Raw genomic sequence first — 456,283 nt, forward strand, 5'->3', positions numbered from 1 at the left:
GATGAAGAGTTTGTGACGGCAGTATTGGCTACGACACCCAGTCGTTATGCGGTCAATGTTATCGTCAGTCACGCACCTGACAGTGGTGCGCCCGTGGTCTTTGAGGATTTGCCTACCCATCTCAATTTGCTAGGTCATGTCGAGCAAATCACCCAATTAGGCACAGTAACCACTGACGTGAGTATGATTCGTGCAGGTGCTCTACACCGCGCCAATGGCGGCTATTTATTATTAGAAGCCAGCCACGTACTTGAACATCCTTATGCATGGCAAGGCCTAAAGCGCGCATTACAATCACGAAAAATAAAACTGTCAAGCCTTGAGCAAATGCTGACGCTAACAGGTAGCTTGTCTCTCTCACCAGCACCTATTAATTTAGATATCAAGGTTATTTTGTTAGGTGAAGCAGATTTATATTACGAGCTGCTAGAGCTTGAGCCTGAATTTGATGCAGTATTCAAAGTCCGAGCTGACTTTCATGACGATGTGCCTCGTACCACTAAGCATGAATTGGCATTGGTCGCAAAAATGGCCGATATCATCGACTATGCCGACCTTTATCCGTTTGATAGCAGTGCACAGGCCACACTACTTGAGCATTTAAGCCTGCAAGCTGAAGAACAAGATCGCTTAAGCCTACACAGTGATTTATTGATTAAGCTATTGCATGAATCAAACCGTCACGCTCGCTTAAATAATGAGGCTATGGTGACGGCAGATCATGTCACTCAAGCAATCGATGACATGGATGAGCGTTCAGGATATTTGCGCGATCTGTACTGGGATGAGCTTAAAAATGGCCAGCAGCTGATTCAAACACAGGGCGATGCTATCGGACAAGTCAATGCTTTGACCGTGGTTAGTTACGCCGATAGTGAGTTTGGCATGCCAGCACGGCTTACTGCGGTCATTCAGCCTAATATTGGCACAGGTGAAATTCTTGATATTGAGCGTGATGTAGACCTGGGCGGTAGCTTACACGCTAAAGGCATGCTGATTATGACCAGCTATTTGCGAGCGTTGTTCAGTCAACACCATGCGCTGAACTTTAGTGCCTCACTCGCATTCGAGCAAAGCTACGCACAAATCGACGGTGATAGTGCCACCGTTAGCGAAGGCTGTGCGTTACTATCCGCATTAGCAAACGTCCCAATCAACCAGTCTCTCGCAATTACTGGATCTATGAACCAATTAGGTGAAGTACAGGCAGTTGGCGGCATCAATGCTAAAATCGCAGGTTTCTTCGACGCCTGCCGCGAGCAAGAGCTAACAGGCGATCAAGGCGTTGTCATTCCGATGGCTAATGTCAAACAACTGATGCTACGTGACGATATAATCGATGCAGTAAATAGAGGCAAATTTCATATCTATGGTGTCTATACTCTAAGTGAGGCCCTAACGCTGATGACTGGTTTGCCCATCGACACCACGAATAAAAAAGGCCGTTATCGTAAAGATACTTTATTCGGCAAAGTATTAGACCGTCTGATGCTATGGGATGAAAACCAAGAAAGCAGTGATGATATCGATGATGAGAATACCAAAAAGAAAGCGAAGAAAAAGCGTAAAGAAAAACGTCAAAAGAAAGAAGGTAAGAGAATAAAAGAAAAGCGTAAAGGTGAGAAAAATAATGGCAAAGGCAGCGAGGAAAGTAGTAAGCAAAGCGATGCTGTGCCTATTGATGATACCCTAAACGGTAGTGAGACAAATGCTATCGACGGGAATAACAACTAAAATTTAATCGGTACAACCGATACGCACGTATATTGCTGTTCGACTAGAACCATTACTATATCTCTGGCTAGATCGAACAGCAACCATCAAATAAATATATGCATATATGAACGTCGCTAGACGCTACGCTGCTTTTCTGCGATGATTAACGGTTCCTGATCGAACAATGTTGTGCCAGAAACCGAATTGTAACTTCATAAAGGGTATCTCTTAATGACTGTACATCTTACTGATGCTGACAATATCCAAGCTCAGTCCAACCCTAGCGAGCAGGCAGATGCGCTTGCAGCTGTAGACACTGATACCTCAAAAGAGGCCAATGCCACCAATGTCAGTGACAATCGACATGGTGCAGCAACGACTGCTCGGCAATGGCAGGTACTATCACAACTACAGCGCAATCGCTGGGTAGGCACCACGCATATTTATGAGCAGCTGATGATGGCAGGCTTTGATATCAGTCTACGTACTGTCCAACGTGATTTGAATGCACTCGCCAAACGCTTCCCTATCGAAAAAAATAATGCCAATCCACAAGGTTGGCGCTGGAAAGAAGACGCACCATTACAAAGTTTACCGCATATGAACTTATCACAAGCGGTTGCTTTTAATATGGTCGAGGCCAATCTAACCCAGTTACTGCCACCTGTCATCTTAGATGAATTGTTTCCTTGGTTTGACTTAGCACGGCGACAGCTCAAAAACAGCAAAGTAACTCACTCTTGGATAGACAGAGTTCGGATTGAACCTGCTACACAGCCACTTATCGCACCAGATATAGATTTGGATAGTAAAGACAATATTTACCACGCGCTATTTTATCAGCTGCAGATTCATGCTTGTTATACTCGTAGCAACAAATTACAAGCCAGTGAATACATCCTAAATCCAATCGCTATTATTCAGCGCGGCGTGATCATCTATCTACTGGCAACCCGTACTGATGACCCAGAAGCTACCATTCGCACCTTTGCCTTACATCGTTTTGATAGTGTTGATATTCTCGAGACTGCTGCAAAAACGCCAGAAAACTTTCAACTCGATACCTACTTAGATGAAGGCAGTATGGGCTTTAGTCATCCACTGTTTGGCGAGTTGGACGAGCGTGGTAAGAATACTGCTGTTGAGCTTAGATTTACTAGGCAAGCCGGTAAAAGTCTGACCGAAAGTAAGCTTAATGACGATCAAACCGTGACGCTAAATGACGATAATACCCTGACTGTAAAAGCTACTGTTAACTTAACCTCACAGCTAGTCTGGTGGCTACGTGGATTTGGTAGTGGCTTATTAGACGCTAAACCTGAGCTACTCTATCAAGCAGTGTTAGATAAATCTTCGACAGTAAGCAGCAAGTGATGTTACTAATATGAGATAGGCTTACATTAGCCATACTCATGTGAGTAGTCAATAATTTATACAACAGTTAAAAATTAAGAATAAAAAAGGAAAGTTATGTCGACCACTGCTCCAACACCGCTGCTGTCAGATAGTTTACGAGGACTGGGACTAGACACGGGAACTTTGTTTTTTGCGCTCAATTATGAATTTACCAAAATTGAACCCAAAGGTCTGTTTAAACGCTTCAAGAAGAATCAAAGTGCAATGGATATTGATTTGGCGTGCGTGCTATATGATGATAACTGCGTCATCAATGACATCGTTTGGTTTAAGCAATTACGGGATAAAGCTGAGTCGGTCAAGCATCAAGGAGACAGCTTAAATGGTAAAGATCGCGGTGAACAAGCTATGTATCTTGCCCCACTTGATCAAGAGCAAATCAGATTAGAGCTTGAGAAAATACCCGCTCATATCAATCATATTGGCTTAATGGCCAACTCATATCATGGTCATTCGTTCTCTAGGGTTAAAAAAGGCGAAATTCATCTGAGTGACGATGAAGGAAATCGTTGTTTTGAGGTGAACCTAAAGCAGCTCCCACGCGACTGCACCACGCTATGGGTAGCGCACTTGCGTCGATCTGTTGATGACTGGCATTTGACATTGCAGAACTTACCTCTGTCTGCGGAAGAACTAGCAGGTGCAGCACAAGAAGTGGCTCATGAGTTAGCGCGTGCATTGCCTATCCCTCAGGGAATATAAAGTTCGCTAGTAACCGCACTTGAAAAAGGTCTTGTACCATGCAAATACAAGACCTCTTTTTGTGGTTGAAACGTTCACGTAATTAACTGCTAAAAACCTATCCGCTCTAAATTACCTGACTCTTACCTATAAAACTTCACCACAATTTGGACAGAACTTCTTTTTACGCGTCTCAACTTCTTTTTCACGCCGCTCAAGCTCTTGCTCTCGAAGTACCTGTAGGACGATATTTTGTGCCTGTTCCTTATCTAACCCAAGCTCTCGACGAATTTTATCGATCATCATCTGATTCTGTACCAGATCAAAGTCACTATCAATCAATTGCTCCCGAAAATGCTGTTCAAGCTCCTCACGCCGCTGAGCCAACTCATTCGCCAATCCCGTCGCTAGAATACCAGCCGGTAGTGCGGCGAGACCCACACCCAGTATCGTAATGATAGCACCCAATATTTTACCAGCATTCGTAATTGGCGTAACATCTCCATAGCCTACGGTTGTTAGTGTCACCACAGCCCACCACATCGCTTTAGGTATGGACTCAAACTCATCTGGCTGTGCGTGATTCTCCACTAGATAAATACCGCTAGAGGCGGTCACAATCATAATAATAAGAATAAAGATAACGGCCTGAAATGAGCCTCGCTCCTTGCTAATTACGACTAGCAAGATACGCATTGACGCAAAATAACGGGTTAATTTCAGGATTCGAAATAAGCGTAAAATACGCAAGAAACGCAAATCAATATTGACAAAGAAATTCAAAAAGGCTGGCACGATAGCCACTAAATCAATCAATGCTGATGGACTTCTGAGCCAATCCCAACGCTGTTTCCACGTTGTATTATCGGGCTTAGCTTCAGCCACACTCCATAGGCGCAGTAAATACTCAATAGAAAAGACAACGATGGAGAAATTTTCGAATAGTGTGAAGTAGTTTTGGTAAGGGTAATACCACTGATCGACAGACTCCGCTATTACAGCGGCTACATTAGTCATGATCAAAAATATGAGAAAATAATCGACGTAACGGCTAAATAATGTGTCATGTTCTTCATTTTGTAAAATATCATAAACAAAATGACGCAAGCGCCGTATAGATTGGAATAACATGCCAGCCCTATGCGGTGAAATACCGATTTAATATTAGTAGAATAAAACAACGGTCAAACAATAAAAATCAAACTTTCATCACAGAACATAGGATATATTTGCAGCAATCATCCGTGATTTTTATCAGAAGCGCCTCATTTCAGTACTGACTTGTCTATTACTAGCCAGAACTATCAGCTATACAAAATACAGGTAATAAATATAGACCGATACCAGCAGTATAAACACAATGAGCAGGATAAAGAACCTTAAGAACTGTTCATCAGCACGAAGCTGCTGGCTAATATCTTGCGCAGGTATCAAAAACAAATCACATTCAGGGCAACAATCATCTGACTGATTCAATATTTTCATAGTACACGCATTCTTACAGCGTAGAGGTGAGTTACTGCAATAGCCAAGCATAATATATTGCACCTCTTATTGAATCATAAATAAGAGATACCGACTCACGTCAATGACCCTTACTTAAGAAGCAGCTTTTGTTGTGTTCAATTATAGACTGTAGACAACTGAATTACATGTAAATGTAATTTATTGCAGAAATATTGCTACTTTATGCTTAAAACCTTACCAGTAACAATGATTTTCGTACTATAATAGAGAGCAAGTGTTACAGGTTAGATACTAATCATGACATTGTGTATCAGTAGCTAATGCCATCCCTCATTAGAGAACTGCTGATAATTTTTATTACGTTAAGGAATTAAATGATGAAACTACAATCCCTAGTTTTAGCAACTGCTGCTGCACTTACAATGACAACTGCTTTTGCTGTCCCTGCTGGTACTTGGTCTGTTGCTGCTGGCGCACACATGGTTGATCCAAAAAGTGATAATGGTCAATTAGCTAACGATACTTTATCTGTAAAAGTTGACGACGACATCCGTGCAACTATCAGCGGTGAGTATTTTATCGCTAACAACGTTGGTGTCGAATTACTAGCTGCTATTCCGTTTCATCATGATATTACCCTAACAGATAATGCTGGTAACGAAATTGATGCAGAAACGCAGCATCTACCACCTACTCTATCTGTGCAGTATCACTTCGATGGCTATGATTTACCTATGAATGTGAAGCCTTTTGTTGGTGTTGGTGTGAACTACACAACTTTTTTCAAAGAAAGAATCTACCTTGGTAATGGTAACGATTTAGAGCTTGATGATAGCGTTGGCGTGGCTGGTCATGTTGGTCTTGATATTCCTTTTGCTCCTACCGAAGCTTTCCGTATCGATGCCCGTTATATGGACATCAAAACAGATGCAAGCCTAAACGGTGACGATATCGGTGAAGTTGATATCAGCCCTTGGGTATACGGTGTCGCATTCGTTAAACAGTTCTAAATCAGTAAAGATACTATGTGTAATAAAAGCCAGCTTGATAGCTGGCTTTTTTGTGCCTATTAACTACGGATATCAATGTTTACTCTAATTATTAAGTAATCATTTATAAAGCAGCTAATAACCTATAAAAACAAATAATCTCCATAAAAAAAGACCACCCGTGGGCAGTCTCTTTTTTAATTACTAGTTAGCTTTAGATCAGTATACGACGTGGATCTGCTAGTAGCGTTGCAATATAACGAGTAAATACAGCAGCATCTGCGCCATTGATTACACGGTGGTCATAAGACAAAGACAACGGTAGCATTAAACGTGGCTCAAAGCTTTGTGTCTTAGCATCCCAACGTGGCTGCATACTTGCTTCAGAAACACCTAGGATACCAACTTGTGGCCAGTTAACTAATGGCGTAAAGGCGGTACCACCCAAGTTACCTTGGCTCGATATAGTAAAGCTTGCCCCTTGTAAGTCCTTAGTGCTGAGCTTCTTATCACGAGCTTTTACAGCAAGCTCACCGATCTCAATCGCGATTTGCTTCAGGCCTTTGTCTTGTACGTTTTTGATGACAGGTACGATAAGCCCATCATCTGTTGCCACAGCAATACCCATATTGACGCTTTTGCGTAATATAACTTGAGTATTGTCATCGCTCAAATGACTGTTGAATCGTGGATGCTGAGTCAACGCATAAGCAGTTGCTTTAACTACAAATGCCAAGATAGTAAAGCCAATACCTTCAGCTTTCATACCACCTTTTAGCTCACCGCGTAGTTTTTCAGTCTCAGTGATATCAGAAAGATCGAACTGCGTTACTTGCGGTAGCAAAGTATTGTAGTTGAGCTGTGGTATCGAGACTTTCTGCAAGCGGCTGAGGTCTTGTGTTTCTGTTTCACCCCAAATCTCAGCATTACTCATGTCAGGCAGTTTTGGTAGACCCGAGCTGGCAGCATTACTGCTCACAGGTGCCGCTTTCTGCTTGGTTAAACTGTTTTTGACATGTGCAAACAAGTCTTCTTTTAGAATGCGATCGTTTAGAGCCGATCCATTCACTTGTGTGATATCCACACCTAACTGACGCGCTAGTTTGCGAACAGCAGGACCTGCATACACATCAACCAATTTTTCATTGACCTGTGCTTCAGTTAATTTACCCTCTGCTTGGCTAGCAGCTGTATCAGTATTGGTCGGTTTGGCAGCTTGTTTTGGCTCACCCGTGGTTTTAGCCGCTGGTTTGTTTTCTGTTTTGGCTGGTGCTGACTCTTCTGGTTTAGGCGCTTCAGCTTCACTATCACTAGCATCGTCTGTACCACTCGCCATAATAACGATATAGTCCTGACCATTAGCAACCATATCGCCTGCTTCGACCAAGATTTTCTCAATCTTACCAGCAACTGGTGCTGGTACTTCAACCGACGCCTTGTCTGATTCAATGAGCAAAATCGACTGCTCAGCGCTGACAGTATCACCAACGCTAACCATGATTTCAGAAACCTGTGCCTCATCAACACCTAAATCAGGTAGCGCATGAGTAGTTGCTGTGCCAGAACTAGCAACTGGCTTGGCAGCAGACTCTGACTGTTTTGACTCAGTTGCAGCAGACTCAGGTTTTGATTCTGGCTTAGTATCGGTATTATCGTCTGCGTTATTTGATTCTTGCTCTTCAGTAGCAGCATTGTCACCGCTTCTTTCTTCGCTGCCATCTGCACTTTCAAGTTCTATCAGAACCATACCTTCGCTGACTTGATCACCAATAGCAACACTAATTTTAGTCACTTTACCGGCAGCAGAGCTTGGTACTTCAACCGATGCTTTGTCAGATTCTAATAATACGATGTTGTCGTCTTTTGCGATGACATCACCAATTTCTACCATAATCTCGCTGACTTCGGCACTATCAACACCTAAATCGGGGGCTTTAATGTCCATGATTTATTTCCTCGTCTTATGGTTATTATTATTTGACATCTTTATCATCAAGTACATTTGCATCTGCTTGATCTTCATCACTAATCTCATCATCATCTTCAGCGATAAATTCAGGTACAGGATTTGGGTTTACGTTACCTGGTGCTGGTGCATCTGGAGACTGATCATAGTAAGCCTGCTGTTGCCATGCAGGTGGATGATCCACATCGATACCTAAGCTCGAAATCGCATCTTTAACCAAACGCATTTCAACTTCACCTTCATCAGCTAGGCGCTTAAGCGTTGCTACCACAATGTGTGCAGCATCAACGTTAAAGAAACTACGTAGGTTTTCACGAGTATCAGAACGGCCATAACCATCAGTACCCAAGGTGGTATAAGGACGGTTATCTGGTAACCAAGCACGGATTTGCTCAGAGTAGTTACGCATATAATCGGTCGCTGCAACCACGATACCTTCGTGCGGCGCTAACTGCTCAGTAACCCAAGGCACTTTCTCTTCATCCATTGGATGTAGGCGATTGTAGTCATCACAATCCATACCATCACGAGTCAGCTCATTGAAGCTGGTCACGCTCCAGACGTTAGAAGTGATGTTGAACTCGTCTTTTAGAATCTGTGATGCTTTTTGCACTTCACGTAAGATAACACCAGAGCCTAATAGCTGCACTTGTGCTGAGCCATTATCTTCGAGCAAGTACATACCGCGCTTGATACCTTCCTCTGCACCTTCTGGCATGGCAGGCTGCTCGTAGTTTTCGTTCATCAACGTCAAGTAATAATAAACGCGTTCGCCTTCACCATACATGCGACGTAGGCCATCATGCATAACAACAGCTAGCTCATAACCAAAGCAAGGATCATAGCTGACACAGTTTGGCACCACATTGAACAGAATCTGTGAATGACCATCTTGGTGCTGTAAGCCTTCGCCGTTAAGTGTCGTACGACCAGCTGTCGCGCCTAACAAGAAGCCTTGTGCTTGACAGTCGCCTGCCGCCCATGCCAAATCACCCACACGTTGGAAACCGAACATTGAGTAATAGATATACATCGGAATCATCGGCAACGCGTTTACAGAATAACTGGTCGCCAACGCAATCCAAGTACTCATTGCGCCTGCTTCGTTGATACCTTCTTCTAACATGTGACCATCGAGGGCTTCTTTATAGCCCATCAATGCTTCACTATCTTCTGGCGTATATTTTTGACCAACAGCCGAGTAGATACCTAGCTGACGGAACATACCTTCTAGACCAAACGTACGTGCTTCATCAGGTACGATCGGTACGACGCGATCTTGGATGTCTTTGTTTTTTAGCATCGCAGATAGCAAGCGTACAAACACCATTGTCGTAGATTGTTCTTTACCGTTGCTACCTTTTAATACCCGATCGAACATTGATAATTCAGGGATATTTAGTGGAATATGACCACTGCGACGGTTCGGCAGATGACCACCTAACGACTCACGGCGACCTTTAAGATACTTCATTTCCGCCGAACCTTCTTCAGGACGATAGAATGGTAGAGTCTCTAACTGCTCATCAGTAAATGGTAAGTCAAAACGGTCGCGGAAATACATTAACGCTTCTTGATCAAGCTTTTTGACCTGATGCGATTTATTGACGGCTTGCGTCTGGGTAGACAAACCATAACCTTTAACGGTTTTGACCAAAATAACCGTTGGTTGGCCTTTGGTTTTCATCGCTTCACTAAAGGCAGCGTAAACTTTAACAGGATCATGGCCACCGCGGTTCAGACGTGAAATTTCTTCATCAGTCAACGCATCTGCCATTTCTTCTAATTCTGGATATTTACCAAAGAATTCTTTGCGAGTAAATTCAGGCGTACGCGCCTCATATAACTGATACTCACCATCTACCACTTCTTCCATACGTTGTTTGAGCACACCCGTATGATCTTTACCAAGTAGTGAATCCCAGTTACCACCCCAGATGACTTTAATCACACGCCAGCCTGCGCCGCGGAATACTGACTCTAGTTCTTGAATAATCTTACCGTTACCACGGACTGGACCATCAAGACGCTGTAAGTTACAGTTGATTACCCATATTAGGTTATCCAACTTCTCACGACCAGCAAGAGAAATTGCCCCTAAGCTTTCTGGCTCATCAGTTTCACCGTCACCTAAGAACGTCCAAATCTTACGACCTTCTTTTTCTAGCAATCCACGGTTTTCCATATAGCGATGTACATGGGCATGATAGATAGACATGATTGGGCCAAGTCCCATCGATACCGTTGGGAACTGCCAATAATCAGGCATTAGGTATGGATGCGGATAGCTTGATAACCCTTTACCACCAACTTCACGGCGGAAGTTATCAAGTTGATCTTCGGTCAAACGGCCTTCTAGATAAGAACGGGCATAGATACCTGGCGCTGAGTGACCTTGATAATAGATCATGTCACCACCGAAGTGATCGCTAGCCGCGCGGAAGAAATGGTTGAAACCCGTTTCATAAAGTGTCGCACTAGAAGCAAATGTCGCTAAGTGACCACCCAAATCATCATCGTTTTTATTGGCACGCATGACCATGGCAAGTGCGTTATAACGAATCAAAGCGCGTATCTTGCGCTCCATGCCCAAATCGCCTGGGTACATTGGCTCGTCTTCAACCGCAATACTATTGACGTATGCAGTATCTAGTCTGTTGAATGGCAACCCTTCTTGAACTGCCATATTGTATAACGCTTTCAGAAGAAACTGAGCACGGTCCTTGTCTGCGTGTTTGACCACAGATTCGAAGGCTGCCAGCCATTCCTGCGTTTCGGTGCTATCAGCATCCTTATAATAATTCATTCTTGTTAATCCTTTTATATCAGTCACACCTACCTAATGGCAGGGCTTCGTTGAATAATGCGTGATGAGAGATTGGTTTACCTATGACATCCTTGCTACTTTCAAGCATTCCGTTGTTTTGTGCGATGACATACAGCTCGATTATAAAAATAGTATTATTTCGTGTCAGCCAGTGCATCAAATCAACACACTTTCTAAACAATCCATAATGCTATAACTATCCGTTTAATCGTTTATTGATTATGACATTTCATTATAAGTGTTTACAGCCTAGTTGTTTATGGCTGTAGAGAAATGAGAAAATAACAAGTATTTTTTAAATAAATAATGATTAGTTTCTAGGTAAATATTCTTTGATAACAGATTTGTAATCTGTGACCAGTTGATTACCTAGCACACGGTAATTTGTCATAATAAAAGTACCTTTCATCTATTTAATATGATTTTTACAAAAATATTACTTAATATACAAAATACGTGTAACACAATTTTTTTAGTAAATAAACGTTTACATTAGGCTTTAGTACATAGGAATATTAATATGCATCAAGCACGCCAACTTTTGAATTCAACGAAAAAGCATTTATTCAATAGGTGCATATGTCAAATGATGGCATTGCTAGCTACTACTCCTATGCTTTTGATTAGCAATTCAGCCTTTGCTGAAGCTAATCCCGTATGTCCGAGTGGAAATGCTTTGTATTATTTAGGATCTAAGAACACTACGCCCGCACCTAAAGGTACCTTGAGTTGGTCAGCAGCAGGCAACTCTAGTACCACATATAGCTTTGATAATGGACTTAAACTCGTTTTATCTTTTTCTGATATTAATTTCGTTAGAACTGGTTATCCAGAAGTCAGTACCTTTACTGGCGTTACTACCAATGCCCTTAATATGCGTCATAGCAGTGAAAATCTTGATATTAATCATAGGTTAACGGCTACTATTAACAAACCTGTAACAAAATACGGTTTTGTAGTTCAAGATTTAGATGCTAATGCAGCTGGAAGATATACTGAATCAGTATCTATTGTTACGTCGGGTGGTATTTTCAGCAATTTCGCTAATAACTTTACTGTATCTAATTCAAATAAGACGATTACCGCAAACCGATGGACTAATTGTAGCCCCACTCTTCCCTGTAACTTTAACATTGAATGGGAAGCCCAATCAGCGAGTACACCATTCATTACAACTCATGGTAATACTTATACCGGGGCTTCCACAACTATATCAACTGGCGATCATGTCGTGGGCTACTCAGACTTTTATTTCTGTCTAGCACCGCCGAAATTAATAGTTAAAAAAGAACTTAGTGGCAGTCGTATCAACAGTAACGACCAATTTGAGATTAGTACAACAGAAGACGAAAAAACAACTTTATTGAATCAGTTTACTACTACTGGAAACGGAACGACGCTTGGCAACAGCAGCAGTAGTGTAAAAAATCTGAAAGAAAATACTACCTATATCATATCTGAGCGCGTAATAAATGGCGGTGATATTACTAACTATAATGCTACTTATAGTTGTCTTAACTCAACAACGGGTAGTAAATTCACTAGTCTCGATGGCTCTGGTAGCTCTTTTAAAATATCGGGTCTAAGTTATGGTGACGAAATTACTTGTACTATTACTAATAGTTCGAACTACGTATTCTCAGGCACAGTATTTAATGATAACGGTAAAATCGTAAGGCCAAACAAAGACGATGCATCAGATAAATATCTAAATAATAGCCTTTACTTCAATGGCAAGTATGATTCACCAACTGAATCTGGCATATCTTTTACTACAGGTCATACCATCACTTTGAATAAATGTGTAGGCGATACAAGCGGTAGTGCATTTACGTCTCAAACAGTGGATATTAATACTGATGGCACATATAGTTTTAGCTTAACGCCAGCACAGGTCGGTACCAATACAAAACTCTGTACTACTCAGAATGAGCCTAGTAATTACATATACTCTGTAGACACTACAAGCAACTCACGACAGATAGATATTACTAATAGTAAATATAACTACCCTAACAACGATTTTGGTGATGTTGTCCAAGAGAATGCGGCTCTGGTATTGATCAAAAGTCAGTATATTCATAACTGTAGTCTAAACAACCTTAGCACAATCGATGTTGATTATGACGGTAATGCTAGCGACGCGTATAGTACGAAATCAATATCTAACATCATCCCAGGACAATGTATCGCTTATAGAATTGAAGCCATAAATCGCGGAAATGTTTCCCTGACAGATATTGTTATCAAAGATACGTTACAGAAAAAAAGTGACTCCAATAGCTCACTAGTTACCTCTACCCTAGTTAACCCAATACCTATTGGTGAAAACAGCGGTGTTCCATCGTTTACGTCAAACTCAGTATCTATTGGTGAAAACGGTACAGTTACTACCAATACTTTTTCTTTAGGTACCACTCATGCCACGCGCCGTCAGGCCATCCGTTTCAATACTAAATATGGTAATACCAATACTAACTAAACACCTGTTTATCAAATTATTAAACATTCAATTAAGCCCTGTCTAACCAGACAGGGCTTTTACCGTTTATATACGTCAAAATACCAGTTGTCGTTTTTGTGATGAATAATTGTATTGATTGCGTGACAATAGAAAAAAGCGAGAGAGGTGCTGTCTAAAAGCCATATAGGTATTAGATTTCAGGCTACTCAATCACAACCTGCAAATTTAGATTTTTGCTAATAGTAATGGTCTAAGAAAGGATTTTATATGAAACGTTTCAAACTTTTACACAGCATTTTATTGGCAACTGTTGCTTCTACTTGTTTGTTAAATGTCGCCCATGCTGATGATGCTTTAAAAATGGAACTGACGGCTGACAAAGTAACCAAAAATGCAGATGGTGAAAATGTTTATTCAGCAGTAAGCACTGCACCAGCAGGCACTGTAATCCAATATAAAGCGAATTATACCAATACTATCAATAAAGACATTAACGACTTGATGGTGACATTACCTATCCCTGCAAACATGACATTCACTGGTGAGGCAAATCCTACAAGTGCACAGGCAAGCACGGATGGTAAAAATTATGCTGACATGCCTCTTATGCGCAAGGTAAATGGAAAGATGGTTAAAGTTCCATATTCTGAATATCGCACCCTACGTTGGAATATCAAACTATTACCAGCCAAGAAATCAGCGGCCGTGGCCTTAAACACCACTGTTAACTAGTTTGGCCAATATCACATTATTTTTAACGTTTTAATTCTTAATTCGATTTTTACTATCAACCTCGGAGTACTACATGAAGTCAAATACCTTTAACTATAGCCTGTTGGCTGTTGGTGTCGCTGCGGTAATGGGCATCTCTACAAGCGCTATTGCTGAGACAAAAACTGCTGAAGATGCAGTCGTTATCAACAACATTGCAAAAGCTAGCTATAGTGTTGATGGTGTAGCACAGAACGAAGTTGAATCAAACGAAGTTACCGTCAACGTATCTGAAACTGGTTCTTTCTCACTAATTGCACAAAACGATGATGATACGGTTGGTGATGACCTAAACACTGGTTTAGAGGTGGTTCCTACTGGCGTGGCTCAGTTTACTCATCGCCTAGAAAACTTAGGTAACTTGACTGATACCTATACCATGGCATTGACCAACAAAACTGATGATACCAAAAACTTTGATCTTGCCACTACTAAAGTCACTTATGTTGTTTATAAAGACGACGATACCGTGGTTAGAACCGTTGCTGATACCACAGGTACTGCTTTTACTAATACTGATATTGTTCTAGAAAAAAATGAGTATGCAATCATTACTATCGACGGCAAAACCGCTGGTAACGTAGGTGGTGATACTCAGAACTTGACCTTAACAGCTAAGAGTACGTATCTAGCGAATCAAGGAGGAGCTCCTGCTGATGCTATAGCTACCAATACTGACGAATCAATCACCAAGCTACCTGTGTTAAGTATTGTAAAGTCAGTTTCGCAAACGCTAGACCTTAATAACGTCGATGCCACTGCAGAGTATACAATCACAGTTAAAAATGATAAGACGGCTGCCTATGCTGCTGATGCGGTTGGTATCAAAATCGTTGATAACTTACCAGAAGGTTTAAAGCTAGTAACGGACTCTTTGACAGCAGCTAGCATTACAACTACTGGCTCTGCAACCAAAGGAACTATCGCTCAAAACAATAAGGGCATCGGCTCAGGCTCTACAATTGATGGTTTCGAGATTATTGGTGTTGATCTTCCACTTGGTGAAACTATTACGATTAAATTTAAAGTACAACAAGATACTACCGAGACACTAGCAAAAAGCACGATTAACCATGTAAGTGTTGAAGCACCTTTGGGCGGTGGTAGTAACGTTACCATTATTGATAGTACTGATGGCACTAGTGGTGACGAAAATACAAACACTTATTATCCAAGTGGCGCTGATACTGAAAACGAAAATGGTACTGCCCCAACCACCACAGGTGGTGATTCGACTCAGCCATTGACGTCTAATCAACGTGCAGTAACGTTGACAGGCCCAACCACTAAAGAGGTGCCAAATACTTCGACGGCAGCTACTCAAGCGGTACATCAGACTGTCATTACCAACACTGGCCGCGAAACTGAAGGCGCTAATGCTGGCGAGTTGAAGTTCAAAATCGAAGATGGCGGTACTAATGACAAGGTAAAACCTGCTGACACTGGCAACATCACACTCGTTTATGACAAGGATGGCGATCCAGCTACTACTAATGACCTTACGGAAGCTACCCTACCGTACAATGAATCTGGTGAATACGACGTTAATGCTGCATTCCCAGCTGGTATAGCGCCTAAAGGTACTGTAACCATCACCTATAACGTTGTATCAGCGGCTGCTGAGACTGGTACTTCTGAAACTACTAAAGTGACCTTAATCCCAGGTGGTACTGACAGTCCTGTGGCTCCTGCTCCTGTTGTTGACACCACTAGTGTTAAAGGTGTGACATTGGTTAAGAGCCAAGCGTTAGATGCTACTTGTAGCGGCAATGTTGCTGACAGTGCATTCAGCGCTTCTACTACTGCACTAGAAGCAGAGCCTGGACAATGTGTCGTTTATAAAATCTTAGCGACTAACACATTTTCAAGCCGTCCCGTCACTAACTTAGTAATCTCGGATTTATTGTCTAACTTCTCAGCAGGTGCGACCGCCCAGACTATTTCCCCGACTACCACAACTGGTTCAAACAATACCATTACCGTTGCAGCTAACAACGATAACACGTCGATTAACACAACAGTGAGTCCGCTAGCAGCTACTAACACGGCTACCCTAAAATTCTCAGTCAAAATCAAACCATAATTAATCTACAAGCATTCTAGAATGCTTGTAGACCAACCCTCTAGCTTGAATTGTGCACATATTATTCAAGCTAGAGACTTATTACTCCCTTTGTGTTTTATTGGATAAGCGACCTATTATGACATCTACTGTAATCAATACGTCTAAAAACATCACCTTGTGTACAGCGAAAATTTCAGCGCTGTCATTTGCAATGTTGCTTATGCAATCGAATACCGCCTCTGCTGCAACCGACTCATTAGTACAGCTAATCAATAACACCGCTCAGGCCAGCTATAATGTTGACAGTGAGACTAGCGCTACTATTAGCGCTGGCTCAAACCAAGTACAAGTGAAATCTTCAAATCTACCTGAATACGGTATCAGCTTGACTCAGCATGCTGTACGCACAGTCATGCCTAATACACAGGTAAGCTGGACTAACGTACTGAGTAATACCAGCTATAGTGATCAGACTGTTGAGCTAACGCTAAACGTTTCGCCTACTCTATCTAATTTACAAGTTTATCAAGATTTAAATAAAAACGGCATTGTCGATAGTGACGATAGACAATTGATTCTTGATAACCTGAGCGCTCAGATCAAACTTGGTCAGAGTGAAAGTATTCAGCTTATCGTACAGGCTTTATCAGATGCCAATGGTGAAGATGGCGATACTGCCGATGTGAAAATTGGCGCTATCATACTGGAAGATCCATCAATAGCCGCTGTCGAAGCCATCGATAGACTGCTCATTATCGAACCTGAAATCAAATTTACGACTCCTCAATTCGATGGTACTAAAACCGACTCGCAAATCGGTGACAACGTTTATATTGATGCCAGTTATGCTCAGTGCAACGTGCAATCTGATAAACCTGATCAAGTATGGGTTACTGTTAAGTCGCCAATGACTGGTGATACCTATTCTTTCAAAGGAATTGAGACTGGTAACAATACAGGTAAGTATCACCTGTCTGCACCGACACAGAACAATGCCAATGCTATTGACGATAAACTGATTCAGACATTGGTCGATGATACGTTGACTGCTGATTTAACCGCTTGTATCGATCCTTCTGTTGGTACAGGTGCCGATCAGCTACCAAATGATAGTGATCTTACTGTACGTATCGATAATTTAAATACTCAAGTAAACATCATTGATAATAATGCAAGCCTAGTCGTCACCAAAGAAAGCGATGTCAAAACTGCAGAGCTTGGTGATTATGTTAGCTATACTATCGATATTAGCAACAACGGCAAATCGACTGCTTACGATGTACAACTAAAAGATGCCTTACCACGTGGTTTTGACTACGTTGAGAATAGTGTCAGTGTTAGCCCAACGACTGATGTTGATATCAACCAAGCACAGACCACAGAGTTTAAAGCTGATGGGAAATATCAAGTATTAAACTTAGGGAACATGGCAGTTGGCGAAAGTAAAAAAATTACTTATCGCGTACTAATCGGTGCGTCATCGCTAGGCGGCGATGGCATTAACCGTGCCACCGCCGTTGCTAGAAATGACCAAGGACAAAGCGTAGGCTCGAGAGAAGCGCAGTGGAAGATTGATGTAGAACGCGGCGTGATGAATACTGACGGTATTATCGTCGGTAAGGTCTATCACGATATCAACCGTGATGGTATTCAGCAAAAAGAAGATGGTGAGCTTGGTGTCGCTGGTGTACGTATCTACATGGAAAACGGTAACTTTATCGTGACCGACCCTGAAGGTAAATATAACTTCTACGGTGTCAGTGCCAAAACACACGTACTAAAGGTCGATCGTACTACTATCCCTCGAGAAACTGAACTGGTTACTCAAAGCAATCGTAATGCTGGTGACGCTGGTAGCCGTTTTGTTGATTTGAAATACGGCGAATTACACCGTGCGGATTTTGCGATCGTTGGCGGTATGGCAGATAGTACTGAGCGCTTGAACGCTGAGTTAATTGCTCGTAGCAAACTAGTAGATGCGAAAAACGACACGTTAGAACAAGCCGTAAAAACCGAGCTAACTTTAGATCCTGACTATAATACCGATAACACTGATAATGTAGATGCTAGTGGCTGTAACATCAACGGTGATTTAGATCTTGGTAACAGCTGTGATTCGGCTATCGTTAATGACATGGTCAATTCAGCAGATAGCCGTGTTGATATGGCGGTAACCACTGTTGCTCCGCCAGTAGAAAAAGAGCTCGAAGAATACTTAAAAGAAGTGGCAAGTAACGATGTTGCCTTTATTAATCTAAACGAAGGCCAGCAGCTTAGTACTTATAAGCAAATGGTACAGGTTCAGGCACCACTTGGGTCTTTGTTCACACTATATGCCAATGGCAAAGCTGTGTCAGAACAAAAAATAGGTAAAACTGCTGAGCAAGAGAAACAGAATGTAACGGCTTTCGATTACTATGCTGTTGATTTACAGCGTGGCAAGAATATATTGCGCGGTGTCGCAACGGACATAAATGGTCAGGTCATCTCTGAGCAAACTATCAAAGTATTAACTTCTGATAGCTTACAAGCTATCGACTACCGTACTCAAGCACAGTTAGTACCAGCTGACGGTATTAGTGAATATCAGGTAGTTATTAGTCTAAAAGATCGTGATGGTCGTCCCTACATTGCGTCAACACCGATTACTATCGACACAAATATCGGCCGAGTGAATCTAAAAGATGGCAGTCAAGATAAAGCAGGCACTCAAGTCACTGTTTCTGGTGGCGAGCTGCTAATTCCCGTCACTGCACCTAGCGTACCAGGTAAAGGTGAGCTAGTCATTGACACTGGTAACAGTAAACAAATCATTCCGTTACAGTTCACCGCTCAACTACGTCCACTGATCGCTGTTGGTATTGTAGAAGGTGCTATTTCACTAAAAGACTTTGACGGTGGTAGCATTACAGATGCTCAAGGCGCATTTGAGCAAGAGCTAAATGACTTTGCTGGTAATGATGATTACACAGCTTCTGGTCGTGCTGCGATGTTCCTAAAAGGAAAAGTGCGTGGCGACTATCTGCTAACGCTTGCATACGATAGTGATAAAAAAGGCGAGCGTTTGTTCCGTGATATCGAACCTGGCGAATACTATCCTGTCTATGGTGATTCATCAGCCAAAGGATTTGATGCTCAGTCTACTAGCAAGCTTTACGTGCGCCTTGATAAAGGTCGCTCGTTCGCTATGTATGGCGATTTGAAAACTCAGATCGATGACGACGAAGGTATCAAGCTTGGTCAATATAACCGTACATTAACTGGTCTAAAAGCTCAATTTGAAGACAGCGATACTCGCATTACTACTTTTTTAGCAGAGACCAGTACTAGCCAACGGGTAAATGAGACTCGCGGTTTGGGCATTTCAGGTCCATATCCATTGGCTGAAAACTTTGATGCGGTATTAGAAAACTCTGAAATCGTTGAAGTTATTACTCGTGACGCCGATAACCCTGGGCTTATTATCAATCGTGAGACGCTTACTCGCTTTGCTGATTATGAGATTGACCCTATCAGCCGTAGCTTATTTTTGACTTCACCGATTGCTAGTCAAGATATCGCAGGCAACCCTATCTACATCCGTGTCACTGTCGAAGTTGATGAAGGTGGTGAAGAGTATTTGGTTGGTGGTATTGCAGCGAAACAGCAACTAACGAATAAAGTCGCCCTCGGTGGTAGCTATGTGAATAGTGATGACCCACTGAATAAAGAAGAGCTGGCTAGTGTTAATAGTGTTGTTAAATTCAATGATAAGCTAAAGTTGGTCGCCGAATACGCGATGAATAAAGCTGAAAACCCAAATTTTCAGTCAAGCAATCAAATCAATGCGACAGAACTGACCGATAGTGATGCTGAAGGTAACGCACTACGTATTGAGCTTGATTTTGACAATAAGAAAAACACGCTTGCTAAAGCTTATTATAATGATGCCGATGAAGGCTTTGTCACTGGTGCATCACCGCTTACTGCTGGACGTACTGAGTCTGGTGTAGAAGTCACTCACAAGTTAGACAATAATAAAACCGCGCTAAAGCTAGAAGGTGTACGCACAGAAGAGCATACTACTGATGCCAGCCGTGAAGGCGTACAAGCTAGCGTTGAACATCGTTTAAGTGAAAACATCGTTGGTGAAATTGGGGTTCGTTATTACAAGCAAGACGCGACTGCTGCCTCACGTAATACTCAAGCAGCGACAGACGTTGTAGATATTACAGACGACACTCTGTTTAATGATGACATTATCAATCAATCAGCGTTGAGTGGCGTGAGTAACGCTGAAGAAGATATTGAAGGTACGACTGTTCGTGCTCGTCTTACCTCTCGTCTACCTAAGTTGAATGATAGCTTGGTATTTGCAGAGTATGAGCAAGATATCGAAAACAGCTCACGTAATGCAACTTCTATCGGTGGTGAAACAGCGCTTGGTAATTTGGGTCGTCTATACGCACGTCACGATTTGATTAATAGCCTATCTGGTACTTATGGTCTTGATGATACGGATGAGCGTCAACGTACCGTATTTGGTTTTGATGCAAATTACATGAAAGACGGTAAAGTATATAGCGAATACCGCATGAGTGATGCCATTAGCGCTCGCGAAGCTGAAGCAGCTCTTGGCCTAAAAAACAAATGGTATGTGCAAGAAGGTTTAACGTTAAATACCTTGTTTGAGCGTGTTGAATCTCTTGAAGGTGAAGAAAACAACACTGCAACAGCTATCGGTGTAGGCGTTGAGTATCTTGCTAAAGAGGATTACAAAACATCAGGACGTATCGAAAAACGCTGGGGCGAAACAAGTGATAGCTTACTTGGTAGTGCTGGTATCGCTTATCGCTATACTGATGAGGTTACCTTCTTAGCAAAAGATACCTATTCACGCACTGACTATAGTGATGGCGATCGCACTATCAATCGTTTTCAGTTAGGTGCTGCGTATCGTGACTACGATAGCAATCAGCTAGATATGCTTGCAAAATTCGAATATCGTTTGGACGATAACAATACTGGCGATGACGCTTACCAAGAAGACACCATGATTTGGTCATGGAACGGTAATTACCATCCTACGCGTCCATTGACGCTATCTGGTCGTTACGCTGGTAAGTATACAGAGTACGAAGCAGACAGCTTAACCAGCAATAACACGGCTCACGCTGTTTATGGTCGCGGGCTTTATGACATCAGTGAGCGCTGGGATATCGGTTTGCAAGCCGGTACGTACTGGAACGATCAGGCGAATGACTTGACTTATATGCTTGGTGCAGAAGTGGGTTATAGCCCAATGACCAACCTTTGGTTATCACTTGGTTATAACTTCATGGGCTTTGAAGATGAAGATATTGCTTATGACGATAGCACTCAGCAAGGCGCTTACTTTAGATTGCGCTTTAAGTTCGATGAAGACTTATTCAAACGTGAAGATCCACGTAAGAACCAGCGTCTAAGCAGAAACTCTGCATTGTAATCGAATGATACTATCGCAAGTACAACCTCATGACAGTATGACGATTGTCTTATGACTAATTGGTCCATCATGCAATAAAAAATTAAGTCAGCCCTAGTAATGGTAAATAATACCAATATTTATTACCTTAACATAAGGTTTACACCATGTTTGATTCAGCCATCAAAGCAGCACCTTTCAAGCGCTCACTATGCGTTACATTGTCAGCCTTGTTTTCGTTAACCTTCATGCAGCCTGCTATAGCTGAGAGTGAGTCTGTTCAAATGGCCAATTCTACTAGCATGGCTGAATACTGCCGCGATGATAGTCAGACACAAGCACACTCTTATAAATATCAAAGTGAACAACAGCGCCTGTTAAATTGTATGGTAGCTCAGCTAGAGCCTTATCAACAACAGGACAAGACAGTAGCTCAACAGTATTTTGCCTATAAAGCGCAAGCATGGTTGAACTATGCCATTCATCAAGACAGTATGAATAGCCGCTCATCCGCGGGTCAAGTTGCATTAGAAATGGCAGAGCCTATATTGCAAGCACTAGATAGTAATACGGTACAAGACTTGAGCTTGCACCAAAATATCCCATCTACCTCTGCCTTGATGCGACCAGACTTATGGGCAGCTTTAAGCGCACTTAAAGACGGTGATGGCATAAAATCAGCACCACGCGAAATGGCGTTTAGTGAAGTGGCTTTGATCTGGGCGGCAACCAATCAATGCGCGCGAGGTTGGCGCGAATCTAGTATGCACTTTCGCATGGCAGACCGTTGGCTTGAGCAGGCCCGCGAAGCTTATGTCAATACAAATGACTCACAGACCAATGTAGCACTAGAGAAGTCAATAGCCAACTACTATAAGCAGTACGCGCCTTTAGATGCAAGCGATGATACTTGTCGTGGACAAGATTTGACATCTAACCGTTAGGCTACGGTTATTTTACTAGAAGTATTCATCTCTATTACTTCCAATCTTATGCTAAAAATCAGACATAAAAAAGCCAACATATTCGTCGGCTTTTTTATGTTTAAAGTAAGCTTAATTAGCGGTTTTTACGTGGTAATTTTTCTGGTAGATAACAACGTAAATAAGCAATAAACGCTGTATTTGCTTCTTGAATATACTCTTCAGTAATACTCTGATGACGGCGATACGATAACGTGAATATGGCATTTACAATGCTATAAGCAATCAACAAGGTATCTTGGATATCATGGAAGTTTGGCATTTCATAACGCTCTGACAAACGCTTATACACGACATTAACGATTTGATGATCCATATCTTCACCAAAGCTATCACCTTCAAAATCAGGTGTATTGGTGTCATAAATAAGCTTGGCTTTGGTTTTGTCGTTATGAAATATCGTAATACAATGATCGATAAGCGCCGTTAGATACCCTTGCCATCTGTCATAGTTGCCAATATCGACCGTCTCTACCATCTCTAATATTTCAATCGCATTTAAAAAACGCAATGCTAAAAATATTGCTTCGATATTAGGAAAAAAATGGTAAGCAGAAGCTCTTGGTATGCCCGCTTCTTCACATACAGCTGCTAACGTTATATCGTTAATAGCATGTGTTTCGCTCAACTTTTTGGCACCAGCCAATAGTTTTTGACGACGTGCACGACCTTGCTGGCTAGTAAACTTAAACTTATTAGGTACAAGCTTCTTTGCCAACTCCGAATCTACCAGCACATCTTCAATCTTTTCGTCTTTATTATCACTCATTGTGAATCTCTTAAATGTTGCGCCCTATTTTATAAATATAATCTTCATTGAATAGTACCTACCCTCAAATGAAGGACTATTAACCTTTGGCTAAAATATAAAGCCTGTACGGTCACTACTGTATTCAATGGAGAATTATCATAAACGCTTGCATAGTATCAAGCAAGGGACATGAATAGGTTAAAAACAATACAACGATCAGCAATTTAATAGAGCTAACCGTCTAATTTTATAAAGTTAGTCATTGAGTTTTATTTTCGCCCTTATAATACCATGATCGGTCACTCTATCGTCATAGTCCCACTTCAAATGATCGTTAAAATAATCCACCCGCTCTACATGACCGAGCGAAAACTTACTATCAGGCAAAAACTCTTCTGAGACAAATAACTGATCGATAATTTCTGGCATGCCTTGATATATATGGGTATAGGCGACATCTTTCATCCAACCATACTGTGCCTGAATACGAGCAGCATCAAAAAGTGCGACATCACGCATACTTTTATCGTAGTTGACCTCCCCAGTTTCTGTCATCAACTGAGTGGTTACGCTACCTGTGACATCATTCATATCACCCAATATAATCAATGGCTCACGAGTATGGTGCAATCGCTCTATGATAGACATACGGATAGAGGCCGCTTCTGCCGCGCGCATACATAGACTACGAAGTTTGGCGCGAACTCGAATGTTTGGATCGTCCATGTCCTCTAACAGGTTGCCGTTTTCATCACGTAAGAAAAAAGCACGTTTGCTTTTTAAATGTGCTGTAATGACAGTAATTGGCTGCCCGTACGCGTCAACACGCAACACTAGTGGAGGACGATTAAAACACTTATAAGGACCGATATCAGGTACATCAATAATAGCTTTTGGTGCTATATCCTCTAATAAACTGGTTTCTAATTGCTCAAATCGGCTGATGATACCCACAGCAGGTGTATTCTGTGCACCTAAGCCTTTGGTATAAGTATTGGTGCTATCGTTACTTGCGAGTGGAATGACCGCTTGCTCAGGCTTAAAACCTAACGAAACCGCTAACGCCTCTAGTGCATCACTATCCCAAACCTCTTGTACTGCGATAATATCAGCATGTGCTTTAGCCAACAAACCTGTAAGACCTCGCAGCTTATGTTCATAAGCTTCATTGTCATAGGCTGGGGCATTTTCATAGTAAGTTCGATTAGGGTTCGCGAAGTTCAATAAGTTTGCCGTCGCGATATAGAATTGTTTGCCACCCTCAGCACTATTACTCATATATTCCTCATCGTACCCATTATTATAATACATAATATTCACATATATGCATACTTTATAAACTTTAAGCATAAAAAAACTTCCAAAGTTTAACTTTGGAAGTTTTAAAATAGCATATATATTGATAAGTGAAACTACTAATAGAACTGAAAATACAATCAATCTATTTTGTGCAATAAAATAGCAATCTCATGTACCAATCAATTACTAATAGGCTTCGTTCACTAAAACAATTAAGTCACAGTTTCATTAATTGTTTATTATGATACACGGTGCCACGCATCACGTGACGCTTGACGTGCTTCATTCCATTCCAAGCGAGACTCGCCTTTCACTTCATGCCATGAACGCTCTAGATCTGCTTCATGGTCTTCAAAACGTGCGTCTACTGGATAACGAGCACGGTTCGCATAGCCGACTGCATATGCTGGATGCATATCACGGTCGAAGTCATACCCTTCTTTAAAATAATCAGCATTTGCATATTCCGCACGCCAGTATGCTTCTTCATGAGTCGGATCAATTGCTTCCGCTGCCGCATGTCCTGCACCGCCACCAACGACTGCACCAATAGCACCACCAATCAGCGTACCCAACGGTCCTGCCATCGTACCGATAGCTGCACCTGCTGCTGCACCGCCTACGCCGCCGATGCCTGTACCGACTGGATGAGAGCCTGGCTCACCGGTGATGATATCTGCGTTCAAGTCTTCTTTGGTCTCTTTTGACATGTGCTTTACTTCACTACGATCAATCGCATCATGACTACGGTCTATACCATCATGGTCGTTCATATGTACATCGTGGTTATTCATATTATTATCCTTAAATTATTTTTATTTATTTAACTTCTCATTCACTAAGAATTTAGCGTTCTTGTTGAATTCAATTAAAGTATAAGAATTTTTGAATAGCCTCAGATAGTCCGATTATGTAATCTATGTCCACATTGCGATTGCGTTAGGTTACAGCCTGTATCTTTATCACATTTATGTACAGCAGCATCATATTTTGAGTAATTTTGAATGTATTATGATAATAAATTTACTAAGTAAATCAACTTGATAGCGGCATCAAAGACCTATCTATAGCTCGTTGCCATTTAGCAAGATGTTGTTCACGAGCATCAATCGACATGTTCGGTTCAAAAACGCGATCTACCTGCCATGAAGCCTTCATTGTCGACTCATCGTACAGCCCAGTCTTTAAACCTGCAAGTAGTGCCGCACCCTTCGCCGTAATTTCCGTATCTCTAGGACGTAATACCGGAACCCCTAATAAATCTGCTTGGAATTGCATCAGTAAATCGTTGTTTGCAGCGCCGCCATCTACTCTAAGCTCAGTCAAAGGATGAGGACTATCCTTCTGCATAGCGATAAGCACATCATAGGTTTGGTAAGCAACGGCCTCTAATGCAGCGCGAGCAATATGAGCTTTGGTAGTGCCTCGGCTCATGCCAATGATACTAGCACTGATATCAGAACGCCAATAAGGCGCGCCCAATCCTGTGAACGCAGGTAGCAATACCACATCTTTGCTGCTGTCTACTTGACGGGCTAGATCTTCGATATCGCTGCTCTGTTCAATGATACCCAGATTGTCACGTAGCCATTGAACGATAGCGCCTGCCATAAAGATACTGCCCTCTAAGGCATAAGTGACTTCTTTTTTGGGTGGTTGTAGCATACGTTTGCCTGATTGTACAAGTTGGTCAAACGACAAATTATCTGGACGAGTTGGTGACGTTTTGCGCTGCCATGCAACGGTGGTTAGTAGCTTATGCTCACTCAACTTTGGCTGCTGGCCTATATTCATCAACATAAAACAGCCTGTACCATAAGTATTTTTGGCCATCCCCGCATCAAGGCAACCTTGCCCAAAAAGTGCGGCTTGTTGGTCACCCAGTACTGCTTGAATAGGTATTTGCTTTGCAAACAGGCCTTTCTTGGTTTTGCCAAAATCACCGTCGGACGGTAGTACTTTAGGTAATATATTCATAGGTATGGCAAAACGGTCACAAAGTGCCTCTGACCATGCCAGCTTATGGATATCAAATAATAACGTACGAGAGGCGTTGGTTACATCAATAACATGCTCACCACCTGTGAGCTTATAGATTAGCCAACTATCAATGGTGCCGACCGCTATCTCGCCTCGGCTGGATCGCACACTAAGCTTTGGATTGTTTTCGAGTAACCAAGCAATTTTACTGGCGCTAAAATATGGGTCTAAACGCAGACCTGTAATACGCTGTACTTCATGTGCCATATCAACGCTATCAGCGCTCTGATAAGCACTGTCATTCATACTATTGCTAACACTTTCAGTAGCGAGCGTCTTACAGTAATCCGCGGTACGCCTGTCCTGCCAAATGATGGCGGGAGCCAATGGCTTACCAGTTTGCTTATCCCACATCACAATCGACTCGCGCTGATTGGTAATCGCGATACTGGTAACATCAGTAGCAAGCAATCCTGCCCGATTAATCACATCATGCGCACAGCTGATCTGAGTTTGCCAAATTTGCAGTGCATCTTGTTCAACGAATCCAGTCCTTGGTGTTTGCAGTGTCGTTGGCTGTTGTACCATTTTGATAGGACGCGCATGATCATCGTACAATATCGCTCGACTCGATGTGGTTCCTTGATCCAACGCTAAAATATACCCTGCCATGACACACCCTCTGCTAATATTGTTTATTCTATTTGATAGCCATTTAGTGACTATTCATTGACTGCTACTTATCAATTGCTGCTTATTGACTGATACTTATTGAGCATTTTCTATTTGTTAATTACTGCCTAAATTTCTTCATAGTAAGATTAAAAACAAAAACTATTTAAAAATAAATCGCTTGAATCTAAAACGCTTTATTGGCTATGTTGTTACTTATAAACAGATATTTAAAAATTAAATCAGACCTCTATCATACTGCTACTCGTCACACAATAGAAAACAACAAAATACTGAGCATTGACCCGTCACCATTGTGGCTCTACAGTGTACCTCTTATGACGAATGTCCATTTTTTAGTGCTTTCAATCTAGACTTATTTTGATATTAGAATATGAATAATTTATTTGAGCATTATTTTTTGCGAGCTAACGAATAGTCTATAATAGTTTAGCGACTTTATATTCTGAGCAATGAAATCTATTGGTACTGTTCCTTATTTTATAATACCTTACATTCTAATTAATGGCTTATGTGACTTATGAAATTCATTTTATCAGCGCTACCGACTGCTATGATGGCAGTTGCAGTTATGAGCGTGCCTCTCATGACTTATGCGAGCACTGACGCTGACAGTATAAAAGTGTCAGATGATGTTACACCAGTGGCGGTAACACAAATCATAGATACTGGTAGTCCGACTGATAATGATAAACCAGCTGTAGCGCCTTTTGATACAGTGCCAAACCCTCAAAACGCTGAATCGCAGACACTGTCTACGCTTGTTGACCCTATCACACATAAAGCTGTTGATAACAGCTATGCACTCGACGTCTCAAGCTTTTTGAGCTTAGAGCAAGCGCAAAAGCTTCTGGTACAAGTATCACCTAAAATTGCTGCCAATCAAGCAGCGATTGCCGCCAGCGAATACCAAACTGACGCGCTCAGAACCATTGACAATCCGCTCGTATTTGCTCGAGTATCTGCCAGTGCCTATCATTTGGATGAGGACATAGACTTGTCTTCTCTCAGAAGCGGTATCGTCAACGAAGTAAACAATGGTGTAGATAACATAGTTCCTCCTACAGCAGACCTACCAGACTTTGGTGAACTGGTCGGTGAGCGTATTCCCGACTCCTACAACCTCAAGCGCTCAGGCTCTACATCAGGCGCAGGTCTTGGTGTCGTTTGGCCTGTTTATACTGCTGGACGTACAGACGCGCTGACTGGTGCCTCAGACGCTCGTACTCAAGAAGCTATGGCTGATAGCGTACTGGATAAAAATGAGCTTTATAATACGTTGATTGAACGTTATTTTAAGGCACAACTAGCGATTATCGCCGCTTACTTGCGAGAAGATGCTTACGATACGTTGCAGCAGACCGACCATATGGCCGAACGCTTGTTTGAAGAAGGTTTTATCTCACGTGTCGATAGACTAGAGGCACAGTCGGCTCTTGCGGATGCCAAAAGCGAGTCCGTCAATGCGAATAACGACGCGCGACTAGCCATGATTGCGCTACAGCGTCTACTACGTACCGACTACCGTATCAAGCCAACCACACCCTTATTTGTTTCAAGTCGCCCTCTACCAGATGTGAGCTACTTTCAGGACTTGGCGCTAAACAACCATCCTGGACTACAAAAAGTTGCAGCCAAGCGCGCACAGGCTCAGCAATTACATGCGTTATCAGATACAGGCTACAAGCCTACGGTATTGCTATACGGTTATGGTCAGGTGGAAAAGGATCCAAGCTGGGTCGCTGGTATCTCTGCTAGCTGGAAGCTATGGGGCGGACTCGATAAAACCGCATCGTTAGCATCAAGCAATGCCCAAATACGTCAGGCCGATCTCTCTGAAATTGAAGTCAGTGACAATCTACTACTACTGGTAGAAAAAAACTGGCACGATGTCAATAATGCCCAATCACGCTATCAGGCATTACAAAGTAATGTTGATTTGGCCGCAGAAGTATTGCGATTGCGACGCTTAGGATTACAAGAAGGTGTAAATACCACTGTCGACGTGGTGCAAGCACAGACGCAATCGCTTAAGGCACGTACTGAACAAGCACAAGCTGCTAATGACTATGTACAATCATTGGCTGCACTCATGCAAAGCTGCGGGACACCACTTGCCTTCAATGCTTATCTTAATGCTGCTGACATTCAACTGCCTACTTTATATACTGAACAATGATGCGACGTGAGAAGCCATAAGTCGTGTTGATAAACGCCTTGTATTATCATGAAGCCGACAACGAACATACTATTACTAACCCTATTGTGAATACCTGTTTTTATGAAAGAATTGACTGCTAAATCGACAAAAAACTGGCTGCAGACGTTACTAAAGGCATGGAAAATTGCAAACAACTCTAATGTTTGGGCGCATTGCGCAAGCGTAGGTTTCTTTGGTTTTTTATCAATTTTTCCAGTGATGGCAGTATTTGTACTGCTTTATGGTCTGGCGTTTTCGCCTGCTGAGATGCAAGAGCAAATCTCACTTTTGAGTCAGTTTATTCCTGATACAGTATATGAAGTACTTAACTCACGTCTGAATGACTTGGTTTCTACAACCACGTCTACACTGACTTTTAGCCTGCTAATATCATCCTTGCTCGCACTTTATGCTGGCTCTAAAGGTGTCAAATCTCTAATTATTCTTATTAACCTTGCGTTTCATATCACTCAAGAGCGCAGTTTTATACAGAGCACGATTCGCGCAGTTGGTTTGACTTTTGCAGCAGTAGTCGTATTGATTATAGCGGTTTCCTCTATCGCGATTATTCCTTTGGCGGCGGCCTATTTCCCTTTCCCCCAAATAGCGAAGACGATGGCGCTTTGGAGCAGGTGGCCAATATTGACAGGTATCATATTTTTAAGCTTTTTGGGCCTTTATCGCCTAGCCCCAAATCGTGATGCCGTCGCCCTCAAAAAATTAATGCCGGGTGCTGCACTAGCAACGGTTTTATGGATTGTACTGTCCATCTTGTTTTCAGTTTATGTGCAAAATTTCAACAACTATAGTGCTGAGTTTGGCGCGCTTTCAGCTGCTGTGGTCATTATGCTGTGGCTCTATTATTCAGCATTTATTGTCGCCCTTGGTGCTATTTTTAATTCTGAAACCATAGACAACGCCAAGCCTTATGCGGTTCGAGTGTACTAGTAATAAACCCTTTATTTTCAACTTTGTTGCTTTAGGAATCTCATTGTCATGACTGAATTACCACGCGAATCAGACGACTCAAATAAATCAACTGATGCAACCGAGTTAGTGACCTCTCAAGATGCACAAAATTCAGTCGATCCTGTAAAAGACATACCTGATATCGAACCAGAGCAACCGACACCTGCTTATAATCGTAATCATTCTAAAACTGACAAGTCTGCACGTACAAAAAAAGCCTTGCTTGCGCTATTTATACTGATTGCCCTTGGTATCATTGCGTATGGCTTATATAAAAGTAATGCGCATAGCGAGCCAGAAGTTATTACGCTGCAAGGACAAATGCAGATGCAGCAAACGTCTATTGCTGCAAAAGTGCCAGGGCGTATCGCCCAAATCATGGTAACAGAGGGTGATACAGTTACAGCAGGTCAACAACTGGTTGAAATGGATTCGCCTGAGATTAATGCCAAGATTAATCAAGCACGTGCTGGTAAACAAATCGCACAAAGCCAATTAGACAAAGCAGAAAATGGTGCTCGCCCGCAAGAAATTGCTCAAGCAAAAGCCGCTTGGCAGGCCAATAAAGCCGCGTCTGATTTGGCAGAAAACACCTATCAGCGTGTGAATCGCCTTTACGAAGAAGGATTGATGGCGAGGCAGAAGCGCGATGAGGCATATGCGCAATATCTTGCCACTCAAGACCAAACCGAAGCGGCTCGCTTGCAGTATGACCTGGCGCTAGAAGGCACACGTACTGAAGATGTGTTCGCAGCTACAGCACAAGTCGCACAGGTCGATGCAAAGCTCGATGAAGCGTTAGTGGCAAAAGAGGAAGCAAGCCTAAGAAGTCCTATCGCTGGTATCGTCGATAATGTCATTGTGAGTGCTGGAGAAGTCATCGGTCAAGGAGTTCCACTCCTGACGCTGGTAGATACTAACGATCAATGGGTAGTACTTAATGTCACTGAGTCATATTTAAACCAATTTGCTATTGGTCAGACATTTATGGGGACTATTCCAGCGTTGTCATCAGCGGATAAACCTTACACAAAACAGTTTACCGTTTATGCATCTTCATCCTTATCAGACTTTGCTACTTGGCGTCCGACTAATAACGATGATGGTTTTGATGTGCGTACTTTTGAGGTTAAGGCACGACCATCTAAGCCCGACGCTCGTATTCGCTCAGGAATGAGTGTGGTGGTACGTATCGATCCCATTCCTGTCAATCAGAACCAAGAGTAAGCCATGCACTTGACTAAGTTAAGTGAGGCTTTTTTACGCAGTGCCGCCTACGAGCGCCGTTTTTTGGTAAAGAACCACTGGGATTTGAGCATGGTGGTATGGATACCGTTGATAACGGTACTGCTAATATGGTGGATATTTTCGCAGACTCAAATTACTGATCTGCCTATTGGGGTCATTGATCAAGACAATAGCGCTGTTGCCAATACTGCTGTACGTTACTTAGAAGCCAGTCCTACTTTGACGGTCAGACAGCTTTATTATTCCCAAGCGGATGCAGAGGCTGCTATTTTACAGCGCGATATTTATGCTGTCGTCATTATTCCAGAAGACTTTTCTCGTAATATATTATCGAGCCAACCTGCACCGTTGACTCTACAAGTCAATGCACAGTACGGTACGCACTCTGGTATTATTCAGACGGGTGTCCAAGCAGTCGCTAGCACGTTATCCGCAGGTGTAGAGATTAAGCGATTGGTCAAACAAGGTGTAGCGCCATCACAAGCGATGACAGCTTACGCACCTATCAGTGTACAGCGTATTAGCTTATTCAATGCTGCGACCAACTACCAGCAGTTTTTGGCATCGACCGTCATACCCGCCTTATTACATATCCTAGCGATGGTCATAGGTGCAACCACGATTGGCCGCGAGTTACGTGATAAGAATATCGGCCGCTGGTACCGTTTTATCGATACAGGAAAGTCTAATCTAGCCTTACCTAACACTGCAGAAGCGAAAACTTCGCTCTCAACCAAACAAAATAGCAGTAATGACATTGCTTCACCGTCAAGTGTAAAGCCGCCCAACTCGGTCAGCCTATCAGTTTTGGTATTTGGTTTATTAGGTAAATACTTTTGGCCAATATTGGCATATAGCTTATGGTCAGCATTGATATTATGGCTGGCAACGTCCAATCAGAATATAAATATTGCATCTCTCGTTGCAGTCTATGCTGGTTTTTTGTGCCTCATGATATTGTCGTTTTGGCTAGGTGCTATTTTTACTTTGAATTCCTTTTCATTACGTATGGGCCTATCGACCACGGGCTTTATTTCAGCACCTTCTTATGCCTTTGCTGGTGTTACTTTTCCTTATATTGCGATTAGTGATAGCGCGCAATATTGGTCAAATGCCCTACCGTTAACGCACTATCTAAAGCTCCATATTGCACAGTTACAAATGCAAGCGCCGATCGCCATATCTTTACCGATTGTCTATGGTCTAATGTTTGCTGCCACAATAGCACTACTACTTGCAGCACTATTAACCAAACGCGCATTGGCGCATCCTGAACGTTGGGGAGCTCGCTGATGTCTGCACCATCGAATAATACACACTCAAAAACTAAACCAACGGGCACTCCGGCTTCACAAAGTTTTTGGGCCAGCTTCATTCAAACCTTTAAAGACGTCTTTAGCGATAAAGGCGTACTTTTGATGTTGATTATCGCCCCTATTATCTATGGGTTTTTCTATCCTTGGCCCTACTCATCTGAGGTGGTCGATCATGTGCCCGTAGGTATCATCGATCATGACAACAGTAACTTATCACGTACTCTCGTGCGTTATACGAGCGCCAGTCCATACCTAGACACTGAGCTGTTTATCAATGAGCAGGCTGCTAAAGAAGCTATATGGTCAGATCAAATTGCAGGCTATATGGTGATCCCAACTGGTCTTGAAGAACAAGTTCAATCCGGAGAGCAAGCGCACGTCAGCGTACTGGGGAATGGTGGTTATTTTATTTTAAATAAGAACGTCCAATTGGGGTTCTCTCAAGCAGTGGGTACAGTATCTGCTGGTATCAAAGTCAAGAAAAGCATTGCACAAGGTGCCTATGCACCCACCGCTGCACAGAACACACAAGCTGTGCCACTACGAATTATGCCACTGTATAACCAAACCGAGGGTTATGGCGCTTACGTTGTACCAGCCGTTTCTGTCATTATCTTACAGCAGACACTTTTGATGGCGACAGCAATGCTAATTGGCACATGGTATGAGCAGCACCGTCACAGTACCAGTATACGTGGCTGGCTAGGACGTATCGGGGCTTTAAGCTCACTTAGCTTTATCATTGGCTGCTTTTACTATGGGTGGGCTTTTGAGCTACATCATTATCCACGCGGAAAAAATATGCTCGGTACGCTGCTGTTTTTGGCACTGTTCTGTCCGACAGTCGCAACGCTCGGCTGCGTGCTCGGATTATGGTTCAGGCAGCGTGAGCGTAGTATGCAGATATTAATCTTTATATCCCTACCGATATTTTTCCTAAGCGGCTATCCTTGGCCAGCAGACCAGCTACCTCAAATATTACAAATGATACGTTGGCTGGTACCGACTACGCCTGCCATTAATACCTCTGTGCAGCTCAACCAAATGGGCGCCAGTGTCTCTCAAGTCGCCATAGGGTTTTACACATTAGCTGGTTTATGGTTGCTTTACTTCACTTTATTGCTGTTCTTACGCAAGCGGATTCCGCAAAGAAAAGCCTACTTATAAACTTGGAAATTCACTAAATCTATGAGCATTAAAAAAGCGCCTACTATTCTTAGTAAGCGCTTTTTCATCTATATTGTATTGTTTTGGCTTTCAGAACTTAAAACACTCGGTTCAAGCCATTCAATGCCGCCACACGATACGCTTCTGCCATCGTTGGATAGTTAAAGGTGGTGTTCACAAAGTACTCAAGCGTATTATTGCTCTTACACTTCATCACGGCTTGTCCAATGTGGATAATCTCTGACGCGTGGTTACCGTAGCAATGGATACCTAGGATTTCGAGCGTGTCACGATGGAACAATATCTTTAGTACGCCCGAACGTTCACCAATGATTTGGGCACGTGCTAGATGTTTGAAAAATGCCTGACCCACTTCGTACGGGACTTTTTCATCTGTAAGCTCTTGCTCTGTCTTACCAATACAAGAGATTTCAGGAATCGTATAGATACCCGTCGGTACACTAGATACTGGCTCAGCATCGCTATCACCAACCATAAAGGCAGCAGCACAGCGCCCTTGGTCATAGGCGGCAGAAGCTAATGAGGGCCAACCGATTACATCACCGGCAGCATAGATATTTTCGACGTCTGTACAGTAAGTATCATCTACTTTTAACTGGCCACGACCATTTGCTTTTAGCCCAATAGCTTCTAAATTTAAGCCTTCAGTGTTACCTGAGCGTCCATTTGACCAAAGAATGGCATCAGATTTGATGCGCTTGCCACTCTTTAAATGCAAGACCACGTAGTCATCATGAGTCTCAAGGTGGTCAATCTCTTCGTTACTACGGATAAGCACACCGAACTGTCTGAAGTCATGCGCGATGGCATCACTGATTTCGCTGTCTAAGTAATTAAGCAACTGATTTTGGTTGTTGATTAAATCAACCTTGTAACCAAGACCAGTAAAGATAGAGGCATACTCACAACCAATCACCCCTGCACCATAAATAATGATTTTTTTGACCACATAATCCATTTGCAAGATTTTATCAGAATCAAAAACGCGCGGATGGTCAAAGTCTAAAATCTCAGGACGATAAGGACGACTACCGACAGTGATGATGGCCTTATTGAAAGTGATGGTTTCATAAACATTTTCATCGACTTCAATACGCAGCGTGTGTGCGTCAACAAAACTTGCCCAACCTTGAATAACTTCGATACGATTGCGCTCATAAAAACGCGTGTGCGTACCGACTTGACGACGGATAACTTGACGCGCCTTGGCCAATACTTCATTTAGCGGTACTTGCTTATATTCCATTGCTTTGGTAAACATGGGATCGCGGCGAAAGTTAATCAGGTTAAAGACAGACTGGCGCAATGCCTTACTTGGAATCGTACCGACGTGAGTAGAGTTACCCCCTACTTGATCACGAGGATCGACGACCACCACTCTTTTACCCGACTTGGTCAACTTCATAGCAGCGGCTTCACCAGCAGGGCCCGCTCCTAAAACAACTGCATCGTACTCATACTCATGATCGTCACTTTTTACACGGCGAGAGTCTTTGGTAAATCCAGACTTAACATCGATTCGTGTGTCATCGAGTGGATTCACCAGATCAGGATGATGCATGACATCATCAGTCACTTGCTCATGAGTCTGCTCTATCTTTTCTTTTTTATTCTTGCCTTCGGTATGTTCAGGGCTTGGCACGTGTCCGCTAGATTTGTTTGATACTTCGGTATGAATATCTTTCCCAGTATCATTGGTCTCATCGCTTGCACTTTTACTTACCATGATGTCCTCTTTATATTTATCGAGTAAATGTTTGAGATGTAAATGAATCAATATGTAGATGAGTTGGTATCATGTAGATGAATGTCACCCTACTAAGGCATACCTACCATACGTTGTGACAGTATGTTTTGCAATGTCCAGTGGCCAGTAGCACTCTGCTGGCCTTCGTCAATCTGTGGGCGAACACTAATGATGTACTCAGTACCAAGGGCTGGTTTGAAGTCATCGATCCAATCATAAGGAATCTGGAATACGCTACCGTCCTTAGACTTCGCAAGCAGGCACTGCATTGGCAATTCTGAAGCACAGGCCACACGGTTTGGCATGATTGTCAGAGTCTGCGCCCCTCCCAATACGATGCTTGGAATATAGCGTGGTTCAGGTACAGGCTTTTTTGCAAATGGCGACGTTTGGCAAGCACTCAGTAAGGTCGCTGCGCTGAGCAAACCTGCCATCAACAACGACGGCTTTATAGATTGATAGGCTGAAATCATAGTATTCTCTATATGATAATTATCTAGGATGAAGTGAAGTATATTTATTAATGTTTTTTACGCATTCATTGCAGCTGTTTGAGCACTTATTAATGCGACTTCTCAAAACTGTTTGAACCGTTTTTTGAGCTGACACTTATCAACCAATACGACGTTTGAGGCCTGTCATCTGCAAGATACGAGTGGCAATCTCCTCAACAGACATCTCAGACACATCCAGGCTTGGAATACCATGCGTGATATAAATACCTTGAATCGCACGCTGCTCTTGCTGACATTGCTGATAGCTTGAGTAGCGACTACCTGCACGGCGTTCTTGACGAATTTTTACCAAACGATCAGTATCAATAAGCAAACCAAACAGTTTGTCTTTGTGCTCACGTAACGCTTTCGGTAACTGATTGTCGTATAAATCGTCTTCGGTCAAAGGATAGTTGGCCGCTCGAATACCGAATTGTAATGCTAAATACAGAGAAGTTGGCGTCTTACCAGAGCGCGAGACACCTACCAAAATAATATCAGCTGCGTTGTAGTGGCGAGTACGCGCGCCATCATCGTTATCTAAGGCAAAATGCACTGCATCAATACGTTCTTTATAGGTTTCAGAATCTACATCGTCATGTGCATGCCCCGAATGACCATCTGGCTCCACACCAGTCTCTTCTGCAACACGGCCGATTAGACCTTCATACATATCTAAATTGCAGCTTTGGGCTGAGTTGATTCTTTCGCGAATTTCAGGATTGACGATCGTATCAAACACGAGTGGCAACGATCCGTCTCGTTGATAGGCCATGTTGATTTGTTCAACCGCATCTTCGGCGCGCTCTAAGCTGTCTACATAAGGTAGCACTCTGGTCTCAAAAGGCACTGAAGCAAACTGACTCAAAATAGCACGACCCAGTGTCTCAGCCGTAATCGCTGTACCATCTGAGATAAAAAATGCTGTTCTAATGGCGTGAGAGCTGTCTAAGTTGAGCGCATCACGATTTTGGATAGTGGACTTAACTTGTTCAGATGGATTGCTTGAGTACATATCGTTGACACCTCGGTTGAAAACTCAATAGTGACCTTCATTTAGTTTTTGGTATAGATCTTAATAATAACTCAGACTTATTAAGCGATTATCAGTTATTGACTATTAATAGCATTGCTTTGGCTATTAAAAGCGCGATTTTTACTCGGCTTTTTATAGTTGCTTTTATCACCAGCTTTTATAATTACTTTCTCAAAACGAGTTTTTATCAGTACCTATACTGCACATCTATCATGTAGTGTGCACCAACTATCTATGCGCTACATTATACGCATATTAGCTTCTTAATAGAAATCAATGTTACAGGCTTACACTTAGGACTAACATTGTTTTTCATCTTATCGCTATAGTGAATTCACCTCTTATTGAGAAGATTTTTTATCATATATCCTATACAAGACCATGAGATAGGAACAATAAAAACATAAATTGTGGAAATACTCTAAACATAACTTATCTAAACGTGCTTGTCTCATGTAGTAGTTGGCTCTTCTTAATCTGTATTACCCTTTCTAATATTGATATTTTTAATCTACGTAAATACGAAACTTAAGGGCGCTAGCTATAATTTATGTAGCAAACCCCACAATTTGTATATTTTTAACAAGTTTTTTGGTGAAAACCCTCGAAATTCTCCTAATATGGCGGTATAATTCACCGTTATAATCTTTACTAAATAACCTTATTTTCTGGAGTTATCATGGCAGCGCAATCTACAGCACTTGTAATCAATCTTGATCAGCTAGGAAAAGACGACATCGAAATGGTTGGTGGTAAGAACGCTTCGCTTGGCGAAATGATCAGCCATTTATCTGACTTAGGCGTTAGTGTTCCAGGCGGCTTTGCCACCACTTCAAATGCATTTAACCGTTTTTTAACTGAAACGGGCTTGCTTGAAAAAATCAACAGCGAGCTAAAAACATTAGATGTAAACGATGTTAATAAGCTTGCGGCTACTGGTAAAAAGATTCGTACTTGGATTATCGAGCAAGAACTGCCAAAAGATCTTGAGCAAGAAGTACGTCAATCATTTGAAACTATGAGTGGCGGCGAAGACATCGCTGTTGCTGTCCGTTCTTCTGCCACTGCTGAAGATCTGCCAGATGCTTCATTTGCTGGTCAACAAGAAACCTTCTTGAACATTCGCGGTATCGATAACGTCCTAATTGCTATTAAAGAAGTATTTGCCTCTCTATATAATGACCGCGCCATCTCTTATCGTGTTCATAAAGGTTTCGAGCATGAAGGCGTTGCATTGTCTGCTGCTGTACAGCGTATGGTACGTTCAGAGACTGGCGCTGCTGGTGTTATGTTCACGCTAGATACTGAAAGTGGTTTTGATCAAGTGGTATTCATCACGTCAAGCTACGGCCTAGGTGAAATGGTTGTACAGGGTGCGGTTAACCCAGATGAGTTCTACATCTCTAAGAAATTGCTAGCCAATGGTAAGCCGTCGGTGATCCGTCGTAACCTAGGTAGCAAGCATAAGAAAATGGTTTATGGTGATGAAGGTAGCACTGCAAAATCAGTTAAAACCGTTGATGTTGAAAAACAAGATCGTATGCAGTTCTCTTTGTCTACTGAAGAGCTAACCTCACTTGCCAAGCAAGCGGTAACGATCGAACAGCATTATGGCCACGCGATGGATATCGAATGGGCAAAAGACGGTGATAGCGGCGAAATCTTTATCGTTCAAGCACGTCCTGAGACTGTTAAGAGCCGTCAAGACAGCAACGTCATGGAACGTTATGTTATCGACACGACTGGCGCCAAAGTATTGTGCGAAGGTCGCTCAATCGGTCAACGTATCGGTGCAGGTAAAGTGCGTATCGTTAGCAACCTAAACGAAATGGATAAAGTAGAAGAAGGCGATATTCTCGTATCGGACATGACTGATCCGGATTGGGAACCAGTGATGAAGCGCGCTTCTGCTATCATCACCAACCGTGGTGGACGTACCTGTCACGCTGCTATTATCGCGCGTGAGCTAGGTGTGCCAGCCATCGTTGGTTGTGGTAACGCCACTGAGCTATTGGTTGATGGTCAAGATGTGACTGCTTCTTGTGCTGAAGGTGATACTGGTTTTATTTATGAGAGTCAGATTGATTTTGAAGTACAAACTAACTCTGTTGAATCTATGCCAGAGCTAGCATTCAAAGTTATGATGAACGTTGGTAACCCAGATCGCGCATTCTCATTCACCCAAATGCCAAACGAAGGTATCGGTCTTGCGCGTCTAGAATTCATCATCAACCGTATGATTGGTGTGCATCCAAAAGCCTTGCTAAACATGAACAGCTTGCCACGTGAAATCTCACAAGCAATCCAAGAGCGTATCGCAGGCTATGCGTCACCTGTTGACTTCTATGTTGATAAATTGGTTGAAGGTATCTCAACGCTAGCAGTTGCCTTTATGGATCAGCCAGTTATCGTTCGCATGTCAGATTTCAAATCAAACGAATACGCTAACCTGCTTGGTGGTAAGTTATATGAGCCATCAGAAGAGAACCCAATGCTTGGTTTCCGCGGTGCCAGTCGTTATGTATCTGATAACTTCCGTGACTGTTTTGAGCTTGAGTGTAAAGCACTGAAACGTGTCCGTGATGAGATGGGACTGACTAATGTCGAGATTATGATCCCGTTTGTCCGTACCACTGACGAAGCGGCGCAAGTAATCGAGTTGCTTGAGAAAAACGGCTTAAAGCGCGGTGAGAATGGTTTACGTATCATCATGATGTGTGAGCTACCAACCAATGCTCTATTGGCAGATGAGTTCCTAGAATACTTCGATGGTTTCTCAATCGGTTCTAATGACTTGACTCAGTTGACCCTTGGTCTAGACCGTGATTCAGGTATCGTTTCACATCTATTTGATGAGCGTGACCCTGCGGTTAAGAAGCTGTTGACTATGGCGATTGAAGCTTGCCGTAAGCAAAACAAATATGTTGGCATCTGTGGTCAAGGTCCATCAGACCATCCAGATCTAGCGTTCTGGCTCATGGAGCAAGGTATCAGCTCAGTGTCATTGAACCCTGACTCGGTGCTAGATACTTGGTTCTTCTTAGCTGGTGAAGAAGCAAAATAAACCGCTACGGTCATTCACACAGTCATTAAAGATATCACTATTAGGGTCTATTTGATTTTTTCAAATAGACCCTAATATAATGTCCTAAGACATGACTAACTATGCAGGCAATTATGCAGATTTTCCTTGCTCGAAATAACGTACAAGCTGGTCCATACGATTTGGAACAGTTGAACATCATGCTCGCCTCTGGTGAAGTACTGCTGGATGACTTAATGTGGCATGAAGGCTTAGACCAATGGCAGCGCGTAGGTGTTCTCACCAACAACCAAACGGTTTATCGACCTACTAACGTTAATAGCCCTCAGGTCAATGACTCTATTATTAATAACGTTACTGTCTTTCCTGAAGATACTAATACTGAAGAAGACAAGTCTGTATCGTTAGATAGACTATATGGCAAGCCTGAACGTCCTAAAGACACTGGTAAAGATGCGAATATGACAACCAACCGTCATCACACACCGCATCATAATGTCTCACTAAATAAGTCTACTCTTAAAAAGACAGCAGCAGACAATGGCAAAGTCATTGGAGATGTGGTACTTGCTCCGATCATGTCACGTATCTTGGCCACTGCACTCAATGGCTTACTTTATGTATTGGCTATATTACCGTTAGTGATGGCATTGACCAAAATGGATGTGGATTATACCAAGTTCCAAAATATCCAAGATATGGACGCGGCTTACCAATATTCAATGACGCTGATGGAAAGCCTTCCTAGTAGCACGTTAATGATGTCGCAAGTGATGGTGTTTGGTTTGTTTGCTTTGCAATTGATATTTATTGCCATGCGCGGTCAATCACTAGGCAAACTAATCACTGGTATTCGTGTTGTGGATCAAACCACACATCGTCTACCCTCGTTTATCAAGCTTATCGGTACACGTACGCTACTGTTATTTATTATTTATAACTTACTGTTTTCATTTACTAGCTTTTTAGGCTTTGTGATTATTGCCATTCATTATTACATGGCGTCCAAAAGCCCAGAAAACATTGGTTGGCATGACAAACTTGCCAAAACCTTAGTGGTCAAAGCAGACAGTAGTCAATTAGTAAAAAAATCAAAGTCTGAATAATAGTATTTTTATTTGGTTATTTGCTACATACATAGCTGGTGATACTCAAAAAAGCTGCGTACTATCGCGGCTTTTTTGTTTATTAAAGACTGTTTGTTCTTCTTTTATATTTTATTAACAGCGGCACAGTGATTAACCTTTGTGTTAGTTGCTGAGTACTGTTATAATACGGCGCTTTATAAACTAAGCTTATTCCTGATTAATTTAATCGGAATTGAGCTTACCTTATAAATCTCCTTGCTATTAACATAGGGTTAATAGCTACTAATCCGTAAGGAGTCATAATGCGACATTACGAACTGGTGTTACTTGTACACCCAGACCAAAGCGACCAAGTGGTCGGCATGGTTGAGCGCTACATCAAGTTAGTTCAAGACAACAACGGTGTTATCCATCGTTTAGAAGATTGGGGCCGTCGTCAACTGGCTTATCCAATCAACAAGATTCACAAAGCTCATTACGTTCTTTTCAACATTGAAACTGACGGTGAAACTTTGGCTGAACTTGAAGAATTATTCCGCTATAACGACGCGATCATTCGTAGTCTAGTTATGCGCCGTGACGAAGCTGTCACTGAAGAGTCGCAGTTAGCCAAGAATGCCGATGAAAAACGCGCACGCAAAGCAACTACTCGTCGTCCAGACAATCGTGAAAACGGTAGTGACGACAACGACAACAGTGAAGACTAATTAAAGGAGAATACTCATGGCACGTTTCTATCGCCGTCGCAAATTCTGCCGTTTCACTGCTGAAGGCATCACTCACATCGATTATAAAGATGTTGAATTGCTAAAACAGTACATCAGTGATAATGGCAAAATCGTACCAAGCCGCATTACCGGTACGTCTACTAAATATCAGCGTCAACTAGCTACTGCTATCAAGCAAGCTCGTTATTTATCGCTACTTCCGTATACTGACAACCATCAGTAATTTAACCGTTAACTAGGAATGACTCATGCAAATTATTTTGTTACAGCGTATCGTCAACCTTGGTAAACTCGGTGAAACTGTCGATGTAAAACCAGGTTACGGACGTAACTTTCTTATCCCTCAGGGCAAAGCTCTACCTGCTACTAAAGCTAACATTGAAAAGTTCGAAGCACGTCGTGCTGAACTTGAAGCTGAAGAAGCAAAAGAGATCGCTGTTGCTCAAGAGCGTGCTGATGCACTAACTGACGTTAATGTTATCATGCGTGCTAAATCAGGTGACGAAGGCAAGCTATTCGGTTCTATCGGTACTCGCGATATCGCTGAAGCATTGACTAACTCAGGTCTAGAAGTAGACCGTGCTGAAATCAAGCTACCTGAAGGCACTCTACGTCAAGTTGGCGAATACAATGTTGATATTCAGCTACACCATGACGTTACTGCTAGCATCTTAGTTACTATTCTTTCTGAAGATGGTAACAACGAAGATTCAGCTGATGAAGAAGCTGCTGACGAAGACTATTCTGAAGAGTAATCTTTTATATAGTTAGATTCAGTTTATAAAAAGCCAGCAACCTTAGGTTGCTGGCTTTTTTGTGTGCGTTATTTTTGAAATCAAAATTTATATATTTAAACGATTTATATCGCTCACTTATACAGTTTTGTCTCTTCGAATGAAGGTTTTCTATATTACTAAATAGCTTAGAATTATTAGAAAACCTGTTGCGGTAATAGCGATGTTGCTACGCAATACTGTAGTAACTAAATGAAACAACTGCCGTAAAATTGCTATACCTAACAATAAGATACTGTCTATATAATCATCATTATTACCATTAGCAGAAATTAGTAATCTACTGCTATCTAATATAATGATTGGGCGCAAGAATATGAAAGAAAATAATAATATCCACACCGATGACAAACTTATCTGTATCCAAGGTAATTCATATTACTCTGAGGGTGAGGTGTATACAGTTGGTAGAATAGTTAACGACAAATACTTTCAGTTGCTGACTAGTGGCAACGATGACCATTGGTATGCCACAGCGGATGAACAAGGTATTTACGTCAGTTTTGATACTTCAACAGCTACAAATAATAAAGCTTTCTTTGATAAGATTGCCTAGCTGTAGGTTATAGCATGCTTTCAATTTGAACAGATAAACACTATTTCGTATAAGAACTGGTTGTCATAGATGGCCAGTTTTTTTAGTTCAGTACACTCGTAGTTGCGAGTTATACAAGTATTCCCACATAAATTTTTGACGTCTTCTTACCATCAAAAGTTCTTGATGTTTCTCAATAGCGCCAACTATTTAACGAATCTATTTCCTAGCAGCATATATTTATTATAGAATATGTCCCTTTAAAATTTCATATCGTTACTGATGCAGACGGTTAGTTTGATATCGTTTAAGTTTAGATATAGCAGAGCGCTTAAGAGCACTACAATTAGTAGACTTAACGAGCCAGATACCATATTTAATCTCGATATAACTGACTACATTGGCATTAGTAATCAATTAAGATATAAACCATATTGAGACAGTGATGATTGTATTTTGGCTTGTGCTGACCATTCTTTTTATTATTTTCGCTACCGCAAAACTAAAGTGGCACCCTTTTCTAGTGTTGATTTTGTCCGCTTTCTTGGTCGCACTATTTTATCAAGTACCACTGAATACTGTCGCAAAAACGATCTCTGATGGTTTCGGTGGTATTTTAGGCTATATCGGTCTTGTTATTGTATTTGGTACCATTATTGGCTTGATCCTTGAAAAAACTGGGGCTGCTATCGTAATGGCAGAGTCAGTTATCAAAGTATTGGGGCCACGCTTTCCTACTTTGACCATGTCTATCGTCGGTGCAGTCGTTTCTATACCTGTGTTTTGTGACTCTGGCTATATTATCTTGAACTCTCTAAAAGAGTCTTTAGCTGAGCGCCTACATGTATCAAGTGTAGCGATGAGTATTGCCTTGGCTACTGGTCTATATGCCACTCATACCTTTGTTCCACCTACTCCAGGCCCAATCGCAGCGGCAGGTAACTTAGATCTAGAGTCAAACCTAGGTTTGGTCATTATGGTTGGTGTGGTCGTAACTGCCGTTGCTGTACTAGCTGGTTGGTGGTGGTCTAATCGCTTTCTTAACGCTACTCCTGAAAATATCAATGCAGCAGATGCTCCAGCAGCAATGCCTGAAGGAATGAAGACGCGTGATGATTACAGCCACTTGCCTTCAGCGACAATGGCATTCTTACCTATTATCGTTCCTATCATACTAATCTGCCTGTCATCGGTTGCTAATTTTCCAAGCGCACCATTTGGCAGTAGCATGGTAGCGGAAATTCTAATATTCATTGGTAACCCATTGACTGCTTTACTTATCGGTTTGTTCTTATCGTTCTTCCTAATTAAATCAAGCCAAAAAACGCAGGAAATCAGCGACAGTATCTCGCAAGGTTTGGTAGTAGCAGCCCCTATCCTATTAATTACTGGTGCTGGTGGTGCATTTGGTGCCATGCTAAAAGTTACACCGATTGGCGATTATCTAGGTTCGACGCTATCGGCCTTGGGTTTAGGTATCTTCATGCCATTTATCGTCTCTGCTGCGCTAAAAACCGCACAAGGCTCAACCACCGTCGCATTGGTTACTACCTCTGCTATGGTTGCTCCTTTATTAAACCAAATCGGCTTAGACAGCGAACTTGGACGCGTGTTCTGCGTGATGGCAATTGGTGCGGGCGCTATGACCATCTCACACGCCAATGACAGCTTCTTTTGGATTGTAAGCCAGTTTAGTCGTATGAGCGTCGCACAGGCCTACAAAGCGCATTCCATGGCCACTGGTATTCAAGGTGTGACTAGCATCGTATTTATCTGGTTGCTAACACTAGTATTTATCTAGTTCGTGGAATTAGGTATTTCTACATACGTTTATTTGATTATTATTAAGTAAACGTTTTAAAACATGACACTATCGCAATGATCGTGTCATTGGATATTCAAAGAGAGCCGTATGAAAATTTTGATCGCCCCTGATTCGTTTAAAGAAAGTTTAGAAGCCTTGGATGTGTGCCATGCCATTCAGTCTGGTGTTCGCCAAGTGTTTCCAGACGCTGACTATAAGCTGTTGCCTATGGCGGATGGTGGTGAAGGCACATCAGCAGTATTGTCTTATGTATTGGGCGGGCGATGGAAAGAAGTCAGAGTACAGGACCCATTGATGAGACCGATTACGGCAAAGTATCTTTTATTACCCGATGCAACTGCCGTTATCGAAGTGGCTCAAGCCTGCGGATTACACCTACTAACAGCCGATGAGCGTGATCCTGTGATTGCGAGCAGTTATGGTGTTGGGGAACTGATCAAAGATGCGTTAGAAGAAGGTGCTAAGCGTATCGTTATTGGTCTAGGTGGTAGCGCAACCAATGACGCAGGTCTTGGTATGCTAATGGCGCTAGGCGTAACATTTCATGATATCAATGACAGCTTGCTTACTCATGGTGGCGGGGCACTTGCCAGCCTACACAAGATCGATAATACAAACCTTCACGCAAAGATATCAGACACGGTATTTGAAGTTGCTTGTGATGTGACCAATCCATTATGCGGTCTGCTAGGTGCCAGCGCAGTGTTTGGTCCTCAAAAAGGCGCTTGTCCAGAGCAAGTCAATACTTTGGACAAGGCACTCAGTCACTTCGCTACCATTTGTGGACAGCATGGCTACGAGGATTGTCAACACGTTGAAGGCGCTGGCGCAGCTGGTGGTCTTGGCTATGCGATGATGACGTTCTTTCAAGCTCAGCTAAAGTCAGGCTTTGATACCGTTGCCGAAGTGGCTCACCTGTCGCAACATATCGCAGAAGCTGATCTTGTCATCACTGGCGAAGGTAAGCTCGATGCGCAAACAGCAATGGGTAAAGTGGCAGGTGGCATCAGCCAAATTGCTAAAGCTAGCCGTACCCCTGTTATCGCTATCTGCGGCAGTGTAGACGGTCTAAAACCTGCTCAAACCAGTCAGTTCGATGTGGTTATGCCGAGTATCCAAAAAGTAGACACGATCGATAATGTGTTAGGCTCTGCTTATAACAATATTGAAACGACTGCTGCTAATATCGCTGCCAGTATCAAACTTGGGCAGACTTTAAAATAGACACAATCTTTCATAATCGCAATCTATCAATAAGTACCTTCTGTTAAATGCATAGCTATTGAACTTTTAATAGCTGTGCATTTATCACACTCAACATATCTCTATAGCCATCTTTTTACTTCATTAATGACCGTATACATTCTATTAGAGAGCGTCTGCTGTTGTCTGACCGCCAGATATAACGTCTCGCTAACGGCAACTGGTAGATAATGACTATTAATAAGCTCAGATTTTGGATAAGCAGCCACTGCATGTGCTGGCAAAACAGTAAAGCCTATTCCTCTACTAACAGGCTCTAAGATTAATCCTATCTGATTAGAAAAGCCTTTTTTCTCAAAATCATTGATATGCTGGAATTGCTCGTAATTGGCAGTCAGCAACATGCCTGCATGATGGGCGCCATCTGGATGATCGATAAATCCAAGCTTAATAAGCTGCTCCCAGCTCGGCTCTACGGTAGACGCAGGTGTCACTAGCATCAACGATTCTTGTGCCACAGGCTTACAGCTAACCGATTCATCATCTGAAATATCTGTCATAAAACCAATATCAATCTCGTGATTTGCCAGTGCCCGCTCAATATCAGAATTGGGTGCAAAACGGTAATCAATCACTAGCTTCGGATGCTGCTGCTGTAGTGTTAAAAGCTGCGGATACAGCTTGAGTCCCACACTACCCGGTGACATCAATCGTACCAACCCTTCATAATGCGGATCATTACCGATGCGCTGTTCTAGATTTGATAATCGCTGTAATATCTCGCCCGCTTCACTATACAACTGCTCACCTGCATTGGTTAATGAAAACTGCTTACCTTTTCTAATAAGCAAATCAACACCCAACTGGTTCTCTAGCTTACTGATATGTTGACTGACACCTGACTGTGTCATGTGTAAGCGCTCAGCCGTACGTGTGAAATGCCCGATATCAACCAGCGTGCAAAAGGTACGTAGCCATATGATATTCATCATTACATTTCATACTTATCTTTATAATAAATGATAATTTTACGTAATTATTATCTGTTTGTATACTGGCTTCACATTAAACAAAGCCTATATCAAACAGGAGTATTACAAATGAATAATGTTTATCCAAGAAGCTTTTCGCACATCGGTCTTTCAGTCCCTGACTTAGATGCCGCCGTAAAATTTTATACAGAAGTGATGGGTTGGTACACCATCATGGAGCCTACTGAGATTGTCGAAGATGACAGCCCGATTGGTAAAATGTGTACTGAAGTATTTGGTGCTGGTTGGGGCAGCTTCCGCATCGCTCATCTATCGACTGGTGACCGTATCGGTGTTGAGATATTTGAATTTAAGAATCAAGAAAATCCTGAAAACAACTTTGAATACTGGAAAACAGGTATCTTTCATTTCTGTGTTCAAGATCCCAACGTCGAAGAGCTAGCTGAACGTATCGTTACCGCAGGCGGTAAAAAACGTATGGAAAAACCACGCTACTACTATCCTGGCGAGAAACCCTACCGCATGATTTATATGGAAGATCCATTTGGCAACATCGTCGAGATATACAGCCACAGCTATGAGCTTATCTATAGCGAAGGCGCGTACTAAGTTTGATATAGCGTAAATTTAGTATAGATTCAGCTTATATCTGATTGAATAGCTAATAGCGTACTCATCATCTGAGTGCGCTATTTTTATTTTTGATCTTTATATATTAGTCAGCTTTTGTATAGAGTATAAGCCATGCTACTATTTGAATAGCTATAGATAGCATTTGCTAAACCAAATAACCATTATCAAGGATGATAAATGACACAATCTGATGTTACCCTAGACCTAGATAACCTTCTCGTTATTAGAGAAGACAATAAAGAAGGTGGCGTAGTCACGCTCACCTTAAACCAACCCAAACAGTTTAATACGTTGTCCGTTGAAGTGCTATCTGCCATGCAGACGGAGCTGGATCAAATCGCTCAGGACGATAAGATCAGAGTGGTCGTGATTCAAGCGACGGGTAAGGCGTTCTGTGCTGGTCACAATCTAAAGCAGATGCGCGCGCACTCAGATGAGGCATTTCACCGTGCTCTATTCCAGCAATGTAGCAAAATGATGCTTACCATCAACCATATGCCTCAAGTCGTCATTGCAAAAGTACAAGGCATTGCCACCGCTGCAGGTTGTCAGCTAGTTGCCGCTTGTGATTTGGCTGTTGCCGCTCATGATGCAAAGTTTGCTACCTCTGGGATAAACGTTGGGCTTTTTTGCTCTACGCCTGCGGTAGCCGTCAGTCGCAACCTACCTCGCAAACAAGCATTTGAGATGCTCATCACAGGCGAATTTATCGATGCGCACACTGCCCTGCAATATGGATTGATAAATCGAGTCGCACCGTTAGAGCAACTAGATCAAGCATTACAGTCATTGATAACGGTGATTACTGCCAAGTCTTCAATAGCGGTAAGAACTGGCAAAGATATGTTTTATAAGCAGCTAAGTATGAATGTCGCAGACGCTTATGACTACGCTAGTAAAGTAATGACCTGTAATATGATGGCAGACGATGTGAGTGAAGGCATCGATGCTTTTATTGATAAACGCCAAGCGGTATGGAAAGGATGTTAATAGCTATATGACTAATTTTATCAGTGGCTATATGAATAATTACGCTAGCTTATAGCCACGCATAAAAAAGGCCATAATATCGCTATCATGGCCTTTTCTTACTGGTGCTATTATCAACTACGAGCTCTTTACTCAGCAGCGATGGCGATCATCTCAACTAATAACTCAGGGCGTGCTAACGCTGATTCGCCGCAAGCACGCGCTGGTGGCTCAATGCCTTCAAACCATTTGTCATAGACTTCATTCATAGCAGCAAAGTCTGCCATATCTTTGATCCAAACCGTTACTGATAGTAGCTTTGATTTGTCACTACCCACTTCTTCTAACAACGTTTGGATTTTTTCTAAGCAAGTCAACGTTTGCGCTTTGATATCATCTTCTGCATTACCCACCTGACCGCATAAATATACGGTTTGGTTATGAACGACGATTCTGCTCATACGCGGGGTGCTGTGTAGCTTCTTTATCATGTTGTATACCTTCAATCTATTAATTTAAGTTTGTGTTCACACTATCAAACACGCTCTTATTTCGAAAAACGCTGAGCACTAAATGGTACAAGGTCTACCAATAGTGGCTTTTCATGAATCATTTCTTCAACCAAACGACCTGTCATCGGTCCTAAGGTAAATCCTTGATGACTATGACCAAAGGCGAACCATAGTTTGTCATGCTTGTCTGCAGGACCAATAACTGGTTTCATATCAGGCATACAAGGACGTGATCCTGCCCATGCTTCACTCTCAACCGCATCTTCTAATGGCAGGATTTTACGAGCAAGCTTCAATACGGTTTGTAATTGACCAAAGTTCTTTGGCGCATTCATGGTGGTCATCTCAGCACCGGTCGTGATACGGATACCCTGCTGCATCGGACCCATGACAAAGCCTTTATCCATATCAAACATACTGTGATTGATGGTATTTTTTTCTGTCACTTTGAAATGCTGATGGTAACCACGCATTGGGAATAATGGCAAGTTGTAGCCAAGTGGTTTGATCAGGTCATTTGACCATGGGCCTGCTGCGATAACCAATTTATCACTATAATAAGTATCATTATCAGTGATAATTTTCCAACCTTCACCATCTTTTACGATTTCTTTTACATCGCTTTCTTTGATCGTGCCCTGCATGTCTTGGAAGTTTTTCGCATAGGCTTTTACGAGCGAGCTTGGGTTTGATACTTGCCAAGAATTTTTCCAATGAATTGCACCAACGAAACCTTCAAAATTAGCACTAGGTTCCATTGCTTTTAATTCTTCAAGGTTTAGGACGTTGTGTTCAACCCCTTGATTGCGCGCATCGATGGCTGCTGCCTGCGCTTCTTTGAAGGTCTCTTCAGAGCGATGCAATTGCAACCAGCCATCGCGAGTAATTAACTCATCAGCACCAGATGCTTCAATCATCCTTTGATGTTCACTGGTACAATGCTCAATCAGCGTCTGCCATTCTGACTCGATTTTATTGACTGAAGCAGGTGTAGAGTATTTCCAATACTGAAGTAGTGCTTGGTGATAACGCAAAATTGCCGGGATACGATAGCGAATATCGGTACCTTGGTTCGGCAACACTCTGATCATCTCAGTCAGCTGACGAGGAAAAGGATGTGTATGAATGGCTTCGCGCTGAATCAATCCTGCATTACCATACGAGGTCTCTGACCCTGGCAATTTTTTGTCTAACAATAATACATTTGAGTTATTTTTTTGTAGATGCCACGCGATTGACGTGCCAACCATACCTGCACCGATAACGATAACTTCGTAGCGCATAACCTATCCTTTTCTTAGGGTGTTAATACAGAGTATCAAATATAAGGGTCTAACAGAATTAGGTGGTAATAGTAACGCATTAGGATAAATTTTAAACCCTTATCTGAGAAATATTTTTGCGTTACATACTTTTAGTTATGGGGTTTTTGAGAAAGTATTTTTGATAGGAATAATACCAACCTTAAGCTATAACCTAGCAACGAATTTGATGAAAATATCGTCAAATCATCCAATACTTTTGGTTATAAAATGCTCAACTATTGGTAAGTTAACTTATCTATATTACTGAACAATTTTATTAGTTTATGTTTAATAAATTAGACAATTAACGAAACATAGAGTATTACCACCACACTGGATCATCATTCTCCATACTAGGTCTTTTAACAGTCTCAACCGTCACCTCGTTCGCAGATAGCTCAGCGATAAACCGTGACGGCTTGTCAAAATAACCTGAATAGCTAGAAAAGTAATCAGGTGCCGTAAGATACAGCTGAGATTTGGCACGACTACAGGCGACATAAAACAGTTTGCGCTCCTCTTCGAGCTCCTCAAAGTCATCCAACGAGCGATGATGCGGCGTCATACCATCGACCAAAGCATTCACAAATACCACTGGCCACTCTAGTCCTTTGGCACTATGAATGGTCGAAATAGTGACTTTGTCCGTATCATTTGCTTCAGACTCACTGGTTGTCGCCACCGAATCATTGGGAGGATCGAGCGCAAGATTTTCCAAGAAGTCATCAAGACTACTGTATTGTGCGGCTAAATTTTTGAGTACACGAAAGTCTTCACTACGCTCTCGCCAATTCTCTTCGATCGTTTTTAAGACAGGAATATAAAACGCTAAAATATGCTCAAGGATATTTTCAATAGACTCAGCCTGAATAGCATTAGTAAGCGTATGATAAAGAGGCTCAAGCTGCTCGCTTTTTTTGGCAAACTTTGCCGTAGTTAATGGCTCAAAAGAATTATTGTCAGCATTAATTGCTTGGGTCAAACGCGTCGCGGTGACTGACCCTACTCCCTTGAACAAGGTCAAAATACGGTGCCATGCGATCGTGTCATTGGGGTTATAAAGTATCTTTACGAATGCCAAAACGTCTTTTATATGACGTCTTTCTATAAACTTGATACCACCCACGACGATAAATGGAATATGACGCTCCATAAATTCTAATTGAACATAGTTGGACTGAAATGACGTTCGGCACAATACAGCAAAGTCTTCATAATCAAACTCTGACTTTAGCTTGATGATCTTATCAGCAATATATTTGGCCTCACGGGTCTCATCACGCAGGCGACTAAATACCGGCTTGATTCCTGTTACTAATGCGTCAGAGTACAGCTGTTTTTGATAGCCTAGCGTGATTTGTGCTGACAAGGCATTGATATAGTCTAAAACGGCAGGCGTACTGCGATAATTTTGCTCAAGCTTGATCAACTTGGCATCGGGGTAACTCTCACCAAACAACAAGATATTTTCATAATTGGCACCGCGAAAGGCATAAATACTCTGATTGTCATCACCAACGACCATGAGCGATACCGACTCAGGCTCACAAATCAAATCTATCAGCTCTTTTTGTGGAATATTGGTGTCTTGATATTCATCGACCATAACATAGCGGTACTGACGTTGTAGCAGTTGTCGAAATTTATCATTGGTCTTTAGATGACGTACCACTTGGCTAATAATATCGTCAAAGTCATAAAGATGATTGGCTCGCTTGTACTCATGAAAGTCAACCGCCAGCTGCTCAATAATAGGAATATGGACGGCGATATCAGGGTAACTGTTTTCTATCAAATCGCGGATATGAATACGTCTATTTCTAGAGGTTGAAAAGATGTTTTGTAAGGTCTTTTTACGAGGAAACGCTTGGTTCTTAGTTTGGGTGGGATACTTCTTTTCTTTATGAATTAGATCAATCGCATCTTCACTATCACCCGTGTCTAAAATCGTAAATCGAGGATTGATACCAAGCAGCCCTGAATACTGGCGCAGTAACATATTACAAAATGAATGAAAAGTGCCACTAGCAATGTCATTGAGCCACTTATCAGTTGGCAGCTTGTCTTTGGCCAAATCCTCATCAGACAAACGGCTGGTCAATAGCGTTTTTGCACGACTTTTAATTTCATTGGCCGCTTTTCGGGTAAAGGTGAGTAGCAAGATATCTTTAGGCGACACCCCATTCTCTAACAGATAGCTGGTTCGATAAGTGAGCGTTTTGGTTTTACCAGAACCTGCACCAGCGATGACCAACACTTTGCCTTCGATAGTCGTTGCAGCCATTAGCTGGTCTGGATTTAACTCACTGGCATAATCGACCTTTAACCCCGCACCACTATCCAACCTTTGATCTAATAGGTGGATATTTGCCGCCTCAGCAGTATCAATCAGATTTGCTTCTAGCTTTTTGATTGCCTGCTCAAGCTGAGTCAGCTTAGGTTTGATTTCAAGAAAGTTCTGCGGATAACTATAGCGGCGTGTATTAAAAATTGTGGTCGTCATTATAGGGAGTGGCCTTTCGTTTATGTTAATCGCCTTTACAAAGGATGAACCTTTGATATTGCTATCAGATCAGTTGCTCATTTTATAGTACAGCTTACCATAATCGATAAAATGGCAAAATTACTAGCAATAACAGATGCTAAATATCAGTCTACAACGCAACAACCTCACCCCTATTCAGGTAAATTTGCTACAATGTGCCCAATTTTGATTTATCATTTAACCAATCTTTATACCAACTGATTTTATTACTATATTGAGAGAATGCTATGGGTTTTAATTGCGGCATCGTTGGCCTACCAAACGTGGGTAAATCCACCTTGTTTAACGCCTTGACCAAAGCGGGTATCGCCGCTGAAAACTTTCCGTTTTGTACCAAAGATCCCAACACGGGTATCGTGCCAGTACCAGATCCACGTCTAAAGAAACTGGCTGACATCGTCATCCCTGAACGTGTACTGCCAACGACTATGGAGTTTGTCGATATCGCAGGCTTGGTCGCAGGCGCATCAAAAGGCGAAGGCATGGGCAACCAGTTCCTAGCCAACATCCGTGAGACTGATGCGATTGCTCACGTCGTACGCTGTTTTGATGATGACAATGTGGTACACGTTGATGGACGCGTCAGCCCAATTGATGACATCGAAACCATTAATACCGAACTGGCATTGGCAGATTTAGAAGCTGTAGAGCGTGCGGTATTTAACTTGACCAAAAAAGCCAAAGGCGGTGATAAAGACGCTGCGGCCATGCTAGATGTGTTCAAAAAAATTGAGCCATTATTAGCAGAAGGTAAAGCTGCTCGCGCTGCTAGCCTAGACGCTGATGAGAAAAAATTGATCAGAAGTTATGGTCTAATCACCCTAAAGCCAACCATGTATATCGCTAACGTCGCTGAAGATGGCTTTGAAAATAACCCATACCTTGATGCCGTGCGCGACTATGCCACTGGTGAAGACTCTATCGTCATCGCACTATGCAACCAAATCGAAGCTGAAATCGCTCAGCTTGATGAAGAAGACAAAAAAGACTTTTTGGCTGAAATGGATATGGACGAAGCTGGTCTAGATCAAGTCATTCGTGGTGGTTATGATTTGCTTGATATGCAGACTTACTTTACCGCTGGTGTCAAAGAAGTGCGTGCATGGACTGTTGCTGTTGGCGCTACAGCTCCGCAAGCTGCTGGTGTGATTCATACTGATTTTGAGCGCGGTTTCATTCGTGCTGAGGTCATCGCTTATGATGACTTTATCGAATACAACGGTGAAAAAGGCGCTGCTGCTGCTGGTAAATCACGCCTAGAAGGTAAAACTTATATCGTGCAAGATGGCGACGTCATGCACTTCCGCTTTAACGTTTAATATTTAAGCGGTAAAGCCTATTTATAAAAAAACGAGCCGATGTTGGATATTCTCCAGCATCGGCTTTATTTTACCTATCTATTGTTATATTATAACATACCTTTATTTTCACTTATTCGAGAACTTATACCATGACTGACTCTCTCTCATTCTCTAAACTTGCAGGTGCTGCATTAATCGGAAGTATCATGACAGGCTCATTATTAGGCTGCCAGCCTAGTACAGATACAGCAGCATCTGAAGAAGTAACGGCCGATCATGAAGGACATGATCATAGCGATCATGAAGGACATGATCATGGCGAACATGAAGGTCACGATTATGAGGGACATGACCACGCCAGTGCAGGCACGCCGTATACTTGTGAGCCAACTGCTACCATTGGTGCTTCTTACCATAACGACGATACACCACACACCGCAAACTTAATCATCGATGGTCTAGACTACGATTTGGTCGCTACCTCAGATAGCAACACTGATGCTAATACACAAGCGTATGTAGGTGAGATTGGACTAGATGATACTCACGGTATCATATGGCAAGTAAATGGCAACGAAGCAACATTACGCAATAAAACGCTAGGTAGTGATGTAGCGATTGAAGAGGAAGAAGTGTTATTTAACTGTCAGAAATCTTAATATAGTCAATTCAATATGATTCGGATACAAGCAAACCAAGTAAAAGCACTACAAGCAGTAGGCTAAGCGAAACTGACATCGTATCCACCTTATAGATGGTTGACTATAGCTGTACCAAGGGCGCTAATTTGTTATGCTAGAGGCTCCCTTGGTTTCGGATATTTCAATATGCTAAGTACACCAACTTCCTTGTCATCTCCTACCACACAATGGTCGCAGCTACTCAACTCGCAGCGTCTTGGTGCTAACAAAAAATTCAACACTAATACCAGTACTCGCTCTCAGTTTCACAAAGACTATGACAGGTTGGTATTTTCTCATTCTTTTCGTCAGCTCAATCAAAAGACCCAAGTTCATCCGTTGACCAATCAGCTCGGTATTCATACGCGCCTGACTCACTCGCTAGAAGTTTCTTCTATTGGGCGCTCTTTGGGAATGATGGCTGCCGAAAAAATTCATGATGCGTTAGGTAGCGGCTTGCCAACAGGAGTGTCACCAGCAGATGTCGGTGTCATTGTGCAAGCAGCTTGTCTCGCTCATGATATCGGTAATCCACCTTTTGGCCACGCTGGTGAGTATGCGATTCGTGATTGGTTTAGGCAGCCCGACCCTCAAGCAATTCTAGAAAACTTAAGCAGCAACGAGCGACTGGATTTACTGGCATACGAAGGCAATGCTCAAGGATTTCGCTTATTAGCACGTAATGAGCATCATCCTGACAAGGGTGGTATGCGGCTCACTTGTGCCACATTAGGCGCTTTTATGAAATATCCATGGTTGGCGACTCACAGTAACGATATCAATGATAACCACCATAATGTGCAGAAATTTGGCTGCTTTTATAGCGAGGCTTCTCAGTTAGAAGAATTGGCGGCCTGTTTGAACTTACCACGCTCAGAGCAGCACGATGGTTTTGCGCGTCATCCATTGGCTTACTTGCTAGAAGCGGCAGATGATATTTGTTACGCGCTAATCGATTTAGAAGATGGCATCAATCTGAATATGCTAACCTATAGCGAAGTAGCCACGATATTTTATGAGCTAATTGGTGAGCGTCCTAGTAGCGTAAACTTGCCAACCCACATGTCAGTGAGACAGAGTCTCGCTTCTCTGCGGGCGCGAGCCATGATGCGTTTGGTCAATACTGTCACCGATGCTTTTGTCGCTAACAGCGATGCATTGCTGGCTGGCACGCTGCAAGGCAGTCTGTTTGATCATTGCGATATCAGCGTACAGAGTGGTATTAATCAAGCTAAGCAGTTGGCACGCGAAAAAATATTTAATCATCCTAGTAAAGTAAGGATGGAGTTGATGGCCAATCAATGTCTGCACAGTTTGATGAATGCTTTTATGCCGCTCGCTTGGACTGGTTCACACGTGGCAACTATGCAGCCGCCAATGTCCTTTGAACAGCAACGTTTATTAAGATTATTGCAGCCTCATCTTGACGAGCATCGCCGCGTATTGTCCGACGATACCTATCATAATGTTTTAAATATTTTGGATTTTGTTACAGGTATGAATGACCACGAAGCCTATCGATTGGCGCAAGAATTGCAGGGACATTGGGGCACAGTGGTTTAAAAGACCAGTGCAGGTTTAGTAAATTAACACGAATGGCGTATTTCAGTCGTATTTATACGTTGAAATGAGTATGATAAACCTCTATTGGATAATTTTGAAATATTATGAGTAGTCGCGAACAAAAAAAACTTCAAACTCGGCACGCCTTTTTTAATGCTGTGCTTGATTTATGTATGACAGGGCAATCTTTTAGCTCTATCAGTCTCAGACAAGTAACACGCGAGGTTGGCGTTGTGCCGACTGCGTTTTATCGCCATTTCGATGATATGGAATCACTTGGACGTGCTTTGGTCATTGAGGAATTGGGCGGCACGTTAGCTACGTTAAGTGATAGTCTGCAAATTGGACGCAAACGTAGCTTTGATCGTCAAATCGCAAAAAGTATTCAGCTGTTTTTGTATATGGTCAACGATCAGCCTTATTACTGGCAATTCTTGGTCAGTGAGCGTTATGGTGGGTCAGAAGCAGTGCGAAAAGCCATCAATGAGTTGATCAAGATACACGCTCAAGGTTTGGCAGACGACTTAGCGTTACAGCCAGCATTTACTCATATCAATGCTTACGACCGTCGTTTATTAGCTGAGGCTGGCGTAAACATGTTCTTCTCTTGGATTATTGATTGGTTAGAGCTAACCTATACGGAAGATCATGATGATGAGATTGATCTAAACGAAATAGAAGAGAATAAGCAGCTAATGCTACATAACTGTACTCGTCAAGCGCAAATGCTTTTTTACGGGGCTTATAACTGGAAGTCTAGCGAAGAAACGCGCCTTAAAGATTAAATACGATCCCAACACTATCCGCTAAAAGCTCGGACGAAATGCCCATAGTCGCTGTGTCACTACTTGGACTTCCTTGGGCGTTTTACCGTCTACCTCACTACTATTAACGGCTTGGTTATTGTTAGCTATCTGATTGATACCCACTGCTTGATTATTGTCAATAACAGTTTTACTAATCAAAACAGTAGCAAAACGCTGTCTAGCCTGACCGACAGCTGCATTATCAGTTGCTGTGATAAGCGCCATAAAAGCTTGGCTATCAACGGCCAGCATTGGTGTTAACGCTTTACGCTGTTCTTCATTTAAGCTACCAAATATCGGTAATTGCCACATTGCATCAATAGACGTCAGCGCCTGCTGTGTGCGCATATCAACCATCGCTTGCATCTGTTGACTATTGGCACCATCAACCAGTGCTGCTAACAATACAGGACTGGCAGTATTGATATTAATCGGCACATAATAAGGCACCGCAGTCAGATAAGGTCGCAATACCGCTAATGTCTCCGCACTCACCCCTTTGACTTCTTGTAGCTGATCGATACTGACAAACGGCTGATTTGGCAGAGCTTCTGAGGCTATAGCGTTTGACTGCTGCGCATATACCGCACTTTCATCACCGCCATCTTGATATACCTCGCCGTCTGTATCTTGCCAATCAAGTACGGCTGTAGCGATATCAGGCTCTAGATTTAGTTGCGTGAGCAGTCGTTGGAATGTTTCTAAAGCAGTAGTGTTGACCGTTCCATCTTGATACAAGTTATTAATGTTAAAACGACCAGACTCATCGCGTAGCTCGATGCTGACACTATGATTGGCTAATGCATACGGTGGTATTGGCTGTGCCCAGATATCTTGCGCACTATCAGTATCATTAAGATTGCTATCAGCACGAATCATCGTTACTGCCAATTGTTGACCCGCGTTAATATCTTGCAGTAACTGATTTTGATCGAACAACAGACTACTACGTCTAATCGTAATTTTTTGGCTAGCAAGCATAGACCCTGCAACCATCGTGATGCTCACTACCAATAATAAGATAGTCAGTAATGCGACACCGCGCTGAGAGTTTGCAGTCATCGACATACACAGCCTTTGTTGTTGAGCAGTTGATACATTTTGGCGACTACCTTCTCAATTATTCGTTGCTACATTGCTATTATCAGCACCACTACTATTACCACCGCTGCTGTCATTGTTAGCATTATCATTGCTACTACCGTCTGTATCATTAACTATGCTTTGATTATTGATATATGATGTTGGTTGCGGAGCAAGTGCCCATTGCCAAGTGATTGGCATGTCTTGGTATGTAAAGTTAACCGCAATTCCTTTCGGTAATAAAATAGCTGTGGGTTTGAGACTCACTGTATTTGCTGCTTGTCCTCTTGCTGTATTTGTACTATTGCCACTGTTAGTATCATCGCTCGGAAACTTGGTGCTTAGCTCTGGTAGATAGGCTTGCCAGCGTCCTGCTGTAACACCTTCAAGTAATACGCTATCCAAGCTAACGCTGTCACGTCCGCCTTCAATACTGGTATATTGACGACGTATCAAACGCTCATCTGCGAAAATATATTCGATACGTTGGAGGCTACTGCTACTCTGGTATCTTGGATCAGGATCGGCAAAGCGTACAAAGCCAACATGGTCACCGTCTAAGTCCATAAAAGTCTCAGGTACTATTTTGTTTATTTGCTCGCTTGATCGAGAATTATCGTTTGCATTAGTACTGTTGTTCGCTGTACTGACACTCTGGGTAATCGCCGCTTGATAAGGGATAATTTGACCCATGTCTTGCTGTAATTGCAGATAGGCATACTGCAAGATAGCCAAATTGTCAGCATGGAATTGTGCGCGCTCACGAGCACGGTTTACACCATCAAATACTTGCCAGCCTGCAACGGCTAACATCGCAAATATTGCCATCGCAACCATTAGCTCAAGCAGTGTGAAACCACGCTGATGCCTCACAGACCGCCCCCTGCCTGCTCGCTATTACCTGTACTTAGACCACTTAAGTCCAAACTGCCCGTATCTTGCTCAGCATTACTTAGCATCACAGTGATATCAGTAACCGATGTGCGTGTCTGCCCATCTATAATGGGTGCCACTGCGATATTGACTTCTTTTAAGGCGGGTGTGATGGCGTCACCGACTGTCATTACTATTTGCCAATCACGCCCTTGAGCATTAACGGTTTGAGTGCGATTAGCTGTTAGCCACGTTTCTTGAATTCGTAAATCAGCGGCGGCATTTTGAGCGACGAAATGAGCAAGCGTACGAGTACGCAATATATCAACCGAGCTCAAATACGCACTACTAGCACGGCTCGCCGCAACTGCTACCACTGCTAAAATAGCCAGAGCAACCATCACTTCAATAAGGGTAAAGCCGCTCTCGCGTCCAGGCTTGGTTGATATAGACTTGAATGACATAGGCTGGCTAGTCATAGGAGGTTCATACAATTTAGTCACTAGACCCCCTGTCCGATTCGCATGCTGCCATCTGGCATTATCGTAATCACCTCGCCCACTAAACGCGAGTCGTGAAGTACTTCAATGGTGACGGGCGCTGCTTGTCCCGTACCAAACCACAATACTTGCGGTACATTTTGATCACTAAACCAAGTCTGTAACGTTTGGGTTCGTCCCGTATTTTTTGAACCACTAAAATCCAGACTTTGAACTCTGATACTTACGCCAGTGGGTAGTTCAGGCAAGCTCACACCCGACTCAACCTCCCAGCTTGGCGTTAGTTTTTTCTCATCAGTAGAGCCTGAAAGACCAGCAACCTCTGCCGACAGCTCCATAGCATTCTTAGGCTGACTGTCGGTACTATCTGACGTTATTTCCGTTGTTTGATACGCAACATATGGGTTTGATAAGGTAACGATGACTGGTTCTACTTGACCTTGCTTATCTGCCTGCATACGCAAACCCATGGGCTGCATACGTTCAGCCGATAACAAACGAACATAACTCAATGAATCGGTAAGATGCTCATAAAAAGCGCGGTTTTTGCGAGATTCACTACTACCAACAGACAAACTCATCATGCCAGAAAATATAGATAGGATAACCACTACTACTACGATTTCTACCAACGTAAAACCAGTCTGTGCCCGATTTTTTATTGATGAAGCAGACGATAAGTGATGAGTATAAGTTAGTATAGAGGGGCAACTATGACAATGGTTTATAGATCTTGTATTTGAGAAATTTGGCCGAGAATTTCGACTAATTAAAGTAAAAGAGCAAGTAGCCGCTGAATTGGACTGAGACTTGACAGTGACCGGCATATTGCACCTATAAGTCCAATTTTAATTGTCGCAGGATGGGAAAGAGGTTTTGAAGAATATTACAAGATATACAAATTCGTGCTGCAATAGTAACCATTACAACACGACTTATTAGAGCCAAAAAAGGTTCACAACCCAAAAACTAATTGTTCCTTTACTAAGAGCTACTTTATCAATAATTGCTTTAGTAGTTGGTATTTCGATGCTCTTCTGATTCAGTATCGATTTGTTCTACCAGCTCCTGCATATCCTCATCCATAACTTCGTCATCGTCAGCAGGATAATGGCTTGGCAACTCTAGCACCTGCTGAACAAAGGCATAACGCAGCGTATCACGGCGACCTAAGTAGCGTTGGTAAAAGCTTGAGTTTAATAGTCCTGCACCGCCCTGACCGATCGCCCAAATAGACGATAGATAATCACGAGTACTCAGGTTGCTGTGCTCGTCTTTTAGGTATACGCTGATGATATCAATCAAACGCTTCATGCGCTGACGACGGATATCATATAACTCACCAAACAAACGATTGAGACCAGTCACTGATGCTGCCAGACGCTCTTCGATTTGGTTCAATAGCATGGCTTTTTGCGGGTTAAATAACTGCTGAAAAATCATGCGGGCAACACCTGCCGACGGGCAGTCATCAATGCGGTTAATCTCAAACAATTGCTCTTCGTAACGAATAATAATACGCAGATAAAGCTCATCTTTACTGGAGAAATGCTTGTATAAGGTACCTTTAGCCAAATCGAGCTGATCCGCCAAACTGTCTAAAGTGATATCACCATCGCCTGACTCAAGTAGCAATTGCTCTGCCATCGCTAAGATATTCTCTTCTCGTGCCTTGAACTGGTGCTGACGACTCATAATCTCTCCTAAAACATGACAAGATTAAGCATATGTCCATCAATTATGTGCGTACATTTGGCAATGAGCGTATAAAACTATACAAAAGCTGCTGAAATACCATAAAAGGGATATGCTTATATTTAAAATTAGTCATTTATAATCATGTAGTTGCGTTTAGCGAATCAAATACTAAATAGGATTGAACTATAAGACTATTGTACAAATGACTGACTGGTCATAGCATAACCATTTTAATGATACTGTGCCAGTAAATTTTCAAAGTTTTTTGCGGTTAATGCGCCGACCTCGTTACTATCACAACCATACATATCTGCAATAAAGCTCGCGACATAGGGTACATAGGCAGGCTCATTGGGGCGACCGCGTTTAGGAACAGGCGCCAAATATGGACTGTCTGTCTCAATCAAGATTCTGTCTCTAGGCATATGTCGTGCAGCGTCTTGGATGTTTTGTGCGCTTTTAAAACTGACAATACCCGAAAAAGAAATATAGAATCCCAAATCTAAAGCACGTTTCGCAGTCTCCCAATCTTCAGTAAAGCAATGAATAATACCATGCTCAGCACCTTCACTTTTTAAGATATCGATCGTATCTTCTTTTGCATCACGCATATGTATGACAAGCGGTTTTTTTAGTTGCTGACTGGCATGGATATGACGTGCAAGACTGGCTTGCTGCTCTTTTTTGTTTTCTGTAGACCAGTAGTAATCTAGCCCTGTCTCACCTATTGCCCATACATGGTCTTTATCGGCAGTCTCTATTAAACGTTCAACAGTCGCTGATTTCAGTACATCGATATCTTCGCAAGGATGGATCCCTACACTCATCCCTAGATTTAGTGTCTCGTCACCATAGGTGCTCACAATATTGGCAATCTCGTCATACTCTGCAAAATCACACATAATTGCCATCGCGCGGGTAACATTAGCAGTTTTCATGGCGTCAATCGCGCCAGATAATTTACCGTCATATTTGGTCAAATCTAAACGATTGAGGTGGCAATGAGTATCTGTAAACATAAATAATCTCGTTGTTAAAATTTTCTCAATTAAAAGTCTGGGAATTTAAATTTTCTTAATATTAATTGCTATGAAGGAAGCTGTTTTCAAGTATGGTTTAGCGGTACACTACGTTGATTGTTATAAAAAACACTCTAATCGTATATTTTAGCTAAGTGGAAGATGAGCACTTAGAAGGTACCGTCAAAATACTTTAAAAACCGAAGCCATGAAAATTTTATTATCTCTCATAAGCGCCATACTATGAACCATAAAAAAACCATCACTTTGCACCCTGTTTTCAAAACACTATTGCCCAAGCAACTGTACAAACAATGTTTTTTATTACAAGATAGAGGTCATAACAATCATATTGAAATTGCCAAAGACATACGTATCATTGGCAACTCTACAATCACTATTCGCAAGGGTGATAACAATCGCATCACCATCGGTAGTCATGGAAAATTTAACAAATTAAAAATAGACATCAATGGTAATCACAATCAAGTCACTATCGCAAAAAATGTTAAATTTTCTGGTCAGTTGTTAGTCGTTGGTAATCATTTACGTATTCATATTGGTGATCATACCACTGCCATCGACTGCTATATATTGGCACGTGATAAGAGCGTGACTATTGGTAATTCTTGTATGATATCGCGCGGTATTGAAATTCGTGCTACCGATGTGCACAAGGTATACGATATAGATACTAACGTACGAGTGAACAAAGCACATTCTGACGTCATTCTAGGAGATCACATTTGGATTGCGGCTAATGTGACTATTTCAAAAAACGTCTCTATCGCTGACGGATGTATCATCGCAGCAGGTGCTTTTGTCAACAAACCCGTTACGGTACCAAACTGTATGGTAGCAGGCACACCAGCAAAAATTATTCGCCAAAACGTACGTTGGGAACGCTAAACACGACTTCAAATACAATAGTTAATTAAGAGGCACGACCCGCATCACCTCTTCTATAGTGGTTACACCCTCACTAATGCGCTTTGCTCCCGATAAACGTAATGGCTGTAGACCTTCACGATAGGCTTGTTGTTTGAGCATATCTAAATTCGTGTCGGCTGCGACCAGTTTTTTTAATTCGTTAGACAATGGCATAATCTCGTATAGGCCGACTCGTCCCTGATAACCAGTGTGTCGACAGTGCTCGCAACCTTGAGCCATATAAATTTGTGCTGGGGCAGGTGCGCGCCAAGGTTGTACCAACTCTTGCCATTGAATGGCAACCTCGCTGTCTGGCATAACGTCCACTGCTTTTTTGCAATGTGGACATAGCGTACGTAATAAGCGCTGTGCCATCACGCCTAAGATAGTTGCTGATGTCAAAAATGGTTGAATACCCAAATCATGCAAGCGAGTGATTGAACTTGGCGCATCGTTAGTATGTAGTGTCGAGAGCACCAAATGCCCTGTCAATGAGGCTTGTACTGCCATATTGGCTGTTTCAGCATCACGAATCTCCCCCACCATAATAATATCAGGGTCTTGACGCATCAAAGAGCGAATGCCATCAGCAAAGTTTAGATCAACACCTGGATTCACTTGCATTTGGTTAAATGCAGGTTCAATCATTTCAATAGGGTCTTCAATAGTACAGACATTGACTTGTTCGGTCGCCAGTTGCTTGAGAGTACTATACAAAGTCGTGGTTTTGCCTGAACCTGTAGGCCCAGTGACCAAAATAATCCCATTTGGATGGGCCGTCAATTCATGCCACGTTTCAAGCTGCTTGCCTGACAAGCCAAGCTGAGCGAAGGAACGTACTAGTACTTCAGGATCAAACACCCGCATGACCAACTTTTCACCAAAAGCAGTTGGCATAGTCGACAAACGTAGTTCTGTCTCTAACCCTTTCGGCGTTCGCGTCTTTAAACGACCATCTTGCGGTTTACGCTTTTCTGCAACATTTAACCGCCCTAGAATTTTGATACGTGCGGTCACCGCGACGATGATTGCCAACGGCATCTCATACACCGTGTGAAGCACACCATCAATACGGAAGCGCACCTTACCCGTCTCACGACGTGGCTCTAAATGGATATCACTAGCTCGTTGCTCAAAGGCATATTGCAACAGCCAATCAACAACTCTGACAATATGCTGGTCATTGGCATCAGGATTAGTATTGTCACCCAATTGCAGCAATGCTTCGACATTGGTCACATCGGCAGCTGCACGCTTATGGACACTATTTGCGCCTGCAATCGCTTGGGTGACTTGATAGAACTCTTGCCGGTAGCGTTTGATCTGCTCAGGATTAATATAGACCGTACGATAGCTTTTTGATTTGATCAGTTTTTCAATATTTGAGTGCCAGTCAGTATAAAAAGGCTGATCCGTTCCGATAATCACTTCATCTACAGCGACCTCAATCGGTAAAATATACTGTGAGCGTGCATATTCAAATGACATCAACTGGGTGACCGCAGGAACATCGACTTTTAGAGGATCAATACGAACGAGAGACATACCTGCTTTAGCCGCCAACCACTGGTTGAGCCAGTCCAATGATAATTTATTTTCAGCGCTATTGTCCGTCGCATGGCCATTAGGTAAGCCAAATTCACTAATCGTTAGTAGAGGATGCTGCGCCTTATCGCGACGGCTAGTAATAACTAGATTGTAGCCACGTTGATCAATCACTCTATCTGCCAATAGCTCATCTAGACACCAACGCAAATCAATTACTATCGAGTACTGTTGAGCAGACATATCTCTCTTCTTTTATTGTTTTAAAATGTTTTGCCAAAAATGATATCAATGTAAGCCAGTTATATTAATATCACAGCAGTTATCTGTAGCTGTCCTGATTCCATCAGCTGAAAACTCACATCAACAGATTTATAACGCATAATAAATGATGTGGCTATCTCTGTCCGACGATACGCTGGACGCGGGTCTTGGGCAATTAACTCTTTAATAATGCTCATATCTGAGGCTATCAATTGACTTTGTATATGGTGAATCGTAGACGCAACTGTCGCATTACTCAATCTAGGGTTTGCGTCGTTGATACTTGTATCATCGTTATAAGTGCCGTTGTTTATCAGAATCATAAACTGCTCATTAGCAGCGTCGGTCACGGTCACATTTAGTAATTTTGGCTCAGTTGATGCAAATCCGCTCTCAGCTTTTATCAACGCATCGCTGTAAGCAACATATGGCTTGATATCAATGATTGGCGTGCCATCTATCATATCAGCGCCTTTGATAACCAGTAATACGCGACCTTGGACTACTTTGATCTGTTCGAGCTTAACAACAGATAGGCCTAACCCTGAAGGACGATACATACTACGACTGGCGAACACCCCTATCTTTTGATTACCGCCTAATCTTGGTGGTCGTACTTGAGCGCGAAAGCCAGTACTGGTTTCATTGTTATTTTTATATCGATAATTATGATGAAACTGCCAACTGATCCATATATGACTAAACTTGTCCAAACCATCAAATGCGGCTGGCGTATCATATGGTGCTAACATCTCAATGACACTAGTCAAAGCGACCAAATTTGGTTGGCGCGGCACACCAAACTTTTGTGACAGCGGTGCGCGGTGATAACCGATAACAGGAGCTTGGTGGTAGTTATTTAACAGCGGCTTCTCATCAAGCATAGAATAAATCCAGTAATACAGAACTGCCTTTATAAAACAGTTTGGCCAAATGATACAAAATTACTCACTAACGATATTCCATTTTATCATGCTAGACAATCACTGCTAGACGGATTTTTATTTTAAAGTTTGGTATTATGAGCAAGAATTTGATGAGAGTCATTTACATTTGAGCGATATGACACATAATATTGTCATGGTTGATACAGATCTAATAGTTGGTTGTATATAAATTAATGAACCAGCTCTAGTATGCCTGTTCATCATTTACTATTTGATAAAAATAGCAGTTTCGTCGACGATTGAAAGACTGATACGTTTTTATAATGTTCAAACTATTATTGAAAATTCTGATTTAATACTTATTCAAACTTAACAAACCAATAACAACTTATTGACGAGGACTTTATGTCAAAACTTCGCACCGAAACGGTCACAGAGGTTCACCACTGGAATGATTCTCTATTTAGTATCAAAACCACTCGTGACGATGGCTTGCGCTTTCGTAATGGCGAATTTGCGATGATTGGACTTGTTGTTGATGGCAAGCCACTACTACGCGCTTATTCAATTGCTAGCCCTAACTATGAAGATCATTTAGAATTCTTTTCTATTAAAGTTCAAGATGGCCCACTAACCTCTCGATTACAGCATATCAAAGTAGGTGACGAGCTGTTAGTCAGTAAAAAACCAACGGGCACACTAGTATTGGACGATCTACTACCAGGCAAAAACCTTTATATGCTCTCTACTGGTACTGGCCTTGCTCCTTTCTTATCACTAGCACGTGATCCTGAAGTGTATGAGCGTTTTGATAAAATTATTTTGGTCCATGGCGTACGTCATACCAAAGATTTGGCCTATCGTGAAATGTTTGAAAATGAGCTGCCTAACGATGAAATCTTTGGTGAATGGTATCGCGAAAAATTCATCTATTATCCAACCGTTACACGTGAAGAGTTCAAAAACCAAGGCCGTGTCACTGATTTGATGAAATCAGGTAAGCTGTTCGAAGACATTGGTTTACCGCCAATGAATAAGGACGATGACCGCGTCATGCTTTGTGGCAGTATGCCATTCAATGCTGAGGTTTCAGCGATTCTAGACGACTTTGGCCTGACGGTTTCACCTCGTATGGGTGTGCAGGCAGATTACGCAGTTGAGCGTGCTTTCGTCGGTTAGTATGATACAGAGATTGGGATTTTTGAGAAAATCAAAAATTATAGTAAATAATTCTTGACGACTAAAAATAGCCTGCTATAATACGCAGCCTATACAGAGTTAACCCTGTAGCCCAATTCGATAATATTTAGTCAATAACTATTGTCACCTAACATGCCAGTGTGATGGAATTGGTAGACATGACGGATTCAAAATCCGTTGCCTTTAAAAGCGTGTCGGTTCGAGTCCGACCACTGGTACCAATATTTAGTACAAACTAGCCTCCTTTATCGGAGGTTTTTTTGTGCTTATTATTTTTGTTTTGATAAACCACTATCTCGTTTATATAGATACTTCAAATGGCATAACAGCACTTATTTTTATTGGTACCGCATAACTCCATGGCATACCCGTACTACAATAAAAATATCTTCCATCAAATGACACAATATAAGCTGTAAAATCATTACCATAATGATTCATCATCGCTCGTTCATCACTTTCGTCACAAACTGCACACCATACTTTTTTGTCGCCGCGCGCCAGCATTGCTCGTGTCAAATCACTCCCTTTTAATTCATGACTCATCATCAGCTCCTTAATTACCTTGAACCTTCTAACTACTGATTTAAAAAAATTAATTTACCAGTATTCAATCTACAAGTTTGGTATGAGCTACAAACAACATCCTATTGGAAAAGCACAACGCCTACAGAAAGACGTTTATTACTTTCATATCTACTCACTATCATAGTTAATATATTATAAAACTATAGCATTATAACTGTAACATAGAACAATGATATTCGCGACGGAAGGCAATAAATCCAGGACATGGAATATAGGAAGTATTAAGTAACTATTGTATGCGTATTACAGAATATCTTATAAGAAACATATACTACTTATATTGAATTCATTGTTATCTTGATGCTATATATTTATGATTTTTGAACCCATCATAAACTTTATTAATGACATATAAAGTATTCATGTATTGCCCTATTTTTATAGTCATATCTTCTAAAAACTCTTTTATAATTTAATAATCGATACTGAAATAAAAGTATTGATCGATGTAAAATACGAATTATGAACACTCTTACAGAAGCCAACACACGCAAAATCATTCACATAGATATGGATGCGTTTTATGCCAGTGTAGAACAACGTGACTTTCCAGAATTACAGGGTCAGCCATTAGTAGTTGGTGGAGATCCAAATGGTCGCGGTGTTGTAGCAGCGGCTAGCTATGAGGTTCGTCAGTTTGGGGTACGCTCGGCAATGTCCTGCTATGAGGCGCGCAAACGCTGCCCAAATGTCATATTTGTCAGACCACGTTTTGAAGTATATCGAGCTGTTAGTAGAGATATTCGAAATATCATGTATAGATTAACACCTCATGTTGAGCCATTGTCGCTAGATGAGGCTTATTTAGATGTTACTGGACTCAACGTACATAAAGGCTCAGCGACATTAATGGCCAATTGGTTAAGAGCGCAAATATTACAACATACAGGACTGACCGCTTCTGCTGGTGTCTCCTTCAACAAAATGTTAGCCAAAATTGCTTCTGACATCAACAAACCCAATGGTACCGCTATTATCACGCCAACAGACGCTGATGCCTTTATCAGTACACTGCCTATCGAACGATTTCATGGGATAGGCAAAGCCACGGCAAAACGATTGCATACCATGGGTATAACCAATGGTGCTGATTTGCGACGTACATCAGCTGATGTACTGGTACAACAGTTTGGTAAGCGTGGACAGTTTTATCATGATATCGCTCATGGTCGGGATGAACGCGCTGTCCAATCTGAGCGTCTGCATAAATCTGTTGGCTCGGAGACAACTTTTAGAGAAAACCTAGATGATGATACGGCGCTACGCATCCAAATCTATGAACAGAATGCGGATGCCTTTCAACAGTTGCACAAAAAAAATCTGATTGCTCATACTATAACACTCAAGGTTAAGTACGCTGACTTTACTCAAATTACTCGTACGCACACACTAACTACTGCTTTTAGTAGCGCTGAATCTGCACATTACTGGTTAGATAAGCTATTCTTAGATATTCCGCGCCAGATCCCTATTCGGTTAGTTGGCGTCACATTCTCTTCATTGGCATCTGCAGCCCAGTCATTGCCTCAATTGAATTTATTTGAATGAGTCAAAAGCAAATTGCCGCTGAAGCAGTTAGAGCGTATAATTTATGCTTAGGCTATTTATATAAATTAAATATATTTTGTGCACGATGACTATTTAGTAAAGAAAGCTTTTATAGCAGCATTTCTGCTACAATTATGCCAAAATTTCTATTCATTTAAAGACTAACTATGACCAACTCGCATACTGCATCTTCTAAATCTAGCGCCTCGATTAATAATAATGAGAACAGCGATGTCTTAGACTATCTGAGCGTGGAAGATTATGACTATGACCTACCAGACCGTTTGATTGCGCGATACCCTTTAGCACAGCGATCTGCTTCAAAACTTTTGTATTTACCTGACCAAGCTGACCCAAAGGCTACATCTGTAAAGGACTGCTTGTTTTCTGAGCTACCTGAATTATTAGATGCTGGAGACCTGATTGTCTTTAATGATACAAAGGTGATGAAGGCACGTTTATTTGGTCAAAAAGATACCGGCGGTAAACTTGAGGTCTTGATTGAGCGCTTGGTTAGTGTCTCAGACTTAGATATAGCAACATTGCATTTAAAAGATTCAAATAATGAGTCAGTTAATCAAGAACATATTGCACTTTGCCATGTAAAAGCCAGCAAAGCACTGAAACTCGGACAGCGCTTTCAACTGGCTGATAGCCATATGAGTGGTGTGATGATTGGTCGTCAGGATAATTTGTTTGTTTTAGCATTTGACACATCAATCTTGCCTGATTTAGAACTTTATGGCGAGCTCCCTATTCCGCCTTACTTTGAACGTCATGCTGATGACACTGATAATACCCGTTATCAGACTGTATTCCATGATCCAGCCAAGCTTGCAAGTGTTGCTGCCCCAACAGCAAGTTTGCACTTTGACGACTTGGTGCTTAATAAGCTGTCAGAAAAGGGCATCAATACTGCTTTTGTGACATTACATGTTGGCGCTGGTACCTTTGCGCCAGTTAAGACAGACAACTTGCTTAATCATACTATGCACAGTGAATATGCACATCTACCGCAAGCAACTGCCGAACTGATTAATCAGACGCATGCAAATGGTAACAAAGTCATCGCTATTGGTACTACGGTGACTCGCGTCCTTGAAACGGCTTATCAAAAAACAGCTATCAATGGACAAGCTCTCTCTAGCTGGTCAGGGGACACGGACATCTTCATTTATCCAGGGTTTAAATTCGGTGTCATTGATCGTCTGCTAACAAACTTTCATTTACCCAAATCGACGTTGCTGATGTTGGTATCAGCTTTTTCTGGAAAAACATCGATTGAATACGCCTATCAACATGCCATTGAAAAAGAGTATCGTTTTTTTAGTTATGGGGATGCCATGCTACTTGATAAGAAAATGAGTTAAACATTAAGTAAACACTTATGCACTGGACGCAACAGTTGTGAAATAAACTGGTAAACTAAACCATACTTTGCTATAACAGCAAAGATAACTAAAACCCTAAAGGACTGCTCATGTCTTGTCATTTATCTCGTCGCTTGACTCCTGTACATCGCGCGGTATCGATGGCATTACTTTATTCTGTAGGTTTAGCCGCTATTATTCCAAGTGCGCAGGCTGCAACTATCGGTAATACAGTCGTTAGCTCAGCTCAACATGAACCGTTGAGTGCAAGTATCGCGGTTACTGATATACAAGCGTCTGATTTTTCAGCGAGCTTGGCCAATCCAGTCATATATCAACAGATGGGCTTGACTCCGACCGACTCAATGAAGGTACGTTTTCAAGCAACTTCAGCGACCAGTGGCAAGGTGTTAATTAGCACATCAAAGCCTGTATCCAATCCTTTCGCTGATTTGGTCTTATCGATCAATGATAGTGGGCAGCAAAATGTCGTACCAAAGACATTATTAATGCCGTTAAACGATAGTCTACCGATTAATAAGACTCCAAAAAATATTGTCAAAGCTACTCAAAAACTCAATCTTCCTAGTGTTTCTGCAAGCACAGCCAAACCGTTGACCGTAAGAAAAGGTGCGCCGCCGCCACTAATATCAGTATCCAACACTGCTGAAAATCAGCCAGCTCTAGCAAACATAGCAGCAGTTAATCCTTCTGTTTCTAGACCAGCATCTGACATACAAGCACCAACAGTAACAGCGACTTCGCAGACTAGCAATCTTACTTACGCACCTAGTCGGCTTGATAACGGTCGCTTGAATAACAGCTCTGATATCAAGAACACCAGCAGTAATGTAAAGAAGACTGACAACAGCTTTAGTTCATCGAATCGTTTAGATAGCAGTGCTTTGAGTGCAAATAATAGCACTGCAACTACAAAAGCTATTGCCAATGATAGTACTAAAATAAGTAACAAAAACATTCCAATTTTAGATAAAGTATTGATTGATAAACCACTCGACACTCTAAATATTCAGGTCACACGACAAATACAGCCAAGTCGTAAAAAAACAGACGTTGACGCATTGTCCACACCTAATCCGACTACTAGTGTTATAGCAAGTAGTACTGAGAACAGTAATCCTAGCGTCATGGAAGCTTCTATTAATAATGCAGCTTTGAAAAATACTAATAGCACTATCAACAATACGTCTTCAAATGACGTAACAATAGACAACTCAACAGTCAATCAATACCAAGTACAGCGTAACGATAGTCTATGGATTATTGCTCAACAGATTGCACAAGAAAACAACATAGATGCTTCAATCGTGATGAAACAGATTCAGTCACAGAATCCTGATGCTTTTATCAATAAAGACGCGGATCAGTTGAAAGCAGATGCTAAGCTTATTTTACCCAGCTATGATGTCATACCATCGCAGAAAAAATTGGAAGCGGCTATCGATGCGCAAAGACAATATATTCGCAGAGCAAATACAGCCGCAATGCAAAAAACCGCTCAGAGAGTTTTTAAAAAACCTTCTATAAGTACGCAAGCGGCTAAGCGCCCTAAAAAATCCACAACGACTAAAACACAGACCTTATCAAAAGCACAGTTTTCTGTACTTGCGCCTGGGCGAAATGGGAATGCAGATGGCACTCAAGCAAAGTCGGCATCAAACACAGGAAATGGTTTGAATACAGATATATTGGAGACGCTCAAAGCATCTCGGCAGCAAACAGCATCACAGGCCCAACGTTTATCAAGTACGAGTAGCACTCTTAGTAGCTATACTAAAAAAATTCAACTACAAAATCAAAAATTAGCTGAGCTACAAGTTCGTCTCGAAAAATTACGCAATCAATAATTGCCTAACTGACTCATACATTAGATTGTGATCACAGGCGTAGGAATAACTATGGACAATATGCTATATATCATTGCTGGATTGGCGCTTATCTTATTAGTGGCGGCTTTGTTTTTGCGTAAAAATAAGGCACAGAAATCACCACCACCTATTAATTCAAGAGAAGATGCGTCTACTCTATCGCCAAAAGTAGATTATGGTACTCCTGCCCATACTAGTGTCAGCAATAGCCATAAATTTGACCATATCACTATTGCTCAGCGTTTTATGGACCAACAGCGCTACGACAAGGCGATCGAAACCATTAAACGTGGTTTAAATGAGAAACCTCACGACAGTGCACTGTCTCTTAAACTACTCAGCGTATACGCTACAATAAATCAGCCAGAAGATTTCAATAATGTTTATAAATCTATAGAAATACATAGTGATGAGAGCACTATTGTTCGTGCCAATGAGCTAAAAAGCTTATATTTTGAAGAGCCAAATCCAGTAGCCGCACAGGCTCAAGAACTACCAGTAGAAAATACGACTAACTTTGAAAGTATAGACTTTGATTTGCCGACGAGTAACATTGATACCGATGTAATGTCTAGTCATTCAGTTGTTGAAAACACCAACGATGTCATGAATGCACCTATCGAAAGCTCGGCCATCTCATCTGAGACTAGCCTTGATAATGAGGAAAACAACTTTGATCTAACCATCAGCGATTTAGAGAATGGTTTGGATACACCTAGTGCGACAAGTGAGACTTCTGTCACACCATTAGACGACGTAAGCAACGACATTTTAGAAGCCTCTGTTAACGATAATATTAACAATAGCGAAGATGACGATCTTAGTGACTTTGAATTTGACTTTGGTTCATTTGACGACAACACTTCGACTGAAGCTTCAGTAGATAATAATTCTTCGCATAGTGATAGTAGCCAGGAAACCATACTAGAAGAAGATTTTGTCTTGGACTTCGATGATTTAGCAGCCTATGCAGACAAAGAAAACCTCACAACTAATGACGTATCTTTCAACTCGGAAGAACACTCTATTGATACTATTCAAGGCAATGAAGATGACTTTGCCTTATCTTTAGACAGCCTAGATACATCAGATGACATCGATACTGTCTCCAATGATGACCTATCTACGTCTGAAAACGATAGTGATTTCGACAGTTGCATTCTTGAAAACACTGGTTTTGAGAACAACGCTTCTGAGAACATCACTCTTGAAGAAGACAGCTTTGCAGATATCAACCTTGAGGAACCATTACTTCATGATGAGATAAAGGTTTCTGATGTTGAAGAATCAAATATCGCACCTGCTGCATCACTGAGATTTGATGACAATACACTGATAGATGACGATTTTAATATTGATGACATTGACTCTTTATTTGACACTCCGTCGACTGATACCCCAGTTTCTATAGCTGCACCAGTTGAGAGTGACGCTCCTGTTATACCTCAAGAGACTGAGTCAGCAGAAGATTTCTCATCGCGTTTCGCAGCAGATTTTGATTTTGTGAAGTCGTTAGACAGTAATCAAGTAACGTTAAACCTAGCAGATCAATATCTACAACTGGGTGAATACGACAGTGCAAAACGCTTACTCAATGAAGTGATAGCTCAAGGTAATGACGAACAGAAACAGAAAGCACAGATATTGCTTGATCGTACTGCATAGTCAATAGCCTAGTCTTTCATCAGCAAGTACTTCCTAATCACAAGGTGCTTGCTGATTTTTTTTGCATTTAACTCCAATACTATCTATTATTAAACTCTTTAGCCATCGTTGCTCAAACTCTCCAGCACTTCTTTTCTTCCATACTTGTTTACTGTGTTGATACTATGCCATCTTCTGTTATGCTCAAGAATCTATCCGATCCTATTCAACTGATTTATGCTGGCGGCACTTTGGGTAGCTACGGCAGACCTTTAGCGCCATTATCAGCAGAAGTGTTTTTGCCTACCTTACAAAAACTTTTGTCGGATCAAGACAATGCGAACAATTTACCAAAAGTCTCATGGTTAAAAAACACCCTGATTAAAGATAGTAGTCAACTTACTCCTAGCGATTTTACGCATTTCTATCAACTACTACTCAATGCTTATGCAAAAGGTGATCGACGTTTTGTACTCATCACTGGCACAGATACGCTGAGTTATTTAGGCGCATTTTTAGCAGAGGCTTTTGCAGGTAGTGATATTTGTATTGTTCTGACTGCAAGTATGCGTCCGTTATTAAACAGTGAGATATTGCATTCCTATAATATCGATGAACACAGCGATGCTTGGGGCAATCTCAACGACTCATTAAAATTAGCGGCTGCTGGTGAATCAGGCGTGAAGATTAGTTTCGGCGGCGAATCATGGCCTGCTCAAACGGTACAAAAGATTCACAGTCATGACCTGATGGCATTTACTGGTCATTCTCGCGCCGCTTATCCAGCCAATAGTTATATAAAAAATCTACCTGATACTCGTAGGCAACACTGGCTTGACGACCAGAAAGACTTGCTACCCAGTATTAAGATACGTGCTGAAAACGCAAGTATTCATGCACTATATTGCTTACCTAACGATGTTTCTATCATAGACAATCAGCTACAAGCTTTATTGTCACACCCACCCACTGGTATTATTTTATTAGGATTTGGTGCTGGTAATGTTCCTTATTCTGCAGCATTAGCAGACACATTGGAGCTGATTTACAAAAAAGGACATATGGTGATATGTGCAAGCCAATGCCCATTCGGCGGTGTTAGTGACAATTACGCAGCAGGTAGCTGGCAATATAGTCATCATGTCATTGCTGGTGGTCGTTTAACCATTCCTGCGATTTATGCACGATTGTTATGGCTATTACTTCGTTATGACAGTCCAGCAAGGCGTAAGCAGCGTTGGCTAAACAACATCTCTCAAACTGGTACGACGATCAAAAAATGCTAAACCACTTCTCACTTTATAATCTGTGAATCATCATGTCTGAAATAAAAGCCAACGACCACGAAAAATTGCCAATACATACTTTAGCGATTGCTATTGAGTTTTTGGGCACACACTACCATGGCTGGCAACGCCAACGAGAAGTGCTGGGTGTACAAGAAGCCTTAGAAACAGCCATCAGTAAAGTGGCTAACGAACCAGTAGAAGTGATCGCAGCTGGTCGTACTGACGCTAGCGTCCATGCTAGTAATATGATTGCTCATTTCACCACTCATGCCTATCGCCCTACCCACAACTGGTTGCGCGGTGTGAACAGCTTGCTACCTGACGACATTGCGCTACGCTGGGTCAAGCCCATGCCTACTGATTTTCATGCGCGCTTCGGTGCTATTGCCCGTCGCTATCGTTATATCACGCTCAATCAAGCACAGCGTCCTGCGATACTCAATCACCAAGTGACGCATATCTATGAACCTCTTGATTTAGCAGCAATGCAACTGGCCGCTGCCGATATTGTCGGTACGCATGACTTTAGTAGCTACCGTGCCGCAGCTTGTCAATCCAATCAGCCAGTACGTACCATTAGCCATGCTAGGCTCTTTGCCCATGGTCAGTTTATCGTTTTTGATATACAAGCAGATGGATTTTTGCACCATATGGTGCGTAATTTGATGGGTACATTGTATGCTATTGGTAGGCATGAGCTAGAACCAACAGATTTTTTGAATATTTTGCATAAAAAGGATCGAACGATCGCACCGCCTACCGCTTCAGGTGATGGGCTGTATTTTATCAATGCTTATTATCCTGAACGTTTTCAAAGCCTATTACCATATGCACCACTAACACCTGTTTGGCTAAATTTGCCTGAATAAATCAATATAATTTAGCATACATATCACTTACATACTGTCAAGTCGAAAGCAGGTGCGTATTGCTTTAAGCCACTAACTTACGTATAATATGGGCTTATTTTTTAATTGATTGATACAAATTATGGCAAAAGACGATATTATTGAATTTGAAGGCGAAGTCATTGATACCCTTCCTAATACTTTGTTCAAAGTTCGTTTAGAAAACGGGCACGAAATCATTGCGCATATCTCTGGTAAGATGCGTAAGCATTATATTCGTATCTTGACAGGTGATAAGGTTAAAGTTGAAATGACGCCTTATGACTTATCTAAAGGCCGTATCACCTACCGTGGCAAAAACTAAATACTTACTAATCAATATGATTATGAAAGTATTAACATTGGTAAAATAGACAACCAATGACTGAATAGTTACGTTATCGCTGATAGCTAAAATAGACGCTTGGGTGGTTTAACTGATAATAATAATGAAAATACTAACCTACTCATTATTGTCTGTCACAGTTCTAGCTATTTAGTATTCGCTGTTTATCTTTACCCAAAAATACCGCTCAATGTCAGCGGTATTTTTTTGTCTGCGTTTTATCAATTAATTAAATTATGAATTAAGTGAACTCAACGGTAGCACCATCCTTAATAACACCCAACAGCGCCAATGCATCCCAGTTGGTGAGGCGAACACAGCCTGCCGATGCCTGACGACTAATACGCTCAGGGTCTGGTGAACCATGAATACCATAGGAAGGCTTGCTTAGCCCAATCCATACTGAACCAACTGGATTATTGGGGCCTGGTGGTATAATAGATTTTTCACCATTGTCACCCGTATAGGTATAATTAGGTTCATGAATTTTGACTTTGACCTGATGCGTACCCGTTGGTGAAGGTGTTGCTGTGCTGCCTACTGTCGTCGGATAGCTAGCAATCAAGTTGTTGTTTTCATCATATGCATAGAGTGTTTCAGTGGCTTTGTCAGCAACTACACGGCTTACTGGTGTAGTATTAGGATTTCCTGGGTTGTAAACAGTAATGGTTTCACCACTTTCAAAGTTGGCATCGGGATTAAGTAATTTGAGATAATCACGACTGATATGGAACTTTTCACCCAAAGATTCTAGGACGCTTTCATAATACATCCCCTCTAACTCAGCTTTGGCTTCTGCGCCAGCCGGAATCTGAGTTGTCTCGACGTTCACGTCAGCATCGGTTAACTGATAGCTAACCAATACTGGTTGTGAGGTAAGTGTGCTGTTTTTGGTTAACGCTTGCCACGTTTTTTCATCCAGTGATTCTGTTACTGGCAGGCCCTGCGCCTTCTGAAACGCTTGCATGGCTTTGCGCGTATTTTTTCCCCAGTAACCATCTATTGCACCAACACCACTATGATTCCAGTTTAGTAACGCTTGTATTTTAGTACCGACATTTCGATCTATTTTACTGTCGACTTTCCATGTGGCATCATTTACTTTTTGGGCAGTTTCCGATAGCGCTGTTGTGCTGTATTTAATTTTGGGCAGTAATTTATTCAACGAGTTAGCAGTGTTGCTATCATTTGTTATTTGCTGGCTGACACCATTAGTGACTGGGCTTATATCATTGCTACCCATCATCGTACTGTCTGTTTTCTCAGTATTGGGACTATCGCTATTCTGCGTACTCATAGCGCTCATGTCAGTTTCTGCACCTACATTCATATTGCTATCTGTCGTAGTAGCCTCTGTATTGATATCCATACCGTTATCTATTGCGCTATTGCCAGCTGACTTATCTTCAGTCGTTTGTACGCTGTTTTCAGTAGTGTTGGCACTGCTACAACCTACTGATAATAGTGACGCTGTTCCTATCGCAGCAACAACGCCACCAACTTTTAGTAGTTGAGACATAAAAACTCCTAAACAATTACTATCTATCAAAAAAAATATCGCACCGAAAAAGTATCGGAAAATTTACTGTAGCAATATACTGCCATAGCAACACCACTACCCCCTAACAGCTTTATGTTAATAACTGACTATTCTTATTAATCATTTGTTAATAAAGCACCTAAACATACTGGTTTGTTTACAGTCAGATATGACTTTCTACCTAAAATATAAAAAACCCATAAGTTACTTAATAACTTATGGGTTTAGAGAATATAGAGAATACTATCAAAGAAATTTATATGATATTGGCGAACTTACGATAATTTAGCTAAGACCGCTTGACCCATTTCTTTACAGCCTACTTGCTTGAGTCCAGCTTCACTGGCATCTAAAATATCAAGCGTACGTAAACCATCATCGAGCACGTCACTAACCGCCTGCTCGATTGCTTGTGCAGCCTCTTCTTGTTTGAAGGTATAACGCAGCATCATCGCAACAGACAAGATAGTCGCTAATGGATTGGCTTTGTCTTGTCCTGCGATGTCTGGCGCTGAACCATGGCACGGTTCGTACATACCTTTACCTGATTCGTCGAGGCTCGCTGATGGCAACATACCGATAGAGCCTGTCAACATCGCGGCTTCATCAGATAAGATATCACCAAACATATTACCTGTGACCATAACATCGAATTGCTTAGGGTCTTTGATCAGCTGCATACAAGCATTGTCAGCGTACATGTGTGATAGCGCCACATCGCTATAATTAGCTTGTTGTATTTCGATCATCGTCTGTTTCCACAGTTCGGTGACTTCTAATACATTGGCTTTGTCAACTGAACACACTTTAGCTGCGGTACCTGCTGCTTCGGCGCGCGTTTTTGCTAGCTCAAAGGCCACCTTACCAATACGTTGGATCTCACTTGTGCTATACACCATCGTGTTATAGCCCTGCTGCTCACCATTTTCTAGTGTACGGATACCACGAGGCTCACCGAAATAGATACCCCCTGTCAGCTCGCGAACAATCAGTAGGTCCAGACCAGAGATAATTTCAGGTTTGATACTTGAAGCGTTGGCCAACTGTGGATAAAGCTTGGCTACGCGTAGATTGGCAAACAAACCAAGTTCACCGCGGATTTTCAATAGACCACGCTCAGGGCGTTTACTACGCTCAATCGCATCCCACTTAGGACCACCGACTGCGCCTAGCAATACGGCATCTGAGGCACGGGCACGGTCCAATGTTTCATCCGGTAAAGGCTCACCAGTTGCATCAATAGCCACACCACCAATCAATCCAGACTCAAGCGTTAAATCAAGTGAAAACTTATCATTAACAACATTGAGCACGTCAATGGCTTGGGTCATAATTTCAGGGCCGATACCATCACCCGCTAATGTTAAAATTGTTGCCATACTAATCCCTTTGAAATACTTTTATTCGTTGGTTATATTTTTAAGCAGTTCATGCTCATATTTTATATTGCAGTTCTTTTGGCTTTGAGTACTGATGTTGCTGCTTTGGTCATACCAGTCTCTACAAATTCACCTTGATGTTCAGCATCTAGCTTCTTACAGAATCGGCGCTGTACTTTGGTATCCTGCAATAGCTCAACACATAAAGGTTCAGGTGATGCTGTGTCCAACAAACTACCTGATTTTTCACTATTCTTTTTTTGATAAGCACGTAACTGATAAGTACCAGCTTCCGTAAAATCATGAATCATCGCAAAACGCTCAACGTAACCCATGTTGTTTTCTGGATAAAAATTAACATGTACTTCACGTTTTGCAGGCATAACCCGTGCATAATAATTGGTCAAGCCTGGCATACTCGAAGCTGCTAACGGCACAATTTTTATGGCATTCTTATTGACGAGTGGTGTCATATCCATATTCATTGGGATTTTTGCTGTGCCTTCTTGGCGTGGTAGAGCTGTGACAATCTGGGGATTGATTGGCTCATGACTATTAGGCGCCATAATGAGTGTTTTATCTATCTGCACAATTTCACAATGATATGTACCCACACACGCAATATTTACTTCACCAGCCATAGGTTTAATTTTACCAACCCACGCTTCGGCACTCTCTGCCTCGTCTATTTTTTGATAGCCCGTCAATAGCTGGCAGCCTGACAGTAATAAGCTTGCAGCAACAATTGTGCTTGTCCATAGAGCATAATTTTTTGTATTCATAATGGCGGCTACTATTCAAGAGAGATAATAAAATGTAGTGAAAAACTAACTTTCATTTTAGACAGTTCACCGCCATAACTCAACGCTACATTGCGACTACATCACAGTTTTATGAGTAGTAGGTTAGGAAGTTATTCACTACGCTCGTACGTCATTAAATATCCACGGTGTTTTTTGCATCATTTCTTGTTCATAATCTTTGATAGCATCACTTTGCTGCAAAGTTAGACCAATGTCATCAAGTCCATTTAACAAACAGTGCTTACGAAAAGCGTCTACTTCAAAGGCATACTCTTCACCAGTTGGTGTGATAACGACTTGACGCTCAAGGTCTGCGGTCAACTCATAGCCTTCGTTATCAAAAGTTGCCTTCATTAACGTATCTACAATCGCTTCATCCAATACGATCGGCAACATGCCATTTTTAAAGCAATTATTGTAGAAGATATCTGCAAAACTTGGAGCAATTACCGTACGGAATCCATACTCTGATAGCGCCCAAGGTGCATGCTCACGACTAGAGCCGCAACCAAAGTTTCTGCGCGCTAGCAGGATGGTAGCACCTTGATAACGAGGCTTATTCAATACGAAATCTGGATTGATGACTCGTGTGCTGTTGTCTTGACCAGGATAACCTTCGTCAAGATAGCGCCAATCATCAAATAGATTCACGCCAAAACCTGTACGTTTGATAGACTTCAAAAACTGTTTTGCGATAATCTGGTCGGTATCAACGTTTGCACGGTCAAGTGGGCAAACAATACCTGTTTGGGTGTTATAAGCTTGCATAAAATTTCCTATCAATTATATTTTTGCTGGCTGATAATACTGATGAGCTGAGTAGACAATAAATAAGCCTTTACTATCTTTGACACCATTGTTATATATTTGCGGTTCATATAAGCATGATGTCTGCTACTCACTATCAGTCTTAAAACGTACGAACATCCACAAAATGGCCTGCCAGCGCTGCTGCGGCTGCCATTGCTGGGCTGACCAAATGCGTACGACCACCATTACCCTGACGACCTTCAAAATTACGGTTAGATGTGGATGCACAGTGCTCTTGCGGCTCAAGTTTGTCCGCATTCATCGCAAGACACATTGAACAACCCGGCTCACGCCATTCAAAGCCAGCTTCAGTAAACAGCGTATCCAAACCTTCAGCCTCTGCTTGCAACTTCACCTGTCCTGAACCTGCAACAACGATCGCTTCTTTTACATTATTAGCAACTTTACGACCTTTGATGACCGCTGCTGCGTCACGTAAGTCTTCGATACGTGAGTTAGTACATGAACCGATAAATACGCGATCCAGTTGGATATCCGTAATTTTCTGACCAGCTTCTAATCCCATATAAGTATAAGCACGTAGCCAGCCCTCTTCTTGGGCCTCATCAATGGCTTGGTTCGGTGTCGGTACAGATTGCGTGATATCTACGACCATCTCAGGTGATGTACCCCAAGATACTTGCGGTGCAATCTGACTACCGTCGATTTCTACTACAGTATCAAATACCGCGTCATCATCTGAGCGCAATGTACGCCAGTAGGCTTCCGCTTGTTCCCATTGTGCTTCGCTTGGCGCATATGGACGACCTTTGACATAATCAATCGTCGTGTCATCGACCGCAACCATACCGACACGCGCGCCTGCTTCAATCGCCATGTTACAGACGGTCATACGACCTTCCATGCTCATGTCTTCAAATACTTGACCTGCAAATTCAATCGCGTGTCCTGTTCCGCCTGCTGTACCGATCTTTGCAATAATAGCTAACACTACATCTTTTGAAGTGACGCCAGCACCAAGTTGACCCGTAACACGGATCTGCATATTTTTTGATTTCTTTTGAATCAAGCACTGCGTTGCCAATACATGCTCAACTTCAGAGGTTCCAATGCCATGAGCCAAACAACCAAGTGCTCCGTGAGTTGCGGTATGCGAGTCACCGCAAACGACCGTCATACCTGGCAAGACCAAACCTTGCTCAGGACCGACCACGTGCAAAATTCCTTGACGCGCATCATTGATAGTAAATTCAGCAATGTCAAACTTGGTACAGTTATCGTCCAACGTGACAACCTGCAAGCGTGACACCTTATCTTTAATCCCGGGCACACCTTCTAGGCGCTCTTTAGTGACGGTTGGCACATTATGATCTGGACTGGCAATGTTAGCCGATAAGCGCCATGGCGCTCTATTTGCCAACTCCAACCCTTCAAATGCTTGTGGGCTCGTCACTTCGTGCAACAGGTGGCGGTCGATATAAATCAGGCTCGAACCATCGTCACGCTTAGTGACTTCGTGAGCGTTCCAAAGTTTGTCATATAACGTTTGACCAGCCATGTTGCTATCCTTTATAGGTTACTAATTACTTAATTTTTTACTTACTTGCGCATTGCCAAGAAGATTCTACGTAAATACTTTGTTTATCTATATTAATTGCTCTCGCATCTGAGGTTTAAATATTATTTCTTCGTAAAACCCGACATATGACTAAAACTAGTGTTTGAGATACGTTTTAGATGCCGAATATCCAATTTTTTAGAATAAATATGTCACAATATGCCTCGATGTCTTGTGATTATAGCAGGCAAATCCTATAATAATAATTGATGATTTTTAACCAGACGCAAACTTTTATTTCTAATACGTTGTGATTAGATCAGCCAACTTTTATTTATAGCTCATAGAGTAGCTAAGGACATCCGTTTGAATACCACAAACTTGACGACATTCGTTACCGTTATGCACACTGGCAGTATCTCAGGCGCTGCAGAAAAGCTATTTATTACTCAGCCTGCTGTCAGTAAACGTATCAAAAACTTAGAAGACGAGTTTAACATTACCTTGTTTGATACGGTAGGACGAGGAATTGTACCAACCCAAGCGGCTAGTGAAATGCTACCTCATGCCAAACGCTGGCTAGAAGACTATGAGAATTTTAAAATTAACTTGCAGCACTCTCAACACATTGTCTCTGGTAAATTAGTCATTGGTACTAGTCACCATATTGGCCTACATCATTTGGCCCCTGTTCTCAAACACTTTATTCAAACTTATCCAGCTGTTCAGCTAGAAGTGCATTTTGTTGATTCAGAAGCAGCACACAAAGCCGTGTTGGACGGTGATTTGTCATTGGCCTTTGTCACGCTACCACCTGTTTATGACAAGCGTTTAACCTATCATACGCTATGGTCAGATCCTCTTTATTTTATGACTGGTACCTTATCACCTTTAGCAACTAAATCTAATGTCACCTTAGAGCAGTTGGCACGCTATCCTGCTATTTTGCCGTCCGCTAACACCTTTACCAGTCAAATTACCTTGGCTGAATTTGCCAAGCATAATCTGAAGCCTTATGCCACGATGAGTACCAATCCTCTTGAGTCTATTCGTATGCTCGTGTCTGTCGGTCTCGGTTGGTCAGTACTTCCCCAAACGATGGTTAGCCAAGATTTAGAACGTATTGATATGGCAGACAATATTGAGTTACAGCGTTATCTAGGTGTGGTCATTAATCCGAAGCTTACACAGTCTAGTAGTGTCACAGCGCTGCTAGATTTACTGGCTCCTCTTGAATAAGAACCACCTAATATAATTATATATAAATTAGACTTGTTCGCATTTGTATCCGTCATGCGTTATAATACGCGTGGCGTTGCTTTTATAACAAAACTTTACCAGAAGGACACTGATAGTCATATATTGAACACTTCTAGTAAGATATGATGGTTAGCAGTAGATTTAATGGTTTCGACTGATTGATTATACAAGTTGCTAATACTCATATATAAATAGCAGATGCGAGCAATAATAACAGATAAGCGGAACGCAAGTTCCCATTGTTCTCTATCTCTATATGAGTGCTAGCCATAGAACGACATCAGTCATATAAAACTACAGAAGTTACTGAAAAAAGCCATTATGTCTCAACTAATGGCTTTTTTTGTCTTTAGATATTGTTTTGAACGTCGCCTTATAGGACAAAACTTTAGAGTTAAAAAATAATTACCGCCAACCATGTTGGTTAAGGACAATTTATATGAACGGAGTTTCTAGTGGTGTGCTGATATCACTCGGCGCCTATTTCTTAGTGATGATTGGGATTGGTATTTACGCTTATTTTAAGCAAGCCAATGATACCGAAGGCTACATGTTAGGGGGTCGTAACTTAGGCCCAGCAGTAACAGCACTTTCTGCAGGTGCATCAGATATGTCAGGTTGGTTGCTACTTGGCTTACCTGGTTATATGTTTGCCGATGGTGTGGTTAGTATTTGGATTGCGCTTGGTTTAACATTAGGTGCATTATTAAACTATCTCATCGTAGCACCTCGCCTTCGTGTTTATACCGAAGTGGCTGACAACGCTATTACTCTACCCGATTACTTCGCAAACCGCTTTGAAGATAAGTCGCATATGCTACGCGTCATCTCAGCATTAGTCATCATTCTATTCTTTACCGTCTACACCGCTGCAAGTCTCGTCGGTGGTGGTAAACTCTTCGAAAGCTCGCTAAACCTATCTTATAGCACTGGCCTATGGGTTACTGCTGGTGTGGTTGTTGCTTATACGCTATTCGGTGGTTTCTTAGCGGTTTCAATGACAGATTTCGTGCAGGGCGTCATCATGCTGTTTGCCATGGTAATCGTACCTGTGGTTGCCTTTACTGATCTTGGTGGTATCTCAGCTACTTCAGAAGCCGTGAGAAACATTGACCCAAGCCTATTAAATGTAACTAGTGGTATGAGTATCATCGGTATTGTATCGTTGATGGCATGGGGCTTAGGCTACTTTGGTCAACCGCATATTATCGTACGTTTTATGGCGATTCGCTCAGTAAGAGATGTACCGACTGCACGTAACATCGGTATGAGCTGGATGGTTGTGAGCCTTATTGGTTCACTAATGACCGGTTTTGCTGGTCGTGCTTACGTACAAAAAACAGCCATGACGTTAGACGATCCTGAAACTATCTTCTTAGTATTTACTCAGTTCTTATTCCATCCATTGGTTTCAGGCTTCCTATTAGCAGCTATTTTAGCGGCAATTATGAGTACTATCTCATCACAGCTATTAGTTGTATCAAGCTCTCTAACCAAAGATGTCTATAAATTATTCTTTGATAAAGAAGCTCCAGAAGCTCGTCAAGTATTGGTAGGCCGTATTTCAGTTATCGTCGTTGCTATCGTTGCTATTATGCTAGCGTCTAATCCAGACAGCTCTGTATTGAACCTAGTATCTAACGCTTGGGCAGGATTTGGTGCTGCGTTTGGTCCGTTGGTTATCTTTAGTCTGACGTGGCGCGGTATGAACCGTAACGGTGCAGTAGCCGGTATGGTTATCGGTGCATTGACTGTCATCTTATGGATCTATGGTCCTTTCGAAGTCGACGGTATGGCACTTAACAGCTGGTTGTATGCTATCGTTCCAGGCTTTATCTTAAGCACTATCGCTATCTTTGCAGTTAGTATTATGACTGGTGGTCCAAGACCTTCAGTTTCTGCTAAATACAAAGAGATGGAATTAAACTTAAATAAATAAGTTGACGTAATACCTTAGTCTCATTGCTATAAAAAAACCTCGTCATTATTGGCGAGGTTTTTTTGACTTCGCTTATCAATAACTTTCAACTACAAGCTAAGCAGTCGCGATAAGTGAAGCAGTGCGTTGAAGTATTATACAGGTACATGTTCTTGCTTGACTAACAATCTAGCCGTCACAGCGCTAGACGTATACCTTGCTAAAGCATTAGCAGTATTATGTTGTTGGTGACTCATTAAGACGACTATAGTGAAACTCATTGAGCAACTAAAAGTATCTTTTATAGATATAAAGCTAGCATCAATACATGGATAGTAGCTATGAAGCCAAACTCTATTGTTGTAACAGCATTGGTTTCTCCAACTGTCTGTGACCAACTAACCAGCTGTATTTAAAGCCTTATATAACAATCACAATAGTACAGTCCACAAAAAAGCGACCTACAGTAGGCCGCTTTTTTTGATCAACAGTTATATCAGGAAACTATTTCCCTTGATAAGACAACTTCACACCAGCGATATAGCCATCGTTGTCCTCGAAATCACCTACGATTTTATCGCTAGGCAATTGACCTTTTGCATCGCCGAACCATAGGTATTTACCACCGGCTGATACAGCCCAGTTTTCAGTGAAATTGTACTTAGCCCCAAGACCGACACTATAATAGCCTTCAACAGGTCCGAGTGACGTTGTTGGATCACCAGCCCCGCTATCCCAACCAACTGTACCACTAATAGCCAATGCTGGTGCCACACGTTTTGCCAAACCAAGCTCCACCATCCATTGGTCATCTTTATATTCCACCAAGTTCAGTCCATCAGGGCCATAGCTGATTTTACTAGTGTCATTATACAGTGGCGGTGTAATAATAAAATCACTCCACGGTACCCAGCGTACTTTTGCTGTTGCTAAAGTTGTAGAGTTAATACCTGTTTGAAAATCAAAATTAATCGATTCAGGCGTCGTGATTTCATATTTGCTATTTCTATTTGCTGCTGTAGCGGCTTGTTCTGGAGTAGCACCTGCTGCTGTAGCTCTGATAGCTACTAACGGATAAGACTCAGATATTTGTATATCATGATCGATTTCAGAACGATAAGTCAAAGCAGCTTTTAATGCAATTTCAGGCTTACTATAAGCAATACCTGCTATATAACCATAGTCCATATCAGGATTACTGTTTGACGTGTAACCGCTAGCAGGTCCATAAGCTAAACCGCGTAACTTGGTTTCAGATTGGGTGCGCTGGGCGACTGGACCACCATAAACTTGGAAGTTTTTATTGGCACCAAATTTCATACCCAGAATCCCAGTTAAGCTTTGGCTACGCACTTCGACATTAGTATTTTCACCCGCGGTACTTGCTTCAGCTTGTGCTACTGCCACTGCTCCACGCAAGCCATCTAACTGAGCCTGCTGCTCTGGAGTCAAAACACCAGCTGTTTCTCCTGGAGCAAGCGCACCAATTCCAGCCTGTGCTGCTGCAAGGTTTGGCGCTGCACCATTGGTAATAGAAGCGATAGAGGCGTCAATATCACCTTGTGATACGAAGTTACTTTGAGTATATTCAGCAGCTGCACCAAAAGGCTCATCATATAGTAGGCCGATACTAAAAGTATCGTTAATGTCTGCTTTTACGCCATAGCGGAAAAAATCATAAGACTCAGCAATATCACCTGTACTATCACCACGTACATAGTCATTTTGAGAGGGGTTAGTATTAGCACTATCATAACCGCTTACATCAGCATCAATATAGGTATAGACAGCTTCAGCATAGGTGCCATCTTGGAAGAAAGCAGTGACATCTTGGCCTGAACGATCAAGACCAGCAGCATTAGTCATGCTAGCGACAGAAAGAGTAGCGATTGCTACTGCAAGGGTTTTCAAGTGAAAGGTCGTGCGCATTGTGTATCTCCAACGGTCCTTGTTGTATTACTACTTTGATGATCAATATATAGCATTGCTGCGCTTAACATTGAGTGTCTCAAAGTTGTGTCCTAAGTTGAATACTAATGCCTTTTTGACACTAAAACAACAATCAAAGTGCTTTATTTCCCAATTATGACTGGACAGTACAAATAAGATATAAATCAAATAAGGCTGTTTACTTTTTCTTTTAAATGCGAGTTTTATAGAATATATATATTCATAAGATATCTTTTTAAGCCAAAACTGACCAGTTGTGATGGCAATCATAAAACCCTATATAAAAAAAGCGACCCTTTAAGGATCGCTTTTTTAGCAGTAACATCTAGATATTTTGCTATATAACTAAGATATAGGTTACTCAGCTTGGTAAGAGACTTTTACACCAAGTACATATCCATCATTACTCTCGAAATCACTAACGATCGCCTTAGTCGGTATCTGGCCTTTAGCATCACCAAGCCACAAGTACTTACCACCAGCTGATATCGCCCAGTTTTCAGTAACATTATATTTAGCACCTAAGCCTGCGCTATAATAGCCTTCAGTAGGCCCAAGCGAGGTAACAGGGTTACCAGCACCACTATCCCAACCAACAGTACCACTTACTGCTAGTGCTGGTGCTAATCGTTTGGCAAGACCTAACTCTACTTGCCATTGATCATCGTCATAACTAACTAACGCTAGTCCGTCATCATCTTGAGTCGAAACCTTACTAACATCATTATATAGCGATGGAGTAATTGCAAAATCACTCCATGGAACCCAACGTACTTTGGCAGTAGCTAGTGTTGTAGGATTAATACCCGTCTGGAAATCGAAGTTTATTGATTCGGGAGTAGTAATTTCTATGCTTTCACCTCTAGTTGTTGTAAGACCCAATGCCGTTACAACTGGCTCTGGGATAAGACCAGATCCAACAACAGGATAAATTTCTGCTGACTGTGCATTATGCTCGATTTCTGAGCGGTAAGTTAATGCAGCTTTCAATGCGATTTCAGGCTTGCTGTATGAAAGACCAGCGATATAACCATATTCTTGATCAGCACTGATATGAGCAGTATAACCATTAGCAGCACTATAAGCTGTACCACGTAGCTTTACATCAGCTTCAACACGCTGAGCAACTGGACCACCATATACTTGGAAGTTCTTATTCTCGCCAAATTTAGCACCTAGGATACCTGTAATGCTTTCAGTACGTACTTCTACATTGGTACCCTCACCATTTGCATCTACAAAATTATTATCACCGCTATAATCAGCAGCAGCTCCGAAAGGCTCATCATATAAAAGACCAATACTGAAAGTGTCATTGATATCCGTTTTTACACCATAACGGAAAAAATCATAAGACTCAGCGATATCATCAATTTTCTTACCCTGAGTATAGGCTTTGTTGTCTGAACCGACATAAGCATTATCATGGCCAGTAACGTCGGCCTCGATATAAGTATAAACAGCTTCTGCATAGGTGCCGTCTTGTAGGAATGCGGTGATATCTTGACCTGAGCGATCAAGGCCAGCAGCACTAGCGACGCTAGCAACAGAAAGAGTAGCAACAGCTACTGCAAGAGTTTTTAAATGAAAGGTATGGCGCATTTTATATCTCCAAACATCCGCATTGTTTTACTGCTCTACCCAGTTTTAATAGGCAATCAGTATCCGAGGTGGAAGATAGTAAAGATTTTTTAACACTAAAACAACTACAAAAACACATTATTTCTATGTTATGACCATATAGTCATCAGACAGTGTCTATATATAAATACATATATGACTCTTGTTATTGAAGGCTTTTCTTCTTATTTCCCATTTATTAATAATGTGGTGGTCTGTCTGCCATGACGTCAAATGGTGCAATACCGTTTTCTGTATCCTGACCTTCAATTTGTTTGTAAATCAGCTGTAGTTGACGTTGTAGCGTATGAATATCTTTGTCTTGTCGCGTAATTACGTCATCCAGACGTTCGACAGTTACTTCGAGATGCGCTAGGCTCATTTGCAGATCAATCACTTGTGCTTGAAGATTATCTTGCACTATAGAAGTATCGTCTTTGGCTGTAGATTGGCTCATATTTCTCTCTAAATATAATAGGTATTAAATTGAAAGGACAGATTATTAGGGGGTTTGAAGAGTACTATAGAGTAGCAGTAAACCTACGATCATAGTCACTATATAGCAGCAGTTAGCAAAAGCAATAAATAGTACTGATAAAGCTATTTACTCGCACTACAGTGACGCGGTGGCATGTTATACTGCAGGCAATTTTGCAACAACCCCTACTTCACTATTATATAAGCTTAAGATACTCTATGGCACTGATTCATTTAAAAGACATCCACTTAGCCTTTGGCGTCGCGCCTGTTCTTGATGGTATTGATTTTTCTATCAATACAGGCGAGCGTGTATGCTTGATTGGCCGTAACGGCGAAGGTAAATCCACTTTATTTAAACTGATCAATGGCTCACTACAGCCTGACAGTGGTGAGATTATTACCAACAGTAGCATGCGTGTAGCAATGCTAGAACAAGACGTTCCTGAGACCAGTGGACGCATACTAGACATCGTTATGGGCGGCAGTCGTCGCACGGCTGATTTGCTCATTAACTATAATAAGCAAGTCGATTTGTGCGCTAATGGTGATATGGATGCCTGTGAGCATATGGCGACCCTACAGCATGATATTGATGCAGTACATGGCTGGGATTTAGAACGTGATGCCATGCGTCTGATTACCACCATGGGCCTTAATCCAGAAGATGACTTGTCATCACTATCTGGTGGTCGTAAACGCCGTGTACTACTTGCTCGTGCGCTTGTTACCAAGCCTGATGTGCTACTACTAGATGAGCCAACCAACCATTTGGATGTTGAAAGTATCGAATGGCTAGAACGCTTTTTGCTCGATTGGCAAGGTCTAACCTTGTTGTTTGTGACGCATGATAGAGCATTTGTGAATAAACTTTCGACTCGCATTATTGAGCTTGACCGTGGGCAGTTGACCAGCTATGACGTGACACAAGGCGAAGGTGGCTACGCACGCTATCAAGAACTAAAAGAACTACAGTTGCAAGCTGAAGAAAAGAACAATGCTAATTTTGATAAAAAATTGGCACAAGAAGAAGTGTGGATTCGCCAAGGTATCAAAGCACGTCGTACCCGCAACGAAGGCCGTGTCCGTGAACTAAAAGCCTTACGTGAAGAGCGTAGTGAACGCCGTGAGCAAGTGGGCAATGTAAACATCACGATGGGTCAAGGCGAGAAGAGCGGTAAGCTTGTCTGCAAAGTCAAAAATTTACATCTTGAGTACGACGGCAACGTACTGGTAGATGATTTTACGACCACTATCATGCGTGGCGACAAGATTGGTATTGTCGGCCCTAATGGTGCTGGTAAAACCACGCTTATTAAAGCCCTACTCGACATGTCTGACGACGAAGTTACTAAGTCTGGTAGTGTCGAATTAGGTACTAATTTAAAAATCGCCTTTTTCGATCAATTACGTGATCAGTTAGATCTTGAAGCAAGCGTTGCACAAAACGTTTCAGAAGGTTCTGACTTCGTCGAAGTGGGTGGTCGCAAGACGCACATTATGAGCTACCTACAAGACTTTTTGTTTGCGCCAGAGCGTGCACGTACGCCAGTCAAAGCATTATCAGGTGGTGAGCGCAATCGTGTGCTACTTGCTAAACAGCTATTAAAACCTGCCAATATTTTGGTACTCGATGAGCCGACCAACGATTTGGATATGGCAACACTTGAGCTATTAGAAGAGTCAGTCGCCAGCTTTGGTGGTACGATTTTGCTAATCAGTCATGATCGCTCATTCATGGACAACGTCGTTACCTCTACGTGGGTGTTTGGCGAAGATGAAGATGGCAAAGGAGTGGTCAGTGAGTATGTAGGTGGTTATCAAGAGTACCTCGTACAAAAGAACCGTGAAGAAACCGCTCGTGCTGCCAAATCAACTGCTAACAATGCAACCAATAGCAAAGCGGCTAACAAGTCTGGCACAGCTACGAAACCAAATAAGACAGCCAAAAAACTAAATTATAATGATCAGCGCGAACTGGACAACCTGCCGAAAGAAATCGCCGCGCTCGAAGCTGAACAAGCTCAACTACAAGAAAAGCTCGCTGATGGCTCTTGGTTCAATACTGAATTTGACGCTGCAACAGCTGCTAGTGAACGTCTATTAACTATAGAAGATGAGATGATGCATAAGCTTGAACGTTGGAGCGAGCTTGAGGGCTAATATGGATAACACTCAGCTGCGTTTATCGGAATGTCGTATATATGCTTTGTATTGCGAATCTCAATAAGCAAGTCTCTTCTATTTTAAAAACATCGTTAGTTATCGTGAAGATGTCACCACTTTATTATATAGAGTGGTGATATTCGTTTTACAGCAACTTACAAAGTAGTTAGATGGTGAAAGTTAGTGAACATTACCTTAATTTCAAGTATCATTCGCTATTGCTGAAAACCCTTATTATTTATAAGGTCATTACATCATAATCCTTATTAAAGCAAAGTTAGCGTTAAACGTTGATAATCCAACTGTTTTGGTTTGATTGTCACATTCAACCTTCTAATATGTCCTATTAAGGTTGCTTTATTTTTAACGCAATAATTTATTTTATCACCGAAATAGCTTAGAATAGTAACAATTAGCAAAATTAGGCACAGCTAAAGTGGCTTGATATTGTATATTTTCTAAGCCACAAACCCAGTGTGGGATAATCCCATTTCATTCACCTGGAGGAAGTATTAATGAGCCAAGCCGAAGGCGTTAATGTACAACGCCGTAGAGTTCTTATTGCCTCAACTGCCGCGATTGGTGCAGCTGGGGTAGCTGCCGTGGCGACACCTTTTGTCCGTTCTTGGTATCCAAGCGCTAAAGCTGAGGCTGCAGGGGCTGCAGTGACCCAAGACATTGGTTCTATCGAAGATGGACAGATGATTGTTGTCAAATACCGTGGTAAACCTATCTACGTAGTTAAGCGCACCGAAGACATGGTTGCAGGACTAGAGTCAGTCAAACCTCTATTATCTGATCCTGCATCTGACGCCTCTCTACAACCTGAATACTGCAAAAATCCTACTCGCTCTTTAGATCCAACCGTATTGGTTGTCGAAGGCGTTTGCACACATTTGGGCTGTGCACCAAACTATCGTCCTGATGTGGGCGCGGTAGATTTAGGTGGTAATGATTGGTACGGCGGATTTTTCTGTCCGTGTCATGGGTCAAAATATGACTTAGCAGGTCGCGTATATAGTGGCGTCCCTGCACCACTTAATTTACCCGTTCCAGAATATGGTATGGATGATACCATCTTGACGGTTGGGGAGGCTTAATATGAGTATGGGTAAAAAGTTAATGCATTGGGTGGACGCGCGTTTTCCAGCGACTGAAACCTATGAATACCATATGTCAAAGTACTACGCACCAAAGAACTTTAACTTTTGGTACTTCTTTGGCGTGCTATCAATGATTGTATTGGTCAACCAATTGGTGACTGGTATATGGCTGACGATGATGTACAACCCAAGTGCCGAAGGGGCATTTGCGTCTGTTGAATATATCATGCGTGACGTAAAAGGTGGTTGGCTCATCCGCTATATGCACTCAACTGGCGCGTCTGCGTTTTTCGTTGTTGTATACCTGCATATGTTTAGAGCCTTGCTATACGGTTCATACCAAAAACCTCGTGAGCTTATTTGGCTTATCGGTATGGGTATCTACCTAGCATTAATGGCAGAAGGTTTCTTTGGTTACCTACTACCTTGGGGCAACATGTCATTCTGGGGTGCTCAGGTTATTTTGAACCTTCCTGCGGCGCTACCTGTGATTGGTGACGGTCTTGCTGAATGGGTACGTGGTGATTATATCATCTCAGGTATCACGCTTAACCGCTTCTTTGCGCTACACGTTGTTGCTATTCCATTAGTACTGGTAGGCTTAGTCTTTATGCATATTGTGGCGTTGCACCATGTGGGTTCAAACAACCCTGATGGTATCGACATCAAGAAGCTAAAAGATAAAAACGGCATACCGTTAGATGGTATTGAGTTCCACCCGTACTACACTGTGCATGACATGGTTGGTATTGTTGTGTTCTTTATTTGCTTCTTTGCAGTGGTATTCTTCTTCCCAGAAGGCGGCGGCTTCTTCCTTGAGCCACCAAACTTTGAGACAGCGAACTCACTGAAAACACCAGCTCATATTGCACCAGTATGGTACTACACGCCTTTCTACGCCATCTTACGTGCTGTTCCTGATAAGCTTGGTGGTGTTATCGCAATGGGTGCTGCAATTGCTGTGTTGTTCTTGATTCCATGGCTTGATAGATCACCTGTACGTTCTATGCGTTACAAAGGCATCTTGTCTAAAATCGCGCTTACTGTATTTGCTATTAGCTTTGTAGTGTTAGGCTACTTGGGTGCGACGCCTGCTACACCAACGGCAACTATCATGGCTCGTGTATTCACGATTCTATATTTCTTGTTCTTCTTACTGATGCCGTTCTACACTGCCATTGAGAAGTGTAAACAGCCACCAGAACGCGTTACCGGAGGTCACTAATGAACACGCTAATTAAATCCCTAGCGGGACTAGGCTTCGGCGCGGCATTGACCTTAACTGCTGGTAGCGCAATGGCAGCTGGCGGTCACGGATGTGGCACATTTGTCAATGCTGATGGTGTTGAAGAGCACTTAGCTTGTAGTACAGCCCCAATTGATTTTACCAATAAGGGCTCACTACAAAACGGTGCTAAAATCTTTATGAACTACTGTGCTGGGTGTCACTCAGCAGAGTATGTTCGTCACTCTCGTATTGCTCAAGATCTAGAGATACCGCCTGAGTTGGTTGAAAAGTATCTGATGGTCACTACCGATCAAATCGGTGACCATATCGATGCTGAAATCGATCCTGAAGTACAAGCCTCTTGGTTTGGTGCAGCGCCTCCTGATCTATCACTTGAGACACGACTGCGTGGCGATGATTGGGTATACACGTACCTACTATCGTTCTATGAAGATCCAAGCCGTCCTTGGGGCGCAAACAACTTAGTACTAGCAAACGCTGCCATGCCTCATGTCTTGCACAATATGCAAGAAGAGCTAAGCCAAGAAGAGTTTGAGAGTGAAGTTGGTGACTTGGTTAACTTCATGGCGTGGATGGGCGAACCTGCTCGTCATGACCGTCAAGTGATTGGTTTCTTTGTGATTCTATTCTTATTAGTACTGCTCATCCCAGTTTACTTATTGAATAAAGAATTCTGGAAAGATGTCAAATAAGTCATAGTTAGTAGACAATTCTTAGAAATAAAAAAGGCACTACTTCGGTAGTGCCTTTTTTATGCCTTAATATTAGGTTGTAAATTCTAGATGAGACGAAAAATAAGTCGCTCAGCGCTAATGTTTACGTACTCTACCTTGATAAACCTTGCAAGTTTGTTTACGATGACAGCCTTTACTATTAACATTAGGCTTTCATGATTGATGCGAATGACATTCCAAGTAGTCAGCTGATTTTGTATGCTGATGACGGCTACGACAGTCATGTGGTACGCCTATTACTTGAAGAAAAAAAGCTCGCTTACTATTTGTCTCGTCTGCATTCTGAGCGCCCTGAAGATTTGACTGAGCTAAACCCCTATCATACCCTGCCTGTATTGCAGCAGCGTGAGATTGCGCTTTATGAGATTAATGTCATTTTTGAGTATCTTGAAGAGCGTTATCATACCAATAAATTGCTACCTGAGACACCGCAAGAACGTGCACAGTTTCGCCAATTGGCTTGGCGCATTCAGCGCGATTGGTTAGTACTTGGCAAACGTCTGCTGACACATCCAGACAGCTTCAATAAAGCACAAGCTGCCGTCGCCAAAAAACAGCTTAGTGATTCGTTAATTACTCTATCACCCCTATTCGCTCATAAACCTTATTTTATGGCTGATGAATTTGGTTGGTGTGACGTACTATTATCCCCGCTATTATGGCGATTAGATGAGATGGGGATTGAGCTACCACGTGCAATTAGCCGTCCATTGTTTGAATACCAAACCAGAGTATTTGAGCGCAGTAGTTTCCAAAAAAGCGTACGCTAATTAGACAAGTAACAAAAGCTGTCTTAAAATAAAGTATGAATAAGACCAACGTTAATTAGTCTTTGTTGTTTGATAAATTGCTAAACGAGATATTTTTCACTATTAAAAACTATTAGTATAGGAAGTCATTAGATGAGCGAAACCACCTCTATTACACCTACCCGTCCTTATATGGTACGCGCACTATATCAATGGATAGAAGACAACGCTCTAACACCGTATTTGATGGTCGATGCTACTGCTGACAATGTGCAAATCCCAACCGAGCATGTGCAAGATGGTCGTATCGTATTAAATATCGCCAGTCGTGCTACTGGTAACATGAGTATGGAAAATGATTATATTCACTTTAGCGCTCGCTTTGGCGGTGTATCACAAGAAATCTGGGTACCGCTTACTGCAGTGATGGGTATCTACGCTAAAGAAAACTCACAAGGGATGTTCTTTGATCCAAAAGAGTATGATAACTATCAGCCGGAAGACGATTCAACGCCAATGTCTAAAAATACCCCTGTCAAAACGCCTAAACCAAAGCGCGATAATAAAGCAGGTTTAAAGGTCTTAAAATAAAAATCCTTGAAATAAATAGAACCTTAAACCAGTTCTATTTAACACAATAAAAAAGCCAGTCATATTAAATATGACTGGCTTTTTTGTTACCCATTTGAAGGCTTATCAGCTTTATATACCTGATGATACTTCAAACTGGCATCTACTGATTATGTTCTTGGCAATGTCACACCACGTTGGCCTTGGTATTTACCACCACGGTCTTTGTAGCTGGTTTCGCAAACATCGTCAGCATCACTTTGGAAAAACAGCATTTGCGCAACGCCTTCGCCAGCATAGATACGTGCTGGTAAATTAGTGGTATTACTAAACTCCAAAGTCACATGACCTTCCCACTCAGGCTCAAGCGGTGTGACGTTAACGATAATACCGCAGCGCGCGTAAGTCGATTTACCTAGACAAACGGTTAATACATCACGTGGAATACGGAAATATTCCATGGTACGAGCCAACGCAAACGAGTTTGGTGGAATGATACATTCATCACCCACGATATCAATGAAACTTTTTTCATCGAAGTTTTTAGGATCAACAACAACTGAATGTACGTTGGTAAAAACTTTAAACTCAGGCGCACAGCGTACGTCATAACCATAGCTTGAGGTGCCGTAGCTAACCAAACGCTCGCCTGCATCATTAAAGCGCACTTGGCCCGGCTCATATGGTTCAATCATGCCGTGTTCTTCGGCCATTTGACGAATCCAGCGGTCAGACTTAATAGACATTGTTGTTCCTTAGCAAATATTTAATAGCGACGATTATACGGAATTGATAGCTAGATTTATAGCTTGATGGCTGTTTTATCCTACATTGGTTTTAGACTGGCTAAGCAGCCAACACCCTACCTCATTATTACCTACTAGAAAATCCGCTTATCATCGACAGGCTTTGCGAATTTATTGATATTGGTTTCGATGTTTTTGGCAATGTCTAGATAATATTGTGCAAAACCATCATCAGCCAAAACGCTTGGCACACCTTTATCAACTTGTGCACGAATACCACTGGCAAGCGGTAGCTGGCCCAATAGTGGTACATGATATTGCTCAGCGATAAACTCACCGCCACCCGTACCAAAGATCGCTTCAGTATGATTGCAATTACTACAAGTATGCAGCGCCATGTTTTCAACCACACCCAATACTGGAATGTTTGTCTTATTAAACATCTCAACGCCTTTTTGCGCATCGAGTAGTGCAACATGCTGCGGTGTCGTGACAATGACAGCACCCGTGACTGGAATACGCTGCGCCAATGTCAGCTGTATATCACCCGTACCTGGTGGCATATCAATCACTAAGTAATCTAGCTGCGGCCAGTTAGTTTGATTATACAGCTGCATCAATGCACCCGTTGCTTTTGGTCCACGCCATGCAACTGGCGTATTGTCCCCATCAAGTAAGCTACCGATAGAGAGCATTGCCATACCATGTGCATCGACTGGCACAAACTGCTCATTTTCTAACTGCGGCTTTATATCAGCGACGCCTAGCATCGTTGGCATACTAGGACCGTAAATATCCGCATCCAACACGCCAACGCGATTGCCAAGTTTCTGTAATGCTAAGGCGATATTGACCGTGGTGGTTGATTTGCCAACACCGCCCTTACCTGATGCCACCACAATAATATGACGGATACGAGGATGTGCAGCCAATGAAGCTTGAGTAGGTGCAGCTTTCGTAATTGGTGGCTCAGCGTTAGTACTACTAGCGCTGTTGTTGGCACTAGATGTAGGCTGAGACTCCATCGCATTGGTTGTCTTTGGCATCTGCTTTGGTAAGTTTGAGCCTGAGCCTTTTTCTGGTGCAGGCAGACGCACATTCATATGAATCGTGGTTATGCCATGCGGATGTAGTAACTGTCCAAGCTCTTGCTGGATCGCCTCAGGCTTACTATCTTTCGGCAAACGCAAGTCTAACGTAAGTGTTGCGCCATCACGTTCAAGTCCTGTGACCATCGTGGCTATACTAACAGTACCTATTTCATATCCAAGTAGGACTTTGTCAACGGCACTATCACGCTCTGCCTGCTGCTGAGGTGTTTCAGTTTTTGTGGTTTTTTTCTTCATAAAGTTAAACATAGCTACTATTATGGCCTATACAAGTGGGTAGGTCTGGTAAATCGCTCAAACTGTATCAATACGTATCTTACAATCGATAGTGTGAATGAGTATATTAGCCAAACCTTCTATCGTAACAGTGTAGCTGAATTGGACGCATAAAAAAACCACAACGCCAGTAGGTCTGACGTTGTGGTATATGCAAGTTGTACATATATTAATTCATAAACCAGCCATGACTGGCAACGATAGATTGGCCAGTAAATACATTGGTCGGAAAGGCCGCTAAAAATAGCGCCAATTGTGCAATGTCTTCCACTGTCGTAAACTCTTTATCGACTGTATTCACCAACATAATGTCGTTGACCACGGACTCTTCACTGATGCCTTTTTCAGCCGCCTGTTCTGGGATTTGTTTTTCAACCAACGGCGTTTTGACAAACCCTGGACAAATCACATGCGAACGTACCTTATGTTCTGCACCTTCTTTAGCCAATACACGACACAAACCTAGCAGTCCGTGCTTGGCAGTCACATAAGGGGATTTGTATAATGAAGCCTCATGCGAGTGAGCAGAGCCCATATAAATGACTGTACCACCCTTATCGTCTTTATACATATGCTTAATCGCTGCTTTGGTGGTCAAAAAAGCACCATCTAAGTGGATGTTAAGCATTTTTTTCCAATCGCTAAACGCCATTTTATCGATAGGATCAATAATCTGAATACCAGCATTAGATACTAAAATATCAATGCCACCAAAGGTATCGACTAGCTGTTGCACACCGTCGTTTACCGCATCTTCTGAGGTAACATCCATAGCAATCGCGAGAGCACGTCCACCAGCAGCTTCAATAGCATCGACAGTTTTTTGTGCTGCTTCGAGGTCAATATCAGCAATACCAACTGCTGCGCCTGCTTTTGCATACGTTTCAGCGATGTCACGTCCTATACCGCTTGCAGAGCCAGTGACCAACGCTACTTTGCCTGTTAAGTCTTGTTCTAATTGAGTCGCCATACATACTCCTTATCATGGTCTAAAATATTATTGGTTTTTATAAAAATTGAACTGAACAAATACGCCACTATAATCATAGTGGCGTATTTATTTGCGAGATAGATCATATCTAACCTCAAGACTCTCACTTTACTGTACAAAGTTTACTGAATAATACTTACTGGCGTTTTTTCTTGTAACTCGTCAAAGCTAATACCATCTGCTAATTCAACCAGCTTCAGACCGTTATCAGTCACGTCTAATACGGCAAGCTCAGTGATAATACGATCGACCACACCTTTACCCGTCAGCGGTAATTCACAGTTGGCTAGAATTTTTGGGTCACCGTGTTTGTTGACCTGCTCCATCAATACAATCACACGCTGCACACCTGCGACCAAATCCATCGCACCGCCCATGCCTTTGACCATTTTTTTAGGAATCATCCAGTTGGCCAAATCGCCTTTTTCTGAGACTTCCATTGCGCCCAATATGGCCAAGTTGACATGACCACCGCGAATCATTGAGAAAGACTCTGAGCTACTAAAATAACTGGCTCCAGCTTCTGCAGTTACCGTTTGCTTGCCAGCATTGATCAAGTCTGCATCGACGTTTTCTGTTGTAGGGAACTCACCAATACCTAGCAAGCCGTTCTCTGATTGTAGCCATACGTCCACACCTTCAGGAATGTAGTTGGCGACCAACGTTGGGAGACCGATGCCTAGGTTCACATAGTAGCCATCTTGTAGCTCTTTTGCAGCGCGTTGCGCCATTTGCTCTCTTGTCCATGCCATGCTGATTTCCTTATTTTTTGCGATATTCTATTTTATTCATCTAGACAGCCAGTTATCTAATCAATTAGCTGTCTAAACTACTATCAATCTAAAATTAACGATTAACTCCACGTACAGTTAAGCTTCGACCACGTTTTTATTTACGCGCCTTCTACCGCTTTAGTCGTGGTTTTTTCGATACGTTTTTCAGGGCTAGCATTCAGTACAATACGCTGAACAAAGATACCCGGTAGATGCACCTCATCTGGATCGAACGTGCCCGTCTCAACGATTTCTTCTACTTCAACGATAGTGATTTTACCCGCCATCGCGCAGTCTGGGTTAAAGTTACGAGCGGTTTTATTGAACATTAAGTTACCCGCCTTGTCGGCCTTTTGCGCCTTGATTAGGGCGACATCCGCACGCAATGAATGCTCTAGTACGTAAGTACGACCATCAAAGTCACGAGTCTCTTTGCCTTCAGCGACTAACGTACCTACGCCTGTTGCAGTATAAAACGCAGGGATACCAGCACCGCCTGAGCGCAGCTTTTCAGCCAATGTCCCTTGAGGTGTCAACTCAACTTCTAACTCGCCTGCCAAGTACTGACGCTCAAACTCTTTATTTTCACCCACATATGACGATATCATTTTTTTGATTTGGCGAGTTTGCAATAATAGCCCAAGACCGAAGTCATCAACACCAGCGTTGTTACTGATACAAGTCAACTCTTTGACTTTGCTATCGCGTAGCGCTTCGATTAATGCTTCTGGAATACCGCATAGACCGAAGCCACCGATCGCGAGTGTTTGCCCGTCACTGACGACACCTTTTAGCGCTTCTTCGGCACTGTTATATACTTTTGATTGACTCATGCTTGTCTCCTATGACTATATTTATGTTTTTAATCCGTGCACAACCGAATGCTGAATTAAGTGTCTCAATTATCCGTTTGATTGTTGATTGTTATAAAAGCTAAGAACTAAAAGCGCAAATAAACCACGTTTATTTTCCTGTTGAACCTTATACCACTAGCCAAAACATACCCATGATAATGGCGCCAGATACTGCCAGTACTATTAGGCAATAACCCATAATCGCACGCGCATCCAAACCTGCGATACCCAACAATGGCAGAGCCCAGAATGGCTGAATCATGTTGGTCCATGCATCACCCCACGCAATTGCCATCGCAGTAATGGCTGGACTAACACCCAACTCAATGCCAGCAGGAATCATAACAGGACCCTGTACGGCAAACTGTCCACCGCCGGACGGTACAAAGACATTGACCAAGCCAGCACTTAAAAATGCAAAAATTGGAAAGCTGTCTGCAGAGGCAGAGTTAACGAAAAACTCGGTCACTTGCGTACTGATAGAGACACCATCCACATTTGCACCCGTCATAATGCCCATGATGCCGCCGTAGAACGGAAACAATAGCACGATACCTGTGATGCCACCAATTCCTGAGTGTACGGCACGATAGTAACGCTCTAACGTGCCATGTGACAGCAAACCTATGAATAAGAACAGCCCAATGACGATATTTAGCCCCAGATTAAAACCGTTGCTACCAAACTCACTGATATAGTACATCAGCGCTAATGCCAATAAGATGACAGCGATAATACGACTATCATCTAATTTTTGTGCAGGCGTGTCTCTCTGGGGTGCGATATAAACTTCTTTTTTGATCAATTTAGGATCAATAACGGTAGGATTCTTTGGATGCATAAAGCGGTTTACGAGTGGCAGAATAACTATGAGTAAACCTACTAGCAGCATGTTGTATCCTGCAAATACGGTCTGCGATAAAGGTACTGCTTCCGTCATGGTGTTACCTGACAACGTCATTAACGTATCACCGCCAGAACTGAGCGTTAGTGGTATCGAACCTGAAAAGCCACCATGCCAAATAACAAAGCCTGAATACGCAGCAGCGACGAGTAAAGGATAATCGACATTGGCTACTTTTCTTGCCAGTGCTTTTGCAAAGATTGCTCCGATAATTAGACCAAAGCCCCAGTTTATCCATGAACCAACCAGTCCAACTAAGGTTGAGACCATAATAGCGGTGGTAGGAGAATGCACTCTACTGGCAAGACTGTCTAGTAAACGTTGAATGAACGGTGCACTAGCAAATGCGTAGCCAGTAACTAGGACCAGTGCCATTTGCATGGCAAAGCTATGCAGTGACCACAGCCCATTGCCCCAATGACCCGCCATCGCAATCATGTCCTGTCCCGTAGTAGCCAGTCCTACAGCAAATGCGATAAGGGTCAAAACAATCGAAAATACGAATGGGGATGGTAGGTAGCGATTGACTAACTGCACGCTCATATTAGTGATGGCACTAAACATATTCACATTCCTTGTAAATTTGATGTTTGTTTTTAAGAGTTATTATTAGAACTTTTTTGAACAATTATCAGACTTGAGAGCGATGATGATCACTACGTCTAGTAAATGGTAAAATTATATTTTACATCAGCATTCATAACAATACATTTTATCTCGCTATATCATGCGTGAGATACTTGTGCTAACTTAACATATTATTTCCATAGCGACTAGAAAATAACTACCAGCGCTTGTGAGTCAACGCTGTGCGAGGTATAGATCGATGAAATATTGATGATTAGCAGCGTATTAGTCTAGGTTTATGTTTGATAAAATGGACGAAATAAGCTTATTTTGATTAATTTTATTGACCCATATCAATAAGCACGGCATACTCGCTGCCTGATTTTTGCCAAGGAGGGCCATTATGTTTAGCACGCTTGCTATTGTTATTACTCTATTATTACTCATGTTCTTTGCTTATCGTGGCTATTCTGTGCTGATCTTAGCACCGATTATGGCAACGTTAGCAGTCTTGCTATCAGGTGACTTTTTAAGCACCATCCCCGCTTATACTGATGTATTTATGGGTGCACTAAGCGGATTCTTACTCAAATTCTTCCCAATATTCTTGTTAGGCGCACTATTTGGACGCTTAATGGCAGACTCTGGCGCTGCAACCGCCATTGCCAATACAGTCGTCGAAAAGCTCGGTGCCAGTAAAGCCATCCTTGCTGTGATTTTGGTCTGTGCTATTCTGACCTATGGCGGCGTATCGTTGTTCGTTGTGGCTTTTGCTATTTATCCAATCGCCAAAGACTTGTTTAAAGCCGCCGATATTCCAAAACGTTTGATTCCAGCGGCGATTGCCCTAGGGTCATTTACCTTCACAATGACTGCCCTACCAGGCACGCCAGCTATTCAGAATGCCATTCCAATCCCCTATTACAACACCAATGTATTTGCCGCTCCTATTTTAGGTATTATCGGTGGTACGGTTATGTTTATTGGCGGTTGGATGTGGTTGCAATCACATGCTAGAAAAGCCAATGCAGCGGGCGAAGGTTATGGTCAGCACGATGATGAAGATGTGGGCGGCGTGGGCGCGTCGGCAAAAGAAGCTGAGGTATTAAACACTCATCAGACGTCGTTTACCATTGCTATGATTCCTTTAGTATTGGTCATCGGTCTAAACGCTATATTGACATATATTATTTTTCCATCGATGGACTTTAGTAGTTTACAGACACAATTTCCTGAATTGAATATCGCAGGCTCACTCGGATTATGGTCAATTATCATCTCATTGGTCGTGGCTTGTGTGGTGTTAATTCTGCTCCGTATCGGACATTGGAATAACCTACAAAAAACCATCAACCGCGGTACTTATGACTCTATGTTGCCGATTTTTAATACCGCATCAGAAGTTGGTTACGGTGCTGTTATCGCGTCATTAGCTGGTTTTTTGCTCATTCGTGATAGTATTCTGAACCTAAATCCTGACAACCCTCTGATATCAGAAGCAGTCGCGATGACTACGCTGGCTGGTATCACAGGTTCATCATCTGGTGGTTTGAGTATCGCGCTGTCAACATTGGGTGAAGACTATCTAAGAATGGCGGTCAATGCTGGTATCGACCCTGAGCTTATGCACCGCGTAGCCGTTATGGCGGCAGGTGGTCTTGATACGCTTCCGCACAGTGGCGCTGTTATCACCTTGCTAGCGATTTGTGGTCTGACCCACAAACAGTCTTATTTGAACTTAGCGATGGTTACGATGGTCATTCCATTGGTCGCTGTGGTTACTGTCATTGTCTTAGGTACGATGTTTGGTTCATTCTAAAGTAGCTTGGTTAGTCGTTATTATTAACTACTGGACTAACTACTGCTATCTACGCTAATAACCTAGAAATAAAAACCCACTTGGCATACTGCTTAGTGGGTTTTTTATGGCTAGTTGACAACCATTTTATAACTACCAAATTTAATGCGAACCTATTATTTGTGGTTAATAAATGTCTGACGAATGAGAAGTAATTACTAAGGAATATCACAAATTTATCTGAATTACGGTATCATAGGCGCACTTTTTAAATTTTCATTATTTTTAGAAGTTTTTAGCATTAACGATGTCGCATCGACGAGCGATGAACTGCTTAAGATGTTCGATAACCAACCCGTTTATATAAAAATATAGGTGACAAAAGTGCGTGAGATTCTAGTAACCAGTGCCTTACCCTACGCCAATGGTGACATCCATTTGGGGCATCTTTTAGAGCATATTCAAACTGACATTTGGGTGCGTGCGATGAAAGCACAAAGCCATAAAGTTACTTATGTCTGCGCAGATGACGCTCATGGCACTGGTATTATGCTCAAAGCAGAGGACAATGGGGTGACGCCAGAAGAACAAATTGCAGCAGTCAAAGCCTCACACGAAGCAGACTTCTCAAAATTCCTCATTGATTATGATAATTATTACACCACTCACTCAGAAGAAAACAAGCATTTCTCTGAACTGATTTATCGTCGTCTTAATAGTGCTGGTCATATCAGTACAAAAGATGTCGAGCAGCTATTTGATCCTGAAAAGCAACTGTTTCTAGCTGATCGCTTTGTCAAGGGAGAGTGCCCAGAATGTGGTGCAGCAGATCAATATGGCGATAACTGTGAGGTTTGTAGCACGACTTATAATGCCGTAGAGTTAAAAAATCCACGCTCAACTATCTCAGGCGCAACCCCTATACTTAAAACGTCCAAACACTATTTCTTTGATCTGCCAGAGTTTGAACAGTTCCTAAGAGAGTGGACACGCAGTGACAACCGTTTGCAAACGTCAGTGGCTAATAAACTTCAAGAATGGTTCGATTCCGGACTAGCCAGCTGGGACATCTCGCGCGATGCACCTTACTTTGGCTTCCAAATTCCAGACACTCCAAGCGACGAGCCAGACAAATATTTTTATGTGTGGCTAGATGCGCCTGTTGGTTACATGGCAAGCTTTAAAAACCTATGTGATAAGCGTTCAGGTACAGACCAAGCACTTGACTTTGACCGCTACTGGGCACAAGAAAATGAGAAAAAAACTGAGGTCTATCACTTTATCGGTAAAGACATCGTTTATTTCCATGCCTTGTTTTGGCCTGCGATGCTAGCTGGTAGTGAGTTACGCACGCCAACTGGTGTTTTTGCCCATGGTTTCTTGATGGTCAATGGCGAAAAAATGAGTAAGTCACGCGGCACCTTTATCAATGCCAAAACTTATGCAGAACATTTGCACCCAGAATACCTGCGCTATTACTTCGCCAGTAAGCTGTCTGACAAAGTTGAAGATATTAATTTCGATCTAAATGATTTTATGCAAAAGGTCAATTCTGACTTGGTTGGTAAAGTCGTCAATATCGCCAGTCGTAGTGCTGGGTTCTTGGTGAAGAAGTACGACGGTATGCTGTCAGAAGTTTGCGTCGAGTCAGCGTTATTAGAAGACATTACCAAAACTGGTGATGAGATTGCTGCTGCCTATGAAAACCGTGAATTCTCTCGTGCCATGCGTTTAATCATGCAATGTGCAGATAAAGCCAATGAATATATTGATGAGAAAAAACCGTGGTCGCTTGCTAAAATCGAGGGCACAGAGCAAGAAGTTCAAGACGTCTGCTCGGTCGCTATCAATATTTTCCGTCAGTTGATGGTTTATCTTGCGCCAGTACTACCTGAACTGACTGCCAATGCCAAAGAGTTTTTGAATCTTGATGACCTCAGCTTTGCCAGTCGTAATGAGTGGTTACTTGGACACAAAATCAATAAGTTTAAACCATTGATGCAGCGTATCGAATCGAAAGATATTGAAGCGATGGTAGAAAATTCAAAAGCGTCTCTGGCACAAACAGACGCTACTGCCACGACTGATAGTAGCAAGCCTGCCGCAAAAGACAAAGCACAAACAACAGACGTTGATACTGAGCAAACTGACTACATTGGTATCGAAGACTTTGCCAAAGTTGAGATGAAAGTAGCACACGTCTTAGAGTGTAACCATGTAGAAGGTGCTGATAAGCTATTGCAATTCACGCTAGATGTTGGTGAAGACAAACCACGCAACGTGTTTAGCGGGATTCGTAAGTTCTATGAGCCTGAGCAATTGGTCGATAAAAAGGTGGTTTGTGTGACCAACCTTGCCCCACGTAAGATGAAATTTGGTGTATCAGAAGGCATGGTATTATCAACTGGTGAGCCAAAAACGGGCTTAACCGTTGTAACCTTACCAGATGCTTGTGCTGTTGGTGACGTCCTAGCTTAATGGTTATTTTTAAATAATAAAAAAAGATGCCCTAAGTGGCATCTTTTTTTATGGTTGATTTATCAAATAATTAAAAACCAAGCCTTATATTTATTTACTCAAAATATCGATAATCTGCAACGTATCATTGATCACCGTCACAATGTTATTTTCTGGCGTACGAATACGAACGTAACGGTCATCATAACGGTCTAAAACGACAGATCGATCATAAGCTCTTCTATCAATCTTGCCGACTACTCTATAACCATACTTATCAAGATTACGCTTAAATGAAGCATTAGGGCTAGCATTGCGATAGGCGTTAATACTTGGGTGGGCATTGCCACTATGCTTATAGTTTTTACTGATATGGGCAGAGTTAGCTTTGCTATTACCATGTCCATTACCGTGCCCGTTTCCATAACCATTTTTTGCCACAGCAGGCAATCCAATCAAAGAAGTAGCAGTGATACCAATGATGGTTAATAATTTAAGATTAGCAGCGTTCATAATATTATCCTTAAAATGGTCATCCGAGAAAGTCAGATAAACAATAGCGTCTATTTCATATCCACTATGTCAGCACGATGTCCGCTTAACGACTGGATTAATCTTAGACCCATTATGTTTCTCATATGAGAATTAGGTTACGTTAATTATGAAGTGAGTACGTAATAGATGCGTTGCTAGGATGTAAGCCTTTTGCATATGCTTTCAACAAACAAAAGCACCCTATTGGCATCATCTGTATTTGGATCTACACAAGAGCTTTACTTCATTACATCTCTTAGTAAGATAAAAAGAAGTGATGTATATTTAACTTTCCATCATCATGACTGCCACAAATCAATTTTTTATTGCGATAACTTACATTACTGTCATAATATGAACATAATAATCGATGGAACGATTACTTTATTTAATTGTTAGCCTGCTATCTCAGCATCAACATAGTATTGACTTGGCTAATCTGCATTCTTCAATATCATGGCAAAAAACCAAAGTACACCAGACAGATGAGAAAATTACTACCATATAAGCTAGTAAATTTGGCTGTAATTGCTTGGTTTTTACGATTGATATAACCTATGAGTTAACCTAATAATGACTATCGCTTCTACTCTACGCTTAAGCCTATATGGCGTTGCTCTTAGTGCCATTGGTACACTTGGACTAATCGGCTGCTCCAACTCCTCTACCGAGACCGCAGCGACTGCTGAAAATAGCACGGCTACAGACAAACCTGCCAAATCAATCGCCATTACTCAAATCGTTGAGCATCCATCACTAGATGATATGCGTCGCGGCATTATTGATGAATTGGCAGATAATGGATATATCGAAGGGCAAAACCTAACGGTTAACTTTCAAAGTGCACAAGGTAATACAGCAACTGCAGGACAGATTGCTAAGCAATTTGCAGGAGACAGTCCTGACGCAATCGTAGCAATATCGACGCCTTCTGCGCAGTCCGTGGTAGCCGCGACGACGACTATCCCTATTATTTACACCGCTGTGTCAGATCCGCTAGGTGCCAAGCTCATCACAGCAGATGGTGAGCCTTTCCAAAGCAACTTAACTGGACTATCAAGCCAACTACCACTAGAGCCGCAGTTGGATTTGTTGCAACAAATAAAACCTGATTTAGAAACCATCGGTTATGTCTATAGCCCAGGTGAGGCAAACTCAGTATCATTGCGTGAAAATCTAAAACAAGCTCTGCCAGCACGAGGTCTGTCACTGCTAGACATTCCTGCCAATCGCCCAACGGATATTGGTATGGCAACACGCAGTTTGCAAGGGCGTGCTGATATCATCTATACCTCATTTGACAACAATGTCGCTTCTGCCTTTGAGGCCATGACCCAAGCGGCGAATGAGCTAAAGTTACCGATTATCGCGTCTGATGAATTTAGTGTAAAACGTGGCGCGACTGCTGCGCTTGGTGTTAATGATTATGATTTTGGTCGTACCACTGGCAAGATGGTATATCGCGTGTTAAATGGTGAAGCAGTCAATACCATCAAACCTGAAGTCATGAATGATCTAACCTTATATGTCAGTCCTAAGCATGCTCAAACGCAAGGTGTCAGCTTGCCAGCAGAGTTACTAAACAACGCCATCAATGTTGATATTGATGCCGAAACCAAATAAAAAGCAGTAAGTTATCTATTAGCTCGTCAATTATTTATATAGTGTATGGACACACTATTATTTTAGGAGTAAGACCCATGTTGTCTCAAAATCGTTTTGGTCGTTTTAATTTTGGTAAGGCTTTATTGTTAGGCGGTGTATGTACTGCTATCTTGACTGGTTGCAATCAATCAGCACAAGATGATGGCACCACGGATGCTGCTACTGGTGATGCAGCGACAGCTATGAAGGCCGTTGCCATTACCGCTATCGTCGAACATCCAGCGCTTGATGATGTACGTAAAGGTGTCATTGACGAGTTAAACGAAGCAGGATTCACAGACGGTGAAAACCTCACCGTTAATTTCCAAAGCGCGCAAGGAAACACTGCTACTGCTGGCCAGATTGCCAAGCAATTTGTCGCTGATGCGCCAGATGTTATCGTTGCTATTGCAACACCATCTGCTCAGTCTGTTGCCGCTTCTACTAGCAGCATTCCATTGGTATTCTCAGCAGTTACTGACCCAGTAGCCGCAAAACTGGTACCTAAGCTAGATGGCTCTGGTACCAATGTCACAGGTGCATCAGATGCCCTACCGTACGAGCCACAAATTGATTTAATGCGTCAAATCATTCCATCATTAAAAAATGTCGGTTATGTCTATAGCCCAGGCGAAGTCAATTCAACGATTATCCTAAAAAATCTAAAAGAGAAGCTAACGCCACTAGGTATTAATGTACTCGAAGCGCCTGCACAGCGTAGTAATGACATCGCAATGGCAGCCCGTAGTCTCGAAGGTAAGGTTGATATGATCTACACCTCAACCGACAACAACGTGGTATCAGCGTACGAATCACTCTATCAAATTGCCAAACAAAGTAAGATCCCTCTTATCGCCTCAGACACCAGCTCAGTTGAGCGCGGTGCTGTTGCTGCTCTAGGCGTGAATTACTACGAGCTTGGCCGTGAAACTGGTAAAATTGTCGTACGTATCTTGAACGGTGAAGAAGCAGGCGCTATCCCTGTTTATACGCCACAAGCGCTTGATTTATACGTTAGTCCAAAGCACGCTAAAGAAGAAGGCATCACTTTGCCTCAAGCGGTTATCGATAATGCAAAAGAAGTGATAGAATAACGCACCTTTGTATTTGGCTTAAAATAGTAGGTATAAATAGGATAGCGACACTAAGCAATAATGTGTTGTATACCTTAAAATACACTGCCAATGATTGAACAAGAAACCCAGCTATGAGTCATTAGGCTGGGCTTCTTGTCTAAACAGAGTCTTTTTTTTGCAAGCGTGTTTAATAGTACTGTATTTGTCTCGCTATTTATCTGATACTTGTTGAGTAGAGGATAAGTTTATTGATTACATTGCAATATCCTGAACCATCGCTTCAAACCAAGGTAGCTTATGATCGTTATTAATCGTGACATGTTTTGGTTTACCCTAACCGCAGATTGCTTAATCTGTTAAATTCACCGCTTAGCTGTTTAGCAGGTAGATGATTTTGGCCATTGCCATTTACTTATCTTGGTACCATACGCTAGACACTTGGTTATGACTTACTGATCTCTTATGTCTTTAATTGCTTTTTTTGGTGCGCTTGAAAGTGGTCTGATTTATGGCCTAGTAGCACTCGGTGTGCTTATCTCATTTCGTACGCTCGACTTTCCAGATTTAACCGCTGACGGTAGTTTTCCGTTAGGTGGCGCAGTCGCTGGTATTTCTATCATCGCTGGTATCAACCCGTGGTTGGCCTGTGCTTTTGGGATGTTAGCAGGTTCAGTCGCTGGTATCGTCACTGCGTGGTTGCATGTCAAACTTGGCATTTTGCAGCTGCTTGCCAGTATCTTGGTTATGGTTGCCTTATATTCTGTCAACCTACGCATCATGGGCGCACCAAACCTACCTCTTCTCGGTGAAACCACAGTGTTTAGCACCTTGGTGACTGATGGTAATGGTTATTGGATGCGCTGCCTGATTATTGGTGTCGTTGTAGTAGCTGCCATGTTATTTCTGAACTGGTTTTATAGCACTGAGACAGGCCTGTCGATGCGTGCTACTGGCTCAAACCTGAGAATGGCACAAGCGCAGGGTATTAACACTTCATGGATGACCATTGTCGGCATGGCAATTTCTAACGGTTTGATTGCCCTAGCAGGTGCGTTGTTTGTCCAGACTCAGGGTGGCGCAGATATTTCGATTGGTATCGGTACGATTGTTATTGGTCTAGCAGCGGTCATCATCGGTGAGACGATCATTCCTGCCAAGCGTATTTGGCTGATTACCTTTGCCGTTGTTATCGGCGCGGTATTGTACAAGCTGTTCATTCAGGTCGCACTATCAAGCGATACGCTACGTAGTATCGGCTTTGGACCACAAGATTTGAACTTGATTACCGCATTGCTCGTGGTATTAGCCTTGGTATTACCAAAAGCGAAAACCAAGTTTTTATCACGCAGAGTTCGCGCCTAATGACAGTCAAAGCAGGTATTTATAACACTTGCGACGCTTGAAGAGACAATAAGGAATAACGATTATGATGCAAGCCACCGATTTACGGTTGACCTTTAACCCAGGCACGCCGATCGAAAACCCTGCCCTACGTGGTATCAGTTTAAATATTGCTGATGGTGAATTTGTCACTGTCATTGGTACCAATGGTGCAGGTAAATCTACTTTTTTGAACGCGGTAAGCGGCACAACGCGTGTCGATAGTGGCTCAATCCTGCTAAATGGCATTGATGTGACCAAAAAATCTGCCCATCAACGCGCGCATTGGGTTGCTCGTGTTTTTCAGGACCCAATGGCGGGAACTTGTGAAGCGCTAACGATCGAAGAAAATATGGCACTGGCCTACAAGCGCGGTGGCAATCGCGGTTTGAAAGTTGCTTTAAATCAGAATAACCGTGATTTGTTCCGAGAAAAGCTATCAGTCTTAAAACTAGGTTTAGAAAATCGTCTGACCGATCGTATGGGTCTGCTGTCTGGTGGCCAACGTCAAGCGGTCAGTCTGCTGATGGCATCATTACAGCCCTCTAAGATTTTGCTACTTGATGAGCATACTGCGGCTCTTGATCCAAAGACTGCGGCATTTGTCTTAGAATTGACCGATAAGATTGTCACGGATAATAAATTAACCACGATGATGGTTACCCACTCTATGCAACAAGCACTGGCACATGGAACTCGTACTGTGATGCTGCACCAAGGTCAAGTGGTGCTAGATGTCTCTGGTGATGCTCGTAAAGGTATGACTGTGCATGACTTGCTAGATATGTTTGAGCAAACACGTGGTGAAAAAGTTGAAGATGATAGTTTAATCTTGAGTTGATTTTTAAAGCAGCCACATTTAAATTCTGAAATGAAAAACGCCTTGTAAATGGGCGTTTTTTTTATGTCTTTATAAACTATCAATCTTTAAAAAAACTCAGCTTCTTCTAATTTTTTTTGTTATCTATAGTTACTGATTCTACAAATTTATCGCTCGCCATTATATAGTTATCGTCTATAACAAATACTTAGCCTATTCCCTTTTACCGATGAGGTCTGTCATGCGCAAAATCCCTATTTATTCCCATCCTGCTGCTGGTTGGCCTGCGCTAATCTCATCGACCCAAAAGCTCATGGACTATAAGACATTTTTACGCGGCGGCATCAGCGTATTTAAAAGCAATCAACCTCAAGGTGGATTTGACTGCCCAGGGTGTGCATGGCCTGACCATAAATCTTATAAGGCTATTGATGTCTGTGAGAATGGTATCAAGGTCATTGCCAGTGAGACTATGACCCACAAAGCAGATGCCGAGTTTTTTGCGCGGCATACTGTGACTGAATTACAGAGTTGGACTGGTTATGAGCTTGAGCATAGTGGTCGCTTATCAGAGCCAATGTATTACGATGCAGCGCAAGATCGCTACGTTCCTATTCCTTGGGAAACTGCTTATAGCTTAATCGCTGAGCAGTTCGGACAGCTTGACACACCTGATGAAGCGCTATTTTATACGTCAGGCCGTGTGACCAATGAGCCCGCCTTCTTATTTCAGTTATTTGTACGCTGCTTTGGTACCAATAATTTACCTGATTGCTCAAATATGTGTCATGAGCCAACCTCTGTCATGCTAAGCAGACAGCTAGGTATTGGGAAAGCAACGGTCATGCTAAAAGATTTTGAGCAGGCTAAACTGATATTAATGTTTGGACAAAACCCAGCGACTAACCATCCACGTATGCTCGAGATGCTTGCACACGCACATGAGCAAGGGTGCCGAGTTATTTCAATCAATCCGATGCGTGAGCAAGGATTAAGTAAGTTTAGAAACCCGCAAAAGCCAACTCATATGGCAGCCGGTCAAAGCAATGATGTGGTCGACGATGTCATTCAAATTCAAATCGGTGGTGATGCAGCGTTATTGACAGGTATTGCTAAATGGTTAATCAAAAACGATAAAATAAATCATGATTTTATTACCACTCATACTTCAGGTTTTGAGCCTCTAAAGCAGTGGCTAACAGAGCAATCATGGACAGATATCACCCTTGGCTGCGGTATTTCTCAAGCAGATATTGTCAATCTCGCTGAGCTAGTAGCTAACAGTCCTGCAACGATTTGCACTTGGGGAATGGGTATTACTCAGCACGTGCAGGGTGATGACAATGTCGCGATGATTACCAATTTACTCCTGCTGATGGGCATGATTGGTATCGATGGTGCAGGTGCATCTCCAGTGCGTGGACATTCCAACGTGCAGGGCGATCGCACCATGGGTATCCATGAGCGACCTAGTAAAAGCTTACTAGACAGTTTAGAACGTGTGTTTGAGCATCCTATGCCACAGGAACATGGCTATGATGTCGTCACAGGCGCCAAGGCTCTTATCGCTGGTAAGCTAAAAGTCTTTATGGGCATGGGTGGTAATTACGCAGTAGCCGCACCCGATACCAGCGCTATTGAGCAAGCCTTAACCACTACTCAGCTTAATATATTTGTCGGTACTAAGCTCAATGAGACTATGCTATATCCTGGTGCAAATAATTTAATCCTGCCTTGCTTAGGACGTACTGAGCATATCCTTACGACTAAAGGTGAGCAGTTTGCCACTATTGAAGACTCTATGTGTCAGGTTGTACCCACTCAAGGCAAGCTCAAACCTGTTAGTGATACCTTGAAATCTGAAGCGCAAATTGTGGCAGATATTGCAACTCATGTACTTAGCGCTGACTCGTCTATTCCTTGGCTTGCGATGGCTGAAGATTTTGATATTATTCGAGACTATATCGCTCAAGCTATCAATGGTTTTGAAGACTTTAACCAGCGTATTCGCACCTCTGAGCGTGGCTTCCATTTATATCATGCAGCGCGCCATCATGTATGGAATACCGAAAGTGGCAAAGCCCAATTTGAAGTGCCACAATATCCAATTACTTTTGTCGCAGCACAAATGGCGGCCGCAAACAATACAGATAACCATGAAGAGCCAGCGCAAAAAATTTGGCAATTAACCAGTGTCCGTAGCCATGATCAATTCAACACCATGATTTTTGGGTTTAAAGACCGTTATCGTCAAACGGATCGCCGTGATGTGCTATTTATGCATCCCGATGAGATAAGCCGTCTGGGGTGGCAAAAAGGTGACCGTGTGATGGTCACTCGTCAGCGTGCTAAAGACAGTCTAGAGCAGCCACGCGTATTAGGCCCATTGGTATTGAGCGAAATGGATATTGCTTCTAATGCTGTTGCCGCTTACTACCCTGAATGCAATGACCTTTTTGATTTAGAAACACATGCGCCAGACTCCCATATCCCAGCGTACAAATCAACGACCGTTATTTTGGAACGTGTAGAGGCAAACACACCGATAGCGACGCCTGCGTAAACCGTACTGTGAGTAGCCAATGGAAATGTCATTTTCATTGGCTACCACTCTAGGTAACCATAAACACCCTCGTACTTTTAGGCCATAATTAATCGTGATAACAATCGAAGATAATGCTGAACAAAGTGGAGTTTTTGCTGATTCCGTGATGATAGACAATTCAACTGATACTAAGAGAGTTGCACCTGAGGCATCTGATAATGACGGTTTGTCAGAGACACCTCTTTCTCGTAGTCACTTGGCTCAAAAGCATCATTACCCGTCAATTAGTGGCGACTCTAACAATGACTCTCGCATTCAAATCGAATCTCAGACCACCAGCTTAGCAGTTGAAGCTGCGGTCTCAATCGTTATTAATGGAATTCATTATGCTGTGCTGATGGCTAGTCCTCACCAACTAGAGTATTTGGCGGTTGGGTTCTTATTTAGCGAAGGCTTAATTCAACACAGTCACGAATTGCTCGATTGGGAAGTGACTCACCTTGCAGATCTTGCTAGCTACCAGAAGTTTGCTCAAGATTCGAGTGACGAAGGTTTTGATTCAGCATCAGTTGGGCAAAGCTTACAGCAGTTCCAAGATTACGATATCTATGTCGTGGAGTTGGTATTAAGCCAGCGCTGTCATCAACGTATCCAAGCACAAAAACGTCAGCTCGCAGGGCGTACAGGCTGCGGTATGTGCGGTATTACTGGATTGACGCAAGCTTTGCCTGATTTAAGCGTGTACTCACAGGATTATTTAAAACATGAACCTAACCAACAGAACAATATTGATAACTCTCAGACAACCGCGCCAAGCCTCGACTACCTATTAGCACTGCGTCAACAAGTGGACGCCGCACAACATACGCACCAACTGACAGGTGCGGTACATGCCGCAGCGACGATCCATAATCAGCAGCTATATTTATTTGAAGACGTAGGTCGCCATAATGCACTTGATAAACTCATAGGCTGGCAATTACGCCAAAAAATAGACGTTAGCTGTGTACTCATGACTTCGCGTCTATCTATTGAACTGGTTCAAAAATCCATTCGAAGTCAAATTCCTTGGCTAATTGGCATGTCAGCCCCTACTAGTACAGCAGTACGCGTGGCCGAACGTTACGGCCTAGGGTTGGCTGGATTCTTACGTGATAACCGTGTCACTTACTATACCAAACAAGATAGCACCTAAAAACTCACTTCTACTTGTTCATCGAGAACAACCATCTATCGCTCATTATCCCTTTCTTTCTAATAAAATTTTCAGTTAATCATTCATAATCATAATTTAGCTAATAGCGATATATCACTCGATATCGATCATAACAATATCTTATATTTCAATATCTTATCCAATTACTTTAAATAAACACTTATATGTCATCTTCGGTCATTGTCTAATATCCACCAGATAATGTTTGAGGTTATCAACATAATAGGTTACTCTTATCCCGCAGAAATGTTACAGGCGCTTAACAAATCTGTAGTTTTATTTATTAGTGCCACTCAGTAACACCTCAATCGCAATAGCTAGAAAAATGCTTTTTACCTATTGCTTATTACAGCTGATAAGGCTGTCTAAACCGAGTTCGAGTCATGCAATCATGGCTTAGTGCTTATTCGTAGTTCCGCTATAGATACTCATCAAATGAGACTTCTTTAGCACTCAGCTACCTTTGTGTATGCATATTAATGGCGTAATGGTCTATCCATTTACTCGTGCCTATCGTTTTTGCTTTCTTTAATTTGACACTCTGTGATTCGTCAAATCGGAAGTAAATTGTTGATAGCAACTTACCAATACAGCTAACATTTACGCTGCTTATAGTAGCCATATACATCTAATGCATAGGTGATGCTAACTCTCTTACATTCCTAATGGTTTGGTATCTTTCATATTGCCGAACTTTATTCATCAATTAACAATTGCGAGGTCTGAGTTTGAAAACTGAGTCGTTGTTCCAATTTTCATCATTGACGATTATTTTATTGTTATTAGCATTTTATGGCGGTACCTACTTGCTGTCTTTATTAATTAAAAAAGACAAAGAGACAACTTCTGGCTTTATGGTCGCAGGTCATGGTGTTGGTTTCGGTATGGGTGCAGCCAGTATGACCGCCACTTGGATCTGGGCAGCCTCATTTTATGCTGCTGCTACCTCTGGTTACAAATATGGGGTATCAGGGCCAATACACTATGGTTTTTGGGGCGCGTTGATGATTTTATTCATCTATCCCTTTGGCATGCGCTTTCGTGAACTGGCACCAGATGGCCATACATTGGGTGAGCTTATCCATGCCCGCCACGGTTCATCAAGCCAATTAATCTTAGCCATATCTAATATTATGGGCAGTTTAATTAGCTTGATGGTCAACTTCACTGCTGCTGGCGCATTAGTGTCTGTTCTATCGCCGTTATCGTTCCAAACAGGGGTAATGATTGCAGGTATTGGTGTCCTCAGTTATACGTTGACGTCAGGCTTTCGGGCATCAGTATTCACTGACTTTGCCCAATTGGTTGCTTTGATGGCGATTGGTATTGTCATTATCCCAGCAGTGTTATTTGCTATGGGCGGCCCTGAAGTCATGGTCAGCGGACTGTCGAACCTGACCTTGGAGCAACAGAATTTTTTCTCTTCTGAAGCATTCTTCCAACAAGGTGCGCCTTATTTTGTCGCGGTATTGGCATACGCTATCGGTAATCAAACCATCACTCAGCGCCTATTTGCAATTGATAAGACCAAAATCAAAGCAACTTTTGTCACTGCTACGGTTGGCTATGCCGGTATCGTCATCGGCCTTGGTATGATTGGATTAATGGCAGTTACTATTGGTGTTGAACCACTTGATGGCAATATGAACAACCTAATCCCTCAGATGGTTAGTACTTATCTACATCCCGTCTTTATTGCCTTGTTTTTTATCTTAGTGATTGGGTCATTGTCCTCAACTGCTGACTCAGATTTATCCGCGCTATCAACCATTATGATGGCGGATGTCTACGGTAAAAACATTGCTAAAAAAGGGCATGTAAAACCTAAAACGATGATGCTAATTGGTCGCGGTACAATGATTGTGGCGACAGCGACTGGACTCATCTTTGCGAGCTTTAAGCTTGATATTCTCGTCATGCTAGTATTCGTTGGTGCACTATGGGGCGCTATTGTCTTCCCTGTTATCGCTAGTGTGTTTTGGAATCGCGTCACCAATACCGCCTTTACCTCAGCAGTTATCGTTGGTCTTCTTTTATTCTGCGTTGCTCGCTTTGAGCTGGTTACCATTACAGGTGCCACTGCGTTATTCTTTGAAATACTATCTAGTGTCGGCGCAGCAGTCGTTATTGGGCTAATGGTCTTTGGGTTCTTAGGTCGTAAGATTGGCATGGTAGCCGCAGCTATCACGCTAGTGTTGATGCTTATTTTTGCCACTGGCTTCTTACGTCAGTATATGGTCTTACTAGCTTCTCTAACAGCTTACGGCGCCAGTACGGTCGTCTGTGTCATTGTTAGTTTGATGGGAGATGAGCACTTCGATTTTGATTTAATTAAACAGCGAGTGGGCAATTACGATAAAAAGTCAGAAACTCTATCGTCACATAAATCTTAAATTAGATTCGCTTTATCTGAGTAATGATTAGTCACTAATATCTGGCTAATCATTACTTAGCAATATTATAAGGAGATACCATGGACAACGTTTTTATCTACGGCTTATATATCTTAATCTGGCCTGCTATTACTCTTGGCGTACTAATATTAATTTGCACGGCTACTTATCGCGATGTTAAAAATGCCAAACGTGACAATAGAGATATTGTTTAGCCTATTATCGCCATTATATTTTAAGCAGTCACCATTGAGCGCTAGTTTTCTGATGGTTTTAAAAACTGATTAACAGCTTAAACGCCTCTAAATTAAGGCTAAATATAGATAAGATAATAAATAACCTGTTTTTAACGAAAAAAGGGCTTGTAATTTACTATATTTTTGCTAATATAGGCGACCTTGATTGGCTGGATGGCAGAGTGGTCATGCAGCGGACTGCAACTCCGTTAACGCCGGTTCGATTCCGACTCCAGCCTCCAATTATTTATTAACTTTACGTTAATTTTGGCTTGCATTATTATCATAACCGATTATAATAGCGACCACTTATCTAGTAACTAGATGGTCTATCAGCTAGCTTACATTTTAGATAAAACAAGTTTTGCCCGGGTGGTGAAATTGGTAGACACAAGGGATTTAAAATCCCTCGCTAGCAATAGCGTGCCGGTTCAAGTCCGGCTCCGGGTACCATTACATAGTCCTATACTATCTTATAGAACAGCTAAAGCCCCTGATATAATATTAGGGGCTTTGTTGTATCTGGTGTTCTATTATCCACTCTTATCTATATCTCCAAATCTAGCAGCTTTGAGCTGAAGCTTTTTCCATGCATGTCTTGCGCCAAAGACTTTGTCACTCCGCCACCTAGCGCGCCATACAGTACAAAGTTGAAAGCATTCAATTTTGGCAACTCGTAACGGACGACATCACCCTCAACGATATCTTTAAACCATTCTTTGACCACAACAGCCGTTACCTTATCTCTGAGCATTTCATAATCTGTATCCTCAAACGCTATTAAAGAAATATTAGAGATATTACCTTTATCTCCAGTGCGAGAATGGGCGATTTCACGTAGTTTCATTTATTTGACCTCCCAATATGAAACGGTCATGTCCGTATCGGTTGCTGGAATTAAAATAGAGCCAATAGTTACGATATCTTGAATGCTTGAGCGAATACCGCCGCCACCTGCAGGGCCATTGGTGTATAATGATCTGACCTCTCGGGCAATAGCTTGTGCCATTTTTTCATCCGTGGTACGCGCCGCAACTCGCAGTCGCACCTCGTCCGCCTCCTCCGTGTTAGTAAGCTCATTGCCATATAATGAATTAAGTCCGATAAAGTCATAACGTATTTCGATAGGCTCAATACGCTGGGCGGCAAGTCTGTTTTCGATAACAACCTGTGCAAGCCTTGCTCTGTTTACCGCGCCTGAACCACCGTAGCTGATTTCCGCTTCCGTAATATAGCCGTCTTTATAGCCGATACTTGTTTTCAATAAACCGGTTTTAGGCTTACCTGATCCACCAGATACCTGAACCAAATTACTATCAATCTCTTTGACAGTTACGTGAGAGAAGTCGACAATCACATCTGGGGTGAGATAGCTGGTAGGATCATGGATTTCGTACAGCAACTGCTCTTTTACTGTGGCTTCAGAAACCAACCCGCCAGAATTTGGTAGTTTGGTAACGGTGTACTCTCCATTTTCTGCCACCTCTAAGATGGGAAATCCAACATTCCAAAGCTCAGGCACATCCTTGTATTCAGGGTCCGAAAAATAACCGCCAGTAATCTGAGCACCACATTCCATCAGGTGGCCGCCAATAGTACCTTTGCCAATCAAATCCACATCATCAAAAGACCAGCCAAACTCATAAACCATCGGTCCAAGAAAGAGTGAGGGGTCAGCGGCGCGGCCAGTGATGACAATATCTGCGCCTGCGTTCAGCGCTTGTACGATACTTTTGGCCCCGATATAAGCGTTTGCGGATACAATAGAGTCGCCAAGATCTGCAATAGATCGATCGTTTTCAAGCAGCGTCTTTTGTTGGTAAAGCGCAATATCCGCGAATACATCATCACCCGTAACGGCAGCGATTTTTAAACTATGTAATCCTTGCTGCTCAGCAATTTGTTTAATCTTTTCGGCAGCGGCTTTTGGATTAGCAGCACCCATATTGCTAATTATTTTTATTTTTTTTTCTACACATAGTGGCAATACTTGTGCCATTCGGTACTCAAGCAAGCTATCATAGCCTTCATCTGGATACTGTATTTTACGCTGCTGAGCAATGGCAATCGTACGCTCAGCCAGACATTCAAAAACAATATAGTCCACACCTCCGTGTGCCATGACATCAAGGGCGGGTTCTAATCTGTCATCAGCATAACCTGCGCCAGACCCAATTTTAATAGTTTTCATACCTTACTCCCTATGACTAACTTAAATAATCACGCCCGTAATCACGGCCACAATAGTCATGACCAGTGTGGTACCAAATGCCCATTTAAAGACAAATTTTTGATGGTCACTCAATTCCACACCTGCTAGACCAATCAATAAGAATGTCGATGCGGTCAGTGGACTGAGTGGAAATCCAGTCGTCATCTGCCCCATCATAGATGCTTGACCAATCTGTACAGGGTCAATTCCATAAGCACTCGCAGTCTGCGCCAAAATGGGCATCACACCGAAGTAGTATGCATCAGGTGTAAACACCAAGCTCAATGGCATGCTCAGTATCGCAACAATGATACCCATAGAACCGCCCACTGTGTCTGGAATAATCTGCACCAACGCAGTTGCCATTGCAGAAATCATCTCCGTGCCTGATAAAATACCTGTAAAAATACCTGCTGCAAAAATAATAGATACCACGGTAATCATACCAACTGATTGCGATTTGATCTGGTCCATCTGATCGTCAGGCTTGGGATAATTGATAAGCACGGCAATGGCAAACGCTAGCATAAAGACGATTGGTAATGGCAACCACACTTGCACCAACGCAACAATAGTCAATACTGTTAAAATCAAATTAAACCAAAATAGTTTAGGTCGGCGCATATGGCGCTCTTCTACGCTCAGCTCATCATTCAGGCTATGCTCCATGTCCTGAATACCCAAGCGTTTACGCTCTTTTTTACCTACCAGATAAGCCACAAACACAATCCAAACCACGCCGGCTAGAAACGCAGGAATGAGCGGGTTAAATAACTGTGCGGTACTCACCTCTAATGCAGCGGCAGCACGTGCAGTTGGACCGCCCCAAGGTGTCATGTTCATCGTACCTGCGCCCAGCGCCACTAATCCAGCCAATATGATGCGATTAATACCCAGTTTGTTATATAGTGGTAGCAGAGCTGGAATGGTAATTAAAAAAGTCGATGCTCCAGAGCCATCCAAATGCGCTACCATGGCAATTATGACCGTACCGATACAGATTTTAACTGGATCCCCTTTAACCAATTTTAATACCCGCGAGATAAGCGGATCAAACAAACCAGCATTGTTCATCACCCCAAAAAACAAAATAGCAAACCCTAACATAATGCCCGTTGGTGCTACGCCCACAATACCATCCAGCATAAAGCCACCAAGCTCCGCGCCAAAGCCGCCGATTAAAGCAAAAACGACAGGCACGAGAATCAGTGCCACAATGACGGATACCTTTTTAGTCAATATCAATGCCAAAAATACGAAAATCGTCAAAAATCCCAGTAATGCCAACACAGTTTTTCTCCTTGTAAGCCTTGCTTTCTTCCTTATGATATTTCTACCAGTCCGCCTTTCCATAAGAAAATGACTAGTATCAACTACAATAGAAGTATCATGGGTACTGTATATTTCCAAGGGTACAGACAGGCTTCCCAATAGAAAACTGTACCCATTTTCAATACATTTTTTTGTGTTAAGGCAGGTGGTGATTGGAAAGGTATGAGATATAACTAACTAAATAGGTTTGCAGAAATATCTGTTAATATCCGCAAACTTTAAGGAAATACAAGAAGATTTGTTTTAATGACGTTTAATCGCATTGTATCGAAAGTACTTACAATCTTATTAAATACAAAAGAAACAGTTTTAATTTATACGCAAACATATAATTTAATGATTATTAAATATAACCGTTTTAATGAACTTGACCGTCGCTTTGTCTATATAAAATTTATTTACTCTTAGCGCAAAATAAGTAGGGTTGGACGGAAAGAAAAGATTGCCTGGGGCGATGAAAATATTATTATTTTTGGCATCATTGACAGCTTTTTTATCATCCATAGGAATACGAAACCATAAAAAATTACCGCTGGAATTGTGCGGATAAAGCGTGAGACCCTCAATTTTTTTTAGCGCAGTGATAGCAGTGGCTGATTTATTGGCAGACAAGTATCTAAGCGCTTGTAAGTGATTGATTAGCGCACCACTAGTAATCAGATGATTGAGGATGTTTTCCATGATAGATGAAGTGTTGATGACAGTGATCATTTTGAGCCGCGTGAGCGATTTGATCACAGCCTGAGAGGCAACGATAAAGCCACATCTGATTGACGCCGACACTGTCTTGGAAAAACTACTGACGTAAATAACGGAGCAATCTTGATTAAAAAAATAACTGGCAGCGCCGTCTCTTGCCAATAAAAAGGGATCATTTTCCACAATAAGCACATTATACTTAATGCATATTGCTTCAATGTCCACCATATTTTTGACCGTCAAGTCTGTCCCCGTCGGGTTCTGCGCAAAAGGCTGCAAAAATAAAATTTTAGGCTGAAATTGAAGAATAATGGATTCTAAATTATTTACATCCAAACCAAACCGAGTTCTCTTAATGGCTTTGATACCGACATGTTGTAACTCAAGCTTACTAAATAGCGGATAATATCCAGGAGACTCGATGATCACATGATCGCCTTTGGTCAAAAACTGTCTAATGATCAAATCCAAACTGTGATTGGTACCGTAGGTCAATAGTATATTTTGCGACTCAACCTTTAAGTCACGCTTGCTTAGAATATCGGCCAGCAGCCCTCGAAGCAATACATTGCCAGCTGGATCGCCGTTACCACGATCGAAGTGTGCCACTTCAGCACTATCACTGGCCTGACCCAAATAGCGCTCTAGGTTTAGCTTATCCATGTACTCTTTAGGATAACGGCCTGCACCAGGTTTATGATGCGACTGATTAACCATTTGCTGTTCCAATAAGTCAACGCCTGTATAAAACGGGGCTGAGTTGAGCAGCGGTGCACTGGACAAATCTTCACCAACATAAAACCCCGATTTAGGCAGCGCTTTGATCCACTGCTGCTCAAGTAAAATGTTATAAGCCGTGACCACGGTATTTTTAGACACCTTGTGCTTTTCTGCCATGGCTCGAATGGAAGGTATTTTGTCCCCCACTTTTTTTCGTCCAAACTTAATATCATCAATCACGAGCAAGCAAATTTCTTCAAATTTTTTCACCATCGAGCTCCATTTTGAACATAAGTCTCACTCGCTACTATAATAGATTGCTGCAATTATACTTCTTTAATATATGAGTGTGACATTTATCACTTTACTTCAATCAGCTCTGAGCAGACCTATGTGTATACTTAAAAATTAGTGTTTCATAAAGTGTAAATCAGCTAAAGATAATAATATAATCTCTATTTAAGTAACAAAACAAAATGCTTTAAGTTAATCTCAATATTATTTATAAAAGAAAGAAAATACTGGAAAAGTATTCCCTCTAATATTAATACAGTCAGTCATCTCAGAAAAATTTGCGAACCTGATGATGTTTAGTACTTACACGTGACTTTATTGAGATAACACAATACTAAAGATTCACAAAATCGAAATATATATCAAAAAAAACCGCCCTATCTTATAGTTAGAGCGGTCTATTAATTTGAGATATCAAATATACAACTTTAAAAACACACCATCACATGTCTACTAATACGTTACCATAGTTATCACGCAAGTCTTTTTTAACCATTTTCCCAGCGCCATTCAGTACGATGTTTTCTACAAAAATGACTTTATCGGGCATTTGCCAGTTGGCGATTTTACCTTCGTAAAAGCTCAGCACTTGCGACTCATCTAGCGCCGAATCTGGTTCTTTCACCACAATCAGTACTGGACGCTCACCCCATTTCTTATGCTTTGCAGCAATAGCGGCTGCCATTCTTATCTCCGGATGTGCGACGGCGATATTCTCTAGCTCTACTGACGATATCCACTCCCCACCAGATTTAATCAAATCTTTTGAGCGATCACGGATATTTATATAGCCATCGGCATCAATAGTAGCAATATCTCCTGTGTCGAACCAACCGTCTTCAGTTATCGCATCAGGATTTTCTGTGTAGTAATCATTGATAATCCAGTGCCCTTTAATTTGTAGACGACCTTGAGACATACCATCTTCTTTAACTCGCTGTAGCGGATCGTCAGTATCTATGAGTCGAAGTTGAACGCCGTAAGGTGGACGACCTTGAGAGTTCCGCAGCGCATTAATCTCATCTTTACTCAACGATTTATGCTTGGCTTTTATTTGATTCATCGTTCCAAGTGGACTGGTTTCTGTCATACCCCAGCCATGTATTGCGTCGCAATTGAAATCTTCTCTGAACGTTTTGATTACCGATGGTGGACAAGCCGCCCCTCCAACGATGGTACGCGTCATACTATCAAGCTTACTAGCTCTGTCTTTGGCAGCGGTCAATAAGCTTTGCCAAATCGTTGGAACACCTAAAGCAACCGTGACATGACAATCATCGATGAGAGATACCAGGCTGTCACCATCAAGATTGGGACCAGGAAGTATGAGAGAACATCCAGTTAATGCAGCGGCATAAGGAGTGCCCCACGCATTGACATGGAACATCGGTACTACAGGTAACAAAACGTCTTGTGCTGATAGAGCAGAGACATCAGGCATACATAATGACATTGCATGTAACACAGAAGAGCGATGAGTATATAAAATCCCTTTAGGGTTGCCCGTAGTGCCTGATGTGTAGCATAAAGAGCTGGCAGTCCCTTCATCGAATTGAGGCCAGTCAAAGTCAGTAGAGTTTTCTGCTAACAGCTCATCAAAGAACAATACATTAGGCAGTTTTTCTGCAACACTATCGTCTCGGTCGCTTAGACAAATAAAGTGTTCAACACCTTTGATATGCTCTTTGATAGCCATGATTAACGGTAAGAAAGTAGTATCAAAAAATAGTACGCGATCATCAGCGTCATTAATAATATAGCTGAGCTGCTCGGGGAATAAACGTGGATTGATAGTATGGCAAACCATGCCACTGCCTGAAATGGCATACCAAGATTCTAAGTGGCGACGGTTATTCCAAGCCAAAGTCGCTATGCGTTCTGATGATTTAAGTCCCAGTGCAGCTAGCGCATTGGCCAATCGTTTTGAATTATCTGAGACAGTAAGCCAATTAGTATGAGTCATCTGTCCGTCGACTTCTTTGGACAGAACTGCCGTATCGCTATGATAACGGGCAGCGTGTTCGATTAGGCCACTGATCAGCAACGGCTGATACATCATTTTTCCTAACATAATACGTTCCTTGTAGTTGTTTGAAAATCCGCTTATTCTTGCTGCTGCAGCATCCAATGCTCAGAATAGGCTTCAATTAAGAATAATCAGAATTATTCTTTAAGACAAGCTAATATTATGTTCTTGATAGACACCTAAATATGCTGACTCAATTTCAAAGATTTAACGATTAATCTGTATAAATAACTTTATTTTCTTACCAAGAGTTCATCAATATCATTATTCTTTTAATCGACCATAAAATTTAGACAAAAAAAATCCGACCACCTAAGTGATCGGATTTTTAATATTTGGTGGAGATGGCGGGAGTTGAACCCGATACCATCACATTCTATCAAACGCTATCAAATTCGCTCCTAATAATATCAATGACTTACGAAAATTGAATGTGATTACGTGTGATAGTGTTTGATGGTAGGCTGTCAAAAATCATGTCACAGCTTAATTGTCCGATGCCGCAAATCGTAAGTTGCCCGCGACACGGCGGGCCCATCCGCGACCAAATGTTTGCCATGTACGTAATCGTGTATAAAACTCAATACGCTCAGCATTGAATAATAATACCACATCGTTTTTATCCATTGCTGCCACTGCCGCGAGTGTACGCGGACCAATCAAACCATCCGCACTAGCACCGACCGCACGCTGTAAAAACTTAACGGCTTGGCGATTGCCGTGGTTATATGCAGCGTCTGTTAGCTGCCATGCAATTAAGCGATCTAGTTGATCACCCTTTACAGATTTGTAGTATGACTGCTCTGTGATCTGTTTTGCAAGCGATTTGGGCAGCTTGCGCATATCCCCCCAATAGCCATGAGCTTGCGCTACTCGCTTGGTAACGCCATACATGGTTTCGCCGCCCGGGTCATTAGGGTGGTTGACGTAACCGCCCTCATGGTCCATCAATCTATCAAAAATCATGTCGTAAATACTCATAGCCTATACCTTATTTTGGACATTAAAAAAGCCTCAAGATTGAGGCTGTGATTAATGTGATTTATTATTTATCTATGTTTTCAACTACCTTTTCACCGATCTTTTCAGCAACTTGCGCTGCAAACTTTGGACTTACAATATCTAGTGCAACAAGCAAGTAACCAGAAAACGCACCTGCTGGAATTGATATTAAGCAAAGCGGTAGTAAGTAAGTCAGACCAAATTTCTTTTGTAGTACCTCAGCGATCGCGCTACCTGCTACAATCGCTGTGAAAATTAGAATTATCGATATTTTTACGTCATAGCCCTTTTTGTTGATACCGTAAATACCGCCAACAAATCCGCCAAACATACCAAATATTACCTGTGGAGTGAATGAGGTGATAACCTCTGATGCCAAGCTCATTACGCCTCCTTAGTAGTGACTCGCTCTTTTAAGATCGCTCGCTTGATGATTTTATTGCCTGTGAAAAACATGGCTGCTGCCCATATGCTAAAGATGACTGTCGCCGGTGTTATCATGCCGTGTTGTGCAGCATAGTAAGCGCCTGTGATCACACCCCACGCCAATGATGAGGCTATCTGACAAAGTCCACTGGCTTTAACTGCTCTTAGTGATGGCACTAGCATTGCTATTACTTGTAGGACACCTAAAACGAAAAATCCTACAAACCACCAAATAGATACTGAGTCAAAAACCCTATAGCTGGGCATTGCTAATCCACCCGTATCGAAAGCCTTGTTGTAGATGAAAACAAGGCTAAAGCTCAGTATAAATAGCGCATTGACAGCCTCAGCAAACGTAATGCTGATAGCCAAGTATCGTTTAAATTTAGCAAGTATTTTGCTTGTTTTTCTGGCAGATTCCGATTTACATAGCCATTTATTAAATAAAAACATCCTTAACAGTGTTTGTTTGATGTCCATAAGAGCCCTCAAATTTTAGTCGTAAAAAAACCGCCTAATTGGCGGGTCTGGTTGTCCATTTGTTGTCTACCCAGTACCACTGATGGTCGCTATCAGGCGGCGATGTTAGCGTAAAGTCTTTATCATCGCCTAGGTCGTCAACAACATAGTTAGCTTGGCCTGTATCTTCATATAAAAACAAGCCATCAGTAATTTGATAAATATACAATCTAACCATTATTTTTTAACCCCCATTAAGTGCAATGTTCTTGCTGATATGCTGACACCTACTTGGTTTTCATTAACACCATAACCTTCAACTGTCACGATGTAAGTTTGGTCGCCTGCTGGTGGCGTGTCCAGATAAACAGGAATGGATACATATTCATATGACAGCCTATGATTGTATTCTAGTGTGTATCTACTACTTCCGTTGAACTGAGAGACTTTCACGTCCCCTGTAGGCGTGAACTTAGAAGGAAATACAAGAGTGCGTAGTGCTGCACTAGTCCCAACCCTTCGAATACGGATAACCACAGTCGCACCTGTACTGAGGCCAAATTGTGAAGCTGTCAGTTTCTCAAAACCAAAACTAATACCGACCGTACCGCCTGATGCGTTTAGCGTTAATCTATTAATTTCAAACTCTGTGCCTGTGGCGTTAAAATTGTACTCGGCTGCCGTGTATTGCACTCTTGGCACGGTTACAGCGTAATCCGCTATCTTGAGAGTATCAACCGCTAGATTTGCAATCTTACCGCTGGTCACCGCTAAGTTGTCAATCTGAGCTGACTTTATCGCCCCATCTTTAACTTGCAGGGTATCAATGGCGGCTTTATGAATAAACGCGCTATCCATATAAGTACCGGCGGGCACAACCGTGCCATTGATAGTTTGCGGTGACGTTAGCACCATAAATGGGCTTTTGCCTTTGCTCGACCCAGTAGGCGGTGCAATCCAAAACTTATCAGCATTGATAGCAAAATCAGACTGAGTTGCTGATGATGCAAGGCCGAAACCACTGATGCGGCCGCCAACGTCGAGTTTAAGGGTGTACTGCGCGGACAGTTTGTTTACTACTTCTTTCGTTTCTTGTAAAGCAGCAAAGTTACCTATGTTTGAAGCTGTCCAGTTACTAACAGACTGACCTTTCTCAAGCTGGGCTTCGCTTATGCTAACCACCCCTACATCATACAAGCGACCTACTAGAACTCTCTTAATAGTATCAAGGTTGCCTTTTGATTGTCTCCATGTTACCCAGTATCGGTGTGTACCTGCCTTCAATTGGTGTATAGACTGCCCATCACCACTAGTGTTACTAGGTGTTGAATACCCACTGTTGTTAATCCCGCTAATCGTGGAATTGGGGCTGTAAAAGTAGCTATATAGCTGCAAATTGCGATCTGATGTAGCGGTAAAACTGAGCGTATAATATTCTTCAGTCACACCTATGTTGGTACTAAATACATAGTCTGGAGGACGACTACCGCTATTTGTGAGCGTTATACCGCTTTGTGTTGCACTGATTAAATTCAATGCCCCTGCTTCGGCTCTTAGTGTTTCAACAGTACTTGCAATAGTACTGTTGTTACTCGCAACTACAGCACTTAATGAGTTTATGCTAGCCTTATTGGTAGCCAAATTACTTTCTACGTCTTCAGGTGCTGGTGTCCACTCAGAAGGGGTAGTTCCTTTTTCTAGTTTGGCCTCTATAATGCCTATATGTGCCATTGATCCATTTGATGAGCCTTCGTTATCAAAACGCACAGCAAAATTATCACCTATAGTTTCATTTATCCTAAATTTGAAAACACCTCTTGTCCATTTTGTTGTTGCTGGGAAATTTAGTCCTCTATTGTCACCCCTGTTGACAATAGTTGCTTGGCATATTGTAGCGTTTGAAGATGTACGGTATGTAAACGATAATACATAATCTGTATTTTTCTCTATTTTAGACATATCGCTAATAACATAGACAGCCGTAACATCTTCGCTTGTCGTTGCTGTAGACGCGTTTCGCTCAATTTTACTATCTAACAGTAAGTTCCTACCGCCTATTTCTAGGTTATTGAAATCTGCTGTTAAATCTATTCTAGTCTGAGCAATAGACTGAGTGTTATCAGCTATTGTTGTACGCATATCATTGATACTAGACGTATGACCGCCAACGGTTGATGTCAAAGAGTTTAGACTGTTCGTGAGCGCAGTATCTTTAGCTGTTAACGTAGATAAACTATTTGTGACGCCTGCCTTATTGCCCTTGTAATCACTATCTAAAGTATTGACTTGACTTGCTAAACTTGTAGCGTTATCGGTCAATGTCGTAATATCTTGCGTCACTTTTGCTTTATTTGTCGCATACTCAGATTGCAACGCGGTATATAAGTTTGTGAGGCTTATATCTTTGTTTGTCAGAGTTGTTATCGACTGATCGACTGACGTTTTATTATCAGCCACAGCTTTATTAACGGCCACTAAATCCACTTTATTAGCGTCAGCCAGTGTTTTAGCTTCATCGGCTTTATTACGCGCTGCTGTAATATCCGCTTTAGCTTTGGACACATCAATTGACACGTTATCTAGCAAGGTCTTGTTAGTATCAATCTTGCCAATCTCGCTGCGCAGTGCTGCATCGAGCGCACTTTCATCAATCTGCCCCTGTATCAAGTCCATGACTTTATCAGCACTTGCATCAGTTGTGGCTGTTACCCAGCTTGACCATGCAGATTTAAAGCCTAGCTTATCAACCAAACGCGCACGATAAGATTGAGATAGGTTGCCTTGTAAACCTGTCACTGTATGGCTGTTCGTTGGATAGCTGTATTGGCCCAATAACTTGACGTTGGTATTCGGTGCGCTGCCAGTTTCAATCTCGGTATAAGCCGCATCACTTGAGCCACTCGCAAAGCCCCATTTGATTTCCATGCCAAACAAAATGCCGGTTGCTGTCAAGCCCACGATGGTAGGTGGTAAACCAATCTTGCCTTTAACCTCAGTTAACACTGATGTTGTGGGCTGTGACTGTACATCAAAAGCTGATACTGAGCGCGCTCGTGCTAGGTAGTTACCGCTGTAAACGCCTTCGATTTCGACGGAAACATTGCCTGTACGTGGTACTTTCACCCATGTGCCGTCGTCTTTACGCCATTCAACATCATAAGCGACCGCATCTTTAACTTGCGCCCATGCAATAATGAGTGTTGCTATTGTCTGGCCTTGCACAACGCGGTGACGACTGGTGATTGTCACACTTGCTGGTGCATCAACCACATCAGGATTGACGATGGTAATATCCGTTGGCTTAACGTCTGTACCAAAATCAATGGCATCGTACTTTTGCGGTTCATGCTGAATTGCGGTGATTGCAAATGTTGTTTCGTCATTTTTAGCGATCGACATCACGCGAAAGCGCATTAGCTTTAAATCAGCTGTTTCAATCGCCCAGACGTTTTCTTTCTCGGCTGCGGTAAATGCGGCATTAAGCGTTATTTTACGACCAGCAACTGATTTGATAGTGCGTCGCTCAGATTGACCGCCACCGCCATTGACTATCAATACGTCACCAGTGTTGGCCACAACATCACGGTCAAGTGTTACAACATACTGAGCCTCACTGACAGCAGATACACGGCCACCATTGGCACGACCTGCGAACAGCTCATCTGATATATTAATAATGTTACCGACTTGCGGTATAAAACCATCTAAACCTACACCAAACGATACTTGGCGTGTCTCTAACTGCTCAGTTTTAAGTGCCCAAAGTCCTGCACGTTGAGCTTGTGCTTGACTGGTACAGCCAAATGCCGCCAAATCGAGCACTTTAACGCCAAATTTGGCCATTGCTTTTTCGTCACGGATATACTCGTACTCGGTCTCAAACCCATTAAGCGGATTATCCCAAGCGACTTTCGCTAGTGTGTGCCGGTCACGTGCTCTTGTACCAGTATATTCAAAATTACCATCGATGACATTGGCGCGGGAGAATGTATAAACTGGGTCTTGTGGTACGTCTGCATCAAGTACGATGCGCTCACCGTTCCAGTAGCTCATGGCTCGGAATATGCCGGCGATGTTCTGCAATACCTGATAAGCGTCAGCTTGTTTTTGTAGATAGACATTACATGTAAAGCGAGGCTCTAAACCGCCTTGACCATCTGACACCATCTGATCGCAATATTGGCCAAGTGCATACAATGACCACTTATCAATCATCGTTAAATCTAAACGCTCACCTAGACCGTAACGCCACTGAGTGCACAAATCAAAGTACACCCATGCAGGATTATTGCTATAAGCATCTTTAAATGTACCATCCCAAATACCAGTATAAGTACGTGCTTCAGCATCATAATTACTAGGCACACGTATAATCATGCCACGTATGCGAGCTGCCATCTTTGCAATACCGCTAAAAGTCTCAGCGTTATACTGTAAGCCTAACAGAGCCGTGTTTGGATAGCGCAATTTTACATCAATGACCTCAGCAACGGCATCAATAAACATATCATCTTGCACATACTCGCTAGAATCGTTAGGCGTAATACGTCTGACACGTATCTGCCAACCTGTCGTAGATTTTGGCAAGTCAATACGGTGTGTGCGCTCATAACCTGCGCTTGTTTTGTCCTCAATTCTGGTGCTAAGAACCTCAACATAAGCGCCGCCATTCGTTTGCAAGTCAATCGCGTACTGGATTTTATAGCCTTTAACATCGCCATTATGTGGGTCAGTTTTAGATAATCGATTCCATTTGAGACGCACACGAACGGCTGATAACTGAGTATCGGTAAACGATTTAATCCAAGGCTGCGTGCTGCGTAGTTCGACATTGATAGGTGTCTCATTGCTGACATCAGGGAATCCCTTGATGTATTCCTGCTCATTAGTACCTGCACGAAAATCCCATGTCACACCATCAAAGTTAGAATTACCTGCATCATCGAGTAATGGAGTACCATCAAGATATATCGACTTGCCGCCATCAACTAGACCTGCAATCTCACCTTCGCCTAGAATATACAATATTTTAGCGGTACTGGTACTTGCCACCGAGTCTTTAGCGATAGACGGTTTGCGTGACTCACTTGAACCTGCTTTTGCGCCTTTAATTGCGATAGCTGTCATTATTGATTATCCTCTGTGTAGATGCCTGCACTACCGATTGCCCCGCCAACTGTGCGCTCACCGTATGGCAAGCCTACTACGTTGCCTTGAGCCACCGTTGTTACCGCACCACCGAATCCATAGTTTGCACGGTTGCCGTCCTCGTCTTGCTCGCCAAGTTCAGGCGTTGGCATGAGTAGTGAGGCTGCACCACCAATCATCAACCCGACACCTGCACCGACCAACCCAAGCGAGGTACCGCCCGTAAATGGTGTAAGCCCCAATCCAACAACGACCATTGCAGCGCCTGCTATCACTTGCAACCAACCAAAAGCATCGCCACCTGCGCCCATAATCTTTGGCACAATATGAATCACACTCGCTGCTGTTATGTTGTCGAGTTCGCTTTCGCCCAAGTTGCCTTGCTCATTTATTTCATCAGCGAACACCGCAAAGCGCATACCTTCTTGCTCAGCACGTAGCATAAACATTTTAAATTCGGGCAGCTGTGAGGCAATCGCGTGTGTTGCTTCGCGTGCGGACTGGATATCTAAGCGAAAAAAATCACCAAATTTGTCAGCAAGTACGCCGTGCAGGTGTATAGTTTTCATAAATTGCGTCCATAAAAAAAGCCGCTAATTTAAGCGACCTGTATTATTTAATTAGTGATTTATGTCTGATGATTACAGCAGCTCGGCGTTGCCATTGCTCGCCGTATATTTCGCGTAGCGACTCACGATTATAGGGGTGATGTAATATCAAGCTATCACCGATCACATCGTCTGTGCGCTCAGACTCAAGCTGACCATCACCGATAAATACCAAGGCATGATTCACATGCTCAGTACGCCCAAGACGGCACAGTATTAAATCGTGCTCTTGTATCGTATCGACCTCAATAAAGCCCTCAGCTTTGAAGTTATCAAGATATAAGGGCTTGCTGTCTGCTGATTCCCACCATACATCTTGACGCTCGTATTCACTCAGTGTTATGCCAAGCTCACGCTGATAGTAGTCTTTAACGAGTGTGTAGCAGTCCATGAGCCCGTGATGGTATTCACGTCCCAACAATGGTGCTTGATAGCCATCAGGCTTGTGTAGTTCAACATCAATGCCATTGGTGATAACCCACGGCTTACCGTGTAGATTCATTTGAACTTTATCGGGCATTGATGGGGCTGTACTACCGTCTGGATGACTATGCACGTAGGCTTTGATAGCGCCTTCCTTAGCTGCGCCAACCAAATCAATCGGGCATATCTCAAACTGAGCGTTATCAGCGGCTATGTTGGTACAGGGTATGTACTCTTTACCGACGATGACACCGCAAGCCTCACGCGGATAATCAAGCTTAGCATGAGCAATGATCGCTTTTTTAATCGACTTGGTTAGCATGGGTTATCCTGATATGAGTGAGGAGCTAGGGAATCCGCCAAATGGCAAGGGATTGTTATCACCAAAACGTAAACGGCAATCACTCAAACGAGCACCGCATTTATCTTTTGAGGGATCGTCAATTGGCGTGCCATCTTCAGTAAACATGGCTGTGCCGGTATAACCGCATTCTTGGCCACGATAGCGACCATGTACGGCCCAATGACAAAACGAGGTGATATCACGGCTTGGTATGCGTGCGCCTTCAAAATCGACAGGGTTTGACAGCTCAAACGTGACCGCACTAGCGTTCTCAGATGTCTTTTGCTCAACGTACCAAAGCTGTTTACGATACTCGTTTGAAGCTTGTGGATTGCCATCAGCAAAGTTTGCCGCGTCTAAGTATTTTGCCATCGTATTGATGACGGTGAGCTTAGCGCCAGCAAAGTCGTCGTGCCTGAGACATAAGGCACTGATTGCACCTTGTAAGCCGTTGAGGTTGTTGGCAATAGCAAGGCTTGGCGTTGATGCGCGACCGTCGCCGCGCATCTCAAGCCCATCTGATTGTATTGGGATTGGGTTGTAGGTCTGACCTTGCCAGATGATATCGCTTTTAACAGTAGTCACATCAGGATTGATCATCTGCCAATCTTCAAACGATACATGGCCATGCCATCGCATAATGCCAGCACCGAGCTTTGTTGCATCTAGCTCATAGAGCGTTACCAGTCCTGTGACCGATAGTTTTTGCAAGTCAGATTCGAGCATGATTACACCTCGTCATCCGTAGCGACCGCGCCACTCACGATAGTACCGCCAGTCATAATGTTGTCAGGTGCATCAATGACGGTCTGTAATAACGTCGGCTCATCAGCGAGTATCGCACTATCTAAAACAACGGTATTGTGAGCCATTGCTTCAAGACCATTTTCAGCAGATGCTTGGTTGTAATAGCTTGCGAATATGATGTGAGACTTATTACTAATCAAGTCATGCTCAGCGCGTGCAATTTTGTGAAAACCCATAGGCACACCCCACTGAGGATGAAAAACGACTACATTGATCCCGGTAAATGTTTGATTGCTCATTGTCTTGCTCCATAAAAAAACCCTCAAATGAGGGCGTTATAATTTACTAAGTTAGGGTATAAATACTTGCTTTAGATTAAATGATACTTGCCAGACTTTACCGCTTACATGAGTTTTGTTGATATTACCCTCGGTTCGATACGTCTTGGTCAACCCGTTGATAGTGAGATAAAAAGGCGTCACGCCCTTATGCTCAATCAAAAAATCATAAATAGCGTCAATTTCAGTAAGATAAGCAGTCTTTGCAACCTGCCAAGCAGTACGCGCATTGTTGATGCCAAAACTGGATACTTGCTCGTAACCATCACCAAACTTGACGCTGTTCGTTACGAGCTGAGTGTCTTGTGTAGCACCTGCATTGACGCACCAGATAAAGGTTTTAAGTGCCATACAATGAACCTCCTTGGCGTTTAGCTTTGCGCTCCCACGTTGATATTTTAGAGTCCACCATTTGCCCGACCATTTTGCCAATAGTCACAATAGTGTCTCCATCAGGCGTGGTCTGTACATCAGCTTTTTCATTGGAGTAATTATTAACGGTAACCTTGTTTTGACTTCGCGAACTACCATTGGCCATAAAATTAGCAAGGTCTTTGTTTTGTCGTGGTGACAATACCCGCTCACCTTTATCCAATAAATAGGTAGCCTCTTTAGGTACATAATCTAGCCCGCCGTGAGCGATACCACCCATAGTTATGTTTTTAATATTGCTGACGATCTGTGCGCCCTGACCAACTGTCTCAGCAATGACTGGGATGTTTTGTGGATAGCCTAAAGTCATCGCCTTAGCGATTGATTGTTGAATAGCCATGGCTGCCTGAGCGATAGCAAAGCCTTGCTCTATGCCGAACATGATTCTATATGCTGTTGACTGCTCGCCAGCAAAAGATTTGGTCAATCCTGCAATGCCACTGAACAAGCTTTGATACATAGCGATTCGCTGCGATGTCTGCTGCTCTGCTAGCGTCTGGTCTTTTAAAGCATACTCCTGCTCAAGCGCCCACATCTTATCTAGGTGCTCTTGCTTGGCGATCTCCAATAACTCAAACCGTTCAAGTTCAGGAAATGCCTCATTGCCGCGCTCATCGACTGCATTTATTTCTGCCTCACGATTCTTGTAATCGTTATTGATTGAAGTAAAGCCTTCAACATAGTTCTGATTCAAGCGCCACTGCTGGTAGTCTTCATCACTCAATGTGCGCTGCATCATACTGTCTTTGCCAGTACTAAGCGCATTCGCACTACCTGCACGGGCGCTATTAGCAATCGACTGATACATTTTGTCTTGGGCGCGCGCCTTGGCTTCGGCTGTAAATTTGAAGTTAGCCAAGTCTTCTTCGTAAGCAGCTTTTTGCGCGTCAATGTAATACTGACGAACGCTATCATCTTCAATGTAGGTTTCTTCAATCACCTTCATTGCTTTTCTATGATTTTCATGGATACGCTCTTCTTCACTGAAATATTTATCAGATATAGAGAGTAATCCTGCATTTTTTTCTATTGCGTAGCGCTCTTCTTCACGTGCTAAATACTTAGTGCGTTCACCAGATCCTTCAGCGTAAAGTCGTTCGATTTCTATGACGTTATTGGTATGCTCGCTTTCTATCTTCTCTTTATAGGTTGCATACTTTTGAGTGATGGACAACTTAGCCCTCTCAAGCTCTTCGAGCGCCCGTTTTTCTTCAGCAGCTGCCTTTTCTCTTTCGCGCTCAGCATCTGACATAGTTTTTTGCGCAATCGCTTGTGCTTTAGATGTTGCGCTATCTACTGCAGAGTTGCCAGTTGTTGCACCTTTCTCAACACCCATGACTCCTGGCATTTGATGTAGTAGGTCAATAACCACACCATCCTCAAAAGTGATGGTGGATACATAACCCCCGCCATTTGAGTCTTTCCAAGTCTTAACACCTTTAACAGCCACATTGGTGGTTATAGGTGTGTTTTTAGGTATAGCAAAGTCAGTACCGCGATGGTTTGTAGATGCGCCTTTGATTCCTGTGTTACGTGGACCAAAATCGCTCGTTTTTCTATAGTCAGTGATCTTCTTACCACCAGCACGGAATCTGTCCATATCTGACTGACTAACTGCACGGCTTTTATCTCGATACTGAATGTGCAGGTGAGCACTCCCAATACCAGTGTCTCCACTAATACCTACTAGTCTTGCTTGTGCTTCTGCTTGTTTCTTAAGAGAAGCTGTATTTTTATCGCGGGCCTTAGCAAGCTTTTCTTGCTCCTTAGCTTCATCCTCAGCAGCTTTAGCCATTGTTCTTGACGCTACTATCTCTTCAGTTACTGATCCAGCTCCATAAGTAGCGATGCTTGCACCAGGCACAAGAGCAGAGAAGCCAGCTCCTTTATTGGCTAACTCTCTAGGCGAGCTCCAAATACTGTCTAAAGAACTTACGGCCCTGTCTCTTTCTGCTTTCATATCTTCTACCATATACTGACCTAACTGACCTGTAGATCTTGCATACTCTTGAAGATAGGTCCCGACCTTAAAAGGGTTGGACAACACATTTGACATAAGACTAAATAAAGAACTAATACTACCCATTAGGCCAGCTACTACAGTTCCAACTTGCTTGAATACTGACATCAATCCGATAAATGGCGTTGTTATAACTGCTGCAACTAAACCCATAGAAGATAGGCTGTCGCTAAGCCCGTCAGCATCTGTAGTGCCTGTTTTCATGTATTCGATTAAACCAACCATAGCTGGCAAAGTGTTTGTGACAATCTGATTAGAAACTCCTTCGAGCTTAATCTGCAAGCCTTCCAATTCATTTGCTAATATCTGAGATTGCTCTATAGACTCTTTGGTTCTGATTACGCCTGCTTCGTTAAGGTCCCGTTCATAGTCCCGTAACGCTTCGCCGTTGTTGTCCCAAAGCGGTATGATGTCACCTAGGCCGCTCGCTAACGATTCAGTAACAAATCTTACTTCTTGTGTAGTCGCGCCTGCCCGCTCCATTTCATTAACTACAGCTTGAATAGCATCCACACTATCCATAGTAGATAGGCTTCTACCAAATATCTCCAGCTCTGCATCCGTCTTCTCGGTTGCATTTTGCATCAGCTCTAAGGTATCTACCAAGCCACCGCCGCCGGTCGCACTAAACTCACCTAGCTTCTCTTGAGCATCTGCCAGGATATCTCCGACGCCTTCCATCTCTAACCCATACGCAGCAGTTGCTGCTGTTAACACCTGTAGGTTTGACGTTGAGGTTTTTGCTCTTGTTGCTAATCTTACTAACTGCTCATCCGCTTCCGCCGTTTGCAATGCTAGCGTTACTAAACCCGCACCTATTGCAGCTACCGACCCTACAACAGATACGGCACCTACTGCAGCTGCGCCCGCTAAACCACTCTCACCGAAAGCCTCAGTGATAGAAGAAAGCTTTTCGTTAAGAGAACCTACAGCATCGCCAATAGCTGTGCCACTCAGATCATCTATTAGCTTTTCTTTAAACTTGCCAACAGAATCGCTCATCTCCTGTGTACGGTCACGAGTCTCACGCTCAGCACGTGTTAGACCATCAGTAAACTCACTTAGGCGTACTGCCAAGTCGAGAGTTAGCGTACCTAGTGATGTGCTTGCCATTGTAGAAATCCTTATTTTGGGCAGTAAAAAACCCCAATCATTTCTGACTGAGGTTTTTTAATATGTTTAGCTGTCTTGTTATTCGTCGTCTAAATATAAGTAAACGTAATAACCAATAGGTATTACTTCAACAGATGACCAACACCTATGTTCAATCAGGTTGTTTACCCATATCTGTGCCCAGTTGAGTTGCTGAGTGGGTAGTTTGCGGCGTGGAGAGTATTTCATTGTTTATTTAAAAACACTTTGTAATTGATATAATTTTATCAATGTTGCCAATCCAAGTCAGCAGTATCAAAAGTAAATTGTTGATTGCCATTATTGTAAAACCCCATTTCAAGCATTGTTACTTTGGCCTCTTTGAGCTTGTTTATAAAAACGTCTTCAGAGTTATCCAAGAACATTGCTTCGCTTGAACCTCCTGCAGCTCTAGATATGGGGTACTCCTCAATATTTTTATCATCAAACTTTACTGTCATTATACAATTTCGGTACTCACACCATAACTGGCCATTGTTAGTTAGTATCAAAACTTCGTTGCCAAGATCATTGCTATGTCTCACAACAATACTTAGGTCAGTACCGCCAGTGTAAGGCGAGCTTAGATGTACATTGTTTCTAGATGTGGTTATAGCAGTATAAGTTGTAGTACCACGCATTTCATCTACTGATTCACTATACTTCCAATTGTTTGTAATCACTTCAGGTTCAGATAACACTTCTGCATCAGTATCATCCGTTGAAGACGGTACAGCTGCTTGATCTATAGATGAAACTTGTTCATCGCTAGCAGTGTTGCTTTCAGGCACTTCATCAGACGTTACAGCCCTCACTGCCGAAAGCACTATAAGCCCAATAAATATTACTGCAATCCATGTAAGAACTGATGTACGGTTAACTTTAGCACCACAACTAGGGCAGGAATCTGTATTTTTAGCGATGAAACCGCCGCAATTCTTACACTTAATGAGCTTCGACATACCTCGTCCTTAACGGTTTTTCGCAATAAAGACTTCACTATAAATCATCAAAAACAATTCGGCAACATTTGTTAGCTTGTATCCTTAATCTGTTCTTCAAAAGTTTCGACTACATCATCTTCATGTGGCATTAGCTCAAGAGGATCAATCCAATCCTCAGCTTTAACTTTCACGTTATAACCAAAGCTCATGATATTTGCCGCGGCTTGCTCGATACGTCGACCAATGTTTAAGCTACCACGTCTTGAGCGATACTCTGCCCACTGCTTAATCTCAATCATTGTAAGATTACTTTTAACCTGATGAATTGTATTACCACCGATACCAGCTAGCGCAAGCTCAAATAAAAGCTCATTCTCGCCAGCAATTATTCCTTTTTCTTCTCGTCCGCCTGCTCCTTCATCGCCTTTTTTATGCTATCAAGCCCCCATACTTTATTGAATATAGCATTTGCCAATGACTGGATGAAAACCGTTTTAACTTGGTGCTCTGTAAATTGTTGTTTGCCTCTTCCGTCAACTAACGCTTTACTAATCCACTCTGCTGCAACATCTTCATTGTCATTCATTCGCTTGTGAAGCGCATCGCTTTCTACGAATGGGAGTGTCTTATACTTGATATCAACTTCGCACAACTCACCTTTATGGTAGAACTCAACCGTATCTTCGTGTATCTCTCCAACCAGGCTGCCTGCTTTAACGTCTGATAGTTCATACTTTGCCATTTCACTAATCCTTTAAAAATAGTTAGACCCCAATTAAGGGGCCTATTATTCGTTCATATTTTCACTGATTTAAGGCGTGGGTAGCTTATACTCAGTAACCGCTTTAGTCTGGCGTTTCATTCCCACTGAGTGCTTAACCAGCGAGTCAGCGTCAAATGTTGGAGGGCTCGCTCTTAATCGCGTAGTAAATACTGTCCACGTACGTGTCTCAGGTAGCGTAACTTCTGCCGTCACCATTTCTGGCTCAATACCTACACCATCTGACCATCCAACATAAACTTCAACCAATTCTTTATCTTCTGCTAATTGCAGTAGCGTCATATGAGTTGCGTTTTTAGGATCAGTATTAATGGTGATTGAGCCTTCACCGGGCTTATTGAGACCATATGTTGATGTTGCAGAGTCTGGCTCATCAAGACAGGTGTCATCAATCTCAGTCGGGCTGTCATCACCAAGCACAATACCAGTAATACAGTCCATTCTAGTAAGGATTGGCGTATCATCCTCACCATGTTTAATCCAAACTTTAGTACCCTGTGCGAGTACACCTTTTTCTTTCTTAGCCATGATTGGCTCCTAGTGTGGTTGGTAAATAGTTAACGCGCTAATATCCAATTGGCATCAAAGCCACGGCCATAAAGCTTGGCTTTACTGTCGTACAAGTTAATAGATGGATTGGATATCCAAGATTGTACTTCTAGCGCCACTCGACAAGCATCGCGTAAGTTATAGGCCGTCTTAGCATCTGCTGCGTAGACCATTAGCTGGTACTGTGTATCATCAAAATTAGCGGGTTCATCTAAGTGATTATTTGCTTGAGCGCTGATTGTTTGCCACACAACGTAAGGCGGTGCTGTGCCCTGCGGTGCAACATCTTCAAACGCCTTGCTCTCGACATCGATAAGCGCTGCCAAGTCAATATCAGCTTTAAGCGTGCGGTATATTGGTAAAAAGCTCATAGTTTGGCAATCTCCTTATCGAGCTCTTCTTTGTATGCTCTGGTAAACTCAATTTTGACTGCATCCATATTGTTATTTAGTGCCGGTCGCAAGAACGGTGTTGCTGATTGATGCGCGGTGCCAAATTCAGGGAAGCGCCAATACCAAGTATCACCACCAGAGTTCGCTTTGCTGCCCTGCGTCTGATAAGTGCGCCCTATTCGATTTGCACGTCTATTGTCTGCATTAGTGCCGTACTTTTTTGCACCGCCTTTTACGCCAACTTTCATGACAACATTATCAACGCCTTTGGTCTTACCAGCCTTGGTGACAATGTTCTTCCAAATCTTTTCAGGACTATCTTTATCATCAAACGCTTTGGCGTTGACCACAGCCGCCTTTTTAACAATGTTCATTGCTTTGCGTGATGAGCGAACAGCAGCGTTCTTGGCTTTACGTTGATTGCCAAGCTGACGTAACTTTGCTTGCACTTCGTCAAGACCAGTAATTTCGTTTGCCATGGCTTAATCCTTAAATTGTTCTATACCGCCTGACAAAGTGAACGTTGTATATTCCAAGCCACTATCGCCATCATCAAGACCTTGGCTATCTATAGCAAATAGCCGACCTTTCCAAACCACCCGCATTGTCGTATCGATATCAAGACCAGTGCTATACCGGACTTTCATTCGAGCCGTTATTTCAGAGTCTGCAGCTTGTGCGCTAAGTAAATCTTTAGTAGAAAGCGGCGTGATTTTGGCATACGCTTTTTTGTAGAATATCCACTCTGATGGCAATTCATACCCATCATCATCGCGGCCGCCTTTAACGTAGCTCTGGATAGTGACACGATGTCTTAACTCGCCTGCCTTGACTGCCATATCATTCACCCATCTAAAAAGGTTGAGCCCGTCTGCTCATCGTCATCATCTTCTTGTTCAACGAGCTGATTTAATATCTCATCGTGCTGATCAAGCAGTCGCAATATGATTTTTTCTTTCTCACTGGACTGCTGAATGAGCACATTATTTTGTTCGACCAGTTTGGTCACCAGCGCTATTAAGCTTGGCAATGAGTCGCTTTGCGCGATCTCTTGCTTCATCGGCTCTTCGTTTAATCCACTCACGGCGTGCCTCGCATCCTTTACATGACATAATATTAGATTCCCATTCGGCGGTAAGGCTGTAGCAGACAATAAGTACCCATCGGCATCTCATTCATAGATGACTCAGACACAGCTTCACGATGGGCATACCAGTGGCCAATCATTAGCAAAGTCGCCTGATCAATGGAAGCATTGTCGATAACACCATCAGGGTCATCATCCGGTACCGCCAATTCGTAAATGGTCCGGTCTAAGTGCATCTGAACATGGTCACGAGCAGCAGCTATATATCCAGCCAGCAGCACATCTTCATCATCATGCTCGATGCGGCATTGGTGCTTGACCTGCTCGAGTGTGACCATAATTAATCTGCCTTATCTTCTTTAGTATCGTTTTTGGCTGCTGCTTTGGGTTTTAGCGTTTCCGCTTTTACTACTTCAGCATGAGGTGCGTCGACCTCAACAGCATGGCCTTTTTGCACTAGCTTCTTGCCTTCGGCCTCATCCGCTTCGACAGTAGTATTACTCTGTCGAAAAATCCGATTAACCATCGTGTATCTCAAAGTACGTATAAACATAATTAATTACTCGTCTTTGGTGGTGGATTTCTTGGCAGCTGGTTTTGACTTAGCTGCAGAATCGTCATCATCTTTGACTAATTCTGCATCGCCTCTGTCAATGAGTTGTTGACCACCGATATCACTGACTTCAACATCTTCACCTGCTTTATAGGTCTTGTTACCCATGCACATAACATCTTTAAACTTAACTTTCATGACCTGCTCCTTTTAGTAAGACAAAAACAGCTTGATAAAATGGTTTTGGCTTAATAAAAAAACACGCAACTTGATAGACAGGTTGCGTATTTTGTATATTCAACGATAAAGGTTTCGTTATGGCGCGACTGTCAAAGAACCTTTAACAAATGCTTGTGGGCGATAGACGGCCAATGCCAAACGCTCTTCAGCACGGATTGAAACCATGTTTTTCTCAAAATCATCAGCGTTCTCAGTAGAGACAACCACGTTCGCATCTTCACGGTCAAAGATTTGCGCGGCATCGGCAAATGAACCAGTCAAGAAATTACCAAGCATGCCCGGTTGATTGGTTTGTGCCACTGGTAGACCCCATAGGCGTGCTTCTAACGTGCCAAACGGATTACTAAATAAATAACCATTCGTATTGGCATCTTTAATCAACTCAATATCAGTCCAATCAATATCGTGCATTACATGACCAGTCGCTGATAGCTCAGCTAGAGTGACCTGCAGCATTGCCAAGCGCATAATATCTAAACTGTTTGAAGGTGTGGTATTGGTACTAGGGTTAGCAAAAGCAGTCGCTTGCGTATAGATACCGTGTAAGTTATTGCCGACACCACTACCAAATAGCAGTTGCGTATCCTCTACACGCTTTAGACCATTAAGCAGACGCCCGTTAATGATACTGCGCAGCTGTGGCAAATCATCAAGCGTCTGCTTGGCGGCTTTCATTAAATGAGCAACCGTTTTGACACCAGATAGCACTTCTTCAAAAGTAATTTCCGAATAAGGCTTGGTCGTATTTTCGGCAACCGGCGCCGCGTTGTTAATGAATAACGTCTCACGTAGATATGACACGGCATTTGACTCAGTATCACCTGGCGATAATAAGTCGCGAACAGTTAATCGTTGGTTTGGATTGGTGACAATCTGAGTAGTGCCATCAACTGGGTTAACAGCAAACGAAGTCAGCGCATTGCGAGGCATGTCAATAGCTAAGCGGCGACCAGCGACCACTGATTTACTAAACTCAATCATTGCTTCATTAGCGATAACCAAATCACCTGCGCGATTACGGGCTGGAGCTTGGTTGCCACCATTACCAATGCGTGCGAATAATTGCTCAGCTTCACCCAGTTCAGTTTGCAACTTATTCTGCAAATCACGTTGGATATTTAAATCAGTGATAAGCTTATCAACTTCTTTTTTGGTTTCGTTTGACAGCTCGCCAGCTTTTTGCGCTTCTTTCAAAGCAGATTCGGCTTTCGGTAACGTCTTTTCAGTCAGATCTTTGAGGCTCGCGTTGACTTGCTTTAGCTGTTCAGCCGTTTGATCTTTATTTTGATCAGTCATAATTTTTTCTCACAAAAAAAGCCGCCATATAGGCAGCGAGATGAATGGTTGAGTTTGTTTATTTCAGTTTGATTGAATCAATCGCATTCTGCAGATCGACAACTAATCCCGATAAGTCAACGCCAGCGTTTTGCGTAGCATCTGGTTGAGTAGCGCTAGGCGTACTCTTTAAATCTTTTACAAGACCACGGCGCTCTTTACGAGACATACCCGCTTGCGCCATGATTAAATCTAGTTTGTGAGCAGCGATACGCTCTTTAGCAGTATTGTTCGCTTGCTCTGAAATCACATCAGAGTCCAAGAAGCTATCAGCCATACCTGTCTCAACGGCCTGTTTGCCATTAATCCAAGTCTCTTTATCCATTTGCGATGAAAGCTCGGTGGCATCCATACCGCTTTTGACATGATAAATATCAGCAATAGTCGCATCGATTTGCTCTAAAAAATCAGCGACTTCACGCATATCGTTACGATTACCACCAACACCAGTCCAAGCATTGTGAATCATAAAGAAGCCAGCACGCGCAATCTTAACTTCATCAGCCGCCATTGCGATAAACGAAGCTGCGCTTGCAGCCATTCCAAGTACTCGCACGGTTACATGACCAGCATATTCGCGCAGCATGTTGTAGATCGCCAAGCCTTCGAACACATCGCCACCAGGTGAGTTAATGTTAACGATGATATCTGCACCGTTAAATCTTTTAAGTTGAGCGCTGATAGACTTGCCAGTTATACCACCATCGGTCCACCAGTCATAACCGATAACCTCTAAGATATTAATAACGTGTTCAGAGTCATCGTCTGACGCTTTGATGTCTGGATTCCATTGGTCCAAAGCAAGCGGCATTCTTACATCATGCGTTGCTTCAAAATCAGCTTTTGGCATCATTGTTCGCTTGCTCATCTTTGGTAACTCCATTGTAGTTTGTGCCCACTTGATCAAGCGGGATTAATGCTGATTGAATAGTATATTTATCACCACCTTCAATCGGCGGCATATTTTCTTTAGACCGGACTTCATCGCGGTTTATCCAACCGTTATTCAGACCTGATGAATAGTATTCAGAGCGCGTCTTACTGTCCGCTCGTAGCAAGCCTTCGACATTAAACTCAACATAGTATTTATCACTATCAAGTTTGCCGATAAGACAACGTAGGATCTCTTGCTCAATATTGACTAGCAGTGGCCTAAACGTATATTTCAAAAAATGTAAGTCTTGCGCTTCAGCAGATGCCGCCCATGAGCTTTGTTTGTCAAAGTGACCAATCATAATGGGCGATACACGGAACCAACGACAGATCTCTTCAATCTCAAAAGAGCGTGTCTCTAGCATCTGCGCCGCTTCTGGGTTCATGGTCACGCCGTTGTACTGCATGCCATGCTCAAGCACCATTGTCTTGCCAGCATTGCTGCTGCCCATAAATCTTTCTATATGCTTACTTAAGCTGGTACGTTGTTCTTTATTAAGCTTTTCTGAAGTGGTTAAAAATCCAGAGGTTTGCAGTCCATTCTCAAAGAACTTACCAGCTGCTTGTTCAGCAGATGCAGCAGTTGCAAATGTTTCGCGGCCCTTGTTAATCGTAAAGATACCCATCACGCCATCGACACCAAATGCGCGAATATGCATGACATCTTTATGACCAATTTCACGCCGCGTACCTTCATCTGTGTAATGATACTGCAGCAGCTGATTGTTTTTATTACGAGTCACACTTACGTGCTGTGGCAAAAGAGGCTCTAGAGATATAATTCGCTTGCCCGTGATATTGCGCTTAATCTCAACGTAAGCATTGCCCCAAAGCAGTAGGCTTGCCACAATCATTTGCATGAATCGTGCAGGCGTCATCTCATAATTGGGCGAACGACACAATAAATCGTATAGAGGATGCTGTTTGGCTACCACACGACTACCGTCAGCTTTGGTTTCATAAACCTTTAGCGGTAATGTTGATACTGTCTCAGCGACTAAGCGTACGCACGAAAAAACAGTACTAAGCTGTAAAGCGCTATCAACAGTGACATTTTTACCACTGGCTGTTCTGGTCGATATATTGTCGCTTGGCGTTAAACTCAGATGTCCATCCAAGCCTAAAAAACTGATTGCGGCTTTTGCAGCTTTTGCAAAACGCTTGGGCTTGATTAGATTAAGCACATTGAATCCTTAAATATTAAACGCCGATCATGATTGGGTCATCGTAGAAGCCGTTGTCACCACTACCGCCATCACCTGCCAGCACCATTGCACGGCTGATACCCATTAACAGAGCAACAGCACCATCAATCTTCTTGTAGTTTGTTTCTTTACGCGGGAATACGTTGTTATTTGCATCTTCGCGTGATACCACATTGCCAATCATCCAAGATAAGACTGGGTGGCCATCGTGATGGAACCGCCCACCTTTCATAGCTGCTTCTAGTTCACGCATAGCAGGAGAGAAAGACTTAACCGTCTTAGGAATCTTTACGGCGTCATACCCTGCAGCTTCAATAGTGGCAGCGACTTGGAAGCCACCCCATTCATCGTAAGGCACTTCGGTTAATGGAAAGCTACCTGCATCAGAAACTAAGTCTTCAGCAATGGCATTCAGGTCGTTTTCAGCACCGTCATGCACCTCAAGCAAACCTTGATTCATCCATTTCTGGTACCGCTCAACCGCTTGTTTCTCATCGCCCTTATAAACCGTGTCTTCTGGTAAATAAAACCATGGTGCCAAACAGTAATAATGAAGCTTCCCATCGTCCTCATAGCGGTAAAACAAATTAATCCGCGCCGCTATATCTATTTTTGACGCCAAATCTATCGGCATCACACAAGGTGTTGTTGAAAAATCATCAATACTTAGCGTGTCATCAGCACACGCGCGCCAGTGCTCCATGTTAAAAAAGGCAGATTTTGCAGATACCCAAACATTAAGGTGCTTGGTCTTAAAAGAGTTTTGACGGCTGGCGTTATTGATAGCCTTGGTTTGTTGGGACTCTAAGAAGTCAGCATAGACAGACACGTCATAATTAGGATTTGCTTTGATCAATACACTTGGGTCGGTCCAATCATCGCCTTCGTCAATACTCCAAATCCAGCCAAACAATTCATCATCTGGTACGTTACCTAATAACATGTCTTGCACACGACTGCGCAGCTCGTAGCAAGGGCCCTCGATATTATGACCGGCTGTCGTGATAACAAATATCATCGGCTGGCGGCGCGCGCCCATACCTGTTTGCATCGTGTCATAAAGGCGACTATCTGGATGCTCGTGGTACTCATCGACAATAGCGCAATGCGGCGACTGGCCATCTGGCGGGTCACCAATAATAGGCTCAAATAATGAGCCGTCATCAGGACGCTCAAGGCTTGCCGCGTTAATCTGTATGCCAGTGGCCGCTATTAGATCGGGCGAACGCATGACCATTAAACGCGCTGGTTTAAAAACCTCCCACGCTTGCTTCTCTGTTGTCGCGCCTGAATAAACCTCACTACCAAACTCACCATCATTCGCAAACATATTAAGAGCGACGCCCGCTGCGATTGCAGACTTACCATTCTTACGCGGTACCTCCCAATAGGATTCTCGAAATCGTCTGAAGCCGTCTTTTTTACGCATCCAACCGAACGTGACTGCGATGCCAAATTTTTGCCATGGCTCAAGCTGAATTTTTAATCGTTTTAAGGCCCACTCACCTTTCGTATGAGGTAGCAATTCAACGAAAAGTATCTTTTTTTCGGCAGCTTTTGGGTCAAATTTATATGGATAGTTGCGTTTTTTTGACGCTTTTAAGTCGTCCAAGTGGCGTTGGCAAGCCAGAACAACCCATTTGCACGCTGGAACTTTGCCTTTAGCAACTGCCCTTGCCCACTTATTGGCGATATCAACATTAGGATAATCGGCCATAGTATCTCGCTTGAGCATCTACATATTAAGGACACCTGAAAATGGGTTTGTTTGTTCTTTATTGCCAACGCCAGTTAAGCGCTGACGGGAAGATGGGTCAAGGCCAAGCAAACTACCAAAAGTCGCCATTTGTCTTACTGCTTCATTAAGTGCTGTTAATGCTGGGTTCTTGATTGTGCTTCCACCTTCAGTGGCTAAAGTTATGCCGTTTAAAGCAATCTCTTTTTGGCACTCACGATAGTTATCATAGGCCATACAGAAAACTTCGACGTTATGCATATCGGTAATTTTTAGCAGCTCGTTTTCTAAGAGCTCAGGTACTATCGAGCGCCAAATCATCGGCGCAAACTCTAGGCCGTCCATATAATCGGGCGGGTCAATATCAGTCACATTACTAAATTCTGGAACGTTGATATTTTTGCCTTTAGATTTTTTCGGGTCCGGCTTGCGACCTCGACCTGGTACCGCTGCCAAACCTCCCATATCACAAATTCCTTAGCTTAGTCAATGGGCTAAACTTTTAATTAAACGCGCGTAAAAATGTACTTTAGGGGGCGGTCACTAGGGGCTTCCGGCTGAAGTTTTTACCCACCCTCCCCCTTTATTCATTGGCCGTTTTGGTTTGGTGACACTTTTTACAGAGCGATTGTAGGTTTTCGAGCTCATCAGTACCGCCGTTCGCCTTATTAATTATGTGGTCGACGTCGGTGGCTGGCACGTATCTACCTGAGCGCTTACAAGACATACAAAGATGAGCATCACGCTCAAGTACTTGCGCGCGAATCTTACGCCAAACGTGGCCGTAACCGCGCTTGGTTGTGCTTCCCGTTCTGTCTGGTCGCTTGGTCCAGTTGCTTCTTTGGTCTGCATGCTCATCACAGTATCCTTTGTCTTTGCGTTTAACGAGGTTTGGACAGCGGTACTGTCTACATGGTGTCGATGGCATGAGTACTTTCCTTAGCTTCTATGAGCCTAATGAAGTTCTTGGCTTCAGTATTGCCGCGGTCAGCACGATCTTGTAGTAGCTTGCGTTGATGGGCTTTAAGTATTGGTGTCTCAGCATTGTCATAGCTGTCATAGAGTTCTTTGCCTGAGTATTCGTACAACATGACAGCAACTCCATGACCAAACGTTAGACATAAAAAAGCCCACGCTATTTCTAACGTGGGTAAGGAAGGAATGCTTTGGCCCGTTGGGCAGGGTTCGAACCTGCGACCTCATATACTAACCAGTAATGCGCTCTACCTACTGAGCTACCTTCGGGATAATTTTTTCTTCTAACTTAGACTCTTTCAGCAACTGCAATGTTAGAAGCTCAAGCTCTCCTATTTTATCTAAAAGACCATCAGCTAGTTCATAGCCATGGCTATTGTCTGCTAGCATGAACCTTAAGTCTCTAACATCCGATCTAATAGACTGGATTGTTTCTACATACTCAGCGCTACAATCTTTATTTGACATAGGTCAACCTTAACTAGTGGTCAATAGATAAGCAGCTACGTTCGCCTTGCACGATAACAATAACCACCACATGCAACGGTAATTATACCATGAAGACTTCGATTTGGTTTGCAGTGCCACCTGCTAGCGAGTATCTCTATGGCATGTGCTGACTGTGGCTAAATCAATCAGGCATAAAAAAAGACGATAGCAATTAAGCTGTCGTCTTTTATTTCTTTGGCTCTACTTACAACTGAAGCCAGTATGAGAAATAGTACCCCATTCGGCAGTCATGGGTCAAGTACTATAGCTCATTGAGCTGCTGATAATTCTTTTCGGTAAGTACTAACATAATGATCAGCATTGACAACCATGTCGAATAGATCCTGAAGCATTTGACGTTGGTATGTTAACCAAGCATGGCTATAAGTATTAACGTTAATCTTTATGCCTGAGAACTGCAGCCGGCCTTTAACTGTATAAACATCCCATAGCTCATACAATTCGAAGTGTAATACCATACGTGCCATCAGTCGTGCCAGCTCATGCAGGCTATGAGTGCATGCCTGCGGTGCAACACGCTTATTTTTATTGCATCGCTCAATCATATTAGCCGCTAGGTATCGCACCACATCATCGAAATGGCGTGACCAATCCCAGTTAGTATCACTACCCCATAGCAATATACTTGCCAGCGCCTTGGCTGGCTTGTCATCAATCATAGCGATAGCAGCACAATGGTCTTCCCAGTTTACTTCTGGCGGTAATCCACCGGCTCCAATATTAAACTTAACGGTCTTGGCATGCATACCTTGTTCGAGCCAATCTTGATTTGATAGCTGCAGGTTTGGAGACTGGCCAAAGTTATTAGGCAACTCATCAACCCATGCACAGGTAAACTGACCATGCTTAGACTTTTCCTTTGCTGGCTCAGGCTTATCTGATACTTCTTGCGCTCGAACAACTGGCACGGCGTAACGAAGAAACTTATCAATAGATATGACTCTTTCTTTTGTGCGATTTGGATTGTTAAGCCATTTAAACCTAAGTTCGTTTTTATCATAATCGACATGCAGCACTTCCATTATCTCGCCTGCCTTATCAACCCATTCGGTCTTGATTTCGATATCAGTCACTTTTTACCACCTTTCTTAGTTTTGCGATTATTGCGTGGCTTATGTGGTATATAACTCTGACCTTTGAACTCTAATGGATCGCATATACCATGGGTCTGTTGCTTAAGCATTGCGATAATTCTGCTGCTATCCTTTATCTTACTCATCGATTTCTCCTAAGACTTACCATTTCGGATCTGCTACGGCTCTTATAAAAACAATAAAAGCTGCAAAGCAAAGCATAATTAAAGATATTCCCCACTGCCTAGCACTGAACCCAGCGCCCGCAATAAGCTCTACATAAGCCATCACTATAGAAGGCATGCCAAATGCAATAAAAATAAGCAGACATGCCTTAGTCGAATTTTTCAAGGTACTACCTCCTCAGCCATTCTTTGTGTATTAATTCATATCCCAACATGCCTGATGGTGGATTAAGGTATTCACAATATGAGCATCTAATCATCAAGAAACCATTAGGGTAGTCGCTGTTGGCAGGTCGTGGTCTTAGTACTAAATCGCCAATTACAAAGTGAATAACCTTATAACAATTACCGCATGTAACTTGATGATCATTCATAGCTAAACCTTTATGTGTTAAAAATCTCGAACGTCCCAGCCACCGCCATTTCTCTTTGTTTGCTTCATTATTGCGATGAACTTGAAAGGGAACTTATCAGCAGCAACTTTAATCTTTACTAAAGCATCATCAGTCCAATGACCTTTAACTTCATGTATTTCTAACTGCCCGTTTGAGCGCATCACCAAAAAGTCTGGCTTGTAGAATGTGTTATCCGCTAGGCGTAGGTTAATGTTGTCAAAAGAGTAGTAAGAGATTTCACCTTCGCGGCGCTGCATTTCTAAATACTGGGCGTACGCTTTTTCAGTGTTGTTCATCTTCCCTGACTTCATACGGCCTAGCGCTTGTACGTTCTTATTCATCACTTACCATCCTTTAAATTAATATCACCATATTCATGATCTCTAGCCTGACCGCTCTCTGACCACTTGGCGTAGTCATCATAGAAAGGGTTGCCTTCAACTACTCTCACTCGACCAGACCAGCCTTGATAAGAATAAACCTTTGTATCAAATGACTTTTGCAGTCCTAAGACGTTGAGGCCCTTTGTGGTTTTCATACTCACCTCGCCTGCAAATGGTTTACCGCAAAATAGTCATAACGCAGTTTTCAAAAGGTGACTCTGTGCCTACGGTATTTGCAGCGCCAAAGACTTTCATGGCTGTATGCAACTGCATAACATGCATGCCTTCAGCATCTACCTTCGTAGCGCTATAATCGCCCAACATTTTGCAGGTAGCTCTAACCTTTGCATTATGGTCATCTAGTATTTTTTGACCGCGTTTGGTTAGATTGAACTCAACCCTTTGATTCGTATTTACTGGACCTTGAACGTAGCCGTCGAAATAACTCATACCGCCTCCTTCATTTCTCTTGATAAACGATCATATGCTGTTACTCGAGCTTCACCAGACTGAACATATCTATCTACATACGCCTCAGTCTCCGCAGTTGTCATGCCTGGTAAAGGTGAGCGCTTGCAGCCATTCAAGAACAGTGGCGCATACTCATCAGTAGGCTGGTTTGCGCTATGGCTTGGATGGTAGACAGGCGGTAAGTCGCTATCAAAGTTTGAATCGCCTTTGTTGCCCGTGGTTCCCCAATCTTCATTATCAGTAGAGAAGCGGCCCTTAGCTTTTTCCTGACGTGCTTGATCGGCCTTCTGGTTGTTTGCTTCACGCATCATCCATTTGATTAGTTTTACTTTGCGATAAGATTCTGTGGTCAGTGGATTGCCTTTGAGCGCTTGCTCAGCGTAATGAGCTTTGAATGCTGAGATTTCAAACTGATACTGATCATCGGTCAGCTGTATCATCTTGCCTGCTTTGAATAACTCACCGCGCATCTGGTCAATGGTTGGTGCTTCCCAATTCTCAATGTCGTCTGCACGTTGGTCACGTATCTGGTCAGCTTTGGTTGCTGGCTGGTTGGCTGATGACTGTGGTGCAACTGGTGCTGGTTGGCTGTCTGATGGTTGATTGTCATCGGTAGAGTTATCCACAGAACCATGGTTAAACTTATCCACAATCACCTCGCCTGTGTTTGTGTGTGCGTCTCTCTCACTAACTGGTTGTTGGTTACTGGTTACTGGTTCATGGTTACTAGTTATAGCAGCGTTTTTTGCGTTACTAGCGTTACAGTTATCGTTACTGGGCGTTACCGTTTGCGTTACATCACTTGTAACGTTACTAGCGTGACACTGCTTAATAGCGTCAATATGCTTGGCGTGTAATTCTCTTAGATCAGCAGTACCAATGTCCTTGTTAACAGATACGCCTATATCAGTAAGGTCATTAATCATATTGCGTTTGTCTTGACGAGACTTACGCACACGTTCTGCGGGTGTCATAGGTGCATCATTATCGTTACACGTAACGTTACATGGTGCGTTACTTGGCGTTACACCTTGCGTTACATCATTCGTTACAGCGTTACGCTTGCCGTTACTATCAGCGTTACCGTTTTTGAATTTGTAATTCTTAATCTCTTTATCGATACGATGATGGTGATGACGCTTACCACGTTTGACAAAGTATTCATCAAGTATGTATTCGAGCATCTTGAGATATTCAGGCGTAGTACATAGCAGACGACGAGCCAGCTTATCCATATCTGACGAATCGATGGCTTGTTCGTTGTGATAGTACATATCTATCAAGTCACGATAGATAGCACGCTCAGGTAACGATAGGTGGCGTGTTGAGTTGTTAAAATCAGCAATGTTGAAGTTATAGAAATGCATTAGGCCACCCCTTCACTAATCAAACGCTCAATGATCCATGCTTCACCGCGTTTGGTGAACATAGCTTGTGAGTAGCCTTGGTCAGTCTGCTTGACTTCGCCCAATCCTTTATCGATAAACCATTGCTGGAACACACGAGAGCGCTTCACCGCCTTGTTATATACTCCAAGCTCGTCAAGTATCTTGTTCATAGCAACAGCTGATAGACGTACCTTTTGAGCGACCTGGGTAGCATTAAGCAGGCCTTTGCGCTCAACTACGTTGTCATAATGCAAAACTTTTGGTGCGTTCTGCTCAATCTGTAGCGCTTGATTAGCTGCTAGTTGTAGAGCTTCAGCAAAACTCTGTGGAATAACTGGCGTGGTAGCTTGCGCTTCCAGCTCTCTCCATCTATCTATAAGTGCGCCGGTAAACTCAGGTGATAACTGTGCTACTACCACAAGACTATCGCGCTCACCTTGCTCACCTTTGAAAACATACACCTGTGTTGTGCGAGGACGGCCCATAGTGTCTTGGGTATATTCATCCTCAATTTGAGGTTGGACAATCACGCCAGCTTTTACCACTAACTCAATAGTGCGCTTCACGTTGTCATGACGCTTTTCAACCAAGTCAGCGATTTGCTGGCTAGTCATGCGTTTTTGATTATTTGTTTGCAAAGTCTGAATATTCATTGTAGTATTCCTTTATCTAGTTTTTGCTTTGAAGAAACGCCTAAAGCCCATCAGTTCCAGCTGATGGGCTTTTTGTTTGGACGACTGCTTTGTGTTTAAGCTCCCACCCTTGTTTGTGCTGGCAAGCACGTTCGATACGTTCAAACTCACGTTTGATGTCTGCATCATTACCTGTCACAACTAAAGCCGTTCTTAGCTGGCTAGCTTTACACTGATCAATCTTATGCATGATTACCCTCACAATGATTCGTGATTTGGACGCTAAGTGTGCGTAGCATCTTCATCGTGTCTTGAATTTTGGTTTGTAGTGCATCACGTTCATTGCAATCAATGCGACCGTCTTCTAGCGCCTTGTGCATCTCAGACATAACGTCACCCTGGCATGCAGATGTAGATAGTGCTGTCATAAGTATGCTTGCCTGCGTCGCCTCACCTTCAACCGTACAGAACACACCGCCAAGACGATGGGCCATAGCTTGAATGATGCTAGTGTCGCCTGTGTATTCCATGATGGTTAACGCTTCATCTAAGCGTAGATGATGCGTAGGCGTGGTTGGATTGACCTTGTTGTTGAGTACAGTGCTCGACATACCCATGCGTGCTGCCAATGCGATAGAGCCACCGTGTGATGCGTTATGTACTGTTTTGTGTGCTGCGTCGATTACGTCCATCGTGTCCTACCTATTTATAAAAACGTGTTATTGATTAAGGGTTGGTTGTAGTATTTAATCAGTGGCTTCAGGCGATGCTAGCGCGGGGCAAAGATCGACGGCCTTGAACTCACCATTAGTTACTCGCTCTGCCTTTAGTGCCAAAGCAGCTGACATATTAGATTTGCCTCGAACCCATTTCCATACACCAGGCTGGCTACAGCCCAAGGCTTTAGCTGTTTTATGCTGGTTTCCGAAATAGCTGACGAGAGCCTTATAAGGATTGTTGGGATTCATTTTTATTACCCTAGGTATAATTACCCTTTAATAATATAACTTTAGTTATTATAAATCAATAACTTTAAGCATTTTACATTGATAACCTAGGTTATTAAAATGACTGTAATAACTGGAGGTTATTAATGAGCACATTAGCAGAGAGGGTTAAGCTGGCTAGAGACAGGTTGAATCTATCTCAACAAGATGTGGCAGATGCCACTGGTATGTCTCAGCCAAGTTATTACAAGATAGAAAAAGGGCTTACAAAGCGGACTACATATATCAATGAGCTCGCTAAAGTTCTAGAAACTAACGTCGATTGGTTGATGTACGGAGAAGGCGAAAACACGCCAAAGCCAAGCCGTGACGATCTAATGCAGAAGATAAAAGATATAGAGGGTCGCAGTGGAGGCGAAACCCATCCAGTACCAGACGGCACTACAAGTGCAAGAATGTCTAGCGGCTCAGGCATGGTTCCTATATTGAGCTGGGTTGCTGCGGGTAGTTGGTCTAATGTAGATCCTGTGACATTTGAAGATGCTATTGGTGAAGCGCCAAAGCCCCCTAACCTGTCTAAACTTGGTTTTGCATTGCGTGTACAAGGGCAAAGCATGCTGCCAGAGTTTAAGCCTGGTGAAGTCATCTATGTTGAACCACAAACAGGATTTCTTGCACTCAAAGATAGCGATCTTGTCATCGTACAATGCAATGATGATAAAGAAGCGACGTTTAAGCAGCTAGTACTAGGCGAAACGTCAGATGATATGTACCTAAGACCGCTTAATCCCAACTGGCCTGAGCAAAGAATGGTGCCGATGGGTGAATGTAATTTGGTAGGTAAAGTCGTGGGCAAATATGTCGAATACTAATAATAAGGGACTGATGTGATGGATAATCGTAAATTACCGATAAACCAGTTAATAGCTAAAATTAATGAAGCGGCAGACAATGACGAAGCGCTAAACTTAACTGTTGATGAAGTAAAATTAGCAGCTAAAGAATTTGGCGGTCTGGTCATGATTCCAGTTTATGATATGGAAAACTTCCCAATTAAAAGCCGCAATCGTGATGAAAATACGGATGTAAATGCAGAATAACCAAGGATTTTATTAATAAAGGGATTTTACAAATGACAGACTGGCACTTTGGCTATGAGTTCGATACTCCAATTGTAGGGGAGTCTAACTATCAAGATGCTCTCAGAAAGAACTTTAACGAACCTAATGCCTTCAAAAAGGGCGAGTCTGCTTTTGTTGATGTAGATTTAACGTACGAACCAAACAACCCTTATGACAAGAACGCAGTAGCTGTCGTTTCTACCTATGGAACGCTGGGTTATTTATCCAAGCAAGATGCTATTCGCTATCGACATCTATGTGAAGGCGAGAGAGATACCCTGTCTGTAAGATGCAAAATATACGGAGGCAGCAAAGGCTTGTATGGTGCATGGGTTGATCTAAATCTAGAGGATTTGGCTGAATCACCACAAAGCTTAAGAAAGTATAAAGATACAACAAGCCAGCCTTCCCCACCCTCGCTACCAGAAGCGCCTAAAAAGAAAGTATCGATGACAATGATTATCGTAGGCGTACTAGTATTGTTTTTTGTTTTCTCGATAGTCTTTTAAAGCTAAGAGTTGGCTAATAATAAATAGGCGTCAGCGTCAGCACGCTTGAGACTGGCGATAGCACGAGGTGAAACAATGGCTTTTTACTCTATAACCTATGATTTAGTTAGGAACAGAGATTATGAAAAGATAGCGCGTGGTATTAAAAATATTTCTAACGACTCTTGGGCTAAACCAACAGCATCTCAGTGGATAATACATTCTGAAAAAACATCTGAGCAAGTTAGAGATTTTTTGTTAAATTACATTGATCATGATGATATCTTGTTCGTCATAAAAGTAGATGTAGGTAATTGGCACTCATATAACGTCCAAAAAGGCGCTACCGATTGGCTAAAAAGTTAAATCATAAATTCTTCTTCTCAAACTCTACTAACAACCGCCCTACATGGGCGGTTTTTTTGTGCCTAAAATCTCGTTTTAACAATTACTTACAGTTTAATCAAGCCCCTTAAAGCTCTTAAAGCTCTTAAAGTAATGAATATTAATCCTATAGTAATAAATAAATAACTATTTTGATGTTTAATTACTTTGGTTATTGACAGTAATTATAACTATGGTTATTATTGTATGCATCACATCGACACAGAGTAACCGTTATGAACTCAATCAAAGACATTCTAGCCAGCATCGGCATTCTCACCTTGTTAGTGCTTGGCATGACAGCAGCAACGGCTGGCGTGCAACAAATCAATGAAGCGTTTAATCGTCAGCAGGCAGGTCAAGACGCGTTGATTGCCGAACATAAGGCGTATCTAGCCAGCGATGATGACAACTACGTAACTGACCCTATGAATGGGTTTGACGAAGAAGTCTATGAGGCATCTGAGCAGGCAGGTACAGCAAAGCATGCCAACCTGTTTATATCCACAGCTTACGGGAGAGAATGAGCATGCCAGACTATAAATCACCGCAAGAAATGGAAGCCTTAGCCGAAGAGTTGTTGGCTATTGATTTAAACCTAGACATGCCAGCAAAGACTTGCCCTATCTGTGGCAGCAACGTGGAGAGTAATTAAGATGGCTGATGATATTGATCGCGCTGGTGAACGTATCGATGCTGAAATGACCGCTCGTCTGCGTGCCCTACCAACATTTAACATGCCGTCACTGCTTGATTGCCAAGCTTGTGGTGAAGAAATACCAAGCAAGCGACGCGCCATTGGTGGTGTTACCCGGTGCGTTGACTGTCAAAATCATTTTGAAGGGCGGAGATAATAATGCTAATTCCATTAAACAGACATTACTTGAAAGCAATGTTGTGTGTCGCAGCTAAAGAAGATGTTCGTTATTACCTAGAAGGCGTTTGCTTTGTTGGTGGCGAAGGTAAGTTACTGGCCTACTCTACTGATGGCCATCAGATGTTGCGTTGGATTGTTTGCGAAGACTATCAGGGCAGTGATTTCGAATACATCCTTGATCGCTTTTCGATAAAGCGTGCCATCAAATCTAAGTATCATGTGCACTTGAATATTGAGACTGCCGAATTAGTTTGTGCTAAAGATGAAGATTTTTTAGTGTTCAAAGGACTGATTGATGGTAAGTATCCTGACGCCAAAAAGGTAATCGCTAGATACGTAGCAGATACCAAGACAGAAAAAGACCCATGCATTTTGGTAAACGGTAGATATTTAGAAAACCTAGGCAAGATAAGCAGAATAATTGGCAAAAGCAATGCAATAAAAGAGCCGCCGGTTCGTTTGTACAGCTCAAAAGCAACAGATGGATATACTAATATTTTTACGTTGGGCGGTGTATCTAATCTTATATATATAGTTGCAAGCCTGCGCAACTGTAATGAAACTTACAGCGAGGATTATGCGGTAACAATGGATGCTGAAGCTCGAGACGCAGCTATTGTGAAAGCGCGTATCAACAATGGCTTCTCAGTGGAGTGCGGTACCAGTCGTCATTCACACAAAGCAGCAGCCTCATACGCCAAGTCTAAATCAAGAGTATTTACTGTTCTGACCTACGATGATGACAACTTTATGGACGCTGATGGCGAAATATGGCAATACGTTTGCCCTACGAAAGCCATTAAACCAAAGGACGTAGCAGATGTTAAGACTAAATAACAGCTCAGTAGCACGCGAGACTATCAATGGTATTGATGCGGTCCGCATGTACGCTGTATTTGATGAAGTAACAAAGTCTGGTGTTATCAAACATAAGCATGCCCAGCGCTTTGCTATCAAAGACAACCTGCTAACGCTGAACGGTGCACAGCATTGTTTGGTTGAGCCAGTCGACTTGAACGCCGATCCTGAAGATTTGATTCAATACTTTGAGGCGCGGTTTGGCAGTGTTCAGCCAGATATTTTTGTAGAGGCGCCAAGGTCAAGAGGTGGCATTCAAGCGCCTAAATCTATCAAAGAAGTGCGCTGGGAATATCCTGATATGCAATGGCGTGCAATCGATAAGAGTGGCGCTGTTGCATACTTCAAGCGTAGACCAGTACTAGACAAAGCTGGCTATTGGGTATCAGCAATCGATGGCGTTGTCGCTAGGTATGGCAAATCACTATGTATCGCTGACAACTATCAGTGCAGTGTGCAAAATATTAATAATAAGTAGACATAACGAGGGTTTAATCATGCCAAATGAATCTCAAGCCATAATTGACCTACTCCATCAAATGGGCTTAACGCCTCTTGACTGGGTGGACGCCAAGCAGTTCTCTGAATTAACGGGCATTGCTGAGCAGAAACTTCCTCACCGTAAGCAACACTGGCCAGAAAACGTTGTTTGGACGCGAGAAAGTAATAATATATATTACTCAATAAGAGGATATAACAAGTGGATGACACAGCAAGCAGACATACGTTACCGCAAGGCGTGCGGCTTAGATCGGGACGCATTCAGATCTACTTTAGCAGAGACGGTAAGTCCTATCACGTCACGCTCCCGCACCCGGTCACTGCGGAAGGCATCAAAGCAGCTGCTAAAATTAGACGCGACCTAATCACAAAGGCTGAATGGGGTGTGCTCACAGAAGCAGACCTCGCCAGCGCTAAAGGCGAACTGGTTAATGATGATAGCGTTATCGTTGGTGATGGCGCTCTATTTCAAGAAGTCGCCCAAAAATACCTCAAGCATTGTGAAGCCAATACCGACTCTAAAAAGGATTATGTCAGCGCATTAAATAAGCACTGGATGCCACATTTGGCATTGATGCCTATTCATGACATAACATCCGACCTGATACGTGACATCATATCTGATATAGATTTTAAATCTGACAAAACGTTTAATAATTGCCTGGTACCGCTCAGAGGTGTTTTCGATAAAGCGCTTGAGCTACGATTAATCGTGCCAGCAGAAAACCCAATGGCTATGATTAAAAACAAAAAGGTACAGTCAGGATTGCCCGATCCATTTACTCGTGCTGAAATGGATGCGCTATTGAATTGGCTAGATAAAAATTTATCAGATAAAGACCACTTCTATTACTGGTACTTCGAAGTAGCTTTCTGGACAGGCTGTCGCCCAAGTGAGCTTTACGCTTTGAGATGGAAGGATATAGACTGGTTTAATGGCTCAGTGATTATTAACAAGAGTCGTGTACGTGGTGTTGAGAAGCAAGTTACCAAGACTCACACTACGCGTGAAGTCTATTTAAACGATCGTTCTAAGCGTGCGTTTGAAGCACTAGATGCTTTAAAGCTTAGCAATGACTATGTGATGATATGTCCTGAGACAAGCCAGCCTTTCTACAATGAGAAGCCAGCACGTATGCGCCTTATTGAAGCAATGAAGTCTACGAGGGTAAGACATCGCCCAGCATATAACGCTAGGCACACCTACGCGACAATGCTACTTATGTCTGATGTAAACCCAGTGTTTGTTGCTAACCAATTGGGCCATAGCTTACAGATGCTTATTAAGCGTTATGGTCGTTGGCTTCATGGTGATCAAAACAAACTTGAGATATCAAAGCTAATAACTGATTGATATCCTCTTGCCATCCCACCGTTTTATCAAAAAGCCTTTAATCCTACTGCATTAATTTATTAAACTCACACTTCAAATGCTATCCTAATGTTAGCGAAACTTTTCATAATATGCATTTATGCAACTATACCTAAAGGATAACTTATGCCATTGACCAAATTTCAGGAATCGCTTCTTGTCTTAACCGGATTGAAAACAGTGATGCAAATTGATTTAAAAGTCATGAAACGGTATATACATGACGAAGATCTTAAATGGTCTTTAAATAGCAAAATGCTCATAGATATATGCTCGTTCTTAGATGAATACAAAAGATTTAATAATTATGCAAAGGACAATCCATCTATTCGAGAGACGATGAAAATAACAGCCCCAGCAATTAAAAGACTTAAAAGCTGGCCCGGGATTCAGGGCTTAAGAAACACTATATTAGCTCACGGCTTCCGTGACGATAATGATGAAGGGAGACCAACGTGTTTGGATAAGAGATACTTTGATGCAGATGTTCCAACGAATTACGCAGAAGTTATGCTTCTATCTGAATACTGTGTTTATGTGATATCTGCATTTATGTGGCGACACAAAGAAGACCATCAACTGGCAATTGCCAAGCAACCTTCCGGAGACGGCAATGTTTCTAAAGGTATCAAAACCATGGGAGATTTTAATAAAGATGTTGAAGAGCTTCAAAGACATATGTTTGAGCTTGACCCTACCCTAAAAGATGGGTTTGGCTTTGATTAATATCAAAAAATGAGAGGGCAAACTTATCTCATTTAATATCAATACAAAAGCGTTAGAGTTTGCTACTACAGTGGTTTTTTTGTTATTCAGTTAATACACACCTTACCTTGATAATAAATTTGCAAATAATGTGCAAGCAGAAACAACGAAACTCTCTCGCCAGCCCATCATGTCAAAATCATGTCATAAAAAAAGCCAGCCACCTAAGTGATCGGATTTTTAATATTTGGTGGAGATGGCGGGAGTTGAACCCGCGTCCGCCAGCATTACGCTCATGAATCTACATGTTTAGTTTCTGTCTTTAATTTTAGTCCTCACCGATCCGACAGTCAGGATGGATTGGACGATTCTCTACTTTTGAACCCAAGCGATTGAGACAATCCCTTGTGGCGAACCTATATGCGGACGCTTCAACTGGGCTAACCAACTATAGGTAATCGGCAGCGCAGTAAGCAGGATTTAAGCTGCTAGAGCGTAAGTTTCGTCGTTTGCGACTATAACAATATATGTTTTATTAACGAGAGGACATACACTCTCGACATGCATCATTGAGTTTCATCACCAGCGTCGAAGCCAGAACATCCCCAATAAGACTTGCTATTATATAGGAGATACTGGTTAGGTTTCAACCTATAAGTAGTCTGCATTACATTACGTTACAGCTTGATAGATTAAGCCAAAACAGTATTTAACCATTTGCCAATATTCTGAATCTGAGGCATACAGACTTGATGTGCCATCGGATACGTATTGTAAGACACATTATAATCTTTTGCTGATAATAACTGCTGCGCTTGCTCACCCAAAATGACGGGCACAACTGGATCATGAGTGCCATGCTCAATCAAAATCGGCATCTCTTTATTGGCAGCGCTATACACAATATTGTCATTGGTTGCTAAGTAGGTAGAGAGCGTCATCAAGCCCGCCAAACGCTCTGGATAGCCAAGTGCTACATGGTACGCGACTGCCCCACCCTGCGAAAATCCTGCGATGACGATATGATCTGGTAGCACGCCGCGCTCAATCTCACGGCCAATCAAATCTTGTATTTGCTGAGAAGACTCTTCAATTTGAGCCGCATCTACTTTACGCTCAAGACTCATCTCTATGATGTCATACCATGCTGGCATCACCATGCCGCCATTTACTGTGACTGGACGTTTAGGTGCATGCGGAAAAATAAAACGTACTGCCATATCATCAGCTAGTCCAAGCTGCGGTACAACTGGCTCGAAGTCATGACCGCTAGCACCTAAACCATGCAGCCAAATCACCGCGCGATCTATCTTTTTTTGAGAGGGATTGTGCTCAACGACGACTGCGTCTAAATAGTTACTCATAGTTATCCTTAATAATTAGTGAGACATGCTTTAAGCATTTGTGTGTTTTTTGCCAAATAATATGTGTGTCATTATATGGTCAATATCATCTGTTAGTTTGAAAGCGTGGTCAATAGCGAGGTACTAAACGAATAATAGTAAAAAGGTGCGTTTTATAACTAGTAATTTCGCTACTATCAAATTCAAATAAAGTCATTTGTCTATTATTTATCGCATTTACTACAATTGTATCTGTATTAATGCTAGATTCTTACAGGGTCAATTCCTTACAAGGCTGAGCTCTTACAACAATATCATGACCTTTAGCTCCTTTTAGTAAGTAGCAACCAACACTCAAATATCAATCTTTTAATTCCTATCAATATAGCCGATGGAATTTTTTATAATTTTGCAGGAACATTTTACATGACAACTTCTAATAAATCAGTGCTTGGGCTGAGTAAGCAGACACTGACTAAGATTAATATCGCCTTGCCTCTAACCCTTATCAGTTCATTATTGATAGTAGGCTGCTCTACCGATAGCCGCTCAATGCCTACATCAACAGCTCAACCTCAATCACAGCCACAATCGTCTTCACCTGTTGCATATACCTATGGAATGCGTCCATTTTATCTGATAAATGATATGGATGAGGGGCCATTAAAAGAGGAGCTACAGGCATGCAAAGGACAATTGCCAAGTAAGACTGATTTCTCTATTGCGCATCGAGGTGCGCCATTACAGCTGCCTGAACATACCTATGACAGCTACGTGGCTTCGGCACAAATGGGGGCTGGCATCTTGGAATGCGATGTCGCTTTTACCAATGACGGTGAGCTTGTCTGTCGTCACGCCCAAAACGATTTGCACACCACGACTAATATTTTGACCACGCCGCTGGCCAACCAATGTACTGTACCGCCTATATTAGATGCTACAGGCAAACTTACTAATGCCGATAGTATCGAATGTCGCACCTCAGATATCAGTGCTGCTCAGTTTAAAACATTAACGGGTAAGATGGATGCTGGCGATAAAGAAGCAACCAGTATTAGTGAGTATATGGATGCAACCGCGCCTTGGCGAACAGATTTGTACTCGCAAAATGGCAAGGTATTGACCTTAAAAGAGCATATCGCGTTGGCGCGCCAGCTAGGCATGAAACACACACCTGAACTAAAAGTACCTGCAGTGACCATGCCGTTTAATGGCTATCGTTTGGACGACTATCGTCAACAGCTGATAGATACTTACAAGGCAGCAGGTGTACCTGCAAGCGATGTATTTGCCCAATCATTTAATATAGAAGATCTAGATTACTGGATCAAAAACGAGCCAGCTTATGGGGCAAATGCCGTTTATCTGATCGATGACAGCAATGAGACTGCTAAAGATAAAACATTTGATAAAGATGACGCAACCACTTGGAAACACTCGTTGGCGGATATCAAAGCACGCGGCATCAACACCATTGCACCAGCACTTTGGTTATTAGTCACCACTGATGGTAAAGGAAATATGCAGCCATCAGAATACGCAAAACAAGCCAAAGCCAATGATCTAAAAATTATTACTTGGTCGATAGAGCGTTCAGGGCCATTAACCGATGGTGGTGATTGGTACTATAGCGGTCTTAGCGATGCTATCAATAATGATGGTGATATGATGAACTATATTGACGTACTAGCGCAGGACGTTGGTGTCCAAGGCATTTTTTCAGACTGGCCTGCTACGGTGAGCTACTACGCCAACTGCAAAGGTCTTAAATAGTTTTTGTTTAGTCTATTAATAGACAATCACGCTTAACCTTCCTTACCAAGGCCAGCTTATTCATTGAGCTGGTCTTTTTATTGAATGTATTAACACGGCTGCATCGCAAATTACCTACTTAGCATTCTTAGCATTCTACTTTTCCATTAACTTTTCACACCATTTAACTCGTGGCAGCAAGAGCAACCTGCTCTTTTGTGCTACGATAATTTACTAAGTTTATAAGACGATGTAGAGACTATGACCCATATTTTACTGGTAGAAGATGATCCTGCGATCGCAATGTCGCTCAAGGTCACTTGCAAGCGCGAAGGGTGGCAGATAACCTGGTTGGATAATGCCAGTAGTGTACTACCCATGCTGCATCGTCCTGAGGCACAAGATTTATCGGCGATCATTATGGATGTCGGTCTACCAGATGGTGACGGTTTGAGTCTATGCCAACAAATACGCCACACACCTGATATCGACGCCTTAAAAGATTTACCTATTGTGTTTTTGACCGCGCGTAGCGATGAAGTGGATCGTATCTTAGGGTTAGAAATGGGTGGTGATGATTATTGTGCAAAACCTTTCAGCCCACGCGAACTTGTCGCCCGTCTAAAAGCCATTTGGCGACGTGAACAGCTGATTCAACAGTCAGGAACTCATACCAACCACTCAGATAACGTTGAAAGTATTTCCTCGAACAATGTGTCAGAGCAAGCATCAACGTTCGAAAACCAATCTGGCACTTGGCATTATCAACCGCTGAACTATTCGTTAACATGGCAAGCGCAAAAGCTTGAGCTGAGTAACACAGAGCGCAAAATCTTGCTGGCATTATTACAAGCACCTTATCAAGTCTTTAGCCGCGAACAACTGCTTAACGCCGTCAGTGACTATCCCGATCATCGTCTGGCTCGAACGATAGACAGTCATATCAAGTCCATTCGTAAACAGCTTGCTACGGTAGATTCAACTATTGATGTTATCCATACGCATCGTGGACTGGGTTATGCATTATGTCCCGCTTGATAACGGCTGCTAGTTCATGAACAATAAAGCCAACAATTCCGATCATGCTACTGATAACGACCAAAGCAATTGGTATGCCAAACTGCATCCTATTGGTACTGCCCAGCAAGCACCCAAACACAAACAACTGCTCAATTTAAGTATATTTTTTAGAATTTGGCTTGCAGTTGCGTTAGTGCTCGTCATATGTGGCGTGGTGGTGTTTACTCAGTTGTTTGGCTACGTCAAACCAACAGCGCAGCAAGTCATCGAAGACACACTCTTAGATACCAGTAAATTATTCGCGGCCAGTCTACAAGTACCGTTATCTACAGGACAGCTATATGATGAAAGTTATCAAGCGCAACTCGATGCTGCATTTGTCGGCATGCCAGCGACGGATGAAACGCTCAGTCCTGTCGATCAAACCAAAAACTACAGTAGCTTTCGCATATACGTGACAGATAATAGCGGTATAGTCATTTACGATTCCTTACCCCTACCTGACAATAACGAAGGGCAAAACTACGGTCGCTGGAACGACGTCTATCTCACCCTAAAGGGACAGTATGGCGCAAGAAGTACACTGCGAGATTATCAGCAGCGGGATGGTTCGGTCATGTATGTGGCTCAGCCTATACAAGACACATCTGGAGATATCATCGGCGTGGTCAGTGTCGGTAAGCCTGTCGCTAGCGTATTGCCTTATTTAGATGACACACGCAACCGTATGCTCATCACCGCACTACTTATCAGCATCGCTGCCCTTATACTGGCAGGTCTAGTAGCATGGTGGCTCAAACAGAGCATTACTTTGGTCACTCAATACACCAGCGCATTGGCAGAAGACACCAAGAAGCCTTATTTTTATTTGGGCCACGAATTAAATAGTCTGACAGATACCATCGAGACCATGAAGCATCGACTCGAAAATCGTGCTTACGTCACTGATTATGTCCATACGCTCACTCACGAGCTAAAAAGCCCTTTGACCGCGATACGTGCCAGTAGCGAGCTGTTGGAGGACGATGGAGTAGATGCTAATAAACTGGATGATGAAGATCGGCAAATGCTAATTGAGACGGTAGGTGAACAAAGCGTAAAAATGCAACAGCTCATCGACCGACTACTACTGCTTGCTAAAGTAGAACAACCTACTTTCAAGCTCAACCGACAATTAACCCCCCTATTACCGCTTTTGCAAAGTCTGGTGAAAGATAATACAGCTAAGCAGCAACAACAAAGCCTAAACCCTATCGATATATATATCGATGATAAACACGTGACCAATACTGCAAATTTACCAGTAGAAGTACTGGCATCGACTAGTGTGTATGCTGACCAGTTTTGGTTAATACAGGTACTACAGAACGTGCTGGACAATGCAATCCATTTTGCAAAGCGTACTGTTGATATTTCACTGCATAGCACTGCCCGAACCGTCACTATCGATATATTTAATGATGGTAAGCTACTGCCCGAATACGCTGTCGCGAAAGCATTTGAGCGTTACTTCAGCTTGTCTCATCAAAGCCAACCATCTTCTCAAGCAATAAATCAAACAGACATTGATGAGCCAAATCAGACTGACCATAGTAGTAACATGCTTAAAAAAGGCACCGGCCTTGGCCTCACTTTAGTAAAGCAAGTGATTGAGCATCATGGTGGTCAGGTAGTTATCAATAATGTCCATGTCAGTGATAGTAACGCTGACACTGATGAAGCTAGAACTGATATTGATAAAAACCAGCGTTCTGGTGTGATGATTAGTATCACTCTACCGCTAGCTTGATACTAAGATTTATAGCAGTTCATCAATTTTCCATCATCACTACACAGGATTTCTACTTCTTTGTTTTACGATGACGTTATTCAGATTCGTAAAGCAAATTAGGAGTAAAAATTCCATGCCACATCAATTAACTGAAAACCCTATCATCAAGAGTCTCATCGGTCTTAGTCGTCATCACTGTGCACAAACCTTATCAAGCGAAGGCGTCGATAGTATTGAATTTGGTCATTGGCTAGCGATTCCTAGTCAGCGATTGTTGTTGGTATTTCGACATCAGCAGTGTGTAGCTATTGATGAGTACCAACTGGCAGCCTGATACTTTGCTAACTCAACGCGTTGATTGCATTTAAGTAATATTTGTATTTTATTTGGACATAAAAAAGCCCTTTATCATTTCTAGTGTTAAATCACTGAAAACAATAAAGAGCTGATTACGTTAAAACAAAAATACTAAGTAATTGATTGTACTGGTGGCTGTACATCAGCGTTTTGGCCACGGTGACGTAGATAGTGATCGAGCACGACAATCGCCAACATCGCTTCGGCAATGGGCGTAGCACGTACACCAACACAAGGATCATGACGACCCTTGGTTAGCATATCGACTGCTTCACCCTGGGTGTTAATACTCTTACCAGCAGTCGTGATGCTAGACGTTGGTTTTAAGGCAATACTCACACGGATATCTTGGCCTGATGAAATACCGCCCAAGACTCCACCAGCATGATTGGCTGCAAACCCATCTGGCGTCAGCTCATCACGAGCGCTATGTCCGAATTGACCTGCCACCGCCATCCCATCGCCAATCTCGACACCTTTGACCGCATTGATACTCATCATCGCATGAGCGATATCGGCGTCTAAGCGATCAAACACTGGTTCGCCCAAGCCTACTGGCACACCGCTCGCAATGATATCAAGACGCGCGCCGCAACTAGTGCCTTCACGGCGCAAGTTATCAATTAAGGTTTCAAAACGGCCAATCGCTTCTTTGTCTGCACAAAAGAATGGATTGCTATTTACAAACTTCCAGTCAATTTGGCTAGGATCTAGAATGTTACTATGCTCGTTACCGATTTGGGTAACGTGACCATGGATTTGTACGCCCAGACGTTCTTGCAAATACTTCTTAGCAATAGCACCAGCTGCTACGCGCATAGCCGTCTCACGCGCTGACGAGCGACCGCCACCACGATAGTCACGGAAGCCATATTTCATACTATAAGTATAGTCAGCGTGTCCAGGACGGAAAGTATCTTTGATATCACTATAGTCTTTTGATTTTTGATTGGTATTACGAATCAGTAGACCGATAGACGTACCTGTGGTTTTGCCTTTGAATACACCGGAGATAATCTCAACTTCATCAGACTCACGGCGCTGGGTTGAATACTTAGACGTACCCGGTTTGCGACGATCTAAATCTACTTGTAAGTCGTCTGCAGATAACTCTAAACCTGGTGGTACGCCATCAACGATGGCCATAAGGCCTGCACCATGCGACTCACCGCATGTGGTAACCGTAAAAACCTGCCCAATACTATTGCCTGCCATAACTATCCTTAAACAAGTTAACGCTACTGATGACTATTTGACCAACCACTCATGCCACTTATGATGATTGCTTATGTTGCTTGTGATGAGTGATTCTAGTTGTTGCTTATAGTTTCGGCTTACGCAGCCGACGTATTCAACCTAATATCTATCTACTGAAGGCTATCCAATAGCTGAACATAAGAGGCAAACAATTGACGATTTGAGACTAGCTCATCATAGGTAATCGCAAAGACACCATGCCCGCCAAGTGCAAACTTCAACCAATCAAACTGAATTTCAGGATAGGCTTGCTTTAATGCCCATTCGCTGTCACCTACTTCACAGATCAGCAAACCATCTGGGCTCAGATAGTCTGGCGCTTCAAACAAAATACGATGTACTAAATCTAGACCATCTTGACCAGCTGCAAGTGCATGCTCAGGCTCATATAAGAATTCAGGCGGCAAATCTGCCATGATGGCAGCATCCACGTACGGTGGATTGGTGACGATAAGCTCATACTGATTCTCAGCAGGTATCTTGGCGAACAAGTCAGACTCAATTACGTTCACTTGATGGCCAAGGTCATGATGGTCGACGTTGACCATTGCTACTTCCAATGCGCCTTTATCGATATCAACGGCATCGACCAACGCATCAACGAAACGAGTAGCAAGCGCGATCGCGATACAACCAGAGCCAGTACACAAGTCCAAGATACGCTCAGGCTGCGACAATTGCTTCACGTCCAAGCCATGATCATAAAATACCGCTGACTTCTCGTTCGGACTGACACCCAATGGTTTGGCCAATTCAGTAACTTCAAAGTACGGATGGAACTGCTGACGAATTAGCTCTGCGATTGGCGAACGAGGGATAAGAACACGCTCATCGATATAAAAAGGCAAATCACAGAAGTATGACAAGTTAATCAAATAACTGAGCGGTTTACGCTCGGCGATACGTTCTTCTAACAGCCCTAATACCAACTGCTTCTCAGACGTGGTCAGACGACAATCTAAAATCTGCTCATTAGCAGACCAGTCTAGAGACAAAGAGTGCAAGACAATGGCTGACGCTTCTGCAAACTCATCGGTCGTCCCTTGTGCGACAACGACATCATAGTTACGCAGCTGCGTGACTGAAAAACGAATAAAGTCGCGAATACTGACGAGCTGCTCACGTGCTTCATTTAGCTCTGCATGTAAGTTAGCAAATTCATCGTGCTCACCAAGAAGCCCAGTTTCTAAATCATACTCCATTTCACTGCCCAAGCCCTCAGACTCATTGTTGAAGTATTGGTTTTGAAACTCTTCTGCACTCATTGTTTGGTCTTCTGACATATCGCACCTTATGGATTAACTGCTGGCGGGTTAAATTGTTTTTTACTAAAAATCGTTATATTAAATAAAATTCAGTCATACATTATAGACGTAAACCTCTAATAGCGCCAATAACTGTCATTTTTACTTGCATAAAAAATAGTGCGCATAATTAATAGTTTGCGTAGGAATCAAGCACGATGTCATACATACCTTGGTTAAATTATTACCCAACTGTAGCGAATACGTCAGCAGTTGACGTTTGGCAAGTCTTAAATGCAAAAAGATGTGTCAAAAGTTTGCGATACAATGAAATTATGCGCATAATAGCCGCATTAGTAGCAACTACAAGTGACTCAATATGATGAAAATAAAGCCTATTATTACTGCTATATCTATCGCCGCTGTAAGTGCCAGTGTGGCTGCACTTGCTGCACCTGCCGATAGTACTCGCACATTGCCAGTACGCACGGCTGACGCTATGCCAGATATTGCAAAAAAGGTCAGCCTTAATGTGCAAGAAAACCGTAGTCGCTCAGATGGCGCTGCTACTGTACAGCTAAATACAGAGAAAGCACAATCAGTCGACAGCATGAACCAGCTTATTAATAACAAGCAAGAAGCCAACCAAAACGCGCCAGCCCCAGCTGCTGACAATATGAGCGCAGTAGAGTTGACACGTAAGGATGAGCAAGCTGACCGTAATGACGACATCACTGAAGGGCAAGCTGTGGCTGCTCCTAGCGATATATCGTCTATCGACTCATCTGATCCACTCTCTTTTGAGTTGCCAGAGAACGAAAAACGTCAAGACTTCAGTGACGATCCAACCATTAAGAATATCGAAGATAAAAATGGTAAGAGACACACAACGCTGAACTTGTCGAACTATGCTAAGCAAGTAAATGGTGCCACCTGGTCACCTAACATGAAAGTCAACTCAGCAATGACGATCAAAATCCAAGCATTGCTCGACTGGAACCACGCTTCTCCTGGTCCTATCGATGGCGGTTGGGGCATGAATAGTAAAAAAGCCCTTATTAACTTCCAAAAGATGAAAGGCTTGTCAGCCACAGGTAGAATGGATCAAAAAACTTGGGATGCATTGATTAAAAATATTCCTGCAAACAAACCTGTACTGGTCACTTATACGTTAACCAAAGACGATATCGATACCAAGTTTGCGACCACACCTTCTGGTTCAGAAGCGAAGTCAAAAATGAAAGGGCTATATTATCAAGATATCAAAGAAATGCTGGGTGAACGTTTCCATATGGATGTACGTTACTTAGATAAGCTAAACAAAAATAAAACGTATACTGCTGGCGAAACTATCACAGTGCTAAATACTCGTGAAAAGCTTAACCAACGTATCAACCGTGTCGTTGCCAATAAAGCAGACAAAACATTGTATGCATACAACGATGATAAATTGGTAGCTACCTATCCGACGACTGTTGGTAGTGATGCCACGCCGTCTCCAAAAGGTACTTTCAAAATCATCAATAAAGTAAAAATGCCTTGGTATAGATCAACGGTTGGTAAAGGCGCTGAAAAGAAAGTTCATATGATAGCACCAGGACCAAACAACCCAGTCGGTGTCGTTTGGATGGGACTGTCTAAGCCTTCTTACGGTTTACATGGCTCACCAGTACCTGAAGGTATCAGTCGTCAAGGCTCAGCAGGTTGTGTTCGTTTGACCAACTGGGATGTACTAGAAGTATATGCCAATATCGAAAATGGCGCGGTTGTCGAACTTCAATAAATCGAACCTCAGTAAACCTATCTTCAATGCTAATTAGTAAATACTTCTAATAATGACAAAAAAGACCTCAATATTGAGGTCTTTTTTTATTTGCTGATAGATAACTCCACTCTACATCTATATCACTATTCGACTTTATGTTTTATAGCCTTCCTCATTGCCAGTAATGCTACCAATTTTCTTGGTAAAGAACAGCCCTATAGGTATTGACGCTAAAACACCCAATCCAACTGCTACCTGTATATGAAATATCTCATCAAACCCTGTAATGAGAGCGCTAATCATAAAAAGCCCAATAGTGACAGTTGCTGCCATTGAATAGACGACAGAAAATAATGGCCAGTTCATAAGTTATTCCTTATCTTTACTGTGGATATAATGTATTTAACCTTAATCCCACAAAAAAAGTAAGTATTTACCATGAACTCTTATATCAGCTATATCGAATGACTTTAGAATTAAAACCATGCTACTATTAAGGTTTTAATTCTAATTATAAGAAAATAAGAAACGTTGGTTTCTATTCCTATCCAATCTCAACTCTTTTCTGTCATTTTCACGAATTTCCTATATCTTTCTTTATTTATCATTACAATAATGACTTTCTTTATCTATTAAAAATGCCGTCTAATATGTCCTCATCTGAAAAGAACACTGCGCCTAATTCAGTGGATCAACAAGGTTCATCGGTCACTACTGATGCCTCTCACAATCAAGAAGCAACAGTTAAACCAGTAGCTAATGATGCAGCTGTAGACAATGATGAAAGCGAAGACAATCAACGCAAGCAATCGACTGATACGGATAATAAAACAGATACTGGAACAGAATCCGAAGTAGACACTGAAGGTGCGCAGCCACCTGACGCTGAAATAATCATGGAAACCATCAGTGATGACGTGGTCGTCGCATCATTGGAGTCAACAGAACCTGAGTCACAATCAAACACTGAAGCGTCTGAAATCGCAGAATCAGGATCTATAGGCGCAGGAAAGAAGTCGGATTTTTTTCAGTCAGATACAACAGAAAAAAGTGTTGAAGACGATGATGATACTGAAGTGGCGGTAGAAGCGAAAAGCGACTCCCCTGCTAATGGCCAAGATACTGCAACACATTCATCAGAAGATAAAGCAGCGAGTCATACAAAAACAAAAAATGAATCTAATGGTGATGAAAACGATAATGTAGAAGATAACAATCAAAGTAAAAATACCGATATAGAAGATAGCGATGTTCAAAAAGCTCAAAATGAAAGTGAGGAAGATGAGGTACAAGAAGAAAAGGAAGCCAAACTTGAATCTTATAAACAATTTGTTGCTGAGCAGTTTAGTAATCAGAAAGTAGACTATCCAGAGGTACGAGTTAGGATTGAAGCAAACGCGCTGCCTAGCAAGATGTATTTCATCATGAACATACTCTCTGCCATTATTGCCAGTTATGGTCTAGTAACCAATTCAGCAGCCGTCGTCATCGGCGCAATGTTAGTTGCGATGATGTTGGGCCCTATCACTGGTATAGCGCTAGCAATTATCGATCACCGTATGCCATTGCTACGTAAGTCACTTTTCACCGTTATTGTTGGTGTCTCACTGGTAGTATTGGTCGGCTTTATCGTTGGTTGGCTACATAAAGACCAACCTCTAACGGCTGAAATCCTATCACGTACCCAGCCAACTTCCATGGATCTGATGATTGCCTTAGCTGGTGGTACGGCTGGTGCTTATGCAATGGTATCACCGCATCTCTCGGTTGCGGTTGTCGGTGTTGCAGTTGCCACCGCTTTAGTGCCACCGCTTGCTGCTAGTGGTATCTTGCTCGCTAATGGCGAGATGCAGCTTGGACTTGGTGCACTTTTATTAGCGGCGACTAACATCCTTGCTATCCAGTTTACCAATGCGCTTGTATTATGGATTTTAGGATTCCGTCGTTTGGTCGATGATGATTATAAATCCAATACCTACCTAACTTTTTTGCAGCGTAACGCCGTGACCTTATTGCTACTCGGTGGCTTGGGTGCCTACTTGACCATAAACCTACAAACCAATGCCAAGCAGCAAGTATTTGAGAGTAGCGTCAAAGAAACCATTAACAACTACTTTATTGATCAAGGTAATGTATTGACCAATACGCAGTTTGATACGTCTAAAACAAACCAAGTTGTACGTGCAATCGTGCGTGGAGAGACATTACCGATCTCATACGATGTACGCCAGATTGAGACGCTCATTACTCAAGATATGACAGAGAACTTTCCAGAATACCTACCAATAAAACTGCAACTACGCTATTTGCCAGTACAAGTGATTGAGTCCAATCCAACGACGCAAGACAAACTGGATGAAACCGATGCGGCAATTTTGACCAATTAGTCTGTATCCTCTACAAATCAAGCAGCAGTCGAAATACGTATAATAACCTAGTAGTTATAACTCTTGTACCAAGAGCTTAGGCGTTTGTGCTAAAATCGCTTGCAAAATTATTTTATCTCAGTTACTTAATTCTATCCGTCAGTAAGGAGCCGCTGTGAGCCAGCCATTTCGCTCAGCCGATATTCGCCAAGCATTTTTCGATTTTTTCATGAGCAAGCAGCATACCCAAGTTTCATCGTCTAGCTTGATTCCATACAATGATCCGACATTGCTATTTACCAATGCCGGTATGAATCAGTTTAAAGAAACTTTTTTGGGTATGGAACCACGTGACTATACACGTGCGGTAACCTCGCAAAAGTGCGTGCGTGCTGGCGGTAAACATAACGACTTGGATAATGTTGGCTATACTGCACGTCACCATACTTTCTTTGAAATGCTTGGTAATTTCTCGTTTGGTGATTACTTCAAGCAAGCTGGTATCGAGTATATCTGGGAATTTTTGACCTCAAATAAATGGTTAGCGATTGATAAAGACCGTCTGTATGTCACCATTTATGAGACTGATGACGAAGCTTTTGAGATTTGGAATAAAGACATCGGTATTCCGAGCGACCGTATCATTCGTATTGGTGATAATAAGGGTGCCCCATATGCGTCAGACAACTTCTGGACGATGGGTGACACTGGTCCTTGTGGTCCCTGTACTGAAGTCTTTTATGACCATGGTGCCGACGTTGAAGGCGGCTTGCCAGGCACACCTGAAGAAGATGGCGACCGCTATATTGAGATTTGGAACTGTGTATTTATGCAGTTCAATCGTCAAAAAGATGGCACGCTATTACCACTCCCTGCACCAAGTGTCGACACAGGAATGGGGCTTGAACGTATCAGTGCCATCATGCAAGGCGTTCATGGCAACTATGAAATCGACTTATTTGTTCATTTGATGGATGCAGCGGCTGACATCCTAGAAATCAATAACGAGCAACAATCTTCACTAAAAGTCATCGCCGACCATATTCGCGCCGTGGCATTTTTGATTGCTGATGGTGTCACGCCTAGCAATGAAGGTCGCGGTTACGTATTGCGCCGTGTCATTCGTCGTGCAGTACGCCATGGCAACAAACTTGGTGCTGATAGCGAGTTCTTCTACAAAATGGTCGAGCCGCTAGTCGCTGAAATGGGCAGTGCCTATCCTGAGCTAAAAGATAAGCAAAGTATTATCGAAAATGCCATTCAAAAAGAAGAAGCGCAGTTTGCCAAAACATTGGCACAAGGCTTACGTTTGCTTGCTAGCGAACTTGAAGGCCTGCAAGATGGTGATACCTTATCTGGTGAAGCCGCATTTAAACTCTATGATACCTATGGCTTCCCACTTGATTTGACTGCCGATATCACTCGCGAGCGTGGTATTGCTATCGATGAAGCAGAGTTTGATGAGCATATGCAGGCACAACGTGAGCGTGCTCGTGATGCTGGTAAGTTTGATGTTGATTACAGCAGCGTGATTCAAGTAGAAACGCCCACGACATTTATTGGCTATGAGCAGCTTGAAGAAGACGGCGTGACTATTGACGCGCTTTACCAAGACGGTACTCCAGCAGACAGCTTAACGGAAGGTATGGAAGGCGTTGTGGTATTGGATCGCACGCCATTTTATGCTGAAGGTGGTGGTCAAGTTGGCGAACTTGGCGAGATTCGTACTGAGTCAGGCGTCTTTGAAGTACAAGACACCAAAAAATCTGGTCAGGCGATTATCCATTATGGTGTCGTGACCATGGGCGATGTCAGCACTAAGCAAATGGCAGAGGCTCAAGTATTGTCTAGTATTCGCGCTGCCAGTGCCAAAAACCACTCGGCTACTCACCTATTGCATGCAGCGCTAAGAGAAGTGCTGGGTGATGAAGTTACGCAAAAAGGCTCACTGGTCTCAAGCGAAGTACTACGTTTTGACTTTGCTTATGACAAGCCTGTCAGTGCTGCTGAAATCTCGCGTGTCGAACGTCTCGTCAATGAGCAGATTCAAGCCAACACCCCTGCCCGCATCGAGCACATGTCGATTGATGAAGCGATGAACCAAGGTGCGATGGCACTGTTTGGCGAAAAGTACGGCAGTGATGTTCGAGTATTAACCATGGGTACTGACCGTATCGTCGATGGTCAGCGTAAACCTTTTTCTATCGAGCTATGTGGTGGCTTGCATGTACAGCATACTGGCGATATTGGTGTATTAAAAATTACCAGTGAATCTGGTATCGCTGCTGGTATCCGCCGAGTTGAAGCCGTCACAGGTATGAATGCAGTCAAAAACATTCAGCAAAGCGAGCAACAGCTGAGCGAGTTGGCAAGTCAGCTGAAAGTAAAACGTCCTGAAGTGGCACAGCGTGTCCGTACTATGGCTGATAAGCAACGCGACCTAGAAAAACAACTAGAGCGCTTGCAACAAAAAATCGCCAGTGCACAAGCAGCTAATCTACTCGACGACGTACAAACGATTGCAGGCACCCCAGTTCTTGTCAGTACCTTAAGCGGTATCGATGGTAAATCAATCCGTACGCTGATGGACGATATCAAATCAAAACTGCCTGATAGCGTGATTGTATTGATTGGTGATAAAGACAATCAACTGGCTCTCGCAGCGAGCGTCGCAAAATCTGTCACTGCCAAAGTTAAAGCTGGTGATATTATTCGTCATTTGGCAGGTGAGCTTGGTGGTAAAGGTGGCGGTAAGCCTGACTACGCACAAGGCGGCGCACCGAAGTCTGGCAATAGTACAGCGGTTATCAGCGCTCTACCTGCTTGGATTGAAACCCAACTTAGCTAAACTGACGAATATATTGGTATAGCGCGTCACAATGTGCCTTTTCTTTATTGCATAGCTTTTCTACTACGCACAGAATATGTGATTGGTTATAGCTACTATAACCAATCGCCATATATCTAAGCGGTCCTTTGGCTTAAAGTTATGCAGTAGATATGGTATAAAGGTCAACGTTTGGGCATATTGTTCATTCTATAAGGTTGGAACAGACCATTAGAAGAAAGAAAGACCTAGGGCATAACTCTTATAATCTGGCTTTATCTATACAAGCATTGACGAGTATCACATTGACTCTCATCAATGACAATAAAAAGTCATTATTGAATAAATAGGTAGATTTTTATGGCGTTAATAGTACAGAAATACGGCGGCACCTCGATGGGTAGTATCGACCGCATCAAAAACGTCGCTAAACGAGTCAAACGCTGGCATGACAATGGTCATCAAGTAGTCGTCGTGGTTTCAGCCATGAGCGGTGAAACCAACCGTTTGATTGATTTAGCACGCCAAATTAGCACGCAGCCTGATCCTCGCGAATACGATCAAATGGTCTCAACAGGTGAGCAGGTTTCTATCTCACTACTCGCCATGGCTATTAAAGAGCTTGGTATTGGTGCTCGCTCATTTACTGGTCGCCAAGTAGCGATTAAAACCGACAATGCCCATAACAAAGCCCGTATTGAAAGCATCGATGACCAAAACATACGTGAGCAACTCGATGCTGGCAATATCGTTATTGTGGCAGGCTTCCAGGGTATTGATGAAGCAGGCAACGCGACCACATTGGGACGCGGCGGTTCTGATACCACAGGTGTGGCGATTGCTGCTGCCTTGGGCGCTGACGAGTGTCAAATCTATACTGATGTCGATGGCGTTTATACCACTGACCCGCGTGTAACCTCAAAAGCCAAAAAGCTTGAAAAAATTACGTTTGAAGAAATGCTTGAAATGGCCAGTCTTGGCTCTAAAATCCTACAGATTCGCTCAGTAGAATTCGCTGGTAAATATGGCGTGCCGCTGCGTGTACTTTCTAGCTTTGATGAAAACACAGACGGTAGCTTTGACCAAGAATTTCAAGACAACGTTGGTACCCTAATTACGATAGACGAAGGAGACAATATGGAACAGGCAATCATCTCAGGTATCGCGTTCAACAGAGACGAAGCAAAAATCTTAGTACGTGGCGTGCCTGATCATCCTGGTATCGCCTCTGCTATCCTAAGCCCAATTGGTCGTGCCAATATCGAAATCGATATGATTGTACAAAACCTTTCGGACAATGGTACCACTGATTTTACTTTCACGGTTAACCGCACTGATTTAGATAAAACGCTAAAAGTGCTTAATGAAGAAGTAAAAGATGAGATTGGTGCGAAAGAAATATTGGGCAACAGTGAAGTTGTTAAAGTCTCATTGGTTGGTGTTGGCATGCGTTCACACGCTGGTGTTGCTAGCCTAATGTTCCAAACGCTCGCTGAACACAACATCAATATCCAAATGATTTCAACCAGTGAAATTAAAGTGTCTGTCTTAATTCAAGATCAACATTTAGAAAAAGCCGTCAAGTCATTGCACACGGCATTTGGTCTAGATCGTGAAGACGGTGAAAGTAAAATCGCTGGGCTATAAGACATAAAAACTGTTAAAATATAGCACTAGTATTAACGATTATCTATTGACTGCTATTAGTGATTTTATATAGTGCGTAAATAAACATCATGTAAGTTAATAGTGTCTAAATAAAATAGGATCTTTTTAGGTCCTATTTTTATTTTTTATCGTAGCTAAAATGAGCATTTATCTAATAGTTTTGTGAAAAACCGTGACAGTATCTGTTATGCCACCTATAATGGGGCTTTCATTTGGGCTAAATGAATCTACCTATCATTACCGCTATTGGCACGATATCGAGCATTATAATAATCGTTATATTGCGTGTTTAGTGCTTCGGTAATGTTCTGCAATTGAGAAGTAATCTGATGAGTAATAATTTGTTGATGCGACATAAGGAGTGTGACGCATGTTAATTTTGACACGCCGCGTGGGCGAAACGCTAATGATTGGCGACGAAGTAAGTGTGACGGTTCTAGGCGTCAAAGGCAATCAAGTACGTATCGGTGTAAATGCACCCAAAGATATTGCAGTACACCGCGAAGAGATTTATCAACGTATTCAGCATGAGCGTTCTGTACAGTCGCAAATGCAGCATCTTGAGCAAGGCAATTTTTCGCCTTCATTTGATGATGAAGACTACTTTAATCGCTAAGCTACCTAAATTATAATGCTGAACGCTCAACGGCTATTATCATCATTGAGCACACATAAATATTATATTGTTTTTTAATCTGCTCTGAGGTCATTTATTTATGAGTATCCGCCAATCAGATGTATCGGCATTACTTAATGGTTTGAACAAAAAGGCCATTGGATTCAATGATGTCATCAGCTTTATCGATGATTTTTATCGCTATGCACCTGCCCCTTTTGTAAATGGAATGGTACATAACGCAGCCGGTGAGAATGAAGGTAGCGCAAAGATTTTTGGTTTCGCTAAGCACCATGGCCTGAATCAATTGGACACGCTTAAACTATTTGGCGAACATTATGCCAAGGTTCAAGCAACGCCTAACGGTACCGATCATGCCAATATCCGTAACTTTTTACATTGGGGCTGGCAAGGATTCTTGATGCAAAAGAATCCGCTAACGGTTCGTCCTAGTGTCGATACGACTGCTATTTAACTATTTATAATGGTTCAGTTATTTCTGATAATTTAATCATTGGTAAAGTAAAAAAAGCCACGCTAAATAGCGTGGCTTTTTTATAATGAGTATTTCTGTAACAACTATTATAGACCTAATTACTTATAAGTCTATTTACCACGAAACTTATTTGTCACGAAATTTGACAGGCTGCACGGCACCTTTAGGATTCGGCATATTAGGATAGTGATGCTCGTGCTCAACATCACATTCAGCGCCAACGACAGAACCATCATCTTTTACAGGTTTATGAATATAACCCGTACGCTCAGCAGGCGGTAGGTGTTCGTGCTCCCATACCATCACTGCTTGCATACAGGTTTCGCGCTGTTCAGCGGTGATTTTTTGACCGTCAGGCCATTTACCTAGTTCAATCGCCATACGAAACTTATCAACCACTTCGGGCGTTAGGCTTGCTAGTATTGTTTGTTTATCCATCTTGCCTACTCTCCACTACCATTTTTTGCATCATATTTGTGTCTAATAGATATGCTTATTCATCGTCTATAATATCATCATCGACATCAAGACTGAATTCCTCGGCATGTACGTTCCAGTGCAGCTTTGTACGGCAGGCTTCATAGAAATCAAACCCAGGCGGGTGCAACAAGGTAAGCTTATCAGGATGCTTACGAATATATAGGCGTTGCTCTTGCTCAAGCGGTACACTCGGTTTACCATCCGCACTCACCATCGGCTGAGTACGATTGTCTTCATGAATACGAATACAGACCTCACTATTACCACTAACCACAATCGGTCTGCTAGATAATGTATGAGGATGCATCGGCACCAGACAAATGGCATCCATACTTGGATGAATGATTGGACCACCGCCTGATAAGGCATAAGCAGTAGATCCAGTCGGTGTAGCCGCTATCAAGCCATCACTATGCTGTCTATAAACGTCATGTCTATCAATTTTCATCTGAAAATCAATCATATGTACGGATTTGCCAGCGTGCAGTACGATATCATTCAGCGCCATATCTTCATGGATAATCTTACGCCCCTCTCGTATCTCCATCGTTAACAGAAACCGATGGTCCAGTTGATAGTCTCCCATTAATACTTGGCGTAACTTAAAGGCAGCTTCATCAGGCTTTACATCTGCTAAGAATCCTAGACGACCACGGTTCACCCCGAGTACGGGTACACGGTAGCGTGCTAATGCTTCGGCGGCGTGTAGTATTGAACCATCACCGCCAACAACAATAACTAAGTCACAAATTTCACCAATCAAACCACGCTTAACGATTTTGACTCTTTCTATGTCTGTGAGGTTCAGTGTTGGTAAATTGGCAGTTTGTACATCCATTATCAACGTCAAATTCATGTCATTGACGGTTTGGGCAATCTGTACCAAGCTTTGAGTAACACTACGTTTACCAGCACGGCCCATTAAACCAATACGCCTAAAGGCAGGGTTTTTAATAGCGTGGAATAGCTCTGATTCATGTAAGTGTGGCAATCTTGCTGACTGCGCTGAGTTTTCCATAAAACGACTCGGTATAACGGTGAAGTACAAGGTAATAATAGCGATAAATACGCGCTTAGACTAGCATGTTTATGAATTATCGTTGTTAACTGTCGTAACTGACCCCATATAAAGACTATCAAATGTTTTACTTAGTCTGATCCGTCTGTTCAGTTTCAAATTGATGTATTGAGCGATACAGTAGCTCGATGCGCTAGCCAACGAGCAGCCTAAGGTTAAGCCGCAGCGGTTGTCACGCAAACACAGTTGACAATAATGGCGGTTTTGCTAAAGTAGCTAACATTACTAATTTTATATTTTATTATTAAGGACTTATGTATGGCCAATCCTATTGTCAGTCGCGCAGAACTTGCGATCGGCGGTAATCCAATGACGGTCAAGGGCGTAATTCAAAAGACCAGCTTGTTACTTGGTTTATCAGCCATTACTGGTGTGGGCTTTTTCTTTTATGCGCTGATGGCAGGTTTATCGCAAAGTTTTATTACGATGGCAGCCTTCGGTAGCATGATTGCTGCGTTTGTTCTCGCTCTTTTTATTACCTTTAAACCGCACAAAGCCAAAACGTTGGCTGTGCCTTATGCCTTGTTAGAAGGTATCTTTTTGGGCGGTATCTCATTGTTCTTCATGAGAATGTACCCAACAGTACCAGTCACGGCAATGTGTGCAACTTTCGTCACAGCTGCAGTTATGCTTGGTCTATATCGTTCAGGTCTAGTTAAGGTTACTGAAAAATTCCGTTCTATCGTGACTTCAGCCGTTATTGCCATTATGCTTGTCTATGTAGCACAGTGGGTACTTTCTTTAGCATTTGGTTCATCATTGCCATTCCTATTTGAAGGTGGCGCTATCGCTATTGGCTTTAGCTTGTTTGTCATCGTTATCGCTTCTTTCACCTTACTATTAGATTTTGATAATATCGATCGCGGCGTGGCGATGGGTGTTTCTGAAGATTACGAGTGGTTGTTCAGTATTGGTATTCTTGCAACCCTAGTTTGGATGTATATCGAATTTATGCGTCTGCTAAGCTATCTACAAGACTAATTGTAAGAGCTACCTAACAGTATCTCTGTATAGAAAAAACCGCCTTTCATTTGATGGAAGGCGGTTTTTTTATGAGTAAAATTTATTGGCCTGTTTAAATTAAGTACTTTTTAAAGAGACTAAGCACGTTTTAGACGTAAGGCATTTAATACGACAAACAATGAACTGAGCGACATACCAATCGCAGCAAGCCATGGTGGTACATAACCTAGAGCAGCTGGTATCAGAACGATACTATTATAAGCAAGTGCCCAGCGGAAGTTTTGTTTGATAATACGTTCAGTTTTATCAGAGATACGTTTAGCCGCAGTGATGGCCTCGATTTGTCCGTTTAAGATAATACTGTCACTGGATACTTGTGCTAAGTCTGCCGCACCTGCAATCGAGGTCGACACATCGGCCGCTGCTAGCACTGGTGCATCATTAATGCCATCACCTACCATCAGTACAACGGCTCCGTTGGCTTGCAGCTTCTGAATATGATTAACTTTATCAGTCGGTGATAGGCCATTATACGCAGCTTGCATTCCTAAATTCTCAGCCATCACTAGCGCTTGCGGACTTGGGTCACCTGTCAACATAACAGACTCGATACCTAGTCCTTTGAGCGTATTGAGCATCGACTGAGCACTATCACGTACCTTATCGTTGAAATAAAAGCATGCTAGCGCCTGCCATTTTTTGCTATCAATATTCTGACAAGACAGTACCACTGCTGAGCTGGCTCGCTGCGCCAACAGGTCAATGGTTATATCGTCACTTGCAGAGACATTATTAGTACTATCGCTTGCTTTATCTAACGCAAAGTCCTTGTGTCCGATTCGATATACAGTGCCATCAATCATCGCTTCCACGCCGCCCGCCGGATAATGCTGTACGGCTTGCGTCGATGGTAGGTGTAACTGATAGGCCGATGTCAGTAGCGCGTGGGCAATGGGATGACGACTGCCTACTTCTAGTGCAGCTGCAATTGCCAACAGCGTATCTTTTTGTGTCGTTGATGATAAACCGTCAGATTCGGTCTGGCTTTTTGGTTTTATTAACTCAATATTTAATAAATTTGGCTTACCATAAGTCAGCGTACCTGTCTTATCAAAAGCGACATGCGTAATTTCAGCTAACGTCTGTAGCGTATGCCCGCGTGTGGTTAAAAAACCATAGCTGGCCAGTCGATTGGTTGAGACGGTCAAAGCAATCGGCGTCGCCAATGATAGTGCACAAGGACAAGTAGCTACCAAGACTGCTACTGTCGCCCAAATCGCTTGGCTTGGATCAACAATATACCAGCCGACAAATACCAAAACGGACAACACCAAAATACGCGCTACAAACCAGCGTGCCAGCTTATCCGCTTGCTGCGCCAGTTTGGGTTTTTCACTCATGGCGCGGTTCATCAATCGATCAATTAAACCTATTTGGCTGTCTTTTGGTAGTGCTGTAACTAGCATTTCAAAAGGCTGACTGTCGTTTTGTGAACCACCGACAATATAGTCGCCTTGTGATTTGATGATTAAATCACCCTCGCCTGTCAGTAGACTTTGTGACACCGTTGCAGTGGAGCTTAGCAAGATACCATCACTGATAATCTCTGAACCCGCTTCAACCAAAATGATGTCACCCACTTGTAGACTATGAGCGGTGACCATTTGCTTCGACTCTGTATCGTCTTCGGGTTGTGATAGCGCATTTTGTTGGTTGCGTGACTGCTGCCAATCTTGAGCGATACGCGATGTAAGCTGATGAACATTGATGTCCATACGCTGCATAAAATCAGGCATAATTTCAGCCGACGTACCTGATCTCTTTTGAGTCTCATCTTCAGTAGTGTCATCTTGTAGAGATTCATTTTCTTTCAGCTGCTGCAAAATACGCTCTGCTGCTGCTTTTTCTTCAGCGATTTTTTGTACTAATACTGGCTCAACCACCACCAAATCGTTAGCCATAGTTGCAGCTTTTAGGCGTGCATTATGCTCGATATAACGCCCTGCCAACAAAAAGAAAATAAACATACTGACTGAATCATAGTACGTTTCCCCTTGGCCTGTGATAGTAGCGTAGAGACTGGCAAAAAAAGTGATAATCAATGCCAGACTGACGGGCACATCCATATTGACTTGGCGCGCACGAACCGCTGACCATGCGGAAGTAAAAAAAGGAATGCCAGCATAGAAGAATACAGGCGTGCTCACAAACAAAGATACCCAACGCAAAAAATCACGCTGAAATATCAACATGTCGCTATACTCGCCAAAATAAAGCGCAACGGCATACATCATTGCTTGCATCGAACCCAGTGCAGCGATGCCGAGGCGCAGTAGCATCTGATTGTTATGGCGCGCCAGCATAGCTTCATGAGTATCTTGGCGGTAGGGCTTGGCTTCGTAGCCGATCTCGTTGATGACTGCCAAAATACGACTAATGGGTAACTTGTCTTCATTCCAAATAACCCGCATACGCTGATTAGTCAAATTCACCTGACATTTACCAATACCTTCTAGCTCATCAAGACGCGACTCAATAAGCCAAGTACAGGCAGCGCAGCGTAGGTTATTGACCGATAGCTCTGCTACTGACATTCCATCTTGCGCGTAAACGAATTGCGATTTTATCTCGTCATGATCATAGACTTCAAGGCGCGTCAGCTGAGTTGGCAAACTTGCCGTGCGGTTAATTTCTGAACGGTCAAGATAATATTGCTCAAGACCAGCTTCTACAATGCTTTGGGCAGCCAATTGACAACCCATGCAACACATCTCTCGTGACTGACCTAATATATCAGCATGAAATGGTGGCTGAGGGACTGGGTCACCGCAGTGAAAGCAGTGGTCAGCCAGCGGGAGTACCAATCCTTCGATAATAGAAGCGTCTTCATAAGAATGGTTGGTAGAAGATGATACTGATGATGGGATACTAGACATAGTCGCGCTTGCTTCCTTTGACAGGCTTGTTCAAAATGCGTTCTTTTAAAGCAAACTTGCTCTTATTAACTGTGCTGTTTGTAGCGTAGTCGCTTATGATCGTTTGAACATCGTTGCCACTGGCAGCACAATATTAATCAAAAGTGGCTAGTAGCAAACAATTAGCAACAGCGAATTCATACAAAATACATCGTGAGAGCAATCGTAAATTGCTATCTTATATGACGCTTATCTACCAGATTGAAAGTGACTGATGCTTTGCTATAAGTATCGGTCACTTTCAATGGAGATTATACTATAAGCTATCATTATGAGTAATCACATCACTCATGACCTATGACCAATAAATGCCTGCGTTGACGATGATAGATTGAAAAATTTGTCAATTTGCGTCATTATGAGGCAGTTTTTTATCCAAAAATGGTGCGACGTCTGTGCAAAAACCTAATTACAAGTTACCAAATACCAAGTTCTCACCGTCATCTAAGTCTACCATGCATACGCTACCCTCGCAGCAGCGCGGATTGGTCTTTAGTAGTCTGCTATTGATTGTCATCATTGCAGGCATGGTGTTGTTGGCGCTGTATTTGATCAAACTTGATCGCACCATTACTCATAAGTTTGAGGGTAAGCGCTGGGATATTCCAGCCAAAGTGTACTCGCAACCACTTGAGCTGTATCAAGGTGCTAATGTCGATAGAGATACGATGAAGACATGGCTAGAATTGCTCAACTATCAGAGCAACAAGGCTTATGACCGCACGGGTACTTATCATCGGGCAGGCAATACCTACTTTATCCACACGCGTGGCTTTACGTATAGTGCCAATGATAAAGATGCTGAGCAAGTCATCAAGATGACGATTTCTGGTAACAAAGTAGAGTCCATTCAGAGTACCCTGCCTGCCAAAAGCGGTATTATTCGTTTAGAGCCTGTCAATATTGGTGGTATTTATCCAGACAGTAACGAAGATCGCATGGTAGTGTCTTTGGACGAAGTGCCTCAGCCATTGATCGATGCACTCATCGCTACAGAAGATCGCGCTTTTTATGAGCATAAAGGGGTATCGATACGCGGTATCGCTCGTGCCGTAATCAACAACTTTACAGGTGGTGCCAGACAAGGTGGCTCGACCATCACCCAGCAGCTGATTAAAAACTTTTATCTCAATTCGGATCGCACACTAAAGCGCAAAGCCAACGAAGCATTGATGGCCGTGTTACTTGAACTGCATTACAGCAAAGATGAGATTTTACAAACCTATTTGAATGAGATTTATCTGGGTCAAAATGGCAATCGCTCTATCAATGGCTTTGGTTTGGCCTCGCAGTTTTATTTTGATAAACCGCTCAATGAGCTACGCTTAGATCAGCAAGCTATGCTCGTTGGTATGGCAAAAGGTCCAAGTATCTATAACCCACGTCGCAACCCAAATGACTCAAAAGCGCGCCGTGATGTGGTACTCAATAATATGCTGACAATGGGTACACTGAGCCAAGAAGACTATGATGAAGCTTTAGAGCAATCACCTGGTATCGTGGATAAGCCTACCGAAGGCAAAAGCCAGTTCCCCGACTTCTTAGATATTGTCAAACGTGAGCTAAATACTGTTTATTATTCTGATGATCTTAAGAACGAAGGTCTAACCATTATTAGTACCTTAGACCCTATCGCTCAATTGGCAGCAGATAAGGCTGTTGATAATAAACTTGGTGAGCTGCGCCGTAACAGTAGCAAAACTAAAGATTTGCAAGGTGCGTTAGTTAGTGCTAACCCTGAGACTGGCGAGCTAGTATCTGTAGTAGGTAGTGGTAGTGAATTTACAGGGTTTAACCGTGCTGTCGATGCCAAACGTCAAGTAGGCTCACTGCTGAAGCCTATTATTTATATGACTGCGCTTGAAAGCGGTCGTTATAACTTAGCCAGTTCAGTAGATGACTCACCTATTACCGTCAATCTAAACGATGGTGCTGACTGGAACCCTAGGAACTATGACAATCGTGATCATGGTTACGTACCGTTTACCTCGGCTCTATCTCAATCCTATAACCAAGCAGCGGTACGCTTAGGTATGGAGTTTGGTGTTAATACCTTTGCCAAGCAGTTACAGCGTATGGGTGTTAAAGAAGAAATTCCACCTTACCCATCAGCATTATTAGGCTCAGTTAATTTGAGTCCGATGGATATGCTTGGTATCTACCAAGTCTTTGCTACTGGTGGCTTTCGTACGCCTATTCACAGCATTCGTACCGTTATTGATGATCGTGGCCGTATTTTACAGCGCACAGGACTTAACACTCAGCGTAGCATCCCACCTGAAACCAACTTTTTGACCAACTATGCACTACAACAAGTGGTCTCAAACGGTACAGCCAGACGCGCGCAATCGCTGGGTAGTAATTTAAACCTAGCAGGAAAAACAGGTACGACAAATGACTACCGTGACGCTTGGTTTGCAGGCTATAGTGGTAACTATGTGAGTGTTGTTTGGGTTGGTCGTGATGATAACAAACCGATTGGTTTGAGTGGTGGTACTGGTGCCTTACCGGTTTGGGTTGACTATATGAAACGCCTAAAACTGACTCCAGTTGCCCTACCAGAGCCAGAAGGTATTGAATGGTTATGGCTAGAGAACAACTCAGGTAAACTGTCTAATGAACGCTGTGCCAATGCTCGCTATCTACCTGTCCTATCAGCGCACTTGCCAGAAGAAGCCAGTAGTTGCGCGCTGAACCTGTATCAGCAAGAGCGAGCGCGTGAACAAACGCAGTTTCAGAATCAGCAAGGTGACACTAATCAGAATGAAGGTTTAGATATTCCAAATGGCGAAGCTGTTGAATCTGATGGTTCTGAGAGTAGCAGTGATGAAGACAGTGCTGATACTTGGTATGACCGCGCTGTTGAATGGTTCTAACATTGTTTTTGGTTTCTAGCTTTTAATATTTAAAAAAGGTTTTAACATGATGGTGTCATCTTTAAGGACAACTACTTCAGTAAAACACACAATGATGATATGGCGTAAAAAAATCACGTCAAGCAATACCCTATTTTTAGGTAGCGCAATCGTTGGTGTGCTCGGTCTAAGTGCTTGTCAGACGGCGCCTAGCACATCAGCTACGGTGCAAATAACGCCTGTTCAAACAGTACCAACAACACAACCGATAGGGCAATCAATAACCCAAGCGCCTACCACTGAAGCAGATAGTGAAAACAACTATACAGCCGAGCCTTATGATACGGTTGAACAGTCTGAAGCACCAAATCCATTAACACAAGAAACGCCTGTATTTACGCCCACTATTCCAGAAACGACGCAGCCTGATCCTGTTATCATTACGCCCTCTCGTAATGACTATATAATCTCCGAGCCATCTGTACCGTCACATAACGAGCTACTAGAGCACGCTAGAAGAAACTCACAGCAACGTACCCAACAATCTGCCAGCAACAATAGCAACCTACCCGCATTTCGCAATTTGATGCAAGTAGGTATCAATCAGCTGAAAGCGGGCAACCTCACCAATGCAGAGAGCAGCTTTACACGTGCACAGCGTCTAGCACCAAAGTCGTCGGCGGTATATTTCTATTTGGCACAAGTAGCATTGAAAAAGAACCAACCTCGTAAAGCAGAAGCGATGGCACGTCGTGGTCTTAGTGTTTCTCAAAGTACTAGTCGTAGACGAGCATTATGGCAGGTTATATTGCAATCAGGACAAGCTCAAGATAATTCACGCGTGGTCAATGAGGCAAGACAGGCGTTACGCTAATAACTGCATATTTATACATTTCAGACTCATTAAAACACCTATATACATTATGTATTTGACTGTATATAGATTTATCTAGGGCATCTCCCTAACATCTACATTTATTTTTTATTTCCGCTTAAGGTTAATTTTATGGCATGGCAACAACTGCATTTACAATGTGAAAAATCAAACGTCGACTTGGCTGAAGCGCTTTTACTAGAGGCAGGTGCATTGTCAATAGCTTTAGACGATGCTGGCGATCAACCTCTATTTGAGCCACTTCCAGGTGAATCACCACTTTGGGATGAGGTGATACTAACAGGATTATTTGATGCAACTACAGATGCTGGTAGTCGTCAAGCAGTTGAGCAATTAAGTCATGAAATCGCTGCACAAGTACAGGCTACTCGTATCTGGCTAACGGCTGTTGATGACAAGGACTGGGAGCGCGAGTGGATGAGTAACTACCATCCTATCGAATGTGCTAATGACTTGTGGATCATACCTAACTGGATAACGCCACCCAACCCTAAAGCCACCAATATCATTATGGATCCGGGCTTGGCATTTGGTACTGGCTATCATGCTACGACTCGACTATGCCTAGACTGGCTAACAGAGCAAGACCTAACAGACAAAGTGGTTATCGATTATGGTTGTGGTTCAGGCATTTTAGGTATTGCTGCTTTGTTGTTGGGTGCACGTCAGGTGTATGCGGTCGATATTGACCCGCAAGCAGTACTTGCTACCAATCAAAATGCGCTACGCAACAATGTAGGCGATCGTCTGCAGGCATTCTTACCAGAAGAGTTCACAGATTATTGCTCGAAAAATGATGTTTTGCCTGTCGAGATCATCGTTGCTAATATTTTGGCAAAGCCACTTATTGGTTTAGCACCTTACTTTGCCACACTAATTGCGCCTAAGGGCCGTATCGTATTGGCAGGCTTGATTGAATCGCAAACTGAGCAAGTAACTGAGGCTTATCAGCCTTATTTTTCACTCGACCCAAAGCATGCTTTTACTGCACAAGAAGACCAACATTGGCAACGTTTATCAGGTACGTTTACTAGCTAGCAACATTTAATTACATCTGTTACGATAGCAGGTAGTCAAATATTATGTATTTGACACCACTCTGTCCTTGCCCATAATTTATTTAAATTGAAAAGTATAAATAGTATTATGGGCAGCAATTGGTGAGTGGCTAAACGGTATTGATAACCATACTTTTTTGGATTTACCTTTATGACCACGCCAATAAAAACTCAATGCCCCCATTGTCAAAACTGCTATAGCGTCAAACAAACTCAACTAAACCAAGTCAACGCTACCATTAGCTGCGATCGGTGCCAGCAAAGCTTTTTGGTCAATAAATATCTTGTGGTAAATTCTGATGTTATACGCAAGCCTGCACTCAAGACTAGCATCCCTAATAAAAAAGCAGCTCAAAACCAACCAATACCGAACGAACAAAAAGCGAATTCTAGTAGCAATCAGTATAAACCTCAAAATGTGACGAATACCTCCACATCTTCACTTCGTAAGAAAAAACCATCTGATACTTTGATTCATGACGACTTAATCTATGATGATATGGATATAGATGAACCAGAAGAAAATATTCAAGAGTATGACTCACTAGATAGTATGAGCGCATGGTTAGCCCAACCAAACGATGCCGACTCTAGCATAGCAATAAAAGAAAAACTCAAAGAGTCTTCCTCTAAGAAAGCTGATAAAAATAGTCATCTTTCAGCAAAAAAAATATCTACAAATACAACAGCAGCATCCCTAGCAACGCAGGACATACTCAGCTCGGCAGCAGCCAACGATATTCATGCAAACGTTGACACTACTGATAATAATTCATGGCTACAAAAACTATTAGAGGAACAAAATCAGCCCGAAGAATCACCATCAGATGACACAGATTTATCACAACTTCTATCTGATATGGGAGTACCCATTAAAGAGGAAGACTCCTCTGTTGAAGAACGTCTCAAAAAAACACCGCTGCCGTTTGCTGCAACTCCAACAACACGTTCAATTGCGTCATTATTGTGGATACTAGGTTGTTCGGTTTTAGTACTCCTACTCATGGCACAGTATGTTATTTTTAACTTAGAAAACTTAGTCAAAAACCCAGCCCATGCTCAGCGTCTCCAGTCAATATGCTCAGTTTCTGCTTGCAGTTTGCCCAGTGCGGACTTATCAACGCTTACCATCGGCAATATCCGTCACAGAAGCAGTCAGATTAAAACTGCTGATACGTTTAGCGATATAAGCGCTACTTTAAGCAATGAAAGCATGCAATCACAACTGTACCCAAGTATAAAAATAAGCGTTTACGGTAGAGACGATCTCATTGGAGAATTCGTTGCAGATCCAAACGATTATTTATTAGGAAAGCAACGTCAGTTAGCTGCCAATACAGATAGGCAGTTACTATTCACTGTCCCTGTGTCTAGTGCTCAGATTCAAGAGATCACGATGACTGCTCTTTATTGATTTAGGGCGTCGTACATAGACGGGTGTAAGTAGGAAATATACTGTAAATACATTTTCAATTAGATCGTGATAGCCAAGATAACGATGAATCTGTCAGCGCTAAGCAATATTAATTTGATATACTATGGTTCTAATCTCTTATAATCAGACTTCTTCTTCATCTCAAGGATTTTATTTTATGGCACCTCACGCACAGCATAATGCCAATCATTTTGCTAAAAGCTCTGAGCATCTTGCCGATTATAATAAAGACGAATACCAATCTTCTACGCACGACTTTGATTTTGCTGCACAGAGTCATACAAGTAGTGCACAGCAACCATTGCGAGTTCATGTAGAACGTGTGGTGCGTCAATACTTTGCAATGCTAGGAGATGAGATGCCTACTGATTTATACGAGCTGGTTTTAAAGCAAATCGAAGAACCTCTCTTATCTGTCGTCCTAGAAAAAACAAGAGGTAACCAAACCAAATGTGCCCAAATACTAGGTTTGAATCGAGGCACTTTACGCAAAAAAATGAAAACCTATGATTTAATGTAGCATTACTATATGAGCTTACCCATCATTGACTGTCATTATACATGGCAATCAAATGTTCGTCGCTTTATCTATCATGATACGGCATACAGTTGTTGTCATCACCTTGCCAGACGTTTACGTCAGGCTTTTTTTATGGAAAATTTCTTATGAGTACAACCCCACTTGCCCTACTATCGGTTTCCGATAAGTCTAATATCGTCGAGTTTGCTCAAGGCCTTCTCAAAGCAGGTTTTGGTTTATTATCTACTGGCGGTACTTATCGCTTGCTCACAGAAAACAACGTCGACGTGACTGAAGTATCAGATTACACAGGCTTTCCTGAAATGATGGATGGCCGTGTTAAAACGCTGCATCCTAAGATCCACGGTGGTATTTTAGGACGCCGCGGTACAGATGATGCAGTAATGAGTGATCATGCGATCGAACGTATCGACTTGGTCGTCGTGAACTTATATCCGTTTGCTGAAACTATCGCGCGTGCTGATGTGACTATGAACGACGCTATCGAAAACATCGATATTGGTGGTCCTACCATGGTTCGTTCAGCAGCGAAAAACCACGCACATGTAGGTATCGTAACTGATCCAGCTGATTATGATCGTGTACTTAGCGCCTTAGATGGTGGTACTGAACTGACAACTGCTTTGCGTTATGACTTGGCAGTAAAGGCTTTTGAGCATACTGCACAGTACGATGGTATGATTGCAAATTTCTTAGGTAGCCGTGTCAACGAAACTCAAGAACCAGAAAACTTCCCACGTACATTCAATGTACAGCTTGAAAAAGCACAAGACCTACGTTACGGTGAAAACCCGCATCAGAACGCGGCTTTCTATACTGAAAACCAGCCTTTGAAAAGCAAACAAGCTTCAATCGCGACAGCTAAACAATTGCAAGGCAAAGCCCTGTCTTATAACAATATTGCTGATACCGATGCCGCGCTTGAATGTGTTAAAGCGTTCAGTACCCCTGCTTGCGTAATCGTTAAGCATGCCAACCCTTGCGGCGTCGCAGTTGACAATGATCAAGTGGCTGCTTATAACACTGCTTTTAGCACCGATCCTGAATCATCTTTTGGTGGTATCATCGCATTCAACCGTCCATTGACGCTTGCTGCTGCAAAAGCCATTATTGATAACCAGTTCGTAGAAGTAATCATTGCGCCTAGTATCGAAGACGGTGTGCTTGAAGCGACAGCTACTAAGAAAAATGTACGCGTATTGGTCTGCGGTGAGCTACCAGCCCCAGATCAGCGTGATAACCAGCTTGACTATAAGCGTGTCAACGGTGGCCTGCTGGTACAAGAGCAAGATCTTGGCTTAATCACTGCCAATGACCTAAAGATCGTCACTGACGTACAACCTACTGAAGCACAAATTGCCGACCTGCTATTTAGCTGGAACGTAGCAAAATATGTCAAATCTAATGCCATTGTCTATGCAAAAGGCCAACGCACTATCGGTGTTGGTGCAGGCCAAATGAGCCGCGTTAACTCAGCACGTATTGCGGCTATTAAGGCAGAACATGCTGGATTAGCGACTGAAGGCGCTGTTATGGCATCAGATGCGTTCTTCCCTTTCCGTGATGGCATTGATAACGCTGCTGAAGTAGGCATCTCTGCTATCATTCAGCCAGGTGGCTCTATGCGTGATGACGAAACTATTGCTGCTGCTAATGAGCATGGTATCGCAATGGTATTCACTGGCATGCGTCATTTCCGCCACTAAATAATCATTAATTTAAGGCTGGTATTAGTAGCAGTAATAAATATAAGTACTGCTACTAATTTTCAGTTTATATGGATTTCGTAATAATTATCGTTAAAAAATCCCCACAAAAAAAAGCCACTGTATCAATTGATACAGTGGCTTTTTTCACATCTAAGAATAATCTAGCAAATACTTATCGACCTTGTGCATTTGCCATGTTGCTTTCATTAATCTCAACCGTATACACCAAACGTAGATAGTCCAAATAATCTTGCAACTGATCTTGACCTAAGTTGTCACGAATGATACTGGCCGTTTGTGCTCTTTGTGCATCAGACAACGACGATTGCTGCTCGGTCTTAATACGATTTCCAACCAATAGCGTTGCACCCGTCTCAGTTTCACTAGCAATTGCGACGACACTATCAGCAGCAGCTTGCTGGCTAAATGCCAATCCACGCTCTTTGTCTGTTAGCTGTGTAGTTTGACGGTTGATCTCACCCAGTGCTTGGAAGCTTACCGACTGCTTACTAATATCAGCTGGCGTTTTGATACCAGCGGCTATTGCTTTGGCGTCGTTTAGTGCTAATGCCGTCGCTTTCTGCTGGCGTAGTATTTGGGTGATTCTTGGTGTTGCATTTTCTAAAGTAAGCGTCTTAGTAGGACGATAGTTACTTGGTTGCACCCATACAGTTCCATTACCCACTTCGATACCAGCAGTCACTGCTTGATCCTGAATGGTGAACTCATCAAAGGCTTGCTTGATCACTGCTGGTTGTGACAGTGCCGATTGATTATTCTCTTTGCGATAATCTTTCAAACGTTTCAATGTCACATTCTCTTGTTGAGCAATGTCTTCAATACTAAAACCATCTGCCGCCATGTCATTAATGGCCGTCACTTTATCAGCATACATTTCTTGACGCTTATAATCTGTTGCTTTTGCTGTCAGTTCATCACGCATACTATCTAGCGTTGGTGCTTTGTTGCCATTGTCTTCTGTTACAGTAAATATCTGATAGCCAAAGCTGGTCTTGATAGGCGCGGTTACATCACCAACACTCAACCCTTCTAGTGCGGCTTGTACCGTATCTGCATCACTGCCAAAAACTGATGGATTGAAGCGACCGATGCCACCACCTGTCTCACCTGATGGATCATCTGACTCTGCTTTAGCTACAGCTGTAAAAGACTCTCCTTTATCTAGGCGAGCTTTAACATTTTCTGCTCTTGCTTTAGCATTATCACCTGTTAATAAGATTTGACTAATTTGGCGCTCATCAACGATGGCTTGTTCTTGCTTATAAGCTTCATATTGCTGCTGCAACTCTTCTGTTGTAACGTCAGTTACTTGAATGGTTTGAGGGCTCAGTTGTAAATAAGCCAAATCAACCATTGCCGCACTTTTTAGTGTGTCTTTGTTGGCATCGTAATAAGATTGAATGTCTGCTTTGCTGAGCTTAACCTTGTCAGCATAATCCTGCCAATTAAAGCGATGCACCCAAACGTTGCGTGACTCAAGCTGTAAATCAATCAACTGACTAACTGCTTGCATAGGATAGACGGCCGTACCGACGATACTGGCGTTCAATTGATCCAAGCTTAACTGGTTACGAAATTCAGCAAACAATTGGTTTTTGGTCATGCCGCGCTGACGCAAGAAGTTCGAAAACTGATCGTTTGAGAAGTTACCGTCTGCGTCTTGGAATATTTCCTCTTGGCGCAACAAACGGTTGATCGTGTCATCAGAAACTGTCATGCCAAGCTTGCCTGCTTGCTGCTCCAACAACGTACGATCGATGAGACCCTTTAATACTTGCTCATGAAGCACATCTTCATTCAATAAGCTAGCATCTTCGACCTGCTCTAACACTTCAGAACGACGGCTATTGACAGCAGTTTGATACTCGGACAGTCCTACGCTTGAGTCACCTACCTGCGCAATCTGGTTAGGATCGACGTGACTGCCAAAATAGCTTTCGACACCCAAGAGAGCGAGCGGCGATAGGCATAAAATCAATAAAATGCGACCTGGCCAGCTTTTTAAGAAATCGCGCAATTTATCCATAGTTATCTCTGCTTTATTAACCTATATTGATGAAAAACCATTGTAATACTGCTAGGAGCTGTTAAGTGCAACCTGCCAATATCAGTGCTATCTAAGCTGGCAATGGTAAGAGTAAGAGCGTATGCATTTTATAATGAAAAACAAAATTTATTAAAAAAATCCGACTTAAATGACATACCTATCGCGCGCCCTATGATACGTGATTTTTCATCTATACTCAAAATATTCACGACGCACAATAAAAACTATAGCGATAAAAAAAGCACCTAAATATTAGGTGCTCTCTTCGATGGCTATCTGCTTAACTCAGCTATAGTCCACCGACTATCATTCTACGCTAAAAAAAGCGGCTTAGTTTAAGCGCTCTTTTAAGTTTTTACCAGCTTTGAAGCTTGGTACTTTGCTTGCTGGAATGCTTAGTTCTTCGCCAGTCTTAGGGTTACGACCAGTGCGTGCTTTGCGATCTTTTACACTGAAAGTACCAAAGCCAACTAATGAGATGCTATCACCAGCTTCTAGCGCTTCGCCAACACTTTCCATAACAGCGTTTAATGCATCACCAGCTTGGGTTTTATTTAGACCACTTTTGTCTGCGATGCTATCAATTAATTCTGACTTATTCATAAAATTTCCTTCAAGTTTAAGGGGGTAATAAATGCTCACGCCAAGTATTGTAACGCTCTCATGGTGCTTACGCAATAAAAACTACCTAACTGGCGCATTAGCAGGTTCTTCTTTGTTATCGTCTTTATATCAAGGCAGCATAAGGAGCGCAAGCGATTTTACATATTTTTGTGCTCTATACTACGTATTTGACACCTAATGTTACGCAAAGCGTTAAGAATTTCTCATATAAGCTAATTTACATCACTGAGGCGATGGGGTTTACTATCGTCTATGTCATTGAGCGTTTGATGGTGGGCGTCCATACATTGTTATTCATTATGTTTGTATACTACTAGTCATAAATAAGAGTGTCTTTATTGACTGCTAAATTGTAATGTAATAGTTTAGCCACTACAGAAACTAGCGTTACTTTTTATTATAAAGACGTTACTATAAGCGAAATATCACTGCAAATCCTAGGCGAATACAGACTTCTGTTTGCTAAAAATATAAAATTTGCTAAATAAAAAACGGATTATTTACATGAAGCGTTCTACGTTGTCTCACTCTTTTCTTAATATCATTTTAGTATTTATCGAGTCGGCGCTGACATTGCTGTTACGTTTGGATCCTGAATTGCGCAAAGCCGCTTATCCACTTGCCAAGCAAGGTACTGTGGTGGCGCTTCGCTTGTATTTACCACATGTAGAAGTGTTCGCCACTTTTAATACCAAGGGCGTACTACTGGATGCTCAACTGCCAATTGGCCGTAGTGAGCCTGACGTGGTTATTAATGCCTATAGCATACAAGTTATTAACGCTATCACTACTCATGACAGCGAAACGACTGAAAAGTTACAGATGCGCGGCGAATCGATTCAAGTACAATTGGTTAAACAGTTTATTATGCAACTTGGGCTTGCCAGCCTGATTCAAGGTCTAATCAAAAAAATAAAAGGTGACAAAACTAAAACCAAACCTACAGAAGCTGATCTGGAAGAAAAAAAGAACAACTATAAACTTCGTATCAAAGAGCAGCAGACGCAGATTAATACTCTGACCATCAAGAATCGTGAACTTGAAACAACTGTAAAAGAGCTTCAGAGCAAGCAGAAAACGTTGATGATTATCACTGTTATTACACTCGTAGTTATGATCGGTTCAGTCATCGCCTTATTGATGAATTAGTTTTGGCTCATTGTATTACCTACAAATAAGCGTTCAATGTCTTCTATAGATATTGAACGCTTATTTTTTACTTTGTTAAATCTGTCTGTAGCATAGAAATTAAGCTGCCCATGCTTCCCTCATATACTTTTTCTAAACATCATTGTTTTTATCAATTACAGCAATAAGCTTGATTAACCATTGAACCACACTTTAATCTTGACTAAATTACTCGGGATTAAGTATAATTATCTTAATCGTTGCACACATCGGGTTAATCATCTGTTGTTCAATAGCGATAAAACAAAACTTAGCTGATGTATTATTGATTACTCTTTTTATTTTATGAGTGCCCATTAAAACTCTTGGCTAAGATCGTTGTTTAACATAAATGACATCAAGTTTGGAGATAACACATGCGTTTGACTACTCGGGGCAGATACGCTGTTACCGCATTATTAGATTTGGCATTGCAGACTAGCCAACAAGACAGTGCTGTATCGCTATCCGATATCGCCAAGCGGCAATCGATTTCTATCTCATATCTCGAACAGTTATTTTCTAAACTTCGTAAACGCGGTCTTGTCACGAGTATTCGCGGTGCTGCAGGTGGTTATCATCTGGCTAAACCATTGAATGAGATAGATGTAATGAGCATCATATCTGCGGTTGATGAGTCGGTAAACGCGATGCAGTGTGAAGGGCGCGGTGATTGTCAAGGTGGTACAATGTGCCTAACTCACGATCTGTGGTGTGCACTATCAAATCATATCGAACAGTACTTGAAAAATATAACATTAGCGCAATTATTAGATATGGAAAACGTGCAGTCAGTATCAGATCGTCAGCACACCTCTACACAAGATATTTCCATAAAAGACATTAATACTATTACTCTATCGAACAGCGAGGCAAACCCAGCATGAGCCAACATAACAACCTTATATACTTAGATTATGCCGCCACTACCCCAGTTGCTAAGTCAGTAGCTACTAAGATGAGCGAGTATTTGACTGTAGATGGTGTCTTTGGTAACCCAGCTTCACGCTCACATGGTTACGGCTGGCAAGCAGAAGAAGCAGTAGAAACTGCTCGCGGTCAAGTTGCTGAAGTCATTAACGCTGATCCACGCGAAATCGTCTTTACTTCTGGTGCAACTGAGTCTGACAACCTAGCTATCAAAGGTGCAGCACATTTTTATCAGTCTCGTGGTAAGCATATCATTACCAGTAAAATTGAGCACAAGGCTGTATTAGATACCTGCCGCGAGCTTGAGCAAGAAGGTTTTGAAATTACGTATCTTGAGCCACAGCCAAGCACAGGTCTTATCTTGCCAGAGCAAGTAAAAGAAGCACTGCGTGATGATACAATTTTAGTATCACTTATGATGGTCAACAATGAGCTTGGTACTATTACAGATGTTGCAGCGATTGGCGAAATTACCCGCGAAGCTGGCGTGGTTTTCCATGTTGATGGCGCGCAGGCTGTTGGTAAAGTAAAAATCAATCTTGAAGAAATGAAAATTGATTTGATGAGTTTCTCAGGCCATAAAGCATACGGTCCTAAAGGTATTGGCGCATTATTTGTTCGTCGTAAGCCACGTATTCGTTTAAAAGCTGAGCAACATGGCGGTGGTCATGAGCGCGGTATGCGTTCAGGTACTTTGCCAACGCATCAGATCGTTGGTCTAGGAGCAGCATTTGCTTTAGCTAATGAGCGTTATGAAGAAGACCATGCACATGCAGCCAAACTACGTCAAAGACTTTGGGATGGCCTGCAAGACATCGAAGAGATTTATCTAAACGGCGATCTTGAGAATAGCGTGCCAAACATTGTAAATATCAGCTTTAACTTTGTTGAAGGCGAGTCATTGATGATGTCGCTTAAAGACTTAGCGGTATCATCAGGTTCAGCCTGTACATCAGCGACGCTTGAGCCATCATATGTACTACGTGCAATTGGTCGCCCAGACGAATTGGCACATAGCTCAATCCGCTTTAGCTTTGGCCGTTATACCACTGACGAAGACGTTGATACTGTTATTAAACAGATGCATGAAGCCGTTGATAAACTACGTGCTTTATCACCACTTTGGGATATGTATCAAGAAGGTGTTGATTTAAACTCAGTTGAATGGGCTGAGCATTAATTTCTAATATAGCTTTTTAGTATAGCTAGCAACATATATTTATTACACAATTGATCAGACAATTAAATTAAGCGTTTGACCCCAATTATCGATGAGTAGTTAAACATTTAAAGTTGATAAACGACTACTCATCATCTAACTAGGAGAAAACCCCATGGCCTATAGTGACCAAGTTATTGATCATTACGAAAACCCACGCAACGTTGGTAATCTTGACAAAAGCGCCAAAAACGTTGGTACCGGTATGGTCGGCGCCCCAGCATGTGGCGATGTAATGCGTCTACAAATCCAAGTCGACGATAAAGGTATTATCGAAGATGCGCGTTTCAAGACTTATGGCTGCGGTTCAGCCATTGCTTCAAGCTCGCTTGTTACTGAGTGGCTAAAAGGCAAGAGCTTGGATCAAGCTGGCGAAATCAAGAACAATGATATTGCTCAAGAACTGGCTTTACCACCAGTAAAAGTACATTGCTCTGTACTTGCAGAAGACGCCATTAAAGCCGCTATTAGCGACTATAAAGGTAAGCATGGCGCAGCAGCTCCAGCAGAAGAAGCTGCGATCTAAGTTAAGCTAAGCCTACTAGCATATGTGCTACGTTGTATTAGCAACGCTAAAGTAGCGATATATAATCGCTACTGACGCTAAAGAGGTGACAATGACACTTATGTAATTGTCACCTTTTGTTTTCTGATAGTTGCAAGCCTATCGTTTTGGCAATCTTATAATTATGACTGCCATTTTATCTATATTTTTTTATTGATGTTTATGATTAATAGTCAATGGGAGTTGGCATGATTGAAATGACAGAACGCGCCGCTCAGCATGTTCGAGACTTTTTGGACAATCGCGGCAAAGGCGAAGGCATTCGAGTTGGTATCCGTACGGCGGGTTGCTCAGGCTTGGCTTATGTTTTAGAGTTTGTAGATACCCCTGATGAAAATGACACGCGTTATGAGAGTCGCGGCGTTAGCATCTTTATTGATCCCAAAAGCCTAGTGTATTTAGATGGCTTGTTGATGGATTACGAAAAAGAAGGTCTAAACGAAGGCTTCAAATTCACCAACCCTAACCAAAAAGGTGAATGTGGTTGCGGTGAGTCTTTTACAGTTTGATTGTTTGATAATTGAAAGCTGATCGTTTATGTTCAAATAATTTTTCATACGAACAGTGTATTACCTCTACTACAACTATGAAGAATGGTTAATTTAGTTACTTCATCAAGCGACTCAGATATTCTTAGCTTGGCAATGACTTTAAAAACAAATAAAAAAGAAAGGCATTAGATTATGACAGACATCACTTCAGAACCACAGTTTGATAACTTCTTTGCCCTATTTGAGCAGCCTGTACAATTTGAGATCAATCAAAACAGCCTAGATCAACGTTTGCGCCTACTACAGAAACGCTATCACCCTGATAATGTTGCTAAGAACCATGCTGACATGGTTCAAGCACAGCTACAGTCTGAAAAAGCATCAGCTCTAATCAATCAAGGGTATCAAACTCTAAGCGCTCCTGATAGCCGTGCTGGTTATTTGTTAGACATGGCGGATCAAGCACAAAATCTAGAGCATTCAATCGCAGATTTGGACTTCTTAGAAGATGCGATGCAGATGCGTATGGACTTAGATGACGCTATCGAAGACAAAGACCTTTCGGCCTTGCAGCAACTACATCCTCAAATTACAGATCGTCTAGAAAATCAATCTGAACGCTTTAATAACGCTTATCAAAATCAAGATTGGCAAACAGCGATTGATGCGACACAGAAACTAAAATTTTTAGTTAAGCTAAATGCTGATGTGACGACGGGGCTTGATGACGTTGCAAATTCATCACACTCAGATGACGATGACCTGTACGTCTAAACAGCTGTGGGTATATCTCTCACTATCAAGTTAAATTCTATATATTTGATTAAAATAGTGACCATGATACCGTATAATCTTTAAGTCTAAGCGCATCAGACTGTCAGAACCTTTATTCTATGGAGTGATATTACAGACGCTAAGCTCTCGCAATGCATATGCTCCATTTTACTTATTCATTTTATCTCTGAGTTATCCTTATGTCTTTAATGCAAATTGCTGAACCCAATCAAAGCGCTCAACCTCACCAACATAAATTTGGCTTGGGCATCGACCTTGGTACTACACGCTCGTTGGTCGCGGTAGTGCGTTCAGGTAAGGCACAAGTCTTAGAGGCAGGCGCAGCGACAGATACGTTATTACCGTCTGTTGTCTATTATCCAGCTACTGGCACGCCATTAGTTGGCTATGATGCCCTAACGCATTTAGCGGATGATCCAAAAAATACGATCGTCTCGGCTAAGCGTTTTATGGGTCGTAGCCAAGCTGATATTAAGTTCTCTCATCCTTATGAGTTGTCTGGCAGTAAAGATGACATGCCCGCCTTTATTACGGCACAAGGCGAGGTTTCTCCTGTTGCAGTATCAGCGCATATCTTAGCCGCTCTTGAACAACGTGCAGCGAGTGCCTTACCTGCAGATAGCATTGAAGGTGCCGTGATTACGGTTCCAGCTTATTTTGATGAGGCACAGCGCCAAGCAACCAAAGATGCTGCCCAAGCAGCGGGGATCAACGTACTTCGCTTGTTAAATGAACCAACTGCTGCTGCAGTTGCTTATGGGCTTGACCAATCATCAGAAGACAGTAAAAAAGAGAGCTATTACTTAATCTATGACTTGGGCGGTGGTACGTTTGATGTATCTATCTTAAAGCTTACTGATGGTGTCTTTGAAGTATTGGCAACGGGTGGTAATAGCGCGCTGGGCGGCGATGATGTTGATCGTCTTATTACCAATTGGATCATTAAACAATTAAACATCGATCCAAAAGACGTCAGCCTGCATGACAAATCAATACTAGCTCAGCAAGCCAAAGCCTATAAGCAAGCATTGACTGATACTGAACAAGTGGATATTAGTGTTGATGTCAATGGACAGTCTTATCAAGGTGTATTGAGCTGTACAGATGTACTAGCTATCGTAGAGCCTGTTAGTCGCCGTACGCTAAGTGTGTGTGAACAAGTCCTACGTGATGCCAAGCTATCTACTACCGATTTAGATGAAGTTATCTTAGTGGGCGGTTCAACTCGTATGCCCGCAGTACAGCAAGTCGTGACTGAATTTTTTGCTAAACAGCCTCTTTGCCGTCTGAATCCAGATGAGGTTGTTGCTCTAGGTGCTGCCCAGACTGCTCATCAATTGGTTAATGGTGATAGTGACAACAATTTACTATTATTAGACGTGACACCGTTATCGCTAGGTCTTGAGACGATGGGTGGTTTGGTCGAAGTACTGATTCCGCGCAACACGCCTATCCCTGTGAAAAAACGCCAAGTGTTTACCACTTATCAAGATGGTCAAACAGGTATGGTGATTCACGTGGTGCAAGGTGAGCGCGAAACGGTAGAAAACTGTCGCTCTCTTGGACGTTTTGAGCTGTATGGCATCCCGCCAATGAAAGCTGGGTTTGCTCGTATCGAAGTCACCTTTAGTATTGACGCTAACGGCCAGCTTACTGTTAGTGCACAAGAAACCACGACTAAAACAGAAAGTAAAATCGAGATCGTGCCTTCTTATGGGCTATCAGATGAGCAAAAAGAACAGCTGCTTATTTCAGGGTTCAAACACGCAGAAGAAGATAAAAATGCACGCTCTTTGATCGAGACGAAAGTAGAAGCGGAACGCGAAGTACTAGCACTAAAGTCGGCACTAAACGAATTTTCAGCGTTGCTCTCTTCTGATGAGCAGCAATCACTAGCAGAGCATATCCAGTCGCTACGTGCATCTCTCAGTACTGATGATTTATCGCTTATTGAAGCAAAGCAGGCACAGCTCAAGCCACATAGTGATGCCTTTGCTGCACGTATCATGAATCAAAGCGTCAAGACCAGTATGGCAGGTACTAATGCCCAAGACTGGTAACAAATATATCGATATATATAGCTTAGCTAACATATTAAGTTAACTTCTAATATTTTTTAAATTGATTAGCATCGGACAGATAATTTATGCCAAAAGTTACCGTACTACCTCACCACGAAATTTGCCCTGAAGGCGCAGAAGTTGAATTACAGGCTGGTGAAAACTTATGTAAAGCACTATTAGAAAAAGGTATTAAAATCGAGCATGCATGTGAGATGTCAAAAGCTTGTACCACATGTCATGTCGTAGTACGTAAAGGTTTCAACAGTTTAGATGAAATGGATGATGTCGAAGCGGATTTACTTGATCGTGCTTGGGGCTTAGAACCTGATTCACGTTTGTCTTGTCAGGTTATGCTTGATGATAAAGATTTAACCATCGAAGTACCTAAATATACGCTTAATCATGCCAAAGAAAACCATTAAACATTGATAATATTTCCAGCTATGACTAAAAAGGCCAGCTATGTGATAGCTGGCCTTTTTTTATATAAGATTTTAAGATATCGACCCTCAAATGTTTACCTAGAGTTTGTTTAATTCAAAACAAGTATAAATCGGTTGAGTACAAAGTTCAGACTCGATACTTTGACTGAAGTTTACGTAAATTCTTTAAAATTTGACTGCATAGAGTAAAATACTTATTTGCGATTAAAGTCTTCACGTTTACTTTCTACAGCTGTACTCGTTACTATTTTTTCTTCTTGCTCTATGCGCTCCAGCGCAAAATTTAAGCGAGCTCTAATATCTTGATAGTCATTGTCTTTCATATCTTTGAAATTCAAATGCAAATTGAAACCAGGCAATGTGTGGTCGACCCATTTAGACAGATGACCTGCTGTATCGGTACTAGGATCAAATACTTGCCACGCGTTAACCTTCTCATCCAGACCTTTTAAGCAAAGCGCTGCAACGTGTGCGCATTCATAGTTGTGGCATATATAGTCGTAAGTGCTTTCGCTAACCAATATCTGATCTTTACCAGCACAAGCCTCAAGTCTAGAAGCTAAATTAGCTTCTTTACCAATAATTGTATAGCTAAGCCGACTATTGCTACCAAAATTACCGACGTGACAATAGCCAGTTGTGATTCCGATACGTATATATAAACCTTCAAATCCCATTAACCGCCATTTTTGGCGCAGAGTACGCATTTCGCGGCGCATATCAATTGCCATCGCCACGCAATCTAATGCATCTTGACGCGAACCACGACTATTCGGTTCACCGAAAAAGCATACCATACCATCACCAATGAACTTATCAAGTACTGCACCATGTTTATCAGCGACCGACGTCATGCAATGCATATAAGTATTGAGAATATCTGCCAAATTATCAGAACTTAGACTATCAGACAATTCGGTAAAGCCGACAATATCTGAGAACATGATAGTTATTTTTGCGCGTTTATTAGAAACCTTAACTGGGCTATCTGATTTGACAATAGGTTCCCAAATTTGTGGTGGTACAAATCGAGTCAGTTTATTGATCACTGAGACCATTGTTCTTACACGGCTTTTAGCTTTATATGCAGAGGCTTTATAACCAGTATATTCTTGGTACATGCGTCGAAACTGACAAAGGATAACGGTCATACTACTTAACATTACCATAGGTGGTAACCAACCATTTGCACAGTCCAGCTCATTGCTACTTAGGATAGTACTGACATAATAGAAAATAATTGCAGTCACTAGAGCTACTGCAACTAACCTCAGTTGATTGTCAGGGCGACTAAAAATAATACGGATGCCAATTAGAGACACTAAGCTGAGCGATATAACAGTACAGAACTGTAACGTTCCAATGACAACCGACAATAGAATGATAACAATACTAGATGTCCAAAAACTGGTTTGGCGTCGATAGTTATAAATTAAAATCATCAAACTTGGTAGGGTAACAATGACTAGAAGCGCCATGGCTGGTGGGCGAAACTCAAAATGCAGTGCAAGTAGTATAACAGTGAATATTAGAACAAACACTTCAGGATAATCGAATCGACAAGTTTGACCTGCCTTTAACGGCGTCAACGATTTGAACGTCTCTGAAAAAGGCATATGAAGTTCACTTAAATGATTCGAACGATACGAGAGAGACGGATAAAGCACACTAGCACATGTGTATTATTTGCCCTTATGATGATTTACCATAAGATATATTTAATAATATATTATACTTTCGAAATAAGTTAAAACATAGGTCATTGGTTACTAAAAAGCGACCTTTTGTCCAGTTTATCCTCTCCCTTATAATTTTTTTCAAATTTAATTAAAAAAGGCCAGATACTTCTAAGTATCTGGCCTTCTCTTTCATATATACGATTAGCATTCAATCTATTTCTAATTAAAGGTAGAATAGATTGATTATACCATTTGCCAATCAAACGGCATTTGATGATGACCACGTAGCGCCATCATCAATGTTTGCTGCATCTGCGCCAATACTTCTTTCGTATATGGAACAGCTGGCACGCCCCATACTGGGTTTGGCCATTGCATATCATTTTGATAACGGACAATATGATGAAAATGAAGCTGTGGCACTTGATTCCCAAGAGCGGCCACATTCATTTTGTCAGCCTGAAAAGTCTTAGCTAACTGACTCGATAACCAGCTCGACTCTCGTAAGAACTGCGTTTGATCAGCTTCAGATAGCTCATACAGCTCTTTGATACCTGATACACGTGGCACTAATATAAGCCAAGGAAATTGACAGTCATTGATTAAACGACAAGTGGATAATGGAAAATCCCCCACTAAAAAACTATCAGCAGCAAGTTTATGATGAAGTTGGAACATAATGACGGTTCTCTTGTTGTTTAATGCAAATAAGAATACAGAAAGTTAAAAACTTAGTTTGGCTATTTTATCAGTTATCTGGTTGATAAAATAGCGCCATGATTTATTGGCTTATAGCAACTACCTAGCCTGCTTTATATCGAGCTATGTATTAAGTAGACTCTGTCACCATATGCTCACTAAAATAGCGCAACAGCTCTTGTATGACCGTCACGCGCTGCTGCGGTGTGGCCAGTTTATCAGCATTCTGATAACGAATACCAGCTGCGCCATTCATACGATAATGCTGACCATTTGATTGGATCAATTTAATAATGGCTAATGCATCAACTGGGGTATCTGGCGCAAACTCTAGTGTCATACTACTACTATTGGCATCAATCTTATTGATTTTAAGCGGTTCTGCTTGTAAACGTAATCCATGAATGGCAAATAACTGCTTGGTTTGATCTGGTAGTGCCCCAAAGCGGTCAATCATCTCCGTACGAATATCCGTTAAGGCTTCTTTATCATCGGTATTACTAATACGCTTATAGAACAATAAACGCTGATGCACATCGTGTAGATACTCTTCTGGGATGAGGGCGGAGCTATGTAAGTTGATTTCACTGGTCAGCAATAACGGTGTATTTAGATCCGGCTCTTTACCAGCTTTAATCGCCTTAGTCGCACGCTCAAGCATATCCATATATAAGCTGAAGCCAATCGCTTGCATATTACCACTTTGCTGCTTACCCAATATCTCCCCTGCACCGCGAATCTCCAAATCTTCACTTGCCAGCATAAACCCTGCACCCAGAGTATTGGCCCGTTCAATCGCATGTAAACGTCGCTTGGCATCACCTTTAAGGCCTTTTAGAGAAGGCACTAATAAATAACAATATGCTTGGTGATGACTACGTCCTACTCGACCACGCAGCTGATGTAATTGCGCAAGACCAAACTTATCAGCGCGCTCAATAATGATCGTATTGGCATTAGGCACATCAATACCCGTCTCGATAATGGTAGAGCAAACCAACACGTTGAATTTTTTATGATAAAACTGCTGCATGATCTGCTCAAGCTGACGCTCTTGCATTTGCCCATGGGCTACTCCTACTCGCGCTTCTGGCACTAGGTCACGAATGGTCTCTGCCATGCGCTCAATACTAGCAACATCATTGTGTAGAAGATACACTTGACCACCGCGAAGAAGCTCACGCAATATGGCTTCTTTCATCAATGCTTCTGTCTTTTGCATCACAAAGGTCTTGATAGCAAGGCGACGTGCAGGTGGCGTGGCGATAATCGACATATCACGCATGCCTGAGAGCGCCATATTGAGCGTTCTAGGAATTGGCGTCGCTGTCATAGACATGCTATCGACATCTGTCTGAATGGCCTTGATACGCTCTTTATGGCGCACGCCAAAACGATGTTCTTCATCGACAATCATCAGTCCAAGGTTTGCAAATTTCACATCTGGTTGTAGCAGTTTATGAGTACCAATGACAATGTCTACTTTACCAGCAGCCAAATCAGCCAGTACTGTTTCTTGATGTTTTTTGCCACCAAAGCGCGACAAGCTCTCGATACGAACCGGCCAATCTGCAAAACGGTCGCGGAAGTTGTCTTCATGCTGACCGGCAAGCAATGTTGTAGGTACTAATACAGCAACCTGATAACCAGCACTAACAGCAATAAAGGCAGCGCGCATCGCTACTTCTGTTTTGCCAAAACCAACATCGCCGCAAATAAGACGATCCATCGGTTGGTTTTGTCTCATGTCTTCTATCACGGCATGAATGGCATTGGCTTGGTCAGCGGTTTCTTCAAAGGCAAACTGACTGGCAAATAGCTCATACTGCGATGGATCTATTTTGAAATGAATACCAACTTTGGCCTCACGCCTTGCTTGCATATTAAGCAGTTCTGCAGCGACGTCATGAATTTGCTCTAACGCCTTTTGCTTGGCTTTATCCCATTTGCCACTACCAATCTTATGAAGCGGTGCTAAAGCTGGATCACCGCCACTATAGCGGCTAATCATTTGCAAATTGGCGACTGGTACATAGATACTAGCATCATCGGAATATTTTAGATGAATAAACTCTTGCTCGCCGTCGCCCACATCCAAAGTAATCAAGCCATTATAACGACCAATACCATGCTCAATATGTACCACTGGACTGCCATCTGTTATTTCAGTGACGCTCTTGACCAAAAACTCTTCTGATACACCGCTTTGGCGACGACGGCGTGTCTGCAAGACTTGACGACCAAATAGCTGTGTTTCGCTAATCAATACTAAGCGTTCGGGTACATAGACACCACGTTCGATTGGTGCCACAGTCAAACCAACATGCGGTAGATGACTGTTATTGGTAGCGCTAGCCTTATCTGCGGCTAAGAATGCCTCAAAGCTATCATACGCCTTGATATCAATCTTGCTCTTAAACAGTTCAATGAGAATCTCGCGACGGCCTGCGGTCTCTGCAACAATCAGTACGGGTGTTGAAGTTTTCGATTGCGTATCCAAAAAGTCGAGCAATTCGGATAATGGTTCAGACTGTTGATGATTGACTGCTAACTGCGGCGGCTCTTGTGCCTTGATTGTAACCAATCCTTGTTGCTTATTCTGAACCACCTCATCGCGAGCACTTAATATTACTCGTGGATACTGGTTAAGCTGTTCGTTAAGCGCGTTAGATAATAGATACAGCAGTGTTGGCTCTACAATAGGCTTGTCAATGTCATGCCGACGCTCTTCGTAGCGGCGCTGAATTTGTGACCAGTAGTCAGCTTGTCTTTCATTAATTAATTCATCGGTGATAAACAATGCATCACTTGGTAAATAAGAGAATAAGCTACTCTCAGCCTCCCAATCTTTTAAATTGAAAAATAGCGGCTGATAATATTCAAGCCCACTACTGGCAATTCCTGCCATCACATCTTTATGGAGCTCAGATTTGCGGCTACTGGCATTAGGGAACATAGCAGCAAAGTTCGTGCGGAAGGTTTCACGCCCTTCGTCAAGCGGAAACTCTTTTGCAGGCAAGATTTGAAATTGTTCGATAGGTTTAGAGATATCTGGCATCTTATGCAGTAATGACAGCGATTCTTTCGCCATACTGGTATCGTTGCCCGTTAACATCGCCTTCAGATCATCGGCAGTCAAGGTGCGCTGCGTTTGAGGATGAAAAAAACGAATAGTTTCGATTTCATCATCGAACAAGTCTAAACGTAGAGGGAACGGCTGACCCATCGCAAAGATATCAATAATACTGCCACGTACTGCAAACTCACCTGGTTCAAAGACATTTTCAACGGCACGGTAGCCTGCCTTTGCCAATAGCCCACGTTGGGTATTGATATCAAACCGATCGCCAACACTCAAATCAAAATGCTGACCAATTAACCAGCTTGGCGGTGCAACGCGGTGCATAAGGGCTTGTATCGATATAAGGAGCACGCCCGTTTTGGGCATATCCGTCAATAGGTTGATACGTTCACTGACGATGTCTTGATGTGGTGACAGCTCATCATAAGTCAGCGTCTCCCAATCAGGAAACACGTAGGCATCGACGCCACAAAACGCCAACTCGGTTTCTATCTGATTAAGTTGGTTTTGGTCGCGTGTAACCACGACTTTTAATCGCTCGGCAACATTCCATAATGGCGATTGAACCAAGCTTGCCAGCCACAAACTACTGACTGCACCATGGACAGGGGCTAGCCAACGCCGCTCGGCATTTTGGATAGGAAACAACTGCTGGTTAATAGGATCAAACGCGTCAGTCAAAGCAGTGATAGGCATAACAGATAGGATCAGAATTAAGGAATTAGAAAGCTATTATACGAATATTTGAACAATTACCAATACGATTTGACAAAACCAAACAGTTTGTTAGTATGGCACGCTTTTGACCATTACCGTTTTAAGCTCACTCTTTATGGTTAGCATGTGATTATTTCTAGATAAACGTTTACCTATTATCTCCTATAAATACTTCTAAATGAGTGTCAACTGCTCAGTAACTTGTACTCTTTATAACCCTGTAAAAGCATTTTTACATTACCTAAAATCTAAAGCTTGTAGCTGCCAAAAACTATTGATTATCAATAAATAGTCGATACTTTGACGGTGTCCAGCTCAGCTAACTCATCAGGAGATTCGTCACCTATGAACGAGCAAAAACAGATCCCAAAGCATCTTCTCGAAAAGTTTCGCCGCAGACTCTATACCACTGAGCATAAAACTGGTGAAAATAACACTGAAATATTGGGTTTAGATTTACACAGACCTGTATTTTTCTTTACCGCTATTGCCGTTATTGGCTTTGTATTATTTGCATTATTACTACCTAATATAGCGAACTCTTGGCTCAATGGTACTCAAGATTGGGTAGTCAATAGTTTTGACTGGCTGTTTATCAGCACAGCTAATATCATGGTAGTATTTAGCCTGATATTGATTGTATCCCCCTATGGCAGCATCCGAATTGGCGGTATAAACGCCAAACCTGACTTCAATCGGCACTCATGGCTCTCAATGCTATTCGCAGCTGGTATGGGCATCGGCCTTATGTTTTGGAGTGTGGCTGAGCCGTTAGCTTATGCAAGCGGATGGGCAGGTACACCACTCGGTGTAGCAGCAGACAGCCCTGAAGCTTACCGTGCAGCTATGGGTGCAACCATGTATCACTGGGGTTTACACCCTTGGGGTATCTATGCAGTAGTTGGTTTATCATTGGCCCTATTTGCTTATAATTTCCGCTTCCCGTTGACCATGCGCTCCGTATTCTATCCTATTTTTAAAGAAAAAACGTGGGGGTTACCTGGCCATATTATTGATATATTGGCCGTGCTAGCGACGATATTTGGTTTAGCGACTTCATTAGGTTTGGGTGCCCAACAAGCAGCCAGCGGGCTTAATTACCTTTTTGGTTGGGACTTTGCGGGTAATTCGCTTGAGATTGTCATTATAGTTGTTGTCACTGCTCTTGCCACAATATCAGTGGCACGTGGTCTTGATGGCGGGGTCAAGCTATTGAGTAACGTGAATATGTTAGTCGCTTTAGCCTTGCTACTGTTTGTATTTTTCGTTGGTAACTCACTCGGACTACTGAGCAAAATCGGTAACACAGTCGTTGATTATGCCACTTATATTATTCCCTTATCTAACCCTGTAGACCGCAGTGATGGTGACTTCTTTCACGGTTGGACCGTGTTTTATTGGGCATGGTGGATCAGCTGGTCGCCATTTGTAGGTATGTTTATTGCTCGTATCTCAAAAGGCCGTACGGTACGTGAATTTATTACCTCAGTAATGTTAGCCCCTACGCTTGTGACCATCGTCTGGATGACGGTGTTTGGACAGTCAGGGTTGAGTCAGTATGACAATCAAGTTGGCGAGCTAGCAGGAGGGGTTAGTGATGCTTCCTTAACCTTGTTTCAGATGCTAGCAAATCTTCCTCTAGGAACCATTACCTCTTTAATTGCTATTATTCTAGTGATGGTATTTTTTGTGACTTCATCGGACTCAGGCTCTTTGGTAGTTGATACGATTACAGCAGGTGGTAAGCTTGAAGCTTCCATATACCAGCGTGTATTTTGGGCTGTTGCTCAAGGTCTTATTGCTATTGCGCTTCTTTATGGCGGCGGCGCGCAAGCTCTAAAAACTATTCAAGCAGGTGCAGTGAGTACAGGCTTACCTTTTACTTCGGTGCTGATCGTGATGTGTATTAGCTTATGGCTTGGCTTACGCAGGATTTATAAGGCGCGAGAGCAAATGCTCTCAGAGCTTGAAAAATACTAACGAATTGCTTATTTTTAACCCCAAAAACCCAGTTCTGTCATAGAACTGGGTTTTGGCTTTATAGTCGTTTGTAATATAGATTTGTTTGTAGTTATATTAAATTTAAACTAATGATAGTCTACGCTGTTAAAGGTTCATTACTTGCAATAATGCCATTGTTGTCTGCATAGACAAACATACCTGAGTTCAACGTCAAATCACCAAAGCTGATTTCAATATCCGTTTGACCTTCATCACGGCGGGTTGATTTACGCGGTATACAACCAAGCGCCATCACACCAAGATTCATTTCTGCCATATCATCAACATCGCGAACACAGCCATACACAATAACTCCAGCCCAGCCATTATCGATAGCTGATTGTGCAATCATATCGCCTAGTAATGCACACCGCATAGAGCCACCACCATCAACGACCAACACTTTACCATTACCGTTTTTGTCTTTGCCATTGCTATTCAACAGTGACTTAACACGGCTATTGTCTTCGAAGCACTTGACCGTCACGATTTCACCGCAGAATCTATTTTTCGCACCAAAATGATGGAATGACTTACCTTCAATATTTGGTAAGCATACTTGCGACTCAGGATGGGCATCCAATAAATCACAAGTGACAAAATTTTCTCTATCCATTTGTATTGATTCTGACATTGCTTCTGCTCCTTGTTTTAGTGACTCAACTGACTGGTATTTCAATACTTATCAATGCTTAGATAATAGCTGCTATTTTTTCCTCTAGTATTTTCGTTATATTACGATCAAAAATTAATATCTATAGCTTCCTAATTTCAAAACTGATTCTGTCATCAAAAAAAACGGTCTCTTTATTTTTTAACGCGGGTCATCGCTAACATCTGCTTATTTTCGATAATATCAGTATGCTTAATTTGAGGTTCAATACGGTATTTACTACGATGATAGATATCATGAGCACTCATGGCCATAGCGCTAGCAACACGTTTAGCAGAAATAGGATGTAACGACAGCGACTCTGACACCAAAGGCGAGATAATCTTGAAAGCTTTTTGGCCCATGCTCTCAAGTGGACGACCTTTGTGCTTACCAAGCAACAATGATGGGCGAAAGACGACCAATTGTCCAAAACCAAACGCCATAATAGCTTGCTCTGTCTCAGCCTTAACTCGGTTGTACAAAAAGCGACTGTCAATATCAGCATTCATTGAAGAGAGTAAAAAGAAATTTTCCACTCCCTTATCGCGACATAACTTGGCAAAATTTACATTATAATCTCGATCTATTTTACGAAAAGCCTCATCACTACCAGCCTGCTTTTTTGTCGTACCTAGACAACTAAAAGCATCTGTCGTTCGATCGGCACCAACGCTTGCAAACACCTCAGATAAATTATCAAAATCGTTGATTTGATAAAAACGCATGCTGGCGTTGATATAGCGTGGCGGACGACGAGCAAGCACAATCAATGTGTCATAAAGCTCACTCAGTTGCTTTACCAAATGCTGCCCTACTAACCCTGTTGCGCCAATCACAATTGCTTTTCGCTGCATACTCTATCCACTTATATAACTTTAGATGAACTATATTGATGAGAAAATACCTATATCAAGGTCTGTCGTTAGAATATCATACCTAAATTCCTCAATAACTGACGCTATTATATAGGATATATTGTAAGAGATTTTATCAACTACCTAGGTCTATCAGCACTTACTATTGATGTAGTTACTACAATGACTCAAATTCGATGATATTACGTAACTTCTTTGAGCATTAATCATCAAATATATTGTCCTTAGTTCAATAATTTGCTAAGATAATCGGCTTTACACGTCAACGCTGTTTAATTATTCCAAACAGCTCTGACGCTTACGATGCTCTACTCATATTAGCTACTTTAATATTAGACATCGACATCATATTTGACGAGACGGCTGCTCGTCACCGATGATTGTTAAACCCATTATTGCAATCAACATTCATATTTTTATCTATCTTTATCAAGGAGATACGCGTGGCTAATACTGCACAAGCTCGTAAACGCGCCCGTCAAAACACCAAACGTCGTCAGAACTCTGCGTCACAACGCTCTATGGTTCGTACTTACTTAAAACGTGTTGATGCGGCTATCGAAGCTAAAGATTATGACGCGGCTACCGAAGCTTACAAAAAAGCGGTACCAGTTCTTGATCGTATGGCTGACAAAGGTATTATTCATAAGAATAAAGCTGCTCGTCGTAAGAGCCGCCTAAACAAAACAATCAAAGGCCTACAAGCTTAAGATTTGTGTTGGTTAGACCGCATTGCGCTTTTATAGCGTAATGACTAAAACCTTGCTACTGGTTCTAATACTGGAGCAAGGTTTTTTTATGCCTACTCGAATATATTAAATGAACAACTTCCTATCAACTCATTTCAATATTTAGATAAGACATCACTTCCATTGTACTTCTGGTGGCAATAGTAATTTGCTAGGGTGATAGCCAGCTGCTCGATAACCCTCTAATAATGAATTAATCGGCCGCGTATATACTTGACCTCGCCAGATGAAATGTGCACTCGCTTGATCAAAGGGCTTGTCATCAAACCATAGAAACACACCTTCCATCATCTTTGGCCAATCATTCCAATCAATCTCTACCACATCGAACATAACTGCTAAGAACGCAGATAGCAGCGTGTCATGACTCACAGCGAGCATTAAATGGCCATCTTGCGGCTGATTCTGGTAAAAAAGCGACAGAATATCCAGACCGCCTTGGTAGGTGTTTTTGGTCCCTTCGAGATTGCCTTGCAAAAAACGATTAATGAAATTTAGGACACCAATCTCTTTGAACACTGGATTGGCTATTTCAGGCTCAGTAACGAGGCTACCAGGCTCTACCAACAGCGACTGGTGTGTAATATCACGCTTTAGACCAGCTCCCTCTTGCATCAGCTGCGCGGTATCGATGCAACGCCCAATAGGACTAGAGATACTATCGACGTCGAGCGAATATGGTAAATGACCTGACAACCACCGCCCCCATGACTTGGCCAATACGCGGCCTTTAGGCGTCAACGGTAACTGATAGCTGGCAAAACCATTACCATCAGAACGCTCACGTAAAGAATGCCTCGTAAATAGAATGAGTCGCTTATTTTCAGGCAATAAGCTGACAGAGGGAATCATACTATCTGGCAGGTGCGAAGGTGCAGGCGCGCTTGGTATGTGACTCGCAAGCTTGTCAGCAGATATTTTTGACAGGGTGTTATTCAAATATTTACTCATGACAACAAGCCTAGCAGATTTCTTATCAGGAATGAACAACAGACAAACCTAGTTGCAATATATCTGATATACCCTCTTCATTTTTTCAAATAAAACGCTTTATTCAAAAGAGTCTATGTCTAGCGTAAGTAAAGGTTTATCAGATACTTAATACGGTTCTAGCCGATATCAATCACTTTGTCCCAAGCAAACTCTAGTGCCGTACTACTGACCTCATTAGGATAGGCTCGTGGATTGACAATCACTCGCGTATTACCGACTTTATAATCAAATGCTTCATGAGTATGTCCATGTACCCAAAGCACCGGTGCCCAATCTTCATGCATCCATCCTGATAAATCACTGACGAAAGCAGCATTACTTGGTAAATCAGCATACTTTTCAGACACCGATAACGCACTGACGCTATGATGACTCATAACTACTGTTTTCTTACCTAATTTATGAGATTCAATTAACGCTTGCTGTAGCCACCGACGATGCTTGGCATGAATCTGCATAGATACTTCAGGCGAAAACAGTTCGGCGCCTGCATAGATTTGCTTATAGTCACGCATAAAATGACGAGCAGCCGCCATTGTGTCTTCATTGGCATGATACTGATAATCTGTCCAAAGCGTACAGCCTAAGATGCGTATATCACCAATATCGATATGCTGACATTGTAATACGCGAACTCCCTTTTCGGACGCAGTATCATAGTTATCCCAGGTTGCCAGTTTATGATCAAAGCTCAATACGTCTTCATCAAAGTATTCATGATTACCAGCGATAGTAATCAGGGGAACTTCTAAGCGTGCTGCTTGTTCTTGTAACCATGGCATACCTTTGTCGCTATTAGCAGTATCCCCTGCTACCAGTACTAAATCTGCATCAGTTTTAGGAATATGTCCAACGGGGTGCGACTGACGTGCATAACTATCAATATGTAAGTCACTCAATATCTGTAATTTCATATTATCCAACATCATTTAGTAGTGTTATTATTAAAAAATTAATTAGCGATAAACGCTCATAATAGTAGTACTGCTATTTATCTAAATGAGCGTTTTTAATATAGTTATTATATTTTATAAAGATTATAAGAATAAATTTAAGTAGTGTAGCAGTTTTTTCTATACCATCAAAAAGTAAAAAGACAGCCATTTAGGCTGTCTTTTTACTCAATACCTACTCAAAATTAAATGCTTTGAAGTATGGTCTGTAGTTTAGCAGCAGGGTCTACAGCTTGAGTTATCGAACGTCCAATAACCAAATAATCAGAACCGTCCGTTAATGCCTGACTTGGTGTACAGATACGTTTTTGATCATCCGCACTGTCTTCAGCTAGGCGTATACCAGGCGTCACCAGTTTAAAGTCCTGACCACATAATGATTTAAGTGTCTTTGCTTCTTGAGCCGAGCATACCACTCCATCTAAACCAGCTTGCTTAGTCAATTGTGCCAGTCGGCTCACTTGGGCATCTAAGCTATCAGTGATACCTGTTTGCATTAACGCTTCGCTATCCATAGAGGTTAATACAGTGACTGCGATGAGTAATGTATCAAGATTTCTATCTAGTAAGCGCTGTTTTGCCAACGACATAGCTTCTAGACCTGCGCTAGCATGAACATTCACCATCCATACACCAAGCTCTGCAGCAGCCAATACGGCTTGAGCAGTGGTATTAGGAATATCATGAAATTTTAAGTCTAGAAACACTTCAAAGTCACGTTGATGCAATGCCTTGATGATATTAGGGCCACAACGCGTAAACAGCTCTTTACCGACTTTCAATCGACATTGAGATGGATCTAGCTGGTCAGCCAGCGCTAAAGACGCCTCTACCGTCATATTGTCTAAAGCGACGACAACTGGAGAGTTAATTACATTATTCATGGGTTTACCATATATTTTGAAGTTATCAAAGTATCTTATTTGAGGTCAACAACAAGGTCGTTGAATTATCGTCTAGCAGATCACCTAATAACTCAATCTCGTTTACGCTTAGTCAGAGTAGAGCCTTCAGTTAGGCTAGTCGCGTCACTATTTTTCCCATTGGTAGCAGAAGCACCATAAACAGCTTCATCTACTGTTGGCGCGCTTGCTTGACGATCGATAACTGTGTTTGCTTGAGTCAATTGCTCTTGTAGGTTTGTATTTGCTTTTTGCAAACGTGAAATTTCCCACTTATTTTGCAATACACGGAACATAAGAAGTGCAAGCAATATACCAATGATGATGCCAAGTATTAAACACAAGATCAGTAGCAACCCTAGATTCATCGTAGGTGCTTGCGAAAACAGCAGGTTGACTCCGACCTCAGTATTATTTGCCAATACCAAACCAAGCGAATAAGCAAAGCTCAAAAACAGCAATACAAATAGTAAAAAGCGCATGAGACAGTTACCTCAGTTTGGAATGATAAATATTGAACAGCTCGATAATCAGTATTAGTTTAACTTACCGTATCATTTACTGCTTCGCGTAAAGCTTTGCCTGGTTTAAAGTGTGGAATCGCTTTAGCTGGTACAGGTACACTTTCGCCTGTTTTAGGATTGCGTCCCATGCGGGCACGGCGATGATGCAGACAAAAACTACCGAATCCACGAACTTCGACTCGGCCATCATTGGCTAAAGTATGGGTCATCAAATTTAAAATTTCACGCACTGCGTCATCAACCACGGTATCTGCCATGCTGTCACAGTTTGCACTCAAATTACTAATAAATTCAGATTTGTTAATCGCTTGCTGCATTATTACACTTGCCTTATTGATTGATGGATAAGCTAATGATGAGTCAATGCTCTATAGTACAAAAATGCGTATGGATAATTAAATTATAAAGACTGAATTTTTAAAACCAATCTTCAGAATTGCATCATGACTATAAAAAGCTTATAACTATCATCTCGTTACTCAATGGTGCAAATGATAGCGGATATTAGCGTAAATGGGAATAAGAGTTTGCCCATTTGGCTAAAAACCTCTATCACTAACCGTGTTGATAAAAGCTAACCATAAAAAAAAGCGACCGAAGTCGCTTTTTTTATATTACTTTTATATCAATGGTTTACAGCTTACTGCATTTGTTCTTTGATCAAATCACCAATAGTTTTTGGCTGTGCATCAGAACCAGTAGCGGCAGTAGTACTTGTGCTGCTTAGTTCTTTGATTGCTTGACGCTCTTCAGCTTCGTCTTTCGCTTTGATAGACAAGTTGATATTGCGTGTTTTACGATCAACACTGATGATTTTCGCTTCAACGTCATCACCAACAGTCAGATGCTTAGTAGCATCTTCAACGCGGTCACGTTGGATTTCAGAAGCGCGTAGATAAGCTTCAACTTCGTCAGCAAGTTCAATGGTAGCGCCTTTAGCGTCTACTTCTTTTACTTTACCATTAACGATAGCACCACGGTCATTGCTCACTAGGTATTCGTTGAATGGATCAGAGCTCAACTGCTTAACGCCTAGGCTGATACGGTTAGCTTCTGCATCTACAGACAGTACCATTGCTTCAACGGTGTCGCCTTTGTTGTAGTTACGGATAGCATCTTCGCCAGTTTCGTTCCAAGAGATATCAGATAGATGAACAAGACCATCAATACCACCGTCTAGACCGATAAAGATACCGAAGTCAGTGATTGATTTGATAGTACCAGTGATTTTATCACCGCGCTCATGTTTCTTATCAAACTCGTCCCATGGGTTAGCTAGAGTTTGTTTGATACCTAGGCTGATACGACGACGTTCTTCATCGATATCAAGAATCATTACTTCAACTTCATCACCCACTTGAACAACTTTAGATGGGTGGATATTTTTGTTGGTATGATCCATTTCTGATACGTGTACTAGACCTTCGATACCTTCAGAAATCTCAGCGAAACAACCATAGTCAGTCAAGTTGGTTACGCGAGCTTTTACAACACTACCTACTGGGTAAGTGCCGCCAACGTTATCCCAAGGATCAGTACCAAGTTGTTTTAGACCTAGGCTAACACGGTTGCGTTCACGGTCAAACTTCAATACTTTAACTTTTAGGTCTTGGCCAACTTCAACAACTTCAGATGGGTGCTTGATACGGCGCCATGCCATGTCAGTGATGTGCAATAGACCATCAATACCACCTAGATCAACGAACGCGCCGTAGTCAGTAAGGTTCTTAACGATACCTTCGATCTCGATGCCTTCTTCAAGCTTGTTCAATAGCTCTTCGCGCTCAGCTGAGTTTTCAGCTTCCATAACTGCACGACGGCTAACAACAACGTTGTTACGCTTTTGGTCAAGTTTGATGACTTTGAATTCTAGCTCTTTGCCTTCAAGATGCGTTGTATCACGGATAGGACGTACATCTACCAATGAACCTGGTAAGAACGCGCGTACTGAACCGATATCTACAGTGAAACCGCCTTTAACTTTGCTTGAAATGATACCTTTAACGATTTCATCGTTATCAGCGATTTTTTCAAGGAAGTTCCAAGTTTCAACACGTTTAGCTTTCTCACGTGACAGCAAGGTTTGACCCATGCCGTTATCAACCGCTTCAACTACGACATCAACGCTATCGCCAACTTCAACTTCAAGTTCGCCTTCTTCGCTTAAAAACTCTTCACGAGCGACGATACCTTCAGATTTAAGACCAGTATCTACTGTGATCCAATCGCTATCGATGGCCACAACAGCACCTGTAATAACCGAGCCACGCTCGATATCTAGGCCCTGCTCTTCAATGCTCGCTTCAAATAGTTCAGCAAATGATTCCATTATGTCTACCTTTGTATAGCCGTATCCTGTCCAGCACAGTACGGATCAAATTTATGATTGTATAGAACGAAATACTGGTTTTATATCCCATGCAATCATATAAAAAAACGTTTGTTGATAGCGAGCTCATTATGGCTAAAACTGACTAACAACAACTGTCTTATATCGAATGCTATATTTCAAATAAGCTAATTTTTTGTTGCTATTTGGATAATATTTAACTCAACCGTGTTATTTTATACTAAAAACATGATTAGTAGGGAAGTTTTTAGTACTTAATATGTTGTTTTTACTAGCTATTAAATTATTAACTATTGAAAAAGATACCTTTATCTTGGCAGTGCTTTTTGACCTGCTCATATACTGCATCAGCATTGAGCGCTGAACTATCCAGTAATAATGCATCTGCCGCAGGCTTCGATGGCGCTGTACTACGATTTTCATCACGGTCATCACGCGCTTTTATCGTCGCTAAAATCGCCTCAAAACCTGCTGTCTGACCGGCATTCGATAACTGTGCCACACGGCGCTCTGCACGCGCTTCAGCACTAGCCGTCAAAAACACTTTGACATCAGCATCTGGGAAGACGACTGTACCCATATCACGACCATCAGCCACTAAGCCTGAACGAGTGGCCATATCTTGTTGTAACTTGAGCAATGCTTGGCGCACCTGTGGAAAGATTGCTATCTGTGATGCGTAGCCACCGACTGTTTCATTGCGTACTTGCTCACCTACCGCTTGTCCATTAACAATGATATCTATACGTCCTGAATCATTATTTGGTACAAATGCTATCTCTAAGCTTTCAGTCAAGGCCAGTACGGCCTTTTCGTCAATCGATTGGCTAGCATCTGCGTTGATTAAACCTGCTTCAAATGCTTTTAAACCAACGATTCTATAAAGCGCGCCAGAGTCTAACAGTTGATAGCCCAGCATTTGTGCTAGACGCCATGTAACCGTACCTTTACCAGCGCCACTAGGACCGTCGATACAAATAACAGGATAACGCACTGATGAAGTACGGCTATCATCTCTATTGAGTAAAACATTGTCAGATGTAAAACTAGTCATAATACTTACTCAATAATATGCGTTATTAATATCACTTATCATATGTTATTAATAAGACAGTACTTATTCGAATGGTCATTATTTAATAGTCTATTGAGATGGGTGCTATTAAATAGGGCGATATTATAGCAAAAAATCATCGTAACCACTAGCACCAAGACGGATATCTTGTTATTAATCTTTTTAGTTTACATACTGGCTTTATTCTTTTTTGCAGCCTGCCTACGCTCACGAAAAAACGTCTTTAATATTTGGCTACTATGCTCGCTGCATAACCCTTTGTAGGCTTGGATACTATGGTTATAAAACGGTTGTAACGACAAGTCCATTTGACTACCAACCATCCCAGCACGTGGTTCACTCGCTGCATATACTAACTTGTTTACACGCGCATGGATTAATGCGCCGATACACATCGTACAAGGCTCTAGAGTGACATATAAGGTAGTCTGCAATGGTAAGCGATAGTTCTCTAGACGTATACAGGCGTCTCTCAAGGCAACTATCTCAGCATGAGCAGTAGCATCATGGCTACTGATTGGTTGATTAAATCCTTGGCCGATAATTTGATTATCATGTACCAGTATAGCGCCTACTGGCACCTCTCCTCGATCAGCACCCTGTTTGGCAAGTTCAATAGCTTGTTGCATCCATTTAACATCTTCAACTGACCAAAAGGTGCTGGTTTGAATATTTGAAGACAGAGGCGATATTAATTTCATGTGCTGTGTATTTTGCATTTATTGTGGTAGTTGCCAGTCAATTGGCGTTTGGCCATATTGCACTAAGTAATCATTCGTTTTAGAAAAGGGTTTAGTGCCAAAGAACCCGCCGCGGTTTGCTGCCAATGGTGATGGATGTACCGCTGTCAGAATCAAATGTTTATCCGTATCGATATACTTACCTTTCTTTTGGGCCTTACTACCCCACAAAATAAATACGGTATGCTTTGTCTGTTCATTAACTGCATCAATGACAGCATCCGTAAACTGCTCCCAACCTTTATTCTGATGACTGTTTGGCTCGCCTTCTCGTACAGTCAGTGAGCTATTAAGCAATAGAACACCTTGCTGCGCCCAATATGTCAAATCACCATGCGATGAGGGGCGAATACCAATATCATCTGCCATTTCTTTAAGCAAGTTATTCAACGATGGTGGTTTTGGAATGGCTTTAGGAACAGAAAATGATAACCCCATAGCCTGACCTGGACGATGATAAGGATCTTGGCCCAAGATTACCACTTTGACTTGTGACAAAGGCGTGAGGTTAAGCGCATTGAACATCAATGGTGCAGGAGGATAGATACTATCATCGGACTGATAGGCTTCCTTTAAAAATGCGCGTAGATTATCCATATTCTCAGACGTTAATTCATCTGCTAATGCCGTTTTCCAATCCTCTGGTAAACGGACATTGTCTAAAATCGCTTGCTTTTGTTCTGGAGTCTTGGTTGTCGGTTCATCGAACAATTCCATAGTGCGTCCTTTTTATACTTGTTATCTTGTTATAAGTTCCGTAGCTTTGTTAAAGCCAGTTTACTGTAAATAATCATACTAACAAAAAACGGTGTGCGCTTTGTTGGTGAATTATAGCAACAAAAAAACGGCTACCGCAGTAATGCGGTAACCGTTCTTATGATGTCAACATTAAAAAACTTAGCTGGCTAGAAACTCAGAATCAGAATGTGGTTCATGAGTTTCAACGACTGTCAGTACAATACGGCTATCAGCTGAGCTTTTGTCTGAGGCCTTATCAAGCTTCATCGCATCACTCTCTTTAGAGTCATCGACTTTAGGCTCTAAGGTCAGATGCACCACACCGCCATTGACCAAATCCCCAAACAAAATCATACTTGCCAGTGGTTTTTTGATTTCATCCTGAATCAGACGCTGCATCGGACGTGCACCCATTAGACGGTCATAGCCTTTATCCGCCAAGTAATCACGTACATCATCATCAATCTCTAATGTCACCTGCTTATCATCAAGCTGTACTTGTAATTCAACCAAGAACTTATCAACAACCGATACAACAACTGACGTATCTAGAGGATTGAACTGGATAATAGCGTCTAAACGATTGCGGAATTCTGGCGTAAAGACACGTTTGAGCGACTCTGTATTATCACGGCTATGGTCTTGTTGGGTAAAGCCCATTGACGAGCGACTAATGCTATCAGCACCGACGTTCGTTGTCATAATAACGATGACCTGCTTAAAGATTGCCACACGACCATTATTATCAGTCAACGTACCATGATCCATTACTTGTAGTAACAAGTTGAATACATCTGGATGCGCCTTTTCAATCTCATCAAGCAACAACACACAATGTGGATGCTGATTGATTCTTTCAGTGAGTAAGCCACCTTGATCGTAGCCAACATAACCTGGAGGTGCACCAATCAAACGTGAAGCCGTATGCGCTTCCATATACTCTGACATATCAAAGCGGACTAACTCTACACCTAGCAGATTCGCTAATTGACGTGACACTTCTGTTTTACCCACACCAGTTGGACCTGCAAACATAAATGAACCAATTGGCTTATCAGGTGCTTTCAATCCTGCACGTGATAACTTAATAGCATCAGCTAGCGTGCCAATCGCCTCATCTTGACCAAACACCAAGTGCTTAAGATCTCGATCTAAATGCTCAAGGATACTCTTATCATCACTTGATACAGATTTGGGTGGAATACGTGCTAACTTAGCAATGATAGCTTCAATATCAGCAACATCAATTTTCATTGGTGGTTTTTGACTTTTTGATAAGTTCACATTCTCTGTTGACTCATTACCATCGTTTGCTTTCGCAGCTACGACCTCATCCTGCATTTCGTTATCTGCATCAGTATCGATATCTTCTTCATCAGTATCAATCTGTGCATCAAAATCTTGCTCTAAATCGGTAATAAAGCTTTCTTCAGCTTCGATATCATCGACATCAGGCACTACGCCTAAACGCTTATAAGCACCTGCTTCGTCAATTACGTCAATAGCTTTGTCAGGCAAGAAACGCTCATGAATATGTTTAGCTGATAGCTGTACTGCCGTCACTAACGCTTCATCCGTATACTCAACATTATGAAATTCTTCATAACGTGGTTTTAGACCGCGTAAGATATCGATGGTGTCATCCACACTGGGTTCTTTGACATCAATTTTCTGAAAACGACGTGACAATGCATGGTCTTTTTCAAATACTTGACGATACTCAGTAAAGGTTGTTGAACCAATACAACGCAGTTCACCATTGGCAAGCGCTGGCTTGATAAGGTTCGATACATCCATGTTACTGCTCATAGATGAACCAGCACCAATAATCATATGAATCTCATCAATAAATAAGATTGCATTCGGTTTTTTCTTTAGCGCATCAAGCAATGACTTCATGCGTTTTTCAAAGTCACCGCGGTATTTAGTACCTGCAATCAATGAGCCGATATCAAGGCTATAAATCACGCAGCCGTTAAGTGGTTTCGGTGCTTTGTCATTAATAATTAACCATGCTAAACCTTCTGCGATAGAGGTTTTACCCACACCAGGCTCACCTACTAGCAATGGATTGTTTTTACGGCGACGGCATAATACTTGGGCAGCACGCTCAATCTCAGAGGCACGTCCAATCAAAGGATCCGTTTTACCTTCAGCGGCTCGCTGATTTAGATTAGTCGCAAATTCAACTAAAGGATCTTTACTGGTCTTTTCAGAGGCACTACGGCGCTCAGTGCCTGCTGAGCCGCGCGATTCAGAGGGCTCTTCTTTATCTTGACCATGTGATAAATACTGAGTTAGCTCAAGGCGACTGATGCCTTGTTTTTTGAGCAGGTAGACAGCATAAGTATCATGCTCTGAAAACATAGAAACTAAAATATCAGACCCTTCAACCAAACGACCACCACCGATCGACTGCACATGAAAAATAGCACGTTGCAAAATACGATCAAAGCTCTGAGTTGGCTGCGGAGACTGTTCTGTATCAGCATCGATAGTTGGCGTGTGTTTATTAATATAAACCTCAAGCTCAGTACGCAACGCCGAGACATTAGCATTACAAGCAGTCAACGTATTGGCAGCATGGGTGTTTTCTAATAAGGCCAACAGTAAGTGTTCAACAGTGAGATACTCATGCGACTTTTGGCGCGCAAGCGTCATTGCTAAACGTAGAGAAACTTCAAGATGACGACTTAACATAACAACTTCCTACGGTTATATCTATCTTTATAATTGATAGTTTTATGAATGAGTTAGTAAGTAAATCAGGGCGGTAGATGAATTGTTCAAGGGCTATGTTCGTATTATTAGAAGTCATGAATAAATGAGGTGAGCGGTAGACTGTTTATCAAATACTATAATCTCGCTATCAGCCAACAGTAATCATCACTATCCATGGCCGCTTTTCTTTATATCAACACGATACTTCGGCGGAGTCAATCTATTAACACAGACTAAAATGTATCAAAGCGTGCTACGAGCTAATAGTGACAACTCTAACAACGAATATTAAATAGTGAAAAACTGATTGGGTAAAAAGAGATATTGATACTTGAGAATCTAGTGATGACGTGGTTTTAGCAGCTTTGACTACGGTGCTTAGTCTAAAACTATTAAATGGGAATCTTTAATAGATAGGGTTGTTTGCTATAAAAATCAATACTCTATGGATAATAAATCCATTTTTGAGAGACACTACTTGCATACAAGGAGAATGACTGAAAAGTCGAAAAAGCTCACTATAAAAGCGAGCTTTGATATGAATTAATTAGAGGTGAAAAATAGCAGGTAAAATTTTTGATAGAGCGACATACCGATATAAAAGTTAATAACTGGCTCTACTCGCCTTGATGCGGTTCAATTTGGGTCAGTAATGGATAACCTTCACGGTGTGCCAGACTATTTACTTTTTTGGCTTTGGTTTCGGCGATATCTTTGGGATAAATACCAGCAATACCTTTACTGCTATTATGAATAGTCAACATAATCTCGACTGCAGAATCCATACTATGACGAAATTCTGACTGCAGTATGTATACAACGAACTCCATCGGCGTGTAGTTATCATTGTACATAACGACCGCATACATGGGCGGTTTGGCTATTTCAGGCTCTGCAACCAATACATCTGCTTGCGGTGACGTTTCACCATCGGTATCACCGTCTTGTGCACGATGAGCAGGCATATTGGGGAAGTGCCAATCGGCAACCGTTGGCATGGTTTGTGATATCATTTTTTTCATCATAATCAAAATATAATTATAAGGTAAGTTTAAGATAGAAGGTGTTACTAAGGCAGGCGATAAAGCATGGTATAAAGCACAACCACTAATTGGAGCTATTGGGCTTCGATTTCAACCACACTATCCACTATTGTCACTGAGTATGTTGTTAAGACATGAGGTAATTAAGGTACGATAGGACTTTCATCAATTTCCGGTAAATCTAAGAGCGATGGTAGCATGTTATCCACATTGTCACCGAGCTTCCAGTCATACAGTTGCTCTACCTGTTGACCACCAGCTTGCAAGGTCAGTTTTGCTTGCAACGCTCTAAACCCCGATGGCATTACAAAGCGACCACGTATCCGAACAATACCTTCGATCATATGATAAGTAGGGTCGAGCGGCACTTCTACAAAATCGTCATTATTAAGTAGCGTCAAGACAGGCGTCAAGAGCTTCGCTTGACCATCGCGACTAAGCATCCCAATATCAAAACCATACTCAAAAGCATTTTCAGGTAGTGGCGAAATCTTTGCCCCTAATACTTGTAGAGGCATACCACCTTTCTTACGAATGACATCCGAATATAACTCATTGAGCTGTGACACTTGTTTATTTTCTATCGCTAGTTCTTGTTGGCTGTCACGCAAATCTTTTAAATTAGCCAAACTAATAGCCAGTTCCTGTTTAGCAGTTGCCGCTTGGTTGGTGGCTATCTTGTTGCTAAGGCGTAAGTCTTCTAGTGCTTGTGTCGCTTTAGTGCTATCAATAACTGCTTGCTTAGCTTCTGTTTCCATTAAATGGAGACCACGTTGATAGCCAAGCTTGTGACCGAATACCAGCCCAACCACTGCTGTCACTAGTATTGCCACTACAAATAGCACCAACACCAATGTAGAAGCCCCACGTTGTGAGCTATCAACACCACTTATAGAAGCGCTATGGTTTCCAAAGGAATGCTGTTTGCGCTCCAAGCTATGTATAACCGAGTCTTTACACAATAGACGTGCTGGCTGTAAGCAAAAGCGTAGTACGAACTGAACACGCATTTAGACGGTATCTCTTAAGAGTAAGGGCAAATCATTATAGCTGAATTTATAATCAATACCTAGCACCGTAAATGTGAATGATTGGAATATGAAGTAATTGATATTAAGGAACAATCGGTGCAAAGTTCAATCCCAGTGACTCATCAAAACCGAACATCACGTTCATGTTTTGTACAGCCTGACCAGCAGCACCTTTGACTAAGTTATCTTGAACAACGATAACTGTTAGCTCAGCGCGCTCATTGTCCTGATGTACCGCAATGCGTAAACGATTACTGGCGCGAACACTGCGCGTATCTGGGTAAAGACCTTTCGGCATGACATCAACAAACAACTCTGATGCATAGTTATTTTCAAATGCTTGCTGCCAATCGATAGCCGCGCCTGCATCAGTCAGCTCCATATGGATAGAGCTTAGCATGCCACGAATCATCGGTACTAGGTGTGGTAAAAAACGAACACGGTGCGCGAACTGGCTATCTAATAACTGCGCAATACCCTGCTCAATCTCAGGTAAATGACGATGACCTTCAACGCTGTAAGCTTTAAAGCTGTCTGTTGACTCAGCGTAATTGAGTGCAAGCGATGCTTGACGACCAGCACCAGATACGCCAGATTTCGCATCGATAACGATACGAGACTCAATCAAACGCTCTTCTTGTTTATTCTGCGCTTCGATAATCGGTTTTAGACCCAAAATTGCAGTCGTTGGATAACATCCAGGATTACCCACTAGTAAAGCATCAGCGAGCTTATTACGATTAACTTCTGGTAGTCCATAAACTGCTGTTTTTAACAACTCAGGACAGGCATGCGACTGCTTGTACCATTGCTCAAAGTCCGTCAATGATTGCAAACGAAAATCAGCAGCCAAATCGACAACCTTGACGCCAGCTTGGGTAAGCGCCTCAGCTTGCTTCATCGCTACGCCATGCGGCGTCGCAAAAAACACGACATCGCATTCTTGTAATGCAGCAAGTGTATTATCACCTAAGTCGCTGAAAACAATGTCAGACACACCGCGCAAGCTTGGGAAGATTTCATCAGCACGAGTGCCAGCTTCGCTACGAGAAGTTAATAAATCAATAGAAACTTCAGGATGAGAAGATAATAAGCGAATAAGCTCAATACCTGTATAGCCTGTACCACCGACGATCGCTGCTGAAATCATAAGACACCTTTTTTCATGGTAAATACTAAATATGCACTGATAGATTCTATACTTGCTTATAATGCATACAACTCTACAAATATAGAATCAATCTCTAAATATCCTAAATTTTATAATCGTGTACTGCGTCCACAAACACTTTGGCATTATCAGGGTTGACCCACTGAGTGATGCCATGACCTAGGTTTGCTATATAACCAGTCTTTTCACCATCAGCATAAGCACGATCAAGCATAGCATTCACTTCAGAACGAATAGTTGCAGGTGAGCCATATAACGTCGCTGGATCTAAATTGCCTTGGAGAGCCTTGCTGCTTTGCAGTCTTTTATGCTTTTTGGTCAATTGACGCTGACTCTCGGTCAATACTTGACGCGCACGATCAATCGGCATCGTCCAGTCTAGACCTAATACGTCTGCTTCACTATCAGCCTGAATATCAAGCCACAACCCACCGCCTTTAGTAAATAACACGACAGGTACTTGTGGATGACGTTCCTTTAGTTCGGCGACGATACGTTTATTGTAATTGTGTGAAAAGTCGATAAACTGACGATGACCTAGTGCCCCACCCCAGCTGTCAAATATCTGAACGATTTGAGCACCCGCTACGATTTGGGCATCTAAATAATCAATGACAGATGTTGCCAGCTTATCTAGTAACTGGTGTAAAAAGTCAGGGTTGCTATACAAGAAGCCTTTAGTATAACGGTAATCCTTTGAGCTACCGCCTTCTATCATATAAGTAGCCAATGTCCACGGACTACCAGAAAAACCAAATAATGGGACTTGACCATTCAATGCTTTACGGATACTGGTGACGGCTCGCATCACATAGTCTAAAGAATCGTTTGGCTCAAGTACTGGCAATCTATCAAGATCCGCCTGCTCACGAATAGGATATTTGAACTTAGGGCCTTCTCCTGTTTCGAAATATAACCCCAGTCCCATCGCATCAGGAATAGTTAGAATATCACTAAATAGAATAGCGGCATCTAAATCATAACGACGCAATGGCTGTAGAGTCACTTCAGTCGCGCGGTCTGTATCTTTGCACAGACTCATGAAATCACCTGCTTCAGCACGCGTTGCCTTATACTCTGGCAAATAACGACCAGCTTGGCGCATCATCCATACTGGTGTGGTATCAATGGGCTCAAAACGCAATGCACGTAGTAATCTATCGTTTTTTAAAGGTGCAAACTGTTGCTGAACCGAGTTACTACCGTCTGAAGCACTCATGTGCAAATCTCCAAAACAGCACAATATCCACATTTATAAATAGATGTTGTGCTGAATAAAATGAATGGGATAAAGAGTTAAATAGAAGTGTTATACAGTCAATGCAAGGTTGTCACGGTGTACCATGACGACACGTTCTTCGTTACTACCAAAGATCTTATCGAAATGTTCGGTACGCTCACGAGCGACACGACGTGCATCATTTGATGAGAAATTAACCTGCCCAACAGCTATGCGTTCGCCAGTATCTTGATGAATAATTTCTACAACATCACCTTCATCAAAACCACCACGGACTTCGACAACACCTACTGGTAACAAACTGCTATTTTGCTCGGTCAATGCTTTGGCAGCACCTGCATCAACGACCAAGCTACCTGACATACGTAGATGCGCAGCCAGCCACTGTTTACGCGCGATGATCTTATCTTCATCATTAGTCGTCAGCAATGTACCTACTGCTTCACCTGATACCACACGGGTAATCACGTCATCGATGGCACCGCTGACGATAACGGTTGGACAGCCGCCCATTGCCGCAAGGCGGCCAGCACGAATTTTGGTTAGCATACCACCGCGACCTAGCTTACCGCCGTCCCCTGCAATATCAAACAAATAATCAGCCATCGCACGTTCTTGACGAATCATTTTTGCATTAGGATTGTCACGTGGGTTATCAGTAAAGACACCGTCCTGATCGGTTAAGATAATGTACAAGTCAGCATTAACCATCGCGGCTGCCATTGCACCTAGGGTGTCGTTATCACCGAATTTAATCTCATCAATGGTGATGGTATCGTTTTCATTAATAACAGGGAGTACGCGCCATTCTAATAACTGCGTCAGCGCGCTTGTGGTATTGAGATAACGACTACGGTTAGATAAATCATCATGAGTCAGCAATAGTTGTGAGCTTTGAATACCATGCTGAATCAATGCTGACCACCATGTTTCAATCAGACCCATCTGTCCAATGGATGCACAAGCTTGTAATGCTGCTAGTTTTTTAGGGCGCTCATCAAGGTCCATACGTACGACACCTTCAGCGACAGCACCTGACGATACTAGCAGTACTTCAACCCCTTGTTTGTGCAGGCGAGCAATCTGCTTTGCCCACTCATATATGGCAGTACGATCCAGCCCTCGACCATTATTAGTTAACAGCGATGAACCAATTTTGACAATAACGCGCTGAATATCAAAGTTGCGAGTTTGCTTAACAAATCTTGCTTCTTCCACCGTGTTTGCTATGTCATCTGCCATATAAACTCCTTTTTTCATATAAATTGAGTGTAGGGATTAAGTTTACAATTTAAGTATAACTGCTCAAGCATACTAGCTTAAGGAACGTACATTACCTCAACGCCATCGTCATCATCATCAAAATCAGACGTATCCAATCCTTCACGTGCCGCTTTACGAGCTGCACGATACGCTTCACGCTGTGCTTCAGTGTTCAAACGTACTTCAGCTTCTAAACGCTCGAAACGTTCTTTTTGTGCTTCAGCGAAGATAGGATCTTCGATTTCACGCTCACGCTCAAGCTCGATATCGTTCATTAAATGATATTTTACCGCATCAACACCTTCACCAGTTAGCGTTGCAGTACGGAAGACCATACCTGTCCAGCCCAATTCTGCCACAATGTGTGTACAAAGTGCGTTCAAATCTTCGTCATTGACCTGATCGATTTTATTTAATACCAAAATCTGCGGTAAGTTGGCCAGTTCAGGTGAAAAACGCTCAAGTTCATTTAAGATAACACGAGCATTTTCGACTGGGTCGCTGCCATCAACTGGTTTAACGTCAACTAAATGTAGTAAACGACGCGTACGCGCAACATGTTTTAAGAAGCGAATACCAAGTCCAGCACCATCTGATGCACCTTCAATAAGACCTGGAATATCTGCCATTACAAATGAGCGATGACGACCAATATCGACCACACCCAAGTTTGGCACTAGCGTAGTGAACGGATAGTCAGCGACCTTTGGTCTAGCAGCAGATACTTGACGGATAAAGGTCGATTTACCAGCATTAGGCAAACCAATCAAACCAACATCAGCCACTACTTTTAGCTCAAACTTAAGAACTTTTAGCTCACCTTCAAAACCTGATGTCGCTTTACGCGGTGCTTGGTTGGTTGAACTTTTGAAATGGGTATTGCCTAGACCACCATCACCACCTTTGGCAATCAGTAGTGTCTGGCCAATCTCAATCAAATCACCCAATACTTCGTCTGTTTCGGTATCAACTACCGTCGTACCCACTGGTACTGGCAAATAAAGATCATCAGATCCTTTGCCTGAACAGTTTCTACTATGGCCGTTCTCAGCACGCATGGCGTCGTGACGACGCGTATAGCGATAGTCAACTAGGGTGTTGGTGTTGTCTTCTGCAATGACGTACACATCTCCGCCCTTGCCGCCATCACCACCATCAGGTCCACCACGTGGAACATACTTTTCTCGGCGAAAACTGGCGATTCCATTACCACCGTCACCTGCTTTTACCGTTACGACGGCTTCATCAATAAATCGCATCTTACGTTCCTTAATTCACAATCCAGTTTATAAACTGGTTACAACCAACGGTTATATTTTGGGGTTTTGCTATATTTTATGGCACAACGAACACTGTATAAATGCTACTTTTACTTAGTGCCCATTATGACAATAACACCCGATAATCAATCGGACTATCGGGTGTTTAAGTATGACAGTTAAAATCTTGCCAAGCTATTAAAAGTAGAATCTGCTATAGCATCATTCTTATGACACTATAGCCCTACTATACTTGGTATAACGTTATTGCTCTACTGTAGTTGGTACTCTATGCTGGAATATGAGCGTAGCTGATTCCGGCCATTTGAGTCGCCAAACGCAATACCTGAGTACTATAGCCTACTTCGTTATCATACCAAACATATACGATAGCTTGGTTGTCAGTCAGAATAGTGGCTTGAGCATCGACAATACCAACATGAGTCGTACCAACAAAGTCAGTTGATACCGCTTCTGTAGAATCGGTATAAGCAATCTGCGACTGCCAAGTGCTGCTATTAGCCATTTTACGCAAGAACTCATTCAATGCGTCAACACTTGCTGGTGCTGTTTTTAGATTCACGTTTAAGATTGCTAGGCTGACGTTTGGCGTTGGTACACGAATAGCGTTACCAGTTAGCTTGCCATTTAACTCTGGTAATGCTTTACCAACAGCTTTTGCGGCACCAGTACTAGTGATAACCATATTCATCACAGCACTACGACCACGGCGGTCTGATTTGTGATAGTTGTCAACTAAGTTTTGATCATTGGTAAATGAGTGAATAGTCTCTACATGACCGTTTTCAATACCATATTCATCATTTAATACGTTTAGCGTTGGTGTGATGGCGTTGGTCGTACAGCTAGCAGCACTAACGATCGTATCGTCACCAACGGTATTATTGTTCACGCCATAAACGACGTTTTTGATATCACCGCCAGCAGGTGCGGTTAATAGTACTTTTTTCACGCCAGTAGATTGTAAGTGCTTACCAAGCCCTGCTTCATCTTTCCAAATACCCGTATTATCGATAACGAGCGCATTGTCGATACCATAAGCAGTATAGTCAATTTCGCTTGGGTCTTTGGCATAGATAACTTGTACAAAACGACCGTTAACGATCATACCGTTGTTATCATCATCAATGCTGATGCCACCTAAGAATCTACCATGGATTGAGTCACGCTCAAGTAATGAGATACGCTTAGCCAAGTCACCAGAAGCGGCTGGACGCACCACGATAGCTTTTAGTTGTAGACCTTTTGCACTTGACGCTTGTGATAATAGCAGGCGAGTCAAGATACGACCGATGCGACCAAAACCGTAAAGTACAACATCCGTCGCGCCGTTTACAGCACTAGCGTTGTTAATAGACTGTAGAGCGGTTTGTACATCAGTATCGTTGACAATCAGTTGCCCAACATCGACACGAGTGGCTTGGATATCAGTGTTTTCTGAAATGACTTTTACCATCGCTAAAGTATCAGCGATATCGATAGCTTTGACGCCATGGTCGCGTAGCGCTACTTTTTGATGCAAAGCAAGTATTTGACCAACTGAGGTAGAGTCTAGCGTTTCGCCAAACAAAGTCACTTGTACGTCTTGCTGGTTATAGAGCTTGTTTAGCAGCCCCATAAGCTCAATCGCTTGTTGCTCTTGAGTGTTGTAGTTGTTCAAGTGGTCTTGATGTAATTGGCGTAAGGTATCAGCGTTGCTCACGAGAAACATCCTTATGGTCAGTAATGTATGATCAATAAAATATGAAGAAGTGTAAATTAGATAGGTCGTATATGCTCTAAATGGCGACTCTAATATGATAATCAACCACTATCAATATAGGTTATTGACACTAGAGTATTTGAATCGCATAGATTTTAGCCTAAAACGCCTCATTTTGCCAGTAGTAACCGCTTAGCCAATAATATTAATGAGTTTCATTCTCATGTATAGACAGCAATGAGAATAAAGGCAACAATGTATGCTGCCTTGTCGGGACGTATTTTAAATAAGAATTACTGTAGAACTTAATTAGTTAAAGCAGTAATTTCAGTTAAATTTATTATGGCGCCAGACTCACCGTTTGGTTGGTCTGCGATGTCAATGTAAACTCTTTCAAGTCATAACCTTGCTGCTGAGCAATTTGGCGATATTTGGTATAAGTTTCCTGACTGATATTTGGCGAACGTGCCAATAGCCATAGGTATTTTTTATCTGGCGTCCCTACTAACGCAGTTTTATAATCTGCATCGCGTGCCAATACCCAATAATCGGCACGGCCAACTGGAAGCCAGCGTATCCATTTCGGTAAGAACGTCACTTTTAGCTTGCTACCGCTTTCATCTACTGGTTTTGCCAAACCTTCGGCGACAATATCTGAACCGTCCTCGCTCACACATTTATTAGTAACCGTAATTCCTGAACCATCATCTTTTTGAGCATAATTGGCGGTGACATCTCCAGCACACTTACGCTGAAAATACATCGGCAAACGGCCAATCTCATACCAAGTACCCGCATAGGTATTTAAGTCTACGCTATCTACGGTAGTTGGCGTGCTTGCAGATTTATGAATAATATCACTTGGCTCGACTGACAACATATCGGTCGTGGTTTTCTCGCTCATCGCATTATCAGATGTTCCATGATTCGCCGCGTTCATTGGTGGCGTGGCTGCATAGGCTGAAAACGCTGCTAACGGTATAATGATCGCTAAGGCAATGCCTGTATGTTTGATAAGTCCATTCATAAATATGCGCTCTGGTATTTCTTTGTAGGGTGAATTATTGTTTTTCGATGAAACACTAATCCGCTCAGCCGCGGTGTCTTGTTCAGAAATATTGGTTAGGTCATCTGTTTGATCATCTACCTGCCCTGACATTAGCGGCTCATCTTCATTTTGCTTTTGATTTTGCTTCTCTCGCAATGACTTGTAGCCAGATGACTTATAACTACTAGCCATGTCATGACTGTCATCATTAGAGCGATCGCGATCATAACTAGCATCATTGCTAGCTTGGTTTGTTTGTTGCGCACTATCGCCATATTCACTGTCATTGAGCGACTCTTTGGGCTGCTGAAGGTAAGAACCAGCTGCCTGTGAATCATTCCACGCTGACTCAGGTAACTTATTGGTTTTCATAGGAGTACCATTTTTAAATAGTGATTGTTAAAAACGCTTTGTATACGGCACCTATTTGATCTCGTTTTCTGTAAGCCACTTGCTTTGATATAAATCATTTGTGCAGAATGTAACCGTATAAAAGCTTTTTTTATTATTATATTTTGAACATTACTTTTAGTCAGTCATCTATAGAAATAAGATCAACGTATCGTAAATATGCAATATATATTAAAGACAACTGGACTACTAAAACAGTAGCTCAATGTAGGGAAAAGCAACGGTTTGTAAATAACGATGGGTTTATGATGTAGGGCGCACACATCGTTACTTACTGGATAAATAAATTTAAAGTTAGTAATCTACGTTTACTGAGTTTATAAATATTCAACGGCCGTTAATCGATTTTCATCGCTTAATCTCAGCTTATGACCTATATTCAAATCATATTATTGATGAAATTGTCGAATCCCTGCCACGCCAATACCGCCATACATTATTAATTCCTCAGCCATAGTGGGCGATAAACCACCCAAACCAATGATAGGCATATCTGCCAACTTTGCTAAACTTTCCCACGCCTTCCAGCCAAGTGGCGGTGTATCAGGATGCGTTTGCGTCGCTAATACAGGAGATAAGAATGCGCCTATGACTGGTGGCAGATTGTGGTTTAGACGAGCTTTGGCTAGCTGATTGGCAGCCTTGATACTCGCAACATCATGGCAGCTGACGATAAGTGGGTAATCTTTGGACAGTGACTGTATGCGGGCTGTAGAACTGTCAACCTCGTCAAATAACTGTATTAGTGTAGAGTGTGTCAAATGCTTGGCAACTACTTGCTGAGTAGTCTTTGTATCATCAGTTGTTGGAGAGTGCTTGTCATCTAAAGATTGTTCCTTATCGTTAGGTAGAATCACTAAAATATCTGGACGTTGCTTCATCAATTGTTCGGCAACACTCTCTGAGTCAGAGTCCTTCAAGCGAATATACACCCACGAATCTGATGCTAATTTTTCTTGGTGATATTTTAGCCACGCACTTTCTGGGTTTGACTGCGCTTCAAAATGTGCCAAAGGATATGTAATCGCTATCGTCGACGGGAGTTTCAACCATTCAAGGATTGTCTTATTAGCAGCGGGCAGATGATACTCTCCTGCCAAAAGCTGCGACTTACTTACCCACGTCAACGCCTGCCCTTCTAACCCTTTCTCACAGTATTTGTGCTGCTCATACTGCTCTGCTGTTAGCTCAATCTTATAGACCTGCAAGCTGACTTGCTTATCGCCATAATCATGATGTAAGCGACCGAGCTTAACGATCGTATTGTCATTAAGCAGTATACCCGTTTCTTCAGCCACTTCTCTTATCAATGCCTGCTCTGCGTGCTCATTTGGCTCTATCTTTCCGCCTACAAATTCGTACAGGTTGCCCTGATGTTGAGCGGCATTTCGAAATCCTAGTAAGTACTGATCCTTATGGTGAATAACAGCTACTGCGACATTGACGATGCTTAATTTATTGGTTTTAGTCGTCGTCTCTGACTGTTGATCTGGCTCATTCGACATACTTGTATCCTTTATTTCGACGTTCACTTTGATTATTTTTGATAATTTAATGGTTTTTATAGGCTGAGCGTCTTATATAGAATAACCGCCTAACCTATTAATTTATATAGATAAAAAATTACTTCAAGATGGTTTATGACATTGGATTTAGATAAGTTTACATAATAACTGCATTTTATTTTATCAATTGCCTTGCAAATTTATCAAATCTAAATGATAATTATTATCGTTAATAAACAATTACGCTATGGTTAGCCAATTTTTAAGCCACTTCTTTTCAAAAGGAATTTACTATGAGCATGGTCATCTCTCGTTATTTAAACTGTCGTGAAAACCGTCTACCTACTTTGCAATCACAACATCTATTTGCATTAACTAAAGAGGTACGTATCGAGCATGAAGGCGAAGAGTATCGACTACGCCTAACTCGTAACAACCGCTTAATTTTAACCAAATAACGTTTCTTTCAACAAAACTTTTTTCGATGTTCTCATAAAAAAACGCCTCATAATGAAGGCGTTTTTTTTATGAGTTATACAGTCTAAAAGCTATCGACGATAGTGTCTTTATCAATCAGAAAGCGGCTTTCTACTGAATAAATGAGTTAGAACTGCCAACTATAGACCACATCCACTGCATTTTCTGCAGCTGAACTTGCTTCTACATAGATACGACGTGTCAACTGATAACGAACAGAAAGGCTGTTTTGTGCGTTGAAAACGCCCACACCATAGCGGATGTACAAATCAGGTGTCACATAACCTGTAACATTAACATTGGTATCTTCGCTACTGCCTGAAGCATCAACCGTCAGACCCTGTAAGCCAAAAGCTTGTCCAATTTGATTGGTTAGGCTACGGGTGCCACTAAGGCCAAAGCTCAATCCAGCAGCGGCCAAATTATTAGTTACTTGCGACTTAAACCCCTGCTCACTGATTTGCGTCGCGCTCTTATTATCGATACGGCCCGTTACCAACGCGTTCATTGCTTGTTGCTGGGTCAGTCCTGCATTGTTAAATACAGTAATATTGGGGCTTTCAGTCGTTCCTTTGACGCGTAGACCAACTGTTTTGCTATTAATCGTTTTGGCTGCTTCAATACTCAAGCTAGGCTTCATCACATCACCATCGAAACGGACTTGACCATAGTTCAGCTCTAGGCTCTGTCCAAAGGCATTAATATTGGTACGGCGTGAAACCTGTACAACACCTCTGGCACGCATGATGCCTGTGCCATTCTGAGTAATATTAATTGCACCTGCCAATGGAATGACTGCGCCAAAACCACGGAAATTTATATCGTCACCTAAATCAACACCGATATCAGCATTGATTGACCAAGGTTTTGAGATAGCCAGTACTTCTTCAATATTACCAATCAAACGACGATCTAGTACGACTGCATCTTCAGTTTGAGTGATGATGTCTTCGCTGGCTTCAGGCGGACGAATGGTCGCTGACGGCACACTGATCGCCCCTTTTATATCGACATAACGGTCACCTGGGCGCACGATAATGTCGATATCAGGATCAATCTCGGCTACCAGTAGTGGTGGCTGGGTAATAACTAAACCTTCACCGACGATACTCAATTTGGCTTGTAATTTTTGCTGCCAGTCGACTGTACCAGTTAATGCGCCTTCACCTGTACCACTATTAAAAGTGCCATCAATCGTTGCTTGCGTGCCACGAATTTTGGCTTCAGCATTTACTTTAGACAGATTCACTGGCAAATCAAGCATGGCAATACGGCCATTAGAGAGTTTTACGTCACCATAGAACTGCGGTTTGGTTAAGGTACCGCCTAAGCCACCAGCCATTGTGGCGTTACCTCTTAGAACGCGCATACCAGGGAAGAAAGGCTTAAATATCGCAAGATCAAGCTCGTTCAGCACTAGTGCCCCAGAGATTGGTTTAGGGTCCTTATAAGGATCTACAATCACTTCAGCATAACCACGGGCACCGCGTCCGGTATTGATATCAGTACGTAGCTTGATGCCTTCAGGTACAGACAAAGCGATGAGCGACACGCGCTTGTACGGCAGAGTCATCGATGTGCTCTCACCGTCTTGAGCTAGGCCAATCTTGCCATTGTCTGAGTATAGGGTGGTATTGATGGTTGGTGGACGACCACGTTGCCATCCAACAATAGCTTTACCATTAATCTTACCGTTCCAATCAATATCTTCTGGTAACAACACTGAGAATAACGACGCATCTAAATTCTGCAACGCTACATCAACTTCACCTTGGTCTGGCGATGCCACTAATTTTTCTCGTAGACACAGTTTTCCTGTTTGATCCGCAGCCTGCCAACAATGAGAGGCAAGCTGTACTTTTAGATCCTGGTTCTTACCATTTTGATTGTAAGGTAAATTCACAATCAACTGTGCAGGTTGTAATTGATTTAAAGTCGCATATTTGGATTTGATTTGACCTTTTCCAATGACACCTGACCAACTTAGCTTGTCTCGATCAAAACCGCCTTTAACCCTAGCACCAACATCGAGTTGCTTATTGGCTATATTTAGATCGACCACATGAGATTTTTCTGTCCCATTAAAAGATGCTTTGACATTATCAAAGCTTTGCCCAGCAGCATCTAGGCCTTCAGCAGTCACGACTAGTTGGCTTGGGCTATTGGCTAAATTGACGAGCTTTCCGCGTACACTGCCTTGGCGCAATATAAAGCCAGGTAGCGCAAGCCGCTCACCGACCAAATCAATATATATAGTAGGCAATGCTTGACCCACTGGTTGAGACAGCGTGGCACCGCCAGTGATTTTACCAGCCAATTGGTTTGATAGTTGATCTAAACTGGTGATGTTAATTTTGGTTTGTAGCTGTTTGGCATTGCCATTAGCCGTAACATAGTTGTCGCCCCAACGCAGCACAAGGTTGTTGGCGTTCAGACTATCAATTAAAGCATTTACTTGTTCATATTGTGTTTGGGCATCTTGGGTCTGTAGACGCTTGAAGTAACTTGCTACATCTTTAGGTAAACGCATCTTCGCCGATAAGCTGCCTTTGGCACTCAGTTGCTGGCCTTTTAACATACCACTCAGATTGACTTGTTTAATATTGATGCTCTGCTGCGTGTCACTCCAGCGGCCATCTGTATCAATAGTACCAGTGATAAGGCTTGGGGTATCTTTTAGGAAGTAGCCAATGTTAAAACGATTCATAACTGCATTGATATCCCACGCAACACCTTGACGCACATCAACGGTTCCGCTGGCATCAATGCTACCTGCCGCACCTACGTGACTGAAACGATTGATACGTATCAACTGACTGTCACCATTGGCTTGAATGTTCAGCTTGCCTGCTGGCAATTGCTCAGCATCCAATATACCGTTGAAATTTACGGCAAAGCGTTGCAAGCTGCTAGCGGTATTGCTGTTGTTTGGCGCGTTTTGCCATTCACCACTGGTCTTTAGATCGCCTGTAATAATCGCTGGATTATTGGGTAAAAAATAACCCAAATTGAACTGATCAAAACGACCATCTACATTCCAGCCGATATTTTTACGTAAATCAATAACCCCTTTCGCATCAACTGCACCAGCTTCACCCTGATAGTTCAGCTTACGAATACTAATCAGCTTTGGCGTACCCGCAGCATCGATAGACAGACGTCCTTGCGGTACATCTGCCGTATCAATCTGACCGTCAAAACGTGCATCGAATACCGACAGCTCACCAGCCACGATATCGACACTGGCATCACCAGCACCTGCGATACCGATAGCACGACCTGCTTGGGTCGCATCAAGCTGTGCTTGCATATCCGTATTGTTTAAAGTAATCACGTGACGCTGACCATTTTCGCCATTTTTAGTGATATTCAACAATCGGCCACGCGCGCTTATATTGCCTGTTAGACGTTCAATCGGTAAGTCACTACGATACTTTTTAGGGAGTAGACCTTTGGTACTGGCATCAATTTGCCATGTTAGTGGACGCTGATTGCTCGCTAGCTGAATCTGTCCTGTACCCGATAAATCTCCTACTATACCGTTGTAGTTAAGGCGACTGATATCTATGACATCGCCAGCCTTACGTATACGTACATCGTAGCTACCCTTGGGAGCAGCATTGAGCTCATTGATAACGGCATTGGCATCGACTGATAGGGTCGAACCACGAACGATAACGTTCGCTTGCCCATTAGGACTATTAATATTGCCAATATTGGGTACGTTACGGCGAATTAGGTTTTTCCAGTTGGCATCAATATACCAAGGCGCAACCTGCTTAGATTTAGCAGAGGTTCTACCTTGAATTATATTGGCATTAATGTGCTCACCATCACGCTGACGTAAATCTGCATCAATCTGCGTATTACCAGTAGCATTCTGCTGCTGATAACGCAATGAAAGCCTACCGTTGAGGGTTTGCGGGGCATAAGCTTTGAAGTCGGTATACTCATCAGGAATAGCACGGCGAATATCAAAATCATTACCTGTCGCACGCACCGTGGCCTCAAAACTGTCTTTCCAATCTAGAATACCTTGTAATGCCAAACGTCCAGCTGGTACGTCAGCACTTAGGCGATCTATACGTAGCTGACTGTCAGCAATAACGGCGCGGCCTTGGTAATGACCTGATGGAATGTCTTTGGCCGTCAATTCAGTATTAATACGCAGCCGTATTTCAGAAATCACACCAGTAGCAGTAGCAGTACCGCTTTGTAGGCGAATATCTTGACTATCAGCGTAAGGAATAAGAACATCATCCCACTGTAATTTTGCATTAAACGGTGCACCTGAGTCTAACCCTTGTACCACAAAGTCACCTTTAACATCACTATCATTATAGCGACTGCGTACTTTGCCAACAGTACGTTTGAGCGTCCCCGTAGCAGAGATGTTTAATGGGTCGATATAGGCTTTTTCAAGGGCACTGACCTCTGCAATCGCACTCAAATCTAGTGAATAGTCGCCTTGTAAGTCGATCTCTCCTTGTAAGGCACTGACTTTCACGATATCGGCATACTGCAAGTCGCCACGGCCAACTGTCACCGTACTACCTACCCACGTCAGATCACGAGCCGTAATGTTTTGAATAACAATAGGATCTTTAGTCACTTGCTTATAGGTGATTTTCTTAATTTTTGCTTGGCCAAAACGCAAGTTTACTGGCAGTTTTAAGGTCTTATAATCAAACGGTTCACCAGTAGGCGGTTTTTTATTGAGAATCTCTATAGTCTGAATGTTTGCTTCACTCAGATGTACTTCTTTTGCAAACACTGCGCGCCAGCCTATTTTGACATAGGCTTTATCTACCTGTACTTCAAGATCCTCAGTCGCTTCAATATCGATATCAGTAACCCAAATACCATCGCGCAAATTACCGCGTCCGTATTTGAAATCAATACCTGTTTCAACACTGATTTTTTCTAATATAAACTTTGTACCAGCATCAGTCCCTGCTGCATAAAAAAAGATGGCAAACATGATGGCTAGTACAATAAGTACCAATACCAGAAGTTTGAGCAGAAATGACAATGGATACCAACGCTTAACAGCACGGGCATCACGCTGTGCTGGATCTTCATCTGGTGCATTATCGGGCGGGGTATTTTCTGTCAGCATGACACTCAACTACGTTAAAAAATGAAGACCAGCAATAGGTACGATAAGTAATAAATAGAACATTTGGAGCTACGACATTAAACGATTATAACGGTGAACCAATAAAGAAGTGTAATCGTACTGGAATGCTTTCTTCGGTCACGCCAGCAGCCACATCGACACGCACCATTCCTACAGGCGATGCCCAGCGAATACCGACACCGACACCCACTTTCGTCTCAGTGTCAAAATCTTCGTCGTAAGCATTACCGACATCAGTGAAAAATGCGCCACGGAAACCTGGTTTGAATTCATAGTTATACTCAGCGCTACCAACCGCGAGTACTTGTCCGCCCGTCAAATAGCCTTTGTCCAGTGGTGACAGGCTCTCGTAGTCATAACCGCGAATACTCTGATCACCGCCTGCAAAGAAACGCAACTTATAAGGTACGTCATAAAAATCATCCGCCCAGATGTAACCGGCATTGGCACTACCTAATACTTGATGCTTTTTGTCTTCGCCAAAGCTATAGATACCACTAACGCCTGCACGAATGATCGCCATATCGGTATCACTAAATGCGCTATCCGTTCCAGCCTCGATTGAGTAGTACTGGCGCATGCCTTGCGTTGGGTTGGTAGCGTTGTCAGTATCTGTTTTATTGACACCGTAGCCAAACAATAGCGCGCGCTGTTTCGGACTTGAGGAGGTAAAGCGGATAGGAAGATCATCTAGTTCTGCACCATCAACACCTGTCTCAAGCTCATCTAAGCGGTAACGCACAGAGTAGCTATGATTCCAGCCAGTATCACTACGGATATTACGTGCCAAAGCCGCTTTTAGTGTTCTAGTCGATAGATCGAAATTACCTTCACCTTGGTCAATCACTTCCTCTTCATAGGTAAGACGCCCATCTAACTTATCATTAAGCGGGTGTTTCCATGGTCGACTAGCATAGACAGCCACGTTCTTGCTGATTCTCGACACTTCTGTTTCTGCACCTGCTTGGTAGCCTTGACGATTAATCAAGTTATAATCTATTTTTGCGGTTGCGCGAACGCCAGTATCTGTGCCATAGCCAAGACCGACCTGAGCATCACGTGGTTTGTCCGCGTATACAAAAACGTATAGCGGTACTTTCTTGCTTTCTGCAACATCTTGTGGTGTTTTACGTCCATCTAGGGTTGGTGGTACAAAGCTTTCATCAGCGATTAGACTCTCTTCATCAGGGAATATCTTTTGTGCGACATTACTGATTGAATCACTAATTTTACCCAGTAAGTTTTCGGCTTCTTGCTCTTTTTCATCAAGCACACGGTCATTCGGCAAGCTGCTTAGTCGCTCTGCTTTTTGTCTGATGGCTTGTAGCTTATCAAGGGTCGCTTCATCAGCCTCAAAATCAATAGCAGCGATATCCGCTTCATTGACCGTCTCGCCACTGTTAGCACTTAGAGTATTATCACTCTCTGCACCTATATCGCTATTATCATTAACCGTATCTTCTGTGCTAGCAGTCACGTTTGAGGCGTCTGCGCCATCATTGCTACTGATATCTGCGATGCTATCACTGTCAACGTTGTTAATATCGTCATCCAATGCAGCGTTGTCATCGACATCAGCATTGTCAAACGCTAAGGTACCAGCTTCACTACTATCATTTGGTGGTAGTATCGACTCGACGTTGACTGTATTAAAGTAACGAGTTGCTGACAAGTCATTACTGAACTTTGTAACTGCTGGACCATAAAACGGCTCGCCCGGCGTAAAGCCATAGAGCTGTTGTAATAATGAAAGCTCTACTGGTAGCTTGTCAGGGTCTTGGGTTAACGTATTGGTTTCTTTGTCATACGTAAAAAACACCACATCGTCAAATTCGTAGCGATCACCGGTGTTATAAACCAACGAAACATCTGCTTTATTGTCCGGTAAGATAATATCCACGGATTTGTTCAACCAGTACTGGTCAAAATACCCGTAGGTATTGCTTAGAGACTCTAAAGCCGCCTTGCTACTCTTATATACGCGATGATTGAAAATATCGCCTTCTTGCGGCGGCAGATCTGTCTCAAGCATTGCAAACTCTTCTTGCTCACTGCCCTCACCGCGAATATCAATAATACGGCTGTCTACCAGTACAGGCTCGCCCAACTCTTCAATCACAACATTGACTGTATCACGATCAGGCTGGGTCAAACGTAGCTCAACCTCGTAGTAACCAACGGCTTTAGCAGCATTCTGTGCTGTTTCGCGCAAACGTGGCAATGCCGCAGTAAAGTCAACGACTGACTGAATGGACGTATCATCAAGCGCCGCTTTAATATTTTTCATCGGCTGAATATCATTGTCAGCCTCGACGAGCTTAGCCTCACCATCGGGAGCATCTTCAGCTGATACCTGCTCTAGATAAACAGTGGTTTCTACATTTGGTAAAGCCACCACGCCACCATCGTTGAACAGGCGATTATAGAGACGCGTGACGATATTACCTCTATTTCGCGCTCGTGGCCTTGGTCTGCTGGCTTGCTCGATACTTTGGTCGACGGCCTGAGTATCATTTTGATAATCTGGTAGATAGTCATTAGGATTAATAATATCTGTTGTCGTACCTTCTTCATTGGCAGGCTCAGTCGTACCGGCTATTACCTCACCACTGCTATCATCAGTCGTCAGGCCATTTTCACTCTTAACAATAGTTTCATTGCTAACAACATCTTCATTATTAACTTCACCACTCACTTCAATAGGACGTGACACCATTTCATCTGCGGGTTTCTGTTCCTCTATTATTTCATTTCTACCCAACGTATCAAGATTGCTAGGCGCTGGCAAGTTTGCCGCATCTAGCTCTACATCGAGACCGATTGGCGATGTCGTATCATCCAATGTAGCAATTGGCGCATCAAAATCACTGTCGTTGTTGCTGAAATCCATACTGTCAATATCTTGGGCGTTCTGCGCATCTATTGCCGCTAGCTCAAGATCGATCTGCTCAGGCGTCATCATTTGATAGCCTTGTTGCTGGATCGCAGTTGCTTGTTGCAACAACTCGTCGTTAGAAGCGATTGACTGAGCATTAGTTTGATTGTATGGAGTGCTTGGAGTCTCAGCGAAAGCATCTAGGTCTTGAGAACTGTTACTTTGAGACGTTGTGTTTTGTAAATTACTGCTCTGAGAGGGCAGGTTTTGGGCATTGATATTTTGCGTTGTCGAGCTTGTAGAGCCTGACTCTGTCAAGTTAGGTTTTTTAATTCCTAAGCTTTGCTCGCTATAGTCGTCCAATACTGACTGATCGATGATACCTTGTTCTACTGCTTTTTTTAGGCGTAACGCATCTAGAGCCATATCTAACTGAGTATCATCGTCTGACAAGGTAGCTACTTGATTGATAGATGCCTGATCGCTAGGAGCTTGACTGTCGCTACTTGAGTTACTAACCGTTTGATTACTGTCCACTTGGTCAACAGCAGATGAACTAGTGATAGCGTTATTATCTACACTACTGGTAGTGTCTGCCATCGCCGTAGGTGCAATACCGACCAAACTGGTCGCAAGCGCAGTGCACAGTGCTGAGCGTCTGAAATTTTTACGCGTCTCTACTGAATACGTACCTAAGTTATTACTATCATTTTTGATTATGATCGTGTCACGCTGCATCATTAGACCCTTGCATGCTCGAGTTGAAGGCTGCTTTATCATCTTTACGTCCTGTCAGCTCACGCGGCACAATCTTATCAACGATAACAATCGTCAATTCTGACCGGTGAATAAACTTATAGCAGTTATCTAGAATTAATGGTTTACTACTTGAATTTTACGACTGGTTATCTATAGTGTCGATTTTCACACTGTGCGTCTACTGCCTGATAAACCTACTAGCTTATAGACAGTGTTGATGGATTGCACTTTCGTTTTCATTACTATTTATAGCCTACAATGCCATCACATAAAATGTATAAATCATAACTTAGTTAAATATCGAATCATAGCATTGACTGCATGTATTTTCAGCGAAGCCTTGCTATTATACGGCTTAATGTTGATAAAACCTATGCCGCACCTTGATATAGTTTTTAATAAAATTTGTGATTATTATCACATAATATCCGTCATTCAGCGCCCCTCTTTTATTTATTAGCCGTGATTTATCTGTAGGAATACCCATGTCCAACCAGTTTCAGTTATTTAAGCGCCGTCGTTTTAGCGCTATGTTTTTTACCCAGTTTTTGGGCGCCTTTAATGACAATGTTTTTAAGCAGGCGCTCATACTGGTGCTGACTTATACTGCTGCCAGTAAGTTGGGTGTAGAGGTCAGCATCCTTAATAACTTGGCCGCCATGTTATTCATCCTGCCCTACTTTTTGTTTTCAGCTTTAGCAGGACAGATTGCTGATAAGTATGAAAAATCAAAGCTCACAAGATTTATCAAACTACTTGAGCTGGTCATTATGGCCGTTGCTGCGGTGGGCTTCGTCTTCGAATGGTATGCACTGCTATTCGTCGCGTTGTTTTTGATGGGCACACATTCGACATTCTTTGGACCGATTAAATACGCTTATCTGCCGCAAGCAATGAAAGAAGAGGAGCTGGTCGGCGCCAACGGCCTTTTTCAGATGGGTACTTCGCTGGCTATTTTAGTCGGTATGATTGTCGCTGGTGTTTTAACTCAGCTATCACAATCACTGTATTGGATTAGTGCCACGGTTTTGGTTGTCGCTGTTTTGGGATACTTAGCTGCACGTTATATTCCTAATATGCCAGCGATGCAGCCTAATCTAAAGATTAACTGGAATATCATTACAACTAGCTTAGCGACTGTACGTTACTTATACTCTCTGCCTTTTTTATTCTGTATCATTCTTGGTAATAGCTGGTTTTGGTTTTATGGTGCGACTTTTTTGACCCAAGTACCAGAGTTCAGCAAAGTGATTCTGCTTGGTGATGAGTCAGTCGTTATTTTCTTACTCACATTGTTTTCTGTTGGCGTGTCAATCGGTTCAGTGATGTGCAAAACATTAACCAAAAACAAAGTTAGCTTGCATTTATTGCCTTTCGGTATTGCTGGATTAAGTATCTTTGCTATTGATTTGTATTTTTCGCTTTCAGGTTTAGACATAAATGTGAATAATGACACATTACTTGGCATTGGTGATTTGTTTAATATAAATGGTAGCTGGCGTGTTTTTGCCGACTTGTTCTTGTTAGGATTTAGTGGTGGCTTGTATATCGTACCGCTATATGCATCTATGCAAGCCTACGCACCTAAGAGTCATCGAGCACGCATTGTCGGGGCGAATAATATTTTTAACGCAATATTTATGGTCACATCAGCAATTTTTGCCATTGTTATATTAAACACGTTAGGGTTTACGCTACCGCAGCTGTTCCTAGTGACAGGGCTACTAAATATCGTATTTGGCACGTTTTTATATATTAAACTCAACAAGCATGTTAAGCATGCTGTTATCCAAACCAACGACGGTATAGCTCCGTAAATACAGTCTAATCATCATTATGATAGCTATCGCAGTTCGCGACTATCTATGAGTTATTTACGAGCTATCTAGACCGCAATATTCGAGCAGATTATTTGGATTGCTTGTTATAGTAAGATGCATAATACCGTTGCTTTTGGACGGTAACACACTTTATTTTATTGACAGTTTTTAACACCATCAGGAGTGAATTATGACCCTGCGTCCTTTATCTAAAATTGACCAGTTGTTACTTGGGGTCGATAAGGCATTACGGGCTGTCGTGCCAAATTCCAATCCAAGTACGCGTCCATTGCCCGTCAGTAGCGATGAGATTCCTGAGCTAACCATCACAGAGGCGCGGCACGTTTCAGGTCTTATGCGTATCAATCATACAGGAGAAGTATGCGCGCAAGGTCTATACCATGGCCAAGCGTTTGCCGCGAAAGATAGTGGTGTCAAACAAGCTATGCAACAATCGGCCGAAGAAGAGGTCGATCATTTGGTCTGGTGTGAGATTCGTTTGAGTGAGCTTGGTAGCCATGCCAGCGTATTTACACCGCTTTGGTACGGTATGTCCTTTGGACTTGGTGCGGTAGCAGGCGCGATTTCGAATGAGTTTAGTCTAGGGTTTGTAGCGGAGACAGAAGCGCAGGTTAGCGAGCATCTACAGGATCATATCAAGCAGTTACCTGAACATGATCAGCGCTCAAAAGAAATACTAGCCCAGATGGATAAGGAAGAGCTACACCATCGCGAACTTGCACTTGCAAGTGGCGGCGCTGCCCTGTCACCTCCGGTACGTCGAACCATGCGATGGATGGCAAATCGTATGAAAGATACCGCTTATCACTTATAGCTTACCATTTGTAAACACTGTTATTAGCTGCTGCTGTCGCTAATTTTTTAATCATCATTAGCTTCACTAATTTACGTAGGTGTACTTAATTCTAGCGATTAACAATCCTACCATAGATAGCCTGAAGCTTAATTTGCTACGGTATTAAAAATTTGTACGATTTTGCAGTAATGCGCTATTTATATTACCGTCCGATCAATGAATAACAACCAAATAAATTAAATAAGGTAACGATTTTTATGAAAGCGACTCTCCCTAGTAGCCACTCTATTAAGTCACCGAAGTTTGCAACATTGACCGTCATGGCAGCAACTTGTGCCATGCTGTTATCTGCACCTGTGAATGCGGCAGAAACTGATGCCACTGCAACAGCTGTACCTAGTGCAATGGACTCAAGCAAACGTGTGATCCGTCTTGCTCGCCCTAATGCAGCTATCAGCCCTGCTCAATCCAACACTGCACAGACAAGCTTGCCAGCAACCTCTGCTAGTAACGGCCAGCCGACTAATTCGCAAACAACTAACATGCAGCTAGGCAATACTCAGCAAAACAACGCATCTGCCAGTACTGCTCAGCCTCAAACACCGCAAATGATGACCCCTGCCGCTGCACCTGTCATGAACGGCACGACTCGCGTTTATGAGCCTGGTCCAATGACAGCTACTGGTATCGATCTGCGTAGCGGACAGCTTTCTAATATTCCTACACCGCAAGTACAGCTCTCGGACATGAGCTTTGTCAAAACCGTACTGATCCCGCAACAAAAAGGGCTAGGTACTGACAAGCTTGATGTCAGTTTATTAGATGATTTTATCGCTGACGTAACCCCTAATGCGCGCCACTATCCACCAAACTTCCCTAACCGCACGCAGCGTCATTATACGCGTGAGAAAATCAAAGTATTGGCTGATTGGATCGAACCATATGCTAAGTCGCCAAACGCTTCTTATGATGTATTGCTCCGTGCCGCCAAACTAAACGGTATGGGCCGTAACTTAGACTTGGGTTCAGACTATACGGTACGTGGTGGTCAGTATGTCGATCGCGCGATCAAGCTGCAACCTGACAGTGGTGAGGCTAATTTCTTATATGGCATGATGCTATCAGAAGGTGGCGGGTTTAAAGAAGGTCAAAAGTATCTAGATAAAGCGGTATCTCTAGGATATACCGAAGCGGAACAAAGTTTGGCACAGTCAGATTTACTTAGTGACCGCCGTGAGAATGCATTAGAGCGATTACGTCGGCTTGAAGGGCAACATCCTAACAACACTGTCATTCCTCAACAAATCAAACTCGTTGAAGAAGGTAAGTTCTATATTTGGGATATTCCTGCTCCTGATATCAGTGTAAAACCAAGTGCATAGAAACGCTATATTCGTTGAGCCTAGTAATTAAAATTTTAAGGGTTGAGGGTTGAGGGTTAGATTCATAAGACTTTTACTTGATAAGTCTTTAATCGACAATACCTTTAATAGATAAAGGCGCTAACCAATAGAAATAGATAAAGGCGCTAACCAATAGATGCCTTAATAAATAATTTAAGATTAAAATACCAAGCGCTTTTGTTTTAGATTTATAAAACAAAAGCGCTTTTTTTCGGCTATTAGAAATGCATTCATTTTAAAACATGCCTTTATATATCCTCAAATGAATAGTCTAACGCCAAGAGTTGCGCTACACTCATTATCAGCTGCTACTTTCATTACTTATACTCTCATAACTACCATTCATTGGACTGACTTATGACTCTCGCGGGCTTCAGCAAACAGACAGTAATGCATATTAATCAAAAAACCCTGCCCATTACTTCGCTTATGATTTTGGCAGCAGCGGTATTGCTACCAGCATGTAGTACGGTGACGGTAGATAAACAGGCCACTGCCAAGACGATCTCTGCTCAGCGCGGCAATATAGTCACTGACAACGCGCTAAGCAGTGATACAGCATCTGCTTTACTGTCAGCAGGACTGAATGAACAAGCCTGTATGCAGCAATTTAACTTATGTTTGACTCAGCTTTCTGACAGTATGCTCAACCGGCATTATCGCCCTGCTTTGGCTATTTTTGCAGAACTACATTATGCAAAAGCACGTCAATTATCTGATTCAGAGAGTTGCCGTAATTCGCTTGCACGTCCACCGCTTGATCCGTATTACGCCAATGCTCCTTTAAGTGATGAAGATGCCAAAACGCAACAAAAAGAGACTGATCTGTGTTTAACCGATTATCAAGCAAGACTGTTTAATGCCGTCAAATATAGCTACACCTATCTGTTCTATGACAGTTTGACCCATGACTTTGAAGGTGCTGGGCAAAGTAGTAGTGCTCATACGCAAAACCGTATTCCAAATGATAACGATATTCAAACCCAAGATATTTACAACGCTGCTAGTAACGACGTTGTTACTCAAATTTATCAATCAACTGAAAACACTAACAAGTTGATGGGTAATACAACAGTAGAGTATCTGCCGATCACGTCTACCAAGCGTGATAATAGCAATGAGGCAGCAATTTCCAATCGACCACCGCTAAAAGGTAAAGCAATAGATCAAGTTAAAGTCATGAAAGTAACAGTAGATGACTACAACCTTGGTATTTATTTACCCAACGAAAACAACTATCTGCAAAATGCCCATAAACAAACTTCTGCTCTGGCAGATCTAACATCTACTTATCAGCTGCGGCTCTCTGGCCTAAACTCAGTGAGTAAGCGCCCCGGCTTAGGCATCAGCTTAGTGGCATCATTGGATGATCGCTATACCACTACAATCCGTCAGTTATTAGCCGCGTCCTTATCTGGTCGATTGACAAATGAGAAGAAAAACACGGACGATAGTGAGCCAAGCTCACGTATTTACCCTACTGGACATTTGTTATTGACTGGTCTGATTAAGCCGGATGGCGATAGCGTATTAGACGTTCTGAGTAGTCGTAAGCTTGATGTTCATTTGTATAATCCGTACCAAACTGAATCCGTCAACATCCTCAACGATGACTACCCACTGGCAGCCAATTTTTCAGCAGGATACGGATTATGGCTATCAGAAAACCAGTTAGATGGCGTCGGTTATTTAAACTTGATTACTCGCCAGCCAGATGCTCAGCTACCCAAACTCTTCATGCTCGAGCCCTATGACCCTGATAAGCGCGTGTTGATTATGTTGCACGGGCTAGCCTCTAGCCCAGCCACGTGGGTCAACCTAACCAACGATATTCTCAATGATGACAAGCTGCGCGATAATTACCAAGTTTGGCAAATATTCTATCCAACCAACCTGCCTATTTTAGAAAATCGCTACCAGATTCAGCAGTTGATCAACAGTACATATCAGCAAACTGATCCCAACGGGCAAAATCGTGCCAGTCAAAACAGTGTTATTATCAGTCACAGTATGGGTGCCGTCATCGCTCGTATGATGCTATCTGACGAAAATTTAGTCAATGATTTGGATAAGCTCGATGATAAAGATATGCTCTCTAACAGTGAAAAACAGAAAATCCGTAACGCGCTAAGGACTTCTTTTGGCGAAAATGAGTTAAAAGAACGCTTTGAGCTACAAGCATTACCGCAGGTAGACAGTGCTGTTTTTCTATCTGCACCTTTCCGTGGTACGGATTATGCAGATCGTTGGTTTACCCGTGCATTACGCCGCATCGTTTACTTACCTGTAGGTCTGGTTAAGACAGTCACAGATAACTTAGCAACGATTGCTACACAAGGTGATTTGGCGCAAAACCCACTAGGCGCGCTGTATTTACAAAACGGGGCTAGCCAATTAAGTGACAAGTCCTCTTTTATAGAGTTAACCAAAAACCTAACTATGAATGAGCGTATTACCTACCATTCCATTATTGCTAATAATGATGCTGATATCACTAAAGGGCTCGCACAAACGCAACCAAACGGTGCCAAAATCGATTTGTCTCAAGCGGTAGAAGACAATTCTGGAAATGAAACGGCGAGCGTGGATGTCAGCGACAATACTGAGACATCAAAACTACCATCAGAGCCACTTGTTGCTGCTGTAACGGTCAATGATGATATCAGTCAAGCACTGACTGAGCGATTATCAGATGGTATCGTTCCCTATAGCAGTGCCCATCTAGATGGGGCTGCATCAGAAACCATCATCAATGGCGGTCATAGTATTCAGACCAACCCGCAGACTATTTTGACATTGCGAAGAATTTTGCATAAGCAGCTTCAAGAATGATGTAGATTTTTGTTATTTCATAATGTTTTTGACGTATGAATCGTAACCTTTAAGTTGAGGTTATAGGTTTCAAATAAGCAGCATTCTCACGCGTACTACTTTGTTTTTAATAATATTAATTTTATTTTTCAATGTTTGATTTATGTTATTTTGATGACTCTTAGGTCTGCAACTAACGGGTTAGGTTGCTTGCGTGTGTATATAGGTAGGCGCATAATATATCTATAGCACACGACAGTAATATATAAATTTATAAGGACATAAATTATTCAATTCAGCTAAACAGTGAATCGCAGACTTAGCCACAATTTATGCCTAATAGTGCTAAGCTCATGACACTGAGCTATTGCCCGTAATGCTTGCCGCTTTGATCTATGGATAGTTACGGACAGTTACTTGAGCGTTGTATGGAAGTCAGCGCTATTCAGCTAACAGATGAGAGTAACCTTTTATGTTCGCTACATTTATGATTGACCAGATGGATGCGCTGATGCTTGCGCGTATCCAATTCGCTTTTGTTATCTCGTTCCATATTGTCTTCCCCGCCTTCTCTATCGGACTTGCCAGCTGGCTTGCGGTACTTGAGTTTCGTTGGTTGAGAACTGGTAAACCTATCTATGCTGAAGTCTACAAGCACTGGGTAAAAATATTTGCTGTTGTCTTTGGTTTAGGCGTGGTATCGGGCGTGGTAATGTCCTACCAGTTCGGTACTAACTGGGCAGTATTCTCTGATAAAGCCGGTAACGTTCTAGGTCCTTTACTCGCCTATGAAGTATTAACAGCGTTCTTCTTAGAAGCGTCCTTCTTGGGTATTATGCTATTTGGTTGGGGCCGCGTGAGCAAACGCATGCATTTTGCTTCAACAGCCATTGTTGCTATCGGTACATTGATTTCCGGTTTTTGGATATTGGCTGCCAACAGCTTTATGCAGACCCCTCAAGGTTTTATGATGGGTGCAGATGGCCTGCTCTATCCAACCAACTGGCTTGAAATTATCTTCAACCCATCGTTCCCTTACCGTTATGCTCATATGATGACCGCCGCATTTTTGACAACTGCTTTTGTTGTTGGTGGTATCGGCGCATATTATATTCAATCTAAAAAACACGTTGAACATCGCGCACACGGCCGTGTAATGCTAGGTATGGCAATGATTATGGCCATCTTTGTTGCGCCTGCGCAGGTATTGATTGGTGATGAGCATGGTTTAAATACACTTGAGCATCAACCTGCTAAAGTTGCTGCGATGGAAGGTATTTGGGAGGATGAGCGCGGTGCCGCATTACGCTTGTTTGCAATCCCCGATCAAGAAAACCAGACCAACAAATATGAAGTCGCTATTCCTTACGTATCTGGGCTAATCCTCACTCACTCATTAGATGGTGAAATTAAAGGCCTCAAAAACTGGGCGCCTGAAGACCAACCACCAGTGATTATCGTGTTTTGGGCGTTCCGTATCATGGTTGGTATTGGTACGCTAATGGTATTAGTCGGCTTATTTAGTCTGTATAAATACTTCAAAAAACAGCAGTTCAATACTGACAGTGTGTGGTTCCACCGAGCGTGGATGATGATGACACCACTTGGTTTTATCGCCTTATTAGCAGGTTGGTTCGTCACTGAAACAGGGCGACAGCCTTGGACGGTTTATGGTGTCATTCGCACTGCTGAAAGTATGTCCCCACTTGCGGCACAACAAGTAGCTACCACGTTGATTGGCTTTATCGTACTGTACATATTTGTCTTTGGTGCAGGCAGTTTTTATATCTTGCGCTTGATTGCTCAAGGGCCTAAGCCTTACACAGATCCCGCAGAAGACAACTTCTACGAACATTCAGTGACCGAAAGTCAAGGTCGCACGTTAAGTGGTGATAGTAATCCTGCTAAAAGTACTGAAGAAGGCTTAGATGAGCCTACAAATGATGTCGATGATGGAGGGTTACGCTAATGTTTAACTTCGGTGATGTATTAGATTTACCTCTCATTTGGGGCGGTTTGATTGCTTTATCTGTCTTTGTCTATGTACTGCTTGATGGCTTTGATCTAGGCTGCGGTATCCTATTCCCATTTGCAGGTTCAGATAAAAACCGTAGCCGTATAATGAACTCAATCGCGCCATTTTGGGACGGTAACGAGACGTGGCTAGTACTAGGTGGTGGTGGACTATTCGCAGCGTTTCCAGTTGCTTATGGCATCATCATGACAGGTCTATATTTGCCAGTAACTGCCATGCTGTTCGGTCTTATCATGCGGGGCGTAGCATTTGAGTTTCGCTTCAAGTCGTCTGCACGTAGGCATGTATGGGACACCTTTTTCTTTGTCGGCTCAGTCATTGCTACTTTCTCTCAAGGTATTATGCTTGGGGCGTTAGTACAAGGATTAGAAGCCAGTAACCGTTTATATACTGGTGGCCCTTTTGATTGGTTCACACCTTTCTCTATAGTGTGTGGATTTGCCATGATTATCGGCTATGCCTTGCTTGGCTCTACTTGGCTCATCATAAAAACAGAGCACACGTTACAAGTATGGGCACGCCAAGTTTCTAAATGGATGCTCATTGCTTTATTGGTTGCGATGGTTGTAGTCACAGCATTTATGTACTTCTCAGACATCGATGCATTAGAAGGATGGTTTGGTTTCCCAGATTTGTTATACCTCGCTCCTATGCCTATCATCGTCATGCTTTTATTCTTTATCATGCGTAAAGACTTAAAAACTGAGCGTGAGTATCGTCCGTTCTTATTAACGGTGGCTCTATTCTTAATGGGTTATATTGGGGTTTGTTTTGCCATATTCCCTTATATCGTACCGTATCAAATGACGATTTATGAAGCGGCTGCGGCTGATACTTCATTATCATTTATGCTAATTGGCGCATGTATCATGTTACCGATTATCTTGAGCTATACAGCATTTGCTTACTATACCTTTAAAGGTAAATCTGATCACAATCCAATGTACTAGTCGCTAATCGCGGCAGGTAACGGATCAGCTAAAAGGGATGGCTATCATCGTTTATAGATGGTAGCCACACTTCATACGCTAATCAGGAGATCTCTATGAAAAAGTTCAGTAAAAAACAATCACAATGGGCATGGTTTTTGGGTCTGTATGTGGCAGGGTTTTTAGTGGTGTTTACCATTGCTCAGCTAATAAAAATGGCCATGGGTGTTTAGTATAATTGCCTAATCATACGTAGTATCTAAAACTGCTATGACAACTATTTCTACATACATAAAAAAGCAGCGTTGAATAATCAACGCTGCTTTTTATTTATCTCGAATTCATCAGTTTGGTTTACCCTGATGCTCGATATCATTCTGTTCAATAAACTCGTTGACCTGTGCTAAGCGCTCAGATGTCCCCACGTCTATCCAATTGTCTGTCGTCACTTCAGCAGTGATCTGAAACTTTATCATTGCTTGCTTTAATAGTGGTGCTAAAGCCGCAGGCTGCCCGGACACCAGACCTTCTACCAGTTTTGGTGACATTACACTAATACCAGCGAAAGTATACTTGTCCGCATCGCCAATCGGCTGCTCACTAGCAAGACCGTTGTTAATCGCGAAGTCGCCACCATTATTGTGCTCTGGGTTATCAATCAATAATAAATGCGCACGCTGATCCGCTCCCAACGCATAGCCTGTTAATTGAGAAAAGTCATAGGTAGTCCATACGTCGGAGTTGACCAGAATAAATGGTTCATCCTTTAGTTTACTTGATTGCAATGCCTGAAAAATACCGCCCGCCGTCTCAAGTGGTTCATCGTCTTCTACTGACCAGTGCAGATTTACGCCGTACTGTGAACCATCGCCTAACGTCTTCATTAATTTATCTGCTAACCATGACGCATTAACTGTGATATCAGTAATACCCGCTGCTTTTAAGGCTTTAATGTGCCAAACAATAAGCGGTTGGCCAGCGACTTCAACCAAAGGCTTCGGCGTCTCAAGTGTTAACGGACGTAGGCGTGTGCCCTTACCCGCTGCCAAAATCATGGCCTGTGTAATCGTAGAGGTAGACATCTGCGCTCCTATTTTTATTATTCAAATTAATGTAGCTGAGCGTTATCTACGCTGAGGTAAACTTCTCTTTATAAGCAGGTAGCACTGCCTCTTGTAGCCATTGATTAAAAGGATTAATTGATTGCTTTAGCTCATCACTGCCATGTTCGGCAAGCCAGTTTAATTCAATAATTAGATCGCGCATGACTTTAGGGATATCCGCCAAATAACGGTCTTTGCCGTCACGCTCAGACAATCTAATAAAAATTCCTAATACCTTTAGGTGACGTTGTACGCCTATGACATTCACATCATTTTCAAACTGCACCACGCTATCAGCAGTAGTTAGTGATCTTTGTTTTTGTAGCTGCCAAAAGTCACTAATCCATGTAGATATTTGGCTCTCTGACCAATCGACATAAGCATCGCGTACTAACGACACTAAGTCATAAGCATACGATCCAATGACGGCGTCTTGGAAATCAATCACGCCCAACTGAGATCTATCTGCTTGATCTTGCATGAGGTTGCGGCTGTGATAATCACGATGGACCACCACTTGTGGCTGTCGTAAAATTCCTTTCACTAATGCGGCTTTTAGATTCCCCCAGACTTGCTCGTTTAGCGCTACACCAATATAAGGTATAAACCATTCGCTAAATAAATCCATCTCACGGTCTAATAGTGCTATATCATAATCTGGCAGCTGGTGTTGTGACTTCGCCGTTTCTACTGTTACCGTTTGTAGCGCGACTAATGTCTGCATTGCTAGCTGATAGTAGTCATTGATTTGGTCTGCGGATGCATCGACAAGCAAATGGGCAAATTCTACTGTGCCAAAATCTTGTAATACCAAAAACCCTTTTTCTACATTTTGTGCAGTCAGAGTCGGCACGTTGACAGCGGGTGACATCAATTTAGCAACATTGATAAACTGCAGCATCGCATCCTGCTCGTCAGCAGAGTCCATGACGATATAGTGTTTATTGGCGCTATTATCTGTCTCTGATAACTCGATTCGATGATATCGGCGCGCACTAGCGTCGCCAGGTAAGCTGTCCAGACTAAATGTTTGATCTAAAAACACTTGCTGTAACCACTGCTCTAATTGCTGTTGGCGGTTGTTGTTGTTTTCGATCATATCAGTCTCTAAAGGCGTTTTGTCAGTCATATTGGGCATCGCTGGTTAAATATAAATCATAAATAATTAAAGTAGTGATAAGTCAGACAAATACTTGCTAAAATAGCGATATGTGGCAGTGCTATACAGGCTGTCATAGACGTATTGCTATATCATTCAATACCTAATATCAGATAGAATCGCTATCGCTACTTAAAAATCAGCATGGCTATACTATAAATTTTGGTAAATAGTGTAGCTGATTTGGTTTTTTTTGACTATGATTAGTCGTCATTATATGTAAAACATCCAAATTTTTGAGAATACATTAGTCATATTTTAGTCGCTCATTCACTACTTTATATCGTTCGGTGATACCGCTACTAAACTCAGTCATGCAATCCAATAAGCTCTGCAATCATAGGTGTGCCCTTGTTATATTCTCCGCTTTACCAAAGCATCCGCTTGATCTTATTTGGTGCCTTAGGCTTATCTAGTCTAACTGTCAGTGCTGCTATTGGTGATTCCAATACGCAAAAAACTGAACCACTCACTACGAACAGTACGGGCAGCTATGTTTCTAATAGTATAGCGACTGACGCCGATAATATTAGTCGTACCCAAAATAGTGACGGCTATCAAGAAACAGATGTTCTAGATGATAACTATCAAGATAATGCTAATTTTGCTGATACGAATAATGTGACTGTATCGAATGATACTGCGTTAGAGAGCAGATTCTCGGAGAACAACGACCTAAACATTACAGGTATTGATGAAACTACTGACTCTGATGCTTTTAGCAATGAAGTTCCCAATACTGTTAATTTAGATACAGAAACCCGTGATCAAACAAATAATGCTGAGGCAGATAGCAACGCCTTTGTTCCTAAAGCGATAACAACAGAAAATGGCAAACTAGATCTTAATGATGAGAGTATTCAAGCCAGCCTAATGCGCTTAGCAGAATTTTATGAGCTGACACCAGATACCGACGCTTCTACATTAAACAACGTTGAAGAAACTAGCAGTGCTGAAACGAATAATGCTCATAACAACGCCATGCCTGCGGCACAAACGATTCCAAAGGTAGGTAGAGACTTACGTCTGTTGCCAAATGCCGTGAACAGTGCCCAACGCTGCGAAGGCCAGTGGGTACATCCGCAAAGCAATCCCAATTACCAACGTGCTGTGAATGAAACAGGTACTACAAACGGACAACCAGCACCAAATGTGGCTAGCGTTCCGAACAACCAAGCCCCATTGTTTACCGAGTCTGATTACGGTTATTACAACAATGTCAATTATGCTGAGCTATCTGGCAACGTGAAAATTGATCAAGGTACCCAGCATATCGAAGCAGAACAAGTCATGATTGACTTGGACAATGGCGTTGCTGCTGCTCAAGGCAAGGTTATGTTTACAGATAATGCGACTGGACAGCCTATACAACGTACGCGTAATGGGCAGGCTGGCTTTAATGATAGAGCGGCACAAGGTGGCCTCATTGGTGTGGCGGACAGCTTAAATTACAATACTGAAACTGGTCAATCAACGGCTAATAATGTGGCATTTGCCAGTGTTGGACTGCAAGCACACGGCTATGCCAAACACTTAAACAGACCCAACGATAGTGAGTACGAGTTGGATCAGGTTATGTTTAGTACCTGCCCACCTACCAACCGTAAATGGCAGTTTGAAGCCAAAAGTATCGATCTAGATACCGATACGGGGCGCGGCGAAGCGTACAATACGACTTTCCGTGTTGCTGACATACCTGTTTTTTACCTTCCTTACTTTAACTTCCCGATAGACAGCCGTCGTAGTAGTGGGTTTTTATTGCCAAGTGCTACCGTCAGTAGTGAAAACGGCCTTGAAGTTGATATTCCATACTATTTCAACTTGGCACCTAACTATGATGCCACCCTTAATACACATATCTATACTGATCGTAACCCTATGCTATCAGGAGAGTTCCGCTATTTGACTGAAAGCTATGGGGAAGGTATTTTAAACGGTTCATACTTACCAAACGATAAAGAGTATGATAACGAAGATCGTACCAGCTTGTTTTATGACCACACTTGGTCATCAAAAAGCATTCCACGATTGAGTGCTGATGCCGAATATAATTATGTATCGGATGCCGATTACCTTGATGACTTCGATACGTTGGGCTTGTCGGATAATACCTTAAACTTGCCACGTCGTGCTCGCGTCAATTATTACAACGATTATGTCGATGGTGAGTTAAAAGTAGAAACTTTTCAGACTCTAGATGCTTTCACTGATAATGGTGAGGCGTTGGAAGATAAAGATAAGCCGTACTCACGATTGCCACAACTCAAATTAAATTATCGACTGCCTTGGGCCGAGCACTTCGATATTACTGGTGTTCACGACTCTGCATACTTCAAAAAATCTATCGATGACGGCTCTGAAAATGAGAAGAGTGGCACACGCATTTATAATAAACTAAGCGCTGCCTATCCGATGGAAAATTCTTGGGGTTACATCAAACCCAAACTTAGCTTGCAGCATCTTTATACCTCATATGATGAAGATAGTTTAGCGGATAACCAACTTAGTGAAGAAGATGGCAATCAATCTGTCTTTGTTCCGCAAGCCAGTATTGATGCTGGTCTGAATTTTTACCAAGCAGGTTCACCATTTGGCGCTTTTGACGATACGATGGGCGGCTATCGTTTACTTAGTCCGCGCGTAAAATATACGTACTCGCCGTATGAGAACCAAAATGACATCCCTAACTTTAATACGCGTATTGCCTCTATTAACTATGAGCAGTTATTTTCAGACAGTTGGTTTTTAGGTCATGATCGTTTGCAGGATCTACATTCTATTACGCCTGGCGTCAATTATCGTTACATCGATGCAACGGGTGTGACACGTTTTGATGGTAGCATTGCAGAACAGTTCTATCTAGATGATGGACGTGTAACACTTGACGACGATCAGCCAGTTTTCACTTCGTCTTCTTCAGGTATGGTATGGGATACCAGCACTCAGCCCTATAATAATTTTTGGGTTGATGTCAGCGGTGCCTTAACCAGTAATTATGACTTAAACTATATTACGACTGAACTGCGTTATCAGCCGTCAGACAATAGCTTGTTCAATGTGGGTTATGTCAAACGTCAGCGTGATGACAATACCGATCAGTTACCATTGTCGGCGTTTACCGCCTCCGCTGTTTTCCCTATTAATAACAGTTGGCGCATACTGGCTCAAGGTCAATATGATCTTGACAGTGACAGAATGCTTGATTCACTCGTCGGCGTTGATTACGAAGACTGCTGTTTCGGCTTTGCTGTTTATGGTCGCCGCTATTACAATGACTTAAACGTGAAAGATAAGCCGACACAAGCCATAATGGCAGAAGTTAGATTAAACGGACTTGGCAGTGGTAGCAGCCGCTTGACACGATTGCTTGCTGATAAGGTTTTGGGCTTTGAACCTGTACAGACAGCTTGGAAAGACTAACCAATTTTTTGCTAGGTTAGCTTTATTTACATAAATATATATAAGACACTGTTTGAACCCCTATTAAGGGAAACGCTGTCGAATATTTTATTATTAAGAGTATTGGATAGAGTTGACCGACTACCATCCGATGCAATGACATTGATGAGGAGCATCATGAGATTTTTTTCTTTACGTCAGACTAGCAGAGCAGTATTGCTATCTATGGCAGGCCTTACTTTTACGCTAAGTGCCAACGCTGCTACTGTCGAACCTGAAGCGGCTCAAGCTTCTGCCTCTGCTACGCAAAACTCAGTCAATCGTTTGACGCCAGCCAATAGCACAGACGGTATTATCGCCTTGGTCAATGAAAGTGCTATCTTAAAAAGCGAACTGATCAATGCTATCGAGCAAACCCAAGCGCGTGCAAAAGCTGCTGGAGAGCCTATTGCCAATTCAGCACAGCTACAGTCTGAAGTGTTAAACGCGCTTATTTTACGTGAGCTGCAGTTGACAATGGCGAAGCGCTCTGGGGTATCTGCTGATGAAGCAGAGATCAATCAACGTCTTGCTCAAATCGCTCAAGCTGAAGGGCTTAATAGCATCTCGGCATTGCAGCAACGCTTGGATGCAGCGCAACCTGGCAGTTATGCCAATCTACGTGCTCAACTGATCGAAGAAGCTTCTATTCAAGCGCTACAACAGCGTCAAATTACTCGCCGAGTACGTATTAGCGAGCAAGATATTGATGCGTTTCTGGCCTCACCTGAAGCTAAGCGCCTGAACCAAAGTGAATATCAAACCATTCACGTACGTGTTCCTTACATAGATGATTATAGTCGTTTGTCGACCGCTCAACGTGAAGAAGCACTGAAAGTTGCGCAAGCCCTGCGGACGCGTTTGCTTGAGCCAAACGTCAACGTCGCTGAAGCCGTTGCTGCTAGCCAAGGTAGCTATCCGATTCCATTGCAAGGTGGAGATATGGGCTTTCATAAGGCCGCTTCTTTACCGACAGAGCTGTCTAGCAAGATTACTAAGCTAGACGTTGGTACCGTAAGCGAGCCATTATTAACTCCTGAAGGTATTGATATCATCAAACTGGCTGATAAGAAAGCCAGCAATACAATGCTAGTACCACAGTGGCATACTCGCCACATTTTGGTAAAAGTCGATGACCTACAGACTGATGCGCTTGCTGAACAAAAAATCAATGACTTGTACGAGCAACTTCGTGGCGGTGCTGACTTTGCTAGCCTAGCTTCGACGTATTCAGACGATCCAGGTTCTGCTGGACGTGGCGGTGATCTTGATTGGGTTAGCGAAGAGGATATGGTTGGGCCATTTGAAGCCACAATGAAGAATACAGCAGTTGGTGACTACTCAGCACCTTTTAAGACACAATTTGGCTGGCATATCCTAAAAGTTGAAGGTCAGCGTGAACAAGATATTAGCGAGCAATATCGTCGTAATATGGCGCGTCAAGCATTGTATCAACGCCTAGCCCCACAAGCTCAAGAAGACTGGCTACAAGAGCTACGTGCTGGCGCTTACATTCAGATACTTGGCTAATATATTGCAATAAGCTAATAGCACTGAGTTAGCGAAAGTATTGAATTGATTTAAATAAAATAAGGGTATATGCCATTGCGTATACCCTTATTTTATTTGCGCAGTTAGATATTTAACTGCAAGCTTTGAAAACATCTCAAAGATAAATATTCTGAACTTTTCCAAACCATAACCTATACACAAAGAAAAACCCCGAACCTAGGGCGATTGGTTCAGGGTTTCAATACTTCATGTTGTTGTTATTATCTCTCTTCCATGCTGACTCATCCTAAGTCATTTAACAGTATTATTTAAGACAGCGGGCTGACCTGTGCTTTTATTCATACTGTCTCAACACCACATCCATGCATATCCTTGTGTTGATGACTGTATTATATGCCAATGAATTCAGTGCCGATAGAAGCTAAAGACTCTATTTTGCGTAAGCATATGCTTACGTCATCTCTATGTACTACAGCTAATAAATAGCGTCTTTTATCAGCCAAAACTGCGTTGCTCTTTTTTATGTTCTTCTGAAACTTTTTCGCCTTCTTTTTTGCCTTCTTCGATTTTATCATCAGTCTCTTGGATATCTTCTACTTGTGCAGTAGGCGTATTGCCCTCTTGCTTACTTGTCTCTTCTGGCTCATATTGTAAGGTAGTCATCACAGGAAAATGATCAGACCCTATAGATGGCATACGCTCGATATCAACTACCGTAAAGCACGCGCTATGAAAAATATGATCTAAAGCCCAGCGCAAGAATGGATATTTAACATGAAAAGTATTAATGAAATGTCGACCAATGCGAGGATCTAGCAGTCCAGAGATACGCTGGAAACGACGAGTAGTTTTTGACCAAGCCACATCATTAAGGTCACCTGCCAATATCGCGGTTTGATTATTTTCTTTTATGTATTTACCTACCATGAGTAGCTCAGCATCGCGCGTGGTAGATTTATCCGCTTCAGTTGGACTAGGCGGCATAGGGTGCAAACAATATAGCCAAACGACACGGCCTCCTTGCAAGCACAACTGAGTATGGATAGAAGGTATGTCATCTATCATTAGATATTTAACTTTAGGATCGATAAGCTCAAGTTTAGAATACAAATGCATGCCATACAAATTATCCAGTGGCACTTTCACTGTATAAGGATAATTAGGCTCAATTTGATGTAAGGCTTGCTCCCATTTTTTGTCACTCTCCAGGGTGATTAAAATATCAGGCTGCTTTTGCTTAACCAAATCCACCAGTTTTTGCGTTTCATCGTTGGGCGTCAATACATTTGATACCATCAGTTTTAGTTGGTGCGCTTGTCCTTCGGGCTTGTCCTTTGCCTTTTGGACTTCTTTTTTCCACAGTTTGGTATAAGGCAGTACCATTCTCAGTTGAAATGCTAACGTACCGCTTAACACAACAAACAATACCCACTGCCCTAGCTCCCACTCTGAGAAAAAAATTATCATACCGACCCAAGCGATAACCCCAAGCACCATTATTTGAATGCGTGGAAACTCAACGCCACGTACCCACCAGTTGTCCAGCGGCAACCAGCCCCACATCGTGACAAATGCGATGAATACTGCTAGACCTTGCAAGGCATAATATAATAGTGATAGATCCATAAGTAGATACTAACCGTTGATTGGAGTGTTGATGATATATATTAGTTAAACTTTTATTTGATAAAAAATAGCGTGGTGGCAACTCAATCAATGTTAAAAAAGCAATGCTTGAGACTTACTTTATCATTTCAAAAGATTCTCGCCTACTGATGAGTCTCAAATATGCGACAACTATCATAAAACGTTACAATATCAGCTCACTCGGTATAGTGAACGCTTTGTTGAATATTATGTTTTTGAGGTCGCTAGATAGCCAAGTACTTCTTCAGTAGTAATAACTTAAAGTTATAGTCAACATAGTAAATAGTGTATCGAAAACGACCAAATAATGGCCGAAACGCCTTGCTTTTTCGCGCTATTCACGGCATTGTTATCGGTTGACGATGCAACAAATAATTGTAAATAGGATTGAACTTCATGAGTGATTTAACAGTAGGTTTGGTAGGCTGGCGCGGTATGGTAGGGTCAGTACTGATACAACGTATGCAGGAAGAGAACGACTTCAATGGCATCACGCCTGTGTTTTTCTCTACCAGTAATGCTGGTGGTGATGCACCAAAGTTTGATGGTATTGAAACCAGCCAACTAAAAGACGCTCATGATATTGAAGCACTTGCTGCTTGTGATGTCGTTATTACTTGTCAAGGTGGTGACTACACGTCAAAAGTTCATCAACCATTGCGTGATAGTGGTTGGAACGGCTATTGGATTGACGCAGCCAGTACATTGCGAATGAAAGATGACAGTATCATTATCCTTGATCCCGTCAATTGCAACGTGATCGATAGCGCTTTAGCCAATGGCAAAAAAGACTTTATCGGTGGTAACTGCACAGTGTCGTTGATGCTGATGGCTATCGGTGAGCTATTTAACAAGGGCTGGGTTGAATGGGTCAGCGCGATGACTTATCAAGCCGCTAGTGGTTCTGGTGCAAACAATATGCGTGAACTCATCAATGGCATGGGTGTATTACATGATGCTGTCCAAGACGAGTTGGCCAACCCTGCTAGTGCTATTCTTGAGATTGATAAAAAAATCGCTCAGACTCAGCGCTCAGCAGACTTCCCTAAGCAATACTTCGGTGTACCGCTTGCAGGTAGCTTGATTCCTTATATCGATGCGCAGCTAGAAAATAAACAGTCAAAAGAAGAATGGAAAGGCGGCGTTGAAACCAATAAAATTCTAGGTAACGACGAAGCCAGTACGATTCCTATTGATGGTATGTGTGTACGTGTCGGTGCTATGCGCTGTCATGCACAAGGCCTAACGATCAAACTCAAAAAAGACATTCCACTAGAAGAGATCGAAGCTGCTCTCAAAAACAGTGGTAATGAGTGGTTAGACTTAGTCGAAGATGACAAAGAATCCACTATGGATCGTCTAACTCCAGTAGCCGTCACTGGCACCCTAACTGTTGCCCTTGGCCGCTTGCGTAAGCTTAATATGGGTCCTGAGTATCTAGGCGCATTTACCGTTGGCGATCAGTTATTGTGGGGGGCTGCTGAGCCATTACGCCGTATGCTTAATATCATCCGCGAGCAAAACGTCTAACGCAGACACCCTAAATTAAGCACAAAAAAGACAGCAATTGCTGTCTTTTTTTATGGGTTGCTTACTACTCGGGTTGATACGCAATCATCACCTCATTGCGACGTAAAAATGGTAGCGTCCAAGGTGGATTATAACGCGCTAATTCAGGTTGTCCTGTCACATTTAGTTTTTGACTTTCCATCCAAAATTGTAATTCTGCCGTTTTAGTTGCGACTTTTTTGCTGCCTGCCAATCCCGAAAACTTAATCACACCGTACGTCTGTGCGGGTACTTCTATAATCTCAACGTTTGGATTGTTTGGCTTAGGCAATGTTTGCATCGTATATTGACTAGGCATCGTAAATTGTACGCGCCACTTACCATCTTCCTGTTGCATACTGACTGGTGCTGTCATCGCAATTTTCTGTGACTCACTGCTGTCTGTGCTCTCAGCTTGCATCGTGACAGGTGCAGTCATACTAATCTTACTAATACTTCCACTTGGTGCTGTGTTGTTACCAAAAATATAGTCCGCTAACACTTTAAACCCTTCACGACTTGCTGAGTCCTGGTCACCACTCACCCATGTTTGCGCTACTAGTTGCTCATCATAACGACGCAACTCAAAGTCATCTGTTTGTGCCAGTAACGTATACTCTGGCTCTTCTGTCTCAGCGGCCGCCACCCCTTTCGATATTAACAATAATCCACCTGCCAATAATAAATACCCTGTTTTTTTCATATTGTATCTCCAGCGTCTAAAAGCGTAGTTTGGCAATAACTATTACCTCACTTGTATAATTTCTACTGTATCAATACAGCGTCAGCCCTGTCTGTATCTTTTAACGTGCTCTCTGTGTTTTTTGGTTATAACAAGACGACGTTAAATAAAGTCACCGAAAAATATATTGACCATATATCGTTAGCACTAAATATCCATGTCCAAAAAAATCGCCAACAATGCTATAATTAGCGCCATTTTCATAGCTTAAATAGCGGTTATCATATGCAATTTGTCTTACATAAAACGGCCAGCGGTGCAACGCGTGCACGCCGTGGTACAGTTCACCTCAATCATGGCGACGTACAAACGCCTGCTTTTATGCCTGTTGGTACTTATGGCACGGTCAAAGGCATGCTGCCACGTGATATCGAAGCCATTGGTGCTGATATTATTTTGGGCAATACCTTTCATCTATGGTTACGTCCAGGTACCGAAGTCATTGATAAGTTTGGTGGCTTGCATAAATTCATGCATTGGGACAAACCTATCTTGACTGATTCAGGTGGTTTCCAAGTCTTTAGCCTTGGCGCAATGCGTAAAATCACCGAAGAAGGCGTGAATTTTAAATCGCCTATCGATGGCGCAAAGATATTTCTCTCACCAGAAAAATCTATGCAGATTCAGTATAGCTTGAATTCAGACATCGTCATGCAGTTCGATGAGTGTACTCCTTATCCAGCGACTCATGATGAAGCCAAAAAATCTTTGGAGCTATCACTACGTTGGGGACAGCGCTGTGTTGATGAGCACAACAGACTGGGCAGCACCAACGCCCTATTTGGTATTGTACAAGGCAGTATGTATCCTGATTTGCGTCAGCAGTCGCTTGAAGGTCTACTAGAAATTGGATTTGATGGTTATGCCATTGGCGGTCTTTCCGTTGGCGAACCCAAAGAAGAGATGATAGATGTCTTAGACTACCTGCCTGATGATATGCCAGCAGACAAGCCGCGCTATCTTATGGGTGTTGGTAAGCCTGAAGATTTAGTTGAAGGCGTACGCCGCGGCGTTGATATGTTCGACTGTGTGATGCCAACGCGTAACGCCCGTAACGGCCATTACTTTGTGACAGGCGATACAGATAATGCTGGAGTGGTACGCATTCGTAATAGCCAATATCGCAATGATGAAGGCCCGTTAGATCCTGAATGCGACTGCTATACTTGCCAAAACTTTAGCCGTGCTTACTTATATCACCTTAATAAGTGCAAAGAAATGCTGGGCGCTCAACTAGCCACTATTCACAATTTGCGCTATTACCAACGTTTGATGCAGGGTATCAGAGATGCTATCGAGCAAGATAAATTTGATGAGTTTGTCAGCGAATTTTATACCAAACGCGGTCAAACGGTTCCTGAATTAAACTTGCGTTAATCCTGTTTAGCATTCACTACTTGTTATCTAAATCTGTTGAAATCAAAAAGGGCTTAAGAATAATCTTAGGCCCTTTTTTTGTGCTGCTTTTATAACCCAATGATTCAGATAGAATCGACGATGATAACTACTATCCCATCAATGAAGTTACGAATACTACTACAACGGCGATTGGCGCGATGAACTTCGCAACAATTTGCCACAACTGCCATGCACCGTTAGACAGCCCAAGCTCTTGTTGGATATTACGTTGATTCATTTTCCAACCAGCGAATAAAATAGCGGCAAGACCTGTTAGAGGTAATAGGAATTTACTGGTAAGTTTATCCAATGCATCAAAGATACCATTACCCATAATAGTAAAGTCTGACCATAGGTTAAATGATAACAATGCGGCAATACCTAATAACCAAATTACGGTACTTGCAGCGATAGTCGATACGGTACGACTCATTGAGGTACGCTCTTCCAACAGCTCAACGGTCGGCTCAAGTAACGAGATAGATGAAGTTATAGCGGCAAAGGTAATAAGCAAGAAGAACAATGCACCGATGATGGTACCTGCACTCATGCTACCGAAAGCAATTGGTAAGCTCACAAAGATAAGACCAGGGCCTGCTGCAGGATCTAAACCATTGCTAAAGATAATCGGGAAAATCGCTAGACCAGCGGCCAAAGCAATAACGGTATCTAAAATAACAACGGTACGTGCGGTTTTTAATAGGTTCACTTCACGACCTAGATAAGAACCATAGGCAACCATGATACCCATACCAATTGATAGCGTGAAGAATGCGTGACCTAATGCGGCCAGCATAACATCAGCAGTCAATTTGCTAAGATCTGGCGTGAATAAGTAAGCGACTGCTTCACCAAACCCGCCATTCATCACATTGTAACCAACGATAACGAAAAGAATTACACCTAGTAATGGCATCAAAATTTTAGCGGTTTTTTCAATACCACTTGTCACACCGATACCAACGATAACAGCCGTTATAATCATGAAAGCTGTGTGCCAGATTGTCAACGTACCAGCTGAGGCTAGCATAGCATCAAAAGTTGCAGCGACAGAGTCACTATCTTGACCTACAAAGCTGCCCGACGAAATTTTTGTAATGTAGTTAAGAGCCCAGCCGCCGATGACACTATAAAACGATAGAATTAAGAAACCACCTAAAACACCAGTAGCACCAACAATCCCCCAACTACGAGACCTACCTTCATCAGCTGCTACGTCTGCAAACGTATTGACTGGGTTTTTTTGACCGCGGCGACCAATTAACCATTCAGCAACCAATATCGGAAAACCGACCAGCGCAATACAAAACAAATAAGCAATAACGAAAGCTGAGCCACCGCTTTCACCAACCATGTATGGAAATTTCCATATGTTTCCTAAACCAACTGCTGAGCCTACTGCTGCCAACACGAAGCCAAAGCTTGAGCTCCATTGTGCATGTTCTTGTTTATTGATAGCCATTTTTTCCGTCCTCGTGCTTCAATTAACATTGCTGATAATCTTCCTTGATAAACATAAATAGTCAGTCTTATTATCCGACTATTTAGTAAACGCGTCGATGTAAAGCGTCCAGCAACATTAAGAAAGAATTGTTTACAATATCATAAACGCTCAGTTTCTGCTAAGCGACCAAAAAAGTCAAGTATTCATAAATATAAAAAGCCATAACAAATAGTTATGGCTTTTATGTGATTCATCTTTAGTATATAAGAATTTGGTTTATTAAAAGTATAAGATTCATCATCAATCGAGAAATATTTTTTTAGCGTACAACGCCGCGGCTGCTGTTTTGTAGTGAGTCAATAAGCAGCTGAATCTTTGGTTCTTGAGGTAGTAGCTCATTGTTTAAGGCTTCAAGTGCTTGTACCGTCGTCAGACCTGACCTAAAAATCACGCGGTACGCTTGACGCAATGCGTTAATAGTTTCTTTTGACCAGCCTTTACGGCGCATTCCCTCAACATTCATACCATGAGTTTTAGCTGGATTGCCAGACACCATAGTGAAAGCAGCCACATCTTTTAAAATTAAACTAGCACCGCCAATTAAACTATAGTCATCTACTGTACAAAACTGGTGAATACCTGAGTTGCCTCCGATGATGATATGATCGCCAATAGTCACATGCCCTGCCACACCCACATTGTTTGCCAATACGTTATGATCACCAATCACACAATCATGTGCGACATGCGTGTTTACCATCAGCAGGTTGTGGCTACCGATTTTGGTTAGCTCGCCATCCTGTGCTGTACCACGATGCAAACTACAGGCTTCGCGAATCATATTGTGATCACCGATTTCAAGCCAAGTACGCTCTCCTGCATACTTCAAATCTTGAGGGTCTTCACCAATACTTGCAAACTGATAAAACTCATTGTGCTGTCCAATACGAGTCAGCTTCGTCACAACAACATGTCTATGCAAGACCGTATGTGCACCAATTGATACTTCATCACCAACGATACAGTAAGGCCCAATTATGGCAGTCTCGTCAATCTGCGCGGACGGTGAGATGAGTGCTGTAGGATGAATCTGACTCATAATATGGACCCTTGTATCATTTGATGCGAGTAAATAATAAAAACGTATCGCTATTTCAGTCTTACTAACGAAGCTAATACCATTTGCGTTGTCGAATCTACATATAGCTGATTATACAATTATAACGAGCGATTTAGATATCGCCCTTTATATGTTATGGCTTATCACCAACTTAAACATCCTTTGTTTTAATAGGTTCTTATTGCTCTTGACGTGCAATCATAATTTGGGCACTGGCAGCCAGTTCATTTTCGACGTGGACAGTACAATCAAACTTATAAATACCATGTTTTTGCATCACGGTTTTTGCACGAATGATAAGTTGATCACCAGGAATCACACGACGTTTAAAGCGGACTTTATCCACACCTGCAAACAGATAGAGGTAACCGTCTTCTGCAGTCAGTCCTGCACTAATAAAGCCAAGCACTCCTGACACCTGAGCCATAGACTCTACCATTAATACACCTGGCATAATCGGCTCATCAGGAAAATGACCGTTAAAAAACTCTTCATTGATAGTCACGTTTTTAATACCAGTAATACACTCACCTGGCGTACAAGCGACGATACGATCTACCAGCATAAAAGGATAGCGGTGCGGTAAATAGTGCTTAATCGTATGATACGTTAATGGTAATGTAAGACCTTGCTCAGCCAAGCTTTTAACGTCTTCATCAGTTGGGGTATCTATATTGTTACTGCTCATAGTGACGCTTCCTTGCTGTGTTTTGAATATCTATTATTTGTTTGTGTTTGCATTAGTTGCTGCCTAGCTGACGAAAACGTACCGCAGCACGTCGCCAATTAGCAGTCGGCATCGCAGCAGTACCAGATGAATATGAACCGGCGGTTTTAATGGATTTGGTTACCATGGTCATCCCAGATAGAACGACATCGTCTGTAATCTTAATATGTCCTGTTATACCGACAGCGCCACCTATTATACAGCGCTTACCTATCGTAGTACTACCCGCAATGCCCGTTTGAGCAGCAATAGCAGTACCGTCACCGATACGGACGTTATGAGCAACTTGTACCAAATTATCAATAATAACATGATTGCCAATAACGGTATCATCGATAGCGCCACGATCGATACACGTTTGGCTACCAACTCGCACATAATCGCCAATAATGACACGGCCCAACTGAGCTATGCGCTCCCAACCCGTGTTGCTAGGATCTTTAGTAGGAGCAAAACCAAACCCTTCAGATCCAATACTTACCCCTGCATGCAACCTAACGTGATTGCCGATAACACACTCAGGACCGACAACGACTTGTGACTTAATCATACAATCAGTGCCGATACGAGTATTGGCTTCAACCACAACGTGAGCATCGAGTGAGCTGCGCGCTCCTATTTGCACATGGTCACCAATCATACAAAAAGGGCCGATGTTAACTTGCTCGCCAATAACAGCACTCTCTGAAATCACAGCACTCGAATGAATCCCATTAGATAAAGAATGACGCGCAAACAGCTGACTAGCACTGGCGTAGGCCAAATATGGATTTGAGACAACTAGCGCTATTGCTGAGGTAGGCACTTGGTCACGATATGCTTCCGTCACCAATACTGCGCCTGCATCGCTGCTAGCCAAGCTAGAGATATAGTGAGGGTCTGCCAAAAAGCTTAGCTGCTGCTGACTGGCCGTCGTCAGGCTACCGACGCTACTGAATGGTTGACACAATTGATCAGTATCAAGCTCAGCCTTATTAATAATAGGCTGACGCTGCTCAATTCGAGTAATGAGTTGCTCAATCGTTATCATAATGACTATTAATAAAATATGGTTATAAATGAAACGGTCGCCAAAATAACAATGCGTTTTGACGACCTACTAAGCTCTAATGATATTTCTATCTATTTGAGACAATCTTTAAAATTATTCAAATAAATGAGAGTAATGTCACTAATTTAGAATGTATTACCAATCTGAAACTGGACTTTTTCAGTCTCATCGCCTTCTTTGTCACCAAATGGTACCGCGTAGCTAAGTGAAATTGGACCAATTGGCGTATACCAAGTGATACCAGCACCAGCACTGTAGCGGAAGTCATTATCTTGGGTCAATAGCGGAACATCTGAATCGTTAAAAGTGCGATCTTCTTTATCAGACGTGTCAAAGACCTGACCTCCTTCAGCAAACAATACTGGGCGTACCTGATCTGCCCAATCACCTTTAAACGGCATTGGCAAAATCAGTTCAGCACCAAACGTTGCTAGCGCATTACCACCAACCTCTTCTCCGGTAAAAGTTTGATTATCTGGATCATTGACCGCATCAAGATAAACTTGTGACTTAGGTCCTAGAGTAGATGATTCATAGCCACGTACTGAGCCATAACCGCCAGCATAGAAGTTTTCATAGAACGGTAAATCGTTACCATAACCAAGCTTAGTATAACCACGCGCGATTACGTCTTTATAAACAGGATAGTATACATTGCCAGTATAAGTTAGCTTTTGATAGTTAGCATCACCAAGACCGATAGTTGCATCAACCGCATGGCTCATTCCTTTAGTAGGAAATACTGGGCGGTCTAAAGTGCTGTAGTCCCAACCAAACAATAGATTGTAAGTCTGATAGTCATTTTTGAAATTTGCAACGCCATCCGTATCAACCTCAGGTGTTTTTGTACCACCATCGTCTAGAATCTCCTGAGCATTAGATATCCCTAGATAGCGACCACCACGAACCTTTGTATTGTCCACATTCAGACCGGCACTAAGACGTTTGGTTTCATCAATAGGATAACTATAGTTTAGTGTCGCACCATATGAATCAGTCACATAGTTACTAACATTATCATCATCATATTTGGTTTTGCGATAGTAACCACTAATACCTTGAGAAACACCGTTTTCTGTAAAATACGGATCAGTATAACCTAGGCTATAAGAATCATAAGTCTCTGAGCGAGAAAGTGCAGCCTTGACGCGGTTACCTGTACCCATAAAGTTATTTTGAGTCAGATCCAACTGGAAAGTCACACCGCCACTCTGTGAGTAACCGGCGGCAATCGTTGAGCTACCAGAAGGTTGCTCTTCAACCACATAATTTACATCGACTTGATCTGGCTGGTTAGGTACTGGTTTAACATCGACAGTGACATTTTTGAAGAATCCAGTACGCATCAAACGCGTGCGTGACAGCTGAATTTTTTCATTAGAAGATAGCGTACCTTCTAACTGACGCATTTCACGACGCAACACTTCGTCTTGCGTTTTAATATTACCGGTAAAATTGATACGGCGAACGTAGATAGGACGTGCAGGGTCAATATAGTAATCGACATCAACCATTTTAGTATCGTCATTGATACGTGGAACTGGTCTAATTTGAGCTAAATAATAGCCTTCATTGCCATAGCGTCTTTTAAGAGTATCTGTCGTAGCGTCTAGTTTTGCTTGCGAATACTTCTCATTAGATTCAAAGGCAACCAGTTCTCTTAGCTCACTATTTTCAAAGGTAGGCTTACCTAAAAAGTTCACTTCGCCAAACTGATATTGCTCGCCTTCGCTTAGACTGACTTCAATAAATACACTACTTTTGTCTTCGCTGATGTTTAATACAGCATTATCAACTGAAAAACGCACATAACCGTCGTTTTGATATAGCGATTTTAAGCTCTCTAGACTGGCAGCCAGTTTTTCTTGAGCATACCGATCAGACTTAGATAGCAGTTGCGTCCATGAAGACTCTTTTACCGCGAAGACGTCTTTAATCTCTTCATCACTAAAGTGCTGATTGCCAATAATATTGATATCAACAACTTTAGCAGGCTTGCCTTCTATAAACTTCACGTCAAGTTTTACGCGGTTACCGTCTAGGACTGTTTGTTCTACTTCGATATTACTATTGTAATAACCTTGGCTAACATATTGCTGTTGTAGCTCATTGGCCACGCCTTGCAAAGTAGACTGCTTAAGCACGTCACCAGTTGATAGACCAGCGTTGCTAAGACCTTGTTCAAGCCCTTCTTTTGGAATGAGCTTGTTACCTTCAAAGGTTACTTCAGCGATTGTTGGACGCTCAATGACGTCAAATCTTAGCTGGCCACCTTCGACACGGCTTTGAATATCAGCAAAATTCTCAGTTGCATATAGTGCCTTGATACTGGCAGCTAAGCTACTATCATTCACTGTATCGCCTACCGTAACAGGTAAGACCGGATAGAGGCTATCAGGGGTTAGGCGTTGTAGACCATTAAAGCCGATATCAGTTACTACAAATTCTGCAGCCTGTACTGGCATACTCATCATCGCTACAACTAACGGCAACCCAGCCGCACTCATAATTAAAGGCGTACGCATAAACACTATCCGTCAATAAAAAAATTGCTTAAATTAAGTTAAAAGGCACGTATTGTCTAACCCATTCACATAGGGCTATAACTCCATGCAAGGGTAACTCAGAACACTTTATATAAATTGCATCACAAAATAAACTAAAAATTACGATTAGTACAGAGGCTGCGACACAGAGTAGCATGCCTATCATAACAATAATCAGCCTGTAATAGGCGTAAAACCTCTAGTATATCGTGCTTTATCAGCCATGCTGCTCATTAGCTGTTCAAAATAGGCGACTGATATCATTACCAATTGCTAACACCATGAAACCTGCCAGCAAGAGTAAACCAATATTTAGACCGACCATTTGCACACCTTCAGATAGTGGCTTACCACGTATTAGCTCAATAACATGATAGACAATATGACCACCATCCAATACTGGAATCGGCAAGAGGTTCAAAACGGCAAGACTCAAACTAATCAGTGCTGCTGTTGATAATACCATCTGCCAACTGATCTCAAAGCTTTGCTTAGCAACTTTGGCAATGGTAATTGGTCCTGATAGATTGTCTAAGCCAATCATACCTGACAACATTTTTCCCATCGAGCTTACGGTCATTACCGCTAGCTGCTCAGTTTTTTCGAACGACTTAACTAACGATTCACTAGGGCCGTAAACCACGGTGGTCTTATAATCATCAGAGATAACAATCTCGGTCTGATCCACCATCGCACCGATCTGTCCGTAATCATTGCCCAAGTTGTCTTTTTTGCCTTGAGGCATGATCTGCAACTGTACAGGCTTTTCATCACGCAACACCGTGAAGTTCAATAGCGTCTCAGGATTATCACGGATGATACGTGTGGCACTAATCCAGTCTTCAATTGCCTTATCATCAATAGCAGTAATACGATCACCAACCTTTAGCCCTTGGCGGCTAGCTGCGCCATCAGGAGCCAAGCCGCCTACAATCGGAGCAATCTGTGGCTGCCACGGCAACATACCAAAACTGGTTAATGCGTCTTTACCTTGAGCCTCGCCTTGCATAAACTGCGTGACTGGTGCTTGATAGGTTTTAGTCGACTGTTCGGTTTGGGCATCTGACTGCAAGGTAATACTAACCTTATCCGTCTCACCCATACGTCCTGCAAGCCGGTAGTTAATACCTTCCCATGTCTGCACGTCGTGTCCATCAATCGCAATAATCTTATCACCGACTGGTAATTGTGCCATCGCAGCAGGCGTGTCTGGTAGTACTTGTCCGATCTTAATCGCCAACTGCTCAGATGGAGTCATAAACAACACCCAAAATAGCGCGATAGCAATGACAAAATTCATGATAGGGCCAGCTGCAACGATAGCAATTTTCTTGAGAGGATGTTGTCGATTGAACGCAAGATGCTGCTCATCTTTCGCAACATTACCTTCACGCTCATCTAGCATTTTTACATAGCCGCCGAGTGGCAATGCTGAGATACGATAATCGATACCACTCTTTTTGCTAGTCCAACCAAAAACTTTCGGACCAAAACCAATAGAGTACGTTAACACTTTGACACCGCAAAGCCGTGCCACGATGTAGTGCCCCCACTCGTGTAAGGCAATAAGTGGGCCCAAGACAAATATAGCGGCTAGAACTGTTAGTAAAAACGTCATAATTTTTTCTCGGTATTGTCTCTCAGCATTTTTATTAACGTTTTCGCTAGTATTCGTTTATCAAAACTATGTATCAGCTAAGGGACGCTTGCTACGATTATGTTAGCTTTATTACTAACTTATCAGTCAGGTGGCGCGCAATTTTATCGATTGCCAATATATCTTCTATATCAGCGGTTTCTTTTAACGGTGGCAGCTGTATGTCATTTAACGCTTGTTCGTTAATGTCAGCAATATCAGTCAAACGAATTTTCCCATCTAGGAATGCTGCTACTGCAATTTCATTTGCTGCGTTAAGCACAATCGTGGCTTGCGTACCCGTTTGCATTGCTTGGCGAGCCAAACGCAAGCAGACAAATTTTTGCAAGTCAGGTTCAATAAACTCTAAACCACTAAGTGCAAATAAGTCTAATGGCTGCGAGCCACTATCAATCCGATCAGGGTAGCTCAGCGCATGCGCAATTGGCGTCTTCATATCTGGACTACCCAGCTGCGCTAAAAAACTACCATCGCTATATTCTACCATTGAGTGAATGATACTTTGTGGATGAATGACCACATTTATCTTGTCTTCAGGCAAATCAAATAAGTGACAGGCTTCTATCAACTCAAGCCCCTTGTTCATCATCGTGGCCGAATCGACAGATATCTTTTGGCCCATCGACCAATTAGGGTGTTTGACCGCTTCTGCGACGCTTGCCTGCTGCATTTGCTCGAATGGCTGCTGCAAAAATGGCCCACCAGAGGCTGTTAACCATAGTTTTCGGACACCATGATTTGTCTGATGAATTTGCGTATTATCTTGCTGAATAGCGAGTGGCAAGCATTGGAAGATGGCATTGTGTTCAGAGTCGAGCGGCAGCAAAGTAGCTTTGTGCTTCTTGACCGCACCAATCATAACTTTACCTGCCATGACTAACGCCTCTTTATTAGCCAATAAGATACGTTTGCCTGCACGTGCTGCTGCTAATGTAGACGCCAGTCCTGCCGCACCTACGATTGCTGCTACAACCGTATCAGTCTGTGAGTCAGTAGCGATATCTACCAATCCTGACTCGCCCCCAACGACATCACTAGCGATTCCCGCTGCTTTGAGTCTGCTAGCAAAATCATCCACTGCTGCTGTCGGCACACTGACGCGCTTCGGCAGGAACTGCTGACAGAGCATAAATAGCTTGTCCAAGCGATGACAACCTGACAAAGCATAGACTTCATAGGTATGCGGTTGAGCCGCCAATATTGCTAAGGTACTATCGCCAATCGAGCCTGTCGCGCCTAGTACGGAGATGCGTTGCGTCATAACCATTAATGCCCATGATACTTAAAAATAATAAAAATAGAATATTGTCTATCTACTACAAAACTATTGCTCTGGTAACTTCGCTAGCTATACTAATACATTGCTTGCACTTGGCTCACTTATATCAATATTACTGAGAATAAACTACAGAAAAGGTTTAAACAGAACAGTGCTGCTATATAACCCTACACCACTATTAAACCAAGCTGCTGTATCGCCCAAAAACCAAGTGCAAATATCGGTGTTGCAGACAACAATGAATCGATACGATCAAGAATACCACCGTGACCTGGCAAAATAGTGCCTGAATCTTTTACATCAGCACGGCGTTTGAGCATCGACTCAAACAAGTCTCCAAGTACAGATACAAGAATAGTGATGGCTGATAACGATACAAATGCGATTAATGGTACACCCGTCAGCTGTAGTTTAAAGACACTGATAGCTACCACAACCAACAGCCCAGTAACGAGGCCACCAGCCAGCCCTTCCATGCTTTTATTGGGTGAAACGTTGGGTGCCATTTTTCGGCGGCCAAGCTTGCGTCCAACGAAATATGCGCCGCTATCTGCACACCATACTAATAAGAACACATACAGCAGCCACCACGCAGATAACTGCCAGAGATAGAACATCGCTGTAATAGATGCTGTCAAAATAACCGCACCCATCATTGCCAGCTGGTTGCCGTACCATCTCGTTTGTGTCGGGAAGACTCGAACCCAAGACAATGCCATCAGCCATATACCTAACGAAGCTACCCACCAGAATAGCCAAGTCACCTTGAACATTAGTGATAATATAGTGAGCGCCAAAACCACTAACACAAATACGGCAGGCTGGCGCCACTTAGGCATCAACTTGGCCCACTCATGAGCGGCAATGATGACGCCGATAGCCAATAATGGTGCAAATAAAATAGGTGTTTGGCTCGCAAACATTGCAATACCAACGATAATAACGAGAACAATTGCCGTCTTAATTCGTTGCCACATACTTATCGAGCCTTATAATAATGAAGAACAGATGGTCAAAAAATGCATTATAGCAGCTAACTAACTATGGCCTAGTGATAGCGATTGATATCAATTTAAGCCGTTTATCATTGCATAAACCAGCACTATTGACCAGTTATACATACCGACTGAATTTATCTATCCACTCGCTGCTCAGTGAGACTGCTGTTCTGTCACTACCTGCTCGCTGGTTTTGCCAAAGCGGCGTTGACGTTTAGCAAACTCTGCAATCATCAAAGCCAACTCTTCTGCTGTAAAATTTGGCCACAATGTAGGAGTGAAGAACAGCTCAGCATAGGCAGATTGCCACAATAAAAAATTGGAAATACGATACTCACCGCCCGTACGTACCAGCATATCTACTGCTGCGGTGTCGGCCAATTGTACGTAGTTACCTAACAACTCTTCGCTCATATCTTCAGCTTTCAATTCGCCAGCTTGCACTTGCTGAGCCAGTTGTTTTGCTGCATTTGCAATATCCCACTGTCCACCGTAGCTAATCGCAATTGCCAGTGTCATCGCATCAAAATCTGCCGTCTTTTCTTCTGCATCAGCCATTAGAGTCTGTAATGACTCACTGAGTTGACTGCGATCACCGATGAAGCGTAGGCGAATACGATACTCATTCATGCGCGGCATTTGCTCATGAATCGTCGATGTGAGTAGCTGCATCAGCAGTGCTACCTCACTAGGCGGTCTTTGCCAATTTTCGCTAGAAAACGCAAACACGGTCAACACTTCAATGCCTGTACTGACACAATATTCGACGATAGGATCAAGCGCATCTTTGCCAGCCACATGTCCTTGACCGTGGCCCAAATCATTGGCCTTACCATAGCGATTATTACCATCCATAATGATGGCGATGTGACGGGGAAGGCTAGCGGGCGCCAAAACGGCTGAAGTGGACATAGGCGAACTTACTTATTGTTAAAGTAAAATAATAATAACGTGTGCAATGACGATTAAAAAGCGCCACCGATATAATTCACTAACTTATCATAATTGCGTTGTTAGTTTTTAATGCTCAGAACACGATGAACACAGTTCAATCAATGTCTTTAGCATAATATAGATATGGTTTCATATAGTTGATTCAGTTTAAAAGAAGCGCAAAGCAACCAAGTGCAGATATATATATGATACTCCAAGCGAGGTTAACGCTTTAGCTCTTTTATAGAGGATTGACTATATCAGTCTGCATAATAATAAACAGCCAATAACTATAAAGTATTGGCTGCTCAATTACAGGTAATCTACCGAGCTGATTTTTGCTATAAATAACAAGTATATCAGTATTAAACTTCCATCAAATCGCTTTCTTTCTTACTCAAGCGAGCGTCAATCGTTTCAATATATTTGTCAGTGATTTTTTGAATATCATCACTAGCGCGGCGCTCATCATCTTCTGAGATTTCTTTTTCTTTTGCCAAGTCTTTGATGTCGTTCATCATGTCACGGCGAACATTACGGATAGATACTCGGCTGCTTTCAGCTTCGCCACGTGCAAGCTTTTGCATGTCGCGACGAGTGTCTTCTGTCAAAGCTGGCATCGGAACACGAATCACATCAGCGGTCATTGGGTTCAAACCTAAATCTGCTTCACGAATGGCTTTATCTACTGCTTGTACCATCGTACGGTCAAACGGTTGGACCAGTAAAGTACGTGAGTCTTCAACGTTAACGCTTGCCACCTGGTTCAATGGTGTATCAGAACCGTAGTAGCTAACCATCACACCTGACAACATGCCTGGATGCGCGCGACCAGTACGAACTTTACTGAAAGTGCTTTCAAGCGCTTCCAACGTTTTTTGCATGCGTGCTTCGCCGTCTTGCTTAATCTCTTTAATCATTGTGTATCCTTATTTATCGTTACCGACAAATCTTTTATTTGCTATTGGGATATTAATTATTTTTTGCTAATCGTTAGCTATTTACTGACGTTAATTACCAGTATCGCATCAATTAATGAAAAACTCGTGTGCCTTCATTTTCACCCATAATGACATTCAACAATGCATTAGGCTTAGTCATATCAAACACTTGTAGCGGTACGTTATGCTCACGGCATAATGCAATAGCCGTTAAATCCATGACACCTAGCTTTTGCTCTAGTACTTCATCGAAAGTTAGACCGTCATATTTGACTGCATCATCATTTAGACTTGGGTCTTTGTCATAGACACCATCAACTTTAGTCGCCTTCAAAATCAAACCAGCTTCGATTTCGATACCGCGCAAACAGGCAGCGGTGTCAGTGGTAAAGAACGGGTTACCCGTGCCTGCAACAAAAATGCAAACTTCGCCGTTTTTGAGATAACGAATCGCATTACGACTGCTATAGCTTTCGGTGACTTCACCAATCGGTAACGCTGACATCAGACGAGTTTTGATGTTGCGACGCTCAAGCGCATCACGCATTGCCAGTCCGTTCATAACGGTCGCTAGCATGCCCATCTGATCACCTGTAACACGGCCAACGAGACCTTCTTTTTGTAACTGAGCACCGCGATATAAGTTACCACCGCCGACCACGATACCAACTTGAACACCAAGTCCACGTAAGTGAGCAATAGATAAGCTCATTTTATCAAGCACTTCGGTATCAATACCCATGTCTTTACTACCAGCTAAGGCTTCACCGGAGAGTTTCAGCAAGATACGAGCGTAACGCGGGTTTTTGTCAGACATGAGGTCACCTTGTTATCATGAAATTATAAAGAAAATTATCGGTAAAATACAAATCGAGTTTGTCCACAACGCTACACTTACAGCTAAGCGTATTAAAAAGGCCAAATTGCGCTAATTGTAGCAAAAACTGCCCATCATTGGGCAATTTTCATCACATATCTTATTGGATATCTAGCCTTGATAACTGGCGAACAGATCGTATTCGCTAGCATCATCGATAGTCACTGTTAAAAACTGCCCTACCTTAACTTGAGCGTTGATGTCATCAACATAGACATGACCATCAATTTCAGGTGCGTCAGCATAGCTACGACAAATAGCAATATTTTCATCGCTATCGATTTCATCGACCAATACCGTTAAGGTCTTGCCAACTTTTTCTTGCAGCTTTTGCGCTGAGATATCCTGTTGTAGCGCCATTAGTCGCTCATAGCGAGACTGCTTAACGTCTTCAGGCACATGATCAGGCAAGTCATTGGCCACTGCGCCTTCTACTTCTGAATAGGTGAATGCACCCACACGGTCAAGACGTGCTTCAACCAACCAATCAAGTAAGCATTGAAAATCTTCTTCTGTCTCGCCGGGGAAACCAACCACAAAGGTCGAGCGAATCACAATATCAGGGCAGATATCACGCCATGCTTTGATACGAGCCAAGGTATTTTCACTATGCGCAGGACGTTTCATCGCTTTTAGGATACGATGACTGGCATGCTGGAACGGAATATCTAGGTAAGGGAGCAGCTTCTTCTCACCCATCAACTCAACAACTTTGTCCACATGTGGATACGGATAGACATAATGCAAGCGAACCCAAATGCCCAAATCATTCAATGCTTGGCATAAGTCATAAAACTTAGACTTGAGCGGCATGCCATTCCAAAAGCTGGTTTTATACTTTAGGTCAAGACCATATGCCGAGGTATCTTGCGAGATAATAAGCAATTCTTTCACGCCAGCTTTTTTAAGCGCCAGCGCTTCGTTCATTACATTATCAATCGGGCGCGATACCAAATCACCACGCAAGCTTGGGATAATGCAGAACGTACAACGGTGATTACAGCCTTCTGATATTTTTAGATAAGCATAATGACTTGGGGTCAGTTTGATACCCGCTTCATCGATCAAATCTATTTTTGGATTATAGTTCGCATCTTCGTTGCGATTTGGCTTGGGCACATGCTGCGACACTGCTGTAATCACTTCGTCATAGGCATGCGCGCCTGTCACTGCTAGTACCGCTGGATGCATTTCACGGATTTTTTCTGCTTCTTTACCTAAACAGCCAGTGACAATCACTTTACCGTTTTTGCTAATGGCTTCGCCTATTGCATCAAGCGACTCTTGTACTGCGGACTCAATAAAGCCGCAAGTGTTTACCACGACCAAGTCAGCACCATCATAATCACTGGCTACTTGATAGCCATCACGGCTTAGCTCAGTGATAATACGCTCACTATCTACCAATGCTTTTGGACAACCTAGTGACACAAAACCAATCTTTGGCGCTGCACTAACTGGCATCGTAGCAGTCGCATTGACAGTCGAGGCTGAAGTAGCATCGCTGCTTTGGGCTACACTACGATTTTGGTTGTGATTGGCTTTATGGTGGTAAGGTTGTTTAGTATCTGCTTGACTGATATCTGTCTGGCCCTGCTCTTGTACTGTTGTAGGCGCAGCAGGATTGAAGATAGTGGCAGTGTCTTGTACGGCAGATAGAGGATTTGTTGCTGTCGTATTCACTGACTCGGTAGAAGTTTTGGACATGGCTGACCTTGCTAGAGATAAATTGGCTGAGCGCATTGTACGTTTTTTTTGCAAAAATCACCAGTTTTGCCGCTCTATAGTCTTGATTTGTGGTTAAATATTATCTCAAGCATCTGACTTTTTTGGGCATGACTAATGAACGCTGATTTTATAACCGCTAAAACAACCCCTGATCTTACATTTATATCTCAGCATTTATTCACTGCTATCTTATGGGTCAACGATGATCTTTTCATCACGCGTTTGAATGCTCAAGCCGAGCAGCTACTCGCTATTAGTACCGGTAGACTCATTAATCAATCAATCTTGACACTATTAGCACCCGATGAGCTGAAGTCTAAAGACACTATATCTATCGATAATGCTGGTGACGATACGAATGCAAATGAGCCTTCGAGCGAGCCAGCTTACTCTTTGACCGAGCGCTTTGTACAATCGCAAAACTACCAGCAGCCTTTTATCGATCATGATCACATTATAAAAACACCACTAAATAGCAATTTATCGTTGTCAGTTGACTATAGCGTCACGCCAGTCATCTATGAACAGCAGCCCTATTTTATTATCGAGATGTGGGGCAAAGATCGTCAAAGTCGTATCTCTGAAGAGGAGCGCAAACAGCAGCAGTATACAGTTGCTCGTCATATGCTACGCTCAGTGGCGCACGAAATAAAAAATCCTCTTGCTGGTATTCGCGGAGCAGCACAACTGCTACAACGACAGTTTATTAAATTCAGCGACGCATCTACTACTAGCACTTCTAGCGCTGATAGTGCTTTGACAGCTACCAACGCTGACACACAGCATAATTTGCAAAAAATGAATCAAAAGCTGCGTAACTATACGGATATTATTATCTCAGAAACTGATCGATTAACTCATCTTATTGGGCAGCTCCTGGGTTCCAATCAACTACCAAACTGGCAGACGCTTAATATCCATGAGCCCCTAGAGCATGTCTTAACCTTAGTGGCCAATCAGTATCCACAGGTAGTGTTACAGCGTGATTATGATTTATCATTGCCAGAGTTATGCGCTGATAAGGATCAACTGATTCAAGTGTTTTTAAACCTCATTAACAATGCTTGTGAGTCGATGACTGAGTTCGAACAAACGCTGCAACAGAATAAAATCTCAGAATCTCAAGAATCGCCACAAGCTACCAGACAAACTGAGAGCAGTTCTGATTATCAACCAACGCTGCATATTCAAACGCGGGTTGCCTTTCAGCATACAATCGTAGGACAGCAGCACAAGCAAGTGATGCAAATCACCATTACCGATAATGGCTCAGGTATTGATCCAGCTCTGATCGATCAAATATTCTTCCCAATGGTTACCAGCCGTGCAGCAGGGACAGGTCTTGGATTATCCATCGTTCAAGATATTATCAGTCATCATCATGGTATGATTGATGTTAGCTCGACAAAAGAACAAGAGGAGAAGCAAACCCGATTTACGCTATACCTGCCATTTACTCAACCTACCACTGAGACATAAATATATTATGATACGAAGCTGCTAAGTTTCATAACGCTCCATACCCAATCCCCAACTTACCACCAATAATTGCTGATTAGGCCCAATACATGACTGAATATAGCGACAACCTCCAACCTAAAAGCGATACTCCATCATCACAATCACAAATAGTAACTGTGAACAATGCACCCAGCGACCACCCTGCGACATTGTGGTTAATCGATGACGATGCAGCCCTACGTATGGTGTTGGCAGACACGTTTGAAGATGCTGGATTGACCGTTATCAGTTTTACCCAAGCGCAGGCAGCATGGACTCGCCTTAACGATGCTTTAAAACAGCAAGAGTCAACAGAGCAATTACCTGACGTCATATTGACCGATATTCGCATGCCAATGATGGATGGGTTGTCTTTTAGCGACTGGGTCCATCAGCATTTCCCAAAAATGCCAATCGTCATTATGACGGCACACTCAGACCTGACTTCTGCTATTAATAGCTATCAGACAGGTGCTTTTGAATACTTGCCCAAGCCTTTTGATTTAGATGATGCGGTTGCAACAATTTATAAGGCCATCAATTATCAGCCCAGTTTAGAAACAGCTACCGTTAACCTTTCAGATGAACCTAATACCAATATAACGTCTGATACCTCCACTGCAAATCCGATAAAACCTAAAGCAGTATCTGCTAGTAAGACAACCAAAGACAATAAGAACAAAGAAGCAGTCGAAACCAAAGGTAATGGGAATCCTAGCGGCATCATTGGACAATCCCCAGCCATGCAAACGGTATTTCGTGCTATTGGCAGGCTGGCTCAATCTCCTATTTCTGTCTTAATTACTGGAGAGTCTGGTACAGGTAAAGAGTTAGTTGCCAGCGCTCTACACCAGCATTCACCGCGTAAACAGCAACCATTTATTGCCCTCAATATGGCAGCCATACCACACGACTTGATCGAGTCTGAGCTATTTGGCCATGAAAAAGGCGCATTCACTGGTGCGACGACAATGCGTCAAGGACGTTTTGAGCAAGCTGACGGCGGGACTCTATTCTTAGATGAAATTGGTGACATGCCTTTTAGCACTCAGACGCGACTATTACGAGTCCTAGCCAACGGGGAGTTTTATCGTGTTGGTGGACAGCAGCCAATAAAGGTCGATGTACGTATCATCGCAGCCACTCACCAAAACTTAGAAGAGCTGGTAAAGCAAAGCCGATTCCGCGAAGATTTGTTTTATCGTCTCAATGTCATTCGACTACCTCTACCACCACTACGTACACGCCCTGAAGATATTCCTGCCTTAGCCCTCTACTTTATGCAATCTGCCGCAGAGCAAATGAGTACCACACCGAAGCATCTGCATCCTGCTGCATTACAAATTATGCAGACATTCGACTGGCGCGGTAACGTGCGTCAACTAGAGAATGTCTGTCTATGGCTAACCGTGATGGCCACTGGTGATACTGTCATGGCGACAGATTTGCCGCCAGAGCTACTTGAAAATATCTCACCTAATGCAGTGCTTCATGACGAACACAGCTCATCAGAATCAGAGGAAGGAAGCCAAGAGCATTTGGCACAAAATGGCGAAGTATCAAATAGTAATGTATTAAACAATCATCAAAATAGTCAGATGCCTAAAAGCCAAAGTTGGCAGCAAGCATTGGCTGATTGGGCTGAACAGTCCCTGAATACAGGCGAAACTGATATTTTGCAAACAGCAACACCTGAGTTTGAGCGCGTTTTATTAACAGCAGCACTTAATCATAGCGGCGGCAAAAAGATAGAGGCCGCAAGCTTACTTGGTTGGGGCCGTAATACTCTGACACGCAAATTACAACAGCTGGACATCTCTGCGCCAAGAGTAACAACTAAAGAGTAAATAAACGCATAAAACGCTATGATAAATAACTATTAATATCAAACACTTAAAATAGGTACCAAAAATAAATATCAAATAATTAAAAATAATTGCAAATAGGGGTTGCCAAACAATTAAAACTCTATATAATAGCCAACCACTGAGACGCACTACCGAATCAGTTAACTATCTAGATAGTGTTTGAGTTTAATCACTTTTGATGATAGAGTAACGAAAATGGGGCTGTGGCGGAATTGGTAGACGCACCAGATTTAGGTTCTGGCGCCGTAAGGTGTGAGAGTTCGAGTCTCTCCAGCCCCACCATTTTCGGATAGTGAATAAATTGTCTCAAACCTATACTAAACCTGCCTTCGGGCAGGTTTTTTTATTGCCTAAAATTTGATAACTATTTATTAAAGGTGCTGTTGTCGCAGTTTTGTCGCAGTTTCTATGATTCAACTACCGAGAAACACTTGGCAGTTAGTCACCATAATCAAGCTTCATCATCTCAGCTTGCATGCGCTCGGTATTAATCCACTTTGCATAGATTTTGGTGAATGTGATGATATCATGACCCATTTGATAAGCCGCTGCAGAAACATCGATCATACTATTGAGCATCGTCGTCGCATAAGTATGACGGCAATTATAAGCAGGCCGCACTCTTATACCTATCACTGGCAGTACTTCCTGAAACTTTTCGGACAACTTATCTGGTCTTGTCCATGGCTCATCGGTGTGCAAACTGATAAATAATCGTGACTGGTGACCAGTGAGGGCCTTAAGTCTATCCAATACGACCAATATCTTATCGTTGAGATAGATATTACGAATCTCATTGGTCTTAGTTGACAGCTGCACCTTGCCACTGCTCAACGTCTTACTTATTTTTGCTAGTCGATTAGTTACATCTATGTCAGCCCAGTCTATGGCCAATGATTCACCAGGGCGACAACCCGTCCAAAACTGCCACACAAAATATAGATACCAAATCTCTTTATCATCTGTCCAATGTCTTTGCATATAGTCAAGTATGGCCGAACGCTCATTAGGCAAAAAAGGATCTGGCTCGTCCTTTTGTGTCTTCTTATTACGGATACGCTTAGTGGGCAACTCTTCAATAATTTCGTCAATAAATGCCAAATCAAACACTCCGCGCAGTGGCGTGAGTGCGTCATTAGCAGTTTTAGTGCTGCTAAAGTCATTCTGTGCGAGTGCAGTGCGCACCATTGCCGGTGTTATATCTGCAATTGCTATAGATGCAAAAAAAGGCATCCACTTATTTTTAAGGATGCCTTTATATTTACGTCTAGTGCCTGTATTACCACTATCTAAGCTATCAAGATAAAGCTGCGCATAGTCTGCAAAAAGTGGTCTATCATCTGCTGTTGTCTCATCGATAATATTACAAGCTAATTCAATATCTTTTACTGTCAGATTCTCCCATTTTCTACGAGCCATCAAACTAGCTCGTAGCTTTCCCGCTTGGGCAATATTCTTTGGCGTCGCCGTGTACGGGAGGACGAAGTACCTACGCCCTTCTCCTTTGATTGGGATATTAATTTCGACGCTGCCGCTTCGCACTCTAACGCCTTTTGGATACCCTGCTGACTCATCCAATGATTCCACCCCTGTAAACTAAAGTAAATCTTGTTATCAATCTTTTTCCACACCACGCCTTCAGGCCATTTTTCTTTGGCGATATATAGACGTGTGTGCGGTAGACCGATAAGTTTAGCAAATTGGGGGAGAGTTACCCAGTCTAAAGGCACATTTGATTTGATAATTTCAATAACGTCCATCTTACTTTTTCTCCAAACTTATCTGCAAATGCACAAACATCGCTATCACACCTAAGATCAGCGTCGCCCATGCCCCACCACATTGACTATGAGTTTGTCCGTCAAGACCCAGCAGCATCAACCAAAAGAAGATTAAAATAGGTAAAACATTGATGACGATGAATACCTTAAGAAACATCTTCATTGCTGTATATTTCTTAGCAGTTTTCACAGTCATTCCCCTTTATTCAACTCAATCGATACTAGCCAAATTACTGCAACAATGAGCATACCCAGTAAGATAGCTGTGGCGGTAATCACTAATAATTGCTCATTATTACTTAACATCACCGTCCCCTTTTCTCAAACACGCTTTGGCAGTCTACACAGAGCGTTACCACACCCATTGCTTGGCGTTTAGCAGGAATATCCTCGCCACATTCCAAGCACTCAGCCAGTGACGGCTTGTCAAACTTTGGCGCTCGACTCAGATACTGAGTCATTGTTAAATCAACATAGTCATTTGCGCGATCAGCATCATCAGCCATTTTAAAATCCTTATAAAAACCCTACCCCAAACAATAAGAGCAGGGCTTAAAAACTTAATTTATTGTTTAACCCTGGAATTGACCGATGCAGACACTGACTCCATCAAAAACACGGCTCGCAACAATGTCAGCAAACTCTTTTGCCAGCTCATCCCGCACAGACTGCAATGCTTTAATCTCAATCTTGAAGACTGGCTGACCGTCTTCGTTGCTAATACCCAATCGCAAAGCAAGATTGCGCGCTGGTATACCCTGATAGCACTCATCATTCACACTAAAATACGCAGGTAATGCGCCATCAATACTTTTTGCTTCAACCGACTCCAAGCGCGAACGAGTCTCGCGGTAATTACCTGCATGACTATCAGTTTGCGCACTTTCATCAATTCGAATACTGCGTACTGCATTGATAGCTTTGGCGTTTTCAATCTCATTACCTTCAGCATCACGAGCAATTACCTTGTGGCCCCAGTCTTCCAAAAATTCTGCAAATACTTTCTGCTTACATCGGCCCATATCATGCATTGATACCAGTTTTTTAAACATAACAGTACGCTCAGCATTCAAAACTGCTCGATGATCAAGGTGACCTTGCTCAAAATCATCCGCGTCAAAGTTCAGTATTGCTACAGCTTGCATCTGATTCTTATCAATAAAAACGCTAATATGTTCAGGCTGCGCGTTGATCTCAATATAGTCAGCAAAGCTGTCAATATCAGTTGTTGCAAATGTCCCGCGCTTACGGCTACGACCCGCATCATACTGCTCTAAACCCAACACTTTTACGCTTGGATTGACCAGAGCGGTATGCGGATTGATTAGTTCATGACGTAATAGCGAGCTGTCGGCCGCAAGTGAGGCTGCAACTGCTGATTCGGTTTGGTAGTTTTGATAATCTGACATGTTATAATCCTATTAGGATGAGTTTGTTTGTTAGTGATAAGCAAGTGTTGGCGCACCCGCTTATCGTAGTAGATGACTTTGGTTAGACGTCTGTTTCTTGGTTGGTTTGGTCAAACAGACCAGCTGTATGATTCGCATACAGGCTCATCTCACCACCTTTATTTACATGCATCGGCGTTTTGCGCGCATAATCTTCTTTACGGCTACCAAACTTTTCAGGTGCGGTATATTCAAGCTTATGCTTGATACCAACTTGCAACGATTCTTTGTCGCCCATCTGCTCGATATCTATCGTGATTTTCACTTGGCCTTTCTTACCAGTCATAACGACTGCATCAGCAACATCACTTAATGCATGGCCGATTTGGTCAGCGAAAGCGCCGCCAGTAAGATCACCCAAAAACTTAGTGGTATCGGTTGGTTTTAAATTACTCATAGTCTTGCTCCAGTTATGCCCTTATGGGCGATTAAAAATTAATGATTAGTGTTAAGCCATCTTATCAACAGTCGCATTGATAGCCGTGTAGGTTGACCCAGTGCGATATTCAATTTTATTGCCACGGTCAGCCAAGCGACATGCTCGGCCCACCAGGTGACGCCCTTCCCCGCACGCGCCGACAATCTCCCAGCTGTGCATGTTTACATCAAGCCATTGCAAGCCATAATTGTTTGGCGCAAAAGTGACTCGTTTAATCTGCTTTGACATTACTTATCTCACTTGCTTTAATCATTGCATCGGCCCAGTCCCGGATATCCTTTAGACGGTCGATGCTGAATTTTTTAAGGATATAAATATCTGCTTTATCTGGCATTTTGTTATGCGGCGTTTGCAGCTTGATAAATAGTGCGTCATCTCTGACAAATAAATGAGCACGTCGGTTAAGGGATAATGTTTTACTCATCGCCGCAGCTCCCTTAATATCAGACTTTTAATCGTACCGGCTGCATATAGCTGCCCGTTCTTACCATCGATATTGACGACATGATGATTGCGCGTACCGTAATGCTCCCTATCGATTGCCAGGTAATAGCCGTGATGTTCAAACTTCTTGCGCTTGTCGATACGATTACATATTTGGCGCTTGTAATTATCAGGCGTACAACTGAGCAAGACGCTGATGTCAGGTATGACGCCCTCAGCACCCCAAAGCGGATGAATCATACGACGTTTGACAGCGGAGTCAGCATTGCGATGCTTGTCGAACAAAATGACATCTAAGTGCATATACTCACCAAGCAAATAATCATCATCAAAGTTGACTACATCGATACCGCGCTCAAGCTTAATGACGTCAGTGATGATGCCTTGCGCATTTAAGCAACGTTGCACACGTTCGCATGCGGTAGTGACACCAATGTGAGGCGCGCCACTAACATTGATTAGCAAAGGCCCTTTACGGGTTTGTTTGTTTATAGACATTACGCCACCTCACTGTGTTCGCTATTGGCAGCTACAATGTCAAGTAGCGGTTCAAGGTTGATGTTTTGGGCAAACGCCTTGCGTAAGTCAGCTTCTAAATGTACCAACGCTGCCCAGTACATTGGATTGATACGGCACCGCCGCTCTGAGACTTGCACGATAATTAGGCGCAGTTGCTCAGCGACATCGAGCAGAGTGTGCTGGTCGCGTAGTTCGATTGGCTTGGCAATATGCTTGCACCACTGGTTTTCGGCATCGCGTAAAGCGGTACGGCTGACAGCGTTGCTAAGTTTGGCGTTGTGCATGAGCGATACTAAGATAGTACTCGGCTTGATGTTGGCGATATTACGCATAGCAAGCCTCCAACGCCGCACGAAATGCTGGTAGTTCGGCTTCGGTTATTGTCCGCAAAGTTGCAAATGCTTCGCTCTCAGTGTTCCATCCCGCATCTGCCATCGGCCCACCCTCCCTAATGAGCAATAAGTCCGCAACATTAATTCGGCCAGGTCCGCGCATTAAAATCGCGTAAGCACCCAAAGGTTCGTAAATCAAAATATCCCATGCTATTAACTTGTCACTGCCAACCGCATAATCATCTTCACTAAAGCGGTCCATGCTATGCATGCGCTGTATAAGAGTTTCGGATAGATTTTTGATAAAGATAAGCTGCATGTCAGCTTGGGTGATTTGTGGTACTGACCCAGATAGCCAGTTAGGTTGGTCTAATACATCATCGATATGTGGGACGCATTCGTCTAAGCCGTTGCCGCTTAGATAATCGACATCGTTGACGGTTTCACGGTCGATAGCACTGTTTTTCCAATCTTCACTAGATCTAAGATCGCAAAGGTATCTAGCTTTTGAACCATCTTGTGCATACCACAACGAGTAGTCCTTATTCTCGTTAGTTGCTAAGTCTTTTAATGGCACTTGAAACAACCAAACTTCATTATCAGCATCTTTGGCAGCACTTACCCACTTTTCATCCTGCCCTTCAAACACCCATTGCCCCATCTTCTTAAGAAATGGAATGCGGGGCGCATCATTAGCTGCTTCAGCTTGCATGGCTGCAAGTAAGCGGTCGCCGTGACTGTCATTTTTAACTGACAGTGCTCGCGTCACTTCGTCTAGTTTGCCTTTTAAAGAATCAATTTCGACTTTGGTTTCGTTATCAAAACCGATTTCAAAGCGCGTGATTATCTTACCTAGCTTGTTTTGAGTGCTCATGCCACACCCCCTACAGTCATAGCGACAATTAATAGGGTGCAAAGCGCCATAAACCAGCGTGTATTTCTACGCGCTAATTTGTTGGTTATTTCGGTTTGAGTAAGTTTCTGCTCAGCGGCTTGGAGTTGCTGGTTACGTTCAGCTAGGATTAGTTGTAGGCGCTCAATCTGTTGTTGAGCGCGCGTTGGTGGGACCGTTCCGTTGGTTTGATATTGAGACATGACGTTATACCCGTTTTGTTGATTACGGGTATATAATTACATTTGTAATTCAGACTGTCAATTACTTTTGTAATTTATTATCAATAATAAGTAGTTTTATAATTACAAATTGATTGTTTATATGTAATTACTTCATGTAATTATTTGTAGATAGCTATTAATATTTAACAAGATGCATGTTCAAGAAGCCTTATAGCTTACTAAATGTATATCGTACGCGAGCTTCCATGCTGAAATCATAGAACTTATCCTTATTAACAATTTGGTCGGGATATCTAACTTTATCAGCATTGTCGCTGACCAAGGTTACCGTACCATCTAAGTTTTTAAATGCGCGCTTACATATAGACTCTCCATCGGCATTAAAAACATAGATTTTGTTACTAATGAAATTGTCATATTCTTTTTCATTAGTATTAACCAGCATTAAGGTGCCATGGGGAATCGTATAGCCCATGCTATCTCCGCATGCATGCATTAGCAGTAAGCCATTACCATCAATAGGTAAGTCGTTCTCACGCAAAAATTCGACTGTGAACGCAATCATTCCTTTTTGCTCTGGATGTTCTAAGTTTACGTAACCACCACCACAGCTGGCCTTTAAGTCTTTGTATGGCACATTGACTAACGGGTAGTCAGTCGTCCCACCTACTATTACATAATCATTAGTCTTGTCATTATTGTGCTCAATATCGTGCGCATTCTCATTCTCAATCTGTTTATCACCAGAGCCTGATATTAACCAGGACAAATTAACCCCAAGCGCCTTTGCTAAAGCTTCCGTATAACTACTGCTTTTCCCGTTGCGGCGCTCAAGGTTGCCTATTACCGATGGGTCAGCTCCGATCATTTCGCCTAACTGTGCTTGAGTAAGTTTTTTCTCTTTTCGTACAAACCTTACGCGCTTGGCTAGTGTGTCTAAGTCAGGTTCCATAAGTATCTCCCAAAGTTTACAAACATAATAATTACAAATGAAATGATGCGCCACTTACAAAAGTAATTGACAATATGACTTACAAATGTAATTATATTGCTAACTAATAAAGACAAAGGTAATTTTATGACTCACTCTAAATCTATCCCGCCTACACTGTTAGCTCTACAAAGAGCAATCGACATCGCAGGCGGACAAGCAGAATTATCAGTAAAAATCGGCCTTGGGCGTACATCTTCAAACGTCGGCGTTATGGTTTCTAGGGATAAAAAAGCTAGTGCTAAGTATGTTGCAAAAATTAGCGAAGCTACTGGCGTCCCATGTCACGAGTTACGTCCAGATATATTCCCCACTCCCGAACCAGCAAACGATCCAAGTAATCAACAACAACTAGCTTAACGCTACAGCCGAAATAAAAGAACGACAATAACGGGGGCAATATGTCGAAGCAAAAATATACAGCAGCAGAGCGCGCCGAAAAGTGCGCATTAGACCTAGAAGCAGCAGTCTATCAAGCTGCGATGAAACCACGCGGCACGCTTGGCAGTATTTGTGAGACGTTTGGGCTTAATTACAATACAGCGGCCCTGCAAGTCAACCCAAAGCGCACAAGTCACACGTTATCGCCGTCACTTATTGAACAAGTCTTAAGCGCCACACAATCATCACTCATTATGGATGCTATCTGCTGCGCTCATGGCAACGCCGCGTGGTTTTTGTTACCTGAAGATGACAACCAGTGCGACGAAATGATTGATATTGCTTTGCTTGGTCAAAAGTTTGCAGACCTCAATAGCACCTCGCTGGATGCTTATGCTGACAAAATTATTGAGCCTGACGAATACGCTCGTATGCAAAAAGATGCTCAAGCACTACAGCGTCACATTCAAACGATTTTAGAAAACGCCAAGCGCAATATGGAGAGACATAATGACAGATAAACGCACCCCATTAGATTTTGATGCCATACGTGCAGCCGCTGTCGGCAACTATGTCTCAACTATCTTTCCTGCTGCTGGTATCAGCTTCACTAAACCAGCCCATCAGCATCAGTCATGCCCTATGTGCGGCGGCGAAGATAGATTTCGCTGTGACGACAAACGCGGTGAAGGGACTTGGATATGTTCACAGTGCGGCGCTGGTAACGGCTTTATGCTAGTCAAAGATTTTACCGGTCTTGATGTTTATGAAACCAATAAGCTGATTGCAGGCGCAATAGGACTTGATGCGACTAGCACGGTCACAGATGAGCAACGCGCACAGTGGCAATCACAGCAAGTCGAACGTGAAGCAGCAGAGAAAGCTGAAAAGCGACAAGCTCGCATTGATGCTGCCAGTCGAGCCCAAAGCATTTGGGATAACTCAAAGCCCGCAGCTGACGATCACCCTTATTTGCTACGCAAAAACGTCTCAGCAATTGGGTTGAGCCAAGACGCTAATGATAACTTAATCATCCCCATGTATTACCACAATGCCGACAAACAACAAATAACACTGGTCAACGTGCAAACCATTGCACCTGATAGCGAAAAATTGTTTTTAAAAGGCGGCTTGGTAAGCGGCGCTTACTTTACGATTGGCAGTTCAGCCATGTTTGGTGGTGGTGTGATATTGATATGTGAGGGTTATGCCACTGGCGCTACTGTGTTTGACGCAATGAGCTATAGCTTGCCCGTGATTGTCGCATTTAATGCAAACAATCTAATACCAGTCGCCCAATCTATACGCGCTCAATATCCTGATCATCGCATCATCATCTGTGCTGATGATGACAGCGCAACTGCTGCCAAGCTGCGCGATAAAGACATCGCTGACGGTAAAGAGCCAAAACCGCTTGTTGAATATAACGCCGGTATTTATAAGGCCCAGCAAGCTGCTATTAGCATCAATGGTGAGATAGTCACCCCAAGCTTCGATATATTAGATATAGATAAGGATGCGGCGTAATGCAAGGCAAACAACATACAGACTTTAACGACCTCGCCGCTGCATCTGGACTTAATGAAGTAGCACGCCAAATCAAGCATGCGCTAGCCAATCAGTCAATCGTGACGCGAGCTGCCAATGATGACCATAGTACTGCTGCACCCATCGTACAGCACAACGGCAATGTACCGGCTGACGTAGAGCAAGAAATGCGACTGGCAGCGATGATCAAGCGCTACGCTCAAATCACTGATATCGGCAAAGTGACTAATAAAGTCTATGACACTGAGCAAAAGATTGAGTATACAAAGACCCAGTTTGCTAATGAGATTGGCAATAAGAAACTAGCCGACCTATGGTGGAAAGCGACCCACCGCAAGATAACTAAGTCAGAAGTCGCAAAAGACCTTGACGTGATGATGGCTGTTGAAGCTCAATCGATGTTTCAGCGTTACTTCCTTATCTATGGCACCAAAGAGGTTTGGGATGACGTTGAGCGTATTCGTCTGCCTGTCGATACCATCAAACTAGCGCGCCCTAATGAGTATGAGATTTGGCTTAAGTCAGAGGCGCGTATTACTATCAAAGCGGATAACATCTGGTTTGACCCTACTCGCACCAAAACACCCAAGCATGACAAAGATATTGCTATCAATACATTTGACGGTCTACCACTAAAACCTATTGAGACAGATATCGAAGACGCGGCCAAGATGTGCAAGCCGATCACTGACCTGCTATTACATTTGTGCGAAGGCAAACAAGAAGTCTATGAATGGGTGCTTAGATGGCTAGCCATTCCATTGCAACAACCTGGTACCAAACTTGATACTGCTCTCATCTTTCACGGTGAAGTGCAAGGCGCAGGTAAGTCGCTATTCTTTGACCGCATCATGAGCCGCATCTATGGCGACTATGCTGTCACATTGGGACAAGGTCAGCTTGACTCTCAATATAATGATTGGGTGTCGAATAAGTTATATGCGCTATTCGAAGAGATATTCAGTGGCAGCGATAGCTATTCACAAATGGGCATGGTCAAGCAATTGGTAACAGGCAATACAATTTATATCAGTAAAAAGTTTATGAGCGGCTGGCAGCAAGATAACTTTGTTAATGCAATATTCTTATCAAACAACATGAAGCCCTTAGCACTGGAGCAAAACGATAGACGGCATGTAGTCTGCTATCCACAACAAAAGATTCCCGAACCCATTCTAAAAAATGTCGCGGCTGCCCTATCCGACACCGATGACAAGATGCTACGTGCTTTTTATACTTTACTTCTAATGACTGACTTAAAAGACCAGACAGCACATACACCGGCTATCATGACCCAGAGCAAGCGCGAAGTAATCAGATTAAGCCAACCAAACTGGGAGGTTTTCTACGACGATTGGTCGAATAATAACTTAGAGATACCTTACTGCTGCTGCCTTAGTAGTGACTTATATTTTGTTTATCGTCAGTGGTGCCAAAGAGGCGGCGAACGGCCAACCTCTGAAACTAAACTTATGACATATATTGGTAGACGCGAAGCTAAATCACGGCTAAAATACAGAACGCCTAACATGAATGCCGCCAAACAAGCTATGGTCTTAGCTATAGCCATGCCGACATCATATCCAGCTGACAAGTTTGGTAGTCAACAAGACTGGATTGGCGGACAGATTCACCGATTCAAGCTCGCAATCAATAGTGTTTACGACCCAAAACAATAATTAGGTGCAGGGTTTAAGGGTTAGGTTCATAGTTAAAATCAAACCCTTAACCTCTACAAGCCAATAATACCAAGCGATACGAGACCCTGTAGCAGACGTTGCAGGGTTTTTTCTTGTGCGCGCGCGGGAAATAAATAAATAACTTAAATATATTTAATATTAATCACTAAATAGTTTTTATCCCGTGCGTAAATATAACCCTTAAACCCCTTAAACCCTTAACCTTTCATCTACAAGTATTATAAATAAAGGCCTGTAGAGGTGCAGGGTTTAAAGCCCAACCCTTAACCTTTGACACAACCCTGAACCTATATATATTGGCTATAAATAACGGGGGATATTTATCATGCGCCAAGAATACTTAAGAGCAGCTGCTGAAGCTTATGCAAACATTCATGAGATAGAGTCTGATTGCTATCATTATATCTATAGCGGGTTTGACCCAGTCCTTCAGAAGCGCATCGCTGCTAGATACGGTCTCAGATGGAACTATGAAGACAAGCCTCATAAGCATAGTGCAGTACTTAGTGCTACAGCCCTTGCGGAATTACAATACCCAGTGAACGAAGCCACTGGATTTGCTTGGTCAGGTAATGAGAGAGCTGCATTTGCAGGGATATCTAAAGCGACCTGGTCGCGCAACAATTACTCAGAACATATCGAATTTATAATAAAAGATATCCGCTCTACCGCTCGCAGAGTAAGGCGTAAGATAGATGAACAGCTCATCAATGAATAAAAGCCATATTGATTAATGGAACAGTTTGACCTAATATTTCTCATATTCGAAGTTCCTGCCTAATCATAAAGCAGACGTAAACAAACATCACCAGTTAAGCCCGTTGCCCCCGCAGCGGGTTTTCTTTTTGGAGGTAATAAAGCATGGCGCTCAAAACCCTACGCCCACGCCTCGCAACCATCAGTACCAAAGCAGTCAATGATACTCATCAACCTAAATCAAGATGGGGACACGGACGCGGCGGTCGACCTTGGCGACGCAAGCGCGATGAGATATTCAAGCGCGACAAATATACCTGCCAAGTTTGCGGTCGTGTTGGCGGTGAGCTTGAGCTAGATCATATTCTCAACGCCGCTCGTGGTGGTACTGACGATGACAGCAACCTCCAAACCATCTGCACTGCTTGTCATAAGCCGAAAACGCATGCAGAAAGCCAAGAAATTTAAGATATTTTCTTGGAAATAACCCGGGGGGAGGTGTTTTTATTTCTGGGCAAACCCAGCGGACACCACGCCACCTCCCACGCGCAAAAAAAATCCTAAATTGAAATTATTTTTCCATTTTTCCGATTACATTTAATTGAGAAAGGTTCTCATTATGTCACTAACTAAAAGAAAGGAAGCGTACTGCCAAAACGTCGCTGACGGCCTTGATGAATTAGAGGCGATGGCAGCCGCTGGCTATAAAGCTAAAAACGAAGCTAATGCAAAACGGCAACTCAAAAATCTTGATGATGATGAGTTGGTTCAAGATCGCATCACTGAATTACGCGCCATTAAACTTTTAAAGACTGGTGAAACTACTGAAGGTGAAACCGCTGAAGTCGTTGAGCTGGTTAATGCCCTACACTTCTTTCAGACTGTATATAAAAATCCTGCCAAGTCGATGAAAGACCGTATCAGCTGCGCCACTATTGCTATTCAATACGAAGAGCCGAAACCTGCCCCGATTGGTAAGAAAGAGCAAGGCAAGCTAGATGCTAAAACTGCTACTAACACCGGTAGGTTTGCGACGTTAGGCAATCAGCAGGATTTACTCACATCTAAGACAACGCAATAAGAGCTCATCATGATAACAACCTGGTCGACAGCCTTACCCGACTGGGAAAAGCGCATAGTCGCTGGTGAGTCATTGATGCCTTGTAAGCCGCTCAATCAGGACGTGGCTGATATTGCACTCAAGATATTCGATAGCCTAATACTAGTCGATATGATTGGCAGCCCTGCCGCTGGTGAAGTCACCCGCGAATGGGCTCGTGAGTTTATCGCTGCTATTTTTGGTGCTTATAATACTGAGAGTAAAGAGCGGCTGATTACTGAGTTCTTTTTGCTTATCAGTAAAAAGAATACCAAGTCAACGCTTGCCGCTGGCATTATGATGATCGCGCTAGTGCTCAATGAGCGCTTTAGTGCAAGCTTAGCTATCATTGCCCCAACGAAAGAAGTCGCTAATGCCAGTTACGGCCCTGCAAGCGACATGATTAGCGCTGACCCCGAACTGGCTGCCATGTTCAACGTATCGCCGCACACGCGTACTATTACGCATTTAGGTACCAATGCCACCCTAAAGGTATATGCAGCTGAATCTGACACATTAGGGGGCAGTAAATTCAGTTATGTGCTCATCGATGAGCTTTGGTTATTTGGCAAACGCGCCAACGCCGCATCAATGTTGCGTGAAGCCACCGGCGGATTGGCATCACGGCCAGAAGGGTTCGTGGTATATCTTAGTACAATGCCTGACGAGCAGCCTGCTGGTATCTTTAAGCAAAAACTAGACTATGCTCGCGCAGTACGCGATGGCAAAGTCGTTGACCCACAGTTCTTGGGCCTGCTCTATGAGTTCCCACAAAAATACATCGACGATGAGTTATATCTCAACCCAGACAATTGGTATATCACTAACCCCAATCTTGGGGCGTCTGTCAGTGTTAAGTTCTTAGAGCGTGAATTTAAAAAAGCAGAAGATGAGGGCAAAGAAGAGCTGCAAGACTTTACTGCTAAGCATCTCAACGTGCAAATCGGTATCTCGCTACGTGCCAATCGTTGGGCAGCCGCCGAGTTTTGGGCAGCCGCTAAAGCGCCTAAGCCGTTTACGCTTGATGAGCTGATTGAAGCTTCTGAGGTAATTACTGTCGGCATCGATGGCGGTGGCCTTGATGACTTACTAGGCTTTGCTGCCATCGGTCGTCTGCCCACTGTCTTACGCGAATACACTGATAATATCACTAATCAAAAGGTACAAGTTAAGCCGTGGTGGGTATGGACCCGCGCTTGGTGTCATACAATTGCTTTAGAGCGCCGCATGTCTATCGCCCCAATGCTAAAAGGTTTCGAGAAAGATGGCGATCTTATCATCGTAAAAAACATCGGTGATGAGTCAGAGCAAGTCGCTCAGTTATGCAAGCAAATACATGACAGCGGCAAACTTGACAGTATCGGGCTTGACCCGCTAGGCATTGGCACATTGATTGAAGAGCTGACAGCTGTAGAAATACCTGAAGATAAGCTTATCGGGGTCAGCCAAGGCTTTAAGATGGCAGGCTATATCAAGACCTCTGAGAACAAAATCGCGCGCAAACACCTCATTCATGCCGACCAAGATATGATGGCGTGGTGTGTGGGCAACTCTCGTACCGTGGTGCGCGGTAGTGGTACGATGATTAGCAAAGCTGAATCTGGCACCGCCAAGATTGACCCTGTCATTGGCATGCTGAATGGAGTCGCACTTATGAGCCTTAACCCAGAAGCACCCAATACTGATGGACCGGCACTGTTTTTCATTTAAGGATTTGATTATGTGTAGAGTCGTTTTACTAAGCACCACCGCTATTAATATCGGTCAATTATCACATTTAAATATCAATCGTAATTTAGATAAAGGCGAGATGGGTGTTTATGCTCATCTACTTACTGGGCACGCAATATTTCTGCAAAAAACCGATAGTTTTGAGGGCGCAATAATCAAACTTAAAGAGTTTACCCAGAAATGCAACGGTACTTATAGAGCACCGCTGCCACTACCAAAGCCGCAGCATAATCCAAATCTATAATACACCGCCAAATTAGGCGGTTTTATTTTGCCCAAATTTTATAACGAGACTCACTATGACCAAAGCCTACAGCACCTTAAAAGTCAAAGAGATTAGCGAGGATGGCGACACACGCACCATCACTGGCATCGCCTCCACTCCCAAACAGGACCGTGACAACGACATCATGGATATGGAAGGCGCACAGTTTGCCCTGCCCATGCCGTTATTGTGGCAGCACAAGCACAATGAGCCGATTGGCGAAGTCACCGCCGCTACGGTCACCAGTGATGGCATTGAGATCACCGCTACCATCGTCAAAATTGAGGACGACGGGCCGCTTAAAAATCGCATTGATGAGGCATGGCAGTCTATCAAGTCTGGGCTGGTCAAGGGCTTGTCTATTGGCTTTCGCCTGCTTGAGTACCAATACCTTGATGACAGCTACGGCCTACACATCAAAGAGTGGGAATGGTACGAGTTATCAGCCGTTACTATCCCTGCAAACCCTGATGGAAAGATAACCAGCGTAAAAAATATCAAGCAAGCTTTTTTGGACGCTCAAAACCCTATTGATACGCCGCCAAAATCTACGGCCGATACAACCACACCTAAAAGCGTTAAAACCGCGCCATTGGCTAATCATGAGCCAGTAGCGCAAAAACCCAAAACCATCACCTTAGTTGACCCAAATCGGGGCAGCATACCGTTAATTAAAATTGGAGAACCCCTATGACCTGGGAACAACGCCGCGCACAGATTCTTGCCACGATTAAGTCTAAAAAAGGACTTAAGACTGGCATCCTCAAAAAATCACTCGATGAAGATCGCAGTACTAATGAAGATGAAGAATCGCAGATAGAAGCGATTGATGATGACATCGCAAAGCTACAAAAGAATCTCGACCGCGTCGACGAAATCATCAAAGATGCCGCCGATGCGCAAAAAAACGCCACACCCGCAGGCGGTGAAAACGCCGCGCAAGCGAATGCAAGCGCGGAAGGTGCAAAAGACCCTACGCAAGCCGACAAAGGTGTGACAGTTAAGCCAAACCACGCCAAAAAAGGTATCGGCTTTGCTCAGCTAACAAAAGCAAAAGCTTTGGCCGTACTGCAACAAAAGCAGGGCAACTATGTTAGCCCAATCGATATCGCCAAATCGCAAGGTATGGACCCGCGTGTCATCCAAGCGCTAGAAAAAGCGGTCGTGCTCGACACTAGTAACTCAAGCGCGTTAATTGTTGAAAACCAGCTTGCTGGTGAGTTTATCGAGCTACTACGAGCTCAAACCATCGTTGATAAGCTGGCACCTATGATGCGAGCTGCGCCATTTAATGCCAAAATCCCAGGTCTTGCATCTGGCGGTGTGGCAGCTTGGGTCGGCGAAGGTGAAGCAAAGCCAGCTACGAACCCAACATTTACATCTGTCAAAATCGACCACCACAAACTCGCTGGTATCGTTGTTCGTACTGATGACTTACTTAAACTAGCATCACCCGGAACTGATCAGATGCTCCGCGATGACATGATCGAAGCATGTGCCACACTTATTGATAACACGTTTATTGATACGGCGGCCCAGACTGACAAGCGTCCAGCCGGTGTTCTAAACGGTGCCACCAAGATTGACCATACTGGCGTTGGCGTTGCCGAGTGTAATGCCGACCTTGCTGCCCTACGCGCCACATTTATTAGCAATAACTTGTCGCTAAACGGCGCGTATTATGTGATGAGTGAGACCCGCGCAAGTGATATGAGTGAACTGCGCGATGCGCTTGGCAATCCGTATTATCGCGGTATGGATGCGCCATTCGGTCAAAAGACTTTAAAAGGTCTACCAGTCATCGAATCTGAGACAGCCACTGATGTCATTGCACTTATCAAACCGTCTGAGCTTTATTTGGCTGATGATGGCGCGGTTGAGATTGCATTTAGTGACCAAGCGACCATTGATATGGGGGCATCGACCCTCGTTAACTTGTGGCAGCAAAACATGACCGCAATTCGTGCTGAGCGTCACATGACATGGGCAAAACGCCGTGTCACAGCCGCATCTTATATTAACTACACGAACGTTATCCCGTAAACAATAGCTAACCATATAAAATGATAGCTAACCAAAATCCCAGTCATAGCGCTGGTATTTTTTACGAGTAGGTATTGGTAGTGCCATTCCTTCGCTATCCGTATCTACTCTTAAAAAACGAGGTTAATTATGGATATTGAATACATCAAAGACGCCCCCAACGGCTCAGCAGGTATGGTCGATAACGTTACCGAATTTGAAGGTAATATTTTGATCGTGACTGGATTTGCAAAAGCGGTACCACCCGCCAAACCCAAGCGAAAATCTAAATCTAAAGACAAAACTGACGATGGTACCCTCACCAATGAAGGTACCAAAACCGACACCAAAACCGACACCAAAACCGACACCAAAACCGACGACGAGTAAACATTATGGGCAAGTTTATTGATTGGATGACTGGCAAAAAATCAGCAAACACCGCCCAGGCTGTCAATGGTGATGTTTGGCACACGATACATGAGCCATTCACCGGCGCATGGCAACGCAATGAAGAGATTGAAGTCAGTAAAAACGACCAAATGCGACATCATGCCGTGTTTGCTTGTATGTCGCTTATCACTCGCGACATCGGTAAGCTCAAAATAAAGACCAAAAAAAGGGTCGCAGGCGTCAGTCAAGAAACCAAAAGCCGCGCCAATAAGCTATTGGCCAAACCAAACCACTATCAAAACACGCAGCAGTTTTTTGAATGCTGGGCCTCACAAAAAACGGCACACGGCAATACCTATGTGTGGAAGGTGCGTGACATATATGGTGATATATGGCAGCTGCTTATCTTAAACTCTGAGCGCGTGAAGCCACTTGTTGACCCAAATGGCAATGTGTTTTATCAAGTGCGCCGCGATAGACTGTTTAACTTAGCTGATGACATTATTGTGCCCGCGTCTGAGATCATTCATGACCGCTTTAACTGCTTTTATCACCCATTAGTTGGCCTGTCTCCTATTACGGCTTGCGCCCTATCAGCGAGTCAAGGCGTCAGTATCCAGCGCAATGCTCATGCTTTCTTTGCTAATGCATCGCGTCCATCAGGTATTTTGGTCACACCAGGGGCAATAACCAAAGAAACATCAGAAGAGATGAGCAAAAAGTGGAACAAAAATTACTCTGGCACTGGCACAGGCCGCACCGCCGTGCTTAGTGATGGTGTGACGTACCAAGCGATATCGGTCGCCGCACAAGATGCGCAGCTGGTTGAGCAACTCAAGCTGTCAGGTGAGATTATATGTACCGCGTTTAGTGTGCCGGCGTTTAAAGTCGGCTTGGCACCACCGCCCGCTGGTAAAGTGAGCGACTATAACGATATCTACTATAGCGATTGCCTACAGCACTATCTTGAGAGTATCGAAAACCTACTCAATGAGCACTTGGATTTAGAAAACGGCGTTGAAACTGAGTTTTGTCTTGACGGACTGTTAAGAATGGATTCGTCCAGTCAAATGGAATATCTAACCAAAGCGGTCGGCGGCTCGATACTATCACCGAATGAAGCGCGTGCCAAAATCGGCTATACCGCTGTGTCTGGTGGTGAAAGCCCCATGATTCAGCAGCAGAACTTTAGCCTCGCTGCTATCGCTAAGCGTGACGCTAGTGACAATCCATTTACTAAAACGCCAGCAGCGAACGACGACACAAAAGGGGATGACGATGGTATGGGTAACACTTGAGGAAGTCAAACATCATCTGCGCTATGACGATGATGCTAATGACGCCACGCTGACGATGTATATCGCTGCAGCTGACTCTGCTATCAATCGCTATATCGATAAAGACACACCAGCAACGGGACATGACGATATCAAAGTGGCTGCTCTGATGCTGGTTGGGTACTTCGATGATAACCGCAACGTGGATAACACCGCCCCAACCAATGGCAACTATCTACCCCAGCCAGTTGTTGCCTTACTCTACCCGTATCGCACCCCTGTGGTTACTTAGGAGCTATCATGAGAGCACTCGTAGCGCAACAGCAAGCTAACACAAAAGCGAGTACATTGCGGCAGCGTATCACTGTACTCAAACAAACCAGTGGCCGCTCCTCTACTGGCGCTGTACTGGCATCAACATGGACGACATATCTAAAATTGTGGGCGTCTATGGAGCCTTTAAGCGTCAAAGACGTGCTGATCGCTCAAGCCGCCAATAGTCAAACCATCGCGCGCTGCATCATTCGCTACCGTGCCGACATCGATAGCACTATGCAAATAGAGCATAATGGTCGACGTTATGAGATAAATGGCGAACCTTTAGCCGATGCCAGAAGCGGTCGTGAGCATTTAACCTTAATGTTAAAAAGCATCTAATATTTCTACTTTGTTTCTGTGATTGCTAGATTAATGTTGTCACTCGTAATATACTTGTCTATTGATTTTACTGTTATGGGCATGTTTGATATGAAAAAGATAATTAAGTGGATAATTATTATTGTTGTTGCGCTGTTTATCATTGGGCTTATCTTTGGCTCAGATGACGCAGAAAAAACAGTGGCACAAACGACGACATCGGCTGATGTCGCTGAGCCCATGATTTCTGAAACTGAGGTGGTCGCAGAAGACAATGGTATGACTAATCAGCAGAAAAATGCCGTTAGATCGGCTAAAAACTATATTAGTTTTCAGGGTTTTTCGCGAGATGGTTTAATCAACCAGTTATCATCTGATGCTGGCGATGGTTACAATATTGACGACGCTACTATTGCGGTTGATAGCATGGATATTGACTACAATGAGCAAGCAGGTAGGTCCGCTGAGAACTACTTATCATTTACAGGGTTTTCATGTGAAGGCTTAGTGACTCAGTTGTCGTCTTCAGCGGGTGATAAATACACGAAAGAGCAAGCAGAATATGGCGCTAAACTAGCAGGCGCTTGTGATTAAAACCCATTAGTATTTTATTAACTAAAAACCCACCAATCGGTGGGTTTTTTATTATCAAACATTTACTAATTCGTTAATCACCAGCATTATCTAATCAACCTCAATCTGGACACGGTACGAGATATGATTAGTCAGCCAGCCACTAAATAACCGATTACCCAATCAAAAAAACCCCTGTCATCTGATGGCGCTTTTTGTTACCTAGGATTCCATTATGAGCGTTGATTTTAGAATAGAAGGCTTGGATGAGCTAGAAAGTCAGTTTGACAGACTCGCGGATACATCCAAAAAAAAGGTGATGATGAAAGCTCTTAATGCTGGCATCCAACCTATCAAAAAAGAAGCAAAGGCCCGCGCCCCAGAGAGAACAGGTCTGCTCAAAAAGAATATACGCTCCAAGCAAATGAGATATACCGAAAAGCCCGCGGTTGGCATCTACATATCTGGCAAGGCATTCTATTGGTACTTTATAGAAAATGGTACTAGCAAGATGGCCGCCGCGCCATTTCTGCGACCTGCCGTAGACAGCAAGCATGAAGAAGGCGTGAATAAGTTTAAAGAAAAGTGGAAAGCTGAGATCGATAAGGTACTGATTGGCTAACAAGGATAAACAATGAAAGCTAGCGAGGTGATATACAGCAACCTAAGTGCGCTGTTTGAAAATAAGGTCTATCCACTGGTCAGACCTGACTCTGAGAAAGGGCTGCCTTATCTGGTCTATACCGTGCTTAATACCAACGCGACCAATGTCATCATGGGCTATACCGGTCGCGAGATGGCTTACTTGCAGTTGGATGTCTATCACAGCAATTATGATGGCTGTGAAGACACGACGAATCAGATGATTGAGATACTTAAAAATAACGTGCAGCCTTTTCACTATGACAGTCGCCGATATATGTATGAGGACGACGCCAAGCTATTTAGACAAAGTATCGAATGCCATATCTGGCAAACCAATTAAACAAACATAGCAACCGCTATTATGCAATCTCAGGCATTAGCCTCAGATATAACGCCCACAAATGAGAGAGTGACAAATATGGCTATTTCAACCGACAAGCTGGTAAACACGCAGTACACCTGGAGTATTGCAACCGATGATGTGCCCACTTTTAACCAAGTACAGTTTTTGAACAGCATGGATATGCCTAATCTACCCAAAACAGTGGTGGATGTGACGCCTACTGATGCCACGTCTACTGTGAACGCAGTGGCCAACTTCCGCGAAACGTCAGAAATAGCGTTTACTTTGTACTACATGCCGACTGATCCTCAGCATATGGAGCTAAAAGCGGCTTTTAATAACAATACGACGCTGAAAAATAAGATTACCTTTGTAGATGCTGCGGGTGAAGACTTTATCTTTGACGGTATGATCAAAGAGTTTAACTTGGTCGCTGAGCAAAAAGACATGCTAAAAGTCGAAGGTGTATTGGTTATCAGCTCAGAAGTCACGCCAACAGTCTAGTCGTTGGTTATTACGCAATAAGTTTATAGGTGTAGTGATCTAACCGGCTCTACGCCTTTTTATTTTTCTTTTTTATTATCCCTAACTAATAAGCAGGTAACAAAATGACCAAACAAGTAGCCAAAAAAGTATTGAGCAAAGCGGATTTTATGCAGTTAAAAACCAGCGTCAAATCCATTGAGATTCCCGACCTTGGTGAAGTGTTTATCAAGGTAATGACTGCTGCTGAGCGTGAAGGCTTAGAGCGTCATATGCAAAAAGAATCAAAAAATAACGGCGTACGCGCAGTGATATTTATCTACTCGGTCTGTGATGAAAACGGCGTTTTAGAGTTTAACGATGACGACTTGGAAATGGTCAAAGGCTTTCCATCTGCCATTGTGTCAAAAGTCTTCGACGCATCAAGCGACATCAACGCCCTGCAACCAGAGGCAAAAGAAGAAGCTGCAAAAAACTAATAGCCCACCCGCTACGTATATTTAAGTTTCGGCTTGCCGCTCATTTGAGCAAGTCGGTGGCTTGGATTGATGACAACATCACATCAAAAGAGCTAACCGAGTGGCAAGCATTTTATGAGTACGTAGAGCCGTTCGGTGGGAAGTTTTTTGATATACAGTTTGCCACTTTGCGCAAGCAGAATTATGGCGGTGAGGAAAAGCCAGAGCTAAAAGAATTCATGTTATTTGACTATAGCATGCAAACGCCTGAGCAAAAAGAACAGCAACGAATACAAGTCGCCAAACAGCAAGCACAAGCTCAAGCAGCCGCGCTAAAAGACTTCCTAAAATCAAAAGTCAATCCGCAAAACAATCACAATTAATCATAGGGTGACGATATGGCGTCGGTATTGAGTAGAATCCAAATCATTATGGAGGCAAACACTGCCAGATATAACAATGAGCTCAGGCGAGCACGGGAAAACTCTAGCACCAGTTTTGGGCAAATGGGTAAGAGCGCTACCAAAGCGGCAGCGGTTGTTGGCACAGCGCTTGCCGGTATGGGCGCATTATCATTAAAGACAGCGATGTCGTTTGAGACCTCGATGGCTGAGATTGATAAGACTGTAGACTTTGCCTCAAGCAATGGCTTGGCAAATATGCGTAAAGAGCTACAGGCGCTGACAACACAGATACCGCAAACCTTTGAAGAATTGGCAGCTGTCACAGCTACCGGCGGTCAGCTGGGTATTGCAGAAAAAGACTTGGTTCACTTTACTGAAGTCATGGCAAAGATGGGTGTTGCTTTTGATATACCAGCGCAGCAAGCCGCTGACAGTATGGCAAAAATCGCTAACGTGTTTCAGATACCGATTGAAAATATCGACCGTCTGGGCGATGCGATTAATACGCTATCAAACAACACCCCTGCTACTGCCGCCCAGCTCATTGATTCACTGCAACGTGTCGGTGGTGTCGCTAAAGTCTTTGGCTTGTCAGAGGACGCAACGTTAGGCTTGACCGGCGCATTGATTGCCATGGGTAAGCCTGCCGAGGTTGCCTCTACGGCGGTCAATTCATTATTAACTTCATTTTCTACACTGGACAATGCCACCAAGTCTCAATTAATCGGCTTTGAGCAGTTGGGGTTAAATATTGATGATTTTAGTAAGCTGGTCGCAACTGATGGTAAGCAGGCCATTATTACTTATCTTGAGGCTATCAATAAGCTAGAGCAGTCAAAACGTATCGGCACGAACGCCTTGATCATCGGTAAAGAATTTGGCGATGATATAACGATGCTCGCAGGGAGTGTCGGCGTACTAGAAAACAACTGGGAAATGCTTGGTGAGACCGTCAATACAACCAAGGATTACTTTGGTTCAATGGATGTTGAATTTGAGAAAATCAGCGCAACGTCTGCCAATAAAATGGTCCTAATCAAAAACAATATAGATGGAGTGGTGGCGAGTCTTGGCGATGCCTTTATACCTGCATTAAATGAACTGCTGCTAAAGATGACCCCTATGGTCGCAATTGTCGGCACATGGGTGTCTGCTAATCCCGAACTGATTCAGCAAATCACACTTATTGGCGGATCATTAGTTGGCACAGTACTTGGTCTAAAGCTAGCAGTTGATGGATTTACGGCAGCAAAGACTACTGTTGATGGTTTAAAGCTAGCCTACGCCGCATTAGGCACTACGATGGGGCTAACAGTTCTAGGCCTTGGTATATTGCTTGCGACTGGAGCCTTGGTTTATCAAAACTGGGATGAAATAAAACGTGTCGTTAGTGAGAATCAACCTGCTTTTATTGCGCTAGGCGTAGCAGTAAGTGCGCTTACAGTGGCTTTGATTGCAGCAAATGCGCCATTGATACTATTGAAAGTACAGGCAGCCGCAGCAGCGGTGCAAGCAGGTGTGATGACTGTGGCAACCGCAAGTTGGTCAGTGGCGGCAGGTGTAGGCGCCGCAGCGACTTGGACTTTCAATGCTGCACTAGCTGTCTTAACCAGTCCAATCCTTGCGGTGGTTGCGGCTATTGCATTGATTGCGGCCGGTGGTTATCTAGTCGTTAAAAACTGGGCTGCTATCAGTGCCGGGCTTAACACTGAGTTTAATAAGATAAAAAGCTATGTCTTGAACACGGTTGCGACCATGCAAGCGGCTTGGGATAGAGGTGTGGCTAACACTCGCGGCGCAATTATTAATATCAAAAACACCATCATGACTACGCTCAGAGAATTGCCCGGTCGTATGCTGCAAGTCGGTAGAGATATCGTCAACGGTTTGATTAACGGTATTAAGCAAGGCGCAAGCGGTGTTGCTACTGCAATCGGCAGTATGGCATCAAGCGCAGTTGCTAAAGCTAAGAGCGTGCTGGATATTCGTTCGCCATCACGGGTCATGAAGAAAGTTGGTGAGCAGACTGCTGAAGGTATGGCGGTTGGTATCAAGAAAGGCAAAAAGGCAGTCGTTACTGAAGCGCAGCGCATGGCCCAGCAAGCTATACAAGCCGTCGAAGATGGTATCAATAGCTTTAGAAAACGTGTTGCTTTGTTTGGAGATAATAGCGAGCTATCGTCATTACTATACGATATCAATAATGGCAAGTATAAAGGCGCTAGCGATGCTCGTATTAATGAGTATGTCAAACAAGCTACAGCGCTACAACATCTAGAATCACAACTGAAAGCAACCAACGCTGTGCAAAAACGATTTGATGAATGGCAGGGGCAGCGCGATAAATTGCGTAGTGGTGCCACTAACTTGATCCGTGGGCGATTTGATCAGTTTGGCAAAGATAAAATATCCGCGGGCGAAAACTTACAAAGCATGCTGTCAGGCTTAGAGTCTTCGACGCCGATGGGTAAAATACAAGCCGAGTACGACGCGCGAAACAAAATTATTGAGCAGTACGAGCAGACCCATACCGATATGGTCGAAACTGCTAATAATGCGCGTATCGCTAGTGACCAAGCCTATATGGATGCTAAACGTGACTTAATGCTAACGCAAAATGAGGCGCTGTTTGGTGACTTAGCAGGGTTTGCTAAATCATTTGTTGGTGAGCAATCAGGTATCTACCGTGCGTTGTTTGCAGTGGAGAAAGGCTTTGCTATTGCGCAGTCTGCAATGGCTATTCAGCAGTCTGTCGCCAAGGCAATGGCTGTCGGCTTCCCGCAAAATATACCGATTATTGGGCAAGCAGTTATGCAGGGCGCTGAGATTGTTAGTAATATTAAGTCAATCTCTATGCCAGTTGGTCAAGCGCATGACGGCATCGCGAGCGTACCACGCGAAGGCACATGGGTGCTTGATAAAAATGAGCGCGTAGTAAAGGCTGATGACAATAAGAAGTTAAGTCAGTTCTTGGATAGTGGTGCGAGCAAGGGCGGTGATGTCAACGTCAATGTGACCGTTAACGGTAATGGTACGTCAAGCGTAGAGGCTGATCAGAAGACGGGCAAACAGTTGGGGCAAGCCATTGCAGCTGCTGTCAAACAGCAGTTAATGAAAGAGCGCCGCCAAGGTGGCATATTATATGGACGCTAACAACAAAAGTCGATATGATAATAGTTTGATTGCTTAGAGGGTATTATGAATAAGTTTCTATTTGCTGTTATCGCAATGGGCATGTTAAGCGCTTGCTCTACAAAACCAACAACGGCACCAAGTTCAGTAGCACCTATGCTGTATAACACTGCTACTACCGATACCGCTACTGTCATCGTCACTCGCGACAGCGGCATCGTGGGCGCGGCTTGCGCTGCTAAACTATCTATCGACAATAAAGTTGTAGCAAAACTTAAACCTTCTGACTCGGTGAAGCTAAATGTACCAAGCGGTCGTCATATTTTGTCATTTGATACGCGTGGCGGGTTATGCCCTTCAGTAAGTGACGCTGTAGAAGTCACCCTAAACAAAGGTGACGATAAAAGATATCGCATACGTGCGGACACTAACGGCAACTTTCAGCTACTACCAACACTCTAAACTATTTCAAACTAACCATAAGCCCACTACTCAGTGGGCTTTTTAGTGGGTGATTATAATGGCAATAAAGACATTCCCTTGGCAGGTGGATATGGGCGCAACGCCCACCACACAACATAGGGTCAATAAAACCCAGTTTGGTGATGGTTACGCACAGCTCTCATCGTTTGGAATTAATAACAAAACTAGAAACTGGTCAGCCACCAAAACTGGTCAGATTGATAATGTTATTAAGCCCATTATGAATTTTATCGATGAGCATGCTGGTGTGATCCCTTTTCTATGGACAGACCCCTTTGGCGAGACCAAGCAATACACCTGTAGCAGCTATTCAACGCCACAGCGTAAAGGCGACTACTGGCAAATATCACTTAATTTTGAACAATTTATGAGCGTTTAGGAGATAGTATGACTATTCAAGTTCCAAACCCTGGCACAGGTAACGGTGCTACTGGCGATAACGAGTTTGTGCTATGGAGTAAGGTTAAAGATAATTTTAATAATCAGACTAATGCAGCGAGTCGAGAGGTGGGCAGTGCAGATGCCAATCTACCAAACAATACGTTACTTTGGAGAAACACGTTCGGTTTATGGCGCGGAGAGTATGAAATATCAGGAACTTTTGACTTAAATTTAGCGGCAATAGATAAATATTATTTAGTTAGTAAGACAAATACGTCATATCCAGCCAAAGAATCGAGCAGTATTGCACTACTAACATCGATGCCTGCAACGCGGAGCACACCGACTGATTATTATTTCCAGTTCTTATGGGGTCGAAATAATGGCACTTTAAGTACCAGAGTAAACAGCGCGGGTACATTTACATCTTGGAATACTTTCTACAGTACAGCAAATACAACTTTAGACAGCAACGGAGCTATTAAGCCATCATCACCAGTATTGCGAGTGTTTAGCGACCGTATCGAGGGTAATGATGATGGCGATAGCATGTCTGCGACTTATATCAAAAACGGTATAGGCGACTATACAATCACAGGTACAACAGGCTTACGCTCAGATGGCTGGTACATCGTTATACCAAATGACATGAACGGCAATCCTAAAGTAGCAGTCACGCTTGACGACACAGATGACGTTATCACGCTAAAAACGTATGCTCGTATTTTTGATATGAGTACGTTCAAGTTTGTGCCTGACTTAAACCAACCGCTAGACATCCCTGACGGTCGTTGGATTGATTTGCGTTTTAACGATGTAGAAATCGACGACTCAGATCATGTGGAGGTATAGGTATGCTCGAGTCAGACCTACAAAAGCTTTCAGTCACAGGGCTTGTAACGCTTTATGAGCTTGATGCTACAAAACTTGGTGCTGGCATCATGCGTTGGCATGGTCATGTGAGCTTTGAAGATTGGCAATATCTCTTTAAGTTTGCTAGTAAGACTGAATTTGCCAGCAGCACGTACAAAGTCACAAACACGGGCACAGAGGATATAATTCGTCGCGATATTATTTGGCAAGGCAGTATATACAGTCCTATGCCGATACAATCTGATGGTTTGGAAATGCGCGGCGATGGTCGTGCATCAACACCAAGCTTTGTACTGGCTAACAATATCGACGGTATTCAAGGCGCGATTAGTGCTATGTGTCTGAAATTTGATGATTTTGCAGGGGCAAAGCTGACCGTCATCAATACGCTAGCCAAGTATTTAGATGCTGAAAACTTCACAGAGGGCAACCCACAAGCGGCTAACGAGTACCGCAAGCAGCTTTGGTATGTCGAGCAGAAAACAAGTGAAAACGCTAGTGCGGTGACTTTCGAGCTATCAAATCCAGTGGATTTTGAGGGCGCTCGCATACCAAGCCGTGAGATCACATCGTATTGCCATTGGGCGGTACATGGGCGTTATCGCGGTGAGGAATGTGGCTATACAGGTACAGCTATGTTTACCGAAGATGGCACGCCTACTGATGATCCATCAAAAGATAAATGCGGCGGCAGACTAAGCGATTGCCGTCTACGCTTCGGCGATAACAATCCTTTGCCATTTGGCGGATTCCCTAGCTCATCACTCATATCAGGATAACCCATGCTAACCAAGTCTATAAAAGCTGCGATTATCGCTCATGCTAATGCTGAATATCCGCGTGAGTCATGCGGTGTCATTATTGGCACAGAGTATATCCCCTGCACCAACATAGCTGCTGATAATGCTCAGTTTGAGATATGCCCGATGGACCTGATTGGCGCATCCAAAGAAGGTAAAATTAAAGCTTATGTTCATAGTCATCCTGATGGCAGCACAAACCCAAGTATGCCAGACCGCGTACAGATGAATTTACATAGTAAGCCTTGGATTATCACCAATGGCATCGACGTTGAGCTGCATAAGCCTGACGGCTATCAAGCCCCGTTATTAGGCCGTGAGTATCACCACGGCCTAATGGACTGCTACACGCTTGTTAAAGACTATTATCAGCGTGAACTGGGCATAACGCTTGGCGATTACCAACGTGATGACGTTTGGTGGGAGTCCGTAGACAGTAAGCCGCTATATCTTGATAACTTTAAATCTGAGGGTTTTTTTGAGGTCGATACCATCCAAAAACACGACTTGATACTTTGTCGCCTAGGTCGCACTGTCCATGTGAACCACGCGATAGTCTTTATCGGTGACGGCTCACTCAAATCTGAGCGTACAGATGATGTTATCGGTGATAGCTTAGTGTTACATCACCCCTATAACCGTGAGTCTCTACGCGAAATATACGGTGAGCAATGGCAACGCCGCGCAGCAATTATCATCAGGCATAAATCACTAATTAAATAACACAAGTCGCTTAAATTAGCGGCTTTTTTATAGGCGCAATTTATGAAAACCATCCACCTGCACGGCGTACTTGCTGACAAATTTGGTGAGTTTTTTAAGCTCGATGTTATGTCAGCAGCCGAGGCAACACATGCTATTGCTTGCCAATTACCCGAATTTAAAATATTTATGCTAAAAGCTGAGCAAGACGGTATGCGCTTTGCCGTGTTTTTAGATGAGCAAACTAAGCAGGGCAATATTGGCGAAAAAGAACTAGGTAATGCCACATCAGCAAGTGTTATTCATATTGTGCCCAAAATAATGGGCGCAGGAGGTGATGCGTTTGGTTGGTTGCAAGTTGTTGTTGGTGCTGCGATGGTCGTTGTTGGATTGGGCTTAACACCATTTACAGGTGGTACGTCATTAGCAATGGTTGGCGCTGGTGTCGGTTTGATGCTTGGCGGTGCAGCATCACTGCTTATGCCAACGCCAGAGCTTGGCAATCAAGACGAGGATGGTAACCGAGCAAACTATGGCTTTGGTAGCGCAGTCACAACCGTGGCGCAAGGCAATCCAGTGCCAATACTTTACGGTGAGCGCTATATAGGCGGGTTTATTTGCTCAGCAGGTATCTACACAGAGGATAACCAATAATGACAGCTATCGCAATCAAAGGCGCAAAAGCAGGTTCGGGCGAGTCACGCAAGCCGTCAATCGCAAAGGACTCAGTAGCGAGCACCAGTACAGCAAAGTTACTGTACGGTTTAGCAGAGGGCGAGGTTTCAGGTTTGGTTGATGGTGGCAAGTCAATCCGCTTAGACGGTACGCCATTATTAGATGATGCAGGTAACAGTAATTTTGACGGTGTAACGTGGGATTTTAGAGCCGGCACAAACGATCAGGAATACATCAAAGGCTTTCCTGATGTTAGCAATGAGACACCTATTAATGTCGAATTACGTAGCTCTCAACCTTGGATTAAAGCATTTACTGATACGCAACTAAGTGCGGTTCGTATTCGCTTAAAGTGGAACAGTTTATCAAAAACAAATCCTGACAATGGCGATGTAACAGGCTATAAAATCCAGTATGCGATTGACCTACAAACGAATGGCGGTGCTTATGTTGAGGTTCTTAACACTAAGATTGAAGATAAGACCAGCGCAGGTTATGAGCGCACACATCGTATTGACTTGCCAAAATCTACGACAGGTTGGCAGATAAGAGTTAGACGCTTAACCGCCAATAGCGACAGCGAGTACATTCAAGATGATATGTACATTGACGCTGTGGCTGAAGTTATCGATGTTAAGCTACGCTACCCAAACACCGCCCTATTAGGCTTGCAGTACAATGCTGAGACATTTAGTAGTATTGCAAAGCTAGAAGTGCATTTGCGCGGCTCAATTATCCGTGTGCCAAGTAACTATGATGCGGTTGCTCGTACTTATACTGGCATTTGGGATGGTACATTTAAAGACGCTTATAGCAATAATCCTGCATGGGTGTACTTTGATTTATGTACACAATGGCGTTACGGGTTAGGTGAGCGCTTAGACATAACAATGATTGATAAGTGGTCACTATATGCACTTGGTCAGTATTGCGACCAGATGGTATCGAACGGTCAAGGCGGTTTAGAGCCACGCTTTACGTGCAATGTCTATCTACAGAAACAAGCCGATGCCTATCAAGTGTTGTCCAACATTGCTGGTATATTCCGTGCCATGTCCTACTGGAACGGTGAGCGCATCGTACTTGATGCAGACGTACCACAGGACCCAGTTTATACATTCTCCCGCGCTAATGTAATCGATGGTAATTTTGAATATACCGGCACAAGAGCACGTGATCGGCACACACTAGCGAAAGTCGCTTGGGATAATCCGCTAAATGGGTTTGAGACCGAGTACGAGTACATTCGCGACGAAAAAGCAATGGCCAAATTCGGCGTTAAAGTGCTCGATTTGGCTGCATTTGGCTGCACCAGTCAGGCACAAGCTCAACGTGCAGGACTTTGGGCACTTAAAACTGAGCAGTTAGAGACACGCCAAGTATCGTTTGGTGTCGGATTAGATGGCTTTATACCGCAAGTCGGTAATATCATCAATGTGTCAGATGAATTGTTTGCAGGACGTGCCAACGGCGGCCGTGTGTCAGCTGTCAGTGAGGCTCAGTACGTTGTAACCGTTGATCGTGATATTGTGGCCAATGCTGGTGACATACTTATTGTTAATGGCGGCGGCGGCCAGTCAGAACGACGCACGATTAAATCAGTTGCTGGTCGTAAGATAACGCTTAATGTAGCATTTACAGCAGCAGAAGCCGAGAACGTATGGGCAATTGAAACGACCGATTTAAAGCTGATGCGCTTTCGTGTCATGAATAGTAAGCAGAATGATGATGCAACTTTTAGTATCACTGCAATCCAACATGAGCCACAAAAGTATGATGCGATTGATTATGGTACAGACGTTCAGCCAACCAATATCACTATCGTCAATCCTGATGTAGTTGATGCGCCAACCAGTGTAACAATCACCAGTCGTCACCGTGTCGTACAAGGCCAAACAGTCACAACGCTGGTCATTGGCTGGTCGCAAGTCAAAGATGCGGTCGCTTATGATGTGGAATGGCGCAAGGACGATGGGTCATGGATTAAAGTGCCCCGCACAGGCAACGTGTCAGTTGAGATTGAAGGCGTTTATAGCGGTAATTACATGGCGCGTGTGCGGTCAGTATCAGCGTTTGACGTACAATCACAGCCTACAACGTCAACGCTAACAGCCATACAGGGCAAAGTTGGTCTGCCACCAACCATTGTCGGATTAGTAGCGACAGGCGTGTTGTTTGGCATGGAAATCAAATGGGGCTTTGGTGCAGGTTCAGGCGATGCCGCTTATACTGAAATTGAGACAGGCAGCGCACCGAATACTAACGTTAAACTACTAGGGCAATACAGCTACCCAACCAACACGCATACAGTGACAGGTTTGCAAGGTAACTTGTCTCAGTCTTATCGTGCAAGGCTTGTTGACAAGCTAGGCTTTAAGTCTGCATGGTCAAGCTGGGTAACAGGCACAACTGATGCAAGTGCTGATAAGGTCATGGATTTAATACAAGGTCAGATTGATGAGTCATCACTCAGTGCAACTCTTACGAGCAAAATCAGTAAAATCAGCAAGAATGAGGATGCAATCGGTACAGAAACGCAAGAGCGTATTGATGCGATTGTTGATACAAATGAGCGTATTGATGGCGTTATAGAAAGTGCTGATGTTGAATACTACTTGTCTAGCAGTGCAACAACACCTACGGGCGGTACATGGCAGACCACGGCACCAGCATGGCAACAGTCAAAGTATATGTTCAGTCGTACCAAGTTGAAAGGCGCAGATGGTAGTGTTACTTACAAGCCCAGTGTTAATGGTACGAACATTACAGGAGCAAAAGGTGATAGCGGTACTAGTGGTGCAAAAGGCGAAATAGGTCAAGGTATTGACAGTATTGTTGAGCAATACGGTGTTAGTCAGTCAGAGTTAACTGTGCCGACAACTTGGACAGCCAGTGCGCCAATAGTCAATAAGGGCGACTACGTGTGGACACGTAGCAAGATAACGTATAAAAACCCCACCAAGGTTGAATACAGCAGTCCCATCGTCAGCCCTGCATGGTTTGCTATATCAGAATTTAATACTGATTTTATCGACTTTCAAGAAGATACTGGCGATGAGCTTCAAGCTCAAGGTGAAAAGCTAGAGGGTATTATTTCTGACTATAAGCCGCGCTATGCTGACGCATCGAAGTACGCAAACGCCAGTCGCTCAACGAATTGGACGTACTGGAAAACCGTTTCTCGTGATAATTATGCCGCTAATGAGCGCATTACTAATTTGCAATCAGAGGTTGCAAGTAGCAATGCTCAGTTAGTCCAGCGTCTTAAAACAGAAGCAACAGCGACCAGTGCTTTAGCTCGTGAAGTCACTACACTTGAAGCCACAGTTGGCGATAATACGGTATCGCTGCAAGAAACCAAAGAGGTTGTGACAGGTATTGGTGGTAAGTATTCGCTAGTCATTGACTCAGGAAATAAAGTTGCAGGTTATGGCTTAATCAATGAAGAAGGGCAACCTACAGCGTTTGACATACGAGCCGATAGATTTAGCATATCAGCACCAGTCGGCAAGCCTAATGATGTAAACGGCAACAGCCCATTTATGATATTGACTACACCACAAGTTATCGATGGCGTAACTGTACCTGCTGGCACTTATATGCGTAACACCTACATCGCGAAGGCAAGTATAGAAGATTTATCTGTAGTTGCAGCAAAAATAGGTCATTTTAAGTCGGCAACATCAGGGGCTAGACTTGAGATAAAAGATAGCCTGTTGAGTGTTTATGACAACCAAGGCGTACTTAGGGTTCGTTTAGGACTATGGTAAAAAGGATTATTTATGCCAGCAGGATTACAAGTTTTTGACAGTAATGGTGACGCAGTAATTGACACCAGCACTCAAACAACATCAATACTCGGTAATATCATGATAAACGACGCTGGAACGTACTCGGTTACTGATAGTCGGTTCGTCCTTGGCAAACCATTTTATATGGCTAATGAATTTTATAGCGGCATCGATATAGTGGCAACTATTTCTGGCAATACGTATACCTTTATAGTTAAACGGCTGCAATACGGTACTTACGAGCCGTTTAAAATAATCTATGGAGTTTACTAATGCCAAGCGGATTGGAATTTTTCAATGATGACAATAGTGTAATTTTGAGCACAGAAGTCACTCCTGTTTGTTTGCACGAGCAAATAGATCACACACTGACAACCAGTCTAAGTAGCTCAATACCTCTACATGAAGATGATGGGTATCTGTCTGTTTTCCATATAGACAACCCGCCCGAAAATTTTTATGACTATGGGTTCTTTTCGCCTGCTGGTACGGACGGTAGATATTATATCTTGCCTGATAATCTTGGTTCGGGAGAGACTATAGCAATTAATGAGTATAAGTTTAAACTCGGACTAAGCAAATCGGCAAACCAAGGCTTGCAACTATTTAATGCCAATGGTGATGAAACATACAACAGCAACAACTTGCCGATCAATATCTTAGAACGCTACTCTATTAAAGTATCAGACTGTTGGTTAAAAAATAGCAGTGGTCAGTTTACGGGGCAATATACAAACAAGTTCGTAAGCGGTGCTTGGTCAGGTAAAAAAATCGGCATACTGTTCACCAATATGCCAACGGGCATTATTAAATTTAGTAATAGCGCAAATGTCTATGCTTATGACATTAGAGCTTCAATGAAAGATGGGACACTTGTATTAATGTACTGGGTTGATGTATGGCTGCAATCTTTTTCTAGCGTTAGCATACCCATCGATGAGAGCGTTAGGTTAGATTTCTTTATTGTTGATCTAACAAATTATTAATATCCGACCGCCAATTAGGCGGTTTTTTTACGACTAAATTTTGAGGGTTATTATGGACATCAAACAAACACTGTTAAGGATGTTTTTATTCAATAAATGGCTATGTAAATCGGAATCAGCAAGAAAGACAAGCAAATCACTTATTAAATTAAAGCGATATTTAGCAATCAGTATTACATTTGCTGAAGTGATTAACGCTCTATTCATACTAACTTTCAGCCTTGTTTTTATCTGCAATAAGGCTTTCGGTACTGGCGGATTAGCAATGCCCAGCTATAGGGTTTTTGACTCAGTATCTATTTGGTGGTTTGTAGGATTTTTCGTTTTAGGTGTCCTACAGGTAATAGCAATGCTAGTGCCATCACTAAGAGCAGTCAAAGCGAGTGGACTTTGTCAGATAGCCTCATCATTGGCGTGGGGTGTGATCACAGGCGCTTACTACGCTGCCCAACACGGCATGATAACACCAGCAACAGTCGTCTTTGGCATATGGGCAGCAGCCATGTTTTTCACAGGTAATAAGATCATCAAGCGAGCGATTTTAAAAGAGCGAGTCACTACTAAGGAGGCGTAATGAGCTTGGTATCAGAGGTCGTAACCTCATTCACTCCACAGGTAATATTCGGTATGTTTGGCGGATTTGTTGGCGGTATTTACGGTATCAACAAAAAGGGCTATGACGTAAAAATATCGATAATTCTAATTTTCACAGCGATTGTAGCAGGTAGCGCGATCGCTGAGGTGCTGCAAAAGAAATTCGGTCTGACTTACTTGTTGCCGCTTTGTCTAATCTCAATCCCAGCAGGTGCATTCTCTGGCTATCTGATGGTTGCACTAGACATTGTGAGTCCAAAGTTTGCAGCGCAAGTCGCTGACAAAATCGGTGAGAAGGTAGTTGAAAATATAGATAAATAACAACCACATTAATCACGGCCCCAATTTTGGGGCTTTTTTAATGCCTAAAATAAGGTAAATATTATGACTAAAGTAGTAATTACAGCAGGGCACAGCAATACTGACCCAGGCGCAGTAAACGGTAATATCACTGAAGCTGAGATTACGACTGATATGCGCAATATTGTTGCGTACTGTCTCAAAGATTTAGGTATTGATGTTGTCACAGATGGCCGTGGCAGTGACAACCAAACCCTACGCCAAGCGATCAAATTAATTAAACAAGGCGACATTGCTATTGAGTTCCATTGCAACGCATTTCACTTACCAACTGCCACTGGTGTCGAAGCTCTGGCACAGACAAAAGACAGAGTTATCTGTCAAAAATTATGCACCGCTGTCAGTGATGTGATGGGTATCCCCGTTCGTGGCTCTGCTGGGGGCTTTAAACCAGAAAATAGTGGCCAGCACTCACGGTTAGGCTACGTACGGGAGGGCGGTATCATCCTGGAACTGTTTTTTATCTCTAATCCGTCTGAGCTTGCAACGTACCAAGCTAAAAAATGGCCACTCGCTCGTGAGATTGCAGATGTCATTGCTGAGCATGTTGGCATTAAATGTAAGCCGTAAATTATGTCGCAGTTTTTGACGCAATTTGTATGAAGTCAGTTTAAATCAATCAGAACCGTTTTTTATAAATGTATGATTTAATTACATTTATTTTTAACTGCTTTATATTAAACTATATCAAAAAGAGTTCGAGTCTCTCCAGCCCCACCATTTTCGGATAGTACATCTTAGACCGAATATTGAAACCTGCTTCTTAGCAGGTTTTTTTGTGTCTGAAATTTGACGTTAAAGCTGTAAAACACCATATCAGAAGCTTTAAGCTACTTTCACAACCTTTCTAAACCCTGCAAAATTTCATCTGCATTCTAGAAGCGCCTCTCTACCCGCTTTACTAATGCTTTTATGCACTTGTTATAATCATCATTAATTAATAGAAATATTTTGCTTACTGTCACTGAATAGTGCATTACGTTGACTTTTGCGGAGGGTTTCACGTTTAATGATATTTTTTGCATCGACCTCTTCTAAAGGTGATGTTGTTTCGCGAAAAAGATCGCCATCGGCTATTAAAGACAAATAACGAGAACAACAAACCCTTAAAAAAGAGGTGAAATTACCAATATCATGATCAGCATCGAGAGACTCAAGGTATAGCTTAGTGATCAGCTGGTTAACCGTCATTTGATCACGAAATGCCAACTCTTCTAATATATCCCAAAAAAACACTTCCAAACGAATTGAGGTAACTACTCCCTGAATTCGAAGTGATTTGGTTTTAGAGCTCCACAAGCTATCATCAGCACTAATAAACAGTTGGCACATATATTCTCTCTCGATACTGGGGCCTATTAAAACTTCAACAAGCCCTAATTAAAGCTTATAGCAAAGCAACAAACTGCTTTAGCATAGCTGGGTGAGCAGGCCATGCAGGACCCGTTACTAGCTGTCCATCTGTAATAGCACCATCCATAGGTAAATCGATATACTCAGCGCCAGCCATTTCTATTTCTGGCTGACATGCAGGATAAGCAGATACTTTTTTACCTGTTAGCACGCCAGCAGCCGTCAGTAATTGTGGCCCATGGCAAACCGATGCAATCGGTTTATCAGTATTTGCGAAATGCTGAATCATTGCAATAACCTTGGCATTCAAACGCAAGTATTCTGGCGCACGTCCACCTGGTAAGTACAAAGCATCGTAATCTTCGACATTAATATCGGCAAAAGACGCATTAAGAACAAAGTTATGACCACGTTTTTCGGTATAAGTTTGATCCCCTTCAAAGTCATGTATTGAAGTAGCAATGCTATCCCCTTCAGCTTTATCTGGGCATACCGTATCAACCTCATGTCCCATTGCTAGAAGCGCTTGGAACGGAACCATATTTTCATAGTCTTCAACGAAATCACCAGTAATGATAAGTACTTTAGCCATGATTTTCTTCCTGTATTGTCATAAAAGTATGGTATCTCAAATTACCCTATAGTGACTTAGACTAAAATGAGCCTGAATATCCATTCAAACATAAAAAACAATGACTAGGTAATATGTGAATACTACAAACAGTCGCTTTTTAACAGTCATTTTTTGAAAATCAAATCATCAACTTAGCTATCATCTAATGATGTTAACTCCTTTAAGACAGCGTCCATACTCTGATACCGTCTCTTTATCCGCTTCGCCAATGCCTTATTGACAATACATTGATAGTGACTATATTCTGATGGCAGCTTTGGAATCGGTTGCTGGCAATGCTGAATCGCCCACGCTTTTGATTTATCCTTGCTGTTAGCGGCTATCTGAAACGGGCGCTTGCCTGCCAATATCTCATACATCATGACGCCAAATGCATAGATATCGCTTTGCGCTGTTGTACCCTGCCCTTGCCAACGCTCAGGTGATATATATGCTAGTGTGCCAGCAAGATTTGGATGACTTTTAGCCACTGTTATATGTTGTGCTAACGCAAAATCAGTGAGTAATAATCCAGGTGTCAGACCATTACTCATAATATCTACTGGCAACTCATTGTCAGACCCTTCAAGCAAAATATTGCTAGGCTTAATATCATTATGCAACCAGCCAGCCTGATGCAAATTAGCTATCAAATGTGCGGACTGTACTAAAAAGTGATACCTACGTTGCGCTGTCAATGAATGCTGATTTTGAGTACTCAACTGTCTTGCCAAGCTACCATTAGGGTAATAAGGCATGACGGTGATTATTAGCTTTTGAGGCGCCTCTAGCGCTTGAACGTTTACGCAATGATAAGCCAATAGTGGCGCTGCGATAGTCTTATCTTCGATTGTTGATAACGCATTTACAGAAGTTAGCGCTTCCGCTTCATGAGTTAAATCAAAAGACATATTATTCATATCAGTATCAGCAATCATCTGCCATTTGATCATGACTTGACCAAACTGTGAATGCTGGGCACGCGTTACGCCTTGATAATGAATCTCTTCGATGTCTTGTGTTTGTTCTGTGCTTTGTTGAGCAATACGTTGATGTACTATCTCACTAAAATTCTGTGCAACTAACTCTTGGGTAATAATGGACAATAGCTGCTCTGCCTGAGCTTGCAAAGCTTGCGTAATAGACGGATTACTGGCACTATTTTCCATAGTATTGTTTCTCATAATATAGTGAGATTACTGCCTTACCATTCGTATCATTTCCAAAAATAATAATAACGCGAATAATGGTTACAAGTACTACGCTTAGTAGCCACTAAGATTATGGGCACTGAATTTTAGCAGCGTTAATTGTATTTTTGGGTATGGTATTAAAGATAACTTTAATTGCTAGAGCCACTATGTCACAACCAACTATCCCGACCACGCCATCTGATCAACCTACTTATGCCCTACCCGCACCTTTGTTAGATTTACTCAGTCAATACTTACAAGAGCAGGTGACACCGACTATTGAAATCGATCCAAACCAGCTGGCTTATCGCTGGGTTGGCGGGCGCACTGGCCATCTACAGCCTTTATCAGTCAACCTGTTTTTGAGCTTAGATGATTTGCATGGTATCGATAAGCAAAAATCGAAACTGGTTCAAAACACCCGTCAGTTTATTAAAGGTTATCCTGCCAATCACGTATTGATGTCAGGGACACGCGGTGCTGGTAAATCATCATTAATTCGAGCCTTGCTTCAAGCCCATCATAATGAAGGCTTGCGTATCATTGAGGTTGCCCGCGATGATCTACAAATATTAGACAAGATTCGCGCTGCCATTAATGCTCTACCAGCAGATTGTCATTGCCGCTACATCGTATACTGTGACGATCTCGCTTTTGACAGTCAAGACGAGAGCTATCGTACGCTAAAGAGCGTGCTTGATGGTGCGCTTGATTCAGAACAGGACAAACTATTGGTCTACGCTACCAGTAATCGCCGTCGCCTGCTACCGCAAATGATGAAAGACAATATTAATATCTACAATGGCCAGACGGATGAAGTCAATCCTTATGAGGCCATTGATGAAACCGTATCATTGTCAGACCGATTCGGTCTATCACTCACTTTCCACCCCATGGATCAGCAGACTTATCTGCATATCATTCAGCATTATCTGAATTTGGAGCAGCAAAAAATCTCAGCTGATATGGATAGTGATGCTAAGAGCATTTTAGAAAGTCAGCTAGTGCCTGACAAGATTAGAAAGGATGCGCTACGCTGGGCATCAGAGCGTGGTGGACGTTCAGGACGTGTGGCCTATCAATTCAGTCGCTACTGGAGCGGTATAACGCAATTGAAAATTGAAGATAGTAAGCGCTAAGCCATATCTGGTGCTACTCATATTTAATACTAAGCCATATCTGACACTAGACCATCTCTAATCACTGCGTGCAGAACCTATATACTGCACGCAGCTGTCGGCTTTGCTGTTCTTTTCACTACCTTCTTGGCTGCTATCTTTATTGCCTACCGATTCAACCGCGCCATCGACCATGTATTGATCAAAATCAGCAGCTAACCAAAGACTGCCTTGATAGACACGTTCAGCATCTAAACGAATGTATGCCATGTTTGGCGTCTTGCTATTAGGATTATCAAAACCCTGATAACGCGCACTGAAGTGAGTCAAAATTAAATTATTGACGCCGCTTTTTTCTACAAGACTAGCCACCAATTGCGCACTGCTATGCATCGGATCAAACTCTGGGTTTTTGCTTTGAATCTTAGTGAGCACCTCATGAGTGTAGGTTGCTTCATGCACCAATAAATCCGTATCAACCAGTGCATCGGTTAGACACGCTGGCGTATCGTTATCTCCTGCTACCACTACTCGCATTCGTGATAGGTCATCATTGACGTAGTCGGCTGCATATAACTGCTGACCATCTTCGGTGATGACATCCTCGCCTTTTTGTAGTTTACCCCATAGCGCGCTTGCAGGAATGCCTTGTGCCAGCAGTTTATCCTTATCAAGCCTGCGATGATAAATGGTCTGAGTGATACCAAATGCATGAGACGCGACTCGATGTGATAGCGCTGTGATATCAATATCAAGCTGATGCTGGTCGCTTAAGCGGATATTCACTTTTTTTGTATCATGTTTCTCAGATAGCACGTCTTCAATCGCTACAAAGTTAACAGCAAAGGGTAAATACAACTCTGTGGTTAGTTTAATTGCCTCAAGCAATGTCGCAATTGCGTTTGGAGCGATCAGTGTCAACGGTTCACGGCGTCCTGACATAGCTGCACTGGCCAATAATCCTGGTAATCCATAGCAGTGATCGCCATGCACATGGGTGATACAGATAGCAACCAATTGATGCATAGACAGTTTGGTATGCAGCAACTGCTGCTGCGTACCTTCACCACAATCAATTAGTACCCATGGACGCGATTTCTTACTCTGATTGTTCTGTTGACGACTTCCTTGCTGTGCGCCAGAGGTATGCGGATTCAGGCACTCTATTGCCAGTGCAGTCACATTACGCTGTTTGGTCGGGACACCTGCAGACGTACCCAAAAATGTTAACTTTAGCATCGCGTTACATCTCTTATATACAACAATCGGCAGTTATGATAATTGGCACATCATGGTTTTTTGTGCTTCAACCATCTGTCCACCATTGGCCGTACACTCATTGACCATATTGGATTCATAAGACTTCCAGCCACCATAAAAGCTCGCTGCGCATAGTATGACAACCAGAATTTTCTGCGACCAAGATTTGATAGAGACTTGCTGGCTATTAATAGCGGCTCTATCAATTTGTGTTTCAGTAGTGCTATCTGTATTTGAAGCATTTGATTTATTCAGATCTGTCATCTTTTATCCTAAAAAAGGTTTTGTCTATGATAAACAAAACCTTTTATTTTACTATTAAATAAGTTATTTCTCACTGTGCAAATGTGTTTCGTCTAAAACTGTAAACGACCACCTCTTTTTTCTGCTCGTTTAAAGGCATCTCGCTCTTCGCAACGTTTAAGCCAGTTCAAAAGATTGGTATATTTACTCTGGTCTAAACCTGCACCAGCATTGGCACCAACAACTGCAAGATGCATTTGAATATCAGCGGCGCTAAATTCACTACCTGCAAACCAATGGTTTTCATGCAGATGATGCTCCATCATATCTAGCATCTTCTCCAAACCGCTACTGATCATGTTTTTCTCAACCTGACCTTGGATCTTTTTGCTGATAGGTTTGATTAGCATTGGTGATTGAGCCACCACCTTGGTGAATACCAAACGCATAACCAACAGCGGCATCAGTGAAGATTCTGCAAAGTGTAGCCAAAAAGTATAGGCTTCCCAAGCTGCTTCGTTATTATCGTCAGGTTTGAATTGCTTTTCTTTATCATAGTGCTTAATCAGATACTCAATGATAAATCCTGATTCAATCAGCACACGATCGTCCGCTTCTAACATTGGTGCATTACCAATCGGATGTACTTGCTTTAGGCTATCAGGAGCACGGTATGCTTTGTTTCGCTCATAACAAGTCAGTTTATAATCAGCGCCAAGCTCTTCCAATAGCCAGATAATACGAAATGAGCGTGAGTTTGCTAAATGATGAAGATGTAACATAAACCGTCCTAGTTATATATTGTAGTAAGTCAACCATAGTATCTCAGATATAGCGCCATACGCTCATTCAATCGTGGCACTACTGCTATCGATAATAGCGTAATTCGTATCTCTTTAATACTGTGAATTGGCAGACATACTAGAAAGTAATACCTACCAATCAGTACTATCTACGACGTACCTGCCGGTGCTAGTCTAGATTTAATGCTTCGATTTTGCGCGTCATTTTGTCTATCTTTTGCTGATATTTTTTGATTTGGCGAAATCGATGCGCGATCAGTACACCTTTGATACGACGATTTTTGAGGCGACGACGTGGTGGAAAACTGCCCACTTGCGGCTCATTGTAGCCATGTAGACGGTCTTCACGTTTGCGCGCCATATAGCCAAGTGCGCTATCAGCAATCATAATTAACAGTGCGATAAAGATCATGCTGTACATTAGTACCGAGCCACCGTCATGTAAGTTACGATCTAAAATTGCAATTGAGAATATAAATAAAAATATTGGCTCAAGGTAGCACAGAGTCCCAAATAATGAGACAGGCAACTTTTGACTCGCCACCATCGTTAGTGACATCGCAGCGGTACTGATAATGCCCAATAATGGCAGCAAATACCAAAGCTTGTGGTTGGTGATAGCTACTTCAAAACCGCCATTCATATACAGTGCGACCAATACGACTGGTAATAACAGTACCAGATCTGAGATTAGACCAGTAATAGGCGGTACTGCTAACTTGCGGCGTAGTAGATAGTAAGGAGGATAACCCAAACAAACAAACAAAGTTGCCCAAGAGATCGCACCATACTGAAAAATATCGTAAGCGATACCAAGACCTGCGCATACGATAGCAGCCCACTGAAGTAAGCTCATGTCTTCGTTGTAAAAAAAGCGGCCAACAACAATCATGATCATTGGATATAGGAAATAACCCAACGTTACCTCAAGCCCCAAGCCATTGACTGGCGCCCACATAAATATCCAGATTTGCGCACCCAAAATCGGTGTGGGTAGTATAAATAAAAACCACTCTTTAGCGTTTTTCAGTGTTTTTAGATAATCAAAAATGTGCTGCCACTGCTTTAGCACACTTACCAGCAATACCAAACTAAAAAACATCGTTAGCACGCGCCACGAAGCGACCTGCGTACCTGATAATGGTTGCAGCAGTAGACCAAATAAAAACAGTAATGAGTATAAAAAATTTGCAGCGACAGCAGTGATTGTACCCTGCGAGGTTTGGTTAGTAGTCAGCATCACAACAGCCTTTAAAGATTGGGGCACATCCATGGCAATTTTTAAAAAAAACAAAAGCCTCAGACGTTCTCGTCTGAGGCTTTTGCATATAAGGTCGTCGCGTAATCTAAGATAAACGCTTTTAATGTATTAGGCTCACATTATGAGCGGCATTATGTCAAAGTCAGAATGAATAAGCAATGCCACTGTTCATCTAGTGTTTAAACTTCCGAATTGAGTAAATTTAATGCAGGTAAGTGCTTATTTTACATCAAGTTGTTCAATTTTTTGCTGTAGCTTATTCATCTTTTTTTGATAACGACGTATCTTACGAAAACGGTGAGCTTTTAGCACGCCATCGATACGCTGATTAATGAAATGACGACGTGGTGGAAAGCCCCCTACTTGCGGTTCTCTATAGCCATATAAATGGTCATTGCGACGACGAACAATATAGCCTGCTGCACTATCGACCATCATAACCAGCAGTGTAAGCGTAATCATACTATACATAAATAACGAGCCACCCTCTTCAAGGCTCTGACTCAAAATCGTAATCGACAACACAAACAACAGCATTGGCTCTATATAACTCAATGCCCCAAATAGTGATACGGGCAGCTTGCTACTGGCAACCATGGTCAGCGACATCGCCATCGCACTAAAAGCGCCCAATAGCGGTAACAAATACCAAAACTTCATATCTTGTGCCGCCACATCAAAACCACCCGTCATATAAAGCATGATAAGTACAACTGGCGTCAATAAAGTTAAATCGAACAGCAATCCTGTGATAGGTGGAACAGAAAGCGTACGCCGTAATAGATAATACGGTGGATATCCCAAACATACAAACAATGTCACCCAAGAGACCGAGCCATACTGAAAAACATCGTAACCAATGCCTAATGCTGCAAATATCGCAGCTACCTGCTGTAAAACACTCATATGCTCACGGTAAAAAAAACGACCAAGCACAATCATCATTAGCGGCAATAAAAAATATCCCAAAGTGACATCAAGACCAAATCCATTGACAGGCGCCCACATAAACAGCCAAATCTGTCCACCTAATATTGGCGCAGGCAATACAAAAATCAACCAGTCCTTTGCGGTCTTTAGCGTCTTAATATAATCAAAAACATGTTGCCACTGCTTAGTAAAACTGACCAATACCACCAAACTGACCAACATCATGAGCACACGCCATGATGCCACCTGCGTACCAGTTAAAGGCATCATAAATAGCCCAAATAAAAACATCATCGCAAATAAAAAGCTCGATGATACAGAGGCAACAGTTCCCTGAAAAGTTTGATTGGTCGTAAACATAGCAACAGCCTTAAAAATAGAACCTTATTTATCTTATTGATAAAAATGAGAATTAAAAAAAATAAAAGCCTCCGACGACGACGTCAGAGGCTTTTTTCTAGAAAATGCTAAGAGACTAAGCTCAAAAGCTAACTACCAAGACTAATATCCGCCATTCTGTTATGCATCGTCATTTGGTTTATGATCATTTGCAATATCGATCACATCATCAACCTCAGTCGTTGTAGCACTATCAGTTGTCGCATCGATATCTATCTGCTCCTGACCTTCTACATCGAACGTACCGTCTTCTCTCATGGCATCGATAAGCTCACCATCACCTTCTTCGTGCTCGACACGTGCCATAGCGACCAGTTTTTCATCTTTTGACAGACGAATCAATGTCACGCCTTGTGTATTACGACCAGAGCTAGCGACATGCTCAACTGGAGTACGAACCAACGTACCTTTATCAGAGATTAAGATAATATCATCGGTAGAGTCAACCTTAGTCGCTCGTACTAGTGCGCCATTACGCTCACTGGTCTTGATAGCGATTACACCGCCACCGCCGCGATTTTGTGTATTGAACTCCTCGATAAAGGTACGTTTTCCGAAGCCGTTTTCACAAGCAATCAGGATTTCGTGTACATCATCTTCGATAACGACCAATGACTTGATAAATTCATCAGTAGCCAGACGCATACCGCGGACACCTTTAGCCGTACGGCCCATCGCACGCGCATCATTCTCATCGAAACGAATGGCTTTACCACTTGAAGCAAATAACATTACTTCTTGACTACCGTTAGTAATACGAGCGCTGACTAGCTTATCACCGTCTTCTAATCCAACCGCAATCAGACCGTTCGAGCGAATATTAGCAAACTGCTTCAGCTCTACTCGTTTCACTGTACCATTAGCAGTAGCAAAGAATACAAAAGGTGCCTCTGCTTGATTGCTACCTTCTAAATCATCACTATCTACTAAGTCGTCTGCTAGTGATGCATCACTTTTCGCTGGTGACTCTTCTACGATTTTTGGAATTGGTAGTATCGTTGTAACGGTTTCGTCGCTATTTAGACCAATTAGATTGACCAATGGACGACCACGAGCACCGCGACTGGCAATTGGCACTTCAAAACCACGTAGACTAAAGACACGTCCACTATCAGTGAAACATAGTACAGTAGAATGCGTCGATGTCACTATTAGATGATCAATCACATCATCTTCTTTCATTGCTGTAGCCGACTTGCCTTTACCGCCACGTTTTTGCGCGACATAGTCATCAATCGGCTGAGTTTTGGCGTAGCCAGTACGCGATACTGTCATGACAACTGTCTGCTCAGGAATCAGGTCTTCACGACTAAAGTCCATACGTGAATCGATAATATCAGTACGACGCTCATCACCAAAATTATCACGAATCTCGATCATCTCATTAGAGATAATACTCATTAGCTTATCAAAATCACCAAGAATAGACTCTAAATGCGCAATTTCACGCAGTAGGTCTTGGTATTCTTCAGTCAACTTGTCTTGCTCTAGACCAGTCAGACGATGCAGTTGCATGTCTAAAATTGCATTGACCTGCTCAAGTGATAAACGATAACGTTCTTCGCCTTCGATTAGGCCAAACGGCGCGTTAGGATCTTCGCCCTCAATAAACTCAGGACGGACTGACTGACTGCCAGCAGCGGTTAACATCGCAACGACACTGCCTGAGCCCCACGTATTATTTAATAAGCTTTCACGCGCCAAGCCACGGTTTGCAGAGGCTTTAATCGTCGCAATAATTTCGTCAATATTGGCTAGAGCAACGGTTAAACCTTCGAGCAGGTGACCACGAACGCGGGCTTTGTTCAATTCATAAATCGTACGGCGTGTCACTACTTCTTGACGATGACGGACAAACGCAGCGATAAGCTGACGCAAGGTCAATAGTTTTGGCTGACCATTATCGAGCGCCACCATATTGATACTAAAGCTAGACTCTAGTGGCGTTTGCAAAAACAAGTTATTGACGATGACTTCAGCCGTCTCACCGCGACGCAAGTCAATAGCGATACGCATACCGTCTTTGTCAGACTCATCACGAATCTCGCTAATACCTTCGATTTTTTTATCACGGACTAGCTCTGCAATACGCTCAATCAATTTGGCTTTGTTAGCCTGATAAGGTACTTCAGTAAATACGATACGCTCACGATCACGATTGACACCAGTATTGCTCATCGGCTCAATATGATAACGACCACGGATGTGCAAGCGGCCTTTACCGGTACGATAAGCATCTAAAATGCCCGCACGGCCATAGATAATACCGCCCGTAGGGAAGTCAGGGCCTGAAATATGCGACATGAGCTCTTCAGCTGAAACTTGTGGGTTTTCAGCATACGCCAAACAAGCATTGATCACTTCAGTCAAGTTATGCGGTGCCATATTGGTCGCCATACCAACGGCAATACCCGTCGCGCCATTGACCAATAAGTTAGGAATACGCGCCGGCATCACGCTTGGCATACGCTCAGAACCATCGTAGTTATCTTCCCAATCGACCGTATCTTTGTCCAAATCAGCGAGCATCTGGTGGGTCAGTTTAGTCATACGTACTTCGGTATAACGCATCGCTGCCGGCGGATCATCATCGATCGAGCCAAAGTTACCCTGACCATCAACCATTGGATAGCGCAAGCTGAAATCCTGCGCCATACGTACGATGGCATCATAAACTGCACTATCGCCATGTGGATGGTATTTACCGATAACATCACCAACCACACGTGCTGATTTTTTGTACGGTTTATTATAATCGTTTGATAGCACGTGCATGGCATACATCACGCGGCGGTGTACAGGCTTGAACCCATCACGCACATCAGGCAGCGCTCGCGAGACGATCACGCTCATCGCATAATCCAAATACGACTGCTTTAGTTCATCTACGATGCCAATAGGACTGACCGATTCGCTCATATACACTCCTTCACTCACATTCTTTTTCTAACGTTGACACATCGCTTACGGCACCCATAGATCATATAAAAATACTGCCACATCAATGCGCAGTCATGACCAAAATACATACCATAAAAAACATTGCTATACGTGCAAAACAACCAGAAAATAGTGATACGGTTTTTGTTAAAAACAATGTTTAATAAAAGAAGCTATTTTAGCACAAAATTGCTGATTTAGGGGGGTTCTGACCACCATTAAAATCAAGCTGGACGGTTCATGCATAGTGATATTTTCAATGATCGACACACACTAAATTAATTCTAATGGCAGGTTTTTTTTGATTGGCTGATTTTGCCATTTTTACAGACGAATTTACCATCTGCTGAGCAATGAGACACCCCGCCCATTTTTCCTGAACAAGGCGTATTTCGAGCTTGGGCTTGGCTAATAGAGGCGAAGACAAACAATAGAGCTAATAGTGCTGTAGTGATTGGTTTCATTGTTTAACTTCTATGTATGATAAGGGTTGAATCAAAAAACACTATACTCATTTGGCACAGCTCGACAAGATTTATTTTGACTCACTGAGTGAGTATTTATATCTCTAATCCAACATGACATTTCATCTAATGTAGCATCGATATTCAAACGAGCGCTAAAACCTTGAGCACAGAACTCACAGGTGGCTTGCATATAAATCATATCAACCAAAAAACTGTGATAACTAGCTAATATAGCGACGCTTACAGCTGGCTTGGACATAAGCCAATGGTTTTCATAAGTATATTGTGATTTAAATTACTTTAATGACACTATTATTTTTAGTGGTACTGGACAAAAAATTTCTAACCGCTACACTAACTCATCTTTTATATCACTTAAATAACGATCTAACAGGCTACCTTTATTATGGATATCATTCTTGCAATCGTTTGGATTTTAGCAATGGTGCTATATAGCTTTTCGAGCGATTATGTTGCTAGCTTTCCTAACCACAACAATGGTGCTGTCCCTTATGTCCGTTGGGGAGCGCTTTTAGTCGCTATGGCTTTATCAGCATACTTGGCACAAGCCTACCAAGAAAACCTACAAGGCAATGGTATGTGGGTTTTTGTTATCGTAGTATTTGTCGTTATTGTACTAGCGAAGGTCGTTTTTAAATGGGTAATTAACAGACGTTTGAAACGCTAGTTCATGCTAAATCTTTTTATTGCTTGAATCCTTTTTACTTATTGATCTGAATAACTTATGACAATTAAACATCAAGATAACCAACTCGAATCAAACCAACCCAGATCATCAGAAGAAAACCGAGTAGATCGTAGCTTCGACACTATTGCCGATCATTTCGAAAAAAAAGTCTATGGTGGTTTAAAAGGCGAAATTCGATTGGCCGTGCTACGCCGTGATATTTTTGAATACAGCGCGCAGATGAGTGAGGTACTTGGGCGACCTTTACGTATCTTGGATGTAGGTGCAGGGCTTGCACAAATTGCGATAGAACTTGCGACACAAGGTCATAGCGTCGTCATCAATGATATATCAGCAAATATGCTTGAGAAGGCAAAAGCGAGCGCAGAAAAAATCGATCAAGAACTAGACATCACATGGTACGTTTGTCCTTATCAGGTGCTTGAAGAAAAACTGGCTCAGGCAGAAACAGAAAAGTTTGATTTGATTATGTCGCATGCGCTACTCGAATGGTTGGCAGAACCCGCGGCGGTCATGGATTTTTTTGATCAGCATTTAACAGATGATGGCGCGCTATCGTTATGTTTTTATAATCCAGCAAGTTTTGATTATCGCAATCTTATCATGGGGAATTTTAACTTACTCGATAGCCTACTTGATAATAATGACTACAAAGCAGATAACATAAAAAGCTTAACGCCGAATCATCCAGTGGCCAAAGAAGAGGTCGAGTCTTGGCTCAAAGCGCACAACTACCAAACGGTACGTAGCAGTGGTCTACGAGTGTTTCATGATTATGCACCGCTCAAACGTGGCGGACATAATGACCCAGATGCCGTGATCAGAATGGAGCTACGCTACTCACAATTGGAGCCGTACAAATGGCTTGGGCGTTACTTACATATTCTAGCTAAACGTTGAGTTTAAACGTTAGCTTAGGTATTACGAAGACTACTAAACCTCTTCATTAACTCTTGATGATCTATCGTATTCTGACCAAGTAGTGGCATTAATATCTTTTTCATCAAAAACGACGACATGCTCTAGCAAAGGCAGAATGCCAATATGCGAGCCGATGGCATGATTATGATGGCTCGCAACCAAAGATAAGACCGTCTGTCCGTCATCTAGTTGTAGACGGTACAAGTAGTTGGCACCGCGAAAAACACGTCCAATCACTAAAGCTGTCTGCGTACTGTCATCATCATGAATAATATCATCAGGACGTACAAGTACTTTGATAGGCGTGCCATTTGGATAATCATATTCACAGTACTGTGGTTGGCCTGATTCATCATGGACCTCCATACGACGATAAATGTTACCCAGTGCCGTCTCGACATGACCTTCTTTAATAATACCATCTATCATCGCGCCTTCGCCTACGAATTCAGCGACGAAAGGACTGACGGGCTCATGATACAGCTCGCTTGGCCTTGCCCACTGCACCAATCGCCCTTTATCCATTACCCCTACTTTATCTGCTAACGCGAACGCTTCGTTTTGATCGTGAGTGACCAAAATCGCTGTGGTATTGGTACGTTTGAGAATATCACGGACATTCATTGCTAATGACTCACGTAATACTACATCTAGATTAGAAAACGGTTCATCAAGTAGCAGTAGTTTTGGCTTTGGAGCGAGCGCTCTTGCAAGCGCTACTCGTTGCTGCTGACCACCAGAAAGCTCATTCGGACGTTTGTCTGCATGCTCAGTTAATTCAACTAAGCTTAGCATCTCAGCCACCCGAGCCTTTTTGTCGGCAGATGACCATTTATTAAGACCAAAGGCGATATTCTTTGCCACGCTTAAATGACCAAAAAGAGCATAATCTTGAAACACCATACCCATACCACGCTTGGCTGGTGCAACTGCAAATGATTGGCGAGCTGTCTTTTCAGTTAAACGTTGGTTGTTTAAATAGATGGTACCGCCACGGCTTTGTTCCAATCCCGCGATAGCTCTTAGCGCTGTGGTTTTCCCGCAGCCACTATAACCTAAGAAGCAACCGATCTCACCTTGCTCCAATACTAACGATAGACCATTGACGACGATAGTATCGTCATAGCCTACGATTAAATTTTGCACGCTAAAATAAGGATCGTTCGCGATATGTTTCTCAGTACTTTGTTGTGAGGTGTTGTTTTGCTCTACAGTGTTATTCGGCTGAACTGGATTGATATTGGTCTGTGACATTGGTGATTTTGCTACAGGCGTATGGTTAGCCCGAGCTTTCGCCGACTTAGCATTCGTTGAGTCTTTCATTGAATCAGTGTACATAGACGGTACCAGTTCGCTATTAGTAAGTAAAACCATCGATAAAACAGGGCAAATTATAATATAGCTGACACTACAAGTGTGCTATAAAACTTATGCCCAATTATTGCTACTAGCTTTGTTGCTATTAGCTGTGTTTATCACTTTGACGCAATAATATCCAAACAGGGAGTAACCCAACCAGCACAATTAGCAAACTCGGTAATGCAGCTCGTCCCCACATACCTTCGCTTGTCATTTCGAACACTCGTACTGCCAGCGTGTCCCAGCCTTGACGCCGTGTCATCAAAGTAATAGGCATCTCTTTCATTACTTCGACAAAGCCCATCAATAATGCAGTCAATACACCAGGGCTAAGTACAGGCAGCATCACATGACGCCAGCGCTGATAAGGACTGTCGCTCAGTAATTTTGCAGCGGCTTCTTGATTGACTGTCAATCGCTGCAACTGTCTATCAACCGGCTGAAAACTCACTGTCATAAAACGTGTCGATAGCGCCAGTAGCATGACAATGACACTGCCAGACAGTACTTGCTGTGATGTAATACCAAACGCAATCATTTGATTATCAAGCCACGCAATGGGTATAAATATCCCTACCGCCAACACTGTCCCCGGCACGACATAGCCCAAATTGCCCAAAGTGGTCATTAGCTTAGTCGATTTATCAGGATATTGCCGTTTGATCCACGCAATAATAATAGCCAAAAAAGCAATAAATAGCGTGGTCATACTCGCAATCATGAGGCTATTGGTGACAAAATCAATGTAACGCGCATCAAAATCTTGGCGGAAATTCAGTGCCGTCCAATAGATAAGCTGCAAGAAAGGGATTAAGAAAGCCATCAAAAAAATGATCGTACACAGTAGTGTCATGGCAAGTCTGGCAGGTTTGCTAGCGTCAAAGCGTTGGCTGCTACCTTGGGTAAGCGAGCTGCTACGCTTAGCTTGCCAATACTGCTCAAACAATACCACGATAAATATCACACCGATGAGTAAAGCTGCTAGCTGAGCTGCTGTGGTCAAACTAAAAAAACCAAACCAAGCTTTATAGATAGCGGTAGTAAAAGTATCGACATTAAATACCGATACTGCCCCGAAATCTGCTAATGTTTCCATACTGGCTAACAACAAGCCGCCAATGATCCAAGGTAGTGCTTGCGGTAATGCCAATCGAAAGAACACACGACTACGACTCAAACCAAGCATCTGCCCCGCTTCTATCGCTCGCCTGCCTTGTGACAAAAATGCCTGACGTGCTAGCAGATACACATAAGGGTAAAACGCTAGCGACAATATTAAGCCTGCACCCCATACGTTTCTTATCGAAGGTATGGCAGTGCTAATACCGGAATCGCGCAAAGCGGTCTGTAGCGGTCCACTAAAGTCAATAATGCCGATAGTGACAAATGCCAATACGTAAGCAGGAATAGCAAGTGGCAACATCAATGCCCACGAAAAGAAACGCTGGCCAGGGAAACGGTACATGCTAGTAACCCAAGCCAGAGCAGTACCAATAGTTCCTGAAACAACAGTCACCATAAGCAACAAGATTGCCGTGTTTTTGAGCACTTGTGGCAGTACATAATCTGCCATGTGTGTCCAAATCTCTGCCACTGGCTGAGTCCACGACAGCAGCACGATTAAAATCGGTACTAGCATAAACAACGAAATCAGCCCTAAGACTGATTTCGAGATAATACGTTTACGAAGGGCGCGGTCTTGGCTGACAGTCTGCTTGTCATTAATACCATTATCGACAGTATCGTTTTGACTAACAGACGCGTCTGGCGTTGTGATCATATTATCATTACCGTGTCATATATATAGAGACCTTGTAAGCCTGTACCAAACTCAAAATCGTCATTATCTGGATAATTTATCTAAAATGATTAATCTTTAAAAACTATTGCTTCAAAGTTATGATTCTGAGGTTGGCAAAACTATTATTAGCGATCCCTTATTTATAACCTGCTTTGTCCATTAATTGAATCGCTTGAGTTTGTAGCTCGCCAAACTTTTGCACACTGATATCATCTTTATTAAATGGACCCCATGATCTGAGCATATCTGACTCATCAATGCCTTCTTTTACTGGGAATTCTTTGTCTGAGCTGGCATAAAGACCTTGTGCCTCATCAGATGACAACCACTCTATCAATTTAAGCGTACCATCTGGATTGTCTGAACTTGCCACTACACCAGCACCTGAGATATTTACGTGCGTACCAGTCGTGTCTTGGTTTGCCCAGAATATATTGACAGGGAAATCTGGTTTCTCATCTAATATACGGCCGTAGTAATAACTATTCGCCACACCTACTTCGCACTGACCAGCAGCGATAGCTTCCAGCATACTGGTATCATCACTGAACACATCAGTGGCTAGGTTATCTACCCAACCACGAACGATTTCTTCCGTTTTTTCTTGACCCAAGTGCTCCATCATACTGGCCACAAGCGATTGGTTATAAACTTTTTTAGACGTGCGTAGGCATAATTTGCCTTTCCATTTTGGATCGGCTAAATCTGCATAAGTAGATAACTGATCAGCACTAACTTTGCTTGGATCATAAAAGATAGTACGGGCACGTAGTGATAGACCTGTCCATTGACCTTGTGGATCACGGTATTTTGCAGGGACATTGGCTTCCAACACAGTAGAGGATACTGGCTGTAGCAAACCTTGCTCTGCAGCCTGCCATAAGTTACCAGCATCGACGGTTAACAACATATCAGCAGGAGTATTTTGGCCTTCCGCTTTTAAACGTGCCATGAGCGGACCAGTGCTGTCTGTGACTAGCTCAACTTTGACACCTGTTTGCTCAGTATAGCGATCTAGTAATGGCTTAATAAGTTGCTCATTGCGTGATGAGTAGATAGTAACCGTCTGACCATCAGCAGTCGTAGCTTCGTCAGTTACTGTTTGCTGCTCAGCACCTGCTTCTGTTGACTCTACTTCTCCGCTCTCTTCTGTGGTTGAAGAATTACTACAACCTGCCAGACCCAACATCATGCCAAATACGGCTGCAGGTAAGATAAGCTTCGTAGAGGTTAGATTAGCGCTGATAGCGTTCAATGACATGGTTTTCCCCATAGTAATGCTATAAAAAAAATAAGGCGGATGGTGAGACAAAATAATGGTGATTACAACTCTGGCTTGCTAAGCGTTAGCAGTAGTCAGGCCATAATATATCAAAGCAACATACTAATGGAAGTGAGATTAATTATCAATACATTTGTTTAACTGACAAATGTACCAGCGATGAGCCTCTAGCAATACTTCTTAAGTGCTATTTTTACCAACATTCTCAATAGTTTAGTGCTAGCGATTTTCTTTACTTAAGCAACCACTGCCCTAAAATTGCATTGACCGCCGCTTCCGTACGCAGGATACGAGAGCCGATGTGTACAGGCGTGCAGCCCTGTGTTGACAGGAGTTCTACTTCATAATCGATCCAGCCACCTTCAGCGCCTATGCAGACTATATTCGGCAGCTTTTGTGATGATTGCTGTTGTAAAAACTCGGAAAAAGACTGCTGACTGTAAGGATGTGCGATAATTGCACGATTGCTCCTTAAGTTTGCAAATATATCTTCAACAAATGGCTTAAAGCGTTTTTGTAGTGTAATACTAGGAACGATGGTATCGATGCTTTGTTGCAGGCCTTCTAATACAAACTCGTCAATCCGCTCAAGCATTGGACTTTGCCAGTAGCTTTTTTGGGTACGGTAACTATTGATAAGAATGATATCGCGCACACCCAGCGCTGTCATATCCATGATCAATCGCCTTAGCACCTTAGGACGCGGCAACGCCAGAATGACAGTTAGATCCAATTTTGCTGGCGGCGCAGTATTAAGCTGAACGTTATTTAACCGAATACTATCAGAGGTAATATTTTCAATGACAGCCGTACCAAGATTGGCACCAATTTGTCCAATTTTAAGCGTATCACCGATGTTTGCGCCCAGCACTTTGGTCACATGGCTGACTTGAGATAAGGTATCGATTTTTGCTGTATCTGATGAGAAATTCTCAGCGGGCAATAATATACAGTTCATAAGCTATCTTGGTTAGAAGACAGTTCGATAACGTCTTCAATCATCGTAAATTGACGTGTCAGTACCGCTTGCTGCTGCACGGTTATTTGCTCGCCTGCTTGCCCTGCCTGTGTAGCCAATGTCAAATTGCTTAGCCAATTCTCCAGCTGTACATAGATACTTGCAGCGTCTTCATGGTTATAAGCGGTCTTCTTATGAGAGGGTTTATTGTTTGCCTTTAACTGGTTATCACTTGCCATCTGTGGATCTGTTTTATTTGAACTATCTGACTCAATCGGACAATAAGAGTCATTACTTGGCTGATATAAAGCGCCTACACTAGCCAATTTATCTACCACGCTTTGGCATGATTGAGTATAACGCCCCATCAGTACAGGCGTAGCCACACTTGCAGGCTCCACTGGGTTATGTCCACCAATATCTACCAGCGAACCACCCACCAATGCTACATTTGCCAATGTATACCAAGTCATCATCTCACCCATACTATCTGCTAGATAGACTTGCGTGTCTGCATCAATCGCGTCACCATCACTGCGACGAGCCATGTTTAGCCCAGTTTTTTGAATGAGATCTGCTACTGCGTCAAAACGCTCAGGATGCCTAGGAACGATAATGAGCAACGTATCTGCTAATGCAGACTGAGACAGTAGTTGCTGCTGTAATAACAACGCTGCTGCCTCTTCGCCATCATGAGTACTCGCAGCTACCCACACAGGACGGTCTGCTATACCAAACTCTGCTCGTAGATCAGCTTTCTTATTATGAATACTGTTATTTTCTACCACATTATCATCGAGTTTAGACGCATTGATCACCCATTTTAATGAGCCTGCCACACGAATTTGAGCGCTACTCGCCCCTAATTGCCGAAAGCGTTTGGCAGAATCGCCGTCTTGCGTAATAATCAAAGAGAGGTTTTTCATCATACTGTCGCTGACTGCGCCAATCTTTTGATAACTCTGAAAAGAAGAGGCAGATAATCGACCGTTGACCAGAATACTTGGAATACGATGCTCGGATAACTTGGTCAAGATATTTGCCCACAGCTCTGTTTCTACAAACAGTGCAGCGATAGGCCAAACATGGGTCAAAAAAGTCTCAATAACAGCAGAGCTGTCAACTGGCACATAGCTATGACTCATCTGACCCTGAGCTATCTTTTCTGCAAAACGACTGGCGCCACGGGCAAAACCTGTCTGAGTCGTATTGGTCAACCATATTTGATAGCCATTGGCCAATAACATATCTAGTAAAGGCGCAACCGTATTGGTCTCACCTAATGAGACAGCATGGCACCAAATTACCCCTTTGTCGATATTAGCATTTACCACTGGACGCGATGGATACTGCTTGCCAAAACGCTGATCGACTTCCTGCTGATAATTGTCATTTTTATGAGATCGACGCCACACTTGCAGACGATATAGTGGCTTTAACAATCCAATAAGAGACTGATAATATAGAGGTGTCTTATGTACCGCACGACTAGGCTGTGATACAGGATCAATTAGATTTGAAGCGTTGTCAGAAGTGGTATTAGATGATGGCATGGAACAGCCCAGATTAGTTATGAATCAAACAATAAAAGGGGAAATGTAAAGCGCGCTAATTCTACCTGAATTTAAGCGGCAACAATAAGCTTTTAAAAAGTTACTGAGTAAATAGTTATTAGATAATGATTGTTAGATAATAACTATTATCAATAGAGCGACTGCGATGATTGCGCCAATTAACAGCTGATAACGCTTGGTGCTATGCTGCTCTTGCTTCTGTGTGGTCAGCAGCATTTCTGCTTGCTGCCATTGCTTGACCAGATTGGCCGCTTCTGCATGACCATTATCCGCTGCTTGCTCTAACCAGTATTTACCGCTATCTATATCTTGGGATACCCCTACTCCTTGGTAGTACATTTTACTGAGTAGGCGTTGAGCACGGCTGTCGTTTTTGCTGGCGGCTTGATTGACCCATTCTACGCCAGATTTTTTAGAATTATCACTGTCCGCTGTCAAACCTTCGCCTAACAGCTCATACATGGCTAAACGTAACATAGCCGCTGTATTACCATCTTTAGCAGTAGCTTGTAGTATTAGCATAGCTTTCTTTTTGGCTGCGATGTGATTATCTGAAAATATAACTTGGCGACGGGGTTTGTTTTGTTTGGCAATATGCCGCTCGAACTGATCCAGTACTTTACGCGCTTGCTGATACTGCATATCACCAGTTGGTTGTGGTACCGCTATCTCGTCTAACTCTATGAGCAGCTGCGCAAACATCTCTGGCGTCGATGTATTCTTTACAGGTGACGTAGGGTTAGTTGGTTGTTGCGCTACTTTAGTCAGTTCAGGCTTTATTAGACTTGCTGACTCAGAAGGTACTACGCGTGCCTGCAACTCAGTTACCGTAACAGATGTGGCTAAGCCACTCTTACTATCAGTTAAAACTGCATCGGCTTGTTTACGCTCAGCCTCTACCCCTACTTCCTCTGATTTTCTAAGGGGAGTATTTAATTGGCTAGTACCGACATGCGCACCTGAATCTGTATCCGTGCTTGGAGCGATGCTCTCAGTCACTTGATGAGTGGTTACTTTATGCGTTGTTGCTTTACCAGCTGTTAATTCGGACGTTGAATTAACATTACTGCTTACAATATTTGGTAGTCTAAGGCTAACTGCTTGATACAGCCCACTATCTACTTGCCCGCCCTGTACTGCGTCAAACTGTCGATCAATATGACCAAACAGACGCAGCCCTATTGGCTCTAAGGCAAAAAACAAGCGCTCTGTACCCACGTTGTCATTCTTATAACCAACTGCCATATGCTGATAAAAATCATCGGTGATCAATGACAGCTCAGGGTAACGTTTCCGTAACTCAAACTGTCCATACCAATGTGGTTTGCTTTGCCACTGCTGCGCCAATACACGACCTGCATAAAACGCCAAAAACACCATAAAATTACGATAGCGCTCATCGACCAACAGCATCGCCTCATTCCATATACCGCTCTTGATCATTTCTCGGCGCACTTGAGACAATAGCGTGTCGATACGCTGTAAACTCTCAAGTGACTCGTCTAGCATACAGGCACACAGCTCAGTCTCGTAGGCGATACCACCTGCAATAGGACGCCCAGCTAAAAAATCTTGCCAGTAGCCTTCTGCAGTATAGTCCAGTGGCGTTAAAGATGATGCAGACATAGACGGGCGTGACCTCTTTGCAAATAGACAAATTAAAAACTATAAGCTATAAAAGTGATATATTGATACGACAATATATCGATAATAATAGATTACCTTACCTTAAAAATCAGAGTGCTACAATAAAGGACTAAACAAGCGCACAACATTATCAAACAAGCGTTTTGATCCGTGACGCTGTTGCCATTCATCACTATCCAGGATTCGGCAGTTTTCTAAATAGACTTCCTGACAGTCCGCTACTTGGGCGACCATTTCTGGCGTATAAATCGCCAAACTGACTTCCATATTTAAATAAAAGCTGCGCATATCAATATTGACAGTGCCAAATAAACAGTAATCATCATCAATCACCACTGTTTTTGCGTGTAGCAGACCGCCCCTAAATAATGCAATCGTTACTCCAGCATCCAATAATTCTTGATAATAAGCCTGCGAGGCGTGCTGCACCAAAAATGAGTCAACCTTTTCAGGCACAATAATCGTTACATCAACGCCACGCTTAGCCGCTATCGCCAGCGCACCCGATAGTGATTCATCTGGTACAAAGTAAGGTGTGGTAATACGGATGCGCTTATTAGCACGATGAATTACGGTAACTAGCGTATTGTAAATCACATGAGCCGTCAGCTGCGGTGCTGAAGGGATAAGTTGTGCCAACACCTTGTCTACGACAGGCATTTTTGGTACGACAATCGAAGTGGCACCAATATCTGGCTGTTCGTGAGGATCCGTCGTATCCTCCAATACTTTCACTCGACTATTCAGATCATTGATGGTTGGATTCATCACATATAACTTACGGGTGTAATTATTAACTCGCTGATGCAGCTCAGCAAGATTGTCATTATTTTCAGCACCGATATCGGTAACAATGACCTTAGCCATCGCTGTGTTGATACTCATAGAATGCTGACCGGTCGTTCTTAGTGCCACATCAATCCATTGACCAACGTTTTTGTTTTGCTTAAAAAACCTTGGATCGACCAAGTTAAAACTACCGATATAGCCGATATGTTCATCGATAACCACCATTTTTCGATGATTGCGCAAATCAGAACGTTTAAATAATGTCTTGAACAACCCTACTGGCAATGACTGATGGACATAGACACCTGCTTTTTCTAATTTACGATGCACGCTACTATTAATAAAGCTAAAGCTGCCTACACTATCGGCCAATATATGACATTCTACGCCGCGCTGCGCCGCTACGGATAGCGCTTCTATGACTTCTAATACCTGGCCTTTTGGATAGACAATATAAAATTCCATGAGGACAATATGCTGGGCAGCATGAATGTCTTCAATCAAACGCTGAAAAATAGAAGCAGGATCCGTGAGCAACTGCATTTGGTGGTCAGGAAATACCCCAAGCCCTGTCCAGCGTGTTCCTATCTGGCTAACACCACGGTAGTTGGCTGGTAGTAAGTCTTGCCCTTTGTCAAAAATCAGGTTTTCACGCTGTGCCATATCATTCATCAGAATACTTGCTTGATCCACGCGGTCACGATAGCGCCGCCCAATCATCGGCTCACCGAGCAGGATGTAAGCAATAAAACCAAATACTGGTAACGTATAAAGTACAGCGACCCAAGCAATAGACACGCCAATATTGCGCTGCACAGAAACCACTCGCAGCGTCATTACTATCATAAGTACAATATTCAGCACCAAGCCTAGACCCGCCAAATCTCCCAAAGTCCAGCTGGTAAAAGTATCTTGAATAGTAAAAGTATTTATACTGGCCTCCATCAACCATATTTAGCAGACAATATGTGCTCAACGAATAAAGCATCCATAGTATAGTAGTTTTTCAGCACCAAACAACAAATAATGATAATAATTAGAGTTTTGGCAATGCTATATAATACAAGGCTTTGCGTGCCATTTCGTATAGCTCACAAGGGCAGTTTATAATTATTTTCTAAAAATATGAAAATAATATTTGACACCCAACTGTAAATCTATATAATACACACCCACAGCAACGGAGCTTAGTGACAAACTAAAGAGCTTGGTTGATGTTGAATAAATTGCCTAGCAATTGTTCGAAGGGTGATTAGCTCAGTTGGTAGAGCGTCTGCCTTACACGCAGAATGTCGGCGGTTCGAATCCGTCATCACCCACCACTTCTTAGCAAGTGGCTAAACAAGCTAAGAGACCTAAGCAGCGGTAGTTCAGTTGGTTAGAATACCGGCCTGTCACGCCGGGGGTCGCGGGTTCGAGTCCCGTCCGCTGCGCCATATTTAAAACGAATTTAAACCTTTGGGTTTAAGCAAGTTTCGCCTCAAGCATTAGATTGTTTGAGGTTTTTTTGTGTCTATGGATTTTGTTTAAGTCTCACCTATATAGCTGTGCTAGCTAATACTTAACTTATATGCGAATTTTTCTATACTATGGACGTTGACTTATTCGACTCACACTAGCGATTAACGCCACCATCACTATACCTATAATAATTAAAATACCAGACATCATGTGCGCTACCTCATAGTTGAGCGCTTCTACTTGCTCATAGATAGCAACCGATACCACCTTGGTTTCGCCTGAGATACTGCCCCCTATCATCAGTACAACCCCAAACTCTCCAATCGTATGAGCAAAGCTCACCAAACTCCCCAAAATAATACCCACGCGCGCTTGCGGTAAGGCCACTTTCATAAACCGTCGCATACGGCTTGGTTCTAAAAGATGAGCGACCTCCGTGACACTTTTCGGAATACGTAAAAACTGTGCATAAACAGGCTGTATATAGAACGGTAATGAGTAAATAATACAACCAATGACCAAGCCCTCAAAGGTAAAAATCAACGGGCTAATATTATGCTCGTTTAGCCATTTACCGATGCCCATGCTAGGACTGAGCAGTAACAATAGATAAAAACCAATCACGGTAGGTGGTAGCACCAGAGGCATCGCAATGATGCCCATGAGCAGTATCTTGAGACGTCCTATTGCCTTTATACGACTCGGCTTAGCCAACCAATAAGCGATAGGTGTCACAAATAGCAATAGACATAAAGTAGTCACAAAAGCGAGCTTGATGCTCACCCAAAATGGACTGAGCATATCTGACATAAGAGACTGGTCAATCATATAATGTCACTGCTCGTTCTATGATGAGAGGGGTTAGTCTAACGTATTACTGGACGGCCAGATAGCCTGCTTGTAAGAAGTGCTGCTGCCCTGCTTTTGAGCGCAGGTAGTCGGTGAAGTCTGCTGCTTGGTCAGTGTTATTAACGATTATCCCATCTTGTAAGATAGCTGGGTAAGACGCTGGCAGCAAAGTAATAAATTGCTCAGGCTTGACTTTAATCGCAACAAGCTGAGACTGCGCTACAAAACCATAGTCCACACTACCCGTATGCGCATATTGAAATGCTTGACCGATATTCTCTGACTGTATCAATTTTTTTTGAGCATTCAACTTATCATACATATTTTGTGATTGCAGATAGGCTTTTGCAGAGGCACCATAAGGAGCAAGATCAGGGTTAGCGATAGCTACTTTACTGTCCTGAGTAAAGTCAGCACTGGTAAACATATCACCCAGCGATGTTGGCGTAAAACCTTTTAAAGGTTTGGTGACACTATAGAGCCCTAGTTGACCTCTGGTATACGTAAAAAGCTTGGTTAGTTTACGCTCTTCACTAGTAACACTAGCGGAATTCTCATCAGCCAATTTAGCAGGGAAATCTTGATTGGCAGACAAGAATATATCATAAGGTGCCCCTGCTTTGATTTGCGCATATAACTTACCAGAAGAAGCATAACTAACTTCAATCTCTGAAATATTTTGGGCAGATGAGCTGTTATCAGTCTGATAGCTATCAATAATATGAGGTAGTACATCAGATAAGTTAGCAGCCGCAGCGATACGCAATGTGTGAGGTTGCTCAGTGATATCATCAGCAAGCGGCGTATTAGCGTCTTTGTCTTGCGTACAAGCATTTAGTAACAATAGCAGACCAGCAGATACACAGACCGTAGCTAATGACTTAACCATTATTACTGAGCCATTTAGACGAATCGTCTTCGTAGTATTCTTGCTTCCATACAGGAATATCCGCTTTGATGGTATCTAATATCCAGCGACAAGCATCAAATGCTGGATAACGGTGCGCTGACACTACTCCAACCCACACAGCCACATCGCCAATTTCTAGCGCACCAATTCGATGTATCGCAATAGCATGCGTAATTTCAAAACGCTTTTTGGCCTCTTCTATAATGGCACGGCCCTGATTGATTGCCAAATCTTCATAACCATAATAGGTAAGGCGATCAACGCTGGTGGCATTATTATGGTTGCGCACTCGCCCTTCAAAGCAAACAAACGCACCGCAGCTGTCATTATCTAACGTGCCTTTAAGCCTATCCTCATCTATAGCAATATCTAGTAGCGCAAAACCATCACGCTCGGCGATAAGGTAAGCTTCGTCAGTACTCCGTTTGATGGTCATTGAGTGATCGTGGACATTATCGGTCATGTATTTTCTCTGCTTGCTCTACTTATATTGGTTCTGGCTTTATAGCTTATTAATCAGTCTCATTTAACCACCAGCGACTGGGGTAATAAACACCACGCTATCACCATCATTTATCTGGTCAGTCCATTTAGCAAAATAGTCATTTACTGCAACGCGTAGCTCTGACTGTGGACGGCTAAAGCGATGCTTTTGACTAAGCTGTTCGTATAATTCAGTTAGTGACGTATCCTGCTGTACGCTTACTGTCTCTTGCTGACAATTTGCCTCATCAGCCAAACTAGCAAAATACATGACGTTGATATTCATCGTTGATTCGATATCAGCGGTCATATCGATAGCACTCATAACCCTCTCCATCTTATACAAGCTTCCTTGCTTGGCATTTAGCATATCTTTATTGATTAATTAATTGATTGATGACGCACTCTACAACTTTGTCACTTTAAGCATGACTGTAATCTGACTTGCCACCTGTCTTTTTCATCAGATGAATATCATCTATAACGATGTCATGCGATAGCGCTTTGGTCATATCATAGATAGTCAAGCAAGCAACGCTAACCGCTGTTAGCGCCTCCATCTCAACCCCTGTCTTATGCGTAACCTTGACCATCGCACTGACCGTGATGCTGCTGAGCGCGTCGTTGTACTCAAAGCTCAAACCTATCTTGTCTAGCGGTAGTGGATGACAAAGCGGTATCAGATCATGAGTGCGTTTGGCCGCCATGATACCAGCAATATGAGCTGTTTGTGTAATGCTACCTTTTTTGGTCATACCATCAGCTGCTTTAATCTGCGCATAAATCTCACTGGGAAAGCGTATCTGACCAGTAGCATTAGCTTCTCGCGTCGTTGCTGTCTTACCACTGACATCGACCATGGCAATATCACCATCACTGTCCAAGTGAGATAAAGTAGATTGCTGATTTATCTGAACGCTGTCACTCATTTATATAACCTTTCTTATATGATATTTTTTTATTTTTGTAGAGCGGCACATGCCTGCTTAAAATCTTCAGGCGTATTGAAGTTGGTTAGATTTTGCCACGCTTTGCTAAATGGTACAGGTTGCACAGTCGGCTCAATAAACTGCATCACCTTACGCTGTCCGCTATCTATATAGACCTTTAAATCAGGCTCGATGTTTAACTGATACAGCCCTAACAATGGATACAAATGACTGTCGTCTTTTAGGCAAATTACTTTCTCATCAGCGGCAAGGCTCATTTTACATTGTAGTTTCTGCCATAAGTCAGTTGCTGGTATTAAGCTATCGCAGCTGATAACCAGTAACCACGATGCTTGTACGTTTTTTGATGCACCTGAATCATTCAAACCGATCAATGTTTGTAAGGCTGATTCGATAGCGACCAATGCGCCGCCAGTATCGATCTGCTTATCAGAATCAGAGCCGTAATCACTAATATGTATAACAGGCGAATTGGGGTTCTCTAGATTTATATCTGAACCAACTTGAAAACCACGCCTATTATCTGCAATCAAGATTGGAGTATTTAACTTGCTCGCATGACGAACATGATAGTCTAGCAGCTGCTCACCTGACGGTAGCGTCAGCATTGCCTTAGCCGTTCCCATACGTCTCGATGCCCCGCCTGCCAAGATAACCACACCGGCTAAACTGGCCAAATTATCCAAAGTATTTGAGCGCTGTGTCATTATACCTTTACCATCAAACTCAATTGCATGTCACTCATAGCTCAATCGTGGCTTAAGTATGATTGGGATTTTGTGCCAAAAAATGCGGCACAAAGTTACACGGACGAGTACGACTATCAAACTGATCTTTTAAGATATTTTCCCAACCGGTACGGCACGCACCAGAAGAACCTGGTAGACAGAATATACCCGTACCATTGGCCATGCCAGCAACTGCTCGTGATTGTACGGTAGACATACCGATCTCATCTTTTGAGATTAGACGGAACATTTCACCAAAACCATCAATTGATTTATCAAACAGTACACTCACAGCTTCTGGCATGCTATCTCTAATAAAGAACCCTGTGCCGCCAGTTGTAATAACCGCATGAACGTCTGGACTAGCAATCCAACCACTAATGACTGCGCGAATCTGGTAAATATCGTCGGTGATTAATTGACGATCTGCCAAGTGATGCCCTGCTTCGGTCAAGCTATCTACTAAGTACTGGCCTGACGTATCCTCTGCCAGCGTCCGGCTATCAGAAACGGTCAATACAGCGATATTAAGTGGTGTAAATTGTGCAGCAGGCTTACTCATAAATAATCCTTTATAGGTGTTATTTTATAATGGTATTCAAGATTCGTTGTATCAAAAAAGCTATGTTAAAAAATGATTGCAGGCTCAAAACATCTTAGCCGCCGATGATCGACAGATTGTGCATGATGCCACTATTAGAATCATGCAGATGATGGTGCTCAGGCTTAATTGGCATAAAGCTATGCAAAGTGTTCACCAGTCCTTGGATATCGCCTTGCTGTAAGTATGGACGGATATCATAGTTGCCTTGATCAAATAGACACAAATGCACCTTGCCCTGGCTACTTACCCGCAGGCGATTACAAGTATCACAGAAGTGCGCCGCATATGGCGCAATCATACCGATACGACCGACGTACTCAGGATGGCTGTACTCTACTGCTGGACCATCGGCACTACCGCGCTCGTGCGGCTGCCAGCCATTTTCTAACAAATAATCAGTGATAATATCAGATTGAGCATGCTGAGCAAAAAACAAATCGCTATTATCACTGGTCTGCATAAATTCAATAAAACGATAGGTCACTTGTCTGTCTTTGACATAGTCGATCGCCGTGATTAAGTTCTCAAAGGCAGTCTCTGCCATTAGGACACTATTTATTTTCAGCTTGATATCAGTTGTTTCTAGCAATGTATCCATGTCAGCCAATATTTGCGGCAAGGTATCAAAGCCTGTCATCTTGTGAAAAGTAGCGGCATCGAAGCTGTCCATACTGATATTAAGCTGATCGAGTCCAGCAGCTTGCCAGTTGGCTATATGTTTACCTAATTTATAGCCGTTACTGGTCATCGCAACCGTCTCAATACCGTCCGTTTGCTTAATCGTTTTGATAATTTCGACAACATCACGACGAATAGAAGGCTCACCACCCGTGATTCTAACTTTCTTAGTCCCTACTTGGGCAAAGCCACGCACCAAGGTCGCAATTTCAGAGATACTCAGCTCATCATCAGGGCGCTTACCTTGATAGCCATTTGGTAAGCAATATTCGCAGCGAAAATTACAGAAGTCAGTAATCGACAAGCGCAAATAAGTCAACCGGCGTGAAAACCCATCAGTCAACGGCTGGTGGTATTCACTCATCTGCTCAGTAGGCACGACTGAGAAAGGCTCTATATAGCTATCAGATAATGCAGGTGTCAAGCTCGGTGAATACAGTTGCGAGCTATCTATTTTATGTTTGTCATCTATGTTGTCATCAATCATATGTTACTGCCATCAGTACTGCTTACTATAAGCACTACTTTGTTATTCGTGTTTAGCATACCAGTGTAAGGTTATAGAATGGCTCTTTCACTTTGTACAACCACCTTACAATAAATTGGCAAACGATGAATTAGCGATGTAGCCAAGGAAACGGTTGTACAACGACATCATGACCAGCTGCTACGTTCCCACTGTCTTTGTCCAACACAATAAAGCAATTAGCGCGGCTCAGCTGCTTGATTCTATGTGACTGCTGCCTTGAGAAGCACTCAACTTGATAATGACCTTTCTCGTCTCGTGACAATACACCGCGCTGAAAGTCTTTGCGACCAGGAGATTTTCTGATATCACTGATGAGTTTGGCTTTGATAGTTAGTGACATCGGCTGCTCCGACACGCTAGCACCTGACATTTGCCATAATGCAGGTATCACAAACTGTAGCGTACCCACGACCGTAGAGAGCGGATTGCCCGGTAAGCCAAAATACAATACTGGCTTATCGAGGTTTTTGTTCAACTCACCAAATACAAAAGGCTTACCAGGCTTCATTGCCACTTTATAATGGTTAATCTGACCTAGCGTTTCAATTACAGTCGTTAAAAAATCATAATCCCCAACTGAGACACCTGCAGTAGAGACCAGCACATCACAGTCTTGCATGGCCTCATTGATTGCAATAGTTGTCTGCTCTAAGTTATCAGGAATAATGCCATAATCACGAATAGTGATAGGCATATCTGATAGCAGGCTTTTTAGCGTTGGGGTATTAGAGTTATATATTTGGGCGAAGCTTTGTAGCTCATTACCAATAGCTACAAGTTCATCACCTGTTGCCAGCACACCGACGACGGGCGGTTGAAACACGTTAACTTGGCTAACACCAAGGTTCGCAAGTAAGCTAATATCTGCAGGATTCAGGCGCTTGCCAATTTTTAAAACGGCTTCACCAGACTCAATTTCCTCACCTTGTGAGCGAATATTGTTGTCAACTTTAGCAGCCTGTGTGAGCGTGATGTTGTAAGGTCGAGATTTATCAACGGTCGCTCTGATATCTGCAAAGTTCGTATTCTCTTGCATAATAACTGTATCACAGCAATCTGGTACGATTGCACCAGTAAAAATGCGCACCCCTTGCCCCGCTGCTGTTTCACCAGTATAAGCACTGCCAGCTTGCGACTCACCAACGATTTCTATCGTACTTTTTTCTGATAACTCACTACCTATGGCAATCGCATAGCCATCCATCGCAGACAGGTTTTGTCTCGGCACATCGAAAGGCGAAGCTATATCTTGAGCCAGTATATGATTTAGGCTGTCTAGCAACTCTCGAGTGTAAACGGCTCTTTTTTGTAGCGGAAAGTCGGTAATATGATAATTATCTATCCGTTGCTGTATCGCAGCTTGTAATTCTTCCATGGTAATCATAAGGTCACGCTCTTTCTGTCGTTCTAATTATTCGTAATCGAAACTGTTATTAAAAATGGTCTTTGTAAAATGTCATTGGAAACTATGAGTAAAAGTCATCGTTAAAGAACACATTATCTAGAGTCTATCATTCAAAGTATCAACTTTCTTGTATTAACCTTGTCCTGATAAGTTTTAGATAAAATCAGATTGAACTGGTCTCAGTATTTGATATTTATTGCATTATTCATTGAGTTAAAGATGTCGGTAAAATCAAACATAGATTGAGACAAAAAAAGCACCTAGGCAAGGTGCTTTTTATAGAACAAAGTAAACTAACGCCTAATGACCAGTGGCTAATAAACAATGACTAAGTACAATTAAAAATAGTCACCTTTATCCACTGTATCATCGCAGCTATCTTAGCTCACCAAGACGCTAATGAAGACGCACTTTTTTGAGTAATGAATCCATCTGGCGTCTGACCATTATCTGCTTGCCAGCGCTGGAACGCCATGCGAGTATTGGTACCTACGATACCATCAGCACCTTTGGTATCATAACCCATACTAGTCAAACGACGTTGTAAGTTAGTCACTTGCGTGGTCGATAATGGACGCTCATAACGAGGCCATGACTTTCGTAGACCGCTTTGTCCATCAATTGACTTACCAAGCAAGCTTACTCCTAGTGCATAGCTAGATGAGTTGTTATAGACTTTAATTACATCAAAATTTGGGCTCAACAGCAATACTGGACCGTCCTTACCGGCTGGCAACCATAGCTCCATTTGAGTATTGGCATCTAAGTAAACATCCTCTATCGTATCGACGCCCATCGCAGCCCATCTGGCAGCAGGTTGTTTGCTACCAACTACTGAGTAATCAAACGAAGCTGGTACGGTTGCCTCGTAAAATGGCGCTAAGCCACGAACCCAACCTGAGTTACTGAGATAGTTGGCCGTTGATGCTAGTGCATCACCAGTGGCCCAAGGGTTACGATGTCCATTGCCATCACCATCGACACCTTGTTTGAGCCAAGTCTCAGGGATAAACTGTGTTTGCCCCATACCGCCAGCCCAAGAGCCATCCAACTGTGACCATGATACGTCACCACGTTGTAGCAGGGTCGCTAACGATAGTAACTGCGTTTCAGCGAACGCTTGACGACGACCGTCATAAGCAAGGCTAGCAAGCGAACTTGGCAAATCACTATTACCCGTCACAGCACCAAACGATGACTCCATACCCCATATCGCAGCGATAATCTCTGCATTAACCCCATACTGAGACTCTAGCTGAGACAAATAAGCACGCTGCTCGGCAAATTTGCGTTTACCTACACTGACACGTCCACTTGATACAGCAGAATCTACGTATTCCCATGGCATCTTAGAAAACTCAGGCTGGCCCGAGTCTAACGATATCACTTGCTGATTTAGATAAGCAGAATCAAGTAATCGATTGATCACTTGGGTATCATAGCCTGACGATACGGCACGCATAGAAAAGTCTGACTTCCAGTCAGAAAAGCTAGTATAGCTAGGTTTGGGCGCAGGCTGCGGCTTGACCACTGGTGCAGGTGTTGGCTTGACCTGAACGGTTTGAGTTTGAGTAATCTCAACGCCGCCTTGACGAACAGGTTTACTCTGCATTGCTTGCTGACTCGTACACCCAACCATCACTAATGCTGGCACAAAGGTGAGGTATTGCTTTTTTAATCTCATAAAAAATCTCAAACATGAATAAATAAAATGGCTCACAGTCGCCAAGCTATCCGTAGCTATTATCTAAATCTAACGCCCAAGTACGCTACGCGGGTCAATAGGATTACCATTTAAGCGAACTTGAAACTCTAAGCCTACCTCATTGGTTTGACCACTGCTACCCATACTAGCAATACGTTGACCACGCTGTACTGTATCGCCTTCTTTTACTAGCAATTGACTGTTGTGCGCGTAAGCTGTGATGTAATCATCGCTATGACGAATCATAATTAGATTGCCATATTCTGGTAAACCATTGCCTGAGTAAAGCACAGTTCCCGATTGGCTGGCAAGTACTGGATCACCAACTTTACCTGCAAACCACATACCCATATTACCTGCAGCAGGGTCAATATTACGCGTCACTGGATTGCGCGTAGGATAGTCATAACCAGAGGTTGAGTTGGCAGTGGCTTCATAGGCTGGTGTTTGAGATTGGGTCACAGGTGGCGTATAAGTTGGTTGAGATTGAACTGGGGCACTGTAGCGATTGTTACTTGCAGTAGTTGCCGCATTGCCTTGCCACAGTTTAAGCCATTGACCACTATAAATCGTGTATTTACTATCTAGATTGTTCATCGCCCCAATTTGACGGTAGTTCAATCGATAGCGCCCTGCAATTTGGCTGACCGTATCGCCGCGTTGTACACGATGATAGTTAGGGACGCCTTGCGCGTTAGTAATAATCTTAGGACCTGCCTGGTTCGCTGATTGATATGTAGGCTTAGTTGCACAACCGACTACAGATAGAGTAGCGACTGCCATAGTACCGATCAACGCGGCTTTAACAAGGTGCGCTCCAGCTATGATTTTTTTCATACAAGGTTCCTATTCTTTGTGTTGCTCTTTTATGGTTTAATCATTCAAAAGCTCTTGATATCACTCAAAAGTTTTTTGACATTCTCATAACACGGTTGTGTTTAGTAAGCTGGTGTGGATGATATCTTATAGTGTTTATAGCGCAAGTGTTGATAATCTATCTAGCGCTACCGTTGGCGTATGATGTAGACGTACTGGTGACAAGCTGACACACCCTGCCTCTATGGCTTGATAATCCGTCATTATATCCTGATTCACCTGCATCGTATCAACTGACGTCTCTAATGGTCGCGCACTTTTGCATTTGCGTAGAGACAACCAATACGCATCCCGACCCCGAGGATCTATCATGTGACGTACTGGCTGAGCGACTTGCTTATGACCTAATGAGGTTATTTTTCGACCTTTGATATCATCGGTATGCTGCACGTCAGGAATATTAACGTTTAATACATGATAGGGCAAATTTTTGAGAACCTCTAAAATCGAAGTTTCAGTAAGCAATTTGACAATTTCATGTGCGGCCACTTTATAATCACTGGCTGATTCTTGTCCGCCATTTTTGACGCCCCCACCTACCAAAGACGTTGCAATAGCAGGAATACCAGATAGTTGCGCAGTCAATGCAGCACCGAAGGTACCAGAGAACATCACATCTTGCCCCAAGTTAGCCCCTGAGTTAATGCCTGTAATTACACAGTCAAAATCAGTATCACGATATAACTCATGTAATGCTAAATAAATACAATCGGCTGGTGAGCCATTTACCGCCACAAACTTAGAGGGCAGCTGGTGCGTATGCAGTGGTCTTGAGACACTCAACGCGCTAGCATAACCGCTTTGTTCATCATTGGGGGCGACGACGACCACTTCACCAATAGCTGATAATGCTTGAGACAGTGCCAATAACCCTGGCGCATATACACCGTCATCATTACTAATTAAAAATCTCATTTCTACTCAATATGTGATTGATATTTTATTGCTTACATTTCTATTGAATAACTCTGCTGTCGTACAGTCTCTGATTAAAACAGCCATCAAATGACGATAACCATATTCAAAGTAAAAACATATTACTTTAATTTTCCAACAACATGACGCTTCAGTCTAGTAAAAAATAATCATTTTGATGGCATAGGCGATTATAACTGAATAATATAAAGACACGAACCCTGTCTTGAGCAAAGTATCATTCTTAGTATTACGCTGATGATTATATGATAAAAATGACGTGACAAAATCTGCGTCAAATAGACAGTAATTACTCGATTAAGCATCGCGTTACAATACGCAACACCCTACAACAATACAAACCGATGTAATGATACTGAAGTAACGTCATTAAGGTATGCTACTGATATGTTGCTAAAAAATGGTTTTGGCTCACAAGATATCTACACATAAATCAATATTTTATGTGACTTTTGTTTTCTTACCGATTAACATATGACCATTAAATAAAGACGAGCGAGTGTAATACTGAATGAATAAACAATCGATATTATCTATAGCTTCTGTGATAGCAAACACTGCCTCAAAAGTTGGGATTGCAGGATTGATAACGTCTGTTGCTATGCTGTCTCAAGCTTCTAATGCTGCAAATGATTCTGGTACGACCATTCCGCTAGACCTATCTGGTATCAACATTACTAAGCACGAAATTGCAGTAATGCAGGTGCTATCAGAAATATGCCCACCAATGCTAAACGGCAAGCAAAAACAGCGGTTTTATAAGTCGTATACTGTCCAATTGCATGAACTGATGCCGACTTTAGAAGATCCAAAAGCTGCTATACAATATTTATCTACACAACAGGACTATCGTCAGATACTTCAAGGTATTCGCGGTTGGACGATGGGATTCTCAAAGCAAGAAAACAAAGCACTATGTCAAGATTTAGCGAACGCAGACTACTAGACACTTAGTTAGCTTGGTTCTGTTACTAGCATTATAGTTTGCGAATGACGATATCAATAATAACAAAACAAACGCTATATACCTTTTATAACGTTGACTAGGCAAACTTCATCAACTAATTGTTTAAGTATTTATAGTATCAAAGCTTGCTGTCACTTCACTTGTTAATCACAAGCAGTGCAGCAGGCTTTTTTATGAGCGTTAAATTTTCTGTCATAGAAGCTGATCAGATTATAGTTACGACGAATATATGATAGGCCTCTGTTTTTCTTTTCAAGCTGACCTTATTTTTGCATTTATCGATTCCCCATCGGTAGTCATTTTGCTAAGATAAGGCGTTAATTTTATGTCTATTGTGTAGGCGTCACTATTTTTGCCAATACATTATTTTAAACACTGCATCTAAGACATGCTGCTTAAAATAATGTATGAAAATAGGTACAAAACATAAGCGATAAATACATTTGGTTCCATGATGCGGTGTAATGATATATGACAGTAAAGCGTGTGAAAAACCAGCTGATACAGCTGGTAGTTGGTGTAAGTATCTCGATGAGTGCAGTAATGGCAAACGCGGCCATACAACCACCTGAGATGGATAATACAGCCTATGTGTTGATGGACTATAACACTGGCGAAATTTTGGCCCAAAAGAACGCCAATGAGGCACTACCGCCAGCATCTCTAACTAAGATGATGACCAGTTATATCATTGAGCAGCGCTTGGAGTCAGGTGATCTGAAAGAGGATGATCAGGTATTGATGAGTCCAAATGCATGGTGCCGTGGTAGTAGCAGCCAATCTTGTATGTATGTGCCTGTGAACAAAACCGCCAGCGTCATCGACATGCTACGCGGTATTATCATTCAATCAGGTAATGATGCATCAAAAGCCATGGCTGAACATATCGCTGGCAGTGAGGAATCATTTGCAATCCTGATGAACGAACAAGCGCAAAAAATTGGCATGGAGAACTCTAACTTTGTCAATGCTACTGGTATGCCTGATGAAGGCCATTTAGCATCCGCTTTAGATTTGTCTAAACTTGCTCGCGCTATTATCAAAAACAGTGGCGACTACTATAGTATCTACGCAGAAAAAGAGTTTACCTACAATGGCATTACTCAAGGTAACCGTAATGCTTTACTTATTACTGACCCAACCGTTGATGGCCTAAAAACTGGCCATACCAATGCAGCAGGTTACTGCTTAGTCGCCTCTAGTAACCGTGAAGGCATGCGCTTAATATCTGTCATTATGGGCACAAAAAGCCAACAGGCGCGCGCTGATCAATCACGTGAGCTACTTAATTGGGGCTTCGGGCACTTTACAACCGTTACTAAAGCACCCACTGGACAGTTTGTCAGCAAGCTTCCAGTATGGTTTGGAGAAGCTGACGAAGTAGAATTGGCAACTGGCGACAACTTGCAAATTCTAACCAGCAAAACACAGAAAAATAAAATCACAACGGTGGTTGACGTTCCTGAGAGCTTAGAAGCACCGATTAAGAAAGGTCAGGAAGTTGGTAAAATGATGGCTGTCATTGATGGTAAAGCGGTAGCTTCAGTTCCTATCATTGCAACCAATGATATCGAACAGTCAGGCTTTATGAGCCGTACTTGGGAACATATCGTACGCTGGGTCAAGAATCTTTTCTAAGAAAATTTTTAGAAAGTAATACTGGTCAAAAACCGTTTAAAAAAGACGCCGCAAAGTAGGCGTCTTTTTTCTTTCTATATTTACTCTAATTAGAAAGGGCGTTGATAATGAGGTGGTAGTGAAGAGACGAAAGACATTCTTAGTAGAATGTCTATGACTGACGACCAGAGAAAACGGATTTAATAAATAGTAATACGACTAAACCAACCATTGTCTTAATAGGTCGCTTAACGCTTTTTCTTTATAAGTAGCAATATGACAGTAATCAACGCCAGCTGCTTTTAAACCATACTCAAAACTGTCTAAATAGCGCACCCGATGCTGCGGATACCAATATACCAATAACGCACGATGCTCACTCTTACTACCCTCATTACGTTCATACTGACGTACCCGCTTAGCCAGTAGTTCTGCATTTTCTGGAAAAACATCTTCAGCAAACATCACCATGTGAACTTTTTGCTTACACATTTCCTCTATGACAAGTTGAGAGCTTTGACGACAAATAATTGTAGCTCCTAAATACTCCAGTTCATCCAATAAAGAGCCTGTCTCATGATAGTAATAATAAATAATCGTTAGGCCAGACAATAAGCGCTGCTGTTTTGATTGCTGTTGATTGGGCATCGCTATGGTCAGCGTAAACTGTGTACCCACGCCAAGCACACTATCGACATCAATAGTGGCGCCCATGAGTTGCGCCATTTGCTTAACAATCGGTAAGCCAATCCCCGACCCTTCATACTGGCGGGTTTGCGACGAATCCACCTGAAAGAACGGATTAAATATATCGTCTAGGTGCTCGCTGTCGATACCAATACCCGTATCCTTCACGCTAATCTGCCACCGATTACTCTTATTAAAGTGTGTCAGTTGCGACGTAATCGTAATTTCTCCGACAGGCGTAAATTTAATGGCATTATTGAGCAGTATTGATAGTATCTGATATATTTTTTCTGAATCGCCGTATAGACTATAGTCTATATGATGAATATTACTGATTAACCTCAAGCCCTTTTGATTAGCTGTATTTTCAAACTTGGCTAGCAGGTCGGCGATTAACTGTAATGGGTTAAACTCATTTTTATGGATTTTTACCTGACCTTTTTGGATTTGGTTCAGCTGTATAATATGCTCTAAAGACAATACCAATTTATCACTGCCACTACTGATAATCTCTACCGCATCTTTTTGCTCTGTATTCAGAGTCTCATGATCCAATAGTTGTAAACCGCCTACAATTGCATTCAATGACGTTTTTAACTCATGAGAAATCATGCTTTGAAAATTGTGCAACTGCACATCAAGTGACACATCTTTGTTGTGCAATTTCTGTTCAAAAGCCGCAAGAGTCTCATAACCTTGTTTTGCTTCTTGCAGGCGATTAAACAACACGATCAATGCTTTTCTAATTTGGGTCAGTTCTTGAAAATTGAATTGCTGTTGAATAACTGGTAATTGCTCTATATCTGCGTTATTTGTGACAATATCACAAACATGAGTCAATGCTTCAATATCCTTGACTGGCCAATTAAGCTTTCTAAATATATATAAGGCAAAAGCAACAATCATTACTACTGTTGCCAGCCATAACCAAAGGATATTCTGGAACCAATGTAAACGTAGTAACTCTATATCCATCGTAATATTGATATAGCCAATTAATGTACTATTTTCAGTAGTCACCCCAGACGACGAATCTGGCGCTGATGATTCGCTCATAATATCTGATAGAGCCATTGTGAGCTGTTGATTAGAGTCAGAATTACTAGAGACTACACTACCAATATCAATGTCTTTACTAACCACTGGATAATTAAAGCTGACAGTATGCGCAAATAGAGCATTTTTCCAGTCATCAAGCGAGGGGTTTACCTCTCCGATTGCCTCAGAGGTTGCATAAAATACAATACTTTGAATAGTCGGCTCGCTTTCCAACAAGATATTAACTTGTTCAGCCACAACATCTGCCCCATCAGCAGTCGATGCGCTCATCGTTAATAAGGATGCTAGCTGTTGAATATGCTGGCTTTTTTCTTGATAGTGATGTACCAAACCATAAATAAAAGGCAATAAAAAACCTGCTAGCACTGCCAATACGACAGCTTGTATGACAGAACGCCAGATAAGTACAGGAATGGTTTGAGACGAACGGTTGTTCATATCACTCTACTGAGTCGCGGGCAGCTTTCATTTATAGTACAGGTATTTTAAAGATGTGATAAGTAAAACATTTGAATAATTTTTAAGGCGCTAAGGCTAAGCAAGATAACTACTTAAGAGCTCAAACTATAGCGTGTTAATAGAAAAATGTCATCACGCTATCGAACGCAATGACATTAATCACAAAAATTAAGATATAAAGCCTAAAATAATAGGATTAACGAGGCTTTTTGTCCTTGGTGGTAAATTTCTGTGATCGATTACGCTCACGTTGACGCAATTGCTGTGCTTTGGCTTTAGTCGGCGTATCGCTCTTGTTAGCATATGGATTATCATTTTGCTTCAAAATCACATTAAGCGGTGTGCCTTCTAGCTTAAATACTTGACGGAATTGATTCTCTAGATAGCGTTGATAGCTCTTAGGGAGCGCGCTGGTTTGGTTACCATGAATCACTATAACGGGTGGATTGTGGCCACCAATATGCGCATAACGCAACTTAATACGACGACCAGCAATGGTCGGTGGCGGATTGGCCGTCACAGCATCTTGCAAAATCTGAGTCAAACGGTTGGTCGATACTTCAAACATCGAAGATTTATGTGCACGCAAGATAGACGGGTATAAATTACCGACACCTGTACCATGCAATGCTGAAATCAAATGTATTTTTACATAAGGAATAAAGCTAAAACGGCGATCCATTTCAAGTTTGATATAGTCTCTTTGATCTTGCGTTAGACCATCCCATTTATTGATCGCAACGACCAATGCTCGACCAGCATCAAGCGCATAGCCAATCATGTGTAAATCTTGATCAACGATACCTTCATGCGCATCAATGACAATGACGGTTACGTTAGAATCTTCAATCGCCTGCAAAGTCTTGATAACAGAGAATTTTTCTACTTTTTCATCGATTTTACCGCGGCGGCGTACACCGGCAGTGTCAATTAAGACATAGTCTCGACCTTCACGCTGATAAGGAATATAAATACTATCACGCGTCGTACCTGGCATATCGTACACCACTACTCGGTCTTCGCCTAACAAGCGATTTACAAGCGTCGACTTACCAACGTTTGGACGACCGATAATGGCAAGCTTCAAGCCTCTTGGCTCTACTACGTTATCTTGCTCAGGCATATCAGCCGTTAGCACTTCAAGCAAGTTACCCACACCGCGACCATGACTGGCTGCCATTGGATACGGCTCGCCCAAACCTAAAGCATAAAACTCAGCAGGGGCAGCATCGTGTACGCCATCAACTTTGTTGGCAACGACATAGACAGGCTTGCCTAATGTATGCAAAAACTTACCAATTTCAGCATCAGCACCAATCATACCCGCACGAGCGTCAACGACAAATACAATAATATCCGCTTCATGAATCGCTGTATGCGACTGCTCAGACATATAATCATCGATATTGCCGCTACCATCGTCAGCTTCACCGATACCACCTGTATCTACAACGATAAAGGATTTTTCCTCATAAACTGCATCACCGTACTGACGGTCACGAGTCAATCCTGAGAGGTCAGCGACCAATGCCTGCCGACTCTTTGTGAACTGATTAAATAAGGTGGATTTACCGACGTTTGGACGACCAATTAAGGCGACCACAGGCTTGATACTCATGGGTTACTCTCAGTGAAAGGCACAATGACGGGCAGTACAGTTACTCTTATAACCAGTGACATAGCAATAGTAATAGATATGCTGCAATTGACCGTGAATTAAAATGAATGATAGAACAATAGCAAAAATAATAGATGGCTATTTTACGATTAGAAATAATATATAGGACGGCTCATTATACATAAATAAGTAGTATATATGGATAGCACATCGGTCGCATAGAGTACGCGAAAGCCTATGTTTAAACAAGCAATTTACACAAGGCACTAAACGCTGACTAAGCAGCGTTTTTTTTCATAAATGACAATCAAGAATAGGCTTAACAGTTATAATGCAATATTACACTTTGTTAATCACCGATAAGCATTCATTTGTACAAGTATTAGCGTACTAACTGCCAGATAGCAACTTGTCCTGAGGTGCTTTGAGTCATTAAGCGGCTACCTTGGACTTGCAAGTTGGTCAGCGCACCTTTAGTCTCTACGCGGCTAACGATGCTACCCGTAGCAGGGTCAAACAAATGCACCACACCATCGAGGTCGCCAATGGCGATATAGTTTCCAATCATCACAGGATTGGTTAGGTCACGATAAGCCAATTCGTCACTTTCCCATAGTGTCTCGCCACTGTTGCGATCATAAGCAACTACTTTGCCTTCTAGACTAGTAGCAATGACTTGCTGAGTATTTACTGCAAGTGATTTGAGGCTCGCAATTTCATTAACAAACATCACTTGACGCGAGGCCAAATCAATACCTAATAGCTGACCACTATAACTAATCGCAAACAACTGATTTTTATCTACGATAGGTTTGCCATCGACATCACTCATGCGCTCAACTTCACTACTACCAGTGCCTACACCAACACGTCTTGACCATAGCGGAAGACCATTATCGACGGTAATTGCATGCAGACGACCATCAGCGGTAGCCAAGAGTGCTGTTTCATTGTCTAATAGAGTTGGCGCAGCGCTACCGCGAACGCTAATAGCAGGTACTTGAGTCGCAAACTGCCATACTGACTGTCCAGTTTGCAGCGACAAACCATGTAAGAAACCATCGTTCGCTGATAGTACGACACGGTTATTAGTAATCAGTGCTGGCGTCAAAACCGAACCTGACAACTGCTGCTGCCAACGCTTTGCACCAGTCGTGCTATCAAACGCCATGACCTTACCACCACGAGTACTAATGATGGCTGTCTGACTCAATTCGTCTACTGCAACGCCGCCAGTGATTTGGTCTTCAACATTGATCGACCATATACGCTCACCTGTACTATTGAACCCTGACAGTTCACCACCGCGTGAGGCAGTAACAATTTGACCACTAGCGTAACCAATTTGCAAATCTAACGGATCTTTTTTGCTGGCTTTTTTGTTGCCAACATCTGTACTAAAAATGGGCTGTAGTACGCTAATCGGCTGAGCGATTTGTACCAACTCTACCGGATCATTAACAACAGGCTTAATACCGCGATTACATCCAATCACTGCTGTGCTCATGACTGCCAGTACAGCCACATGCATGACTGTCTTTTTGATAGTTTTCGTGTTTAACATTTTGCTAGAGCGAATAGATTGAGTCATTGTATGTTCTCACTACAGATAAATTATTATTAATTGGTAAATTGGCCAACAGCAAATTAGTAATCATTAGGTTATATGAAAAAAGAGCTTTGGGTGATTACCAACTCTCAATAATATACTACTGACTTAATGTCTAGCCTGCTAACTTACTGTCCTGCTTCGACAGCGATTTCATTCGAACTATCCATCACCAGCGACGGCTCAGGAGCAGATGGTTCTTGAATAAGGCTGGTCTGCTCAGCAATCGGTTCAGCTGTTATACCCAAGCTCTCCATCTTTAATGCCAATACTGCACGCGTTTCTTGGCGACTACGTAATAGCTCCCACGCGTTACTATAAGATTTAATCGCTGAGTCTTTATTATCTTGCGCTAAGTAAATATCCCCTAGCAGCTCCTGCTGACTTGCTTCGAACGAGCTTGGCATGTCATTGTTTGCTTCTGCCAATGCAGCATCTGTATCGCCTGCAGCCAACAGCGTCTTTGCATAGCGTAAACGAGTAATCGCTTCTAAACCAGCATCACCTAAATCGATAGCCAATGCTTTTTCGAAGGTCTCAGTCGCTGCTGCAAAATCATCGCTGTCGACTTGTTGACGTGCTTTTATCATCAGCGCTTGCCATGCATAAACCGACTCACCGTGCGTGTTGACCAAAGTATCAATATCTTTGTCTAGCTGGCTACGACTCTGGGTAAGCGCTTCTTGAGCTTCTGCTTCCAAATCTGGATTTTGTGAAGCTAAGTTGACTTCTTCATTTAGCTGCTGAATATCAGCATACTGATCGGCGGCGACGGTATCTACTCGCGCATGATTGTCTTGCCAGTATGTCCAGCCAAAATAGGCGGCCAATGCTAACAAAATCGCAGTGACAATATAACTACCATATTGCTTTAAGTTTTGCATGGAGTTATCTGCATTCGGCGAACTAGGTGTCAGAGCCATATATATTTACCTGATAAAATTTACATTAAATTGCTGATGCCACAAATAAAGCTAATTAATCAAAAATAGACTAGCGACGAGAAAAGTTCTCTGTAGTCGATAGCCAATCTTGTGCGACCGTCTTTTGCTCACCTGTCTGCATATCTTTAATACTAATCGTATTATCATCCAGCTCTTGCTGTGCAATGATGACTGTCAGTGCCGCGCCTGACTTATCCGCCTTTTTCATTTGTGCCTTTAGACTTGTGGCACTAGCCATCTTTACTCGTACGTCTGGACGACTGTGACGCAAATTTTGTGCATAGCTTATACCAGCACTGTATACCTCAGGATGAGCAACAACAAATACATCACAAGCTGGTATATCAGCAATCGGGGCTACTGCTTCTATCAGTAGCAATAGACGCTCAAGTCCCATTGCAAAACCAACACCAGGCTCAGATTTGACTGGTTTATTACCATCTGTACCGATTGATTTCAACTGACCTACTAACCCATCATAACGACCACCAGCACAAACGGTAGCTTGGCTTCCAAGCTTATCTGTTACCCACTCAAATACCGTTTTATTATAATAATCAAGGCCACGTACTAAGTGCGGATTGATTTCAAAATCGATATTCAGCGCAGTCAGGTAGGTTTTGACCTGCTCAAAATGCGCCACACTCTCTTCACCCAAGAAGTCAGCAAGCTTTGGCGCATCCGCCAATACTGCTTGCGTACTCGAGTCTTTACTATCCAAGATACGCAAAGGGTTGGTCGTCAGACGACGTTTGCTATCTTCGTCTAGCTGGTCCTTTTTATCAGTCAAATAAGTGACCAATGCTTCACGATAAGCATAGCGCTCATCCAGCTCGCCCAAACTGTTCAGTTGCAAACGCATCTCGTTGTTAAGACCTAATTCTTTCCACATCAAATGAGTCATCGCAATCAGTTCAGCATCAGCATCTGGTAATGCACTACCAAAACTCTCGACACCCAATTGATGGAACTGGCGATATCGACCTTTTTGTGGACGCTCATAGCGGAACATTGGGCCAATGTACCAAAGCTTGGGCGTGTCACCACGTAGCAAGTTATGCTCGATAACTGCACGTACTGCACCTGCTGTACCTTCAGGACGTAGTGCTAATGGTGTTGGTGGCTCAGACTTGTCCGTAAAACTGTACATTTCTTTTTCGACGATGTCAGTGGCGCCGCCAATAGCACGGGCAAACAAATCAGTTTGTTCAACGATAGGCAAGCGAATATGCTCGTAACCATACCTACCAAGTACATCAGCCAATATCGCTTCTAGATGCAGCCACTTTGCTGATTGGTCAGGCAAAATATCATTAAAACCTTTGATAGCTTTGATCATGGTACGGTCGTATCCTTAAATGTTTAACAGGTATTCTATTATTGTCGTTTGTATACTCAAATAAGCGTTATATCTGACTGATGTTATGACGGTATAATCTGACGTATCAATCTACTCTATGGCTTATTTTACGCGAATGATTTCATTCTCACGCTTTTTTGCCAAATCTTCTGCATGGGCGCGAACCATACCTTCTATTTCATCGACTAGATTGCCTGTGTCGATAAGGTGGCTTTTTTCACCCATACGATAGACCAATGATCTAGGTGCAGCACCAACGATGCCAATATCCGCTTCTTTTGCCTCTCCTGGCCCATTAACCTTGCAGCCAATCACAGATAGGTCCATCGGTTCACGAATATCTTCTAAACGCGACTCTAATGCTGTCATGACTTTAATCACATCAAACTCTTGACGTGAGCAGCTTGGACAGGCGATAAAGTTTACACCGTTCGAACGAATATTAAGCGATTTTAAGATATCAAAACCAATCTTAATCTCTTCTTCAGGCTCGGCTGCTAAGGAGATACGGATAGTGTCGCCAATACCATCTAGCAATAATCCACCTAGTGCGATAGCTGATTTAACGGCACCAGTACGATAGACACCCGCTTCAGTCACACCCAAATGTAATGGGTTATCAATTTGCGCTGATATTAAGCGATAAGCATCCAGTGTCAAAAACACATTGCTAGCTTTAACAGATACTTTGTACTGGTCAAAATTCAGACGCTCTAAAATATCAATGTGGCGCATTGCCGACTCTAGCATTGCCTCGCCAGTTGGCTCAGTATACTTACGCTGTATGTCTTTTTCTAAAGAGCCCGCATTCACGCCAATACGAATCGGAATATTATGATATTTGGCACAAGCAACCACTTCACGTACCTTAGCATCGCTACCAATGTTACCAGGATTGATACGTAAACAGTCAGCGCCCGCTTCAGCAACCGCCAAAGCGATTTTATGATCAAAATGCACATCAGCGATCAAAGGAACGCTTACCAATTTGCGAATTTCGCCAAATGCTTTAACGGTATCCATTGTTGGCGTAGATACGCGCATCAGATCCGCGCCCGCCTCAACGCAACGCTCGATCTGAGCGACCGTCGCTGCTACATCACAGGTATCAGTATTGGTCATGCTCTGTACGCTAATTGGTGCATCACCACCAACCGCGACATCACCGACATAGATTTTTTTGGTCTGACGACGATTAATAGGCGATGGCATTGACATACATAAATCCTTGAATCAAAAATAGAAAAGCCCTAGGCCTTTGTATATATAATATAAACCAGCTCAATCAACACATTCATATGTAATGTACTCAAATTTGGCGCTTATATAACTGACTACGGCGCCAATTCAAAAGTAGCCTGCTTATCTGTTGCATACGTATCTAGTGCAACTGGTTGTTGATTGAGCATCAAACTCACATTGTCGATATTATCAATTTGTACATTAAACGGTGGCATACCAGATAGGTCGTAATTACCCGCAGACTGGGCACCATTTATAAGACTGTTTTCGTCAGCATCCGTGATGCTAACCACAGCGTCATCTGTCAATACAAGGTTTAGGTTAGCAGTCGTTGCAGCATCACCTAGATTCAATGCAGAGCCAGAAGCACCAACGCCACTTGCATCATTGTTTATGGCGGCACCTTGTGCTTGTTCTATCGCTGACATATCTTCAACAGCTGTTACAGGCTCTTGGGTATTTTCTTTGCTAGCGTTACTCACCATGCGGAATAGGAACACCGCCAAAATAATCAATCCGATAACACCTATGATTAATAGGGGGTTAAAGCGGATGCGGTTATGAGTATCACGCTGCAAAGTCCCCATCGGACGTAGTGGCGTGTCGATATTACTGGCTGACTTGGCCTTTAACTCGTTGGGATAAGCGGCATCAAAACTACTAGCAATTTTAGCTGAATCTAAGCCCAAATACTTGGCATAGTTAATCGCAAAACCACGAGCAAATGCAGCCTGTGGTAGCTCCGCGAAGTTTTCATTTTCTAGTGCTTCTAGATGACGCTTTAGAATAAACAGCTCGGCCGCCGCTACCTCTAAAGTTACTTGCTTATTTTTACGGGCTTGCTGCAACACGGCACCAAATGATCCCTGCGCGTTAGATTGAGTGTTAGATGATGGGGTGATCATTTCCATGGTGCCTCTGGATTGTTAAGCCAAGTCTTAAGTTGTTTTGCTTCATCACTTAACGGGTAAGCGGATAAAAGCTGCTGTGCCAGTTGCTGGCGCGTAGTTATATTGTTTTGTGCTGCTGCAAGCTTGATACCTTGTAAGAGCAAGCGCGGACTAACACCCTGCCCCTGCACCAATATCAGCGTCTCATCATACAGTCTCTGTGCCTGCGGTACACGCTGTTGTTCAAGCAATAAATCCACCAGTTCGATATGAGCAATAATACTATTACGATTGCCATCAAGTGCGCGTAAAAATGCTTTTGAAGCGGCACTATTATCACCTAATTGTAGATAAGTACGACCTAGGTTTTCTAGCGCACCAATACGGCCTTCATAGCCTAGCGACGCGCCTGCAATCTCGAACTGTTCTGCCGCTTCACGGTAGCGCTTTGTCTGTGACAAATATACGCCATAATTATTGTGTGCTTGTACAAAGTCTCTATCTAGCGCGATAGCTTTTTTGAAGTACTGATCGGCTTTGGCTAGATTGATACGACTGCCTTCTTGCTGCAACAAAACGCCCATCATATCATAGGCTGGCGCATAACGGCTATCGGCAGCAAAGGCTTTTTCAAGCTGCTGCTGTGCAGTGTCGAGTTCATTTTTGCGGATGTATTGCGCGGCAAGTGAGGTACGCACACGGGCGATTTCCTGCTGATCTAAATTTCGATCATTACTAGCTCGCGTAGATGTTTGATAAGGAGAGTTGCCTAGCAAATCATTAGTCGGTGTGTTCTGGCAGCCACTTAATACAAGGACGCCAAACGCCGCCGATAGCACTGCACGCTTTGGCAAAGCAGTTTGGGCATCACTGATACTTAACTGCTTATAAGATTTAGAAAGTGATTTTTGATGTTTGAACTGACAAGAATTTTTAGAAGTCATCATAGCCGCCATCATAAAACTGGGATTCAATGCGTTCGATCAAAGAAACATCAGTTTAATAGATTTAACCCCTTTAAGTACAATTTAGTTGTTATTAATTGCCGCATTCTATAGTCTCGACCGTCATTGCTACATTTTCTTACTATTGCGACAGAAAAAAGACAGCTAAAACGCGATATCAGTCGAATATCACGCTTATATTCTAGAGGGATTACTAAACGCTTTCACGATCTTTGATACTCTGTTGCCATGCGGCTGAGCGTCTAGTGCGATCGGCAACTTGTCCAACCAACTGACCACAAGCGGCATCAATGTCATCACCACGTGTTTGACGAATCGTACAAACAAAACCAGCTTCGCTTAATATATTGCTAAACGCATGGATGCGGTTGTTGCTTGATTTGTCATACGGTGCATGTGGGAACGGATTGAAAGGAATAAGGTTAATCTTGCTTGGTAACCCGTCCAATAACGCAACCAACTGATGCGCATGCTCATTGCTATCATTGACGCCGTCAAGCATCACATACTCGATCGTGACGTGTTTCTTATGACGTGGATTAACATCGTAGACATAGTTTTTTGCCGCTGCAATCAGCTCTTCTAGCGGATATTTTTTGTTAATAGGTACTAGCTCATTACGCAGTTCATCATTTGGCGCATGTAATGAAATAGCCAATGCCACATCGATGTCTTGTGCTAGCTGATACATTTTCGGGACGACACCAGAAGTCGATAATGTGACACGGCGCTTTGACAATCCGTAAGCATGATCGCTTAGCATCAGCTCCATTGAACCAACCACAGGTTTATAGTTCAATAGCGGCTCACCCATACCCATCATCACCACATTGGTAACATTATTTTCCCATAGGCTATGATCAATGTTTTCTAAGCTTTCATTTTCATCCGTCATATATGAAGCATTAGCGACCCATAACTGACCGATAATTTCAGCCGCACTCAAGTCACGCTCAAACCCTTGCTTGCCTGTACTACAGAAACTACAGTCTAGCGCACAGCCTACTTGCGAAGACACGCATAGTGTTTTACGACCATTTGACTTACTGTCATCTGCAGGAATAAGTACCGTCTCAACAAATGAGCCACCAGTAACTTCAAATACCCACTTACGCGTACCATCATCACTATATTGACGATGAATCACTTTGGGCGGAACCACACAAGCATTAAGTGACAGTTTGTCCCGCAATGACTTGCTCAAATTCGTCATTTGCTCAAAATCTGTCACGCCATGCTGATATATCCACTTAATTACCTGAGTGGAACGAAATGGTTTTTCACCAATGCTCTTGAAGTAATCAGCCAGTTGCGCTTGTGACATACCCAATAGATTGGTTTTGGCATGTGCCTCATCTACTAGTTTAATACTATCAGTAATCTTAGCAGGTACGTGCTGAGTAGGTGCTTGAAAAGTTGACATAATAGGTAACCTTTTTGCAGAAGCTTAGATAAGCGGTGCAATTATTTATATGGGCTTTGCCATACATACATGGGTGCATGAGCAATCCGCTATGAGCGCAGTTTTTCAGCTTGACAAATACCAATTAATAAATTAGCCATTGATAAAAAATATGCTGATAAGGGATTGATAACGCTAAGTAAAATTAATAATGAGGTAAGTCATCGACAATTTCAATGAATAATAGCTAAAACGGCCTATACCCATAAGATATAAGCCGTCTCGCAAACCAATTACAAACAACCAATGTTGTCAATAATTCGTCTATAGCCAAGTAAACATAAAACTTATACAAGTAAGATTAGCTTAAATCGTAGCTGTCTTATTATAGCAGTTACTACAAACAAATCGAACGCCGTAAAAGCTTATCTTTTATTTACTATATTAGCGTGTACGTGCACAAACTTCATCATCGCTGAAGAAGTAGCTGATTTCACGTGCTGCTGATTCAGCTGAATCTGAACCATGTACTGCGTTTTCGTCGATGCTGCTAGCGAAGTCAGCACGGATAGTGCCTTCAGCAGCTTCTTTTGGGTTAGTTGAACCCATGATTTCACGATGCTTAGCAATAGCGTTTTCGCCTTCTAGTACTGATACCAATACTGGACCTGACATCATGAAAGATTTTAGATCGTTGTAGAATGGACGCTCAGCGTGCTCAGCGTAAAAACCGCCTGCTTTTTCATCATCAAGTTGTAGCATTTTAGCTGCAACGATTTTTAGACCAGCTTGTTCAAAACGGCTGTAGATAGCGCCGATGTGGTTGCCAGCAACTGCGTCAGGTTTGATGATAGATAAAGTACGTTCGTTAGCCATGAGAAGCTCCTAATAGATGATAAATTCAATAAAATATATAAAAATTAATGCGTTGTTTTTGCTTTGGCCACAATGTTGACTTGGACTGTTTTGCACAACTCATGGTATATCAATGTATAACCATAAGCGCCAACATAGGATTGCTGCCTATTATAATGATTAAGGCTACAAATGATAGGGTTAATTTATGACCATACCTTGCAAAAAAGTAAATTCATTGTTCATTAGTCATTGATAATGCTATAAGTTCTAACAAAAGCAAAAACCCCAACGCTCAGCATTGGGGTTCTATCACTGATACTAGAAACTATTTAATCAAGTTTGTAGTGAAAATTAAGCGTCGTACGGATCACGTAATACGATAGTCTCTTCACGATCAGGACCGGTTGAGATAATATCAACTGGGCAACCGATCAATGCTTCGATACGCTTGATATATTTTTTAGCGTTTTCTGGAAGCTCATCATAGTTCGTAATACCAACGGTAGACTCGCTCCAACCTTGCATTGTTTCGTACTTAGGCGTAACTGACTCATAGAATTCAGCATCATGTGCGCCTGCACACTCAGTCTCAGGTAAGTTGTAACCCACACCGATTAGAAGCTCTTCAAGACCATCTAGTACGTCAAGCTTGGTCAAGCAGATACCTGACATAGAGTTAAGTACTACTGCACGGCGTAATGCTTCAGCATCAAACCAACCACAGCGACGTGCACGACCAGTTGTCGCACCAAACTCATGACCAACTTTAGCTAAGTGAGCACCAACATCATCGAACAGTTCAGTTGGGAACGGACCACTACCAACGCGTGTGGTATACGCTTTCGTGATACCAAGTACGTAATCTAAATATAATGGACCAATACCAGTACCAGTAGACACGCCACCAGCGGTTACGCTTGAGCTAGTAACAAATGGATATGTACCATGATCGATATCTAGCAATGTACCTTGAGCACCTTCAAACATCAGATGTTTGTCAGCCAGACGTAGTTGATTTAGGTCTTCAGTTACATCAGTAACCATACCCTTAATCTCTTCTTTCCACTCTTTACAAAGCTTGAGTGTCTCATCAAAATCAATTGCTTCAACTTTATAGTACTCAGTTAGTTGGAAGTTATGATATTCGATTAGATTACGTAGCTTTTCTTCTAGATCTTCACGGAACAAATCAGCCAGTTTAATTGCACGACGTGCTACTTTGTCTTCGTATGCAGGGCCGATACCGCGACCTGTTGTACCGATTTTACCAGTGCCGCGCTTGGCTTCACGAGCTTGGTCAAGTGCCACATGGTAAGGCATGATAAGTGGGCAGTTAGGAGAGATACGTAGACGCTCACGTACAGGTACATTGTTGGCTTCTAGTTCTTTCATCTCTTTTAGTAGTGCGTCAGGTGCTAACACCACGCCATTACCGATGAAGCAAGTGACGCCTTCACGCAAGATACCTGATGGAATCAAATGCAAGACAGTGGTTTTGCCATCGACAACCAACGTGTGACCAGCATTGTGTCCGCCTTGAAAGCGGGCTACTGCTGAGGCTTTTTCGGTAAGTAAATCAACGATTTTACCCTTACCTTCGTCGCCCCATTGGCTACCCAAAACTACAACATTCTTACCCATGATCAATCCTTACCTTATGTATTGAGGTGTGTGCAATAAAAGCTGAAAAATTAAACTGATTTTCTTAGCTATATTTTTGTATCTCAGTGATTCATGAAATAGAAACACTGAGATATCTAACGAATAATTCTGCGTTCTCGTAATGTGTACTGAATACTTTTGGCTGTGTGTGCCATTCAGTGGTCTATTATCAGAGAGCTAAACAGTCTGTAGTTGCCATTGACTGTCATCAGACATACTCAAACGATGCGTAACATCATCTGGACTGTCCTGTGCATCTAACGGCATAGTGACGCGATAGCCTTGCTGTCGTAGACTTTCCACTTGTTGCAATAGCGTCTGCATTTCATCTGTATTTGCATTAGTCAAAGCAGCAAAATCAACTAGGACAACGGTTGGCGCATCTAGCTGTGTATGCGCCAGCAAGCGGCTGACATCCATACTGAAGCCCGTGGCCGCGCGTAACGTTTGCGTCTGACTTTGCATACCATCAAAACGACCACCACGTACTAATGGCTGCGTTTCGCTATTGATATAACCATTGAATACGATACCAGTATGATAATGATAACCTGATAGCTCAGTCACATCGATACTGACTGGGCACTGCCATTGATCTTGTAGATAGGTTTTCAGACGCTGTAGCTCGTCGATTGCTGTCGCAATCTGACTGTCTTTCTGCGCTGTATCTGATAGTTTAGCTAATAGGTTTGCAATATCGTGACCAAAGCGTGCCAACACATAAAAATCATCACCCATTGGTAAGCTACGGCAAACACGCTTCAGCTCTGGTAGGTTTTTATTGGCATATAAGTACATCAGTTGCTCAGTATCACTGTCTGATAGTTCGGCCAATTCAGCCAAACGTTTGAATATCGCTACGTGACCCAAATCGATATGAAGCGCTGCACTCATATTGAGTTTATTCACCATCGTAAATAGCACGTCTATCAGCTCTATATCTGCCGCTAGTGACGCACAGCCAAATATCTCAGCACCTAATTGCAGTGGCGTACGTGAGCCAAACAGACCTGATGGCAAGGTATGAATCACATCACCCACATAGCAATAACGCGCAATACCCGTACCGCCCCAATGCGCATCGATACGCAAAATCTGCGGCGTAATATCAGCGCGTACGCCCATTAGACGACCCGTCAACTGATCAATGATTTTAAAGGTTTGACGTTTTAGATCTTCTGATGCATCACTTAGCAAAGACTCAGTAAACTCAATCATCGGTGGGCAAACCAACTGATAACCATGAGTAATAAGCTGCTCGATTAACTGATGTCTAAGCACTTCTTGCTTATGCGCATCTTCAAACAGGACATCAACCACCCCGTCAGGCAACAGCCAACTATTGGCAACATCACTGCCAAAGTTGCTCAAGTATGGCATGCGATTGGGTGCAGCACTATTTTCGGCAGGCTGAGACACTGTTTCGTTGGTAGAATTTGGCTGGGCAGGTTTTGCAGAATCAGAACTAACAGACACAATAAATCCTTGTTTGGCGTATCGCTTACCAAAAACGCGGTACTGATGCGGTACTTAAAGAGTGATTTGCCGAGTATTGACGCTGTGTGTATTTATTTTTAACGCGCAACATCATTGACCCAATTATTTATAAACAAACCAGGTAACCGCAAAAGGGTGAATAATAAGTATAATTTAGAATGATAAGACGAGTATCTTTATGCGCTAAAAAATCGCGACAAATAATCAAGGCACTTTATGCTTTAGTTTAGCATAGCGCTCAAGGTTCGCCTAGTGACAATTAGCCACAATCACTATCTAATTACAGTTCAATTGCCGCTTATTAGCTTAGCAGATGTAACAGTCATCGTTGATGTATTTGGCTCAATATTAGGTGAATTGTTGAGAGGTTTGTTTTTTGTTATCCATAAGATAATGAGCACGATTACGGCAGCGTCTTCTGTACAGACTCATGATACACTAACACATATTTTTATCTCGGAAGCCTTATGTCATCTGATTACCACCCAAACCCTGCCATCAACCAAACCAATGTCTTAGGCACCGCACTTGCCAGCTGTTGCTTTGATCCTATCACTGGCTATTATCGCAATGGTTTTTGTCATACTGGCAACCATGATGTCGGTCAACATACTGTTTGCGCCAAGATGACTAGCGAGTTTTTAAACTTCTCTGCCAGTCGCGGTAATGACCTGATCACCCCGCTACCTGAGTACAACTTTTCTGGTCTCAAACCTGGCGACTACTGGTGCATCTGTGCCCTACGTTGGGTTGAAGCATTGGACTTCGACATCGCACCGCAAGTAAAGCTAGAAGCGTGTCACGAGAGTCTATTGGCGTTGGTAGATATCGATACGCTAAAAAGCTATGCCCTATAGATAATATCGGCATACGATAAAACCATAGCAGCGCTCACGGTATATTTGGATTATTGAATTTTTTTATTATATGACAGGAAGATATATGGAAAATGATAATAATCAACTGATCAAAAAAGCAGCTCATATTGCCCCTGATTCTAATATGAATCATATCTATGCCAATATGAATGACAAGCATCTTTATTTGGACGATGATGATAGTTATATTTATGGGGATGTGGACGCTACTACTGAGGATACTATCGAGACCATGACAGTCTACGATCCTGACTCAGAACGCTATGAAGACATTGATTCATCAAGTGCAGATGAGGTAGTCAACTGCTACGCTTACTCACGTAAAACAGGTGAAAACCTTAATAGAGTGGCGCTCAATGATGTGAGTCGTACGCTAGGTAATAATGGTCAATTTATTTGGCTTGGGCTATACGACCCAAGCTTAGAAACCATGGTCAAAGTAAAAGAAGCCTTTGACCTGCATGAGCTAGCGATTGAAGATGCTTTTGCTGATCATCAACGTGCCAAGGTCGAAAACTACGACAATGATATGGTCTTTGTAGTACTACGTACAGCCAAACTCGAAGACAATGTCATTCGTTATGGTACGACTGCGATATTTATGGGTAAGAACTACCTCATTACAATTCGCAATGGCCCATCAAACTCATATGCGCCTGTCCGTGAACATTGCCATCGCCGTCCCGAAAAGCTACGCATGGGTCCTATCTTTGTACTGCATGCTATCCTCGATTTTATCGTTGATAACTATATGCCAATTACTGATAGATTGGGCCGCTACCTGCGCGAACAGGAGAGCTATGTATTTACCTCTGAGTTTGATAAAGGCACGCTAAAAAACCTCTACGAGCTCAAGTCGCAACTGGTACATATGCGCGCTATTATCTTACCTGTACAAGACATCTGTAGCTTTTTTATCAATCATAAAAAGAGTGAAATTGTCTCTGGGTTCTCTCAAGCGGCTAAGCCGTACTTTCGCGATGTTAACGATCACCTCTTACACTCAATAGATGCAATCAACGGTCTCAATGAAATGCTAAGCGTGGTAATGAATACCTATATGGCAATGGTCAATATGGGTCAGAATGAAGTGGTGCGTAAGCTCGCTGCATGGGCAGGTATCCTAGCCGTACCAACAGCTATTGCTGGTATCTATGGTATGAACTTTGACTTTATGCCTGAGCTGCATTGGAAGTATTCGTATCTTATCATCATGGCCATTATTATCGCCTTGTGTAGCTACCTGTATTACAACTTTAAAAGACTTAAATGGTTGTAGTACCAAATACTTCTCATAGAACTAAATAGCACAAAAAAGAGCAACCACTGGTCGCTCTTTTTTTATGCTGCTATCTAATTGTTCACAGTAATTATTCGCGGCGATGCTTGGTATGGCTATCGGGCGACTGAGCATTATCAGGCAATAGTGCTTTAACCGTTAGGTTTGCATGCTGTTTATCCAGATTATCCTCTGGACGACCAAACGTTTTTGCCGTCCAAGTGAGCACTACGATAGCACCACTCAATAGCATAATAGCCACAGAAATTGTCGCTAGCAGCCATAAATGAAAATAGTCTGAAACTGCTTGTACATCAACCACCAAATGGCGTGACAAGGCAGTGATAGCAATAAATATCAGAAATTGTACTGGCAAACGGTGGGTTTTAAAATAAATACCTATCATAGCCAGTAGTTCAAGGTAAATAAATAACATCAATATGTCTTTTAGATCCGCTGAGCCTTTTTGGATAATACCAACGAACTCTTTTCCTGCGGTCCAAACGACAACCACACTGATTAGAAATAAAATAACGTAATGACAGACATCAACAAACCCTCTACCAATACCTTGTAGTCGCTCATGAACACCTACGTTTTTTTTAGCCATGTTTAGGTCCTATCAACTGAAATGTGGTTGATTTAGCCTGAGTCTATGTTACCTCAGGCCCCCTTATATATCGGCAATCAGTATTCGTATGACTATCTTTTTAGCCGTTGTTCAAACCCGCTGATTTTTCAGCGGCATCGACGGTTTGGCGAATAAGCGTGTTAATAGTCATTGGGCCAACGCCGCCTGGTACTGGCGTATAAGCACTGGCAATATTTTCCATACCTTTCATTTCGATATCACCAACACCGCCATCATCTGTCGGATGGAATCCTGCATCAACGACGACGGTTCCTGATTTGACCCATTCCGCTTTAATTAGCTCAGGTACGCCCACCGCACCAACTACAATATCTGCACGCTTAATGTGTGCCGCCAAATCTTGAGTTCTTGAATGGCAAATAGTCACCGTACAGTTAGCATTCAATAGCATCATCGCCATTGGTTTACCTAAAATAGCACTGCGCCCTACGACTACTGCTTCTTTACCCGATAGCTCGATATTATGATGCTCTAATAGATGCATAATGCCCTGCGGTGTACATGAGCCATAAGCTGATTGCTGCATCGCCATACGACCAAAACCAAGACAAGTTACGCCATCAACATCTTTTGCTAGGTCAATCTGCTCAAAGCAAGCACGCTCATCGATATGCTCAGGAACAGGATGCTGTAGCAAAATACCGTGCACATCTGGATTGCTGTTCAACTCATCTATCTTTGCCATAAGTTGCTCAGTGGTCGTGACACTCGGCATCTCAACACGTATAGAGTCCATACCAACACGCTTACAGGCGTTGCCTTTCATACGGACATAAGTCGCAGAGGCAGGATCGTCACCAACCAATATCGTCGCTAAACTTGGGGTGCGGCCAGTCTTATCCTTAATCGTATCTACGCGCGTGCGCAGATCCTGTTCTATCTGTTTAGCAAGTGCTTTGCCGTCCAAAACGGTGGCGGATTCTTGGGCAGTAGACATAGTAACTCCAATAGAGGGTACGATATAAAAAATAAAGACAGCGCGCGCAAATACTTTGCATGCCTGTCCTTTGCTTCGTCAATATTTGACTAAGAGTAATATTGTACCTGTGTACGTTACAAAATCCTAGCGTAAGATAAAGCATGCACGCTGATAAATTTTTATAATAAGTGAATTAAACGATATTACGTATTTATGAGTGACTACGTCATTAAGTAGTAAGGTATTGGTTTACGTGCTAAATTTGTTAAAATAGCGTAGAATAGCCAATCCAATTTTTTTACATTGAGAAATGTAAACCCACCGACTCAAGGTTATGATTATGAAAGATGAAAAATTACAGAAAGCACTTGCCCGTATGGGACTTGGTTCACGTCGTCAAATGGAAGAAGTCATCAAATCTGGCCGCGTAACGGTTAATAATGGCCCTGCGACCATCGGTGATCGTGTTTCGCAAGGTGATGAGATTCGCGTTGATGGCCGTCAAATCAAATACACTTCTGAAAATGAGAAGCGTCGCCGTGTTATTGCTTACTATAAGCCTGAAGGCGAAGTTTGCTCAGTTAAAGATCCAGAAGGCCGCCCAACTGTCTTTGAGCGTTTGCCAAAACTGACTCATGACCGCTGGGTAATGGTTGGACGTTTGGATATTAACTCAACTGGCTTATTGTTATTTACCAATGATGGTGAAATGGCACATCGCTTGATGCATCCATCTAGTGAAGTGACTCGTGAATATGCGGTACGTGTATTGGGCGAAGTGACGCCTGATATCGCACGTACATTGACTGCTGGTGTCATGTTAGAAGATGGTGTCGCAAAATTCGAAGACATCAAAGAAGGCGGCGGCGAAGGTGTCAACAAGTGGTACCATGTCCAGCTAAAAGAAGGCCGTAATCGCGAAGTACGTCGTTTGTTTGAGTCTCAAGGTCTAAAGGTTAGTCGCCTACTGCGTACACGCTATGGCACGATTGTTCTACCAAAAGAGCTACGTACTGGTCGTTTCTTAGAGCTTGATAAAAAAGAAATCAATACGTTGACGGACTTAGTCAGCTTGCGCCCACGTTATGGCACAGGTTTACATGGTGCAGCCAAAGAAAAACAAGAACGTATCAGAAACAAACCGCTCAAAGCGCGTCGCACTGATACTCGTAGTGATAACCGCAATAGCAGTGCTAAGCCTAAAAGTAGCGCTAGCCCTGCCAGCCGTGGTACACGTAACACCCGTGATCGCAATAATAAGCGCTAGTTAAGTTGGTTTAATATTGTTCCAAGTCTTAAATAGATTTGGGATAAACATAAAAAAGCGGTCAATGATGAATAGTCATTGGCCGCTTTTTTATGTCTGTTTTACAGAGGTCACAGTTACTCAGTATAGATATAACGGCTCAGCTATCGTGACTATTAATATAGCGCTTCATGACTCGCAGCTCTTGTAGCTGCTCCTCGTCCATTTGGGCCAGTAGTCTATCCAAACGCTGTTCGATGTTGTCTAAAACACTCTGCAATAACTCATTACCTTCCAGCCTCTTCTTACTACTCACACTGCTTGTATTCGTTAATTGGTAATGGGTGGCTAGCATTTCAGGTAGCCGTGTTTGCAACATTTTATTCAACACAAACTGCGCTTCTGTTATAGCCGGTGTCTTGTGTTGACTGTACAGGGCTGTTTGATAAGCGTGATAACTATTCATTTTTTCATCAATACGTTTTAATTGACGCAGTTGCTGCTCTGATAAACTTCTTAAGTGCTGTCTATTTAACGTTAACTGCTGCCAACTTAATGCAGCTAATGATAAGGGCGCCTCATAATCATGATAAGTGAGCACACCAGGTGAGATACCGACAGCTTTATGAAAAGCCTGCCAGCCCTTTCTACCTAGATAAAAGGTGGTGACGGTCGTTACAATGCCAACGCCTATTAAAATACTCATATACGATTACTCTTTATCCTTTTACTATTCAACTTTATATTTATAGCTTAATGTCTTCAGCGCTCATTTTTTTACCAGTCGGGCTTTCAATCGCTTGGATATTTACATCACTGCTAGTATTGCTATCTGGCTTTTGAATACCTGTATTAGTAGCAGGATTATCAAAGCGTTTTTGGAGATAGCGATTGGTTGCGAGTAGCTTTTGACCATCTTGATGGTAGGATGCGTTGAGCAGGTCATCGAACTGTGTGTTAATCGTTTCAAGCACATCTAACAAAGCTTCTTTACCAGTGACATTAGAATGTTTGATTTTGGTAGTGTCAGCAAGCGAATCATCTAAATCATGCAAGCGGCGATAATCAGCCACAGCAAGCGGTACGTGCCTATCCATCAAGTTTTGAATCATAATATAAGTTTCATTGACGGTATCTTTATCATCAATCTTGCCATCATTATTGGTATCGCCATACATGACACGCAGCTTTTCACCCTTTGTATTAATTTGCTCAAGAGCCGTCTTTACTTCGACGGGCAGGCTTTTTTCGGGTATATAACCCAATTGCGGCATCGCCTTATATTCGAGCATTTTGGGTGCTGTGACTTTTTTAATGCCACGATATCCTAGATATAACCCAGCCGCTGGCAACAGCCCATACAAAACAAACATTACGAACATCGCAGTCATTTGGGTCATTATATTGTCCTTGTTACTTGTCAAAATCTCTTGGCAAACTTCTTATGGTTATTATTAAACAAAAAAATAAGGCTCTATTAAAGCCCTATATTGTTATGCACCGGGTCGATTGTATCTTTTGATAACACTTAACCTTTTCGAATGTACAAAAAAAGTGCTATTAAAAAAGGTATTAACTTTGCGTACGGCTTTTAACATAGCGATGGGTAGAGGCAAGGCGGTTCAGAACCGTTTGATGCAACTCGTCTAGTAATTCATCAAGCTCATAATCAATCTCTAAAAACAAATCTGTCAGCATATCACCAGCAGTCATCTTACCCTGCACCATATTATTTTTGGTACGATGCGGACTAAAACGTTGTAGCTGCTCATAATGATGCAATGCTTCAGGAATACTTTCGGAGACTAATTTATCGATGACGAACTGACGCTCATTATGTTGCTGCTGTTGCTGCTCGTTCAGCTCACTACTCCACTCACGATAGCGCTTTAGCTTACCGTTGATACGGTCTAATATCGCAACAGCTTCGATAGGCATAGCGTTTAGGGTGGCCTCATCGACCACATCAACAAGCTCAGTCATAATCGGACAACGTCCATGTTTGAGATACCACAAAGTATCTGGGTCAAAAGGCGGTCTATTGGTTGGGCGCATTTGAGCATGATTACTCAGATAGCGATCGGTCAAAGGCGTGGATGATTGGCTGTCACTCACTTGTGCCAACGCATCGCATATGCGGTTTACACGTTCAGGTGGCGTCAGTGTAGAACGCCCGTGAGTTGTAGGATTGCCATCATTACTAGCATCCTGTTCATGATCGACGCTCATCTCTTGAGCATTCTTTACTGCCAATGATGGTAGGTCATCTTGAGCTTGCCCAAATGACTGTAGCATTCTTGTCAAACTGACTACCATGACTTGCTCTGCCCCTCGTCTATTACACTCACATTGTGCGCATATTGCATACATTCGTTCAATAGCGTATCTTAACAGGTTTTTTCTGGCCTGCCAGTAATCAAAATGTCAACATTTCTACACTCCAACCGTTAAGCACCGTATTATGAATGCTCCCGATTATATTGCTGGCTTCCTACTCGGCCTCTCACTTATCTTAGCGATTGGCTCCCAAAATGCCTTTGTACTCAAACAAGGCATCAAACGTGAACATATCTTTTTTATCTGCCTGTTTTGTGCGGTGAGCGATGCGATACTAATTTCGGCGGGCGTCGCTGGTTTTGGTGCTGTAACAGCTCGCTATCCGCATGTGGTCGACATAGCCAGACTGGCAGGCGCACTATTTTTGCTAGTTTACGGCTTGCAGAGCCTATATGCCAGCGTTAGAAAATCACATGCAATGACTGTCGAGGGGCAAGTCGTGAGTAGCTTAAAAAAAGCCTTACTACTATGCTTTGGTTTTACTTGGTTAAACCCGCACGTATACCTAGATACATTGGTACTCGTCGGTATGGTCTCTACGGGTGCAAGCAGTAGATTGACGTTTGCCGCTGGTGCAGTTAGCGCTTCGTTCTTTTTCTTCTTTGCGCTTGGATATGGTGCGCGATTACTCAGGCCTTTATTTGCAAAGCCTAAGGCATGGAACATACTGGATGCTCTAGTAGGCATATTGATGCTGTACTTAGCTTGGCATTTATATAGAAGTTAGGCCGTGCTAAACATTTGCAAACATAGCCGTTATGTACAACTCATAAAAAAACCAAATACATCTAAATGTACTTGGTTTTTTTATATAGACACTATAGCGTGTATAGAATTCAAATAATGAATAATCAAATATAAGTACAAGTTAGGATAATAGCTTTATCTTAATGACCAGCGACTCCAAAACTATGCTGATGTGCTTTAACAACAAAATAGCGGCATAAGCAACAGAGAATTGAGGCCTAGAACAGAAAATCTGTTATACCACACTAGGAAATAAAGTGCGTATCGCACCTACAATAATTTCGATAGAAACGGCTGCCAATAGCATACCCATGATTCGGCTCATGATGTTCAAGCCAGTATCACCTAATAAGCGGCTAATACGACCTGCCGCCATTAATGCTAAATAACAAAATAAGCTGATAAATAATCCAGCTATCAATATAGCAGATACCTGCAAAACACCAGAAACTTGAGAAGAATAAATAATAACTGTGGAGATACCACCAGGTCCAATCATCATTGGAATAGCCAAAGGAACCACAGCAGCTGCCATCGAAACTGGCGAATCTTGTACGTGATCGACATCGAAATTTTCTTGATCGGGCTTAACTGGATTGCCATCACCATTCATCATATTAAGGGCAATTAGAAATACTAGGATGCCACCAGCCAGCTGAAACGAACCAATTGAAATACCGAGCGCGTTTAGTAACACCTCACCTGCCACAGTAAAAAAGCTGATAGTGATAAAAATCGTCAAACAGGCAACACGCGCAACCTTGCGTCGATTATTCATTGAATAACCGCGGGTCAAATCCAAAAATAACGTCAAGGCGCTAAAGGGATTAATCAATACCAAAAAGGCTAAGATTATCTTAATGATTTCAGTATTCACTGAGCGCTCGCTTGTTTATTGATACTGCTTGTGCAAAAAGATAAGGTCATCGTGCGAGTGCAACGATGACCCAATATCGGACTAAACAATATCTGATTGAAAATAGCATTATAGCTTATATTGTAACATAGGCAGATAAGCTAATAAAATCATTAACTTTGCGCCGTTATGCCTATATATCATCTTAGTAGACCTTCAGCGTAGAAAAAGCCTTTAACAGGTTGTTAGTACAAGCTGTCATTTTATACTACCGCTTTATTAACTTGGTGATAATCCTTCCGATAAAATCGAGCGCTGTAGTACTATTAGCCTTTATCATCTCTGTACTTATGCACTAAAATCTAGCCCAATATCCAAGGCTGTCGTACTGTGCGTCAAATAGCCCATCGCGATAAAATCAACCCCTGTATTTGCCGCTGCTTGTACTGTTTCGGGCGTAATACCACCTGAGGCTTCAGTCTTTGCTCGACCCTGACACATAGCAACCGCTTGCGACAATGTTTCAGGGGACATATTGTCTAATAGCACTAAACTCACACCTGCGTCCAATGCCTGCTCTAATTGCTCTAGCGTATCGACTTCAACTTCAATAGGAATCAGATGCCCAGCAAATTTCTGTGCTTGTTGAATGGCCGTTTTGATGTCACCAGCAATAGCAATGTGGTTGTCTTTAATTAAAATCGCATCATCCAACCCCAAGCGATGATTGCGTCCGCCGCCGCAGCGTACGGCGTACTTTTGTACAATACGTAAGCCTGGAATAGTCTTACGCGTACAAGTAATTTGCGCAGGATATTGCGCCACACTATCGACAATTTGACGGGTCGCTGTCGCAATACCACTGAGATGCGTCATAAAGTTCAGTGCTGTGCGTTCTGCCGTCAATAAGTGACGTGCGTTACCTTTTACAGTAGCTAGCACTGCTCCAGCCTCTACCGTTTCGCCATCCCGTACTTGGGCAATAAACTCAATTTGTGCATCGACCAAAGCAAAAGACAACCGTGCCAAATCGATACCACATACCACGCCTGCTTGCCGCGCCTTGATTTGTAACTGCGCTTGCATATCAGCTGGAATAGTGGCTTGCGACGTTACATCACCACGCCTACCCAAATCTTCAGTCAGTGCATTCTCAACCAATGGCTTGAGCAATACGTCATCCAATGCTGGCTCTTTTTCAGTTGTCATTTTTGACCCTTATGTAGGCATAATGTTGATAGAAACTGCTTGTTATTTAAACTCAAAATGAGCATAAATATAACGTAAAGTTATCAGCCCTGCAAGGTAAGGTGACATATTTCTTATTTTGCTAGCAAATTTCGAGTATGAGATATTATTGGACGCTCGCTCATCGTTATTTGCAACTAATTAATTTTGCTTAATCACTTATGTTTAGTTACTAGTTCTTAGTTACTTTCGCTTAGGAAGCTTACTATCCATCAATAAACTCTGTAGCTCAATATCATGGCGGAAGCGATATAACTTGGCAGGACGACCGCGTTGAGCACTGCTACTCTCACCTGTCTCCATCACTAGATTTTGTGAATCGAGCAATCGACGAAAGTTTTGCTTGTGCAAGCGCACGCCTGATAGCGCCTCAACACTCTGCTGCAACTGCGATAAGGTAAACACGTCTGGCATCAACCCAAAAATAAGCGGCCTATATTCAATCTTCGCGCGCAGTCTTGAGATAGCAGTAGCAATCACGCGACGGTGATCGTAATACATGGGTACACCTATACGTTGCGACCAGTCCTCTGGCAAGTCAGCGGCTTGATAGTTAGGTGGATAATTAGGGGCTTCGGGTATCAGACCTGCTTCATACAGCATCTCATAGCGCAGTAACACATGCTCTGCAATCCACTCTCTACTTTCGTTATCGTGTTCCTTGACTGATTGACTACCTGTCGATTTATCACCTGCCAAAAACGCTTCGTCCAGCCCCCAACACAAGCCAATGCGCTGACGCCTGCGCTGTTGAACGATTAAGTCGGTGGCAGTATTAGCCCATTCGAGTAGTGCTGGCACGACAAAGTCCATAATAATACTGGGCATACCGTTCAGATGATTTTCCCACGGGAAGTAGTCATACCAGTCTCGCCATAGTGCTTTGCTTTGGAGCGCCTGCGTTTGCGTCTCTTGCACCAAACCCAAATAACTCACATACACCAATGCATGGCCATCGATATTGCGCCTATTGGTATCCACAAAGGTATATAACTGCTCCAAATATCCCAGCGGTTGCTGCGTCTGCTCTTCTACCCACTGACGTACGCCCGCTTGCAGCGAACGATGTAGCGGCATAAGTGGCCCATTTGGCAACAGCTTGCCTTGGTCAACGGTTAGAACGCGCGCGATATGATCGGTGATAGCGACCAATACAGCGACCACTTCTGTCGTGCCGCTACCTTGCTGGTGCGCATGTGAATAAGACAACGTCATGGCTTTGGGGATTATCCTTTTTCTCTGAACTACAAATAGCTATCGGGGTCAATAGCTGTGGTACTGCTTATTATAACTTGAATCTAAAACTATCATAGTCTGTGGTTGTAAGTATGAAAAATCAATATCGATAAATAGTTACAAGGAGCATGAATTAGCACCATTCTTAAGCCTGATATGACTTAACTACACGTCACTTTGAGCACTAAAATTTAACCTTCTGACTTTTTAAGTATGAAAAACCACTTGTAATTATACTCAAAATGAACATAATTAACATAACTTATAAATTTATTATGTCAATTACCTGTTTTTTAGTGCACTCATTTATCGTTATTGCACCAACAAAGGCTGCCATTATGAAAAAATATCCTTACGACGCACCTATCATGAGTGCGGACAATCCCATCGCCACTCAGATGAACATTGAATATGCCAAGGCTAAAATGCCAGCAGACTTGCCCCGCGCTGAACGCATCGTGGTCGAAGAAAATATCAAAAAGCTATTGAAGGAGAATAATGCCGTACTGGTCGCACATTATTATGTCGATCCTTTTATCCAAGACTTGGCATTGGCAACGGGTGGCTGTGTAGGCGACTCTCTTGAGATGGCACGTTTTGGACAAGCTCATAGCGCACAGACGTTGGTAGTCGCTGGTGTACGCTTCATGGGTGAATCAGCAAAGATATTAAGCATGGAAAAGACCGTACTCATGCCAGATTTGGAAGCAGAATGCTCGCTTGACTTGGGCTGCCCTGCTAACGAATTTTCAGCATTTTGTGACGCTCACCCTGAGCGTACCGTAGTCGTCTACGCCAATACTAGCGCCGCGGTAAAAGCGAAAGCTGATTGGGTGGTTACCTCATCTGTCGGTATCGATATTGTCCGCCACTTACAGGCCCAAGGCGAACCTATCATTTGGGGCCCTGACCGTCATCTAGGTAAATACATCGCTCGTGAGACTGGCGCCGATATGCTGCTCTGGCAGGGTTCTTGTTTAGTACATAATGAATTCAAAGCCACTGAATTGATGCAACTAAAAGAGGAACATCCAGAGGCTAAAGTATTGGTACATCCAGAGTCACCTGATAGCGTGGTTGAACTAGCCGATGTGGTCGGCTCGACTAGCAAGCTTTTGCAATCAACGTATGAGATGGATGCCGATACCTTTATTGTCGCAACTGACTTGGGTATCTTGCACGAGATGCAAAAACGCTCACCAAACAAGCGCTTTTTGGCCGCACCTACTGCTGGTGAGAGTGCAAACTGTAAGAGCTGTGCGTTTTGCCCTTGGATGGCAATGAATGGTCTAAAAGGTATTGAACAGTGCTTAACGCAGCGTAGTGGTGAAGTATTGATGACGCCCGAGTTGGCTACAGCTGCTAGAAAACCATTACAACGTATGCTTGATTTTGCCGAAGCACAAAAACAACGTGTCACAGCGAGTGGAGATATTGTTGCCGACCGTGCGCTGTTCGCTAACGTTGGGGCAGCCTAGTATGAGAGAGGGTGCGGATAATATCAGGCAGACAGATGTCCTGATTATTGGTGCAGGACTGGCTGGTTTAAGTACTGCACTATCACTACCAAAATCACTGAGCATCATGGTACTGAGCAAAGCAGCCCTGGAAATTTGCTCAAGCCATTATGCGCAGGGCGGTATTGCAGCCAGTTTGGATGACACTGACTCAGTTGCCGACCATATTAGCGATACGCTCATCGCTGGCGCAGGATTATGTGACGCCGATAATACGGCCGATATTCTTAGTGCAGGACAGCAAGCGGTTCAATGGTTATGTGAGCAAGGCGTTCCCTTTACGCCGACCCTACAACAACATGCGACAGCAGCAAATAAAGTACAGCGGACTAATGGCTTAACAACCAGTGACCTACATCTAACCAAAGAAGGTGGGCATGGCTGTAGACGAGTCGCTCACGCTGAAGATGCAACGGGTCAGCACGTGATGGATGCCTTAACTACCAAAGCACAGACTGCGGTCAATATCATTATCTTGCCTTATCATGAAGCATTAGAGTTACTGACTTCACCTATGATTGGTAACTCTTCTTTTAGCACGAACGATAGCAAGATTAAACATTGCCAAGGGGCGCTGGTCTTTGATCATATCAACGAGCGTCAACTCACTATTCATAGTTCAGCTGTCGTACTCGCTAGTGGTGGCTTAGGTCAATTATTTAAACGTGCCAGCGCGCCTAATGTCTGCGTCGGTGATGGCGTTATAATGGCATGGCAAGCAGGCTGTCGTTTGGCAAATTTAGAATTTATTCAATTTCACCCAACGGGCTTAGCATTAGGTGACAGCAGTTTTTTGATATCTGAAGCGTTACGCGGTGAAGGTGGACGACTGTATTGTCCGCAGACTGGTGTGCGCTTTATGCTAGACGTTGATGAGCGCGCTGAATTAGCGCCACGCGATATTGTCGCTCGGACAATAGCCAATCAGATTAGTAGTAACGGACTTGGCTACGTGCATCTTGATGTCAGTCACTTGCCAGCTGCATTTATACAAGCGCATTTCCCGCAGATTTATCAGACGCTGCTAGCACTCGGCGTCGATATGACCACAGACCCTATTCCGGTCGCTCCGACTGCCCACTATAGTTGTGGCGGAGTGGTGACTGATGCCAATGGATTGACCGATATTGCAGGGCTGTATGCAGAAGGCGAAGTTGCTTATACAGGGCTACATGGAGCCAATCGCTTAGCAAGTAATTCATTGTTGGAGTGTGTGGTGGTTGGTCGTAACATCGCAGCCAACTTGCCTCGTTACTTAAAGAAATTGGACCGCTTAAAGAACTTAGAAGCTTTAGAGAAAACGGCTGAAGCTTTAGAAAAAATACCGCAGCCACATACTGCCTATTATAAACTGCATCAGTTAGCTGCCGACATTTGGCAATATCCGACACTAGAAAACACGCAATTTGTTATCTTGCCCTCTTCTAAGCAGTCAACACTCCCAACTTATAAGGCTGCTAAAGCATTTCATTCTGACGTAGATATTGCAGAGATAACTATAGCATTGAAAGCTCTTTTGACAGCCAATATGGGCATCACACGTAGTGCCAAACAATTAGAGCAAGCATTGCGACAAATTGAGCAGTGGCAGGAGTCAATCGAACATACTGAAATCATGCTATCTGATATGAGTAGTAAAGCCCCTACTACTGACAGTGAGCTTGCCATTTTTCAATTGGTGAGGCAATTAGCGTTAGCAACGATGATTGTCCAATCGGCTTATCAACGCTTTGAGAGTCGCGGTGGGCATTATCGTGAGGATTATCCTAACTTAGCTGAAACGCCTTTGACCAGTATCATTTTGCCATTAAGAAAAACTACGCTTAACTCCTTTTCTCACATTATAGAAGACGAGCGTTATCCGATACCTGTTACTGACCATATTTAAGCCTACGACAGATAATAACCAAACCCATCAAGGGCGATATCTAACACTATAGTTAAAGAGGCATTTAAGCTATCATTATGGATAGGCTTAAAATATTATCTCTTTCTTGAGTGTCCACGGTATGGCTTCTGATATTGTGTTTGTGATTGCCCTGATGATAATCGTCAGCTTGGCTTGGAGTGTACTTGCCGTACCTCGTCTACGCAAACGTTTGCCAAAAATCTACCTGATAGCCCGCTCGTGGTGGTTGATGTTAGCCGCGCTCTGCACTTGCTATGTGATTGCAAAAATAACGAACGATACGCAAGGTTCTCATTTGCAAGTATATGCCTATCAATGGCTGCTCATTTTATTTTTTATATTAATTGGTCTACGCGGCAGCTACGAGATTAAACGTCTATGGTGTTTACGCAGTAAAGCCGTGCTCATTCATAAACTCCAAGCACAAGGTTTACAGCCAAGTACTCCCCTGCTAGCGAAAACCTCTCTCAATCTGACTCAACACTATACGCGGCTCAACTCCTTAGACCTGCTACTGAGTGTTGCCTTCATCTCACTCATCATTAGCCTTGTCGCCTTACAGCAATTGACTTGGCAACGCGAACAATATGGTGTTTTACTCTTCGTATTATTTGCCAGTCAGTTCAACGATATTGCCCAATATCTATGTGGGCGACTGCTTGGGCGTAAGCTGTTTAAACGAGGTCTAGCACCGACTATTAGCCCGAATAAAAGCATTGAAGGTGCTGTCTTTGGCAGTTTAGTTGCGGCTATATTGGCTTCGTTTCTAGGATTATTGCTCACGCCTTTTAGCTGGTGGGTTTGCTTACTAGCAGCCTACAGCTTAGCAGTGAGCGGTATTGCGGGGGATTTATTAGAATCAGCATTTAAACGCCAACATGGGGTAAAAGATACTGGCACGATGCTGGCTGGACATGGTGGCGTATTAGATCGGATGGATAGCTTACTAATTGGGGTGCCGTTATTTACCCTACTGTATTGGTTATTTGGTTAGACCTAGTCAAAATATTGATAGACATGCTATCTGGCTTTATCCAGTTTATTGCGTAATATCCAGTTGAGTAATGGCTTAGGTAAGTGATTTAGTGTGCGAGTAATGTAGCGCATCGATTTTGGAAACACGGCCAACTCAACATCATCGTCAATCGCTTTCATAATATTTGTTACCGCTGTTTGCGTACTCATAATAAATGGCTTGTGGCTGGCATCACCGTCGTTTAAATCACGCAGCGCTTGAGTATCGATATAACCTGAAGCAATGCAGGTCACTTGAATCTCATAAGGGTCAAGCGCCAATCGATAAACGCTGGCCGTCGCTATCATCGCGCGTTTACTTTTGGCATAAAGGCTGGCATAAGGATAATCCAGCGTACCCGCAATGGATGCCAAACAAATAAGGCTTGGCTTAAGATTATTAGTGGCACCATTATGAGTGGCATTGCTACTAGTAATATTATTCTTAATGACATCGAGCGACTGGCTTTGCTGCTTTAACTGAGTGCTGGCCCAGCTAAATACCTGCTCAAACGCTTGCAGATTAATCGCTAACATCTTATCACTGTCTGCTTGATTCAACTGATGCGTACGCTCATTGGTATAGCTGCCCGCACTATAAATCAGTCTGTCAAAGCGTATGCTCGATAATCTCTCTAGTAAATTTTTTATTTGAGTATCATCAGTCAACTCACAGGTATAGGTCTGAATAGTCGGATACTGGCTATTGATATGTTCTATCTTTGCCATGCGCCGCCCAACCACGCTCACCTGCCAGCCAAGCTGTAAATGATGCACAGCCAGTGCCAAACCCACCCCACTTGTACCACCTATAACAATAATATGCGGCGCACGGTTTTTAGCGGTATCTTCTGCATGAGTTGTCATAATTTATGCTGCTGTATGTAATCGACCGTACGCTGATGACCATACTGCCATTGCGCCTGCATTTGCTGCACAAAGCCATCATAATCAGCGTGTATCAGCTCGACGGTCATTTGCTGTAGATTAAACCGCTTTTGCACATTTTTCCCCGTCAACTGCTGGGCATTATCGGCAAATGGTAGCCAATGAGGCGGTGCGGATTTTGATGATGTGGATTTGGACAATGCAGCTTTCGATTGATAACTATGTACTGCGGCCAACCGCGCATTTGGGTCAAAACCAAAAACCCGTTTAATGGCAGGGGCAGCAAGCCATGCATCATAACCATCCTTGGTCTCTGCAAATACCGTTTTCGCTAACTGACAGGCCAACTCAATAGGTGTGAGGTTAATCACACCGCCCAAGCACCAGCCAAGCTCTGTGATATGGGTGGGCGGTAAATAATACATATCTGCCATAGAGGCGCGAACCACTGATTGAATATCCCATTGGGTCAGGAGCTTAACAGGGGGATGTATCCGTTCATTGGCAAAGCTATGCGTCGGTGATGTCATGCGCTCGGTAGGCAGGTCTGATAGATATTCTGCCAAAAGCGGTGGCGCAAACAACAATTCTTGCAGCTTTACATGGTGATTACTGGCTGACGTATCAGTCCAGCTACTATTAGCCAAGTTATTATTAGCCAAGTTATCATTCAATAAATCGCTATCCGCAGGTGCTGAATACAGGCGACTCGCGATAATGGCTATCTCTGGCGTTGTGTCATTCGCGTTAAAGGAGTTATGTCTATTGATATTATGCCTATTGGTAGAGACACCAGTCAGCTCATCAAGCCATTGCCCCTCATTATCAATACGAAACATCGCCAATTGTTGCAGCTCATCTAACAGTCGCGCATAGCTATCTGCTTGCCGATGCCGCTGAGCTTTGGACGATTGATGTGATAAGGACAAACCCAAACGTTTGAGCGCATGCGTTATATAGCGCATTTTTGCACGCCTGTTCGCCTCATCAGGAGTAACATGGCGAATCGCTTTGATAACTGAATACAGCTCACGGCTACACATCAGCGCCTGCAAGTCCTTAGGATCAGGTGCAAGCTGTACCAAGTAGGCAGACAAACTGCCACCACAAGTACCCACGATAATATCTGGTGCCAAATCATGCTCGACCAATGCCGCATAACTACCCAAATAATAGCCAAAACGTGAGCCACCTCCAGAAAATAGCTGCACACGCTCGTAAGGTTTAACCTGCTGACTATTCATCTATTACTCATCATCAGCTGGCGGGGTTTTGATCGCTAATGACACAGTAAAGATACCAAAACGATCGATACGCATAGCAACCTTTTTGAAACCAGCGCGCTCAACCAGTTGATCCATTTCCGCTTGTGAGCGACAACGCATTACCCAACTGCTACCACGATGGTTGTTTAAGGTTTTACTGATAAACTCCTGCTCAGGGTGCCACGGTTGGTTGGTATAAATCAGATAACCATTTGCTTTTAAGCTGTCATAAATACCTGCCAATGCCGTCGCTGGTAGCGTATTATCAGAAAACAGTTCAAACACGCCTGAGCTGATGGCAACATCAAAACCTTTATCGACCTTACTACTGCTCGTCTTCTCTACTTGTTGATAACTGGCTGCGTCAAACGCATCCTTTTGACAGGCAGTGACTCGATCAGTAATGGCTAAATTAGAGGCTTTCGCTTGCAGTGCTTGAATATTATGCATCTCATAATCTCGTAGCTCCGCATGCAAATCGGTAAACTCGGTCAATAAGTCAAACGCATAAAAACCATGACCACTGGCTATATCGAGTAGTTTTGGTTGATATGGTTTGGTAGTATTTTGGTTTTTGTCGTTAATATCTGCGAGCGCTAAACGTGCCAGCTCCAATATATGCGCGCGGCGTATACGAATACCTTGCCAACCGATATTGTTTAAATAAAACTTATCAACTGCATGTCCAAATTTATTTTGACCGCTTGGCTGATTATAATAAACATGATCAAGCGAGTGACCCGAATCAAACCCATGTTCAAGCCCTGTAGCAATCGCGTCGCTGACATGACCGAACTTCTGCATCGCAAAACGAGTAATAGCAAAGCTCGGATTGAATGGCTTAATCGCTAAGCGGTCTACCTTGTCTTTACTGGCGCTATCCAAATGTGCGGTACTCAAATCAGGCGCTTGTACTGGCGCGGCAAACACCTGCTCAGCAAAATCTATACAGTCGGCAAACACATCTGCCTTATTGGTTTCGTGAAAGATTGCGTGATAACTGTCTGGGTATAGTTGCCAGCGTTTGGTCGGTGTGTTTATCGCTTCATAAAATGCGCGCTCAGCCTGCTTGTCGACCACATAATCCTTACCTGCGCACAGTACGAACGTCGGCACAGTGATAGCCCCTGCATCATCAAGCAAACGCTGACCTGTGGCATGAGTATCAATCAATAAGTCAGTCGAAATACTGTTCGATATCAATGGATCCGCATTGTAGGCTTGCTGCGCGTCTTTATCATGGGTCAGAACTTGTGCTTTGACATAACTGCTGACACGTGACATCAGACCCAGCGTACGTGCTACCTTTAGTGACGGTATCGCAAAGGGCATGTATAAGCGAATGCTTAGCGCAGGCGTGCCGAGTATCATACCGCGAATATTGGGCGCATAATCATGCACCCATGCTGCCGCCAGTACCGCACCGATACTACTGGCGACGATTAAGGTGTCCTCGATAGCAATGCCAGTTTTCCCGATGACCAGTTGCACAAATCCGTCTAAATCTCTCTCTAGTTCAGTGACGCTCTCGGCATGGTCTTTGATACCGCCTGAGCGACCGTTGCCGCGCGCATCCCACGCAAACACTTGATAGCCTGCTGCTGCAAACTGCTGTCCTAGTTCGGCTAGTCGGCCCGAATGCTCATGGCCACGATGTAATAAAATCACTTGGCGTAATGGCTGAGCGGCTTTCTTAATCGTTGATTTTTGCATATCTACTAATGGCATTGTGAGCCAATAGCGATAATAAATAGCCGTGCCATCATAAGCGTTGTAGCAACTTTCACCATTTATGATTTCACCATTTATAGCTGTGGGTGAAGGTTGCTCAAAATTAACACTGGCCTGTTCTTTTATTTTTTGATTATTAACCGGAGTGGTTGGCATTTCTTTGAGCTCCAATGGGTAAGCGTTGTCAGTAGAATTATTTGATAAATCAGTATTCAGGGATAAAGCAGTATCACGAAATGAAGCGGTATTGATAGATAGTGAGTTGTTTTTCGACTCACGCGTTACTGATCGAAGTGTTGGCGGCTGATGCATCAAATATAGGTTGGCCATATAGCGTATACGATTTAAGCACGTTTTGAGTAGGAGTGCTTCGGTCAATACGAATAGCGGAGTGATTTTAAAATGAGAGAGTGATAACGGCAGCTTACTCCCCATAAAAGCACCAAGCACACCCAGCACCAACGCGCGGTCACTTTTGCCCAAAGGCCCTTGGTTCGCCCTAACCCCTAGTATCGTATTGCTAGCGATACCGAGCAGTTCGGTACCAGCACTCAATGCCACCATGCTACTAATATGCCGCTGAGTGGTTAGTGACTTCCTCGTGCCAGTCTGTCGTTCAGAATTCTTTTGTAAGTCATGCTGAGTAACATGAGGAGCCAAACTGGCAATGAGAGCCGTATCAGCCACAATATCACCCATTTCATTGAGCACTGCGCCCAGCGTTGATGCCTGTCCATGTTCACGCGCCATCATGCCGTCGATGGCATTGAGTGCCATCCGTACAAACAACGATGAAGGTAATAGCAGCCATAGCCTCTGCTGTTCAGCTGCTGGCTTAGCAATTATATAGGCAGTGCTGACGCTCAATAAAACAGCGGATACCGTCACTTGATTAGCGGTAACATTTTGCTCAACCAACGTATTGCTTATCGGACGTAGTTGATTTTGAAACTGAGTTTTAAGCTGATATAGCGACATGAGTCTAGCCAAATATTTTCAGTACTTTAATGTAGCAACAAAAGTTTATAAGGTAAAGAATTACAGAATGCTCAAAAACGTTCAAATAGTTTAAAAAAGGTATTTACTGTCATCATTGTAATCGTTCAATTTTTCCTACTTTAGTCAACAACGACCAATGATTTACAATGAATCTCAGTGTCTCATATCAGTATTGCTAACCTTATATGGTACAATCTTCAGCTTCTTAAAAAAGCCTTATAAAAAACGCTGCGAGTCCTTCATCATGCAAAGCCTAGTCACCCTTGTTCTAGTATTAATGCCAATGTTTATTGGCTTTGCCATTCCTTCTAACCCTACTATGACAAAACTGGCGGACAAAGGTTTGTCATATTTAGTATTTATCATCCTAGCGTTGATCGGGATTGAGCTGTCTCAGGTAGAAGGCTTAGGCAGTCAGGTTGGTGAAATTGCGCTATATGTCACTGTCCTATCAATACTGACAATTGGCACAGGATTATTTTCGCTCATGGTGTTTGACCATTTTCGACCATGGCATGCCAAAAAACCAAGTGTAAAATCTAAAGAACATCAGGTGAGCATTCGAGGTAGCTTAGCACAAGTAGTTTGTGTGGTGATTGGGATGGTGATTGGCTATTTCTTGCCTGCTGATTATATGCCGCCTGAAAACTCTATGACCGTCATGCTGATGATTTTGATTTTACTGGTCGGTATAGGCTTAAAAGGTTCGGGCATCACGTTAAAAGAGGTGCTGCTCAATAAACGCGGCGTAGAAATGAGTATCATCTTTACGCTAGCGGTATTGGCAGGCGGGCTTATTTTCGCGCTACTATTTACGGACGTATCGTGGACTAAAGGCTTGGCACTATCGTCAGGGTTTGGTTGGTACTCGCTCTCAGCGATTGTCATGACGGATGCTTATGGCGCGGTTTGGGGCAGTGTCGCGTTATTTAATGACTTAGTACGTGAGTTTTTTGCGTTAATTTTTATTCCGGTATTTATGCGTAAATATCCTTCCGCTGCGGTTGGGCTCGGTGGCGCGACCAGTTTAGACTTTACCTTGCCTATCATCCAGCAGTCAGGTGGTCTAAAAGTCGTGCCACTAGCGATTAGCTTTGGCTTCTTAATCAATATCGTCTCGCCAGTATTGATGGTGTTCTTCTCGGCGCTTGGGTAGCTGTCTATACTCCCTAAACCCCACTCGCCTGCTTAGCAAACAAACGCATCAAAGGCTTGATTTTACTGACTCGGTACATACCTTCATTACGTATCTGCTGCACAGGACGCATTTGAGCAAGCGACCCTGCAAACAACCAGTTAAGCGCAGAAAAGCTATGCATCATCATGCTATTATGCGGGCGGCGCGAACGCTCATAATGACGTAGCGTTTGATTGTTGCCCCAAAGCGTACCGCCACTACGGACAAAATCATGCATCAGCTGCTCATATAGCACCTTCACATCTAGCATACCAAGGTTCAGCCCTTGACCCGCCAGTGGATGGACGCCATGAGCAGCGTCACCGATGAGCACTAAGTTGTTAGCCACATAGCTTTTCGCTTGCTGTGCCGATAATGGAAAACTAGCGATAGACTCAATCTGATTAATCGCGCCCAGCTCGTAATTGCTAGCAGCTGCTAACTTATCAGCGATAAAGCGATCTTCTTCCTCTATCAACGCCAATGCTTGATTACGTGGCAATGTCCATACAATAGACTGCCAATGCTGCGGGTTTTCTTGATCAGCATCGGTTATATCTGCTAATGGCAATAGTGCTAGTGTACCCGTCGGTAGCATGGCTTGTCGTGCAGTTGCCTGATGCGGCTTCTCGGTCTGAATCGCACAGCAGATGGCAGTTTGACTATAGTCTAACGTATCTACTCCAATTCCTGCTTGCTGACGTACAAATGAGCCGCGCCCATCAGCGCCAACCAGTAGACGCGTATCAATCACTTCGCCACTGTCTAAAGTCACACGGTAGCCTTGCTGCGCCCCCAGCCAATCCATATTGACAACTTTATGACCAGCGATAAGTGTTAGATAGTCACTGACATCATCTTCATGTAAACGCTGCCACAGTGCGTGCTCGATGACAGCTGGCTCTACCATACTACCTAATAATGTAGGTGCATGATTTTTGCTACTATTATCCTCGCCGCCAATATCTTCACTTTCGCCAAACAATAACTCACCCATACCATTTAGCTGCCATACCTGCATTTGTGAGTAGTCTGCTTTGCGATTGGATGTAGCAATATGTTGCCAGGCACCAACATCTTTGAGCAAATTAATGCTGGCCATACTGAGGGCATAGACACGTGCATCACGTTTGCTAAGTACGTTTTGCCAAGCTGATTCATCACGCGCAGGACGGGCATCAATCAACGTCACTGGCATTTTATCTTGCGCCAACTTTAGAGCAAGTGTCGCCCCAACGATACCACTACCGATAATCAACGTATGGGTGTTTTTCATAAGGTGTCTCTCAATATAGCTCAATATTAGAATAATTATTATCAATCTTAATTACATATAGTTGACTCAGTTTAAAAGAGAGACAAGGCAACCGAGTGCCGATGTATAGGCAATACTTCAAGCGAGGTTAACGCTGTCATTCTTTTAAAGAGGATTAACTATAGCGCTATGATTTTAGACCCATCGCATAAGTGGCGACTAGTGGTTTAATATTTGGCAACTTATCAAAGGCCAACAGCGCCATATTTCGCGCCAGCTTAATCGCTGGATTAGGATGGGTAAAACCATGTACTACCGCATCACAGAATCGAATCACTCGCTTCTGATCAGTTTGACGCGCTTTTTCATAACGCTTTAATAGCTGTGCATCACCGATATCTGCGCCTTTGAGTACCTGTGTATTTAGCATTTGTGCCAATACATGTGCATCGCGCATACAAAGGTTAAAGCCTTGACCAGCGACAGGATGTAAAGTGTGAGCGGCATTACCCATAATGACGCAGCGCCCTTCTACTTGCTTATCCGCTAGTACACGGGTCAATGGATACGCGCCGCGGCGACCAGCAGCGACAAACTTGCCAGCACGTTGTCCAAACGCTTGCTGTAACGTCTGCAAGAAATGAGCGTCGTCTTCTAAATATCTAGTTTCTTCACCTGTTGGACAGACCCAGACGACCGAGCGTCTATAGCCGTTTTGATATTCATTATTGCCATCACCCTCTGGGTCAGTCAGTGGTAGCACGGCAAGCGGGCCAGCTGGACTAAAGCGCTCAATCGCTGCATGCTCATGTGGCGTATCTGTCTCTACCACCCCGACGATAGCCGTTTGCTGATAATCATACGTAGTTGTACTGATATCTAGCAGTTGGCGTACTGTAGAGTCGCGCCCATCACAAGCGACTAATACGCTAGCTTGTAGCTGCTGATCGTTTTCCGCGTCGTCATTGTAATTAAAGCTAAGCGTCACGCTATCGGCCTGCTGTTGGACCGTCGTCACATTGGCATTATCTATTAAGGTAATTAATGGTTCTTGCTGCGCGGCTAATAAAAGCTTTCGCCCCAGCCAAGCGTTTTCGACGACTTGCCCAAATGACTCAACGCGCTCTTCTGCTTTATTCAGCTGCGCGCGCCCAAAACTACCTTGTTCACTAATCTGTACGGTGTCGATACGGCAAGCATGGCTTTGTAAGTCATCCCACAGTCCAATCTCTTGGTATATCTGTACCGTACGCCGTGATAGTGCGGTATTGCGACTGTCTAAATAATGACTACGCGTACTGTCATCCGTTGGACTGATGGTTGGATAGCTGTTTTTTTCTAATAAGGTACTTGCTATACCGTGGTGAGCCAATAGCAATGCAAAAGACAAACCAACATGGCCACCACCTGCGATAAGCACTTGCTGATCGGTGATTGCTTCTTTCTTTTTAGATATGTTGTCAGAATTGGATAAATGTGAATCAGTATCTTGCATTTTTATTTTCCTATTATAATTTTTTAGACAAGCGTTTGATTAGTGATAGATAACCGCTTGTCACTGATTTTATTTTATAATTTTTATCATGTTACTGCAGTTATTAGATAGATTGCAGCAAACCATGGTATATCCCATAGATTACCACAAATCGTCTATTATGCCGTGGCCTGAACCGTAGACAAATGGTTTCTCCATTTTCATCATAAGTAAGCTTTGTATTTATAAATACTTAAAAATCTTAATCTTATTAAATCATTATCAAACAACGGATAGCGATGAACTATATAGAACTGATAGCAACATCGAATCAATCTATAGAAAATCGCTGTAGCAGTTGCAATCAGCATACAAAAACAGCGCCATCTATCTAGATGTATGGCTTGAAATTTAAAAATTCTCTACCATAATGAAGGCAAGACTTTTATTACTTTCATTTACTACCTTCCACAAAAATAATAATATCGCCGTCATTTTTGTTATCTAAGATTTTTCAACACCCAAAACACTGTAACGCCACTAACTATTTTATCTCTGCAACCCGTCACGCCATTAAAACCAAATCATAGCGTTGGGTACACAATAAAAGGATAATCGCTTGACTGATTCCATGAGCCGCCGTATAAAGTTTGAATCATTGACTCCAGCACAGCTAAAAACCGTGCTTGGTGAATACAACAACCACATGAAATACATCCAAGAACGCCTCGATATTAAAATCATGCAGCGCCACGGCGATTTTTGCCTGAGTGGCGATGTAACCAATGTCGAACGCGGTGAACGTATCATTTACAAAATGGTAGATGAAGCCCAGAACACCAAAGACATCAGTGCAGAAGAACTGCATCTCATCATCCAATCTAGCATCTCTCGTGATGAAGATATCGAAGAAGATGAGCAAGAAGGTCATGATGATATGGAATATGATGAAGACTTGGATGAGGCTAGCGAATTTACGCCCATCAGTTTGCGTACGCGCAAAGGCCGCATCGTTCCACGCGGTGGTAACCAACAGCGCTACGTAAGAAACGTCCTGAGCTCTGATGTATCATTTGGCATTGGGCCTGCTGGTACGGGTAAAACCTATCTAGCAGTTGCTTGTGCCGTGGATATGCTTGAGCGTAATGAGATTGAACGTATTTTGCTGGTACGTCCAGCGGTAGAAGCTGGCGAAAAGCTAGGCTTCTTGCCAGGTGACCTAACCCAAAAAATCGACCCATACTTACGCCCATTATACGACGCACTCTATGAGATGATCGGCTTTGAAAAAGTGGGTAAAATGATTGAGCGTCAGATTATTGAAATCGCGCCACTTGCTTATATGCGTGGCCGTACTTTGAATAACTCATTTGTCATTTTAGATGAAGCGCAGAACACCACGCCTGAACAGATGAAGATGTTTTTGACACGCTTGGGCTTTGGCTCACGTGCGGTCATCACTGGTGATATTACTCAGGTCGATTTGCCACGCGGTCATAAATCGGGCTTGGCGCAAGCGATGGATATCTTGAGTGGTATTGAAGAGATACATATCACAAAATTTGACTCAAAAGATGTGGTACGACATCAGTTGGTACAACAAATTGTCGAAGCCTATGATGTGTTTGATGAAGAACAACTGGCACTACAAGAAAAACGTAAGTTTGAACGCATAAAAGAACAAGAGCGGAAGCAAGCGATGGCTGATGCAGCAGCCAGTTTGTAATAATCCAGCTAACAACTGGATTACAGACATTCGCTATAAGCACTTATCTTGTATAAGAAAACCGGATTACTAACAGTAGTCCGGTTTTTTCTTACCAATATTTTGTTGGATTTAGCTCTTTCACTACTAGTAGCCTACCAGCAACTTAGCTATAGTAGCCTTTATATATTAGCCAAGAACGTAGCACTGAGATGGACAGTGATTAAGCTGTTTATATGGCAAAAAAAGCTGGTAAGTAACCCAAACAATGCAACCTGAAAAACGTATTTATTTATAATAAAAAGGACAACAACATGAGCCAACCTGACAACATCAATATTGATGACAAGATCGCTAGCAACTATGCCAACTTAGCAGCACTTGATATCAGTGCGACCGATAGTATTAATGATGAGATCTTAGATACTTTTTATAATCGTGAGCGTCTGCTGTCAGTCATGATGGCGACTTTAGATTATATAGATAATCGTATTAATAATGGTCTGACCCTACCCTATTTTGCAGATATTGATTCTGAGCAATGGCAAGAAAAGTCCAAAACATTGGATATATATATTACTGATGAAGTCGAAGGTCGTGCATTAAATTTAGAAGCACGTGGTAAGGACTATGCGACTAATATTTTGTCTTATCCAAGTGAACTACCTGCCACTATCATTGAGCTGATGCCAACGTTGCCTCTTGGAGAGCTGATTATATGTCACGAAGTGATGGTACGTGAAGCGGCTGAACAGGACAAAACCGTGGCGCAGCACATTAGCCACTTACTGGTACATGGCGTGCTACACCTATTGGGTTTTGATCATGAGCTTGGACAGGCTGAGCAAGATGAAATGGAAACGTTTGAGATTGCCATTCTAAAAAATCTTGCGCTGCCAAATCCTTATTTATGATTGTTGAGGCTGTTTGTTTTACTTGATCTGTTAACTCACAAGCTGCGCATTTTAGGCATTATTATCTTTATCTAAAGAAGGTAATGGCGCTGGTGACTGGTCTTTATTGCCCATCAACATATCCAATCCTTTAACATGTACACTGCGCTGCGGGAATGGAATATCAATTTTATTATCATCCAGGGCATATTTGAATTGCTCTAATAAATCACACTGCATGCTCCACCAATCGTCATTTGTGGTCCAAACATTGAGCGTTAGGTCGACTGAATTGTCACCCAGGTTAGTAACTCGAACAATAGGTGCTGGATCAGCGAATGACAATGGATTATCAGTAGCCAGTTTAATCATAATATCTTTAGCTGTTTTAATGTCAGCGTCATAACCAATACCAAGTGTGATATCGACACGGCGATTGGGCAGCGAGCTATAATTGATAGTAGCACTGGTGGTTATATCACCGTTTGGAATAATAATATCGTGATTGGTGGTGGTGGTTAGATGCGTATTAACTAGGCTAATTTCACTTACCGTCCCTGTGTGACCCAATATCTGCACATAGTCACCGCGTACAAACGGGCGAAACGTCACAATCATAATACCAGCAGCAAAATTCGATAGCTGATCTTTCAGTGACAAACCAATGGCAACGGCAGCACCACCTAAGATCGCGACGACAGAGGTAGTCTGCACGCCGACTTTACTAAGTGCAGCTAGGACCACCACAACCAGTAGCACGCCATACAATAGCCGACTTAAAAAGCTGGCAACTGTCTGATCCAAATGACTACGCGTCATCAGTCGATCAGAAAAAGAGACTGCCTTTTTGGCAAGCCAACGCCCAACGATAAATATAATTATTGCTAAAGCGACTTTAATGACCAGCTCTAAAGCATTGCTCGTTAAAGTCGCGACATCTACGGTAAAACCTAAAAATTCCATAATGACTCTTTATTTTATAGCGGTGTGTTATGAGTTTTGATATCTGTACTTATAAAACATAGTGCGTTGTTTTTAACAGCTGTATTTTCATTGACTTGATTTTAAGTAAATTTATTCTTAGTACTTGTATAGGTTAACCTTAATACGTTACTTCAACCGTATCACTATAGCGGTACGTACGTATCAAGCGCAGCTCGACGATATCGCTCATGTCTTCGGTAAATTTACCAAAGGGTGCAGCTTGTCGTACCGACTGCTTAGCAGCTTCATCCAATATCGTAGAGTTCGAGCTTTCAAGTAAGCGAATAGCTTTGATATCCCCATCGTTACTGATGATCACCATTAACCGCACCTCACCCGTAATACCTTGAACGCGTGCTTGCACAGGATAATGCAAATTACCCACTCGCTCAACGTGCTCGCGGAATGTATTAATATAATCTGCTGCCGCACCTCGCGTGGTCGAATTACTATCCATCGTTACAACTTTGGATTTGGTTGCATAAACCTGTTGACGCTGAGACAATTGAGCTTCTAAGGTTGCAATCTGCTTACGTAGACGCTCTTCTTGCGCCATCGCATCATCTTGCGCTTGCTCGCTATCATTATCCGACTCTACCGTGGCTTGACGCCAGCTCAACGTCGTACGTAGATAACTTTCTTGGTAGCGCTGCTGACGAACTTGGCGCTGTAAGTTAATGATGTCTTGAGTCTCACTCATTTGCTCAGCAGACATTGCACTTAGCTGATTGTTCTCTTGTCTTAGCTGCTCTTCTATTGTACCACCGCCCTCTTGTGAAGCGTTGGCAATAAAATGTGCATCTTCATTGGGCTGCATGTTGTCGGTCATCACCTTTGCCACGTCTTGCATCATTGCAGCTGGGTCTTTTCCCATGGAAAAGCCGATGCCGAAAATAATCAACACATGGACAGCTACCGCAATGACAATAGCGACAGGCAAGCTGATATTGCGCTTAGGAGCTTGCGCTGAAAAATGATAACTCTGTGAGTCTTTTATATAGGCCACAATGGATCTCAGATTGTGAGCATATCAATACAAGGCACCATTTAATCAGTATTGTAACGATAAGCAAGATTTATACTGGCGCTATCATAACATGACATAGAATTATGTCGCCAGTATCAACACTGCGGCGGCATTTTGACATCTGCCATGCAGGATTGGTAACCTTAGCCGCTGATTAATAGATATGCATTTGAGAACCTGTAAGACAAACGAAACACCGTCTATACCAAATGAGTTGCTATAAAACGCACGTGTTCATTTTGAAGCCACTGTATTTGTTATATACTGCCTTAACACAATTGAATTATTGGCATTGTGCATTGTCACAACCAGAACTGTGCATCGCCTTGGTTAAGCAGTTTAATAGACATAGACGCACTAGTATTAAAGGTGATTTTTTCGCTTTTGCTACCTACCAGTATAAAAATTACTGTTGGTCGTAAAGATTTAGAAGTTATAGAGCATTCGCTTTCGTTTGGATTAACGATTGCCTGCATATATTGTTTAGCCATTTTTACGTCACTGATTAAATGACGCGCCCTATAAGGATAATAAGTTTGAGTGACTTTGATAACGTGAATAATTCAGATAATTTTGATGAGTTCTTCGAAAGTATTGGCTATCGTTTTGACGAGTCATTCGGCAGTGGTTGGGATCGTATCGCCCAATCGGTTAAAGATATCTATAACAAGACGACGGACAAGTTCGAAGATGAACTATCATTACCAGTAGCACAGACTTACGTTAATGATGCACTACAAAAGTTTGTCACTGACAATGTGAAAGCCATTCTAGAACTACGTGTCGAGATGCATGATGACTGGTTTCGTTTGTACTGCACTGTCAATGCAGGCGGTATCTATGCCGAGGTAGCAAGTAACTTTAGCTTAGTTCACGTTCAACTCGATCGCAATGTGCAACGCTTTGTATTTGGTCAGCAAACGTATACTGATATATTAAATCTGCGCTGTGAATCTTTCGTTAAACGTCAAGGCATCAAACTGGCGATTTGGTTTTATCACAGTGTGCTCAAAAAAGACCCTTTAGGCTTTATTCTGTCGTACGTTAATATTGCTCGCGCAAAAGACGAAGTGATCTATCTCGATATCCATCGTTGGTTAAAAAACAACAAAAAAATCATGAGCACCTTGCATAAGGTACAGATAAACTATGGTGAGCTAGAAGAAGAGCAAATGGTTTTAAAGGCTCAGATTAACTATCGCGATTTACTGGCTGCCAGTAGCAATGAAGATATCATCAGTGATGATGACGATCCTGAATTGATGCAAGGTCCTATCAACCCTATAGATGATGCGACTGAGCCAAGCCAAGAGTAAGTCGCTAGTATTTTATCCCATAAAAAAACGCTACATCTATAAGGCTAATAACCTTTGAGATGCAGCGTTTTTTTATTGAATCCGATAACTACCAGTAATTCTCTACGGCAATATTACCCTCGCCGCGGCGATTCATCACCAGTCCTAATGTTTTTAACGCTTCTTTAGTATCTTCTACCATATCTGGGTTACCACATAGCATGACATGGGTAGTATCAATATCCAACGCTATACCCGCGCGCTCTTGCAAGCTACCTTCTAGCAGTAGCTTCGGCAGACGCTCTGATAATGTACCTTCGACAGGCTCACGAGTGACAATTGGTATGAAGATAAGCTTTGCTGGATTATCAACCAGCGTACCGAAGTCTTCTTGTAGGCGCTCAATTTTCTCAACGTAAGCCAGTTCATCGAGCGAGCGTGCGCTATAGGCCAATACAATGTGCTCGTAATCCTCCCATGTCTTTAAATCTTGTAGCATCGATAAAAACGGTGCCAAGCCAGTTCCTGTTGCTAGCAGCCATAAGTCTTTTGGCAATGGTTTTTGGTAACGCGCCAAAGTCAAAAACCCAAATGGCGTAGTGTTAAGTAATAGCTCATCGCCCACTTGTAAGTGCTGCAATTGCGAGGTAAATGCACCATCAGGAATCACAATAGAGAAGAACTCTATCACCTCATCAAAGGGCGAAGAGACAATCGAATATGCACGAAAAACGTCTTCATTCAATGCGGTACCAGCAGTTTCATCACTTGCATCAGTCTGTTGATAGTACTTCAACTGACTGGGATTGACGCCTAAACGCACAAACTGCCCTGCTGTGAACTTAAAGCTGTCGGGACGGCTGACGGTAAAGCTAAATAGATTTGGCGTCCATGTAGTTTTACTGAGCACCGTTACTGTTTGAATATTATCACTCATAATTATTCGTCACTTATACTTTATGAAACTGTATATTTATAAGTTACCTTTGATAGGCAAAAGAAGATAAGTACCAACAAGGTAAGCATAAAAAAAGATGCGCCAAGCTTATCATAAAGCTGGCGCATCTTGGTTTTTTAACCGTAACAACAGATAGGTCACAGCGACTTATCTGTCGTATTAATTCAGCGATATTACCAAATTCGAGCCAAACTTGCCCACTCAATCATACTATTTGGCAAGATACCAAAGAATAGAATAATCGCCGTCACAGCAATGATCATGATACCACCAGTACGAATACCCCATTGTCCAGACACATCAAACTCGATGAATTGCTTGGGACGTTTGAATAACGTGAGTAAAACGCGTAAGTAGTAGAATAGACCAATCGCACTACCCAAGATAATCATCCCCGCCAAGAACCAATTGGTACCTTGTACAGCAGCCAAGATGGCAAATAGCTTAGTGATAAAGCCTGCCGTCAACGGAATACCAGCCAATGACAACATCATGATAGTCATGACGGCGGTCAATACTGGACGACGCCAGAATAGTCCTTGATAATGAGTTAGCTCATCAGCTTCACCAGATAAGCGATATGGACTCGACATCAATGTCACTACACCAAAGGCACCAATAGAGGTAAAGGCATACACTGCCATGTACATACTAGAGATGCTATCAGCGGCTGAGCCAATACTGACAATCACGATCATCACGTAACCCATATGAGCAATAGATGAGTAACCGAGTAGACGCTTGAGACTGGTTTGACGTACTGCCAATAAGTTACCTACCAAGATAGATAATGTTGCCATGACCATCAATAGCATTTGCACTGATGGCAATGCCAGCAAAGCAGTATCGATTAAGAAACGTACTGCCAGTGCCATCATCGCCACTTTTGATACTGATGCTAAAAAGGTAGCGATAGGCGCTGGTGCACCTTCATAAACATCAGGCGTCCACATATGGAAAGGTGCAGCCGAGAGTTTAAAGGCGATACCAAACATCATCATTGCCGCGCCCAATATCAGTAATGGCGACTCAAAGATATTGCCCAATGCCATACTGATTGGCTTAAATGCTAATGAGCCAACTTCTGCATAAATAAAGGCCATACCCATCAGTAACGTCGCTGATGCAGTCGCCGACAATACCAAGTACTTCAGACCCGACTCAAGCGACTGGTTGCGCATATAAGTATAAGCAAGCAAACCATATAGCGGTACTGACAGCATCTCTAGGCTCATAAAGAATGACGCCATATGCTGCGCGCTTACCATTAGTAATGCACCAATGGTCGATAACAACATGAGCAAGTATAGCTCTTCTTTATTATCTTTGAGATTGGCCAGATACGCATAAGACAGCGTACAACAAGCCAAGGCACAGATAAAAATCACTACCATATTAAATTGGGCAAAGTTATCGATAACGAATAACTGCTCAGTATTTGGCGCGATAGAACCGCTTTCAATCACGCCGATCATCTGCCCGATTAGAGTAAACAAGCCAACGTTTAAGCCTGCCACTGTAATCGTACCAGTGACCATGTGCGAGCGTTTAAAGGTAATCGCGATCATAACCGTTAGTACCGTAATCACTACGGCGATAATCGGTGCGTAAGGCAACAATCCTATCAAATCATTCATCGTAATATCATTCATGACTTAACGTGCCTCCATTACATCAAGCAGATGCGACGCATCTACCTGTGTCACTTGACTGTATATATATGCGTTATTGATCCACTGCATCGCATGACTTGAGGTGTCAAGGAACGGCTGTGGATACAGTCCTAGCCATACCAAACCAGCAGCTAACATCAGTAGCAATGACAGCTCCCGCTTGCCCAAGTCTTTTAGTTTACGTGCGGGTAAGCCATGTGACTTAGTCTCTCGCTCTGCCAACGCTGCGATGTTGTTTTTACCAAATAGTGCGCGATGAATCAAAATCAGCGAATAAAGACCTGCTAATACCAAACTGAATGTCGCGAAAACTACAAACACTGGATACTGAGCAAATGAGCCAAACAAAATCATAAATTCGCCAATGAAGTTGCCCGTACCTGGAATACCTAACAGCGCAGCACAGAAGAACATCAATATCGGTGCGTAGTAGCGGAACTGTCCCCACATGCCACCCATCAAGGTCAAATCACGGGTATGCAGACGCTCATATAGCTGTCCTGCCATGATAAAGAGTGCAGCTGAACTCAAACCATGAGCAAGCATCTGGATCATCAGACCTTGTAAGCTGAGCAATGTCCCGGCATAGATCGCCAATACCACAAAACCCATGTGCGAGATACTGGTATACGCGAGCAAACGCTTCATGTCAGTCTGCATAAACGCTAGCCATGCACCGTAAAAGATACCAATCGTACCTAAGGTAATCGCTATCGGCGCAAACTCTTGTGATGCTGCTGGAAATAGTGGCAATACAAAACGAATCAAACCATACGCAGCGGTTTTAATGAGTACACCTGCCAAATCCACAGAACCTGCCGTTGGTGCCTGCGCATGCGCATCTGGCAACCAGCCATGGAAAGGAATGATTGGCAACTTCACCGCAAAACCAATGAAGAAGCACAGCATGATTGGATATTCCCAGCCGCCAAGTGACGTACCGAGCAAGTCATTATAGTTAAAGCTCACTACCCCTTTTTGGGCATAGCTGATAATGACCAATACCAAAATACCGATGAGCATGATAAGCCCAGACGCTTGGGTATAGATAAAGAACTTGGTGGCCGCGTATTCTTTGGTTTTGCCAACCACATCATGACCCCAAATGGCGATCAAGAAATAGATCGGAACCAGCATCATCTCCCAAAAGAAGAAGAATAAGAACAGATCAATGGCTAAGAAAACACCAATAACGCCGCCCAAACTCCATAGCAAGTTCAGGTGGAAAAAGCCAACGCGGCGCTGAATCTCATTCCACGAACAAGCAACGGCTGCCACACCAAGTAAGCCTGTTAGAGCTGCCATCATCAGCGACAAACCATCCAGCGCTAAGTGAAAGCTAATACCGAAACTTGGTATCCACGGCACACTAAACTCTGCTACCCAAGGCACTGCAGCATCTGGTGCAATGACTTGCTTACTCATACCGCTAAAATCACCTTGCTGCCAAAGCACCAATGACAAAGCAAAGGTCAACGCCATACCGATCAAGGCAATCCAGCGCGGCAGACGTTTATTAAATCGCTCTACCACCCAGCATAGCAATCCTGCAATAAAAGGAATTGCAATTAATGCTGGTAGCATCCACGTTTGTTGTAACTCAATCATCTTTTACACCACCGTCATCATTACCAGCACCAGCAATACAGCCATACCCAAGCCAAAGCTTGTGGCATAACCTCGAAGAGACCCTGTTTGCGTCGCAGACAATACTTTATTACCTGCTGAAGCCAGCTTAGGTAACAGTAACCACGTTTTATCAATAGGGTCGGCTTTAAGTAAGCGGCCGATGAACAAAAAGGGTTTTACGAAAAGTACATCATATAGCGCGTCGAAACCTAAGCCATGGTAGCACCAGTGATACAATGCCCCACCTATACGTGAGCGCTTAAAGCTAGTAAGCAAGCGACCTTTGTTAACGACATATAATAGTGCAGCCAATATCAAACCTGCTGCCATGGCACCCATCGCGATATACTCTGCGGTGTGCTTAGCATGCGCTTGACCAGCAACTTCTAATAAATGACCAACGCTTTCTGGCAACACGCCCTCTAATGGCGGCGTAATCCACGCACCTACAGCGGTAGATAGCACTAGCAATACGGTTAAAGGCAACCAGTACGACATACCTGATAGCTTATGAGCATGGGTTTTTTCTTCACCGAAGAAGATAATCCAAATCATACGGAACGTATAAATCGCGGTTAAGAAGGCACCGAAAACACCCATATAGAATAGTACTAGATGTCCAGTCGCATAAGTTTCCCAAAGAATCGCTTCTTTAGAATAGAAACCAACAGTAACCCAAGGTATTGCAGCGAGTGCTCCGCCACCAACGATATAACACCAGAATACCAATGGTATCTTTTTGCGCAGACCGCCCATCTTAAAGATGTCTTGCTCATGATGTACCGCAAGGATGACCGCACCTGATGATAAGAACAGCAATGCTTTAAAGAAAGCATGGGTCATCAGATGGAAGATTGCCCCTTGCCACGCACCCACGCCAAGTGCCAAAAACATATAACCAATTTGACTCATGGTCGAATAAGCAAGGATACGTTTGATGTCTGTTTGCGCAAGTGCACAGAATCCAGCAACGACTAACGTCAACGCGCCTACGCCGCCGACCCAATACAACAAGATACCCGGGGTCAACTCAAACAACGGATGTAGACGGGCAATCAGATAAACCCCTGCCGTCACCATCGTCGCTGCGTGAATCAATGCCGATACGGGTGTTGGGCCTGCCATCGCATCAGCAAGCCATGTATGTAGTGGCAACTGGGCAGATTTGCCCATCGCGCCGCCAACCAACATCATGGTCGTTAGCATCATCGTTGGATTATTAACATCGAATACTTCTGGCGCACGCGTAATAATCTCTTGAATATTGAGCGTACCGAATTCGCGGAATAATAAGAACAAACCGAAGGCTAAGAACACATCACCGACACGCGTAACGGTAAAAGCTTTCATCGCGGCACGGCCGTTGGCTCTGTCATGGTAATAATAACCAATCAATAGATAAGAGCAGATACCAACGCCTTCCCAGCCGAGATAAAGCAAGAATAAATCATCTGCTAGTACCAGTAACAACATACTGGCCACAAACAAGTTCATATAGCTAAAGAAACGAGCAAAGCCAGTATCGCCTTTCATGTACCAAGCGGCGAACAAATGGATCAAAAAGCCAATCCCAGTGATGACACCAGTCATGGTCAATGCCAAACCATCAAAGCTCAAACCAAAATGTGGCGCAAAATCGCCCACTTGGAACCATGTCCACAGCGGAACTTCTACTACCGTTCCAGCTGGATTGGTAGTCAAAAAAGTATAGCTAACGACTAACGTGCATAGTGCTGATAGCAGCATACTGCCTACGCCAACAATCGTTGCGACCTGCTCTGATAATTTGTCACGCATAAAGGCTAAAATCAAAAAGCCAATGAGCGGGAATATAAAGGTTAATGGTAATAAACTCATGACATCATCCTTTCATCTCATTGGCGCTATCGACATCGAGATGCCCACGCTGATGATAAAAACGCAATAATATTGCCAGACCAATTGACGCTTCAGCGGCTGCTAAGGTCAAAATAAAGATAAACATAATCTGCCCGTCTGGATCGACCCAGCGACTACCTGCCACTACAAATGCCAATGCTGCCGCATTCATCATGATCTCAAGACTCATTAGCATAAATAAGAAGTTACGCCGTACCATGACGCCGCACAGACCGATAGCAAATAAAATACCTGCCAAAATCAGTCCATGGCTCATGGGTATCATACCCAGTACATTTTGCGCCTCAGCGGCTGGCTGTACTAAGCCTGCCACCTCGTGGGCAAACGGCACGTTTGACACATCTTGTGCCACGCTTGCTGCTAGTACCATTAGTCTGACTCCTTGCGCGTAACTTTGTTCGCACCTACTTTCATACCTACATAGTCATGCGGATCAACCTCTTTATATTCATAAGGCTTAGCCATTTCTACGGCATCATGCTGTGTAAGATTACTATCATTGTCGTATTGCTTGATACTACCCACACTTGGTTGAAAGCCTTGGCTGTCGTTACCGATTATCTCTTCATCGACCGTCTCTTTGCCGAGATGATAGGCAGCTACTAGTGCCGCTAATAATAGCAATGCTGCTACTTCGACCAACATAATATATTTGGTAAAAAGTACTGTACCGACTGCTTTAGCAGAGATAGTCGTACCACCCATCATCACGGTTTCATCATGATTGAGACCAATCATCGCATAGAGCACGACGGCAATGATTATTGTCAATCCTGTTGGTATCGCCCAAGTGCCTGCATCGAGCCAACGCTCTTCACGCTCATCATTACTCATGCCCAAATTAAGCATCATAATCACAAAGACGAATAGCACCATAATGGCACCCGCATAAACGACAATCTCTAATGCACCAGCAAATGACGCACCTAATACAAAGAATATTCCGGCTATTGCCAATAACGACACAATCATCGATAAGATAGCATGTACGGGATTGGCCTGAGTCACTACGCGCAGACTAGCAAATACGGCCACTGCTGCAAGCGAATAAAATCCAGCCAGTTCAGGATGGTTTAAAATATTCATCATGGTAGCAAGCTCCTTAGATCAATCGGTGCAGACTCGTTTTGTGCCGCACCTTTTGGTTTTTCTGCTACCGCCATACCTGTCACACGATAATAGTTATAATCAGGGTATTTACCTGGTCCTGAAATAAGCAAATGCTCTTTTTCGTAGACCAAATCTTGGCGCTTATATTCACCCAACTCAAAGTCAGGCGTCAATTGAATGGCTGTCGTTGGACACGCCTCTTCACACAATCCACAAAAGATACAGCGTGAAAAGTTAATACGAAAAAACTCTGGATACCAGCGTCCATCTTCACGCTCGGCTTTTTGTAATGAGATACACCCTACCGGACATGCCACCGCACACAAGTTACAAGCGACACAGCGCTCGTCTCCATCAGGATCACGCGTTAGGACAATACGTCCACGAAAACGCGGCGGTACAGGTACCGGCTCTTCAGGATAAAGGATGGTATCACGCGGTCTGAGCGCATGACTATTGACCATCCACATGCTGCGGACAATGGTAAATATACCAACGACGGTCTTTTTTATGGTAGTAAACATGGGATTATTATCCTTATCAGCTTTACCCTAGTTCATCAGTGATGGCTAGTGATGATTACAGCGTTGGGGAAAAGATCAAAATGACCGCAGCCGTAATCAACAAATTGATCAAGGTTACAGGCAGACATACTTTCCAGCCAAAGTTCATCACCTGATCATAGCGCGGACGCATGAGTGAGCCTCGAGCCAAAACAAACATGGTCATAAAGAACAGCGTTTTAATCATGAACCAAAAAGCTGGTGGAATAAATGGAATATCTAAATTAAAAGGTGCAAGCCAACCACCAAAGAACAAGCAAGTCATTAACGCAGAGATTAAGACAACGTTGACATATTCCCCAATGAAGAACATACCGAACTTCATGCCAGAGTATTCGACATGATAACCTTCGGCCAGCTCTTGCTCTGCTTCTGGTTGGTCAAATGGATGTCTATGCGTAACGGCCACACCAGCCACTACAAAGGTCAAAAACCCAAAGAACTGCGGAATGATATACCAGCCGTCTGCCTGAGCTTCAACAATAGCGCGCAAGTTAAACGAACCTGTTAGTGCAACAACGCCCATCAACGACAAACCTAAGAACACTTCATAACTGATTGTCTGTGCAGCAGAGCGCAAACCACCAAGCAGTGAAAACTTGTTTGCAGAGGCCCAACCACCGAACATCACGGCATAGACGGCAATACCAGCCATGGCGAAGAAAAACAAAATGCCAATATCCCAATCAACCACGCCAAGCGTTGGCGAGATGGGAATAATGGCAAACGAAGCCAAGGCAGTAAACATGGCGACCGCAGGTGCCAATGTAAACATGAACTTATCGGTGAATTTTGGTGTCCAGTCTTCTTTAAAGAAGATCTTGAGCATATCTGCAATAAGCTGCAACGAACCAAAAGGCCCAACACGGTTGGGACCGTAGCGATCTTGCCATAAGGCCAGCATACGGCGCTCATAGACGATCATAATTGCGGCAACCAATACCACGACCAAAAAAATGGCTAAGGATTGACCCACCAAAAACAAAATAGACCAAGCATCAAAGCTCATGATATTGGCCAAAAAGTTTGGCACATCAGGGATAATACGGGTAACTTGCATATTACACCTCCTGTGTGGTGGTCGGCGCTGCGTTAATTTGTGCAGCGTCATTGTTGTTCATAATATCGTTAGCCATGCTGCCCATCATCGTTACTGGTGCATCCACTTTACGTACCGACGCTGGCATCGATGGGTGGATGATACTGACTTGTCCAACTGGATAACCAATACAACCTTCTGCTAAATAACCGACAAGCTGTACTGGCAAAGTAATTTGTTGCTTATCAATTTCAATCGCTAGGTAATCACCAGCGGCGATATTCCAGTCTTTGGCATCATCTATACCGATACGCCATGCTGCAACGGGTAGCTGCTCTGCGACGATTGGACTGCGCGAGGCCATCATTGAGCTGGCATAGATATTGTGAATCGGTACCAGTTTGGCTTGGCCTTGTTGTAAATCAGTGGTATTTGCAGACATGGCCTCTGGCGCAACATATTGACGAGTGGCTAGACGCTCTAACTGATCAAACAAGCGCACACCTGGATCACCATTTTTCAGATGACCGCCGACTTTGTCTTGGTATTTGTTCCATGCTTGCGGTGAGTTCCAACCTGCTGCATTAGCAAAAGGAATCATTGAACTTGGTGTTTCTTTACCGCTATAACCTTCCATTGAGAAAGTTAGACCGGTGTCCAAATCTTTTGGCTGCATTGGCTCGTGTACCGAAATTGGTGCACGCATAGCGGTACGCCCTGAATAACGACGCGGCTGGCGCGCAACTTTCAGACCAGTTATACGATAGTCCGCTTCAGGCGCAGCGCCCTTAATGCCAGCAAGCTTGGGATGCGTTGCAATCAAAGCATTAATCACATCATCGAGCTGTGTCCAATCGACATCACGACTCTCGATGCTGCTATGCACAGCATGTATCCAGCGCCAGCCTTCTTTGATGCTGCTCATCGGATGGTAGTATTCATTATCATAAACTTGGAAGAAACGCTGTGCACGACCTTCAGCAGATATTAATGTGCCATCTGCTTCTGCAAAGCTTGCGGCTGGCAATACGATATCGACGTCTTTGTGCCAATCAAGCAGCTGATGATCCAACGCAATGACTGTTTTATCCGTCAATAGCTGCGTCAATTTATTGGCATCAATCGCATCTGTTAGCTGGTTTTCTGCCACCACAACCACATCGTAATCAGTAGCTAGCAATTCTTCAACTGACTGACCGCCAAGCATACAAACGCCAATGCTATTGGCATCAGGAACCGTTAGATAGATACCTGCTTGTGCTTGATATTTAGTGTTTACTTCTTTCAGCTCAAGGTTTTCAGCAGGCTCACGCTCTACATCATCCTGCGCTTCTGTATTTACGCCTGTTTCAGGTTTGTTTGGTTTAGCAGATAAGTCTTTATCTTCTTCAGGTTGGTCATCAGCAGCTTGTGCTTGTGCTGCATTTACTTTGGCATTATGTGCCTCAACCTGCTGTTGCTCAGTTGCTTTAATTGCCGCACGTTTTTGGGTTAATACTTGGGTAATTTGCGCCGCTGCTTCTATCAAAGCGGTAGAAGATAAGCTGCTACCTGAAACAACCAATGGCTTATCTGCTTGAATCAAATCATAAGCGACTTGCTGAGCCAACGCTTGCATACCATCAGTCTCAGTACTGACATCAGTATCGACACTTTGCTCAGACGCTTGTGGGTCCGTTATTTCTACTAAGTCATCAACAAAGTTGGCAATTTCATCAGCGACTTTGAAGCCAAGTTGAATGATATCTTCAGGTGTCGCTACCACACTGACCTTACTGATATCTTCTAGCTTGGTTTGCGTCACATCGATTACATAGACAGGGCTTAGCGCATTTTGTGCAATACGCTTGACTGGTTCAGCAAGCCACGGCTGTGTTTGTAATGCCGCCGCCATTTTTAGGCCTTCATTTTTTGCCGCTTGACGTACTGACAGCGCGACACGTGATGAAGTTTGTGTGATGTCTTCACCTAATACGAGCACTGCGTCATGCGTTTCGATGTCGGTCATGCTTGGATTATAAATACCGTCGGTACTTAATACTTCAATACATTTATTGACCAGTGCCTGCTGCTGATGGTTCAAACCTGTTGAAAAGTTATCAAAACCAACGAGGTTTTTTAGCGCAAAGTTGGTCTCTAAACTGGCGCGCGGTGAGCCAATCCCGATGACTTTTTTGTCTTTGAGTCGCTTGATAGTTTCATCAAGTGCATAGTCGATATTAATTTTGACATGCTTATCGTTGATACGCTCAAGCGCTTGCGTTGGGCGATCATCACGATTGACATAGCCATAACCAAAACGACCACGGTCACATAAGAAATAACGGTTTACTTCACCGTTATAGCGGTTTTCGATACGGCGTAATTCACCATAACGCTCGCCTGGTGAGATATTACAACCAGCTGAGCAACCATGACAGATGCTTGGCGCATACTGCATGTCCCATTTACGGTTATAACGATCAGAGTGGGTCTTATCAGTGAACACCCCAGTTGGACAAACTTCTGTCAAATTGCCTGAAAATTCGCTTTCGAACTGACCATCTTGGTCGCGGCCAAAATAGACACGGTTGTTTGAGCCATAAACCCCCAAATCTTCGCCACCTGCGTAGTCTTTATAAAAACGTACACAGCGGTAGCAAGCGATACAACGGTTCATCTCATGCGCGATAAACGGGCCAAGCTCTTGGTTATGATGCGTGCGTTTGGTAAAGCGATAGCGACGACGGCTATGACCTGACATATAGGTCATGTCTTGCAAATGACAATGCCCGCCCTCTTCACAGGTTGGACAGTCGTGTGGATGGTTGGTCATCAGTAGCTCAACCATCGACTTACGGAATGCTTTGGCTTCATCGTCAGTCACAGAGATGTACATATCATCGCCAGGAGCGACCATACATGACATAACTAGGCGACCGCGACCTGCTTCCATATCTTCTTTGTTTTGAAACTGCTTGACCGCACACTGGCGGCACGAACCTACTGAGCCAAGGGCTGGATGATAACAAAAATACGGCACATCAATGCCGAGTGATAGGCAAGCTTGTAATAAGTTATCTGCGCTATCTACTTCGACAGTGGTTCCATCAATATGTATGACTGCCATGCCGCTCTCCTTATTTCGCTACTGGCTGTTGGTTGGCTGCAGCATCAATAACATCGACACCAACCGCCTGCGCGATTTTTTGATCAAACTCTGGACGGAAATATTTAATCGCACTCATGAGTGGCTCCATCGCACCTGGCGCATGGGCACAGAATGTTTTACCAATCCATAAATCACGCGTCAGGCCTTCTAGTTTTTCGACATCACCCACCTGCCCTTCACCATCATTGATGGCAGTAAGCAATTTCACGCCCCATGGTAGGCCATCACGGCACGGTGTACACCAACCGCACGACTCGCGCTGAAAGAAAATCTCAAGGTTACGCAGTAGTGGCACCATGTCTTGCCCTTCATCAACGACCATAATTAGGCCTGTACCCATACGGCTACCTGCTTTTTGAATGGTGTCAAAATCCACCACCACATCCAAATGCTCTGTGGTCAAAAAGTCAGTCGATGCGCCGCCTGGTAACCATGCTTTAAGAGTTTTACCTTCTTTCATACCACCCGCTAAATCTTCGATGATTTCACGCGCTGTATAACCAAATGGTAATTCCCACAGGCCTGGATCGTTAACCAATCCTGAGCAGCCAAACAGCTTGGTACCCGGCGTTTCACTTTTGCCTTTGATTTTAGATAATGACTGATACCACTCAACACCATGGTTTAAAATGGCTGGCATATTACAAAGCGTTTCAACATTGTTGACGACGGTTGGACGACCCCATGCACCAGAGATTTGTGGAAACGGCGGCTTAGTACGTGGGTTAGCGCGACGACCTTCTAGACAGTTAATCAATGCGGTTTCTTCACCGCAGATATAACGTCCAGCGCCCGTATGCACATGCAAGTTAAAGCTAAAATCTGAGCCTAGAATGTTATCGCCCATCAGATTATTAGCCAAACACTCTTCAATAGCAGCAACCAAACGTTCAGCGGCCAAGATATACTCACCGCGGATAAAAATATAACCGTCAGTAGCACCAATCGCATGAGCAGTAATCAGCATACCTTCGATCAGCTGAAATGGTAGACGCTCCATTAATAGGCGATCTTTAAAGGTGCCTGGTTCCATTTCATCAGCATTACAGATGAGATAGCGCGGTAGACCATCTGGCGGCGACATAAACGACCACTTAAGACCAGCATTGAAGCCTGCACCACCGCGACCTCTAACATTGGCCGCTTTAATCATATTACCGACGTCTTTAGGCGATTTAGATAGCGCCTCTTTTAGACCTGTAAAACCTTTTAGAGATTCATACGTGGCTAAATCAAGCACCGCATCATGATGTGCTAAACGCCACGTCAAAGGCTTGGTTTCGCTAGTGGCGGTTGCTTTGTCACCATAAATTGGAACACGCTGTGCATTTAGCTGGCTTGGCGCCTGTCCTTGACCGCGACGAGCAATCTGCTCTGAAATCGTTAAACTCATGCGTATAGCTCCAATAATTGCGCGACCTCGGATGGTTGGACAGGTCCGTAAGTGTCTTCATCAATCAATACCGCTGGTCCTTTATCACAGTTACCTAAGCAACAAATTGGCAACAGCGTAAAACGTCCATCAGTAGTGGTCTGACCATACTCAATACCCAGCTGTGATCTAATCTCAGCTGACAGCGCTTCGTAACCTGTCAAATAACAAGCCACAGAATCACATATAAGGATCACATGACGACCGACAGGCTGACGATATATACGGTTAAAGAAGGTCGCAACCCCATCCATATCTGACATTGGAATATCTAAAATATTGGCAATGGCATTTGCTTGCGCATCATCAACCCAGCCGTTGCGCTTTTGCACGATTTTGAGCGCATCTAGCGAGGCAGCACGCGCCTGCGGATAATGATGCATAAACTCGTGAATAGCAGCGATTTCCTCAGTGGTAAGGATGCTTTCTACATCTACTTTTGGCATTTTGTCGGAAACAATTTTCATAATCTTCTATCTTTCCTCACTCATCCTGCTCTATCACTAGACAATATCAGTCTGATTATAACTGTGGTTACATTGACGAGTGACAGCATTTTGGTGTGCCATCAGGCAATAATATATTGATGAACAAATACTGGTGCAGCAGCGGTTCTAACGATCACAATCCGCCATCACAATATCAATCGATGCCAAATACATAATGGCATCAGAAACCAGCGATCCGTTAATGACCGACGGCATCTGTTGTATATGTGCAAATGTTGGTGTGCGAATACGGGTACGATAGCTCATCGTGGCCTTGTCTGAGGTAATGTAATAACTGTTCAGACCTTTGGTCGCCTCAACGATCGTCGTACATTCGCCCGCTGGCATCACAGGACCCCAAGATACTGAGATAAAGTGGTTAATAAGCGTTTCGATATCATTGAGTGTACGGTCTTTTGGTGGTGGTACAGCTAATGGATGATCGGCCTTGTAAGGGCCTTGTGGCATATTGTCCATACATTGACGAATAATACGCAATGACTGACGCATCTCTTCAACTTTTACCATACAGCGATCATACGCATCGCCGTTGTAACCAACTGGCACTTCAAAATCGTAATTCTCATAGCCCATGTATGGACGTGCTTTACGCAAATCAAAATCAACGCCTGTCGCGCGCAGACCTGCACCTGTCACACCCCAAGCAAGCGCTTGCTTAGCATTATACTGAGCAACTCCTTGAGTACGACCTTTGAGCACACTGTTTTGCAAGGCGGCTTTGACATACTCGTCCAAGCGTTTTGGCATCCACTCTAAGAACTCACGCACTAGACGCTGCCAGCCACGTGGCAGGTCAGCAGCGGTACCACCGATACGGAACCAAGCCGGATGCATACGATAACCAGTCACGGCTTCGATAACATCATAGGCTTTTTGGCGATCGGTAAACATATAGAACACAGGGGTCATACCACCTGCATCCTGAATGAACGTACCAACAAATAGCAAATTATTGGTAATACGGAAAAATTCGCTCATCATCACACGGATGGTTTCAGCGCGCGGCGGTACTTTGATACCTGCCAGTTTTTCGACCGACATGATATACGGTAGCTCATTCATCACACCACCAAGATAATCAATACGGTCGGTGTATGGAATAAATGAGTGCCAAGTCTGACGCTCAGCCATCTTTTCGGCGCCGCGATGGTGATAGCCGATATCAGGGATACAATCGACAACTTCTTCACCGTCGAGCTGTAGCACCAAACGGAACGCACCGTGAGCAGAAGGGTGGTTAGGACCGATGTTCAAGAACATAAAGTCCTCATCACGACCTGAACGCTTCATACCCCACTCTTCTGGGACAAAACGTAGATTTTCTTGTTCGTATTGCTGTTTAGCCGTGTTCAAAAAATATGGGGTAAACTCGGTTGCACGCGCATGATACTCCTTACGCAGTGGATGACCTTCCCAGTATTTTGGTAATAAAATACGGGTCAAATGCGGATGACCTGTAAAGACAATACCGAACATGTCCCACACTTCGCGCTCATACCAGTTGGCATTTGGCCAAATGTTGGTAGCGCTCGGTACATTGACATCATCTTCGCTTAGCGCGACCTTGATACGTACATCACTGTTGCGCTCAAGCGACATTAGGTGATAAAACACTGTGAAGTCGCTATCTGGCAATCCTGCGCGATGCTGGCGTAAACGCTCATCTATCGCAGATAAGTCAAATAGCATGACATAAGGCTTAGGCAGTTTGCGCAAGAATAAGAGAATATCTAATAAATCAGCACGCGCCACCCAAACCGTTGGAATCTCATCCACAGTCTGCTGCACGACAAATTTACCAGCATACTTTTGCTCCAGCTCTGTAATGACTGCTGGGACGGGCTTGATCTTAGGATCTATGTTTTCGACTACCGTGACCATGAATGATGTATTCCTTCATTAATCATAACTGAACTATGTTGATCATAACCGAACTATGATAAGCGCATAAAATATTGAAACTGTTGCTACAAGTCTAAATGCTATTTGAAACTTAGATACTATCTGGGCTGCGCAAGTTTTTGACAGCGATACGATCTGCTTGCTTACGGTCACGCTCAGGTGTCATCTGCGGCTGGTAGACGCCCTGCTCGTTGACATGAACACCTAATGGACGACGTTCTTTAGTAATAGACTCTTGTAACAACATCAAACCCTGTATAAGCGCTTCTGGACGCGGCGGGCAACCTGGTACATACACATCGACAGGGATAATCTTATCCACGCCTTGTACGACAGAATAGATATCATACATACCGCCTGAGTTAGCACAGGCACCCATAGAGATCACCCATTTCGGCTCAAGCATTTGTTCATAAAGACGCTGAATAACAGGCGCCATTTTAACGAAGCAAGTACCAGCGACGATCATGACATCGGCCTGACGAGGCGAGGCACGGATAACCTCTGCCCCAAAACGTGACAAATCATGAACGGCGGTTAAGGTAGTAGCATATTCGACGTAACAGCAGGAAGTACCAAAGTTAAATGGCCAAAGTGAGTTCTTGCGTCCCCAGTTTGCTGTTGAATGAACGAGATCTTCGAGACGGCCCATAAAGACATTTTTATTAACTTCATCTTCGATAGGATCGTTGACCGTTTGGCTGGTCTGTGCAGGATAGGTATCTGCATCGGGGTTGGCTTTTGTTAATGTGTATTTCATAACATACAACCTTTATATTAGGCTTAGCGCGGCAATCATCTTGCACGTACCATCACCATAATTTTATTAATAAGTGGCTAATCATCGGCGATCATCAATACAAACAGACTGACGTCTTCATGCTTTACTGCTCGTTTTGCAAACGCTATAAGCTGAGCATCAACTGGTATTAACGTTCAGTTTTTTCCTGCTGAGCAGACGTCGCAAAATCCACAGAAGTAACGTTACCCGTGGTATTTATATGATCGATGTTTTGTAGATGATGACGATTGGTCTCAATATTGTTTGAGACATTGATTTGACCGGATGACTGCGCTGGCACTTTACCAGTAGGATCGACCATTAGCTCATGCGCACCATCGAACTTGGTGATGTCTGCCAAATTAAAACCTGCAGGCGCTGCATATAAGCGTGCTTTTTTGCGTAGCTTGTCAGCAGGTGCCCAGTTCATCGCACCTAAGCTTAGCTCATAAATCAAACCGATAATCAGAATAGTAATGAACGTACCAGCAGCGGCAAAGCCAAGCCAGCCCGCCTCTCGTACCGACACAGCATAAGCGTAGAGATACAGTGCCTCTAGATCAAAAATCACAAAGAAAATTGCAACCAAATAAAATTTGGCAGACAAACGAATACGGGCGTTGCCAGATCCGACAACACCCGCTTCAAATACTTCTTCCTTTTGTGAGCCTTGAGAGCGGCCGCCAAGTAAGCGCGGTACAACCAGCATAAAGACAACTAGCCCAATGGCGGCTAAGATAAAAGCAATGGCTGACCAATTAAAAGCAGACATGATAATACGTGCTCCTCACCCAATCGAGTGTTAGACACAGCGCAAGCACTGACCCATTTAGACCGTGTTGCGACAGGTATAACGCAGACGAAAACACAAAGTAACTGTATTTAAGCAACTGTCACTGTGTTTAAGTAACTGTCATTGAGTCACATGTTAGGTATTTTGCTAGTAACAACCAATTATCAAGCTTATTGACGACGATGTTAGACATGACCAACTGCAGAGACTCCGGTATGCGCACGGATAAAGGCTGGTCGCCCAACGCATCTTCTAACAACGTAAGATCAACGTATTAAATCAATATCATATCTGACTGCTTACTTAATTGATTTAATAGCTCATTACACGTGGTCAATAATGACGTGACAACTGGCATAAATTATTTACGTACTATACGCATTTCAGTGCCTAAAAGCTAGTTTTTAACTGTATTGAACGGTCACTTTCTGTGTAAAAAAAATGTGTTTTTTCTACTATCAGTTATGATATATACGTTGACTTATATTAACTCCAAATCCATGTTTTTGGCTACAAACAAACACTGCCATGCTATTTAGCAAAAATCAAGTATCCAAATACCCCTTTTTCATCACCCAAGTCCTCCCCAAAAGTGAACATTTTTGCTTTATAATAACCCACCAGATTTTTATGATATTCCATCATCAAACCTTAACTTCTATTATTCTTATAATAAAGATTATTAAAATATCGCAACGATACGAGTTTTGATGATGCGCACTGCGTTTATTTATCTTTGTCATATCGGCGCCACCCTCTTTTTTCTTGCTTTTGTCTTACAGGTCACGTTATGAGTCAACTCAATCCCAAACAATCCGAGGCCATGCTCTACGTATCTGGTCCATTACTGGTACTTGCAGGTGCTGGCTCCGGCAAGACCTCTGTGATCACGCGTAAGATTGCTTACCTAATCCAAGAGTGTGACATGCCAGCTGAGCGTATCACCGCCGTGACCTTTACCAATAAAGCCGCTCGTGAGATGAAAGCGCGAGTTAGCAAACTGCTACCAAGCGAAAAAACGCGCGGTCTGACTGTGTCGACGTTTCACCAATTTGGTTTACAGTTTTTGCGCTATGAGCTGATTCATACGCCGCTAAAAGGCAACTTCTCCATCATGGACAGCGATGACAGTAAACGCTTACTGATGGAGCTGATGATGCGTGACAACTTAAGTGGCGCAGAAAGTCGCGAACTGGTTGGTAAAGCGATAAAAATGATTTCCGACTGGAAAAATGATTTGGTTGAGCCTGACAAGGCGATGGAAACCTTAGACGATCCAGAAGACATGATTTTTGCGACGCTCTATGCGCTTTATGAACGTAATTTGCGAGCCTATAATGCGGTTGATTTTGATGATCTGATTGTCTTGCCAACCAAGATATTACGTGAGAACAGAGAACTACGTGACAAATGGCAAAACCGCATTCGTTACCTGCTCGTTGATGAATATCAAGATACCAACACCGCTCAATACGAGATGATCAAACACTTGGTGGGTCCACAAGGTCGTTTTACTGTGGTGGGTGACGATGACCAATCTATCTATGCGTGGCGCGGTGCAAAACCTGAAAACATGGGACTGCTAAAAGAAGATTTTCCAAAACTAAAAATCGTCATGCTTGAGCAAAATTACCGCTCAACCACGCGTATTTTGACTTCTGCCAATGCTGTTATTACCAATAACGAGCATTTATTCGAGAAAAAATTGTGGTCAGATAAAGGTCAAGGCGAAAAAATCCGCATCATCAATTGCCGTAATGACGATGATGAATCCGAGCGCGTAGCCAAAGAAATTGTCACGCATAAGCTGCGTTTTGGTAACGAATGGGAACAGTATGCCGTACTGTACCGCAGTAACTTTCAGGCGCGTATGCTGGAAGCTCAATTGCGCCAGCTGCAAGTGCCTTACAAGTTATCAGGCGGTCAATCATTCTTTGCACGTAGTGAAATCAAAGATATCATGGGCTATCTGCGCCTGATTTTGAACCCCGAAGATGACAGCGCGTTTTTACGTATTATCAATACGCCTAAGCGTGGTATGGGACCTGCCACACTAGAAAAACTCGGCTTGTTTGCGCAAGAGCACAGCATATCACTACTAGCCTCTTGTACCCATGCTGGCCTTTCTCACGTATTACCCTCAAAGGCTTATGGTACGATAAAAGAGTTTGGTGAGTTCATCGAGCACTATACGCGCGAGCTGGATCAACACCCAGACCCTGTGCCAATTGTACGCCAGATGATTGATGAGACTGGCTATATTGATTTTGTCCGTAGCGATGCCAAAACACCGCAACAAGAAAAAAATCGCATCGACAATATCGATATGCTCTACACCAGTATTCAGTCGTTGATTAATCGCGCTGAAGAAGACGAAGACCGAACGATTGATACCATCATTCGCAAACTGGTTTTGCTTGATATGCTTGAGCAGCAGCAAGAAGAAGAGAATACCAATAAAGTTAACTTAATGACGCTGCACGCCGCAAAAGGTTTGGAGTTTGATTTTGTTTACATCATGGGTTTAGAAGAAGAAATGCTACCGCACCGCAACTCTATCATGAGTGAGACGGTCGAAGAAGAACGTCGTCTGATGTACGTGGGCATTACCCGTGCGCGCCGTGAATTAACATTGACGCTCGCGACCCAGCGCCGTGCTGGTGGTCAGATGCGTGTCACCTCAGAATCAAGATTTTTGGATGAGCTGCCCGAGGATCATATTGATTGGCCTGCCAAAGCGAAAAAGAAAAAAGCGACCAAAGATCCCGAAGCCGTTGCTGATGAGTATTTGGCCAATATTCGAGCGTTACTGGGTAAACGTTAAACCTAATCAGGACACTTAATTATCTAAGTAACACGCTTTCAAAAGCATGCCTTAGATTGCGCAAAAAATGATTGTTATTGTTAATTATATACTGTAAAACTTTGGAAGACTTATGCCTACCCCGACGCCTAATCAGGAACGAACCAATATGCTGTCAGGAGATTATAATTCAGCCGAATATAGTGCTGAATATAAGCTTTTGTACCTGCAGGGTCTGGTTGCTGATAAAGCATACGAGGCAATTACTGAGTTTTTGGAAAAGCAATCCGAATATGAGATTGCCAACCTACTAGAGTCCTTCCCAACTCAAAACCGTCTGCTGATTTGGGCGCAGGTGCCAGAACACATCAAAGGTGAGGTACTTGCCGAGCTAGATGTCGATACACGCCAGCCATTGATGGAGAACATTTCTTCTCAAGAAATCTCCCTATTTACCCAAGATCTTGATGCTCAGGACATTTCCGAGATTTTGGATACCGTCACTGATAGCGTCCGTACCTCAGTCATGGCAACGCTAGACGAAGAAACTCGAGTTCAAGTCAATAAGCTCGATACTTATGCTGACTGGGAAGTTGGTAGCTATATGGATCCTGATATCATCCAAATAAGAGATGATATCTATCTTGCAGATGTGCAAGAGTGGCTACGAAAAAACGATGATCTGCTCGATGATGAGAGCCAAGAGTTGCTAGTCGTCGATCAAAGCCAGCAATTACTCGGTCTACTGAGTTTGGTAGATTTAATTAAGCACAAACAAAACACTTTGGTTTCGGAGCTGATTGATACTGCCATCACAATTAATGATCGCTTGGATATTCAAGATGCCGCTGCGATTTTTCGTTCAGAAGATATTCGCTTCGCTCCCGTAATCAATAGCCATGGCGAACTGGTTGGTCAACTAAATGGTGAAGACATCATGGGCATCATCCAAGATGACGTCGATAGCACCATGAAAAACCTAGCTGGTGTTAGCCAAGATGAAGAGCTGTTTGCCCCTATCTTGACCAGCGCAAAGAGTCGTAGTGTTTGGCTAGGTATCAACTTATGTACTGCCCTACTAGCGGCAGCAGTGATTGGACAGTTCGAGGAGGTATTGGCACAAGTTGTGGCATTAGCGATACTGATGCCAGTTGTCGCCAGTATGGGCGGTATTGCTGGCTCACAAACGCTGACAGTGGTGATACGCGGTATGGCGATGGGTCAAATCGGTGGTTCTAACCGTGTTTGGCTCTTGAATAAAGAGCTGTGGGTAGGTGCGATAAACGGTATTGTCTGGGCGGTGATTATGGCGTTTATTGCTCAGTTGTGGTTTCATGATGTTAAAATTAGTGCTGTTATTGGTTTTGCCATTGCAATTAATATGACAGCCGCAAACGTATCAGGCATCAGTATACCGCTGATGCTAAAACGAATGAATATCGACCCTGCTTTATCTGCCTCGGTTATCCTAACGACCGTCACGGATATCGTCGGCTTTATGTCCTTTTTAGGGTTGGCCAGTGTGCTGATACTATAGGGCGTGTTGAATATTCAAATGTGGTGCTGGCAGTGACTATTTTTTAGACAATATGCAGTGAAATTTTTGATGCCTAGTCATTCTAGGTTAAACAATTTCGCCATGTATTGGCAAAAAAGAGTACTGCCCTGAAAGGCTGATGCTAAAATCACCACAAACGTCGTTACAAGCCTAGTTAAGGTCTCGACATTATTGTCGGCTTGCGCCTAGTTTGGTGCAATTTTAGCGATCAGCAGCCCTAATATTTGAATGTTCAACACGCCCTAATTAAATTGCTGAATAATCAATGACCCAGTCAAAATATCAAAACATAGAGTTACTATTTATATAAAATTTTGAATAAGATCTATTTAAAACCCTAGTTTAAAATCGTAATTTAAAAACCATCAAATCGTTAAGTGAGTGTGTTATGCAAGCTGTACAAGTTAAAGTGGTAAACCCTAAAATTACTGAAGATAAAGCATTTTCTCTACCGACTCGTGCCACTGATGGTAGTGCAGGAATCGACTTACGTGCTTGCATCGATGAACCATTAACGATTAAAGCAGGTGAAACCCATTTAATCGGTACAGGTCTTGCCGTTTATATTCAAGATCCTAACTATGCAGGGATGATTCTACCGCGCTCAGGACTTGGCCATAAACATGGTATCGTCTTAGGTAACTTAGTTGGGCTAATTGATGCCGACTATCAAGGCGAGCTGATGGTTAGTATTTGGAACCGTAGTGGAGATGATTTTGTTCTCAACCCAGCTGAACGTATGGCACAGTATATCGTGGTACCCGTTGCTCGTCCTGAGTTTGAAGTGGTTGCAGAATTCAGTGATGAGAGCGTACGTGGTGCAGGTGGATTTGGACATTCAGGTCGTCAGTAGTCATTGTTTTGACGGTCAATCCTACTGACCATTTTTTAGATAATATTTAAAGTTTTTTTATCTAGAAAACCTTGCGCTATTCATTTTTACTCATTAAACATCTATCACGGTTATAAGGAGAGTAAGCAATGCCACCTTTTGCGGCGCAGCAATCCTTATTCCGTGCTTATGATATTCGTGGTGCTAACCAGTATTTCACTAGCAGTTTTATACAAGCGTTAGGCCGTGTTTTTGCTGCTCTCTATAATGCGCAAGACAGTCGAACGACTCAAAAAATCAATAAGAATACCTCTGTTGAGACTAAGCAGAATATTGTCGTTATTGGCTATGATATGCGCATTGGGAGTGAGGCAATTGCATGTACGCTCTCTACTGTACTAACTCATCACGGTTTACGCGTAATCCAGTTAGGTCTGGTTACCACGCCGATGATGGCATTTTGGGCAATGCAATATCAAGGACATGGCATAGTCGTAACAGCAAGCCACTCTGCTAAAGGTATACTAGGTATCAAATGGTTGGTGAATAACAAATCTCCTAGTAGCTCCGAGATACAGGCACTTTATCATCAGCTAACCATCAACCATGGTCAGCACGATTACCCAGATAGCCAAGCTAAAAATACTCTCTTGTATTCAGGAAGTACTGAAAACACTGAGAATAACCACGATTCAGAACTACTAAGTAACTTGCTTGAGCAACTACCTACTCATCAAGTAGCAAACGTTTATATCGATGCTATTGAGCAGGTATTTGATCAATTACTCCAGCACAATCACTCAGCAACTGAAGCCCATCAGAAAAATACTCATAAGCTTGATTTAGTCATAGTCATTGACTGTATGCATGGCGCAACTGGGAGCATTGCTCAACGCTTGTTTGAGCGTTTTTGCCAACAGGTCATTTTTCTTAATGATACACTAGATGGCAACTTCCCTCTTGGTAATCCAGATCCTACCGAACCAAACCGCTTAAACGAATTACAACGAGCCGTTGTTTTTCACGCAGCAGATATAGGCTTAGCGTTTGATGGCGATGGCGATCGGTTGATGATCGTTGATGACAATGGCAAGATAGTTGCGCCCGATCATTTGCTCTATTTATTGGCACGTATTGCTATTACTGAACACCCTGACTCTCTTAGCGACCCTTTATTCACATCTGAGGTTCTTTTCGATATTAAGTGCGCCCATCATTTGCCCAGACTATTGGCCGAACTTGGCACTACGCCTGTGATTAGTAAAACTGGTAGCAGCTTTATGCGCCAACAGGTACAGCATCCTGACAATCAAATTGTCTTTGCTGGCGAACTATCAGGACATTTCATCTTTAATGATAGTCGTTTTATTCCCTATGATGATGCGATGTATGCTGCATTACGGTTGCTACATTGGCTTGACCAAACTCATGGTGATATTAATGATAAAAAATCACTATCAAGTATCATTCAAAGCTTGCCCACTATAGTCAGTACTGCTGATCATTATTTACCAATGCCGCAGGCTTCTACTGCCGACTGCTCACTCGTAGAACAACTGACGAGATTTTGTCATTATTTACAGCATCTAGTAGATATGCCTATTCTTGCTAGTTCTTCTTCGTCCAGTCAGCCCCTAAAAGACACTTGCCTGCCTGCCCCACCATGCAAGTCTTCACTATGTCCTTGTACTACTACCAAGTCGCAAACAGCATTAAAACAGACGCATGACTTATTACCTACGGGAACCAAACTGAGCTGTATCGATGGTGTTCGCTTGGATTTTGCGCATGGCTTTGGTGTACTGCGTCAATCAAATACCAGTAACAGCCTGACCGCACGCTTTGCAGGTGACAGCATAGATGATCTAAAAGATATTCAGGCGATATTTGCCGCTTTATGCCGACCATTTAACGCAGCTTTAGCAGAGCAGATTCTTGCTATTCCCGCGGAATAGCCATGTAACGTACATCACTGTCTCATTAGACATGGTATAAAAACAACCAATTTAAACCCGGCCCTTAGGAGTTTGTAATGACGCTTAATTTAGATGATGCCAAAAACACCGCTGAAGTATTGACCACTGCTCTGCCCTATATTCAGCGCTTTGTTGATAAACTCATCGTCGTAAAATATGGTGGCAACGCCATGACTGACCCTGATCTTGAAAGCTCATTTGCTCGCGATATTGTTCTGCTAAAAACCGTCGGTATGCACCCCGTAGTCGTACATGGTGGGGGCCCGCAAGTTGACAATCTTCTAAAAGAGCTCGGACGTCAATCAGATCGTATCGATGGCATGCGCGTTACTGACAAAAGCACCATGGATGTCGTCGAGATGGTCTTGGGCGGTAGTGTCAACAAATCCATTGTTAGCTTGATCAATAAGCATGGTGGTCGCGCGATCGGTCTGACCGGTAAAGATGCCAACTTGATTCAGGCAAAAAAACTTATGATGGAAAAAATTGGCACAGACGGTATTGCTGTACCAGTTGACTTAGGGTTCGTCGGTGATGTGGTAAGCGTCAATAAAGACGTAATTAACATGCTGATTGCCTCTGATTTTATACCTGTAATCGCTCCACTTGGTGTGGATGCTGAAGGCAATACCTATAATATCAATGCTGACCTGGTTGCGGGTAAAGTAGCAGAATTTTTACAAGCTGAAAAGCTGATGCTATTGACCAATATCAAAGGGGTATTGGGCCGTGACGGTGAAGTAGTCACTGGGCTCACGCCAAAGAAAGTCGATAGCTTAATCGAAGACGGTACTATCTCAGGCGGCATGATTCCCAAAATTCAATGTGCGCTTGATGCAGTACGTAGCGGCGTCAGAAGCGCGGTAATCGTTGATGGCCGCGTCCCACATGCGACCTTACTTGAGATTTTCACCAACGAAGGGGTTGGTACGCTCATTAGTCGTGAGATAGAATCCTCATTGAGCTAGAAAAATCTAGCAATATTAAATGTAGAAAAGCCCGAGTCAATACAAACGCTCGGGCTTTTTTGTGCATTTTTATACTTAAAAAATAAGACTAGCTTAATTTTTATGGATTAAACTTACGAAAAAATCTTATCAAACTCTGCTTCATCGAAGCCGCATAGTAATACTGCTTGATCTTTATCTGCCGACTGACCTTCTACGATTGGGCGTTTAATCATACTGGTGTTTTCTACAAGTAAATCTATCGCGGTATCTACACTTTCATCAGCTGCTCGCTTTTGACTATCGTCTAGCTTGCGCCATGTCGTACCGCGCTTATTGAGCACTTTGTCGATACCTAGCGCAGTTACCCAGCGCTGTACTGTTTCTTTATCGATACCTTGTTTTTTATAATCGTGAAAATCGTAGCTGACATTTAGTCCATCTAGCTTAGTGAACGCTTTTTTCATCGTACTACAAGATTTGATACCGTAAATAGTAATGGTCATGATGTCTCCTCATAAATGTTCATTAATTTATCTATTATACCTAAGGCTGACTGGATATAGAGAATGCATTACTTTTAATCGTCAAACCTAGTAAGCAACTGCATCATATCGTCGCAATTTTCGCTAAATTACGCTATGCTATGGCATTGTCAAATTCCACCTATTTTGAACAGTATTAAACAAATTCATATTAAATAAATCAGTATCAACCAATTTCGAGCCGACTATGAGCAACGCCGTGACAGCAGACCAAACAGAAAACAATTATTATAACCCACAAGCGATAGAAGCCGCGCAGCAGACCAAATGGGCAACTGACAAGCGCTTTGAAGTAAGCAATGAGCCAAGCGAAAAGCCAAGTCGTTACATGCTGTCGATGTTCCCTTACCCAAGTGGCAAGCTGCACATGGGGCACGTACGTAACTATACGATTTCTGATGTATTAAGCCGTTATTATCGTCTCAAAGGCTATGAGGTTATGCAGCCAATGGGCTGGGATGGTTTTGGCCTGCCAGCAGAAAATGCGGCAATTGCTAACCAAACGCCACCTGCTGCATGGACATTTGCCAATATTGACAGCATGCGTGCGCAGCTCAAATTGCTAGGTCTGTCTATTGACTGGTCACGTGAATTTGCCACTTGTAGCCCTGAGTATTATCAGTGGGAGCAGTGGTTATTTTTGCAATTGTACAAAAAAGGCTTAGTCTACAAAAAACTGTCGACGGTCAATTGGGATCCTGTTGATAACACTGTCTTAGCAAACGAACAGGTCATCGATGGCAAAGGCTGGCGTAGTGGTGCTGCGGTCGAAAAGCGCGACATCCCAATGTATTATTTCAACATCACCGATTATGCTGATGAGCTGTTGGATGATTTAGATCAGCTAGAAGGTCACTGGCCGTCTGAAGTATTGACCATGCAGCGCAACTGGATTGGTCGTAGTGCCGGTATGGAAGTCCACTTCCCTTATGAGCTGGCTGGTGAAGAAAACACCTTGGATGTATTCACCACGCGTCCTGATACTTTAATGGGTGTGACTTATGTTGCTGTAGCAGCAGAGCATCCACTTGCACAGTATGCCTCTGAAAAAGATGAAACAATCGCTCAATTCTGTACACTTTGCAAAAAAGGCTCAGTAGCTGAAGCTGATTTGGCCAAAGCCGAAAAAATCGGTATGGATACAGGCCTCACTGTAACGCATCCTTTAACTGGTGAAGAAGTGCCAGTTTGGGTTGCTAACTACGTACTGATGAGCTACGGCTCAGGCGCGGTCATGGCGGTACCTGCCCATGATGAGCGCGATTATGAGTTTGCCAATAAGTACAACCTACCGATCAAACAAGTCATCAACACGCCTGACGGCCATTTTGATGAACTAAAAGCAGAGGCGAAAGCAAACAATACGGAAGTCAATCTTGCCTATACTGAGCGCAATACCTTGGTTAACTCCGGTGAGTTTGATGGTCTAGACTTTGAGCAAGCGTTTGACGCAATGCTAGCAAAGCTTGAACCAAAAGAACTGGCTAAGAAAAAGATCCAGTATCGCTTACGTGATTGGGGTGTCTCTCGCCAGCGTTATTGGGGCTGCCCTATCCCAATGATTAACTGTGAGCACTGCGGCACGGTACCTGTTGAAGAGCAAGATTTGCCAGTTGTGTTGCCAACTGACGTCGTGCCTGACGGTCGTGGTAACCCACTTAAAAATCTACCAGAATTTGTCAATACTACTTGTCCTAAATGTGGCAACCCTGCTGAGCGCGAGACTGATACTTTTGACACTTTTGTAGAGTCAAGCTGGTACTACGCACGCTTTGCTAGCCCAAATGATACGCAAAACATGGTCAATAAGTCTGCTGCCAATAAATGGTTGCCTGTTGATCAATATGTTGGCGGTGTCGAGCATGCGGTAATGCATCTATTGTATGCACGCTTCTTCCATAAGCTGATGCGTGACGAAAACCTAGTCACAGGCGACGAGCCATTTGCCAATCTAATGACTCAAGGCATGGTACTCGCTGGTACGTTCTACCGCGTCAACTCGGATGGCAGTACGACCTACTACTTTGCAGAAGATATCGATATTGACTTCAACGAACGCGGTCAACCAATTAAGGCTATCTTAAAATCTGACGGTCAGCCAGTAACGATTGGCAAAATCGAAAAAATGTCTAAGTCAAAAAACAATGGCGTAGACCCACAGCTAACTATTGATAAATATGGTGCTGATACGGTTCGTCTATATACGCTATTTACTGCGCCCGCAGATCAAACGCTTGAATGGTCAGACGACGCACTAAAAGGCCCTTATAACTTTGTGAAAAAAGTATGGCGTATTGCAACCGACCATATGCAAGCGCTCACGGCCGCCAATATCAGTATTGATACGCTCAACAGTGCCACCTTGAACACAGACGGGTTGAGCAAAGAAGCCAAAAACTTACGTCGTAAAACGCACGAAACGATTGCTAAGATTGACAGTGATTTGGGTGACCGTCTGGCATTGAACACGCCAGTATCAAGCCTGATGGAATTGGCTAATGAGCTGACTGGCTTTAACGCTAGTAACGAGCAAGAACTGCACGTCAAACACGAAGCATTGACCAATCTGCTGATTATGCTGTCTGTATATGCACCGCATGTTGGTGAATATCTGCTTGAGCAGCTAGGTCTTGACACCTTAACCTTAGACTACCCAACCGTAGATGAAAGTGCACTGGTACAGGACATGATCACGATGGTGGTACAGGTCAATGGTAAAATGCGTGGCAAGATGGATGTGGCACCAAACAGCGATCCTGAGCAGCTAAAAGAGCAAGCTCGCACCATGGAAAGTGTAGCAAAATTCATCACGGGCGATATTAAAAAAGAAATCGTTGTTCCTAACAAACTGGTTAATATCGTGGTAGCAGGCTAGTCGCCTAGGCTTAGTACTCTAAGCCTTCTTATCATATGAGGATAGCGTTTATGTCATACAAGCATCGAGCTGAGCAGGCGCGATCAATATTAAGCGTACACAGCCTAACTAACAAAAAGTCCCTTGGCCAAAAGCTCGGAGCAGCCTTGCTTGCCACGCTGCCAATGTTCACCGTGGTAGGTGCAGCGGCGGCTCTTAGTGGCTGCGGATTTCAGCTGCGTGGCTACGACTCAGCGATGCTGCTTGATGTCGAAAAAACAGCCGTCATTCTCGAAGACAATCGCACCTCATTCCCGCTGAAATTACCATTAACGCAGCGCCTAAAGACGTTAGGTGTCGATGTTCTTGGTAATATGAGCTTGGAGGAAGTTGCTCGTAATAACCAGCAAACAGGAGCTGAGTCTATTGCCGCTATCGATATCAGCAATGTACGTTTTAAGCGTTACGAGTTGGTTGGGGTATTAACAGAAATTCGCTTGGTACTGTCAGCAGATGTCAGCTATCAAACGCTGGAAAATGGTAAGCCTGTGACACTAAGCAACCCTATTCAGGTTGAGCGAAGTTACCAGTACAACGAAGCATCTGTCAGTACTGACGATCTACAAGGCGATCAGACTCGCGATTGGCTCTATGATACTTTAGCACGCCGTATCACTGATCAATACGTGGCTATCTCACTTCCAAAAGTCGCACCTGCTGCCAAACAATCTGTGCAAATGAATAAAGGTGTAACACCAACTGTTGTCGTTGTACCACAACCGTAATAGTCAGTCATTCTCATTATCAAACGATACCATTTCTAGAAGTATGAATAGCGAAGTCAATAAGGGCATGTACTACTTTAAGTAGACTAAACAAGCTTGACACTGTTGATCATATTTTTGGAACTGGTATTACATGCTCATCAAACGGTGTAACACCACGCTATGCAAGATACCTTCATAAAAGCCTACCCAAAACTACTACAACCTTCCGTTGCAGTAGCGGGATTGTGGCTGGCGCATGGTGATGAGCCTTTACTCAGTCAATGGTTGATAGATGCGCTGCGTCCACACTGGCGCGCACAAAATTACGCAATCAAACGTATAGAGCTAGTTTCCGTCAAAAGCTGGCAAGAAGTACTGTCCGAACTTGGCAGTCAGTCTTTATTCGATGATGCCAGTGCCTTAATCGTGACGGGCAATCATAAACCTGACAAAGCGGTTATCGCTGAGTTGGAACGTTTTGCGGTCGAGGCACAAACTGGAACACACAGTCATAGTGTGTTGTGGCTCACGCCTAAGCAAGACAAGCGCAGCCAGAGCAGCAAATGGTTCGCTCCTTTTGCGCAATATGGCAATGTCATCGATTGCAATTTATACAATGAGCAGCAGCGCCAACAGCTACTACAAATCCAAGCTCAGAAGTTTGGTTTACGACTGTCTCAAGAAGCGTGGCAGCTTCTGATGTCACACACCGAGCATCACTTGTTAAGTGCTTATCAAACCCTATGGCGACTGTCCTATTTGTTTGCACCGCAGCTAGTTGCTAATAACACTACTAGTGAAGATAGTGCTAATAACAATAGCACCGAACAATCTAATAGCTTTTCACAGCCTGCGAATAATGTGGCATTGGATATTGCAGACCTACAATCAGCGTTGGTCAGCGACGCGCAGTTTAGTGTATTCGATTTGTCTGATGCGATGCTCGCGGGCAATAGTACGCAGGTTGCCAAAATCATGTTTCAGCTAAAGTCGACCGATGAGCCCACTACTTTAGTGCTCTGGGCTATTAGCAAAGACATGCGCCAGATCATACAGCTGATGGATGGACAAGATCCTCAGGTGCTTGGTATTTGGCGTAGTAAGCAGGGGCTGTACCAACAAGCCTGCCGTCGTCAAACACAATCCCAAACTGCTGAATGGCCAGCTCTACTCTATCGCTGCGACCAAGCTATCAAGGGCCTTGTTCGCCAGCATGCATGGGAGCTTCTACTACAAGCAGCGTTGGAATTAACAGGTAAGCGTTTATTTGCGATGCGCTAAGATTGACCCATTTATTACCATCTTCTATTTTTTTCTTAGTAACAAGTTATCCATATCTTCTCTTACTGGTTTATACATTTAAATGCTATAAATCCAGATCCTACTACCCTATTTTGTTCTCCTATAATCTCCGTTTTATTGATTTTTAGTAAATATTTCTTTTCTGTACCTATCCCCATTCCCAGCTGCCTTAACCTTTCGTAAACTAATTTACGTTCCTTTTTATAGGTGAAGTCTCTACTATATCTATACTTGATTTAATTGTAATTGGATTGTTGTCATGCGCAAAATAAGCAAAAAGTCTGCTATCAAATGGGGTGTCATCACCTTAATCATCGTAGCATTAGGGGCTTTGGCCTATACTTTCTTAAAACCAGAAGAAGAAAAACCCAGTTATTTAACCGCCACGGTTGAGGTTGGTGATATCGAAAACAATGTCATGGCATCAGGTAAAGTTAAAGCACTTAATACCGTTGATGTCGGTGCGCAGGTCTCTGGTGAGGTCACAAACCTCTATGTAGAAGTGGGTGACGAGGTTCAAAAAGGCGACCTTATTGCACAGATTGATCAGGTCACACAAAATAATAACTTAAGCAACCAACAAGCTAGCCTGCAACAAAGTGAAGCCGCGTTACAAAGTGCACAAGCAGAATCGTTGAGCAAACAAGCCAGTCTAAAAAGTGCCTATGCCGATCTTGCCAGCCGTCAGTCTGAGCTCAAGCAAGCACAGTCTGATTTTGCCCGCTTGCAAGGCTTAGTCGATATCGATGCAATCTCTCAGCAAGAATATGATACCCAAGCGACTAGCGTCGAGACGGCACAAGCTGCCGTTGAAAATGCACGTGCGGCTATTGACACTGCTAAGGCAGCCATTGCTACTACAAACGCTAGTATCAATAGTCAGCAAGCCGCTCTAAGCATCGCACAGACTAATGTCAGTACCGCACAAGAAGATCTTAGTTACACCACGATTCGTGCACCCATTTCTGGTACGGTTGTTTCTATTACAACTGAGCAAGGTACTACTGTAAACGCCAGTCAAACTGCGCCAACATTGGTCACGCTCGCTGACTTATCTACGGTTCGTATCAACGCACAAATCTCCGAAGCTGATGTTATCAATGTCAATGCTGGTATGCCCGCCTACTTTAATATCATCGGTAACCCGGACCAACAGTATGATGCGACATTGACAGCTATTGAACCGGCACCCGAGGAAATTAGCGAGACCAGCTCAACCGATTCTGCGATCTACTATGTTGGCTACGTTGAAGTAGCTAACCCTGAGCGATTATTTCGTATTGATATGACCGCCCAGATTTATATTATCATCGATCAAGCCAAAGACGCGTTGCTTGTGCCATCAGCAGCCATACAAGAAAGACCCGCAAAAAATACAAGTGAAGGACAAGCCAAAACCAATAATATTGTACGCGTACTAAATGATGACGGCACAGTAGAACCTCGTATAGTAGAAGTAGGCATTGATAACCGAGTAAATGCGCAAATTTTAAGCGGATTGGAAGAAGGTGAGCAAGTCATTATTGGTGAAGGTAGTGCCAATGCTTCAGAGAACCGTGGTGGTGGTGCTCGTATACCTGGTACTCCAAGGATGTAATTAATTCTTTGACTATGTTAACGATGGAGGGGCTGAAAAACCTTGGCCCTTTCATCACGACACTCACTATCTTTGATTAAAGACATTGCTATGACTATATCTCAATCTACTAAACAGCCGACTGACAGCACTAGCGCTTCGATAGAAACCAGCTCACCGAATAATATCAGTACTGCAGCTACCGCTGACAGGCCCATTATGGAGCTGTCGGGTATTATTCGAGAGTTTGCTGCAGGCGAGCAAACCATTCGTGTATTGCACGAGGTTAATTTAACGATTAATCAAGGTGAAATGGTCGCGATTATCGGGCAATCTGGCTCTGGTAAGTCTACGCTAATGAATATCTTGGGTTGCTTAGATCAGGCGACAGCAGGTGACTATAAGATTTATGGCCAATCAGCAAACAAACTAGAGGCAGATGATCTGGCTGAGTTACGCCGAGAGCATTTTGGCTTTATCTTTCAGCGCTACCACCTGCTTGGTGACATTAGCGCCAAAGACAACGTTGCCGTCCCTGCCGTATATGCTGGTATGAACACTGAGGCACGAATCAACCGCGCAGAAAAGCTATTGACTGATTTAGGTCTTGGTGAAAAGGTAAATAATCGTCCTAGCCAGCTCTCAGGCGGCCAACAGCAGCGTGTTTCTGTTGCTCGTGCCTTGATGAATGGTGGCGATGTCATCTTAGCAGATGAGCCAACTGGTGCGCTAGATAGCAAATCTGGCGAAGACGTGATGGAGATCTTACATGACCTAAATGCACAAGGTCATACCATCATTATGGTCACTCATGATCCCAAACTTGCTGCCCAAGCCGAGCGTGTGATTGAGCTGAAAGACGGTTACGTCATTGCTGATTATAAAACTGAGCATTATAAACCGACAACTCAACACCCAGAATCTATCCTCGGTGGACATCGTAAAAGTGCCTTTGGCAGTTTTGTTGATCGATTACTTGAAGCATTTAAGATGTCACTGCTTGCCATGCGAGCACACAAGATGCGTACCTTGCTGACCATGCTCGGTATTATTATCGGTATTGCAGCAGTTGTATCTATTGTTGGTCTTGGTCAAGGCTCTCAGCAGCAAATTCTCGCAAATATCAGCTCACTAGGAACCAATACCATCACTGTCAATGATGGATACCCTCGAGGCGACCCGCGACGTAAATATAATGACGACAACCTCACACCAGAAGATGCAGAAGCGGTCAGCAGTCAACCGTATGTTATCAATGTGAGCCCTCAGGTCGATGCAAGCTCTAGTGTACGCTATCGCAGCGTACAAGAGGATTCTACCATCAATGGTGTTGGTGAGTATTACCTAGAGGTCACTGGTGAGACGCTAGCATTAGGTCAAGGTTTCGATTCACAAAGTATCGATCTTCGCAGTCAAGATATTATTATCGATGACAATGCCAAGAGTGCTTTTTTTGCAGATATAGATAACCCTATCGGAGAGGTCATACTCATCGGTAGTGTGCCTGGACGCGTGGTTGGCGTCCTTGAGGCAAGCGATAATGGCTTTGGGCCAAGTAGCACGACACCCGTCATATATATGCCTTATACCACTGTGATGTCACGTGTAACTGGTAGTGCGAATGTCGATAGTTTTATAGCATTGCTAGATGACAGTGTCTCATCTAGTGTAGCTGAATCAGCTATTTCCGATATAATAGAAGGTCGCCATGGTAAAGATGATTTTAATATTGTTAACTCAGATTCTATTCGCCAGACCATTGAATCAACGACAGGTACTATGACACTGCTCATATCATCGGTTGCTGTTATCTCATTGATCGTTGGTGGTATTGGTGTGATGAATATTATGCTGGTATCGGTGACCGAGCGTACTAATGAGATTGGGGTACGAATGGCGGTAGGCGCACGGCAAAACGACATCATGCAACAATTCTTGATAGAAGCGGTATTGGTCTGTATTTTAGGGGGCTTATTAGGTATTGGTATGGCCTTTGCCATTGGTGAATTGATCAATCGATTGGGCGGCGATAGCTTTAAAGTAATCTATTCATCAACCTCTATTATTGCTGCCTTTGTTTGTTCAACACTGATCGGCGTGGTATTTGGATTCTTGCCAGCGCGTAATGCTGCCAAATTAGATCCTGTCGAGGCACTTTCTCGAGACTGATAATTAATTATTGGCTAATTTTAGCTAGATCTAAAGCAGTGAATATAGATATAACGGTAGAAATTTAAATAAATTGGAAAAAATAGGCAGTTTTATAAGAGAATTACACTTTTTTTATCCTGTGGGGTTGTAATTGTCATAATAATATATATAATGTGCTCTCACGTTTAGGGATACAAACACTTTAAACGTTAGGGCTGTTAGCTCAGTTGGTAGAGCAGTTGACTTTTAATCAATTGGTCCCGCGTTCGAGTCGCGGACAGCCCACCATATTTAGTTTAATTTTTATTAATCGTTCCGCCCTATCCGGCAGTAGACTAATAAAGATAAGTTTAAAAGACATCGTTAAGATGTTTAGTTTTAGAAAATTCTTTAGTTAGAATTTTCTCTTGTAGAGTTAAAAAGCATTGCTTTTTTATATACTCTTCAGGGCTGTTAGCTCAGTTGGTAGAGCAGTTGACTTTTAATCAATTGGTCCCGCGTTCGAGTCGCGGACAGCCCACCATATCTAGAAAGCCCAGTTACTATTTTAGTAGCTGGGCTTTTTTTTCGTCTGAACTTTTTAAGTTTTATTTCTTAGCTGTTGTATACCTCTATTTATTACGCCTACGTTTAAACAGTCGAAAGTTATCTTTTTTGCGCCACAGTAATTTATGCTTGATAGTGTCTTTGATAGTGCGTGGATGTTTGGGTGCCTGCGTAATCAAGGTATCAAACGTGACTTGATCTATCGCCAACTCACGACCATGCGCCATCATGACTACAGAAGGTTTTAATGCTTTGATTTTTTGAAGCGATTGAATATAAACCTTAGGGTCATAAACAGGAAAAGGCGCCACAAACTTATGACGCAACTTGATTATTAGATCAGCGGTATATACTTCACGACTCGGCAGATGAAACAAAGACAAATCACGGTCTGTATGGCCTGATGTCTCTAATACTTGCCACTCGTCAAAATATGGTACAAATTCGCCATCGGTGACGGTAATATCTGGTTTTAGACTTGCCGAATAATATAAGTTTTTGAATGCGCGTCCTTGACGTCTGGCCACATAATAGGCCAAATTGATATCTACGAAGTGCATCACTCGCCCACCAATACCGCTATACCACTGCTTTTTTTTGTCCGCTGAGACAATCAGACAGCCAGTCTTTTGTCGGAATTTATGCGCACCGCCCGCATGATCAGGATGCATATGAGTGACTACCACTACTTTTAAGTCAGTGACAGGTCGTTTTAGTGTCGTCTTAATATAGTTGAGTACCATCGGCACATCAGCACGGCAGCAACCATCTAACAGCATTATTTTATCTGGATATACTGCTAAATACGTGCTCTGTATATACCCTTCTAAACGTACAATCTTACATAAGCTCATTTGCGATCCCTGCTTTGTTCATTTATCGCTTCCTGCGATATTTTATTCTGATACTTTTATTTATCCTTTTCATTTATAGTTAGTATAACGCCCGTCATAGCAAAAAAAATCGTTTTGAGTGAACGCTTGTGACTATATATGGAGGTAAAGTAGTATATAAAGGCAACATGAATAGTCACTATTGTTAAACCATGACTAATAACTACGTATATAATATAGTTTTACTCATAATAGTTATTCCCTTACCGGTCAAAAGCAAAAACCCAGCACTTAGGCTGGGTTTAGGTAAACACTTAGTGTGTTAGATAATTAGTATTTTAGATAACTCTTAAATTACCTGCTTATCGACTATGCAAGGTCACGAACCTTTGGTTCACGCTCCCATAAACGAGACTTAGCATTGTTAATAAAGGCATCTAGCTCGACCAATGGCGTCACAAATTCATCTTTTTCAACTGGTAGCTTACTTAGGATAAATTCATCAGTCGCACCGCAATATGCGATGGCTTTACAATGGTTAAAGGCATCATTGAACCAATCTAACGCAGAGCTGTCCATAGCTAGCTTTTTAGCTTGGTCAGGCATGATAATACTAACAACGGCATCAAACATTACTGACGGACCACCAGCGAGACGCTCATCAGCTTGTATGCGTGTGCCATCATCCAACACGACTTCTTTATTAGGCGCTACAATCTTGACGCTAGCACCTTGTTCTTTTGCCGCATCTTCGAAATTTTTAACTTCACTGCTATTAGAACCTTCTGCGACTAATATACCGATCATACGACCTTTTAGACTATCAGGCGTTAGACCGATGGTTTGTATGGCTTTAGAGGTACCCAAATCTTGGACAGGTGCAGCCGCATCTGCTGGCTCTGGTAGCTCCATACCAAGCGCGGTTGCTACACGATTGGCCAAGTCTTCATCGATATGAATCAAGTGACCAAGCATACGCGTACGTACATGGGCTGTATCTACTTTACCTAGCTCAAACGCATAGGCCGTTGCGATATGTGCTTGCTCAGTCGCTGTCTGACTACGATAGAACATACGTGGTTGGCTATAGTGATCTGCAAAGCTCTCCACACGGATACGGCCTTTGACACCATCATCCAACTGCTCATGGAACGACTCAAATCCATGTTTGTTACTCTCGCGAGGACGGGTTTGATCTAGGCTTTGTGGCTCATACAATGTACGAGTCTTCGGCACATGCATTTGCATATGGCCGTCTTGTTGATTGTTAGCGAACGGACATTTCGGAGCATTGATAGGGATTTGGGCAAAATTTGGCGAGCCTAGACGTGATAGCTGCGTGTCCAAGTAACTAAACAAGCGACCTTGCAATAAAGGATCATTACTGTAATCAATACCTGGCACTACGTGTGATGGGCAAAAGGCCACTTGCTCAGTCTCTGCAAAGAAATTATCTGGGTAACGATTCAGTACCATCTTACCCACGACTTTTACTGGCACCAATTCTTCTGGAATTAGTTTGGTCGCATCGAGGTGGTCAAACGGGAATTCGTTGGCTTCTTCTTCGGTAAATAATTGTACGCCAAATTCCCACTCAGGATAGTCACCATTGTTGATTGATTCAAACAAGTCACGGCGATGATAATCAGGGTCAGCACCTGAGATTTTTACTGCCTCATCCCATGTGGTTGACTGTACGCCTAGTACTGGCTTCCAATGGAAACGTACAAAGGTGCTCTTACCTTCTTTATTGATTAAGCGATAGCTATGAATACCAAAACCTTCCATCATACGTAGACTACGTGGTAGACTGCGATCACTCATTAGCCAAATCAGATTGTGCATGGTTTCAGGGCTTAGTGAGACAAAATCCCAAAATGTATCATGGGCAGATGCCGCTTGCGGGAAACCGCGATCTGGCTCTGGTTTGACCGCATGAATTAAATCTGGAAACTTCATCGCATCTTGAATAAAGAAAATCGGCATGTTGTTACCAACGATGTCCCAGTTACCTTCTTCTGTATATATTTTCACAGCAAAACCGCGGACATCACGTGGCGTATCTTTTGAGCCTTTGTTGCCGGCGACTGTTGAAAAGCGCGTAAACAATGGCGTTTGCTTACCTGTCTCGGTCAACACTTTGGCAGTCGTATATTCTTCTAGCGACTCTGTTAGCTCAAAATAACCATGTGCTGCGCTACCACGAGCATGGACGATACGCTCAGGGATACGCTCATGGTCGAAATGATTGATTTTTTCACGTAATACAAAATCTTCTAATAGCGTCGGCCCACGTGAACCTGCTTTTAGAGAGTTTTGATTATCGGCGATAGCCACACCTTGCTGCGTGGTCAATACTTTGGTGTCGTCGCCTGCACGTTGGTGCGTTTCGCCGCCATTGCCACGTTCAGTATTCATGTTTTTGGCGGGGTCAGTATGATCGATATTATTATTCATAAAAAGTCCTAGCTAATAGATTAAGAGTGCTCTTTTAAATTACTAAAAAAGTGCCGACACAGGTTCGATATCCTTTGAAATAATGGTGACTTCATTTGTCATTTATTTTTCTGTGTTTTCAGCATTACCTAACATTAAATTAATACCGCACTAAAATTCGTAAAGGAATAATAGGCTTAGGACTTATACTACCCAAAAAATAAGTCAAATATAGTTGCGTCTATGGTGAACCTTGTTGATGTTTGGTTAAGGTATATGGACGTTACGAATCAGCCACTTTAGACAGCCTTAAAGGAGCATGTACGTTAACAATAGTATCTTGTAATGTAGTTCTTCTTTAAGGTATGCTTTTTACGAAGCACTAGAGACAATTGATAAATAAATTGGCATGGTTTTAGCCTTATATTTATCTTTTTTAAATCGTTGAATTTAAATAACCCTGATACAAGAAAACCGAGCGCAAGTTATACATTAGTATAGTCAGCGAGGATGACGATGTAGCGTATTTATGGGTATTTAATGATGCGACTATTTTTTATATAACTATAAGGCTACCTACCATGTTACCAACTCTAAGCTCCCCGGCTAAAAAACCTTATCATTCGTTGCTAGTAGGCGCGTCAATGGGTCTAATGGCATTAACATTCAGTCAAACGGCTGCTGCTATCACAACCAAAAACGTGACCTATACGGTCGATGATGAAGCCTACGAAGGCTATTATGCTAAAGCAGATGAGCCTAATGCGCCTTTTATTTTATTGATTCATGATTGGGATGGTCTAACTGACTATGAGCGCAAACGTGCTGATATGTTAGCGAACGAAGGTTACAACGTATTAGCAGCGGATATGTTTGGACAAGGCATACGTCCTACTTCTATCGAAGAAAACAAACGCCTAACTGGAGAGTTATATGATGACCGTAACAAAATGCGTCGCATATTGGCAGGGGCACTAACAGCAGGACAGCTACAAGGTAATGATGTGCGTAAAGGCACTACCATGGGCTATTGTTTTGGCGGTACAGTCGCGTTAGAGCTAGCGCGCTCAGGCTTTGAGCAAAAAGCCTTTGTACCCTTCCATGGTGCTTTCGAAATTCCAACTGGTCAAAGCTATGACAACACGACAGGAGAAATCTTAGTATTTCACGGGTCAGCTGATGAATCTGTCTCTTTAGAGAGCTTTGCGACTTTAGGTAAGACGTTAGAAGCCGTCGAGGTACCGCATGAGATGGTCACTTATAGCGGCGCACCGCACGCCTTTAGTGTCTTTGGTAGTGACCGATATGATGAACGTGCCGACAAGCGCTCTTGGAAACGTTACTTGGATTTCTTAGAAGAAGAATATAAATAATCTGACAGCGTCAAAATAAGAAAACCCAAACAGCCCAAGTAAATTAAAAAAACTAAGTAAAAAGCCACTTCAATCGATCATCGTCTGATCTGACTTGAAGTGGCTTTTGTATGGTAAGCGCTTGAAGTTTTATGTTTTTTGAAAGACCAATAATTGATTGTTAGCAGGCATTGCATATGTTTTGCTGAGTTGAAGATGATGCTCACTTGCCAAACTGACAACATCTTCTTTGGCACGGATACCGCTATTAGAATTGCCTGCTCTTAGCATCACATCAAATCGCTGATTGCCTTCACTAGTATAAGCACCATACTCGTTAAATGGACCATATACGATCAGCTTTCCACCGACAGGGAGTGCATCACCAACCAATGCAAATAATCGTCTAACCAAAGCCCAACTAATGATATGCAGCGTATTCGCTGTAAACACCGCATCGTAAGGTAAATCTGACTGGCTGTTGCTATTAACGGGTATAACATCCGTACTCAAATCAAACGCTAAAGGAGCATATAGATTAGGCGCAGGATAAGCCTGATGCCAAGTCATTATATGACGATGATTACTAATGACATCGCTCGTTTGCCATTTTAGATGTGCTAAATGAGGCGCAAAGTGAACACTATGTTGACCAGTACCTGACCCAATCTCTAGCACATGATGAGAGCATTGCAGCTCAATTTGTAGTACTTCTAAAATAGGCTGTTTATTATTCTCACACGCTTGGGAGCATGGCAGTGCAGAGACATCTACTTTATTATTCAAATCACCATTGTGCATTACGGCTCTCTCCAAACTGTCTATGGTGCTTTTGGTAGTGGTAGTAATAGTTGTAGCAGTTGCACTATTTTCACAAGCATTGCCAAACGTCCCAATGTTAATAAATACCTGCTAGTAAATACCTGCCTCGACCCCAGCTGCCAAGGTCATTGCTAGTGCTTCTACTTGCTCAGTAAAGCTATCTTGCCACTCGCCTTGTAAGATCAAAGTATCTTGAATTTGATTCCAACGTAAGCCTGTGATTATCGTCTCCATCGCGCGTTTGGTACCTGTACCATCATGCCCTGCCCGTATATATAGCGCAAATGGCATGCCCTGCTTCTCTTCTAACACAGGATAGTAGCAACGATCAAAAAAGTCCTTGGTCAGCCCTGCCATATACGATAGATTTTCGGTTGTACCTAGCAGTAACGCATCAGCAGCCAAGACATCTTCAGGCTGCGTGTCCTGCGGCGATTTCAAGATGACGTTGATATCTATATCAGGATGATTGGCACCGTCATAAGCCGCCTGCGCCAATTTCTGAGTATTGGGCGATGGCGCATGAGCCACGATGAGTAAGATCTTAGTAGACATATTAGGCTTCTATGCCATTGTTGAATACTAGATTTTGCGTAATAGCAGGATCCAAGCTATTGCCTACTGGACAGGTCAACGCGGTTTTGTAGAATCGTTTTAAGGTACTCTCATCCAATGCCTTTGAGAGATTGACTATAACGTGTATTTCACTCACACGTCTTGGTTTGGCAGCCATGACTTTGGTGATTTCTGCGGTCGTGCCTGAGATATCGATATCCATCGCGTCGGCTTTGATGCCGATAATCGTTAAGATACAACTGCCCAAACTGGTCGCTAGCAAATCAGTGGGAGAAAACGCCTCACCTTTACCGTGATTGTCGGTCGGCGCATCGGTGATGATTTGATTATTAGATTGAAAGTGAATGGCGGTGGTGCGTAAACTGCCTTGGTAGGTTACTTTTGAAGTTGTCATAGGATTCTCTTTGGTAGTTGTTTTTTCTAGATTACTTCTTTTTAAATAGTATAACGCTGTTAGACAATAATAACTTATGCTCCATTAGTTACCATATGGAATATTAAGCTCTATAATGTGCGAGGAAAGCCTTTATATGCAAGATCTAATCACTTAGAACAGTTAGCTAAACCTATAGTGGGGCTTAATTTATGGTATTGACTCAGTTTAAAAGTATTATGATATCTAACTTGTAATTTCAGCTATATATTTCCCCATGTATCTACATAATTCTTTCTAACTTCGTCTTCGCAGCGGTGACAAGCAAAATAGCTAATAGTTTCCACATCTCCTGTAACGAAACTATCACAGTTTTCACAATCTAAAGCAGGCCAACCACGATCTTCACATTCAACACAGACCCACATACCTTCCAAGTTTAATACTGTTTGTTTTTCGACCTGACATTTATGACAATAAGCCAATGGATCAGCCTCGTCATCATAACGAGTCTCAGGATCTTGCTCTTTATATATTTCAGTATATTTTTCTAAAGCATATTCAGAAGCTAACTCTGTCTGGCACTCAGTGCATTTATGATCTTTAACCATAAAGTATTTAACTTCTTTATTGCAGTTTAAACATGGTATTGAAGTTTCGATTGCTTTTAGCTTTAAATCCTTCACATCACAAACTAAGCACTCGATATCTTCTCCCCAGCCATGCGATTTAAGTATTTTAGCTGACTCTAATTCGCATGACGTACAAGAGACGATACGGCTCCCTCTTTTCTTTTCTATCTCAATTTTATCTTGAATCAAATCAAACTTAACTTTAAGAAAATTATGGTTCAATTTAACTCTTACATCTATTTCATCTATTAAGCCTAGATAGCTAGTAAAAATATCAGCCCAATTATTAGTTAATAGTTTATACAAATGAAACCATGAGACCCAATGTTCAATAACTACTTCTGTCTCTTTACCGGAAAACCCTGTATGAGCAAAATGAACAATTTGATTTCGATGCTTACCCAAAGCTTTAAAATTATCCATAGCTTCCTTTTTAATGTTTTCTCCACAAATATTTTTCAAACGAATAGATGCTTCCTCCAGATATACAGAATGGAAGTCACCACTTTCAAATTTCTCCTTAACTGCTGATTCGGGCTTTGAAATAATGAGTGACCAATGTTCTTTCATTAGTCGAGCTTTAAAAAACAACTCTATTGCAGTGTACAGATCAATCAATGAGCTTTTAGGAGATTTTGACAAATTACTAACTGAAGAATCAAGAAAAAGAATTCCATTAGTAACTACAGCATTGAACCATCCATCAACGCTATTTTTATTTTGCTTAATATTATTTACCACTGACATCTCCAAAAAATACTAAAAATTAAAAGCAATATTAGCAAGCCCCAAGATAATAAAAAGCATAAGTAGTATGGTTCACTACTAAGTGCGACAGAAAAGTAAATATCCAGTCCAATACTCAATATTAGAGATGCTGTATATATAGTTAGTTCATAACCAAAGAAATATAACATATGGTCACAAGGATATAGATAAAACTATACCTGAACTGCTTTATCGAAAAAACCAACTACACAGCATGAATAGTTAAATAAAATCAGTGAAAAAAGCAAACTCTGTTCCAACCAAAACCTTCTCACCTATCCTCTACACTGGCGAACGCTCCAGCCTATCTAAAGATTATGCTATTCTATGTTGGATATATAAGCATTTATTTAGTTTTAGCAATTTTTTTAGTTACTGCTAAAACTAAATTATAAATCCAGACTTAAATACTTTGAATAGGCGTTCCATATGTTTATAAGAAAACATTTTTTTCATTTATCTATTTTGACCATGATATTTATGTTTTGCAGTAGTGCACAAGCTGAAACTCATCAAGATAAAATCCAAGTAAAGGTATTTATCGCAGCGATGTTTGAAATTGGTGAAACTAGTGGAGATAAAGCAGGCGAATTTCAGCATTGGTATAATCAATATTTTACAGATAGTAAGCCTATAAAAGTAGAAGGTGCCCATAGCCCAGTTTATTGTAACTCAGAAGGTGTTTGTGGTTCGGTATTAGGCATGGGTAAAGTAGGGTCTTCAGCATCCATGCAAGCAATCACCCTTTCTCCCAAATTTGACTTTACCAAAAGTTATTTCGTTCTAAGCGGTGTGGCTGGGACACCACCGAGTAAAGGCACGATAGGTGATGTAAGCTGGGCGTCTTGGCTCGTAGATTACGACTTAGGTCACCGCTGGAAGGCCGCAGAAGGTGACAAAGGTGCACCTACGTTTACACCCCGCAAAGGCTATGAAGATATTCGCCGCTATCAACTTAACTCTGAACTGCTAAAATGGAATCTACATCTAAGCCAGTCAGTTGCTTTAAAAGATTCAAAAGAAGCCAGCGCTTATCGAATGAAATATCCTGATGCAGCAGCACGACGGAGCCCAGCTATCACCGTAGGCACTCATATGACAGGAGATACCTTTTTTCATGGTCCAGGGTTGTCGAAACAAGCTCAATACATCACTGAGTTATATAATGCAGATGATTATATTATCACTGAGATGGAAGCCGCTGCAATAGCACAAGTACTTAACAGAACGGTAGGTATTGAACGCATAATGAGCTTACGTGGTGCAGTGAATTTTGACCAAGGTAATCCAAATGAGACTACGCTTCAACATTTAGATCCAGCGCCAGGAGAAACCGCTGGTGGCTTTGCAGAAACAGTAGAAAATATAGTACTAGTGGGATCAAAAACTGTCGATCATATCGTTGATAACTGGGATGTCTGGGAAAAAGGTGTGCCAAATTTCAAAGGAGAATAAAGAACTGCAAGATAAATTTTAAGTAGTACAGCAGACCGTTAATAGTTAGTAATAAGTCAGTAGTTTCTAGAGTGAGTTTATGCTCATTCTGGGAACTGCTAACGCCTATAGTTCTACTCCCAATATAGCTCTTCCATTACAGCTTCATTAGAAAATAATTAAGCCATCGAACCGCCTACGCTCGTTGGGTAGCCCACGACTGAACAAGCCATCAGGTTGAGCGTTGATATAGAGATCTATTCAATAGAAATATTTTTTCTTATTCTATAAGCTAATGCTTATACAAGACAGATTAATTAGACTTGTATACAAAACACTTGGATGTTGTATGGTCAATCCAAACAAGCAATTAGTACAGGTTAGCTAAACACACCATTGGTCTTGAACGGCTATTTAGCTGAATTTCGCTGAAATATAGGTCCAATAACCTAACAGCAGTATGAGCAAGCCCCACGATAACGAAAAGCATAGATAATATGACTCGCTATCAAGTGCGACATAAAAATAAATAGCCAGTCCAGTACTCACTAACAGAGAGACTGTATAAGCGATGAGTAAAGTAAACAGAGCGGTATTTTCAAATTCGGATAAAACTGGGCTATTCTCTGCACAAATATAAAAGAGAAAACCAAGCGAAAAAGCTCCACCAATCGTAATATGTAAAAATGATATTAGAACCAGTGACCAGATCGACATAAATGCTTCCTTTATTCGCTTAACGCATGCTCAAAATATTGAGTGCTAACTATAAAATTTTACTATTACTATCGTTTAAACGGCGTCAGATCTATCTCTTCAAACTCGCATATCGCTTTTATACTAGGGTTTTCACTTAATCGATTTAGATACACGGCCAAATTTTTATAGGCCATAGGCGACTTCTCTAACAGTAACGACCACTCCGCCAACATAAATAAAAAATAGTCACATGCCGATAGTTTATCACCAAGCAAAAACGGATTAGATTCTAGCTGATCATCAATGATAGACAAGGCCTCTGCAATACGCTCATCTTGAGCAGATATAATATTGGGTATATTGCTCTCATCATTGGTGTGACGATGTGGATAATAGCGAACCATCAGTTCCGCTTGCAATGTATTGTTTAAGAATGCGAGCCACTGAAAAAACAGCGGGCGTTTCGGATCGCCAAGTGCAGGTATCAACTCATGCTCTGGATATGACTCACAAATATGAATACAAATAGCAGAACTCTCAAAGATAGCCTGCCCATCATCAACCAGCGTTGGAATACGTCCAGCAGGATTCAACCTCAAGTAATCAGCTGATTTGTGACTGTTACTCTCTCTTTCAACCAGAACTAACTCATAATCCGCTTGCACATGATGCAGCAAAAAATGTGGCGCTAAACTCGCATTGTTCGGATAATAGTAAAGTTTAAACAAAACAGACTCCATTCTAAGGCTGACAGAGGACAATAGTGACTTGCTGTCTGACTGACACCTATCTTAAATTAGAGCTTAAGCACTTAATAGAAGCTTTAACTGTTAAATCTACTTCTAATAGAAGGTTCATCATTATTGATGCTTTTTATCGTCTCAAATCCTTCTTTTGTACCAAAATATAGAGCATCGGTTTTTTTCTCTCTATAAAAACGCAGTTCATCGTTATTACTATCAGTTAGCGTAAACTCATTAAAGAGTTTTTCCCAGTGCTCTTTCTTTTCAGATTCGTTATGATCCGCTTTAAACGTTGGCTTTAAGATATAAGCAAGGTCGTGGTCTTCTTCCGTAGTTAGTAAAGGTAATAACTTTTTATGTGTGGTTAAATATAGACATATTTTCTCGATATCATCTAAAGTTTCTTTGCTATCAGTCAGTTTAATAATTAACATCGGTTTATATCCTCATTTACTTTTTAACTTGCTGTCATCTAAGCCCAGCCAGATACTATTCCATCTGCCACCTATTATCTACCCATACCGCATCATTGTCATCTAAATGAACATGCCATTCTGCCTCAGCAACCACGAGACGAATCTCAGTCAGACACTCTAACCAATGGTTGATGCTATACATCAAAACGTCCACATCTGCGCTAACAGGCACCTTTGTAGCCCCTGCCAATATCACTTCTGACTCACTATCATCATAAGCATAGAGATCAAAAGACTCCGCGTCTTCTGCATATTCAAAGCTATCATTATATTTATCAACGATGAGCGTAATGTCCTCTTGCTCCTGCTTAGTCAAAAGCATCGTACGCTCAGCGGTATAGTAGAGGGAAATGCCCATAGCATGCTCCTAACCCTTAAAGTAGTTATCAATAATATCACATAGCACTTTTCCGCAGACAAAGAAAAGCCCCCTCTGCTTTCGCAAAGGGGGCTTTATCTAAAATAGAGAGCTGACGATAACCTGAGCGCCGTTAAGGCAAAGCACTGCTTTGCTAGGCAGCGCAAGAGCAAATCCTTTAAATAGGATTTGCTGCGTAGGTCACTAGGAATAAAAGATAAAAAAAGAGCCACCCAATTAAGGGTGACTCTTTTTAAGTATAAGGAGCTGACGATGACCTACTCTCACATGGGCGAACCACACTACCATTGGCGCAACGATG

396 protein-coding genes, 9 tRNA genes, 1 other RNA gene and 1 pseudogene (1 of these 407 only partly in view) are annotated in these 456,283 nt (G+C 42.8%); 177 read left to right on the plus strand and 230 right to left on the minus strand.

Going from position 1 to position 456,283, the window contains the following annotated elements:
- From ACT3QN_RS00705 to ACT3QN_RS00715, 3 genes are all read left to right on the plus strand, one after another.
- Nucleotides 1-1,734, plus strand: partial view of an AAA family ATPase gene (locus ACT3QN_RS00705; RefSeq protein ID WP_444521952.1) — the 3' portion only. It extends 1,107 nt beyond the left edge of the window; 1,734 of the gene's 2,841 nt are visible here — the last part of the coding sequence; its start codon lies off the left edge, out of view; its stop codon occupies nt 1,732-1,734.
- Between the two features lie 213 nt (nt 1,735-1,947).
- A complete protein-coding gene (locus ACT3QN_RS00710) occupies nt 1,948-3,090 on the plus strand; it encodes a helix-turn-helix transcriptional regulator (RefSeq protein ID WP_444521951.1) in 1,143 nt (380 codons plus the stop codon).
- A gap of 96 nt (nt 3,091-3,186) precedes the next feature.
- Entirely contained in the window at nt 3,187-3,834 is a 648-nt protein-coding gene (locus ACT3QN_RS00715) for a TerD family protein (RefSeq protein ID WP_444521950.1), read from the plus strand.
- Nucleotides 3,835-3,960: 126 nt separating this feature from the next.
- On the opposite strand, the gene ACT3QN_RS00720 is transcribed toward ACT3QN_RS00715, so the two are convergent.
- Both ACT3QN_RS00720 and ACT3QN_RS00725 read right to left on the minus strand, forming a co-directional pair.
- A complete protein-coding gene (locus ACT3QN_RS00720) occupies nt 3,961-4,944 on the minus strand; it encodes an ion transporter (RefSeq protein WP_444519604.1) in 984 nt (327 codons plus the stop codon).
- A 177-nt stretch (nt 4,945-5,121) separates the two neighbouring features.
- Nucleotides 5,122-5,298, minus strand: a complete 177-nt coding sequence (locus ACT3QN_RS00725) for a hypothetical protein (RefSeq protein ID WP_444521949.1) — start codon at nt 5,296-5,298, stop codon at nt 5,122-5,124.
- A 359-nt stretch (nt 5,299-5,657) separates the two neighbouring features.
- Between ACT3QN_RS00725 and ACT3QN_RS00730 the strand changes: the two genes are divergently transcribed.
- Nucleotides 5,658-6,290: an OmpW/AlkL family protein gene (locus ACT3QN_RS00730; protein ID WP_444522129.1), complete on the plus strand. Its 633-nt coding sequence runs from the start codon at nt 5,658-5,660 to the stop codon at nt 6,288-6,290.
- Nucleotides 6,291-6,483: 193 nt separating this feature from the next.
- On the opposite strand, the gene ACT3QN_RS00735 is transcribed toward ACT3QN_RS00730, so the two are convergent.
- Together ACT3QN_RS00735 and aceE are read right to left on the minus strand one after the other, a co-directional pair.
- Nucleotides 6,484-8,214 (minus strand): 2-oxo acid dehydrogenase subunit E2, encoded by a 1,731-nt coding sequence (locus ACT3QN_RS00735; protein WP_444521948.1) that lies wholly within the window; start codon nt 8,212-8,214, stop codon nt 6,484-6,486.
- A gap of 28 nt (nt 8,215-8,242) precedes the next feature.
- Nucleotides 8,243-11,041: a pyruvate dehydrogenase (acetyl-transferring), homodimeric type gene (gene aceE, locus ACT3QN_RS00740; protein WP_444519601.1), complete on the minus strand. Its 2,799-nt coding sequence runs from the start codon at nt 11,039-11,041 to the stop codon at nt 8,243-8,245.
- A 541-nt stretch (nt 11,042-11,582) separates the two neighbouring features.
- Here aceE and ACT3QN_RS00745 point away from each other — a divergent pair.
- The 5 genes from ACT3QN_RS00745 to ACT3QN_RS00765 all read left to right on the plus strand — a co-directional run bounded on the left by ACT3QN_RS00745 (nt 11,583) and on the right by ACT3QN_RS00765 (nt 22,749).
- The gene (locus tag ACT3QN_RS00745; RefSeq protein WP_444521947.1) at nt 11,583-13,544 is read left to right on the plus strand and encodes a hypothetical protein; all 1,962 of its coding nucleotides are present in this window, start codon (nt 11,583-11,585) and stop codon (nt 13,542-13,544) included.
- A gap of 249 nt (nt 13,545-13,793) precedes the next feature.
- Nucleotides 13,794-14,258 carry a hypothetical protein gene (locus ACT3QN_RS00750; protein ID WP_444521946.1) on the plus strand — a complete coding sequence of 155 codons (465 nt, stop codon included), beginning with the start codon at nt 13,794-13,796 and terminating at the stop codon, nt 14,256-14,258.
- A 73-nt stretch (nt 14,259-14,331) separates the two neighbouring features.
- Complete coding sequence (locus tag ACT3QN_RS00755) at nt 14,332-16,380, plus strand: hypothetical protein (RefSeq protein ID WP_444528714.1); 2,049 nt, start codon at nt 14,332-14,334, stop codon at nt 16,378-16,380.
- 118 nt (nt 16,381-16,498) lie between these two features.
- Entirely contained in the window at nt 16,499-21,826 is a 5,328-nt protein-coding gene (locus ACT3QN_RS00760; protein WP_444521944.1) for a hypothetical protein, read from the plus strand.
- 146 nt (nt 21,827-21,972) lie between these two features.
- Entirely contained in the window at nt 21,973-22,749 is a 777-nt protein-coding gene (locus ACT3QN_RS00765; protein ID WP_444521943.1) for a hypothetical protein, read from the plus strand.
- A gap of 115 nt (nt 22,750-22,864) precedes the next feature.
- On the opposite strand, the gene ACT3QN_RS00770 is transcribed toward ACT3QN_RS00765, so the two are convergent.
- From ACT3QN_RS00770 to glpK, 4 genes are all read right to left on the minus strand, one after another.
- Nucleotides 22,865-23,557: a TetR/AcrR family transcriptional regulator gene (locus ACT3QN_RS00770; protein WP_444519595.1), complete on the minus strand. Its 693-nt coding sequence runs from the start codon at nt 23,555-23,557 to the stop codon at nt 22,865-22,867.
- A gap of 237 nt (nt 23,558-23,794) precedes the next feature.
- Nucleotides 23,795-24,817 carry an endonuclease/exonuclease/phosphatase family protein gene (locus tag ACT3QN_RS00775; RefSeq protein ID WP_444521942.1) on the minus strand — a complete coding sequence of 341 codons (1,023 nt, stop codon included), beginning with the start codon at nt 24,815-24,817 and terminating at the stop codon, nt 23,795-23,797.
- Nucleotides 24,818-25,077: 260 nt separating this feature from the next.
- Entirely contained in the window at nt 25,078-25,611 is a 534-nt protein-coding gene (locus ACT3QN_RS00780) for a hypothetical protein (RefSeq protein WP_444522128.1), read from the minus strand.
- 262 nt (nt 25,612-25,873) lie between these two features.
- Complete coding sequence (gene glpK, locus ACT3QN_RS00785; RefSeq protein ID WP_444521941.1) at nt 25,874-27,490, minus strand: glycerol kinase GlpK; 1,617 nt, start codon at nt 27,488-27,490, stop codon at nt 25,874-25,876.
- 541 nt (nt 27,491-28,031) lie between these two features.
- Here glpK and ACT3QN_RS00790 point away from each other — a divergent pair.
- From ACT3QN_RS00790 to ACT3QN_RS00810, 5 genes are all read left to right on the plus strand, one after another.
- Nucleotides 28,032-29,690 (plus strand): TolC family protein, encoded by a 1,659-nt coding sequence (locus tag ACT3QN_RS00790; protein ID WP_444521940.1) that lies wholly within the window; start codon nt 28,032-28,034, stop codon nt 29,688-29,690.
- Nucleotides 29,691-29,792: 102 nt separating this feature from the next.
- Nucleotides 29,793-30,659 carry a YihY/virulence factor BrkB family protein gene (locus ACT3QN_RS00795; protein ID WP_444521939.1) on the plus strand — a complete coding sequence of 289 codons (867 nt, stop codon included), beginning with the start codon at nt 29,793-29,795 and terminating at the stop codon, nt 30,657-30,659.
- 48 nt (nt 30,660-30,707) lie between these two features.
- Nucleotides 30,708-31,907 carry an HlyD family secretion protein gene (locus ACT3QN_RS00800; protein ID WP_444528715.1) on the plus strand — a complete coding sequence of 400 codons (1,200 nt, stop codon included), beginning with the start codon at nt 30,708-30,710 and terminating at the stop codon, nt 31,905-31,907.
- A gap of 3 nt (nt 31,908-31,910) precedes the next feature.
- The gene (locus ACT3QN_RS00805) at nt 31,911-33,221 is read left to right on the plus strand and encodes an ABC transporter permease (RefSeq protein ID WP_444521937.1); all 1,311 of its coding nucleotides are present in this window, start codon (nt 31,911-31,913) and stop codon (nt 33,219-33,221) included.
- The gene (locus ACT3QN_RS00810) at nt 33,221-34,411 is read left to right on the plus strand and encodes an ABC transporter permease (RefSeq protein ID WP_444521936.1); all 1,191 of its coding nucleotides are present in this window, start codon (nt 33,221-33,223) and stop codon (nt 34,409-34,411) included. Before ACT3QN_RS00805 ends, ACT3QN_RS00810 begins: the two co-directional genes overlap by 1 nt.
- A gap of 97 nt (nt 34,412-34,508) precedes the next feature.
- On the opposite strand, the gene sthA is transcribed toward ACT3QN_RS00810, so the two are convergent.
- The 3 genes from sthA to ppsR form a co-directional block, all read right to left on the minus strand.
- Complete coding sequence (gene sthA / locus ACT3QN_RS00815) at nt 34,509-36,158, minus strand: Si-specific NAD(P)(+) transhydrogenase (RefSeq protein WP_444519587.1); 1,650 nt, start codon at nt 36,156-36,158, stop codon at nt 34,509-34,511.
- Nucleotides 36,159-36,250: 92 nt separating this feature from the next.
- Nucleotides 36,251-36,652 (minus strand): DUF4377 domain-containing protein, encoded by a 402-nt coding sequence (locus ACT3QN_RS00820; RefSeq protein WP_444521935.1) that lies wholly within the window; start codon nt 36,650-36,652, stop codon nt 36,251-36,253.
- 139 nt (nt 36,653-36,791) lie between these two features.
- Nucleotides 36,792-37,688 carry a posphoenolpyruvate synthetase regulatory kinase/phosphorylase PpsR gene (ppsR, locus tag ACT3QN_RS00825; RefSeq protein WP_444521934.1) on the minus strand — a complete coding sequence of 299 codons (897 nt, stop codon included), beginning with the start codon at nt 37,686-37,688 and terminating at the stop codon, nt 36,792-36,794.
- A gap of 700 nt (nt 37,689-38,388) precedes the next feature.
- On the opposite strand from ppsR, the gene ppsA reads away from it, so the two are divergent.
- The 8 genes from ppsA to ACT3QN_RS00865 all read left to right on the plus strand — a co-directional run bounded on the left by ppsA (nt 38,389) and on the right by ACT3QN_RS00865 (nt 46,946).
- A complete protein-coding gene (gene ppsA / locus ACT3QN_RS00830; RefSeq protein WP_444521933.1) occupies nt 38,389-40,773 on the plus strand; it encodes a phosphoenolpyruvate synthase in 2,385 nt (794 codons plus the stop codon).
- A gap of 101 nt (nt 40,774-40,874) precedes the next feature.
- Complete coding sequence (locus ACT3QN_RS00835; protein ID WP_444519583.1) at nt 40,875-41,858, plus strand: RDD family protein; 984 nt, start codon at nt 40,875-40,877, stop codon at nt 41,856-41,858.
- A 284-nt stretch (nt 41,859-42,142) separates the two neighbouring features.
- The gene (gene rpsF, locus ACT3QN_RS00840) at nt 42,143-42,547 is read left to right on the plus strand and encodes a 30S ribosomal protein S6 (protein WP_444519582.1); all 405 of its coding nucleotides are present in this window, start codon (nt 42,143-42,145) and stop codon (nt 42,545-42,547) included.
- Nucleotides 42,548-42,563: 16 nt separating this feature from the next.
- Complete coding sequence (rpsR, locus tag ACT3QN_RS00845) at nt 42,564-42,791, plus strand: 30S ribosomal protein S18 (protein ID WP_058368567.1); 228 nt, start codon at nt 42,564-42,566, stop codon at nt 42,789-42,791.
- Nucleotides 42,792-42,816: 25 nt separating this feature from the next.
- Nucleotides 42,817-43,323: a 50S ribosomal protein L9 gene (gene rplI / locus ACT3QN_RS00850; RefSeq protein WP_114700926.1), complete on the plus strand. Its 507-nt coding sequence runs from the start codon at nt 42,817-42,819 to the stop codon at nt 43,321-43,323.
- 355 nt (nt 43,324-43,678) lie between these two features.
- Nucleotides 43,679-43,918, plus strand: a complete 240-nt coding sequence (locus tag ACT3QN_RS00855) for a hypothetical protein (RefSeq protein ID WP_444521932.1) — start codon at nt 43,679-43,681, stop codon at nt 43,916-43,918.
- Nucleotides 43,919-44,342: 424 nt separating this feature from the next.
- Nucleotides 44,343-45,698, plus strand: coding sequence for a GntP family permease (locus ACT3QN_RS00860; RefSeq protein WP_444521931.1), 1,356 nt, complete (start codon nt 44,343-44,345; stop codon nt 45,696-45,698).
- A gap of 111 nt (nt 45,699-45,809) precedes the next feature.
- Nucleotides 45,810-46,946 (plus strand): glycerate kinase, encoded by a 1,137-nt coding sequence (locus ACT3QN_RS00865; RefSeq protein ID WP_444521930.1) that lies wholly within the window; start codon nt 45,810-45,812, stop codon nt 46,944-46,946.
- A 101-nt stretch (nt 46,947-47,047) separates the two neighbouring features.
- On the opposite strand, the gene ACT3QN_RS00870 is transcribed toward ACT3QN_RS00865, so the two are convergent.
- A complete protein-coding gene (locus tag ACT3QN_RS00870; RefSeq protein WP_444521929.1) occupies nt 47,048-47,917 on the minus strand; it encodes a LysR family transcriptional regulator in 870 nt (289 codons plus the stop codon).
- Between the two features lie 108 nt (nt 47,918-48,025).
- Here ACT3QN_RS00870 and ACT3QN_RS00875 point away from each other — a divergent pair, with 108 nt between their 5' ends.
- Together ACT3QN_RS00875 and ACT3QN_RS00880 are read left to right on the plus strand one after the other, a co-directional pair.
- Entirely contained in the window at nt 48,026-48,526 is a 501-nt protein-coding gene (locus ACT3QN_RS00875; protein WP_444521928.1) for a lactoylglutathione lyase family protein, read from the plus strand.
- Nucleotides 48,527-48,727: 201 nt separating this feature from the next.
- The gene (locus tag ACT3QN_RS00880) at nt 48,728-49,540 is read left to right on the plus strand and encodes an enoyl-CoA hydratase (RefSeq protein WP_444521927.1); all 813 of its coding nucleotides are present in this window, start codon (nt 48,728-48,730) and stop codon (nt 49,538-49,540) included.
- A gap of 128 nt (nt 49,541-49,668) precedes the next feature.
- On the opposite strand, the gene ACT3QN_RS00885 is transcribed toward ACT3QN_RS00880, so the two are convergent.
- From ACT3QN_RS00885 to ACT3QN_RS00895, 3 genes are all read right to left on the minus strand, one after another.
- Complete coding sequence (locus ACT3QN_RS00885; RefSeq protein WP_444519841.1) at nt 49,669-50,007, minus strand: RidA family protein; 339 nt, start codon at nt 50,005-50,007, stop codon at nt 49,669-49,671.
- Between the two features lie 59 nt (nt 50,008-50,066).
- Nucleotides 50,067-51,314 carry an NAD(P)/FAD-dependent oxidoreductase gene (locus ACT3QN_RS00890; protein ID WP_444521926.1) on the minus strand — a complete coding sequence of 416 codons (1,248 nt, stop codon included), beginning with the start codon at nt 51,312-51,314 and terminating at the stop codon, nt 50,067-50,069.
- Between the two features lie 343 nt (nt 51,315-51,657).
- Nucleotides 51,658-53,838, minus strand: a complete 2,181-nt coding sequence (locus ACT3QN_RS00895) for a UvrD-helicase domain-containing protein (RefSeq protein ID WP_444521925.1) — start codon at nt 53,836-53,838, stop codon at nt 51,658-51,660.
- 269 nt (nt 53,839-54,107) lie between these two features.
- Between ACT3QN_RS00895 and ychF the strand changes: the two genes are divergently transcribed.
- From ychF to ACT3QN_RS00915, 4 genes are all read left to right on the plus strand, one after another.
- Nucleotides 54,108-55,199, plus strand: a complete 1,092-nt coding sequence (ychF, locus tag ACT3QN_RS00900; protein WP_444521924.1) for a redox-regulated ATPase YchF — start codon at nt 54,108-54,110, stop codon at nt 55,197-55,199.
- Nucleotides 55,200-55,330: 131 nt separating this feature from the next.
- Nucleotides 55,331-55,840, plus strand: coding sequence for a hypothetical protein (locus ACT3QN_RS00905; protein WP_444521923.1), 510 nt, complete (start codon nt 55,331-55,333; stop codon nt 55,838-55,840).
- 168 nt (nt 55,841-56,008) lie between these two features.
- Nucleotides 56,009-57,424, plus strand: coding sequence for a deoxyguanosinetriphosphate triphosphohydrolase (locus ACT3QN_RS00910; protein ID WP_444521922.1), 1,416 nt, complete (start codon nt 56,009-56,011; stop codon nt 57,422-57,424).
- A 104-nt stretch (nt 57,425-57,528) separates the two neighbouring features.
- Nucleotides 57,529-58,209 carry a TetR family transcriptional regulator gene (locus tag ACT3QN_RS00915; RefSeq protein WP_444521921.1) on the plus strand — a complete coding sequence of 227 codons (681 nt, stop codon included), beginning with the start codon at nt 57,529-57,531 and terminating at the stop codon, nt 58,207-58,209.
- A 21-nt stretch (nt 58,210-58,230) separates the two neighbouring features.
- Here the strand turns inward: ACT3QN_RS00915 and gspK are convergent, their stop codons facing one another.
- The 6 genes from gspK to ACT3QN_RS00945 all read right to left on the minus strand — a co-directional run bounded on the left by gspK (nt 58,231) and on the right by ACT3QN_RS00945 (nt 63,403).
- On the minus strand, nt 58,231-59,298 hold the full coding sequence (gene gspK, locus ACT3QN_RS00920; protein WP_444521920.1) for a type II secretion system minor pseudopilin GspK: 1,068 nt from the start codon (nt 59,296-59,298) through the stop codon (nt 58,231-58,233).
- A 48-nt stretch (nt 59,299-59,346) separates the two neighbouring features.
- Nucleotides 59,347-60,186, minus strand: coding sequence for a type II secretion system minor pseudopilin GspJ (gspJ, locus tag ACT3QN_RS00925; protein ID WP_444521919.1), 840 nt, complete (start codon nt 60,184-60,186; stop codon nt 59,347-59,349).
- Nucleotides 60,183-60,665: a type II secretion system minor pseudopilin GspI gene (gene gspI / locus ACT3QN_RS00930; protein ID WP_444521918.1), complete on the minus strand. Its 483-nt coding sequence runs from the start codon at nt 60,663-60,665 to the stop codon at nt 60,183-60,185. Before gspI ends, gspJ begins: the two co-directional genes overlap by 4 nt.
- A gap of 23 nt (nt 60,666-60,688) precedes the next feature.
- Nucleotides 60,689-61,387 (minus strand): prepilin-type N-terminal cleavage/methylation domain-containing protein, encoded by a 699-nt coding sequence (locus tag ACT3QN_RS00935; protein ID WP_444528806.1) that lies wholly within the window; start codon nt 61,385-61,387, stop codon nt 60,689-60,691.
- 310 nt (nt 61,388-61,697) lie between these two features.
- The gene (locus tag ACT3QN_RS00940) at nt 61,698-62,381 is read right to left on the minus strand and encodes a TetR/AcrR family transcriptional regulator (protein ID WP_444519567.1); all 684 of its coding nucleotides are present in this window, start codon (nt 62,379-62,381) and stop codon (nt 61,698-61,700) included.
- Nucleotides 62,382-62,614: 233 nt separating this feature from the next.
- Complete coding sequence (locus ACT3QN_RS00945; RefSeq protein ID WP_444521917.1) at nt 62,615-63,403, minus strand: TatD family hydrolase; 789 nt, start codon at nt 63,401-63,403, stop codon at nt 62,615-62,617.
- A gap of 243 nt (nt 63,404-63,646) precedes the next feature.
- Here ACT3QN_RS00945 and ACT3QN_RS00950 point away from each other — a divergent pair, with 243 nt between their 5' ends.
- Nucleotides 63,647-64,312 (plus strand): acyltransferase, encoded by a 666-nt coding sequence (locus ACT3QN_RS00950; protein WP_444521916.1) that lies wholly within the window; start codon nt 63,647-63,649, stop codon nt 64,310-64,312.
- A 21-nt stretch (nt 64,313-64,333) separates the two neighbouring features.
- Here the strand turns inward: ACT3QN_RS00950 and ACT3QN_RS00955 are convergent, their stop codons facing one another.
- Complete coding sequence (locus ACT3QN_RS00955; RefSeq protein WP_444521915.1) at nt 64,334-66,121, minus strand: GspE/PulE family protein; 1,788 nt, start codon at nt 66,119-66,121, stop codon at nt 64,334-64,336.
- A 59-nt stretch (nt 66,122-66,180) separates the two neighbouring features.
- The gene (tsaA, locus tag ACT3QN_RS00960) at nt 66,181-67,026 is read right to left on the minus strand and encodes a tRNA (N6-threonylcarbamoyladenosine(37)-N6)-methyltransferase TrmO (protein ID WP_444521914.1); all 846 of its coding nucleotides are present in this window, start codon (nt 67,024-67,026) and stop codon (nt 66,181-66,183) included.
- Between the two features lie 408 nt (nt 67,027-67,434).
- Between tsaA and ACT3QN_RS00965 the strand changes: the two genes are divergently transcribed.
- Both ACT3QN_RS00965 and ACT3QN_RS00970 read left to right on the plus strand, forming a co-directional pair.
- On the plus strand, nt 67,435-68,208 hold the full coding sequence (locus tag ACT3QN_RS00965; RefSeq protein WP_444521913.1) for a ferredoxin--NADP reductase: 774 nt from the start codon (nt 67,435-67,437) through the stop codon (nt 68,206-68,208).
- A 155-nt stretch (nt 68,209-68,363) separates the two neighbouring features.
- Nucleotides 68,364-68,450, plus strand: a tRNA-Leu gene (locus tag ACT3QN_RS00970).
- 79 nt (nt 68,451-68,529) lie between these two features.
- Here ACT3QN_RS00970 and ACT3QN_RS00975 read toward each other — a convergent pair.
- The gene (locus ACT3QN_RS00975) at nt 68,530-68,775 is read right to left on the minus strand and encodes a hypothetical protein (RefSeq protein ID WP_444521912.1); all 246 of its coding nucleotides are present in this window, start codon (nt 68,773-68,775) and stop codon (nt 68,530-68,532) included.
- Between the two features lie 504 nt (nt 68,776-69,279).
- Between ACT3QN_RS00975 and dinB the strand changes: the two genes are divergently transcribed.
- The 7 genes from dinB (at nt 69,280) to infA (ending at nt 77,769) form a co-directional block, all read left to right on the plus strand.
- Complete coding sequence (gene dinB / locus ACT3QN_RS00980; RefSeq protein WP_444521911.1) at nt 69,280-70,365, plus strand: DNA polymerase IV; 1,086 nt, start codon at nt 69,280-69,282, stop codon at nt 70,363-70,365.
- 167 nt (nt 70,366-70,532) lie between these two features.
- The gene (gene queA, locus ACT3QN_RS00985; protein WP_444521910.1) at nt 70,533-71,735 is read left to right on the plus strand and encodes a tRNA preQ1(34) S-adenosylmethionine ribosyltransferase-isomerase QueA; all 1,203 of its coding nucleotides are present in this window, start codon (nt 70,533-70,535) and stop codon (nt 71,733-71,735) included.
- Between the two features lie 110 nt (nt 71,736-71,845).
- A complete protein-coding gene (locus ACT3QN_RS00990; RefSeq protein ID WP_444521909.1) occupies nt 71,846-73,603 on the plus strand; it encodes a FimV/HubP-related protein in 1,758 nt (585 codons plus the stop codon).
- A gap of 51 nt (nt 73,604-73,654) precedes the next feature.
- Entirely contained in the window at nt 73,655-75,289 is a 1,635-nt protein-coding gene (locus ACT3QN_RS00995) for a FimV/HubP family polar landmark protein (protein ID WP_444521908.1), read from the plus strand.
- A gap of 164 nt (nt 75,290-75,453) precedes the next feature.
- Nucleotides 75,454-76,554 (plus strand): asparaginase, encoded by a 1,101-nt coding sequence (locus tag ACT3QN_RS01000; protein WP_444521907.1) that lies wholly within the window; start codon nt 75,454-75,456, stop codon nt 76,552-76,554.
- Between the two features lie 32 nt (nt 76,555-76,586).
- Nucleotides 76,587-77,426 (plus strand): tRNA pseudouridine(38-40) synthase TruA, encoded by an 840-nt coding sequence (gene truA, locus ACT3QN_RS01005; RefSeq protein WP_444521906.1) that lies wholly within the window; start codon nt 76,587-76,589, stop codon nt 77,424-77,426.
- A 121-nt stretch (nt 77,427-77,547) separates the two neighbouring features.
- Nucleotides 77,548-77,769, plus strand: a complete 222-nt coding sequence (gene infA / locus ACT3QN_RS01010; protein ID WP_021814850.1) for a translation initiation factor IF-1 — start codon at nt 77,548-77,550, stop codon at nt 77,767-77,769.
- A 262-nt stretch (nt 77,770-78,031) separates the two neighbouring features.
- Here the strand turns inward: infA and ACT3QN_RS01015 are convergent, their stop codons facing one another.
- The 5 genes from ACT3QN_RS01015 to leuC all read right to left on the minus strand — a co-directional run bounded on the left by ACT3QN_RS01015 (nt 78,032) and on the right by leuC (nt 83,841).
- Nucleotides 78,032-79,309 (minus strand): L,D-transpeptidase family protein, encoded by a 1,278-nt coding sequence (locus ACT3QN_RS01015; protein WP_444521905.1) that lies wholly within the window; start codon nt 79,307-79,309, stop codon nt 78,032-78,034.
- 296 nt (nt 79,310-79,605) lie between these two features.
- Nucleotides 79,606-80,709 carry a 3-isopropylmalate dehydrogenase gene (leuB, locus tag ACT3QN_RS01020; RefSeq protein WP_444521904.1) on the minus strand — a complete coding sequence of 368 codons (1,104 nt, stop codon included), beginning with the start codon at nt 80,707-80,709 and terminating at the stop codon, nt 79,606-79,608.
- 62 nt (nt 80,710-80,771) lie between these two features.
- Nucleotides 80,772-81,491: a hypothetical protein gene (locus ACT3QN_RS01025; RefSeq protein ID WP_444521903.1), complete on the minus strand. Its 720-nt coding sequence runs from the start codon at nt 81,489-81,491 to the stop codon at nt 80,772-80,774.
- Between the two features lie 138 nt (nt 81,492-81,629).
- A complete protein-coding gene (gene leuD / locus ACT3QN_RS01030; protein WP_444521902.1) occupies nt 81,630-82,280 on the minus strand; it encodes a 3-isopropylmalate dehydratase small subunit in 651 nt (216 codons plus the stop codon).
- Nucleotides 82,281-82,422: 142 nt separating this feature from the next.
- Nucleotides 82,423-83,841 carry a 3-isopropylmalate dehydratase large subunit gene (leuC, locus tag ACT3QN_RS01035; protein WP_444526826.1) on the minus strand — a complete coding sequence of 473 codons (1,419 nt, stop codon included), beginning with the start codon at nt 83,839-83,841 and terminating at the stop codon, nt 82,423-82,425.
- 366 nt (nt 83,842-84,207) lie between these two features.
- On the opposite strand from leuC, the gene ACT3QN_RS01040 reads away from it, so the two are divergent.
- Nucleotides 84,208-85,080, plus strand: coding sequence for a LysR family transcriptional regulator (locus tag ACT3QN_RS01040; RefSeq protein WP_444521900.1), 873 nt, complete (start codon nt 84,208-84,210; stop codon nt 85,078-85,080).
- Between the two features lie 460 nt (nt 85,081-85,540).
- Nucleotides 85,541-87,040, plus strand: coding sequence for a sodium/proline symporter PutP (putP, locus tag ACT3QN_RS01045; RefSeq protein ID WP_444521899.1), 1,500 nt, complete (start codon nt 85,541-85,543; stop codon nt 87,038-87,040).
- Nucleotides 87,041-87,523: 483 nt separating this feature from the next.
- Here the strand turns inward: putP and ACT3QN_RS01050 are convergent, their stop codons facing one another.
- From ACT3QN_RS01050 to ACT3QN_RS01060, 3 genes are all read right to left on the minus strand, one after another.
- Nucleotides 87,524-88,948 carry an outer membrane protein transport protein gene (locus ACT3QN_RS01050; RefSeq protein WP_444528716.1) on the minus strand — a complete coding sequence of 475 codons (1,425 nt, stop codon included), beginning with the start codon at nt 88,946-88,948 and terminating at the stop codon, nt 87,524-87,526.
- A 378-nt stretch (nt 88,949-89,326) separates the two neighbouring features.
- Entirely contained in the window at nt 89,327-90,571 is a 1,245-nt protein-coding gene (locus ACT3QN_RS01055) for an OmpP1/FadL family transporter (protein ID WP_444521898.1), read from the minus strand.
- 217 nt (nt 90,572-90,788) lie between these two features.
- Nucleotides 90,789-91,046 carry a SlyX family protein gene (locus tag ACT3QN_RS01060; protein WP_444521897.1) on the minus strand — a complete coding sequence of 86 codons (258 nt, stop codon included), beginning with the start codon at nt 91,044-91,046 and terminating at the stop codon, nt 90,789-90,791.
- 239 nt (nt 91,047-91,285) lie between these two features.
- Between ACT3QN_RS01060 and ACT3QN_RS01065 the strand changes: the two genes are divergently transcribed.
- The 6 genes from ACT3QN_RS01065 to ACT3QN_RS01090 all read left to right on the plus strand — a co-directional run bounded on the left by ACT3QN_RS01065 (nt 91,286) and on the right by ACT3QN_RS01090 (nt 97,658).
- Complete coding sequence (locus ACT3QN_RS01065) at nt 91,286-93,229, plus strand: ATP-binding cassette domain-containing protein (protein ID WP_444521896.1); 1,944 nt, start codon at nt 91,286-91,288, stop codon at nt 93,227-93,229.
- 518 nt (nt 93,230-93,747) lie between these two features.
- Entirely contained in the window at nt 93,748-94,332 is a 585-nt protein-coding gene (gene petA, locus ACT3QN_RS01070) for a ubiquinol-cytochrome c reductase iron-sulfur subunit (RefSeq protein WP_444521895.1), read from the plus strand.
- Between the two features lie 22 nt (nt 94,333-94,354).
- The gene (locus ACT3QN_RS01075) at nt 94,355-95,560 is read left to right on the plus strand and encodes a cytochrome b (protein ID WP_444522126.1); all 1,206 of its coding nucleotides are present in this window, start codon (nt 94,355-94,357) and stop codon (nt 95,558-95,560) included.
- Entirely contained in the window at nt 95,560-96,276 is a 717-nt protein-coding gene (locus tag ACT3QN_RS01080) for a cytochrome c1 (RefSeq protein ID WP_444521894.1), read from the plus strand. The genes ACT3QN_RS01075 and ACT3QN_RS01080 overlap by 1 nt, the downstream gene beginning before the upstream one ends.
- 197 nt (nt 96,277-96,473) lie before the next feature.
- Entirely contained in the window at nt 96,474-97,088 is a 615-nt protein-coding gene (locus ACT3QN_RS01085) for a glutathione S-transferase N-terminal domain-containing protein (protein WP_444519545.1), read from the plus strand.
- Nucleotides 97,089-97,220: 132 nt separating this feature from the next.
- Complete coding sequence (locus tag ACT3QN_RS01090; RefSeq protein ID WP_444521893.1) at nt 97,221-97,658, plus strand: ClpXP protease specificity-enhancing factor; 438 nt, start codon at nt 97,221-97,223, stop codon at nt 97,656-97,658.
- A gap of 149 nt (nt 97,659-97,807) precedes the next feature.
- Here the strand turns inward: ACT3QN_RS01090 and dcd are convergent, their stop codons facing one another.
- The 6 genes from dcd to ACT3QN_RS01120 all read right to left on the minus strand — a co-directional run bounded on the left by dcd (nt 97,808) and on the right by ACT3QN_RS01120 (nt 103,854).
- The gene (gene dcd, locus ACT3QN_RS01095) at nt 97,808-98,383 is read right to left on the minus strand and encodes a dCTP deaminase (protein WP_444519543.1); all 576 of its coding nucleotides are present in this window, start codon (nt 98,381-98,383) and stop codon (nt 97,808-97,810) included.
- A gap of 134 nt (nt 98,384-98,517) precedes the next feature.
- Nucleotides 98,518-99,741, minus strand: coding sequence for an iron-sulfur cluster carrier protein ApbC (gene apbC, locus ACT3QN_RS01100; RefSeq protein ID WP_444521892.1), 1,224 nt, complete (start codon nt 99,739-99,741; stop codon nt 98,518-98,520).
- A gap of 196 nt (nt 99,742-99,937) precedes the next feature.
- Nucleotides 99,938-100,738 (minus strand): 3-hydroxybutyrate dehydrogenase, encoded by an 801-nt coding sequence (locus tag ACT3QN_RS01105; RefSeq protein ID WP_444521891.1) that lies wholly within the window; start codon nt 100,736-100,738, stop codon nt 99,938-99,940.
- 143 nt (nt 100,739-100,881) lie between these two features.
- Nucleotides 100,882-101,511, minus strand: a complete 630-nt coding sequence (locus tag ACT3QN_RS01110) for a 3-oxoacid CoA-transferase subunit B (RefSeq protein WP_444521890.1) — start codon at nt 101,509-101,511, stop codon at nt 100,882-100,884.
- Nucleotides 101,512-101,651: 140 nt separating this feature from the next.
- Nucleotides 101,652-102,365 (minus strand): CoA transferase subunit A, encoded by a 714-nt coding sequence (locus ACT3QN_RS01115; protein ID WP_191115027.1) that lies wholly within the window; start codon nt 102,363-102,365, stop codon nt 101,652-101,654.
- A gap of 148 nt (nt 102,366-102,513) precedes the next feature.
- Complete coding sequence (locus tag ACT3QN_RS01120) at nt 102,514-103,854, minus strand: short-chain fatty acid transporter (protein WP_444521889.1); 1,341 nt, start codon at nt 103,852-103,854, stop codon at nt 102,514-102,516.
- Between the two features lie 406 nt (nt 103,855-104,260).
- Here ACT3QN_RS01120 and ACT3QN_RS01125 point away from each other — a divergent pair, with 406 nt between their 5' ends.
- Complete coding sequence (locus ACT3QN_RS01125) at nt 104,261-105,676, plus strand: GntP family permease (protein ID WP_444521888.1); 1,416 nt, start codon at nt 104,261-104,263, stop codon at nt 105,674-105,676.
- A gap of 363 nt (nt 105,677-106,039) precedes the next feature.
- Nucleotides 106,040-108,133: a methionine--tRNA ligase gene (gene metG, locus ACT3QN_RS01130; RefSeq protein WP_444521887.1), complete on the plus strand. Its 2,094-nt coding sequence runs from the start codon at nt 106,040-106,042 to the stop codon at nt 108,131-108,133.
- Between the two features lie 90 nt (nt 108,134-108,223).
- Here metG and ACT3QN_RS01135 read toward each other — a convergent pair whose 3' ends face one another.
- Nucleotides 108,224-108,625, minus strand: a complete 402-nt coding sequence (locus ACT3QN_RS01135) for a hypothetical protein (protein ID WP_444521886.1) — start codon at nt 108,623-108,625, stop codon at nt 108,224-108,226.
- A 594-nt stretch (nt 108,626-109,219) separates the two neighbouring features.
- Here ACT3QN_RS01135 and ACT3QN_RS01140 point away from each other — a divergent pair.
- From ACT3QN_RS01140 to ACT3QN_RS01185, 10 genes are all read left to right on the plus strand, one after another.
- Nucleotides 109,220-110,269 (plus strand): ABC transporter substrate-binding protein, encoded by a 1,050-nt coding sequence (locus ACT3QN_RS01140; RefSeq protein ID WP_444521885.1) that lies wholly within the window; start codon nt 109,220-109,222, stop codon nt 110,267-110,269.
- Nucleotides 110,270-110,346: 77 nt separating this feature from the next.
- Nucleotides 110,347-111,384, plus strand: a complete 1,038-nt coding sequence (locus ACT3QN_RS01145) for an ABC transporter substrate-binding protein (RefSeq protein ID WP_444521884.1) — start codon at nt 110,347-110,349, stop codon at nt 111,382-111,384.
- Nucleotides 111,385-111,828: 444 nt separating this feature from the next.
- On the plus strand, nt 111,829-112,728 hold the full coding sequence (locus ACT3QN_RS01150) for an ABC transporter permease (RefSeq protein WP_444519532.1): 900 nt from the start codon (nt 111,829-111,831) through the stop codon (nt 112,726-112,728).
- Nucleotides 112,729-112,792: 64 nt separating this feature from the next.
- Nucleotides 112,793-113,587 carry an ABC transporter ATP-binding protein gene (locus ACT3QN_RS01155; protein WP_444519531.1) on the plus strand — a complete coding sequence of 265 codons (795 nt, stop codon included), beginning with the start codon at nt 112,793-112,795 and terminating at the stop codon, nt 113,585-113,587.
- 220 nt (nt 113,588-113,807) lie between these two features.
- A complete protein-coding gene (locus tag ACT3QN_RS01160) occupies nt 113,808-116,129 on the plus strand; it encodes an FdhF/YdeP family oxidoreductase (protein WP_444521883.1) in 2,322 nt (773 codons plus the stop codon).
- 97 nt (nt 116,130-116,226) lie between these two features.
- Nucleotides 116,227-117,306, plus strand: a complete 1,080-nt coding sequence (locus ACT3QN_RS01165) for a formate dehydrogenase accessory sulfurtransferase FdhD (protein WP_444522125.1) — start codon at nt 116,227-116,229, stop codon at nt 117,304-117,306.
- 764 nt (nt 117,307-118,070) lie between these two features.
- A complete protein-coding gene (locus ACT3QN_RS01170; protein ID WP_444522124.1) occupies nt 118,071-119,720 on the plus strand; it encodes a sodium:solute symporter family protein in 1,650 nt (549 codons plus the stop codon).
- 80 nt (nt 119,721-119,800) lie between these two features.
- Nucleotides 119,801-119,935 (plus strand): putative transporter small subunit, encoded by a 135-nt coding sequence (locus tag ACT3QN_RS01175; protein ID WP_444521882.1) that lies wholly within the window; start codon nt 119,801-119,803, stop codon nt 119,933-119,935.
- A 189-nt stretch (nt 119,936-120,124) separates the two neighbouring features.
- A tRNA-Cys gene (locus ACT3QN_RS01180) sits at nt 120,125-120,198 on the plus strand.
- A gap of 124 nt (nt 120,199-120,322) precedes the next feature.
- A tRNA-Leu gene (locus tag ACT3QN_RS01185) sits at nt 120,323-120,409 on the plus strand.
- A 94-nt stretch (nt 120,410-120,503) separates the two neighbouring features.
- Here ACT3QN_RS01185 and ACT3QN_RS01190 read toward each other — a convergent pair.
- From ACT3QN_RS01190 to ACT3QN_RS01420, 47 genes are all read right to left on the minus strand, one after another.
- Nucleotides 120,504-120,803 carry an AtuA-related protein gene (locus tag ACT3QN_RS01190; RefSeq protein WP_444521881.1) on the minus strand — a complete coding sequence of 100 codons (300 nt, stop codon included), beginning with the start codon at nt 120,801-120,803 and terminating at the stop codon, nt 120,504-120,506.
- The gene (locus ACT3QN_RS01195) at nt 120,804-122,147 is read right to left on the minus strand and encodes an acyclic terpene utilization AtuA family protein (RefSeq protein ID WP_444521880.1); all 1,344 of its coding nucleotides are present in this window, start codon (nt 122,145-122,147) and stop codon (nt 120,804-120,806) included.
- Nucleotides 122,148-122,168: 21 nt separating this feature from the next.
- On the minus strand, nt 122,169-123,458 hold the full coding sequence (locus ACT3QN_RS01200) for a CitMHS family transporter (RefSeq protein WP_444521879.1): 1,290 nt from the start codon (nt 123,456-123,458) through the stop codon (nt 122,169-122,171).
- Nucleotides 123,459-123,833: 375 nt separating this feature from the next.
- Nucleotides 123,834-125,192, minus strand: a complete 1,359-nt coding sequence (locus tag ACT3QN_RS01205) for an aminotransferase-like domain-containing protein (protein ID WP_444522272.1) — start codon at nt 125,190-125,192, stop codon at nt 123,834-123,836.
- A 463-nt stretch (nt 125,193-125,655) separates the two neighbouring features.
- Nucleotides 125,656-127,284 carry a long-chain fatty acid--CoA ligase gene (locus tag ACT3QN_RS01210; protein ID WP_444522273.1) on the minus strand — a complete coding sequence of 543 codons (1,629 nt, stop codon included), beginning with the start codon at nt 127,282-127,284 and terminating at the stop codon, nt 125,656-125,658.
- 441 nt (nt 127,285-127,725) lie between these two features.
- Nucleotides 127,726-128,220 (minus strand): glycoside hydrolase family 108 protein, encoded by a 495-nt coding sequence (locus ACT3QN_RS01215; RefSeq protein ID WP_444528717.1) that lies wholly within the window; start codon nt 128,218-128,220, stop codon nt 127,726-127,728.
- A 64-nt stretch (nt 128,221-128,284) separates the two neighbouring features.
- Nucleotides 128,285-128,626 (minus strand): hypothetical protein, encoded by a 342-nt coding sequence (locus ACT3QN_RS01220; protein ID WP_371532178.1) that lies wholly within the window; start codon nt 128,624-128,626, stop codon nt 128,285-128,287.
- Nucleotides 128,626-129,147: a hypothetical protein gene (locus ACT3QN_RS01225; RefSeq protein WP_444528718.1), complete on the minus strand. Its 522-nt coding sequence runs from the start codon at nt 129,145-129,147 to the stop codon at nt 128,626-128,628. Before ACT3QN_RS01225 ends, ACT3QN_RS01220 begins: the two co-directional genes overlap by 1 nt.
- Before the next feature lie 34 nt (nt 129,148-129,181).
- Nucleotides 129,182-129,364, minus strand: a complete 183-nt coding sequence (locus ACT3QN_RS01230; RefSeq protein ID WP_444528719.1) for a hypothetical protein — start codon at nt 129,362-129,364, stop codon at nt 129,182-129,184.
- Nucleotides 129,364-134,253 (minus strand): TipJ family phage tail tip protein, encoded by a 4,890-nt coding sequence (gene gpJ, locus ACT3QN_RS01235; RefSeq protein WP_444528720.1) that lies wholly within the window; start codon nt 134,251-134,253, stop codon nt 129,364-129,366. Before gpJ ends, ACT3QN_RS01230 begins: the two co-directional genes overlap by 1 nt.
- Nucleotides 134,253-134,843 (minus strand): tail assembly protein, encoded by a 591-nt coding sequence (locus ACT3QN_RS01240; RefSeq protein WP_444528721.1) that lies wholly within the window; start codon nt 134,841-134,843, stop codon nt 134,253-134,255. Before ACT3QN_RS01240 ends, gpJ begins: the two co-directional genes overlap by 1 nt.
- Before the next feature lie 43 nt (nt 134,844-134,886).
- Nucleotides 134,887-135,627 carry a C40 family peptidase gene (locus ACT3QN_RS01245; protein WP_444528722.1) on the minus strand — a complete coding sequence of 247 codons (741 nt, stop codon included), beginning with the start codon at nt 135,625-135,627 and terminating at the stop codon, nt 134,887-134,889.
- Between the two features lie 3 nt (nt 135,628-135,630).
- Entirely contained in the window at nt 135,631-136,377 is a 747-nt protein-coding gene (locus ACT3QN_RS01250) for a phage minor tail protein L (protein WP_444528807.1), read from the minus strand.
- Nucleotides 136,377-136,694, minus strand: coding sequence for a hypothetical protein (locus ACT3QN_RS01255; protein WP_444528723.1), 318 nt, complete (start codon nt 136,692-136,694; stop codon nt 136,377-136,379). The genes ACT3QN_RS01250 and ACT3QN_RS01255 overlap by 1 nt, the downstream gene beginning before the upstream one ends.
- Before the next feature lie 51 nt (nt 136,695-136,745).
- A complete protein-coding gene (locus ACT3QN_RS01260) occupies nt 136,746-137,084 on the minus strand; it encodes a phage tail protein (RefSeq protein WP_444528724.1) in 339 nt (112 codons plus the stop codon).
- Entirely contained in the window at nt 137,074-140,298 is a 3,225-nt protein-coding gene (locus tag ACT3QN_RS01265; protein ID WP_444528725.1) for a hypothetical protein, read from the minus strand. The genes ACT3QN_RS01260 and ACT3QN_RS01265 overlap by 11 nt, the downstream gene beginning before the upstream one ends.
- A 266-nt stretch (nt 140,299-140,564) precedes the next feature.
- Entirely contained in the window at nt 140,565-141,278 is a 714-nt protein-coding gene (locus ACT3QN_RS01270; RefSeq protein ID WP_444528726.1) for a hypothetical protein, read from the minus strand.
- A gap of 71 nt (nt 141,279-141,349) precedes the next feature.
- Nucleotides 141,350-141,559 (minus strand): hypothetical protein, encoded by a 210-nt coding sequence (locus tag ACT3QN_RS01275; protein WP_444528727.1) that lies wholly within the window; start codon nt 141,557-141,559, stop codon nt 141,350-141,352.
- Nucleotides 141,560-141,645: 86 nt separating this feature from the next.
- A complete protein-coding gene (locus ACT3QN_RS01280) occupies nt 141,646-142,002 on the minus strand; it encodes a phage tail assembly chaperone family protein, TAC (protein ID WP_444528728.1) in 357 nt (118 codons plus the stop codon).
- A 69-nt stretch (nt 142,003-142,071) separates the two neighbouring features.
- Complete coding sequence (locus tag ACT3QN_RS01285; protein ID WP_444528729.1) at nt 142,072-142,569, minus strand: phage tail tube protein; 498 nt, start codon at nt 142,567-142,569, stop codon at nt 142,072-142,074.
- A 29-nt stretch (nt 142,570-142,598) separates the two neighbouring features.
- Nucleotides 142,599-142,961: a DUF3168 domain-containing protein gene (locus ACT3QN_RS01290; protein WP_444528730.1), complete on the minus strand. Its 363-nt coding sequence runs from the start codon at nt 142,959-142,961 to the stop codon at nt 142,599-142,601.
- On the minus strand, nt 142,958-143,461 hold the full coding sequence (locus ACT3QN_RS01295; protein WP_444528731.1) for an HK97-gp10 family putative phage morphogenesis protein: 504 nt from the start codon (nt 143,459-143,461) through the stop codon (nt 142,958-142,960). Before ACT3QN_RS01295 ends, ACT3QN_RS01290 begins: the two co-directional genes overlap by 4 nt.
- 3 nt (nt 143,462-143,464) lie before the next feature.
- Nucleotides 143,465-143,821 carry a phage head closure protein gene (locus ACT3QN_RS01300; protein ID WP_444528732.1) on the minus strand — a complete coding sequence of 119 codons (357 nt, stop codon included), beginning with the start codon at nt 143,819-143,821 and terminating at the stop codon, nt 143,465-143,467.
- A 5-nt stretch (nt 143,822-143,826) separates the two neighbouring features.
- The gene (locus ACT3QN_RS01305; RefSeq protein ID WP_444528733.1) at nt 143,827-144,066 is read right to left on the minus strand and encodes a hypothetical protein; all 240 of its coding nucleotides are present in this window, start codon (nt 144,064-144,066) and stop codon (nt 143,827-143,829) included.
- Nucleotides 144,067-144,098: 32 nt separating this feature from the next.
- Nucleotides 144,099-144,407 carry a head-tail connector protein gene (locus ACT3QN_RS01310; RefSeq protein ID WP_444528734.1) on the minus strand — a complete coding sequence of 103 codons (309 nt, stop codon included), beginning with the start codon at nt 144,405-144,407 and terminating at the stop codon, nt 144,099-144,101.
- A 2-nt stretch (nt 144,408-144,409) separates the two neighbouring features.
- Nucleotides 144,410-144,595, minus strand: a complete 186-nt coding sequence (locus tag ACT3QN_RS01315) for a hypothetical protein (protein WP_444528735.1) — start codon at nt 144,593-144,595, stop codon at nt 144,410-144,412.
- 33 nt (nt 144,596-144,628) lie between these two features.
- Entirely contained in the window at nt 144,629-144,820 is a 192-nt protein-coding gene (locus tag ACT3QN_RS01320) for a hypothetical protein (protein ID WP_444528736.1), read from the minus strand.
- A 117-nt stretch (nt 144,821-144,937) separates the two neighbouring features.
- Nucleotides 144,938-146,158 (minus strand): phage major capsid protein, encoded by a 1,221-nt coding sequence (locus ACT3QN_RS01325; protein ID WP_444528737.1) that lies wholly within the window; start codon nt 146,156-146,158, stop codon nt 144,938-144,940.
- Between the two features lie 58 nt (nt 146,159-146,216).
- The gene (locus tag ACT3QN_RS01330) at nt 146,217-147,065 is read right to left on the minus strand and encodes a head maturation protease, ClpP-related (RefSeq protein WP_444528738.1); all 849 of its coding nucleotides are present in this window, start codon (nt 147,063-147,065) and stop codon (nt 146,217-146,219) included.
- Nucleotides 147,034-148,314, minus strand: a complete 1,281-nt coding sequence (locus tag ACT3QN_RS01335) for a phage portal protein (protein WP_252962945.1) — start codon at nt 148,312-148,314, stop codon at nt 147,034-147,036. The genes ACT3QN_RS01330 and ACT3QN_RS01335 overlap by 32 nt, the downstream gene beginning before the upstream one ends.
- Nucleotides 148,315-148,330: 16 nt before the next feature.
- The gene (locus ACT3QN_RS01340) at nt 148,331-150,052 is read right to left on the minus strand and encodes a terminase large subunit (RefSeq protein ID WP_444528739.1); all 1,722 of its coding nucleotides are present in this window, start codon (nt 150,050-150,052) and stop codon (nt 148,331-148,333) included.
- Nucleotides 150,053-150,070: 18 nt separating this feature from the next.
- Nucleotides 150,071-150,535, minus strand: a complete 465-nt coding sequence (locus ACT3QN_RS01345) for a phage terminase small subunit P27 family (RefSeq protein ID WP_134292432.1) — start codon at nt 150,533-150,535, stop codon at nt 150,071-150,073.
- A 118-nt stretch (nt 150,536-150,653) separates the two neighbouring features.
- On the minus strand, nt 150,654-150,998 hold the full coding sequence (locus ACT3QN_RS01350; protein ID WP_444528740.1) for an HNH endonuclease: 345 nt from the start codon (nt 150,996-150,998) through the stop codon (nt 150,654-150,656).
- The gene (locus ACT3QN_RS01355) at nt 150,979-151,161 is read right to left on the minus strand and encodes a hypothetical protein (protein ID WP_444528741.1); all 183 of its coding nucleotides are present in this window, start codon (nt 151,159-151,161) and stop codon (nt 150,979-150,981) included. Before ACT3QN_RS01355 ends, ACT3QN_RS01350 begins: the two co-directional genes overlap by 20 nt.
- Before the next feature lie 76 nt (nt 151,162-151,237).
- Nucleotides 151,238-151,315 (minus strand) — tRNA-OTHER (locus ACT3QN_RS01360).
- A complete protein-coding gene (locus ACT3QN_RS01365; protein ID WP_444528742.1) occupies nt 151,298-151,513 on the minus strand; it encodes a hypothetical protein in 216 nt (71 codons plus the stop codon). Before ACT3QN_RS01365 ends, ACT3QN_RS01360 begins: the two co-directional genes overlap by 18 nt.
- A gap of 290 nt (nt 151,514-151,803) precedes the next feature.
- Nucleotides 151,804-152,628: a hypothetical protein gene (locus ACT3QN_RS01370; RefSeq protein WP_444528743.1), complete on the minus strand. Its 825-nt coding sequence runs from the start codon at nt 152,626-152,628 to the stop codon at nt 151,804-151,806.
- Nucleotides 152,625-152,774 carry a hypothetical protein gene (locus ACT3QN_RS01375; RefSeq protein WP_444528744.1) on the minus strand — a complete coding sequence of 50 codons (150 nt, stop codon included), beginning with the start codon at nt 152,772-152,774 and terminating at the stop codon, nt 152,625-152,627. The genes ACT3QN_RS01370 and ACT3QN_RS01375 overlap by 4 nt, the downstream gene beginning before the upstream one ends.
- 16 nt (nt 152,775-152,790) lie before the next feature.
- A complete protein-coding gene (locus ACT3QN_RS01380) occupies nt 152,791-152,979 on the minus strand; it encodes a hypothetical protein (protein WP_444528745.1) in 189 nt (62 codons plus the stop codon).
- A 225-nt stretch (nt 152,980-153,204) separates the two neighbouring features.
- Nucleotides 153,205-153,549 (minus strand): DUF1064 domain-containing protein, encoded by a 345-nt coding sequence (locus ACT3QN_RS01385; protein WP_444528746.1) that lies wholly within the window; start codon nt 153,547-153,549, stop codon nt 153,205-153,207.
- Nucleotides 153,549-153,746 (minus strand): hypothetical protein, encoded by a 198-nt coding sequence (locus tag ACT3QN_RS01390; protein WP_444528747.1) that lies wholly within the window; start codon nt 153,744-153,746, stop codon nt 153,549-153,551. Before ACT3QN_RS01390 ends, ACT3QN_RS01385 begins: the two co-directional genes overlap by 1 nt.
- 22 nt (nt 153,747-153,768) lie before the next feature.
- Nucleotides 153,769-154,041 (minus strand): hypothetical protein, encoded by a 273-nt coding sequence (locus ACT3QN_RS01395; protein WP_444528748.1) that lies wholly within the window; start codon nt 154,039-154,041, stop codon nt 153,769-153,771.
- Entirely contained in the window at nt 154,038-155,429 is a 1,392-nt protein-coding gene (locus ACT3QN_RS01400) for a YdaU family protein (RefSeq protein WP_444528749.1), read from the minus strand. Before ACT3QN_RS01400 ends, ACT3QN_RS01395 begins: the two co-directional genes overlap by 4 nt.
- Nucleotides 155,429-156,103 (minus strand): phage antirepressor KilAC domain-containing protein, encoded by a 675-nt coding sequence (locus ACT3QN_RS01405; RefSeq protein ID WP_444528750.1) that lies wholly within the window; start codon nt 156,101-156,103, stop codon nt 155,429-155,431. Before ACT3QN_RS01405 ends, ACT3QN_RS01400 begins: the two co-directional genes overlap by 1 nt.
- Before the next feature lie 40 nt (nt 156,104-156,143).
- The gene (locus ACT3QN_RS01410; protein WP_444528751.1) at nt 156,144-156,332 is read right to left on the minus strand and encodes a hypothetical protein; all 189 of its coding nucleotides are present in this window, start codon (nt 156,330-156,332) and stop codon (nt 156,144-156,146) included.
- Entirely contained in the window at nt 156,325-156,774 is a 450-nt protein-coding gene (locus ACT3QN_RS01415) for a phage regulatory CII family protein (protein WP_444528752.1), read from the minus strand. The genes ACT3QN_RS01410 and ACT3QN_RS01415 overlap by 8 nt, the downstream gene beginning before the upstream one ends.
- 54 nt (nt 156,775-156,828) lie before the next feature.
- Nucleotides 156,829-157,050 carry a transcriptional regulator gene (locus ACT3QN_RS01420; protein ID WP_134292421.1) on the minus strand — a complete coding sequence of 74 codons (222 nt, stop codon included), beginning with the start codon at nt 157,048-157,050 and terminating at the stop codon, nt 156,829-156,831.
- Nucleotides 157,051-157,175: 125 nt separating this feature from the next.
- Between ACT3QN_RS01420 and ACT3QN_RS01425 the strand changes: the two genes are divergently transcribed.
- The 11 genes from ACT3QN_RS01425 to ACT3QN_RS01475 all read left to right on the plus strand — a co-directional run bounded on the left by ACT3QN_RS01425 (nt 157,176) and on the right by ACT3QN_RS01475 (nt 163,356).
- The gene (locus tag ACT3QN_RS01425) at nt 157,176-157,901 is read left to right on the plus strand and encodes a LexA family protein (protein WP_444528753.1); all 726 of its coding nucleotides are present in this window, start codon (nt 157,176-157,178) and stop codon (nt 157,899-157,901) included.
- 18 nt (nt 157,902-157,919) lie between these two features.
- On the plus strand, nt 157,920-158,129 hold the full coding sequence (locus ACT3QN_RS01430; protein ID WP_444528754.1) for a hypothetical protein: 210 nt from the start codon (nt 157,920-157,922) through the stop codon (nt 158,127-158,129).
- A gap of 32 nt (nt 158,130-158,161) precedes the next feature.
- A complete protein-coding gene (locus ACT3QN_RS01435) occupies nt 158,162-158,659 on the plus strand; it encodes an HIRAN domain-containing protein (protein ID WP_444528755.1) in 498 nt (165 codons plus the stop codon).
- A 75-nt stretch (nt 158,660-158,734) separates the two neighbouring features.
- Nucleotides 158,735-159,004 (plus strand): hypothetical protein, encoded by a 270-nt coding sequence (locus tag ACT3QN_RS01440; protein WP_444528756.1) that lies wholly within the window; start codon nt 158,735-158,737, stop codon nt 159,002-159,004.
- A 254-nt stretch (nt 159,005-159,258) separates the two neighbouring features.
- Nucleotides 159,259-159,549: a hypothetical protein gene (locus tag ACT3QN_RS01445; protein WP_444528757.1), complete on the plus strand. Its 291-nt coding sequence runs from the start codon at nt 159,259-159,261 to the stop codon at nt 159,547-159,549.
- Between the two features lie 2 nt (nt 159,550-159,551).
- Nucleotides 159,552-159,677: a hypothetical protein gene (locus ACT3QN_RS01450; protein WP_444528758.1), complete on the plus strand. Its 126-nt coding sequence runs from the start codon at nt 159,552-159,554 to the stop codon at nt 159,675-159,677.
- A gap of 1 nt (nt 159,678) precedes the next feature.
- Complete coding sequence (locus tag ACT3QN_RS01455; protein WP_191114966.1) at nt 159,679-159,876, plus strand: TraR/DksA C4-type zinc finger protein; 198 nt, start codon at nt 159,679-159,681, stop codon at nt 159,874-159,876.
- Nucleotides 159,877-159,878: 2 nt separating this feature from the next.
- Nucleotides 159,879-160,736, plus strand: coding sequence for a hypothetical protein (locus ACT3QN_RS01460; protein ID WP_444528759.1), 858 nt, complete (start codon nt 159,879-159,881; stop codon nt 160,734-160,736).
- Nucleotides 160,720-161,235 carry a hypothetical protein gene (locus ACT3QN_RS01465; protein ID WP_444528760.1) on the plus strand — a complete coding sequence of 172 codons (516 nt, stop codon included), beginning with the start codon at nt 160,720-160,722 and terminating at the stop codon, nt 161,233-161,235. Before ACT3QN_RS01460 ends, ACT3QN_RS01465 begins: the two co-directional genes overlap by 17 nt.
- 222 nt (nt 161,236-161,457) lie before the next feature.
- On the plus strand, nt 161,458-162,612 hold the full coding sequence (locus ACT3QN_RS01470; protein ID WP_444528761.1) for a tyrosine-type recombinase/integrase: 1,155 nt from the start codon (nt 161,458-161,460) through the stop codon (nt 162,610-162,612).
- A 144-nt stretch (nt 162,613-162,756) separates the two neighbouring features.
- The gene (locus tag ACT3QN_RS01475; RefSeq protein ID WP_444528762.1) at nt 162,757-163,356 is read left to right on the plus strand and encodes a hypothetical protein; all 600 of its coding nucleotides are present in this window, start codon (nt 162,757-162,759) and stop codon (nt 163,354-163,356) included.
- 227 nt (nt 163,357-163,583) lie between these two features.
- Here ACT3QN_RS01475 and ssrA read toward each other — a convergent pair.
- Nucleotides 163,584-163,942: a transfer-messenger RNA gene (gene ssrA / locus ACT3QN_RS01480) on the minus strand.
- Between the two features lie 85 nt (nt 163,943-164,027).
- Nucleotides 164,028-164,699, minus strand: a complete 672-nt coding sequence (locus ACT3QN_RS01485) for an alpha/beta hydrolase (RefSeq protein ID WP_444522274.1) — start codon at nt 164,697-164,699, stop codon at nt 164,028-164,030.
- A gap of 405 nt (nt 164,700-165,104) precedes the next feature.
- On the opposite strand from ACT3QN_RS01485, the gene ACT3QN_RS01490 reads away from it, so the two are divergent.
- The 4 genes from ACT3QN_RS01490 (at nt 165,105) to ACT3QN_RS01505 (ending at nt 169,555) form a co-directional block, all read left to right on the plus strand.
- Nucleotides 165,105-166,451, plus strand: coding sequence for a glycerophosphodiester phosphodiesterase family protein (locus ACT3QN_RS01490; protein ID WP_444522275.1), 1,347 nt, complete (start codon nt 165,105-165,107; stop codon nt 166,449-166,451).
- A gap of 240 nt (nt 166,452-166,691) precedes the next feature.
- Nucleotides 166,692-167,468, plus strand: a complete 777-nt coding sequence (locus ACT3QN_RS01495; RefSeq protein WP_444522276.1) for a response regulator — start codon at nt 166,692-166,694, stop codon at nt 167,466-167,468.
- 16 nt (nt 167,469-167,484) lie between these two features.
- Complete coding sequence (creC, locus tag ACT3QN_RS01500; RefSeq protein WP_444522277.1) at nt 167,485-169,239, plus strand: two-component system sensor histidine kinase CreC; 1,755 nt, start codon at nt 167,485-167,487, stop codon at nt 169,237-169,239.
- A gap of 115 nt (nt 169,240-169,354) precedes the next feature.
- Complete coding sequence (locus ACT3QN_RS01505; RefSeq protein ID WP_444522278.1) at nt 169,355-169,555, plus strand: hypothetical protein; 201 nt, start codon at nt 169,355-169,357, stop codon at nt 169,553-169,555.
- A 134-nt stretch (nt 169,556-169,689) separates the two neighbouring features.
- On the opposite strand, the gene aroC is transcribed toward ACT3QN_RS01505, so the two are convergent.
- Both aroC and prmB read right to left on the minus strand, forming a co-directional pair.
- Nucleotides 169,690-170,793, minus strand: a complete 1,104-nt coding sequence (gene aroC, locus ACT3QN_RS01510) for a chorismate synthase (RefSeq protein ID WP_444522279.1) — start codon at nt 170,791-170,793, stop codon at nt 169,690-169,692.
- A gap of 152 nt (nt 170,794-170,945) precedes the next feature.
- Nucleotides 170,946-172,118, minus strand: a complete 1,173-nt coding sequence (gene prmB / locus ACT3QN_RS01515) for a 50S ribosomal protein L3 N(5)-glutamine methyltransferase (RefSeq protein WP_444522280.1) — start codon at nt 172,116-172,118, stop codon at nt 170,946-170,948.
- Between the two features lie 340 nt (nt 172,119-172,458).
- On the opposite strand from prmB, the gene ACT3QN_RS01520 reads away from it, so the two are divergent.
- Complete coding sequence (locus tag ACT3QN_RS01520; protein ID WP_444522281.1) at nt 172,459-173,862, plus strand: L,D-transpeptidase family protein; 1,404 nt, start codon at nt 172,459-172,461, stop codon at nt 173,860-173,862.
- 135 nt (nt 173,863-173,997) lie between these two features.
- On the opposite strand, the gene ACT3QN_RS01525 is transcribed toward ACT3QN_RS01520, so the two are convergent.
- The gene (locus ACT3QN_RS01525; RefSeq protein WP_444522282.1) at nt 173,998-174,210 is read right to left on the minus strand and encodes a hypothetical protein; all 213 of its coding nucleotides are present in this window, start codon (nt 174,208-174,210) and stop codon (nt 173,998-174,000) included.
- A gap of 284 nt (nt 174,211-174,494) precedes the next feature.
- Between ACT3QN_RS01525 and ACT3QN_RS01530 the strand changes: the two genes are divergently transcribed.
- From ACT3QN_RS01530 to ACT3QN_RS01550, 5 genes and pseudogenes are all read left to right on the plus strand, one after another.
- A complete protein-coding gene (locus tag ACT3QN_RS01530) occupies nt 174,495-176,231 on the plus strand; it encodes a DUF389 domain-containing protein (RefSeq protein ID WP_444522283.1) in 1,737 nt (578 codons plus the stop codon).
- 154 nt (nt 176,232-176,385) lie between these two features.
- Nucleotides 176,386-179,058, plus strand: a complete 2,673-nt coding sequence (alaS, locus tag ACT3QN_RS01535) for an alanine--tRNA ligase (protein WP_444522284.1) — start codon at nt 176,386-176,388, stop codon at nt 179,056-179,058.
- A gap of 339 nt (nt 179,059-179,397) precedes the next feature.
- Nucleotides 179,398-180,684: an aspartate kinase gene (locus ACT3QN_RS01540; RefSeq protein ID WP_444519506.1), complete on the plus strand. Its 1,287-nt coding sequence runs from the start codon at nt 179,398-179,400 to the stop codon at nt 180,682-180,684.
- 391 nt (nt 180,685-181,075) lie between these two features.
- Nucleotides 181,076-181,243 (plus strand): annotated as a pseudogene (gene csrA, locus ACT3QN_RS01545) (carbon storage regulator CsrA); the annotation flags it as partial.
- Nucleotides 181,244-181,421: 178 nt separating this feature from the next.
- Entirely contained in the window at nt 181,422-181,796 is a 375-nt protein-coding gene (locus tag ACT3QN_RS01550) for a HopJ type III effector protein (RefSeq protein WP_057759243.1), read from the plus strand.
- A gap of 147 nt (nt 181,797-181,943) precedes the next feature.
- Here the strand turns inward: ACT3QN_RS01550 and ACT3QN_RS01555 are convergent, their stop codons facing one another.
- Together ACT3QN_RS01555 and ACT3QN_RS01560 are read right to left on the minus strand one after the other, a co-directional pair.
- Nucleotides 181,944-182,255, minus strand: coding sequence for a YeaC family protein (locus ACT3QN_RS01555; RefSeq protein WP_444519505.1), 312 nt, complete (start codon nt 182,253-182,255; stop codon nt 181,944-181,946).
- A 55-nt stretch (nt 182,256-182,310) separates the two neighbouring features.
- On the minus strand, nt 182,311-183,315 hold the full coding sequence (locus ACT3QN_RS01560) for an NAD(+) kinase (protein WP_444522285.1): 1,005 nt from the start codon (nt 183,313-183,315) through the stop codon (nt 182,311-182,313).
- Nucleotides 183,316-183,633: 318 nt separating this feature from the next.
- Between ACT3QN_RS01560 and ACT3QN_RS01565 the strand changes: the two genes are divergently transcribed.
- Nucleotides 183,634-184,356 carry a Bax inhibitor-1/YccA family protein gene (locus ACT3QN_RS01565; RefSeq protein WP_444522286.1) on the plus strand — a complete coding sequence of 241 codons (723 nt, stop codon included), beginning with the start codon at nt 183,634-183,636 and terminating at the stop codon, nt 184,354-184,356.
- Nucleotides 184,357-184,475: 119 nt separating this feature from the next.
- On the opposite strand, the gene ACT3QN_RS01570 is transcribed toward ACT3QN_RS01565, so the two are convergent.
- A complete protein-coding gene (locus ACT3QN_RS01570) occupies nt 184,476-187,274 on the minus strand; it encodes a heavy metal translocating P-type ATPase (RefSeq protein ID WP_444522287.1) in 2,799 nt (932 codons plus the stop codon).
- 434 nt (nt 187,275-187,708) lie between these two features.
- On the opposite strand from ACT3QN_RS01570, the gene mrcB reads away from it, so the two are divergent.
- From mrcB to purH, 6 genes are all read left to right on the plus strand, one after another.
- Nucleotides 187,709-190,189 (plus strand): penicillin-binding protein 1B, encoded by a 2,481-nt coding sequence (gene mrcB / locus ACT3QN_RS01575; protein ID WP_444522288.1) that lies wholly within the window; start codon nt 187,709-187,711, stop codon nt 190,187-190,189.
- A 46-nt stretch (nt 190,190-190,235) separates the two neighbouring features.
- Nucleotides 190,236-191,042, plus strand: a complete 807-nt coding sequence (locus ACT3QN_RS01580) for a tetratricopeptide repeat protein (protein ID WP_444522289.1) — start codon at nt 190,236-190,238, stop codon at nt 191,040-191,042.
- 132 nt (nt 191,043-191,174) lie between these two features.
- Nucleotides 191,175-192,101 (plus strand): 50S ribosomal protein L11 methyltransferase, encoded by a 927-nt coding sequence (prmA, locus tag ACT3QN_RS01585; protein ID WP_444522290.1) that lies wholly within the window; start codon nt 191,175-191,177, stop codon nt 192,099-192,101.
- Nucleotides 192,102-192,389: 288 nt separating this feature from the next.
- Nucleotides 192,390-193,535, plus strand: coding sequence for a DUF3426 domain-containing protein (locus ACT3QN_RS01590; protein WP_444528763.1), 1,146 nt, complete (start codon nt 192,390-192,392; stop codon nt 193,533-193,535).
- Between the two features lie 178 nt (nt 193,536-193,713).
- Nucleotides 193,714-194,076 (plus strand): DNA-binding transcriptional regulator Fis, encoded by a 363-nt coding sequence (gene fis / locus ACT3QN_RS01595; RefSeq protein ID WP_444522292.1) that lies wholly within the window; start codon nt 193,714-193,716, stop codon nt 194,074-194,076.
- Nucleotides 194,077-194,222: 146 nt separating this feature from the next.
- Nucleotides 194,223-195,803, plus strand: a complete 1,581-nt coding sequence (gene purH / locus ACT3QN_RS01600; RefSeq protein ID WP_444522293.1) for a bifunctional phosphoribosylaminoimidazolecarboxamide formyltransferase/IMP cyclohydrolase — start codon at nt 194,223-194,225, stop codon at nt 195,801-195,803.
- A 175-nt stretch (nt 195,804-195,978) separates the two neighbouring features.
- Here the strand turns inward: purH and ACT3QN_RS01605 are convergent, their stop codons facing one another.
- Both ACT3QN_RS01605 and ACT3QN_RS01610 read right to left on the minus strand, forming a co-directional pair.
- The gene (locus ACT3QN_RS01605) at nt 195,979-197,853 is read right to left on the minus strand and encodes a SurA N-terminal domain-containing protein (protein ID WP_444522294.1); all 1,875 of its coding nucleotides are present in this window, start codon (nt 197,851-197,853) and stop codon (nt 195,979-195,981) included.
- Between the two features lie 351 nt (nt 197,854-198,204).
- Entirely contained in the window at nt 198,205-198,477 is a 273-nt protein-coding gene (locus tag ACT3QN_RS01610; RefSeq protein WP_045445077.1) for an HU family DNA-binding protein, read from the minus strand.
- A 525-nt stretch (nt 198,478-199,002) separates the two neighbouring features.
- Between ACT3QN_RS01610 and ACT3QN_RS01615 the strand changes: the two genes are divergently transcribed.
- The 8 genes from ACT3QN_RS01615 (at nt 199,003) to fdx (ending at nt 206,150) form a co-directional block, all read left to right on the plus strand.
- A complete protein-coding gene (locus ACT3QN_RS01615; RefSeq protein WP_444522295.1) occupies nt 199,003-199,647 on the plus strand; it encodes a hypothetical protein in 645 nt (214 codons plus the stop codon).
- 395 nt (nt 199,648-200,042) lie between these two features.
- Nucleotides 200,043-200,552, plus strand: coding sequence for an Rrf2 family transcriptional regulator (locus tag ACT3QN_RS01620; protein WP_444519495.1), 510 nt, complete (start codon nt 200,043-200,045; stop codon nt 200,550-200,552).
- Nucleotides 200,549-201,775 (plus strand): IscS subfamily cysteine desulfurase, encoded by a 1,227-nt coding sequence (locus tag ACT3QN_RS01625; protein WP_444522296.1) that lies wholly within the window; start codon nt 200,549-200,551, stop codon nt 201,773-201,775. The genes ACT3QN_RS01620 and ACT3QN_RS01625 overlap by 4 nt, the downstream gene beginning before the upstream one ends.
- A 154-nt stretch (nt 201,776-201,929) precedes the next feature.
- Nucleotides 201,930-202,340 (plus strand): Fe-S cluster assembly scaffold IscU, encoded by a 411-nt coding sequence (gene iscU / locus ACT3QN_RS01630; protein WP_444522297.1) that lies wholly within the window; start codon nt 201,930-201,932, stop codon nt 202,338-202,340.
- 227 nt (nt 202,341-202,567) lie between these two features.
- Complete coding sequence (gene iscA, locus ACT3QN_RS01635; protein ID WP_021814983.1) at nt 202,568-202,888, plus strand: iron-sulfur cluster assembly protein IscA; 321 nt, start codon at nt 202,568-202,570, stop codon at nt 202,886-202,888.
- A gap of 174 nt (nt 202,889-203,062) precedes the next feature.
- Nucleotides 203,063-203,644 carry a Fe-S protein assembly co-chaperone HscB gene (gene hscB / locus ACT3QN_RS01640; protein WP_444522298.1) on the plus strand — a complete coding sequence of 194 codons (582 nt, stop codon included), beginning with the start codon at nt 203,063-203,065 and terminating at the stop codon, nt 203,642-203,644.
- Nucleotides 203,645-203,844: 200 nt separating this feature from the next.
- On the plus strand, nt 203,845-205,725 hold the full coding sequence (hscA, locus tag ACT3QN_RS01645) for a Fe-S protein assembly chaperone HscA (RefSeq protein ID WP_444522299.1): 1,881 nt from the start codon (nt 203,845-203,847) through the stop codon (nt 205,723-205,725).
- Nucleotides 205,726-205,811: 86 nt separating this feature from the next.
- Nucleotides 205,812-206,150, plus strand: coding sequence for an ISC system 2Fe-2S type ferredoxin (fdx, locus tag ACT3QN_RS01650; RefSeq protein ID WP_444519490.1), 339 nt, complete (start codon nt 205,812-205,814; stop codon nt 206,148-206,150).
- 215 nt (nt 206,151-206,365) lie between these two features.
- Here the strand turns inward: fdx and ACT3QN_RS01655 are convergent, their stop codons facing one another.
- The 3 genes from ACT3QN_RS01655 to mfd all read right to left on the minus strand — a co-directional run bounded on the left by ACT3QN_RS01655 (nt 206,366) and on the right by mfd (nt 212,327).
- Entirely contained in the window at nt 206,366-207,787 is a 1,422-nt protein-coding gene (locus ACT3QN_RS01655) for an adenylate/guanylate cyclase domain-containing protein (RefSeq protein WP_444522300.1), read from the minus strand.
- Between the two features lie 306 nt (nt 207,788-208,093).
- Nucleotides 208,094-208,528 (minus strand): HIT domain-containing protein, encoded by a 435-nt coding sequence (locus ACT3QN_RS01660; RefSeq protein WP_444519488.1) that lies wholly within the window; start codon nt 208,526-208,528, stop codon nt 208,094-208,096.
- A 151-nt stretch (nt 208,529-208,679) separates the two neighbouring features.
- Nucleotides 208,680-212,327 carry a transcription-repair coupling factor gene (gene mfd, locus ACT3QN_RS01665; protein WP_444522301.1) on the minus strand — a complete coding sequence of 1,216 codons (3,648 nt, stop codon included), beginning with the start codon at nt 212,325-212,327 and terminating at the stop codon, nt 208,680-208,682.
- Between the two features lie 366 nt (nt 212,328-212,693).
- Between mfd and ACT3QN_RS01670 the strand changes: the two genes are divergently transcribed.
- A complete protein-coding gene (locus tag ACT3QN_RS01670; RefSeq protein WP_444522302.1) occupies nt 212,694-214,328 on the plus strand; it encodes a BCCT family transporter in 1,635 nt (544 codons plus the stop codon).
- A gap of 118 nt (nt 214,329-214,446) precedes the next feature.
- On the opposite strand, the gene rraA is transcribed toward ACT3QN_RS01670, so the two are convergent.
- Both rraA and ACT3QN_RS01680 read right to left on the minus strand, forming a co-directional pair.
- On the minus strand, nt 214,447-214,983 hold the full coding sequence (gene rraA / locus ACT3QN_RS01675) for a ribonuclease E activity regulator RraA (RefSeq protein WP_444522303.1): 537 nt from the start codon (nt 214,981-214,983) through the stop codon (nt 214,447-214,449).
- A gap of 173 nt (nt 214,984-215,156) precedes the next feature.
- Nucleotides 215,157-215,858 (minus strand): NAD-dependent epimerase/dehydratase family protein, encoded by a 702-nt coding sequence (locus ACT3QN_RS01680; protein ID WP_444522304.1) that lies wholly within the window; start codon nt 215,856-215,858, stop codon nt 215,157-215,159.
- Nucleotides 215,859-216,322: 464 nt separating this feature from the next.
- Between ACT3QN_RS01680 and rpsT the strand changes: the two genes are divergently transcribed.
- A complete protein-coding gene (rpsT, locus tag ACT3QN_RS01685; protein ID WP_296134742.1) occupies nt 216,323-216,589 on the plus strand; it encodes a 30S ribosomal protein S20 in 267 nt (88 codons plus the stop codon).
- Between the two features lie 153 nt (nt 216,590-216,742).
- On the opposite strand, the gene ACT3QN_RS01690 is transcribed toward rpsT, so the two are convergent.
- The 19 genes from ACT3QN_RS01690 to ACT3QN_RS01780 all read right to left on the minus strand — a co-directional run bounded on the left by ACT3QN_RS01690 (nt 216,743) and on the right by ACT3QN_RS01780 (nt 239,318).
- Nucleotides 216,743-217,579, minus strand: a complete 837-nt coding sequence (locus ACT3QN_RS01690) for a histidine phosphatase family protein (RefSeq protein ID WP_444522305.1) — start codon at nt 217,577-217,579, stop codon at nt 216,743-216,745.
- A 158-nt stretch (nt 217,580-217,737) separates the two neighbouring features.
- On the minus strand, nt 217,738-218,535 hold the full coding sequence (locus ACT3QN_RS01695; protein WP_444522306.1) for a metallophosphoesterase: 798 nt from the start codon (nt 218,533-218,535) through the stop codon (nt 217,738-217,740).
- A 224-nt stretch (nt 218,536-218,759) separates the two neighbouring features.
- Nucleotides 218,760-219,458: an orotidine-5'-phosphate decarboxylase gene (pyrF, locus tag ACT3QN_RS01700; RefSeq protein WP_444522307.1), complete on the minus strand. Its 699-nt coding sequence runs from the start codon at nt 219,456-219,458 to the stop codon at nt 218,760-218,762.
- Nucleotides 219,459-219,550: 92 nt separating this feature from the next.
- Nucleotides 219,551-219,958 (minus strand): lipopolysaccharide assembly protein LapA domain-containing protein, encoded by a 408-nt coding sequence (locus ACT3QN_RS01705; RefSeq protein ID WP_444522308.1) that lies wholly within the window; start codon nt 219,956-219,958, stop codon nt 219,551-219,553.
- Between the two features lie 59 nt (nt 219,959-220,017).
- Nucleotides 220,018-220,317, minus strand: coding sequence for an integration host factor subunit beta (locus ACT3QN_RS01710; RefSeq protein WP_444519479.1), 300 nt, complete (start codon nt 220,315-220,317; stop codon nt 220,018-220,020).
- Nucleotides 220,318-220,640: 323 nt separating this feature from the next.
- The gene (gene rpsA, locus ACT3QN_RS01715; protein WP_444519478.1) at nt 220,641-222,329 is read right to left on the minus strand and encodes a 30S ribosomal protein S1; all 1,689 of its coding nucleotides are present in this window, start codon (nt 222,327-222,329) and stop codon (nt 220,641-220,643) included.
- Between the two features lie 307 nt (nt 222,330-222,636).
- A complete protein-coding gene (gene cmk, locus ACT3QN_RS01720) occupies nt 222,637-223,404 on the minus strand; it encodes a (d)CMP kinase (RefSeq protein WP_444522309.1) in 768 nt (255 codons plus the stop codon).
- A gap of 188 nt (nt 223,405-223,592) precedes the next feature.
- Complete coding sequence (gene tadA / locus ACT3QN_RS01725; protein ID WP_444522310.1) at nt 223,593-224,126, minus strand: tRNA adenosine(34) deaminase TadA; 534 nt, start codon at nt 224,124-224,126, stop codon at nt 223,593-223,595.
- An 18-nt stretch (nt 224,127-224,144) separates the two neighbouring features.
- Nucleotides 224,145-224,882, minus strand: a complete 738-nt coding sequence (locus ACT3QN_RS01730) for a uracil-DNA glycosylase (protein ID WP_444522311.1) — start codon at nt 224,880-224,882, stop codon at nt 224,145-224,147.
- Nucleotides 224,883-225,062: 180 nt separating this feature from the next.
- Complete coding sequence (gene clpA, locus ACT3QN_RS01735) at nt 225,063-227,603, minus strand: ATP-dependent Clp protease ATP-binding subunit ClpA (RefSeq protein WP_444522312.1); 2,541 nt, start codon at nt 227,601-227,603, stop codon at nt 225,063-225,065.
- 638 nt (nt 227,604-228,241) lie between these two features.
- A complete protein-coding gene (locus ACT3QN_RS01740) occupies nt 228,242-228,637 on the minus strand; it encodes an ATP-dependent Clp protease adaptor ClpS (protein WP_444519473.1) in 396 nt (131 codons plus the stop codon).
- Between the two features lie 173 nt (nt 228,638-228,810).
- Complete coding sequence (locus ACT3QN_RS01745; RefSeq protein WP_444522313.1) at nt 228,811-229,677, minus strand: hypothetical protein; 867 nt, start codon at nt 229,675-229,677, stop codon at nt 228,811-228,813.
- A gap of 103 nt (nt 229,678-229,780) precedes the next feature.
- Nucleotides 229,781-230,848: an N-acetyl-gamma-glutamyl-phosphate reductase gene (argC, locus tag ACT3QN_RS01750; RefSeq protein ID WP_444522314.1), complete on the minus strand. Its 1,068-nt coding sequence runs from the start codon at nt 230,846-230,848 to the stop codon at nt 229,781-229,783.
- Between the two features lie 103 nt (nt 230,849-230,951).
- Complete coding sequence (gene hemE, locus ACT3QN_RS01755) at nt 230,952-232,088, minus strand: uroporphyrinogen decarboxylase (protein ID WP_444522315.1); 1,137 nt, start codon at nt 232,086-232,088, stop codon at nt 230,952-230,954.
- 90 nt (nt 232,089-232,178) lie between these two features.
- Nucleotides 232,179-233,351: a glutamate 5-kinase gene (proB, locus tag ACT3QN_RS01760; RefSeq protein ID WP_444522316.1), complete on the minus strand. Its 1,173-nt coding sequence runs from the start codon at nt 233,349-233,351 to the stop codon at nt 232,179-232,181.
- 77 nt (nt 233,352-233,428) lie between these two features.
- On the minus strand, nt 233,429-234,631 hold the full coding sequence (gene cgtA, locus ACT3QN_RS01765) for an Obg family GTPase CgtA (RefSeq protein WP_444522317.1): 1,203 nt from the start codon (nt 234,629-234,631) through the stop codon (nt 233,429-233,431).
- Between the two features lie 289 nt (nt 234,632-234,920).
- The gene (locus ACT3QN_RS01770) at nt 234,921-236,363 is read right to left on the minus strand and encodes a glyceraldehyde-3-phosphate dehydrogenase (protein WP_444522318.1); all 1,443 of its coding nucleotides are present in this window, start codon (nt 236,361-236,363) and stop codon (nt 234,921-234,923) included.
- Nucleotides 236,364-236,694: 331 nt separating this feature from the next.
- Nucleotides 236,695-237,774, minus strand: a complete 1,080-nt coding sequence (locus tag ACT3QN_RS01775; RefSeq protein ID WP_444522319.1) for a lipocalin family protein — start codon at nt 237,772-237,774, stop codon at nt 236,695-236,697.
- Between the two features lie 428 nt (nt 237,775-238,202).
- The gene (locus ACT3QN_RS01780; protein WP_444522320.1) at nt 238,203-239,318 is read right to left on the minus strand and encodes an NUDIX domain-containing protein; all 1,116 of its coding nucleotides are present in this window, start codon (nt 239,316-239,318) and stop codon (nt 238,203-238,205) included.
- A 299-nt stretch (nt 239,319-239,617) separates the two neighbouring features.
- Here ACT3QN_RS01780 and hemP point away from each other — a divergent pair, with 299 nt between their 5' ends.
- Nucleotides 239,618-239,776: a hemin uptake protein HemP gene (gene hemP / locus ACT3QN_RS01785; protein ID WP_227672156.1), complete on the plus strand. Its 159-nt coding sequence runs from the start codon at nt 239,618-239,620 to the stop codon at nt 239,774-239,776.
- 146 nt (nt 239,777-239,922) lie between these two features.
- On the opposite strand, the gene ACT3QN_RS01790 is transcribed toward hemP, so the two are convergent.
- Nucleotides 239,923-244,914, minus strand: a complete 4,992-nt coding sequence (locus ACT3QN_RS01790; RefSeq protein ID WP_444522321.1) for a translocation/assembly module TamB domain-containing protein — start codon at nt 244,912-244,914, stop codon at nt 239,923-239,925.
- Nucleotides 244,915-244,999: 85 nt separating this feature from the next.
- A complete protein-coding gene (locus ACT3QN_RS01795) occupies nt 245,000-248,590 on the minus strand; it encodes an autotransporter assembly complex protein TamA (RefSeq protein WP_444522322.1) in 3,591 nt (1,196 codons plus the stop codon).
- Nucleotides 248,591-249,054: 464 nt separating this feature from the next.
- Between ACT3QN_RS01795 and ACT3QN_RS01800 the strand changes: the two genes are divergently transcribed.
- The 6 genes from ACT3QN_RS01800 (at nt 249,055) to cydB (ending at nt 258,405) form a co-directional block, all read left to right on the plus strand.
- Nucleotides 249,055-250,386 carry an MFS transporter gene (locus ACT3QN_RS01800; RefSeq protein WP_444522323.1) on the plus strand — a complete coding sequence of 444 codons (1,332 nt, stop codon included), beginning with the start codon at nt 249,055-249,057 and terminating at the stop codon, nt 250,384-250,386.
- A 199-nt stretch (nt 250,387-250,585) separates the two neighbouring features.
- Nucleotides 250,586-251,224 (plus strand): 2-polyprenyl-3-methyl-6-methoxy-1,4-benzoquinone monooxygenase, encoded by a 639-nt coding sequence (gene coq7, locus ACT3QN_RS01805; RefSeq protein WP_444522389.1) that lies wholly within the window; start codon nt 250,586-250,588, stop codon nt 251,222-251,224.
- Nucleotides 251,225-251,463: 239 nt separating this feature from the next.
- Nucleotides 251,464-252,588, plus strand: a complete 1,125-nt coding sequence (locus ACT3QN_RS01810; protein ID WP_444522324.1) for a tetratricopeptide repeat protein — start codon at nt 251,464-251,466, stop codon at nt 252,586-252,588.
- Between the two features lie 378 nt (nt 252,589-252,966).
- Nucleotides 252,967-255,441 (plus strand): esterase/lipase family protein, encoded by a 2,475-nt coding sequence (locus ACT3QN_RS01815; RefSeq protein WP_444522325.1) that lies wholly within the window; start codon nt 252,967-252,969, stop codon nt 255,439-255,441.
- A gap of 451 nt (nt 255,442-255,892) precedes the next feature.
- Nucleotides 255,893-257,389, plus strand: a complete 1,497-nt coding sequence (locus ACT3QN_RS01820; protein ID WP_444519459.1) for a cytochrome ubiquinol oxidase subunit I — start codon at nt 255,893-255,895, stop codon at nt 257,387-257,389.
- Nucleotides 257,389-258,405 carry a cytochrome d ubiquinol oxidase subunit II gene (cydB, locus tag ACT3QN_RS01825; protein WP_444522326.1) on the plus strand — a complete coding sequence of 339 codons (1,017 nt, stop codon included), beginning with the start codon at nt 257,389-257,391 and terminating at the stop codon, nt 258,403-258,405. Before ACT3QN_RS01820 ends, cydB begins: the two co-directional genes overlap by 1 nt.
- A 323-nt stretch (nt 258,406-258,728) precedes the next feature.
- Here the strand turns inward: cydB and murU are convergent, their stop codons facing one another.
- Complete coding sequence (gene murU, locus ACT3QN_RS01830; RefSeq protein WP_444522327.1) at nt 258,729-259,466, minus strand: N-acetylmuramate alpha-1-phosphate uridylyltransferase MurU; 738 nt, start codon at nt 259,464-259,466, stop codon at nt 258,729-258,731.
- Nucleotides 259,467-259,512: 46 nt separating this feature from the next.
- A complete protein-coding gene (locus ACT3QN_RS01835; protein WP_444522328.1) occupies nt 259,513-260,616 on the minus strand; it encodes an aminoglycoside phosphotransferase family protein in 1,104 nt (367 codons plus the stop codon).
- 381 nt (nt 260,617-260,997) lie between these two features.
- On the opposite strand from ACT3QN_RS01835, the gene ACT3QN_RS01840 reads away from it, so the two are divergent.
- Nucleotides 260,998-264,066: an LPS-assembly protein LptD gene (locus ACT3QN_RS01840; protein WP_444522329.1), complete on the plus strand. Its 3,069-nt coding sequence runs from the start codon at nt 260,998-261,000 to the stop codon at nt 264,064-264,066.
- A gap of 156 nt (nt 264,067-264,222) precedes the next feature.
- Complete coding sequence (locus ACT3QN_RS01845) at nt 264,223-265,614, plus strand: peptidylprolyl isomerase (protein ID WP_444522330.1); 1,392 nt, start codon at nt 264,223-264,225, stop codon at nt 265,612-265,614.
- A gap of 477 nt (nt 265,615-266,091) precedes the next feature.
- On the opposite strand, the gene ACT3QN_RS01850 is transcribed toward ACT3QN_RS01845, so the two are convergent.
- Nucleotides 266,092-267,222, minus strand: a complete 1,131-nt coding sequence (locus tag ACT3QN_RS01850; protein ID WP_444522331.1) for an endonuclease/exonuclease/phosphatase family protein — start codon at nt 267,220-267,222, stop codon at nt 266,092-266,094.
- Between the two features lie 417 nt (nt 267,223-267,639).
- Between ACT3QN_RS01850 and asd the strand changes: the two genes are divergently transcribed.
- A complete protein-coding gene (asd, locus tag ACT3QN_RS01855; RefSeq protein ID WP_444522332.1) occupies nt 267,640-268,773 on the plus strand; it encodes an aspartate-semialdehyde dehydrogenase in 1,134 nt (377 codons plus the stop codon).
- Nucleotides 268,774-268,837: 64 nt separating this feature from the next.
- On the opposite strand, the gene ACT3QN_RS01860 is transcribed toward asd, so the two are convergent.
- Nucleotides 268,838-269,494: an SOUL family heme-binding protein gene (locus ACT3QN_RS01860; RefSeq protein ID WP_444522333.1), complete on the minus strand. Its 657-nt coding sequence runs from the start codon at nt 269,492-269,494 to the stop codon at nt 268,838-268,840.
- Between the two features lie 264 nt (nt 269,495-269,758).
- On the opposite strand from ACT3QN_RS01860, the gene tgt reads away from it, so the two are divergent.
- Entirely contained in the window at nt 269,759-270,910 is a 1,152-nt protein-coding gene (tgt, locus tag ACT3QN_RS01865; protein WP_444522334.1) for a tRNA guanosine(34) transglycosylase Tgt, read from the plus strand.
- Nucleotides 270,911-271,040: 130 nt separating this feature from the next.
- On the opposite strand, the gene ACT3QN_RS01870 is transcribed toward tgt, so the two are convergent.
- The 12 genes from ACT3QN_RS01870 to rimO form a co-directional block, all read right to left on the minus strand.
- The gene (locus tag ACT3QN_RS01870; protein ID WP_444519449.1) at nt 271,041-272,393 is read right to left on the minus strand and encodes a sodium-dependent transporter; all 1,353 of its coding nucleotides are present in this window, start codon (nt 272,391-272,393) and stop codon (nt 271,041-271,043) included.
- Nucleotides 272,394-272,694: 301 nt separating this feature from the next.
- A complete protein-coding gene (lpxA, locus tag ACT3QN_RS01875) occupies nt 272,695-273,474 on the minus strand; it encodes an acyl-ACP--UDP-N-acetylglucosamine O-acyltransferase (RefSeq protein WP_444522335.1) in 780 nt (259 codons plus the stop codon).
- 199 nt (nt 273,475-273,673) lie between these two features.
- Entirely contained in the window at nt 273,674-274,183 is a 510-nt protein-coding gene (gene fabZ, locus ACT3QN_RS01880; protein ID WP_444522336.1) for a 3-hydroxyacyl-ACP dehydratase FabZ, read from the minus strand.
- 52 nt (nt 274,184-274,235) lie between these two features.
- Nucleotides 274,236-275,252, minus strand: coding sequence for a UDP-3-O-(3-hydroxymyristoyl)glucosamine N-acyltransferase (lpxD, locus tag ACT3QN_RS01885; protein ID WP_444522337.1), 1,017 nt, complete (start codon nt 275,250-275,252; stop codon nt 274,236-274,238).
- A 146-nt stretch (nt 275,253-275,398) separates the two neighbouring features.
- On the minus strand, nt 275,399-277,798 hold the full coding sequence (bamA, locus tag ACT3QN_RS01890; protein WP_444522338.1) for an outer membrane protein assembly factor BamA: 2,400 nt from the start codon (nt 277,796-277,798) through the stop codon (nt 275,399-275,401).
- Between the two features lie 262 nt (nt 277,799-278,060).
- Nucleotides 278,061-279,437 (minus strand): RIP metalloprotease RseP, encoded by a 1,377-nt coding sequence (gene rseP / locus ACT3QN_RS01895; RefSeq protein ID WP_444522339.1) that lies wholly within the window; start codon nt 279,435-279,437, stop codon nt 278,061-278,063.
- A 97-nt stretch (nt 279,438-279,534) separates the two neighbouring features.
- A complete protein-coding gene (gene ispC, locus ACT3QN_RS01900; RefSeq protein ID WP_444522340.1) occupies nt 279,535-280,743 on the minus strand; it encodes a 1-deoxy-D-xylulose-5-phosphate reductoisomerase in 1,209 nt (402 codons plus the stop codon).
- 179 nt (nt 280,744-280,922) lie between these two features.
- The gene (locus tag ACT3QN_RS01905; RefSeq protein WP_444522341.1) at nt 280,923-281,732 is read right to left on the minus strand and encodes a phosphatidate cytidylyltransferase; all 810 of its coding nucleotides are present in this window, start codon (nt 281,730-281,732) and stop codon (nt 280,923-280,925) included.
- A gap of 174 nt (nt 281,733-281,906) precedes the next feature.
- Nucleotides 281,907-282,665, minus strand: coding sequence for a polyprenyl diphosphate synthase (gene uppS, locus ACT3QN_RS01910; protein ID WP_444522342.1), 759 nt, complete (start codon nt 282,663-282,665; stop codon nt 281,907-281,909).
- Between the two features lie 386 nt (nt 282,666-283,051).
- Complete coding sequence (gene frr / locus ACT3QN_RS01915) at nt 283,052-283,606, minus strand: ribosome recycling factor (protein ID WP_444522343.1); 555 nt, start codon at nt 283,604-283,606, stop codon at nt 283,052-283,054.
- 112 nt (nt 283,607-283,718) lie between these two features.
- Nucleotides 283,719-284,444: a UMP kinase gene (gene pyrH, locus ACT3QN_RS01920; protein WP_424509833.1), complete on the minus strand. Its 726-nt coding sequence runs from the start codon at nt 284,442-284,444 to the stop codon at nt 283,719-283,721.
- Nucleotides 284,445-284,615: 171 nt separating this feature from the next.
- Nucleotides 284,616-286,211, minus strand: coding sequence for a 30S ribosomal protein S12 methylthiotransferase RimO (gene rimO / locus ACT3QN_RS01925; RefSeq protein WP_444522344.1), 1,596 nt, complete (start codon nt 286,209-286,211; stop codon nt 284,616-284,618).
- Between the two features lie 135 nt (nt 286,212-286,346).
- On the opposite strand from rimO, the gene ACT3QN_RS01930 reads away from it, so the two are divergent.
- The 3 genes from ACT3QN_RS01930 to ACT3QN_RS01940 all read left to right on the plus strand — a co-directional run bounded on the left by ACT3QN_RS01930 (nt 286,347) and on the right by ACT3QN_RS01940 (nt 289,882).
- Nucleotides 286,347-287,711 (plus strand): two-component system sensor histidine kinase NtrB, encoded by a 1,365-nt coding sequence (locus ACT3QN_RS01930; protein ID WP_444522345.1) that lies wholly within the window; start codon nt 286,347-286,349, stop codon nt 287,709-287,711.
- Nucleotides 287,712-287,800: 89 nt separating this feature from the next.
- Entirely contained in the window at nt 287,801-289,579 is a 1,779-nt protein-coding gene (locus ACT3QN_RS01935) for a sigma 54-interacting transcriptional regulator (protein WP_444522346.1), read from the plus strand.
- A 218-nt stretch (nt 289,580-289,797) separates the two neighbouring features.
- Nucleotides 289,798-289,882 (plus strand) — tRNA-Leu (locus tag ACT3QN_RS01940).
- Between the two features lie 156 nt (nt 289,883-290,038).
- On the opposite strand, the gene ACT3QN_RS01945 is transcribed toward ACT3QN_RS01940, so the two are convergent.
- From ACT3QN_RS01945 to ACT3QN_RS02000, 12 genes are all read right to left on the minus strand, one after another.
- Nucleotides 290,039-291,178 carry a tyrosine-type recombinase/integrase gene (locus ACT3QN_RS01945; RefSeq protein WP_444528764.1) on the minus strand — a complete coding sequence of 380 codons (1,140 nt, stop codon included), beginning with the start codon at nt 291,176-291,178 and terminating at the stop codon, nt 290,039-290,041.
- 183 nt (nt 291,179-291,361) lie between these two features.
- Nucleotides 291,362-291,571: a hypothetical protein gene (locus ACT3QN_RS01950; protein ID WP_444528765.1), complete on the minus strand. Its 210-nt coding sequence runs from the start codon at nt 291,569-291,571 to the stop codon at nt 291,362-291,364.
- A gap of 115 nt (nt 291,572-291,686) precedes the next feature.
- Nucleotides 291,687-291,887 carry a TraR/DksA family transcriptional regulator gene (locus ACT3QN_RS01955; RefSeq protein WP_444528766.1) on the minus strand — a complete coding sequence of 67 codons (201 nt, stop codon included), beginning with the start codon at nt 291,885-291,887 and terminating at the stop codon, nt 291,687-291,689.
- Between the two features lie 66 nt (nt 291,888-291,953).
- Nucleotides 291,954-292,790: a DUF2303 family protein gene (locus tag ACT3QN_RS01960; RefSeq protein WP_444528767.1), complete on the minus strand. Its 837-nt coding sequence runs from the start codon at nt 292,788-292,790 to the stop codon at nt 291,954-291,956.
- Between the two features lie 82 nt (nt 292,791-292,872).
- Entirely contained in the window at nt 292,873-293,226 is a 354-nt protein-coding gene (locus ACT3QN_RS01965; RefSeq protein WP_444528768.1) for a hypothetical protein, read from the minus strand.
- 51 nt (nt 293,227-293,277) lie between these two features.
- The gene (locus ACT3QN_RS01970; protein WP_444528769.1) at nt 293,278-293,496 is read right to left on the minus strand and encodes a hypothetical protein; all 219 of its coding nucleotides are present in this window, start codon (nt 293,494-293,496) and stop codon (nt 293,278-293,280) included.
- A complete protein-coding gene (locus ACT3QN_RS01975; protein WP_444528770.1) occupies nt 293,480-293,692 on the minus strand; it encodes a hypothetical protein in 213 nt (70 codons plus the stop codon). Before ACT3QN_RS01975 ends, ACT3QN_RS01970 begins: the two co-directional genes overlap by 17 nt.
- Nucleotides 293,689-294,210, minus strand: coding sequence for a hypothetical protein (locus ACT3QN_RS01980; RefSeq protein ID WP_444528771.1), 522 nt, complete (start codon nt 294,208-294,210; stop codon nt 293,689-293,691). Before ACT3QN_RS01980 ends, ACT3QN_RS01975 begins: the two co-directional genes overlap by 4 nt.
- Nucleotides 294,210-294,563: a hypothetical protein gene (locus tag ACT3QN_RS01985; RefSeq protein WP_444528772.1), complete on the minus strand. Its 354-nt coding sequence runs from the start codon at nt 294,561-294,563 to the stop codon at nt 294,210-294,212. Before ACT3QN_RS01985 ends, ACT3QN_RS01980 begins: the two co-directional genes overlap by 1 nt.
- A complete protein-coding gene (locus tag ACT3QN_RS01990) occupies nt 294,556-295,437 on the minus strand; it encodes a hypothetical protein (RefSeq protein ID WP_444528773.1) in 882 nt (293 codons plus the stop codon). Before ACT3QN_RS01990 ends, ACT3QN_RS01985 begins: the two co-directional genes overlap by 8 nt.
- The gene (locus ACT3QN_RS01995) at nt 295,434-295,658 is read right to left on the minus strand and encodes a hypothetical protein (protein WP_444528774.1); all 225 of its coding nucleotides are present in this window, start codon (nt 295,656-295,658) and stop codon (nt 295,434-295,436) included. Before ACT3QN_RS01995 ends, ACT3QN_RS01990 begins: the two co-directional genes overlap by 4 nt.
- Nucleotides 295,659-295,848: 190 nt before the next feature.
- On the minus strand, nt 295,849-296,592 hold the full coding sequence (locus tag ACT3QN_RS02000) for an XRE family transcriptional regulator (protein ID WP_444528775.1): 744 nt from the start codon (nt 296,590-296,592) through the stop codon (nt 295,849-295,851).
- A 126-nt stretch (nt 296,593-296,718) separates the two neighbouring features.
- Between ACT3QN_RS02000 and ACT3QN_RS02005 the strand changes: the two genes are divergently transcribed.
- From ACT3QN_RS02005 to ACT3QN_RS02170, 34 genes are all read left to right on the plus strand, one after another.
- Nucleotides 296,719-296,991 carry a transcriptional regulator gene (locus ACT3QN_RS02005; protein WP_444528776.1) on the plus strand — a complete coding sequence of 91 codons (273 nt, stop codon included), beginning with the start codon at nt 296,719-296,721 and terminating at the stop codon, nt 296,989-296,991.
- Between the two features lie 41 nt (nt 296,992-297,032).
- Nucleotides 297,033-297,533: a phage regulatory CII family protein gene (locus tag ACT3QN_RS02010; RefSeq protein WP_444528777.1), complete on the plus strand. Its 501-nt coding sequence runs from the start codon at nt 297,033-297,035 to the stop codon at nt 297,531-297,533.
- Nucleotides 297,523-298,539 carry a primase-helicase zinc-binding domain-containing protein gene (locus tag ACT3QN_RS02015; RefSeq protein WP_444528778.1) on the plus strand — a complete coding sequence of 339 codons (1,017 nt, stop codon included), beginning with the start codon at nt 297,523-297,525 and terminating at the stop codon, nt 298,537-298,539. Before ACT3QN_RS02010 ends, ACT3QN_RS02015 begins: the two co-directional genes overlap by 11 nt.
- Nucleotides 298,539-300,239: a primase-helicase family protein gene (locus tag ACT3QN_RS02020; RefSeq protein ID WP_444528779.1), complete on the plus strand. Its 1,701-nt coding sequence runs from the start codon at nt 298,539-298,541 to the stop codon at nt 300,237-300,239. Before ACT3QN_RS02015 ends, ACT3QN_RS02020 begins: the two co-directional genes overlap by 1 nt.
- Before the next feature lie 346 nt (nt 300,240-300,585).
- On the plus strand, nt 300,586-300,978 hold the full coding sequence (locus tag ACT3QN_RS02025; protein WP_198328415.1) for a hypothetical protein: 393 nt from the start codon (nt 300,586-300,588) through the stop codon (nt 300,976-300,978).
- Nucleotides 300,979-301,121: 143 nt separating this feature from the next.
- Nucleotides 301,122-301,424 carry an HNH endonuclease gene (locus tag ACT3QN_RS02030; protein WP_444528780.1) on the plus strand — a complete coding sequence of 101 codons (303 nt, stop codon included), beginning with the start codon at nt 301,122-301,124 and terminating at the stop codon, nt 301,422-301,424.
- A gap of 151 nt (nt 301,425-301,575) precedes the next feature.
- On the plus strand, nt 301,576-302,037 hold the full coding sequence (locus ACT3QN_RS02035; protein WP_305936107.1) for a hypothetical protein: 462 nt from the start codon (nt 301,576-301,578) through the stop codon (nt 302,035-302,037).
- 9 nt (nt 302,038-302,046) lie between these two features.
- Nucleotides 302,047-303,765 carry a terminase large subunit gene (locus ACT3QN_RS02040; RefSeq protein WP_444528781.1) on the plus strand — a complete coding sequence of 573 codons (1,719 nt, stop codon included), beginning with the start codon at nt 302,047-302,049 and terminating at the stop codon, nt 303,763-303,765.
- Between the two features lie 10 nt (nt 303,766-303,775).
- Entirely contained in the window at nt 303,776-304,030 is a 255-nt protein-coding gene (locus ACT3QN_RS02045) for a hypothetical protein (RefSeq protein WP_444528782.1), read from the plus strand.
- 55 nt (nt 304,031-304,085) lie between these two features.
- Nucleotides 304,086-304,745, plus strand: coding sequence for an HK97 family phage prohead protease (locus ACT3QN_RS02050; protein WP_444528783.1), 660 nt, complete (start codon nt 304,086-304,088; stop codon nt 304,743-304,745).
- Nucleotides 304,742-306,094, plus strand: coding sequence for a phage major capsid protein (locus tag ACT3QN_RS02055; protein WP_444528784.1), 1,353 nt, complete (start codon nt 304,742-304,744; stop codon nt 306,092-306,094). Before ACT3QN_RS02050 ends, ACT3QN_RS02055 begins: the two co-directional genes overlap by 4 nt.
- 129 nt (nt 306,095-306,223) lie before the next feature.
- On the plus strand, nt 306,224-306,463 hold the full coding sequence (locus ACT3QN_RS02060; RefSeq protein ID WP_444528785.1) for a hypothetical protein: 240 nt from the start codon (nt 306,224-306,226) through the stop codon (nt 306,461-306,463).
- A gap of 5 nt (nt 306,464-306,468) precedes the next feature.
- On the plus strand, nt 306,469-307,764 hold the full coding sequence (locus ACT3QN_RS02065) for a phage portal protein (RefSeq protein ID WP_444528786.1): 1,296 nt from the start codon (nt 306,469-306,471) through the stop codon (nt 307,762-307,764).
- On the plus strand, nt 307,745-308,035 hold the full coding sequence (locus tag ACT3QN_RS02070; protein ID WP_444528787.1) for a head-tail connector protein: 291 nt from the start codon (nt 307,745-307,747) through the stop codon (nt 308,033-308,035). Before ACT3QN_RS02065 ends, ACT3QN_RS02070 begins: the two co-directional genes overlap by 20 nt.
- An 8-nt stretch (nt 308,036-308,043) precedes the next feature.
- Nucleotides 308,044-308,400: a phage head closure protein gene (locus tag ACT3QN_RS02075; RefSeq protein WP_444528788.1), complete on the plus strand. Its 357-nt coding sequence runs from the start codon at nt 308,044-308,046 to the stop codon at nt 308,398-308,400.
- A gap of 90 nt (nt 308,401-308,490) precedes the next feature.
- The gene (locus ACT3QN_RS02080; RefSeq protein WP_198328394.1) at nt 308,491-308,973 is read left to right on the plus strand and encodes an Ltp family lipoprotein; all 483 of its coding nucleotides are present in this window, start codon (nt 308,491-308,493) and stop codon (nt 308,971-308,973) included.
- Between the two features lie 214 nt (nt 308,974-309,187).
- Entirely contained in the window at nt 309,188-309,574 is a 387-nt protein-coding gene (locus ACT3QN_RS02085) for an HK97-gp10 family putative phage morphogenesis protein (RefSeq protein WP_444528789.1), read from the plus strand.
- Between the two features lie 12 nt (nt 309,575-309,586).
- On the plus strand, nt 309,587-309,937 hold the full coding sequence (locus tag ACT3QN_RS02090; protein WP_444528790.1) for a hypothetical protein: 351 nt from the start codon (nt 309,587-309,589) through the stop codon (nt 309,935-309,937).
- A 78-nt stretch (nt 309,938-310,015) separates the two neighbouring features.
- Entirely contained in the window at nt 310,016-310,444 is a 429-nt protein-coding gene (locus tag ACT3QN_RS02095; protein WP_444528791.1) for a hypothetical protein, read from the plus strand.
- Nucleotides 310,445-310,548: 104 nt separating this feature from the next.
- Nucleotides 310,549-310,902: a hypothetical protein gene (locus tag ACT3QN_RS02100; RefSeq protein WP_198328386.1), complete on the plus strand. Its 354-nt coding sequence runs from the start codon at nt 310,549-310,551 to the stop codon at nt 310,900-310,902.
- Nucleotides 310,903-310,946: 44 nt separating this feature from the next.
- Nucleotides 310,947-311,264: a phage tail assembly protein T gene (locus tag ACT3QN_RS02105; RefSeq protein ID WP_305936096.1), complete on the plus strand. Its 318-nt coding sequence runs from the start codon at nt 310,947-310,949 to the stop codon at nt 311,262-311,264.
- Nucleotides 311,265-311,279: 15 nt separating this feature from the next.
- Entirely contained in the window at nt 311,280-314,438 is a 3,159-nt protein-coding gene (locus tag ACT3QN_RS02110) for a phage tail tape measure protein (RefSeq protein WP_444528792.1), read from the plus strand.
- Between the two features lie 45 nt (nt 314,439-314,483).
- Nucleotides 314,484-314,879, plus strand: a complete 396-nt coding sequence (locus ACT3QN_RS02115) for a hypothetical protein (protein ID WP_444528793.1) — start codon at nt 314,484-314,486, stop codon at nt 314,877-314,879.
- Nucleotides 314,880-314,937: 58 nt separating this feature from the next.
- Complete coding sequence (locus ACT3QN_RS02120; protein WP_444528794.1) at nt 314,938-315,279, plus strand: phage tail protein; 342 nt, start codon at nt 314,938-314,940, stop codon at nt 315,277-315,279.
- 8 nt (nt 315,280-315,287) lie between these two features.
- Complete coding sequence (locus tag ACT3QN_RS02125) at nt 315,288-316,133, plus strand: phage tail fiber protein (RefSeq protein ID WP_444528795.1); 846 nt, start codon at nt 315,288-315,290, stop codon at nt 316,131-316,133.
- A gap of 2 nt (nt 316,134-316,135) precedes the next feature.
- Nucleotides 316,136-316,933 (plus strand): phage minor tail protein L, encoded by a 798-nt coding sequence (locus ACT3QN_RS02130; protein ID WP_444528796.1) that lies wholly within the window; start codon nt 316,136-316,138, stop codon nt 316,931-316,933.
- Between the two features lie 3 nt (nt 316,934-316,936).
- Nucleotides 316,937-317,677, plus strand: coding sequence for a C40 family peptidase (locus ACT3QN_RS02135; protein ID WP_444528797.1), 741 nt, complete (start codon nt 316,937-316,939; stop codon nt 317,675-317,677).
- A 42-nt stretch (nt 317,678-317,719) separates the two neighbouring features.
- The gene (locus ACT3QN_RS02140; protein ID WP_444528798.1) at nt 317,720-318,310 is read left to right on the plus strand and encodes a tail assembly protein; all 591 of its coding nucleotides are present in this window, start codon (nt 317,720-317,722) and stop codon (nt 318,308-318,310) included.
- On the plus strand, nt 318,310-322,101 hold the full coding sequence (locus ACT3QN_RS02145; protein ID WP_444528799.1) for a host specificity protein J: 3,792 nt from the start codon (nt 318,310-318,312) through the stop codon (nt 322,099-322,101). Before ACT3QN_RS02140 ends, ACT3QN_RS02145 begins: the two co-directional genes overlap by 1 nt.
- Nucleotides 322,102-322,113: 12 nt before the next feature.
- Complete coding sequence (locus ACT3QN_RS02150; RefSeq protein ID WP_444528800.1) at nt 322,114-322,395, plus strand: hypothetical protein; 282 nt, start codon at nt 322,114-322,116, stop codon at nt 322,393-322,395.
- The gene (locus tag ACT3QN_RS02155; RefSeq protein WP_444528801.1) at nt 322,395-323,108 is read left to right on the plus strand and encodes a hypothetical protein; all 714 of its coding nucleotides are present in this window, start codon (nt 322,395-322,397) and stop codon (nt 323,106-323,108) included. The genes ACT3QN_RS02150 and ACT3QN_RS02155 overlap by 1 nt, the downstream gene beginning before the upstream one ends.
- A gap of 52 nt (nt 323,109-323,160) precedes the next feature.
- Nucleotides 323,161-323,682, plus strand: coding sequence for a hypothetical protein (locus tag ACT3QN_RS02160; RefSeq protein WP_372810044.1), 522 nt, complete (start codon nt 323,161-323,163; stop codon nt 323,680-323,682).
- Nucleotides 323,682-324,023: a hypothetical protein gene (locus ACT3QN_RS02165; protein ID WP_444528802.1), complete on the plus strand. Its 342-nt coding sequence runs from the start codon at nt 323,682-323,684 to the stop codon at nt 324,021-324,023. The genes ACT3QN_RS02160 and ACT3QN_RS02165 overlap by 1 nt, the downstream gene beginning before the upstream one ends.
- Nucleotides 324,024-324,086: 63 nt before the next feature.
- Nucleotides 324,087-324,632 carry an N-acetylmuramoyl-L-alanine amidase gene (locus ACT3QN_RS02170; RefSeq protein ID WP_444528803.1) on the plus strand — a complete coding sequence of 182 codons (546 nt, stop codon included), beginning with the start codon at nt 324,087-324,089 and terminating at the stop codon, nt 324,630-324,632.
- A 363-nt stretch (nt 324,633-324,995) separates the two neighbouring features.
- On the opposite strand, the gene ACT3QN_RS02175 is transcribed toward ACT3QN_RS02170, so the two are convergent.
- The 3 genes from ACT3QN_RS02175 to ACT3QN_RS02185 all read right to left on the minus strand — a co-directional run bounded on the left by ACT3QN_RS02175 (nt 324,996) and on the right by ACT3QN_RS02185 (nt 327,197).
- Nucleotides 324,996-325,394, minus strand: a complete 399-nt coding sequence (locus ACT3QN_RS02175) for a ribbon-helix-helix domain-containing protein (protein WP_444522347.1) — start codon at nt 325,392-325,394, stop codon at nt 324,996-324,998.
- Nucleotides 325,395-325,449: 55 nt separating this feature from the next.
- A complete protein-coding gene (locus ACT3QN_RS02180) occupies nt 325,450-326,010 on the minus strand; it encodes a DJ-1/PfpI family protein (RefSeq protein ID WP_444522390.1) in 561 nt (186 codons plus the stop codon).
- 170 nt (nt 326,011-326,180) lie between these two features.
- Entirely contained in the window at nt 326,181-327,197 is a 1,017-nt protein-coding gene (locus ACT3QN_RS02185; protein WP_444522348.1) for a serine/threonine protein kinase, read from the minus strand.
- Nucleotides 327,198-327,388: 191 nt separating this feature from the next.
- Between ACT3QN_RS02185 and ACT3QN_RS02190 the strand changes: the two genes are divergently transcribed.
- The gene (locus ACT3QN_RS02190) at nt 327,389-328,360 is read left to right on the plus strand and encodes an ATP-binding protein (RefSeq protein WP_444522349.1); all 972 of its coding nucleotides are present in this window, start codon (nt 327,389-327,391) and stop codon (nt 328,358-328,360) included.
- A 57-nt stretch (nt 328,361-328,417) separates the two neighbouring features.
- On the opposite strand, the gene ACT3QN_RS02195 is transcribed toward ACT3QN_RS02190, so the two are convergent.
- The 7 genes from ACT3QN_RS02195 to ACT3QN_RS02225 all read right to left on the minus strand — a co-directional run bounded on the left by ACT3QN_RS02195 (nt 328,418) and on the right by ACT3QN_RS02225 (nt 336,639).
- Complete coding sequence (locus ACT3QN_RS02195; protein ID WP_444522350.1) at nt 328,418-329,578, minus strand: ribonuclease Z; 1,161 nt, start codon at nt 329,576-329,578, stop codon at nt 328,418-328,420.
- Between the two features lie 33 nt (nt 329,579-329,611).
- On the minus strand, nt 329,612-329,863 hold the full coding sequence (locus tag ACT3QN_RS02200; protein ID WP_444522351.1) for a hypothetical protein: 252 nt from the start codon (nt 329,861-329,863) through the stop codon (nt 329,612-329,614).
- A gap of 92 nt (nt 329,864-329,955) precedes the next feature.
- Complete coding sequence (locus ACT3QN_RS02205) at nt 329,956-330,624, minus strand: glutathione S-transferase (protein WP_444522352.1); 669 nt, start codon at nt 330,622-330,624, stop codon at nt 329,956-329,958.
- Between the two features lie 190 nt (nt 330,625-330,814).
- Nucleotides 330,815-331,885, minus strand: a complete 1,071-nt coding sequence (rarD, locus tag ACT3QN_RS02210; RefSeq protein ID WP_444519431.1) for an EamA family transporter RarD — start codon at nt 331,883-331,885, stop codon at nt 330,815-330,817.
- Between the two features lie 240 nt (nt 331,886-332,125).
- Entirely contained in the window at nt 332,126-333,196 is a 1,071-nt protein-coding gene (gene rarD / locus ACT3QN_RS02215) for an EamA family transporter RarD (protein ID WP_444522353.1), read from the minus strand.
- Between the two features lie 159 nt (nt 333,197-333,355).
- The gene (gene gyrA / locus ACT3QN_RS02220; protein WP_444522354.1) at nt 333,356-336,154 is read right to left on the minus strand and encodes a DNA gyrase subunit A; all 2,799 of its coding nucleotides are present in this window, start codon (nt 336,152-336,154) and stop codon (nt 333,356-333,358) included.
- 305 nt (nt 336,155-336,459) lie between these two features.
- On the minus strand, nt 336,460-336,639 hold the full coding sequence (locus ACT3QN_RS02225; RefSeq protein ID WP_444522355.1) for a hypothetical protein: 180 nt from the start codon (nt 336,637-336,639) through the stop codon (nt 336,460-336,462).
- Between the two features lie 409 nt (nt 336,640-337,048).
- Between ACT3QN_RS02225 and ACT3QN_RS02230 the strand changes: the two genes are divergently transcribed.
- Both ACT3QN_RS02230 and ACT3QN_RS02235 read left to right on the plus strand, forming a co-directional pair.
- Nucleotides 337,049-337,330, plus strand: a complete 282-nt coding sequence (locus tag ACT3QN_RS02230; protein ID WP_444519427.1) for a hypothetical protein — start codon at nt 337,049-337,051, stop codon at nt 337,328-337,330.
- A gap of 57 nt (nt 337,331-337,387) precedes the next feature.
- Entirely contained in the window at nt 337,388-338,251 is an 864-nt protein-coding gene (locus ACT3QN_RS02235) for a methyltransferase domain-containing protein (RefSeq protein WP_444522356.1), read from the plus strand.
- Between the two features lie 33 nt (nt 338,252-338,284).
- Here ACT3QN_RS02235 and ACT3QN_RS02240 read toward each other — a convergent pair whose 3' ends face one another.
- The 7 genes from ACT3QN_RS02240 to ACT3QN_RS02270 form a co-directional block, all read right to left on the minus strand.
- A complete protein-coding gene (locus ACT3QN_RS02240) occupies nt 338,285-339,610 on the minus strand; it encodes an ABC transporter ATP-binding protein (RefSeq protein WP_444522357.1) in 1,326 nt (441 codons plus the stop codon).
- Nucleotides 339,611-339,734: 124 nt separating this feature from the next.
- Entirely contained in the window at nt 339,735-341,411 is a 1,677-nt protein-coding gene (locus tag ACT3QN_RS02245; RefSeq protein ID WP_444522358.1) for an ABC transporter permease, read from the minus strand.
- Between the two features lie 157 nt (nt 341,412-341,568).
- Nucleotides 341,569-342,693, minus strand: coding sequence for an extracellular solute-binding protein (locus ACT3QN_RS02250; RefSeq protein ID WP_444522359.1), 1,125 nt, complete (start codon nt 342,691-342,693; stop codon nt 341,569-341,571).
- A gap of 253 nt (nt 342,694-342,946) precedes the next feature.
- Nucleotides 342,947-343,672 carry a 16S rRNA (uracil(1498)-N(3))-methyltransferase gene (locus ACT3QN_RS02255; RefSeq protein WP_444522360.1) on the minus strand — a complete coding sequence of 242 codons (726 nt, stop codon included), beginning with the start codon at nt 343,670-343,672 and terminating at the stop codon, nt 342,947-342,949.
- On the minus strand, nt 343,669-345,225 hold the full coding sequence (locus ACT3QN_RS02260; RefSeq protein WP_444522361.1) for a 3-deoxy-D-manno-octulosonic acid transferase: 1,557 nt from the start codon (nt 345,223-345,225) through the stop codon (nt 343,669-343,671). Before ACT3QN_RS02260 ends, ACT3QN_RS02255 begins: the two co-directional genes overlap by 4 nt.
- A gap of 132 nt (nt 345,226-345,357) precedes the next feature.
- Nucleotides 345,358-346,872 (minus strand): tetratricopeptide repeat protein, encoded by a 1,515-nt coding sequence (locus ACT3QN_RS02265; RefSeq protein ID WP_444522362.1) that lies wholly within the window; start codon nt 346,870-346,872, stop codon nt 345,358-345,360.
- 117 nt (nt 346,873-346,989) lie between these two features.
- Nucleotides 346,990-348,627 (minus strand): cardiolipin synthase, encoded by a 1,638-nt coding sequence (locus ACT3QN_RS02270; protein WP_444519419.1) that lies wholly within the window; start codon nt 348,625-348,627, stop codon nt 346,990-346,992.
- Between the two features lie 301 nt (nt 348,628-348,928).
- Between ACT3QN_RS02270 and ACT3QN_RS02275 the strand changes: the two genes are divergently transcribed.
- Nucleotides 348,929-349,004, plus strand: a tRNA-Val gene (locus ACT3QN_RS02275).
- Nucleotides 349,005-349,041: 37 nt separating this feature from the next.
- Nucleotides 349,042-349,118: transfer RNA gene (locus tag ACT3QN_RS02280), tRNA-Asp, on the plus strand.
- A 151-nt stretch (nt 349,119-349,269) separates the two neighbouring features.
- Here the strand turns inward: ACT3QN_RS02280 and modB are convergent.
- The 12 genes from modB to surE all read right to left on the minus strand — a co-directional run bounded on the left by modB (nt 349,270) and on the right by surE (nt 359,775).
- Nucleotides 349,270-349,971, minus strand: a complete 702-nt coding sequence (gene modB, locus ACT3QN_RS02285; protein WP_444522363.1) for a molybdate ABC transporter permease subunit — start codon at nt 349,969-349,971, stop codon at nt 349,270-349,272.
- Nucleotides 349,972-350,017: 46 nt separating this feature from the next.
- Nucleotides 350,018-350,881, minus strand: a complete 864-nt coding sequence (modA, locus tag ACT3QN_RS02290) for a molybdate ABC transporter substrate-binding protein (protein WP_444522364.1) — start codon at nt 350,879-350,881, stop codon at nt 350,018-350,020.
- On the minus strand, nt 350,874-351,365 hold the full coding sequence (locus tag ACT3QN_RS02295; protein ID WP_444522365.1) for a molybdenum cofactor biosynthesis protein MoaE: 492 nt from the start codon (nt 351,363-351,365) through the stop codon (nt 350,874-350,876). The genes modA and ACT3QN_RS02295 overlap by 8 nt, the downstream gene beginning before the upstream one ends.
- A gap of 63 nt (nt 351,366-351,428) precedes the next feature.
- Nucleotides 351,429-351,710 carry a MoaD/ThiS family protein gene (locus ACT3QN_RS02300; RefSeq protein ID WP_444522366.1) on the minus strand — a complete coding sequence of 94 codons (282 nt, stop codon included), beginning with the start codon at nt 351,708-351,710 and terminating at the stop codon, nt 351,429-351,431.
- Nucleotides 351,711-351,807: 97 nt separating this feature from the next.
- The gene (gene moaC, locus ACT3QN_RS02305; protein WP_444522367.1) at nt 351,808-352,314 is read right to left on the minus strand and encodes a cyclic pyranopterin monophosphate synthase MoaC; all 507 of its coding nucleotides are present in this window, start codon (nt 352,312-352,314) and stop codon (nt 351,808-351,810) included.
- Nucleotides 352,315-352,343: 29 nt separating this feature from the next.
- Nucleotides 352,344-353,042 (minus strand): molybdenum cofactor guanylyltransferase, encoded by a 699-nt coding sequence (gene mobA, locus ACT3QN_RS02310; protein ID WP_444522368.1) that lies wholly within the window; start codon nt 353,040-353,042, stop codon nt 352,344-352,346.
- Nucleotides 353,043-353,094: 52 nt separating this feature from the next.
- Nucleotides 353,095-353,625 (minus strand): molybdenum cofactor biosynthesis protein B, encoded by a 531-nt coding sequence (gene moaB, locus ACT3QN_RS02315; protein WP_444522369.1) that lies wholly within the window; start codon nt 353,623-353,625, stop codon nt 353,095-353,097.
- Between the two features lie 94 nt (nt 353,626-353,719).
- Complete coding sequence (gene moaA, locus ACT3QN_RS02320; protein ID WP_444522370.1) at nt 353,720-354,832, minus strand: GTP 3',8-cyclase MoaA; 1,113 nt, start codon at nt 354,830-354,832, stop codon at nt 353,720-353,722.
- Nucleotides 354,833-354,962: 130 nt separating this feature from the next.
- Complete coding sequence (locus tag ACT3QN_RS02325) at nt 354,963-356,258, minus strand: molybdopterin molybdotransferase MoeA (RefSeq protein ID WP_444522371.1); 1,296 nt, start codon at nt 356,256-356,258, stop codon at nt 354,963-354,965.
- Between the two features lie 406 nt (nt 356,259-356,664).
- Nucleotides 356,665-357,963, minus strand: a complete 1,299-nt coding sequence (locus tag ACT3QN_RS02330) for a lytic murein transglycosylase (protein WP_444522372.1) — start codon at nt 357,961-357,963, stop codon at nt 356,665-356,667.
- Between the two features lie 69 nt (nt 357,964-358,032).
- Complete coding sequence (locus tag ACT3QN_RS02335; protein WP_444519394.1) at nt 358,033-358,821, minus strand: peptidoglycan DD-metalloendopeptidase family protein; 789 nt, start codon at nt 358,819-358,821, stop codon at nt 358,033-358,035.
- Between the two features lie 135 nt (nt 358,822-358,956).
- Entirely contained in the window at nt 358,957-359,775 is an 819-nt protein-coding gene (gene surE, locus ACT3QN_RS02340; RefSeq protein ID WP_444522373.1) for a 5'/3'-nucleotidase SurE, read from the minus strand.
- Nucleotides 359,776-360,307: 532 nt separating this feature from the next.
- On the opposite strand from surE, the gene ACT3QN_RS02345 reads away from it, so the two are divergent.
- Both ACT3QN_RS02345 and ACT3QN_RS02350 read left to right on the plus strand, forming a co-directional pair.
- The gene (locus tag ACT3QN_RS02345; protein ID WP_444519392.1) at nt 360,308-360,742 is read left to right on the plus strand and encodes an MCR_0457 family protein; all 435 of its coding nucleotides are present in this window, start codon (nt 360,308-360,310) and stop codon (nt 360,740-360,742) included.
- 492 nt (nt 360,743-361,234) lie between these two features.
- The gene (locus ACT3QN_RS02350) at nt 361,235-362,401 is read left to right on the plus strand and encodes a D-alanyl-D-alanine carboxypeptidase family protein (RefSeq protein ID WP_444522374.1); all 1,167 of its coding nucleotides are present in this window, start codon (nt 361,235-361,237) and stop codon (nt 362,399-362,401) included.
- A gap of 198 nt (nt 362,402-362,599) precedes the next feature.
- Here ACT3QN_RS02350 and ACT3QN_RS02355 read toward each other — a convergent pair whose 3' ends face one another.
- The 12 genes from ACT3QN_RS02355 to ACT3QN_RS02410 all read right to left on the minus strand — a co-directional run bounded on the left by ACT3QN_RS02355 (nt 362,600) and on the right by ACT3QN_RS02410 (nt 378,611).
- Complete coding sequence (locus ACT3QN_RS02355) at nt 362,600-364,564, minus strand: sensor histidine kinase (RefSeq protein ID WP_444522375.1); 1,965 nt, start codon at nt 364,562-364,564, stop codon at nt 362,600-362,602.
- A gap of 217 nt (nt 364,565-364,781) precedes the next feature.
- A complete protein-coding gene (der, locus tag ACT3QN_RS02360) occupies nt 364,782-366,203 on the minus strand; it encodes a ribosome biogenesis GTPase Der (protein ID WP_444522376.1) in 1,422 nt (473 codons plus the stop codon).
- A gap of 382 nt (nt 366,204-366,585) precedes the next feature.
- Nucleotides 366,586-367,794 (minus strand): outer membrane protein assembly factor BamB, encoded by a 1,209-nt coding sequence (gene bamB, locus ACT3QN_RS02365; protein WP_444522377.1) that lies wholly within the window; start codon nt 367,792-367,794, stop codon nt 366,586-366,588.
- Nucleotides 367,795-367,940: 146 nt separating this feature from the next.
- On the minus strand, nt 367,941-368,735 hold the full coding sequence (locus tag ACT3QN_RS02370) for a YfgM family protein (protein ID WP_444522378.1): 795 nt from the start codon (nt 368,733-368,735) through the stop codon (nt 367,941-367,943).
- A gap of 70 nt (nt 368,736-368,805) precedes the next feature.
- Nucleotides 368,806-370,095 (minus strand): histidine--tRNA ligase, encoded by a 1,290-nt coding sequence (gene hisS / locus ACT3QN_RS02375; RefSeq protein ID WP_444522379.1) that lies wholly within the window; start codon nt 370,093-370,095, stop codon nt 368,806-368,808.
- 123 nt (nt 370,096-370,218) lie between these two features.
- Nucleotides 370,219-371,334: a flavodoxin-dependent (E)-4-hydroxy-3-methylbut-2-enyl-diphosphate synthase gene (gene ispG, locus ACT3QN_RS02380; RefSeq protein WP_444519385.1), complete on the minus strand. Its 1,116-nt coding sequence runs from the start codon at nt 371,332-371,334 to the stop codon at nt 370,219-370,221.
- A gap of 116 nt (nt 371,335-371,450) precedes the next feature.
- Nucleotides 371,451-372,263 (minus strand): helix-turn-helix domain-containing protein, encoded by an 813-nt coding sequence (locus ACT3QN_RS02385; RefSeq protein WP_444522391.1) that lies wholly within the window; start codon nt 372,261-372,263, stop codon nt 371,451-371,453.
- The gene (pilW, locus tag ACT3QN_RS02390) at nt 372,260-373,195 is read right to left on the minus strand and encodes a type IV pilus biogenesis/stability protein PilW (protein WP_444522380.1); all 936 of its coding nucleotides are present in this window, start codon (nt 373,193-373,195) and stop codon (nt 372,260-372,262) included. Before pilW ends, ACT3QN_RS02385 begins: the two co-directional genes overlap by 4 nt.
- A 211-nt stretch (nt 373,196-373,406) precedes the next feature.
- Nucleotides 373,407-374,636, minus strand: a complete 1,230-nt coding sequence (gene rlmN / locus ACT3QN_RS02395; protein WP_444522381.1) for a 23S rRNA (adenine(2503)-C(2))-methyltransferase RlmN — start codon at nt 374,634-374,636, stop codon at nt 373,407-373,409.
- A gap of 423 nt (nt 374,637-375,059) precedes the next feature.
- The gene (gene ndk, locus ACT3QN_RS02400; protein ID WP_444522382.1) at nt 375,060-375,491 is read right to left on the minus strand and encodes a nucleoside-diphosphate kinase; all 432 of its coding nucleotides are present in this window, start codon (nt 375,489-375,491) and stop codon (nt 375,060-375,062) included.
- Nucleotides 375,492-375,824: 333 nt separating this feature from the next.
- A complete protein-coding gene (locus ACT3QN_RS02405) occupies nt 375,825-377,114 on the minus strand; it encodes an adenylosuccinate synthase (RefSeq protein WP_444519382.1) in 1,290 nt (429 codons plus the stop codon).
- A gap of 198 nt (nt 377,115-377,312) precedes the next feature.
- Complete coding sequence (locus ACT3QN_RS02410; RefSeq protein ID WP_444522383.1) at nt 377,313-378,611, minus strand: ATP phosphoribosyltransferase regulatory subunit; 1,299 nt, start codon at nt 378,609-378,611, stop codon at nt 377,313-377,315.
- 273 nt (nt 378,612-378,884) lie between these two features.
- Between ACT3QN_RS02410 and ACT3QN_RS02415 the strand changes: the two genes are divergently transcribed.
- The 3 genes from ACT3QN_RS02415 to corA all read left to right on the plus strand — a co-directional run bounded on the left by ACT3QN_RS02415 (nt 378,885) and on the right by corA (nt 380,789).
- Nucleotides 378,885-379,151, plus strand: a complete 267-nt coding sequence (locus ACT3QN_RS02415) for a hypothetical protein (protein WP_444522384.1) — start codon at nt 378,885-378,887, stop codon at nt 379,149-379,151.
- Nucleotides 379,100-379,489: a DUF2237 family protein gene (locus ACT3QN_RS02420; protein WP_444522385.1), complete on the plus strand. Its 390-nt coding sequence runs from the start codon at nt 379,100-379,102 to the stop codon at nt 379,487-379,489. The genes ACT3QN_RS02415 and ACT3QN_RS02420 overlap by 52 nt, the downstream gene beginning before the upstream one ends.
- 145 nt (nt 379,490-379,634) lie before the next feature.
- Nucleotides 379,635-380,789 carry a magnesium/cobalt transporter CorA gene (gene corA / locus ACT3QN_RS02425; protein ID WP_444522392.1) on the plus strand — a complete coding sequence of 385 codons (1,155 nt, stop codon included), beginning with the start codon at nt 379,635-379,637 and terminating at the stop codon, nt 380,787-380,789.
- 91 nt (nt 380,790-380,880) lie between these two features.
- On the opposite strand, the gene ACT3QN_RS02430 is transcribed toward corA, so the two are convergent.
- Nucleotides 380,881-381,399, minus strand: a complete 519-nt coding sequence (locus tag ACT3QN_RS02430) for a phosphate-starvation-inducible protein PsiE (protein WP_444519378.1) — start codon at nt 381,397-381,399, stop codon at nt 380,881-380,883.
- 100 nt (nt 381,400-381,499) lie between these two features.
- Nucleotides 381,500-382,378: a bifunctional methylenetetrahydrofolate dehydrogenase/methenyltetrahydrofolate cyclohydrolase FolD gene (gene folD, locus ACT3QN_RS02435; protein ID WP_444522386.1), complete on the minus strand. Its 879-nt coding sequence runs from the start codon at nt 382,376-382,378 to the stop codon at nt 381,500-381,502.
- A 322-nt stretch (nt 382,379-382,700) separates the two neighbouring features.
- Between folD and rluB the strand changes: the two genes are divergently transcribed.
- Nucleotides 382,701-383,627 carry a 23S rRNA pseudouridine(2605) synthase RluB gene (rluB, locus tag ACT3QN_RS02440; RefSeq protein WP_444522387.1) on the plus strand — a complete coding sequence of 309 codons (927 nt, stop codon included), beginning with the start codon at nt 382,701-382,703 and terminating at the stop codon, nt 383,625-383,627.
- Nucleotides 383,628-383,766: 139 nt separating this feature from the next.
- Here the strand turns inward: rluB and ACT3QN_RS02445 are convergent, their stop codons facing one another.
- From ACT3QN_RS02445 to ACT3QN_RS02455, 3 genes are all read right to left on the minus strand, one after another.
- Nucleotides 383,767-384,312 (minus strand): hypothetical protein, encoded by a 546-nt coding sequence (locus tag ACT3QN_RS02445; protein ID WP_444522388.1) that lies wholly within the window; start codon nt 384,310-384,312, stop codon nt 383,767-383,769.
- 40 nt (nt 384,313-384,352) lie between these two features.
- A complete protein-coding gene (locus ACT3QN_RS02450) occupies nt 384,353-385,006 on the minus strand; it encodes a hypothetical protein (RefSeq protein ID WP_444528804.1) in 654 nt (217 codons plus the stop codon).
- A gap of 172 nt (nt 385,007-385,178) precedes the next feature.
- Entirely contained in the window at nt 385,179-385,922 is a 744-nt protein-coding gene (locus tag ACT3QN_RS02455; protein WP_444523334.1) for a hypothetical protein, read from the minus strand.
- A gap of 145 nt (nt 385,923-386,067) precedes the next feature.
- Between ACT3QN_RS02455 and ACT3QN_RS02460 the strand changes: the two genes are divergently transcribed.
- Nucleotides 386,068-386,670, plus strand: coding sequence for a LysE/ArgO family amino acid transporter (locus tag ACT3QN_RS02460; RefSeq protein ID WP_444521599.1), 603 nt, complete (start codon nt 386,068-386,070; stop codon nt 386,668-386,670).
- Between the two features lie 255 nt (nt 386,671-386,925).
- On the opposite strand, the gene ACT3QN_RS02465 is transcribed toward ACT3QN_RS02460, so the two are convergent.
- From ACT3QN_RS02465 to ACT3QN_RS02475, 3 genes are all read right to left on the minus strand, one after another.
- Nucleotides 386,926-387,567 (minus strand): MarC family protein, encoded by a 642-nt coding sequence (locus ACT3QN_RS02465; RefSeq protein WP_444521600.1) that lies wholly within the window; start codon nt 387,565-387,567, stop codon nt 386,926-386,928.
- Nucleotides 387,568-387,894: 327 nt separating this feature from the next.
- Nucleotides 387,895-388,755 (minus strand): carboxylating nicotinate-nucleotide diphosphorylase, encoded by an 861-nt coding sequence (gene nadC, locus ACT3QN_RS02470; RefSeq protein WP_444523335.1) that lies wholly within the window; start codon nt 388,753-388,755, stop codon nt 387,895-387,897.
- 222 nt (nt 388,756-388,977) lie between these two features.
- The gene (locus tag ACT3QN_RS02475; protein ID WP_444521602.1) at nt 388,978-390,009 is read right to left on the minus strand and encodes an NUDIX hydrolase; all 1,032 of its coding nucleotides are present in this window, start codon (nt 390,007-390,009) and stop codon (nt 388,978-388,980) included.
- A 359-nt stretch (nt 390,010-390,368) separates the two neighbouring features.
- Between ACT3QN_RS02475 and nadA the strand changes: the two genes are divergently transcribed.
- The 3 genes from nadA (at nt 390,369) to ACT3QN_RS02490 (ending at nt 394,450) form a co-directional block, all read left to right on the plus strand.
- Complete coding sequence (gene nadA, locus ACT3QN_RS02480) at nt 390,369-391,508, plus strand: quinolinate synthase NadA (RefSeq protein WP_444523336.1); 1,140 nt, start codon at nt 390,369-390,371, stop codon at nt 391,506-391,508.
- 1 nt (nt 391,509) lies between these two features.
- Nucleotides 391,510-393,435 (plus strand): L-aspartate oxidase, encoded by a 1,926-nt coding sequence (nadB, locus tag ACT3QN_RS02485; protein ID WP_444523337.1) that lies wholly within the window; start codon nt 391,510-391,512, stop codon nt 393,433-393,435.
- Nucleotides 393,436-393,556: 121 nt separating this feature from the next.
- Nucleotides 393,557-394,450, plus strand: a complete 894-nt coding sequence (locus ACT3QN_RS02490) for a phosphatidate cytidylyltransferase (protein ID WP_444521605.1) — start codon at nt 393,557-393,559, stop codon at nt 394,448-394,450.
- A gap of 26 nt (nt 394,451-394,476) precedes the next feature.
- On the opposite strand, the gene ACT3QN_RS02495 is transcribed toward ACT3QN_RS02490, so the two are convergent.
- From ACT3QN_RS02495 to ACT3QN_RS02505, 3 genes are read right to left on the minus strand one after another with little or no spacing between them, the layout of a single operon-like run.
- On the minus strand, nt 394,477-395,337 hold the full coding sequence (locus ACT3QN_RS02495) for an SDR family NAD(P)-dependent oxidoreductase (protein WP_444523338.1): 861 nt from the start codon (nt 395,335-395,337) through the stop codon (nt 394,477-394,479).
- Nucleotides 395,334-396,602 (minus strand): patatin-like phospholipase family protein, encoded by a 1,269-nt coding sequence (locus tag ACT3QN_RS02500; RefSeq protein ID WP_444523339.1) that lies wholly within the window; start codon nt 396,600-396,602, stop codon nt 395,334-395,336. The genes ACT3QN_RS02495 and ACT3QN_RS02500 overlap by 4 nt, the downstream gene beginning before the upstream one ends.
- Before the next feature lie 3 nt (nt 396,603-396,605).
- Nucleotides 396,606-399,332, minus strand: coding sequence for an alpha/beta fold hydrolase (locus ACT3QN_RS02505; protein ID WP_444523340.1), 2,727 nt, complete (start codon nt 399,330-399,332; stop codon nt 396,606-396,608).
- 265 nt (nt 399,333-399,597) lie between these two features.
- Between ACT3QN_RS02505 and ACT3QN_RS02510 the strand changes: the two genes are divergently transcribed.
- Nucleotides 399,598-400,509, plus strand: coding sequence for a lysine exporter LysO family protein (locus ACT3QN_RS02510; protein ID WP_444523341.1), 912 nt, complete (start codon nt 399,598-399,600; stop codon nt 400,507-400,509).
- Nucleotides 400,510-400,522: 13 nt separating this feature from the next.
- Here ACT3QN_RS02510 and ACT3QN_RS02515 read toward each other — a convergent pair whose 3' ends face one another.
- Together ACT3QN_RS02515 and ACT3QN_RS02520 are read right to left on the minus strand one after the other, a co-directional pair.
- A complete protein-coding gene (locus ACT3QN_RS02515) occupies nt 400,523-401,806 on the minus strand; it encodes an FAD-dependent monooxygenase (RefSeq protein WP_444523342.1) in 1,284 nt (427 codons plus the stop codon).
- A 166-nt stretch (nt 401,807-401,972) separates the two neighbouring features.
- Nucleotides 401,973-403,280 (minus strand): UbiH/UbiF/VisC/COQ6 family ubiquinone biosynthesis hydroxylase, encoded by a 1,308-nt coding sequence (locus ACT3QN_RS02520; RefSeq protein ID WP_444523343.1) that lies wholly within the window; start codon nt 403,278-403,280, stop codon nt 401,973-401,975.
- A 610-nt stretch (nt 403,281-403,890) separates the two neighbouring features.
- Here ACT3QN_RS02520 and ACT3QN_RS02525 point away from each other — a divergent pair.
- Together ACT3QN_RS02525 and ybeY are read left to right on the plus strand one after the other, a co-directional pair.
- Complete coding sequence (locus tag ACT3QN_RS02525; protein WP_444523368.1) at nt 403,891-404,985, plus strand: PhoH family protein; 1,095 nt, start codon at nt 403,891-403,893, stop codon at nt 404,983-404,985.
- A gap of 293 nt (nt 404,986-405,278) precedes the next feature.
- Entirely contained in the window at nt 405,279-405,878 is a 600-nt protein-coding gene (gene ybeY / locus ACT3QN_RS02530) for an rRNA maturation RNase YbeY (protein ID WP_444523344.1), read from the plus strand.
- 51 nt (nt 405,879-405,929) lie between these two features.
- Here the strand turns inward: ybeY and ACT3QN_RS02535 are convergent, their stop codons facing one another.
- Nucleotides 405,930-406,820: a mechanosensitive ion channel family protein gene (locus ACT3QN_RS02535; RefSeq protein WP_444521614.1), complete on the minus strand. Its 891-nt coding sequence runs from the start codon at nt 406,818-406,820 to the stop codon at nt 405,930-405,932.
- A 139-nt stretch (nt 406,821-406,959) separates the two neighbouring features.
- Nucleotides 406,960-407,847: an energy transducer TonB gene (locus tag ACT3QN_RS02540; protein WP_444523345.1), complete on the minus strand. Its 888-nt coding sequence runs from the start codon at nt 407,845-407,847 to the stop codon at nt 406,960-406,962.
- Between the two features lie 557 nt (nt 407,848-408,404).
- Here ACT3QN_RS02540 and ACT3QN_RS02545 point away from each other — a divergent pair.
- A complete protein-coding gene (locus tag ACT3QN_RS02545) occupies nt 408,405-409,184 on the plus strand; it encodes a hypothetical protein (protein WP_444523346.1) in 780 nt (259 codons plus the stop codon).
- Between the two features lie 88 nt (nt 409,185-409,272).
- On the opposite strand, the gene ACT3QN_RS02550 is transcribed toward ACT3QN_RS02545, so the two are convergent.
- The 14 genes from ACT3QN_RS02550 to ndhC form a co-directional block, all read right to left on the minus strand.
- A complete protein-coding gene (locus ACT3QN_RS02550) occupies nt 409,273-410,100 on the minus strand; it encodes a ferredoxin--NADP reductase (RefSeq protein WP_444523347.1) in 828 nt (275 codons plus the stop codon).
- Nucleotides 410,101-410,294: 194 nt separating this feature from the next.
- Complete coding sequence (locus tag ACT3QN_RS02555) at nt 410,295-411,773, minus strand: NADH-quinone oxidoreductase subunit N (RefSeq protein ID WP_444523348.1); 1,479 nt, start codon at nt 411,771-411,773, stop codon at nt 410,295-410,297.
- 3 nt (nt 411,774-411,776) lie between these two features.
- The gene (nuoM, locus tag ACT3QN_RS02560; protein ID WP_444523349.1) at nt 411,777-413,402 is read right to left on the minus strand and encodes an NADH-quinone oxidoreductase subunit M; all 1,626 of its coding nucleotides are present in this window, start codon (nt 413,400-413,402) and stop codon (nt 411,777-411,779) included.
- 3 nt (nt 413,403-413,405) lie between these two features.
- A complete protein-coding gene (gene nuoL / locus ACT3QN_RS02565) occupies nt 413,406-415,280 on the minus strand; it encodes an NADH-quinone oxidoreductase subunit L (RefSeq protein WP_444523350.1) in 1,875 nt (624 codons plus the stop codon).
- 4 nt (nt 415,281-415,284) lie between these two features.
- Complete coding sequence (nuoK, locus tag ACT3QN_RS02570) at nt 415,285-415,593, minus strand: NADH-quinone oxidoreductase subunit NuoK (RefSeq protein WP_025653102.1); 309 nt, start codon at nt 415,591-415,593, stop codon at nt 415,285-415,287.
- A 98-nt stretch (nt 415,594-415,691) separates the two neighbouring features.
- A complete protein-coding gene (gene nuoJ, locus ACT3QN_RS02575) occupies nt 415,692-416,411 on the minus strand; it encodes an NADH-quinone oxidoreductase subunit J (RefSeq protein ID WP_444523351.1) in 720 nt (239 codons plus the stop codon).
- Nucleotides 416,408-416,956, minus strand: coding sequence for an NADH-quinone oxidoreductase subunit NuoI (gene nuoI, locus ACT3QN_RS02580; RefSeq protein WP_444523352.1), 549 nt, complete (start codon nt 416,954-416,956; stop codon nt 416,408-416,410). Before nuoI ends, nuoJ begins: the two co-directional genes overlap by 4 nt.
- Nucleotides 416,957-417,011: 55 nt before the next feature.
- Nucleotides 417,012-418,004: an NADH-quinone oxidoreductase subunit NuoH gene (gene nuoH, locus ACT3QN_RS02585; RefSeq protein ID WP_444521637.1), complete on the minus strand. Its 993-nt coding sequence runs from the start codon at nt 418,002-418,004 to the stop codon at nt 417,012-417,014.
- A 52-nt stretch (nt 418,005-418,056) separates the two neighbouring features.
- Nucleotides 418,057-421,143: an NADH-quinone oxidoreductase subunit NuoG gene (nuoG, locus tag ACT3QN_RS02590; protein WP_444523353.1), complete on the minus strand. Its 3,087-nt coding sequence runs from the start codon at nt 421,141-421,143 to the stop codon at nt 418,057-418,059.
- Between the two features lie 10 nt (nt 421,144-421,153).
- Nucleotides 421,154-422,578, minus strand: coding sequence for an NADH-quinone oxidoreductase subunit NuoF (nuoF, locus tag ACT3QN_RS02595; protein WP_444523354.1), 1,425 nt, complete (start codon nt 422,576-422,578; stop codon nt 421,154-421,156).
- Nucleotides 422,575-423,084: an NADH-quinone oxidoreductase subunit NuoE gene (nuoE, locus tag ACT3QN_RS02600; RefSeq protein WP_444521624.1), complete on the minus strand. Its 510-nt coding sequence runs from the start codon at nt 423,082-423,084 to the stop codon at nt 422,575-422,577. Before nuoE ends, nuoF begins: the two co-directional genes overlap by 4 nt.
- 147 nt (nt 423,085-423,231) lie before the next feature.
- Nucleotides 423,232-425,007: an NADH-quinone oxidoreductase subunit C/D gene (gene nuoC, locus ACT3QN_RS02605; protein ID WP_444523355.1), complete on the minus strand. Its 1,776-nt coding sequence runs from the start codon at nt 425,005-425,007 to the stop codon at nt 423,232-423,234.
- Nucleotides 425,008-425,119: 112 nt separating this feature from the next.
- Nucleotides 425,120-425,788, minus strand: a complete 669-nt coding sequence (locus tag ACT3QN_RS02610; protein WP_444521626.1) for a NuoB/complex I 20 kDa subunit family protein — start codon at nt 425,786-425,788, stop codon at nt 425,120-425,122.
- 169 nt (nt 425,789-425,957) lie between these two features.
- On the minus strand, nt 425,958-426,581 hold the full coding sequence (gene ndhC / locus ACT3QN_RS02615) for an NADH-quinone oxidoreductase subunit A (RefSeq protein ID WP_444523356.1): 624 nt from the start codon (nt 426,579-426,581) through the stop codon (nt 425,958-425,960).
- A gap of 811 nt (nt 426,582-427,392) precedes the next feature.
- On the opposite strand from ndhC, the gene ACT3QN_RS02620 reads away from it, so the two are divergent.
- The 5 genes from ACT3QN_RS02620 to argB all read left to right on the plus strand — a co-directional run bounded on the left by ACT3QN_RS02620 (nt 427,393) and on the right by argB (nt 434,739).
- Complete coding sequence (locus ACT3QN_RS02620; protein WP_444521628.1) at nt 427,393-429,426, plus strand: UvrD-helicase domain-containing protein; 2,034 nt, start codon at nt 427,393-427,395, stop codon at nt 429,424-429,426.
- A gap of 112 nt (nt 429,427-429,538) precedes the next feature.
- Nucleotides 429,539-430,942: a magnesium transporter gene (gene mgtE, locus ACT3QN_RS02625; protein WP_444521629.1), complete on the plus strand. Its 1,404-nt coding sequence runs from the start codon at nt 429,539-429,541 to the stop codon at nt 430,940-430,942.
- A 409-nt stretch (nt 430,943-431,351) separates the two neighbouring features.
- On the plus strand, nt 431,352-431,816 hold the full coding sequence (gene dut / locus ACT3QN_RS02630) for a dUTP diphosphatase (RefSeq protein ID WP_444523357.1): 465 nt from the start codon (nt 431,352-431,354) through the stop codon (nt 431,814-431,816).
- A 128-nt stretch (nt 431,817-431,944) separates the two neighbouring features.
- Nucleotides 431,945-433,750, plus strand: a complete 1,806-nt coding sequence (locus ACT3QN_RS02635; RefSeq protein ID WP_444523358.1) for a phosphomannomutase — start codon at nt 431,945-431,947, stop codon at nt 433,748-433,750.
- 77 nt (nt 433,751-433,827) lie between these two features.
- Entirely contained in the window at nt 433,828-434,739 is a 912-nt protein-coding gene (gene argB / locus ACT3QN_RS02640; protein ID WP_444523359.1) for an acetylglutamate kinase, read from the plus strand.
- 113 nt (nt 434,740-434,852) lie between these two features.
- Here argB and ACT3QN_RS02645 read toward each other — a convergent pair whose 3' ends face one another.
- On the minus strand, nt 434,853-435,224 hold the full coding sequence (locus ACT3QN_RS02645; RefSeq protein WP_444523360.1) for an arsenate reductase: 372 nt from the start codon (nt 435,222-435,224) through the stop codon (nt 434,853-434,855).
- Nucleotides 435,225-435,450: 226 nt separating this feature from the next.
- Between ACT3QN_RS02645 and leuS the strand changes: the two genes are divergently transcribed.
- The 7 genes from leuS (at nt 435,451) to ACT3QN_RS02680 (ending at nt 444,436) form a co-directional block, all read left to right on the plus strand.
- Entirely contained in the window at nt 435,451-438,138 is a 2,688-nt protein-coding gene (gene leuS / locus ACT3QN_RS02650) for a leucine--tRNA ligase (protein ID WP_444523361.1), read from the plus strand.
- Nucleotides 438,139-438,188: 50 nt separating this feature from the next.
- A complete protein-coding gene (locus ACT3QN_RS02655) occupies nt 438,189-438,902 on the plus strand; it encodes an LPS-assembly lipoprotein LptE (RefSeq protein ID WP_444523362.1) in 714 nt (237 codons plus the stop codon).
- A gap of 162 nt (nt 438,903-439,064) precedes the next feature.
- Nucleotides 439,065-440,165, plus strand: coding sequence for a DNA polymerase III subunit delta (gene holA / locus ACT3QN_RS02660; protein ID WP_444528805.1), 1,101 nt, complete (start codon nt 439,065-439,067; stop codon nt 440,163-440,165).
- 280 nt (nt 440,166-440,445) lie between these two features.
- On the plus strand, nt 440,446-441,783 hold the full coding sequence (locus tag ACT3QN_RS02665; protein ID WP_444523364.1) for an efflux RND transporter periplasmic adaptor subunit: 1,338 nt from the start codon (nt 440,446-440,448) through the stop codon (nt 441,781-441,783).
- 198 nt (nt 441,784-441,981) lie between these two features.
- A complete protein-coding gene (locus ACT3QN_RS02670) occupies nt 441,982-443,931 on the plus strand; it encodes a MacB family efflux pump subunit (protein ID WP_444523369.1) in 1,950 nt (649 codons plus the stop codon).
- 194 nt (nt 443,932-444,125) lie between these two features.
- A tRNA-Lys gene (locus ACT3QN_RS02675) sits at nt 444,126-444,201 on the plus strand.
- A gap of 159 nt (nt 444,202-444,360) precedes the next feature.
- A tRNA-Lys gene (locus ACT3QN_RS02680) sits at nt 444,361-444,436 on the plus strand.
- An 88-nt stretch (nt 444,437-444,524) separates the two neighbouring features.
- On the opposite strand, the gene ACT3QN_RS02685 is transcribed toward ACT3QN_RS02680, so the two are convergent.
- Together ACT3QN_RS02685 and ACT3QN_RS02690 are read right to left on the minus strand one after the other, a co-directional pair.
- The gene (locus ACT3QN_RS02685; RefSeq protein ID WP_444523365.1) at nt 444,525-445,313 is read right to left on the minus strand and encodes an MBL fold metallo-hydrolase; all 789 of its coding nucleotides are present in this window, start codon (nt 445,311-445,313) and stop codon (nt 444,525-444,527) included.
- 348 nt (nt 445,314-445,661) lie between these two features.
- On the minus strand, nt 445,662-447,749 hold the full coding sequence (locus ACT3QN_RS02690) for a catalase (RefSeq protein ID WP_444523366.1): 2,088 nt from the start codon (nt 447,747-447,749) through the stop codon (nt 445,662-445,664).
- Between the two features lie 560 nt (nt 447,750-448,309).
- Here ACT3QN_RS02690 and ACT3QN_RS02695 point away from each other — a divergent pair.
- Nucleotides 448,310-449,101 (plus strand): dienelactone hydrolase family protein, encoded by a 792-nt coding sequence (locus ACT3QN_RS02695; RefSeq protein ID WP_444523367.1) that lies wholly within the window; start codon nt 448,310-448,312, stop codon nt 449,099-449,101.
- A gap of 129 nt (nt 449,102-449,230) precedes the next feature.
- Here the strand turns inward: ACT3QN_RS02695 and ACT3QN_RS02700 are convergent, their stop codons facing one another.
- The 4 genes from ACT3QN_RS02700 to ACT3QN_RS02715 form a co-directional block, all read right to left on the minus strand.
- Nucleotides 449,231-449,881, minus strand: a complete 651-nt coding sequence (locus ACT3QN_RS02700; RefSeq protein WP_444523370.1) for a DUF938 domain-containing protein — start codon at nt 449,879-449,881, stop codon at nt 449,231-449,233.
- Between the two features lie 111 nt (nt 449,882-449,992).
- Nucleotides 449,993-450,457, minus strand: coding sequence for a flavodoxin family protein (locus ACT3QN_RS02705; RefSeq protein ID WP_444523977.1), 465 nt, complete (start codon nt 450,455-450,457; stop codon nt 449,993-449,995).
- A 1-nt stretch (nt 450,458) separates the two neighbouring features.
- On the minus strand, nt 450,459-450,872 hold the full coding sequence (locus ACT3QN_RS02710) for an OsmC family protein (protein WP_444523976.1): 414 nt from the start codon (nt 450,870-450,872) through the stop codon (nt 450,459-450,461).
- A 242-nt stretch (nt 450,873-451,114) separates the two neighbouring features.
- A complete protein-coding gene (locus ACT3QN_RS02715; protein ID WP_444523975.1) occupies nt 451,115-452,224 on the minus strand; it encodes a hypothetical protein in 1,110 nt (369 codons plus the stop codon).
- 456 nt (nt 452,225-452,680) lie between these two features.
- Here ACT3QN_RS02715 and ACT3QN_RS02720 point away from each other — a divergent pair, with 456 nt between their 5' ends.
- Complete coding sequence (locus ACT3QN_RS02720) at nt 452,681-453,706, plus strand: purine-nucleoside phosphorylase (protein ID WP_444523974.1); 1,026 nt, start codon at nt 452,681-452,683, stop codon at nt 453,704-453,706.
- Nucleotides 453,707-454,470: 764 nt separating this feature from the next.
- Here ACT3QN_RS02720 and ACT3QN_RS02725 read toward each other — a convergent pair.
- From ACT3QN_RS02725 to ACT3QN_RS02735, 3 genes are all read right to left on the minus strand, one after another.
- The gene (locus ACT3QN_RS02725; RefSeq protein ID WP_444523983.1) at nt 454,471-455,112 is read right to left on the minus strand and encodes a glutathione S-transferase family protein; all 642 of its coding nucleotides are present in this window, start codon (nt 455,110-455,112) and stop codon (nt 454,471-454,473) included.
- 95 nt (nt 455,113-455,207) lie between these two features.
- Nucleotides 455,208-455,561 (minus strand): hypothetical protein, encoded by a 354-nt coding sequence (locus ACT3QN_RS02730; RefSeq protein WP_444523984.1) that lies wholly within the window; start codon nt 455,559-455,561, stop codon nt 455,208-455,210.
- 55 nt (nt 455,562-455,616) lie between these two features.
- Entirely contained in the window at nt 455,617-455,961 is a 345-nt protein-coding gene (locus tag ACT3QN_RS02735; RefSeq protein ID WP_444523985.1) for a hypothetical protein, read from the minus strand.
- Nucleotides 455,962-456,283 lie beyond the last annotated feature (322 nt).

Origin of the sequence: Psychrobacter sp. AOP7-C1-14 (genome assembly GCF_052376135.1) — a bacterium.
Lineage (GTDB): Bacteria > Pseudomonadota > Gammaproteobacteria > Pseudomonadales > Moraxellaceae > Psychrobacter.

Coding starts and splice junctions, on each gene's coding strand:
- ACT3QN_RS00890 (WP_444521926.1), bottom strand. CDS start 51,314: ATGCGCTACGAAGTTATCGTTATCGGTGCAGGTATGGTTGGCACGTCA.
- ACT3QN_RS00895 (WP_444521925.1), bottom strand. CDS start 53,838: ATGACGACCACAATTTTTAATACACGCCGCTATAGTTATCCGCAGAAC.
- rimO (WP_444522344.1), bottom strand. CDS start 286,211: ATGTCCAAAACTTCTACCGAGTCAGTGAATACGACAGCAACAAATCCT.
- ACT3QN_RS00755 (WP_444528714.1), top strand. CDS start 14,332: ATGAAGTCAAATACCTTTAACTATAGCCTGTTGGCTGTTGGTGTCGCT.
- nuoF (WP_444523354.1), bottom strand. CDS start 422,578: ATGAGTTTAACGATTTCAGAGCAGATTGCTCGTCGCGGTCAAGGACAG.
- ACT3QN_RS01980 (WP_444528771.1), bottom strand. CDS start 294,210: ATGTCTATAAACAAACAAACCCGTAAAGGGCCTTTGCTAATCAATGTT.
- ACT3QN_RS00945 (WP_444521917.1), bottom strand. CDS start 63,403: ATGTTTACAGATACTCATTGCCACCTCAATCGTTTAGATTTGACCAAA.
- ACT3QN_RS01080 (WP_444521894.1), top strand. CDS start 95,560: ATGAACACGCTAATTAAATCCCTAGCGGGACTAGGCTTCGGCGCGGCA.
- ACT3QN_RS02385 (WP_444522391.1), bottom strand. CDS start 372,263: ATGATCACCCCATCATCTAACACTCAATCTAACGCGCAGGGATCATTT.
- ACT3QN_RS01560 (WP_444522285.1), bottom strand. CDS start 183,315: ATGGAAAACTCAGCGCAGTCAGCAAGATTGCCACACTTACATGAATCA.
- gspI (WP_444521918.1), bottom strand. CDS start 60,665: ATGACTAGCCAGCCTATGTCATTCAAGTCTATATCAACCAAGCCTGGA.
- dut (WP_444523357.1), top strand. CDS start 431,352: ATGCAAGCTGTACAAGTTAAAGTGGTAAACCCTAAAATTACTGAAGAT.
- leuC (WP_444526826.1), bottom strand. CDS start 83,841: ATGGCTGGTCAAACGTTATATGACAAACTTTGGAACGCTCACGAAGTC.
- ACT3QN_RS01695 (WP_444522306.1), bottom strand. CDS start 218,535: ATGAAATTACAGATATTGAGTGACTTACATATTGATAGTTATGCACGT.
- nuoI (WP_444523352.1), bottom strand. CDS start 416,956: ATGTTTACTACCATAAAAAAGACCGTCGTTGGTATATTTACCATTGTC.
- der (WP_444522376.1), bottom strand. CDS start 366,203: ATGAGTATCAAGCCTGTGGTCGCCTTAATTGGTCGTCCAAACGTCGGT.
- ACT3QN_RS01215 (WP_444528717.1), bottom strand. CDS start 128,220: ATGAGTATTTACGACATGATTTTTGATAGATTGATGGACCATGAGGGC.
- rpsR (WP_058368567.1), top strand. CDS start 42,564: ATGGCACGTTTCTATCGCCGTCGCAAATTCTGCCGTTTCACTGCTGAA.
- ACT3QN_RS02250 (WP_444522359.1), bottom strand. CDS start 342,693: ATGTCATTGAACGCTATCAGCGCTAATCTAACCTCTACGAAGCTTATC.
- mfd (WP_444522301.1), bottom strand. CDS start 212,327: ATGCCTATCACTGCTTTGACTGACGCGTTTGATCCTATTAACCAGCAG.
- ACT3QN_RS00765 (WP_444521943.1), top strand. CDS start 21,973: ATGTTTGATTCAGCCATCAAAGCAGCACCTTTCAAGCGCTCACTATGC.
- leuS (WP_444523361.1), top strand. CDS start 435,451: ATGAGCAACGCCGTGACAGCAGACCAAACAGAAAACAATTATTATAAC.
- ACT3QN_RS02025 (WP_198328415.1), top strand. CDS start 300,586: ATGCGCCAAGAATACTTAAGAGCAGCTGCTGAAGCTTATGCAAACATT.
- ACT3QN_RS01655 (WP_444522300.1), bottom strand. CDS start 207,787: ATGCCTTTTTCAGAGACGTTCAAATCGTTGACGCCGTTAAAGGCAGGT.
- ACT3QN_RS01995 (WP_444528774.1), bottom strand. CDS start 295,658: ATGTCTCAATATCAAACCAACGGAACGGTCCCACCAACGCGCGCTCAA.
- ACT3QN_RS02620 (WP_444521628.1), top strand. CDS start 427,393: ATGAGTCAACTCAATCCCAAACAATCCGAGGCCATGCTCTACGTATCT.
- ACT3QN_RS01155 (WP_444519531.1), top strand. CDS start 112,793: ATGATGCAAGCCACCGATTTACGGTTGACCTTTAACCCAGGCACGCCG.
- moaA (WP_444522370.1), bottom strand. CDS start 354,832: ATGATTGATGACAACATAGATGACAAACATAAAATAGATAGCTCGCAA.
- ACT3QN_RS00875 (WP_444521928.1), top strand. CDS start 48,026: ATGAATAATGTTTATCCAAGAAGCTTTTCGCACATCGGTCTTTCAGTC.
- ACT3QN_RS01970 (WP_444528769.1), bottom strand. CDS start 293,496: ATGTCAAAGCAGATTAAACGAGTCACTTTTGCGCCAAACAATTATGGC.
- ACT3QN_RS02510 (WP_444523341.1), top strand. CDS start 399,598: ATGCAAAGCCTAGTCACCCTTGTTCTAGTATTAATGCCAATGTTTATT.
- pyrH (WP_424509833.1), bottom strand. CDS start 284,444: ATGTCTGACAAAAACCCGCGTTACGCTCGTATCTTGCTGAAACTCTCC.
- ychF (WP_444521924.1), top strand. CDS start 54,108: ATGGGTTTTAATTGCGGCATCGTTGGCCTACCAAACGTGGGTAAATCC.
- ACT3QN_RS01125 (WP_444521888.1), top strand. CDS start 104,261: ATGTTTAGCACGCTTGCTATTGTTATTACTCTATTATTACTCATGTTC.
- ACT3QN_RS02255 (WP_444522360.1), bottom strand. CDS start 343,672: ATGAACTGTATATTATTGCCCGCTGAGAATTTCTCATCAGATACAGCA.
- ACT3QN_RS01820 (WP_444519459.1), top strand. CDS start 255,893: ATGTTCGCTACATTTATGATTGACCAGATGGATGCGCTGATGCTTGCG.
- ppsR (WP_444521934.1), bottom strand. CDS start 37,688: ATGTACTCAAGCAATCCATCTGAACAAGTTAAGTCCACTATCCAAAAT.
- bamB (WP_444522377.1), bottom strand. CDS start 367,794: ATGACTCAATCTATTCGCTCTAGCAAAATGTTAAACACGAAAACTATC.
- ACT3QN_RS02355 (WP_444522375.1), bottom strand. CDS start 364,564: ATGAACAACCGTTCGTCTCAAACCATTCCTGTACTTATCTGGCGTTCT.
- ACT3QN_RS02420 (WP_444522385.1), top strand. CDS start 379,100: ATGTCATCTGATTACCACCCAAACCCTGCCATCAACCAAACCAATGTC.
- ACT3QN_RS02670 (WP_444523369.1), top strand. CDS start 441,982: ATGGAGCTGTCGGGTATTATTCGAGAGTTTGCTGCAGGCGAGCAAACC.
- ACT3QN_RS01845 (WP_444522330.1), top strand. CDS start 264,223: ATGAGATTTTTTTCTTTACGTCAGACTAGCAGAGCAGTATTGCTATCT.
- ACT3QN_RS02370 (WP_444522378.1), bottom strand. CDS start 368,735: ATGGCTCTGACACCTAGTTCGCCGAATGCAGATAACTCCATGCAAAAC.
- ACT3QN_RS02515 (WP_444523342.1), bottom strand. CDS start 401,806: ATGAAAAACACCCATACGTTGATTATCGGTAGTGGTATCGTTGGGGCG.
- ACT3QN_RS01660 (WP_444519488.1), bottom strand. CDS start 208,528: ATGTTCCAACTTCATCATAAACTTGCTGCTGATAGTTTTTTAGTGGGG.
- mgtE (WP_444521629.1), top strand. CDS start 429,539: ATGCCTACCCCGACGCCTAATCAGGAACGAACCAATATGCTGTCAGGA.
- ACT3QN_RS01265 (WP_444528725.1), bottom strand. CDS start 140,298: ATGGCAAGCACATCACTAGGTACGCTAACTCTCGACTTGGCAGTACGC.
- ACT3QN_RS01400 (WP_444528749.1), bottom strand. CDS start 155,429: ATGCATTTCTATAACTTCAACATTGCTGATTTTAACAACTCAACACGC.
- ACT3QN_RS02080 (WP_198328394.1), top strand. CDS start 308,491: ATGAAAAAGATAATTAAGTGGATAATTATTATTGTTGTTGCGCTGTTT.
- ACT3QN_RS00795 (WP_444521939.1), top strand. CDS start 29,793: ATGAAAGAATTGACTGCTAAATCGACAAAAAACTGGCTGCAGACGTTA.
- ACT3QN_RS02185 (WP_444522348.1), bottom strand. CDS start 327,197: ATGGAAAATAGTGCCAGTAATCCGTCTATTACGCAAGCTTTGCAAGCT.
- ACT3QN_RS02010 (WP_444528777.1), top strand. CDS start 297,033: ATGTCGAAGCAAAAATATACAGCAGCAGAGCGCGCCGAAAAGTGCGCA.
- ACT3QN_RS01015 (WP_444521905.1), bottom strand. CDS start 79,309: ATGTCTCAACTACTAAAAGTTGGTGGCGTTGTTGCTGCGATAGGAACA.
- rlmN (WP_444522381.1), bottom strand. CDS start 374,636: ATGTCAACTTTTCAAGCACCTACTCAGCACGTACCTGCTAAGATTACT.
- ACT3QN_RS01795 (WP_444522322.1), bottom strand. CDS start 248,590: ATGATAAAGCAGCCTTCAACTCGAGCATGCAAGGGTCTAATGATGCAG.
- ACT3QN_RS01730 (WP_444522311.1), bottom strand. CDS start 224,882: ATGGAATTGTTCGATGAACCGACAACCAAGACTCCAGAACAAAAGCAA.
- leuB (WP_444521904.1), bottom strand. CDS start 80,709: ATGGCAACAATTTTAACATTAGCGGGTGATGGTATCGGCCCTGAAATT.
- ACT3QN_RS02535 (WP_444521614.1), bottom strand. CDS start 406,820: ATGGAATTTTTAGGTTTTACCGTAGATGTCGCGACTTTAACGAGCAAT.
- ACT3QN_RS01965 (WP_444528768.1), bottom strand. CDS start 293,226: ATGAGTAATTTAAAACCAACCGATACCACTAAGTTTTTGGGTGATCTT.
- purH (WP_444522293.1), top strand. CDS start 194,223: ATGAGTACAACCCCACTTGCCCTACTATCGGTTTCCGATAAGTCTAAT.
- ACT3QN_RS01205 (WP_444522272.1), bottom strand. CDS start 125,192: ATGGTGAAAAAATTTGAAGAAATTTGCTTGCTCGTGATTGATGATATT.
- nadB (WP_444523337.1), top strand. CDS start 391,510: ATGAGAGAGGGTGCGGATAATATCAGGCAGACAGATGTCCTGATTATT.
- ACT3QN_RS02075 (WP_444528788.1), top strand. CDS start 308,044: ATGAGAGCACTCGTAGCGCAACAGCAAGCTAACACAAAAGCGAGTACA.
- ACT3QN_RS02175 (WP_444522347.1), bottom strand. CDS start 325,394: ATGTGCCAACTGTTTATTAGTGCTGATGATAGCTTGTGGAGCTCTAAA.
- ACT3QN_RS01460 (WP_444528759.1), top strand. CDS start 159,879: ATGCTAATTCCATTAAACAGACATTACTTGAAAGCAATGTTGTGTGTC.
- ACT3QN_RS02005 (WP_444528776.1), top strand. CDS start 296,719: ATGACTCACTCTAAATCTATCCCGCCTACACTGTTAGCTCTACAAAGA.
- ACT3QN_RS01505 (WP_444522278.1), top strand. CDS start 169,355: ATGCCACATCAATTAACTGAAAACCCTATCATCAAGAGTCTCATCGGT.
- ACT3QN_RS02490 (WP_444521605.1), top strand. CDS start 393,557: ATGGCTTCTGATATTGTGTTTGTGATTGCCCTGATGATAATCGTCAGC.
- ACT3QN_RS00865 (WP_444521930.1), top strand. CDS start 45,810: ATGAAAATTTTGATCGCCCCTGATTCGTTTAAAGAAAGTTTAGAAGCC.
- aroC (WP_444522279.1), bottom strand. CDS start 170,793: ATGGCAGGCAATAGTATTGGGCAGGTTTTTACGGTTACCACATGCGGT.
- ACT3QN_RS01090 (WP_444521893.1), top strand. CDS start 97,221: ATGAGCGAAACCACCTCTATTACACCTACCCGTCCTTATATGGTACGC.
- lpxA (WP_444522335.1), bottom strand. CDS start 273,474: ATGAGTCAGATTCATCCTACAGCACTCATCTCACCGTCCGCGCAGATT.
- moaC (WP_444522367.1), bottom strand. CDS start 352,314: ATGAGTGACAGCGTTCAGATAAATCAGCAATCTACTTTATCTCACTTG.
- ACT3QN_RS01930 (WP_444522345.1), top strand. CDS start 286,347: ATGAACGCTGATTTTATAACCGCTAAAACAACCCCTGATCTTACATTT.
- ACT3QN_RS01225 (WP_444528718.1), bottom strand. CDS start 129,147: ATGGACATCAAACAAACACTGTTAAGGATGTTTTTATTTAATAAATGG.
- ACT3QN_RS01145 (WP_444521884.1), top strand. CDS start 110,347: ATGTTGTCTCAAAATCGTTTTGGTCGTTTTAATTTTGGTAAGGCTTTA.
- ACT3QN_RS00780 (WP_444522128.1), bottom strand. CDS start 25,611: ATGAACGACCATGATGGTATAGACCGTAGTCATGATGCGATTGATCGT.
- rarD (WP_444519431.1), bottom strand. CDS start 331,885: ATGCTGACTACTAACCAAACCTCGCAGGGTACAATCACTGCTGTCGCT.
- ACT3QN_RS01570 (WP_444522287.1), bottom strand. CDS start 187,274: ATGTCTAGTATCCCATCATCAGTATCATCTTCTACCAACCATTCTTAT.
- ACT3QN_RS02265 (WP_444522362.1), bottom strand. CDS start 346,872: ATGTCTGCATCATCTTTAACGCCACTGGACTATACTGCAGAAGGCTAC.
- ACT3QN_RS01610 (WP_045445077.1), bottom strand. CDS start 198,477: ATGAATAAGTCAGAATTAATTGATAGCATCGCAGACAAAAGTGGTCTA.
- ACT3QN_RS01210 (WP_444522273.1), bottom strand. CDS start 127,284: ATGTTAGGAAAAATGATGTATCAGCCGTTGCTGATCAGTGGCCTAATC.
- ACT3QN_RS00745 (WP_444521947.1), top strand. CDS start 11,583: ATGCATCAAGCACGCCAACTTTTGAATTCAACGAAAAAGCATTTATTC.
- ACT3QN_RS01270 (WP_444528726.1), bottom strand. CDS start 141,278: ATGTCGAAGCTCATTAAGTGTAAGAATTGCGGCGGTTTCATCGCTAAA.
- nuoC (WP_444523355.1), bottom strand. CDS start 425,007: ATGGTCACGGTAGTCGAAAACATAGATCCTAAGATCAAGCCCGTCCCA.
- ACT3QN_RS02450 (WP_444528804.1), bottom strand. CDS start 385,006: ATGACCCAAATGACTGCGATGTTCGTAATGTTTGTTTTGTATGGGCTG.
- ACT3QN_RS01445 (WP_444528757.1), top strand. CDS start 159,259: ATGAACTCAATCAAAGACATTCTAGCCAGCATCGGCATTCTCACCTTG.
- ACT3QN_RS02050 (WP_444528783.1), top strand. CDS start 304,086: ATGACCAAAGCCTACAGCACCTTAAAAGTCAAAGAGATTAGCGAGGAT.
- modA (WP_444522364.1), bottom strand. CDS start 350,881: ATGGTTAAGTCATTAGCTACGGTCTGTGTATCTGCTGGTCTGCTATTG.
- ACT3QN_RS01605 (WP_444522294.1), bottom strand. CDS start 197,853: ATGGATAAATTGCGCGATTTCTTAAAAAGCTGGCCAGGTCGCATTTTA.
- ACT3QN_RS01260 (WP_444528724.1), bottom strand. CDS start 137,084: ATGGCACTTAAAACCTTTATCTGGTGCGTCAATGCAGGTGCTACACAA.
- hisS (WP_444522379.1), bottom strand. CDS start 370,095: ATGATCAAAGCTATCAAAGGTTTTAATGATATTTTGCCTGACCAATCA.
- ACT3QN_RS01555 (WP_444519505.1), bottom strand. CDS start 182,255: ATGGATAAACAAACAATACTAGCAAGCCTAACGCCCGAAGTGGTTGAT.
- ACT3QN_RS02300 (WP_444522366.1), bottom strand. CDS start 351,710: ATGAGTGCTATCGATATGACCGCTGATATCGAATCAACGATGAATATC.
- ACT3QN_RS01435 (WP_444528755.1), top strand. CDS start 158,162: ATGACAGACTGGCACTTTGGCTATGAGTTCGATACTCCAATTGTAGGG.
- folD (WP_444522386.1), bottom strand. CDS start 382,378: ATGTCTACTGCCCAAGAATCCGCCACCGTTTTGGACGGCAAAGCACTT.
- ACT3QN_RS01195 (WP_444521880.1), bottom strand. CDS start 122,147: ATGAAAACTATTAAAATTGGGTCTGGCGCAGGTTATGCTGATGACAGA.
- ACT3QN_RS02000 (WP_444528775.1), bottom strand. CDS start 296,592: ATGGAACCTGACTTAGACACACTAGCCAAGCGCGTAAGGTTTGTACGA.
- prmA (WP_444522290.1), top strand. CDS start 191,175: ATGGCATGGCAACAACTGCATTTACAATGTGAAAAATCAAACGTCGAC.
- ACT3QN_RS00950 (WP_444521916.1), top strand. CDS start 63,647: ATGAACCATAAAAAAACCATCACTTTGCACCCTGTTTTCAAAACACTA.
- ACT3QN_RS01615 (WP_444522295.1), top strand. CDS start 199,003: ATGAAGCGTTCTACGTTGTCTCACTCTTTTCTTAATATCATTTTAGTA.
- infA (WP_021814850.1), top strand. CDS start 77,548: ATGGCAAAAGACGATATTATTGAATTTGAAGGCGAAGTCATTGATACC.
- ACT3QN_RS02730 (WP_444523984.1), bottom strand. CDS start 455,561: ATGTTAATTATTAAACTGACTGATAGCAAAGAAACTTTAGATGATATC.
- rpsA (WP_444519478.1), bottom strand. CDS start 222,329: ATGGAATCATTTGCTGAACTATTTGAAGCGAGCATTGAAGAGCAGGGC.
- dinB (WP_444521911.1), top strand. CDS start 69,280: ATGAACACTCTTACAGAAGCCAACACACGCAAAATCATTCACATAGAT.
- ACT3QN_RS01420 (WP_134292421.1), bottom strand. CDS start 157,050: ATGAATCCCAACAATCCTTATAAGGCTCTCGTCAGCTATTTCGGAAAC.
- murU (WP_444522327.1), bottom strand. CDS start 259,466: ATGTCTACCTCTACGATTACACAGGCCATGATTTTGGCAGCGGGTAAG.
- ACT3QN_RS01670 (WP_444522302.1), top strand. CDS start 212,694: ATGAACGAGCAAAAACAGATCCCAAAGCATCTTCTCGAAAAGTTTCGC.
- ACT3QN_RS00760 (WP_444521944.1), top strand. CDS start 16,499: ATGACATCTACTGTAATCAATACGTCTAAAAACATCACCTTGTGTACA.
- ACT3QN_RS00805 (WP_444521937.1), top strand. CDS start 31,911: ATGCACTTGACTAAGTTAAGTGAGGCTTTTTTACGCAGTGCCGCCTAC.
- ACT3QN_RS01525 (WP_444522282.1), bottom strand. CDS start 174,210: ATGAACTGGCCATTATTTTCTGTCGTCTATTCAATGGCAGCAACTGTC.
- ACT3QN_RS01565 (WP_444522286.1), top strand. CDS start 183,634: ATGGCCAATCCTATTGTCAGTCGCGCAGAACTTGCGATCGGCGGTAAT.
- ACT3QN_RS02100 (WP_198328386.1), top strand. CDS start 310,549: ATGACCAAACAAGTAGCCAAAAAAGTATTGAGCAAAGCGGATTTTATG.
- ACT3QN_RS01395 (WP_444528748.1), bottom strand. CDS start 154,041: ATGAGTTATTTCGACGGCTACGTTCAAGGTCCAGTAAATACGAATCAA.
- ACT3QN_RS01115 (WP_191115027.1), bottom strand. CDS start 102,365: ATGAGTCAATCAAAAGTATATAACAGTGCCGAAGAAGCGCTAAAAGGT.
- rpsF (WP_444519582.1), top strand. CDS start 42,143: ATGCGACATTACGAACTGGTGTTACTTGTACACCCAGACCAAAGCGAC.
- ACT3QN_RS01990 (WP_444528773.1), bottom strand. CDS start 295,437: ATGAGCACTCAAAACAAGCTAGGTAAGATAATCACGCGCTTTGAAATC.
- ACT3QN_RS01790 (WP_444522321.1), bottom strand. CDS start 244,914: ATGCTGACAGAAAATACCCCGCCCGATAATGCACCAGATGAAGATCCA.
- uppS (WP_444522342.1), bottom strand. CDS start 282,665: ATGTCCACTTCAGCCGTTTTGGCGCCCGCTAGCCTTCCCCGTCACATC.
- ACT3QN_RS00715 (WP_444521950.1), top strand. CDS start 3,187: ATGTCGACCACTGCTCCAACACCGCTGCTGTCAGATAGTTTACGAGGA.
- gyrA (WP_444522354.1), bottom strand. CDS start 336,154: ATGAGCGAATCGGTCAGTCCTATTGGCATCGTAGATGAACTAAAGCAG.
- ACT3QN_RS00860 (WP_444521931.1), top strand. CDS start 44,343: ATGATTGTATTTTGGCTTGTGCTGACCATTCTTTTTATTATTTTCGCT.
- ACT3QN_RS02720 (WP_444523974.1), top strand. CDS start 452,681: ATGTTTATAAGAAAACATTTTTTTCATTTATCTATTTTGACCATGATA.
- ACT3QN_RS00990 (WP_444521909.1), top strand. CDS start 71,846: ATGTCTTGTCATTTATCTCGTCGCTTGACTCCTGTACATCGCGCGGTA.
- ACT3QN_RS01190 (WP_444521881.1), bottom strand. CDS start 120,803: ATGAAACTACGTGAAATCGCCCATTCTCGCACTGGAGATAAAGGTAAT.
- argC (WP_444522314.1), bottom strand. CDS start 230,848: ATGATTTCAGCAGCGATCGTCGGTGGTACAGGCTATACAGGTATTGAG.
- ACT3QN_RS02495 (WP_444523338.1), bottom strand. CDS start 395,337: ATGACAACTCATGCAGAAGATACCGCTAAAAACCGTGCGCCGCATATT.
- ACT3QN_RS01430 (WP_444528754.1), top strand. CDS start 157,920: ATGGATAATCGTAAATTACCGATAAACCAGTTAATAGCTAAAATTAAT.
- ACT3QN_RS02260 (WP_444522361.1), bottom strand. CDS start 345,225: ATGCCATCATCTAATACCACTTCTGACAACGCTTCAAATCTAATTGAT.
- ACT3QN_RS02145 (WP_444528799.1), top strand. CDS start 318,310: ATGACAGCTATCGCAATCAAAGGCGCAAAAGCAGGTTCGGGCGAGTCA.
- ispG (WP_444519385.1), bottom strand. CDS start 371,334: ATGTCAATGCCATCGCCTATTAATCGTCGTCAGACCAAAAAAATCTAT.
- ACT3QN_RS02090 (WP_444528790.1), top strand. CDS start 309,587: ATGAAAGCTAGCGAGGTGATATACAGCAACCTAAGTGCGCTGTTTGAA.
- ACT3QN_RS00770 (WP_444519595.1), bottom strand. CDS start 23,557: ATGAGTGATAATAAAGACGAAAAGATTGAAGATGTGCTGGTAGATTCG.
- ACT3QN_RS01540 (WP_444519506.1), top strand. CDS start 179,398: ATGGCGTTAATAGTACAGAAATACGGCGGCACCTCGATGGGTAGTATC.
- ACT3QN_RS01310 (WP_444528734.1), bottom strand. CDS start 144,407: ATGGTCACACTCGAGCAGGTCAAGCACCAATGCCGCATCGAGCATGAT.
- glpK (WP_444521941.1), bottom strand. CDS start 27,490: ATGGCAGGGTATATTTTAGCGTTGGATCAAGGAACCACATCGAGTCGA.
- ACT3QN_RS00835 (WP_444519583.1), top strand. CDS start 40,875: ATGCAGGCAATTATGCAGATTTTCCTTGCTCGAAATAACGTACAAGCT.
- ACT3QN_RS02240 (WP_444522357.1), bottom strand. CDS start 339,610: ATGTACACTGATTCAATGAAAGACTCAACGAATGCTAAGTCGGCGAAA.
- cgtA (WP_444522317.1), bottom strand. CDS start 234,631: ATGCGATTTATTGATGAAGCCGTCGTAACGGTAAAAGCAGGTGACGGT.
- corA (WP_444522392.1), top strand. CDS start 379,635: ATGAATCATATCTATGCCAATATGAATGACAAGCATCTTTATTTGGAC.
- ACT3QN_RS02445 (WP_444522388.1), bottom strand. CDS start 384,312: ATGAGTATTTTAATAGGCGTTGGCATTGTAACGACCGTCACCACCTTT.
- ACT3QN_RS01275 (WP_444528727.1), bottom strand. CDS start 141,559: ATGATTGAGATTAAGCAGTGGGCAGAGTATCGCTCAAGACGTGGTAGC.
- ACT3QN_RS02430 (WP_444519378.1), bottom strand. CDS start 381,399: ATGGCTAAAAAAAACGTAGGTGTTCATGAGCGACTACAAGGTATTGGT.
- clpA (WP_444522312.1), bottom strand. CDS start 227,603: ATGTTAAGTCGTCATCTTGAAGTTTCTCTACGTTTAGCAATGACGCTT.
- ACT3QN_RS00915 (WP_444521921.1), top strand. CDS start 57,529: ATGAGTAGTCGCGAACAAAAAAAACTTCAAACTCGGCACGCCTTTTTT.
- dcd (WP_444519543.1), bottom strand. CDS start 98,383: ATGTCTATTAAGTCTGACCGCTGGATTCGTCAAATGGCCGAAGAACAC.
- ACT3QN_RS02335 (WP_444519394.1), bottom strand. CDS start 358,821: ATGAAAAAAATCATAGCTGGAGCGCACCTTGTTAAAGCCGCGTTGATC.
- ACT3QN_RS01300 (WP_444528732.1), bottom strand. CDS start 143,821: ATGGCAGTCAAGGCAGGCGAGTTAAGACATCGTGTCACTATCCAGAGC.
- ACT3QN_RS01850 (WP_444522331.1), bottom strand. CDS start 267,222: ATGGATCTATCACTATTATATTATGCCTTGCAAGGTCTAGCAGTATTC.
- ACT3QN_RS01340 (WP_444528739.1), bottom strand. CDS start 150,052: ATGGCCGATTATCCTAATGTTGATATCGCCAATAAGTGGGCAAGGGCA.
- ACT3QN_RS01475 (WP_444528762.1), top strand. CDS start 162,757: ATGCCATTGACCAAATTTCAGGAATCGCTTCTTGTCTTAACCGGATTG.
- ACT3QN_RS02635 (WP_444523358.1), top strand. CDS start 431,945: ATGCCACCTTTTGCGGCGCAGCAATCCTTATTCCGTGCTTATGATATT.
- ACT3QN_RS02205 (WP_444522352.1), bottom strand. CDS start 330,624: ATGTTACATCTTCATCATTTAGCAAACTCACGCTCATTTCGTATTATC.
- ACT3QN_RS02125 (WP_444528795.1), top strand. CDS start 315,288: ATGACTATTCAAGTTCCAAACCCTGGCACAGGTAACGGTGCTACTGGC.
- ACT3QN_RS01075 (WP_444522126.1), top strand. CDS start 94,355: ATGCATTGGGTGGACGCGCGTTTTCCAGCGACTGAAACCTATGAATAC.
- ACT3QN_RS02060 (WP_444528785.1), top strand. CDS start 306,224: ATGGATATTGAATACATCAAAGACGCCCCCAACGGCTCAGCAGGTATG.
- frr (WP_444522343.1), bottom strand. CDS start 283,606: ATGATTAAAGAGATTAAGCAAGACGGCGAAGCACGCATGCAAAAAACG.
- ACT3QN_RS01450 (WP_444528758.1), top strand. CDS start 159,552: ATGCCAGACTATAAATCACCGCAAGAAATGGAAGCCTTAGCCGAAGAG.
- ACT3QN_RS01775 (WP_444522319.1), bottom strand. CDS start 237,774: ATGAAAACCAATAAGTTACCTGAGTCAGCGTGGAATGATTCACAGGCA.
- ACT3QN_RS01490 (WP_444522275.1), top strand. CDS start 165,105: ATGACAACTTCTAATAAATCAGTGCTTGGGCTGAGTAAGCAGACACTG.
- nuoL (WP_444523350.1), bottom strand. CDS start 415,280: ATGAGTTTATTACCATTAACCTTTATATTCCCGCTCATTGGCTTTTTG.
- ACT3QN_RS01025 (WP_444521903.1), bottom strand. CDS start 81,491: ATGAATACAAAAAATTATGCTCTATGGACAAGCACAATTGTTGCTGCA.
- rplI (WP_114700926.1), top strand. CDS start 42,817: ATGCAAATTATTTTGTTACAGCGTATCGTCAACCTTGGTAAACTCGGT.
- ACT3QN_RS02170 (WP_444528803.1), top strand. CDS start 324,087: ATGACTAAAGTAGTAATTACAGCAGGGCACAGCAATACTGACCCAGGC.
- ACT3QN_RS02165 (WP_444528802.1), top strand. CDS start 323,682: ATGAGCTTGGTATCAGAGGTCGTAACCTCATTCACTCCACAGGTAATA.
- ACT3QN_RS02330 (WP_444522372.1), bottom strand. CDS start 357,963: ATGAGATTAAAAAAGCAATACCTCACCTTTGTGCCAGCATTAGTGATG.
- ACT3QN_RS01705 (WP_444522308.1), bottom strand. CDS start 219,958: ATGCGCTTTTTACTATTTGTATTGCTGTTTTTGAGCTTTGCTTATTCG.
- ACT3QN_RS02020 (WP_444528779.1), top strand. CDS start 298,539: ATGCAAGGCAAACAACATACAGACTTTAACGACCTCGCCGCTGCATCT.
- cmk (WP_444522309.1), bottom strand. CDS start 223,404: ATGACTAGTTTTACATCTGACAATGTTTTACTCAATAGAGATGATAGC.
- apbC (WP_444521892.1), bottom strand. CDS start 99,741: ATGTTTAACTTTATGAAGAAAAAAACCACAAAAACTGAAACACCTCAG.
- ACT3QN_RS01745 (WP_444522313.1), bottom strand. CDS start 229,677: ATGCGTGTTCAGTTCGTACTACGCTTTTGCTTACAGCCAGCACGTCTA.
- ACT3QN_RS02665 (WP_444523364.1), top strand. CDS start 440,446: ATGCGCAAAATAAGCAAAAAGTCTGCTATCAAATGGGGTGTCATCACC.
- ACT3QN_RS02120 (WP_444528794.1), top strand. CDS start 314,938: ATGGCAATAAAGACATTCCCTTGGCAGGTGGATATGGGCGCAACGCCC.
- modB (WP_444522363.1), bottom strand. CDS start 349,971: ATGATTGACCAGTCTCTTATGTCAGATATGCTCAGTCCATTTTGGGTG.
- ACT3QN_RS01410 (WP_444528751.1), bottom strand. CDS start 156,332: ATGCATAAGATTGATCAGTGTAAAGCTAGCCAGCTAAGAACGGCTTTA.
- ACT3QN_RS02500 (WP_444523339.1), bottom strand. CDS start 396,602: ATGAATAGTCAGCAGGTTAAACCTTACGAGCGTGTGCAGCTATTTTCT.
- ACT3QN_RS02345 (WP_444519392.1), top strand. CDS start 360,308: ATGAATAAACAATCGATATTATCTATAGCTTCTGTGATAGCAAACACT.
- ACT3QN_RS02700 (WP_444523370.1), bottom strand. CDS start 449,881: ATGCACAATGGTGATTTGAATAATAAAGTAGATGTCTCTGCACTGCCA.
- gpJ (WP_444528720.1), bottom strand. CDS start 134,253: ATGACAGCTATCGCAATTAAAGGCGCAAAAGCAGGTTCAAGTGAGTCA.
- ACT3QN_RS01110 (WP_444521890.1), bottom strand. CDS start 101,511: ATGGCATGGACAAGAGAGCAAATGGCGCAACGCGCTGCAAAAGAGCTA.
- argB (WP_444523359.1), top strand. CDS start 433,828: ATGACGCTTAATTTAGATGATGCCAAAAACACCGCTGAAGTATTGACC.
- ACT3QN_RS02030 (WP_444528780.1), top strand. CDS start 301,122: ATGGCGCTCAAAACCCTACGCCCACGCCTCGCAACCATCAGTACCAAA.
- ACT3QN_RS01960 (WP_444528767.1), bottom strand. CDS start 292,790: ATGTCAGATTATCAAAACTACCAAACCGAATCAGCAGTTGCAGCCTCA.
- ACT3QN_RS02705 (WP_444523977.1), bottom strand. CDS start 450,457: ATGTCTACTAAGATCTTACTCATCGTGGCTCATGCGCCATCGCCCAAT.
- ACT3QN_RS00730 (WP_444522129.1), top strand. CDS start 5,658: ATGAAACTACAATCCCTAGTTTTAGCAACTGCTGCTGCACTTACAATG.
- hscB (WP_444522298.1), top strand. CDS start 203,063: ATGACAGACATCACTTCAGAACCACAGTTTGATAACTTCTTTGCCCTA.
- ACT3QN_RS01000 (WP_444521907.1), top strand. CDS start 75,454: ATGCCATCTTCTGTTATGCTCAAGAATCTATCCGATCCTATTCAACTG.
- ACT3QN_RS02610 (WP_444521626.1), bottom strand. CDS start 425,788: ATGAAATACACATTAACAAAAGCCAACCCCGATGCAGATACCTATCCT.
- ACT3QN_RS02015 (WP_444528778.1), top strand. CDS start 297,523: ATGACAGATAAACGCACCCCATTAGATTTTGATGCCATACGTGCAGCC.
- ACT3QN_RS00775 (WP_444521942.1), bottom strand. CDS start 24,817: ATGAGTAATAGTGCTGAGGGTGGCAAACAATTCTATATCGCGACGGCA.
- ACT3QN_RS02325 (WP_444522371.1), bottom strand. CDS start 356,258: ATGATTACCATGGAAGAATTACAAGCTGCGATACAGCAACGGATAGAT.
- pyrF (WP_444522307.1), bottom strand. CDS start 219,458: ATGAATAATGTAATTAACTCTCCAGTTGTCGTCGCTTTAGACAATATG.
- ACT3QN_RS01530 (WP_444522283.1), top strand. CDS start 174,495: ATGTCCTCATCTGAAAAGAACACTGCGCCTAATTCAGTGGATCAACAA.
- hemE (WP_444522315.1), bottom strand. CDS start 232,088: ATGAGTGCTTCAGACGGTAGTAACTCGGTTCAGCAACAGTTTGCACCT.
- ACT3QN_RS01495 (WP_444522276.1), top strand. CDS start 166,692: ATGACCCATATTTTACTGGTAGAAGATGATCCTGCGATCGCAATGTCG.
- ACT3QN_RS01415 (WP_444528752.1), bottom strand. CDS start 156,774: ATGGACGTAATCGACGCAGCACACAAAACAGTACATAACGCATCACAC.
- nuoG (WP_444523353.1), bottom strand. CDS start 421,143: ATGGCAGTCATACATATTGATGGAACCACTGTCGAAGTAGATAGCGCA.
- ACT3QN_RS01150 (WP_444519532.1), top strand. CDS start 111,829: ATGTCTTTAATTGCTTTTTTTGGTGCGCTTGAAAGTGGTCTGATTTAT.
- ACT3QN_RS01105 (WP_444521891.1), bottom strand. CDS start 100,738: ATGGCGACTCAATTAGAACAAGACTTAACAGGCAAAGTAGCGTTGGTC.
- ACT3QN_RS01860 (WP_444522333.1), bottom strand. CDS start 269,494: ATGAAAAAAACAGGGTATTTATTATTGGCAGGTGGATTATTGTTAATA.
- ACT3QN_RS01330 (WP_444528738.1), bottom strand. CDS start 147,065: ATGAGCAAGCGAACAATGATGCCAAAAGCTGATTTTGAAGCAACGCAT.
- ACT3QN_RS02645 (WP_444523360.1), bottom strand. CDS start 435,224: ATGACCATTACTATTTACGGTATCAAATCTTGTAGTACGATGAAAAAA.
- ACT3QN_RS01710 (WP_444519479.1), bottom strand. CDS start 220,317: ATGCAGCAAGCGATTAACAAATCTGAATTTATTAGTAATTTGAGTGCA.
- ACT3QN_RS01800 (WP_444522323.1), top strand. CDS start 249,055: ATGTCCAACCAGTTTCAGTTATTTAAGCGCCGTCGTTTTAGCGCTATG.
- asd (WP_444522332.1), top strand. CDS start 267,640: ATGAGTGATTTAACAGTAGGTTTGGTAGGCTGGCGCGGTATGGTAGGG.
- nuoE (WP_444521624.1), bottom strand. CDS start 423,084: ATGAAAATTGTTTCCGACAAAATGCCAAAAGTAGATGTAGAAAGCATC.
- ACT3QN_RS01220 (WP_371532178.1), bottom strand. CDS start 128,626: ATGAGCTTGGCATCAGAGGTTATCACCTCATTCACTCCACAGGTAATA.
- ACT3QN_RS01140 (WP_444521885.1), top strand. CDS start 109,220: ATGACTATCGCTTCTACTCTACGCTTAAGCCTATATGGCGTTGCTCTT.
- gspK (WP_444521920.1), bottom strand. CDS start 59,298: ATGTCGATGACTGCAAACTCTCAGCGCGGTGTCGCATTACTGACTATC.
- iscA (WP_021814983.1), top strand. CDS start 202,568: ATGATTGAAATGACAGAACGCGCCGCTCAGCATGTTCGAGACTTTTTG.
- aceE (WP_444519601.1), bottom strand. CDS start 11,041: ATGAATTATTATAAGGATGCTGATAGCACCGAAACGCAGGAATGGCTG.
- ACT3QN_RS00810 (WP_444521936.1), top strand. CDS start 33,221: ATGTCTGCACCATCGAATAATACACACTCAAAAACTAAACCAACGGGC.
- rraA (WP_444522303.1), bottom strand. CDS start 214,983: ATGTCAGAATCAATACAAATGGATAGAGAAAATTTTGTCACTTGTGAT.
- prmB (WP_444522280.1), bottom strand. CDS start 172,118: ATGTCAGAAGACCAAACAATGAGTGCAGAAGAGTTTCAAAACCAATAC.
- ACT3QN_RS02065 (WP_444528786.1), top strand. CDS start 306,469: ATGGGCAAGTTTATTGATTGGATGACTGGCAAAAAATCAGCAAACACC.
- ACT3QN_RS01060 (WP_444521897.1), bottom strand. CDS start 91,046: ATGAGCCAATCTACAGCCAAAGACGATACTTCTATAGTGCAAGATAAT.
- ACT3QN_RS01280 (WP_444528728.1), bottom strand. CDS start 142,002: ATGGCAAAGTATGAACTATCAGACGTTAAAGCAGGCAGCCTGGTTGGA.
- ACT3QN_RS01405 (WP_444528750.1), bottom strand. CDS start 156,103: ATGAATATTCAGACTTTGCAAACAAATAATCAAAAACGCATGACTAGC.
- ACT3QN_RS01815 (WP_444522325.1), top strand. CDS start 252,967: ATGACTCTCGCGGGCTTCAGCAAACAGACAGTAATGCATATTAATCAA.
- ACT3QN_RS02350 (WP_444522374.1), top strand. CDS start 361,235: ATGACAGTAAAGCGTGTGAAAAACCAGCTGATACAGCTGGTAGTTGGT.
- ACT3QN_RS01230 (WP_444528719.1), bottom strand. CDS start 129,364: ATGGTTAGATTGTATATTTATCAAATTACTGATGGCTTGTTTTTATAT.
- ACT3QN_RS01455 (WP_191114966.1), top strand. CDS start 159,679: ATGGCTGATGATATTGATCGCGCTGGTGAACGTATCGATGCTGAAATG.
- ACT3QN_RS02160 (WP_372810044.1), top strand. CDS start 323,161: ATGGACATCAAACAAACACTGTTAAGGATGTTTTTATTCAATAAATGG.
- ACT3QN_RS01365 (WP_444528742.1), bottom strand. CDS start 151,513: ATGTCAAATAAAGATTGTAGCGCTGAGTATGTAGAAACAATCCAGTCT.
- bamA (WP_444522338.1), bottom strand. CDS start 277,798: ATGCGTACGCCTTTAATTATGAGTGCGGCTGGGTTGCCGTTAGTTGTA.
- ACT3QN_RS02190 (WP_444522349.1), top strand. CDS start 327,389: ATGTCACAACCAACTATCCCGACCACGCCATCTGATCAACCTACTTAT.
- ACT3QN_RS01055 (WP_444521898.1), bottom strand. CDS start 90,571: ATGCGCCATACCTTTCATTTAAAAACTCTTGCAGTAGCTGTTGCTACT.
- ACT3QN_RS02655 (WP_444523362.1), top strand. CDS start 438,189: ATGTCATACAAGCATCGAGCTGAGCAGGCGCGATCAATATTAAGCGTA.
- fis (WP_444522292.1), top strand. CDS start 193,714: ATGGCACCTCACGCACAGCATAATGCCAATCATTTTGCTAAAAGCTCT.
- ACT3QN_RS01295 (WP_444528731.1), bottom strand. CDS start 143,461: ATGGCAAACGAAATTACTGGTCTTGACGAAGTGCAAGCAAAGTTACGT.
- ACT3QN_RS02095 (WP_444528791.1), top strand. CDS start 310,016: ATGGCTATTTCAACCGACAAGCTGGTAAACACGCAGTACACCTGGAGT.
- tadA (WP_444522310.1), bottom strand. CDS start 224,126: ATGAAATTAATATCGCCTCTGTCTTCAAATATTCAAACCAGCACCTTT.
- ACT3QN_RS01870 (WP_444519449.1), bottom strand. CDS start 272,393: ATGGCTATCAATAAACAAGAACATGCACAATGGAGCTCAAGCTTTGGC.
- ACT3QN_RS00820 (WP_444521935.1), bottom strand. CDS start 36,652: ATGATTTCAGCCTATCAATCTATAAAGCCGTCGTTGTTGATGGCAGGT.
- ACT3QN_RS01740 (WP_444519473.1), bottom strand. CDS start 228,637: ATGATATCACAAACCATGCCAACGGTTGCCGATTGGCACTTCCCCAAT.
- ACT3QN_RS01680 (WP_444522304.1), bottom strand. CDS start 215,858: ATGCAGCGAAAAGCAATTGTGATTGGCGCAACAGGGTTAGTAGGGCAG.
- ACT3QN_RS01485 (WP_444522274.1), bottom strand. CDS start 164,699: ATGAGTAACTATTTAGACGCAGTCGTCGTTGAGCACAATCCCTCTCAA.
- mobA (WP_444522368.1), bottom strand. CDS start 353,042: ATGACACAGCGCTCAAATACTTTGGATAATTTGGCCAGTTTAGCCGGT.
- ACT3QN_RS02405 (WP_444519382.1), bottom strand. CDS start 377,114: ATGGGTAAGAATGTTGTAGTTTTGGGTAGCCAATGGGGCGACGAAGGT.
- ybeY (WP_444523344.1), top strand. CDS start 405,279: ATGAGCCAACCTGACAACATCAATATTGATGACAAGATCGCTAGCAAC.
- leuD (WP_444521902.1), bottom strand. CDS start 82,280: ATGCAAGCTTATAACACCCAAACAGGTATTGTTTGCCCACTTGACCGT.
- ACT3QN_RS01050 (WP_444528716.1), bottom strand. CDS start 88,948: ATGCGCACGACCTTTCACTTGAAAACCCTTGCAGTAGCAATCGCTACT.
- ACT3QN_RS02270 (WP_444519419.1), bottom strand. CDS start 348,627: ATGGAGGCCAGTATAAATACTTTTACTATTCAAGATACTTTTACCAGC.
- nuoH (WP_444521637.1), bottom strand. CDS start 418,004: ATGAGCTTTGATGCTTGGTCTATTTTGTTTTTGGTGGGTCAATCCTTA.
- sthA (WP_444519587.1), bottom strand. CDS start 36,158: ATGGTAAGTAAAAGTGCAAGCGATGAGACCAATGATACTGGGAAAGAT.
- ACT3QN_RS01975 (WP_444528770.1), bottom strand. CDS start 293,692: ATGAGTAAAACATTATCCCTTAACCGACGTGCTCATTTATTTGTCAGA.
- ACT3QN_RS02150 (WP_444528800.1), top strand. CDS start 322,114: ATGCCAGCAGGATTACAAGTTTTTGACAGTAATGGTGACGCAGTAATT.
- ACT3QN_RS01465 (WP_444528760.1), top strand. CDS start 160,720: ATGTTAAGACTAAATAACAGCTCAGTAGCACGCGAGACTATCAATGGT.
- ACT3QN_RS00870 (WP_444521929.1), bottom strand. CDS start 47,917: ATGATGAATATCATATGGCTACGTACCTTTTGCACGCTGGTTGATATC.
- ACT3QN_RS01290 (WP_444528730.1), bottom strand. CDS start 142,961: ATGAGCTTTTTACCAATATACCGCACGCTTAAAGCTGATATTGACTTG.
- ACT3QN_RS01160 (WP_444521883.1), top strand. CDS start 113,808: ATGCGCAAAATCCCTATTTATTCCCATCCTGCTGCTGGTTGGCCTGCG.
- truA (WP_444521906.1), top strand. CDS start 76,587: ATGTCTGAAATAAAAGCCAACGACCACGAAAAATTGCCAATACATACT.
- ACT3QN_RS00995 (WP_444521908.1), top strand. CDS start 73,655: ATGGACAATATGCTATATATCATTGCTGGATTGGCGCTTATCTTATTA.
- nuoJ (WP_444523351.1), bottom strand. CDS start 416,411: ATGATGAATATTTTAAACCATCCTGAACTGGCTGGATTTTATTCGCTT.
- ACT3QN_RS01835 (WP_444522328.1), bottom strand. CDS start 260,616: ATGACTGACAAAACGCCTTTAGAGACTGATATGATCGAAAACAACAAC.
- ACT3QN_RS02685 (WP_444523365.1), bottom strand. CDS start 445,313: ATGAGCTTATGTAAGATTGTACGTTTAGAAGGGTATATACAGAGCACG.
- rseP (WP_444522339.1), bottom strand. CDS start 279,437: ATGACGTTTTTACTAACAGTTCTAGCCGCTATATTTGTCTTGGGCCCA.
- iscU (WP_444522297.1), top strand. CDS start 201,930: ATGGCCTATAGTGACCAAGTTATTGATCATTACGAAAACCCACGCAAC.
- ACT3QN_RS01955 (WP_444528766.1), bottom strand. CDS start 291,887: ATGGCTGATGATGCTGATCGCGCAAATGACTATGTTGATTTAACAATG.
- ACT3QN_RS01355 (WP_444528741.1), bottom strand. CDS start 151,161: ATGTTGTACGAATACTCAGGCAAAGAACTCTATGACAGCTATGACAAT.
- ACT3QN_RS01620 (WP_444519495.1), top strand. CDS start 200,043: ATGCGTTTGACTACTCGGGGCAGATACGCTGTTACCGCATTATTAGAT.
- ACT3QN_RS01255 (WP_444528723.1), bottom strand. CDS start 136,694: ATGAGCAATCAAACATTTACCGGGATCAATGTAGTCGTTTTTCATCCT.
- ACT3QN_RS01245 (WP_444528722.1), bottom strand. CDS start 135,627: ATGCTAACCAAGTCGATTAAAAAAGCGATCATTGCTCATGCTAAGCTT.
- ACT3QN_RS01315 (WP_444528735.1), bottom strand. CDS start 144,595: ATGGTTAATCGGATTTTTCGACAGAGTAATACTACTGTCGAAGCGGAT.
- ACT3QN_RS02235 (WP_444522356.1), top strand. CDS start 337,388: ATGACAATTAAACATCAAGATAACCAACTCGAATCAAACCAACCCAGA.
- nadA (WP_444523336.1), top strand. CDS start 390,369: ATGAAAAAATATCCTTACGACGCACCTATCATGAGTGCGGACAATCCC.
- ACT3QN_RS02195 (WP_444522350.1), bottom strand. CDS start 329,578: ATGCTAAAGTTAACATTTTTGGGTACGTCTGCAGGTGTCCCGACCAAA.
- ACT3QN_RS01425 (WP_444528753.1), top strand. CDS start 157,176: ATGAGCACATTAGCAGAGAGGGTTAAGCTGGCTAGAGACAGGTTGAAT.
- ACT3QN_RS02455 (WP_444523334.1), bottom strand. CDS start 385,922: ATGGTAGTCAGTTTGACAAGAATGCTACAGTCATTTGGGCAAGCTCAA.
- ACT3QN_RS01390 (WP_444528747.1), bottom strand. CDS start 153,746: ATGAAAACCACAAAGGGCCTCAACGTCTTAGGACTGCAAAAGTCATTT.
- moaB (WP_444522369.1), bottom strand. CDS start 353,625: ATGAGTAAGCCTGCTGCACAATTTACACCACTTAATATCGCTGTATTG.
- ACT3QN_RS02690 (WP_444523366.1), bottom strand. CDS start 447,749: ATGAATAATAATATCGATCATACTGACCCCGCCAAAAACATGAATACT.
- ACT3QN_RS00940 (WP_444519567.1), bottom strand. CDS start 62,381: ATGAGTCGTCAGCACCAGTTCAAGGCACGAGAAGAGAATATCTTAGCG.
- ACT3QN_RS00880 (WP_444521927.1), top strand. CDS start 48,728: ATGACACAATCTGATGTTACCCTAGACCTAGATAACCTTCTCGTTATT.
- holA (WP_444528805.1), top strand. CDS start 439,065: ATGCAAGATACCTTCATAAAAGCCTACCCAAAACTACTACAACCTTCC.
- ACT3QN_RS02225 (WP_444522355.1), bottom strand. CDS start 336,639: ATGAAACCAATCACTACAGCACTATTAGCTCTATTGTTTGTCTTCGCC.
- ACT3QN_RS01325 (WP_444528737.1), bottom strand. CDS start 146,158: ATGACTGATCAAAATAAAGATCAAACGGCTGAACAGCTAAAGCAAGTC.
- ispC (WP_444522340.1), bottom strand. CDS start 280,743: ATGGTTATGACGCAACGCATCTCCGTACTAGGCGCGACAGGCTCGATT.
- ACT3QN_RS01780 (WP_444522320.1), bottom strand. CDS start 239,318: ATGTCGAATGAGCCAGATCAACAGTCAGAGACGACGACTAAAACCAAT.
- ACT3QN_RS01375 (WP_444528744.1), bottom strand. CDS start 152,774: ATGAGTAAGATAAAGGATAGCAGCAGAATTATCGCAATGCTTAAGCAA.
- putP (WP_444521899.1), top strand. CDS start 85,541: ATGAACGGAGTTTCTAGTGGTGTGCTGATATCACTCGGCGCCTATTTC.
- tgt (WP_444522334.1), top strand. CDS start 269,759: ATGCAATTTGTCTTACATAAAACGGCCAGCGGTGCAACGCGTGCACGC.
- cydB (WP_444522326.1), top strand. CDS start 257,389: ATGTTTAACTTCGGTGATGTATTAGATTTACCTCTCATTTGGGGCGGT.
- ACT3QN_RS00855 (WP_444521932.1), top strand. CDS start 43,679: ATGAAAGAAAATAATAATATCCACACCGATGACAAACTTATCTGTATC.
- ACT3QN_RS01935 (WP_444522346.1), top strand. CDS start 287,801: ATGACTGAATATAGCGACAACCTCCAACCTAAAAGCGATACTCCATCA.
- ACT3QN_RS01320 (WP_444528736.1), bottom strand. CDS start 144,820: ATGAAAGTTAAGTTTAAAGATGTTATGTGCATGGGTAACAAGACCTAT.
- ACT3QN_RS00905 (WP_444521923.1), top strand. CDS start 55,331: ATGACTGACTCTCTCTCATTCTCTAAACTTGCAGGTGCTGCATTAATC.
- ACT3QN_RS02550 (WP_444523347.1), bottom strand. CDS start 410,100: ATGAGTGATAATATTCAAACAGTAACGGTGCTCAGTAAAACTACATGG.
- ACT3QN_RS02070 (WP_444528787.1), top strand. CDS start 307,745: ATGGTATGGGTAACACTTGAGGAAGTCAAACATCATCTGCGCTATGAC.
- rluB (WP_444522387.1), top strand. CDS start 382,701: ATGAAAGATGAAAAATTACAGAAAGCACTTGCCCGTATGGGACTTGGT.
- ACT3QN_RS02520 (WP_444523343.1), bottom strand. CDS start 403,280: ATGCAAGATACTGATTCACATTTATCCAATTCTGACAACATATCTAAA.
- ACT3QN_RS01175 (WP_444521882.1), top strand. CDS start 119,801: ATGGACAACGTTTTTATCTACGGCTTATATATCTTAATCTGGCCTGCT.
- fabZ (WP_444522336.1), bottom strand. CDS start 274,183: ATGAGCAGTAACAATATAGATACCCCAACTGATGAAGACGTTAAAAGC.
- ACT3QN_RS01520 (WP_444522281.1), top strand. CDS start 172,459: ATGATGAAAATAAAGCCTATTATTACTGCTATATCTATCGCCGCTGTA.
- ACT3QN_RS01285 (WP_444528729.1), bottom strand. CDS start 142,569: ATGGCTAAGAAAGAAAAAGGTGTACTCGCACAGGGTACTAAAGTTTGG.
- ACT3QN_RS02055 (WP_444528784.1), top strand. CDS start 304,742: ATGACCTGGGAACAACGCCGCGCACAGATTCTTGCCACGATTAAGTCT.
- ACT3QN_RS02245 (WP_444522358.1), bottom strand. CDS start 341,411: ATGATCACAACGCCAGACGCGTCTGTTAGTCAAAACGATACTGTCGAT.
- ACT3QN_RS01580 (WP_444522289.1), top strand. CDS start 190,236: ATGATGGTGTCATCTTTAAGGACAACTACTTCAGTAAAACACACAATG.
- ACT3QN_RS00725 (WP_444521949.1), bottom strand. CDS start 5,298: ATGAAAATATTGAATCAGTCAGATGATTGTTGCCCTGAATGTGATTTG.
- ACT3QN_RS01770 (WP_444522318.1), bottom strand. CDS start 236,363: ATGTTTCTCGTGAGCAACGCTGATACCTTACGCCAATTACATCAAGAC.
- ACT3QN_RS01385 (WP_444528746.1), bottom strand. CDS start 153,549: ATGAATAAGAACGTACAAGCGCTAGGCCGTATGAAGTCAGGGAAGATG.
- fdx (WP_444519490.1), top strand. CDS start 205,812: ATGCCAAAAGTTACCGTACTACCTCACCACGAAATTTGCCCTGAAGGC.
- ACT3QN_RS02710 (WP_444523976.1), bottom strand. CDS start 450,872: ATGACAACTTCAAAAGTAACCTACCAAGGCAGTTTACGCACCACCGCC.
- ACT3QN_RS02505 (WP_444523340.1), bottom strand. CDS start 399,332: ATGTCGCTATATCAGCTTAAAACTCAGTTTCAAAATCAACTACGTCCG.
- lpxD (WP_444522337.1), bottom strand. CDS start 275,252: ATGATAACGATTGAGCAACTCATTACTCGAATTGAGCAGCGTCAGCCT.
- ACT3QN_RS02045 (WP_444528782.1), top strand. CDS start 303,776: ATGTGTAGAGTCGTTTTACTAAGCACCACCGCTATTAATATCGGTCAA.
- ndk (WP_444522382.1), bottom strand. CDS start 375,491: ATGGCTAACGAACGTACTTTATCTATCATCAAACCTGACGCAGTTGCT.
- rarD (WP_444522353.1), bottom strand. CDS start 333,196: ATGTTTACGACCAATCAAACTTTTCAGGGAACTGTTGCCTCTGTATCA.
- ACT3QN_RS01345 (WP_134292432.1), bottom strand. CDS start 150,535: ATGGGAGGTTTGGCAGCGGTACCAGGTCGAGGTCGCAAGCCGGACCCG.
- petA (WP_444521895.1), top strand. CDS start 93,748: ATGAGCCAAGCCGAAGGCGTTAATGTACAACGCCGTAGAGTTCTTATT.
- ACT3QN_RS02130 (WP_444528796.1), top strand. CDS start 316,136: ATGCTCGAGTCAGACCTACAAAAGCTTTCAGTCACAGGGCTTGTAACG.
- ACT3QN_RS02155 (WP_444528801.1), top strand. CDS start 322,395: ATGCCAAGCGGATTGGAATTTTTCAATGATGACAATAGTGTAATTTTG.
- ACT3QN_RS01810 (WP_444522324.1), top strand. CDS start 251,464: ATGAAAGCGACTCTCCCTAGTAGCCACTCTATTAAGTCACCGAAGTTT.
- ACT3QN_RS01135 (WP_444521886.1), bottom strand. CDS start 108,625: ATGAACGCTGCTAATCTTAAATTATTAACCATCATTGGTATCACTGCT.
- ACT3QN_RS02110 (WP_444528792.1), top strand. CDS start 311,280: ATGGCGTCGGTATTGAGTAGAATCCAAATCATTATGGAGGCAAACACT.
- nuoM (WP_444523349.1), bottom strand. CDS start 413,402: ATGATTGAGTTACAACAAACGTGGATGCTACCAGCATTAATTGCAATT.
- ACT3QN_RS02695 (WP_444523367.1), top strand. CDS start 448,310: ATGTTACCAACTCTAAGCTCCCCGGCTAAAAAACCTTATCATTCGTTG.
- ACT3QN_RS00955 (WP_444521915.1), bottom strand. CDS start 66,121: ATGTCTGCTCAACAGTACTCGATAGTAATTGATTTGCGTTGGTGTCTA.
- ACT3QN_RS02035 (WP_305936107.1), top strand. CDS start 301,576: ATGTCACTAACTAAAAGAAAGGAAGCGTACTGCCAAAACGTCGCTGAC.
- ACT3QN_RS00720 (WP_444519604.1), bottom strand. CDS start 4,944: ATGTTATTCCAATCTATACGGCGCTTGCGTCATTTTGTTTATGATATT.
- proB (WP_444522316.1), bottom strand. CDS start 233,351: ATGGCAGATGACATAGCAAACACGGTGGAAGAAGCAAGATTTGTTAAG.
- ACT3QN_RS01985 (WP_444528772.1), bottom strand. CDS start 294,563: ATGCGTAATATCGCCAACATCAAGCCGAGTACTATCTTAGTATCGCTC.
- ACT3QN_RS01440 (WP_444528756.1), top strand. CDS start 158,735: ATGGCTTTTTACTCTATAACCTATGATTTAGTTAGGAACAGAGATTAT.
- ACT3QN_RS02085 (WP_444528789.1), top strand. CDS start 309,188: ATGAGCGTTGATTTTAGAATAGAAGGCTTGGATGAGCTAGAAAGTCAG.
- ACT3QN_RS02115 (WP_444528793.1), top strand. CDS start 314,484: ATGAATAAGTTTCTATTTGCTGTTATCGCAATGGGCATGTTAAGCGCT.
- creC (WP_444522277.1), top strand. CDS start 167,485: ATGAACAATAAAGCCAACAATTCCGATCATGCTACTGATAACGACCAA.
- surE (WP_444522373.1), bottom strand. CDS start 359,775: ATGAGATTTTTAATTAGTAATGATGACGGTGTATATGCGCCAGGGTTA.
- ACT3QN_RS01120 (WP_444521889.1), bottom strand. CDS start 103,854: ATGTTTAGTGCCATCACTAATATGAGCGTGCAGTTAGTCAATCGCTAC.
- ACT3QN_RS02475 (WP_444521602.1), bottom strand. CDS start 390,009: ATGACGTTGTCTTATTCACATGCGCACCAGCAAGGTAGCGGCACGACA.
- ACT3QN_RS00735 (WP_444521948.1), bottom strand. CDS start 8,214: ATGGACATTAAAGCCCCCGATTTAGGTGTTGATAGTGCCGAAGTCAGC.
- ACT3QN_RS00910 (WP_444521922.1), top strand. CDS start 56,009: ATGCTAAGTACACCAACTTCCTTGTCATCTCCTACCACACAATGGTCG.
- ACT3QN_RS00750 (WP_444521946.1), top strand. CDS start 13,794: ATGAAACGTTTCAAACTTTTACACAGCATTTTATTGGCAACTGTTGCT.
- ACT3QN_RS02040 (WP_444528781.1), top strand. CDS start 302,047: ATGATAACAACCTGGTCGACAGCCTTACCCGACTGGGAAAAGCGCATA.
- ndhC (WP_444523356.1), bottom strand. CDS start 426,581: ATGTCTGCTTTTAATTGGTCAGCCATTGCTTTTATCTTAGCCGCCATT.
- ACT3QN_RS01065 (WP_444521896.1), top strand. CDS start 91,286: ATGGCACTGATTCATTTAAAAGACATCCACTTAGCCTTTGGCGTCGCG.
- ACT3QN_RS02230 (WP_444519427.1), top strand. CDS start 337,049: ATGGATATCATTCTTGCAATCGTTTGGATTTTAGCAATGGTGCTATAT.
- ACT3QN_RS01550 (WP_057759243.1), top strand. CDS start 181,422: ATGAGTATCCGCCAATCAGATGTATCGGCATTACTTAATGGTTTGAAC.
- hemP (WP_227672156.1), top strand. CDS start 239,618: ATGGTCATCTCTCGTTATTTAAACTGTCGTGAAAACCGTCTACCTACT.
- ACT3QN_RS02140 (WP_444528798.1), top strand. CDS start 317,720: ATGAAAACCATCCACCTGCACGGCGTACTTGCTGACAAATTTGGTGAG.
- ACT3QN_RS01240 (WP_444528721.1), bottom strand. CDS start 134,843: ATGAAAACTATACACCTGCACGGCGTACTTGCTGACAAATTTGGTGAT.
- ACT3QN_RS00965 (WP_444521913.1), top strand. CDS start 67,435: ATGTCAAAACTTCGCACCGAAACGGTCACAGAGGTTCACCACTGGAAT.
- ACT3QN_RS02295 (WP_444522365.1), bottom strand. CDS start 351,365: ATGACCGATAATGTCCACGATCACTCAATGACCATCAAACGGAGTACT.
- ACT3QN_RS02460 (WP_444521599.1), top strand. CDS start 386,068: ATGAATGCTCCCGATTATATTGCTGGCTTCCTACTCGGCCTCTCACTT.
- ACT3QN_RS01085 (WP_444519545.1), top strand. CDS start 96,474: ATGATTGATGCGAATGACATTCCAAGTAGTCAGCTGATTTTGTATGCT.
- ACT3QN_RS00800 (WP_444528715.1), top strand. CDS start 30,708: ATGACTGAATTACCACGCGAATCAGACGACTCAAATAAATCAACTGAT.
- ACT3QN_RS01625 (WP_444522296.1), top strand. CDS start 200,549: ATGAGCCAACATAACAACCTTATATACTTAGATTATGCCGCCACTACC.
- pilW (WP_444522380.1), bottom strand. CDS start 373,195: ATGATGACTTCTAAAAATTCTTGTCAGTTCAAACATCAAAAATCACTT.
- hscA (WP_444522299.1), top strand. CDS start 203,845: ATGTCTTTAATGCAAATTGCTGAACCCAATCAAAGCGCTCAACCTCAC.
- ppsA (WP_444521933.1), top strand. CDS start 38,389: ATGGCAGCGCAATCTACAGCACTTGTAATCAATCTTGATCAGCTAGGA.
- ACT3QN_RS02200 (WP_444522351.1), bottom strand. CDS start 329,863: ATGACAGATCTGAATAAATCAAATGCTTCAAATACAGATAGCACTACT.
- ACT3QN_RS01905 (WP_444522341.1), bottom strand. CDS start 281,732: ATGTGGCAACGAATTAAGACGGCAATTGTTCTCGTTATTATCGTTGGT.
- ACT3QN_RS01690 (WP_444522305.1), bottom strand. CDS start 217,579: ATGAGTAAATATTTGAATAACACCCTGTCAAAAATATCTGCTGACAAG.
- queA (WP_444521910.1), top strand. CDS start 70,533: ATGACCAACTCGCATACTGCATCTTCTAAATCTAGCGCCTCGATTAAT.
- ACT3QN_RS00710 (WP_444521951.1), top strand. CDS start 1,948: ATGACTGTACATCTTACTGATGCTGACAATATCCAAGCTCAGTCCAAC.
- ACT3QN_RS02735 (WP_444523985.1), bottom strand. CDS start 455,961: ATGGGCATTTCCCTCTACTATACCGCTGAGCGTACGATGCTTTTGACT.
- ACT3QN_RS00790 (WP_444521940.1), top strand. CDS start 28,032: ATGAAATTCATTTTATCAGCGCTACCGACTGCTATGATGGCAGTTGCA.
- ACT3QN_RS00975 (WP_444521912.1), bottom strand. CDS start 68,775: ATGAGTCATGAATTAAAAGGGAGTGATTTGACACGAGCAATGCTGGCG.
- ACT3QN_RS02135 (WP_444528797.1), top strand. CDS start 316,937: ATGCTAACCAAGTCTATAAAAGCTGCGATTATCGCTCATGCTAATGCT.
- ACT3QN_RS01350 (WP_444528740.1), bottom strand. CDS start 150,998: ATGCCATCGACACCATGTAGACAGTACCGCTGTCCAAACCTCGTTAAA.
- nadC (WP_444523335.1), bottom strand. CDS start 388,755: ATGACAACTGAAAAAGAGCCAGCATTGGATGACGTATTGCTCAAGCCA.
- ACT3QN_RS02525 (WP_444523368.1), top strand. CDS start 403,891: ATGAGCCGCCGTATAAAGTTTGAATCATTGACTCCAGCACAGCTAAAA.
- ACT3QN_RS02555 (WP_444523348.1), bottom strand. CDS start 411,773: ATGAATGATATTACGATGAATGATTTGATAGGATTGTTGCCTTACGCA.
- tsaA (WP_444521914.1), bottom strand. CDS start 67,026: ATGCTTGATGAGAAGCCGCTGTTAAATAACTACCACCAAGCTCCTGTT.